This is a genomic window from Methylophaga sp. OBS3 (genome assembly GCF_026319325.1).
Classification (GTDB): Bacteria; Pseudomonadota; Gammaproteobacteria; order Nitrosococcales; family Methylophagaceae; genus Methylophaga.
On record NZ_JAPDMU010000002.1, the window covers coordinates 57,672 to 490,543 of the forward strand.

Genomic DNA, 432,872 nt, shown 5'->3' on the forward strand with positions numbered 1-432,872 from the left:
ACGTCAAGCAGCAGAACGTCTTTAACATCACCAGCCAATACTGCAGCCTGAATCGCAGCACCAACCGCTACAGCTTCGTCAGGGTTAACGTCACGGCGAGGTTCTTTACCGAACAGTTCTTTAACCGCTTCTTGCACTTTAGGCATACGCGTTTGACCACCAACCAGAATAACGTCGTTGATGTCAGATACTTTCAGGCCAGCGTCTTTCAATGCCATTTTGCATGGTTCCATGCTGCGGGCAATCAGATCTTCAACCAATGATTCCAACTTAGCACGGGTCAAACGAATTTCCAGATGTTTAGGACCTGATGCATCAGCAGTGATGTATGGCAGGTTAATATCTGTTTGTGAGCTTGAAGACAGTTCGATTTTCGCTTTCTCGGCAGCATCTTTCAGACGTTGCAGTGCTAATGGATCTTTCGCTAAGTCAACACCTTGGTCTTTTTTGAATTCAGCTACTAGGTAATCGATGATGCGTTGGTCAAAGTCTTCACCACCTAGGAATGTGTCACCATTGGTCGCCAATACTTCAAACTGGTGCTCGCCTTCGATATCAGCGATTTCAATGATAGATACGTCAAAAGTACCACCACCCAAGTCATAAACGACAACGGTAGAGTCACCACGTTTTTTATCCATACCGTATGCCAATGCAGCCGCTGTTGGCTCATTGATAATACGTTTAACTTCAAGACCCGCAATTTTACCAGCGTCTTTAGTGGCTTGACGTTGTGAGTCGTTGAAGTAAGCAGGCACGGTTACAACGGCTTGTGTGACTTCTTCACCCAAAAATTCTTCAGCGGTTTTTTTCATTTTCATCAAAACACGTGCTGAAATTTCAGGTGGTGCCATTTTCTTATCGTTAGCAGAAACCCAAGCATCACCATTGTCTGCTTCGATAATTTTGAACGGTACCATGTCGATATCGCGTTGAACGACATCTTCTTTAAACTTACGACCAATCAGTCGTTTGATACCGTAAAGTGTGTTGCTAGGGTTAGTGACTGCTTGGCGTTTCGCAGACTGACCGACCATTACCTCACCGTCTTTATTAAAGGCAACAATCGAAGGCGTTGTACGATCACCTTCGCTATTTTCAATAACGCGTGATTTGCCGTCTTCCATTACTGCGACGCAGGAGTTGGTGGTCCCCAGATCGATACCAATAATTTTAGCCATCATTTTTCTCCATCATGCTTAAATTCATACTGGCCTCGCCAGCTGTTGTTTAGTTAAGTGGGGCGCATATTTTGAATTTCAAGCCCCTGCTTTTTGTAAGTCTATTGGGCAACAACGACCATTGCCGGACGCAACAAGCGACCATTAAAGCGGTAACCTTTTTGCATTACGCTGATCACCGTATTTGAGGCAACACCTTCTGCGGGCTGCATTGCGACAGCTTGATGCGCTTCAGGATCAAAGGCTTCGTTTTCAGGATTCACTGCTTCTAAGCCAAATTTGCCAATTGAGCTGAGTAACAGCTTCAATGTCATGTCCATACCTTCACGGACTTTGTCGATATTGGCGTCACTGCCTTGCGCGGCATTTAGACCCAATTCGAGGCTGTCGCAAATTGGTAGCAACTCGTTAACAAATTTATCTAGGGCATGCTTGTGGGCATTTTCTAAATCGCGGCTGTGACGACGACGCATATTTTCTAAATCGGCGCGCGCTCTTAGCAGCTCATTCCAGTTTTCATCAGCTTTACCACGAGCTTCTTCAAGCGCTTTAACCAAGTCTTGGCCTTCTGCTGCTGTGTTTTCGTTAGTGTTTTCAGCTGATTCCGGTGTGACGCCTTCAGCATCTACCGTGTTTTGATTGTCTTCTTGACTCATGATCGACCCATTTATGCATTACTCAAGGTAATGCACGATTTGGGGATCAAAATTGGCTTTTCAAGCGTTGTTGCTGATTTTTTTCAGATTTTTTTGTTTTTGATGCAAAAATTAGGATGATTTCAGCCAAACACATTGCCCGCCACTGGTCGATTGCAGTTTTTCTAACATGGCATCATGGGCTGCAATTTCTTCATCCGTCGCTTTGAGCACTTTGCGTTGCTGTTGTGAGCCAGCTTGGATGGTATGACCAGTTTGCTGACTGTCAGTCTGCGTTGGCTGCTCGGTGGCCAATGACAAACTTACCTGCCCGCCAGTCATTGCTAAGTAAACATCAGCCAGGATCTCGGCATCTAATAATGCGCCGTGTAGTTCTCGGTTGGTGTTATCGACATCATAACGCTTACATAGCGCATCAAGATTGTTTTTCTGGCCGGGATGTCTATCACGCGCCATCTTTAGGGTATCAAGCACCGAACACAAAGCGTCGATAGTGGCATCTTGATCAGCAAGTTTAGCTAGCTCGTGATTTAAAAACCCGACGTCGAATGGCGCATTGTGAATAACCAGCTCCGCACCTTTGACAAACTCGAGAAACTCTTCAGCCACATCGGCAAAAAATGGCTTATCAGCTAAAAATTCTGGTGTGATGCCATGCACTTCCATCGCACCCGCATCAATGTCTCGTTCAGGATTGATGTATTGGTGGAAGTTACGGCCGGTCAAACGACGGTTGATGATCTCCACACAACCAATTTCGATAATTCGATGATCATCTGCTGTCGATAGGCCTGTGGTCTCAGTATCGAGTACGACCTGACGTTTAACCGCCGTTTCCGTCATTTAATTTGTCCTATTTTCTTAGAGTTTCTCGGGCAGCAACGGCTAATTGATCAGCCCGCTCATTTTCCGGATGACCGTTATGCCCCCGCACCCACTGCCAAGTCACATCATGAGCATTTACCGCCTGTTCTAACCGCTGCCAGAGGTCAGCGTTTTTTACTGGCTGTTTACTGGCCGTACGCCAGTTGCGTGCTTTCCAGCCCGGTAGCCATTCGGTCATACCTTTCATGACATATTGCGAATCGGTGGTGATGGTAACATGACACTTACGTTTTAATGCCTCAAGCCCGGCAATCACCGCCATCATCTCCATTCGGTTATTAGTAGTAACCGCTTCAGCACCAGACAAGGTTTTTTCTGTGTTTTTGGCACGTAACACAACGCCCCAACCACCCGGGCCTGGGTTACCACTACAGGCACCATCCGTAAAAATTTCAACGTTATCCATTATTGTCCTTGCCGTGTTACTGCTTTACCGGCCAAACCTGCACCGGGAAATAAATTAGGTTTTGTCCATTGTTCGCGAAGTGGTGTCACTAATACGTGGCGCTTTTTCGCCACCAGCACAGTGACTGCGCCAAAGTATGGCCACAACCTTTGCCCAACTGGCGCTATGGTCTCCAGACCCGACCACTTTGCATGATTAACGGGCAACTGAAAAACCAATGCGCGTTTTTCAACCACCTCAAAATCTAACAATGTCAGCCAGTCAGTTAACCGCCAACGACTGAAGAAATGTCCATGCCAAGGTTGTTTTGCCCGCCAACTAAACAGTCGTCTTAGCCCCCAGCTGCTGATTGGATTAAAAACAAACAGTACTAAACTGCCATCTTCAGTCAGAATTCTATCGGCTTCACGTAATAACTGGTGCGGGTTTTCAACAAACTCCAGTGCATGACTGACCACCAACTGATCAACCGTGTCTGATTTGTAAGGCAAAAATAAACTATCTGCTTGCAACTGTCCTTGCTCATCCTGCCAAGCTTGATAACAAGGTCTTGAGATCTGCGGCAATATCCGTTGCCCGCCGCCCAGCTGTAATTGGAAGTAGCCACTAAAACCCGAAGAGTGGCGCTGCAGCCAGCTTTTTTCAGCCTGCATCACTTGCTGACCCAGTGGACTTTGCCACCAAGCTGTCATCTGCTGCTGTGCTGTTTTATCATGAGCCATAAACGATTTAGGAGCCTAATGTGCTGGTTCATGCCGTAGCGGCGTTTGAAGACAATTATATCTGGCTAATCCAATCTGCGTTGAGTAGCCGGACGATTATTGTTGATCCCGGTGATGCCGATCCGGTCATCAAAACGCTGACAGAAAAACAACTTAGCCCAGCTGCCATGTTGATCACCCACCATCATCATGATCATACTGGCGGTATTAAAGCGCTCTCCGAAAAGTTTGCCATACCGGTTTATGGGCCTGCTAACGAATCAATTTCAGGTATCAATCATCTCGTCTCGCCCGGCGAGATATTAAACATTGATGGTTTTGAACCTATTACCGTCATGGACACTAGTGGTCATACAGCCGACCATATCAGCTATTACAGCCAAAATAGTCTGTTTTGTGGTGATACTTTATTTGCAGGCGGCTGCGGTCGTTTATTAGGCGGCTCGGCAGCGCAGTTACATGCATCGCTCAATCGCATTCATCAATTACCCGATAACACCGCGATTTATTGTGCTCACGAATATACACAAGCAAATTTACGCTTTGCATTAGCCGTCGAACCTGAAAACTCAGCATTAAAACGACGTATTGATGAAACGAATTTGTTACGCACTAACAACCAAGCGACCGTGCCATCTTTGTTAAGACAAGAGAAAGCAACCAATCCCTTTTTACGCTGTGAACAGTCTTCAGTCTGGCGTGCAGCTGAAAAAAAAGCAGGCCATGTTTTACATAGCCCGCTTGAGGTTTTTACGGTTATTCGCAGTTGGAAAGACAATTTCTAAACAACTAATCAGTGCTGAGAATTTCCTCGGCCATTACCATTTCCTTTGCCCTTACCAGGCCCCCGACCGTTACCTTGGCCTTTACCACGACCTTGGTGATTATCATTACCACCATAGCTTCGATATAGCTGACGAGGTACATGACCATCATCACGATACCAACGGCCATCTAAGTCAGCTGCAAACTGCCAGTAACCATCGTAATAGCGGTAATAACGACTATCCCAGTAATAATAGTCGGGTCGCCCGATAACGGCATAAACACCTAAGCGAGAATCAAACTCCAAGTCATGGTTGTAGTGCTTATGACGATAACCATGTGCAGGTGCATGCGGCGGCGGACCACCGCGCTGATATTCAGGCTCATGGTAATGGTGATGTACACACCCCGTTACAAACAGGGGCAACAAACCTACTATCAGTAACGTTAGTTTTTTCATATTAACCCTCAGCAGCTTCCGATGATTTAGGGGCTGGACTGTTTTCAGTCAAAGACTTGTTAAAGTGCAGCTCCATTTGTGGGAATGGAATACTGATATCGTTTTCATCAAAGGCCAACTTTACTTGTTCCATGATTTCGGCTTTGGCGACACCAAAATCCGCACTGTTAACCCAAGGCCAAACTAAAAAGTTGACGCTATTGTCTGCTAACTCACTTAGGCGAATGATTGGCTCAGGATCCGATAACACCATTGGATGTGATGTGACGATGTCGGTCAGAATTTGTTTTGCTTTACGTAAATCACTGTCATAACTGATTCCAAACACCATATCGGCACGACGCGTGTCACGAGCAGAATAATTGATAATTTTGCCACTATATATTTGGCCGTTTGGAATAATCACTTCACGGTTATCCGTCGTACGCATGATGGTGCTAAAAATTGAGATTTGCTCAACAATCCCCATCACGCCAGCGACTTCAACAAAGTTACCGAGTTTGAATGGGCGATTGACGATCAACATGACACCGGCTGCAAAATTTTGCAGTGAGTCTTTCAGTGCCAGACCTACGGCTAAACCAGCGGCACCTAATACAGCAATCATTGAGGTGGTATTAACGCCTAATTGGTCTAGTGCAGCAATAATGACGAAAATAAGCAGGACGACATTGGCGATCGTGCTGATGAAATTGATCAAAATTGGGTCCATATTGCCGCGAACCATCAGCTTACGCGCTAATTTGATGAGCCAGCGCACAACGATGCGACCGACCAATACGATAGCGAGTGCGACAACGATATTCAGCAGCAAGTCACCAATTAAACTACCAGTTTGCATGTTAAGTCCTCTGTTGCAATGTTTTTACGATATCTCGAATCAATGCAGGCCCTTGATAAATCAGACCACTATAAATTTGTACTAATGCTGCGCCCGCCTCAATTTTAGCCAGCGCATCATCACCACTGTTGATTCCTCCTGCCGCGATAATTGGCATATCTTCCGGCAAGGCTTGTCTGAATTGTCTGACAACTTCCGTCGAACTGGCAAGTAATGGCCGGCCACTTAAGCCACCGGCTTCATCAGCATTTTTTAAGCCTTCAACGGCACTACGGTCTAAAGTTGTGTTGGTAGCAATCACCGCATCAACTTTAAATCTACCAAAGGTTTCAGCAAGTTGCAGCAACTCTTCAGGCGTTAAATCTGGTGCTACTTTGACGGTCATCGGCACATAACGTTCGTATTTAGCTGCCAAATTTGCCTGAGTGTTTTTAAGCGCATCCAATAACTCATCCAGCGCTTGGCCAAACTGCAAACTTCTCAAGCCCGGCGTGTTCGGTGAAGAAATATTGATAGTGACATAGTCAGCATGCTGATAAACCTTATTGAGACCAATCAGATAGTCATCTAACGCGTTGGCAACCGGTGTATCAAAGTTTTTACCGATATTAATTCCAATGTTGGTTTTGGCATCAGCGATTTGGACTTGTTCAATTAAATGATCGACACCGAGGTTATTAAAGCCCATTCGATTGATGATGGCTTCTGCCTCAGGTAATCGAAATAAACGCGGTTTGGTATTACCCGGCTGGGGCCGTGGTGTGACAGTACCGACTTCGACAAACCCAAAACCTAATAATGCCAAGGCATCAATATAGTCTGCGTTTTTATCAAGACCTGCCGCCAGTCCCACAGGGTTGGCAAACTCTAACCCCATGACTCGAACTGGTTTATGCAAAGGTCGTGGCATTGCCAAACGCAGTAAACCAGTCATCTCCAACCATTTCAGTGAATTTAAACCAAAATGGTGGGCTGTTTCGGCATCAAGCCGGAACATCATTTCACGTAATAACGAGTAAATATTCATAAGGTAATCGCTACTTGATAACCAGCAAATTTACGGATGTTGAGCACACCAGTATCTAAGATTAAATACTGCCCTTTGATTCCTTGTAGGATCCCTTCCAACGCTGGTGTTTTGTCAAAATTCAATGCTTTAATTTTCTCGGGATAATTGTCGACAGGGTAACGAATAGTCACCACATTCTCGGCAGTTAATGGTGTTATTGCACCATCCGGAAACTGTTTTTGCAAAGTTTCTATCTCGGCAGCACACTCTTCAAACAAGCGATCACGTTGCGCGGCAAGGTCAAGCGGCTCAGCATCACCTTTCAACATTTTGCGCCAATCGGTGCGATCAGCCACATGTTGTTTAAACAACACCTCGACCAATCCAGACTGATAACGACTTTTGACTTTAAAAATAGGCAATGCCTGAGTAGCGCCTTGATCTAACCAACGGGTGGGTACCTGACCAATGCGCGTGATACCGACTTTTAAACCAGAGCTGTTAGCCAGATACACAACGTGATCCTGCATACAGACAGACAAACCCCAGTCTGGCTCACGGCAAGTGCCTTCATCGTAATGGCAGGTTTCCGGTTTCATAAAACACAAATCACATTGCGCCAACTTCTGCGAACACGGAAAACAAAATCCGCCGCTATAACTTTTGTTAGTTTTACGCTGACAATTTTGACAATGAATGGCACCGAGGAAATCAAAACGTATCGATTTGCCGATGTAGTCATGCATGGCGATATCATTATCAGCCAAATGTAATTGATATTGCGTTTGCCCATCAGCGGGTAAAACCGCCCGCATTTTGCTCAGCTGGCCTTCAAATCTACTCACGTGCTGCTCCTAAAAATCTGAGTTTCATTTTACCTGAGCAACCCGGTTACTGCCTTGCCTGATGTGCAATTAATCCTGACAAGGATTTCCCGCAGCCAAATCAAAAGACCGTGTAAACAAATGTAAAAACAACATAGCCCAGCCCGCGTATTTAGATGACATTACCATGACACGGCTAAATTGTTGCTGGCATAGCAAGTCAAATTACAGTATAAACTTAACGCAATTAATTGCTTAGACAACTAAGATGAAGCGACATGTTAAATCTTAAAAGGCTGATTTGGCCGACATTACTCATATTGAGTGTGGCAATCTCGGGTTGTAGCACCACCAACACCAGACAAGCCGAAGTCACCAGCACCGGCGAAGCAGATCTTATCCTCAAAAAACGTCCGACCAATTGGCAACGAAATCACCTTGTTGAACTGCCATCTACCGACTTAGATCCCTCTTTATTTAGCGATAGCGATGATCTCGTAGTTGATGATCTGTGGCAGCGGATTCGTTTAGGTTACGGTGTTTCAGATTACCGTAGCTTACATCCGGAAACACAAACCCGACTCACTTGGTTTGTGAACCATCCACAATATGTAAACCGTGTTGTTGAACGTGCTCGCCCTTATCTGTTTTATATCGTCGATGAGCTTGATAAGCGCAATATGCCAATGGAAATTGCCTTATTGCCAGTGGTCGAAAGCGGTTTTCAACCTTTTGCCAATTCATCAAGTGGTGCAGCAGGTATTTGGCAGTTTATTCCTGGTACAGGCAAAGTTTTTGGCCTTGAGCAAACTTGGTGGTACGACGGTCGTCGTGACGTCATTCGTTCTACTGACGCCGCGTTAAATTATCTTGAAAGACTGCACGGCATGTTCGGCGACTGGGAGTTAGCTCTCGCTGCCTACAATGCTGGTGAAGGCACTGTTGGTCGTGCAATTAAACGTAACGAAGCATTGGATCGTCCAACTGACTTCTGGTCACTGGACTTACCAACAGAAACCCAAGGTTATGTGCCTAAATTGCTGGCTGTTGCCCATTTGGTGAAACAACCCGCACAGTACGACATTCGACTAAGCCCCATCGCTAACCAGCCCTATCTGACCGTTGTTGATATCGGCAGTCAACTTGATCTCAAACTCGCAGCAGATTTAGCTGAGATGAGTAAAGATGAGTTGTATCAGCTGAATCCGGGCTTCAATCGTTGGGCGACAGCACCAACTGGCCCACACAAGTTAGTTTTGCCCATTACAAAAGCGACAGCATTCAAAACCTCTTTGGCACAACTGCCAAAAGCACAACGCCTAAGTTGGCAGCGTCACAAAATCGCACCAGGTGAGTCACTGGGCCAAATTGCCTCGAAGCACAAAACTACCGTCAATGCGATTAAGCAAGCCAATAACCTTGATAGCAATATTATTCGCGCCGGCGCACACCTTATGATTCCGGTTGCCAGCGCTAATGCAGCCGAGTCTGAACCTAAGCTCGCTAATACTGCACAAGGCAAACGTTCGGTTTATACCGTCCAGCCTGGTGATAGCTGGTGGCACATTGCGCGTAAACACAGTGTTGATGTCAGCGAACTGGCAACGTGGAACAAACGCACATTAGGTGATGTTTTACACTCTGGTCAGCAACTGGTTGTATGGCAACCAGATGCCAGCAAATTAAATCGTCAAGCTGTGAGTTACACCATTCAAAATGGCGATTCACTTTGGAAAATCTCACGCAAATTTAATGTCAAAGTTGCGGACGTCAAAGCGTGGAATAATCTTGGCGACCAAAGCCTATTACGTCCGGGCCAACAACTGACCTTATACGTCACCAAAAGCTAAGCAGCGCGGATAAGCCATCATGTTACATGTCGCGCTCTACGAGCCTGAGATCCCGCCTAATACTGGGAATATTATTCGTCTGTGTGCCAATAGCGGCGCTCAATTACATTTGATAAAACCGCTTGGCTTTGCTTTAGACGATAAACGTTTACGTCGAGCAGGCCTTGATTATCATGAGTTTGCCAATGTGCAGATCCATGAGAATTATGCTGATTTTGTCAGTTGGGTTGGTGATAGGCCCATGTTTGCCTGTACCACCAAAGCACGACAACATCATCATGAAGCAACATTTACCGATGAGTCGGTTTTGTTGTTTGGTCCGGAATCTCGCGGATTACCTACTGAGATTTTAGATGCCATGCCATTTGGCAATAAGATCCGAATCCCGATGCGTGCGGATAGCCGTAGCCTGAATTTATCCAATGCCACCGCGATAATTCTATTTGAAGCATGGCGCCAATTAGATTATCCCGGTGCGATGGCACTGGATTAATTTCAGTCGATTAACAGCATATTTCTCGGCCCTTCCGGTAACGCCACTGCACGGACTTGCTCCGCCTCAGCAACATTCGTTAACGACAGGCTGTTATCAAACCAGTTGGTCACATAAGCCTGTTCACCTGAAGCACTCAAATGAATTGTTTCAGGCATTTTGCCGACTTTAGTCTGGCTGATAGGTTTTAAGGTGTTGGCATCAAATTGACTAATGGTGTTGTCGTTTTGATCGACAACAAAAAACGTCTGCCCATCTCCACTCACCGTCACATCGTAAGGATCCCGACCTGTCGGAATGGTCGCAACCACCTCGTAAGTTTTGGCATCAATAACATTGACGGTATTGTCACCAATCGACGTCACATAAACTTGTGATTTATGTGCATTAAATGCCACCGCATAGGGACGCTTGCCCGTCTCAATGACCGCATGTAATCGCGGTCGGTCAGCATCTAATACGGTCAACGTGTTATCACCTTTATTGGCGACAAATAATTGCCGACCTTTGCTATCTAAAGCGATACCCGTGGGACTATCTCCCACCGCCAAAATATCAGTGATCTTGGCAGTTTGGGTATTTACCACGATAACTGCGCCGCGAGTCCAGTCACTGGCAAACAGTTGTGGTTTTTGATCATCCAATACCATTTCAAAAGGTTGCCCACCAGTGATGGCCGTCGCGACGAGTGCCAGGCCATCCCGTTTAATAAAGCTAATTTCCCCGGCTTCTGGATGAGAAATATAAAAATAATCCTTGGCCGGATCATGTACCAGACCAAATGGGCCGGTGGGCAATTCGGTTTGCTCAGTCACTGCCAGCGTCTGACTATCCAACACGGTCAGCGTAGAGGCAGCCTGACTGACAACATAAACGTTGTCAGCCAAAGTAGCACTTGAAAACCCTAGCAGCGCAAAGACTGGGAGCAGTTTCAGCAGACTATTTTTCTGCAGCATCTTTAATACCTTGCAGGCCTGCTTGAGCAAATTCAGTCATGGCTTTTACAGCCGCTTCATCATTCAGGTTTTCTGGTGGGAAATTACCTGTATCAGCACGGTAAAAGCGGCCACTCCAAGTCAATTTAGTTTCTGCATCTGATACCGATTCTGCTTGAATAGTAATTGTGTAAAAGCTGACAGGGATTGCATCAAAGTTTTCAGTCAACAAACGGTAACTAATCAATTTGTTGGCATCGTCTCTATCATCAAGACTTTCGGTGAACTGCTGATCGTTATCTAGCGTCAGTTGGCGTGTTGTGTCATCAACCATATCGACTGCTTTGACATCAGGGTGCCAGTTGGCAATGTCATCAAACTCACTCACTACATGCCAAACCTTGTCTGCAGACGCTGCGATGGTCACTGATTCATCAACTTTTTGTGGTGTTGGGCCATGAGCAACTGCACTGCCAGTAAACCAAACAGCAAAGAACAGAAAAAAGGCTTTCATTGTATTCATTTGTTAATTATTCCTAAATTAATTTTATTGATTAAGGCGTTAAATTAGTATTACCAACTGTTTCAACTGCATTATTTACAATTCCAACTTGAGTGTATTTATAAACCTTGTCAGAACCGGCAATTTTTACGACATTTTTATAAATCCAAAACTCGACTTCACCACCATCATTTTCACGGGTTTCTTTTGACGTTGGCTCACCCAATAAATTGGTGACATAAGCTTTATCTTTGCCTGAGATTTCTTTGATGAAAGCAAACTCATCAATGGGTAACTTGGCAGTTTCCTCAGCAAAAACAGGGGCTGAAAGCAGTGAGAATATGATGAGTAGCGCATATCTATGGAGCATGGATTCACCTAGGTAAATTGATAAAAGGAAAGCTATTAAATCGTTTTTGTTACCAGAGGTGATAGAGCACTGACCGGCGCCAGAATAAGGAAGTGTTCACAAATTAATTTATGAAATTTTCCTGTTTTTTATTTTTTGGGTATTTGATTTCGAATATTCACTATCAGTGAGCGGATTCACTGCCTATAATCCAAAAACTTAATTTTCAGGAAAAAAAATACCCGTGGACATCTTTGCGCTTAACAGTCGCCGAAAAAAAAGAGCATGGCTGGATCTGTTTTTGATTGCCTGTGCTTCCTTATTCACATGGGTCGTTGCTGGCAGCCTTGATTTAGCTGAGAGATGGATCAACTGGGCAATACTCGGTGAGCACTTCCAGTTAGACGAAATCATTTTTGTCTTATTGGTAAGTTGTATCGGCTTGATGTGGTTTGGCGCTCGACGTTTTGCAGAGCTGGAAAATGCCTTGAGTCAAAACATGCAGATCCAAATGACCTTAGAAAAGAAACATCATGAGATAAGTTTGCTGCTAGAACAGAACCGCTCATTAATTAAACACATTACTTTTTTACGAGAATCGGAGCGTAACCAGCTGGCCAGTGAACTTCATGATGTATTTGGTCAGTATCTCGCGGCGATTGATGTGAATGCGTCGGTGGGGTTACAAAAAACCGATGAGAGTCATCCGTTATATAAAACATTAACGACCATCCATGAGAGCACGGCGTTTTTACGTAATGCGACACGGTCAAAATTACGCAGCATCAAACCACCTGGTTTAGATAAGGTCGGTCTGACAGCTTCCATCGAAGATTTGGTGGAACAATCCATGGCAGCCTTCCCAGATCAACACTTATCAGCTGACATTGTTGTTGACGATGAATTGATTGATTATGACACGGCCTTAACGCTTTACCGATGTCTGCAAGAAGGCTTGGTCAACATTAGTCGCCACGCTAACGCGAGCAATATCTACTTAAAAATTTGGATGGATGACACCACGGAACCCGCAGAAAAAGTTTGGATGCAACTTACTGACGACGGTAAGGGTTTTCACGACGATGAGTTAATTGGCAAAGGAATGGGCCTGATTGGCATTCGTGAACGTGTTAATGCACTACACGGTGAATTTTCTTTGCAGTCACAGCCTGACGAAGGCACCGATATTACTATCAGCCTTCCTTTGCAGGCAGAAACGAATTACTGAGGAACAGACATATGCACGCTCAACAAAACATTTCTGTATTGCTGATCGATGATCACACATTATTACGTGAGGGATACTCACAATTGCTTGAAACGGCAGGGTTCACCATTGCAGGCCAAGCATCTAATGCTGAAGATGGATATCAAGCATTTATCACCAAAAACCCCACCGTTTGTATCGTTGATCTCACCATGCCCGGCGCAGGAGGTCTTGAGTGTATTCGCCGAATTTGCACACGTGATAGTCAGGCGAATGTGCTGGTTTGCAGCATGCATGATGAAACTTCATTAGCGATGCGTGCATTGGAGCTGGGAGCAAGAGGTTACATTACCAAAACCTGCTCTACCGAAGTATTGATTGAAGCGGTCAAACAAGTTGCCGCGAAACAACATTACTTGGGTGTTGGTGTCGCGCGATCTATCGCCATCGAAAAACTGATTAATACCGATAACAAAATTAATTCTTTGTCTCATCAAGAGTTTGCCGTGTTTCGAATGACGGCCGAAGGGCAAAGCATTGAGCAAATGGCAGCGAATCTGACCCTCGCACCAAAAACCATCTCAAACTATAAAACCAACATGATGCGAAAACTCGGTACCACCAAACTTGCCGATATTATTTTTCTGGCCCAAAAAATCGGTGTTATTCACCCACCTCACGATACCTAAGGGTTTCCAGCCGCATCCCTGAATTATCTGTGAGATCTTCCCTAACACATCAAGGGGGCCCGGCTCTAACGCCTCTCTCTCTGAAAAGCTGATGATTTCAAATGTGCTCAGCCAATCGTTTTTTGATTGGTTGCGACACATCGCCAGCAACGACTGGCATTCGTCAGAATATTAGGAGGAAGTATGAGAGAGAACACTTTGAACCGGCTGGTCAAAGTCGGAACGGCCGTATTAGCCGGTTCCGTCATCGGCCTCGGGGGCATGTCAGCCGCCGTTGCCAACGACAAGCTGGTAGAACTTCAAAAGGATGAAGCCAACTGGGTAATGCAGGGTAAAAACTACTCAGCTAACCACTACAGCACATCCAAACAAATCAATAAAAAGAATGTTAAGGATTTGTCTGCTGCGTGGACTTTTTCTACCGGTCTTTTGAACGGTCATGAAGGTGCACCTTTGGTAGTGGGTGACATGATGTACATTCACACACCTTTCCCTAACAACACCTTTGCAGTTAACTTGAATGATCCCGGCAAAATCGTCTGGGAACATAAACCGAAGCAGGATCCTGCTGCTCGTGCCGTCGCTTGCTGTGACGTGGTCAACCGTGGTCTCGCCTACTGGCCAGGTGACAGCAAAACGCCGGCAATGATCGTTAAAAGCCAATTAGACGGTCATGTTGTTGCGTTAAATGCTGAAACCGGTGAAGTACATTGGAAAGTGGAAAACGGCGATATCAGCGTCGGTCAAACACAAACCCAAGCACCTTTCGTTGCTAAAGACTTAGTTATCCAAGGTTCATCTGGTGCAGAGCTGGGTGTTCGTGGTTATGTCACCGCTTTTGACATTCACACAGGTGAAATGGCTTGGCGTTGGTATGCAACGGGTCCTGATAGCGAAATCGGTCTGAAAGATAGCTTCAACAATGCTAACCCACACTACGGCCAAAAAAATCTGGGCACCCAAACTTGGGAAGATGATGCTTGGAAAATTGGTGGTGGTACTAACTGGGGTTGGTATGCCTATGACCCAGACTTAGAAATGTTCTATTACGGTTCTGGTAACCCAGCACCATGGAACGAAACCATGCGTCCAGGTGATAACAAATGGACTATGACCATTTGGGGTCGTGATATCAACACCGGTTTAGCCGAGTTTGGTTATCAAAAAACACCTCATGATGAATGGGATTACGCTGGCGTTAACGTCATGATGCTTTCTGAGCAAAAAGACAAAAACGGCAAAATGCGTAAATTGCTGACTCACCCAGATCGTAACGGCATTATCTACACGCTGGATCGTGAAACAGGTGATTTGGTTTCAGCTGACAAAATGGATGACACTGCAAACTGGGTCAAAAAAGTTGATCTAGAAACAGGTCTGCCAATTCGTGATCCAGAATTCAGCACACGCATGGGTCACCGTTCACGTGATATCTGTCCTTCGGCTATGGGTTTCCACAACCAAGGTATGGATTCATATGATCCAGAACGTCAACTGTTCTACCTCGGCTTGAACCACCTATGTATGGATTGGGAGCCGTTCATGCTGCCATACCGTGCTGGTCAGTTCTTCGTTGGTGCTAACGTTTGGTCATATCCTGGCCCTAAAGGTGACCGTCAAAACGGCATCGGTTCTGGTCAAGTTAAAGCCTACAACGCAATCACTGGTGAATTTGCCTGGGAAAAAATGGAGAAATTCTCTGTTTGGGGCGGCACCATGGCGACAGCTGGTGGCTTAGTGTTCTACGGCACACTCGATGGTTTCATCAAAGCACGTGATGCTGATACCGGTGAGTTACTGTGGAAATTCAAACTGCCATCTGGCGCAATCGGTCACCCAATGACTTACACCCATAAAGGTACGCAATACGTTGCTATCAACTATGGTGTTGGTGGTTGGCCTGCAGTGGGTCTGGTCTTTGACCTGAACGATCCATCAGCTGGTCTGGGTGCGGTAGGTGCCTTTAAAGAGCTAGCACGTAACACCCAAATGGGTGGTGGTGTCATGGTCTTCTCTCTTGATGGTAAGAGCCCATACAACGACTTGAGCATTGGCGAATACGAAATGTAATCAGCCAAAGCAACTGAGCATCCGCGGGATGCTCAGCGTTGTATTTAACCTCGCTGGCAGCATCTTGCTGCCAGCAACATCAGAGAGAGAATTATGACAATCAAAAATGTTTTAAAAACATGCATGCCAAAGGTCTTTCGCCATAGCCCATTAATGCTGTTGGCAGCCAGTGCCGCTATTAGCGCACCAGTAAGTGCTAACACACAAGTTATGCCTGAGACATTAAAGGTCTGTGCTGCTGGTAATGAAATGCCTTACTCAAACCGTCAGGAAGCTGGCTTTGAAAATGACATTGCCAAAGTACTGGCACGTAGCATGGACATGCCAATTGAGTTTGTCTGGTCTGATAAAGCAGCCATCTTTTTAGTAACAGAACATTTATTGAAAAATGAGTGTGATGTCGTGATGGGTGTAGACACCGACGACCAACGTGTCGCCACTAGCGATCCGTATTACACCTCCGGCTATGCTTTTATTTATCGTGAAGACAAAAATCTCGATATCGAAAACTGGCAGAGCCCTGATCTCCAAAAAGTAAACCGTTTCGTCATGCTGCCAGGCAGCCCAACCGAAGCGATGCTCCGTGAGATTGGTAAATATGAAGGTAACTTCAACTACAGCAAATCACTGTATGGCTTTAAGTCGCCTCGTAATAAGTACATTCGACTCGAACCATCACATCTCATCAGTGAATTAGAAAACAACAATGGTGATATCGCTCACCTCTGGGCACCTGAGGTCGCTCGTTATGTTGAAAATTCAAACGTGCCATTAAAGATGGTGATGAGTGAAGAAATTGCCGATACCGGCAATGGTGAAGGTGTTCGTCAACACTACGCACAGTCAATTGCCGTACGCCCTGATGATCAACAACTACTACGCGCTATTAACCGTGCTCTGGATGTCGCTGAGCCACAAATCACCGCGATCCTCCAGAAAGAAGGTGTGCCATTACTGTAAGCGGCACAACAAATCACAAGTAAGAAAGGTAACGATACCCTTATGAAACGAAACTGGACATTTTCCCTAAACCAACTGGCTGCAGCATTGAGTATCAGTGTTGTCACAGCAATGACGGTTTTACCACTCAAAGCCGAAGCCCAAGTCACTTTCCGTAATGCCATTACAGGTGATGTGATCGACTTTTCCTTTGGCAAAAAGGGTGAAGAAACCGAAGCAGTCAAAGAGTTTAAACAATCAGCAACCAATCAGTACAACGGTGACGAAGACGCTATTCGAATGGGTGAAGATTTATTCTCAACCGCCTGTTCTGGCTGTCATGGTCATCATCTAGAGGGCAAATTAGGTCCAGCGCTGGGTGATGATTACTGGACTTATACACAAGGCCGAACTGACAAAGGTTTGTTTGAAATTATGTATGACGGCGCTCGCTCAATGATGGGCCCTCAACGTAACAACCTATCTATCGATGAAATGCTTCAAGTCATGGCGTTTATTCGTAGCTCTTACTGGGGCAAACCAGAGAATGCACTTTGGATCCCAGAAGAAGAACGCGCCAGCTTTGAACCCGCTGAAATGCCTGCCGAGTTCAAAGAAGCCATGGAAGAGTTCAATAAACGTAACGGCAAATAGCCCAACAGAATACTGGTCATCTGCCAGAGATCACACTAAATCTCTGGCAGGTAATCATTATGTTGTAAAAAAAACCAAAGGAGAGAACCATGCAAAAACTGAAAACTTTGGCACTTACCAGTGCAACAGCGCTGCTGTTTACACTGGGTGCTCCTGCTATCGCTTATGACGGCACCAACTGTAAGTCTGATGGCAACTGCTGGGAAGCGAAACCAGGATTCCCAGAAAAAATTAAAGGCTCAAAATTTGATCCTAAACACAGCGAAGCAGAGCTGAACAAGCAAGACACAGCGATGGAAGCGATGGAAAAACGTAACGCCGAACGCGCTAAAAACTTCAAAGAAACGGGTAAGTGGTCTTACTAACCCAAAGTCTGAGGCCAGCAACTCGCTGGCCTCTCCTTTTGCAATTCGGATACGTTTTTTTATGACGCTCAGCAACGCCGCTACCGACAAACAACTCGCCGATTGGCAGCAATATGCCAATGTCTTCCAAGACAATATTCGCCAAACCGTCATTGGTCAGGATGACGTTATTCACTTACTGACTATCGCCGTTTTTTGCCGTGGCCATGTTCTCCTTGAAGGTGACGTTGGTGTCGGTAAAACCACGCTTTTACGAAGTGCGGCAGAAAGTATTGGCGGTGATTTTGAGCGTATCGAAGGCACCATTGATTTGATGCCACACGACTTAGTCTATTACACACACATTGATAACAACGGTAAGCCAGCAGTAAGTCCTGGTCCGTTGTTAAAGCATGGTGACCGGCTGTCGATTTTCTTCTTTAATGAAATCAATCGAGCCCGACCACAAATGCATTCCTTGTTATTACGGGTAATGGCCGAGCGCAGTGTTAGTGCTTTTAACCAGCCTTATTATTTCCCACATTTACAGGTTTTCGCTGATCGTAACCGCATCGAAAAAGACGAAACCTTTGAGTTACCAGCTGCCGCCAGAGACCGTTTTATGATGGAGCTACTGGTATGTCGTCCTGATTCAGAGCAGCAATTAAAATCACTGATGTTTGATACCCGTTATTACGATGCTGACAAACTGGTTGCTAGCACGGCAAGAGCCGTTTTGCCTTTTGACCAGCTCAATGAATTTGCTGCCAAGATCCAGACCGAAATTCAAACCAGTGATGCCCTACAACATTACGGCTACCAACTCTGTGAGGCATTAAGATCGCCAGACAAATTTGGTATTCAAATACCTGAAATTGACATGCAAACCTTGGTGCAAGGTGGCATGGGGCCGCGCGGTATGATTTACCTGGCCCAAGCCGCTAGAGCGCAAGCTTGGTTATCAGGACGTGAATATGTCATTCCAGATGATTTTCATGTGGTGCTGCACGCCATTGCCAAGCACCGTCTGTTTTTAAATCCAGTCTATAAACCACAGCAAGAAACGTTGATTAACCAACTAATTCACGCTGTGTTAAATACAGTTGCTAGTCCATGATGTCGGCGCAGACAAGCAGCGTATTTCATTACAAAACGCATTATTTGTTAAATGCCTTGATGGAAGGCCAACACAAAAGTAGACGCCAAGGCCCAGGTAGTGAGTTTTATCGTAAAGCCAGTTTTTTGTCTGAGCCTAATCCAGCCCGTTTAGACTTAGCACGTAGCTTGGTTGATCCGTTTGAAACGCTTTATGTAAAAACCTTTCGCCAGCAAAGTGAGCTTGATGTGGTAACTCTCGCCGATGGCTCTCACTCCATGCTTAATGCTGACAAAGCCAATATGTTGTCAGACGCCGTTGAGTGCATCAGCAAATCGGTATTTGATGCCAGTGATAAATCGCATTCATTTTTATTGACAGAAACCATCACAACGAAAGCAGACCAAACTGAATGGCACAGCCTTATTGATGATTTAGCAGAAAGTGACCATTCACAAACTGCCTCCGCATTTGAACAGCTTTATTATGAAATCCCGCAGCAACGCAGTCTGATTTTTGTCGTATCAGACTTTCACTGGCCAGAGCAGCAACTGCAATCGCTACTGTCTAAATTGTCAGCACATATTGTCGTGCCCGTTGTGATCTGGGCTGAGGCAGATAATAAAGATTATCCCCTTTGGCGGTTTATTCAGGTACAAGATGCCGAATCAGGTGAACAGCATTTATTGTTCACAACACCGCGTCAAAAGCGACAGCTGACACAGGCATTTACTGAACGAAAAGCCAAACTTAACAATATTTTTAATGTATTTGGCCACCGCCCGCTTTGGCTAACTGATGCAGCGGCAGCTCCCCAGTTCAACCGCTACTTTCTCGGAGAATAAAATGCGTGCTCAGGGATTAAAGGCATTTCTCTGTGTCGTGTTATTAGGGCTGGCTTTGCCAGTCAACGCCGAAACACCAAGCGGTGTCATTAAGCAGTCTTTTGGACGAGAATTTGGCGTATTAACTGGCGATCTCATTCAACATCGTTTTGTGGTGCAGCTACCCGCCGGCTACCAACTGGCAGAGTCCTCTTTGCCAGTCTCAGGCGACTTGAATTACTGGCTTAACCTTCGCGACGTCTCACTAAAAGCACTTGAGGGTAATACCCAGCGACAACTGTTTTCAGTGGAGCTCACTTATCAGACGTTTTATGCGCCACTTGATGTCCGCACACTGGAAATTCCTTCGCATCGGCTACGCGCCCATCGAAATGGCGGTCAAGAAATCTATGTCACGCTGCCCGAATGGCAATTTACGATGTCACCATTAAAAGACATCACACCGCGCGGTGTTGGCTCAGATGAAACCGAACAAAGCTTTATGAAGCCGGCTTTGGTGCCATTATCACAAGGCGTTGTGGAGCAGCAAAAACACATCATCATACTGATAGTCATCACAGCATTCTTATTACTTGTCTGGGCATATCTTCGCGGTTGGTTATGGCAACGACAACAATCGCCCTTCCAGCAAGCTCACCGAAAAATTCGTAAGATAAATGCCCATCAAAACGATGAACTGACAGCTTGTCAGGCTGCGGTTACCGCCATCCATGACGGCTTTAATCAGGTTGCAGGACATGCGGTGTTTATTCACCAACTTCCAGACTTTTACCAACAAAACCCTTCTTTTTCTCGATATTCAACGGAAATTGACGCATTTTTCCAGCAATCTCATGCGGTTTTATTTGGTCAGCAAACCGTCGCTTTACCTACTTTAAGTAGTTTGCAAAAACTGGCGCGTCGTCTTCAGCAAGCAGAACCGGTAAGCCAAGGAAAACCATGAACCTAAGTTTGTCCTATCCTTGGGTTTGTGGCCTGTTGGTACTTGGCTTACTGCCTTTGTTTCAACATATTTTCCGCAAACAAACCGTGAGCTGGACACCACTATTTCCTGCTCACCCAAGTTCAAAACGCATACACCGACTACTACAACTGATTGGGATGACAGCGTTTATCAGTATTGTGCTGGGACTCGCCGGTTTACATCTCACAGAGCAAAGCCAATTAAGAACAGGTAATGGCGCCCACATCGTTTTTGTCTTAGACCGAAGCGGCAGTATGAATGAAACCTTTGGCGGTAAAGTGCCTGATGAAACCACACCGGCCAAACGTGAAATCGCGCATAACCTGTTGTCACAGTTTGTCGATAAACGTCCCCATGATTTATTTGGTGTTGTTGGCTTTACCACCCAGCCATTTTTTATCAGCCCTCTAACTGAACATAAATCGTTTACCCAAGCCGCTATCAATAGCCTGCAAAGTCCGGGGTTGGCATTCACTAATGCGGCAAAAGGCTTGGGAATGGGGTTGCGGTTTTTTGAAGATCAGCCACATACCGGCTCACGAGTCATTGTCTTAGTATCAGATGGCGCTGCCATGTTAGATCATCGCGCACAACGGGTATTGCGTGAATGGTTTGAACGTTATCAGACCAGTCTTTATTGGTTTTTCTTACGCACTGAAAATGGGCTTGGCATTCACTCAACGCCCGGCTCAGCACGTGATGATAATCCTCGGGTCATGCCAGAGCGATATTTAGATAAGTTTTTTAAAAGCTTGCCAGTGAAATATCGCGCCTACGAAATTGATACGGAGGCGTCGTTACAAGCCGCTGTTGATGAATTAGATGAGTTGGAAAACCTGCCATTGGTATACGAAGAAAACATCCCTCGCCAACCGTTACATAAACCGCTCTTTATCTTGGCTTTTGTTTGTTTGGCCATTTTATCTTCGGTGAAATTTCTGGAGTACAAACCATGACGCTGCGTCGCTCGACACTCAGTACCCTAACCGGTGTGTTGTTACTGGTATCAGTCGTTACCTTGGGTTGGCTAACGGTGTCGTATTTTCAAGCACAAGAGATCAATCACCAAATTTCATTGATTAATAAAGGCTCGTTACCTGCTCCCTCAACATTAAATATGCAATCTGCCAAAGTGCGAATTGCTTATGCCTATCGTCAGGCAGAGCTTGGCTTATTTGATGAAGCAGTGGAAACCTACAGTGCGACCGAGAGATTTGCTGACCGACAGCAAAAACGCCAGATTTATTACAACCTTGGCAATCTCTATCTTATTCAAGCCATCGGTATGGCAGAAAATCTGTCGGTCGATCGGGCAACAGCTATGGCTGATGTGGCCAAGGGATTTTTTCGTTCAGCCTTAAGTATTGATCCTGAGTTTTGGCTGGCAAAGTTTAATTATGAAGCGTCACAACGTTTGTCTCGTGACCTGCCACTAGGCGAAGCCAAGATCCTTGAAGAAAGCCAAGAAACCAGTGATGAGCTTTGGTCTGCGATGCCAGGTTTTCCAATAGGTTTACCATGAAGCAATTTCTTCGCTCTCGCTGGCTTTTGTTAAGCTCACTTATCTTGATGGCTGTGGCGATTTTGTTGCCACCTTTGCCGTTTCCTAGCAAGAAATATGATTATTTTATGTTGGTGGATATTACCCGTAGCATGAATGTGCGTGATTATCAGGCCGCCGATGGTGAACCGATGAGTCGACTGGAAAAAGTTAAGACTGAAATGCTGCGAGCTATCCGGCAATTACCTTGTGGCTCGCGAGTTGGCGTTGGCATTTTCACGGAGCGAACGCCAACCCTACTTTATACCCCGGTTGAGATTTGTCAGGACTACACGGAACTGCAAGCGACGATTCAAAAAATAGATTGGCGGATGGCTTGGGTGGCTGATAGCAATATTATGCTGGCATTAGCCAATACCATCGATTTAACTCGAGAAATCGCGCTAGATACCCATACTTTGTTATTTTTCACCGATGGCCATGAAGCGCCACCACTTAACCCACGCTATCAGCCGGATTTAAAAGCCTTACAACTTGGGCCTGACGAATCATTGACGCCGGTTAAAGGGCTTATTGTCGGCACCGGTGATACCGCGCTTAGCCGTATTCCCAAATATGATGAAGATGGCAATCAAATTGGCTATTACACCAGTGAAGATGTGCCGCATAACACGACCTTTGGATTGCCTGAAGATCCCAGCAAAATTGAAGGTTATGTACCAAGAAATGCACCATGGGGTAAAAACCAGCAATCTGGCAGCGAGCATCTTTCTAATGTCAGAATTGATTATCTCAGTGGCCTTGCGGAAGACGCCGGTATGCACTTTCACCACCTGCAATCCGCCGATGGTTTAGTTAAAGCCATGACTCAACCTGAGTTTGCCCAATCTCAAAACCGCAAAACAAATTTAAGCGCAATCCCTGCAGCATTGAGTTTAGTGATGTTGTTACTCGCTTATTTTCCTCACTTTAGGTGGCCATTTTCAGCATTTCACCTCAAAACATTAAGGAAGTCATCCTGACTTCACTGTGCCCAGCAACTCTAATTAACGTCGCCGGTCAGTGATACAGCCCATCATTGATTGAGGATCTTATGTATCACCTGAAATGTATCAGCAGCTTTATTTTCGCTGGTTTACTCATTGGTTTGGCCCAGCCTGTATGGTCTGATGAACAATCCGCCGCTGATCTGATTGTGTTCACGCAGGAGTCTGATGAAGATTGCGAAGAAAAAGGCGGTAAGCGTATTTTCATTAACAATCGTCATCAGCAGCATATTGTCGATCTACATCTTGATCGTTATTTCGCAAATGTCCGCCAAGGTGGCCGCTCTATGTTTGCGTTAGCACCACAAGCTTCACAAGCCTTAGGTTGTAGCAAAGCGTTTGATAGCGAACAAAATTGGCAGCTGGTCAATGCCAGATTTATTAATGAAGAGGCCGCTATACAACGTTATGGCGAAATTATTGGCTTAGATAAAAACAACTAACGTCTGCAATTGGGTTGCGATTTGTAACAATCCTGCCAGTAAAAATCCCGAACAATCTTTTTTTGACCTCCGAAATCTGACGTATTCGATTGTCTACAACTTAAACTCGGGGTTATGATTCAAGTTTGCCTAACTGGTCGCTGGCAGGAGTCTGTCCCGCATGTTGTTAACCACATTTGATGTCTCAGGTAACGTCTAACCATGCCGTTCAAACTGCCAGACACCATGCCATCACTTAATCTCAGCATTCCTGCTGAGCGTGAACTTACTAGCAGTATTGAACTCAACGAATCGTTACTTAGCCACTGGTTAGATAAATTACCGCGTAATAATCTGCCGCAATTCATTGAAATCTACCTTGATGCGCTAGCGCGTTTTAATCAAAACCAAGTACCGCTCAAAAATCGTCTTTTCTTGTTAGACATGTACCGCGGGCCACTCAATCAACTACTTTTTACCCTGACACCTGCCGCACTTCGCAAGCAATATCCAAAAACAGAGCAGCGCCAGAAAATTATTGATGACCTTGCCGAACTAATGAACCAGCTGGCAATTGGTTACAAAATTGTTGTTATCGAAGCAGGCTTAGTCAAAGCCAATCTGGAACGTAATCCCATTGGCCATATGGGCATTTATCGGGCCTGTGAACAGTTAAGTTATCTAGCACTGCATCACTATAAGTTTTATCGCAGCGTGCCAACGGGCGTCTTCAGGGAGTGTCATCAACTGTTTTTGCTATGTGATGTTGCCGGCGTGGCTAATAACCCACCCTTTGTGAACTCGCAATATCAGGCCGCTGATAGTGTCGCCAAAAGATACGCTCAAATCATGTTGCTGAGCATTAGTAACCCCTTTGGTTTACAAAGTGGTGATGTGACAACGGTTTATAAACTCTTGCGCGGTTTAGCGGCATTTACGGAAATTTCTCAGCTGACTGAGACCACCTCTCCTGCTCCCGGCCATTTTTATATTAATTGTCTCAGTGACAGAACACCGTTGCCGAGTATTTTGCCGACTGGCGATTCAGATCAGCGGCCACCCACCTTAATGGTTAACACCAAGCCTGTGTTGATGGCCGTAGATAATCTTTTACAACGTACTGATCACGAATTATCAGAACAACAGCTTCAGTTGGTGAAAGAGTTAGCGCCGTTTTTGAATACCTCATACCAACGCCAGCAACCACGTGTGGCATTTAGTGGTAGTAAATCGGCTAATCTTGCGATTGGCTTACCGGCAGTTCATCAAGCTCTGTTACAACGCAATCAAGTCACTGAAGCCAGTGCCAACGACGCCAAAAATCATTGGGAAATTTTAAATAAAAATGATTTTGGTTATTTGCTCAGTCGCTACACCACCTCGACCAGTGCTGAACTACAAGTTGGCGACTTTGTTGGCATTATTGAAGTCGATGAGCCTGATGCTAAAGGTATCGCACGGTTGGCATTAATTCGTTGGCTACGCACTGATGACCATGGTCAATGTAAGGTGGGACTTGCGCTAATTGAAGGTGAGCCACTGGCTATTCAGTATGCTGTTGATGGCAAGCATGATGTATTACAACCCGGTGTATTAATGCCAGAACTGCCGCGGTTACATCAATCTGCAACATTAATTACTAGCCAAGGCGTATTTCACGAAGGCCGAGACTTAACGGTAAAAACAGCCAAAAAACGCTTTAGTTTCAATGTTATTGCTGACAAATTGATGATGCAAAACTCTGATTTTGAGCGGTTTACCTTCAAAGATGCACCACTATCAGATGCCACCACTGTTGCAGCCTAATATGCATTACGATTCATAATATCCAGCAACGATTGTCACAATTCTTGGTATCATCATTGCGTCTTCACAGAAGTACGCATCATGAGTCACTGGTTTCGTTTATGCATTATTTGTCTACTGACATGTTTAGGTATGTCCGTTGCACATGCAAACGAGCCTAGCCCAGAGACCGTCACCCTCAAACTCAAATGGCAACATCAGTTCCAATTTGCTGGTTACTACGCCGCTTTAGCAAATGGTTATTATCAAGATGAAAATCTAGATGTTGTTATTTCAGCCCGTGAGCCAGGTGAAGATGTTGTCGAAACAGTGCTCAATGGTGATGCCGACTTTGGTGTGGGTGGTATTGGCCTATTAGCGGAATACGCGACTGGCACACCAATCAAAGCACTGGCAGCAATCTTTCAGCATGATGCGTTGGTTTTAATCAGCAAAAGACAATCTGGCATCGTCAGTCCTTACGAACTCCGTGACAAACGCATCATGTTTGACCAGTCATCTGGCAACGACGTCGTTCTTCGCGCACTGCTTGCAGATAGCGGTTTACTTCCCGGTGATTATCAAGAAGTCTCCAAAATCCCAGATATACAAAGTCTTATTGATGACAAAGTTGATGTCATTTCGGGTTATGTAACCGATCAACCGTTTCGTTTACGGAGTATGGGTGTACCGGTCAATGTCATTAATCCGCAAAGTTATGGCTATGACTTTTACGGTGATATTTTATTTACCAGTGATAAAGAGCTTCGCAATTTCCCCGATCGTGCAACCCGATTTAAACGGGCCAGCTTAAAAGGTTGGCGTTATGCACTGGAAAACCCCAAAAAAATAATCGATCTAATCATCGACCAGTACGACACTTCGCTTTCAAGGGAACAACTCATCTATGAAGCGCAGGAAATTCGCAATCTGGTCATGCCGGATCTATTACCTATTGGTCAGTTAGAAGTCGCCAGACTGCGTCGTGCCGCAAATATTTATAACCGTTTAGGAATTGCACCAGCCCTGAGTGAAACGCGTCTGTCAGGCTTTATCGCTGACAATTCGAGCTTGCTTCACCTCACACCAGCTGAGGAAGATTGGCTAACTAAACATCCTGTCGTGCGTCTTGGTGTAGATCGTGATTTTGCGCCATATGAATGGATTAATGACAACGGCGACTATGTTGGTCTTGCTGCAGAATATATTCATTTGCTTGAAGACCGCTTAAAGATCAAATTTGAGATTGTTGCCGATAGGCCCTGGCATCAGATCATGGATATGGCAAAACGTGGTGAGCTAGACATGTTGGCCTGCGTTAATAGCAACCCGCAACGCGACGAATACCTCGACTTTACCTTGCCCTATATCACCAACCCGATTGTCATCGTTAATGCTAACCGCTACGGCTTTATTGGTACGTTAGAAAACCTCACAGGTAAAACCGTCGCGGTAGAGCGCGATTATTACGTGCAGGAAAAACTGGCACGACATTACCCAGCGATTAATTTATTGCTAACCGACACCACAAGAGAAGCCTTAGAAAAGGTCGCTACTGGTGAGGCTGATGCTTATGTTGGTGATGCCGCTTACAGTAATTACGCCATTAAGCAGGCTGATTTAATCAACTTACAGTTTGCCGGCCAAACTGGTGATATGACAGCTTATCGGATTGCCGTTAACCCAGCCGCACCACAATTGCTGTCGATGATTAATAAAGTGCTCGCCAGCTTAACCTACGAAGAAAAGCAAAACATCGAAAACCGCTGGATGGGACTTTCATTACCCGCCGGCCCATCGACAGAATTGATTTGGCAGATTGCCTTGGGCCTAATCATTATTAGTGTGATTTTTCTACTTTGGATGCTTCGACTTCGTCAGTCAAAAAATGTCCTTAGCAAAAGTGAAAACCGCTTAAGAACAATACTCAACACTTCACCTGTGCCACACGCCTTATATGACGAAAATAATAATGTGACCTTTCTCAACCAAGCGTTTATCGATACTTTTGGTTATACCTTGGAAGATGTCCCAACCGTAAGTCATTGGTGGCCACTTGCTTATCCTGATAAGGATTACCGAGAGCAGGTCCAGTCCCTCTGGAAAGAATATCTTGGTCATATCATTAACAACGATGACAACGTTTCCTCACTAGAAGTCGATATTCACTGTAAACATGGTCAGAAAAAACATGTTCTAGCCAATGCGACGTTATTAAAAGATGGTAAAAGTCGCAGCTTTATCGTGATTCTTTATGACATCAGCGAGCGTAAACGGGCTGAAGAAAAACTGAAATTATCCGGTCGCGTCTTTAATCAAGCCCATGAAGGCATCTTGATTACTGACGCGCGTGGTTTAATTGTCGATATCAACCCCGCATTTACAGAAATTACCGGCTATAGCAGAGCCGAAGTGATAAACCGGCCGCCATCATTACTAAAGTCAGGTAAACACGAAGAAAATTTTTACCAAGAGATGTGGCAGCAACTTAAAGAGAAAGGTCACTGGCAAGGCGAAGTCTGGAATCGTCGTAAAAATGGCGAATTATTTGCCGAGCTCTTAACGATTTCCACTTTGGTTGATGAATACGGCGATACGCTGCATTACTTAGGTTTGTTTTCTGACATCACCCGCACCAAAGAACAACAGCAAGCTCTCGAAATGATGGCGCACTATGACATTTTGACGCGCTTACCTAATCGCAGCCTGTTTGCCGACCGTTTCCAACAAGCCATTGCCCATAGTGACCGTCAACATAGCTTGTTAGGTGTCGTATTCTTGGATTTGGATGGCTTTAAACCAATTAATGACCGTTATGGTCATGAGGTTGGCGATCAACTGCTGGTTGAGGTTGCACAGCGAATTAAGGCTTGTATCCACGAAGACGATACTGCATCAAGGTTGGGTGGTGACGAATTTGCCATTTTGCTTAATGAACTTGGTTCTGTTGAGCATTGCGAACGTATGATTGGCCGCTTACAGCGCACAATCGCAATGCCTTACAAAATCGACGATGCCAATATTCGACTAAGTGCCAGTTTAGGCGTAACGCTCTATCCACTCGATCATGCTGATGCTGACACTTTGTTACGTCATGCTGATCAGGCAATGTATCAAGCTAAACAGTCAGGTCGAAACCAACATTATTTATTTGATGCGCTTCATGACCAACAGCGCTTACATAAACAAAACCAGATTGCTGAACTGCAACACAGCTTTAACAGTGGGCAACTGGCAGTGTTTTATCAGCCGAAGGTCAATATGCGTACCGGTAACGTTATCGGCTTTGAGGCATTAATTCGTTGGCAACATCCTGAGCGTGGCTTGTTGGAACCAGCTGAGTTTTTACCATTGATTAACAATAACGACTTGGAAGTTCGTATTGGTAATTGGGTTATCGAACAAGCGCTGAATCAGTTACAACAATTGCAGCAGATTAATCCGAACATATCGATTAGTGTGAATGTATCAGCCCATCACTTACAGTGGTCTGGTTTTTATGATGCGCTTGATTTTGCCTTATCCAAATACCCAAGTATCGACTCAAGTTATTTATTAGTTGAAGTTTTGGAAAGCAGTGTACTGAGTGATATTCACAATATCTCGAGCATTATTCGCACCTGTCGAAAAGGTTTAGGTATTCGTATTGCATTAGATGATTTTGGTACTGGCTACTCATCATTAAGCCACCTTCGTCATTTGCCAGTTGATATCATCAAAATTGATCAAAGCTTTGTTCGCGATATTTTGGATGATGCCAATGACTTCACCATTGTTGATGGTGTGATTGGGCTGACGGAAGCTTTCCAACATGAAGTGATTGCCGAAGGGGTTGAAACCTTAACCCATGGCAGGTTACTGATGACGATAGGCTGTGATGTTGCCCAAGGCTATGCCATTTCTGGGCCAATGCCAGCTACAACTGTGGCAAATTGGTTAAACGACTATCACCCCATTGCTGAATGGCTTGAACACGCTCGGATAGAGATGAACCCACAACAGCGATTATTAACGCTAATGCAATTACAAACCGAGAACTGGTTGCAACGGGTTATTAAAAATTTACAGTCTGATCCTGATGATATTCATGGCTGGCCAATCCTAAACCCAAAGAAAAACCACTTTAACTATTGGGTTGAGCAAGCACGGAAAGAAGACTTATTTAACCAACACTGGCTAGACCAGCTTAAATTGGCAAATATGGAGCTGTTCCATGCCGCAGCGGGGCTGAAAAACCTTTTTGAGGAAGATCAGCATGCCACTGCAAGAAGTGGCATTACTGAGCTACAGACCATTTATCAACAAATTGAGCGACTGCTTAACCAGCCACAGCATTGGTAACTTGTTGTTATCGTTATTTGTTTTTCAGTAAATCACGAATTTCGGTCAATAATACTTCTTCTTTTGAGGGAGCAGGCGGTGCAGCAGGCGCCGCTTCCTCTTTGGCTTTCATCGAGTTCATGACTTTAATAGCAACAAAAATAGCCATGGCAATAATGATGAAATCAATAATGGTCTGAATAAATGAGCCATAAGCAATCACGACTGCTGGGGTCTCACCAACCGCCTCTTGAAGTACCACGGCCAAATCTTTGAAATCCGCACCGCCAAGCAGCAAACCTAATGGTGGCATTAAGATATCTGAAACCAGCGATGAGACAATCTTGCCAAATGCTGCACCGATAATGATACCGACAGCCATATCCATAACATTGCCACGCAGGGCAAACTTTTTAAACTCTTGTGCAATACTCATCCTTGAACTCCTTTTTGTATTAAAAATAAAACCAGCTTATAACAGTATTTACAAAAAAAGGCTTCCGTCTATGGCTCCACAGGGCTAGGAACACCTGTTAACGCTTCACTCAGAATCGCCTGTTCAACTTGGACGCGTTGATGCGCTCTTGCCGGTATGCGCACCACTAAATGTATCTCATCAGCTTCTGGAACCGCCAGAGTAACCCGTGGCTCAACAGAAGGGACTTCGACCCCTCGTAACTGACTAATCTGCCGCATATAGTTACGGACTTCTTTCATATAGGGCATGCAGTGACGGTTTGCCGCCTGCAGAAAAGCTTTCTGAGCAGACTGCCAATCATCCTCACGCTTATATGGCACGGTGAAAACATGCAAAATATAGTCGTTGGTATAACTCTCATTAATAACGGGCTCAGCAACAAACATAGCATTTGGCAGCACAACTAAACGGCCAGTCCGTTGATGCGTCGATTTGCCAGGACCGACTTCTAAAATAGTGGTCGCCAGTAGGTTTTGATCAATGACATCACCACGAAACTCTTTGACCTGAATTCGATCACCTACGGTAAATGAGCCTGCGCCAGTTTTGAGTATTGAGCCCATGACACACATGATGAGCTCTTTGGTGGCGACCACAAAAGCAACGGCAATCGCGACAACTGATAAGGCTAAAGTGCGTAACTCTTGTCCCCAAATGAAGATCAAGCCAAGCGCCATCAACAGAATCAAACCATTGCGTGATTGCACTAACCAACGACGACGCAGCTCGTAGGATTCGATTTTTTGTTTAATGAATCTTGCCGTCAAAGCGCGGATGATAAGTATCGCCGTGATCAGAATAACGCTGCTGATTAGCAAACCAATAAAAGAATCAGAAACAATGATTTCTTTAGGCAACTTTAAGTTGAGTGAACTGAATGATTCAAACATGGCTTGTTTTATTTCCGGTCAACGGCTACACAAGGTTAAACATAACGACAGGTTAATCGGTATGTTACCGTGAAAACATCAATAGCGGAAAACCTGTGATAGGTCTTACAGTACAGATACGGGAGATAAAACAGGAGAGAAGAAAGAAGTGGTGGCTACACCTAGATTCGAACTAGGGACCCCATCATTATGAGTGATGTGCTCTAACCAACTGAGCTATGTAGCCACGAAGCCGAGCATTTTACGTTGCCATTGGTTAAATATCAACCATTAACATCGCCAATTACAGCCAATCGCTGAATTGAATGCCTAAACCAATACTATTTGTACGGTGATCATAGTCAATCAGGCTCTCGCCATAACCATTAAACCACTGCACATAACCGCGGAAATTTTTGTATAGCGGGAAACTCCAGCCAAGCTGAACCGCACCTTTATTATCGCTGCGTAGGTTATTACGTAGCATCAAATCAAAGCTATGGTCACCGTATTTATAAACTGAGGTGAAATCAAAATTACCCATGTATTTTTCAATATCGGGGTTGTCATCTGAGCTATCACTTTCTGGCACACGCCACCAAGGACGCAGTGAGAAGTAAAAGTTGCCTTTTTCCATGACCGCTTCTGCAAACACCCGATTCCAGCTGCGAGATAAGGCACCACTCTGACCATTTGAATGATGATTAATACCCACATTAATTAAGGAGTTTTTAAAGCCAAAAATTTCCGAATCGTTAGCAAACGATAACCATGCTTCGGGTTCATGATTGGAATCACGAAATGCGGCAGAGTTATCGCGGTTAAACATCTGCCAAAAAGAACGGTTGGTATAGGCAATAAATGCATCGGCACGACCACCAAAGAGTCCACGAGCAACGGGTAGTTTCAAACTGATCTGAAACTTACTCTCCCATGGCTGGAAACTATTATCGCCATCCGGATCTGCAGCATCGAACGGTGCCAAGTTAGGCGATGCCATGTTATTACTGAAAATAAAGTAGTTAGGGCGATGCGGCAGAAAAACGAATGGATTATTGGATTGGCTTTTTTCTAATACCAAACGGCGCGTCAATGCCGAACCATCCGCCGTCTCGATAGTGTCAATTTGCTCATCAGCCATCGGCACATCATCAACTGGCTGGTTATTAATGGTTAAGGATGCTGCCGCATCGTCAGGCAAAATCGCAGGCTTCTCTGCAGCGATTTCACCACGACAAATATCGCGAATATTACCCACCGTAACACTATCATCTGAGGTGGCGATTTTAGATAGAATGCAATCATCCATTGCAGATGCTGCTTGAGCCGTATTGATCGCGAGTGGCAAAACTAACAAACCGATAAACCAGCGTTTCATGCGTTTTCCTCAGCCTAAGATTAAAGCGGCTCAAAACTGAGCCACTCGCGCAGTACTATTCGGATTAAACGTTAAAGCGGAAATGCATTACATCACCATCTTTGATGACGTAATCTTTGCCTTCAAGACGCCATTTACCTGCATCTTTTGCACCTTGTTCACCATTAAATTGAACAAAGTCTTCGTAGCCAATCACTTCGGCACGAATAAAGCCTTTTTGAAAGTCTGTATGAATCACACCAGCACCTTCTGGAGCTGTTGCGCCCAGTTCAACAGTCCAAGCACGGACTTCTTTGACACCAGCGGTGAAGTAGGTGTGCAGACCCAGTAATTGATAGCCACTGCGAATAACACGATTCAGACCCGGCTCATCTAAACCAAGTTCCGATAAAAATTCCGTTTTATCTTCATCAGCCAGATCGGCAATTTCCGCTTCAATGCTGGCACAAATTGCAACAACAACGGCATTTTCAGATTCAGCGAGTTTTTCAACGGCGGCTAATGCAGGGTTATTTTCAAAACCATCTTCAGCGACATTGGCAATATACATCGTTGGTTTGATAGTCAGTAAATGCAGGCCAGTCATTAACGCTAGCTGGTCATCATCAAGCTTCATGGCACGAACTGGCAAACCACCATCAAGATGTTCACGCATTTGTTCGAGTAACGCTAAACGTGCTTTTGCAGTTTTATCGCCGCCTTTAGCATCTTTACTGGTTTTTAAAATCGCTTTTTCAACTGATTCTAAATCCGCTAAAGCTAGCTCAGTATTAATCACTTCGATATCATCGACAGGTGAAACCTTACCAGCGACATGCACGACGTTTTCATCTTCAAAGCAACGGACAACATGGGCAATTGCGTCAGTTTCACGGATGTTAGCTAGGAATTTATTACCCAGACCTTCACCTTTAGATGCACCTGCCACCAAACCTGCAATATCCACAAACTCCATTGTGGTTGGCAGAATTTTTTGTGGTTTGACGATTTCAGCCAGTTTATCCAAACGTGGATCAGGTACTGGCACAATGCCAACATTCGGCTCAATCGTGCAGAAAGGATAGTTCTGAGCTTCTATACCCGCTTGGGTCAGAGCATTAAATAGGGTCGATTTACCAACATTTGGCAGACCAACGATGCCGCACTTAAATCCCATGGAAAATCCTATTGTGAATGCAGCCAGTTCATGGCTTTATCGATTTGGTTATTAAGCACATCAGGCAATACGCGTAGCGCATCATCAATGCTGTGCATGATTTGTTGGCGATCGTCAGCTGAGGGTTTACTCAGGACGTAATCAGCCACTTGTTTGCTATTGCCCGGATGACCAATACCTATCCGGCAACGCAGAAAATCTTTTTGCCCACCATTTTGGGCGATGATGTCACGCAAACCATTATGACCACCATGACCGCCCCCTTTTTTTAACCTGACCGTTCCGGCAGGTAAATCCAGCTCATCATGGATAACCAACAGGTTTTGTGGCGGGATTTTATAAAAATTGGCTAACGCGGCGACAGATTGTCCGCTGCGATTCATAAAGGTTAACGGTTTGAGTAGCCAGATTTTGGCTTCTGGTGTGGTGTACTGAACCAGCTCACCCTGATAACGACTATCGGTTTTAAACGATACACCAGCATCAGCGGCTAACTGGTCCAGCAACCAGAACCCGACGTTATGTCGGGTGTGTTGATATTGAGAGCCGGGATTACCTAGACCGGCAATGATCCAGTTGTCCATAACAGCTCCCAATGACAAAGATTAATGAATTATTCTTCGTCTTTTTTCGCTTCTTCAGCATCATCAGCTACGTCAGCATCTTCTTCTTCGACTTGTGCAACGCGTGGCTCATGAATGCTAACAATCGCTTGGTCATAAGAAGAACGTTCACCTTCTTCTAAGTGCTCTTCTTGACCATGGCTTAACGCTGTCAATGAAACACCTTTAGGCAAGGTCAGTTCAGACAAGTGAATTGACTCATCCATGCCTAATTTAGCGACATCGACTTCAATGAACTCAGGCAGATCTTTCGGTAAGCATGTGATCTCAACTTCAGACATCAGATGCGCAACCTGACCACCCGCTTTAACACCAACTGATTTTTCTTCGTTAGTGAAGTGCAATGGGATAGTCATTGTCATTTCATGTTTAGCATCGACACGCAGGAAGTCAGCGTGAATGATTTTGTTGTCATTCGCTGGATGACGTTGCAGATCTTTCAAAACAACTTGGTTTTTCTTACCGTCGATAACCAGTGTCAGAATGTGCGCGTAAAACGCTTCTTCAGCCAAATGGCGGATAAACTGGTTATGATCTAAAGAAATCGATACCGGTTTTTTCTCGGTACCATAAACAACAGCCGGTACTTTACCCGCATGACGTAGGCGGCGGCTCGCACCTTTCCCCTCGTCAGTACGCGTTTCGGCGTGTACTTCAAATAAATTTTCCATCTCTTTCTCCAAGACTAAAAAACGGACCGCGGTCCGTTACTAAGCCACTTTTCCGTGGCATTTCGCCTCCCCCGCGACCAGGTTCGGCACATTCAACCCGTTAGGGTTAATCCATGTACAAAGAGCTTACTGACTCTTCGTTACTAATTCTGTACATCGCTTCAGCCAGCATTTCAGCAATACTGAGTACGCGAATTTTCGCACTTGCGGCAGCAGCTGGCTGTAACGGAATCGTGTCTGTCACCACCAATTCATCTAGCAGCGACTTACTGATATTTTCGACTGCAGGGCCTGATAAAACTGGGTGCGTGCAGTAGGCCACCACTTTATTGGCGCCATGTTCTTTTAACGCAGCTGCGGCGGCACATAAGGTTCCTGCCGTATCGACCATATCATCAACCATGACACAAGTACGGTTTTCGATATCACCAATAATGTTCATCACTTTGGCGACATTGGCACGTGGGCGACGTTTATCGATAATGGCCAACTCAACATCAAGATGTTTTGCCAACGCACGCGCACGAACCACACCACCAACATCAGGTGAAACCACCACTAAATCATCGTATTTATGTTTCCAAATATCGCCAAGCAATACTGGAGAGGCATAAACATTATCGACAGGGCAATCAAAGAACCCCTGGATTTGATCGGCGTGCAAATCAACCGTTAACACACGGTCTGCACCAACACCGGTCAACATATTGGCAACCACTTTGGCGGTAATCGCAACACGAGCAGATCGCGGACGGCGATCCTGACGTGAGTATCCAAAATAAGGGACAACCAAGGTAATACGTTTGGCAGATGCACGACGGATAGCGTCGGTCATCACCATCAATTCCATCAAATTATCATTGGTCGGTCTGCACGTTGGCTGGACGATGAAAACGTCCTTACCACGGACATTGTCGAGGATCTCGACCATGATTTCACCGTCGCTGAATTTTTCAACAGTGGCTTTACCGAGGGAAATGTTAAGGAAGTTGGCGATGCTTTCAGCCAACTTGCGATTAGCATTGCCGGTGAACACCATCATGTTGTCATCGGCGGTACGCTGCTGTAACTGGAGGATACGATTTTGAGTCACAAGTTGAGCTGCCGAGTTCAATGAAAAAACAAAAGAGTGGCTGGGGTACCTGGATTCGAACCAGGGAATGACGGGATCAAAACCCGTTGCCTTACCGCTTGGCTATACCCCAACTATTTCAAACTCATAATCTTGCAAATTATTCGCTAAAGCGACTAACTGCATCAAGCAAAGTCGACTGATTACAGCCTTTGGCGACAAATCCCTGCCATAATACCGGCAGTTGTTGCCAAACTTGCTTGGCTTCGGCAGCTGTTGCAAAGCTAGCAAAAACACAAGCACCTGTGCCAGTCATTTTTGGATTGGCATATTGTGCCAACCAATCCAGCGCTTCGGCAACTGCCGGATAACGCTGCTTGACTACCGCTTCGCAGACATTACTGCCTTCCCCCGAAAGGAAGCCCGATATTTTGATAGGAACGCAGTCGCGTGTCAATTCCGAAGTAGAAAATATTTCTGCAGTGGAGACCTGACAATCAGGGATCACTACTAAATACCAAGGCTCAGGCGGCGATATGGGTGTTAATAATTCGCCAACACCCTCAGCCCAAGCAGCCTGCCCGCGCACAAATACCGGCACATCTGCGCCTAATTGCAATCCCAATTCAGCTAATTTATCTTGGGATAACTGACATTTCCACTGTGCATTGAGCGCCACTAAGGTCGTTGCGGCATCACTACTGCCGCCTCCTAAACCGCCGCCCATGGGTAGTTGCTTTTGTAAGCAGATATCAGCACCCAGTTTGGTATTAGTGGCTTGCTGCAATAATTTTGCGGCGCGCACTATCAAATTATCGTCGTCAGTTACACCAGGTAGCGCTGGTGATAAATGTATTGTTGGGGATTCGGTTACCGCAATCTCTAGCGTGTCACCATAGTCTACAAACTGAAATGCCGTTTGCAGTAAGTGATAACCATCCTCACGTTGGCCAGTGATATGCAAGAATAAATTCAACTTGGCAGGCGCTGGCCAACTTTGATATGTCAACATTATTGCCAGCGTGAAATCACCAAGCGCATGCTTAAATCATCACGCTTAATAAAGATTTTGTCAGGTATCGTTTGACCAGCAAAAGGTACATAGCGAATAAACGAGACTTCCCAACCTGCTTGTTGTAATAACACCAGTTGGCCATTGTCATTAATTTCTTTTAATTGCACCGGCTCATCGGCATAAGGAAGGCCTTTGACCCAATCTCTTAACGCACTAACCGGTAAACGCCAACCTAACACTTGTTCTAATAACTGCTCGGGCGTATCCGCCACGTAATGGTCGCCTTCCGAGGTACGCAGTTCTACCTGCTGTGCATTTCCTGAAAGCTCAACGCCACCTTGCGAAAAAGGCCCAGTTAGTTGGATATGGAAATCAGCGGCATTTTGTTGCCAATTGACGCCAGCATTCCACCCCTCTTTACCTTGCTGAATAAGTGTACGGCCACGAAATGACCACTCATCAATTTGTTTTAATTGCGCCTCACGCTGCGCCAATAATTGTTCAGCAGGTAAATCTGGTTTGGTTGGACCAAACGGCGTACAAGCTGATGCAAGCAGCAAAATGCTGCCTATCAGTAAAAATCTCATTGATTAAATCGTTCTAAGGTTTCGTTTAATACTTTGTTGTCAGCATCTTGTTCTTTGGCAGCTTGCCAAACCGCTTGGGCTTCACCTTTTTTACCTTGCTGCCACAATACCTCACCTAAATGGGCATTAAATTCGGCATCAGGTTGCACCGCAATCGCTTGACGTAAGTATTTTTCAGCTAAATCGAGATTTCCCATTCGGTAATACACCCAACCTAAACTATCTAGGAAGAACGGATCTCCCGGTTTAAGCTCAAGTGCACGCTCGATTAACAGCAATGCTTCCTGATGACGGTCAGTACGGTCTGTCAGTGTGTACCCCAAAGCGTTCAGTGCTTGAGCGTTATCGGGATCAATTTCCAAAATCTTACGCAAATCTGCTTCTAGTTTCGGAATATCGTTTTGTGACTCCGCTAACATGGCGCGGCTGTATAACAACTCAAAATCATTAGGAAACTGTAACAGCGCCTCGTCATAAACCGACATGGCTTCTTTAGACATGTCTTGCTCTTGCAGGAAAGCTGCTTCAAACAAAAAGAATTCGCGGGCTTGTCCCGGACGCTCCTGACGCATCAATTTCAAATGATTACGGGCTTTATCGACATCGCCTTGCTCAGCCAACAAGCTGATATAGCGACCTTGAGCACTATCAAAACGTTGACTATCCGCTGGCACAGAAGCGAACCACACTAATGCTGCATCGATGTTGCCGTTCATCTCTTCGGCAAGTCCCATGAAATAACCAGCTTGCTGAGCGGGATCACCTTTGCGTAATAAATCGGTGAAATAAGTTTTCGCCGTTTGGCCGTCACCGTTTTCCAAAGCCAGTAAACCAAGCGCAAATAATACTTCTTTGTTATCTGGATTTTCTAAGTTTAATTCTTCAAATACCGCTTGTGCTTTGGCTGTTTCGCCATTTTCACCCAGTAATTTGGCATAAGAAAATCGTAATTCTTCACTAGCCCCTGGTTTTTGTGCCGCTTTGGCAATTAACTTTAATGCTCTCTCTGGATCGCCATTTCGTTGCAATACTTCCGATTTCAACGCTAAAAAAGGCTCATGATTAGGCTGTTTAGCCAACAGTGCATCGATTTCGGTAAGCGCTAAATCATATTCTTTGTAAAAAGCGGCCATTCGCGCATAAGCAAAACGTGCTTCTGGATCATTATTTCGATAACTTTCTAAACGACGCATCATTGGCAGTGCCGTTGCACCATCGACCATATCGCTTAAATGTTCAGAAAACGTTGCCAAATAAACCGGGGATTTTTCTGGGGATAAAGAAATGGCTTTATCCATGGTAGTGATGACTTGGTTAAATTGCTTTTCATTCAGCAAAAACGGCACCTGCATCACCAATACATCGGCATCATTGGGATCAACAGACTGCCATCTATCTAACGCCTTATTAATCCGGCCCTTATCTCTGGAAAAGGTCGCGACACGCGCAGCTCGCTCAGCCAAAGCCGGTGATTCAATGGTATCCGCAGCTTTTTGATACAAGTCGCTGGCAATGCCAATTTGACCGCGCTGACCTGCAATTTCTGCTGTCAAAATGTAATAAACCAATTCTGATGACAATGGCAGGTAAGTCATTTCTGTGTCATCTGTTGTCATAGCTTCCGGTTCAGCTTCCGTTTGCTTTTGTTGGGCTGGCGTTGCAGCACAAGCCAATAAGAAAATTGGCAGTCCCAATAACGCTGTTCCACGAATAATTTGTCTGGTACCGAACCAAAACTGTTGTAATAAATCCATATTAAAACGACCTGCGCGATTGAGTTTGATAGAATGGCAAATTTGGTTTATCACACATTGAGCACCCGACAATTCGGTTTTTGGCTGTAGAGTTTACCAGCATTTAATACGACCCTATATTTATGCATCTTGTCTGTTTTGGCATCAACCATACCACAGCCCCGGTCGCTGTCCGTGAGCAGTTTAGCTTTGATGGCGATGTTTTGTCTGATGCTTTAAGCACACTGCGTCAACAGACAAATATTCTCGAAACTGTCATCGTCAGCACCTGCAATCGTACCGAGTTGTACTGCTGTGTTGATGAAGACTATGACAATGGTATTCAACTATGGTTGCAGCAAGTTCGAGCAAGTGCTGACAGCGATATTCTGCCGTTTAGTTATCAATATCAAGATATTGATGCAGTACGTCACTTATACCGCGTTGCCTGCGGGCTAGATTCGATGGTCTTAGGTGAGCCGCAGATATTAGGGCAATTAAAATCAGCCTATTCCCAAGCGCTTAATTCTCAAGCCTTGGGTAAATCATTAGGTCGCCTTTTTCAGCATGCTTTTGCAGTTGCCAAACAAGTACGAACAGATACCGCTATTGGGAATAGTCCTGTCTCTGTCGCATTTGCAGCCGTAAGCCTATCAAAACAGATTTTCAGTAACTTAAGCCAAGCTACTGCCCTTTTAATTGGTGCGGGCGAAACCATTGAATTAGTTGCACGCCACTTAAATGACAATGGCATTAAACGCATCATTATTGCCAACCGCACCGTTGAGCGTGCACATGCCATTGCCAAACCTTTCAACGGCTACGCGATTAGTCTGAGTGAAATGCCTGCGCACTTAGCTGAGGCTGATATCGTCATCAGTTCGACCGCAAGCCAGTTACCTATTTTGGGTAAAGGTATGGTCGAAAGCGCATTAAAACAACGTAAACGTCGACCGATGTTTATGGTGGATATTGCCGTACCACGCGATATTGAAGCCGAAGTCGGTCAGTTAGATGATATTTACCTTTATTGTGTTGATGACTTGCACGATATCATCGAAGAAAATCTACAGTCCCGCCGTGATGCAGCTAAACAGGCCGAAGAAATCATTGATGCGCAGGTAGAACATTTCTCAGGTTGGATGCGCAGTCAAAATACCGTGCCGGTAATTCGCGCCATTCGCGACGAAGCACAGCAACACAGCAGTACCGTACTTGAAAAAGCATTAAAACAAATTGAACAAGGTATGCCACCAGAACAAGCCATGACTGAAATGGCGCGCAGCCTAACCAATAAACTTTTGCACGAGCCGAGCCGCCAATTACGTTTGTCGGCTTTCCAATATGACGAAACCAATCCACTATTGGATGCTGCTCGGCAGCTCTTTAACCTTAAGGATTAACATTGAAAGACTCGATCCGTCACAAACTCGAAGCTTTGACTGAACGTCACGAAGAAATCAGCGGCCTTTTGGCCGAGCCTTCGGTGATGGCTGATCAAAAGAAATTCCGCTCGCTGTCACAAGAGTACGCACAGCTTGAGCCTGTAGTAAAAAACTTCGCAACCTATCTGCAAACCATCAGCGACATTGAAGATGCGCAAGCGATGCTGTCTGAGAACGATCCTGAGCTTAAAGAAATGGCGCGCGAGGAGATTAAAGCAGCTGAAGAACGTCAAGAAACACTAGAGTTCGAATTGCAAAAACTGTTGCTGCCAAAAGATCCCAATGACCAACGCAACATCTACCTGGAAATCCGCGCGGGAACGGGTGGTGATGAAGCAGCTATTTTCTCGGGTGATTTATTCCGTATGTATAGCCGCTACGCTGAGCGTCGTCGTTGGCAAGTAGAAGTGCTGAATAAAGCCGAGGGTGAGCATGGTGGTTTCAAAGAAATTATTGCCCGTATCGTTGGTGAAGGTGCCTACTCACGTTTGAAATTTGAATCAGGTGCGCATCGAGTGCAACGTGTCCCGGAAACAGAATCACAAGGCCGTATTCACACCTCAGCTTGTACTGTTGCGATCCTGCCTGAAGTTGATGAAATCGATGAAATTGAAATTAATCCGGCAGATTTGAAAGTTGATACCTTCCGTTCATCAGGTGCCGGTGGTCAGCACGTTAACACCACTGACTCGGCAATACGTATTACGCATATTCCGACGGGTATTGTGGTGGAATGTCAGGAAGAACGCTCACAACACAAGAACCGCGCTAAAGCGATGTCGGTACTGCAATCACGGATCATGGCGGAACAAATTGATAAACAACAAGCTGAGCAAGCAGAAACACGTCGTTTATTAGTGGGTAGCGGTGATCGTAGTGAACGCATTCGTACCTACAACTATCCACAAGGTCGTATCACTGACCACCGTATCAATTTAACGTTATACAAGCTGACCGAAGTAACTGCCGGTGCGCTTGATGAAGTCATTGAACCTTTAATCAATGAGTATCAAGCAGACCAGCTAGCACTTCTATCTAAAGAGGAGTAACCGTTTACTTCAGCCAGTTTTTGTGCGGCAGAAAGTCAGTATAAAGCCGTGCTTCTGGACTGTTAGCTTCCGGTTGCCAGTTGTATCGCCACTTCACTAGTGGCGGTAGCGACATCAAAATTGACTCGGTACGGCCACCTGACTGTAAACCGAATAATGTGCCGCGGTCATAGACCAAATTAAACTCAACGTAGCGACCACGACGATACAACTGAAAGTCGCGCTCAGTCTCACCAAATGGAATCGTCATACGCTTTTGCACGATAGGTAAATAGGCATCAAGATAACTGTTGCCCACTGCCTGCATGAATGCGAAACAGCGTTCAAAACCCCATTCGTTTAAATCATCAAAAAATAAGCCGCCAACACCACGTGCTTCATCACGATGTTTGAGGTAGAAATACTCGTCACACCATTTTTTATAGTCCGCATAGACGTTATCACCAAAAGGCTGGCAAGCATCAAATGCCGTTTGGTGCCAATGTACAACGTCTTCTTCAAAACCATAATACGGCGTCAGATCGTAACCACCACCAAACCACCAAATTGGATCTTCACCAGGTTTTTCGGCAATAAAAAATCTGACGTTAGCATGCGAAGTTGGCACATAAGGGTTATTTGGGTGAATAACCAATGACACCCCTAAAGCACGAAAACTACGCCCCGCTAACTCTGGTCTTGCAGCCGTCGCTGAACCAGGCAGGTTGTCACCAAACACTTCGGAGAAGTTAACCCCGCCTTGCTCAATAACTTCGCCGCCACTCATTAAACGGGTACGACCACCGCCACCAGCATCTCGTTGCCAAGCATCTTCAACAAATCTTGCAACACCATCGACTTTTTCAAGTCCTCTGCAAATATTATCCTGTAACGTCAGTAAGTATTCACGTACTGCATTTATATCCGGCTGACTCATCTGAAAACCTCACCTGTCAAAGCATCACGAATCGTACTGGGTTGCTGCAGGCCGCCACAGGCACCAGTCATCACAAAATCGACTTCTGGTAATTGCCAACGAACTTGGTAGGCAGATTTTGCTGGCTTTAAGCCAGTGAGGTTGGCACTGGTTGAGACAATTGGACCACCAAACTCACGACACAATGCGGCCGCGATTGGATGGTCGGTAACTCGTACAGCTAGGGTGTCTCTTCCGCCGGTCAACAAAGGACTTACATCGGGCTTAACTGGAACTAGCCAAGTATTAGGACCCGGCCATGATTGCAATAATTTGCTTAACACTTCTGCTGGCAAAGGTGCGATGTAGTCTTGCAGTTGATTAAAGTCTGCTGCAATTAAGATCAACCCTTTTTCAGGTGGACGTTGCTTTAACCAGAGCACTTCTAACAGTGCATCATCATCTTCTGGGTCACAACCTATGCCGTAAATTGCTTCTGTCGGGTAGGCAATAATGCCACCATCTTCAAGGATACTAACCGCCTGACGAAGCTTAAATCCTGAAAAATGATTTTCACTCATTTTCAATCCTTTTAATTGCTTTTTGCGTAAATTATTAACGTTTCCTCAGCAATTGTTTAATGATCGGCGTAACCAAAGTTGCCATAGCCTCAGCCATCAACTCTCCAGGTACGACCACATTATTACTGCTATTTTGGAAAGCACCTTTGATCTGAGGCAAATTTTCGGTGATAAGTGACGCCCACCTGTCGGTAAAGCTCACTACACATAAACTCTGCTCTGGTGCGGGTAATGCTTTTGCTGAAAAAGGGTTAGCAATATCGACCAGCGGAACCCGCTGAAAGTTGATATGGGTACGAGAAAACTGCGGTGTGATGTAACGAATATAGTCCGGGACTCGCTGAATAATGATGTCAACGACAGCCTCGTGTGAGTAACCGCGATTTAGGCAATCACGTTGGATCTTCTGCATCCATTCGAGATTAATCACTGGGGCAATACCGATCAATAAGTCGGGATGCTGCGCAATATCAATACCATCGATGACCGCCGCCCCATGCAAACCTTCATAAAACAATAAGTCACTATCAGTGGCTAATGGCTGCCAATCGGTGAATGTACCTGAGGGACGACCAAACTGTTTGGCTTCGGCTTCGTCATGCACATAAAAGCGAGACTCGCCTTCTCCAGACTCAGCATAACGAGCAAAGAGGTTTTCCAGTCGGGCAAGGTCATTTGCTTCTGGCCCAAAATGGGTCAGGTTATGGCCATGTGCAATGGCGTTAATTGAGGCAACGCGCATCTGCTCGCGGTCATATCGATGAAAACTGTCACCTTGCACCATCACTGGCGCAAGATTCAGTTGTTCAAATATCAACTCAAATGTCTGACGAACCGTCGATGTCCCCGCGCCGGAAGCGCCGGTAACCGCAATAATGGGATGCGCGACTGACATGCGAGTAGCGCCCGGCAATTACCGTGCAGCTTGCTCTCTGGCGACAGCGCGATAAGCAATATCGGTTCGGTAATAGGCATCTTGCCAATCAATCTTAGCTACTGCTTGATAGGCTTTTTGTTGTGCTTCTTGAACGCTATCACCCAATGCCGTGACACATAAAACACGGCCACCATTAGTGACGATATCTGCGCCTTGTTGACTGGTACCTGCATGGAAAACTTTGGCTAAGTCAGCGTCGATAGTATCCAAACCACCGATAACATCGCCTTTGCGGTAATCATCTGGATAACCACCAGCAGCCATCACCACACCAATAGAAGCGCGAGGGTCCCAATCCGCCGTGGCTTTATCAAGACGTTTTTCTAACGCTGCCATACACAATTCAATCAAATCAGATTGCAGACGCAACATGATCGGCTGGGTTTCTGGATCACCAAAACGGCAGTTAAACTCAACGACTTTTGGTGCGCCCGCAGCATCAATCATCACACCCGCGTATAAAAAGCCGGTGTAAGGACGACCATCTGCAGCCATGCCTTTTACGGTTGGGTAAATGATTTCATTCATGATGCGGTCAAAGACAACATCCGTTACCACAGGTGCAGGGGAGTAAGCGCCCATACCGCCAGTATTAGGGCCTTTATCGCCATTATCGCGGGCTTTGTGATCTTGTGAGGTCGCAAGTGGTAAGACATTTTCGCCATCAACCATGACGATAAAGCTAGCTTCTTCACCAGTCATAAATTCTTCGATTACAACACGGCTACCCGCATCACCAAATTTGTTACCTGCCAGCATATCTTCAACGGCAGCCACAGCTTCAGCTTCCCTCATCGCAACAATAACGCCTTTCCCCGCAGCTAAACCATCAGCTTTGATAACAATTGGCGCGCCTTGCTCTTGAATGTAAGCAACCGCAGGTGGAATTTCGGTGAATACTTGGTAAGCCGCCGTTGGGATTTGATGACGCGCCAGGAAATCTTTAGTGAAGCTTTTAGATGCTTCAAGTTGTGCCGCAGCTTGGCTTGGACCGAAACAACGTAAGCCAGCGATTTCAAATGCATCCACCACGCCTAAGACCAATGGAACTTCAGGGCCTACGACCGTTAAATCAATGGCATTTTGTTGAGCAAATGCAACTAAATCTTCAATTGCCTCAACCGCGATTGGCACGTTTTGCATGCCTGGCTCATTAGCCGTACCCGGATTGCCCGGCGCGACAAAGACTTGCTCACATTGTGGAGACTGACTCAATTTCCAGGCCAGAGCATGTTCACGTCCGCCACCACCAATTACCAATACTTTCATAGCCCGTCGCAACCTGTTGAAAAGGCGATAATGATACCGCAGATGCCACCATAACCAAAGTAGCCAAACCGCAATGATGATTGCCGCTATCAACGGAATTGATTATCTTGCAGATAAGCTCTTTTTTCATGCAGGCATCAACGTGGAAGATCTTAAACAATCAGAGGCATGGCGCATTTTTCGGATCCAAGCCGAACTCATTGACGGCATTGAAACGTTAAATGATTTAGGCCCTGCAGTATCGGTATTTGGTAGCGCTCGACTCGAACAAGACTCCGCGTATTATGCGGCTGCCCAACAAGTTGCTAGCGAACTATCCAACGCTGGCTTTTCCATTATTACTGGTGGTGGCCCCGGCATCATGAAAGCCGCCAATGCAGGCGCCCAAGGTAACGGCTCGACGTCGGTTGGATTGAACATCGAATTACCCCACGAACAAATAGCCAATCCATACCAAGACAGGCAATTAAGCTTTCGTTATTTCTTTGTACGGAAACTGATGTTTGTGAAATATTCGATGGGCTATGTGGTGTTTCCAGGTGGCTTTGGCACCTTGGATGAACTGTTTGATGCGCTGACATTAATCCAAACACAAAAAATTTATCACTTCCCCGTCATTCTTTACGGCAGTGAATTTTGGCAAGGATTACTCGACTGGTTAGAGAGCCGTGCAAGAGCCTCTGGCTGCATTGACAATAACGATATGCGATTGTTTTATTTAGTAGATCGTCCAGAAGACGTACTACCGATCATCCAGAAAAACTTTGCTGCCCTAGGCGCACATCCTGAAAAAAATAAACGTTGGCCAGTATAAATTTCGCAAATTTGAAATTCCCATTGCCGATTCATTGCTGTATGATCCGCCTCTTGCTGCCCGGGTGGTGAAATTGGTAGACACAAGGGACTTAAAATCCCTCGCCTTTAAAAGCGTGCCGGTTCGAGTCCGGCCCCGGGCACCATCAAGAATACAAAAAGCCCCGACACGGAAACGTTTCGGGGCTTTTTTAATTCCTCCCTTCGGCTGAGAGTCTGAATTGGTTCTTGCCCGCTTTTTTGGCTTGGTACATCGCTTTATCAGCTTTCTCCAGCAAGTCCTCAACTGAAACACCATGTTCGGGGAAACTGGCCACGCCTACGCTAATTGAAATCCTGAATTCTCTGCCCTCAATAATCACTGGCTCATTTACTTTTTCAATTAGATGGTTAAAGAATTTATTTACATTAAAATGCTGAAAATCATCTTTTATTAACAGCACAAACTCATCACCGGCAAAACGACCAGCAACATCAGTAGACCGACAGTTTTCAGTTAGTACTCTGGATATTGCTGTTAAAACACCATCGCCGACTTTATGGCCAAAGTTATCGTTGAAAGCCTTGAATGAGTCCACGTCAATGAAAGCCACATAAAACCTGCTCTTTGCCCCAGAGACAGCGTTTGATTTAATCAATTGTTTTGTACGGTTAATGAAATAGGCTCGATTAGCCAGCCCCGTCAAATTATCAAAATTGGCTTTTTTCCATATTTCCGCTCTCTCTCTATCTGCTTCTGTCGTATCACGCGCTATCTGAGAGGCGCCTATGACTTCAGAACTATCGGCATTGAATACCGGTGACAAATTCTGTGAAACCCTCACTTTCTCGCCATGTTTCGTCATGTAAATGGCACGGTGATCGGTCACTTTTGCTCCGCTGTGTAAAGACCTTAACAACCTATCATGGGCCTGGTGCGCCTCATCTGGAATAATCGAGTAAATCGACTGCCCAATCATTTCACTTGCGGCAAAGCCGAGTAACTGCTCTGCAGCGGGATTCCAGCTGAGTATTTCACCCTTCAGGCTCTGGCTGATGATGGCATCGTTGGATGTTTCGATGATGGACTGGAATTCACGGGTCAAGCGCTCCACTTCTACTTGCGCCGTAATATCCTTCGCGATTTTTGATGCACCAATCACTTCTCCCAAGTGGTTATAGATGGGAGAAATCGTTGCCGACACATGTATTAACGAGCCATCTTTTCTTTTTCTTATGGTGCGGAAGTGGTCAACCTTTTCTCCCCTTGCCAGTCTGCTGAGAATGTCGGGCTCTTCATGAAGCCTGTCTTGCGGGAACACCTTAATCATCGGCTCACCGACCATTTCCTGAGCGGTGAAACCAAATACTTTCTCTGCACCGGCATTCCAGCTTTGCACAATGCCGTTGAGGTCTTTGCTTATAATGGCATCGTCCGAAGATTCTACGATGGCCCTGAAATGATTGTTCTCCAGATCTCTGAGCGCTTCCTGAGTGATATCTCTGGCGATTTTTGATGCACCGATTATCTCACCTGCTCCGTTGATGACTGGCGAAATAGTGACCGACACATCCAGCAAACGGCCCGACTTGTGCTTTCGCTGGGTTCTGAAATGTCTGACCGGTTCGCCTCTGGCGATTTTCTCTAGGATAGAATCTTCTTCGTTCAGGCGTTCCTCGGGGAAAATCAACCGCATAGGCTTTCCAATAATCTCTTCAGCAGAGTAACCAAACATCATTTCAGCTGCCGGATTCCAGCTGGTGACAATACCGTCGAGATCTTTGCTAACTATCGCGTCATCACTAGACTGGATGATCGAGTCGAGCAAATTGGAGTTCATGAAAATAGCGTCATTGCCACCAGCTTTATGGGTCATTGTGTCAAACTCCTTGAAATCAATTTACGCCATGGAACACTGGAAATCCTTTTCAACAAACACAGGGCGTTACGTAATTGAGTCCTTATTTTTTATCTTTACTTAATTTTAAGTGTCTTCTTAATGATTCGACACACTATGTGAATTCTGAGTGACGATGGTGTTAGTCAAAAATATCAGCATAAACATACATTTACATCGAATAGTAGCGCAAATTATATTCATACTGGCAATGGTATCGTCGCGAGCAATCGTAGTAAGGTCGATTAAACTTGAATCTGGATGGCTGTTACCGTCATCGGCATTTCTGCCTGTCATGGTAAAAATTCCCGTTTAGGCTTTTAAATGACCCATACATCGCGTTTTCAAGAGTAGCTGCCCTGTAGATAACCAAAATCAATTGAAGTTTCGACAACCCGATGCATTTGATGGCAATATTGACGTCAGGTCACCAGAGCACCTGAGCTCTCATCATAAATGGATATTTAATGCTGAGCAGATACTTACAATTTTTCGTCTTGTTTCTCTGCATGAATGTGTCTTCAGTGACAGTGGCAAGCCCGCCTTCACTCAAAGTTGTGATACCCGAGGATTTCCCACCTTTCTACTACCATGACTTAGATGGCAGCTTTCAAGGCGTTTCCTACGAGGTTGCTGTATTAGTTAGTGAAAAACTAGGTTATCAATTAGACATCACCCAATTACCTAATATGCGGCAATTATTGTTGGCGCTGGAGAGTGGCCAACAAGATCTCAGCATAAATTTAACCGAAACGGCCGAACGATCAAAACTAGCCTATTTCACACAAACGCCACATGTTTACGAATCACAACATCTTATCGTTCGTGGCGACAGCAACATTGAATACAACGGCGATTTAAAAAGTTTGACCAATTATAGTTTTGGGCCAATTTTTGGCTGGACCTATGGTAAACAGTTTGATTCAGCAACCTATTTGACCAAGGATTATCTCAACGACTCTAAGCAACAACTCAAAGGCCTGCTTTCTGGTCGCTATGATATTGCCGTTAATAACCCACAGTATTTTCAAGAAACTATCTCTTCATTAGGCATTAATCCCGTTTTTAAAGTCTTATCACCAGCACTTATCAATTTGCCTGTCACCATGGCAATTTCAAAAAAACACCCTGACGCTGAAAAAGTCATTAATGCCTTTGAGCAAGAAATAGCACGCTTTATTCAAACCCCAGATTATCTCGCAATACTGCAAAAATATGGCTTTACCAATACGCTTAATGTGGAGGCAGCGCAATGACGTTAAGTCGCTTCCTGTTAACCTATATTTGGCTATTTTTACTGGTTTTAGGTACGGCTTTTTCATCAACTGCTTGGTCACTAGAAGATCGTCCTAGCCTGACCGAATCAAAATTGGTTGAACTTGGGCAGTTAACACGTGAGCTACGTTTTCAGGATGAAGTACTGACGAGCTCCATTACCACTTATGCCTACACCAGTGAATTAAAATGGCTCGAACGCTATCGGACGGCAATGGATCGTTTTAATGATGCCTTTGATCGCGTGACGACTGACTTCCCTGAAGTAAGTCATACCACCAACAAAAATCTGGTGAGTTCAGCCCAGGCCCTCTATGACTTTGAAGCCGAAGGCTTAACCTATATTGAAAACGGCGAGCCACAAAAAGCACAGCAATTATTCACGTCCGCTGTCTATCTTGAAAACAAAACCTTGTTGACAGAAACACTGCGTAAGCTCAATGAAGAAATCAACCATAAACAGCTGACTTTAACCCAAACAGGGTCGAATACCACTAAGCTTAAGCTTACGCGAATAGAACAAGACTGGATCGCCGCCAATCCCGAAGTACTGGTTGGCAATGAGCCCGACTGGGCACCTTTTCAATTTGTAGACAACAGTGAGAATCCAGCGGGGATTAGTGTCGATTTATTAAAGCTTATCAGTGAAAAAACAGGCTTAACCTTTACCTACTCCGAGCCAGCTAGCTACGCCGAACTTCAGTCAAAACTCTTTAATAATGAGCTCGATCTGATTGCCGCAGGTTATTACTCGGAAGACCGTAACGATAGCGCGCTGCACACCACGGCATACACCACTATAAAAGAATATGTTTTTGTCCTTGATGACAGCGGCATTAACGATATGGATGACCTATCTGGGCGAACCCTTGCGATTCCCAAAGGTTATGACACAACCAAACTGATTCGCGCAAGCCGACCAGATATCAACATCATCGAGCCGAATTCGATTATGGAAGCACTCACAATGGTGGTGCAGGGTGAGGCTGACGCCGTGATTGACGCGCAAAGAGTTGTTAGCTTCTTGATAGAAGAAAATAAATTTGAAGGGCTACGCTCATTCCCAAGTCGTATCGCTAATACACCGCTGAGAATGATTGTCTCGAAACAAAAACCCATTCTGAATAGCATCATCAGTAGAGCCATCAATGATATTAGTCGCTCAGATCGTAATGCTATTTTTGCTAACTGGTTAAATCATGACGCTGTAAATAATCCGCTTTCTTTACCCAACGCCAATCTCAATATGGAAGAGCTCGCTTGGCTCAACGCCCATCCGATTATTCAAATTGGGGCAGATCCTGATTGGCGTCCTTTTGAGTTTGTAAATCAACAGGGTTATCACCAGGGCATCATCGCTGACTACATGGAAATGATTACCGATCAGTTAGGCGTGGCTTTTGCCCTCCAACCCAAAGCGACTTGGCAAGAGGTTGTTGAGAGCGCTATATCCGGTGAAATTGACGTATTACCGGGCTTATCCAGAACCCCAGACCGTGAAAAACATTTTCTTTTCACCCAACCCTACATCAGTATTCCGAGTGTCATTATTACCCCTAAAGGAACACCTAGACTCAGTCAGCTCTCAGATTTAGGCGACCGAACCATTGGTGTCATTGAAGGCTACTCCTACAACGAATGGCTAAAGGATGCCTATCCCAATGCCAACACCGTTCCAGTTAAATCTATCTCGGAAGGCTTAACCTTGGTTGAAGAAGGCGCACTGGATGCCATGATTGCCAACAAGCTCAGTGCCATTGACCGGGTAAACTCACTGGGCCTAAGCAATCTAAAAGTCAATTTTGTTACTAGCTATAACTTTGAGCTGGCAATTGGTGTCAGAAAAGACTGGCCTGAGCTGGTCAAAATTTTGAATAAATCTTTATCGCAAATCACCCCCGCACAACATGACTCACTTCGCCGTAACTGGGTAAGTGCTGAACTGGAAGGGGTCGACATTGCCCCACAAGCAAGCAATGGCGAATCAATTCCTATTGCCAAGATGCTGCTGATTACTTTTGGGCTGGCGATACTCTTTTTATTTATCGCTTGGTTATTAAGCCGCCGCGCTGGCGATATTATTGCGCTCTACCAATCAACCAATTTGCGCTTTTTCACGGCAATGACCGTTTGCTGTATTTTGCTGATCATATTTGCCATCACGTGGTACTCGCTGCAACGAAGCGAACAAATCACTCGTGAACGTGCTGCACAATCCTTGGTAACGGTGCTGAACTCGACCAATGAAGCTATCAGCTATTGGTTATCGGCTGGCCTGAGACAAGTCACGATTATTGCGAATGAAAGCAATCTTAATACGTTATTTTCAGCCTATCAGCTCACTGACGATCTTTTGGCAACAGAAGCTTTTAGAAATGTTGGCAGCCTTTTAGAGGCACAAAATCTGAATAATACGGCTTGGCAATACACCATGATACTGACTGATGGCAGTGTCGTATTTGAAAATGCACCGCCCGTGGAGCACTTATTACCAAAGCTCCAAGAAACCGTTTTTAATGGTGTGGCAACCTTTATTCCCCCTGAGCGAGTGCCAAATTCCACATTAACCCGTATGTACTTTGCTGCCCCTGTTCTCGACTATAAGGGGCGCACCATTGCAGCGGTCATAGCTTCGGTCGATCCACACGATGCATTTTCTCAAGTCATTCGATCAGATAACAGCAATTATCAAGAAAGTATGGAAACCTATGCTATCAATACTGAAGGGTGGATGATTTCCAGTACCGTGCATGAAGAGGCTCTAAAACAGCTAGGCCTGCTTGGGCCAGATCAATCGACCATACTCAATATCAAAGTCAGTGACCCCGGTGTTGATCTCACGCAAGGGAAAAAACCCACGCAATCAATTGCCGAACAACCGCTGACAAATTCTGCCTATCAGGTTTTACAAAAAACCAGCAGCCAGCAGTATGAGGGTGAGCGTGATTATCGAGGTAGCCGAGTATTGAGTGCTTGGGCTTGGAATGATCAATTTAATATTGGTCTCATCACTGAGCTGGATGAAGCCGAAGCCCTCGAAGGCTTCCATGTATTTCGAAATACACTCTATACCATACTAGGTATTTCATTATTCTTAAGTTTCAGTCTACTGGCATTCAGTGCTTGGTTAGGTGCTCGGGCAAATCAAACCTTAGTCCGTGCCCGTGATGATCTTGAAGAAAAAGTCATCGCACGTACCGAGGAGTTGAGTAAGAGCAAAGAGCAATTCCATAAACTGATGGAATCTGCCCCTGATGCCATGGTGGTGACCAAAGCATCAGGCGAAATTATTTTGGTTAACAAGCAAACTGAGAAATTATTTGGCTATCAGCGTGAGGAGCTAATTGGCCAGCCCATCGAGCTGCTACTGCCCGATGCACTAAAGGAAGCCCATAAACGCCATGTGGCCAATTTTGTGGCTAAGCCTGTTGCTAGAAGTATGGGCCAAAACATGGATCTGTTGGCACGGGCTAAAGAAGGTTTTTATATTCCTGTCGAGATAAGCTTGAGCCCAATTGAAACCGCGGAAGGTCTGACCATTTCCAGCTCGATTAGGGACATCACCGAGCGCAGGGCCGCTGAAAAAGCCCTCCAAGACAGCCGCTTTATGCTGCAATCAGTCCTCGATAACTCACCAGCACTAATATATATCAAAGATTTAAACCTTCGTTACATGGTGGTTAATAAGCTTTGGAAGTCCGTCAGAAACAGCTCTGATCTGGATCCTGTTGGCCATAGGGCAACCGAATTGATGGCAACAGAGTTTGCCCAAGTCCTAGAAGAGCGAGACCAACAAGTCATCGAAACGAATGACACGATTCAACTGCAAGAAATCATTACGTTTGCCGATGGCTCGGAACATACGTTTATCTCTTACAAGTTTCCGATCCATGATTCTACCGGCAAGCTTATCGCTTTAGGTGGTATTTCATCAGATATCACCGAGCAAGTTCAAGCTCGCGAAGCAGCCGAAGAAGCCACCAAAGCCAAATCGGATTTTCTGGCCAATATGTCCCATGAAATTCGTACCCCAATGAATGCCATCATTGGGATGTCGCATCTTGCCCTACAAACCGATCTGAATCGCCGCCAACGTAACTATATTGAGAAAGTGCATCTATCAGCCGAGTCATTACTAGGCATTATTAATGACATTCTCGACTTTTCGAAGATTGAGGCGGGCAAACTCGATATTGAGCAAATCGACTTCCGGCTGGAAGATGTACTGGAAAACCTGTCAAACCTCATTGGCATGAAAACCGAAGAAAAAGGTATCGAGTTTCTTTTTGATATCTCGCCAGAGCTACCAACTGCATTAATTGGTGATCCATTACGACTTGGGCAGATTTTGATTAACCTTGGCAATAATGCTGTGAAATTTACCGATCAAGGTGGTGACGTCGTTATTAAGGCCGAAGTAGAAAGCCAAGATGAAGATGCCGTCATGATGCACTTTAGTGTCATCGACACCGGTATCGGTATGACACCCGAGCAAACTAAAAAGCTGTTCCAATCATTCAGTCAGGCAGACAGTTCTACAACCCGTAAATATGGTGGTACAGGTTTAGGTCTTGCCATTTGTAAAAATCTGACTGAATTGATGGGCGGTGATATTTGGGTCACCAGTGAAGCTGGTATCGGTAGTCAGTTCCACTTTAGCGTCAAGCTCGGCAAACAGAAAGGCATTGCCTCGCAGCGTCGTCATACCAAAACACATATCGATAATCTTAAGGTCTTGGTCGTCGATGACAATGCGACAGCAAGAGAAGTCTTGGTCAGTATGCTCGCACAAATTGGTGCCGAAATAGATCAAGCTGCCTCAGGAGAAGCTTGTTTAGCCTTGCTTGATCAAGCCGACGATAAACATCCTTATGATTTGGTGTTTATGGACTGGAAGATGCCGGGCATGGATGGCATCGAGACGATAGAGAAGATCCAATCAAACTTAGATCTCGAAAATATGCCGATGATCATCATGGTTACTGCCTATGGTCGCGAGGAAGCGAGCTCTGCAGCACAACATATTGATCTTAGTACTATTCTGACCAAGCCAGTCACCGCCTCCTCCTTAGTAGATGCCATTATGACAGCGCGAGGTCATGACGACATAGACAGCGTCAGACCAATTAGTCGAGAAGATGAACTCCTTGAAATCAAACGTAAACTTCACGGTGCCAAGGTTTTATTGGTGGAAGACAATGAAATCAACCAAGAGCTTGCCGTCGAATTGCTTAATAGCAACAACATTCATGTTGATATCGCTGAAAATGGTCAGATTGCCGTCGATAAAATATCTACAGGCACCTATGACGGTGTATTGATGGACTGTCAGATGCCGGTTATGAGCGGTTACGAAGCCACCGAGCATATTCGTAAACAACTTAAATTAATCGATATTCCCATCATTGCTATGACGGCGAATGCCATGGCTGAAGATATTGCCAAAGCCCATGCGGCAGGCATGAACGATCACATCTCAAAACCGATTAATGTCAAAGATATGTTCACCACGATGGCCAAGTGGATCACACCAGCTAATCCAGAAAGCACCGTCGCCCCAGCCAAAATTGTTGGCGATGAAAATAGTTTTGATATCAATTTAGTAGCAGGGATCGACACCAAAACTGGCATGATGACCATGGCTAACAATGCCGATTTATATCGCTCGTTACTGATTCGTTTTAGAGATAACTATAGTAATTATGCCGAGACCTTCGCCAAGGAACGTGAAGATGCCGACTCTCAAGCCGCTGAGCGAAGCGCGCATAGCCTAAAAGGGATTGCAGGAAACCTTGGGGCTAAGCAGGTACAAGCTCAAGCGGCGCTTCTAGAGGCAGCCTGTCATCAAAACGATGCCGCAGAAATAGATAGCATTTTGCCTAATTTGTTGGCTGAGATTCAGATAGTAACTGATAGCCTGTCTAACATCAGCAAAGCTGAGACTGGCACGACATCCGTCACACCAGCCGGTAACGTCGATCCAGAACAGCTAAGGGATCTGCTTAACCAATTACAAGCGTTGCTGGAAGATGATGATACTGCCGCTAAAGATCTGGTGGATGAATTAGATGGGTTGGCTTTGAGTACCGAGCAGAAGAATGTCGTTGATATCATTTATCGCGCTATCGATGACTATGATTTTGAAGCCGCGTTAGAAGCCTTATTCGGTTTCCCGGATTAATTTTCAGTCATTTCGATAAGGGATTAGCCATGGAATCAGATAATAAACAAACTATCCTCGTCGTGGATGATACACCCGAGAATATTGATATTCTCAGTGGTGTTTTGCGGGAAAACTATAAGGTTAAAGCGGCATTAAATGGTGAGCGTGCCTTAAAAATTGCGAATGCTGACAGCCCGCCTGACATCATTTTGCTGGATATTATGATGCCAGAGATGGACGGCTACGAAGTCTGCAGACAACTCAAAGCCAATCCAGCCACGCACCGTATCCCGGTGATTTTCATTACGGCCAAGAACCAAGAAGAAGATGAACAAAAAGGATTTGAACTTGGCGCTGTTGATTACATCACCAAACCCATCAGCCCGCCCATTGTTCAAGCTCGAGTAGCCACACAATTAGCCTTGTACGACCAAAACCGAACATTAGAAAAGAAAGTACAAGAACGTACGCAACAACTCACCAATACCCGCCTCGAAATTATTCGCAGACTTGGCCGTGCCGCCGAGTTTAAAGATAACGAAACCGGCCTGCATGTCATCCGCATGAGTCACTACACACGTCTAATAGCTGAGGCTATTTCCCATGATGACGAATGGGTCGATCTGATTTTCAACGCAGCACCAATGCATGACATCGGCAAAATCGGTATTCCAGATCACGTCTTGCTCAAACCCGGCAAACTAGACGATGAAGAATGGAAAATCATGCGTCGCCACCCCAAGATAGGTGCGGACATAATTGGTGATGACGACTCACCATTACTCCAAATGGCCAGAGAAATTGCCTTCGCCCACCATGAAAAATGGGATGGCAGTGGTTATCCTCGTCGTTTAAAAGGTGAAGACATTCCGATTGCTGCTCGTATCGTAGCGATTGCTGATGTTTTTGATGCGTTGACCACCGAAAGACCGTATAAGAAGGCGTGGGAAATTGCTGATGCGGTTAAGCTAATTGACGATGAGGCCGGCAAACATTTTGACCCAGCCTTAGTAACGATCTTCCACTCTGTTTTGCCCGAGATTTTGGATATCAGGGACAAATACGCCGAGCAAAATATTAGTCACGAAGATAGCTAAACGCGTTAAAGATATCCGCTTAGTAACATATCTACCGTATCGGTAACACTTTGCGGGTCGATGGGTTTGGTTAAATAAGCTACCGCGCCAGTTTCCATCCCTTGACGCTGTTCATCAGCCGTAACCTTGGCCGATAAAAATACGACTGGAATAGTACGTGTTTCAGATTGACGTTTTAATGCCTTACAAACTTCGTAACCATTCATTCCCGGCATCATAATATCGAGCATAATCAAATCTGGAACTGGCGCTTTGGCCGCTACCATCAGGGCTTTTTCACCGCTCGTGGCCGCTTTAATCTTGTACTTATCGGACAACACATTTTTAATAACATCAATATTGCTTGGCTCATCATCAATGACCAAAATGGTTTTCTGGCTCATGCTCACTCCTTGTCACACATCCAAAAGCCCTAGCGCTATTAAAAACTCGGCCTAGTATTGTTGCAAGTAAAACTACGCTTTTTATGTCGTTAGTTCTGAGGATTAGTACTGCTTTTCGTGAAAACATTCCACTAGATACTCAATCATTGCTCTGACTTTGGCAGGTGGACGACGATCGGGAGGTGATAAAACATGTAAGCCACCAGCATCAATGGTTGGTTTATCAAGTGGCAAATCCACCAACAGACCTTTGGCTAAAGCATCGTTAATGATGAATTCCGGCTGATAAATAATTCCTAAACCACCAATCGCAGCAGCCAATAACGCATCACCGTTATTCGCTTTGAAATTGCCTTGTACCGGTACTTGAATATCAGCATCGTGACCAAAACACCAGAAACCATGCCCCTGCATGGGTGAAAGTGTGTAGCTCAAACAGTTATGGTTAGCTAAATCGGCCAACGTCGTTGGTGTACCGTGTTTGGCTAAATACGCTGGTGAAGCACAAACCCTTACGGCACAGTCACCAATACGACGTGCTTTTAACGTATTGTCAGCCAAATGCCCGATCCGAATCGCTAAATCCCAACCATCTTTGACCAAATCTTGTTTTGCATCACTAAGGCCGAGTTCCACTTCAACATGTGGATAACGTTCACTAAAAGCTGGCAGCAAAGGCGCTATAAATCGAACACCAAATGATAACGGCACGTTCATTCGCAAACGACCTACGGCCTCAACTCGCTGGGCAAATACTTCCGATTCGGCCTCATCAAGATCTTGGAGAATACGACGACAAGCTTCTAAATACTGCGTGCCAGCGTCAGTGAGTGTTAACCGACGTGTCGTACGGTGTAATAGCTTGATGCCCAGCCTTGCTTCAAGTGCATCAACATATTTGGTGGCCATCGCCGGTGACATACTTAATGCTCGGCCTGCCGCGGAGAGGCTTCCCAAGGTTGCAGCCTGTGCAAATACTCGCATACCAGTAAAACGATCCAGCATTTATTTAACACTCATAGTTAAAAGTCTTAGCGCATAATGGCACATTATCGCACTATTACAATCAAGTTATACTGAAATCCATTTGAATTTTGCCGGTAGGCACAAGCCATGATTCTCAGTGAAAAATCGTCCACACAAACTATAGAACAGCCAGTGCTGTTCATTCCCCATGGTGGTGGGCCATGTTTCTTTATGGATTGGGATCCACCTGAAACGTGGACCAATATGGCTGCCTACCTCAAAAATATCGTCAATACGTTGCCGGAAAAACCAAAAGCCATTTTGCTAATTTCAGCACATTGGCAAAGTAAAGAGTTCCGGGTGACCGCTGCTGAGAAGCCATCACTGATCTTTGATTATTATGGCTTCCCAGCACATACCTACGAATTAACTTACCCAGCGCCTGGTCAGCCCGACCTTGCCATGAAAGTCAGTGCCTTGTTGAAAAATGCGGGTCACACCGTATTGCCTGATGTTGCACGTGGTTTTGACCACGGCATGTTTATTCCTCTGAAGCTAATGTTTCCTGATGCGGATATTCCTGTTGTGCAACTCTCACTCAATAACAGCTTAGATCCGGCTTTGCATATTGCAGCGGGTGAAGCGCTGAGCTCACTGCGTCAAGAAGGCGTATTAATCGTTGGTAGCGGTATGAGTTTTCACAATATGCGTGGTTATGGTGATTCACGCTTCACTGCGCCTTCAGAAGCATTTGGTAATTGGCTTACCCAAGCTGTGCTTGCCGAGCCTACGCAAAGAAACCAAGCCCTAACAGAATGGCAAAAAGCACCTTTTGCCGAGATGTGTCATCCCGCCGGTTATGAAGAGCATCTTCTACCACTTATGGTTTCTGCCGGAGCGGCAGGAACTCACCGCGGCCAATTGGTCTATTCAGAACAAGTGATGAAAACCCAGCTTTCAGCCTATCAATTTGGTTGAGCCTGTTAACGAACTTGCTGAAATAGGAGAAGTACAATGCATATCGATTTATCTGGAAAACAAGCACTCGTCACCGGCGCAACCGGTGGTATTGGCCTCGCCATCGCGATTGGTTTAGCCAAAGCGGGTGCTAAAGTGACCATTACAGGCCGCTCTGCCAAAACCGTAGAAACAGCGGTTAACGAAATTAATCAGCAAAGTGAGCGTAATGATGCCAGTGGTGTCATTGCTGATGCAGGTAATGCTGATGGTTGCCAAACCGTCATTAATGCCCGCCCAGAAACCGATATTTTGATTAACAATCTTGGTATCTATGGCATGCAGCCGTTTTTTGATACCGATGATGCCATCTGGGAAAACAGCTTTCAGGTTAATGTCATGAGCGGTGTACGTTTATCACGTCATTACGCCAAAGGCATGCAAGCTCGTGGCTGGGGTCGTATTCAATTCATATCAAGTGAGTCTGCGCTCAATATTCCGACGGAGATGGTTTATTACGGTGTCACAAAATCGGCGATGCAAGGTGTGTCTCGCGGCTTAGCAAAAGTTTTGGCGGGCTCAGGTGTCACCGTGAATAGCATTTTGCCAGGCCCAACCCGCACCGATGGTGTTATTGAGTTTTTAGGCAATCTTGCCAAAGAGCGGGGTGTGTCAATCGAGGAAATGGAAACGATTTTCCTAGATGAAAACCGCCCATCTACTTTGTTAAAACGCTTTGCCACGGCAGAAGAAGTCGCCAACCTTTGTGTTTATGTGGCATCACCACAAGCCAGTGCGACCACCGGCGCATCACTTCGAGTTGAAGGCGGCATCGTCGAAAGCATTAGCTAAAGCAAATCTGCAATTACTTCATTATTTAGACTTTCAAGGAGATTATTTTGGTTCACGATACTCAGCAGCGTTATGGCGCGATCACTCGTTTTTTTCACTGGTTAATGGCGGTGTTAATCATTAATCAGTTCTTCAAATTTGGTGATTACTTTAATGATGGCAAACATTGGTTAGGCGACACTTTTGGCCCTTACCATTCATCAATTGGCGCTGTTGTCATGGTGTTAGTAGTACTTCGTCTGCTGTGGACCAACAAACAAAAAGGTCAACGTCCTGTCACGCCGGGCGTATTAGGCAAAATTGCCAAAGCCACCCACCACACCATGTATCTGTGTGTTTTCCTGCTACCGCCTTTAGGTGTGTTGTACATCTACGGTAAAGGTTATCCCGTGAAATTCTTTGGTATGACCATGTTAGATAAACCTGAATCACCAACGCCTTGGATGGCATCAGTCGGTGATCTGCACGCTATTCTGGCTTGGTTGTTAACTGCACTAGTCTTAGGTCACCTTGCTGGTGCGCTCTATCATCACTTTGTCCGCCGTGATGAAACCTTAAAGCGCATGCTTTAAGTTCCTCTCATCAGTTCTCAACTGATGTCTTGTTAAGCACTCCTTCTGGGGTGCTTTTTTTTGCCCGAAAATCCCTGTTTTACTAACATCTCCATCCTTAAGACTTTCTTAATGTTTACTCCATACACTTCGCAAAACGTTTACAGGATGGATAGTTTTGCAAAAGAAAACCGGCATCACACGTCTGCTCTATGCAGCAAAACACTCAAGTAACGGCTTCATCAGCGCATTAAATAGTGAAGCGGCTTTTAGACAGGAATTTATTGCTGTCAGCGTATTGGCGATCTTGAGTTTCTGGCTGCCCGTCACAGCCCTTGAGCAAGTGCTTTTGCTCTCCACCTTGGTCATGGTGTTGATTGTTGAGTTAATTAACTCAGCGATTGAGTGTCTTGCCGACCAAATTAGCAGTGAATGGCATTTATTAATTAAAAAAGCCAAAGACTACGGCTCGCTTGCTGTTCTGCTCACTTTGCTTATCAGCGCCAGTATTTGGCTCACCATCTTATTACCTAAATTTAACTTCTAGAGATCATCACGATGCGAAATCTACTTGGTCCTTATCAGCTTTTATTCAAGCTGTTGTTATCAGGCTTAGTCATTCTGACCATATCTCGAATAGGCCTAATTGCCTGGCAATGGGACCGTGTAGAGCCTGCAATAAGTTTGGGTCAAATGCTGCTGCAAGGCGTGAGAGCCGACAGCATCATGATGGGCATGTTATTAGTGCCATTAGCCTTATTAATGCCTTTTTTAGCCAATCGAATCGGCTGGTCGGCTTGGCAAAAAGTTGTGCTGGTATGGGGTGTCATTGCCATGCTGATTTTGGTGTTTATGGAAGCCTCAACACCTGCATTTATCATGCAATATGATTTACGACCCAACCGATTGTTCATCGAGTACCTGAAATATCCAAAAGAAGTTTTCTCAACGCTCTGGCATGGCTTTAAACTGCCTTTAATACTTGGTTTGAGCATCACAGCTTTAGCTGGCTGGGCGGCAACCAAAGTCATTTTAAAATGGCAGCAAGGTTACCAACTCAATTGGCCTTGGTGGAAAGTGTGGCTGACATGGCCATTATTGGTGATCTTGTTATTGGTCATGATTCGCTCTTCTTTAGGTCATCGTCCAGCCAACCCAGCGAGCTTTGCGATTACTTCAGATGCCTTGGTGAATAGCCTAGTTTTAAACTCTGCTTGGTCTGTGTATTTCGCCATTTACAACATGCAACACGAAGCGCAGGCAACTGATGTCTATGGCGACATGGCAGATGAAGACATTATGACGATGCTGCGCCGTGATTATCCTTGGCTGCATAATCATGCTGATGCCACCTTCCCGACCCTTAACCAACGAGCACCTTCGGTTAAACGTGAAAAACCATTAAATCTGGTGATCATTTTAGAAGAAAGTCTAGGCGCGACATTTGTTGAATCTTTAGGTGGCGATCGACCTGCCACACCTGAACTCGAAAAACTTAAACAACACGGCTGGTGGTTTGATCAGTTGTATGCCACCGGCACGCGTTCTGTTCGCGGTATCGAGGCAACGATCAGCGGCTTTTTACCAACGCCGGCGAGAAGTGTGGTGAAGCTGTCGTTATCACAACAAAACTTCTTCACAATTGCCGACTTACTTAGCCAGCAAGGCTACTTCACCGAGTTTATGTACGGTGGTGAGGCGCATTTTGACAATATGGCCAGCTTTTTTATGGGTAATGGGTTTAACGCCATCATTGAGCAAAAACACTTTGAAAACCCGACTTTCAAAGGCAGTTGGGGAGCTTCCGATGAAGACTTGTTTGCGAAAGCCCACCAACGTATTACCGAAATGAATGCCAAAGATCAGCCTTATTTTGGTTTGGTATTTTCCTCTAGCAATCATTCGCCATATGAATTTCCAGATGACCGAATTGAGCTGATTGATCCCAATAAACATACCGACATTAATGCGGTGAAATATGCCGACTGTGCGCTTGGTAAATTTATGAATGAGGCCATGCAAAGCGATTACTGGGAAAACACATTATTTTTGGTTGTTGCTGACCATGATTTGAATGTCCATGGCGATGCACTTGTGCCAATTGAACGTTTTCAAATCCCAGGGCTGATTATGGGTGCGGATATCAAACCAAAAGAAATCAAAACGGTGGCCAGTCAAATTGATATGGCACCAACGTTACTGTCTCTTATGGGCATTGAGGCAGAAACCCCGATGATTGGTCGTGATTTAAGTTTGGCTGATGAACAAAATTCAAGTGGTCGTGCGTTAATGCAATTTGCTGATTATTTTGCTTTGATGAGAGGCGAAGATGTCACGGTGTTAAGGCCACACCAACCTGCCTTAGCTGGCAAATATTCGACTGAGCAAAGACATTTAAACATTGAGGGTTTGGCGACTGAGGAAAATGCACAAGATGCATTAGCCCATGTGCTTTTGCCTTCTTGGTTATATCGTCAACAGCGTTACGATACGCCTGTTGGCAGAGCTGAAGAGACGGTTAAAACTCCAGCTCTAGCGCAGCTCGCCAAGTGATATCTGCCGTTTTACTATTCAGGCCAGTTAATGCACCCAGCTCCCAGTGCAATTTCTGGCCTGGCTGTAAACGGATATCACCTAACGCTACAGGCCCTAATGCACGGGTATTTTCACCTGCATAAAACTCGACAGCAGGCTCGAACCAACTGGCTAAACGATAACGCCCCTGAAGTGCCAGTGCCGTTTCAAACTCTTTATTGCCATCTTCCTGCCACTCGTATTTAAGCCATAAGTTACTGGTCGCGACCCAACGCCCCCACTCTCTTGAGGTAATCAAACCGGTCGCGACTTCCCAGTCATCACTATCACGCTGCCATTCAAACTCGGTGATCAAACCCCAATCGTAGTTATATTCACCTTGCTCAGTTAACTGCCAAAGCGCTTCCAGTTCGTAAGCTTCAAGACGTAACTCATTATTGCCTTCATCTTCACCAATTAAATAACCTTCGATAAAAAGGCGATCATTTACTGACTGACCGTAACCAAGGCGCTGTGTTTGCTCACCATCCGCATCGGTTAATCGCCACTCAAGTTCACGCTCCAATGGTTGCACGTAGGGTTGATAAACCTTATCTACAGCGCTGCCATCAGCAAGTGCCGATACGCTTGTCATTAAGAAAATGGGTAACGAGATTTTTTTCATCATCGTATTAAGCCTTTTGTAACTGTTTTCGGTGCTGTAGCCCCACCACAATTGCCAAGATCATTAGCAATAAACTGACGCCATAAACTACTACTTGGAGTGTTGTTGGTCTTGCTTCATAAGCCATTAAAGCGAATAAAAACTGCCCCATTAATGAGTGCTCACTGACAATAGATGAGCTGTCCCACAATACCTTTGTGGTTGGCAGCCAATCTGCTTGGATTAACATTTGGGTTGCTTGAGCTGCCATACTTCCGGCCACCAATACCACTAAAAAATGTATTAGTTGGCGGGTTTGTTTTATCGATAAGCTGATCATCAGATAATACAAAAACACCCCGATACTTAAGCCGAGCCCCATGCCAATCAAACTACCGGTCATCACCGGTAAAATCAGTGACTGCTGACCGAAGAAACCTGAGATATACAGCATCACTTCAGCGCTTTCCCTTGATATGGCTAAAACAATAGCCAAACCAATACACGCTTTTAATAAAGACGTCCGTTCTTCAGGTCTCGAAACGAAGAGAAAGTTAAATAACAATAAACACACGAAGATCCCGCCATGGATAAAAGCGTTGACCACTTCCTGGCCGACACCTTCAAACCACTGCCCAAACGTTGGCAAGTTAAGAGCATAAATAACGCCAGCCCCTAGCCCCAATAAAATAGCTCGTAAAATATAGCCATGAGATTGCTTTAACACGGTAAATAACGCCATAAACAAGCTCACGACCATTGCCGCTTCAAGCACCTCACGTAACACCAAAATGACACTATTGATCAGCATAGTTGACGTTACTTAGCGACCACACGGCCTTGCGCCGTGCTTGGGAAAAACTCACCAAAAAATGGGTAACTGCCTGCAGGCAATGGCCCAATAAAAATGACCGCCTGAGCGTTACCAGGAATCACCTTCTCTCTATTTAACTCGTAACTTTCAAACTCTTCGGCAGTTGGATCTTCATTAATCACCAACAGCTTTACTTTGGTATCAGCCGGGATCACCACTTCATCAGGGAAAAATAAATGGTCTTTTATCCTTAGCTCAATCACTGGCGGCCCAGCAAAAGCAGGACTCATCAAAGCCAGCAACATCAAGGTTAGTAATGGTTTCATGACGACAGTGCCACAGGAAAATGAATGGAGATTTTCAAGCCAGAAAGGGTTTCAGACTTACCTAACTTAATGTCAGCTCTATGAATATCGACAATATGCTTCACAATCGCAAGCCCAAGCCCACAGCCGACCACCTCAGTTGAAGCCTGCTGACTTTGTAATCGGTAAAAACGATCAAACACACGCGCATATTGTTCAGCCGGAATCCCGGGGCCACTATCTTCAACCGTGAGCACCACCCCACTCGCCACAGGGTGAATATCAACCTGAATTTGGCCACCATCAGGCGTGTACTTGCTGGCATTCGCCAATAAATTTTGTAGCAAGGTTTCCATCGCGAAGTCGTGGCCTTCAATCAGCGCTGTTTCACCTTGTAGCCCAACTTGTTGCTGGCGGCTATCAAATTGCTGAAATTCATCAGCGATGATTCGACGCGCGAGTTTAAACAGGTCAATTTTTTCGGCTTTGGCATGAATTTGCTCAGGTGAAGTGCGATAAAGCATCAAGATCTGATTCACCATATGCCCCATCCGAGCCACCGATTGTTCCATCAAACGCCAGTCTTCTTGGTGAGTATCAGCCGATAGCTGCAAATTATGTAAGTGCACCTGTAAAGCGCTAATTGGTGTTCTTAACTCATGTGCCGCATCAGCCGCAAAACGTTGCTCACGCTGAAAGGTTTGATCCAAACGCCAGAAAAGCTGATTAATAATCGACACCAGTTGGTCCAATTCGACAGGTAACTTTTCTAACTTAACGGGCGTCAGGTCATCCGCTTGTTTGTTAACAAGTTGGCGCGACAACTGTTTGAGTGGTTTTAAACCATTACCAATCAACCACCAAATCAATAACGCTGAAATACAAATACCCACCACCGAGGGAAATACCGCCGCTAAAACGATGTTTTCACCCATGGCACGGCGAACGTCACTTCGCTCACCCACTATGATCCAGCGTGACAAGCTGTCATCAAAAAACACATAGTTATGCCAACGGTAACTGGCAAAATTCACATCATAAAAGCCTTGTTCAAAAGGACTTAATGCTTCCGTTGGTGCTTGCTTAGAATGGGTCAAAAGTTGAAGATTTTCGTCCCAAATCTGAAAAAACAAATACTCTGCAGGTTGATTGTCATGCGGTTTGGTGGGGCTATTGGTGGTATTTGATGTGGCTAAAAGCTCGGCAGTCGCCATCAGCCGTTCATCAAACAATTTATTCGCGACATCTAAACTCGATTGATAGCCCTTTAACAGTGACATAAACATCACTAATGCCAGGGTCGCTAACAACATCAGCAGTAAATAAACGCGAATTGACTTCATTTCGCCTTGATCATGTAGCCAACACCACGGATCGTCTGGATAAAGTTATCCGGCAATTTCTTACGAATATGGTGAATGTGTACTTCAATCGAGTTACTGGCGACTTCTTCTCCCCAGCCGTAAAGCTTAGACTCAAGGCTGTCGCGCGTTTGTACTCGACCGGCATTTTCCATTAGTACTTTGAGCAACATAAACTCACGTCGGGCGAGTTCAATTGGCTCATCACCCACCATCACTTGTAGGGTTTTGGCATTTAATGACACGCCAGCAATGCTTAGCCCAGCATGTTGCTGACTACTTAATCGACGCTCAAAAACACGCAGCCTCGCTAATAACTCAGACATCTCAAATGGTTTTGCAAGATAGTCATCAGCGCCCGCATCTAAGCCTTCGACACGCTCATCGACACTATTTCTAGCAGTGAGCAAAAGAACTGGCAGGGCTGGATAAGCTTGCCTCAACGCTTTTAGCACCGTTTTGCCATCCATATCAGGTAAGCCTAAATCAAGAATCACCATGTCAGGTGCTTCAATTTTTAGGGTACTCAGCGCCTGCTGCCCTAGGCTTACGTGATTAACGGTAAATAGCTCGTGACGCAGTGACCTTATTAGGCCCTGCGCCAGAGACATATCATCTTCAATGAGTAAAACTTGCACTTTTTCCCTGTCGTAATTGATAACGCACTTGATCTAGCGCTTGTCTAATTTCCGCCTGACGCCCCATATCAGCAAGTGGCCGATCTGGTCGTGGCGCCGCTTGTTGTGCTGTGAGCAGATATTTTTCTGCTGCCGAATAGTCTTTTTTATCCATCATATACAACGCATAAAAATAGTTACTATCAATGCCATTGGGATTCATGGTCAGCGCTTTTTTCAAATACGCTTCGGCTTTATCATCATCACCAAATCCCAGAGGCCAACCAGGGACTTTGTAATACAACGTACCCAAGGTGGTGTAAGCAGATCCATTCAAAGCCGTTTCATCAATAGCTAACGCATTTTCAAGATCGGCTTTGGCAGTTTTCGCTAATGATAATGCGCCCATTCCGCCTTTAATTCCAGCATAGCTTGAGTTGATAATACCCCGCCAAATCAATGGCTCAGCGTGAATTGGATCAGCAGCAACGGAAAGGTCAGCATCATGAATCAACGTTTCAAATGCTTGGCTTTGCTCTTTGCCAGATAATTCATAATTGGCCTTGGCCCACTTTTCTTGCAAGCTGGCCACCGCTGGGGTGACAGCTTGAAGAGACATACTGGTTACCATTGCGGCTGCAGATAATGCAGCTAAAAATGTATTTTTCATGGTTTTTCTCCTGATAAATGCTGGTTAATAACCGGCAATTTGGCCTTTAGGCCCATATCAACAAGTCGGCTGCAAAAGCTGTTTAAGCGGCCAAAAAAACGTTCTGGCCAACCAAGAAATTGCTCTGCAGCCTCACTATGTTTGATAAAACGTAATAAACTTTTTGCCACACATTCTGGCGCGTCAGCATGATTCCCCAATGCTGAATTAAGCCCTACCACGCGGGCACTATTCATCTCGGTTTGGATGGCTCGTGGTGCGAAATAACGCACCTTGATGTCACTGTCTGATAACTCGCGACGTAATGCTTCAGAAAAACCACGTAAGCCAAATTTGCTGGCGGTATAGACGCTAAAACCTGGGAATCCCAAACGGCCAAATGCAGAACCAATATTGATGATTTGTGCCGTTGGTTTGGCTTGCATCTGAGGTAATAACAACCGGCTTAGTTCAATCGGAATCAACAGATTGGTATGTAAGATGGTCTGCACTTCAGCACTGGTCATATCGGTCAGTGAACGAAAATCACTGGTGCCCGCATTATTGATCAGTAGCTGAATACCGCCTTTAAATTGCTGACAAAAATCAGCTAGATATTGGCGATCTTGTAACTCTTGTAAATCAATCGTGAGGTAATGATGTTGACCACCCAACAGTTGATTCAAGATGGCTAGCTTTTGACTATTGCGCCCAACCAACACCAGCACCATGCCTTCGTCAGATAAAACCTGGGCAATAGCCTGACCAAGCCCCCCCGTCGCGCCAGTTAAAACGGCAACTTTATTGGTTAATTTAAGCGGCATATTCATGGACTGTTAAGCTCCGGAAAATATCACCATATAAACGGTAGAAAGCTTTAGCACTGTGCAAAATTTGTTGTTGATCTGCCGGATCATCAATGAGATTCATCAGATCTTCAAAAAACTTCACATGTTCTTGGTCTAAAGCACCATGTGAACGCAAATAACTAAACGCCTGATTCGGTAATCCCAGAGCTTTTTGGATATGTTCCGCTGCGGCATCAGCAGTGGTGATGCTTGTCCCCTCAAGGACATGCACCATGCCAAAGAAACCTAAAGGGTTAACCCGGGCCACTGTGTCATAGGCGTATGCAACCATCAGTTCTGTTTCTAATGAAGGCCGGCCATTACGGACAGCTTCTTTGTCTGCACTACAAGCGGCAATATCGTTGAGGATCCACTCCTGATGACCTAACTCTTCCTCGATATACTCAGCCACGGCTTCACGTAACCACTCGTATTTTTCTGGTAAACGAGCACCCACTGCCATCAACAATGGCACAGTGTGTTTCACGTGGTGGTAGGCTTCCGTTAAAAACGCAATGTAATCATCGCGAGTAATATCACCTTTAAGCGCTCGCGTAATGATTGGCGCTGAAAGTAATTGCTGCCGTGCTAATCCAGTCTCAGCTTGCAATGTCGCAAAGAATGTCATTGTCGTTCTCCTGATAAAAATTCTCGATAATGTGTTGGTATTTTTGATAAATCGCAGGGCGTTTTGGTCGGCCATTTGCCGTGAGTAGTCCTTGCTCTGCACGCAAAGGCTGTTGCAAGCGATACCAACGATAAATACGTGCGTAATCGGGTAATTGTTGATTGATACGATTAAGGTGTTGTTGCACAGCGGCGTCTGACAATGTGCTGAAAATCAACGCAGAGCAGAAAGGTTTTGCATCCCCAAAAACAACACACTGTTGAATATTGGGTTGGCTCATGACTTCGCTTTCAATCCACTCTGGACTGATATTTCGTCCATAACTGGAAATCAGCAACTGTTTTTTACGACCTTGGATATGTAAAAAACCTTCCTCATCGACTTTACCAATATCGCCTGTATGCAAAGCTTGACCTTTTAAAGCCGGAGCGCCGATATAGCCCAAGAACTGGCTACCATAAACCACGATTTCACCAGCCTCTTGGGTAACTTTTAAGTGAGGCAAAATTTTGCCTGCAGTGCCCGGCTTGTCATGACGAAGACTGTTTAAACTGACAACAGAGCTTGCCTCGGATAGCCCATATCCCTCATAAACAGGTAAACCAAACTCGCGTGTTTTATTAATGAGTTCGGCTGAGACACGACTACCACCCACCGCGATAAATGTCAGGGATGCAGGTGGCTGCCAACCAGATTGAACCGCATTCAATAACAAGCCCAATAATTCTGGCACCAGAATTAAAGTGTTCGGTCTGACCTTATCAATGGTTTGGATAAATGCCTGTGGCCCTGCCAAATAACCATTTTCAGTAATTGGCATCAGCACCACTTCACCCCCCGCCAGCAATGGTGCGTATAGACCGGCGATATTTTCTAGTAACGTGCTAAGGGGCAAGACTGCTAAATGCCGTGGTTGATGCAGCCCGGTCATAGAAATTAATGATTGCGCCACATTCTCTTGTTGATCTTGGCTTAAACAAACGCCTTTTGGTGTGCCCGTTGAACCCGAGGTAAAAGTGATTTTATCGGTTCCGACTGGTAACAAAGCCGCTGGCCAGACTGGGCAAGGCACCCACCACAATGGATAATCACCAAAGACCTTGGCTTCGACTGAAGAGGTTGTTAACCAACTCACAGGCTCAAACTGTTTTTGATAAATCAACACGCTGGCTGCTGCCGACTGCATCGCATGTTGAATTTGCGCCTCAGTGAAATACACCGGTAGCGGTAATAACACCACACCTGCCTGCTTTGCAGCCAAATCTATGATTAACCACTCAGGACTGTTATCAGCAAGTAATGCAACGACTTGGCCACGGTAATCCTGTAGCAAAAAAGCAGCTTTTTCGACTTCGTTAACTAACTCGCCATAACTCAACACGTGCTGTTTACCAATGACCGCCACCTTGTTTGGTGATTTGCGAGCAATCGCATTGAGCGTCATCATTAATGTAGTCATGACAAACGGATCCTCGCTGCTGTTGATTGAATAAAGTCTTCGTGGTGTTCCCAGGCCGACTTGATAACGCGGTGATAGCGTAAATGCTCAACGGCGTAATTCAGATCCCCCGCCAAGATCATAGGTTTATGTTGGTAATACTCACCCCATGCATCCCCTTTATCAGGCAGCTTTGTTGGATCGGCAACGCCAATCACAGTTGTTTCTAATTGCAGCTTTTCCAATAAACGGCGCACTTGTGATGTCGCGGTAAATACCACTTGTTTAAATCCTGCTTGCTGCAAGATTGCCGCAACAATGACAAACAACAATGGACTACCCGCTTGGAAGCTCGCAGCCAGATTGCCGATCTCCACAATATCTTCACGATCGACATGGCCATATATCGTTGAAAGTGTTTGCTCAACTGGGCTTTCAAGATAATGCTCAAGAAATAAGGGTTGCTGAATCGCTAACTGAAACCCAAGAGCAGCATTCACTTGTTCTGCTTGAACGCTGGCTAATAAAAAAGGGAAAAAGTATTGGAGCTGCGCACCATAACTTTGCCAAAACTTATCGGCAATGAAAGTCTCAACGTCATCTCGAGTTTGCGTTTGTGGCGTGATTAACTGTAGCGGAGACTGGGCTAACAACAGTCTTTGCTGCCAAATCGGCTGCTGAGCCGACTTCCTACTTTCAATTAGTCTTGCTTCCATATTTCCCTCCTAGGGTTCATGGAGGCAAATGTTAGAAATGAAAACTTAAGAGCAAATTAAGAAAGTAAAAAATTTATCACTGGCATTAACCAGCTTTAGCAAATGAATCTTTTCAAAGGTTGCGTGCTCTAAACAGTCAATTGCTGAGAGAAATTAAAATGAACATAAGAATATTATTAGCATTCAGCTTATTAATAATGGCGAATAAGGCTATGGCGATTGAGCCAGAAAGTTGTGAGATTTGGCAGCAAAAAGCCAACACCTTTATGACTTATCGCCAACAAGATTTACCAATTGTAGAAGCGATGCAAGAAGCTTCGGGTAATAAAACCCGCGGTCTATTACTTCGTGCGTATCAAGCGCCTGTTGAGAGCGGTTTGGAAGCGAAATACCGTGTCATTGGTGAGTTTGCACAGCAAGTATTTGATGAGTGTAATTCTGGCAAAAATTAAACCTTAGGATTCCTTAAACCAGCTATTAATCGTTGCTAAATTGGTCTGAATATACTCAGCAAATGCCTGCGCGGCAGGACTCAAGTGCTTGCCTTTGGGATACACCAAACACCAACTTCTGCGTAGGGAAAAGTTTTTAATTGGGATTGTTTTCATAACGCCCAATTTAAGCTCAGTCTGCACGCTTAACCTCGGCACAACAGCCGCGCCAAGTCCTGCCAACACACCTTGTTTGAGCGTTTCAATTGAGCCCATTTCCATAAAAGCTTGCGCCGTTAAATGCTGCTGCTGGCAATATTGCTCTAAAGCTAATCGACTGCCTGAACCCGCCTCTCGTAACAAAAGCGGCTGCTGCAAGAACCGCTGTAAGGTCATACTGCCTTTACCTACCAGCTTAAAATCAGCCGCCATAACCGGAATCAGTTCATTGTCAAGGAAAGGCAAAATACTGAGCGGTCTGTCAGATGGCACCAAGCCCATAATCACCAAATCGTCACTATTATTGGCTAAACGCTCAACTGCACCAGATCGATTAACGACGCTAAGTGAGACTTTAACGGCGGGATAGTCTTTAAGGAAAGCTTTCAGTAACGTGGGTACAACGTATTGTGCGGTATTCACCAAGCACAGCCGTAATTCACCGGAAAGCTGGCCTTTCAAGGCATGTAGCTCACTTTGCAAATCCTGCAGCTGACCAAACATTTTATTAATGCTTAATGCCAGATGCTCGCCGGCAGGTGTGCAATAAAGCGTACGGCCGATGTATTCGAATAACGGCGCTTCGATAGCCTCTTCAAGTTTACGGATTTGTGAGCTCACCGCAGGCTGAGTTAACCCTAAAACCTCCGCCGCCTTTCGATAGCCTTGATGTTCATATACCGCTTGGAAAACTTGTAACTGTCGAAATGACAGACGATTTAATAACTGTTGAAAACTAAGTGACATAAGGCAATACCAGCCATCAATAACCAATTACTTATCAGTGATAAAAATTATATCAATTTTTAATTATACAAGCCCTGCTTTAAGCTGCATTCATCTAATTGGGAGATCGCTATGCTAAAAAAAGTGATGATTGCCAACCGCGGTGAAATTGCAGTGCGTATTGTTCGCGCCTGCGCCGAAATGGGCATTCGCTCAGTGGCGGTTTACACCGAGGCGGATAAATATAGCTTGCACGTAAAACGCGCTGATGAAGCACATTCACTCGGTGATGACCCGGTTGCTGGCTATTTAGATCCCCTTCGTATCGTAAACTTAGCCTTACAAACCGGTTGTGATGCCATCCACCCGGGCTATGGTTTTTTATCTGAAAACGCCAAGTTTGCTGAGCTATGTGAACAATACGGCATTACTTTCATTGGCCCTAAATCAACGGTTATCCAGCAAATGGGTGACAAAACGGCGGCACGTGACAGTATGCGTGCAGCAGGCGTACCGATTACCCCAGGCTCAGAAGGTAATCTTGAAGATTTAGATGACGCCTTATCACTGGCTGAAGAAATTGGTTACCCGGTGATGATCAAAGCGACTTCAGGTGGCGGTGGTCGAGGTATTCGCCGATGTGATTCTGCCGCTGAATTACGTCAACAATATCCTCGCGTTATTTCTGAAGCCACCAAAGCCTTTGGTAGCGCTGAAGTTTTCCTCGAAAAATGTATCGTTAACCCACGCCATATCGAAGTCCAAATTTTGGCCGATAGCCACGGTAACGTTATCCATTTATACGAACGCGATTGCTCAATCCAACGTCGTAATCAAAAGCTGATTGAGATCGCACCAAGTCCACAGTTAACACCAGAGCAACGTGACTACATCGGTGAGCTTGCTGTTAAAGCAGCTAAAGCAGTTGGATACGAAAACGCTGGTACTGTTGAGTTTTTGCTCACGGGTAATGAAGTGTATTTCATGGAAATGAATACACGTATTCAGGTTGAGCACACCATTACCGAGCAAATCACGGGCGTTGATATCGTTCGTGAACAATTACGTATTGCCAGCGGATTAACGCTTAATTATCGCCAACAAGATATTCAATATCGTGGCTTTGCTTTGCAATTCCGTATCAATGCAGAAGATCCTAAGAATGATTTCCTACCAAGCTTTGGTCGTATCACTCATTACTACGCGCCAGGTGGTCCAGGCGTTCGTATCGATACTGCGATTTATACTGGTTACGATATTCCACCGCACTTTGACTCAATGTGCCTCAAACTCGTCGTTTGGGCTTTGAATTGGGAAGATGCTGTCGACCGTGGTCAACGTGCATTAGACGACATGCGTCTGCACGGTATTAAAACGACCGCAAACTACTATCAACAAATTTTGAAGCATCCAGATTTCCGGGATGGGCATTTTGATACGAGCTTCGTGCCTAGCCATCCTGAGCTGCTGAATTATTCTGAAAAACGCCACCCCAGCGCCGTTGCGCTGGCAATTGCCACCGCCCTTGCCGCCCACGCTGGTTGGTAGACTGACTATTACGCAGGAGATTTTGCAATGAAGAAAATTGAAGTAACCGATGTTATTTTGCGTGATGCCCATCAGTCACTGATCGCCACGCGCATGCGCACAGAGGACATGTTGCCGATATGTGAAAAATTAGATCAAGTTGGCTACTGGTCTTTAGAAGTTTGGGGCGGCGCCACATTTGATGCCTGCGTCCGTTTCTTGAAAGAAGATCCATGGCAACGTCTACGTGACTTACGTAAAGCACTGCCAAACACGCGTTTACAAATGTTGTTACGCGGTCAAAACCTGCTGGGTTACCGTCATTATGCTGATGATGTTGTGAAAGCTTTTGTCGAAAAAGCAGCCAGCAACGGTATCGATGTATTCCGCGTGTTTGATGCCTTAAATGATTTACGTAACCTTGAAACAGCAATGCGCGCTGTCAAAGACAGTGGCAAACATGCTCAAGGCACTATTAGCTACACCACAAGCCCAGTCCACACGCCAGAGTTGTTTGTAAAGCAAGCTGAAGCGTTGCGTGATATGGGTGCAGATTCGATTGCCATTAAAGATATGGCTGGTCTATTAGCTCCATACCCAACTTACGAATTGGTTAAAGCAATTAAATCTGCCGTTGATTTACCACTGGTCATTCATAGCCACTCGACCTCGGGCTTGGCGGCACAATGTCAGCTAAAAGCGATTGAAGCGGGTGCGGATCGTATTGATACCGCCATTTCTTCATTTGCCAGCGGCACAAGTCACCCTGCAACAGAAGCACAGGTTGCTGCACTTCGCGACACAGATTGGGATACCGGTTTAGATTTACACCTGTTAACCGAAATTTCTGACTATTTCCGCGACGTTCGCAAAAAATACCAGCAATTTGAAAGCGAGTTCACCCGCGAAGATGTCATGGTGCAAGTAAGCCAAGTGCCAGGCGGTATGATGTCAAACTTGGCTAACCAGCTGAAAGAACAAAATGCTTTGGATCGTATTCGTGATGTATTTGAAGAGATCCCACGTGTTCGTAAAGATCTGGGTTATCCACCACTGGTTACACCAACTTCGCAAATTGTCGGTACTCAAGCTGTCTACAACGTACTCGCTGGTGAGCGTTATAAAACCATCACCAATGAAGTAAAACGCTACTTATCTGGTGGTTATGGCCAACCGCCAGCACCTGTTGATACCAAACTGCAAAAACGTGCGATTGGTAACGGTGAAATCATGGATTGCCGTCCAGCCGATTTGCTTAAACCTGAGCTAGATAAGTTACGTGGCGAAATTGGTGAGTTAGCGAAAAGTGAAGAAGATGTCCTCACTTATGCAATGTTCCCGGATCTTGGCCGCGAATTCTTGCAACAACGTGCTGACGGCACATTAAAACCAGAAGCCTTATTACCAGCTGAAGCACAAAACCGTGCTGTCGAAAGTGTGGCGACTGAGTTTAAAGTTGATGTGCATGGTGAAACCTACGAAATCGCCATTACCGGTGTCGGTGATGTTGGCGGTGGTAAACGTAAAGTCTATATCTCACTTGATGGCATGCCAGAAGAAGTTACTTTTGAAGCACTCAATGAGTATGTCAGCGAAGGTAGCGGCGGTCGTCAAAAAGCCAGTGAACCAGGTCATGTCACAACACCGTTACCGGGCAATGTGGTTGAAGTCTTGGTGAATGTAGGTGATAAGGTGACTAGTGGTCAGGCACTTATGGTTGTCGAAGCTATGAAAATGGAAACCGAGCTATTGGCCAAAATCGATGGTACTTTGGAATCAGTTGCTGTTGAAAAAGGTGACCGTGTCACACCAGGTGAAGTCTTGATGGCGATTAAAGCTTAAACCCAACCAGCAGACTCCACGCCGCTCTGCGTTAGGGCATGACACTTGCTAGTAATGCTAACTATGCTGATGTCATAAAAGGAGTCTGCTGATGAAGCATCTGTGGCGGAATTACGACCCGAAAGAATTCTACGATGAGTTGATGGTGGATGCCCATCAACCTAGAAGCTTTAGTTATCGACTGTTAGATCATCTCAAGTCGATGAAAAATGAGGCTTTTAATCAACGCGTTACAGAGTCTGAAGCAGAAATCCTAGAGCGTGGTGTTACCTTCACGGTTTACTCCGATGCCGGTAACATCGACCGCGCTTGGCCTTTCGATATTATTCCTCGCGTTATTCCTAAACGTGAATGGGATTGCACCGAAAGAGGGCTGATACAACGTATCCGCGCCTTAAATCAGTTCATTAACGACATTTATAACGATGGCAATATCATTCGTGATGGTCTCATTCCAGAAGATGTCGTCTTTCAATCCAAAGGTTATCGTCCTGAGTGCAAAGGTATGCAACCCGCACACGGTGTTTGGGCACACGTCTGTGGCTCAGATCTGGTGAGAGACGATCAGGGCACCATGTACGTATTAGAAGACAACCTTCGCGTACCGTCTGGCGTCGCCTACATGCTTGAGAACCGCAAAACCACCAAACGTGTACTGCCAGAATTATTCAAACTGTTAAATATTAGCCCGGTAAATGATTATCCGGCGCACCTTGCAGCGATGCTGGCTTCGTTACAGCCAGATATTGAAAACCCCACCATGGTGTTATTAACCCCCGGCATCTATAACTCTGCCTATTTTGAACATGCCTCATTAGCGCAACAAGCCGGGCTCACGCTACTTGAAGGTGCAGATTTGGTGGTGGCAAAAGATGGTTATGTCTATATGAAGACCATTCACGGCCTAGAGCGTGTTGATGTCATTTACCGCCGAATTGATGACGACTTTATTGATCCACTGGTATTTCGTGAAGATTCTGCGCTGGGTGTGCCAGGGATTATGCAGGCATGGCGGGATGGCAAAGTTGCGATTGCCAATGCACCGGGTTGTGGCGTCGCAGACGACAAAGTTATTTACGCCTATGTACCAGAAATGATTCGTTATTATTTAAACGAAGAGCCTATTCTGCCTAATGTACCCACCTGGTTATGTCGTGATCCTGAGCAGCTAGCTCATGTTTTAAAAAACTTACCTGACTTAGTGGTCAAACCCGCTAATGAATCGGGTGGTTACGGCATGTTAGTTGGCCCACATAGCAGTGAAGAGAAAATCGCCGAATTCCGTGAGCTGTTAATTAATAACCCCAATAATTACATTGCCCAACCGACACTGAAACTGTCGGTTTCACCCACCAGTTGTGATGACAAAATTGCGCCGAGACATGTCGATTTAAGGCCATTTATTTTATCTGGTGGATCGCATTATGTGACACCAGGCGGCCTGACTCGTGTCGCACTCGTTGAAGGCTCTTTAGTGGTGAACTCCTCACAAGGTGGGGGTAGCAAAGACACTTGGATCGTCGATGAAGAATTACTGGGAGGAGCAGTCTAATGCTATCTCGAGTTGCAGAACGTGTTTATTGGTTAGCACGCTATCTTGAGCGAGTCGAAAATACAGCCCGACTCATAAATGTGCATACCGCTTTGTTAATGGATTTACCCAGAGAAGCCGAAATTGACTGGTTTACGCTGATCAGTATTTTTGATGCCGATATGTTTTATCACGCTGGTTATGAGCAAATCACTGAGCAAAATGTGATGCATTTTTTGCTGGCTGATACCGATAACCCAATGGCTCTCATTCATTCCCTAAGGTCTTTACGTGAAAATGCACGTACGTCTTTAGATATCTTGCCAGAAGAAACCTGGGAGCAAGTCAACGAACTGTATTTGTTGGTCAAAGAAGAGTTTTCCGCATTAAGTAATCGTCGACGCCGTCAAAATCTTTTGGTGGCGATCATGGAGAGATGTCAGACGATTTGGGGTATTTTCACCAACCATATGAGCCGTAATAATGCTTATTACTTCCTGCAAACCGCCAAACACCTCGAACGCGCCGATATGACCAGCCGAATACTAGAAATGGCTTCTTTACTGTTAAAAGAGAACCGCAGTGACTCAGTGCGAGCCTATGATGGCTTGCTTTGGACACATTTACTGCGCGCTTTAAGTGCTCAGCAAATGTATACCCGAGTAAATGGCTCCACCGTATCAGCATCACCAGTTTTAGGTTATTTGATTCGCGATACTGCGTTTCCGCGGTCACTGTTTTTCTCACTGAGTGCGATTGGTCGATATTTGAGCCCGCTACCCAATGCAGACAAATTACTCGCAACCCAAAAAGAAATCTTGCACACCGTACTTGATACTAACCACAACGAAGTGCCGGCTGAGGCTATTCATCGTCAAATGGACGCATTGCAAATCGCGCTCGGTAATTTAAATAATCAAATTGGCAATCAATGGTTTTATCCTGACCATTCCTTAGCATGAAGCGTTTTTACTGCCAATGTGGCCAAGAATTATTTTTTGATAACAGTCATTGCAATCATTGCGGTATCAACTTGGGGTTTGACCCGCAAACCATGATGGTGATTGGTGTAACAGCCGAGGAAGGTAGCCAAAATGTGCTGTCTTTTTCTGGCCAACGATTTCGTCGTTGTCAGTTACATGAGCAACCTGTCGGCTGCAATTGGCTAATTGCTGAAGATGATGACCATCAGCAATGTATTTCTTGTCGTTTAACAAGAATGATCCCAAGCCAAGATACTCCCCAAAATCAAACCCGTTGGCAGGTGTTGGAAAAAGCCAAACGACGGATGATTTATGGCTTACTAGATTTGGGCTTACCTATTGAACTAGCAAACCACCCGCTAAATTTCGATTTTTTGGAAGACCAACGAAGCAATGCCAATGTAGCAATTGAACAGGTTCTTAGTGGTCATGCTGGTGGTGTTATCACTATTAATGCTGCTGAAGCTGATAGTAGTTACCGCGAAGCCACTCGCGAAGCAATGAATGAACCATACCGAACGCTACTGGGCCATTTCCGCCATGAAATTGGTCACTATTACTGGCAACAAATTACCGATCCTGAGTTAGCGTCAGCTTTCTCCTCATTATTTGGTAATCCCGAAACCGATTATGCCAAAGCTTTAGAAGACTATTACCGTGATGGTCCCGAACAGAACTGGCAGGAAAATTATATTTCGGCTTATGCCAGTGCGCATCCTTTAGAAGACTGGGCGGAAACGTGGGCTCACTACCTGTTGATGCATGAAACCCTAGAAACGGCACTTGCCTTTCAGGTCATTAATGCCCCCGATAAGGAAGTACCATTCTCGACTTGGCTATCGGAGTGGTTACAACTGGTGCTGGTTCTGAATGCGCTAAACCGCAGTATTGGTAATGCGGATGCTTACCCTTTTGTGGTGACTCCAGCAGTTGAAAAGAAACTGCAGTTTATTGATAACCTAGTACGTAACTGGGCTACTGTTCACTGAAGCGAGGCATTTCCGAAAACGCTTGTCGCAACTTATCACCCCACGCTTTACGTAGCTCAAGTAAATAAGGGTGCTCCGAGTGAAAACGGTAGCGATTACTTAAGTCAAAGCTGTCTTTACGATAAATCAGCACTTCTATCGGTGGTCCAACACTGACATTACTTTGCATCGTTGAGTCCATCGAGATTAATGAGCAAGTCGCCGCATCTAACAAGGTGGTGTCAGGCTTGATAAACCTATCCAATACCGGCTTACCGTATTTACTTTCACCGATTTGTAAATAAGGTGTTTCTTTAGATGTGGTGATGTGATTTCCCTGCGGGTAAATCAAAAAAGTTTGCGGCGGGCCACCTTGGATTTGGCCTGCGAGTAATAGGGTGGCCTCAGGTGCAAAACCACTGGCTTCATTTTCAGAATAGCGTCGTATACGGCTACTTAAGATTTCACCGACATAGTCAGCAGTATCTGACATATAACTGAGCGTATTCAGGTTTCGAGGCTGACCTTCACGAATATCGCGCTTTAATTGCTCAACGACAAACTGTGTCGTTGCCAAATTTCCTGCACTACAAAGCACCAATGCCCGATCAGCATCAGTATCAAAATTAAACATCTTACTGTAGGTACTAACTTGATCAATCCCGGCATTGGTTCGGGAGTCTGATGTCAAAACAACACCATCATCAAGGGAAATGGCTAAACAATAGGTCATATCAATCTCTTAACACTAAGCATGCTTAAGATAGACGTTAATCTAACGTTGGGCAATCACACTAAGCAAAATTTTGCTCGCATACCAGCAAAATGTACACACGTAATAGGTTGCCTAACCGCCAGACTACTGACAGAATGCAAGAAGTGCTTTTCAAATCGCACGGGCAAAGGATGTCTGCACAGCGATGTGTCGGATAAAAATAAAAACGAACGAGGGATAAGCGTTTGATTGACCCGCATCAGTTGTCTAGCCATTTATTTCGTGAACTGCACCGACACCCCACGGTATCGCTCATACACCATGCTGTTTTCGCCGGCTTAATGGCCATTTACCTTTGGCCACAGCTTCCCCATGGCGAATTCGCTTTTTGGATTGTCATGGTGTTTTCAGGCGGCATCTGGCAATGGCTGGTTAGCCGTCACTACAACAAACAAATTGTTACCACTGTTAAACCACAAAGCTTGAGCCAATTTACCTCTGCGTCATTGGCTGCTGGTTTAAGTTTTGGTTTAACCGCACTCCTGTTACCTGAGCTCAGCTTTGAAACCCGCCTATTTGTGATTTTGATGCTTAGTGCCGTAGCCGCCAGCGAACTGTTAAAACTCAGTGCTTTTCCCAATGTTTATGCGGCTTTTTTAGCAGGACTGACCATTCCGCTTATGTTGATGTTGGCGTTGACTGATGGTGATCCCGGCTGGGAAATCATTCCGGCAATCGCGATTATGGTAATTATTCTTTATTACTCCGCGTTGCAACGTCGTCGTGACTTAATGGATGACTTACTGGCACGTTTTGGTCTTGAAAATGCTGCCGGTGAAGACAAGCTGACCGGTATAGCCAATCGTCGTCGCTTTGATATGACCTTTGAGCAAGTCTGGGCACAATCACGTCGTTCAGGCATTCCTGTCTCATTAATCATGGTCGATATCGACCACTTCAAGCTGTTTAATGATCATTATGGCCATCAAGCTGGCGATAAATGTTTAGCACAAGTGGCCAAGGCACTTGCCGAAACGGCACGTCGTGCAACAGATTTAGTCGCGCGTTATGGTGGTGAAGAGTTTGTTATTTTGTTAAACCAAACCACGCGTGATGATGCTTATCAATTAGCAGAACGCATGCGCGCTAAAGTTGAATCACTAAAAATTGAGCATGTTAAGTCGGGCTTTGGATACGTCACGATTAGTGTTGGCGGTACGACCGTATTTGCTAGTGATTCGACAGAGACCGTCAATCCCCTTAAATATGCAGATGAAGCTTTGTATTCATCAAAAGGCGGTGGTCGTAACCAAGTCTCTTGGCATCGCCCTGACCATTAAGCTTTAACGTTTCATTTCTGGGCGTTGAATATCAACGCTAACCAACCGAACATCCATAGAGCCGATTTCTATACCCAGCAGTGACAACAGCGGGTCAATCAATGTCGTTCCTAATGCAGAAATCAATGGCGTCAGAATCTGACCAACAATAGCATCACCAAGTCCGCCTAGATCAATAGGTAAGCCTAGTGGTGATACTTGTACCGTTAAGTTTTGTGGAATATTTGATATCGCAAGTCCGGGCGCTGTCGTTGCTGTTTGTACTTGAGGTAACACATTGCCATTATTTGGATTATACAAATACTCTAAACTGGTAGAACTCGGGTTTTGCAATGGTGCATTTAAGCCAACTGCAACATCTGCCACTGGTACATTACCCAACAACAGCACATTCGCAGAAACACTAATACTGGCACTGGTAGCCGCAGGATCTGATGCCTCGCCGAGATTGATCGCAGCCACCCCCGGTTGAGCCCCAATAGTCACAACTGAGTTATTGTCGTTTACCCGTGCACATTGAATACTTTGTAACCAGGCTTGTCCCTGAGCAACTTGCACTTGCAAAGCCAAATCAACATTAGCATTAACACCGGCCAGCCCCAGTATCGTTAAATTAATGTTGCTCTGTAAATTGGTCTGCAAATCGACTTGTGATGTCCGCATTTGCGTACGCCAATTGCCATCTTCTCCACGCCCGGGAGGGCCAATCGCAATTTGTGGAGCCTGTGTAACGGTTAATTGCGTTGTTGTATTGAGTAGCCCGGCAGGCAGATTCACCGCCAAAGGTAAGTCAATTGCTGCCGTGCCATTAGCAACTAACGCCGACGTCATAATCAAGTCAAACAAATTCAATTCGGCATTCGCTGCGTCTTCTGGGTTTTGTGATGTGACATCCAAGATATCGCCAACATTGGCATTTAAACTTCCAACTGTTGCAGCGATCAAGGCATCCATACCATTGGCAACAGCAACATCTGCAACATCTGATGCCGAGACAGCATCGGCGTAGAGATTAAATAACTGCAGTAAGGTTAAATCACTAGCTAATAATTCACTGACACTACCAATACCTGCAGAAGCATTTACCAGCTCTAATAAAGATAATTGGGTAGCAGCAATTCCTTGATAAGACAGCACATCCAGTGCGACTGGCGCTCCCAAGATACCCGTAAATAAATTATTTAAAAGCGCCGCCTCACTATTCGACAATGACACTAACGTTGTACCCGCCGAAAAGCCTGCTATCGCCTGCCTTTCAGCTACTGCATTGGCATTTAACGTAGTATTGGTACCGATCATGCCGCCAGCAAATAAACTAGCAGGAACCGTTTTACTTGCCGTAACGCTCACAGCAGTTGCAAGCGTTGCTGCTGTAGCTGAAAACTCTCTAATGCCACCGGCGCCAACACTAATCGTGCCGACATCGACATCTAAAGGTAAACCACTATGGTTATTGCGGGTCGCGCTGGCAGCCGCAACTGACTCAGCATCACTCAAATTACCCGAGCCGCAACTTCCTGCCGCCGAAGCAGCATCTAAAGCCGCCATATCGGCTACAGACTGAAGTCTGCGTTGCTCCATTAATAAACGACCGGTATCAACAGCTAAAGCAGCAAATAACACTGCCATTAACAGTGTCAGCATCGTAAATATGCCTAACGCCCCTCGCTGTTGTTTTAGATGAGTCATCTAGAAAAACTCACTGACCTAATACAGAAGCATCGGCATCATCGCTAACCATGTATTCCGGGATAGGATAACTAAAGCTGTCTATATATCGTTGATAAACTTTAGCTGCAACCGGACCTGACATTGGCTGTGGTTGGCTAGAAGCAGCCCCACCACTACTTTGCCATTCCAGCCAGTATCGGGTTTGTTCGCCCATTTTGGGCACTTTGTCATTAACACCTTCAGCGCTTACTGACAGGCTAAATAACAGACATAAACCGGTTAATAGTGTTTTTGTCATCATAACCCTCTCCTTACGGTTGTCCCGTGGGTATTTGTTTTGCGAGTGTGTTGGCTTGAGCTTTGAGCTCAGTAAAGGTTTGCTCATCCATGTTCAATTTATTTGCAAATGACACGGCTTTTTGCTGCTGACCTTGTAGTAGTAGCAAAATGACCATATTGGTCTCAGCAAGTTGGTTTGCTTCGCTTAATTCAATCGCCGTTAAAAACTCATGGCGAGCTGCAGTAAAGTCACCATTGATAAGTAATGCATAACCATAGTCATTGCGAATACGTCCATTCACTGGCAATAGCTCGGCAGCTTTAGCGAGTTGCGACTTTGCTTCAGAACTCTCGCCATTACGTCCGGCAATTAGTCCTAATCCATGATGCCCTTGTCCAGCCAAACAACTTTCGGTGAGTTGTTGGTAAAGTGGTTTAGCTTCATTGCCACGTTCTGATTGCCGTAAAATTTCAGCTCGCAAATACGTTGCATACAAGCTGTCACCGCCCAGCTCATCTAAATGGGCTAGCGCGGCATGCATACGGCCATCATCCATGAGCTGCTGCACCATATCGAGTCTGACCGCCGTATCACCTGCCGGTGGTTTGGCGCAGGCCTGACGTGTTTGCTGTGCTGTCGCATCATTATTTGATGGTTGCACAGCCACACAAGCACTAAGCAGAAAACTGATGCTGATGATGAACCAACGCAACATTAAAATGCTCCCGTAAGACCTTTGGCCAAAGCAATAAAGCCGGGACCTGCCAAGAAAATCAGTAATGCGGGAAATAAAAAAACCATCATCACGATAGACATTTTCCCCGATAAGATATTGACCTGCTCTCGCAGTGCAGACAGTTGTCTGTCTTCCATCAGCGCCGCAAATTTAACCAATGTTTCTCTAATGTTGCCGCCATGTTTGGAGACTTGCTTCACAATTGCCACCGTGTCGTTAAGCTCACTGACTTCTAATGGTGCCGCCATTTCACTTAATGCATCAGCAGGGTCAAGACCAGCATCAACTTGCCGCAGAGCGACGGTCAGTTCTTTTGATAACTCTGGCGTCAGTAGCCGGCCTTCTGTATTTAATACCCGTAATGCATGTTCGGTCGATAGGCCTGCATCAAATAACATTCTCAACAGATGCACTGCCGTTGGCATTTCTCGAGATAACTTTTCCCGGCGACTTTTAGCAAATCGTCGCAATATATTTTTAGGCATTAAAAACCCGAATGCTCCAGCCATAAATAACTGTGCAATCGCCATTTTGCTAAAATTGCTACTAGCTAAGACATAAACCATCGTTACCAATACAAATACGCCCGGCACGACCCAACAGGACATGTAATACATTGCTCTTCCTGTCAGGGTGTACCAACCTGCCTGTTTAAGTAGCAGGATGGTTTCTGGCTTCTCAATTTTTGGCATCCAAGCCAAGACTCGGCTGTGTGCCATTCGGCGTACCACATTTATTACCCAGCCTTTTTCCATCGGCAGATCGACTGTCTTATGCTCAAGCAACTCATAAAAGCGACGTTGTGCGGATATATCTGCATGATGAGCTTGATACTGTGCCGCCAAAAACAAGCCAATTGCCAATAGCACCGCTAGGATTAGAGTTACTGTGAGCCAGATCGACATATCAAATACTCTTAATCATTCGCCACAACACAAAGGCACCTAGCCCTTGAAATGCCACGGCCGTGATCAACATATACTTGCCGCCCTCATCTTCCCACATGGTGAGTAGATAACCTGGATTCATCATCATGATATAACCAGCAATGAGCAGTGGCAGAACACCTAAAACCCAAGCAGTAACACGCGTTTCACCTGTCATCGTACGTAATTCACGACGGGCGGCTTCACGACTATGAATCATTTTGACGATGTTATTAAGTAGGTCTCGAACACTACTCCCGTAGATTCGGTTAACCCGAATCGCCAGAGACACCAAATAAAGCTCTTGTACTCGGTATAGTTCGGCAACTTGTTGGATTGACTGACCTAGGTCATCGCCCAATCGGTTTGCACGCAGCACACGTTCAAAAATCTCTTTCAATGGATCTGGCGTTTCTGAAGCTGCTAGTTGAAGCGCGCTTTCCATACTGCGTCCCGTGCCTAATGCCCGCAACACTTGGTCAAGAAACAACGGTAATTCCAATAAAATCATTTTGACGCGAGCATTCGCTCGCTGCCAGAGCCATAAATATAAAGTAACCAATAGGATGAACGGCACCATTAATGCTGCGACAAATCCGTTATTGATGCCCACTAACGCCATCAAAATAAGAGTTATCGTGATTGAAATAGCGTAGTGTTTCTCTTGCGGCTGCAGACCTGCACGCCAAAACATCGCTTTTACACTATTGGACTGGCGACGACGCTCTTTTAAACGGCGACCATCGATACTCATACCCGCCGTTTTTGAGAAATGTTCATTGGTTTTTTCGCTTAACTCTTGCTTCCCGCTTCGTGCAACGGCAACAAAAGCCAACACCATAAGCAGGCCAGACATTGCATAAATCACGATGAAGATCGTCATCAGTAATCCTGCTTATCGGTCTTTATCGAGCTGCTTTGAGAGTGTATTAAAGGCTCTGAAGCAAACTTCTGGTTGGCAGGCCGAACGTTTTGGCTAACGTGTTGCTCTGTTCTCGGATCGTAATAAAACAACTCATTGAGCATAAATTGGTTATCACGATACCCCGTTATTTCAGCAATTGAGGTAATACGACGTTTACCGTCAGCAAAACGAGAGATATGCACAATCAAGTCCAGTGCACTGGCAATCATCTCGCGAACAACATCAGGGCCACCTCTAAAATTTGCCAAAGAAGCCAGCATCTCAAGACGAGTTAACGCATCACGAGTGTTATTCGCATGCACAGTACTCATTGAACCATCATGCCCAGTATTCATCGCCTGAAGCACATCAAGTACCTCTTCGCCGCGCACCTCACCTAAAATAATTCTGTCAGGCCGCATACGTAAGGCGTTTCTAACTAAATCTCTAGCACGAACCTCACCTTGGCCTTCCACATTAGGTGGGCGGGTTTCAAGACGAACAACATGGTTATGGCCTAATTGCAGCTCGGCTGCATCCTCAATGGTAACCAAGCGCTGAGAAGGATCAATAAACCGGCTCAAGATATTGAGCAAAGTAGTTTTACCTGTACCGGTACCACCACTCACCATAATGTTGCATCGCACTTGCACCGCTTTTATCAAGAGATCGAGCATCTCTTGACTCATCGTGCCGTAAACCAACATATCCGATTCACGCAGCATTTCTTTACGAAATTTACGTATCGATAACGAAGGCCCATCCAGTGCTAATGGCGGAATAATGGCATTGATACGACTACCATCTGGCAAGCGTGCATCCACCATTGGCGTTGACTCATCTAACCGCCGCCCCATCGGTGCAATAATCCGACGAATGACACGAAGTACATGTTCATCATCGATAAAACGTAATGAAGACTCTTGTACACGGCCATTACGCTCATAGAAAATGTGATAAGCACCATTGACCATGATGTCGCTAATGGTGTCATCCGCCAGCAGTGAGTGGAGAGGGCCATAGCCCACTAACTCATTAACCATTTCTTCTGTCAGCTCATCCAAATCTTCGCTACTAACGGCCATATGACTCTTGTTGGCATATTCAGAGACATGCCCATACACATAATCATAGAGCTGCTCTGACGACCAATCACTCACCGGCACCTTGTCTTCTTCAACACGTGCTATCAGATAGCGGTGTAGCGCATACTTAATATCTTGATAAGTCTGTGTATTCTTTAAAGTAAAGTCGTAGTGTGGATAATCAAAGTTCATGCACTGACCTTAGCCTTTGCTGGCTTACGGAAATTCAGCCAACTTAATAAACCTTTTTTATTTTTATCTAGGTTAGAGGCTGTCCATGACTCACTGAGATTACGCGCCATTTTCCTGACTGCCAGCGTATAGGGATCTCTTGGCGCACACTCATATAAGCTTTCGCCAGAATTCATCATTTTTAGCCTTGCCATACCCGATGAAGGCAAAGTCGCTTGCAAAGAGATATTCAAACCGCGAGCTAGATTTTCAGCATCAGGTGGCAGATTAGGTAGATAGTGGTCAACGACCAGCTTTACTTTCTCCATATCGATCTGTGACTGAGATAACTTACGAATCAAATGCATATTCTGTTTACAGCTCGGCACACTTTGCTCCAGCAAAGCCAGCGTTGTATCTGAGTTACTAACCAACAGTTGGAGAAAATCAGAGTGTGGCACACCACCTAAATTAATAATGATATGACTAAAGTATTGCTGTAATACGCCCAACAGGACATAGACATCTGCCGATGTCATATCCCCCATGCTAGTCTGTTCTTCAGGTAGTGCGAGCAACTTCAAGCCGCTTTCATGCTTGGCAAAAGCACTATCAATGAGCGTTGAGTCTAATCGTCGCAAGCTTCTCACCGCATCAAGAAAACTATAGGGCGCATTAATACCTAGGTAAGTCAACGTATCAGCAGCGGGTGTCCCCAAGTCCATTAGCAAGACATTTTCATCAGGCGCATCTAGCTGCATAGATAAGGCTAAATGCAATGCGAGCATAGGGGTATCCGTACCCGGTCTTGCACTAATCAGCGAAATAACTTTGCCACGACTAATTTGGCTATGCTGGGCAACAGGTGCACGATGACGTAAGCGGTTCACCAAGCGCATCACTTCACTTTGCCGTGTTCCCGTCGTAATAAACTCTCTGGCTCCAGAACGCATCGCACTCAATAACAGTTCGTTATCCGATGTATCAGCAATCGCAATGACCAGTAACATGGTTTTAAACGTCACCAAGTCTTCAATAAAAGTGGTGGTTTTACGAAGGTTTTCACTCGATAACCCTACAAACACCACTTGGGCTCCAGTTAAATCAAGTAGCTGCCTGACGCGTTCGATAGAATCATAGTCTGACTTAACGACTTCCCCCTCTTCGGCAAGCACCTCTTGTAGCCAAGTCAGTTGAACTTCATTACTGGGCACAACAATAAATGAACTTTTTTGATTTTTAGCCATAACGTCCTACTTTGAAAAACCGCTTGAAACCGGGGCTTTTTCACCAAACCGGCCATTTTCATTGAAAAGAAACTCGGCAAAACTTGGGTCATAGTCTCTATAACGCTCACCTGGTAACTCAGGAAGTTTTGCCGCTCTGGCAATAGGTTTAACTAAGCGTGGCGTCACAATCATCAATAACTCACGATCCTGACGATCTAACTGATTATTTCGGAAAAAAGCCCCCAGAATGGGGATGTCACCCAATCCAGGTAACTTATCAACATTGGCAACTGTGTTCTGGCTGATAAGCCCACTTATTACAAAGCTTTCACCATCACCTAAAGCAACACTGGTGTCAGTTCGGCGCACACGTAATGCAGGGACTGTTACCCCGCCACTTTCAATGCCTGCTGAAAAATCTAGCTCACTCACTTCTGGCGCGACTTTTAATGCAATCCGGTTACTGTTTAATACCGTTGGTGTTAGCGATAACCGCACCCCGAACTCTTTGTACTCAATGGTGACACTGTTGTCGAAACCACTCCCTCTCACTGGTACTGGAAACTCACCACCCGCCAAAAAGTTTGCACTTTGACCACTCATCGCCATGAGGGATGGCTCAGCTAAGGTATAAGCAAAACCATTTCCCTCTAAAACGGAAAGTGCTGCTAATAAGCCATTAGATTGGCGGCCATAAATTAGATTGAATGCTCCACTTTCTGGTACAGGATTACCCGAAAAAGAAATCCCCCCTGCGCCCACCGTTGCGCCGGTTAAACCGCCAGGAGGTGCTAAAGCTCTTGGCGTTTTGCCATTGAGCCCTTTCCCTAAAAAGAAGCCTGCCGACTGCATCCGGCTTTTACTAATTTCAACAATTTTGATATCAATTTGTACTTGAGAGGGATCAACCATCTCACTACTATCAATACCCACTTCATCACTCATACCCAACGACTGACGAACAGCAGCATGTTGCTCAAGCGACGAAATATTGCCTTGCAGCTGAACCTCACCGCCAACGGCATTGGCTGAATAGTTGTCAGCCCCAAGCTGCTCCAGGCTTTGCTGCGCCTGCTGGCTATCGGCACCAACTTGCAAAGTTAGTTGTTCAACATCACCACCTTTTTGAGGCCAAACCGTCATATTGGTCACCCCTGCAGACAAAGGCGTAATCAGGATCTCTCGTGCATTAATTACAGCAACGTCAGCAACTGCAGGATTACCAACAGCAACGCGTCCAATAGGTTGGCTAACCGAGTGACGTTTTTGTATCCCAATCTCTAATTGCAGAGGGGATTTAGCCATGCTGCTTGAGGCCAGCAGTGTTAATAGCCCTAACCAGACCATTTTCATTCCTAAGCTATTTAAACGGCCTGACATATCAATTCTCCCTGTCCACTGAGACTGTCGCAGTATCTACACCACGATGAACCGTCACTTTAGGTTTTGCCGGTTGCGTTACAGCAGTGTTTCCTGAAACAGGCCGGTTTTGAATAACTTTGAATGGCGTTACACCAAATGCTTCTAGTGTTACTGCTTTGGCTTTTTGCTCTGATGCAGCTGTCTCAGTGGCATGTTTATCTGTTTGCGAATGCGCACTTAATGCTTCAGGTCCTAGCAGCGCCAGCCGAAGCCGACCGGCAGACTCTGCAAGTAATAATGCCGAAATATCTTGGTCTTTTACCGCTAACACAGCCGTCTTACTTTGCTTGCCCGTAGGCTCTTCCTCTTCTACATCTTTAGTAGCGGTATCGGCTGACGGTTGCTCGGTAACATTTTCTTCATTATTTACTTTGGATTTTGCAGAAATCGCATCAACGTCAGTCGTGTCAACTGAGTTGCCATATGCAAGGACTCTTGCTGCGGACAAGATTCGTTGAGCTGAGCTTTGATTGCCAGTTTCATTACCTGCCGCTAAATAAAGCAATACATCGACATAATCACCGGGCTGAATAAAGCCACCAACGCCAGTAACCTCATCAACACGTATTGCAATCGCTCTCTCCCCGGCCCGGATAGCATTTACGAGATGGCTGAAATCATGAAAATGTTCTTCAAGTATCAAATCACCAGCAGCAATCGGTAACTTAACTTGCCGATTAATGACTTGTTGTTGAGTAGAGTAGCTATGAGCTGGTGGTGCGGCCATAAACATTACCGTGACATCATCTTCGGTAATTTGTTGATCGGTTGAGATATCTTGCGCCGCTACCAGCACCGGCATACGGATCGGCTCAGGTGGCGGAGTATCTACAACATTCTCATTCTTGAGGGTTGGTGCATGACTGGCTTGATAGCCCATATAGCCAAGTGCAAGTGCTCCCAATGCAAGTAACACCGCCATAATCCTTAGAACAGAACTACTCATCGCACTCTCCCAACCTGACTTACCATGTCCGTTATCCCTTTATATTTTTTGCGGCAGTTTCTACTAAAACTAAAGTGTCACGCTCGCAGTACCCGTTAAATCTTGGGGTAGTCGAGGTACATCACCCAATCCAGGCAATGTCAGCGTCGGCACCATCGGGTTGTCTCGATAATCAGGAAATCGCACCGTCACATTTAACATGCCTGTCGCGGGGTCAAACACCACACCCACATTGCTGTTATCGTTGCCTAAAACGGCATTACTGGCTGAGGCTGGTAACCATGACAAGGTATCGCCGACAACAGCTCTCACTCTGGGAATAACACCAGTTTGGATATAGCTATTGGTATCAGCAAAAGCACTCGGCTCAACCGCAACCCCTGCTCGAGCACCTGACGCAGCGGCATGATTAAACGCCTGCATCATCATCAGTGGCATTGAATAACTGACAATTGCGTAAAACAACGAAAAAAAGATCACAAACAGTAACGCTGCCTCAATTGCCGCAGCCCCTTTTTGTTTTTTAAGCCTTTTTGGAAAAATTCGTTTATTCATGATGCACCCGCCATATTTGCCATACCGGAAATGTGCACCACCAACATAAGCAAACCACCTAGCGCCAGCAATGTGCCGAAAGGAAGTGATTTACTCTGGAATAGCGTTGGAATAGGGAGTTGGCAGCCAACTCTCGCTAAGTAAACATTTAGATATGGAAAGTTACGCTGAGCCAGCAGGCAATAAGTAAGTATTAGCCCAGCAGTGAGGCCGGAAAAGACAAAACTGAGCAGCATAAATTGCGTACTCGTCAGCAATCCCATCACTGCAAGCATTTTTACATCGCCTGCACCGAGCATTTTTAGCATACAGCCCGGCAGCGTCAGCAAGACAGCCAAAAACATAGCCATCACGGCCGAAAGGATAGGTGCACCTATAGCACTTGCCTGAGTAACACCAAAGCTAGCAATAGCAATGATGCCGGCAAATATCATTAACGGGTTTGGCAGTTTCCTATAACGAAAATCTGTGACTAAACAACAGCAAAGCCAAACACCGAGAATGTAGGCAAGAACCGAAAGTTGCACTTGCCTCTCAGGCGCTTAGCCCGCTTCCTGGGTCCCCGTTAAGGCATCTTGTATGCCTTGGAATATGCCCTGCACCGCATCATTAACACCAGGGACGAATAGTACGATCGCAACTGCAACCATGGCTGCAATCAACGCATATTCGATACCGCTAGCGCCTTCTTCGCTATGCAAGAATTGCATAACCGTTTGTTTTAGATTTTTGAGATCCATTTTTATCCCCCTAAGCAATTACAAATCCATTAATCGCACGTCGCTCTTCGGCGGCGACTTAACTTTTCTTTACGTTTCTAACGTACACCTATATTTAAAGGAAATTTTTCCCGATCTCAACCCTTCAATACGTAAATTAACGAATGTTTCACAAAAATTTTTAAGCACATAATTAACAAGCAGAAAAGACAATAAATCACCCATTAAAAACAACAACTTAATATAAAACCATTAATATAAATACTTCTTTTTCGCAATAATATTGCCATTAATAGTGTTGTGTTAAATCTAATTTTATGAGTCAGATTTCAATCTGCGCGGAAATTGGGAGATGATCAGAAGCCTGCTTACTTAACGCTGTTCTATGACGACCAATAGAAGTCATTGCTGAATCTGGACTGACCAGAATTCTATCTAAGGAAAAAAGAGGAAAGGCTGATGGAAAGCTAGGGATATGAGGTGACTTAACAAAAAATTGGCGTAACCAACGAAGCGGTCTTCCCCATAAAAACCACTCATTTAAATCGCCAAGTAATACCGTTACATCGGCCGACTGTTTTGAAATCAAAGACAATAAATGCTTTACCTGCAAACGTCGCTCAAACGGCATTAATCCCAAATGCGTTGCATAAACCATCAGAGATTTGTCACCCACCATCAATTGCACTTTGATGAGTGATCGCGGCTCGTACGGTTTAACCGAAATATCATGAATTTCGGTATTTAAAATCGGTAGCCGCGTTAATAAGGCATTGCCATAAGCTCGGGTTTCACGTTGCATTGTTGTACCAGCGATCGTCTCATACCCGAATACAGCAGCAAGATATTCCAATAAATCTTGCTCATCAACTTTGTGATGCTCAACCTCTTGCAGAGCCAGTACATCTGCATCCAACTCCCTAATGACGTCGGCAATCCGGCTGGGGTCGAATCTGCCATCACTACCAATACAGGCGTGTACATTAAAGCTCGCCACTTTTAACTTCATCTGGGGCGCCTTTAAGATGTTTTTGCAGTGTTAGATTTTGCTGAAAAGAGCTTTTTTAAACCTACCGTCATCGCAATAACAACAACGACCACACCACCTAATATCGCCATCTGCTGTGGATCGGGTTGGCGAATGGTTGCTAATAAAGAGTCAGCAAAGGCAGAAAAGGCAATTACACCGGGCAACAGTCCAAGCACACTTCCCCAGAAAAAATCTCGCAATTTGATATGTGACGCACCAGCCACCAAGTTGATAACGGTAAATGGCGCGACAGGAATAATGCGAACCGTCATGACAGCCCATAAACCTTGTTTACCTAAACGTCGACTTAATTGGTTAATTCGCTGTCCCGAGAGCCTGCTCACCCCGCCTCGACCAAGCAAATGACCAACAGTAAAACCTAATAATCCACCTAGCAATGACCCCACTAATGCATAAGTACCGCCAAGCCAAGGACCAAACGTAACAACTGTGGCAATAATAAGCAGACTGACCGGCACTGCAAATAAGCTACAGATGGCAAAGACCGTTAAGACAATGACTGGTGACAATGGCAGTTGCTTTATTTGATTGGCTGCTAACGCTAAATTTTCTTCTGTTAACCAGTCGCCAAGTGGCGTGAACTGCCAGATCACCGTTAACAAAATGACAAACATCATCACGCCAACACCAGCATGTAATTGCTTGCGAAAAGCACTTTGTTGTTTGATAGGCACTAAATAACGCGCCATATCTTCAGCCTGCAACGGCTTTTCGGGATCAATTAGGCTGGAATCCGGCAAAATTTGATCACTGAGTTCATCGACCTGGCAATCCAATGGTCTTAGGGTATGAGCATGATCGCAACGTTTATCAATCAAGTTTTTCAATGAGCCAGCTGATAACAGCTCAGTATTGAACTGTTTTTCCTCCATTCCAAAATGCTCAGCGAGTAAATCATGACGAAATGCCGTAACTTTGTTTTGCTCTTGTGGAGAAGTTGATTCAAAAGTCAGATCACATTCAGTATCTAACCCCATTGAACGGTTGCTGGTATTACTTGAGCCAACACGTATCAATTTATCATCGATGATCAGCGTTTTACTGTGAACACTGATATGACTGGCGCCCAATGCATCTCGGTGAGGAAAACAAACCCTTAGACGATCATGTTTATCTGCGTCACGAAGCTTTCGCATCAATCTCGCTCGCAACACATCCATGGTTTGTTGCTCTAGCCAACCGCCGGTCATTTTAGGTAACACAATGACCACTTCTGGGCCGGTCTCAGCGGCTAACCTTTGAGACAAAACCTCAGTAATGACATGACTAGTAAAATATTGGTTTTCAATATAAATAAGTGTTTCAGCAGCGTTAATTGCATCAATGTATAGCTGTTCGATTTCTTTAATAGCTGGTTGGTCATTGTATTCTGGCTGGGTTCTCGAGATAGCCATATCAACATCGGTGAAATCCGCACAGATATATTCCGGCCAACACTCACTATCCACATTTGGTATAGGAAGATCTTGTCCGGTGGCACATTGCCATCGCTTTCTGACCAACTCGCCTAAGCCTTTTGCAATCTCGCCATCGACCATCCACTGCACATCATGAAATGGCGGATAAAATTCTTTATCCGGATCTATTCGGCGGGAATCATCTGGCAAATGCTCACGACTGTCCCAACGATGCTTGCCCAAATCAAAACCACCACAAAATGCGAGCTTGTCATCGATGACGACTATTTTCTGGTGATGAGAAGCAGTCGTCGGGCACTCACCATCCAACGCAAAATGCAGGCGCTCTTGATGCTTCCATAAGGGTCGGTATGTGGGCAACCACTCTCGTTCGAACGTATAGAGCATTGCCCAATCCCAATTTAAAATATAAACATTCAAATCGGGGTTGTCCTGTAAAGCTTGGCAGAGCAAATGGCCCAGTTCTTCAGGCTTTTGATACGCATTATCATCACGAGTTAACCGCATACGGCTATCAATATCCCAAGCCACAATGATAATACTGTGCCGGGCTTTTTTTATGGCGCAATGCAAAGCTGGGTAATAATTTTCACCGTCTATCAGCAACTTTGCTCGATTTGCCCTTACAACTTGCCAGCAATTTTTACCCGGCCGAAGAATACTTTCTCGACACATTGATTAAGTTCTTGTGGTTATTAATCATGCACACAAGCCTAGCACAGGCCTGAAAATGACAAATTAACCTACGTTAGGATACTTTACTGTGGCACTACCCGAACATAACCATCATTACCACGAATCAAGACCCCAGCCGTTTTTGGTGGCAACATATCCTTTTTGTTTTCGATGGCTTGAACAATCGCAATTTTATCGCCATTTTCTTTGCTTAAAATGTACTCGGCACCTAATTCAGAGTTGGCCTTTTCATCGACAAATTGACCGGCTATTGCACCACCAATCAAAGCTATAATGGTGATTGCAACACCAGCAGGATTATCAGCTTCCGTAATACCATAAGCCGTTGCACCGGCAACTGTTGCGCCGACCGCTGCCCCCCAACCAGGGCGACGATCTTTACCCAGCCCTTCAATTTTCACCAAACGAGAAGAAACAACCCAAACGTCCTCAATTGCCATGACTGAGCCAACTTCGTCAGCATAATAATTTTCTTGTGATCGTGAGGCACAAGCACTCAATAATGGCAGGCTCAGCACCATCACCATCAATGACTTTGTGACAAAATTCATTTTATTCTCCAGAGGTTTTTCTTTGGCATTTGACACTTAATTGGAGAGGAAATTCATCTCTTAAACAGTGCCAGTGGGATTTAAGGTATTAACTCAATTCTTTAATAGATTTTTGCAATTTCTCAGTCGCCTCGGTGAGCCGCGCTGAATAAACCTTGACATCAACTGCCTCTCGCTCTATCGCCTTATACAAGGCTTTTCCTGCTGTATGCATCTGCTGATATAAGACGATAAACTGCTGCAAATTTTCAGTCGTTAATACTTGTTGTTGCTGAATTTGCATCAAATAAATACCACAATGACACTTATCCACATCGAGCATTGATAAGTTCTCCAGTTGGTCATAGTCACCAACACACTTTTGTAACTGTAAATGCCAACGATCTATAAGTAGTGACCAAACCGCTAAAGCACGCTCGGCTGAAGTGTATGACTTATCCGCCATATCCAACCAAGCCTTGTTAGGCTGGTAGGCGCTTAGCCAAGGCACTAAATTATCAGCAGGCATTGGTCTTGCAATGCCATAGCCCTGCGCTAACTCACAGTTTAATAGCAGCAGCAACTTACCATGTTCTGTAGTTTCTACACCTTCTGCTATGACTTGACGATTAAACGCACGAGCCAAACCAATCACACCATCAATGATATTAAAGTCACTGGCATCATCTAACATGTTTCTCACAAAAGTTTGATCAACTTTCACTAAGTTTGCGGCCAAATGTCGCAAATGCGTCAAAGATGAGTAACCTGTCCCAAAATCATCTAGAGCAACCTGCACACCAATTTTTTCACGACATACATGCAATATCTGACTGATTGTTCTGACATCACCAAGTGCACTGGTTTCTAATATCTCAAGTTGCAGCAAATGGGCTGGTAACGAAGGATAACCCGCCAATGCTTGCTCTAAGCTATGGGTAAACCCCGGTGCTTGTAGATGGGTAGCTGAGATATTGATACTCACCACCAAGTTATGACCCGCATCGTGGAGCGCTGCCAGCTGACTTACTGCATGCTGGATAACCCAATTTCCAACCGCTATTTCAGTATCTGTGCCATTGATGGCTGGCAAAAAATCAAGCGGTAAAACCAGGCCCTTTTCAGGATGCTGCCATCGTATCAATGCTTCCACACCAATAACATCACCGGTTCGCATATTTATTTCCGGCTGGTAAAACAAGGTTAACTGATCTTTCGCTATCGCCTGACGCAGCTCACCTTGTATAGCATGCTTCTCTATTGCTTGTTGATTTTGCTGCGGGTTAAATAGACGGAACGTGTTTCGGCCAACCAACTTGGCTTGGTACATCGCCTGATCTGCATGACGTAACAAGGTATCTAAGTCAGCATCATCAAGCGGATAAATAGCCACACCGCTTGAGGCACTTAACTGAAGCTTCAGACCATCGATGTAATAGGGTTCCGCTAAAGCTTCGTGAATACGCGTCAACATTCGCTCACATTGAATGTGCGATTCTAAGTCACGAAACAGAATGGCAAACTCATCACCGCCGAGTCTAGATAAGGTATCTTCATCACGAACATTGTCTTTAAGACGTTGAGCCACTTGCACAAGCACCTGATCACCAATGTTATGACCGTGGTTATCATTGATTGGTTTAAAGTCATCTAAATCTAAAAAACACACACCTAACCATGTTTCGGTACGTTTACTGTGTGCAACCGCTTGGATAAATCGATCTGCAAATAGAACGCGATTTGGCAATTTAGTGAGCATGTCATAGTGCGCCATCAACTCCAGTGTTTCTTGCTGTTGTTTGCTCTGGGTAATGTCATAGACCACCAATAATAGCTCATCACTAAAAGTATCTTGAAGCGCAGCACAACTGAGTAATGCATGACGTACTTGCCCACCTTGGCAGTGGATCGTTATCTCAATAGAGTGTTCAGGTAATTCAGATGGATCAATTAATCCCTCACACCATTGCTCTATTTGCCGTTGAAAGCCTAAATCGATCTCTGCTTTTCCCCACCAATCTTTTAGAACTTGAAGATCGGCAGACTGATAACCATAAATTTCGGTAAATGAGGCATTAATAAAACTAAATTGTTTATTTCGGTTAATGAGCAAATACGGAAAAGGCGAGCTTTCGATAAGATTACGAAACTTCAGGTTTGCCAGAGACGCTGAAAACATAAAGCGAATAAATGCTGTCAGTAGGATGAAACCTAACAGAGCAATACCAAACACCCAAATGCGAGTCTGCCAAATGATATAGCGATTAAATTCCCAGCCACCTAATGGCCTTGCAACCAACTGCCAATAGCCATCCGGTAAATCTAATCGCATTGTGAGTTGTGGCGAGTTAAATAGCTCTGAGTTCCCCCAAACCATTTCTCCCGCTTCACCTAACCCATCCTTGCCTCGGATCGCTAGCTCAACTGGCATTTCACCCTCAATTAAGCCTGATGCATGAAAGAAAGCATCACTATCAATCACAGCAGAGATAATGCCCCAAAAAGACGCTCGGTCATTACTATTGAGAAAAACCGGAATCCGCGTAATTAGCCCATTTCCGCCTTGGCGTAAGGTTAAAGGCCCAGCCAATACTAAATCACCGGATGTGCGGCTCCGCTCTGCGGCGGCAAATTGTTCAGGTACTTTACGATAATCCAGCCCGATGGCTTCTTCATTGTCTTCAACCGGATACATATAACGAATCACCATATCCGGCGCTGCTGCAATATTACGAAGTTGGTTCTGGCTGTTTATAAGATGTGCCATGGCAATCTCATAATCAGCCTGAGTCAGATCTGGATTTACGACAAATAGCCCAGGTAAGCCACGAACAATTTGAATATGATTTTGTAGGTTAGTCACCAGCCGATTGTGATACTGGCTTAACTGTTGTTGCGTCTGTGTGATAAGCGCACTGTGATAGCGTGCTTGAACTAGGTTATTGACGTAAATGGCTGCCACTAAGAGTAACAGTCCGATAGTGACTATTACGCTATGAAATAAAGGTTTACTGGCCGTTAAACGACGCATCAATCATCCAATGGCCACAAAGAAATATTATCAGCTTGCACGTAACTCCTCTGTTTGTGACAAATATTCTGATTCACCATATATAACCACACAATTACGCCCCTGTTTCTTTGCAGCATAAAGTGCTTTGTCAGCTAATAGAAGAGGATCTTCATGCCGTGTGAAATTATCTTTACTAACCACCATGGCGCCGATGCTTACGGTGACTTTAATAGCCTGCCCCCGATAGTCATAACTACTTCTTTCAACCAACTCACGCAACCTTTCGGCGGCTTGCTGTAATTGTTGACTATCCGTATCTGGCAATAACAAGACAAACTCTTCACCACCATATCGGCCGATAAAAGCGTCTTTACGAATATTTCGCTCAAGCGTTCTGACGACCGAGACCAAAACCTCATCACCAGCTCGGTGACCATACTTATCGTTCACTTGTTTAAAATGATCGATGTCTACCATCACAATCGCTAATGGCATGCCTTGCCGGCCGACGCTGGCCAACAATTTATCCATCAGTTGTAAAATCAAACGTCTTGACTGTACACCTGTTAAGCAATCTTGTGCTGCAATATTTTCAAGATCCACACGAAGACGATCCTGACTCAACATAATCAAGCCCATGCCAGTAAAGACCATCGTTAACAAGCTAACCAGTAAGTAGATTGCTTGATTACCTTGAATCATCAACGCTGAAAGTTCACCGATTGAAAGCTGCATCGTTACGCTTTCAACAACTCGTAACAGCCCAGCAACAATCGAAACTAATAAAGATGTTGAGATAATCCACTCACCCGCTTGCCATTCGCGAAAAGAACGATCTCGCAATACTCCGATGGCCATGGTGAAAACCACCAACATGCATAGCAATACGATTGACATGCGGCCATGAAAGCTTGGTATGACAAAGGTAAACAGAATGAAACCCGCGAGACTCCAGCAAAAATAGTGCTGGTAAAAATGCCATGGTCGCCTAACACCATTTAACTGAGTGATACCGTCATAAATCAGTAAAATGGATAAAGCCAATGCGACATCAGCGATCACGACCGTGATGAAGTCTGGCAAGGTGCCACGTAACATTAGCAAAACACCGAATACACTATAAGCAGCGTAGGCGTAAGCAAAAGCCTTAAGCCCAATAATGACCGCAGAAGCCCCGCGCGCGATCAAAAAAAACACTGCTGACATCAATATTGAAAACAGCAATGAAATTTCGAATAGCGCTTTCGGGTCTAGAAAGTTGCTCATCAAGCCTCCCGTGGCAATCTAAATCGTCTTTCTGTCGCCACCGACACAATGGTGACCGCGAAAAACATCCTTTTTGATTGAAAAACAAACTTTTACGACTATAAAAATACCATCACTTACACATTTTGTCGGCTAGAATTTTTTGTAAATCACTATAGAAAACTAATCTGATACAGCTAGTTAAGCGCTAATTCCGCATTTTTACTGGTCGAATCCTTGCTCTTATCATGTATCAATGGCAAACCTTCTGACTAATTTTGTGTCCATGACAATAACGGCCTTTGTCATGCCATAAATTTGTGTTACAAACGACTATGCAAGTCTTACTATCACTGCGGTGCCCAAGGACTTTTCGCTATGAAAACATCTGATCTATTAGTTAAAGCGCTGGAAAACGAAGGTGTTGAATATATCTTCGGCATCCCTGGCGAAGAAAACTTGGATCTGCTCGACTCGCTTCAACACTCATCAATCAAATTAATCATTACCCGCCATGAACAAGGCGCAGGTTTTATGGCCGCAACTTACGGCCGATTAACAGGTAAGCCGGGGGTATGTTTATCAACACTTGGTCCCGGAGCAACCAACTTGGTGACACCAGCTGCCTATGCGCAATTAGGTGGGATGCCAATGTTGATTATCACTGGACAAAAACCGATAAAGGCCAGCAAACAAGCGCTGTTTCAAATCGTTGATGTCGTAAACATGTTGCGTCCTATCACCAAGTACACAAAACAAGTTGTGCATGGCAATACCATTGGTGCCGTTGTACGTGAAGCTTTCCGGATTGCGGTGCAAGAACGTCCTGGCGCAGTTCACATCGAATTACCAGAAGATATCGCTGCAGAAGAAGTAACTGAACGAATTTATGTTGTAGAAAATATTCGTCGACCTGATGCCGACAACACAACAATTAAAGATGCGCTGACCTTAATCCGGCAGGCACAGATGCCTTTATTACTAATTGGCGCGGGCGCTAATCGTAAACGTGCGAGTAAAGCATTGACGCGTTTTGTCGAAAAAACAGGCATCCCATTTTTTAATACCCAACTCGGTAAAGGCGTTATAGATGAACGCCATGACAGTTATTTAGGCACTGCCGCCTTATCTGAGTCTGATTACCTACATTGTGCGATTGACCGCGCTGATCTCATCATTAATGTGGGTCATGATGAAGTTGAAAAACCGCCATTTTTTATGAAAGAAGGTGGCGCAAAGGTTATCCATATCAATTTCTTACCTGCTGAGGTTGACCCTGTTTATTTTCCACAGCTTGATGTTGTCGGTGATATAGCCACCTCAATCAATCGTCTCACCGACACCTTAGAGCCACAGCCGCATTGGGATTTCTCTTATTTTTATCGGGTAAAACAAGAGGTGAGAAAACGTTTAGGTAACTATAGTGATGATTTTCGTTTTCCCGTATTACCACAGACGGCTGTCACGACTATTCGTGAAACCTTAGGCGAAAAAGATATCCTCGCGTTGGATAATGGCCTTTATAAAATTTGGTTTGCCCGAAACTACCCAGCCTATGACAACAACACGATATTGCTTGATAACGCGTTAGCTACTATGGGTGCGGGATTGCCAAGTGCGATGATGGCCAAGCTCATTAACCCAGACCGAAAAGTCATGGCGGTTTGTGGCGATGGCGGCTTTATGATGAATTCGCAAGAACTGGAAACAGCTGTCCGGCTTAACCTCGACTTGGTTGTCGTCATTCTCAATGACAATGCTTATGGCATGATCAAATGGAAACAACAGGGCATGGGCTTTAAGGACTATGGCCTGAGTTTTAACAACCCTGACTTTGTTAAATACGCTGAAAGCTATGGTGCACATGGACACCGCCCCGATAGCTATCCTGAATTTGAAAAAATACTCCGTACAGCATTGGATGCTGGCGGCGTTCACCTTATTGATTTGGCCGTTGATTATTCGCTTAATCACTCCATCCTTAATGAAGGCCTTAAACAAAAACTCTGCATTTTATAAGGAGGCACTATGTCTGCCGCAGCCCACTTCCCTTTGCAAATACCTGGCGTAACGGCCGGCAAAGGACGGCAAACTGAAGTTACAAACCCGTACTCTGAAGAACTGCTGGCAACCGTGGAAACTGCCGATGCTGGCGCCGTTGAAAAAGCATTACATACGGCTTACAAGTTGTTTCGTGATCGGGATAATTGGTTACCGATCCCGCAACGCCTCAGCATCTTAGAAAAAGCACTTTATGCCATGCAAGCGCAAGCAGATGAACTTGCTTATGCCTCTGCTGCAGAGGGCGGCAAACCGTTAATTGACTCCCAAGTAGAAATGGCACGCTGTATTGATAGCATCAGACATTGCATTGATACTCTCCGCCATCAAACCTCACACCCCGTACCAATGGGTGTAAACGCAGCCTCCCAGCATCGCATGACGATGATGCAAAAAGAGCCGATCGGTGTTGTTGTTGCTATAAGTGCCTTTAACCACCCATTAAACTTAATTGCCCATCAAGTTGGACCAGCGATCGCGGCTGGCTGCCCGGTTATTGTTAAACCTGCTGAAGCGACACCTTTATCTTGCTTTAGATTAGTCAAAATATTTCATGAAGCAGGCCTGCCCGCAGAATGGTGTCAGGCATTTCTGACTGATGGACATGAAGTCTCTGAACAATTAGCGACCGACAGTCGCGTTGCTTTTTTGAGCTTCATTGGCAGCGCCAAAGTCGGTTGGTATCTGCGTAGTAAATTGGCGCCAGGAACTCGCTGCGCGCTTGAGCATGGTGGTATTGCACCGGTAATTGTCGATAAGTCAGCCAATCTTGATGCTATCGTGCCAGGTCTTGCTAAAGGCAGTTTTTATCATGCAGGGCAGGTTTGTGTATCTGTACAACGTATTTATGCTGATGAAAGCATCGCAGAATCGTTAGCTAATAAATTAGCGGATGCTGGTAACAGAATGTCTGTTGGCGACCCACTCTCTGCTAAAACGGCAGTAGGTCCTTTAATCCGTCCATCTGAAGTTGACCGTGTTGATAACTGGGTACAAGAAGCAATTAGCCAAGGTGCAAAATGTTTGTCAGGCGCAAAAACGCTACCCAATAACTGTTACACGCCAACGGTATTATTAAACCCGCCCAAACAAGCCAAAGTGACGCAGCATGAAGTATTTGGCCCGGTAGCTTGTATCTACCCTGTTAAGAATTTGGATGATGCGATAGCAGCAGCAAACGATACCGACTTTGCTTTCCAAGCCTCGGTCTATAGCCAAGATATTGATCAGGCTATGTATGCTGCGTCTCGACTTGATGCCTCAGCGGTGATGATTAATGAACATACGGCATTTCGCGTAGATTGGATGCCTTTTGCTGGCCTCAAACACTCAGGCCATGGCGTAGGCGGTATTGCTTACTCAATGGAAGATATGCAAATCGACAAAATGATTGTGCTGACTTCCAAAGCGATTCCGTAAACATAGGACAAAAAAAGACCGCCCTAAGGCGGTCTTTTTCGGAGAGAGGACTTAAGTCATCCGTTACTGTGTCATCGCGCGCAACATCCATGCAGTTTTCTCATGCACGCGCATTCTGTCTGAAGCCAATGCACTTGATGATTCATCATCAGCTTCTTCAGCCAATTTCAATACATCTCGACATGTTTTCACGACGATTTCGTGACTTTGTGTCAGCGTCTTAACCATTTCTTCAGCGCTTGGTACACCTTCAACTTCTTTAATTGAGCTTAACTCAGCAAAAGCTTTATAGGTACCAGGAGCAGCAACGTCTAAGGTACGAATACGTTCAGCGATTTCATCTACTGCTGTTGCTAACTCGGTGTATTGCTCTTCAAACATCAAATGTAAATCACGGAACTGTGGGCCGGTTACATTCCAATGGAAATTGTGGGTTTGCAGATAAAGGGTGTATGAATCAGCGAGTAGGCGCTTTAATCCCTCAGCAACCATAGCGCGATCTTTCTTGTTAATACCAATATCTATCGAACTCATATTTACCTCCTGATAAAAAACTTTTTTGCTGCTTTATCCATTCAGCATTTAATAACTTAACTGAATATGTGGGGTTAGAAGTCGATATTTCAACCTATAACACCAACAAAGCTGATGAAACGCAGATATCTTTAACTTTTTATGAATAATGCCATATTGAAAGTGAAATACGCGTCAACTTAGGTTAAATCAGAAGCAAATAGTCTTCATTTAGCTCTCAACGTAATGACCGGTAAACCTCTTTACGACCACGCTTACTTAACACTAGCTGCCACAGCTGCCCCTGCTTACAACGGAAAAATCCCGCACAAGCATGAAGATAGTATTTCCACATTCGATAAAAACGTTCGTCGTATTTATCGCGTAAGGCTGGCCAGGCATTATCAAAATTACGCCACCAAGCCATTAAGGTTTTATCGTAATCAGGGCCAAAGTTATGCCAGTCCTCCATCACGAAACGGCCGTTCAACACATTGCCTAATTCTTGAACGGAAGGCAGCTTGCCATTCGGAAAAATATATTTATCAATCCAAGCGTCCACTTTGAGATTAGTTTGGTGAGTGCCTATGGTGTGCAATAAAAATAATCCCTCGTCTTTAAGCAGTCTGTTTGCAGCATCAAAGTACACGGGATAATTTTTCTGACCAACATGCTCAAACATTCCAATGGAGACGATCTTGTCGAACTGCCCCGCCATATCACGGTAATCTTTTAGCTCGATAGTTACGGGTAAGCCTTCACACCTTTGCTGGGCTAGCTTCTGCTGCTCTCGCGAAATAGTGACACCAACAACTTCGACACCATAATTCTCAGCTGCATAATGGGCAAAGCTGCCCCAGCCACAACCTATTTCAAAGACTTTTTCACCTGGGCGAAGCTGCAGTTTCTGGCAAATCAGATCCAATTTCGCTATTTGTGCATCAGCTAAATTTTCGGCTTTTTCCCAATAGCCACAGGAGTAGCTCATTGTAGGGTCTAGCATCGCCTCAAAAATGTCGTTACCGGTATCGTAATGTTGCTCTCCGACTTGGAAAGCACGTTGACTGGTTTGGAGATTAAAGATGTTTTGCCGAATGATTTCGCCTAAAAGACGTAATTTAGCCCAGCCGCCTAGTTGCTGCTCAACATCAATGGCTAATAATCTGGCAAATAGCTCATCTAGACGATACGTGTCCCACATCTTATCCATGTAACTTTCACCGAAACCAAGCGAACCATGTGTGAGAACCCTTCGGTAAACCGCTTCATCATGGACTTGAATATCCCAAGGATTATCACCGTTGAAACGCACACCAGCTTTGGCCGCGATATCGCTTAATACTTTGGGAGGAGGCGCCTTATCCATTGGCTGCCGGTGCTGACTCCCAAAGCCCGTGTGTCCTGACTGCGTGCGTTGATTCATATGACCAAGCTCCCCGTTAGGTGACACCTTAACCATAGCGCAAAATGATTTGAAATTAAATCCAGCGTTAGAGATATTTTGTTTTAAATCAGTTATTAAAATGACGAAACGGAAATTTTTAAGTTTCCATATAAGTAACCGATATACTGATTATGCTGATATGGACTATTAGCTTCGGTAAGACATGGACAGTGTCTATTTTGGCGATGACGCCGTTTGATATCGGAGATATCAATGAAACAAAACCTGCCTATTACGGATGTCGAAGTACCTTTCCCTGATGGTGAAGAGATCATCTCAACCACCAACCTTAAAGGTATTATCACTAGCTTTAATAACACTTTTCTGAAAATCAGTGGTTTTGATTACGAAGAACTGGATAATAAAAATCATAATGTTATCCGGCACCCAGACATCCCGCCCGCAGCTTTTGATGATCTATGGCAAACCGTAAAAACCAACCAGCATTGGATGGGGATCATCAAAAACCGTGTTAAAAACGGTAATCATTACTGGGTAGATGCCTACGTCAGCCCCATCGTTGAAGATGGCGAAGTGGTAGGCTATGAATCTGTTCGTTCCAAACCTACACGTGACCAAGTTGAACGCGCTAACAAAGTTTATCAGCGCATCAATGCCGGCAAATCTGCTAAAGCTGAATCGGGCCTCTCGAATTTATCATTAAACCAACGATATCTTTTGATTCAGATCCTTGCCTTGATCCTTGGTGGTGGCGTTATCAGTATCGTGCCAAATTTGTTTACAGGTTTTGCTGAAATGGCTGGCCTATTTGTTGCTTTTTTGGCTTATCTTGGCCTAAGTCAGTGGGCAATCGCCCCCCTTAAAGCTGCTGCTGCAGAAGCGCGTGAAGAAGTTAACAACCCATTAATGGCGATGGTTTATACCGGGCGTAGTGATGAAATTGGTCAACTGCAACTCGTCTCAATATTACTTCGAGGACGCCTGCGAACCACACTAAGTCGGATGAAAGAATCTGCCGCAAATATTGCCAACGAATCTGATGATAGTGCGCGCTCTGTGACCTCTATTCATGCCGCAATGGGAAGTCAAGCGTCTGAAATGGAGCAAGTCGCCACTGCCATGACCGAAATGACGGCAAGCATCCAAGAAGTAGCACGAAATGCGTCTGTTGCTGCAAGTAAAGCTGCCGAAGCAGATGATTTATCTCAAAAAGGGGCTAATAGTGCTTTAGAAGCGGTATCAGCATTATCTGAATTGAATGTTGCCATCAATAACATTGCCAATGTCGTTGCCCAATTAGAGGGGGACACACGCAACATTGGTCAAATCATCGATGTGATTACCAATATTGCTGATCAAACAAACCTGCTCGCGCTTAACGCTGCAATTGAAGCTGCCAGAGCCGGTGAACATGGTCGTGGCTTTGCCGTGGTTGCTGAAGAAGTCCGCTCATTAGCCAGTAAAACCCAGTCTTCAACACAGCAGATCCAGTCATTGATTCAAAATTTGAATAATGCTGTAACCCACGCAGTGCAAGTGATGCAACAAAGTCAGCAAACTAGCGAGACGAGTGAGCAACACGTTTCGGGTGCCATTCAAGCACTGCAAACCATCGCTGAACAAGTAAGTGAAATGAGCGATCTTAATACGTTGATTGCGACTGCCGTGGAAGAACAGAGCGCTGTAAGCGAAGATATTAACCGCAATATTGTTCGCGCCAATGACAACACCTCACAAGCCATGTCAGGTGTAGATGTTGCCCAAAAAGCCGCTTTAGACCTACAAGGTCAGTCGCACCGCCTTACAGATATGATCGCCCGTTTCCAACAAAAGGGCTAATCACCCCGCTTTTAGCCTCATCCTTGGATATATCTTTGCAGGTCTATTGTCTCTAAAAATAGCAAAGACCTGCCGCGACTTTTCAGCTACGTTTAATACAACAAAAGTATATTAATCTGTAACTATCAGGCAAAAGTCGCTTGAGGAGACACCAAATGAACCTAAAAACACTTTCAGCACTTGCTGGTAGCATCATGATGTTATTAACAGCATTGCCGATAATGGCTGATGATGTGAGCTACCAGCAAGCACGTGCATTACGTGAAGCTGGCGCCATATTACCCCTAGAACGCATTATTGAAATTGCAAAAACGATTAAACCTGGTGAAGTTATAGATACCGGTTTAGAGGAAGATGACGGCCTATACGAATATGAAATCGAGATCCTCGATGCAAATGGTCGCGTTTGGGAAATGGAGTTTGATGCAGCCACTGGCGAACTCATGGATTTGGAATTGGATGATTAAACGATGCGGTTATTGTTAGTTGAGGATGATCCACTTGCAGGTCCAGCACTTCAACAAGCGTTAAATCATGCTGGCTATGCTGTCGATTTGGCGGTCGATGGTATTGATGCAGAGGCATTAGGTGATATTGAGCCATACGATATTGCAGTTTTAGATTTGGGCCTACCAAAACGTCCAGGACTAGAAGTTCTTCAAAATTGGCGGCAACGTGGTAATGCACTACCCGTCGTTATTTTGACAGCACGTGGTAGCTGGGAAGAAAAAGTAACCGGCTTCAAAGCCGGCGCTGATGACTACGTTGCCAAACCTTTTCAAACCGAAGAATTACTGGCACGAATTAATGCAGTATTAAAACGTAGCCACGGTAATCACAGTGGACCATTAACCGTGTCAGGTTTGGCGCTTGATGAAGATGCACAAAAAGTCACGTTATCTGATGGACAGCAGTTAACACTTACAGGCACAGAGTTTCGGCTCTTGCGTTATTTGATGCTGCATCCTGGCCAAGTTGTCTCAAAAAGCCGATTAACCGAACATGTTTACGACTACGACAGCGATAAAGACAGTAATGTCATGGAGGTTTACGTAAACCGGTTAAGACAAAAAATTGGGGCTGACTATATCCAAACGCGTCGAGGACAAGGTTACGTGTTTAAAGACTCATGACCTCATTAAAGCGGCGTTTAACTCTCGGCCTGACCATTACCCTCAGTATTCTATTGATACTACAGTGGGCACTGATCAGTATTGCCATTGATAGACTGACCAAATCACAACTGAGCGAGAGACTACAAAGCGAAGCCGAAAGTCTATTGGGGCATTTAGAAATCACCCCAGAAGGCGCTTTATCACTTGATGGACAAGTTTTAAGTAGTCTCTATCAGCGGCCTTTTTCTGGACGCTATTACATTGTTTGTAATCCAGATACGTGTTTGCAATCACGCTCACTTTGGGATGAGCAACTTGATATTGAACGATTACCCGCCGGGCAACGTCGACAAACATATTTAGCTGGCCCACAAGATGAAGCGCTGTTTACCCAACTCAATGGGTACACCAAACGGGGTGTAAGCCTAACCATCGCTATTGCTGAAAATATCCAGCCAATCCGTGAAGATCGACAACGGTTTCAATGGTTGTTTACGCTAGTTTCTGCCACCGGCTTATTAATTTTGCTAGGCGTACAGTGGTTTTTGGTTGGACGCGCTTTAAAACCTATGGCAAAAATCCGCCAGCAGTTACTACGTCTAAATAAAGGCGAAGCTGAACAAATCAGTGATCAAGGACCTGAAGAAATTCAGCCGATGATTTCAGCACTAAACCAATTACTCAGTACCATGACGCGAAAAACACAACGCTCACGAGTGGCGCTTGGTAATCTTGCTCATGCTTTAAAAAACCGCCTCAGCTTACTCAACCAAACAGCGGATAAGCCTGAGCTCAATGCTTATCCTGAGCTTCGCAATCAACTCAAAATCACTACCCGAGAATTACAAAATATTGTCGAGCGAGAGCTTAAACGAGCACGCTTAATTGGGGCACCATTACCAGGCCAACGCGTTGATCTTGAGCAAACGATTGCCGAATTAAGTCATACGCTACAACTGATGCATGCTGACAAATCATTGCTTATTGATTGGCAAATTGAACCTGACAAACAGTTTGCTGGTGATCGTGAAGACTTATTGGAGTTATTAGGCAACCTGCTCGACAACGCATGTAAATGGTGTGAACAACGCATTGAAATTCAGGTTGGACAAGTTGACGGAAATTGCCAAATTATCATCGAAGATGATGGCCCAGGCTGTGCCGATGCAGATCTGGAAAAACTGACCCAGCGTGGTTTTCGCGCTGATGAGTCAACCCCGGGCAGCGGCTTAGGTCTCGCTATCGTCTACGATATTGTTGATAGTTATCATGGCAACATGCAGTTTGCTGCATCAACCACTTTAGGCGGATTAAAAGTCAGCGTATTTCTCCCCTCTCGACCATAAAAAAACCCGCTTAGAGCGGGTTTCATTATTATAAAGACTTACTAAAATTTAGAACCAATCCCAATCACGGCTGATATCACGTATTTCACCCGTTTCAGCATTGACTTTGACTTCCCACTCTTTACCGTCTCGACCTAAGATCTCAAACTCATAGTCCCAGCCACCAAGAAACTCTCTATTTTCTAGATCAATATCATCAATAAGGCCAGGTTTTGCCTCAAGTGCAACCTTTTGCGCCTTTTCAAGAGAAATCAAGCCCAGTTGCTCGGCTTTATGCTGAATTTCCCACGCATCATCAGCAATAGCAGAACCCGATAATAGAGTTAAAGATAATACGCCAGCAGAAATTAATGTTTTCATTTTGTCACCTCTTTATATCGACGATGCTATGTTAATAATTGAAAATTAAACAAAGCTGAAAAAAAGGCCCGCTAATTAGCGGGCCTATGCTTTTTACTAACAAGAGAAATGTGTGTTATTAATCACGCTGTACGTGCAACACTTCACCTGTCTTAGCATCGATATAAATATCCCATTCCATACCTTGCTTATCAGCAACTTCAACTTCGTATTTATATCCCATGCCAGTACCCTCTAAGTCGATATCATCAACAAAGCCAGGCTTCGTTTCTGATGCAATTCGCTTAGCCTCATCAACGCTTATTAAATCAAAGGCTTCTGCTTTTTGTTGCATTTGCATCAGATCATCTGCATCGGCAAAGGCAGTTGCAGCCATACCCAGTGAAATCAAACCTGCTAACGTCAGTTTGTTTAATGTTTTCATTTTTAAGCTCCTTTCCTTTTTGATTAAGGTGAGCTCAGGTTACAAAATCAATCTTAAACGAAGCTGAAAGTGTTAAATTTTAATTTTTTTTATATTTAAGATTAATAATAAATTAGTCACTATCGAATTTATATGTTCTTTATAAAATGCTACAAGAAGTGAATTTGATTGATATAAAGAAAGCCATCAGCTCATCTTCTAAAGCGTTAAACGTGAGAAAAATGCCAACCAGCTATCATTATTGCCCAAGGTTTTTGCTAATAATGCATCTTTTCATCAAAAAGGCTGGTCACATTGATGAGTATTGATCTAGTCAAGGGCGCTAAATGGGGTTAACTTTGATATATACATCAATACATAACGAATAATTGTCTGGAGCGTAACTAGTAGACAAAATATTAATTCCCAAGCCGCTATCATGAGTGCACACTACCTATCTGTGCACAGGCGGTTTTACAGGAGTAAACGCTATGCAACTCACAACTCACACAGATTATTCACTGAGATTATTGATTTACCTCGCCACACAACAAGGTCCAAAAACCACCATTCAAATTGTCGCTGAACAATTTTCGATCTCGGCAAATCACTTAGCTAAAGTTGCACAAACACTGGTCCAGCATAACTACATCGTCAGCCTTCGTGGAAGAGGGGGTGGCTTAACGCTTGCTAAACCAGTAGATGAGATCAATATTGGCAAACTTGTCAGACAAACCGAAAACCTACAATTATTACCTTGTTTTGGTAACAGCGATTCTTGTCCTATTGATCCTGCTTGCACCCTCAAAGGCGCGCTTGCCAAAGCCCAATATGCTTTTTTAAGTGTCTTAGACGAATACACCTTAGCGGACTTAGTCACAAGCGCTAACAGACAACAATTACAAGGATTATTGAACGTTGCCTGACGAAAAAGATTGGGTTGACTGGCGAAATCAACAACGACGACACCTAATAAATAAACGCCAAATACTTACCCCCTCTCAGCGGGATGACGTTGAGCAGAAAATACAGTCCCAGCTGCTAGATTTTTTGCTGCCATTACCTGCAGGCATTATCAGTTTTTATATACCAATTAAAGGCGAAATTAATTGCCAACCTCTTATCGAGGCCTTATTAGCTAAAGGCTGGCAGGCAGCATTACCGAAGATCATCGCTAAAGATACAGCGCTAGAATTCAGGTTATGGCAACCAGACTGTGTTATGGCGCCCGAGACTTGGCGGATCCCCGTTCCACAAAATACTGAGCTTGCTGTACCAAATGTATTACTTATTCCGCTAGTCGGATTTGATCAGTACGGTCATCGCTTGGGAAATGGTGGCGGCTTTTATGATCGCAGTTTGGCCGCTATTCAACCCAAGCCATTGGCTATCGGGGTTGGCTTAGAATCATTAAAACTCGACGATATTGAAGCACAGCCACATGATATTGCCATGGACTATGTGGTAACCGAGCAAACCATTTATTCATCTCAACATTGAATCGACAAAAATTGTAGTATCTAGCTTTGGGTTTAGTTACTGTCGGGTAACAGCACTGATAACGATGAGTGTATTGCAAGGAATGAGATAAATGCATCGAATCGTGGCCAACATGCAGCATCGGCGTGAGCTCGCCGTGGTCAGTTATGGCCTACTTCCGCTCATCTTAATGGCAGATAGTTATACCGTGCTGGGCTTTGCTCATGGCATTTTCTATGCGCCCGTCTTATTTCTCGCGTCACTGAGCGGCCGTCGTTACGCTCTTAATATTGTTCTCGTTATTAGCATTCTCTTTACTTGGATTGGCTTATTTCTCACAGCCAACCCTTATGACACCTCGTTACCATTGTTTGCTTATGGCAATCGCGCTTTATCGACATTATTGCTGCTTATCACATACGCGGCATGCAGATTAGGGATGGCGTTTCAAACATCCCAACAAGCCCAGCAACAACAATTACAAATGGCAGCTCAACTTGGCAAACTTGCCAAATTAGGTAGTTGGCATTTGTCGGCAGATGGTATTTTTCATCTATCTAAACAAGCTCGAAGGATCCTAACTGTTGATCAGGCAGAACTTTCTTTAGAGCAATTTTCAGCCTTACTAATTGATGTCGATGGTGAGCATTTTTTAGCCAATATGCAGCCCGCAGCATTACCTCTCGATATCGAATATCGCCGTTTACAAAAAGATGGTGAATTACGTTGGATTCGCCTCGTTGCCTATCAAGATAGTCAATCATCAGGAAAGATTTTTGGTGTGATCCAAGACACACACTCTAATCGTATTATCGAAGCAAAAATGGCTGAAGATGAGCGACGCTTCCGATTTGCTGGTGATAGTTTGCAGTTATTTACTTGGACTGCGCGGCCGGATGGTGAACTCGAGTCAGTTTCGCGTTACACCGTCGACTTGTTGGGTGCTAGCGAGAAGTTCATCGTCAGTAATTGGTTAAACTTCCTACACCCAGATGATCAACAATCAACACATAACCAGTGGATGCACTGCATCAAAACAGGAGAAGCGCTTGTTGCTGAATACCGTCTTCGACGACACGATGGGCAATACTTTTGGTTTCTCACCCGCGCCCTCCCAGCACGTGATGCGCAGGGAAATATTTTCAAATGGTATGGCTCTGGTATTGATATTACTGAGAGTAAAGTCTTACAGCAGCATAGTGAAAACCTTTCACAACAACTGCAAAACACTCTGGCCAGCATCACCGACGCGTTTTTCACCCTAGATGAAAATCTCAGTTTTAGCTACGCCAATGAACAAGCTGCCAGCTTATTGGGGCGACCTCGTTCAGCGCTATTAAACAATCTTGCCGTGAATGAAACCCCAATTGATGCAGATGGTAGTTTTAGTCGACAGCTTGAGCGAGCAGTTTTATCACACAAAATGACTGCTTTTGAGTTTTGGTATGCCGGTCGAGAGTTGTGGTTAGACGTGCGTATTTATCCAGCCGCCGACGGTTTAACCGTTTATTTGCGTGATATTACTCGTCTGCGCCGTGATCAAGATGAGCTTATCCTGCTGCGAAATGCCGTTTCGCAATTAAATGATATCGTCATCATCACTGAAGCCACACCTCTTGATGAACCTGGTCCCAAAATTGTATTCGTTAATGACGCATTTGAACGCATTACGGGCTACTCTCGGGAATATGCGATTGGTAAGTCACCAAGATTTTTACAAGGTCCAAAAACCCAGCGGAGCGAACTGGACCGCATCCGACAAGCTTTGATCAGTCGACAATCGGTCAGGGCACAGCTCACCAATTACCATAAAAACGGTGACGAGGTGGAAATTGAGCTCAACATTGTGCCGATTGGTGTAGATAGTGGTCGAATTACCCATCTGGTATCGATTCAGCGAGACATCACCAACGAAAGAGTTTTACAAAAGCAGCTACAGCTAGCTCAACGTATGGAAGCCATTGGCCAGTTAACCGGCGGGATAGCCCACGATTTTAATAACATGCTCACCGTCATCACCGGTAATAATGATTTGCTACAAGAAGCATTAGAAAAGCAGCCACAACTATTATCATTTTCTAAACTCATTGGTAATGCTGCCGAACGTGGCGCAGGACTTACCCGAAACTTACTCACCTTTGCTCGTCGCCAGCCCTTGTCACCCGCCCAAGTCGATATCAATCAACTAATACAACAATTACAGGAGCTACTACGAAGCTCGCTTGGGGCAAAGTCACCACTAAAACTGAACCTAAGCACAAACTTATGGCCGGTTATGATTGATGCCGTGCAGCTAGAGAGTAGTTTGTTAAACCTCACCATTAATGCCCGTGATGCGATGCCTGAGTCCGGTGAACTCACAATAAGTACAGCCAACATCAAAGCTCAACCACTTGATGAAGATAAAGAGTTACGTGGTACTGACTGGGTTGAAGTCAGCGTTCAAGACACAGGCTCTGGTATTCCAAAAGAAATGATCGACAAAATCTTTGAGCCATTTTTCACAACCAAAGCTGCTGGTAAAGGTAGTGGCTTAGGGCTCAGTATGGTGTTTGGCTTTATCAAGCAATCTGGCGGTCATATCCGCGTTATTTCCGAACCAGGCGAAGGCACCATCTTTAAATTGCTGTTACCTCGCGCAGAAACCGAGAAAAAGCCAGAAAAAGCCCCACCAGCACCTGAAGTTAATCATCATTTAGATATCGCCGGGCATACAGTTTTGGTTGTTGAAGATAACGACCTTGTTCGTCAATATGCAAGCAGCCAGCTACGTGATGCCGGCTATCACGTTCTAGAAGCCGCAGAATCAAAACAGGCACTTGAATGGCTTAATTCTGGCCAACGTATCGATTTGCTATTTACTGATGTGTTAATGCCAGATAGCCTTTCAGGCAGTGAGTTGGCAAAACAGGCTGCATTCATTCGCCCGGAGTTACCTGTACTCTATACTTCGGGCTATACAGAAAATGTACTGAATGACCTCAGTGATGAACAGCGTCAACAGTCCCTGCTTCACAAGCCCTATCATAGGGTTGCGCTGCTGCAACGTGTTGCACAGGCCATAAACGCAGTAAAGGATCCCTGATTAAGCCATGGCAGAATTGAAATTACTCATACTTGATGACGACGATCTGACTGGGCAAACACTCAAGAATGTCGCTGAATTTGCTGGCATGTCTGTCAAACTTGCTGATAATCCAAACGACTTTTTTGCTTATCTAGAAAACTGGTCACCGAGTCATATTGCCTTAGATCTCGTGATGCCAGAAATGGATGGTGTACAAGTATTAGCTGAATTAAGTGCTCGCAATGTTGACGCCAATATCATGATTACTAGTGGCGTTGGTCATCAAGTCTTGCAAGCAGCCGCTCGCTCAGCCGCCGCGCACGGTCTTAATATCATTGGTATTTTACCGAAGCCCTTTAACCCTAGAAGCTTTCGTGAGCTCATTGATCATGTGCCTCAACATACCCATGAGTTGATTGAGCACACTGAGCTAAGACAAAATACCGTTGCTACCGTAGCTGATTTACAACTCGCCATTGAACAACATAAGTTAGACGTCGTCTTTCAGCCAAAAGTAGAATGTCAAAGTGGTATGTTAATTGGTTTTGAAACACTAGCACGTTGGCACCACCCCATTCATGGCCATATCCCCCCCGATCAATTCATCGCTATTGCTGAGCAAAACCAATTAATTGACTCTTTAACGGAAGTTGTATTCCAAAAAGCTTTGCATTGGTTTAGTAATTTTTGTGCTGAACAAAAAGTCAAAAGACCGAGCTTAAATAGCAAGCCACTATTATGCTCTATCAATATTTCCGCACTGTCACTGAAGAACTTAGCGTTATTTAATACGCTTGAGCAATTGTGTCAGCAGTATCAAATCCATCCCGAACAAATTTTGCTCGAACTGACCGAAACTGGGGCCATGGATGACCCCATCGCATCCCTAGATATTCTGACCCGATTAAGGATGAAAGGATTTTTACTCTCCATTGATGATTTTGGTACCGGCTTTTCATCAATGTTGCAGTTAGTGCGAATGCCTTTTTCTGAAGTTAAAGTCGATAAATCATTTGTGATGACCGCTTTACACTCTCGCGAGTCTCGGCTTGTTATCAAAGCAATCGTTGATCTCGCACATAGTCTAGGCATGTTGGTCATTGCAGAAGGTATCGAAGATGCGCAAACACTCGCTTTTTTACAGCAACTAGGCTGTGATAAAGCTCAAGGCTATTTTATTGGACGACCTTTGCAGGCCAGCCAAATTTCTGGATGGCTAGAGCAGCGAGTCGAACTCATCGAACAACAACGCCTTCACAAATTACTGTCTCTGAATATTCTCGACACACCTGCGGAGCAACGATTTGACCGCATCACCCGCTTGGCGAAACGTCTATTTAATGTGCCAATTAGTCTCGTGTCATTTATTGACGAAGACAGACAATGGTTTAAATCTAAAGTTGGTATTGATGTCTCTGAAACTTCCCGTGAACAGGCATTTTGCAATCACACCATTCAGGGTGATAAACCGCTTGTGGTTATGGATGCGAGCCGCCACCCAACCTTTCAGAACAATTTATTGGTCACCGGCGCACCACACATTAGGTTTTATGCAGGCTATCCGGTTAAAGCACCAAGCGGTGAGCGTTTAGGCAGCCTTTGCGTAATTGATGACAAACCACGTACTTTTTCTGAAAATGACCGCCAATTACTGAATGAGCTTGGCCTAATGGTAGAAGAAGAAATCGCCAACAACCTACAATTCAGTGAAGATCAAGTCACGGGTTTACTCAACCGGCGCGGTTTTGAGATACGAGCACAACATATGTTGGATCTCTGTCAGATGCAAAACTTATCCGCTGCTTTGATTTATTTTGACTTAGACAGCCTTAAACCTATTCACGATAAAGTTGGTTTTAAAGCATCAGAAGTGGCGCTCAAACAATTCGCTACCATAGTGCAAAATAACTTTCGTGAGTCCGATTTGGTGGCTCGAATTGGCAGCGATGAGTTTGTCGCTTTAATGGTGAACCAGCATAAATCACACAATAATCAGTTGGTATTACAACGGTTAGCCGAGACAGTTACTGCTTATAACAGTCATGTTAGTGTAAATGAACAACTTCGTTATAGTGTTGGCATTGCAGAAACCAACGACAGCGAAGACTTTCAATTGCAGCAACTATATAACCAAGCAGATCAGGCTCGCTACACCAGCATGCAAAGACAGAGCTAAATTGCCAACTAAAGGGTATCGGTTTTTGCTTCAATAAACGCAATAATTGGCTTCAAAAGAGCACCATCGCCCCGTAAAGGTTTGGCTAATTTGGCGACCATCGCTACATGACCATGATCAGGATAACGCACAAGCGACACTTCCCCACCTGATGCTGATATTTTCTCTGATAAATGATAGCTATTACGGGGCAAAACTGTTCGATCACGCTCGCCCACCATTAACAACATCGGTGGATTTTCACCATTCACATAGTTAATTGGCTGGGATTGTTCTTGTAACGCTTCATCACCAAAAATCGACTTTAACGTTTTGCTTTTTAGGGGTAAAAAATCATAAGGTCCTGCCAGTCCGACCACACCAGAGATCATTGATGGTGTGAGTTTATGAGGGGCAAGATATCGTTTATCTAAAGCAAGTAAGCTTGCGATATGTGCACCAGCAGAATGTCCTGCCACAAATATTTGGTCAGAATTTCCGGCATATTTATCGATATGTAGCTTGGTCCAAGCAAGTGCTGCAGCGGCATCATGCATAAATGTCGGAAAAACGACTTCAGGATAAACCCGATAGTCAGCGATAACGACCGTTATACCCTGGCTACTTAAAGCCTCACCGACAAATTTATAATCTTTTTTATTACCGGCTTCCCAACCACCACCGTAATAAAAAACCACTACTGGGTTATCAGGTTTACGTTGATTGGGCAGATAAATATCTAACTTTTGCCGCTCATGGTTTCCGTAAGCAATGTCCTGCTGCAAGAAATAGCCATGGCTTGGCACCAAGCCATTGAGCATGTTGACTGGCGAACAGGCTGTCAAAACTAATGCGGATAAACCACTTAAAAACTTTTTTAATGCCATCAGGTTTTTCTGAAAGATTGTAAGCGTTCACATACTTTTATAGCGTCATTCATATTGCGCTTGGCAATTGAAACACGTTTATCTTCAATCATCGCTATCATGGCAATAACACCCGCAATACTGACAAAAATACCGGCATAGCCCCCAGACAACCACGCAATAAACATCGCAGCCATGATTAAGCCACATACTTGCACCACCATCCACTGAGATGCCCAACGTTCTTTGATACAAGTTAAGCGTTTATCCTGCCACCGTTCAATCAAAGTGGTCAGTTGCTCGTCAGTTAAGACACTCAAATTTGCGTAGTAATCGATGCCGATAATCTCATCGTTATAATTACGCGATGCTAACGTGATATCTTCAGCCGACTCCATTAAGACTTTGTAAGTATCTTCATCACGTTCAATCATACTGCCCCCTATCCTTGTTGTAGCGCTAAGAGCAACTTTTCACGGGATTTTCACAATCTGGCGACCACCATCAATTCAACAACATTAATATATTGATTTGTATGACACTTCCAGACGTAAAAACCATTGTTCAAGGATCTACGTTGATCCTGCTGCTCAGCTTCAGTGCGTGGAGCAATGCTTATCAGCCTACCATGGCTTTTAGCGAAAATCTGGCGATAAATTTCCATTTTGATGCTGCAGGTAATTTTAATGATGGCAACGCCGTTGTTGTAATGGCCAAGCGCGGCAAATTGACAATGGCAATTATCGACCAACAAGGCAACGTGTTATTTGAAGCAGATGAAATAGCCGACTTCTCTGGAGACATTGCGCCTTTTAGAACCGACCGTTTATGGGGCGTTGTTGATCGTAAGGGAAAAGTAGTGCTTTCCCCAACTTACCTTCGCATGCATTTATTTTCAGAGCGGCGAGCCGCCGTTCTCAAAGATAACCTTTGGGGTTATATCAACGCTGAGGGCAGTGAAGTTATATCCCCACAATTTTCAGAGGCTACTGTTTTCTCTGAAGGTCTTGCCGCTGTCAAAAACAGTGCGGGTAAATGGGGTTATATTGATCATAACGGCGAATGGCAAATCCAAGCAGAATTTGATGAAACGATGGCTTTTAATGAACAACTAGCCGCTGTAAAAATTGGCGAAAATTGGGGTTATGTATCAAATTCTGGTGAGCTTATGATCAAGCCTCAATATGCACAAGCTCGAATATTTAAGGATGGCTATGCCGCTGTTTTTGATGATGGCTACTGGGGATATATTGATAGACACGGCAAATGGTTGGTTAAACCACAGTTTATAGCTGCCAAAACCTTTAATGAGGGGTTTGCAGCTGTTCAGCTTAATGATGGCTATAACTTCATTGATATGACTGGAAAACCACTTAATGACGTTCGATATGATGATGCCTGGTCATTTCATGAAGGGTTAGCGCGTGTCGAGGTAAACAGTAAAGTCGGCTTTATACAACCCAATGGTGAGTGGGCGATAACACCACAGTATCAGTGGGCACAATCATTTAAAGGCGGGCTTGCTCCAGTAACCGAAAATTATTGGGAGTATGGCTATATTGATCAATCAGGCCAAATGGTTATCGAAGCACAGTTTGAAAACGCCAAGCCATTTTTTGATGGCAAAGCAGCCGTTCAATTACATGGTAAGTGGGGCTATATTTCTTTGCCCAATTAATCTTGTTCCGTATCTTCTTCATCAAGCCAACGATACAGCGTTCGTCTGCCAATACCCAGTAAAGCGGCAGCGCGACGTTTATTTCCATTCACCTCATTAAGGACTTTTTTAACATAGCGTTTTTGAAGTTGATCTAACGTTGGCAGTACTGACCCCACCAATAAATCTGCATCAATTTCTGTTGAGTTCTCAGATGGGTTCACTTTCTTATCAGCCGAAACTTGCGTTAAACGTGCTGGCAAATGTGTCGATTTAACTAAATTCTCACTACAAAATGCTGTTGCTCGCTCGATAACATTCTGCAGCTCACGAACATTTCCAGGAAAGTCATAACCGCGAATTACCGACAAGGCTTCCTCGCTAAAGCCTTTGATCTTTTTCCCTTGAGCCACCGCCATACTTTGCAAAAACTGTAATGCCAATAACTCACGGTCTTCATCACGCTCTCGTAGTGACGGCACACTGAGTGCGAAAGTCTCTAAACGATAAAATAGATCTTCACGAAATAGCCCCTCAGCCACTTGCTGGCGTAAATCTCGATGTGTGGCCGCAATGATTCTAACGTCGACCTGTTCCTCGGTATCCTGACCAACCGGTCGTATTGAACCATCTTGTAGGGCTCTCAATAACTTTGCTTGCAACGCCATAGGCATTTCAGCAATTTCATCTAACAACAAACTACCGCCATTCGCTTGCTGTAAAAGTCCCTTTCGGGCTTTACCTGCACCAGTAAAGGCGCCTGCGGCATGCCCAAAAAACTCACTCTCAAGTAACTCTTGTGGAATACCTGCACAGTTGACAGCTAAATAAGGGCCGTCAGCGCGATCACTCTCGTTATGGAGCGCTTTCGCGACAAGCTCTTTACCCGTACCACTCTCACCATTAATTAATACTGGCCCTTGTGCTCTGGCAATCACTTTGATTTGCTCAAACAAATTTCGCATGGCTTGGCTACGACCAAACATGCCATGAAAGTCTTTTTGCTTACTGAGCTTTCGAAACTGATAAAGCTCATCCTTTAAATCACGGTTTGCTACGACACGATTAACTGCCAACAAGAAGTGATCTAAATCTAAAGGCTTGGTCAGAAAGTCATCAGCACCTGCCTGCAACGCTTCAACAGCCTGACGCACGCTCCCAAAAGCGGTGATCACAATTAATCCTGGCCGTTTATCCTCAGGCCAGTTTTCAACAACGTGTTTCACTAAAGACATGCCATTGCCATCAGGCAAACGCATATCCGTCACAATCAAAGTTGGTTGATGGCTGCCCAACCAATCTAAAGCACTCGCTAATTCATGGTGAATAGATAAATCCCAGTTCTGTGCCTCAAGCTCATCAGCAATAAGTCTGCTTAATGCTTCATCATCTTCGAGAATTAAAACCTGCTTTTTAGGCATTGGGCTGTTGCTCATCCTGTTTGTTTAATGGAAACCGTAACTGGAAACAGGCGCCGCCAAGCTGGCTGTCGACTAATGCGATACTTGCCTGATGGTCACGAAGTACTCTTTTTACAATGGCTAACCCTAGACCACTGCCCTGACCCGGTACTTTGCTGGTCACAAAGGGCTCAAAAATCTGAGCTTTTAATGTGTCTGGGATTCCTTCACCGGCATCATCAATCATGATTGATAAGTAACGTTCATCTTGTTGCCAAAGGATTTCCACAGGGCCTTTGGGACAGGCTTGGCAAGCATTTCTCAAAAGATTGACTAAAGCTTGTTCAAGACCTAATGACTCACCATACAACGTGACGTCAGGCCCGCCTTTTACCGTGATTTTTCCAGCATATTCATCAAGTAAAGCAACGGCTCGAGCCACTAACGACGGTACTGATAACTGTCTTTTCTCGGAACGGGAAGAGCGACCATAACTCAACAGTTGCTGAATAATCGCCGTCATGCGGGCTGATTGATCTTTGATCTCTTGTAACTCTTTTTGGTCGGTCGCATCAGGTAAGCGTCGCATTAATCGACTTGCTCGACCATCAACGACACTTAAAGGCGCCCCTAACTCATGGGCGACACCCGCTGATAATTGGCCTAATACTGCCAAGGTTTCATTTTGGCGGAGCTTTTCAGCCATCATTTCACGTGCTTCACGCTGGGTTAGTTCTCTGGCATTGGCGGCATCTATCGCATCCAACATGCCATTTAAGCCACTCGCTAGTTCATTTATTTCTAATGGCCCCTGCATCTCGGCGCGATGAGCTTTCTCACCATCCCGAACCCGTTGCATGCTCTGTAATAACTGCTCCATTGGCCGACCTATCGCCCGCTGGTGGGCAAAAGCCAAAGTGCCGAGGATAATTATCGACACCAATACAAAACCGCTCCATGCCCAATACTGCAACTCGTTTAGTTCACGCTCAATATCACTGCGACGTCGGGTCACTTGTAATAGACCGTTAGGCTGCCCTGTCGCATCAAATATAGGCATAAAAAAAGAATAAACGTTACGGCCACGAATACGCTCATATTGCGCAAACTCACCATCAACAATCTGTGCCAAGGCTTCTGTTGCTTGCTGTCTTGTTGGGTTAACAGCACCAAAACTACTTAATCGCTGACCATATTTATCAAAAACATAGGCGCCATAAACTTCAGTAATGCCAAAAACAGATGCCATGCTGTTTTGTAATTGCTCCAAATCACGGCGCTCTATTGCTTGTGAGATAGGCAAATGAATGGTTCGCGCGACGAGTTGTAAGTCTCGTTGCATTCTTGACTCAATAAACTGCCCAACCAAAGCAAGACCGACAGCCAACATGATTGCAAGCAACAATAAAACTGGCACTGCAACTTGGATCAGCAGCACAGAGCGTAAACTTTTAAAACCTTTAAAAAATCGCATTATTTGTTATTACCAAAAATGGCGCATGCGTCAAAGTGACACATATTTATGTCGTTTTCAAGTATTGCTAATTTTCCGCCAAAACCCATGAAAACAGGTAACCAATTGATTTAAATTAATATATTTTAATTCAAGCTAGTCTGGCATGGTTTTCGCTCAATACCATTTGCATTTAATCCAAAAGGAGAAGCAAATGATGAAATCAAAACTGACTACTGCAATGGCTTTGTTAATGGCGATGGGTTTAAGCACCTCTGCATTTGCAGCAGGTACTGCTGAGCCAGAACGGGCGGCACCTGATAAAGGACCATCGCCTCAGGCACAGGAAGTACCAACTAATTTCAGTGACAGTGATTTGGAAAAATTTGCTGACGTTCAAGAAGATCTGGAAGGTATTCGTACTGAATACTCTGGCAAGCTGGAAAGCACCGAAGATCCAGATCAAGCTGCAGAGCTGCAACAGGAAGCTAGCCAAAAAATGGTTCAGGTTGTTCAAGATGCGGGCATGGACGTCGAGACTTATAGCAACATCGCACTAGCATTACAGAGCGATGCTGAACTACGAGACAAAGTTCAATCAATGATGAACTAGAAGCAATTCTCTCTTGTACGTAAAAAAGCCGGGGTAATCCCGGCTTTTTTATTTTTAACCATAGAGCAACATGGCATTCATGGGGACACGATGCTGAAGATCGTCGCAGCTACCTACCGATGGCTGTTCGCTGACCGGTTGATCTTTATACCAAATCCGACATTGACCAGCTGGAGGTAAATAATTTTCTGGCACACTACTGCGTGTTTCGTAATAACGTTCATTACTCATAACAGTATATGCTGCGCATCCCGAAACCGCCGTCAAAGACAGGCTTAACAACAAAAGTTTAAAAAGCCGCATTAGAAATATGCCTCGTTGCAATTTATTTGGCTTAACCTATCACTAACTGTCAGCCAAGGAAATCACTATTTCAGGAACTGATAGCGTTGCTTATCAATCAATAAAGTAAAAAATAGGATTAATATGCGCTTCGTTACTCTCGTCACAACACTTTTTTTACTGTCTGCCTGCACCTCTGCACCAGAAGGCATTCGCCCGGTAAATAACTTTGAGCTTGAGCGGTATCTGGGGGAGTGGCATGAAATCGCTAGACTGGACCACAGTTTTGAGCAAGGCATGGAACAAGTAACCGCCGAATACAGCCTGCGTGATGATGGTGGTGTAAAAGTCATCAACCGAGGTTACTTAACCGAAGAAAAAACCTGGAAACAAGCGGAAGGCAAAGCCTTCTTCGTTAAAGACGCCAATACGGGCCACCTCAAAGTGTCTTTTTTTGGCCCATTTTATGGTGCCTATGTCATTTTTGACTTAGACCAAGATGCTTATCAATACGCCTATATTGCAGGTCCCAACCGCGACTACTTATGGCTTTTGGCTCGTAGCCCTAAAATTAGCAACGAACGAAAACAAGACTTTGTAAAGCAAGCCAAGGATTATGGCTTTGCCACTGACAAACTTATCTGGTTAGATACACCACCGGAATAAATTTAGGCTGCTGACTGGGTAGGTTTACGATCAATCGATACAAATGCCAGCAAGTTAGCTAATGTTCCTAGCACTAAGCCATCAACATTGAGTGGCCCACCGAGCAGGGTATTCCAAATAATTGCAACACTAATACCGGCCATTGCACCAGCAATAAAACGGCGCTGACTGACATGAAAGCCCAATACCGCCATACATAATGGCACTAGTACCGTTGGCGCCCAGAAATTGTAGGCATAGATCAAAATTTCAATCACGCTGTCGATTGATAACGCAAAAATCACTGACAAGATACCTACTAAAAGCGTTACCGACTGAGTAAGTCTTAACTCTGCTTTTTCAGATAATGGTGTTTCTCTTAATGGCGCCACTATATCGTTACTAAATGCGATAGAGGCTGAGTTCAGGAATGAATCAGCTGATGACATGATGATTGAGACGATTGCCGCTGCCACAATGCCTTGAAGTACTGGTGGTACGGCTTCTTGAATAACATAAGGCATCGATAGGTTGGCATCTAAACTCGGCTCCATCGCCAATGCCACTAAACCAATCAAGCCTGTGATGGCAAAAAACGGAATTGAAAATAAACCGCTTAGTAATGAACCTTTAGATACATCGTTACTCGATTTACCAATCAACAAACGTTGTAGATAGGGCGGAACCAGAGTTTCGCCCAACATAAATGTCAAAAACAGTGACAGTAACGCCAAAATGGCTAGTGGTTCTGTTGGTAAACTGAGATTTGCCACTGGCACCTTGTCGACCAGTGACTGCCAGCCACCAACGGCTTGAATACCGAAATACAACGTCATGGGAATACCAATTGCCAGAACAATGAATTGAATAACATCCGTCCAAACAACCGCTCGCATACCACCAACCGTTGAGTAGGCAATCACAATCCCACAACCTATCAGAATGCCCCAAACCTTATCGACATCAAGAAACAGGTTAAAGACATAACCCATCGCCCCAATTTGTGCGCCAAGGATGCCGGCACAAAGGGCTATTGCAAAAAAACCACTAAATAACCGGGCACCACGACCATAATGATGCTCCATGATGTCACCAACAGAAATTGCTTCCGGGTAATTGCTCATCCTTGGCGCAATGTAGCGTGCCACTAGTATCTCTTTAACACTGAAGCCCCATAAAGCCACGATATTGCTGACACCTACCAAGAAGACTTTCTCGGCATTACCCATGGAAAAACCACCACCGATAAATGAGGCAGATAAGGTTGCAAATATGACCAACATGCCAAACGACTTACCGGCCAAAGCAAAATCTTTCATCCCTTTCATTTCACGACCAGCCCATAAACCGACCAGCAAAACAATAAAGAGATAGGTGATTACAACGATTTTTTCCATGACCTAAGCTTCCTTGACGCAATGATAGCTTGAAGCTTACGTGTTTAACTTACTACTGAAAAGCAGTAACTAATGGGTTCTCAAGGATTTTGTCTGCCAGAAAGGCAGAAATAGATAGATTTTTTAGACTTTGATATTAATGATATTGCCACTGGTAGCCGTTGCAGCAGGAACACTGTTCAACATTTGAAGTAATGCAGCACCTTGGGCCTCTAACTGCTCATTAGCCAACTTAACAATTGCTGTCTGTTGTTGGACAGCAATATCTTGCGAGCTAAGTGCACTTGCTAATTGAATAATACTGCTACTATCCATGATTATCTCCTAGCTCAAGACTTTATTGGCCACTTGTTCTACAACAAAGCCTAAGTGCTGGCGAATTTCATTACGGTGTAATGTCTGTTGCTCAGCAATCTCGGCGGCAGATAGCCCTTCAGACCAGTGTAACCTCGCAATATCTCGAGTATCACCGGTAAGACTATTAATCACTTCTATTGTCATCTGATCTTCAATATAGCTATTGTCAATCTCTGACTCCGGCACTGGGATATATAATGGCTGCCGAACCTGCTGCCCCCACCGCTCTAGTAATAGTCCTGCACGTGTAATTCTCTCTCGGCGTGCTTCCTGCATATTGGTCATACGCAGCTTGGCTGCATTGCGATTCAGTTTTTTACCCATCGTCGCCGCCCCTATAGGTGTTACATCGTCAAATTTTGCTGAAAGTTTAATTAAATCACACATCTTTGTGATTTAAGTTTACTTATTCCTACTTTAATTGGCGATCAACAAACTGTTTGATCAATTTGCGTGCATCAGCATTACTACCTAGCAATGTGCCGGCCAATGCGGCAAGGGTTAAACTTCTACCCGGATGTTTAACGATCCAATCACTGATGGCAGGATCAATTGACTGCTGCATTCCTGCCTCTAAAAACATTAATACTTGTTGCATTGAGTCATTTGATTCACGCGCTGGTTTCGATTTGTTTTTCATTGAAAACAACTTCGCAGCCAATAGTGCTAACAACGCCAAAAAGACAAATGTCAGCGCAGTAAGTAACGCAGCGATATCTGGCGTGAAGTACTGTGACAAATGCAAATACAGTGCAACACCGGCAAAAACAACCGCAATTAGTGCAAACAGCACTGCAACCGCAATTGCAATGCTGTTTATTTTCAGTCGAGTACGCAGACTCATAATGATGGCCCACTTAGGCATGAACACATACTAGCGATCCAGAATTTTGCCTAGCACCAAACCAACACCGAATGCGATTGCTAAACTCGACATTGGATGAGCCTCAACTTCAGACTGAACACGACCATAAGAGTCTTTAGCCTGCTGCTGCACTTTATCGGCAGCATCTTTAACCCGCGCCTGACCTTGCTCAGCATAGGCTGCCGACATGTCCTTAAGCGTTTTGGTCAAGCCAGAAAAATCTTCTCTTAAAGCATTAAGTTGTTTTTGTAATTCTTCATTACTGGTTTGAGTCGCCATTTACCTGTCTCCTTGTTTCTTTTTATCCAGTCAATTTACGATAAATTTTTATGCAGCGTTACAGATAATCGTGACAATGTGATTAATTATCAGTTGCTTCTTCGATTGCATCACCGGTTTCTTCAACCGTTTCATCAATTTGTTCACCTGCTTTTTCCGCTGGGCCTTTATCCTCACAGGCGCTTACTAAACCAACGCTACCAACTACAAATGAAATTAGCAAAGCTCGGCTAAGCATTTTGAAAAAAGTATTTTCTGTGTTCATTTAAAACTCCTTACGTTTTAAGACAAAATAAAACCCATTTGGTTTACTGAAAAATTCTTAACTTAAAAAATTTTTAAATAAATTTTGTTGGTTTTTTGTTTTCTAAGCTAACGGCTGAAGAATCTTGATGCCTTAACGCAGGTTAAAGACGAATGGTTTCAGTTTACTTACCGTAGAAAGCCCTAATATAAAGAAAGGAATTCATATGTTTAGTTGGGCTTTAACGTTTTTAATTGTTGGTTTAATTGCTGGCGTACTGGGCTTAAGTGGCATTGCAGGTACGGCAACTAACATTGCTTGGATTTTATTTGTAATTGGTGTTGTGTTGGCTATTGTCTTCTTTATTACTGGCCGCAAGCCACCGGTTTAAAAATTAATCCTTAATTTTTTTGGCACGATCTGTGAACAGGTCGTGCCTTTTTTATTTGTAAAACTTTATTAATTGCGGAAAAGATTGACGACCTTGAACAGCCCTGTGTAGTCTCAGGAAAATTTTATCTTTAAGGAACGTCATGAATTCGCTCGAGCCAAGCTGTATTGTTCACCAGTTCGAGCGCTTTGCTGAACTGACGCCAACAGAACAACAATTGTTGCACCGCCTTGAAGATGATCCCAGAAACTACGACGCTGACCAAGAGATGGCTGCTATCGGCAGTACGGCGGATAAATTTTTCACATTACAAAGTGGCTGGGCATTTGCAGTTCGAACGCTTGCTGACGGCCAGCGACAAATACTAGACATCTTTTTACCCGGTCAAATTATTGGTTTACGTGATGTCAGTGTTAGCCATAATCTTTCTGAAATCCGCACCTTAACCGATGTGGTTGCCTGCCCTTTTCCACGCCAACGTCTCACAGATATTTTTGACCAAGCACCACGGCTGACCGATTTATTCTTTCTCATTATGGCGCGCGAACAATCAATGTTAATGGAGCGTGTCATCAATATAGGAAGACGTAATGCTGCTGAGCGACTAGCTCACTTCTTAGTTGAGATTCAAACACGCTTAGCCATTCGCAGCCTCGCTTTTACCTTGCCGATGAACCAGACCTTAATAGCCGACACATTAAGTTTATCGTCTGTTCATGTAAGTAGAACGTTTAAGCAGCTCAGGGAAATGGGTTTTGTCGAAAACCAAAATGGTGAGATTGAAATTATTGATCTTGAAGGATTAATTGATTTCTCAGGATTTGACCGAAGCTACCTAGAATTTAATAGTGAGTGGGCACGACCAAGTTGATCTTTATATATCAGCTTGCGTATCAATATCTCTTAAAACGCCATCATCACTACTCAAAACCGGATGAATTTTAGCTTTGTTCGTTTGCAACAACGTCTTAGCACCACGGTCACCTTCTAGAGCAAGTAATGCCTCACGATATTTAGCATTAAAAGCGACCGGATGACCGCGCTGGTCATTAAAAAATGGCGCCGCGATGTCTGCACCATCCTGCATAGCGCCTTCTAATGCGCTTAAAACCGATGCCGTAACCCATGGCATATCAGCAAGACCAATCAACCAGCCAGATGCATCTTGCGATGCCTTAACTCCCGCTTTGATACTCTCACTCATGCCATGCTCAGGTTTATCCACAAAAACTAACTGTATTTTTGCCTGTTGTTCTTTGGGTAATTCTTTAAGCAACGAATTTAAAACGACATCTTGTACTGGCAGCATCAAATAAACCGTTTCAAATACCGCTAACCAATTGGTTAAGGTATGGAGTAGCAATGGCTGATGAATACCATTTAAGTTCAGTGGATGCGCTAACTTATTGCCATTAAAGCGCCGAGAGAATCCGGCGGCAAGAATTAGCGGTGCCAGCGTTTTACTGGCTGGCACACGCTAAACCTGGTGTGGCTTTTTCCGCACTAGCATGACTCTGACGACGTAATTGAATCAGTTGCCCTAAAATTGCGACGGCGATTTCAGGTGGTGTTTTACTGCCAATATTTAAGCCTACTGGTCCGTAAAGACGAGCAATTTCATCAGCAGAAAGGTCAAACATAGCTAAGCGTTCACGTCGGTTTTCATTAGTCCGCGCACTACCAAGTGCTCCCACATAAAAAGCCGGTGACTTTAAGGCTTCTAATAAAGCCATATCATCTAATTTTGGATCATGCGTTAGCGCAACGATAGCAGTATGTGCATCCGGTTGAATATCTAGCACAGCATCATCAGGCATCATTTCCAGCACGGGAATATCATTTAATGGCCAAGCAGCCCTGATTTCAGGACGCGGATCACAAACTAGCACTTGGTAATCCAGCATTTTGGCCATTTCAGCGAGATAAATAGCTGATTGTGCTGCGCCAATAATCAAAAGCCGCCACCTCGGCCCATATTGGAAACGACAGATCGTGTCACTGAGATAAATAACATCAGATTGTTTATTACCAGCAACGATGTTGACAGCCAAACTTTGTCTATCAAGCTGACGTTCTACCAGTTGATGTTGGCTTATGGCAGCAAGTACTTTTTCGACCCATGAGACATCACGGACAGGCTCAACCATTAGATGCAAACTGCCACCACAAGGCAAACCATAACGCTCGGCCTCTTCTCGCGTAGCACCATATACTAAAGTCTCAGCAGAATCATTTGATAACTGACCTGCGGTAGCTTTAGCAATTAAATCATCTTCAACGCACCCCCCGGACACCGAGCCAACCACGACACCATCAGCACGACAAATCAGCATCGCACCAGGCGGCCTAGGGCTAGATCCATAGGTTTTTATCACTGTCACTAACCAGACTGGCTGCTTTTCTTGCAGCCAGTCTCGTAGTGATTTGAAAACGCTTAAATCGAGGCTATCCACGATTAGCTTTCCAGCTGACTACCAATTGGTAGATCACGAATCCGCTTACCTGTTGCTGCAAAGATCGCATTACACAAAGCTGGCGCAATGGGTGGCATACCTGGCTCACCAACACCGCCCATTGGTTGATCATAATCATCACTTGCCACCAAATGCACATGAATCTCACGAGGGGCTTTATCCATCCGCGTCAGTTGGTAGGTATCGAAGTTATCTTCAACTGCAACACCCTCTTTAAAGCTTATTTCACCCAAAGTGGCTAAGCTGAGGCCCATGATACAAGCGCCTTCCATCTGAGAGCGAATACGCTCTGGATTAACCTGTGGTCCACAATCGATAGCGATATCAACGCGTGGAATCGTCAACTCACCATCCTCATCAACTTCGACTTCAATCACGGCAGCGGTGTAGGTGACGAAGCTGTAATGTGCAGCCAAACCAAGAGCACGGCCTTTAGGCATATCACGGCCCCATCCGGCTTTTTCCGTGACAGTTTCAATGACTCGTTTCAAACGACCGGTATCAGTTTGATATTTTTCTGGGTTCTCACCGTAGTTCCACTCATCAGACATTTCACTAGCGGCGATCTTACGATCTGGACCGAGTAACTCTAGTAAAAAGTCTTTATGATCAATACCTCGCTGTTGCGCCATTTCATTAATAAAGGAATGTATGGCAAAAGCATGAGGAATGTTCGATACCGAACGGAACCAACCAATTCGCGTATGAGGTGCCGCTTCTGGGTTCTCGATACGAACATTGTCGATAGCAAATGGCACATTCACTACGCCCATACCCAATTCAAATGGCATTTTGACTTTAACTGAATCGTCAAAGGTAGAGACGATGCTTGGTGCCGCAGTCCGATGTAACCAACCCGTTACTTTACCGTTATTATCAAAAGAGGCTTGTAGATGTTCGACGGACACTGTGTGGTAATAAGAATGCTGCAGATCATCTTCACGTGTCCAAGTGACTTTGACCGGCTGACCATCCATTGCTTTAGATAACAGTGCAGCCTCGACCATAAAGTCTGGTTTAGATTTACGGCCAAAACCACCGCCTAATAGCGTGACATGAACAGTGACATTCTCAGCATCCATTTCTAACCATTTTGCTACCGTATCACGACCCGCTTGAGGTGCTTGAATTGGCGCCCAAACTTCACAGTGATTGTCTTTAATGCGTGCAGTAGCTACTGGCGGCTCCATTGGTGCTTGCGCCAAGTGCGGCACATAATACTCAGCAAACATGGTGTCAGTGGCAGCGTCCATGGCTTTATCAATATCGCCATCATTTCTCACCACCTTGCCACCAGCATGACGAACTGACTCGGTTAACTGCTCACGATAAGTTTTGGAGTCATAGTTCGCGTTAGGGCCTTTTTCCCAGTTGATTTTCAACTTTTCACGGCCTTGCATGGCTGCCCAAGTGTTATCTGCAATAACTGCAACACCACCTAATGGGTTAAACACCGCCGGTGGTGGGCTACTTTTTAGTTCGACGACCTTACGCACGCCAGGCACTTTTAATGCCTCGCTGTCATCATAACTAGCAACCCGATCGCCATAGGCTGGCGGCCTGGCCACCACAGCAAACAACATATCGTCTAAACGAATATCCATCCCATAAACGGCAGTACCATTGGCAATAGCTTGGCCATCAATGATGTCGGTTGCCGCCTTACCGATGTAACGAAAATCACTGCTATCACGCAGCTGAAGTTGTTCACGAGCAGGCACCTCTAATTCGGCAGCTGCTTTAGCAACCTCACCAAAGCCCAGTTTTTCACCCGAAACTTGGTTGATAAGCTCGTGATTTTCGGTTTTAACTTGAGAAGCTTGAATCCCCCAATGCGCTGCCGCCGCCGCTTCCAGCATCATTCTGGCTGCAGCACCCACATTACGCATCGGCATAAAGAAGTGACGAATACTGCGTGATCCGTCGGTATCTTGGTTACCAAAACGTTTTTCATCACCTGGCGCTTGGGTCACCGTCACTTTTGACCAGTCAGCCCCCATTTCATCAGCAACGACCATTGGTAAAGAGGTCCGCACCCCTTGGCCCATTTCTGAGCGGTGAGCAACGATAGTCACTTGGCCATCTTCTGCAATTGATACAAACACCAATGGATCATCAACCCAACCATTTGGCATAGCATCACGGCCATACTTAGGTGCATCCTCAGCCAAGCTTGGTAAAGGCAAACCAACAGCCAATACTAACCCACTAAGAGCAAAGCCTTGCAGAACTCGACGTCGGCTAATATTGGCAATTTCGTAATCGGGATTTTTTGGTGTTTTACTCATGCTGACGTCTCCCGGCGGCTTGATGCCAGCTTGATGGCCTCACGGATGCGGTTGTAAGTACCACAACGACAAATATTGCCACTCATGGCTTCATCGATATCAGCATCAGTTGGTGCATCGTTATCACGTAGCAATGCAGTTGCAGCTACGATTTGTCCAGACTGACAGTAACCACATTGTGGAACGTTCATCTCAACCCAAGCTTGCTGAACAGCACGACCAATAGGTTCGTCAGCAACCGCTTCAATCGTTGTGATCTCTTGGTCTACAGCAAATTTAATAGGTGTCACACAGCTACGAGTTGGACCACCATCTAATAAAACGGTACAGGCGCCACATTGTGCTTTACCACAACCAAACTTTGTACCTTGCATTCCTAGCACATCGCGTAATGCCCATAACAAAGGCATATCTTCAGGCACATCAACGTCATGTTGTGTCCCATTAATTGTCAGTTTGACCATGGTGGCTCCCGTCTTTTTAAATCTGGAGGATTAACGACGACTGTGTCGTTAGTTTTAAAAAAATAACATGCCTGTATGACAGACAAATAACTTATTGCTGCTTCACCATCGAGGCGACCATGCCATTTACAATTCGCGCAGCTTCATCACTTTTTGTGCCACGGAACGTTGAAACGAGGAGTCTTGCTTCGTTGTAAGCCATATCAATTTCATCTTCAAATAACGCTTTAAAACGGCCAACACCTAAAATAAACGTGCCGCCTGTTTCAGCAATTTGTCGGTAGATCTGCTTTTCTGTTTTTGATTGTTTATCCACTATCAATTGCCCGACAAGCTGACTAAAAACAGGAATCGCCATGACAAATGAAACTAACTTGGCGACTTCTCTCGGATTACGTTCTTGCCAATACTGGGCATATGAAGAAATTTTACGAAAGGTTTTCCAGTCTAGGTTTTGTAAGGTTGTGATAGGGCCCGTGGGTTGAGCACCGCTAAATATTGCGTCAACGTCAACGCAAAAAGCGTGATAATCAGGTAAGGCAACGTCCGATAATCTTGCTGCGATACTAGCGATATCAGCCTCTAACTCTTCTTTGATAGTTAATGGCTTATCAAAATAAACAATGCTAGAACATAATGCCTGAGTGTTTTTATCTCGCCAGAAACGTAACGCTCTCGCTCTCGGATGAAACTCTGCCATGACAGCAACCGAAGAGAATAACTGGCGAAGATCAGGCATGATTGGCGTTAACTTATTCCATATCAACTTGAAACCTAGGACAAGTAATATCCAATTTTGTTCAACACTATTAACACAAAATAAAAACTCCGACCTCAATAGAGGCCGGAGCTGAAGTGTTTAGCTAAGTGCGTTTAACGCTGCCTCGTAATCTGGTTCGTCAGCTGTTTCTGCAACTTGTTCAGTGTAAATAACGTCACCGTTTTCATCGATGACAACAACTGCGCGTGATAACAGACCCGTTAATGGACCAGTCTTAAATGTCACACCATAGTCTTCACCAAATGTGCCTCTAAAAGCCGAACCAACAACAACATCATTCAAACCTTCAGCGCCACAAAAACGGCTCAATGCAAATGGCAAATCTTTAGAAACGCAGATAACGGTTGTGTTATCTAGGCTAGATGCTTTGCTATTGAATTGACGGACTGACATCGCACAAGTGCCGGTATCTACCGATGGGAAAATATTCAGAACCACACGGCCTGAAACATCACCTAAGTTTAATTCTGACAAATCATCTTTGACCAAATTAAATGCTGGCGCCTTGGCACCGGTCTTTGGCAAATCACCAACCGTTTCGATGGGATTACCTTTAAGTGTGACTGTAGCCATTACAAGCTCCTTGTTTGTTATCAGAAAAACCAAATAAACAGCGTTTACCTAACGAGTCACGCTGCAATGTTAAGAGTTAAATTGGGGATGGTAGATCGGTTTTTAAAGGGGGAGAAATAAAAAAGCCCCGACCAGAAACTGGTCGAGGCTTTTAAAAGCAGTCAAACGATTTTATTCGCTTTCTGTTTCAGCACTACTTGCTGAGTCAGCAACCGTAATCGCTTCTTGGCGATGTTCAAGCTCTAACGCTGGCAATAGTTGACCCATTGCTTCAGCTAACCAATAACATGCATAAATTTGGTCATAGTATGCTTCAACATAGTCGGCACCAGCTGTTAACAGCTCATTTTCACTGTCTAACAAATCCAGCAAAGTACGTTGACCCAGATTAAATTGTTGTGTGTAAGCTTCACGGGTTTTTTCCGCGGCTTCCATACGAATTTTTAATCGTGGTAAACGCTCTTGAGCCGTTTGCAAAGCATTCCATGCCAGACGAACATCTTGTTCGATAACACGTTGTGCACCCAAAATCTGCTGTTTTTGCTGCTCACTCAATGATTCCATTTGAGCAACACGGGCAGTATCTGCACCACCGTTGTACAGATTTTGTTGCAAGCGGAACATTGCCATCGTCTCTTTTTGATGACCTTCGTTACGCAGAATATTATCGCCATCAGCATTTAAGTTATTGTCAGCACGGGCACTCAACTGCAAATCTACACGTGGCTGGAAAGCAGCTTTTGCACCTTGTGTTTGTGCCAGTGAGGCTTCGTGGTTTGCTAAAGCGGCACGAATTGCTGGATGCTGATTTTGAGCAATATTAATCGCATCTTCTAATGTTGCTGGAGCACGATCACAGCAGCCATCACCAGGATTTGTTGTATTTTCAGGCAGATTGCCAATAACACGTAGGTAATTACTGTTAGCGTCTTCTAAGTTACCTTTATCTGCGGCAACGTTGGCTTTTGATAAAGCCAAACGAGCTGACGCTTGATCGGTATCAGCGCGGCGCCCAACACCGCTTTCTGCACGCTGTTCGATTTGGCTGTACATTCTTTCATGTGCAACCAGATTGTCTTCAGTCAGTGCTAATAACTCTTGGCGACGTAGCACATTGAGATAAACCTCAACCGCACGTAAACTGGTGGTTTCAGAGATATCCGAAACGGCAAAGCCAGCAGACTCAGCCGAAGATGATGTGCGGTCAACTTCACTTTTGGTATAAAAACCATCGTAAAGCATCTGGTTTAACTCAATTCCTGCTTCACCACGGTTTAATGAACGACCACCTGGACGTGTTGTCGGGTTGTTGGTGTATTCATGGCCATACCCCAAGTCCATATCAACTTGTGGTAAGTAGCCAGCACGCGCCTGGTCAATTGTTTTATCAACACTGATACGGCGATTGGCCTCTGCCAAAATTTGCGGGTTACTTTGAATCGTTTTATCAACCGCTTCGGTTACGCTCTGTGCCGAAACGTTCTGTGACGCCATCAGCAAACTAGCACTTAAAATTGAGGCTGATAAAGACAGCATTTTAAATTTCTGTGTCATGATGCGACTCCTGATGTCAGCGTATTGAGATTTCTACGCGACGATTTCTGACTTCCACTGTCTCGTCCGGTGTGCTGACGAACAAATCCGTTTCACCCCGACCTGAAATACGAATGGTTTCAGCAGGTACACCTGCTGCAATAAGGTCTTGCTTCACTTTTTCGGCACGGCGTAACGATAATGCATCGTTATAACTGTCCGATGCAGATGTATCGGTATGACCGATTAACACAACTTCATCGGCGTTTTTCGCCAAAACTTCCTGATAAATATCATCAGCTTCCCGAGCAGACTCGGGCGTGAATACGGTTTGATCAAGAAGGAAATATAAGCTCGCACTGAAAGGCGCTACCGCTGGTGGTGCGGCGGCAATTTGTGGTTTGGGTAATTCCACCTCAATGACTTCCGGCTTAGCGCAAAATGGAGATTCGGCTTGAGACACATTAACTGGCGCCTCAATTGATTCCCGTAATTCAGAAACCGGTCCACTCCCTGCACAGCCAGCAACAGCCACTACACTTAATAACACGCTGATACGCAATAAAATATTCATCCTGATGCCTCTATGCATATGTTTTTCATGTCGCGCAATCTGGCCGGGTAAATATTGATACAAATGTAGAATTTGTCTCATCCCTGAAAAAAGCCGGCGCCGTAGTAAACATTGTTTACCGTTCAATCAGTATCAGATTTTATTAATGTCAAGTCAACTGGCTATGCAATATTATTATTTTGTGACTTACATCACAAAGTTTAGCCCGGTAACTTTAAACTTTTAACGCACACTGATCTCAACGCGGCGATTTTCAGGCTCAGGGGTATTGTCTACAGTTGGCACTAATAGATTAGTTTCTCCCATCCCTTGTGTTTGAATAATCTCAGCAGGAACGCCAGCATTGATCAGGTTTTGTTTTACCTTTTCAGCTCTGCGTAATGATAAGGCATTGTTATAACTTGAGCTGGCTGCGGTGTCCGTATGTCCAACAATAATGATTTCAACATTCTGCCGGCCCAAAATTTGTTGATAAATCAACTCGGATTCAGCTAGTGACTCGGGCGTCAGTATGTCTTTATCCAATATAAAATAAAGTCTGGCGTAATAAGGTGCTGCTGGTAACGCTTTTAAAGCATCACCAAACATCGCATTCATTTGCGTATCATCTCCTTCAAACGCCTCATGGTCGTCTCCAACAATACGCATTGCCTGATACTCACCAATCAATGTTGCCTGCCGACCATCCGTAAATGTGATATCGACAATGCCCACACCATGATCTTCCGGCATGACCATATATGTTTCGGTAACGGGCTTAGCACAGAATGGAGAGCTGCCCTCAGTTAATATTACTGGCGCTTCAATCTGTGCTCGTAGTGGTGAGACAGGTTTATCAGGTCCAAAATAATTAATGCTGTTATGGTAAACCGCACAGCCATTGAGCAACGTTGCAGCACCAATCAAGCTGGCTATTAGTGTTTTCCTGTGTGCCATATCAACTCCTAAACGCTTATGGTGTTAGAAGCGGATCAACTTTGACGGAAAACTCTGTGCCCCGAACGGCCAAAATGGCTGCAGGCGTTTTAACTTGTAAGGCTCCCGGGCGTTTTTCCGTGAGCTTGCCAGAGATAACCGAAAGTGTTCCTTGTTGAATAGCTACACTAGCCTGACCATCATGTGTTTGTGGGTTAAAGCTAAATTGCTCTAGCGCCATGGTTGAATCAGGCCCTAAAGACAATCTAGCATCATCATGCAATAAAATGCCTACCGAGCCTGATGTGCCTGTCTTCAAGCTGTCTTGAGCGTATAAAGGAGCACCTAGCGTAGCATCAATTACATCACCGCCACGAACAACAGACACTTCACCACTTAAGGTTTTAATCGTACCTATAGTAGATTCACCGTGAGCGGCCATGGCTAATACCATTAAGCCCATCATTACTAACATTCGAAACATCTGACGCATTTTTCTACTCCTTGAAATTTCGTTATTTCATTGGCCTGTAGCTGCTTAGCCCTTTTTTATTAATCAAAGTAAGGCCTTTAAGTAGCTTGAACCTTCATTCATACAATCAAACGCATGCAAGCCAAGTTCATTTGCAAGATCGACACATACATTTATCCCCCGACAACTGTTACCCCTCTCATCCAAAGGTGGTGAGTAACTCGCAATACCTAGTTGTCGGTTAACCACGGCCAGTACGCCACCAGCAACACCACTTTTGGCAGGAACACCCACCTTGTATGCCCACTGCCCCGAATAGTCGTACATACCGCAGGTGAACATAATTGAGAGCATGTCTTTAACGCGGTCGATATCAAATACTTCTTCACCGGTGATTGGGTTTTTGCCCAAATTCGATAATGTGCCGCCCATGACGGCCAAGTCGCGGCAGTTCACCAAAATAGCGCACTGTTTGAAGTAGAGATCTAAAGCAGGTTCAACATCTTCCGGGATGATGCCGAAATTCAATAAAAGATGGGCGATAGCTCGATTACGATGACCTGTTCGTGACTCTGACTGATAAACCGACTCATCTATTGATAACTCTCTACCAGCCGCTGCACTAAATCGAGACAGCATGAAATCAAGTGCCTCGTCTTTATACTTCTGATATAGCAATGCCGTTACAGTGATTGCCCCAGCATTAATCATCGGGTTGAAGGGACGATGACTCTGTTTCTGTAATTCAATGGAATTAAAGGCATCACCACTCGGTTCTACACCAACGTGCTCTGCGACTTTATCGGCACCATAAATCTCTAAGGCCATGCCATATGTGAAAGGCTTAGAGGTAGATTGAATGGTGAAGGTCTTATCCGCATCACCAGTCTCAGCAATTTTGCCATCCGCTGTTACAACACAAATACCGAAGCTATCAGGATCCGCTTTGGTTAACTCAGGAATATAACTGGCCACCTCACCGGCTTTCACACCTTTATGTCGGGTATGCAGCTGCTCAACAATGTCTTGAAGCCAAGGATGATTTCGTTCGGTCATATCAAACATTAATTATCGACTTCCTTTCGCGGCCTTACAAAAGGTTTGGCCAAAACTGGTATGTCATCTTGTAGGATTTGCAATTTACATGCCTCTTAAACCTTTTTTCATACCATGAAAATTGATAGCTAGTTCACATAAGTCTTTTGGCCAAAATCACAACCTGACCATCAATTATATTTTTGTGACACCCATCACAAAACTGCGCCAAAATAGGGCGGCTCATGCATATTTCGCCCCAAATAAGGGCGCAAAAAAGGAAGGCAGCAATAACATGCTTGAAATAGTCAACATAATGATAGTGGACAGTTTTTTGCTTATAACTTCGAGTTGATAAGACCGAAAACATCCCAAAAGGCCAAATATGCTTTTATTTCGTCAACGTTTAAATCACTTCAGATGAACTTAGGCTCGATAAGCAAAATACCATTAAGCCATCTAGGGCCAGTTTTTGGCCTATTAGCACTCATTGTTTTTCATTTACTTGGTCTTATTCCTTTCCAACAAATGCTTCGCAGTAACAGTTTTGATTTGTATCAAAACCTCATGCCCAGAGAACGCATTTCAGCGCCTGCTGTTATTGTGGAAATTGATGAACAAAGTCTTGCGCAACTCGGTCAGTGGCCTTGGCCACGTAGTTTGCTAGCAAAATTAATAGACCGCATTGGCGAAATGCAGCCAGCGGCCATCGCGCTTGATATCATCATGCCAGAGGCTGACCGCACTTCTCCCTGTCAGGTTATTTCACTGGTCCCGCAAGCCAATACACAACTGAAAGATCAAATTTGTAACCTTCCCAGCAATGATGAGTTACTTGCTGACAGCCTATCTCGCAACCATGCCATATTAGGAGTGGCAGGCATTGACAGTAACCAGTCGGTGAACGTTCACACTGCTCCAACGCTAGCTAGAGGTGAAGATCCCAAGCCTTGGCTCATTCACTTTAACTCCGCACTCACCAATTTACCTTTATTAAGTTCTGCAGCAGCAGGGCACGCAATTTTAAGTACAGAAATGGAACGCGGGGTTATTCGACGATTGCCACTTATCGCAACTGTTGGCAACACACTCATGCCAACCTTATCAATGGAAATGTTACGTATCGCCAGTGGTAACAACACCTTTAATGTCACAACAGGCGAGAATGGCGTTGAATATGTCGGCATCGGTGATCTGCAAATCCGTACGCAAAATGACGGTACTGTCTGGCTAAATTACAGCAAACACTCATCGGAACGATTTATCTCTGCAGTTGATGTGCTTCGCGGCAACATTGATAAAAGCAGCTTAGACAGCAAACTGGTATTGCTAGGCTTTTCTGGGCTTGGCTTGGTGGACTTCCCTACCACCGCGCTCGGCGAGCGTGTACCTGGTGTAGAAATTCACGCTCAAATGCTTGAGGCAATTTTTGACCAAACAAGTTTAGACCGCCCGGAATGGACATTATGGCTAGAGGCACTTTTTCTCGCGCTAGCAGGCCTCATCGTGCTTTATCTTTTGCCTAAATTACGCACGACAACGCAAGTTATTTTTGTTGTTGGCTTTATCAGCATCATGCTAGCAATCGGTTTTATTAGTTTTAGAAACGCGTATTTGTTGATTGATGTTGCTTCGCCATTGTTAATGTTTGTCTTGCTATATATGGCGATGCTTGCAGATTCATTAATCCGAGATGAAGGTCAAATACGTACGCTGGAGCTTGATTTACAAAGTCAACGTGAAGCTGCGGCCAAAGTACAAGGTGAGATGGAAGCTGCTAAACGGTTTCAAATGGGGATTTTGCCGGACCCTCAACAAACCTTTGAAAACGAGCCCAGAGTAGACATAGCCGCCATCATGGAGCCCGCCAAAATGGTAGGTGGCGACTTATATGATTGCTTTATGTTGGATGAGCATCACATGTTCTTTTCACTGGGTGATGTTTGTGGCAAAGGTGTGCCTGCCAGTCTATTCATGGTTATTAGCAAAACACTGTGTAAAAGCGTCGCCTTGCGTGACAACGCCGACTTTTCAGAAATTGGTGCACTGATTTCACAGGCCAATAAAGAAATCGCCCGAGATAACCCGGAAATGTTATTTGTCACCGCATTTATCGGCATCTTGGATCTACGAAACGGCGAACTCAACTACTGTAATGCCGGCCATGAAAGACCACTGATCATTGCTCCAGACTGCCGGCCAAAAACGCTGGATGCAGCCAGTGGTCCACCTATCAGTATTATTGACGATATTGCTTACGAATCATTTCGCTACAGGTTGTCTCCTGAAGAGTTTATTTGTGTCTTCACCGACGGGGTTACTGAAGCTACAAATGTCGATAATGCCCTTTTTGGTAGCGATCGTTTAGAAAATAGTTTGAAAGATGTGCACCAAGAAGACACTGCAGCAACAGTATTAGACCGCGTCTGCAAAGCAGCCCATGCATTTGTTGATAACCACGAGCCGTCTGACGATTTGACCATGATGGTTATTCGTTGGCGCGGAAATTGATAGTAAAAAGTAAACTGCATTACACAAGGAAAAATGAATGAATATCGATGAACAAATTTTAGACAACGACGTCAGAAAAATTAATCTATCAGGCCGAATGGATTTGGATGGTGTTGCCCAGATAGAAAAAGACTTTGCAGGGATGACCAAAGCACCTGCCACAAAAGTCATCGTTGATATGAGCGAGGTGCCTTATATGTCGTCGATTGGTATTAGAGCATTGCTGATGAATGGCAAAGCGGTCACAGGCCGAGGTGGAAAGTATGTATTGATGGGCACCCAAGCGGATGTTCGTAATGTGCTTGAAGTATCAGGCATCGACAAGCTGATTCAGATTTGTGATGGCCTTGATCAAGCCATCGATGCTGTAACGGTATAGCGGAGTATTAGCTTTTGACAGCTTTAAAGTCAGCTACACACGCGGTTAGCCTGCAGTTACAAAACCAAACTGCAGAAATTGCCCGAATGAGTGCATGGCTTGAAACCACCCTAACGTCATGGGGGGTGGATAAGGCGCCACTGTTTCGGATTGACCTATCAGCCAATGAAGCCGTTACCAATATCTTGAGCTATGCCTTTCCTGAAGGTGGGCAGCACGATATTTTGTTATCGCTTAAATATACTAACAATGAATTGGAGTTAGCTATCACCGACGATGGTATGGCATTTAATCCATTAGCTATGCCACCACATGTGCAACCTGCCACATTGGCTGATGCTCAAATTGGTGGGCTTGGCATCGACTTAATCCGTCATTACATGGATGACTGCAGCTATCAACGAAATGGCAACAAAAACAGTTTAATATTAAAGCTGAGTCTAGAAGACAAAGCTTAAAAGTTGGGGTGATATCGAACCATGTCAATAAAGACTTGGCTCACATTTATCTCAAATAAACCTTAACTTATTGGAAATTTCTGATTTAGAATCTTTGTCAGAGTCTTGCCCTATGGTAGGGTTAGGCAATCAACAATAGGTGATTTACATGAAATTAACTTCGTTTGTATTAGCACTTTTAATGGTTATGGGTCTGACTGCTTGTAATACGATGCAGGGCCTTGGTGAAGATATGAGCGCCGCTGGTGATGCCATCGATCGCAAAGCTGAAGAGAAAAAAGGTTACTAATCACTGAGAACATCCAGGCAACGCCGCCAATCGGTTACTTCCGTTAGCAAAACATGGCTATCTTACAACTTTAAGCGAGGGTTACGTTATGACTGATACCGCTACTGTAAAGCCAGAATTGAGCGATGAGTTACTTGCCTTGGCCGTAAGTACGTTTGGATTGGTTCGCCAAAATGATACAACCACGCTGCGAAGCCGTTTAGAGGAAGGTTTGCAGCCTGATTTGCGTGATGAAAATGGTTATAGCCTGCTGATGCAGGCTTGCCATGATGGGCTCTATCAAGTCTGTCAGATGTTGTTAACACAGGGAGCGGATATTAATGCCGCCGCCCCTGATGGCAAAACACCGCTAATGTTTGCGGCCATGTTTAACCACATCGATATTATTGAATTACTGTTAACCCATGGTGCAGATCCTTATGCCAAATCAGCTGATGATTTGACTGCTTTAGGATTAGCTCGTGCCATGGGTGCAGAAGCTGCAGCAAGGCGGTTAGCACAACACGTCGAATTATTTTAAATCACAATCTGACAAAAGCCGCGCCCAGGGCGCGGCTTTGTCTATCTGTCAGTCTGACTAAATAATAGTCAAAATAGTCCTTGCCCTTCGGGTAACCAGATCATTCAAGCTGACCTCAATCATGGAATATTGATGAGCGAAATTTTTACCGTCGAACAATTAAAAACCGATTTTGATCCTGATAATACGGTACTCAGTGCGCTTAGAAAACTCATCGCTCGACTACGTAAAGGTGGCGAGGATGAAGCCTCCGAGCGGATGGATGAACTACTCGACTTGTTAGCCTCAGAAACTGAATTGCGTCAACTAATCGGTAATCGCTTCCATGGTTGGTTTGTCGAGCAAAACCTCTATTCAGCAATTGTTAGTTTGGGGATATTTTCTCGTCGCGGCTTTCTCAATGAGTTTATGACTCGCCTTTATGACAAGGTTAATCCCCCGCCATTGGATTTAGGCAACTCAAAAGACGTATTAACGCTGATGTTTAATCAGCGAAGCGATGATGATTGGCTGGCAACCATTTCGTCAGAACAGTGGTTAAAACTCCACACCTTGTTGGCACAAGACATTGAGGCCGACACCCTTCGAGCCTCCGTCGTCCATTTCCAAGAACAATGTTTATACGCCATGGAAATGCTAGCTATATGGGTTGCGGCAGAAGAGCTAGAGCCAGAGCTTATGCGGATAGATAGACGCCTAGTCGACAACGACTCGGCATTTATCGTTTTACAACGTGAGCTACAGCCATTTGTGCTCAATATGACTGAGCGTTTTACCGATGAAAGTCTTGAACGTTATAACCCCGATCATATTTGGGTAATGATGGATCAATGCCGTGAGTTGGTTCAACGCTTAAGACGCCGCGGAGCTGGTGCGGCCGGTTCATCAATCTCAGTAGCGCATTTACTTGAGCGGCTTGAGCAAACTTTAGAGCGTATTGAAGAGCTGCTAAATATTTTGAGCAGTGAAGATAAACAAGAACAGCAAACTCGGTGTTTGGCTCTTTGGCAAAAACTGGTGATCGCCACCACCGAAAAAAATAGCCTCAAATCGCTGGTCAAAAACAGTATCGGCATGCTGTCACGTAGCATCACACAAAATAAAAGTGATCATGGTGAACACTATATCGTCCGTGAAAAATCAGCTTTCCTGTCCTTATTCCGTTCAGCTGCTGGCGCCGGTGTTTTAATCGCCCTAATGGCACTTAACAAAATCTATATCGAAAGTTTAGAGCTAAGCAGTGGAATGAATACCTTGCTAGTAAGCCTTAACTACGGCATTGGTTTTATGATTGTGCATATGCTGCATTTCACCATTGCTTCCAAGCAGCCAGCGATGACAGCAGCCAACTTTGCGGCTGAAGTTGAACGCGGTGAAAACGGTCGTGCAGCCCACAAAAAGTTGGCGACACTGTTGATTGATGTAAACCGATCCCAGTGGGGAGCGGTTTGGGGCAATGTATTGACCGCGATTGGTATCGCCAGTCTGATTGCTATCAGTAGTATTTGGTTTCTTAGCCAACCATTATTAGATGAAGAAACGGTTACCTATCAATTAAATGCCATCACACCAATTGGCGGTATGGCCATTTTTTATGCCTCTATCGCGGGTGTATGGTTATTTTGCTCGGGGATCATCGCGGGGTATTTTGATAATCGCGCCGATTATCTCGAGCTACGCTCACGATTACGCTATCACCCGTTTGTACGCGGCTGGGTTAAAGATAGCTGGCGAGAAAAGTTCGGCAACTATATCCATGACAACTACGGCTCTTTAGCTGGTAACTTTTTCTTTGGTATTTTGCTGGGAATTACACCTTACATAGGTCATTTACTCAATTTACCGCTAGATATTCGTCACGTAGCGTTCTCTGCCGCCAACCTCGGCTATGGCGCTTTCAGCAGTAGTGTCGGTCTCTTTGAGTTTTTGATGTATCTGTTTTTTGTATTGTTGATTGGCTTCTTTAATCTATGGGTGAGCTTCACGCTAGCATTAGTTGTTGCCCTTAGAGCTCGCGGCACTGCGATCACTCGTCTAAGTGTGTTGCTACGTAGCCTTTGGGATCAGGCTAAAGAAAACCCAACCAAAATATTCTTCCCGGTAGGCATGGCGCAACAAACCATTAAAGAAGCGCAGGAAGGCAATGACGCACACTCAGGGAGCTAAACGCTGATGCTGCCATTGGCCGTTATCGTCTAAACGATAAACGATACGATCATGTAATCGAGACGCACGGCCCTGCCAAAACTCCCAATAGTCTGGCACCAAGCGATAACCGCCCCAATGTTCTGGACGCGGCGGATTTAAACCAAATTGGGTGGCATACTTTGCTGCCCGTCCAGCGATTAATGTGCGGCTTTCAATAATCTCGCTTTGTGGCGATGCCCAAGCGCCAATTCGGCTGCCAAGTGGTCGTGTTTGGTAATAAGCATCCGACTCTGTCCCAGCGACTTTTTCTACGCGCCCTTCAATACGAATTACCCGCTCTAGCTCAGGCCAAAAGAATTGCAATGCTGCGTATGGGTTTACTGCTAATGCCTGTCCTTTACGGCTTTGATAATTGGTAAACCAGACAATACCCTGAGCATCATAACCTTTGATAAGCACAGGGCGACAAGCAGGCCGACCACTCACATCAACGGTGGCTAATGTCATTGCATTAGGTTCGTTCACTTCACTTTTGATAGCTTCATTAAACCATTTCTCAAACTGACGCAGCGGTTCATTAGCAGTGCTTGCTTCATCAAGCTCGCCAAGCTCATAACTTTTTCGTAAATCTGCAATGTGCTTATCTTTTTGCATCGCTTTACCCTAAATGGAATCTGGTTTTAATATTTACGGAATACCATCAACATACTATTGTCCACAAAAGTTGCTCCGCAAACCACAGTTGTCATCTTAAGCAATAATGAGTCAGGCTTGGGAATTTATCAGTTATTGGTAAAAACGATTATTTATTACGGAAATAAATGATTTTTACTATTAAATTCCTGTGTTATCTTCAAATTCGTAGTAAATAACAAGCACGATAACCATAAGGCAGTGAGAGGAGACGATTCATGAGTGAAGAACAAAATCAAAATAGCGGCAGATGTCCCGTCATGCATGGCGGTTTAACTGAAAGCGGCAAATCTAATATGGCTTGGTGGCCTGAGAACCTGAACCTAGATATTCTCCACCAGCACGACAGTAAAACAAACCCAATGGGTGTAGACTTTGACTATCGCAATGAAGTCAAAAAGCTGGATTACGAAGCATTAGAAAACGATATGCGCCAGTTAATGACCGATAGCCAAGAGTGGTGGCCGGCTGACTGGGGACATTATGGCGGCTTGATGATTCGTATGGCATGGCATGCAGCCGGTACCTATCGTCTTGCTGATGGCCGTGGTGGTGGCGGTACAGGTAACCAGCGTTTTGCGCCGCTGAACTCTTGGCCAGACAACGGTAACTTGGACAAAGCACGACGCCTGTTGTGGCCATTGAAGAAAAAGTATGGCAATAAAATCAGTTGGGCAGATTTATTCATCTTGGCCGGTAACATTGCCTACGAAACCATGGGTTTGAAAACCTTTGGCTTCTCCTATGGCCGTGCCGATATCTGGCACCCAGAAAAAGACATTTACTGGGGCGCAGAAAAAGAATGGTTGGCCCCATCTGATAACCGTTATGACAATGTCGCTAAACCCGACACCATGGAAAATCCATTAGCCGCCGTGCAAATGGGGCTTATCTATGTGAACCCAGAAGGTGTGAACGGTCAGCCAGATCCGTTAAAAACTGCTGAACAAGTACGTGAAACGTTTGGCCGTATGGCGATGAACGATGAAGAAACCGCGGCGTTAACGGCGGGTGGCCATACCGTTGGTAAAACACATGGTAACGGTAGTGCCGAAGCGCTTGGCCCTGAACCAGAAGCGGCTGATGTACATGAGCAAGGTTTTGGCTGGCACAACCCGCACATGCAAGGTAAAGCAGCCAATGCGGTCACCTCAGGCCTTGAAGGTGCTTGGACAGCAAACCCAACACAATTTGATATGGGTTACTTCGAGATGTTGTTTGGCTATGAGTGGGAGCTGAAAAAAAGCCCTGCAGGTGCTTGGCAGTGGGAACCAATCGACATTAAAGAAGAGCACAAGCCAGTTGACGCCAGTGATCCAAGTATTCGTCATAACCCGATCATGACTGATGCTGATATGGCCATGAAAATGGATCCGGCCTATCGCGCCATTTGTGAGAAGTTTATGGCAGATCCAGCGTATTTCCGTGATTGTTTCGCACGTGCATGGTTCAAACTGACTCACCGCGATATGGGACCAAAATCTCGCTATATTGGCCCAGCCGTACCTGATGAAGATTTGATTTGGCAAGATCCTATTCCACAAGGTGAAACCAACTACATTGAAGAAGTTGTTAAAGAGAAAATTGCTGATGCAGGTTTAACACTTCAAGAATTGGTTTGTACTGCGTGGGATAGTGCGCGTACCTATCGTGGTTCTGATATGCGTGGTGGCGCTAATGGCGCGCGGATTCGTTTAGCACCACAAAAAGACTGGGAAGGTAATGAACCTGCTCGATTGGCAAAAGTCTTGGCAGTCTACGAGAAAATTGCTGACGAGACCGGTGCCAGCATCGCTGATGTGATTGTTTTAGGCGGTAATCTTGGTATTGAGCAGGCAGTAAAAGCGGCTGGCTATGAAGTTCACGTACCATTTGCTAAAGGTCGCGGTGATGCCAGTGATGACATGACAGATAGTGAGTCTTTTGACTCGTTAGAGCCTTTGGCTGATGGTTTCCGGAATTGGCAAAAACAACACTATGCCGTTAAGCCAGAGGAAATGTTGTTAGACCGGGCACAATTAATGGGGCTGACGGCACCAGAAATGACCGTATTGCTGGGTGGTATGCGTGTGCTTGGCACCAATTATGGTGATACCAAACATGGTGTATTTACCGACCGTGAAGGCGCATTGACCAATGATTTCTTCGTCAATCTGACCGATATGGCGAATACCTGGAAACCCGTTGGTCGCAACCTGTATGAGATCAACGATAGAAAAACAGGTGCAACCAAATGGACTGCAACACGGGTTGATTTAGTGTTTGGCTCAAATTCCATTTTGCGGGCTTATGCAGAGGTTTATGCACAAGACGACAATGCGGAGAAATTCGTGAATGACTTTGTACGCGTTTGGACCAAAGTCATGAATGCTGATCGATTCGACTTACGTTAAATCTATTCAGCGTCATAAAATCAATGGCCTTAGCAACTCAGGTTGCTAGGGCCTTTTTATTTAAAAACAAATAGATACCTTAAAAACTGTGTTAATTGCCCTACTCCTCGGCAAATCACCAAATTTTGCCAGCCAATATCCACTTACCATGCAAGGCTGACATTATTGGCTGGAAAGTTTCATGTTTCGATTAAAACGCACCGTAGCTTTAGGACTGCTTTGTTTTGTAGCACCTATTCACGCACAAACTGAAAACACGCAAGATAACGCACGTATTCTTGATTCGCTGACCGTGACCGCAACCGAATCCACAGGATTAAATCTTGATAGCCCGACTGAGGCCGGATCACGTTTAGGGCTCACCAACCGTGAAAATCCAGCATCCGTTGCTATCGCCGATCGCCAAACCATGGAATTAATTGGCGCCCGTGACTTGCAAGATGCTGCGAATATTTTGCCAGGTATTAATGTCGCCTCACTCCCCGGCCGTGGTGGCTTTGCGTCCTATCGTGGTTTCACCGGATCCCAAGTTAATCAGCTGTTTAATGGTATTCCACTCGCATATAGCATCGCAGCGAGACCGGTTGATGCTTGGATTTATGATCGAGTTGAAGCTGTTGGCGGCCCATCATCATTTTTATATGGTGCCAGCTCTGTCGGCGGTAGCCTCAACTATGTCACCAAAATTGCAGAGCGAACAGATCAGGACATCAGCGGCCGATTAAGTTATGGCCGATTTGATAGCTCAGAAGCAGCCATTGGTGTGAATAAAGCTTTAAATGACAGTAACTGGATACGACTCGATTACAGCCATAATGAAAGTAACGGCTATATTGATCGAAATGATAGCCGCGCCGATAGCATTGCATTGTCATGGCTGACCGACATCAATTCAAAGCTCTCTCACACGCTAGCTGTTGAATATCAAGAAGAAGAGGTTAACAGCCCATATTGGGGAACACCGACACTCAACCCACAAACCGGCACTTTAAAAATTGACGAAAACCTTCGTCATAAAAACTTTAACGTCGAAGATGGTCGCTACGAGCAACGCGTTCGCTGGATGCGTTCTATTACCGATTATCAATTTAACGACAAAACCGCACTGCGAAACACCTTTTATCATTACAACGCAGAGCGTGATTACCGAAACCTTGAAGGTTATGCCTACACAGACAATACCAATATGACCATTCAACGTCGGGCAGGCTATCTTCAACGCCATTCTCAAGAAATGAATGGTAACCGAGTTGAGCTAACGCACTTTGGTGAATTATTTAATCGCCGTAGTGATTGGGCTGTAGGCTTTGATTTTAACGTCAATCATCATACCGGTTATCCAACCTCATCAGGTAACTTTGATGTGATTGATCCGTATAACTTTGAACCGGGAAGCTTTGATGATTTAGGCTTTGGCAGTTTGCAGCGTGGTCGCAGTAACCGCGTTGAAATGGCCTCGGTATTTGTTGAAAATCGTCAGGGTCTGACTGATCGGCTGTCATTAATTTCAGCACTTCGTTACGACCACATCGATTTTAGTCTGACCAGTTCACCGGGCGCAGCAGAAACCACCAGCACATGGAATACGGTATCGGGTCGCTTAGGTTTGGTATTTGCGGTCAATGATGATCTCAGCCTGTACACCCAATACAGCACATCTGCTGAACCACCAGGCGGCACCTTAACAACTTCGAGCAATACCACTATTGATGACTTTGATATCAGTAAAGGGCGTCAGTTTGAAGTCGGTGCGAAATTTAATTACTTAGAAGACCGTGGTAGCGCGACGATTGCCGCTTATCATATTGTTCGTAAAAACTTTTTAACGCGTGATCCCAACGACAATACGCAATTTCTTGAAGTCGGCCAGCAAACTTCGAAAGGCATTGAGTTTGCGACCTCATTACAGTTGACCGATACCCTGCGTGCGGAAGGTAATGTGGCTATCGTTGATGCTGAGTTTGATGACATGTTTGAAGGTGGAGAATCGTTAGCTGGCTATACCCCAAGTCAGGTGCCTGAGCGTCTTGCTAATTTATGGCTGATTTATCAACCCACACAAGTATGGCAGCTGGGTTTAGGTTCGCGTTATGTCGCTTCTGTGTATGCCAATAACCAAAACACCCAAAAGTTACCGGCTTACACGCTTTATGATGCTTTTGTCAGTTATCGTGTTAACCAAAATGCCAATCTGACACTGCGTGGCCGTAACTTGTCAGATAAGTTATATGCCTACTCAGGCTCAACCTCACAGTTTTATGTGGGCGAGCCACGTAGCGTTGAATTGAGCTTAGATCTCAGGTTCTAATGCTACGCCAACTCTACTTATGGCATCGCTGGCTGGGGATAATACTCTGCCTGTTTATGGCTGCGTGGTTTATCTCCGGCGTGGTGATGTTATTTGTTGGCTACCCAAAACTGACACCAGCAGAACACCTAGAAAGACTGCCTGAACTCAATCTATCTAGTGAAAACTGCTGCATTAACGTTGCTGAGGCACTGGAACGGACCGGTAAAACCAACACACCTAGCAACATCAAACTGAGCAGCATTGCCGGTAAAGCTTATTACTTATTTAGCTATCGAAGTGGCCCTGTAATCGCCATTAATGCAGCAACCGGTGAAAAGCTTGCCAGTGCAGACAAGAATCTTGCTTTGGCTTCAGCAGACGCTTTTTATCAAGGCGATAAACCCGCTGAGTATCTAGGTTTAATCGAACGTGATGCTTGGACACAATCTCGCGGCTTAGATAATGAACGACCGTTACATGCCGTTCGTATTCATGATGAAGCTGAGCGAATTCTGTATTTGTCCTCACATAGCGGCATGGTCGTCCGTGATGCCACATTTACCGAACGTTCTTGGGGCTGGCTCGGCGCTTGGCTTCATTGGTTATATCCAGTCAGACACTTATCTTGGTGGGCAGAGTTGGTTATTTACCTGTCACTTGCCGGCACATTCACTAGTTTAATTGGCCAATATTTAGGCTTAAAACGCTGGCGTTTTTCCAAAGTCTATAAAAATGGCTCTCACTCGCCATATATCAGCCATTTCACATACTGGCATCACATTATCGGGCTGGTTTTTGGCATCTTTTTAATTGCTTGGGTGTTTAGCGGTTTAATGTCGATGCGGCCATGGAATTTGCTATCAACACCAACCAGCTTAGAAACCAACAATTATCATGGTGACATCACGGCAAGTTTCGCCAGTCCGCCAGCAACAAAAGACCTACTCAAGGCTTTTCAAAACAAAGGCATGTCAGTCAGCGAACTTGAATGGGTGATTGTTGATAATCAGGCTTGGGTCACAGCCTATGAAGGGAGTGGGCACTCTCAGACATTAGCCATGACACAGCCCAATCAGATATTCGATACCTTGCCGGTAAATGTTCTTGAAAAAGCGGTTGGTAATATCTCAACCACTCACCAAGCCACTAGCTCATGGCTGACAAACTATGACTTTTATTATGTCGCTCGTGAACAGCAAAGTATGTATGGCAGCCAACATCGACCATTGCCAATAATGCGAGTTAAGTTTGATGACACTGAAAACACTTGGTATCACATCAATCCGTTTAACGGGAATATTTTGCAAGTCGTCACTGAATCTCAACGTGCCAACCGCTGGCTGTTTAACCTATTACATAGCTGGGACTGGCATGTGTTACTGAGCCGCCCATGGTTACGCGAAGGCCTCATGATTCTATTTAGCCTTGGCGGTTTTATTATCAGTATTACTGGTGTTGTCTTGGGCTACCGTCGGCTTGTGCGTAAGTTCGCACATAATAAAAAGCCTCAACGTAAATCCAACGCTGAGGCTTTCAATTTAAATGGTGGGCCCACTAGGACTTGAACCTAGGACCAAGGGATTATGAGTCCCCTGCTCTAACCAACTGAGCTATAGGCCCGTTTAGATTAACTGTCTGAGTCTAAGAAGCTTCTCAGTTGGTCTGAACGTGAAGGATGACGTAATTTACGTAATGCCTTAGCTTCAATCTGACGGATACGCTCACGGGTAACGTCAAACTGTTTACCAACTTCTTCCAACGTGTGGTCTGTATTCATATCAATACCGAAACGCATACGCAGTACTTTGGCTTCTCTTTCAGTCAGGCCGTTTAATACACCTTGAGTGGCTTCACGCAGGCCTTCGATGATGGCGGAATCTGCTGGAGACATAACGTTAACGTCTTCAACGAAGTCACCCAAGTGTGAATCTTCATCATCACCGATTGGTGTTTCCATCGAAATCGGTTCTTTAGAGATTTTCAGTACCTTACGGACTTTGTCTTCTGGCATGTCAACGCGTTCTGCTAATTCATCTGGCGTTGGTTCACGACCCATTTCTTGTAACATTTGACGTGCAACACGGTTGAGTTTGTTGATGGTCTCAATCATGTGTACCGGAATACGGATAGTACGCGCTTGGTCGGCAATTGAACGGGTAATCGCCTGACGGATCCACCACGTTGCATAGGTTGAGAATTTGTAACCACGTTGGTATTCAAATTTATCAACTGCTTTCATCAAGCCAATGTTGCCTTCTTGAATCAGATCCAAGAATTGCAAACCACGATTGGTGTATTTCTTAGCGATTGAGATAACCAGACGTAAGTTAGCTTCAACCATTTCTTTCTTAGCGCGACGCGCTTTGGCTTCAGCAATCGACATTTGGCGGCTGATTTCTTTGATTTCGGAAATATTTAAGCCACGGTCTGCTGCGATTTCAGCCAGAATGGTTTGTGCTGCCAAAATATCATCATGATGTTTTTTAATCGTTGATGAGTAATGCTTTTTCGCACGGATGAATTTATCAGCCCATTCAAGGTTGCTTTCGTTGCCTTGGAATGAGTCAATGAAATCACGTCGATTCATACGCGCATCTTCAACGACGATATCCATAATGCGTTTTTCTTGCTTACGGACTTCTTCGATGGTTTCAGACATCAGGTTGTTCAAATAGGCCAATGTTTTAGGCGTTAATTTGAATTCCATAAACAGGTTACTAGCCTGCTCACGCGCCTCAACCATGTCATCGCCCTCTGTGCTGAGGACTTTTTTGTATGCTTCAGTTAACGCGGCAAAGCGTGCACGCGCTTCTTCAGGGTCAATTTCACCTGAATCATCATCGTCATCACTTACGCCACCAACATCATCGTCATCATCATCGTCTGAATCACTATCATCAGAGTCATTATTGTCTGTATCGTCTTCATCATCATCGGTTGTTTCGATGTTTTCTTCTGGTGAAACGAAACCACGAATCAGTTCGTTAATGCGCATTTCACCTGCTTCAACAGCATCAAAGAACTCTAAGAATGAGGCGATACACGGCGGGTAAGTAGACAGCATCATCAGGCTTTCACGTAAGCCAGCTTCGATGCGTTTGGCGATAACGATTTCGCCTTCACGAGTTAACAGTTCAACACTACCCATTTCACGCATGTACATGCGGACTGGGTCTGTCGTACGACCAAATTCACCATCAGAGCTTGCTAATACGGCAGCAGCCTCTTCGTCTGAAACTTCGTCATTAGAAGACGCAGCTTCTGCCAGACGTTCCATTTCGTCGGTATCCATGCCATCTTCATGAACCATGATACCGAGGTCACTGAACATACTGACAATGTCTTCGACCTGATCCGCATCAACCAAATCTTCAGGGAGATGATCGTTAATCTCACCATAGGTGAGGTAACCGCGTTCTTTCCCCAAAGCAATGAGCTCTTTAACGCGTGATTGTTGATCTTTCATTCGACCCCTTTGACATCATGATGCATAACAGACGGAACACTATATTATAGCGAAACTGTGCCTGTATTGCATTAAATTTGACTGTAGAACATCCACTTAAAAGCGCTTAAATGCCTTTAACTCATCACGCTCGCTGGCAGACAGCTGACTAAACGGTTTACTAGTCAGCATCGCGTAGCGCGCATTTTCGGCATCCGCTCTCAGGGTTTTTAAAACCCCTTGAAAATCAGCACTTAATTTTTCTGCATCGTCAAAATCTAGCGGTTCTTTAGCCAATTTTAAGAGATGCGGATAAAAGCGTGACTCTCGGCAGCGCTCCAATAATCTTGCTGATGTGTTTATTTGGGGACTCTCGCGCAGTATTTCAAGCATCGATAACAACACTGGAATACCTGGTGATTCTAGATTGTTTAACTTGCTGATATCCCCTGCATGTTGCGATAACTCGGGGAATTGCACCAACATCGTAATTGCCCGTCGCTCAGGCGTTTTATTGGCACTGGCTGACTTTTCAGCTGCAACACGTTTTTTAGGCTGAGGGGCACGTTCAATATGTTTTTTTAACGTGGCCTGCGACGTTTGCGCTGCCTCTGCTAATTGCTGCTCAAGCATGTCACGATAAACACCCGCCTGGATTCGCGCCAGATAAGGTTTGGCAATCTCAATAAGCCGAGCACGACCATCCATTGAGTTCATATCCACACGCTGCATCAATGTTGCCAAAAAGAACGCCGAAAAACCCTGCGCCTCATTTACTTGCTGATTAAATGCTTCTGCACCTTGGCTACGCACAACCGAATCGGGATCTTCACCTTCCGGCAAAAACATAAACTTCAGCTCAAAATTTCCACCCAAAATTGGCAATGCATTCTCTGCTGCCCGCCATGCCGCATCAAAACCAGCCCTATCGCCATCAAAACAAAACACAATTTCTGGCGCGCTACGTGTTAACTGACGCAAATGCTCTGGTGTCGTAGATGTGCCAAGTGTTGCCACCGCATTGTTAATACCAAATTGTGCTAAGGCAATGACGTCCATGTAGCCTTCAACGATTAAGATTCGCTGTAATTGTCGATTGGCTTTACGTGCTTGGTACAAGCCATAAAGCTCTTGGCCTTTATGGAAAACCGGCGTTTCCGGTGAGTTTAGGTATTTCGGGTTATCTTCTGGATCAACAATACGACCACCAAAGCCAATCACTCGGCCACGTCTATCACGGATCGGAAACATCAATCGCTTACGAAAACGATCGTAGATGCGGCCTTTGTCGTTTTTGATCAGCAAACCACCTTCTTGCAACATGTCGATGGTTTGTTGGTTATTGCCGAATGTTCGTAGCAAGTTATCCCAGCCATCTGGCGCAATACCGATATCAAAGGCTCTGATGATGTCGGCGCTTAAACCACGTTGGTTTAAATAGTCTTCGAATAATGACTTTTGGGGATGGTTATAAAGTTGGTGCGAGTAATACTTGGCGACCTTATCCAGCAGATCATAAAGATTCTGACGTGCAGGCGTTAATGTTGCCTGTTGGGTGACCGGTACTTGCATGCCGACACTGTCAGCTAATTCTTGAATAGTCTCAGGAAAACTTAGCTGTTCGTACTCCATCAAGAAACCAACTGCGGTGCCATGCGCACCACAGCCAAAGCAATGATAAAACTGCTTTTCTGGACTTACCGTGAAGGACGGTGATTTTTCGTTATGGAATGGGCAACAGGCTTGAAGGTTTTTGCCGGCCTTTTTTAGTGGCACACGGCTGTCTATGACGTCGACGATATCAACGCGTGCAAGGAGTTCATCAATAAATTGAGGAGGGATCTGACCGGCCATAACGTTAATTATGGCCGAAGATCATCATTGATGGTAACCATGTCTGTAACAGACTTGGTGTCAGGGAGGTTCAGGCGCTTAAAACTGCCTTTACTTGGCTACTAACCGCACCCATGTCAGCGCGACCTTGAACTTGTGGACGCAAGACATTCATCACTGCGCCCATATCTTTGATACTGCTGGCGCCACTTTCTGCGATTGCAGAAGCAATGGCGGCTTCTAATTCAGCCTCGGTCAGCGGTGTTGGCAAAAATTCTTCGATAATTGCTAACTCTGAGCGCTCGACCACAGCTAAATCTTCACGGCCAGCTTGTTCAAACTGCGCTAAAGAATCTTTGCGCTGTTTGGTCATTTTGGTCAAAACAACAATGACGTCGTCATCACTCAGATCTTGGCGATTATCGACTTCTAATTGTTTGATTGCGGCAGTGATCTGACGCAATGTCGCAAGACGCTCTTTTTCTTTGGCGCGCATCGCGACCTTGATTTCGTCTTGGATTTTGACCTTTAACGGGCTGGCTTCAGCAGGCATAGAAGAACAGCCTGTCTTAGTACAGACGTACGCGGCTAGCGTTTTCGCGAGCCAGTTTCTTCTGGTGACGTTTTACTGCAGCGGCAGCAGCACGCTTACGTACAGTTGTTGGTTTTTCGTATGCTTCGCGGGCACGTGCTTCAGCAACAGTACCGGCTTTTTCACAAGCACGTTTGAAACGACGCAGCGCTACGTCAAATGGTTCGTTCTCTTTAACTCGTACAGCAGGCATTAAAAATTCCCTAAACAGTAATCAATGAAAAGCCCTTAATTGTACGAAATATCTAAGAGAAAGCAAATACTTGAATCATCTTATTTTTAAAATCAGGCATAATACGGCGTTCAAATTAACTACTGGCTTCAATGTTATGCGGGTATTAGGCATCGAATCATCTTGTGATGAAACTGGCATCGCTCTCTATGATACAGAGCGCGGATTGCTGGCGCATGCGCTATATAGCCAAATTGAAATGCATGCTGAATATGGTGGTGTAGTGCCCGAACTTGCCTCCCGAGATCATATCCGCAAAGCCTTACCCTTAATGCAAGAAGTGCTAGACCAAGCGGGTGTAAAACGCGACGAGATTGACGCTGTTGCATATACCGCAGGTCCCGGCCTTGTTGGGGCATTGTTAGTTGGCGCCGCTATTGGCCGTAGTTTGGCCTGGGCGTTAAATATTCCAGCGCTAGCGGTAAACCATATGGAAGGGCATCTGCTTTCCCCATTATTGGAAGACAACCCGCCGGCATTTCCATTTGTTTCTTTGCTTGTATCAGGTGGTCATACGCTTTTAGTTGATGTCAAAGGCGTAGGTGAATACGAATTATTGGGCGAATCAATTGATGACGCTGTAGGTGAAGCATTCGATAAGACGGCCAAAATGCTTGGGCTGGGTTATCCCGGCGGTCCCGCGTTAGCCAAACTAGCAACACGCGGTCGCCAAGGTATTTATGATTTTCCAAGACCTATGGTCAACCGTGCCGGTTTAGACTTTAGTTTTAGTGGCCTAAAAACCGCGGCATTAAATGCTTGGCACAATTCAGATCAAAGTGAACAGGCAAAAGCAGACATTGCTTTGGCTTTTGAAATTGCAGCCGTTGATACCTTGTTGATCAAGTGCAAAAGGGCATTAAAACAAACTGGCCATCAGCGTTTAGTGGTCGCAGGTGGTGTTAGTGCCAATACGTCATTGCGCGCAGCTTTAAACAGCATGAAAAACAAGCAAGTGTTTTATCCGCAAATGCAGTTTTGTAGCGATAATGGCGCCATGATTGCCTTTGCTGGCGCGATGCGTCATCAAGCTATGAACATAGAGACGCCAGCCGTGTTTAACGTACGCTCACGTTGGCCGCTTGATACCTTAACGCCGCCAGTATCAGCCTGACTTTTTCTCTTCGCCGGCTAATAGGCGCTGAATATTGCCACGATGACGCCACAAGAGCAGGGCGGCAATCACTAAAATTATCCATCGTGCGATGCTGCTATCAATCAGCCAAAGACTGTAAACAGGCACCAAGGTCGCCGCACAAATAGCTGACAGCGATGAAATACGGGTCGCGATAAATACCACTAGCCAAGTTAAAACACCGGCCAAAGCCAATAAAGGTGACAACGCCAAAAAAGCACCTAACGCCGTGGCAACACCTTTACCACCTTTAAATTGGAAAAAAACTGGATATAAATGGCCTAAAAATGCCAGTAAGGCGACCATGGTCAATAAAACAATATCTAATCCCAACAGTCGTCCAATAACGACCGGGATAACACCTTTGAGTACATCAATAACCAACACGGTTGCTGCTAACTTTTTGCCACCAATTCGCAAAACATTGGTCGCACCGGGGTTACCAGAACCCTGCGTGCGTGGATCAGGTAATCCTGCAACTTTGCAAAGAACAATCGCACTAGATAGTGAGCCAATCAGATAAGCGCCTAGCAACACTGCCAGCGCCAAAAGCGTGATTTCAGGCATGATATGATGAAACTCTAGTTAAAAATTAGCCTCATTATAGGCGCACAGTAGTTATTGCCACCAGTTAAAGCGACATTATGGATAAGATTTTTTTAAACAATTTACACATTGACACCATTATTGGTATTTACGATTGGGAACGTGAAACCAGGCAAACCCTTCGGTTTGATTTCGAGTTTGATTGGGATATCAGTGAAGCAGCAAAAACTGATGATATCGAACATACACTTGATTACGGTACTGTCGCCCAGCGGGTTGTCGCTTTTGTCTCTGCGAGTCGGTATTTACTGATTGAAAAATTGGCAGAAGAGGTGGCACAACTACTATTAACTGAGTTTCCCATCCCTAAACTCACGCTAACATTGAGTAAGCCAGTTCAATTGCACGGTCAGAATCAAGCGCAAATCCAAATCACTCGGACTAGGGCATGACTCAACAGGCATTCCTGATTGGTCTTGGCAGTAATATTGCGCCGGCAGAAAACATGGCTTTGATGGTCAAAGCTATCTTGCCGCATATCTCAGGAATCACCATCAGCCGCGTTCTGCAAACACCGCCTGTGGGAATGAATTCGCACCGCTATTTTTTAAATGCCGTTGCTTATATTGAAACATCCTTATGTGCGGAGAGTTTCAAAACCATTACCAATCAAATCGAAGCCGAAATGGGCAGGGATCGCAGTGATCCGGACAAAAAGCATAAAGACCGACCCGCCGATATCGATATTCTGTGCGCAGGCTCGGTCGAAGAATTAACAAAGAAACCTGCTAGCGCCATCACGGATGAGTATTTTCTCTACCCATTAATTGATGAATTGTTTGCGCATCTTGCTGGTAAGCGCTGCCCTAATATTCCTCAAGGCGTCAAAATAGATGCCGAATCCTTACTTTTTGGAGAGGCGCCTGCCACCATCAACGGGAATACTAACGCCGGTCATGAACGGGTTTTGTAATAAGCTTCGAATGGCTAGATAAACCGGCTCAGCACCACCCTCACGAGCTAATGGCGTTTCGGACAACATAGCCTGACGCACCGCCTCAGAATGACTTTCCGTAAATAAAACGGGCCCCGGCGCAACCGAGTTAACCTTAACGCGTGGCGCCAATTTTTTCGCCAACGCCAAAGTCATATTTTGTAAGCCAGCCTTTGTTGTGCCATAGCTGTCAAAGTTTGGCGTTGGGTTCTCAACATTAATATCCGTTATATGCACAATATCTGCTGGGTCACCATTTTCACCTTGTAACTGCTCAGCAATGCCTTGGTTAATAAGGAAAGGGGCGAGCATATGCACATTGAAAAAACCTTGGTATTGCTCCGCAGCAAGAGATAAATCGCTCTCTGTTGGTGTAAAACTCGATGCGTTATGAATGACTGCACGATAAGCTGGAAAGCGCGTTTTTAAGCTTTGCACAAAAGTTAAAATGGCTGCCGCATCTGAAAAATCGGCCTGAATGACAGAGATTCCTAGCTGGCGTAATGCTTCGACATCATCGGTATCGGTGCGGTAATGTGCTAAAACACGATAACCATCTTCATGTAATCGCTTGGCAATATGAAAACCAACACGTCGGCTACAGCCGGTTACTAAAACTGGATTTTGCACATTAAACGCCTATAAACCATGAAACCTAATAGCAAATTACCTGCTCCTGACCTGCAAGCGCAACAACATAGCCAGCAATTACAAAATGTCATTGTCGACCAAATTCAAGCTGCAGGCGGTTTGATCTCATTTGCCGACTTTATGCAAAGCTGTTTGTACTATCCTGGGCTTGGTTATTACAGCGCAGGTCTAAGCAAAATAGGTGAAGCAGGGGACTTCACAACTGCGCCAGAAATCAGCTCACTCTTTTCACAAGCATTAGCAAATCATATTGCTGACGTATTAAAGATCTCTGGAGGCGACTGCCTTGAGTTTGGTGCGGGCTCCGGACAAATGGCCATTGATGTTTTACTTAAACTCGCTGATCTCAATCAACTACCCGATAACTATTTCATTATAGAAGCGAGCGCTGACTTACGAGAAAGACAGCATTACTGTTTGAAAGAAAAATTAGGAGACCTATATTCACGGGTGGTTTGGCTGACACATTTACCCGAAACTTTTCACGGCGTTATCGTTGCCAATGAGGTTTGCGATGCCATGCCTGTTCACAGTTTTTATGCCGATAACTCGGTATTATTTGAACGCTTTGTTGGCTGGAACGGAGAAGCCTTTATTTGGCAGCATGTTGAATCCAGTGCTCCATTTGCCAGCCAAGTTGCTCAGCAATTACCGGTAAAACCGTACACCTTTGAGCTCAACTTGTTTGCTCAGGCATGGGTAAGCAGTCTGTCAGAAAAAATGATTTCAGGCGCTATTTTTGTGATTGATTACGGTTTCACGGAAAGTGAGTATTTTCATCCTCAGCGCTCAGCAGGGGGCATTCATTGTCATTTTCAACATCAAGTACATCATGATCCTCTAACGCTTATTGGTTTGCAAGATATAACTGCACATATCAACTTCAGTGATTTAGCTAATCATGCTCATCAACAGGGTATGCAAGTTTCTGGACTTCAAACACAAACTGACTTCTTGGTTGCCGGCGATATTCTGTCGTTGGCCTCACAACAAAATCTCAACGAGCTCGAGCAGTTACAATCAGCAGCAGCGTTAAAAAGGTTATTGCTACCAGAGCAAATGGGCAGCCTATTCAAGGTACTGACTTTAACTAAAAATATTCCTACGTTATATCGCCCTCAGGTGGGTGATTTACGCTGGCAACTCTAAAACCAGGCAATAAAAAAAGGCGCCGAAGCGCCTTTTTATGTCGAATATGTTGCTTAATTATTCAGCGGCTTTTAACTCTTCACGCAGCGCTTCAATTTCAGCTGACATTTCAAACAATATCTCTTTCAGATTTGCCATATCATCACGTAAGATCTGATTATCACGCTTGTTGCGAGCAATATCTTCACGTAATTCCGGGCTTAATGTACCGTCATCTAACTCACCTTGACGCTCACGAGCCGTTGCTAATACGGTTGGGATATCAATGACTAACCAGTCACTGCGCTCTTCACCCGTGGCTGGATCAACATAATATGCCTGACCATTATCTAAAGCGACTTGCTTATTAGGCTCAGAATCTACACGGCGCGTACCTGGCAATAATGGGTTTACACGGCGATCAATTTCCTGACCCGTGTACTGATCTTTTTCGCGATAATCCTCTTGCACAAGACCAAAGATGATATTCAAACGGCCCTGAGCATCAATGAATACACGACCGGTATTGGTTCTGCGCTCTCTAGCAATCGCGCCTTGATGGACACCTAAAGTCACATAAGTAATGTCTTCGCCGGTCTCCGCAATCGCTAAACCACGTGAAATGCCTGAGGATAAAATTTGTAACTCTCCCGGAGAGTATAAAGGTACCTGACGCTCACTGAGCAAAACTCTTTGGCTTATGTAAAGAGAGCTTAAAACTGTTTTTAAGTCTTCTTCAGCAATGGGATATGGATGTTGATTAGCAACACCTGATTGATCCCGAGGAACAACTTTTACGTACTGTAAATCAGATTCAAACAGGATTTTACCTTCGCTGGTCACGATAACCTCTGGGGTATCTTCTTTAGAAGAGCCACCACAGGCTGACAGCCCCAGCATCATTGTCATGCTGAGCGCGACGATGCCGCTGTATTTAACAAGACCACGCATAAACTATTCCTCTTTTAATTCAGTTGCTTATCGCCTTGGCGATGACTGTTTTCGGCTTTTGGTTCTCTGCATAACAATGTTTGCACCGACTGCCGCGGATCGTACCCTTCAAACAACACTTTGCATACCTGTTCAACAATCGGCATTTCAACACCAGCTTGTTGTGCTCGCATTAAAACTTCCCGTGCAGCATGCATACCTTCTACTGTTTTTCCAACTGTTTTAACTGCCTCTTCAACCGTTTGACCACGACCAATTGCAAGACCGAGCTGACGATTACGACTTTGATCATCGGTACAAGTCAAAATCAAATCACCCATACCCGACAAACCAAACATAGTTTGCGGATCAGCCCCTAAAACAGTCGCCAGACGCAAAATCTCTGCCATGCCTCGTGTTAATAATGCCGCTCTCGCATTAGCACCATATTGCAAACCGTCACTGATGCCCGCGGCAATTGCCAATACGTTTTTAACCGTGCCACCAATCTGCACGCCTAATACATCCGGCGACGTGTACGCTCGCAAGCTATTGCCATGCAGTGCGCTTGCAAGTGACTTGGCAAAGTCAGCATTATCTGACGCCACAGTTAAGGCTGTTGGTAACCCTGCGGCGACTTCAGCAGCAAAAGAGGGGCCCGAAATCACCGCTAAAGGATGATCTAAACCCAAAATACGCTTTGCTGTATCAACCAAAAAAGCACCCGTATTCGGCGTCAAACCTTTGGTTGCCCAACTTAGAGGGACACCCGCAGGTAGCCAAGGCTTTATTTGCGTTAATAATGTTGAAAAGCTATTGCTCGGTACAGACACCAAAACATGCTTACAGTTGCTAACCGCTTCTTGTAAGTCAGATTTGATTTCCAATGTATCTGGCAAGTTGATGCCGGGAATATAGGTCGTGTTACAACGCGTTTCATGCATAATCTGCAATTGCGCCGCATCACGTCCCCAAATCCAAGTTGGTTGCCCATTACGCGCAAGTGCAATAGCGAGTGCCGTTCCCCAAGCACCCGCCCCGATCACCAGCGTTGGCATCAAGTCAGCTTCCATGACATCAGTCATTTCTTGTGACGTTTAGTGGGTTTGTTCCTGCTGCGCTTTTTGGTGCATTTCTGCCATTGAGTCCAGTTTACGTTTGTAAACGGCATCAAAGTTGACTGGTGCCAATACTAATTGCGGGAAACCACCTTTAATGACCAGGTCAGAAACCACTTCACGGGCAAATGGGAAAACCGTATTAGGGCAATAGCTGCCTATTAATGGACCCATTTCTTCTTTGCTGTAACCAATCAGGCTGAAGATACCTGCTTGTTTCACTTCACAGATGAAAGCAACTTTATCATTCACTTTCGCTGTCACAGTGACGACCAAAACGATTTCGTGATTATCTTCATCGATTTGTGTGTATTCGTTACCTAACTGCAAATCTAATTGTGGTTTCCAATCTTCACGGAAAACCGCTGGAGAGTTAGGAGTTTCAAAAGAAACATCTTTGGTGTAAATCTTTTGAATAATGAAACGTGGCTGTTGTTCTTGTTGTGCCGCTGCGTTGTCTTCCGCCATGGGTTAAATCCTTGCGCTTTTGAGTTTAGTCTTAAATTTCAGGTTAGCATTGGGTCGAGCTTATTTGCCCGATCTAGTGCAAGCATATCAGTGTAACCACCGATGGGTTGATCGTTGATGAATATCTGCGGCACCGTACGTTGCTTACTTTTCTGCATCATTTCGTCACGCTTGGCTGGTTCTAAATCAACACGAATCTCAGTGTAGGACACGCCTTTACGATCCAAAAGTTGTTTAGCCATCACACAATAAGGACATTGTGCCGAAGAATAAACCGTTACATCTGCCATCAGTTACTCATCCAAATAAAGGTAATTTTGCTTCTCGCCAAGCGTGCAAGCCGCCTGACAATACATACACGTTGCTATAGCCTTTCGCTTTTAATTGCTTGGCTGCAACGCGTGCTCGTTGACCGCTATCACAAACAACCACTAATGCTTGTTCATTTTTCTTTAGTTTACTGAGGTGTTGCTCCATCTCAGCCTGCGGTACATTCACCGCATCTGCAATGTGTGACTTTGAATAAGCTTCAGCGTCACGAATATCAACAAAGCAACCTTTTTGCTGGTTAACAATATTCACTGCTTCGTTAACATCTACGGCTTTTACACCGCTCAGTTTTCGAGTCAGAACATCTGAGAATACTAGATAAAGTAACACGACAAAAAGTGTCGATAAAATCCAGTGATTAACGATAAATTCGCCTAAATTTTCCATTATTAAATCGTTCCAACTACTTTGTTAGTGCTAAATTTGGCGTTACGTGTGAACCGCAAATCCATATCGTTAACTATTGTCAGGTTAAGCGCTGAAAACAGCGACTTTATGCCTAGCATAAGCATGATATTTGGCAGACTCACCAACCAGTAACATCCCGGTAAAATTGTCATCATTACCAAGACGATAACTGTAATTCGCCACAAAAGGCCATATAATACACGCCATTGTCGTCGATTTGCAGGTATTGCTACTTTTCCTTGCTGCAAGCCACAACAACCGTGATTAAAGGATAACTACATGAGTCAGCCACGTCGTCCCTTAGCCCTGATTATTCTTGATGGCTGGGGCTACAGCGAAGATCCAAAACATAATGCTATCTTGGCCGCCCAAACACCTGTTTGGGATCAGCTCTGGCAGCAATACCCTCGCACGTTGATTAATGCATCTGGAGCAGGCGTTGGTTTACCGGGCGAACAAATGGGCAACTCTGAAGTTGGCCATTTAAACATTGGTGCCGGACGCGTTGTTTATCAAGAATTAACACGAATTGGTCAAGCCATCCAAACCGGCAGTTTTTTTGAAAATCCAACACTAACAGACGGTGTTGATGTTGCCGTTAAAGCAAACAAAGCCGTTCACATCATGGGCTTGTTATCAGATGGCGGTGTTCATAGTCACATCGAACATATTCAAGCGATGGTGCAATTGGCCGCACAACGTGGTGCAAAACATATTTATGTTCATGCTTTCTTGGATGGCCGTGATACACCACCTCGGAGTGCGCATGCAGCATTGGCAGCAATGGAAGAAACATACCAAACACTGGGTGTAGGCCAAACTGCAACCATCATTGGTCGCTTTTACGCTATGGATCGTGATCAACGCTGGAACCGTGTTGAACAAGCCTACCGTCTTATCAGTGAGGGTGAGGGTGAGTTTCAAGCAGTATCGGCAAAAGCAGGCCTTGATGCCGCCTATGCTCGTGATGAAAACGATGAGTTTGTTAAAGCAACCGTCATTGGTGATGCCGTCAAAATGCAGGACGGCGACAGCGTCTTTTTCATGAACTTCCGTGCCGATCGTGCACGGGAAATTAGCGAATGCTTCATCAAAGATGACTTTGGTGGTTTCGCCAAACCTAGAAATATTGATTTAGCGACCTTTGTAACGCTAACCGAATACAAAAAAGATTTCACTGCACCAGCGGCTTATCCGCCAGAAACTTTCACTAACCTGTTGGGTGATTATTTAGCACAGCTTGGTAAAACGCAGTTACGCATTGCTGAAACGGAAAAATATGCTCACGTCACCTTTTTCTTTAACGGTGGTCGCGATACCCCCTATGAGGGTGAAGAACGTATTTTGGTGCCATCGCCAAAAGTTGAAACCTATGATCAACAACCGGCGATGAGCGCTCCTGAAGTAGCTGAAAAGCTAGTAGCTGCGATTCACAGTGATAAATTTGACGTCATCATCTGTAATTTTGCCAATGCTGATATGGTTGGCCATACCGGTAATTTTGATGCTGCTGTAAAAGCCATTGAGACCGTTGACACTTGCTTAGGCCAAATTTGGCAAGCACTTGAGTCTGTTGGCGGTGAGATGATTGTGACAGCAGATCATGGTAATGCCGAAAAAATGCAGGATGATGAAAAAGGCCAAGCACATACTGCTCATACCAGTAATCTTGTGCCGCTTTTATATGCAGGCCGTCAAGCAAACTGTGCTGATTACGGCAATTTATCCGATATTGCGCCAACCATGCTTACTTTGATGGGATTACCTATTCCTGATGAGATGAGTAAACACTTACTTATCAAAGTAGCGGTTTAACTGCCTATATGCCCAATTACTTACTGCTGCTGTTTGGACTCATCATCACGACTGCTGTACAAGCAGATCAGCCTGCAAAAGAGTTAAATGAAGTTCAGAGTAAAATTAACGAACTAAACCAATCATTATCAGCGGACAAGAAAAGTAAAGAAGCACTTTACGAGCAGTTACGTAGTCAAAGCCTGAAAGTCTCAGAGATGAGTAAGGCTTTAACCACCACGCAACAAAACATCAAACAGCAAGACCAAAAAATTGCTGACTTAGAACGCGAGTTGGGCGAACAAAAATCACAGCAACAAGCACAACTGCAAGGGCTGAATAAGCAGCTTCGTGCAGCCTACATGCATGCGCAACCAGGCTATTTAAAAATTCTGTTGAATCAGCATGATCCCGCCTTAATTAGTCGCCAGCACACTTATTACCGCTACTTTCATGATGCGCGCCAAGCCCAAATCGCAGAAATTGATGTGCTATTAAATAATATTAGTGAAGAACAAAAGGCCGTTTTTGCCGCACAAAAAGAGATGGCACAAATGCTCACGGCACAAACCGCCCAACAAGAAAAGCTGACGGCTGAGAAAAAACAACGTGAGCAAACTCTGGCTGCGCTAGATAAAAAAATTAACTCTCAAGCTTCTGAATTAGCCGACCTGCAACAACAAGAGCAAGCACTACAAAAATTACTGGCTTCGTTAAATAAAAAATCTGTTGCTAAGCCACCCGTTACCAAACAACAGAAACCATTGGCTAACTTTTCAGGTCTCACAGGCAAATTACAGTGGCCATTGCGGGGCAAGTTACTTGCGCGCTATGGTGAGTCTAGAAATCTTGGTAAACTTCGGTGGAAGGGCATCATGATTGCCGCCAATACTGGTGAAACTGTTCGCGCCAGTGCTGCCGGCAGAGTGGTTTTTGCTGATTGGATGAAAGGCTTTGGCCTATTGATCATCGTCGATCATGGCGGCCAATTTATGAGTCTTTATGGCAATAACGACAGCCTGCTAAAGTCTGTGGGTGACATAGTAGACGCTGGCGAAACCATTGCACAAAGTGGTAACCAGGGGGTTCGCCAAATGGCTGGCCTGTATTTCGAAGTTCGTCACAAGGGCAGTCCTACTGACCCGCTAAAATGGCTGCAAAAGCAAAGCTAAGCTGCTAAACAAGGAATCAATATGAAGTTTGTAAAACGCGATATAAGCCTGCTGACCTCTGGTGCCTTATTAGGTATGACATTGATCTTCGGGCAAATGGTATTTGCCGATCGCTCCCCCGTACAACCAGACTTACCGATTGATGATTTACGGGCATTTTCGGAAATTTTTGGCCGTATTAAGAGCAGCTATGTCGAACCCGTTGAAGACAAAGAGCTGATTGAAAATGCCATTCGCGGCATGTTGTCAGGTCTAGACCCACATTCAAGCTACCTTGACCTTGAAGGTTTTAAAGAACTTCGTGAAGGCACCAGCGGTGAGTTTGGTGGCTTAGGTATCGAAGTTTCAATGGAAGATGGCTTTGTTAAAGTTGTTGCCCCGATTGATGACACACCAGCTGCCAAAGCTGGCGTGCAAGCTGGCGACCTCATCATTCGTCTGGATGAAAAACCTGTCAAAGGTATGTCGCTGAATGATGCTGTCGATATCATGCGCGGTGAACCAGGTAGCAAAATCCAGTTAACGATCATCCGCCAAGGTGAAGATAAGCCGCTGTCTGTCGAATTGACTCGCGCCGTCATCAAAGTAAAAAGCGTAAAGTTTGAAACGTTGGAGCCAGGCTATGGCTACCTCCGGATTTCTACATTCCAATCACCAACAGGTCAAAGTGTCCGTGACGCGCTGAGTGAGCTGAAAGAACAAAACGATGGCAAGTTAAAAGGTCTTGTTCTTGATTTACGTAATAATCCAGGTGGTGTTTTAGATGCCGCGGTAGAAGTCTCTGATGCCTTTATCAATAAAGGCATGATTGTTTACACCGAAGGCCGTATTGCTGATGCAGATCAGAAATTCCACGCGAAACCTGGCGACATGCTCAACGGTGCACCTATTATCGTTTTGGTTAATGGTGGTTCTGCCTCTGCATCTGAAATCGTTGCAGGCGCCTTACAGGATCATCACCGCGCAGTGATTCTTGGTAGCAAAACCTTTGGTAAAGGCTCTGTACAAACCGTGATGCCATTAACTAACGATACTGCGGTTAAGATGACAACAGCGCGTTATTACACGCCTAGTGGTCGTTCTATCCAGGCTGATGGTATTGAGCCAGACATCAAGGTCGAAGGTGTTCAGGTATCAGCAGCAGAAGAAAGTGAATTCACACCGCTTCGTGAAGCTGACTTGTCACACCATCTGATTAATGGTCAAAAACCAGAAGAAACAGAAGATGCAACTGATGCCGAAATGGATAATTTAACGGCAGAAGAGAAAAAAGAACTCCCTCTAGCGGTCAGAGATTACCCATTATCTCAAGCTTTAAACCTGCTCAAGGGAATGATGATTCTGCATCCACAACGTTAATAAAACGACCTATGAGCAAAGTTCTGATCCCGTTAGCAAATGGTTGTGAAGAACTAGAATCCGTAACGCTCATTGATTTATTACGTCGTGCACAAATTGAGGTCATCACCGCCAGTCTGGATGATGACCTCAATATTACGGCTAGCAGAGGTGTCAGACTTATCGCAGACACCTCGTTATCAGCTGTGCTGGCCGAAGACTTTGACATGATTGTCTTACCTGGCGGTCAACCTGGAACAGATAATCTTAACGCTGATAAGCGTATTCATTCACTACTGCAAAAGATGGCTGATAAGCATTGCTGGATTGCAGCAATCTGTGCCGCCCCGCTTGTATTGGCGCATGCCGGAATTCTCAATGGCTTTCGGGCAGTTGCTTATCCCGGCGTCTTACATACCGAGCAATGGCCTGAAATACAGCTTAATGATGATGCCGTAGTCATTGATGGGCATATCATCACGTCACGAGGCCCTGGTACCGCCATGGACTTTGCTCTTACGCTTATTGAACAACTTACTGATGCTGAAACCCGAAGTGAGGTAACAGCCGGTTTGGTACGGAGCTAAATCAACAAACTATGTTCAGTGTTAATGAAGCCGAATTATCGATCCTGCTAGTTGAACCATCATCAACACAGCTAAAAATTATCATGCGGCAACTGCAGCAAGCTGGTGTAAATAAAATTGATGGTGTAGAAAGTGGGGCAGAAGCGTTAGATATTATTCAGAAATATCCACCAGACTTAGTGATAAGTGCCATGTACCTACCGGATATGACTGCTGCCGATTTATTGCTACAAATTCGCAATGATGAGCAGCATCAAAACTGCAATTTCATGTTGATTTCTAGTGAAACGGACTTCAACACTTTAGAGCCATTACGCCAAGCAGGTGTTGTAGCGATACTGCCAAAACCTTTTGCTCCGGTTGATTTACAACGTGCATTACGCACGACACTCGACTTCCTTGACCCTCAAGAGTTGACTCTGGAAAGCTATGATGCAGCAAACTTAAGGGTATTGCTGGTTGATGACAGCCTTACCGCGCGAAATCATATTGGCCGCGTTTTACAGGATCTCGGTATTGGCTACGTTGCCAAAGCTGAAAGTGGTGATGCCGCGATTAATTTGCTGCAAGAAGATGATTTTGATCTGGTGATTACCGATTTAAATATGCCGGGCATGGATGGACAAGCGCTAACGCAATACATACGTAATGAGCTTGGTAATAGTTTTATTCCTGTTTTGATGGTCACCAGTGAGCAAAATGAAACGCGCTTAGGTCAAGTTCAACAAGCAGGTATTTCGGCGTTACTTGATAAGCCTTTTGAACCACAATCAATTCGCGAAACATTACACCGGGTCTTGGATGAGTCTATCTGACCCAATTCAAATAAGTGGTATTGGCTATACTCTGTATCATCACACCCAAAATACATGAATATATTTCATCTAACTCGTAATTAATTTCATTATTCTTCATGGATATGGCTGGATACAATGTCGTTTTGTTCAGGAGCGACATATGGCACTCATACATAACCTTGGGTTTCCTCGTATTGGTCAACAGCGCGAACTGAAATTCTCTCTCGAGAAATTCTGGCGCGGCGAACAAGATGAAAGATCTTTGTTGGAAACGGGTGCCAAGCTTCGTAAGCATCATTGGAAACTTCAGCAAGACCTCGATCTCTCACCGGTAGGTGATTTTAGCCTCTATGATCATGTGCTTGATACCAGCGCAATGCTTGACAATTTGCCGACCAGAACACAAAAGGGGACGCCATTACAGCAATACTTTCTTGCTGCCCGTGGGCAGGCAGATACCACTTCCTGTGGTCATACTTCAGCCGCCTCGATGACTAAATGGTTTAACAGCAACTATCATTACTTGGTACCTGAGTTTAGCGCCAAAACCGAATTTTCAGCCAACCCTGAAAACTTGCTTAGCCAATGGCATGAATCGCAGGCACAAGGCATCAGAGGTAAAGTTGTTTTGCTTGGCCCCCTAAGCTACCTAAAACTAGGTAAAGTCACGGATAACAGTGACGTATTGGCATTATTACCCTCACTATTGGCATGCTACGTAGAGATTCTCCAACATCTTGCTAGTGCTGGCGTAGAGTGGGTCCAAATCGATGAGCCTATTTTAGTAACGGACCTTGAGAAACCATGGCAAAACGCCTTTAAGCAAGCTTATTCCACACTAAATACATCGTCTGTTAAGTTATTGTTAACCAGCTATTTTGGTCAGCTAGACGATAACCTCCAACTAGTTTGCAACCTCCCCGTCAATGGGATTCATATCGATGTGGTGAGTGATGGTCGAGACGAAATTAGCAAAATCGTTGATTTACTCTCTGCAGACCAAGTGATTTCTCTCGGGATAATTGATGGTCGCAATATCTGGAAAACCGATCTGCAAGATTGGTTGAAGGTTTTACAACCGCTACAGCAAAGGTTTGGTGACCGCTTATGGTTAGCACCAAGTTGTTCGCTTTTACATGTACCTGTCGATCTCAACGCGGAAACTGCCATCGAACCGGAAATACAAAGCTGGTTAGCGTTTGCCGTACAAAAAATTGAAGAGCTTAAGTTACTACAAAACGTCTTAAATAATGGTTTAGATGCCGTTGCAGACGCTTTTAATTCACACCAACAAGCTATTGAAAGCCGACGTCACTCATTGCTGACACACACCACTGTCGTTCGGGATCGCGTGGCCAATATTCAACCCGGTATGACTGAGCGTCAAAGCCCCTATTTACAACGTGCAATAGTCCAACAGCAGCGATTAAATCTACCGCTATTACCAACAACAACGATTGGCTCTTTTCCTCAAACAACTGAGATCCGCCAAGTTCGCTCACGATTTAAGCAAGGCAAAGTTACCTCGACTGACTACAAAACAGCCATCCGTCAAAACATTGCTGAGTGTATTCAAGTTCAAGAGCAACTCGGTATCGACGTTTTAGTGCATGGTGAAGCCGAACGAAATGACATGGTGGAATACTTTGGTGAGCAGCTCAATGGCTTTACTTTTAGCCAAAACGGCTGGGTGCAATCCTATGGTTCACGTTGTGTTAAACCACCCATTTTATTTGGTGATGTTTCCCGGCCTAAACCCATGACTGTTCAATGGGCAAAATACGCACAAAGCCTAAGTAACAAACCTGTTAAAGGCATGTTGACTGGCCCTGTCACAATCCTGAATTGGTCTTTTGTTCGTGATGACCAGCCACGCTCGGAAACTTGCCAGCAAATTGCATTGGCAATGCGTGATGAAGTTGAGGACTTAGCGGGAGCAGGCATTAGTATCATTCAAATTGATGAAGCGGCATTACGAGAAGGCTTACCATTACGCCAACGTGATTGGCAGCATTATTTAGATTGGGCGGTAAACAGTTTCCGTCTTACCGCAAATAGTGTCAGTGATGATGTTCAGGTCCACACGCATATGTGTTATTCACAATTTAATGACATTATTGAAGCAATCGCGAAAATGGATGCAGATGTCATCACGATCGAAACATCTCGCGGCCAGATGCATTTACTTGATGCATTTGAAGCCTTTGATTATCCCAATGCTATCGGTCCTGGGGTTTACGATATTCATAGTCCCAACATCCCTGATAGCGAATCCATTAGTGGTTTGCTTACTGCCGCACAAAACTATATCCCACTGGAACGTTTATGGGTTAACCCAGACTGCGGTTTAAAAACCAGACGCTGGGAAGAAGTAACCCCAGCATTAAAAGCGATGGTCAATGCGGCCAAGTCCTATCGGCAACGACTTACTTCCTAGAATCAATCGTCAGGCATAGTAAGTAGGTCTGGTCACATGCGTGTGACTGGCCTACTGCCAATCTTGAGGCAGACTGTCTTCCAAGAACCGATAAAATGCCTCAACTTTTGGCGTTCGGGAAAACCTGTCAGCAACACAAAAGTAAAAGGTAAGTGGGGCAGCGGCATCCTCAACGCCCGGCGCTAAATCAGCATTAAATAATTGCTTTAATAAGCCTTGCTCGACATAGGGTTTCGCCACAAATTCAGCCAGACGAGCAATGCCACCACCCTCGGCAGCAATCCTTGCCAAAATATCAATGTCATCACTAATTAGTGCAGCACGAATTTCAGGCTCATAGCGCTGCCCATCACGAATAAATACCCATGGCAAAACACGCCCCTCAACCGGAATACGAAAAACCAAAGAGTCATGCTGCCTTAAGGCCTGAGCAGACTCCGGACAACCATGTTTTGCCAGATAAGAGGGTGCCGCACAAAACATAAACGGCACAGTGGCTAATTTATGTGCAACCAAGCCTTCTTCTACTTGTTGGTTAATACGGATACTGACATCAATACCTTCTTGAATATGATCCGTTCGGCGATCAGTTGCAACGATCTCAATAGTGACCGCGGGATACTTTGCCATAAAGGCTGGAATCATCGGCGCTAATACATAACGGGCAAAAGCGGCCGAACAAGCCACTTTTAATTTACCAGCCACTTTGCCATGAATCGCTGACACAGCCTGTTCGGCAAGTGTTAACTCCTGAATTAAGCCTTTAACTCGCTGGTAATAGACTTCGCCAGCATCGGTTAGCGCCAAGCTTCTTGTTGTGCGGGTTAATAAACGCACACCTAATGACTTTTCAAGGCGCGCAATATTCTGGCTGGCTGCAGCGGCACTGATATTCAGTAAACGTGCGGCGCCAGCGATACTACCGCTGTCGACAGCCCGAACAAAACTTTCTACACCTCGCAACGTATCCATAAGCACATCCTGACAATATCCTTAGTATTAATAAGTATCACTTATTAATCTTGATAGGGCCAGACCACTAATTTTTGGCAGCAGAGATCTCTACAATGCCACGTCATTAGATCAGGAGGTCGATATGTCTCTACAAAAAATGAATAACCTACCAGTCAGCAGAAAACTGCCTGCAAAGCTTTTACCATGGGTATTTAGTTTGTATATGTCGGCCATCATGGCGGCATTGATGAGCCTGATTATTACCGCTGTTAATCAGGGCTTCTCGAATGAATATCTAATCTCGGCACTGCATGCTTACCAAGTTGCGATGCCATCAGCCTTCGCCTGCTTACTCGTCGTGAGACCTTTGGTTGGAAAACTCGTTGCCGCTACGGTGAGCGCTGAGTATTAAGCTAATGCCTGCCGCCGAAACGTTTGGTTATTTAACTGCTTTTGGACCTGCATCGCCAGATGTGGGTCCAAACGTCGTTGGCGCTGTCTATCTGGACACAATGCACTTCTAAACCCCAAATAATCCGCACCTAAGCCTTTCAACACGGCGATATCATCAAGCTTTAACGCACCCGCCAAACCACACAACTTGCCATTTGAAACTACCAATTGCACAAATTCAGCGAGCAACTCTTCAGGCATATGATCAAGCAATGTTTTGCCATTTTTTTCTGCGGTATCTAACATAACACCAGAAAAATTGCTGTTTAAAATAGTAGTAAGCGCTGACTGACTGTTTTCATCATCTACAAATAAAACAGCAATTACTGGGGTGGTAAAGTGCTGTAGGAAGTCATTTAACTTAGTAACTTGCTCTGGTAATTTTTTGCTTTCAAAAATACCCACCTTGAGATAATCCACGCCGCTCGACTGCATTGCTTGTAAGGCTGAAATGATAGTTTCTGCCTGCATCGGCAAGTCACCAACCGTTGCACTCGTCAGGCAACGGTCCTTTACCCAATCAACGATTTCTGTAACCGTCCCGACAGGCAAAGCACCCAAAGCGCCTTGATCGGGTTGTTTCATATCCAACATATCAGGCAAACAAGATGAAAGTTGTTGTGCTTCGGCCAGGGACTTTACACTGGCAAGCCACTGCCTCGTATCACTCATACAAGTCTGCCTGTTTGAGTTTTTCCATCAGCCATTCCCATGCCTCAAGCTCACGTTCACCCGCTGTTTTATCAATGGCAATTTGTAGGTATTGACGTTCTTGGGTGAATTTTTCTTTTGGCAACATCCCGATACGACTTACTAAAATAGCGGCTTCGATAACTGCACTTTGCGCTCTGTTGTAACCACGAAATGGCTGATGTGTAACTTCATGTTTTACCGCGGCTTTAAAACAAGCTCTTGGATCACCATCATCAATCTCAACCACCTCTAACTCTGTGTGTGCGAGAGCAGACTGCAAATACTGGCCTTGGATTTTTTCACAAGATAACGTTGGCCAAGATCTTCTACCAGTAAGCGCGCCCGCATAGACTCTGACATCATCAGTGTAATTAATGACACATTGCCCATGTCGACGCAGATTATCGTATGTAGATGATGGTTTAAAAGGCTTAATCAGGAAGTGACCATTTACTTCTGAAATCCCCATAGGCGCATGATGTGCACTGCCATCGGCAGCCTGCGTGGTGACTATCACTTCGTGAATTTTACTTTTTAACCGGTCCACACTGGCTCCGTTGTTTTGGTTTTTTTGCTGGTTTTTCGACTGGCCCACATTGAATACGTTTTTGTTTCTTCAATGTTGTGCCTTCTGCTGTTTGCTCTTTCATATCTTCTTCAGCAAATTGCACTGCCGTTCCCCAACGTAATGGTTCATCTTGGGTATAGCGCTTGCCTAATTGCCATGCGATCTCTGCTCTCGCTAATTCAACACCAAGATAAAACGCGTGACCGGGATCATTTTCAACAGCCAAATTCGGATAAAACGAAAAAGGATCAATATCGTGCTGAATACCATCGCGATTAAATAAGTGAATACCACTGGCATTTACTTTGATCCGATAATTGGGATCTTTAACCGTTTCATACAGGGCGTGAATTTCTTCATCCGTATCGGTAAATGGTCGTCGCTCATGATGCACCATAAGTTCATCTGAGATATCTCTAGGTAGACTATTGTCTTGCTTGGCCGCATACATCATGCGTCGAGCGATATCAGCTTCTCGAATCGCATTACGAGCATGGGGGCTAACCTCAGTTGCCAATACATGAGTGATATCTAGCTCAGAGATCATGCCAAATAACATGGCATTCACGCCGGTAGTATCCGCATCAGTTAGTTCTGTGAGATTACCAACGCCCATCATAATTTTGGCTTCTGGATAACGCTTTCTCAATTCGTGATATCGCACAACTGAATTGGTAAAACCAAAATGCAGCGGATCTAAAATGGGGTCGGCTATCCAAGGTTTACCAAGTTTATCCATTGCCTCCATCGCTCTTTCTAGCGACGCAAGACTGCCCATGTTTTGTGGTGAAGGCACCAAGATTGGTACAGCATCGGTTTCTTCAGCAAGGGCTAAAGTATCTTCACTCAAGCTTAATAAAAAGTCTGCACCCGCTTTAGATGCACGGCGCAGATCATCAAGTGATAGTGAGTCAACACTTACCTTAAACCCATTCTCATGTAAGGCAACAATAGCTTCCTCCATATGAGGAAACCGCTCTTCTGGCAAGCAACCGATATCAATAACGTTGGCACCATTACTCGCATAATATTTTGCTCGGTCAATGATGCTGTCGATGCTACGCTGCGGCGCATCAACAATCTCGGCAAAGATTTGTACTTCGTAACTACTCATATCAACAGCCTTTTTGGCACGACCAAAAAACAGCGGTAAATCTTTGATTTCCTCGGGTCCTCGCTCAACTGTGATACCAAGATCAGTACTTAAAGATTCCAGATCACCACGACAACGTCCTGGCACGATAATACGGTTATATCCTTGGTAGTCTTCTGGCTTTAGCCTGCGACCTATCATTTTATCGGTCATCAATGCCGCTACGGATAAGCCGAGCTGGTGAATGCGATATTCAAACGGCAAAGGTTGCATCTGCTCTAAAACTTTATGCACGCTGGCTTCTGCCAGCTTGCCCGTTAGAAACAGAACTTTCTCAGCCATGAGATGTATTAACTTCCTCCAGACGGGCCTTGAGGGCCAGTTTTAGTGCTTCAGAACTTTCAACCACAGTCGTAGCCTCAAATTGTTTTAAAGCCTCTGTATGGGCCAAATCTATCTGTCTAGGCCATAGTCTGACAATACGATCAGGAGCAGGGGTATCAACTTCTGGAATGGCATCGCATGCCAAGACAATACTCGGCACCCGGCACTTACCTGCTTGGGCATAGACATTAGTAACCAAGGTGTCGGAAATCCCTAACACCATTTTGGCTACGGTATTTGAGGTGGCGGGTGCGACCACTAATGTGTGGTAATCACCTCGGTAAAATAAACCGACAGGCGGCGCGCTGGCAGCACGATCATGATAGTAGCGACTGCCGCCACCACTTAGTGATTTAGGATCATGGCCATACATGCGCACAACTTCTTCGCCGGCACGGCTGTAAAACAAATCCACCTCGTCCAAATCACGGATAATTTCCAAACATTCTTCGAGGTAATGTCCGGAACCGGTAACCGCCCAGGCCAGACGGGGTCGCTCAGGCCGTGCTTGCATGCTGGCATCTCTAAATTAGCTAATAAACGTTAAATTTTGCCAGAGTCAGCATCCCGAGTAAAAATTAACATAGGTTGCGTAAACCTAATACGTTAGAATAAATGATATAAAGTAATTGCAACGGATTGATTGGAGTCTGAAATCTATGTCAAATGCTGTTCCCAAAATTGTTGTCGTTGGCGGCGGCGCAGGTGGCTTGGAGCTGGTAACCAAGCTCGGCAAAAAGCTTGGTAAGAAGAAGAAAGCCGAAATCACGCTTGTGGATAGTACCCACACTCACATTTGGAAACCGCTGTTGCACGAAGTTGCGGCCGGCACCCTTGATTCACATGAAGATGAGATTGAATATCTAAGTCAGGCGATGTGTAACGGTTTCCGTTTTCGCTTAGGCCGTATGGATGGTTTGGATCGCCAAAATAAAAAGATTTCTTTGGCACCAACATTCAACGAAGATGGCGTTGAAATCATTCCTCGTCGCTCGTTTGATTACGACTATCTAATTGTCGCCGTTGGCAGTATCAGTCACGACTTTGGTATCAAAGGTGTACGTGATCACTGCTTATTCTTGGATACCACCAAACAAGCTGAGGCTTTCCAGAAGCAATTATTGCAATCGTATTTGCGTGCTCACACCCAGGGTCGCCCACTAGATGAAGGTCAATTAAATATTGCTATCGTCGGTGCCGGTGCAACCGGTGTAGAGCTATGTGCCCAATTACACGAAGTATCTCATTTGTTAACAGCTTATGGCTTAGATGAAGTTAATCCTCGTGATGTCAAAATCACGCTGATTGAAGCTGCTGAACGCGTATTGCCAGGTTTACCTGAAAATATCTCCGAAGCTGCTGTTAAAGAACTTCGTGAGTTGGGTGTTGAAGTACTTGCCGGTGAACGCGTCATCGAAGTCACTGAAAGCAGTATTAAGACCCAAAGTGGTAAAGAAATTCCTTCAGCTATCAAAGTCTGGGCAGCCGGTATCAAAGCACCCGAGTTTTTGAAAGATATCGATGGCCTAGAAACAAACTGGATGAATCAGTTGGTTGTTCGTCAAACACTGCAAACCAGTTTAGACGATGATATTTATGCGATTGGTGACTGCGCAGCATGTAAGTGGGTAGGGCACGATCAAAACGTTCCACCACGTGCACAAGCTGCTCACCAAATGGCATCGCTGGTTTATAAATCCATCATGAATCGTATGACGGGTAAAATTATTCCTGAATACCACTACCATGATTACGGCTCTCTGGTGTCTCTAGGACGCTACGGTACCGTTGGCAACCTCATGGGTAACCTAAGCCGTGGAAGTATGATGATTGAGGGCTTTATGGCCCGAATGATGTATCTTTCATTGTATAAGATGCATCAGACAGCATTGTTTGGTCCATTTAGGGTCGTTATGCTGTCGTTATCACACTTGTTTAGACGAAGTGTTCACCCGAAAATTAAACTGCACTAATCTGCAGTTACAAAAAAGGCCCGAAAGGGCCTTTTTTTTCCATAACTTTTAACTGTTGATTAAATATCTAGGTTAGAAGCTTGTAATGCATGCGTTTCGATAAACTCACGACGTGGTTCTACGTTGTCGCCCATGAGCGTGTTAAAGGTTTCATCGGCTGCAATAGCATCGATGATGCGAACTTGCAGCAGACGACGCTTGCTCTTATCCATAGTGGTTTCCCACAACTGATCCGGGTTCATCTCTCCCAGACCTTTGTAGCGCTGTACATGCTGCCCACGACGTGCTTCAGACAATAACCAGCGAACCACTTCAGCAAAGTCACGCGTTTCTTGCTCACGCTCACCACGTACAACCTTAGCACCCTCACCAATCAAGCCATTGATTTTGTTAGAGAATGCCAAGATTTTTGCATATTCTGTACTTGAGAAGAACTCACCAGGGACATGGTAATCCGTACTAATACCATGACGGCTAAAGCTAATGTTGATATGCGGTAATGGCTCTTGATCATGCTTTTCAACCGATATCTGGTGAGATGTACCCGTTGGCATGCCATAGTTAAGTTTAACGTTTATTTCATCCAACCACGGCCGCATAGCCTTATCATCAGTTAAACTCGGGATCTCAGCTAGATAAATCAATTGATCTAAGAAAGCAGGGTAGTAGTGATTAGACAGTCTACGCACGATTGCTGTAATTGTTTGATACTCTTCAACCAATACTGACAACGCACTGCCTTCGATTGGGGCCGAGTCAGCTGTTGGGTAAAGGCTGGCATTGTTCAACGCAACTTCAGTCAGATAACGCTCCATTTCAGCATCATCTTTTACGTAACGTTCTTGCTTACCTTTTTTAATCTTATACAAAGGTGGCTGCGCAATGTACACATGGCCACGTTCGATTAACTCAGGCATTTGACGATAGAAGAAAGTCAGAAGCAGGGTACGAATATGTGAACCGTCGACGTCAGCATCGGTCATGATGATGATGTGATGATAACGCAGCTTTTCGGGGTCATATTCATCACGACCAATACCGCAACCTAACGCAGTAATCAAAGTGCCGACCTCTGCTGAACTAATCATTTTGTCAAAACGTGCACGCTCCACGTTAAGGATTTTTCCTTTTAGTGGCAAAATGGCTTGGGTACGACGATCTCGGCCCTGTTTAGCACTACCACCGGCCGAGTCCCCTTCCACTAAGAATAGTTCAGATTGGGCAGGGTCACGCTCCTGACAGTCCGCCAGTTTGCCCGGTAAACCCGCGATATCTAATACACCTTTACGACGTGTTAACTCACGTGCTTTACGGGCTGCATCACGCGCTCGAGCCGCTTCAACCATCTTATTGGCAATGAGCTTAGCATCCGCTGGGTTTTCCAATAAGAAATCGCTGAAGTACTCGTTAACCAATGACTCAACGATAGAGCGAACTTCAGAAGAAACTAATTTATCTTTAGTTTGTGAAGAGAACTTTGGATCTGGCACTTTCACCGAAAGAACCGCAGTCAAACCTTCACGCGCATCATCACCACTTGTTTCGACTTTTGATTTTTTCGCTAGGCCTTCGGTTTCAATGTACTGATTTAATGTACGCGTTAATGCTGCTCGAAAACCAGCTAAATGTGTACCACCATCACGCTGGGGAATATTGTTTGTGAAACAATAAATATTTTCTTGGTAAGAGTCATTCCACTGCATGGATAACTCAACGACAACATCATCACGCGTGCCTGTAATATTAATAATGCTTTCGTTTATTGGCGTTTTATTTTTGTTTAAATGTTGAACGAAAGCGCTGATCCCACCCTCGTAATGAAACACTTCACTTTTTTCATCACGCTCATCAGTTAAAACAATTCTGACACCCGAGTTTAAGAAAGCTAATTCACGAATACGTTTTGCTAATAATTTATATTCAAAAGTGACATTCGTGAATGTTTCTTCACTAGGCCAGAACTGAATCTTCGTACCAGTATGATTCGTTTCTTCAAAACCCGTTAATGGTGCATCAGGAACACCATGGGTATAACTTTGACGATAGATGGTGTTGTTACGATGAATTTCCATAGTCAGTTTTTTGGAGAGGGCGTTTACAACTGAAACACCTACACCATGCAAACCACCAGAAACTTTATAGGAGTTATCATCAAACTTACCGCCGGCATGCAGAACGGTCATGATAACTTCGGCGGCAGAAACACCTTCTTCTTCGTGAATATCAACGGGAATACCACGACCGTTGTCTTCTACCGAAACAGAATCATCTGCATGAATTCTGACATTGATTTCAGAGCAGTGTCCGGCCAACGACTCGTCGATAGAGTTATCTAACACTTCGAATACCATGTGATGTAAGCCGGTGCCATCATCTGTGTCACCGATATACATGCCAGGGCGTTTTCTGACCGCATCCAAGCCTTTAAGTACTTTAATATTACTTGAGTCGTAACTATTATTATTGTCTGTGGTCATGAAATTCTATTCCTGTACAACACATGGTTTAACCTATCATTCTACTATGTATCCGCTCTCAGGGACAGGCAGATTAACAGTGTCAACTTGGCCATGTTTCACGTGAAACACAGCATGAGATTTTATTGGTTCAAGCCTATTTTCCAGCATCATGTTGGTGCTTGAAACAAAGCTCTGGACAGAAAACTCAGCCAGTAAACTCAGCACTAACTGCTGGTGCTGCTCATCTAACTCAGAGCTGAGGTCATCAATCAGAAGTAAGCTTTCGGTTTCACGATCTTGCATCATTAACAGTTGAACTTGGGCTAAGCTCAACGCAAGATAAAAGAGTTTTTGTTGGCCTCTCGATAACATCTCAGCAGGATCTGTCCCATCAATCCGTAGCGACCAATCAGCTGCATGTGCACCTGAACGTGTGTAGGCGAGGGCGCGGTCACGTTCTATAGTTTGCTTTAGCACATCTGCAAACGCTTGATCCTTAGGCCAACCAGACAAATATCTGAGATCAAATTTCCGTGACGATAACTCTGGACACACTCTAGCAAATAGGGGTTTAAAAGCAGCTAACACTCTTTTCAAATATGCCTGTCTAAGACTATTTAATTGCTCACCATGTTGTACTAAGTGTGTATCCCAAAGTTGAATTTCGGCATTTGATTTTTGTTGTCGTAGTGCCGAATTACGTTGCTGAAGGCATTTCTTATAAGACTGCCAATGATACAAAAAGGACTGTTCCACGTGAAACAATCCCCAATCAACTAGCTTACGACGGAAGCGCGGACCAAGTTCGAAGAACTCATGACAGTTCGCTGGAATAAACTGTAAGGGAAGATGACTGGCAAGATCAGACAGCTTTTTTAGTGGAGCATTATTCAAACGAATTTGAATGCCGCGTGGTGGTTCATATTGAAAACCAACCGGGGTTTGAGAAGAAATTTTGCCAACAACACGACAAAATTGTTTTTCACTCTCAACGATGTTTTTTAATTGCCGCGTTCTAAAAGAACGCCCTAATCCAAGCATGTGGATTGCTTCAAGCAAGCTCGTTTTGCCAGCACCATTTTCACCTAAAAATAAATTAACCCGAGGTGCGGGTGTTAATGACACATCGGTTAAATTTCGAAAGTGGGTAATTTGTATTTGGCTAAGCATAGGAATGCTTTTTGCGGGTCAGTAAATCGTAGTGATTAGTCAAAAGCGGAAGATTGTTCGTTTAGTATTTAAATTAAATTTTAAAAACGACGCCACACAAATGGATGGTTGTGTGGCATAAAAATATTTTTTAAATTTCTACCATTTCAAAATCATCTTTTCCGACACCGCATTCAGGGCATTCCCAGTCTTCAGGAATGTCATCCCAAGATGTACCTGGTGCAATACCTTCTTCCGGCAAACCTTTGGCCTCATCATAAATAAAACCGCAAACAACACATTGCCATTGGCGCATAAATTTCTCCCAGTTCAAGACGTTGTGTGACTAGTTTATGTTTTGTGCTAACGTATGTCTAATAAATGATTAACTGCTTAATAAGTGGATTTTCCGATTATGCGTATACCAACTTTACGTCAGTTACAGTACTTAACCGCAGTGGTTGAAGAAAAGCATTTTGGTAAGGCCGCTGAAAAGTGTTTTGTCACCCAATCTACGCTTAGTGCCGGTATTCAAGATCTAGAGGATCTTTTAGAAACCGCACTTCTAGAACGTACTAACCGAAAAGTATTAACAACACCGATGGGCGAGGAGATTGCACGTCGAGCACGACAAATCCTGTCACTGACGGATGACTTAGTTGATCTTGCCCACACCGCTAACAACCCACTTGCTGGGCGAATCAGAATTGGCGTCATCCCAACCATTAGCCCTTTCTTGTTACCAAGGGTATTACCTGCCGTACGCAAAAACTTACCACAACTAGAAGTCGTGCTGATTGAAGATCAAACAGAGAGACTGCTAGATCAAATCGAGGCAGGCACACTGGATGTTGCCGTATTAGCGTTCCCATTTAATACACGTAATCTCAGTACGCGAGTATTTGCCCAAGAGCCATTTTGGGTAGCCTTACCAAAGTCACACCCACTGGCGAAAAATGACGTTGTCAGCCCAGATCAGTTACCGACAAGCGAACTATTATTATTAGCTGAAGGGCATTGCATGCGTGAACATGCTTTGAGCGCCTGTCAGTTGCCGTTATCTGCTCAACGAAAAAGTGTGCAAGCGACCAGCCTCTATACGCTAATTGAAATGGTTGCCAGCGGACTAGGGATTACCTTAATACCGCAGATGGCGATTAACTCAGACATGGTACGCAATGCTGAAATTGAGTTACGACAACTCAAGGGTGAGCAATCTGCACAACGTGACATCGGCTTTGTTTGGCGGCCAAGTTTCCGTCGAACCGCAGCGCTGGAGCAATTAGCAGATAGTTTCACCCAAGCCTTGGAAAAAAATCCGGTTTAACCTGCTTTGGCAAGCGCATCACGGAGCTGTAAATAATGCATTTGCAAACTTTTCGAGGTAAAAGGGGCATGAAACCCCGCGTGCCAATTACCGTCTGGGCCGACGAGAAAAAGGCTGGCGTATAACGTTTCTGATGACGTTGACGTCACAAAAAATGTTGCTAATTCATGCTTAGCCATGGGATCAAAAAGTACTGGAATCGACGATGGAATATTGTGAGCTGTCTGGTCGTCAGTAATATCAATGATCCAAAACTGCAAAGTGTCTCCGGCATGGCGTTCAGCAAGGTTTCTTATTACCTGCCAAATCGCTTCACATTGGGGTTGGCAACGACCATCGTAAATATATAAAAAATGCCAATGTCCCAATAGATCGGCATTGCTGTATAACTGCTGGTTTTTATCCTGAAGCATAAAATCAGGCAAAGGTTTAGCTGGCGACCATTGGTAAGCCATCGAGCTGGTTAATGTCTTATCTGAATCTGACGTAAATGGAGACTGCTGACCAAGATAAATCAACAACAAAATAGCGACCACTGCAAGATATATCAGTAGAAAACGCTTAGAATGCATGTTTTTGATTAAGTCTTGCATCAGCCTCATCTTCAATGGCTGGGCGATAATAGCAGGTGCCCATGAAAGAAAAACTGTTTCAGTCTACGCTGATTGTCAGCCTGATGACGTTTTTATCGCGAATCATGGGCTTTGTTCGCGACATTGTTATCGCTCGTTTTTTTGGTGCCGGCGTCGGTGCTGACGTTTTCTTTGTCGCATTTAAGATCCCAAACTTTTTACGACGTTTATTTGCCGAGGGTGCCTTTTCACAGGCCTTTATTCCGGTTTTAGCTGAGTATCGTGAGAAGGGCGACAAAGATCTCAAATCCTTAATTGCCTCCACGGCAGGGACCTTGTTTGGTGTTTTGTTTTTTATCACGCTCATTGGTGTCATCGCTGCTCCAATCATCATTATGATTTTTGCGCCAGGTTTTCTAGATGAACCAGAAAAGCTTGAACTTGCCGGGCAATTATTAGCCATCACTTTTCCTTATTTATTATTCGTCTCGCTCACCGCATTTAGTGGCGCGATTCTTAACAGTTTTGGAAAGTTTGCCGTACCGGCATTTACCCCAGTGTTTTTAAACCTATCTCTGATTGGTTCGGCAATTTGGCTAGCACCAAACCTTGATGAGCCGGTCAAAGCATTAGCGTGGGGCGTATTTATTGGTGGTTTGGTGCAGCTGATGTTTCAGTTGCCATTTCTACAACAAATTGGCAGTCTGCCAAAACCTCGTTGGGGCTGGCGAGATAGTGGCGTTCAGAAGATCCTGAAACTAATGCTGCCAGCCATGTTTGGTGTCTCGGTAGCACAAATCAATTTACTGTTAGATACCTTACTGGCCTCGTTTTTGATTACTGGTAGTATTTCGTGGCTGTATTACTCGGACCGGCTAGTTGAGTTTCCATTAGGTGTCTTTGGTATTGCTTTAGCCACTGTCATCCTGCCAAACCTGTCAAAAAAGCATGCCAGCGCTGCTGGAGAGGCTTTTTCAAATACATTGGACTGGGGACTACGTTGGGTCTTTTTAATTGGCACACCGGCCATGCTGGGACTGCTGATTTTGGCAGAACCACTGTTATTAACCTTGTTCCAATATGGTGAATTCACTGCACATGATGCTCATGAAGCATCACTTAGCTTGATGGCCTATAGCTTAGGCCTGTTGCCATTCATCTTTATCAAAGTGTTAGCGCCCGGCTACTTTGCCCGCCAAGATACCAAAACCCCTGTCAAAATCGGCATTATTGCCATGGTGGTAAACATGGGCTTAAACATTGTTTTAATGCTTTATCTGGCACATGTTGGCCTCGCTTTAGCAACAGCTTTATCAGCGATGTTAAATGCTTTCTTGCTCTATCGAGGCTTACGCCAACTGCGAGTTTATCAACCGAATAATGGCTGGTTAGGTTTCTTCATAAGATTGTTGTTTGCTAATGCCGGTTTATTGGCCATCTTATTGTTATTCACACCAGAAACACTAGCTTGGCAACAAGCGTCCGTTTGGCTACGTATGCAATGGTTAGCGATGTTGATTATAGGCAGTGCCCTAGTTTACTTCGCTGCACTGAGATTGTGTGGCATTCGGTTAAAAGCGCTAGTTAAACCTGCTGATACCTTGTAAAAAAAGCCCGCCAAAAGGCGGGCTAAACGGATTAATCAGAAAGAGGTTTTAGAAATAACTTTTAGGGCTTAACCGTAGTTATTAGAAACGACGACCTAAACCCACACCGAAGACCCAAGGATCAATATCGGCATCAATCTTTGCAATGTTGTTACCCATGATGTTTTTGAAGCTCGCAGTGGTATCAATATCAAGGTATTTAACATCCATATTGATAAACCAATCTTGATTCAAAGCGACATCCACACCCGCTTGCAACGCCCAACCCCATGAGCTTTCTAAGCTAACTTTGTCGCCAGGGCTACTCAATGCAGAGCTGCTTGGTACTTTTTCATCAAAGAAATAGGTGTAGTTGACACCAGCACCTACATAAGGGCGAATATCTGAATTCGGTCTGAAGTGATATTGCAGTGTCAGCGTTGGTGGCAACACTTTGGTATCAATAACATCACCTAAACCTGCCCAGCTGTTTTCACCTTTGACAGTGTGCTCAGAGTAACCAAGGATCAGTTCAACCCCCCAGTTAGGTGAAATCATATAAGTGATATCAAGTTCAGGCACGGTATCACTGTCGACTTTAACGCCTTTAAGACCGGTATCAGCACCGTTCAAGCTTAATGAACCGCTGCTATCATTAGGATTAACATTGATAACACGACCACGAACCAACCAATCGCCAGCGTCATAAGCCAGCGCAGGTAAAGGCAGAAGTGCAGGGACAAGCAAAGTAGCAATAGCAATTAATGGTTTCATAGCAGTACTCCAACAAAAAGTGTTAGAGCAGATCTTAGAAGTTCTGTGCAAAGCGTCCTTGATCTAGGTCAAGAACCACGCTGTCTATGAATTAATTACAAAGTTTTTTTAATGCTGGCTTATCAATCAGAGTTATGGACTTACCTTGGCAGGCGATCAAATCGTCATTAACCAATTGCCCCAACAACCGACTAATCGTCTCAATTGCAAGCCCTAAATGATTGGCAATATCAATACGTGACATAGGCAATTCAAAGGTGTTTGCAGCATAGCCACGCTCTTCAAAGCGACGCGATAAAGACAGTAAAAAACCTACCAGCTTTTCCATTGCGGTTTTTTGCCCCAAGGCCATTAGGAGATGCTTATCGTTTGATAACTCTTTGCTAAGACGGTTATAGATTTGTTGTTGCAGCGCAGGAATGGCCTGGCTTAACTCTTGTAAACTTGAGTAGGGCAGTGCACAAACACTACTGCTACTGAGTGCTTTTGCCGTTGCTTGATAACTACCAGTATGAATTGCATCCATTCCAATCAGATCACCCGGCAAATAAAAGCCTGTGATTTGTTCTCGGCCATCTTCGGTCGACAATGTTGTTTTAAATGCGCCTGAGCGCACAACATACAGGCTATCGAAGTTTTCAGACATCTCGTATAGCGCTTGGCCGCGCGTTAATGGTTTGCTGCGTTTGATAATACTATCAAGCGTTTCCAAATCATTTCGATGTAGACCTAAAGGTAAACAAAGGCTGTACAACGCACATGATTCGCAGGTTAGCTGTAACTGGTGCTCTTGTCGTGCAACATCCTTGAGCAGAGGGATTATGGCGGCATTTTGCATCATTACGGTTTCCATTCTTGCGAGTTGCTATGATAACGCTTTAAACCGCAGCCTCAAACGGTTATTATTTGCTTCTAATTCAAGCAACTTCAGGAAACATCATGACCGCTCGTAGCGCAACCATTGCGCGTAACACGCTGGAAACCCAAATCGAGGTTTCCCTGAATCTGGACGGCACCGGACAATTTCACGCAGAAACCGGCGTGCCATTTCTGAATCACATGATGGAACAAATCGCCCGCCATGGCTTATTTGACCTTAGCGTTAAAGCCAAAGGTGATTTACATATTGATGCTCACCACACGGTTGAAGATACCGGCATCACTATCGGTCAGGCGCTAAAACAAGCTCTCGGTGATAAAAAAGGTGTCATCCGTTACGGACATTCATATGTACCGCTGGATGAGGCATTGTCACGTGTTGTACTCGATCTGTCTGGCAGACCAGGCTTAGAGTTTGACGTTACTTTTACTCGCGACAAAATCGGTGAGTTTGACGTTGATCTGTTTTATGAGTTTTTCCAAGGCTTGGTTAACCACGCAGGCATGACACTGCATATTGATAATCTTAAAGGCCGTAACGCTCACCACATTGCTGAAACGATTTTCAAAGCATTTGGTCGGGCATTACGTATGGCGGTGGCGCTTGATGAGCGTGCGCTTGGACAATTGCCTTCAACGAAAGGCGCCTTATAGGCTCAACCTTTTAGGATTGATTCGGATTCAATATGTCTGAAATTGCAGTAATTGATTACGGCATGGGCAATCTGCGCTCTGTCGCGAAAGCATTAGAAACGGTTGCACCTAAGGCGAAAATCTCCGTGACTGCTGAACCTGCTGTTATTCAAGCGGCCAGCCACGTATTGTTTCCCGGCGTAGGTGCAATCCGTGATTGCATGAGCGAACTACAACAACGTGATTTGCTGGGTGTTATCGCAGAGGTAGCCAAACAAAAACCATTTCTTGGTATTTGTTTGGGGATGCAAGCGATGCTAAGTCGCAGTGCCGAAAATAATGGTGTCGATGGTCTTGGCTTGTTTGCTGGTGAAGTGCGTTATTTTGATGCCGCTGCTAAAGCAGGATTTAAAGTGCCACACATGGGCTGGAATCAGGTAAAACAAAGTCTGAACCACCCTTTATGGCAAGATATACCTGACGAAAGTCGTTTTTACTTTGTTCACAGCTATTATGTTGATCCAGTAAACACCACTGAAGTCGCCGGTGAAACGACCTATCACGAGGCATTTGCCAGTGCCATGGCTCGTGAAAATGTATTCGCCGCACAGTTTCACCCGGAAAAAAGTCAGCAGGCCGGGCTGCAGTTGTTAAATAATTTTGTGCAATGGGACGGACAGTCCTAAGTCATCGTATGGAGAAAGCGTTATGTTGTTAATCCCTGCCATTGATCTGAAAGAAGGTCACTGCGTTCGTCTGCGTCAGGGACGCATGGAAGATAACACCGTATTTTCAGAGGATCCGCTAGCGGTTGCCGCTCGCTGGGTTGAAGCCGGTGCCAAACGTTTACATATGGTCGACTTGGATGGTGCCTTTGCCGGCAACCCTGTCAACGCCGAAGTCATTCATCGCATTTGTGAAGCTTTTCCTAACTTAGATGTTCAAGTTGGTGGTGGTATTCGCGATGAAGACACCATTCAGACTTATCTCCATGCTGGTGTTCGTTACGTCATCATTGGTACCAAAGCCATTAATGCACCGCATTTTGTTGGTGATGTCTGTGCCGAATTCCCAGGCCACATTATCGTTGGTCTGGATGCCAAAGACGGTAAAGTTGCTATCGATGGTTGGTCAAAACTGTCTAACCATGATGTTATCGATATCGCTCAACAATTCGAGCAAGATGGTGTTGAAGCCATTATCTATACTGACATCAGCCGTGACGGCATGATGCAAGGTGTTAACTTGGAATCAACGCGTGACCTAGCGCGTGCTATCAACATTCCCGTTATCGCCTCAGGTGGTGTTACTAACTACGACGATATCAAAGCGCTTTGCCACTACGAATCTGAAGGTGTGATGGGGGCAATTGTTGGTCGTGCTATCTATGAAGGCACAATTGATTTAGCCGAAGGTCAAAAGCTGGCTGATCAACTTAATCCACCACTGAAATTCTAATGGCGCTAGCAAAACGTATTATTCCTTGTCTAGACGTTGATGCAGGTCGCGTCGTAAAGGGTGTGCAGTTTGTTGATATTCGTGATGCTGGTGATCCGGTAGAAGTTGCCAAACGCTATGATGCCCAAGGCGCAGATGAACTGACGTTCCTGGATATCACTGCTACGCATGACAACCGCGACACCATGCATCATGTTGTTGAAGCAGTTGCCAGCCAAGTATTTATTCCGTTAACGGTGGGGGGTGGAATTCGCACCGTTGCCGATATTCGCAAAATGCTCAATGCCGGCGCCGACAAAGTTGGCATTAACTCAGCAGCTGTGAAAAACCCTGAATTTGTCCGTGAATCCGCTGAAAAGTTTGGTTCACAATGTATCGTTGTCGCCATTGATGCTAAACGTGTCTCAGCCGAAGGCGAAACACCACGATGGGAAATCTTTACCCACGGTGGTCGTACACCAACCGGTATTGATGCTGTTGAATGGGCCAAGAAAATGGTCGACTACGGTGCAGGCGAAATCCTGCTAACCAGTATGGATCGCGATGGCACCAAATCTGGCTTTGATTTAGAACTGACCCGCGCGGTTAGTGATGCTGTTGTTGTTCCTGTTATCGCCTCTGGCGGTGTGGGAAAACTGCAAGATTTAACCGATGGCATTAAGCTCGGTCACGCTGATGCAGTGCTTGCCGCCAGCATCTTCCACTTTGGTGAACACACGGTTGGTGAGGCCAAACAACAAATGGCCGAGCAAGGTATTGAGGTCCGCTTATGAGTACTTGGCTGGATCAAGTAAAGTGGAATACCGACGGCCTAGCACCTGTTATCACCCAAGACTATAAAAGTAAGCAAGTACTTACTTTGGCTTGGCTAAACCGTGAAGCATTACAGCTTTGTGCTGACACAGGTCATGCGGTTTACTGGTCACGCTCACGCCAAAAAATTTGGCACAAGGGTGAACAATCTGGTCACCAACAACAAATAAAATCAATTCGTCTCGACTGTGACAACGATGCTGTTTTGCTAGAAGTTGAACAAGTCGGAGGCATTGCTTGTCATACAGGTCGTGTTCATTGCTTTTTCCAACAACTTCAAGATGGTGAATGGCAAACCGTTGAGCAAGTAGTTAAAGATCCGAAAGAGATTTACTCATGAGTGATACGCTCAAAGCACTTTACAAAGTTTTAGAGCAACGCAAACAAGCGGATGCTGACAGCTCTTACGTTGCGAGCTTGTATCAAGCTGGCACCGACAAGATATTAAAAAAACTGGGTGAAGAAGCCACTGAAACCGTTATTGCAGGTAAAGCAGGTGATGCCAGTCAAATCATTTATGAAACGGCGGATCTGTGGTTTCATTCCATGGTTTTATTGGCGCATAATGATATTGATGTTCAGGCCGTACTCGATGAACTCGATCGACGCTTTGGTCTGTCAGGTCTTGAAGAAAAAGCCAACCGGGGTTCCAAATGAGCGACTGTATCTTTTGCAAAATTGTTGCCGGTGAAATTCCATCAAGCAAAGCTTACGAAGACGATTTGCTTTATGTTTTCAAAGACATCAACCCCAAAGCTGATGTCCACCTCCTTGTGATACCTAAAACGCATATTGCTAGATTAGATCACGCTAATGAAACACACAGTGACTTATTGGCAAAGATGCTATTAATCCTGCCTAAAATTGCTGTTTCTCAAGGCTTAAACGACGGTTTTCGCACTATCATCAACACAGGCCCAGGTGGCGGCCAAGAAGTTGATCATTTACACATTCATCTTCTGGGCGGTGGAAACCTGCCTGGATTTCACTAGGAGCAGCTCATGGGTTTTGGCGGCATCAGTGTTTGGCAGTTACTTATCGTTTTAGTCATCGTAGTACTGCTGTTCGGTACAAAAAAACTACGCTCATTAGGTGGTGACTTGGGTAGTGCAATTCGTAGCTTTAAAAGCTCTTTACGCGATGGTGAAGAAGATAAGGATAATAAGAGCGATCAACTTCAACATGATGTTGATAACGATTTATCCACAACCAGCAGCCAAAAAGAAAAAGACGCTGATAAAAGTAAATAACCGTGTTTGATATCGGTTTTTGGGAGTTACTTCTTATCGCGGTAGTCGCACTCGTCGTTGTCGGCCCAGACAGACTGCCACGCTTGGCAAGAATTACCGGTTTATGGCTTGGCCGTGCCAGTGCACAACTACAGTCAATCAAAAATGAAATTTCTGCTGAGTTACGTGCTGAAGAGCTAAAACAAGCTTTGCGTAAACCTGAGGATATGCCCGATCTGAATGAAAAAATTGATTTAGATCAGCCAGCAAAAAAAGAATCTAAACGAACAAACAACGACTCAGCAGAAGATAACGATGCAAAACGCTGATCAACAACCACTCATTTCCCATCTGGTTGAGCTACGTGATCGGTTATTGCGTGGCATTTTGGCCATTTTACTGATTGCTGTTTGTTTACTGCCATTCGCCAACGATTTGTATCTGCTGCTATCTGATCCATTACTCAAACACCTGCCTGAAACCAGCAGCATGATTGCGACCGAAGTGGCATCGCCATTTCTAGCACCATTCAAGCTGACCTTAAGCACCGCTATTTTGTTGTCTATGCCCGTCCTGCTTTATCAGCTCTGGTCATTTATCGCGCCAGGCTTATATCAACATGAAAAACGCATAGTTTTTCCATTGATGTTCGCAAGTACCGTCCTATTTGTCCTGGGTATTTTGTTTGCTTATTTTGTGGTGTTTCCACTGATGTTTGGTTTTTTAACCCAAGCCGCACCAGAGGGTGTCGCGGTAATGACTGATATCAGCCATTACCTTAATTTCGTTTTAAAACTATTTTTTGCCTTTGGTTTTGCATTTGAAGTGCCGATCGTAACGCTATTGCTCATATGGACAGGAATTACAACTAGACACAGCCTCAAAGAAAAACGGCCTTACGTTATCGTTGGTGCCTTTGTTATAGGCATGCTTCTGACACCACCAGATGTGATTTCTCAAAGCCTTTTGGCGCTACCTATGTGGCTGCTATTTGAATTAGGTTTGTTTTGTGCTCGGTTTCTACCGAAAAAAAACGAAGAGACTGAGTCGTCAGAAACAGAAGACGGCGACTAACTCGAGTAGCGCATTCGCGTACCATGCTGTAGTGAGAGCGTTATTTCTTCAGGGCTAAGTTCTTTGGGGAAGTAAACACCTGAAATTTTAGCGCCATGAATGCTTGCGCCTTCCAGACCCTTACAACCTCTAAAATCGATGCCCCTAAGATCTGCCTGTCTCAAATAAGCATTCGAGAGATCCAGCTTGTCAGCATTAAGTCCTTGAAGGTTCATATGTCTGAAATCACAACCGGTGAGATCTGCTACCTCGCCAGCAGCAACACGCTGGTTAAACTGTTCAATCTGTCCATCACGTAACAGACGGTACAATGGATCGTGCGAAATAATCGGTGCTGCCATACTGTTTACGCCGTCAAGTCGATAGTGCCGCCTGGGTTATCAGGATTAAATCCTGACGCCACAGCTTCTTCACTAGCATTAACCACCAGGGCATTACTCAAGGCTGTTGGTCCCTGTTCTTGAGATAGCGTGGTATTACTGGTTTCTTCTACTTGTTGATTTTGTGTTTGCTGTCCCACTTGACGATCATCGTTGTTAAGTGGATTGGTCAAAGTAGGTTGGCCAGCAAAAGGGGCAATACCTGGAATTTCCATAATAAACTCCTTAATAACGTTTTCACGTCTTAGTAAATTTATCTTAACACCAAATTCAGTTAAATACTGCAACATACGTTGATAAGAAAAATCCTTTCACTCTCATAACTTAGCACTAGTATCACGGAAATTTTGTGATATTGTTGGCTTAGACCTTAATGTTTAAGGATTAACGTTGATGTGCCTGTTCAATCGCTTGTTATGGGCCTTTGGAACCAGCTTCATTCTCATCAGCAGTCTGCTAGTAATGAGTTGTAAGCCGGCAAATGAGCCCACACTAAAAGTTGGCAATATTCCATGGGCTGGCTACGAGGTTCTCCATCTTGCTCGCGCTTTAGATTTATACCCTGAAGATCGAATCAAACTGATTGAACTTAGCTCTTCTACGGAAACCTTGCGAGCGCTACGTCATGGACAGCTGGATGTTGGCGCTTTGACTTTAGACGAAGTGTTACGACTCTCTGAACAGATAGACGATTTACAGATCCTATTAATTACAGATATCTCAAATGGTGCTGACAAAATTATTGGCGGCCCCAACGTCAACAAACTCAGTGATCTGAAGGGTAAACGCATCGGCGTCGAAGAAGGTGCCGTCGGTGCCTATCTATTATTCCAAGCACTGCAAAAAGCAGAGCTTACAGTGGATGATATTACGGTCGTTCCCTCTACGGTTAACCAACACTTTTCATTGATGCAAAAACGTCAGATTGATGCGGTTGTTACCTTTGACCCAACAGGCTACAAATTACAAGAACTAGGCTACAAACTTCTGATTGACAGCCAACACATAGACAGCAAAATCATGGATGTTTTGGTCGCTCGAAAAAGTGTTTTACAAACGCATCCTGAGTCACTTCAATTACTCATCGATAATTATTGGCCAGCACTAGACTATTTAAAACAACACCCCAAAGAAGCCCACTCCATTATTGCCCCCAGACTTGGCGTTAGCGTTAGCCAATTAGGAAGTTTATACCAACAACTTATCCTGCCAGATAAGCAGGAGAGCCAGCGTATTATGGAAACCGCTTTACCAAGCTATATTCAGCAAACTGGGGAGTTTTTGTTGCAGCAAGGGTTATTAACCCAAATTCCAGATAGTCCTTCATTGCTGCCAAACTATGAATAAACCGTCACCTATTGATACGTTCCGGTTAGCGTTATGGATCCCGACTATTGTCGTGGTGATGTTTTTAATTATTTCCGGTTTTCAGGCACGTTATGAATACAAAGAACGCATCGAGTTAATAACTGAAAATGCACAAACACATCTCTATGAGAGCGCATTACAGCTTGCCCATACACTCGAGTATGCGCTCGCTAATCAACAGTTAGAACAAGTTCAAAGTGCTATTTCAGGTTTTGTTCTCGGTGACAGTGCACAACTTGCCGTATTAGTGAATAGTGAAGGGCGGGTAAGTTATAGCTCTCAATTTGCATGGAAACATCTTGCTGCTGAAGATATTTTTGATTCGACCCAACGTGACTTATTGGCTAACAGCAATAATTTTCATGACATTCAACAGTATGCCGATGATGGACGCTTATTAGTTGCTGTTCCTCTTAATTTAACCGAAAAGCCATTACTCACCTCAAATCACCACCCACCTGTTCTCATTTTAGAAAGTGATGTCAGTCACCAACTAGCGCAAGCTGGTCATCAATCTATACAGCAAACGTTGCCTTCCTTATTTCTATTTTTATTGGCAACCCTATTATTTATTACCATCATTCAGTCCATAGCTGTAAAGCCGATTCAGGTTTTAAAAGGACTCGCTAAACAGCTCCATCAGCAAAATTTTGACCTGCATAATCCATTAAGAGGTAACACTGAGCAAACCGCGGTTGGTGATGTGCTGGTGAATACCGGCAAGCAACTCAAACAATATATTGCTGACGTCACTGATCGTGAACAACGCTTACACATCACATTGCAATCCATCGGTGATGCCGTGATTGTGACTGATGCTAATGGCCTTATCACACGCATTAACCCTGTTGCTTGTCGATTAACAGGTTGGACAGAAGGCCAAGCTCTCGGCCAATCATTGATGAGTGTGTTTGATATATACAACGCCAATAACAATGAACCTATCGAGAATCCTGTTAGCAAAGTTCTTGAAACTGGCGATGTTGTTGAGCTCAGCAACAGTACTTTGCTATTAGCTCGAGATGGCACCAGATACCATATTTCTGATAGTGCCGCGCCTATTCGCTCAACAGCAGAACCTGATGCGCCTATTCTTGGAGTGATATTGGTTTTTCAAGATGTCTCAAAACAATATCAACTTCGCCAAGAGCTCAAACAATCGGTCGACTTTTTACAGAGCATGCTACGTGTTAGCCCAAGTGTGACTTATGTATTAGATATTCTGCCTGGCCCTGTATTTCGCCTTAGTTATGTCACAGAATCCGTAGAAGGGATTACGGGTATTAGTGCTGACTTTTGGTTAAAAAATCCCCACAACTGGCAACAACATATTCACCCGGAAGATGCCGCTCAGGTCATGGAAACCCTGCAACGAGCGTTGAATAACGATAAACCTGTCAGTAATAGATTCCGTTTTAAACATAAAGATGGTCATTATCTATATGTTCAAGACTGCTTAAGTGCCAGTCAAACGCAAGAGGGTATGACGCAAATCGTTGGTGTGGTTCTAGACACTAGTGAGCAACAGCACATGCTGGCTGAGAATATGTTGCTTGGGGATATTCTTGAACGCTCGCTTAATGAAATTTATATCGTTGATGCAGAAACGATGCTATTTACTCGCGTTAATCAAGGAGCAAGAAAAAATCTTGGTTATAGCATGGAAGAACTCCAAACCATGACGCCGTTGGATATAACGCGTGATATTTCACATGAACAGATGTTGGAGATTCTTGAACCACTTACCTCTCAAGAACAACCTAGACTACAGTTTGAAGCCCAACATTGGCGAAAAGATGGTTCAACTTATCCGGTGAGTGTTTCAATACAATCTGATTTTTATGATGATCGAAAAGTCTATGTCGCCATCATTGATGACATCAGTGAACGAAAACAAACTGAGCAAGCACTTAATCTTGCCAATATGGTGTTCAAAAATAGTAATGAAGGCATCATTATTACCAATGCCGAAAACCGTATTATCCGAGTTAATGCCGCTTTCACCGATATGACCGGTTATGACGAGTCGGAAGTGCTAGAGCAAAATCCAAATTTACTGAAGTCTGGCAAACATGGCCTGCACTTCTACGAAAACCTTTGGGAATCACTAAAACAAGAAGGTCGTTGGTCTGGGGAAATTTATAACCGACGTAAAAACGGTGAAATTTATCTGCAGTGGTTATCTATCACTCAAGTCAATAACCAAGATGGACACTGTCAAAATTTCGTGGCGATCATGTCGGATATCACCAAATATCGCGAAGCTGAGCAACGTATTAACTTTTTAGCCCATCACGATGTACTCACCAAGCTTCCAAACCGTGCTTTACTTAGTGATCGCATTCGTCAGGCAGTAATTACCAATGATCGATATGGGCAAAAACTGGCTTTACTTTATTTAGACCTAGATCGTTTTAAATTTATTAACGACAGTCTTGGGCACGCTGTCGGTGACTTACTACTTATCTCGGTTGCTGAAAAGCTTAAAAAACAAATGCGAGATCAAGACACTGTCTGTCGAACAGGTGGTGATGAATTTATTATTTTGCTACCAGACACCGATGCTGATGGTGCTGCACACGTTGCCCAAAAGCTCATTGAGAAAATGACTGAGCCATTTGAAATTGAAGACAATCAATTATTTATTACGCTTTCAATTGGCATCAGTATTTACCCCGATAATGGTAAAGATCCTGAAACGCTCAATAAACATGCCGATACCGCTATGTATCGCGCTAAACACGCTGGTCGAAACCAATATCAGTTCTTCACAGAAGAAATGCATTCACAGATCATCCATAAACTGGAACTGGAACATGCATTACGTTTTGCCCTAAGCCGTGAACAGCTCTATTTAGCCTACCAACCGCAAGTTGATCTTACGTCCAATAAAATCAGTGGCGCTGAAGTTTTACTTCGCTGGCACTACCCTCCAGTAGGTGACATTTCTCCTTTAGAATTTATTCCTGTCGCCGAAGAGACAGGCATGATTAATCCTATTGGTCACTGGATATTGGACACCGCCATTGGCCAATGTAAAAAATGGTATGACGATGGTCATCAAGATTTAGTTATGGCTATCAACATATCAGCCGTGCAGTTTAATAACCCAATGTTAGTCAGTACCATCGTAGAGCTACTTGAAACGCACAATCTTCCCCCGAAAAACCTCGAGCTAGAAATCACTGAGTCGGTCGCCATGTTTAATATGGATCTCACCATTAAACAAATGCAGGCCATGGCTGCTGCAGGAATTCGGTTATCGTTGGATGACTTTGGAACAGGTTATTCTTCGTTGAGTTATCTGAAAAAATTTCCGATCAATAAACTCAAAATCGATCAAAGCTTTGTTTTTGACATGCTTGATGATCCTGATGATGCCGCGATTGTTGATGCCGTGATAACGCTGGCACATTCACTGGGATTAAAAACACTCGCTGAAGGGGTTGAAACCCATGATCACCTTCTAGCCTTAAAAGAAAAAGGCTGCGATCTCATGCAAGGTTTTTATTTTAGTAAACCGATCTCTGCTGAAGATTTCGAAAACATGTTAGTTGCACAAACTGAAAACAGGTAAAGGAGCCTTTTATGCGCCAACAACAAGTCGATCAAATTGAAGTATTACTTCACTTCAACCTAGACAGTACATTACAAGGAATCAAAATCCATCATGATGCGCGTCAAGGTTTAGTTGATGCAGCCAAACAACTTCATGAATTAGGTCTTATCAGTAACGAAGATGGTGGTTATCTCACCGAACTCGGACATAAAGCCGCTGAACACTTACAACAAGCACTTCGTATTATGAAACCTATCAATTAATACGCTGATAAATTTCAAAACAGTAGTCATACTGGTTTTTACTGTCTGCTTGATGTTTTTCTTGCGACAGTAACTGCCAGTCTGACCAGTTAATCTCAGGAAACCAGGTATCACCCTCAAGTGATGCCTGAACACGTGTTAAATAAAGCTTATCTGCCTTGGGCAACAACTGTTCATACAAAGACGCTCCGCCCATCAACATCACTTCTTCCTCATCAATACACATGTTTAATGCTGAATCAGGATCGGCCGCTAATTCACAACCTTCAGCGGGCTGAAAATCAGCCTGACGAGTCACAACAATGTTTCGTCTTCCAGGTAAGGCTCTACCAATCGACTCATGCGTATTACGGCCCATGATCAACGGTTTGCCCATCGTAGTACGTTTAAAAAACTGTAAGTCCGCAGATAACCGCCAAGGCAAGTCATTATCACGACCTATTAATCGATTTTCATCCATCGCAACAATTATCGATAACATTTTCATCCCCTAAAACAGCTGCGACAGCATAACAGTTATACACCGCTGGCAAAGCTTTCACCTGTTTACAAAAGTGTTAAACCAACATTTTCAAACAACGATAAGCTTAAATTCCAGATCATCACTAAATTAAATTTAATATTTAAATTCAAACACTTAAACAAAAATCCAATATTGCATAAAGTCTGTACAAGATCGGTATGGTTGGTAGAACATTAGGGATCATAACCTGTGGATAAAATTCCCTGTGGATAACTCACATAATTATCCACAAGCAATCAATGTCGCAAAACGAAAGTTACCCACAGGTAAAATAGCTGTTAAGTTGTTAATTTAAATCAGCTAAACAAATTTATCCCAATATTCACAGGCATAAAACATTAACATCATAAAACTCTTTCTATCTCTTTACTTGTATTGATTAATGTCTTGCATCATCGAAATTGCCATCAATTGTCCGCTTAGACAAACATTCGACTATTTGTCTGATGAACAACCAGATGTCTGGCAAAAAGGCATGAGAGCCAAAGTGCCTTTTGGCAGCAAGCAAGTCATCGGTATCGTGACCGATATCAAAATGGAAGAAACTCAAGATCGAAAATTAAAAACCATCACCGAGCGTCTTGATGATTCACCTTGTTTTGATTCGGAACGATTTGAACTCATTCGCTGGATAAGTGCTTATTACCATCATCCTATTGGCGACTGCTTTGCCACGGCCTTGCCAAAAAAAATTCGCCTAGGTGAACCGCTTAGCCCAACCCTTAAAAATGTATGGTCTGCTAAACCCAGCGAAGCGCCGAAATTAGGTCAAAAACAGCAAGCCATTTTGAGTGAGTTGCAAACTTCAGAACGTGGATTGGATGAAACCGAATTAAAAAACCGCTTAGGTAACGTCAAACCCAGTTTGCAAGGGCTTGCTGAAAAAGGTTTAGTTGAGTCACAACAACATGTCGATGTTGAATGGAGTACCGAGAACAAAGAAAAAACTTGGCCTTTAAACCCTGAACAACAAGTCGCTTTTGATGAAATCCATGGCCAATCCGGCCAATTTCAACCATTTTTATTACATGGCATAACCGGAAGTGGCAAAACCGAAGTCTATTTGGCCTTAGCGAGAGAACAAATAAAACTTGGCAAACAAGTACTTATTTTGATTCCTGAAATAAGTCTGAGTGGTCAATTTGTTAATCGTTTTAAAGCCGGCATCACTGGAAGAGTGGTACTTAGTCACTCTGCCATTAACGATAATCAACGAAAACAAGCTTGGTCATTAGCCCAAAGTGGTGAAGCTGATGTCATTATCGGAACAAGATCAGCCGTATTTATGCCACTAAAACGGCCTGGCTTAATGATTATTGATGAGGAACACGACGGCGCTTTTAAACAACAAGATGGACTTCGTTATCACGCCAAAAATGTTTTATTGATGCGTGCCAAAAACGTCAATGTACCCGTCGTAATGGGAAGTGCCACACCCTCGTTAGAAAGTCTTTATCAAGTTCAGCAAAACCGTTATCGATTGTTAACGTTAAAACAACGTGCTGGTAACGCTCGTTTACCCAATATGTCGTTGATTGATTTAAGTTTGCAACCTCAAGCTGTCATCAGTAGAGAACTACAAGAAAAAATCGCCAATCATTTAGCTAAACAACAACAAGTTTTGTTGTTTATAAATCGACGTGGCTTTGCTCCGGTTTTGATGTGTCATAGCTGTGAATGGCAAGCAACATGTCGAAGCTGTGATGCAAAACTGGTTGTGCATCAACACAAAAATCAATTGTTTTGTCATCACTGCGGTCTCATTCAACGACTTCCAGAATCATGTCCCGAATGTGACAGTACTGATCTCAATACCTATGGCGCTGGTACCGAAAAAATCAGTCAAATGGTGCAAGGCTTATTTCCCGATACGCCGGTATATCGAATCGATCGTGACACAACACAAAAAGTAAATGCCTTTGATGATTTATTTGAGCCGATTCGAAATGGCCAATCCGCTATTTTGGTTGGTACCCAAATGCTGGCAAAAGGGCATGATTTTCATAACGTTACTTTGGTTGGTGTGTTAGATGCTGATCAAGGGTTATTTAGTGCTGATTTTCGGGCAACAGAATATTTAGCCCAAGCCGTTATTCAAGTCACCGGACGTGCGGGACGGGGAGAGCAACAAGGTGAAGTTGTGATACAAACAAGACAAATCAGTCACCCATTCTGGGCTGATGTATTGACTCAAAACTATGGCAAACTAGCCAATGAGTTATTGGCTGAACGCTCTGCAATGCAATTACCACCGGCAAGTTACTGGGCAATTTGGCGCGCAGAATCACCAGTGAATTTTCAAGCGATGGAATTATTGCAATTACTCGCCGATAAGGTGGGTAATCAACACCATGTTCAAGTAATGGGACCTGTTCCTGCGATTATGGAAAAACGTGCTGGTCGTTATCGGGCGCAATTGGTTTTTTCAAGCCAATCTCGAAACGCGTTACATCAATTAATTGATAAACATTTAGCAACAATTAGCAAAGCCAAACTTGCGCGAAAAGTTCGTTGGTCACTGGATATCGATCCGATTGAGCTAATGTAAGCCGTTTTTGGGCTCGGCTAATGATGTTATCAAGGCATTGATCGGTTAGAATGCCTGTTTTTGAAAACATCAAATTGGATGCCACCACTTTTGAAAGCACATCTGATACCTCTGCTAGAAAAAACCGTCGCTACGCTTCAACAGCAACAACAATTACCTGCTGAACTGCCTGTCAGTATCAACCTTGAGCGCAGCAAAGATAAAGCACATGGCGACTTCGCCTGTAATATCGCTATGGTTTTGGCAAAACCAGCCAAAATGAATCCACGACAAATCGCCACATTGATCGTTGAGCAATTGGCTGAAGATGATGTGTTAGCGAAAGCAGAAATTGCAGGCCCTGGCTTTATCAATCTGTTTTTGACTGAAAAGGCAAAATTACAAGTTGTAAATGATGTCATTAGCCAATCTGGCCAGTATGGATTGAGTAAAGTGGGTGCTGGCAAAAAAGTACAAGTTGAGTTTGTTTCAGCCAATCCAACCGGTCCATTACATGTTGGTCATGGCCGTGGTGCAGCTTACGGTAGCGTTGTTAGTAGCCTACTTAAAGCAGTTGGTTTTGATGTTCATCGTGAATATTACGTTAACGATGCGGGTCGCCAAATGGACATTTTGGCCACCAGTGTTTGGTTACGTTATTTAGAGTTATTAGGTGAAAGTTTTACTTTCCCAAGTAATGGTTATCGTGGTGAATATATCCGTGATATCGCAGCTGAACTCCAACAAAAACATGGTGATAGCTTTTTACGTAAAGCCGATGCTGTGTTTGAGGGGGTGCCGACTGATGAACCTCAAGGTGGTGATAAAGAAGCGCATATCGATGGTTTAACCCAACAAGCGAAACAGTTATTGGGTGCAGTAGATTACCGAACCGTTTTTGATATTGGTTTGAATGCGATTTTGGGTGACATTCGTGACGATTTGGCTGAGTTTGGCGCTGAATATGATGAATGGTTCTCTGAGCGTTCATTGGTAGAAAGTGGTGTTGTCGATGAAGCCATTGAAACATTGAAATCAGCCGATATGCTCTATCAAGACAATGGTGCTTGGTGGTTTAGATCAACCGCCTTTGGTGATGAAAAAGATCGTGTTGTTGTCCGCGATAATGGTCAAGCAACTTACTTTGCTTCAGATATTGCTTATCACTTACATAAATATCAGCGTGGTTTTGATCAGATCATAGATATTTGGGGTGCTGACCATCATGGTTATATCCCAAGGGTTAATGCTGCCGTTCAAGCATTAAAGCAAGATGCTGACAAACTCAAAGTCTTATTAGTGCAATTTGCGGTGTTATATCGCGGCACTGAAAAAGTCGGTATGTCGACGCGTAGTGGTGAATTTGTCACCTTACGTGAACTTCGTGAAGAAGTTGGTAATGATGCAGCACGTTTCTTTTACGTGTTACGTAGTGCTGATCAGCATATGGATTTCGATCTGGAATTGGCGAAATCACAAAGTAACGATAACCCTGTCTACTATGTGCAATATGCACACGCACGGGTGTGTAGTGTCTTCAGACAACTCGCTGAGCGTGGTATTGATTGGGATCAAAAAGCCGGTTTTGCCAGCCTTGAACTTCTGTCTACCGATCACGAACAAGCTTTGTTAACGATGTTGGCCCGTTATCCAGAAGTATTGGAATTAGCTGCGATTAATTACACACCACACGTGTTAGCGCATTACTTGATGGACTTAGCCCGTGATTTCCACACTTACTACAATGCATATCAATTTATTAGTGATGATATTGCGTTGACGCAATCACGTTTAACTTTGATTGCTGCAGTCAGACAAGTTATTGCTAATGGTTTAGGTTTAATGGGCGTTTCTGCGCCACAAACAATGTAAGGGGTTCGTGTTGGCTACCAAACGTAATACCCGTAACACGCAAAACCGTCAGCAACAGCAACGCGGCAGTATGCCGTGGGGACCAATGTTGTTGAGTTTTGTGGTTGGTGCTTTTGTGATGTTTTTACTGCATCTAAAAGACAATGTACCGGCTGATGGCTCACAGAAAACAGCACAAGAACAAAAGAAATCATCTGGCATAGAGCCAACATTTGATTTTTACACGTTATTGCCTGAATCTGAAGAAGTTGTCACTAGACCTCAAGCGGATAAAAAAACAATTGTTACTGCACCACCTGAAGAAACCGTTGAGACACAGCCTCAACCAGAACAGCCAAAACAAACGGCCAGTGTTGCGGATACTGAAAGTTATATTATCCAAGTCGGATCATTCAAAAAGCTTTCAGATGCGGATGCTTACCGTGCAAAACTCGCCTTTTTAGGGGTTGAGTCTAAAGTGCAAACGGTGACGATTGACGATAAAGATACTTGGCATCGTGTTCAAATTGGGCCGGTAAATGGTCGGGCTCAGGCTGACGCGATGCAAAAACAATTACGTGAAAATGCGATTGACTCGTTGTTATTGCGAGCCAAACACAGTTAAACGGACTTAAATAGTTAAGTTTTGCTTGAAGCAGCGAGTGGTTGCCCCAAGCTAGTCCGTATTATCCGAGGAATTGCAATATGAGTAATGCAGACACAGCCAACACCTGGCAGGAAGTCGCAAGTCCCTTCTGCGGTATCGCGGCTGACGATTTGGTGATTGAGGTTGATGGTAACCAAATCAAAGTGGTTGAAAATGGCGATGCCATTAACACCCCAGCATTTGAAGCACCTTTAGGTGATATTCAGCCACGAATTAAAGGTGAGCCAGTCACGCTTGAGCAAGCGGTTTCCTATATGGCTGAACAACTGCGCTCCTCCAAACAACCTGTGATTGCTGGTTTAGGTACTGATCTTAATGGCGGTCGTGCTGCTATGGCATTGGCTGATAAAAGTGGTGCCAGTGTCGATAGTCAGTTCTCAGTTGCTGCATTTCGCAATATCTTAGTGTTACAAGACACCGGCTATATGACTACAACCTTAACTGAAGCACGTAATCGTGCCGATGTATTTGTGGTGGTTGGTAGTGATATTGAAAGCTCATTCCCACGCTTTTACGAACGCGTTGTTTGGCCAAAAGAATCCATGTTTGATTTGGATATTAATCAGCGCCAAATCATTTATCTTGGTAAAGCCCCCTCTGGTGATGCTGCTGTTTCGCCAGATGGTCGTAAACCTCAAGTTTTAGCTTGTGATGATACAGATTTACCAGAAGTTTTATCTGTATTACGAGCGTTAATCAAAGGTAAAACAGTTCAAGCACAGCAAGTCGGTGGTATCGCAGTAACTGACTTACAAGCCTTAACAGATACCGTGAAAGCAGCAAATTATTCTGTCTTTACTTGGTCTGGCACCTTACTGAACTACGATCACGCTGAAACCAGTATTCAAATGCTGTCTGAAGCCATTAAAGAACTCAATAAAGACACCCGCAGCAGTGGTTTACCGCTGGGTGGTAAACAAGGTGACACTACCATTAATGCTGTGGCTTCTTGGCAAAGTGGTTATCCAATGCGTAGCAGCTTCCAACGTGGTTACCCAGAATACGATCCGTTCATTTTTAACAGTGAGCGAATGTTGGCAAATGGTGAAGTAGATACCTTGATTTGGGTAAATGCTTTTAATCAAGCAGGTCTTCCACCTAAGAGTCAGGCACAAACATTTGTTTTGGGTCGAAGTGGTATGCAGTTTGAAACTGAGCCGGATGTTTATATTCCCGTGGGTGTACCAGGTATCGATCATGAAGGTCGCACTTTCCGTTGCGATAGTGTCGTCTCTGTACCTTTGAAAAAATTACGCGACAGCGGCTTACCGAGCGTGTTTGATGTGCTCAGTGCAGTCGAACAGGCCCTGTAGGAGAAATTATGCTTTTAAAACTAACAGGTGGACGGATTTACGATCCGGCACATAACGAAGAAAACGTCGTTCGTGACATTTATGTTCGAGATGGTCGTATTGTCGCTAAACCGGCTGATGTTCAAGTCGATAAAGAAATCGATTTGCGTGGCAAGGTCGTGATGGCCGGTGCAATTGATATGCATACGCACATTGGTGGCGGTAAGGTAAATATCGCCCGCACCATGTTGCCAGAAGATCATGCTGAAGAAGTTTATGCACGTACGGAGTTGCTGCGTAGTGGCTGTGGTCATGCTGCACCAAGCACATTAACGACGGGTTATCGTTACGCTGAAATGGGTTATACCGCTGGTTTTGAACCCGCCGTATTACCGATTAATGCTCGCCAAGCACATATGGAAATGCATGACACACCAATCATCGATAAAGGTGGTTATGTCATGTTGGGAAGTGACGACTTCCTGTTACGAATGATGGCAGCCAACCAAGATCAGGAAGCGATTAATAACTACGTTGCTTGGACGATTAACCATGCACAAGCAATTGGTCTGAAAGTTGTTAACCCGGGTGGCATCAACGCATTCAAATTTAATCAGCGTAAGCTGGATTTGGATGAAAAAAATGAATTTTATGGCGTCACACCGCGCGATATTTTGCATCGCCTATCAACAGCCGTAAAAGAAATCGGTGTTCCACATCCATTACATGTTCATGGCTGTAACTTAGGTGTACCAGGCAATATGCAGACAACTTTGGATACCATCCAAGGTGCTGAAGGTTTGCCGATGCACTTAACGCATATTCAGTTCCATAGTTATGGCACTGAAGGCGATTTCAAATTCTCTTCTGGTGCGGCAGAAATTGCTGAAGCCATTAACAAAAATAAAAACATCACCGTCGACGTTGGTCAGATCTTATTTGGTCAAACCGTTACGGCTTCTGGCGACAATATGCGTCAGTTTGCTGGTGCACCGCATTCACATCCAGACAAATGGGTTTGTATGGATATTGAGTGTGATGCCGGTTGTGGTGTTGTGCCATTTAAGTACAAAGACCAAAGCTATGTGAACGCATTGCAATGGATGATTGGTTTGGAAACCTTCCTGTTGGTTGATGATCCATGGCGGATTTTCTTAACCACAGATCATCCAAATGGTGCGCCATTTACCAGTTATCCACATCTTATCAAATTGCTGATGGATCGTACGTTCCGCAACAATATGCTGGAAAGACTGCATCCAGAAGCACAGAAAGCGACACATCTGGCATCAATTGAGCGTGAATACTCGCTATACGAAATTGCCATCATGACACGTGCTGGTGCGGCTAGATTGGTTGGTTTAGCTGATCGTGGTCATCTGGGTGTTGGTGCGGCGGCTGATATTACGGTTTATACCGATCATGACGATCGTGAAAAAATGTTCGCCACGCCAGACTATGTCTTTAAAGATGGTGAAATGGTTGTTCGTGATGGTGAGGTTCAGAAAGTCACCTGGGGTACGACACACGTGGTCAAACCTGAATACGATGTCAGTATTGAAAAACCATTAAAACAGTACTTTGACAGATACCACACCATGAACCTGAGTAACTTCAAAATCAGCAATGATGAAATCGTTGATGATGGTCGCGGCAGCTTAACAATCCAGCCGCTGCATAAAGGAGGCAAGCTGTGATTATCAATGGTGTAAGCATCGACGAAACCTTCGCGGAAGCGTTTCCGATGAAAGGCACGCGCATTATTATTACGGCGCAAAACCTCGAGTGGGCCATGAATTCAGCGGTGGCATTTACGGGTTTTGCGACCTCCGTTATTGCATGTGGTTGTGAGGCATCTATCGAACGGACAATGTCACCAGAAGAAACCCCTGATGGTCGTCCCGGTGTGGCATGTCTGATTTTTGCAATGGGTGGTAAAGGCTTGGCAAAGCAAGTTGAAACCCGTGCAGGACAATGTGTACTAACGGCACCAACAACCGCTTTGTTTTCAGGTATTGAAGGCGAAGAGGGTAAGAATATTGCCCTAGGTAAAAACCTACGTTTCTTTGGTGACGGTTTCCAGATTTCGAAAATGATTGATGGTGAACGTTACTGGCGCATTCCTGTGATGGATGGTGAATTCCTGACCCAAGAAAATACCGGCGTAGTTTCAGCTGTGGGTGGTGGTAACTTCTTAATCTTGGCTGAATCTCAGCCTCAAGCGTTAGCCGCTTGCGAAGCAGCAATCAAAGCGATGAAACAAATCCCGAATGTGATCATGCCATTCCCGGGTGGGGTGGTGCGTTCTGGTTCGAAAGTCGGCTCAAAATATAAAGCCTTGAGTGCCTCAACCAACGATGCATTTTGCCCGACGCTAAAAGGTCAAACTAAGAGTGAGTGCTCACCAGAAGTTGAGTCAGTCATGGAAATCGTTATTGATGGTTTGAGCAAAGAAGATATCGATAAAGCGATGCGTGTAGGTATCCAAGCAGCCTGTGACTTAGGTGCTGAAAATGGTATTCGTCGTATCAGTGCCGGTAACTATGGCGGTAAATTAGGACCGTTCCACTTTCATTTGCGGGAGATCATGGCATGAGTTCGCTGACGTTATCTTTAAAAGCCGAGTTAGCACAGCGTGTTGATTGCTCGCCATTAACCGCGGATAAACTGGCTGGTAAATCGGCTCAAGAGATTGGTGAGTTAACTCTAGTCTCTGGTCGTGTCGCCGTTAAAGTTGCTGAGTTATTCACGATTAGTGGTGATGATGTAACAGATATTCGCTTTGAAAATAGCAGCGCCAAATTAGATCGCATTGGTCATGGTATGTCACAAGGCAGTATCACGATTGATGGTGATGCCGGTGCATATCTTGGTCAGTTCATGACGGGCGGCAGTATTGTCGTTAATGGCAATACCTTTATTTACACAGGTTGTGAAATGAAGGGCGGCCAAATCAAAGTGAACGGTAATACCGGTGATTTTGTTGGTGGCGCACGTGTCGGTTACAAAAACGGTATGACCGGCGGCACGATTATCATCACAGGTAATAGTGGTGCACGTACCGGTGATCATATGCGTCGTGGCATGATTCTGATTGAAGGTGATGCCGGTGAGTACTGTGGTTCACGGATGGTTTCAGGCACGATTGCTGTGCAGGGTCAGGTTGGCAAACATTTAGGTTATGCCATGAAGCGTGGCACCTTGTTGTTAAGCCAGATGCCAAAACAAGGTATTTCAGCAAACTTTAATGATTGTGGTGCGCATACTTTGGCGTTTTTACCACTGTTATTTAAAGCTTTTAAAAAGCTCGACAGTACCTTTGCCAAGGTTGAACCATTTTCTCGAGTTCAACGTTACGCAGGTGATATCGGTGGTATCGGCATGGGTGAGATCCTGGTCAAACTGTGATTTACAAATGCGGTTATAAAAAATGTTGGTTGCGTTCACACAGATAACAACATTTTGATGTAGCCTGAATCACCCTGACGCAAAAAAAAGGATTTCCAGCCATGTCTGATATCGGCAAGTCGGTTGGCCAGTTTATCGTCGAAACCCAGCGAGCTCATCAAGACTCTACCGGTGATTTATCGGGACTGCTGAATGATATTGTCAGTGCCTGTAAAAAAATATCGCACCTGGTTGGTCGTAGCGGCTTAATAGGGTTGGGCGGCTATGCTGATTCAGAAAATGTGCAGGGTGAAACCCAAAAAAAACTCGATATCATCAGTAATGATGTGATGATTGATCATCTTAAGTGGACCGGGCATCTAGCTGCCATGGCCTCAGAGGAAATCGAAGATATCATCCATATTCCGGCTAAATTTCCCAAAGGCCGTTATCTGATTTGTTTTGATCCGCTTGATGGTTCATCAAATATTGATGTTAACCAGTCCGTCGGTAGTATTTTTTCTATCTTGCGTTATGACGGCAAAAACAAAAATCCAACCCTAAAAGACTTTTTACAACCGGGCACAAAACAAGTTTGCGCGGGTTTTACTGTTTATGGTCCGGCAACTACCTTGGTGCTGACCATAGGTAATGGCGTAAATGGTTTTACCCTTGATCGTGATGTCGGTGAGTTTATTTTGACCCACCCAAATATGCGCATCGCTAAAGATACGGCTGAGTTTGCTATTAATATGTCTAACGAACGTTTCTGGGAAGTGCCGGTTAAACAGTATGTCGATGAATGTGTGCAAGGCACAGATGGCGAGCGTGAGAAAAACTTCAATATGCGTTGGGTCGCATCAATGGTTGCTGAGGTATATCGCTTACTGACGCGTGGTGGTGTGTTTATGTATCCCATCGACAGCAAAATAGCCAAACAGGGCGGTAAATTACGTCTGTTATATGAGGCCAACCCGATGAGTTTTATTGTTGAACAAGCGGGTGGCTTAAGTACCACAGGAACTGAGCGGATCTTATCGATTCAACCCACTGAATTACATCAACGTGTTCCGGTCATCATGGGCTCACAAAACGAAGTTGAGCGAATTGTTCGTTACCATCAAGCTGTAAATGTTTCCTAAATCGATACGCATTGTGTTGACGCTAGCCATGTTTATGGCGAGTTATGTGTTGTGTTGGTTGTTACTGTTGATATCTAGCTTGGGTGTTTTGGGTGGCGCTGCAAATTTGATGGCCTTAATCGTGGCTTTATGTGTGGCATCTCGTATTTGGCCTAAAACACAGACATGGCCACAGTCTTTGCTCGGTTGGACATTAGCCGGTAGTTTGTTACTGGGTTTAATCGGATTTGTAGCTGGGTATTTTGGCCCAATGTTATTGGCACCAGATGCGCCACAAGGGCCATTACTAGGTGTTTTTGTAACGGGACCAATGTCTTTGGTTTAGGTGGCATTATCGGCTTGTTAATAGGCTTTAGACGCCGCTATCGATTAACCGTTGAGGAAGTGTAATGGGTGAGGCAATCGGTGGATTAGGGATCATCTGGATCCTGTTTTTACTTATTTTAGGTGTGCTGTGGTTTTTGTTGCCTTTTGCTATCTTTGGTACCAAAGACAGATTGCGGGATTTAATCGAAGAGAGTCGCCGTGGAAACCAAGAACTTGCGGCGATTCGTAAGCAACTCAGCGATATTCAACAATCTTTAAAAGATAAAAACTGATTTTCTATCCTTTGTGATACAAATGCGCCTGATAGTGAGTTAAACCCCCAGCGTGTTTACGCTAAGCGCAGTGACTGTTTCTGGAGTTAACGTTATGCCAAGTTTGTTTGTGGTGCTGTTTATCGTGTCATTGATCCCGATTACATTGGCCGTAATAGGGGGCGTTTTAAGACTTAAGCAGTTTGGTAAGTTTGATAATCACCACCCAAGACAACAACAGGCACAAATGACTGGTTTAGCCGCGCGTATTTATGGCGCTCAGCAAAATGCTTGGGAAGCATTGGTTTTTTATTCCGTTGCTTGCATGTTGGCGTTCTTTTCCAGCATCGATCTGTATTCGCTTGGTTATGCCGCCGTACTGTTTTTATGCTGCCGTTTATTACACCCAATTTTTTACGCTTTAAATCAACCAACTTACCGTTCTTTGGTGTTTTTGGTTGGCTGGTTAGCCAACCTTTACATCGTGGTGAAATCGTTTTTGTCGATAAGTATTTAGCTTGATGCGTTAGATCATTTAGGGGATAAACAAAGTGCTTATGGTTTGTATTGGGTCGGGCAATAAGCACGACTCACAGCTGGGTCTCTTAATTGACGATGTTTGGTTTTTCGACCACTGACACGAGCACGCCAGACTTTAAATGAGCCAGATTTTAACTCTCGGCGCATCAGTGCGATGGTTGCTGCTTCATTGAGCCCAAACAACTGTTCAATGGCTTCAAATGGCGTGCGATCCTCCCAAGCCATCTCAATTATTCGATCAATATCACCCAAATTCATCAGCTAATTGCCTTTTCCCGACCTCGTTTGGTCAGCGATAGAACATAAATCAGCAGGCAGGGTAAGAAGGTCAATGTAATGATCATCGATACAAAAATACCGACAAGCACGACAATACCAACGCCGCGATAGAGTTCAGTACCCGCTCCCGGGATAAACACAAGAGGTGCTAGTCCAAAGATGGTGGTTAATGTCGACATCAAAATTGGACGAAGACGTGTCGCTACGGCCTGGTTCACGGCTTCATGAATGGTAATACCAGCATTCATTAAATTACGTCTTGCTTGTTCAACAATCAGTATCGGGTTGTTAACTACCGTACCTAACAAGATGACAAAACCGAGCATGGTAATCATGTCGAAAGCTTGGATAATCGGCGGCAATCCAAACAACCCAAGCAATGGGCCAGCATTATTAATGCCGACCAGTCCGACAATACTGGCTGCAATGCCTAACGGCACCGTGGCTAAAATTATTAGCGGGTAACCCCAGTGCGAGAAAATAGCGACCAACAGCAGATAGATCAGAACGACCGCCACCATTAAGTTTTCAGATAAAGATTCTCGCGTGGCATCTAACTGATCTGACGCGCCAGAAATACTTAAGCTAACGCCTTTTGCTATTTCCCCCTCACTTTGCATAGCAGGGATCATCTCATCACGGACTTTATTCACAGCAGTTTCTAATGCCACATCTCGAGGCGGAATAATCAACAGCGTGACCGTACGTCGACCATCGATACGACGAAGATTGTCACTATCGATGGTTTCCACTAGATCGGCGAGTGCATTTAAAGGCAGAACATTTTGGTTTGGTGTAGTAACAGAAAGTGTTGCCAGTCCGGCTAAGTCTTGTTGTTGACCGGCACGGCTGTATAAAAAGATATCAACCTTGTCGTCATCAATAAAAAACTCATCGACAAACGCACCATCACTGAGCGCTGCAACGGAAAAACCAAAATCATCAGCGGTAAAACCAACTTCCGCTAAACGGTGCCAGCGAGGGCGAATTTCGATCAGCGGTTGATCCAGTGATAAAGAGGCTGGAATAGAATCAATTTGTGGGTTTTCAAATAAAGACTCAGCTCGGGCAAATGCATTTGATGCCGTCGAATACAGATCAGTCATATCTGGACCTGAAATATCGAGGTTAACCGCTCGGGTACCACCTTGATTACTAGAAATAATCGAGCCCCTACTCGAAAAGGCGCGCATACCCGGGTAGCTTTCAAACAACTCGGTAAGTTTGTCCATCATCTCATCTATATCAGATGAAAGCTTCGGCTCACTTAAAACTCGGATACCTGTTGGTGACACCCGAACAAAATAGTAAGAAATCGCTGGAATAGGCGCTTCGCCACGATGAAATGCCTCAGGTTCGGCTTTTCTCGCGGCGGACAATACATCATTAATTTCCCGGCCAATTTTTAACATTTCCGTTAAGTTGGTGCCGGGTGGTGGTGTCATGCTGGTAAAGGCTTTGGGTTCTTCACCTTCAGGTAAGTATTCTGCTGGCGGCATCAAATACCAAGCGGCAACCACGGTTACAGAAAACATAAAGACGATGGTGATGATACGGCGTAAATTGCCAGCCGTTAACCAGCTTATACTTTTGAGCATCAAACCTGGCTTATGCAAATCATCTAGGCTCTTACTATTGCCACTGCCTAAACCAAAACGAGCACAAGCAGCAGGTACCACAGCCACAGCAAATAACATTGATCCCAAAATCGCGATAGAAATAGCGATGGCAATATCGGAATACAGTTGACCGGCTTCTTCTTGCACCAGTAATACCGGTAAGAATACCAACACCGTTGTTAAGCTTGAGGCTAAAACTGCGGTCCAAACTTCGCGAACACCTGTGATGGCCGCCTCAATACGATCTAATCCACGTCGCCTTGCTTGTTCAATACTTTCGAGCACCACGATGGTGTTATCTACCGTCATACCGATGGCAAAAGCGATACCGGCCAGAGAAATAACATTGATCGTACGTTCAAAAACCAATAACCCTAAAAAGGCTGCGATAACGCAAACCGGCATACCCATTAGGCCGATCAATGTGCCACGAGCAGTGCGCAAGAAAGCAAACAAAATCAGGGTGGCGAGTAGGGCGCCTAACAGAAGGTTTTGCGAAACGTTGAGAATGGATGATTCGACATAACGCACATCATCACTTAATAGGGTGATCTCCAGCCCATTCGGGTGAAGCAAGTCTTCACGCATGGTTTCGACGACTTGCAACATCTCATATTTGATATCAATAACGTTGGAGCCAGACTCACGTTTAACAGCTAAGTTTAACGCGCGCTCATCATTGATAATGGCTTGCTCGCGTGACTCAAAGTGATCAAGCCTTACGGTCGCAACGTCTTTCAGCAAAATATCCGTGCCATTGCGGTGTGCCAGAATCATATTTTCTAATTCAGCTACCGAGTCAAAGCGACCAACTGTTCTCAGTAAATATCGCCGTGAACCATCATCAATATCACCGGCTGAGGTATCACTATTTCGGGCACGAATGGCATCTCGAACTTCGGTGAGGTGAATACCTCGTTGCGCCAACTTAGCGGCATCAACAAACACCTGCATTTGTCTTTCTGCGCCACCGCGTAATTGAACTTCTGATACCCCGCTGACACGCTCCATTTGGGTTCGGACATTGTCATCAACAAAGTCGGTGATCATGTCTAAGTCGAGATTTAATGGGTTACCCGGCAGTGGTGTTATCGCAAAGTAAAGGAAGGCATTTTCTGAAAATGAACTGCTGCGAATGCTTGGTTGGTCAACATTTTCAGGGTAACTCGGCACCTGACTCAATGCATTAGAGACCTCAATCAGAATCTCATTGATATCAACACCAAAAGGAAACTCGAGCTCAATAACGGCGTAGCTGGTTTCTGCGATGGATTCCATCCGTCTTAGATTTGGAATATTTCTAAGATACCGCTCTTGTTCGATGAGAATTTCTTTCTCAATATCTTGTGGTGTAGCGCCCGGCCATTGTGTGACCACACTAACCATCCGGGTGTCTAAATCGGGGATCATTTGCACCGGGATAAGTCGAGCGGCAGCGATCCCTAAAACACAGATAATAAGAACGATAACGGTTAATAATTTGCCGTTGCGGATTGGCGCTTCAAGCATGAGCGGTGTCCTTATTCCCGATCTTCAACAATACGAACGGTGACACCATTCTGTAGCACTTCATTACCACGTAAAACCACACGATCCTGTTGTGTAATACCGGTAGTGATAATGGCGGTACGATTATCTTCTTGGCTGACTTTGACGTGTTTACGAACAGCTTTATTATCTTCATCAATCACAAAAACACTGCGTCCGCCATCAGGGTGCCTAAACACAGCATCACGCGGGATTGATAAACCGGGTAGCGCGCCGCGTTGCAGTTTAATCTCAGCAGTTGCCGAGGTGCCAGGTAATAACGCAGCCTCGTTTTCGTCCAAAAGAATACGCACTAAAAAGGATCTGGCTTGGGCATTACTAACCGGTACTAAGGCGGCAATTTTGCCGGTTAGTTGCTCGCCTGGACGCGCATCGGGAAAAACGGTAACGGTACTGCCTTCACGAATACTAGAAAACTGCTCTTGTGGTGCATTAACATCAAGGCGAACCCTGTCTACAGCAACCAATTCCAGCACTTGATCACCACGGTTAACCCATTCACCCGCTTCAGTCATTTTGGCACTAATGACACCATTAAACGGTGCCGGTAAAACATGGCGGCGTAACTCTTCAGCTCGAGTGTTTTCATTGGCTTTGGCTGCGGCAAATGCTGCTTCAGCAAGTGCTAAGTTAGCTTCACGGTTAGCAAGCTCTGTTGCTGAAATATAATTTTCACCACGTAAACGCTGTGCTTCTTGGACTAATCGTCGGGCTTCTAACACGCTGGCATCAGCTTCTCGGGTAGATGCTTTAGCTTGCTTAAGTTGTTGTTCGCTAATAGCGGGATCTAAACGGAGTAAAACATCGCCTTGTTTCACTTCATAGCCTGCATCAACTAACACCTCTTTCACCAACCCATCCATTCTTGGCGACAACATAGCTTGTTTTTCTGCGGTGAGAGAACCAGATAAGGTTAACGTTTCGGATAGGTCTGCAATAACCGGTGTCACTACCGTAACCGGTGGGGTTTCAGCACGGGTTAACGGGGATGTCAGGAGCATTAATAAGCCAATCCCTGACAGCCAAATAGATACTTTTGGCATATGTGTCACTTTAATCATGATGTCCTGACATTTTGAAATACCCTGTAGTGAGCAATTACAGGTGCTTTAAGTTCCCAATCGATGCTAACACAGGAAGATTACCTATACGCAGATGGAATTGTGTCAAAATGCGGGTTATAAAGTTTTGAGGAAACATGATGACAATTAGGGCTTTATTTAAGAACTGGGCCGCACATTACTTATCAGACGAAGAGGGGGTGATTCTCCTTGTTGTTTTGATACTTGGCTTTGCTGTTGTGATTTTACTTGGCGGCATGTTGGCACCATTCTTAACCGCGCTGGTACTCGCATTTATGCTGCAAGGCGTCATTAACATGCTCACCAGGCGAAAAGTACCTGAATGGCTGGCAGTCACTATTGTTTACCTTGGATTTATTGGTGCCATGTTGTCGATGGCATTCATTCTCTTGCCCTTACTTTGGGATCAGTTGGTGAATTTGGTACAGGAGCTTCCACGAATGCTATCGAGCGGGCAGCTATGGTTAGATGGTATTCAGGCCAAGTATCCAAACCTCATTACCCCAGATCAATTACAAAACTGGATCAGTGCTGCAGGAAGAGAGTTATCTCAGTTTGGACATCGTATTTTGACAAGCTCACTGTCATCGTTAGGTAACTTGGTCGGCTTAATCGTCTATTTGGTTTTAGTGCCAATTTTAGTCTTCTTTTTGTTGAAAGATCGTCAACAATTAACCGATTTTGCGTTATCGCTGTTACCGGAAAAACGTGGTTTGATGACCCGTGTCTGGCATGAAATGGATGGCCAAATCGCTAACTATATTCGAGGTAAAACTATCGAAATTTTAATCGTCGGCATTATTGCTTACGTTATTTTTGCCGCCTTTGGTTTGCCTTATTCAGCATTGTTGGCGGTAATTGTGGGCATGTCAGTTTTGATTCCATTCATTGGCGCTGCGGTTGCCACCATTCCTGTTGCAGCAGTAGCTGGCTTTCATTTTGGTATGACCGAACAATTTGGCTATGTGCTTTTAGCTTACGGGATTTTGCAGGCATTAGACGGTAATGTGTTGGTGCCATTGTTGTTTTCTGAAGCAGTAAATCTTCACCCGGTTTCTATTATCTTGGCGGTGTTATTTTTTGGCGGAATATGGGGTGTTTGGGGCGTATTTTTTGCCATTCCTCTGGCGACTCTGATTAAAGCCTTGGTATTTGCTTGGCCCCGGGGAATGAAACATCAGCCCGTCACCGAGGAATAATCTCCCTATTTTGTTTTGATAGACGGAAAATAGCCGCGATATTGATTTAGATTAAGGTCGAGATACTTTTGGTTATTTAGCATGCTTTAAAACTTTTTCTAAAAGTATGTGTCACTTAAAAGTAGCGAAATCAATATATTGTGATAATAAGATTTAGTTTTTTGCAGTAATTTCACGAAAGTTAATAACTGGAGGATTTATGTTTAAGCAAAACGCAATTCTAGCCATGGGTATGGCCGGTGCACTGTTAACAGCACCAATGGCAATGGCTGAAACGCACACAGTGACAGCTCAAGGCATGGCCTTTCAGCCGCTAGTCATCAAAATTGCACCAGGTGATACGGTTTCTTGGGAAAACATGAGTACCCACAACGTTGAAATGATAGACGGCCTTATTCCAGAAGGCACGGACGCTTTCGTTTCCAAAATGAGCGAAGATTTCCAGCACACCTTTGAGCAAGAAGGTATTTACGTTTACAAATGTACTCCACACATCGGTGCAGGTATGGGCGGCGCCGTAATCGTTGGTGAACCTACTAACCTTGACGCTGTTAAGTCTCAGGATGTTAAAGGTGGTTTGAAACGTGTTGCTGATAAAGCAATCAAAGAAGCTGAAGCAATGTAAGCAGTTACTATCTAATTTAGTTTCATCAAAACGGTCGCTATTGCGGCCGTTTTTGTTTTGGGTATCCCACTTAAAAGCACTTCATTTAAAGATTACGTGTGATACCATTTGATAATGTTTCTCATTTAGATTAAGGGGCGTTATGAAGTTCATTCATTCTGTGGCGGCAGCCATTTTAAGCTTTGGTGTAGTCACGCTAAGTTATGCAGATCCGGTTGAACATTTCCAGGGTAAACCTGCTGAGAACTTAGCAGAAGCTGTTAATAACTTTAATGCAGGCAATCAGCGTCTTGCGAAGTTAATGGATAAAGAATCGTTAACAGCGGCAGATGTCGCGGCGATTCATAAACTGACCTATACGCTTGAGAATGCCTTGGCAAAGATTAATGCCGATTTAGATCAATTAGCCGTGACATTAGAAGCAATTCATTTGGGTTCTGAAGAGGGTGATGTGGAAAAAGTAAGTGTCGAGACAACAAAGTACTTAGCAGTCACCAATGATTTGTCAGGACTAAAATAAAAGGAACTGACAAAAGTTATCACCTGTCATAGCCTCAAATCAGATGTTTGAGGTTATGACGATGAAATTAATGGTTTTAACATCACTGTTGGCTTTTTCGAGCGTGGTTTTATCGGATGCTGTTACCGATGAACAGGGCATCGAGAATTATCAACAATGCATGTTTAGTGAATCAGTACAGAAAAAATTAGCCGATAGTGATGAGCCAATTAGTACCTATTGCACAATCCGCTATTTTGATACGGCGCCAACAGCGTTTCAGGCCAATGTATTACTCAACAATCTTGAAGACATGAAAGCGCAAGATCCCAAGTTTAAAGCCTTTTATGACAAAGTCAGGGAAAGTGGTAACAATGATATTTATACCGACAGACAAATTGTGTTGATGTATATCGATAAGCGAGAAGTACAAAAAGATTGAGAAGGCTAAATCACAAGATATTCTGACGAGACCACGCTTGGGCGTGGTTTTTTTGGACAAAAAAAAGCCCGTTACAGAACGGGCTTGCGGTAAAAAGGGAATGCAACCGGTGGTTCTGGGAGAGACCACCGGAGGTCATCAAAAAATTAATGGCATTCCATTCTCCGTCAATTCAGTACAACTTTTAGAAGTCGTAAGTAATACCACCGAAGAACAAACGTTCACGGCCAACTAACTTACCTTCGTTACGGCTCACCAAATATTCTTTATCAAAGAGATTTTCGGCAACAGCAAATAAGGTCACGCTAGAGTTTGGAATACGGTAGTTCATGCTGGCATTCCAAATGGTGTAGCTTGGAATAGTGCCTTCAATACCGTTACCTGTTTCAATACGGGTATTACCGTCATCAACAAATTGTTTGCTGACATGTTGCACACCAATACGTGCGTGCACGCCACTGCTATGCTCATAGCCAACATCCATATTTAACAGATGCTCTGGGGCATACTGCATGCGGTTGCCATTGATGGTTGGATCTGGGCCATCTTCATACTCTGCAGTCCACAAGTTGGTGTAAGCGGCTGAGATATAGAAGTTATTGGTGGTGTTATAAATATCACCAAAGTTAATGCGACCAGCGACCTCAAGACCTGTTTGTTTGCTATCACCACTGTTATCAAAAGTATCGCCAAAGTCGATCAGCGTATTTTGGATATCGTTGTGGAATAAGGTGGTTTCAAAAGCAATACCTTTGAAGTAATTGCTGCGAACACCCACTTCATACAAAGTGCTTTCTTCTGGATCGGCACGGCCACCATCATCGGTGAACTCACGATCTGCTCGAGCTGGTGCAATACCTTTATGAACACCGGCAAAAATAGTCGTGTTATCAATACCGTTCCATGCAACACCGAAGCTTGGTAAAAATTCGGTATATGACAAGCTTTCACGGTCTGTTGAATCAAACTCGTTGAACTCACTTTGGCTAACGTTTTCTACACGAAAACCTGGCGTGATCGCCCAGTTGTCACCAACATAGAAAGTATTTTGTGCAAAGTAAGACAGTGCACGCGTTTCTAGGTAAGCACCTTCACGATCTTCACCATTAATTAAAGCGAGATCGTAATCTTCACGCTGCGCCGTATTGGTAGCAAAAACTTGTTGGCGGTGAATGTTTTCACGGTGGTAACGGACACCGACGATCGCATCATTCTCTAGGCCAAATAAGTTATGACTGAAGTCAGCTCGAGTTTCTGCACCCCAAGTGTAGTATTGGCGTGGCGCATGACGACCACCACATAAATTGATATCTGCACCCTCGAGATCAGATGTCGTGGTGTTGCCATCATTATTAGTGTCGCCAATGGCGTCACAATTACGTAAGCGAGATTCCCACTGGCCATTAACTTCACGACCACTGTTGCTAGCACGTAGACCATTACGGAAAGTATCTGTGTAATAAGCTTGTGAAGACAGGCGGAAGTTATCGTTTACTTGGAATGCGTGAGTTAATTGAATCACATCACGATCTTGTTCCCAATCATCCAGATCAACCGTTGGATGTGAATAAGGATCACGATCATATTCATCACGAGTCAGATAGTTTTCAGTTTGGTTTCTACGGTCACGGGTATGGATCAGTTTCAAACCAATGGTTTGGCGATCTGTGATATCAAGCTCACCTTTAAAGCGATAGTCTTTAACATCAAACTCACTACCGTCATAAATGCCGTCACCTTTGTTTTGGGTAAAACCAAACATAAAGCCACCAACATCACCACCGTAGCCAATGTTGCCATCTAATAAACGATAATCTTGATTACCGAATGCTGAAGTGACACTACCTTCAACTTCGCCACTGCGTGGTACAGGCTTGGTAATAAAGTTAACGGCACCGCCTAATGTTTGTGGTCCGTATAGGATTTGGTTAGCGCCTTTGATGACTTCAACACGACTTAAAGCACTTGATGGTGTTGTGTAATGCACAACAGGATCACCGTAAGGTGCTAATTGCAGCGGTATACCGTCTTCCATCACCATCGTTTTTGCACTACGGCGTGGATTTTGGCCTCGAATACCAATATTGGTATCAAAGCCCATGCTGCCATCAGGTACGACATTTAAACCTGGAACGGTACGAAGTCTCTCAATATTTGAGATTGGACGTCGCTCTTCTAAGTACTCTTCATCAATAATGCTGTATGAGCCGGGAACGGCATCTAAACGATCTGGCAGAATGCCTGTGACCGTCATCTTGCCTGTCTCGACCGTTTCTTCCTCAGCCATAGCGGCATAAGGTGCCAGCAGTAGCGACGATAAAATCGCGCTGCTGATCAATTTTGGTTTGAAACTCATTTCTCTCTCCTGTGCGTAAAAAGCCCGAGCATCGTAGCGAGCACAGTAGAGTCACCCTATAGGAAATATTCCTAAAGGTGTGGTGGTTGTAATGGTTATAAACAACCGGTTTCCAGCGGGTTTAGCAGAGAAAAATGATGTGGTTAAAATCAACCATTTTTGAGTTTGGTTAATATGCCATCTAACTAACGTTTTATTTAAGTTTGAGGGGTGTGATGTTGAGATTGGTTACATATAACCAGTTCGCGTGGTAGCGAAAGAGAGTGCAAAGTGACCTTTTCGATGGTGATTAGGAAAAGGTCACTTTGTTGTTTTTTTGCGACTTAGTTAGTTGTTTTGGGTTTGTTTTTAGCTTTGCTCAGCGTGGTTTCCTGTTGCTGCGCTTGGTCATTCAAACGTTTTTTCTTTTTGGGTCGTTTGCGTTTAGGCGGTGTAATAACCTCTATCGACATCGGCTTCAGCGGTTGTGTTGGTGTAAAACCTGGTACTTCAACAATTGGGATGATTTCACCAATTAATCTTTGAATCGCGCGAAGTTGATCTTGCTCTTCAATACACACCAATGAAATTGCCTCACCAACCGCGCCAGCACGACCCGTTCGGCCAATTCGGTGAACATAATCTTCCGCCACATCTGGCAGATCAAAGTTGACGACATGCGGCAGTTTATCGATGTCTAGGCCACGTGCAGCAATATCTGTGGCAATTAAAGCTTGGAGTTTGCCAGATTTGAATTCAGCTAGAGCACGCGTACGCGCGCCTTGGCTTTTATTGCTATGAATGGCTGCGGCAGGCACACCAATATTATCTAGCTTTTTCGTGAGTTTATTGGCGCCATGTTTGGTTCGACAGAACACCAAAACCTGCGTCCAGTCGGGCTGGTTAATGAGTTCTGCGAGCAAAGCTGATTTTTGCCCTTTGTCGACAGGAATGATGCTTTGTTTAATGGCGCTGGCCGTCGTGTTCTGTGGCGCTACGGAGATTTCTTCGGGTTGTTGCATCAGACTTTTTGCTAGTTGCCTTATGGCCGGCGAGAAAGTAGCTGAAAATAACAATGTCTGACGCTTTGGCGGTAATAAGGCAATAATTTTGCGAATATCGTGAATAAATCCCATGTCGAGCATACGATCAGCTTCATCCAATACCAAGATTTCTAAATCATTAAAACGAATTGCATTTTGCTGATAGAGATCGAGCAACCTACCTGGCGTCGCAACCAAAATATCAGCGCCGCGACGAAGCTTCATCATTTGCGGGTTAATTTTCACGCCACCATAGACCACACAATGGCTTAAAGGCATAAATTGGCTGTAAGTCGAAACGCTTTCTGCCACTTGCGCAGCTAACTCTCTCGTTGGCGTCAGAATTAATGTGCGCGCACGATTGGCAGCTACTGGCTTACCGGTACTTAATCTTTGCAAAATAGGTAAAGTAAAGCTGGCCGTTTTGCCTGTACCGGTTTGGGCTGCTGCCAGCAGATCTTTACCCGTTAAAACTACGGGAATAGCCTTGCTTTGAATCGGGGTAGGTGATTGGTAGCCTTGTTTTTCAAGTGCACGAATAATGGGTTCAGCAAGGCCGAGTGTATCGAATGACATAATGTTTCCGAGGGGGTAAGTTGGGCGAGTTGATAACCCAAAAGAGAGATTGTCGTTTCTTCCAGATGATTATCTCATGAATAACGACAGGGCAAGAATCTAAGTCAATCTGCTTACGAACGAGTAAGAAATGATATGATCCATGACGATAAATCTTGGTATTAGGGAGATCCCATGCGTAAATCTAAAGCGATTATTTCAGCAGTAATCATTGCAGCCATTGCCATTTTTGTTGTGGCCGTAGTGTCTACCGTAATTACTGGCGGCAGTGAAAATTATCAACGTCCTTCAACAAGCCCAGTACCTTCAGTCTCGGAAGCTGACCCTGCCCCAGAATCATCAGCAACAGAAGAAGCTCAGGTTTCTGATGAGGCTCAAGCGGCGTTAGCTGATGAAGAAGCGGCTATGGAAGATAGCGTGACAGAAGAAGTGGTCGATGCCACATCAGAAGTTGTTGATTCTGCAACAGAAGCTGCAGTAGAAACATCTGAAGCGGTAGCGGATAAAGCCAATGAAGCCATTGCAGCTGCAGAAGAAGCGGCAGCGGAAGGTCGTGAACAAGCTGAGCAAATGCTAGAAGAAGTCTCGCAAGAAGCTGAAAAAGTAGTCGCTCCGCCAGCTGAAGAAGTTAAAGCAACTGGTAAGGTGCACACCGTCACAGCACAAGGTTTAGTTTATAACCCATTAGTCATTCAAATTGCACCGGGTGACAGTGTTGGTTGGACTAACATGAGCACTCATGACACACAATCTATCGAAGGCTTGATCCCTGAGGGCGCAGAGCCATGGCATTCAGCGATGAGTGAAAATTTCCAACGTACATTTACCCAGGAAGGAATCTATATTTATAAATGTACACCGCACTTTGGTGCGGGAATGGGCGGTGCCATTATTGTTGGCCAGCCAGTGAACTTAGAACAAGTACAAGCTTTTGATGCTAAAGGCGCGACCAAGCGTTTAGTCAGTAAAGCATTGCAAGTCGCTGAATCTATGTAATATTTCCACATTACTTAAATTCAAGTAATAAAACAAAGGCCCACATTTTATGTGGGCCTTTTTGTTTGCCATCAAAAAATACTTTTTTTCGCTAACACCTGCAGAAAAATTAATGTATCCTTGCACGCTTCCTGAGCAAGCTAACAAGTTTATTCAGGTCGCGGAGCGGTAGTTCAGTTGGTTAGAATGCTGGCCTGTCACGCCGGAGGTCGCGGGTTCGAGTCCCGTCCGCTCCGCCATTTTCTTTCACCCTTTCTGGGATGGGCTGTTATTGCAATAAACGGTCAATAGTTTCCAAAGAAATACTTTTTAAACGCGCAACAGATTTGGCTGTTTGTTTGTCTTGCGTAGTGTTATATCCCCAGTCAGCCAGCCAAAGCGAAACAGCAGTCAATGCTGGCTCAGCACTGACATCAATCAGTGTTGGCAACCGGTCTTCAACAAAACAAATCTCAGGATAGTCTTGGCTTAACGTGGTCAAGATAGCGGTTTTACTTTGTTTCCGCTCTAAGCCGAAAATTTGATCGGCAGATAGCTCGATACCATTGGCTGCCAAAATAGCTTTAACAAAACGCTCTTGCTTGGTCGTAATGATATACAGCTGTGGTGTCGGAATTTGCAGTAATAACGCGGCTAAACCTGGGTAAAGCGGATTATTGGCAATCCAGCCAGCAAAGTCTTCATTGATCCAATTGTCGCGAACGCGGCCGAATATAGACTTTAATGCCTCATCTGTTAGGCCCGACTGTTGTCTCGCGATATCAATTTGTTCACTGAAATTGTTTAGTAGTGAGTTTGTGGTTTGGCCATCGTACAAACGACGACAAATCAGTATTGCTTCAAAGCCAGTTTCAAGTGCTGGGCGAACCTGTTTAAAGCCGGATAAGACATGCTCAGGAATAGTTTCAGGTAATGACGGCCAAATCTCTTGAGCTGCAAGCCAAGCACTAAGACCGGTTTCTTGTGCGCTATCACAAATAACGCCATCAAAATCGAGTGCGTAAAGTGTTTTTTCCGACATCACAACAGACAGTGCTTGGCGTAGTCACCCGCCTCATTTGCTGTCCAGTCGCCCTTTGGTTTTTCTTTCATCATGACACACCAGTCGGTTGAGCCGACTTCTGGGCTACACCCAGAGGATATTAATGTGAGACCAAAAAGAAGGCCAACCAGCCAAGATTGTTTACGCATCTTGATGCTCCGAAAAGTGGTTTAACGTTGATAAACCAGCTTACCTTGGAACAAGGTATAAGCTGCTTGATGGCGAAATAGCCAGCCAGCAAAAGGACTGTTTTTACCCGCGCTAACAAGTTTGGATGGCTGACACTCAAAGTGAGCTGTTGGGTCAATGATGCAGATATCTGCAGTGGCGCCTACTTTTAACTGGCCAGCTTCAATACCAAGAATATCTGCAGGCTGACAAGTTAGTGCTGCTAAAGCAGTCATTAAATCCAGTTCATCATCTTCAACTAGTTTCAATGTCAGCGGTAGCAGTGTTTCCAAAGCAGAAATGCCGGGTGTGGTTTCAGCAAATGGGCCAAGCTTGGCATCAGCGTCTAAGGGTTGGTGGTGTGAGGCGATAGATTGCAAAACACCATCACGTAAACCTTGTTGTAATTGCTCGCGATCACGCACACTGCGTAAAGGCGGTAAAACGTGACTAAAGGCATCGTAATTACCCAAGTCATGTTCACAAAGATGTAAGTGGTGGGCACTGACATCTGCAGTAACTGGAAGACCTTTTTCTTGTGCTTCACGAATCATTTTGACCGCTCGACCAGTGGATATATTGTGAAAGTGAGCGCGTACTCCGGTTTGTTCAATTAGTAGCAAATCACGACTTACTGCGATGGTTTCAGCACTTTCCGGAATACCAGACAAGCCTAGTCTTGCACTGACAGTGCCTTCATGAACGCAGCCTTGTTTTTGTAACCAAGGATCAGCGGCATTAATGAAAACAGTTAAATCTAAGGTCGCGGCATATTCCAATGCCCGTCGCCAAACCACGCTGTTTTTAATGGCATTTAGGCCACTACTTACACCAACACAGCCAGCATTTTTTAATGCTGCCATCTCAGCTAATAATTCGCCATCGAGCTTTTGTGTGAGTGCACCAATGGTTAATACCATGACACGACCGGCTTTTTTAGCGCGATCTTCAATGAGCTCGATAACGGCAGGTGTATCAATCACCGGATCTGTATCGGGCGGTACTGCCAAGGTCGTGATGCCGCCTGCAGCTGCTGCTTTGGTTTCACTATCAATGGTTGCTGTATGTTCTTGACCGGGCTCACGCAGGCGCGCGCTGAGATCCACTAAACCAGGACAAACAATCATGCCGGTTGCATCGATCTCAATATCAGCATGAAAATTCGCTAAATGGTCGCCAATTGCAACGATTGTATCGTCTTCTATAAAAACTGACTGATTGGTATCAAGTTGGCTGGCGGGGTCAATAATACGGCCCCCTGAGATCAGCGTTTTCATGCTTCTGCCTCATGTAAATCAGATTGACTGCCTAGTGCCATAGACATAACGGCCATGCGGATGGCGATACCATGGGTGACCTGTTCCAAAATCACGGATTGTGGCCCGTCGGCGACTGATGAAGCGATTTCAACACCACGGTTAATGGGGCCTGGATGCATAACAATGGCATCAGGTTTGGCATAACGAAGTTTTTCTTCAGTTAAGCCAAAGCAGCGGAAATATTCTCTGGCACTGGGTAATAATGCGCCTTGCATACGTTCGAGTTGTAAACGCAGCATGATGACGACATCAACATCTTCAAGGCCGCTAGCCATGTCGTGATAAACATGTACGCCCATAGTGTGGCAATCACGAGGTAAGAGTGTTTGTGGGCCGATAACACGGATTTCACCGACACCTAATGTTGATAAGGCTTGGATCTGTGACCTTGCAACACGAGAGTGCAAAATATCGCCGACAATTGCGACGCGCAAATTGGCAAAGTCCTGTTTGTGGCGACGGATGGTGAACATGTCGAGCATGGCTTGTGTTGGGTGGGCGTGACAGCCATCACCAGCATTAATGACGCTTACATGGGGGGCGACATGTTGTGCGATAAACTCAGCGGCACCACTTTGGTTATGACGCACAACAAACATATCAGTATGCATCGACTCGAGGTTATGCAATGTATCGAGCAAGCTCTCACCTTTAGAGGTTGCTGAGGTGTTGATATTAAAGTTCATCACGTCAGCTGATAGACGCTTTGCGGCTAATTCAAAGGTAGAGCGGGTGCGTGTACTGTTTTCGAAAAACAGGTTAACAATAGTTTTACCGCGAAGTAATGGGACTTTTTTAACCTGACGGTTACCGATCCCAGAAAACTGCTCAGCACGGTCCATGATTTCGGTTAGCAATGGACGTTTAAGCCCTTCAATCGTTAGGAAGTGGCGTAAGTGGCCTTGATCAGTAAGTTGGTTACTGTGCATTGATTGCTCCGGCCTCACGAAGTTCTAGGTAGAGTCCATCGGCTTTACGAAGTTTGATTTGTTGACCTTTTTCTAGCGCAACTTTTGCACCGACAATATCCGGCATAATGGGCAGCTCACGACCATTTCGTTCAATCAACACCGCAAGGGTGACGGTCGCTGGACGACCATAATCAAAAATCTCATTTAATGCTGCCCGGGTGGTACGGCCGCTGTAAAAAACATCATCCACCAAAACTAAATGGCGATTATCGACGTCAAATGGCAAATCCGAGGGGGATACTTGTGGGTGCATGCCAATGCGTGTGAAATCATCACGGTAATAAGCAATATTTAGTGTGCCGAGCGGCGCATCAAAAAAGTCATCGCCAAGCAGTTTGAGTAGCTCTTGAGCAACCCAGACACCGCCGGTGTGGATACCAACGAGTAACGGTTTTTTATTGGCAAACTGCTCGCGCAGTGTATTTGCCATCTCTTCCAGCAGCGTTTGTATGTCTGCTTGTGTGCTTGGCATAGTCATTGTTGGTCCAACCATGATTGAAGAATAATTTGTGCTGACATGCGATCGACATCGCTGCGTTTGGCTGACTGAAACTTGTTTTTGAGGCCCATTGATGAGACCGCTTCGAAAGTTGTCAGCCTTTCATCTTGCCAGGCTACAGGGATATTAAAGCGATTGTTGAGCCGGTTGCCAAATTTCCTTGCAGATGCAGTCATTTGTTGTTCAGTGCCATCCATATTTAATGGCAAGCCAACCACCAATTGTTGTGGTTGCCACTGTTGGATGAGGTTTTCAATAAGTTGCCAATCGGGAATGCCATCTCGGGCTTTTAAAGCGACTAGTGCGCTAGCGGTGCCGGTTAGTTTTTGGCCAACAGCAACACCGATGTTTTTCATGCCGAAGTCAAACCCCATAACGGTACTAACAGTTGTCATGCATGTCCTGCATTATTGGTCATCAAATGAATATCGATACCTAATAGTTTAGCACTGGCTTCCCAACGTTCATCTGCCGGTGTATCAAATAATAGTTGGTGGTTAGCAGGAACAGTCAGCCAGCTATTTTCAGCCATTTCTTGCTCTAGCTGCCCTTCACCCCAACCAGCATAACCTAAGGTAACAAGTGCATTGCGAGGGCCTTTACTGCTGCCTAAATCCGGCAAGATATCGCTAGAGGTGGTCAGGAATAGATTTTCCTCAATGCCTAAAGTGCTTTTCCATTGTTCGCCACCATCGTGTAACACCATGCCTTGATCTTTTTTCACCGGGCCACCAAACAGCACCGTGCGGCTTTGTACCCACTCACTATGGTTATCAATGTGTAAATGGCCGAGAAGTTCTGTAAGTTGGATTTTGGTGGGGCGATTGATGATGATGCCCATTGCACCATTTTCATCATGTTCACAAAGATAAACGACAGAGTGATAGAAAAAAGTGTCGATGAGGTTTGGCATGGCGACCAAAAAATGATTTTTAAAATAATCTGCCATGTTTAAAAGAAGTTAAAGCCAACTTGGAATAAACGCTCGACTTCTTTGATGTAGCGTTTATTGGTTAAGAACAAGATAACGTGATCTTCGGCTTCAATGACCGTATTGCGGTGGGCAATCATAACCTCTTCACCGCGAACAATGGCACCAATTGATGTGCCTGGTGGTAGGTCAATTTCATCAATACGTCGACCGACAACCATTGATGAGTTTTTGTCGCCATGAGCGATGGCTTCTAATGCTTCAGCGGCACCGCGACGTAATGAATGCACAGCGACAATATCACCTCGGCGAATATGAGCTAGCAAACTACCGATAGTGGCTTGTTGAGGTGATAGGGCGATATCGATGCTGCCACTTTCAACCAAATCTACATAAGCGGCACGGTTTATCAGCGATAAGACCTTGCGAGCGCCGAGGCGTTTGGCCAGCATGGCTGACAAAATGTTGGCTTCATCATCATTGGTAAGTGAGCAGAATAAATCAACTTTATCGATTTCTTCTTCGATAAGTAGCTCTTCATTGGCAACATCACCCAGCAAAACGATGCATTGTGATAGCTCTTCTGATAAGTAATCAGCCCGGTCTGGATTCGCCTCAATGATTTTGATTTGATAATCATGCTGCAATGCTCTAGCCAAACGTATGCCGATGTTACCGCCACCAGCCAACATAATGCGTTTGTATGGCTTATCCAGTCGACGTAGTTCAGCCATGACTGCGCGAATATCTTTACTCGCAGCGATAAAGAAAACTTCATCATCGGTTTCGATAACAGCATCTGCAGTAGGCGCAATCGCTCGACCATTTCGGAAAATGGCGGCAACACGTGTATCCGTTTTGGGAATGTGTTTACGTAGTTCGCGTAATGGATGACCAACCAGTGGGCCACCATGAAAAGCTTTAACTGCAACCAATTGCACCAAGCCATCAGCAAAATCGAGTACTTGCAGGGCGTTCGGGTGACTGATCAGACGCTGAATGTAGTCTGTGACCAACTGTTCAGGGCTAATCAGCACATCAATCGCAATAGCTTCGTTGTTAAATAGCTCTGGTTTTGCCAAGTATTCTGGTGCACGGATCCGAGCAATTTTGGTCGGCGTGTTATACAACGTATGACAGATCTGACAGGCCACCATATTGGTTTCATCACTATTGGTGACCGCCAGCACTAAGTCGGCATCGGCCGCGCCTGCACGGGCCAGTACATCAGGATGGGATGCTTGGCCTTGGATGGTGCGAATATCGTAGTGATCCTGCAGTTTGGAGAGGTTGCCGATATTAGTATCAACCAGCGTGATGTCATCATCTTCACGGGCGAGGGTTGAGGCAACTGAAGCACCGACTTGGCCGGCACCGAGGATCAGGATCTTCATAGTGGCGTCCTATACTTGTTTGGTGTCAATGCCAAGGGCACGTAGCTTACGATATAAGTGGGTTCGTTCCATCCCTGCCAGTTTAGCCGCTTTACCAACGTTGCCATCCGTTTCCTGGAGCTTTTGGAGCAGGTAAATACGCTCAAATTGTTCACGGGCTTCACGTAACGGCAGATCCAAGTTAATGCCTTCAATATCATCGGCATTTGGTGGTGGCTCGGCATGTAATGCAGCTTCGATATCAGCAACATCAATGTCATCGGCATCACCGAGTACCAGCATGCGTTGAATGACGTTTTTCAGCTCTAGAATATTACCTGGCCAATTGTAGTTACGCAGGCGGTTTTGTGCGGCAACGGTAAAGCGACGATAGGGCAAGCCAGCTTGTGTTGTTTGTTGGTCGACAAAAAAGTGCACCAGCTCAGGAATATCTTCGATATGGTCACGTAGCGCCGGAATTTGCAGCGTTATCGTGTTTAGCTGGTAATAGAGACCATCTAAAAAGTCACCACGAGCAATGGCTTTTTCCAGTGATTGTTGGGTCGCACAGATAAGTTGGCTTTGTTTTAACTGACCACTTTCTAATAAGTGCAACATTAAGGCCTGTGCATCATCGCTCAATAACGCGATATCGTTGATGTAGATACAGTTTTGCTGAGCAAGATTAGTCAATTTATGGCTGTCTAGTGGGAAGCTCTCCGGACTAAACTCGATAAATTTACCACTGGCATAAGCACCAAGACGATGAAGATAATGGGCATAACAATGTTTACCAGTACCGCCTTCGCCGACCAATAAAATAGGCATGTCATGGCTAGCCACTTTTTCTGCTTGTTCACGTAGCTGAACCATTTTGGCGCTTTTACCAACCGGTTCAACGGCCATTTCTAGTTGGATGGCAGCCTGACGAGCACGATTTTCTAACGCAAGCTCAACACCGCGCAGTAATTTGGCCATCGACAGCGGTTTTTCAATGAAGTCACAGGCACCTGAACGTGTGGCTTCCACAGCTGTTTCAATGGTGCCATGCCCAGACATCATGACAATGGTGACACTGCTATTTTGTTGTTTAAATTCTTTTAGCAGACTAATGCCGTCGATATCTGGCATCCAAATATCGAGCAAGACCAAGTTCGGTTGATGTTGAACAAAAGCTTCGCGCGCTTCTTCACCATTACTCGCAATGACGACACGATAAGCTTCGTCTTCGAGAATGTCTTTAATCAAATTGCGGATATCGGGTTCGTCATCCACAACCAGTATGAGCGGTTTATCTGTACTCACGTTTGCTGATCCTCAAGTGGCAACCTAATGATTATACCTGCTCCATCGTCTTCGCGGTTTTCTGCCCAGACATCACCGCCGTGTTCTTCAATGATTTTTTTGACGATAGCCAGCCCCAAACCGGTGCCTTTGGTTTTGGTGGTCGCGTAGGGTTCAAATAAGGTGTTGATCATATCTGCTGGGAAGCCAGGACCTTGATCATGTACGGTGATTTCTAGCCAACGTTGATGCTGATAGCGCACAGGATGGTAGCTGATGATGATATCAACGGCCATGCCAGCTTCTTCACTGGCTTCAATCGCATTTTTCAATAAATTGTGGAGAACTTGTCTGAAACGGTTTCGATCTACACGAATTTGTATGTCTTCTTTACTGTTTAGTAAGGCAAATTGATGGTGTGGATTACTTTGATAAAGCGTTAATACTTCACGCAGCATATCACCGACGGAAATCCACTCAAGCTGTAACCCGGGACTGCGAGCATAGTCAGAAAACTCGTTCACCATTTCTTTCATGGCTTCGACTTGCTGAACGATCGTATCGGTCAGTTTTGTCAGGGTTTCAGCCTGATCAGTTGGCACCATCGTCACGTATTTATGTTGTAGGCGTTCAGCAGATAATTGAATTGGCGTCAGCGGGTTTTTGATTTCATGTGCAAGTCGTCTGGCTACTTCACCCCAAGCGGCATGACGCTGCGCCTGTATTAATGTTGTAATGTCATCAAAGACAACTACCCAGCCGGTTTCGCCAGGTAATGGCGTACCGTGACACATCAAGGTTTGCCGACCCTTGGGTTGGCTAAGCTCAATTTGTTGTTCCCAAGCAATAGGTTTCAACGTGTAGTTTTTGATGAGCATGGTGAATGACTGCATGTTGTCACTTAGTCGCGCCAAGCTGTCGAGTGAGCTTTCAAGGCGTTGTTGCAGGTTAACACCCAGGATATTGTTACTCGCCACGTTCGCTGTACGTAGATACAAATCTTTATCGATGGTGATAACGCCACTCGATAAGCTGCCTAAAACCGTTGTGAGGTAACTGGTTTGTTGTTCAAGTAGACGGTGACTTCGCTGTGAGGCATTACGTGCCTGAGTGAGGCGTTGGGTCATTTGGTTGAAAGAGCGAACTAAGAAACCAATCTCGTCATGGCCTGAAGCTGTTAGCTGCATATTGTAGTTACCCGATGCAACCGCGCGAGTACCTTCGGCGAGTTCTTGTAATGGCTCAACAATACGGCGCGAAATCCACACGGCAAACCAAATTGAGGCCAATACGGTTAAAAATACGATAAGACTGAGTGTCAGAGTAAAAATAGTTACCAGCGGCTCACGGAGATAACTTAGCTCTTTGTAGTCAGTGTAGGCATCTTGGACATTTTTACCCAAGTTGCTCAGCTGCTCATTCACTGGAAATAAAACGTGCAGAATGCGGTCTTCTTCTAGCAGTGATTTACGAGGAATTTTCACGGCTGAGCGAAGTTGTAATTCATTATTATCTGAAGGATCTAGGCCAATATAATCTTCGCCTTGCATGATCTGCCTAAGGATTGCTTCATCCGGCCTGTTTGGAACAATTATCATCGGGTTATCAATGCTAGAGACTACGATTCGGCCATCCATATTCCAGATACTGAGCTCTAAGGCACCACTAAGACGATTGAGCTCACGCAAGCTATTTCCCAAACTGCTATCAGGCAGTTCAGACAAAACACCAGCCATCATCCGGGTTTGTCTCAGTAAAGTTCGCATTCTGATGCCAAATGCACTACGGCTAAGCTCTAACGAATCATCAAGCGCCTGTTCGACTTGTACGTCAAACCAACTGTTAATACCTCGTTGTAAGAAGTGAACTGAAAAGCCATAAACGATGCTGGTGGAACCAACAACTAACAGAACAAATAGGCTGACTAGCCTTAAGGTGAGCCTTGAGCCGGCAGACTTACGTTGAAAGTCGCGGTAAAGCCGCCATAAGCCTCTGGTGAGCAGACCTGCCAGAATTAATAGGCAAGTCAGACCGATACCAAAAATGATCAGAAATAAGTCGTTAAGACGAGATTTATCTTGTGTGGCGGCACTTAGTAAGTAGGCCAACACCAATAACATGATGGCCAGAGAAAAGTAGGGAGCTGTACCTGTGCTAAGTCTTCTTATCAGTCGGATGGCCATATTGCTTCAAACCACTCGCTGGTGAGGTCCCATTTATCAGAAATCATTGCCCCGGGACGCATTGGGGAGGGCAGTGCGGTTAAATCTAAGCCACTGCGAATTTGCAAAACGGTGGTGTCTGTTCGCTCTGCGGTATAAGCGGGTGGTAATGTCAGGCTGGTTATATTGCCCATTGCGCTGAGCGCACTACTCAAAGTTGTAAAGTTACGATGGTTATCGAGATCAAGTGCTGTGAGCATGTATTGTTGCGATAAGTCGTGGTATCGAAGCTCATAACGTATTTCGGTAGACCAAATTATCGTGTCCCAATGCCACCAGTCCCAAAGTATCGGTGTGCGATCTAAAAGCTGGATTTCTTGAAAGAAAGTAATCGGTACGCCGTTATCTAATGCTTCTTGAACGCGAGGCGTAATGGGATAACTGATGGTGGCATTGAGCATATGTCCATTGCCAATTTGATATACCTGAGCTTGATTGATAGTAAATTGTGTTGCCTGTGCAATTAGCGGCACAGTCAGAAGACAAAAAATCTGTAAAAAGCGCTTAATCACGCTGCAAACAGGCATAAAAGAATCCATCAAAAGCATCGTCCCCCGGCAGTCGTTGGTAGCCGCATTGTGCTTTACGTGCCGGCGCTGGATCGACATCAATCAAGCGGGCATCGGCATGGCGTTGTAAAAACTCATGGATCTGATCGGTATTTTCACGCTTAAACACCGAGCATGTAGTGTAGACCAAGATACCGTTTGGTTTCAGTAAAGGCCATAAGTTATCAAGTAGTTGTTGTTGACGATTTGCCAGCTGCTCAATATCTTCAGGCCTTCTAAGCAGTTTGATATCTGGATGGCGTCGTATTACGCCACTGCCACTGCAAGGTGCATCAATGAGAATACGATCAAATGGTCGACCATGCCACCAACTTTGTGTCTCTGATGCATCTGCTGCAATTGTCTGGGCGTTAAAACCTAGGCGACTTAAGGTTTCCTTAACACGCTGAAGCCTTTGCTCATCAATGTCTAATGCTGTGACATTTAAATCTGGCATCGTTTCAAGCATATGGGCCGTTTTGCCGCCAGGGGCAGCACAAGCGTCCAATACTTCCATCCCAGAACGTAAGTCGAGTAGCGCAGCTACTTGCTGGGCAGCACCATCTTGAACAGATACCCAGCCCTCAGCAAAGTAAGGTAACTCATTTACATCTGTTGCTTTATCAAGAAGTAGTCCTTCAGGGCAAAGTGTTTGTTGCTGACTGGTGATTCCTTTCTCAGACAACAGTTTTTGATAGTCTGTGACATCTGACTTTTGCTGATTAACTCGCAGCATCATGGGGGCTTGCAGATTATTGGCCTGAAGGATTTGTTGCCAATGTTCAGGCCAGTCTTTACGTAGTGCATCAATCAACCACTGAGGATGTGCAAACCGGCCTGATTCGGTAGTAAGCGCTTGCTTTTCTAACTCTTCCTGTCGACGTTGATACTGTCTTAAACAGGCATTGAGTAGACCTTTTGCCCACTGTTTTCCCAGTTTGCTGGCGGCATCGACCGTTTCAGAAATTGCGGCATGAGGTGGAATACGTAACTCTCTTAGTTGATAAATACCAACCAACAATAAGGCGTAGATATCTTGGTCTTTATTTTTTAATTTTTTTTGTAGCAGTGGCGCAGAAATAGCAACTAACGTGGGATGCAGACGTAATACGCCATAACTCAATTGCTGGGTCAGGCTGCGTTGTTCCGGCGCTAATGTTGCTAAGTGGCTTGCTAAAACGGGGTTCAGAGATTGGCTTTGCTGAGCGACCGTACTGATAACAAGTGCAGCAGCACTGCGTGGACAAAGGGAAGATGACTTAGCCAAGCTTTTCGCCCACTTCGATTGATTGAGAATTTAATAGATCGGTCACACTCATACTACGTTTTCCGGGTAATTGTAGTTGGGTGATTTTAAGCGTGCCTTGGCCTGTAGCGACTAATAGGCCATCACGATCAACTTTAACGATCTCTCCAGCTTCACCTTTAGATTGTTCATCGACTAAGGTTGCTGTCCAAATACGTAAGGTTTCACCACGCCATAGTGTTTGTGTCACTGGCCATGGATTAAATGCCCGAACACGACGATCAATTTCTTCCGCCGTTTGTTGCCAATCGATGATGGCTTCTGCCTTTTGTAACTTTTCGGCATAACAACTTTGGTTGTCATCCTGAGGTTCGGCTTTAGGCTGTAAAGCCAAAAGGTCATCCAGCGTTGTTAGTAGGGTTTTCGCGCCAGACTCAGCTAATTTGTCATGTAACGATTGCGCCGTATCTGTGGTGTCGATAGGAACAATACTACGAGATAAAACTGGTCCAGTATCAAGGCCGGCGGCCATCTGCATAATGCAAACGCCGGTTTCTTGGTCACCAGCCAAGATAGATCTTTGAATTGGCGCGGCGCCACGCCATCTGGGTAGGAGTGATGCGTGAATATTTAAACATCCATATTTGGGCGTATCTAACACGGCTTGCGGCAGAATAAGGCCATAAGCAACGACAACCATGACATCCGCTTGATAATCCAGAAGTCGTTGACGATCTGCGGGGTCTTTAAAATTGAGTGGTTGTTCAATCGGAATATTGTGCTCTAAAGCGAGTTGCTTAACGGGACTTGCAGTTAATTTGCGGCCTCGACCTGCTGGTCTGTCAGGTTGACTATAAACCGCCACAATCTCATGTTGACTGGTCAGTAATGCTGCCAGACAAGTTGCAGCGAAATCCGGCGTACCGGCGAAAATGATGCGCATGACCGTCCTTACAGTTTTTGTTTTTGGTGTTTTTCTAATTTTTTACGGATGCGATCTCGTTTGAGATTACTCAAGTAATCTACAAATAATTTGCCGTCCAAATGATCAATTTCATGTTGTACACAGGTTGCTAGTAAACCCTCTGCGTCCATTTCAAATGGCTTGCCATCTAAATCCAAAGCTTTAAATCGAATCGTGTCAGCGCGGGTTACGATCTCATAAGCTTCGGGGACTGATAAACAACCTTCTTGGTACTCACGCTCACCCTCGGTGGTAACCAATTCCGGGTTAATCAAAAATAACGGTTCAGATTTATCATCAGAGATATCGATAACAATGACACGTTTGGTGACATTAACTTGCGTGGCAGCAAGGCCAATACCCGGCGCTTCATACATGGTTTCTAACATGTCATGAGCCAGCTGACGGATTTCATCATCAACTGTTTCAACCGGTAAGGCTTTGTTGCGAAGCCGTGGATCCGGGAAATGTAGGATATTTAAAATCGCCATTAATCGTACCTGTTTGCGTAAAACATATTATTTCAAAGAAGTTGTTATTCTTATTGTAAAGCGCTGGCGCAGCAATGAAAAATCATTCGATCATAGTCCACTCTTAGTTAACCTCTAAATTTATGACAACGAACAACTCTGTTAGTTATCAAAATCTAATGATTAATCGTTAATACCAACAAAATAAGTACCTAAAAAGAGCTTTTTGTCTGTGTTCGGTTTTGTGCTAACAGCGACACTGGTGTATAAGCTTATTTTGATGCCAAAGCGCTTGATTCGTGCGTTGGCATATAACAAACTATTTGCAGAGGTTGTCATTCACATTCAGGGATGCTGACAACCTGTCCCGTGTCCATGAGGATATGCCAATGTTGCGCCGCTTTATTCTGACTTTATTTGTTGCTTTGTTGAGCTTGCCGATTCTTGCCAATGAAGTGGCATTAAATCCCAATCACCCGGATCGTTACGTTGTTAAAAAAGGCGATACTTTATGGGACATTTCAGGCATGTTCCTACAGCATCCATGGCACTGGCCTGAGATTTGGGAGGTTAATCCTCAAGTGGATAATCCCCACCTTATATATCCTGGTGATGAACTATCTTTGGTCTACCGTAACGGACGTCCAGTGTTGGCGCTAAATCGCGGTAAACAAACATACAAAATGTCACCAGAAGTGCGCGAAATGCAGTTGCAAAAGCCAATCCCAACCATCGCCATGGCTGATATTGGTCCTTTTTTAAGCAAACCAAAAGTTGTTGGTGCAGAAGTGTTGGACAGCGCGCCTTATATCGTTGCCAGCAGTGATGAGCGACTCATTTCAGGTACCGGTGACTTTGTTTACGCACGTGGCGTTACCGGCGAAGCCGGCCAAGATTTCAGTATTTTCCGTGGCGGCAAACAATATGTCGATCCTGATACGGGCGAATTACTCGGTTACGAAGCTATTTATACGGGTGATGCAACTGTCACGGCAATTGGTGATCCTTCAACGGTCGATTTAACTTTTACCAATCGTGAAGTACAAATTGGTGACCGTTTACTTGAAGTGGAAGCCGATGATTATGAAATGTATTTCTTCCCTCGCTCACCAGAAAAAGATATGTCCGGTCGAATTATTTCGGTATTTGATGGTGTGTCACAAGTTGGTCAATATCAAATCATCGTATTGAACTTAGGTACTCGTGATGGTTTAGAGCTGGGTCATGTTTTATCACTTTATAAAGCGGGTCAAACTGTTAAAGATCAAGTTACAGCAGATCGCTTTGATGAAGTAACTTTGCCGGATGAGCATGCAGGTGAAGCGCTAGTGTTCCGTTTGTTCGATAAAGTTAGCTATGCCATTGTGATGAAATCAACAACAGCTGTTAACCTCTACGACAAGGTCAAATCAGCGGAGTAGATTCGATTCTGACACAGGATGATTTTCCATCTGGCCAGAGGGAACTGGCCTGTCAAATAGCCTTACTGCGAACACCCGGAGTAGGGCCTGTCACATTTGCTAAAGTGATGGCTTTTGCCGGCAAGGCAAGCAGCGTGTTTCAGCAACCAGCCATGCTGAAACCTTTCTCTGAAAAACTCATCAATGCTCTAAAAACACCTGATTGGCAGCAAGTTAAGCTTGATTTAGATTGGCTTGCAGGACCAGACCGCTACATATTAACGTTAGATGATCCTCGTTATTCGTCGTTACTCAAAGAAATTTCTGATCCTCCGCCGTTATTGTTTGTTCAAGGCGATGTCGATTGCCTACAGGCATGGCAATTAGCCATTGTTGGCAGTAGAAACCCAACACCATCAGGTCGTGATAGTGCTTTTGAGTTTGCTCGATTTATGGCTGGCGGTGGGTTACACATTTGTAGTGGTCTGGCTGATGGAGTTGATGCCGCCGCACATAAAGGTGCTTTGGCTGCTGGCGGCAAAACGGTTGCAGTTGTTGGGACGGGGCTTGATAGAGTTTATCCTGCCAAGCATCGGGATCTTGCCCATCAAATTGCCCAGCAAGGGGCCATCGTTTCTGAGTTTCCTTTAGGCACGCCACCACTGGCAGAAAACTTCCCCCGTCGAAACCGTATCATTAGTGGTTTGTCATTAGGTACGCTGGTGGTGGAGGCTGCTTTAAAAAGTGGCTCATTAATAACGGCGAGAATGGCCATGGAGCAAGGTCGTGAAGTATTTGCTATGCCGGGCTCGATTCACAACCCATTGGCAAGAGGATGTCATCAGCTAATCCGAGATGGAGCTAAGTTAGTTGAGAATGCCGATCACATTATTGATGAATTAGGCGCGTTGGCCGAATTTGCGCAAATAGCTGATCCAGAAGCAAATACTGAACTAGCTAGCGCACAGCCGCAAGATGATGTCGAATATCAACAATTATTTGAACATTTAGGATTTGACCCCATACATATAGACGAACTGATTTTACGCAGCGGATTGACGGCTGATGCCGTTTCATCCATGCTGTTATTACTGGAGCTGCAAGGTCGGGTCAGTGCTCTGCCGGGAGGTAGATATACACGCACTGCTGCTTGATGAGGCCCACAATAGAGAAGCCGATGAAAGAAAATGTAATTGATGTGTTGTTGTACTTGTTTGAGAACTACATCGACACTGAAGACAGTCGCCAGCCTGATAAAGATACGCTCGAGCTAGAATTAGAGCGCGTAGGTTTTCAGGAACTGGAAATCCACAAAGCGTTGGATTGGCTTGACACCATGACGGTGGTCGCACCGCAAGTTGACAATCCCGATGCTTCCATCCGAGTGTTTAATGACACTGAAATGGAGCGGCTTGATGTACAGTGCCGAGGTTACCTACTGTTTTTAGAACAAGTAGGGGTTTTAGATAGCGAAACACGCGAAGTTGTTATTGAGCGGGTACTGGCACTAGATAGTGAAGAAATTGATTTAGAGCAACTCAAGTGGGTCGTGCTCATGGTGTTGTTCTATCAACCGGGTAGAGAAGTAGCTTATGCCTGGATGGAAGATTTGGTATTTGAGGATATGGAGGCGGTCATTCACTGATCGTTTTCTAAACCATCCCGTCAAGGCCCGTTTTTACGGGCCTTGTTATTTGTAAACGGATAAGATTTGGTGCAAAAACCTATGGGAAAAAAACTCGTCATCGTTGAGTCGCCTGCTAAAGCCAAGACAATTAAAAAGTATCTTGGTAATGACGTAGAAGTACTTGCTTCTTATGGTCATGTACGCGATTTGCTGCCAAAAGAAGGCGCGGTGGATCCGAGTAAAGACTTTGCCATGAAGTACCAGGTCATTGACCGTAACAGCAAACATGTCGATGCCATTGCCAAAGCAATGAAAAAAGCTGACACACTCTATCTCGCGACGGATCCGGATCGAGAAGGAGAGGCGATTTCCTGGCACTTGTATGAACTGCTGAAAAACAAAGGTGTATTGAAAAATAAAGAAACTCACCGTGTTGTGTTTCATGAGATCACCAAACAAGCCGTAAATGACGCTGTGGCGAATCCACGTGAGTTATCGATGGATTTGGTTAATGCGCAACAAGCTAGACGGGCATTGGACTATTTGGTTGGTTTTACACTATCTCCGCTATTATGGAAAAAAGTTCGTCGGGGTTTATCTGCGGGTAGGGTTCAAAGCCCAGCCTTACGAATGATTGTTGAGCGTGAGCTCGAAATCGAAGCGTTTAAAGCGCAAGAATACTGGACGATTGAAGCTGATGCTGAGACGGAAAAAACACCTTTCCAGGCAAAGCTGACGCATTATCAAAATGAGAAACTGAGCCAGTTCTCAATTGATAACACAGAGCAAGCGGATAAAGTTGTTGCCACCCTCAATAAAGCCGCCGACGGTAAATTACTGGTTACCAATGTTGAGAAAAAGCAACGTAAACGTAATCCTGCAGCGCCATTTACAACCTCAACACTGCAACAGGAAGCTTCCCGTAAGTTAGGTTTTGGTGCACAACGTACGATGAGTGTTGCTCAGCAATTATATGAAGGTGTGGATACGGGGGAAGGTGCTGTGGGTCTTATCACCTACATGCGTACAGACTCAGTGACACTGGCCAATGAAGCCATTAGCGAATTACGTGAGTTTATTGCGGATCGTTATGGCAACCAATCGGTTCCTAGCAAACCGCAAGAATACAAAACCAAGTCCAAGAATGCCCAAGAAGCGCATGAGGCTGTTCGACCAACCTCCGTATTGCGTACGCCAGAAGAGATGAAGGCATACTTATCTTCTGATCAATTAAAACTATATAACTTGATTTGGCAGCGTACTGTCGCGAGCCAAATGGTACATGCGACCTTAAATACGGTTGCGGTAGATCTAGGTTGTGGTGCCGGCAATACGTTCAGAGCTAACGGTTCGACCGTTGTTAACCCTGGCTTTATGAGTGTTTATCTTGAGGGTAAAGACGATAGTAAAGCCGATAAAGATGAAAACCTGCTACCGGCAATGGCAGTGGGGGATGTGGTCAGCTTGAAAGCGATTCGCCCAGAACAGCATTTTACTGAGCCACCACCACGTTACAGTGAAGCAAGTTTGGTAAGAGCGCTGGAAGAACACGATATTGGTCGTCCATCAACCTATGCCAGCATTATCTCTACCTTGCTGCAACGTGAGTATGTTGAGCTTGTTAATAAGCGTTTCCACCCGACAGATGTTGGTCGCGTCGTTGGTAAGTTTCTAGTTGAACACTTTACCCGTTACGTTGATTACAGCTTTACCGCAAAGCTTGAAGGTGAGCTGGATGCCGTTTCACGTGGTGAAGAAGAGTGGATCCCATTACTTCGTAATTTCTGGGGGCCATTCAAAGAGCAGGTCGAAACCAAAGATAAAGAAGTTCAGCGTAGTGATGTGACGCAAGAGCTGTTGGATGAAAACTGCCCTAAATGTGGCAAACAACTCTCAAGTCGTTTAGGTCGCAGCGGCCGCTTTATTGGTTGTACCGGCTATCCTGAGTGCGATTACACCCGTAATGTTAATGGCGAAGAAACTACCGCAAGTGAGCCTGAAAAAGTTGAAGGCCGTCAGTGTCCAAAATGTGAGTCTGATCTGATTTACAGAACGGGCCGTTACGGTAAATTTATTGGCTGTAGCAACTACCCAAAATGTAAACACATTGAATCGTTGGAGCAGCCTGCCAACACCGGGGTCGATTGTCCACAATGTAACAAGGGCGAGATCCTGACGCGTAAGTCACGCCGTGGCAAAGTGTTTTACTCGTGCTCAGAATATCCGAAGTGTGACTATGCTTTGTGGAATGAGCCCGTCAAAGAAGCTTGTCCAAATTGCCAGTGGCCAATTTTGACTATCAAAACGACGAAGAGCAAAGGCACAGAAAAAGTTTGCCCACAGAAAGACTGTGGCTTTAGCGAGAAGGTTGAGTCGGCTTAATTTTTTCGATCGACGTGACCGAGATCTTGCTCGGGGGCGATGACATCACGAACACGTTGTTTTAGTTCGCTGATGTCAGGGAAACCGCCCTCGGTTTTACGATCCCAAACCAGTTTGTCGTCAGCAGTGACTGTGAATAAGCCACCACTAGCCGGAACTAGCGTTAATTCAGCAATTTCACCATCAAAAGTTGATAACAACTCTTGCGCCATCCAAGCGGCTCGAAGCAGCCAACGACATTGTGTGCAGTAGTGAATTTTTACGTGATGCATTAATCAGCTTGTAACGCAGCAAACACTTTTTCTGCTTGGCTATATGCGTTATCAGCTTGTTCAGCCAGCACGTTGAAGTGACCCATCTTACGGCCCGGTCGGGCAGATTTTTTACCGTATAAATGCAGTTTCACATTTGGCTCAGCCAATAATGTTTGCCAATGAGGTTGTGTTTGACCCCAGACATCACCGAGCAGGTTAATCATAACGACAGGGGTTTGCAGGCTGACATCGCCACTTGGTAGGCCACACAACATACGAACTTGTTGTTCAAACTGTGATGTTGCACAGGCATCTAACGTGTAATGACCAGAGTTATGTGGTCTTGGCGCGATTTCATTGGCAATGACTTCATCTTGCTGAGAGATGAAAAACTCTACCGCTAAGGTACCCACATAATCTAAGCCTTCTGCAATTTTGCTGGCTTTATCGATTGCTGACTGCGCTAATGCAGGTGCAACGGTTGAAGGTACAGTCGTGCTGTGCAAAATACCGTTCACATGAACGTTTTCAGCAACAGGAAATGGCGTGATTTCACCACTTTGGCTGCGTGCCAATACCACAGAAACTTCACGCTCTAAATCAATACGCTGTTCTAAAACGCACTCTTTTTGACCTAAGTTATCAAATGCAGCATAGGCATCATCTAAGTTTTGGCAAACGACTTGGCCTTTGCCGTCATAACCAAAAGTCGCTACTTTAAGAATTGCCGGAAAGCTGATTTGGCCTTCGGCTTTAGCTAAATCGTCACGTTGGTAAATGCTAACAAAAGGGACGGTATTAATGCTTTGGCTGCGGATAAAGTTTTTTTCCACATTACGGTTTTGCGTTTTTGCCAGTGCTTGTGATGACGGGTGAACCGTCGTGCGTTGCTCTAAAAAGGCAAGTGTTGTGGCTGGGATATTCTCAAACTCAGTTGAGATGGCCGCACAAGCTGATGCCAATTCGGTCAGTGCCTGTTCATCATCATAGGCTGCGCAAATATGCTGATCTGCGATAATGCCGGCAGGACTATCTTTATCTGGATCGAGAACAATAACTTTATAACCCATGGTTTGCGCAGCAGTGGTAAACATTCTGCCAAGCTGGCCACCGCCGAGCATGCCTAAAGTTGCGCCGGGTAAAATCATTTATCGTCCTCTTATGCTTCTGGTGGCAAAGTCATTTCCAGTACCGACTGGTGTTGATCTTTGCGGAATTGTTCAAGTTTTTCAGACAGTGCCTTGTCAGTGTTAGCAAGCATGGCAATCGCAAATAAAGCGGCATTGGCAGCGCCGGCTTCACCAATTGCGAATGTCGCAACCGGAATACCTTTTGGCATCTGTACAATAGATAACAGTGAGTCTTGGCCTTTCAGGTAACGAGAAGGTACGGGCACACCCAGAACCGGCACGGTGGTATTTGCTGCCAACATGCCTGGCAAGTGAGCTGCACCGCCTGCACCAGCAATGATGCATTGTAGGCCTTTTTCTTGGGCTGTTTGAGCGTATTCAGTGAGTAGATCAGGTGTTCTATGTGCAGAAACAACTTGGGCTTCATAAGGCACACCGAAAGCTTCCAGTTGCGCTACTGCTTTTTGCATAACAGGCCAGTCACTATTGCTGCCCATTACCACGCCGATAATTGGTTGGCTCATAATCAGTCTTATCTGTCTGAGAAAAAGCAGTGCATTTTAGCTAGTTTATTGAAAATAGGAAAATTTAACCTATAAAAAAGCGTTGTAACTTAACGCGGATAATTGAATGCAACGGTTTGAATAGATATACTTGTTGATCCATTCTGCCGTTTTTTTTGCGACTCTCCTCCGGTTTTGATAAGCCGTGCCGGTTCCGCCGGAGGGATTACGCGACGGCGCTAACAGACGATGAAGGTATAGACGTGAGTCAGCCAACTGAATTAACACAAGGCCTCTACCGGCCTGAATTTGAACGCGATAACTGCGGCTTCGGTTTGATTGCACAAATGGACGGCAATCCCAGCCATTGGTTGGTCACAACGGCAATCGAAGCACTTGGTAACCTAACCCACCGTGGTGCTATTGGCGCCGACGGTAAAACGGGTGACGGTTGTGGTTTATTGATGAAAAAGCCGGATAGCTTTTTCAAGGCCATTGCCAAAGAATTAAATTTCGACTTGGCCGAACGTTACGCAGTTGCCGTGATTTTCTTATCAACTGATGAAGCAAAAGCGCAAGCTGCGCAAAAAATCGTTGATGAAAAGTTAATCAACCAAAAGCTAGAAGTTGTTGGTTGGCGTGATATTCCTGTTGATCCAGAATCAGCTTGCGGTAACGAAGCGTTACGCTCATTACCAACAATGCGTCACGTCTTTATCAATGCTGCTGCAGATATGGATGACAGCGCGTTTGAGCGCAATCTGTATATCGCTCGTCGTCAGGCTGAAAAAGCGCTGACTGCTGATAGCGATTTCTATATCCCAAGCATGTCTTCACAAGTCGTTTCATACAAAGGCTTGGTGATGCCATCGTATCTGCCAGTTTTTTATAAAGATTTGAATGATGAACGTCTGGAAACCGCTATCTGCGTATTCCACCAACGTTTCTCTACGAATACTTGGCCACAATGGCGTTTGGCACAGCCGTTCCGCTATTTGGCACACAACGGTGAAATTAATACCGTTCAAGGTAACCGTAACTGGGCTTTAGCGCGTGGTGCCAAGTTCGCGACATCGCTAATCGAAAACATGGATGATATTCGTCCATTGGTCGGTACCAGCGGTTCAGACTCATCAAGCATGGATAACATGCTCGAAGCATTGTTGGCTGGCGGTGTCAGCTTATTCCGTGCAATGCGTTTGTTGATTCCACCAGCTTGGCAAAATGACCCAACAATGGACGCTGATTTGAAAGCGTTCTATGACTACAACTCTATGCACATGGAACCATGGGATGGTCCTGCTGGTGTTGTAATCACAGATGGTCGTTATGCAGCTTGTACTTTGGATCGTAACGGTCTGCGTCCGGCGCGCTACGTTATCACTAAAGACCGCCACATTACTTTGGCGTCTGAAGTCGGTGTATATCAGTACAAACCAGAAGATGTTGTTGCTAAAGGTCGTCTAAAGCCAGGTCAAATGCTGGCTGTGGATACCCAAACTGGCCAACTGTTGATGCCAGAAGATATCAACAACATGCTGAAAACAGCTCAACCTTATCGTCAATGGCTGCAAGATAACTTGCAACGTTTGTCTGATAAGAAAGATGCTGATGCTAGTACTGAATTGGAAGGTGCTGATTTAGCGGTTTACGAAAAAATGTTCGGCGTTAGCTTTGAAGAGCGTGATCAAGTGTTGCGTGTCTTGGGTGAAGCTGGTCAAGAAGCCGTCGGCTCAATGGGTGATGACTCGCCATTTGCTGTGATGTCGCAAAAACAGCGTTCTTTGTATGACTACTTCCGTCAGCAATTTGCGCAGGTTACTAACCCACCAATCGATCCGCTGCGTGAAAACATTGTTATGTCTCTGGAAACCTGTATTGGTGAAGAGCGTAACTTGTTTGAAGAAGGTGAAGATCACGCACAACGTGTGGTTTTGGATTCACCTGTTTTATCGGACAAAGTTTTCGAAGAAATCATGACGTTGGGTAAAACCAATGCGGAATACAAATCTTATCGTCTGTCATTAAGCTATGACGCGAGTGGTGACCTTGAGTCAGCTATCGATAGTCTTTGTGCTGAAGCGGAACAAGCCGTTCGTGATGGTCATGTTGTTGTCGTATTAAGTGACCGTGGTTTGACGTCAGAGCAGTTGCCAATCCATGCATTGCTGGCGACCGGTGCTGTTCACCAACACTTAATCAGATCAGGTTTGCGTTGCGATGCTAACCTCATCATTGAGACGGCTACCGCACGTGATCCACACCACTTTGGTGTCTTACTTGGTTATGGTGCGACGGCAGTTTATCCATATCTTGCTTATGCATGTTTGAACGATTTGCTGGTAACCGGTGAGATCAAAGATAAAAAACATGCTGACTTGTGTCGCAGCTACCGTAAAGGTATCGATAAAGGCCTATTTAAAATCACCTCGAAGATGGGTATTTCTACCATCGCCAGTTACCGTGGTGCCCAGCTATTTGAAATTGTTGGTCTGAATGATGCCGTTGTCGATAAATGCTTCACAGCCACAACCAGCCGCGTTAATGGCGCAAGCTTTGAAGAGTTACAAGCTGATCAAGCAACATTAGCAAAACAAGCTTGGAATCAACGTAAAACTCGTGACCAAGGCGGTTTGCTGAAATTCATCCATGGTGGTGAATATCACGCATACAACCCTGATGTCATTGGTACGTTGCAAAAAGCTGTTCAAGGCGGAAGCTACGATGATTACAAAGCCTATGCTGATTTAGTAAATGAACGTGACCCAATGGTCTTACGTGATTTGCTGGATCTGAAATTGGCTAACACACCAATGTCTATTGATGATGTTGAAGAAATCTCGGAAATTTTGCCACGCTTCGATAGTGCGGGTATGTCGTTAGGTGCTCTGTCACCTGAGGCCCATGAAGCCCTAGCTATTGCCATGAACCGTTTAGGTGGCCGCTCTAACTCTGGTGAGGGTGGTGAAGACCCTGCTCGTTTTGGTAATGAGCGTGTTTCAAAAATTAAACAGATCGCATCTGGTCGTTTTGGTGTGACACCACACTATTTGGTGAACGCTGAAGTATTGCAGATCAAAGTTGCTCAAGGTGCAAAACCGGGTGAGGGTGGTCAGTTACCCGGCGGTAAAGTTAACCAGATGATTGCCACACTTCGCCACTCAGTGCCGGGTGTGACATTGATTTCGCCCCCACCACATCACGATATTTACTCTATCGAAGATTTGGCGCAGCTTATTTTTGACTTGAAACAAGTTAATCCAGAAGCCCTTGTTTCGGTGAAATTGGTTTCACAAGCGGGTGTGGGTACGGTTGCCGCTGGTGTTGCTAAAGCCTATGCCGACCTTATCACTATTTCTGGTTATGACGGTGGTACAGGTGCGAGCCCACTGACATCAGTCAAATATGCGGGTGGCCCATGGGAATTAGGTCTTTCTGAAGCACACCAAACGCTGCGTGCGAATGATCTGCGTGACAAAGTCCGTCTACAAACAGATGGTGGTCTGAAAACGGGTCTAGACGTTGTTAAAGCTGCTATTTTGGGTGCTGAAAGCTTTGGTTTCGGTACCGGCCCAATGGTTGCTTTGGGTTGTAAATATCTGCGTATTTGCCACTTGAATAACTGTGCAACCGGTGTTGCAACGCAGAATGAAAAACTGCGTAGCCAGCACTTCATTGGTTTGCCACAAATGGTAATGAACTACTTCCAGTTCGTTGCTCGCGAAACCCGTGAATGGTTGGCCAAACTAGGCGTGCGTAGCTTGCAAGATCTCATTGGTCGTACGGATCTGTTAGAAATCTTGCCAGGTAATACAGCTAAGCAGAACAAGCTAAATCTTGAGCCATTGTTATCAACAGCAGGTATTGCTGCTGATAAGCCGCAATTCTGTTTAGAACCGAAAAATGAGCCATACGACAAAGGTGAGTTAGCAGAACACATGGTCGCCACTATGAAAGAGGCGATTGTTAACAAAACAGGTGGAGAATTCCACTTTGATGTTCGCAATATCAACCGTTCTATTGGTGCGCGTATTTCTGGTGAAATTGCTAAGCTTTACGGCAATTACGATATGGCCGATAAACCGCTACGCGTTAAGCTGAAAGGCTCTGCGGGTCAGAGCTTCGGTGTATTTAATGCCGGTGGTTTAGAAATGTACTTAGAGGGTGATGCTAACGATTACGTTGGTAAAGGTATGGCCGCAGGTAAATTGGTCATTAACCCATCACCAGAAAGTGATTTCGAAACACAAAACGCGAGCATCGTTGGTAACACATGTTTATACGGTGCAACGGGTGGTGAATTGTTTGCTGCCGGTAATGCTGGTGAACGTTTCGCAGTTCGTAACTCAGGTGCCACAGCAGTTGTTGAAGGTGTTGGCGACCACGGTTGTGAATACATGACTGGCGGTGTGGTTGTAGTTCTTGGTGATACAGGCCTGAACTTTGGTGCTGGTATGACGGGTGGTCTGGCGTATGTTCTGGACAGCGATGACAGCTTTGCAGAACGTTACAACACCGAGTTAGTTGAGTTGTTACGCATTGATAGCCCAGAAATGTCAGAAGCAGCCTTGCATTTGAAAGGTCTGATTGAAGACCACATTCGCGAAACCGGCAGTGCTTGGGCAAATCAAATTCTGGATCGATTTGAACAATCGTTGAAATCATTCTGGTTGGTGAAACCTAAAGCAGCAACGCTGGATGGATTGCTGAAAATCGCAACCAAAGCTGCCTAAGCCGGATAAGAATAAAGATAACGATGAAAAAAAATACTTTTCAATTTTTAGATGTAGGCCGTGTTGACCCGAAAAAACTGGACGCCAATGTGCGTGTTCAGAAGTTTGGTGAGATTTATGGTGACTTTGACGCACCACAGGCTGCAGAACAAGCTGATCGTTGCCTAGAGTGCGGTAACCCATATTGTGAATGGAAATGTCCAGTTCACAACTACATTCCAAACTGGTTAAAACTGGTTAGTGAAGGCAACTTGGCACAAGCTGCTGAACTGTCTCACCAAACCAACACACTGCCAGAAATTTGTGGTCGTGTTTGCCCGCAAGATCGTTTGTGTGAAGGTGCATGTACCTTAAACGATGGTTTTGGTGCTGTCACGATTGGTTCTGTCGAAAAATACATTACTGATACGGCGCTTGCCGAAGGCTGGCGCCCAGATATGTCTAATGTCCAAGACACTGGTAAACGTGTTGCCGTTATCGGTGCTGGTCCTGCTGGTTTAGGTGCTGCTGACGTACTGGTTCGTAACGGTGTTAAACCGGTTGTATTTGATCGTTACCCAGAAATTGGTGGTCTGCTGACGTTTGGTATTCCAGAATTTAAACTGGAAAAAGAAGTGGTTAAACGTCGCCGTGAAGTACTTGAAGGCATGGGTGTTGAATTCAGACTAAATACCGAAGTTGGTAAAGATATCGAGTTCCAAACACTGATTGACGAATATGATGCTGTCTTCCTTGGAATGGGCACGTACACCTACATGAAAGGTGGCTTCCCTGGTGAAGACTTGCCGGGCGTATACGAAGCGTTGCCTTACCTTGTTGCTAATAATAAAAAACTATTAGAACTACCAGCCGAAAACTATGTTTCGCTAGAAGGTAAAAATGTTGTCGTACTTGGTGGTGGTGACACTGCGATGGACTGTAACCGTACAGCAATTCGCCAAGGTGCCAGCAGCGTAACTTGTGCTTACCGTCGTGACGAAGAAAATATGCCAGGTTCACGCCGCGAAGTGAACAATGCACGCGAAGAGGGTGTGCAGTTCTTATGGAATAGACAACCTGTTGAGTTAGTTGGTGATGAGAATGGGGTCACTGGCGTCAAAGTGGTGACAACTGCGATGGGTGCGCCTGATGAGCGTGGCCGTAGTCGTCCAGAGCCGGTGCCGGGTAGTGAAGAAATTATTCCAGCAGAAGCTGTCGTTATTGCGTTTGGTTTCCGCCCAAGTCCTGCACCATGGTTTGAAAAATTCAATATCAGCATTGATGATGGTGGTCGTGTAAAAGCGCCAGCAAATGGTGCTGTAGCGTATCAAACCACCAATCCGAAAATCTTTGCCGGTGGTGATATGGTCCGAGGCTCTGACCTTGTTGTTACAGCGGTATGGGAAGGTCGTGAAGCTGCCAAAGGTATTTTGGACTTCTTAGAAGTTTAAAAAACGCCATTGCTGCAGTCATTAACGCACTGAGCGTGTCTGATTTGTTTAATCCGGCCGCCAGTGCGTTTTTTATGCGCCAAAGAATGAAGGAGAAGCTGTGTCAGAATTGAAAAATGATCGTTATCTACGAGCATTGTTGAAACAACCGGTAGATAGAACACCGATCTGGATCATGCGCCAAGCAGGGCGGTATTTGCCTGAGTATCGAGAAGTAAGAGCAAAAGCAGGGGATTTTATGACCCTTTGCTCTACGCCAGAGTTAGCGTGCGAGGTTACTCTACAGCCGTTGAGACGCTATGACTTGGATGCTTCCATCATCTTCTCAGATATCCTGACAATTCCTGATGCAATGGGCTTGGGGCTCTACTTTGCGACTGGTGAAGGGCCAAAGTTTGAACGTACGATTCGCACGGCTGCAGATGTAGAAAAGCTGCCTGTACCAGATATGAATGAAAGCCTGCGTTATGTAATGGATGCTATTCGTCTGACGCGGCGAGAAATTGATGGCAAAGTACCGTTGATTGGCTTTAGCGGTAGCCCATGGACATTAGCGTGTTACATGGTTGAAGGGGGATCTTCAAAAGACTTTGCCAAAATTAAGGGTATGGCTTTTGATGCGCCTGATGTAATGCATGCCTTGCTGGCAAAGTTAGCCACGGCGGTTACTGATTACCTAAACGCACAAATTGAGGCTGGTGCCCAAGCTATCATGTTATTTGATACCTGGGGCGGCAGCTTGAGTGGGCCAAACTATCGTGAGTTTTCTCTGCAATACATGCAGCAAATCATCGCGGGATTAAAGAAAGAGAATGAAGGTCGTAAAGTCCCGCTAACGATGTTCACCAAAGGTGGTGGTCAATGGTTAAGCCATATGGCCGAGGTTGGTGCAGATGCATTAGGCTTGGACTGGACAACAGATATTTCCTTAGCACGATATCAAGTAGGCGATAAAGTCGCGTTACAAGGCAATATGGACCCATGTGTGTTGTACGCTTCACCTGACCGTATTGAAGCGGAAGTAAAAGATATTCTTGCTGGCTATGGTCATGGCAGTGGCCATGTCTTTAATTTGGGCCATGGTATCCATCCAACCATCAACCCAGAACATGTAGCGGCATTGGTTGAGGCTGTTCATAAACACTCAATGCCATACCATCAATAATAAATATTCATTTATTAGACATAAAAAAAGGGCCGGTAAAACCGGCCCTTTTTGTTATCACCTAAAGTGGTAATTATTTGGTGTTGCTTGAAAACTCTGGATAAGCTTCCATACCGCATTCAACCAAATCCACACCTTCGGCTTCTTCTTCTTCGCTAACACGAATGCCCATAACCATTTTCAGGATAGACCAGACAATGAAGCTGACTACGAATACCCAAACAAAGATGGTTACTGCACCGATGATTTGTGCAGAGAAGCTAGCATCGCTGTTAGTCAGTGGCACAGCCAACAGACCCCAGATACCAACTACACCGTGCACAGAGATAGCGCCGACTGGATCATCAATTTTGATTTTATCCATGAAGATGATTGAGAACACAACTAACAGACCACCAACTGCACCAATCAGTGTAGCGATAAGTGGTGTTGGTGTGTCAGGACCAGCTGTAATAGCAACCAGACCAGCTAATGCACCATTCAGAATCATAGTTAAGTCTGCTTTACCGAACAGCAGTTTAGCGACGATTAGAGCAGCAATCACACCACCTGCAGCTGCAGCGTTAGTGTTCATGAATACATTTGCAACAGCGTTAGCATCAGCAACAGAAGCAGTAGCCAGAACTGAACCACCGTTGAAGCCGAACCAACCCATCCACAGGATGAATGTACCCAGAGTTGCTAATGGTAAGTTTGCACCTGGAATTGGGCGAACTTCACCGTTAGGACCGTATTTGCCTTTACGAGCACCCAGCAGGATTACACCAGCAAGCGCTGCAGCAGCACCAGCCATGTGAACGATACCTGAACCAGCGAAGTCAAGGAAACCGATATCACCTAGGTTGAACATGCCGAAGACATCTTGGCCACCCCAAGTCCAGCTACCTTGCATTGGGTAGATGAAGCCAGTCATGACTACTGCGAAAGCAGCAAATGTCCAAAGCTTCATACGCTCAGCAACGGCACCAGAAACAATTGACATCGCAGTTGCAACGAACACAACTTGGAAGAAGAAGTCAGCTGATGGAGAGTAAGTCCATTCATCAGCAACGCCATCACCCATGATGCCTGACAAGAAGATACCACCGTCATACATAATGCTATAACCAACGATCATGTACATGATGCAAGCAATCGCAAACAACATAACGTTTTTGGTCAAGATTTCGGCAGTGTTTTTAGAACGTACTAAGCCTGATTCCAGCATTGCGAAACCAGCGGCCATCCACATTACAAAGGCACCACTGATTACAAAGTAAAAAGTATCCAATGCATATTGGAGTTCGAAGATTTGATTTTCCATCGTATTAACTCCTTCAAGCTTACAGAGCTTCAGTACCGGTTTCGCTAGTGCGAATCCGTACTACTTGCTCTAATGGGTAGACGAAAATTTTGCCATCACCGATTTTGCCAGTGTTAGCACCCTTGATAACCGCTTCGATCACTTGTTCGACGATGCTATCATCGACGGCGATTTCCAACTTAAGTTTAGGCAAGAAATCAACGACGTACTCAGCGCCACGATACAATTCAGTGTGACCTTTTTGACGACCAAAGCCTTTCACTTCAGAGACAGTTAAACCCTGTACACCGATTTCAGACAGTGATTCGCGGACATCATCAAGCTTGAAGGGCTTGATAACAGCTACTACTAATTTCATAAGCGTATTTCCTTCTGTAGAAAAGGAGACCCTCTCGACATCGAGAGGGCCACCGGAGAAGATTTAGAACGATTTAGAAACTGAGAACAAGAAAGTTTCTTCAGCACGATCGCCGTAAAGATCATCGTCTTCAGCATCGCTGTCAGCGTCTTGGTATGACAGATCAAAAGTGAAGCCTGCCAATTCTTTAGAAACACCTACCCAATAGTGCGTGTAGTCGTCGATACCTTCTGCAAAAGTATTTTCGTCAGCGTCATACAGACCTACACCACCGTAGATTGAGAAGCCCATTGGCAAATCATAGCCAGCGTCTAAAGAGTAGTACCAACCGTCTTCATCTGAACCCAAAGTATCACCTGAGTAAGCAACACCCAAAGTGAAAATGCTGTAGCTCAAAGAACCGTATACTTCGTTCCAATTGTAGTCTTCACCTGGGAACATATAACGCAGAACACCAACATCATAGCTGAGACCAGTATCCCCGAACGCACCACCGAAACCAGCGTAAATATCGATTTCTGTGCTTGCATCATCATCGAAATCGTAGCTTGAAGCCCAAGTACCAGCGTAGAAACCACTGCTGTGAGCGTAATCAAAGCTGCCTGAAATCGCAGGATCGCCATCAGTTTGTGAAATACCACGCCAGATATATTCAGAAGATAATGCAACGCTAGCACTTGTTGAGTGTTGACCGTCTTCACTTTCCCAAGCCATTGCTGTTGAAGTCATCGCCATTGTAGAGGCTGCAAGACACAATGCTGATAAGGTTTTCAATTTCATTTTGTTGCTCCTAAGCAAGAATTGTCGTGTAGTCATTTGAATATTGCGTTGTTCATTTGCAACACGTTGTATTCAGACTGCAACACCTAACGCAGATTGTGTGCCAACTCTGGTAAATCTAATGAAAACAGGCACATATCGGTTATACGTTGTTTTCGTGTCTGGATAAAGTGATTTATTTTGGTGCGACGCAAAAATGACTATGGATCATATTGGTGCGGCGCTCGTGTGACGAGCTTCGCACAAACTTGATATCATGCAACCACAAATTCCTATAGAAGAAATGCGCATGAATTCTTTGCAGATTAACCCTGTGGCAGTCGATCTTGGCTTTATGCAAGTCCATTGGTATGGGCTGATGTATCTATTTGGATTCATTGCTGCTTGGTTATTGGCCAGAAGACGTGCCAATCATCTCGGTTTAACGAAAACACAAGTTGAGGACCTACTGTTTTATGGTGCTGTTGGCGTTATTGTCGGTGGTCGAATTGGTTACGCATTGTTTTATGATTTGGCCGCTAATTTAGATAATCCGCTTAATATATTGAAGATATGGCAGGGCGGCATGTCATTCCATGGTGGTTTATTAGGTGTGTTGTTTGCTGTCTGCTTGTTTGCACGTAAAAACAACAAAACATTTTTTGAAGTGACGGACTTTATTGCGCCGTTAGTACCACTCGGCCTGTTTTTTGGACGTATTGGTAACTTCATTAATGGCGAGTTGTGGGGCAAGGTTTCCGATGTACCATGGGCAATGGTGTTTCCGACAGGTGGGGCATTACCAAGACACCCATCACAGCTTTACGAAGCTCTATTAGAAGGCTTGGTGTTATTTATTTTGCTTTGGTGGTTTTCAGCTAAACCAAAACCCAGAGCCGCGGTTTCGGGATTATTTTTAGCAGGTTACGGTAGCTTCCGTTTCTTAGTTGAGTTTGTTCGTGTACCCGATGCGCAATACGGCTATCTCGCCTTTAATTGGCTAACGATGGGACAGATTTTGTGCTTGCCAATGATTATTGGTGGTATCGCGATGATGGTTTGGGCTTATCGGGCTAATCCAACAAAATAAGTATCCAAGTGCCTGCGGCTATTATTAAGGTAAGTAACACGGCTAGCGAGCCATAGTCTTTAGCGCGTCCAGATAGTTTGTGGTTATCTGTGCTGACACGATCGACAACACATTCAATCGCTGAGTTGAGTGCTTCGACGATTAAAACGGCGAGCAACACGCTAATCATGGCAAAGCGTTCTAAAGCGGTAACATCTAGAAAAAAACTCGCGGTTGCCAGCACGACAAATAAAATAAATTCCTGGCGGAATGCTGACTCATGACGAATGCCAGAATAGAGTCCTTGCATCGAATAAATGAATGCAAAGATCAGTCGCTTAATACCCGTGTTTTTTTCCATACCGTCGTTTTCACTCCCAGTTGGGCGCAAAATGTGTCTTGATTATGCGCTGAATTAACATAAAGCGTTGAATTCTAGGCAAACATTGTGACTAGCATGTTAAAATTACTGTTTATTTTTTAACCAAGCTTGTTGGTGGCATATGGCATTTCAGGATCAATATGATGTGATTGTAGTCGGTGGCGGTCATGCCGGTACCGAAGCGGCGTTGGCTGCTGCCCGTCAGGGTGTAAAAACGCTACTGTTGACCCAGAACATCGAAACATTAGGCCAAATGAGCTGTAACCCAGCTATTGGTGGTATCGGTAAGGGCCATTTGGTTAAAGAAATTGATGCGTTGGGTGGTGCAATGGCCCAAGCCGCTGATAAAGGCGGTATTCAGTTTCGTATTTTGAATGCGAGTAAAGGTCCTGCTGTTCGTGCCACACGTGCACAAGCTGATCGTATTCGCTACAAAGCAGCTATTCGCCATGTACTAGAAAACCAACCAAATCTTTATTTGTTTCAACAAGCCGTTGATGATCTCATTGTAGAAAATGATCGTGTTGCCGGTGTGGTGACACAGTCAGGTTTACGCTTTGGTGCAAAAACCGTTGTACTCACAGTGGGTACTTTTTTAGGTGGTGTAATTCATATCGGTCTGCAACGCCATCAAGGTGGCCGTGCCGGTGATCCTGCATCGATTAATTTAGCAGAGCGTTTACGCGCATTACCGTTTAGAGTGGATCGTTTAAAAACGGGTACGCCGCCACGTATTGCGACCAGCAGTATCGACTTTTCAAACTTGCAAGAACAACCAGGTGACACCCCCACACCGGTATTTTCGTTCTTAGGTAAAGCCCAAGATCATCCTGCACAGATTTCTTGCTATATCACCCATACCAACGAAAAAACGCATGATGTCATTCGTAATAACCTTGATCGCTCGCCTATGTATAGCGGTGAAATCGAAGGTATTGGTCCACGTTATTGCCCATCTATTGAAGATAAAGTTGTCCGGTTTGCTGATCGTAATGCCCATCAAATCTTTTTAGAGCCTGAAGGCCTGGATTGTAATGAGGTATATCCAAACGGTATTTCAACCAGTTTGCCATTTGACGTGCAATACGAAATTGTTCGTTCGATGAAAGGCTTGGAAAACGCGCACATTACGCGCCCAGGTTATGCAATTGAGTATGATTTCTTCGATCCACGCGACTTAAATCCATGGCTCGAAACCAAACATATGCCGGGCTTATTCTTTGCCGGTCAAATTAATGGCACGACAGGCTACGAAGAAGCCGGTGCACAAGGTTTGATTGCAGGTTTAAATGCAGGCTTGCAAGCACGTGGTCGTGAACAATGGTATCCACGCCGTGACGAAGCCTACATCGGTGTGTTGATTGATGACCTGATTACCTCTGGCACCAAAGAGCCGTACCGTATGTTTACCAGCCGCGCGGAATATCGTTTGATGTTGCGTGAAGATAATGCCGACAAACGTTTAACACCGATTGGTCGTGAGTTGGGTGTGGTTGATGATGCGCGTTGGGCAGCATTTACAGCTAAACAAGAAGCAGTTGAAAAAGAGTTTTCACGCCTTCAAGCCAGTAAGCTTGCACCTGAAAAAGTCGATCAAGCACATGTCAGCAAAGTGTTAGGTGAGCCGCTAAGCAAAAATACCACGGCGCTTGAATTACTACGTCGGCCAAATGTCGATTATTACACCCTATTAGAATTGCTTGGCGAAACCATCGCCGTTGATGATGAAGTGGCTGAGCAGGTAGTGATTAACACCAAATACGCAGGCTATATCAATCGTCAACAAAATGAGATCGATCGTTTGCAACGTCACGAAAATACCGTATTGCCAAGCGATTTGGATTACAGCAATGTTCGTGGCTTATCTAATGAGGTTCGTGAAAAGCTGCAAAATGCCAAACCAGTTAGCCTTGGACAAGCGGCTCGCATTTCTGGCGTTACCCCGGCAGCCGTATCTTTATTATTAGTGCACCTTAAACGCTCTGGCCTGAGTCAGGCGAGCTAATGGCTGTTGAACTACGGGCACAGCTCGAAGCGGGCTGTGCAGAACTTGGTTTGTCATTATCCGAGCAACAAATTCAGCAATTAATGGATTATTTGGCGTTACTTGCCAAATGGAATAAAGTCTATAATCTGACAGCATTGCGTGATACAGCACAAATGCTGAGCAAACATTTGCTGGATAGCTTGGCCTTGTTGCCATATCTTGATGCAGAAAGCTTATTGGATGTGGGCACTGGGGCTGGATTACCTGGCATCCCCGTTGCGATATGTCGGCCAAAGATGGCCATTACCTTGCTTGATAGTAACGCCAAAAAAACCCGATTTTTGCAGCAGGTTAAAGCCGAACTAAAACTACAAAATGTTACTGTGGTTCATGGTCGTGTAGAGCAGGTCACGCTTCCAAAGTTTGCTATTATCACGGCGCGAGCCTTTGCAAGTGTTGGCGATATCATTGATTTAGCCGGTAGACACTGCGATGATGCCGGCAAGCTGGTTTTGATGAAGGGCGTCTATCCTGAACAAGAGTTACAGGAAGCCGGGCCGGGTTTTTCATTGCAAGCAGTCACCGCAATCAACGTGCCTTTCTGTGAAGGGCAAAGGCATTTGGTAACTCTGATTAAGGATTAGGCAGACAGCATGGGCAATATCTATGCAGTGACCAACCAGAAGGGTGGTGTAGGCAAAACCACATCGACGGTTAACCTAGCAGCATCACTGGCTGATTATGGAAAAAAGGTATTGCTGATTGACTTGGATCCCCAAGGCAATGCGACCACTGGCTGTGGCGTTGATAAAGAGCAACTACAAAACAGCAGCTATGAAGTCATCATGGCAGAGTGTAAAGCTGTTGATGCTATTGTTCGTCCTGATGAGTTGGGCTTTGATCTTATGCCCGCCAATACCGACTTAACGGCTGCTGAAGTTCAACTTCTCGAAATCAATTTACGTGAGCATCGCTTACGTCTGGCACTCGAATCTTCACGCGATAAATACGACTTTATTCTGATCGATTGCCCACCGTCATTGAGCATGTTGACGGTAAATGCCTTGGTCGCATCTAAAGGTGTATTGATCCCAATCCAGTGTGAATACTATGCCCTCGAAGGCCTGTCATCACTCTTGAAAACCATCGAGCGTGTTAAGCAGCGTGCTAATCCGAATTTAGAGGTCACAGGGTTGCTCCGTACTATGTTTGATGCCCGAAATAACCTAGCTAACCAAGTGTCACGCCAGCTTATCAATCATTTTCAGGGCAAAGTTTTTCATTCAATCATTCCACGAAATGTGCGACTCGCTGAAGCCCCCAGTCATGGGCTGCCTGTGTTAAATTATGACCGGGCATCACGTGGTTCGATTGCCTACATGGCGCTAGCAAGTGAGTTAATGCGTCGAGATAAAAAAGCAACTGAAGTAGTAGGCGGATAATTCAGATGGCAGCAAAAAAACGAGGTTTAGGGCGCGGGCTAGATGCCTTGCTTGCAGATGTCGAACAGGCAGAAACAGAAGTCAGTAATGACAGTCTGCAACATTTTCCATTAGATCAACTTCAACCCGGAAAATACCAGCCACGTATTGATATGTCACAAGAGTCGCTAGAAGAATTAGCTGACTCAATTCGCGCGCAAGGCCTAGTACAACCAATTGTTGTGCGTCCCGTTGGCGAAGGCCGCTATGAAATTATTGCCGGTGAACGCCGCTGGAGAGCGTCGCGTTTAGCGGAACTGGCAACCGTTCCTGTTCTGGTTAAAGATGTCTCTGATCGCAGTGCGATCGCCATGGCGCTTATTGAAAACATTCAGCGTGAAAACCTCAATCCAATGGAAGAGGCCAACGCGTTACACCGTTTACGTGAAGAATTTGAAATGACCCATCAGCAAGCAGCTGAGGCGGTTGGTAAATCACGTGCTGCGGTCACCAATCTACTGCGTTTAAGAAATTTACATCCATCCGTGATGCGGCTGGTGGAAAACTGTGACTTAGAAATGGGGCACGCACGTGCGTTACTTGCCATCGAAGGCGAGCCGCAAGCTGAAGCTGCTCAACAAGTCGTTGAGAAAGGGCTGTCTGTTCGGGAAACAGAGCAATTAGTGAGACGTCTGTTAAAACCGAATAAAGCCGCTGATAAGCAAGAGAGTAACGCGCAAGCCGAAATTGACGAACTTGCCGAGCAATTACAGGAAAAGCTGGGACAACAAGCCAGTGTTAAACACCTGAGCAGTGGTAAGGGACGCTTAGTTATTCAGTACAGTAATGTCACAGAATTGAAAAAATTACTGTCCAGAATAAAGTAAAGCTCGGAATTCGTTGACCTTATAAGCGGCATATCTCTATAATGTCGCGATTTGCTTTAGGCAAAATAAATTCCAGCAGGCGCCGATGGATCGATTAGTCAACGCACAGCCAATCAACCAAGTGTTGCTATGGCAATGTGTAGCGCTGGTACTAATTACAATAGTTGTACTTGTTTGGCAGGGCATGTTTGCTGCCGTTGCAACCTTATATGGGGCTGCTATGGCAATTTTCAATACCCTGTTAATGAAATGGCATTTGCATCGAGCTGCACATACAGCAAGAGCAGATGCAGGAAAAAACTTAAGTAAAGCATACAGATGTGTCATCGAGCGCTGGTTTAGCAGCCTCGTTTTGTTCGCCTTTGGATTTGCGGTTTTGGCATTAGCGCCATTTCCACTGCTCTTAGGCTTTGCATTGACGCAACTGATGTTGTTTTTGGGATATACGAACCGGGCTTGAAACCAGACATGGCTAGTGAACAGATAACTACATCAGAATATATCAAGCATCACCTTCAAAATCTGACCTTTGGTCAAAAACAAATTGAAACTGAGCCAGGTGTTTGGGCACCAACTGGTGACTGGGGCTTTGCCATGTCATCAGGTGAAGCGGCTAACATGGGTTTCTGGTCAATTAACGTTGACACCATGTTTATGTCAATTCTGCTAGGCGCTCTTATGATGTGGTTCTTCCGCAGCGCAGCAGTAAAAGCTTCAGCCGGTATTCCTACAGGCTTACAAAACTTCGCCGAAATGGTTATCGAATTCATCGATACCACAGTTCGCGGTTCTTTCTCTGGCGGTAAAAACAATCTTGTTGGCCCGCTTGCCCTGACAATCTTCGTCTGGGTCTTCTTGATGAACCTCATGGACTTAATCCCAGTCGACTTAATCCCAATGGCCGTTATGTACGGTTCAGCGTATGCATTTGGTGTTGATCCGCACGATGTGTTCTTCAAAATCGTACCGACAACTGATCCAAATGCGACTCTGGGTATGGCGCTGTTTGTTTTCTTATTAATGCTGTACTACAGCTTTAAGATTAAAGGTGTGGGTGGCTTCATTGGTGAGCTGACTTTGCAACCTTTCGGCAAGTTTGCATTGCCAATTAACTTTGTACTGGAAACAGTTACATTGATCGCAAAACCATTCTCTTTGGCATTACGGTTATTCGGTAACATGTATGCCGGTGAGATGGTGTTCATCCTGATCGCGACCATGTACGGTGCCGGTATGATTCTCGGTTCATTTGCCGGATTGCTACAAATTGGTTGGGCAATTTTCCATATCCTGATTATCACATTGCAGGCATTCATCTTTATGGTGCTGACCACTGTATATATCGATATGGCTCACCAAGAACATCATTAATTTTTAGTAGTTTTTAACTTCTTTTTTTAGTCATTACTTAGTTGTAGGAGAGAAAAAATGGATATGGGTTTAGTTTACATCGCGGGTGCTCTGATGATTGGTCTGGGTGCACTGGGTGCTGCAGTTGGTGTTGGTCTGTTAGGTGGTCGTTTCTTAGAAGCTTCTGCTCGTCAACCAGAATTGGTCCCAATGCTGCGTACTAACTTCTTCTTGGTTGCTGGTCTGGTTGACGCGGTACCAATGATCGCAGTTGGTCTGGCTATGTACGTTCTGTTCGCGGTCGCGGGTTAAGGATTTTTTGAACCCCTTTAGCGATAACAGAGAGGTATTAGCATGAATATCAATGCAACCTTGATAGGTCAATTGATTGCATTTGCGGTTTTTGTCGCGTTTTGCATGAAGTATGTTTGGCCACCGATCATGCAGGCGTTGGAAGAACGCACAAAGAAAATTGCCGATGGTCTGGCAGCTGCTGAACGTGGTCGTCATGAACAAGAGCTGGCTGAAAAACGTGCCCAGCAAGTCATTCATGAAGCCAAAAACCAAGCAGGCGAAATCGTTTCACAAGCACAACGTCGTGGTAACGAAATTGTTGATGAAGCAAAAAACAATGCGCGTACAGAAGGCGAGCGCATCCTGAACTCTGCTCGTGCAGAGATTGAACAGGAAGCAAATCGTGTACGTGACGAATTAAGAAGCCAAGTCTCATCAGTCGCATTGGCTGGTGCTGGCAAGATTCTTAGTCGTGAAATCGACGATAAAGCGCATACCCAGCTGCTTGATGAATTGGTCAGCCAAATCTAGAGGAATCATAGGATGGCAGAAGCAATAACCATCGCACGCCCTTACGCAGCCGCTGTTTTTGCACTGGCGCAAGAAAAAGGCGATTTGCAGGCTTGGTCAAATCAGCTGCAAGTAGTTGCACAATGTGCAGAAGCTGCTGAAGTGCAGGCGATTCTGACCAATCCATCGGTCAGTGATGAACAGGCTGTTAATCTGCTCGGTGATGTGGTGGGTGAATTATCCGCCGATGCACGCAATTTCTTAATGCTGTTAGCCGAAAATAACCGGTTACTGTTGTTACCAGAAATTGCCACACTCTTCGAGCAACTGCGTGCCGAAGCAGAGCAAATGCTGACAGCTGAAGTTGTCACGGCTCGCGCTTTGACAGATGAGCAAAAAACCAAAATCGCAGCCGCATTGAAAAATCGTCTTGGCAAAGAAATTACATTGACTGAACAAGTTGATGAATCACTGCTAGGCGGCGCAATCATTCGAGCAGGCGATCTGGTTATCGATGGATCTGCCTTAGGTAAATTGAACAGACTGGCCAGCGCGATTCGCTAACCGGCCCGTTATAGAGGAAACAGAGATGCAACTGAATTCAGCAGAAATCAGTGACCTGATCAAAAAGCGTATTGAGAGCTTTGACGGGGCAACTGAAGCACGTACCGAAGGCACCGTAGTTGGTGTTACTGATGGTATTGTGCGTATTCATGGTCTTGCCGATGTCATGTCCGGGGAAATGCTTGAGTTTCCAGGCAACACCTTCGGTATGGCTCTTAACTTAGAGCGCGACTCAGTCGGTGCCGTTGTTCTGGGTGGTTACCAACATATTTCAGAAGGCGACAAAGTTAAATGTACTGGTCGTATTCTTGAAGTGCCAACTGGCGAAGCGCTGTTGGGTCGTGTTGTTGACTCACTGGGTAAACCAATCGACGGTAAAGGTGATATTGCTGCAGAAAGCTCTTCTCCAATTGAGAAAGTAGCACCAGGCGTTATCGCTCGTCAGTCAGTTGATCAGCCAATCCAAACTGGTTTGAAATCAATCGACGCAATGATCCCAGTTGGTCGTGGCCAACGTGAGTTGATCATCGGTGACCGTCAAACTGGTAAAACTGCTATCGCTGTTGACACCATCATCAACCAAAAAGGTACAGGCGTTAAATGTATCTATGTTGCGATTGGTCAAAAAGCGTCTTCTATCGCGAACGTTGTTCGTAAATTAGAAGAGCATGGCGCTCTGGATCACACCATCATCGTTGCTGCATCAGCTTCTGATTCTGCTGCACTGCAATTTATCGCACCATACGCTGGTTGCTCGATGGGTGAATATTTCCGTGATAAAGGTGAAGATGCACTAATCATCTATGATGACTTGACGAAACAAGCTTGGGCTTACCGTCAAGTATCACTGTTGCTGCGTCGTCCACCAGGTCGTGAAGCATACCCAGGTGACGTTTTCTATCTTCACTCACGTCTGCTGGAACGTGCTGCGCGCGTTAACGCTGACTACGTTGAAAAAATCACTGACGGTAAAGTTAAAGGCCAAACTGGTTCATTAACTGCATTGCCAATCATCGAAACACAAGCTGGTGACGTATCTGCATTCGTACCAACAAACGTAATTTCGATCACAGATGGTCAGATCTTCTTAGAAACTGACTTGTTCAACGCTGGTATCCGTCCTGCTATCAACGCTGGTCTGTCGGTATCTCGTGTTGGTGGTGCTGCACAAACCAAGATCATCAAGAAATTGGGTGGTGGTATTCGTCTGGACTTGGCTCAATACCGTGAATTGGCGGCATTTGCTCAGTTCGCTTCTGACCTTGACGAAGCAACTCGTGCACAAATCAGCCGTGGTCAACGCGTTACAGAGTTGATGAAGCAAAAACAATATCAACCACTGTCAGTTGCAGAAATGGCGGTTTCGCTGTTCGCAGCCAACGAAGGCTACCTGGATGATGTTGACGTTAGCAAAGTTGGTTCTTTTGAAGCAGCCCTGTTAGCAAACATGCGTTCAGAAAATGCGCAGTTGATGGATACCATCAACACAACAGGCAATTTTGATGACGATATCGCTGGCCAAATGCGCAGCGGCATTGAAAAATTCAAAGCTAACGGCAGCTGGTAAGCGAGGCATAATTCATGGCTAGCGGTAAAGAGATACGCACGCAGATAGCAAGCATCAAAAGCACGCAGAAGATCACCTCTGCGATGGAGATGGTGGCTGCCAGTAAAATGCGTAAAGCTCAAGAACGCATGGCGGCAACACGGCCTTATGCTGAAAAGATTCTGAATGTTATTCAGCATCTGGCCTTTGCCAACCCTGAGTATAAACATCCATATTTGATGGATCGTGAAGAGACCAAACGAGTTGGTTATATCGTTGTGTCATCTGATCGCGGTTTATGCGGTGGCTTGAACAACAACTTGTTCAAAGAAGTTCTGAAAGACATTCGTGAAAAGTCTGAAAAAGGCTTACAAATTGACGTTTGTGCTATCGGTCAAAAAGCCTCTGCGTTTTTCAGCCGCTTGCCGGTGAATATGGTTGCTCAAGTCACTCAGTTGGGTGATGCACCACGTGTTCACGAATTAATCGGCTCCATCAAAGTGATGTTGGATGCGTATGAGTCGGGTCAAATTGATAGTTTGTATCTGGTGTACAACGAGTTTGTTAACACCATGACCCAAGAAGATAAATTCATTCGTTTGTTACCAGCAACACCTGGTGCACCAAGTGAAGAAATGTCTCATCACTGGGACTACATTTACGAGCCAGATGCCAAAGAAGTTTTGGACGATTTGTTGGTCCGTTATATTGAGTCCGTGGTCTATCAGGGTGTTGTTGAAAATATCGCATCTGAACAAGCATCGCGCATGATTGCAATGAAAAATGCGTCTGACAATGCCGGCGACCTTATTGATGATCTGCAGTTGGTTTACAACAAAGCTCGCCAAGCTGCGATCACACAGGAAATCTCCGAGATTGTTGCGGGTGCCGCTGCGGTATAACTGAAATAAAGGGCTGAGCAGCCCGAACCTATTGGAAAGAGGAAGCAAGATGAGCTCTGGAAAGATTGTACAAATTATCGGTGCGGTCGTTGACGTGGAATTTCCCCGCGACAGTCTGCCAAAAGTCTATGATGCTTTGATGGTTGAAGAAGTCGGTTTGACCTTGGAAGTTCAACAACAATTAGGTGACGGTGTTGTTCGTGCTATTGCTATGGGTAGTACAGACGGTCTGAAGCGTAGCTTGGCTGTTAGCAACACTGGCAAAGCCATCAGCGTACCAGTTGGTCAAAAAACACTGGGCCGTATCATGGACGTGCTGGGTAACCCAATCGACGAAAAAGGCGATATCGGCGAAGAAGAGCGCTGGGGTATCCACCGTAAAGCACCTACATTTGACGAACTGTCTGCTAGCAACGAATTGTTAGAAACAGGTATCAAAGTTATCGACTTAGTCTGCCCATTTGCTAAGGGTGGTAAAGTTGGTCTGTTCGGTGGTGCCGGTGTTGGTAAAACCGTCAACATGATGGAATTGATCCGTAACATCGCGATCGAGCACAGTGGTTTCTCGGTATTCGCTGGTGTTGGTGAGCGTACCCGTGAAGGTAACGACTTCTATCATGAAATGACCGACTCAAACGTTATCGATAAAGTATCGTTGGTTTACGGTCAGATGAATGAGCCACCAGGTAACCGTCTGCGTGTTGCTTTGACTGGTCTGACTATGGCTGAGTACTTCCGTGACGAAGGTCGTGACGTACTGTTCTTCGTAGATAACATCTACCGTTACACATTGGCCGGTACAGAAGTATCTGCGTTGTTAGGTCGTATGCCTTCAGCGGTAGGTTACCAGCCTACACTGGCTGAAGAGATGGGTGTTCTGCAAGAACGTATCACCTCTACTAAAGTTGGTTCTATCACTTCTATCCAAGCGGTATACGTACCTGCGGATGACTTGACTGACCCATCACCAGCAACAACCTTCGCTCACTTAGATGCGACCGTTGTACTGTCACGTTCAATTGCTGAATTAGGTATCTACCCAGCAATCGATCCATTGGATTCAACTTCTCGTCAGTTGGACCCATTAGTAGTTGGTAACGATCACTACGAAATCGCTCGTGGCGTTCAAAACACACTGCAACGTTACAAAGAGCTGAAAGATATCATCGCTATCTTGGGTATGGACGAACTGTCAGAAGAAGACAAATTGTCTGTATCTCGTGCGCGTAAAATTCAGCGTTTCATGTCGCAGCCATTCTTCGTTGCTGAAGTATTTACCGGTGCACCTGGTAAATACGTTTCACTGAAAGATACTCTGGCTGGTTTCCGCGGCATTCTGGATGGTGAATACGATTCACTGCCAGAACAAGCGTTCTACATGGTTGGCACCATCGACGAAGCAATTGAAAAAGCCAAAAAGTACTAATCTCTTGGGAGGTAGCTAATGGCTATGACAATTCATGTTGATATCGTAAGTGCTGAAGAGTCGATTTATTCTGGCTCTGTAGAAGCGGTTATCGCCTCTGCACAACAAGGTGAGGTGGGTATTTACCCACGTCACGCGCCATTACTGACGCGTTTGAAACCAGGTGAAGTTCGCCTGTTGAAAGCCGGCGGTGAAGAACACTTTTATGTGTCAGGCGGTATCCTGGAAGTGCAACCGCATGTAGTGACCATTTTGGCGGATACCGCATTACGTGCGGATGACGTTAATGAAGCTGCAGCGTTAGAAGCGAAAGCAGCGGCTGAAAAAGCGCTACACGATAAAACAGATAAAGTTGATTATGCTGAAGCAGCTGCCCAATTGGCAGAAGCAATGGCACAACTTCGCAGCATTGAACGTATGCGTAAAGGCAAAGGCCGTTAAGAAACCTGATCCTGCATACGAGGCCGTCCTAGTGACGGCCTTTTTTTTGCCTATCGAATGGTGGCTGACGCATACAAACGGTCATAACCAATCTGCTAGAATGCCTTATCCCATTTAAATCAAAGCTATTTATGTCACTGTCTATTATTATTCTCGCCGCCGGTAAAGGCACCCGCATGAAATCTGCCAAACCAAAAGTCATGCATACCTTGGCTGGCAAACCCTTACTCCAACACGTTATTGATACCGCTAAGCTGCTTAATCCATCTAGCTTAACTGTCGTGTGTGGTAATGGTGCAGATGAAGTCGTGCCCTATCTTGAGGCACAAGGCATTGATACCGTCATGCAACATGAGCAAAAAGGCACAGGCCATGCCGTAGAGCAGGGCAAAGCCGCTTTTGCCAAAAGTGAACAAACCTTGGTGTTATACGGTGATGTACCGATGATTACTGAGGAAACACTGCAAGACCTTATCAACTGTGCCGCACCAGACAGCTTAAAAGTACTAACAGCCTTATTAGATAACCCAACAGGTTATGGCCGTATTGTTCGTGATTTTGATGATCAAATGGTCTGCATCACCGAAGAAAAAGATGCTGACGAAGAAACCAAAATGATCAATGAGATCAATACCGGCATTATGTGTATTCCCTCAGCGTGGTTAACGCAAGCGTTAAACCAGCTCGATAATAATAATGCCCAAGGCGAATACTATCTCACCGATTTAATCGCTCAAGCGGTCAGTGAAGGCATCGAGATTGGTTCGGTTATCTGTGAAGATGAAATGGAAGTTGCCGGTGTAAATAACCGGGTGCAACTCGCTGAGCTGGAAAGCTACTACCAACAAAAACGTGCAACCGAGTTAATGATGTCAGGTGTCACTTTCCGTGATCCAGCTCGTATCGATATTCGTGGCGACCTAACAGCGGGGCAAGATGTCACCATAGATATCAATGTTATCTTCGAAGGCAAAAACACCATCGCTGATAATGTTGAGATCGGTGCTCACTGCATCATCATCAATAGCACCATCCACCAAGGCGCTAAGATCTTGCCAAACAGCATCATCGAAAATGCCGAAGTGGGTGCTAACTGTGCTGTTGGGCCTTTTGCACGTTTACGTCCGGGTACGGTATTAGCTGAAAAAGCCAAGATTGGTAACTTCGTTGAAGTCAAAAACGCCAATATCGGTTTGGGTTCAAAGGTAAATCACCTTAGCTATATCGGCGATACCGATATGGGCGCAGATGTAAATATCGGTGCGGGTACCATTACCTGTAACTACGATGGTGCCAATAAACACCGTACGATTATTGGTGATCGCGTATTTGTGGGTTCTGATACGCAGTTAGTTGCACCGGTAACGGTTGAAGATGGTGCGACGATTGGTGCGGGTTCGACGATTCGTAAAACGGCACCAGCGGATGCACTTACTTTGACTGTTTCTAAGCAGAAGACGGTTGAAGGGTGGAAGAGGCCGGTTAAGAAGTAGAAGTGCGCTATTCAGGTCGCTGGATTGTGACAAGTAGATAACTAGACAAGGATTGAACATGGAGTCAGGTTTTGCATTAATTTCATTCATTGCAAGTGTTGCGTCGCTGGTACTTGCTGTTGTGGCAATTTGGATAACATTTCAAATCAAAAACCAAGCAGACAAAGTATCAGAAAAAACTACTGACACATTGACAGAAATTAAAACCGACGCGAAAACAATATCACAGGTTGCAATGCCCGAGTTGAAGGCTTATGGCGACTCGATGCGAAGATTTATTTTGAGTGGTGGAAATAATACAGAAGTTAGAAATGAAAACTCTGACTTCGTTGATAAACTAGAAAAAATTGACACACGACTTAAAAGTTTAGAAGGTGAGAATGATATTTCTAAACTTAAGGCTGAATTGAAACTGTTATCTGAATCAGTTATTGATTCAGAAAAAGACGAAAGCCGTGATATTGCTAAATCGTCTAGAAGAGATATAGGTAGGGAGCGAGTAGGTGTTAGGATGACCTTCCCAAATCAAGTCTCTATTGAGACGTCATCACCTAATGAGACTTGGCAAGACTTATTGGACTACGCGATGCACTTTTATGATGAGAGTGAAACCAAAGATCAATATGGGAAAAAATGGATTTTAGTGAACAGCAAGACAAACGAGGTCATTGATGAAAAATTTATTAATGATGAAAGCACAACATTTGATGATATAGGTTTAAAAGTTGGCGACGAGTTAAGCTGGGTCAGTCTGAAAGGGAAATAGAAAGAACCGGGTTAAAGGTCTATAGTGCATCTAGACTCAATGGGGTGGCAGCCAGCATCGTCTAAAGATGTTTAGTTATTTTTTCCTCACGCTACCGCGAGGTGTGATTTAATTGGATTTGTCACATCCATGTGACTCACCCTTCGGGCGCCTCTGGCGTCCAAATTCGTTCCCGACGAATTTGTGCATGCCCAAAATAAACGAACCAAACAAAAAGGCACCCGATATTGTCTTCATCCAAAAATTAACCTTGTTTGATGGCGTGGTCGAAAATTGATTCGCGACATCCCTGTCGCTCACCCTTCGGGCGCCTTCGGCGTCCAAATTTGTTCCAGACAAATTTGTCGCTACGCTCAAACAAGCGTCCACTTAATCTATAAAGTGAAGCCAATTTTTAGCGGCAATAGACGGGAGTAAGGTCTTTATCTCAATTAAGTGCTGATTTCGCAGAGGCTCACTAGCCTTGCTAAGTTACAATACCGTCTTTGCCAAACTAATTAGCGAATATCAATGAGCGATCTCCCAAATTGTCCGGCCTGTGGTTCTGAATACACTTATCAGGATCAAGAAATGCTGATCTGTCCTGAGTGTGCCCATGAGTGGCAGGCAGGGGAGAGCACGGTAAATGAAACAGAAGATCAAATACTGGACGCCAACGGTAATGTGTTGGCTGATGGCGATACGGTAACGGTGATTAAAGACCTTAAAGTGAAAGGCTCTTCATCGGTGGTCAAAGTCGGCACGAAGGTCAAAAACATTCGTCTTGTGGGCGGTGATCACGATATTGATTGCAAGATTGATGGCTTTGGCGCGATGAAGTTGAAGTCACAGTTTGTTAAAAAAGTGTAAGCATTACGGCAATATCTATTGCTATATAACGCCTGAACAGAAGGTTGCTAGGTTTCCTATCATGACTGGGTGATTAAAAACCTCGACTAGTCATCATCTAGTCATATACCGCCTTTAAATTAGCAAAACGCTTAATCAACGGAGTGTTTGCTAATGTCATCAATCGCACAAGAAAATCCATCCATTAACTCGCAGGCTTCGCAGTCTAACTGGCAAGCCTGGTTAACGGTCGCCGTATTAGTTTATCTACTGTTAGCTGCTGTTGGGGCAATCGGTAGTGGCTTTAAGATTGCAACGGCCAGTAATGCTAAAGAGTTATTCGCTTTTGCTTCTAATCCGATCATTGCTTTGATTATTGGTATTGTGGCGACTGCGTTAATTCAAAGCTCGAGTACGGTGACGTCGATCATCGTTGGTATGGTCGCGGGTGGTTTACCTTTAAATATCGCGATTCCAATGGTTATGGGTGCCAATATCGGTACGTCTTTGACCAGTACGTTGGTTAGCCTTGGTCACGTTAGAAATGGCGAGGAATTCCGCCGGGCATTTTCGGCCGCGACGGTGCATGACAGCTTTAATATTCTTGCTGTGGCGATTTTGCTGCCGCTAGAGTTGTTATTTAGTCCACTCCAACGTAGTGCTGAATTCTTATCTGGCTATTTAGTGTCTGATGCCAGCGTGAGCATGAAAGATATGAATTTCATGAAGGCATTCTTATCGCCTGCTACTGACTTCTTATCAATGATTACTGGCTGGTTACCTGGCATTTGGTCTGGTGTTGCCTTAATTCTGATTGGTGTTGCCATGATTTTGTTTGTGGTGACCGCTATCGGCAAAGTGTTACGTAAAGTGATGGTTGGTCGTGCTAAAGACATCATGCATCGTGCAGTCGGTCGTGGCCCGGTTTCAGGTATGGCATCTGGTTCGATTATCACGGTTCTGGTGCAGTCTTCTTCTACAACAACAGCGTTGATCGTGCCGCTGGCAGGTACGGGCGTATTTAATATCAGACAGATTTATCCTTTTACCCTTGGTGCGAATGTCGGTACGACGATTACGGCATTGCTTGCTGCAACAGCGATTTCAGGGCCAACAGCACAGTTGGCATTACAAATTGCCTTGATTCATCTGGGCTTTAACTTACTGGCGATCGCTGTGATTTATGTATTGCCTTTATTACGTCAGGTGCCAATCAAAATGGCTGAGACTTTGGCTTTCTACGCACAGAAAAACAAGATGTATGTGGTTGCCTACATCGGCGGTGTGTTTTTCGCGATTCCGTTGCTCATCATCGGTTTGAGCCAGTTGTTTTAAGTAGATAACGTCATAAATAGGGAAATCAACATGTCAGAGTTAACACCACAAGAAAGACAGCTGCGCATCAGAGAGTTGAAGCAAGCGATCGAAGAATTGGAAGCGGGTATGCCGTCTGAAAGCGAGCATGAGCAACACGAAATGATCGAGCACTTAGATCAATATTTTGATGCGGTAGAGACCAAGTTCACCAGTCTCAAAACCTTTTGGGAAGACTTGAGAAAGTCTTTAAAAACGCAAAAGAACTAACGATACCAACCGTTAATTTCGGGAGAGATATGGTGAAAAAGTATTATCCATTGATGGGGTTGTTGGCACTGACTGTCGCTGGCTGTGCCGAACAGGATTTAACCGCTACACAAATTACCGATGCCACGATTATGGTGGATGGTTCGAGTACGGTGTATCCAATCACTTTGCAGGCTGCGAATCGTTTTTTAAATACGCATGATGCCAGCATTTCGGTGAACTATTCGGGTTCAAGTGCTGGTTTTAGAGCTTTTTGTCGTGGTGAAACTGATGTGAGTAATGCCTCACGTCCAATCAACGATGAAGAGCGGGCAATGTGTCAGGAAAACAATATTGCCTTTTTAACATTGCCGGTGGCGATGGATGCGATGGCGATTGTTGTTAATCCAAAAAATACTTGGGTTGACGATATCTCAATGGCAGAACTAAACACCATGTGGTCTGAGCAAAGCGAAGGCAAGATCAACGAGTGGCAGCAAGTACGTGCTGAATGGCCTGATAAACCGTTATCGTTGTATGGTCGTGGTCAGGATTCGGGTACTTACGATTACTTTACGACCCATGTCACAGGGGAAACACGCCAAAGCCGTCACGACTATGTGGCCAGTGAAGATGAAGAGTTTTTATCTGCGCAAATTGCTAAAGATGAAAATGCGATAGGCTTCTTTGGTATTGGTGCTTACCACCGTCATTGGGATACTTTAAAAGTTATCCCAGTTGATAATGGTCAGGGTGCGGTGTATCCATCTATTGAAACCGTTGCTGATGGTAGTTATCAGCCGTTTACTCGTCCGTTATTTTTATATGTGAATGAGACATCGCTAAAGGAAAAGGCAAATTTAAAGCCGTTTTTGCAGCATTACTTTACCAATCTGCGTAGTTGGTTACATTTCACAGGTTATATGCCGATTGCTGAAACTAATTATCAAGACAGTTTGTCAAAGCTTCAGTAAATGTGCAGATGGGAAGGCGGTGTTGTCGTAATGATGGCGCCGCCTTTTTTTATTCCTCAACGTCATCAATCCCCGCAGATCCTGAATTGATGATGTGGTTTCATCAATAAAATAGGTCATCGATGACCTATTTTTATAAATTCAGTCACCCCAGTTCTACACTGTCTATCACGAACTAATCCCTAAAAACCCTACAAAGTCTGCTGTTGACAGGTTCTTTTCATATCTTTACGATCCGCAAATCTAAATCGTTATCATTTGGCTTAATAATAATTTCTGGGTCTATTTATGAATCAATCTGCCATCACAAGACAGCTTTATTGTGTGCCGGCCATTTTATCTCTGTTTATGGTCACACCTGTGCTCGCCGAAGAAACAACCGACAGCAGTGTCGAGTTACCAACGGTATCTGTTACTTCTCAAAATGCCAATGAATTAGGCTATATCGAGCTGGAAAAAGAACCAAAGGTTGGTAAGTTGGCAGTGCCTACTCAAGACCAGCCGTTTTCGGTCTCTATCGTGGACCCTGAGTTTATGAAAGACACCGGTGCCAAAACGATTCAAGATGCGTTGCTTTATACGCCTGGTGTTTATGCGGGTAACTTTGGTCTGGATACACGTATTGATGGTGCCAGTGTGCGTGGCATAAATGCTGGCCGATATCGGGACGGTCTTCGTGAAGTTTATGGCTCCTATAACAGTGTCCGTACCAATATCTATGCGTTGGAAAGCCTTGAAGTCCTGAAAGGTCCATCTTCCATGCTGTATGGCCAAGGCGATCTGGGTGGCTTGATTAATAGCGTGTCAAAACTACCAAAAGCAGAAAAAGGTGGTGAGATCTGGGGACAATACGGTTCATTCAATCGTAAACAAATTGCGTTTGATGTGACCGGCCCAATTGATGACGATGAGCAGTTTTTATATCGCATTGTCGGTCTGCAAAGAGACAGTGATACCCAAGTCGATCATGTTGAAGATGATGGTTACATGATTTCACCATCGTTCACTTGGAATATCAGCGATAAAACGCGTTTATCACTGTTGTTTAATCGCCAAGAAAACAAAGGGCAAATCTCTGCCCAGTTCTTACCCCAAGACGGTACTTTAGACCGAGCTAGCCAAGGTTACATTGGCTCAGAAACCTTTGTCGGTGAACCGGGCTGGGATAAATATGACCGTGAAAAAACAGAAGTAACGGTATTTTTTGATCATCAGTTTGCCGATAACTGGACATTCTCAACGACAGCCCGTTATACCGATTCTAGCTCTGAAACGCGTGAACACTGGGTTGATATTCCTTCAAACCCAAGTGCAACTAATGGCCTGGTGAATCGTACTATTTTTATGGCAGATGCTGAGACGCAAATCTTTAACATCGACGCTCGGGTAAACGGTGTCTTTGATCTAGGCGCTACTCGCCATAATTTGGTTGTGGGTATTGATCGCCAAGATGCCAAGTGGGAACAAGACAATTACTTCAGTGGCCGGAGCTTAGGCGGCACGATTAATGTGTTTGATCCGCAATACGGTAATTTGCAGGATCAGGTTTTGAATCCACAAGATCGCCCTGATAATGAAATCAAACAAACCGGTGTTTATGTTGCCGATCATATTGAGATTGGCAAAGTGGTGTTATCTGCTGGTTTACGTCATGACTGGGCCGAAAACCGGACTTTAGCGTTAACCGGGCCTGATACCGTCAGTGATGAAGAAGAAACGACAGGTCGTATTGGTTTGATGTATCGCTTTGATAATGGTTTGTCGCCTTATGTCAGCTATGCCGAAGCCTTCAGCATGAACCTTGGTAATGATGGTACAGCGGCAGCCAATACCCTCAAACCAACAACGGGCGATCAAGAAGAAGTCGGTATCAAGTATTTATCACCAGATAAAAGCTTAGCGATTACGGTGGCGTACTTTGATATTACCCAAGAAAATCGTATTAGCGATGGTGCAACACCAGGTGGTGTTGAGCAGATTGGTGCCGTCGTTGATGGTTGGGAATTACAAATCAACAAACGATGGGATAACTTCGAAACACAATTGGGTTATACCGATTTGAATGCGAAGAATGACAGCACGGGTGAGCGTTTGCCTTATGTTGCTGAGCAAATCGCAACATGGTGGAACAAGTTATATCTAGGTAATAACTGGCGTGTTGGTGCTGGTATTCGTTATATCGGTGACAATGTCGGTTCAGATTATGGCGCTGGTGCCGGTCCAAAAATTCCTTCAGAAACCTTATATGACGCAATGTTAGGTTACAGCATTGATCAGTGGGATTTCACACTGGATGCAAAAAACTTAACGGATGAAGAATTCATCTCATGGTGTCGTGGTGATGGTTTCGACTGTGGTTATGGTGAACGTCGTAACGTAACGGCCAACGTGCGCTATAGCTTTTAAATAAAAAGCCCTGCCGAGGCAGGGCTTATCGATCTCTCACTAGCAACTGCTAGGTTTGGGCTCACCAGAGTTGGTGGGCCTTTTTTTTAATGCCAGTAACGGTGACCGCTACGATAGATATGGTGGCGATCATAGTGATAATCACGTTTGTAATGACGGCCATGATCATAGTGTGAATTATGGCGGTAATGCTTGTTATGTTTGTAATGATGTTTGTGCTTGTAATAATGCTTTTTATGATAGTTATGGTGTGAGTAACCATTGTGGTGATAGCCACTATAAATCGGGAAACCCAGACCAATATGCACATCAACATCTGCTTTTGCTTGATTAACCGAAAAGGCCATCAACATGCCGGTTACCAATAAAATAATGCCGGACTTTTTCAAATATTGTGCTGTCATAACATTAACCTCGCTTTAATACTTACTACGATTACTAGGCTAATTGTTTGCAACGCGAAGTTGGGTCAAGAGTTGTAAAAAATTGTAAAAACAAAGATTTAGCCATTTAGGCATTAATTTTCATAAACTTAATAGCATTGCACTTGCCAGCGAAAAAGTGCATAAATAGCGTCTTAGCAATATATATATAAAAGGAATTTCGGATGGAGATGTTGGTATTGGCCTGTATTGTCACGGCGCTAATTTACTACTGCTATTCGTTTTTGAAACCGGCTGTGTCTGTGCGTTACTCGCCAAATAGAGGCCGGCTTCAACCTTATGCTGCGGTACAAGTCAGAGCTTGTGGTAATGCCTGCCAAGCCGCAGTGCAAACTGCAAAAATCACTTTTCTTAATACGCAAGCACCTACCTTGCCTTTAAATGCCTGTGACCGTATCGGGCAGTGCGAATGTCGTTTTCAACATTTTGCTGATAGACGACATCAACCAGATCGTCGTTTAAACACAATAAGTGATGAAGTCACGCTAGACAATGATGCACGACGTAATCGTGCCGGCCGCCGTGCTTCGGATCACGCTAAAGTCGCTTAATTTAGATAACACCAAACGCTAACATCGCATCGGCTACGCGTCGAAAACCTGCGATGTTGGCGCCGACCACATAATTTCCCGGCACACCAAACTCTTCAGCGGTTTTACAACATTGTCGGTGAATGTTGACCATGATTTCCTGTAGCCGTTCTTCGCTATATTCAAAACCTGAGCTTCGTGTTGCGTTGTGTTGCATTTCAAGGGCTGATGAAGCAACACCGCCAGCATTGGCAGCCTTACCCGGCCCATAGGCAATATTATTTTTCAGGAATAAGGCAACGGCTTCGGGTGTACATGGCATATTGGCGCCTTCGCAAACGGCGATACAACCATTCTTTATCAATGTTTGTGCATCACTCGCATTGAGTTCATTTTGGGTGGCACAGGGGAATGCCAGGTCACAATGAATATCCCAGATATTGCCATTTTCAATGTACTCAGCATGCGGGTGATGTTCGATATAACGACTGATCCGGCCGCGCTCGATCTCTTTGATTTTTACAACTGTATCGATATCGATGCCGTGCTTATCAATGATGACACCGCCTGAATCTGAACAAGCAATGACTTTGGCACCAACTGTACGCAGCTTTTCCATAGCATAAATGGCGACATTACCTGAGCCGGATACCACACAGGTTTTTCGTTTGAGATAAATGTCTTGATTGGCAAGCATTGCTTCAGCAAAAAACACCACACCATAGCCGGTGGCTTTTTTGCGAATGACAGTACCGCCCCAGCCGGGACTTTTACCGGTGATAACACCTGACTCATATCGGTTGGTAATGCGTTTGTATTGCCCAAAAAGATAACCAATTTCACGGCTACCCACACCAATATCACCGGCAGGTACGTCTGTTGATTCACCAATATGACGATAAAGCTCCGTCATAAAGCTTTGGCAAAAACGCATCACCTCGTTATCAGATTTGCCCTTAGGGTCAAAGTCCGATCCGCCTTTACCACTGCCAATTGGAAGCCCGGTTAATGCATTTTTGAAAGTTTGCTCAAAGCCAAGAAATTTAATGGTGCCAAGCGTGACACTTGGATGAAAACGTAAGCCACCTTTGTAAGGGCCTAAGGCACTGTTAAAGCCAACCCGAAAGCCACGATTGATTTGCAGCTCACCATTATCATCCTGCCAAGGTACCCGAAAGATAATTTGTCGCTCAGGCTCGCATAAGTGTTCGATAACTTTATGTCGAACATAGTCTGGATGTTTTTCCAGTACAGGGCTTAAGGTTTCTAAAACCTCATGTAATGCTTGATGAAACTCAGTTTCACCAGGATTACGTGCAACGATTTTTTCGTAAAGATAATCTATGGTTTGTGGTGTAGCGGTCATAATGCACCTTTGCAATGAATGAGCTGGGTGCCGCTTTAATGATGCACCGTCCGCGGCATCTGGGGCGTGTTATTTTTCCGACAACAGGTTTACCAAATAGTTGTAGTGTCTGACGCCAGCTAGGCTAGCGTCAGTTTGATATTGAATCAGCGCAGCAATAAAAACAAGGCGCGATCCTGACGTACGATGTTTAGCAGCAGTTCAGGCTGGTTCTGCACCATAGGTTTGAACTGTTCTAGCGAGGTGACTTGCTGGCGGTTAACCGAGGTGATGATATCGCCCTCACGCAAACCCGCTTGGTAAGCAGGGCTGCCTTGCAAGACTTTATACAGAAGTACGCCTTCAATTTGACCAAAGTACGGTGAGTTTTGGTCAATATCTTCAAAGGTCACACCCGATAATTTCGGATGCACATTACCCGTTTGTTGGTTTGCAGCAACTTCAGTCGCGGTTGCCTCAACCGTCATGGGCTTGCCAGCACGAATAATATCTAACCGAATGGTTTTCCCAACTAGGACCAAGCCAATTGCATTACGGATATTTGATGCATTTTGCAGAGAAACACCATCGACAGCCGTGACGATATCACCCACTTTTAAACCCGCTTTTTCAGCAGCAGAGTTAGGGGCAATTTGTGTTATCACAGCGCCACGATTGAATTCGATATCAAATGCCTGTGCGAGTTCTGGCGTTAGCTCCTGCATTTGCACACCGACGTAAGCACGGCGAACTTCACCGTATTTTAGTAATTGGTCGGTTACTTGTTTAACCAAATTACTCGGAATAGCAAAGCCGATACCAATATTGCCGGCATTTTGTGGAGAAAAAATCGCCGTGTTGATACCCACTAATTCGCCGCGAAGATTGACTAACGCACCGCCGGAGTTACCAGGGTTAATCGACGCATCGGTTTGTATAAAGTCTTCATATCCCTCTAGGCCCAAACCACTTCGGCCTAGGGCGCTGACAATACCCGAAGTCACGGTTTGACCAAGGCCAAACGGATTACCAATCGCTACAACAAAATCACCGACCTGCAATTTGTCGGAGTTTGCGAGCGGTAATGAATTTAAGTTTTCAGCTGGGATTTTAATTAAAGCAATATCCGTTGCTGGATCTGTACCCACCACTTCAGCCTGAAAGCTGCGACCATCTAATAATGAGACGGTGATCTCATCGGCACGTTGAATTACATGATTATTGGTTAATACCAATCCCTCACGAGCATTGAAAATCACTCCCGAGCCAAGGCTTTGTGCCTGACGTGTGCGAGGCTGATCTGGCAGATTAAAAAAGCGTCGAAAAAATGGATCGCTCATTAAGGGGTTATCACGAACCTGTACTTCTGCTCGAGTGGCAATATTCACAACGGCAGGTTTACTGCGATCTAACATCGGCGCCAACGTGGGCATTTTCTGATCGTCGTTTAACCATGGGAATGGCAATGCAGCAAAGGCGATTTGCCCTAACAGCGTTAATGCTGCCAGCCAAACTAATGCAGACTTAAAACGGATCATCTTGGTGGGCACTCCTTAAAACGCTTTTTCCAAGGCTTCTCGAGGATTGAACTCAAAACTGTCAGCCATTTTGCGATACAAAACTTTTTGGGTGTCACTGCTAGCGGGAGGCGTTTGGATTTGTAATACGACAAATTGGTCACCGGCAGTTTTACCTGGCAATCCACGGCCTTTTAAACGCATTTTCTGACCACTGCGCGCACCGGCAGGAATACTCAGACTAATTTTGCCAGCAAGCGTCGGTACGGTAACTTTAGTGCCTAGTGCAGCCTCCCAAGGTGCTAAGGGCAGATCTAAATAGATATCTTTATCCTCAACACGGAAAAAAGCGTGATTGGCAATTTGGATTTCTAAGAATAAATCACCGGCCTGACCGCCCATACCCGCTTTACCTTGACCGGATAAGCGGATTTTTTGTCCAGCACTGACGCCAGCAGGGACTTTGACATTTACCGTACCCGTCTGGGTTGCACCGGTTGGTCGACGAACCGTTTTATTAGTGCCATGAAAGGCTTCTTCTAAGGTGATGGTAATTTTGGCCGTAACATCTTCGCCTTTGGCAAAGAAACTATCTCCTCGAGCGCCGCCACCCATGCCGCCTGAAAACATGTTTTCAAAGAAGCTACTGAAGTTACCTCGCCCAAAACCGCCAGCACTGTCTTGCCATCCCGGTGGAGGGGTGAAAGATTGTCCGTGACGATATTGGCCACCAAATTGATCGTATTGTGCTTTTTTTTCAGGATCACGCAGCACTTCGTAGGCTTCGCCGAGCTCTTTGAATTTATCTTCGGCATTGGGCTCTTTGCTGACATCGGGATGATATTTGCGAGCCAATTTACGGTAGGACTTTTTAATTTCCTCCGCTGAAGCAGAGCGGTCGACGCCAAGTATTTTGTAATAGTCTTTGTATTCCATGTCGCCACGATAAAGATTGAAAACGAAATTGTGCCTTTAATGGGGTTTGAGGTGTCTAATTTCAAGGCAATTCAGTTTTTTCCTGAGTTGAAGCGGGGGATTGGTGTGCTAAAGTTTGCCAACTTTTCACGATTTTTCAGGGATTTTTTCGCCATGCTTAAAGTTAAAAAACTGCCTTTGCTGATTGCATTGGCAGCGGTGAACACGCCATATGCCGTATTTGCCGAGGAAGCAGAGTCGGCTGCATCGCTTGATGAGCTAGTGGTAACGGGTACGCGCAGCGAGTCACCTCTTTTGGAGGTCGCAGGAAACACAGGCCGTATATCAGAAGAAGAGATTGATTTGGTTCGTCCTGACCATGTCAATCAGATTGTTAATCGTATTCCGGGCGTCAATGTTCAGCGCGGTAATGGGCAAGAGCATTTAACATCTATCCGTTCCCCAGTCTTGTCTGGCGGTGCGGGAGCGGGCTCTTTCTTGTATTTGGAAGATGGTATTCCGCTACGTGCAGCAGGCTTTGCAAACGTAAACGGTTTGTTTGAAGCTAATTACGAACAAGCTGGTGGTGTTGAAGTGGTACGTGGTCCTGGTAGCGCTTTCTATGGTTCAAATGCTGTGCATGGTTTGATTAACTTCCTGACTCGCGCACCATCATTGGATCTTGAAAGAGAAATAGATGTGTCTGTTGGGCCCCATGATTTATATAAATTAAAAGGCACTATCAGTGACACAGAGGGCCGTCATGGCTATCGTTTGAGTGTTAATGGGACAACTGACGGTGGGTATGCGGAAGATGGTGGCTATGATCAGCAAAAGGTTACTTTCCGCCATGACTACTATGGTGACCAAGACAGCTTTAAAACTATTTTTAGTGCCACTAATTTAAATCAAAATACGCCGGGCTATATTGTTGGATTTAAAGCGTATGAGGATGAAAGACTCTCACGCAGTAATCCGAACCGTGATCGCGGAATAAGAGCCTATCGTGACGCACAATCATACCGCTTATCTACGGAATGGGAACGACAGTTAGATGATAATTCAACATTTCGTCTGACCCCATATATCCGGCATACGGACATGGATTTCTTGATGCACTTTTTACCAGGCCAGCCAACTGAGAAAAATAGCCATAGCAGTGTCGGCCTATTATCTGCGCTTACATACGACTTAAATGGCGGTCATAAGGTTATTTTTGGTACTGACTTTGAATATACCGAGGGTGAGCTTTCTGAAGTACAGGATCAAGAGACAAATCCAGGTCCTGGTGTTCCTCAGGGCGTGCATTATGATTATGAAGTGGATGCCACCGTTATTGCTCCTTATATCCACAGTGAATGGCAAGTCTTAGAGAAAACGCGATTGGTTGCTGGTCTTCGTTACGAATACACCAAATATGATTACAACAACCAAACTACTGATGGCGCCATTTCGGTTGGTGCTGATGGTGTAGGACCTAATGGTGGTGGTGAATTTGATCGTTACTTCCGACCTGCTGATGGTAAAGATACATTTAGCAACCTCAGTCCCAAGTTAGGCTTAGTTCAAGAATTAACAGAAGACACTAGTGCATTTATCAACTACGCCCGTGGCAATCGTGCACCGCAAACAACGGATTTGTACCGCATACAAAACAATGCTGGGGCTAGTGCTGATTCAGAAACCATCGATAGTATTGAAATTGGTATTCGAAAATTAGGTGAGGGTTTGCAATATGAGGTGGCAGCATATCATATGAAGAAGCGCGACTATTTCTTTACCGACACAAACGATATCAATGTTAATGATGGCAAAACTAATCATACAGGCCTGGAAATTGGTGCTTTCTATCCGTTTTCAGCGCAGTTTGATATTGCTGCGAATATGACTTTTGCAAAGCATGAATATGATTTTGATCGTGCAGATACGGATATTGAAAACGGCAATTATTTGGTTACCGCTCCTAAACGTACGGGCAATATTCGTCTTGGTTGGAATGCAACTTCTCAAACGCGCGCAGAGCTTGAATGGGTGCACATGAGTGAGTATTACCTAAATGATGCTAACACTGAGAAGTATGAAGGCCATGATGTTTTCAACTTGTATGTTTCTCATCAAGTTAACAGTAACTTGAAACTGTATGGTCAGTTACGAAACGTATTTAATACCGAATATGCGGAGCGTGCTGACTTTGGTGGATTCCCTTTAAACTATCGTTATTTCGTTGGTGAAAAACGCTATCTACATTTTGGGGCAAGCTACGCTTTTTAGTAGTGATACTTCAAAAAAACGGCTCCTATTGGAGCCGTTTTTGTTTGTGCCGTCATTATTGGCGGAGCGTTTTACGTTGCTCGAGACGGTTTAAAAACTCACGCATAATATCGTCATAGAGTGCCAAACCTAAGTAGGCATCCTCGACACCGCTATCAATACTTGGGTTATCGTTGACCTCAATCAAGACAACGCGAGACCCACTCTGCTTGATATCGATACCATACAAGCCATTTCCAACCAATTTCGCCGCTTTTGTAGCGATTTTAAGTACTTTTTCGGGTACTTCTGAAATAGGGATGGCGCTGGATTTACCAGAAGCCGTACCTTTTTTCGTGTTGTGGTTGTATATCTGCCAGTGGCCTTTACTCATAAAGTATTGGCAGGCATATAGCGGCTTGTTGTTAAAAACACCGATTCGCCAGTCGTAATCGGTAAACATAAATTCCTGTAACAATATGATCGCTGACTGTTGGAAAAACTCAGCCGCGTTTAGACGCAGTTCTTCAGCGTTATTTACTTTGATAACGCCCTTTGAAAATGCGCCATCAGGAATTTTCATTACTAATGGAAAGGCCGCGGTTTCACACATTTTCTCAAGCCCTGCCTTGTCATTACGATACAACAGGTGCGACTCAGGCATTGGCAGGTTGTGCTTCTCCAGCAGTTCTTTCAGATAAATCTTATTAGTACAGCGAATGATCGACGTCGGATCATCAATAACCACTAACCCTTCACTCTCCGCACGACGAGCAAACTTATAGGTATGGTTATGAATCGCGGTGGTTTCACGAATAAACAGCGCATCATATTCAGCTAAACGAATGTAGTCTCGCGGTGTAATTAGTTCAACATCAATACCTAGACGTTTACCACTGGCAATAAAACGTTTTAATGCCGTCATATCACTCGGCGGCATTTTTTCTTCAGGATTATGCAAAATCGCCATATCGTAGCGAAATTGACGACGTTTTGATGGTTTTCGCCACAATTTGTGACTAAATGCGTCTAAAGCATTGGCAAATAAATCTTGCTCGCTTTCAGTGAGCGTATCAATCGCACCGGCACCGACACGGTTGATCAGCCAGTGACCTTTGTTAGTAAAGTCAATTTCCAGAATAGGGCAGGGGAATTGCTCATAAATCTGCCGAGCAAGCTTTTGCAGTGCTTTAAATTCACATTGGCCAAAAAAGACTTTCAAACGAAACTTGGCTTCGCTTTGCTTGCTACTTGCCATGATAACTTTATCGAGCTTATCGCTGAGGTCTGTGAGATCAAACGCGTAAAGACTTTTCCGTGAAAGATCATTGATGGTGCGTAAGCTTGGGATCACGCGATGGTCACGAGCTTCTGCAACCATTGAACAGTAGTAGCCAGGGCTCAAGTAATCAAGGCTATGACAGAGGTTAATAATTTGCGCACGTTCATTCAGGCTGTGCGTCGACGTTTGCAAATAATCGTCTACAGCAATGACTTGTGCGCTGGGGAAGTATGGGGCCCAGTCGTCGATATTTTCTACTATTATCAGATGGTTACTCATAGATTTGTTGGCGTCTCCTTGGCGACTTCACCGTTCTATTTGTGCATCTTAAAGTCATTGTGTCATGGTTGTGCTAAAAATTTTTGCCAGACTTGTGATTTACTGGTCAAAATCACCAAAAACACCTATTCTTCGCCAAAATTTTTGCAGTGGGAGTGTCGATGCTATGTATGCAGAAGCTGTTTTGAGCGTCTTTTCACAACGTTATGCTGGTGCACGGGATAAGTTTGTTTCATCTGTTGAAACCAGCTCGATAGTTGAGCGAGTGAACAATATTGCTCACCCGCTTAAAGGCCCCAAAAACGAAAAGTTATTCTGCGATATCGCTTGGGCCGGTAATCCTAAAGCTAAAAACCTACTGGTCTTGGTGTCTGGATTGCACGGCGTGGAAGGCGGTGTCGGCTCTGCCATTCAATCTGACTTTATCAGTCGCCATCGTCGCTTACCCCCTGATATATGTGTTGTATTAGTGCATGCGCTCAACCCATGGGGATTTGCTTGGGCGAGTCGAAATGATCACGAAGGTGTTGATGTAAACCGCAACTTTGTCGACTTTAGTGGCAAATTACCGGACTCTGCTGAGGCATTAAAAATCTGGCAGGAATTAAGTCAAAGTGGTGCCGATATGGATAAAGTCGGTGCTCAACGCGAGTTATTTGATGCCCTGAGTCAGGGACAATATCAACAGTCAGATACGCTTTACTACGGTGGTGATAAAGCCAGTTGGTCACGGGAAGTTATCGAGCAGTTAGCCGCGCAAATTAAACCTGAAAAACGTGAGCAGATTGTTGTCATAGACATTCATAGCGGCCTTGGCCCTTATGGTTATGGTGAGCTGATTTGTGATCACCCGCATGACAGTAAAGCCACACAAACGGCCCGAGATTTATTTGGTGCCACCGTCACTGAGCCTGCGATGGGTACTTCAAGCTCAGGGGTTAAACATGGTCTACATGACTATTTCTGGCACGCACAAGGTGAGCATGTTTGTTTCCTGACACTAGAGTTTGGTAGTTTTGGGAACAGTGAAATGTTGCGGGTTCTTTACGCTGATTATCTATTACAGCAGTCTGGCAAAATTGATTGGTCGGATCAGCAAACCTTGGATACAAAACATGGCATCCAAGATTTCTTCTGCCCCGATCAAACCCAGTGGCAGGAACTAGTGTTATTCCGTGGTCGTCAGGTAATTGAAATGGCATTGGAAGGGCTCAGCGGCCAAAATGGCAGTAACTGATTCGGCAACAATCACGATTCGCACGGCAACATTACAAGATGTTGATGTATTGCTGGCGTTGGAAAAAACGTGTTTTGATACCGATAGGCTGTCTCGGCGTAGTTTCAAATGGATGATCAACAAAGCTAATGCGTTGTTATTGCTGGCGGAAAAAGACCAGCAACTCGCCGGTTATGTTTTGGTGTTGTATTCACGGGGCACGTCACTAGGGCGGATTTATTCGTTAGCCGTTTCTCCGGAACATCGTAAACAAGGCATTGCCAACACGCTGATGGCTGCGGCTGAAAAAGCAGCTTTGGCTGCCGGTCGAAGTTTTATCCGTCTAGAAGTTCGACCAGATAACCATAACGCCATTCGGCTTTATGAAAATTTAGGCTATAAGCAGTTTGATGTCGTCAGTGACTTTTATGAAGATCACACTGATGCTATGCGTATGATGAAGGTGCTGCAACCTGAGCCACATACTCTGCAGAACCAAGTTGTACATTATTCGCAAAGCACCGACTTTACTTGTGGCCCCGCCAGTTTAATGATGGCGATGAAAACCCTGAATCCTGAAATGCCGCCGCTAGATCGTATTACAGAGTTACAAATTTGGCGGGAAGCGACCACTATTTTTATGACGTCAGGTCATGGTGGCTGTAGTGCCCAAGGCTTGGCACTATCGGCTTGGCGGCGTGGGTTTGATACTACGTTAATCACCAATAGCGACGAAGTACCATTTATCAATGGCGTGCGTAGTGATGATAAAAAGCAGGTGATTGAGTGTGTGCATCAAGATTTTGTGCAGCAAATTGATGCCTCAAATATCAATCAGCAAGTGCAGTCAATGGATGTGAACTTGTTACGTCAGCATTTGGATGCTGGGGCATTAGTTGTGGTTTTGATAAGCTCTTATCGGCTTAATCAAAATAAGTCACCACATTGGGTTGTGCTCGCTTCAATATCCGATACCTTTGTGTATTTTCATGATCCAGATATTGATTGGGATGATGACAAAACGCTTACCGATAGTCTCTATATTCCGGTGACCCATAGAGAATTTAACCGTTTGTTGGGTTACGGTAAGCCACGTTATCAAGCGGCGGTTGTACTCAAAAATTGAACTTGCTTAGCTGATCACAGTCAGAGCTTTGTATTAAGCCTTTGCAGTGAAACGTTGAACTATGCTGAATGCCATTAAATCTTTGTTAAACCCAGAAACTGACGATAACGCCACCTTGGCGAAACAAGTACAAAACTCACCAAAGTTAGCTGCCGCCGCCCTGATGGTTGAAGTAATGACGGCGGATTATGAGCAAGATATCGCCGAAGTAGAAACACTCAAAGGCTTATTAAAAAAACAGTTTCAATTAACAGATGACGCTGCTGAGGCGCTGTTTCACGATGCCGTAAAAGCCCATCAAGATGCGACCGATTATTTTGCTTTTACCAGCGAAATCAACCGGCAATACAGCATGGCTGAAAAAATTCAGCTTATTGAGGCTTTGTGGCAAATGGCGGCAGCGGATGATGCTATTCAAGCTGTTGAACAACATGTAATTCGACGTATAGCGAGTCTGTTACACGTAGCCCATAACGACTTCATTGCCGCAAAACTCAAAGTTAGTGACAGTTAATTTGTTACGTTAAAACGTTTTAAGCCAACCAATTGACCAGAGTCCGTTACCACTTTAACCTGCCAACGACCGGCGGATTGTTCTGGGAAATGACTTTTATAGCTAAAGGCGCGATAGCCTAATTCACGACCACCATTAATTTCCAATGTAATCCGGTCGACTTGTTTGCCGTTATGAACCCATACATGGTGGATTTTTTCTTGTAGTCCACGCGGTGCTTTGATGGCTGTCCAAGCATACAGACCACTTTGTTTAAGCTGTGTTTGGCTAATACTATTAATCGCTTGACCATGTTGAAGCTGTTGGCGGTCAACTTCTTGCGACAGGCTCATTTCAGTTAATCGTAATGATGCTGGTGGTATCCAACCTCTTGCCTGCCACAACGCACCGGCTAATACACTTAGCATCAGTAATAATGCCGGCAAACGCCACCACCGACGATATTGAAACACCCTAACTAAGCTCGGCAAACTCAACGCAATGACGGTTAATAGTGCCCAAGCGATGCTTTGCGTGGTGGTCATTTGCAATATCACCGGCAGGCTAACTAACATGACTGAAAACAACGCAAAGGCATGAAACAGTAAAAACAGCTCACGACGTTTGGCGAGTTTTTGGTAGTAGACAGGGTCAATTACCGAGACAAGCGCACAGATAATTAACAGAGCAGTGAATACTGACTGACCGTGATCCCAAGTTGTGACAGCCAAGAAAAATGGCAGCGCGAAAAATAGGCTTTCCTGATGCACAAGCTGCGTTAAGTAATGCATAACAGCCGGAGGAAAGCTTAGATGGAAATAACGTAGTAAAAGATCTCTTAAGACTTTTTCAAGGATCAGAAATAGCCAACTAAGCAGTAAAACTATCGTGATGCCTTGGGCAATAGAAGTGCTACGTTCGACAAAAAAGAAGCTAGCTGCGCCCGAAATAAAACCAAAAATAGCAATTAAGCCTGGATAGCGCTGGGCCAAGGCGATCAACTTTATTAACAGTGATTTAACTGTTTGCAATGTACTTACAGATGAAATGGCTGGTGATGAATTTGGCATAACGGTGCATATTTTGCCCTAAACCCGCTAAAACCAACATTCTTTAATCTTTTATCGCTAAGATTTGTGACAAAACACAAAGTTATCGTGACTTTTCAGAACGTAAAAAGGGGGATATTTACAAAGCTTTTTACGTAATGAGAATAAATATCATTTACATTAGCAGTAACGATCAGTAATATCCAGTGACTTTTCAAGAAGTCAATGGAGTGTTGTCGTGCGTTTTTCTAGAACAATTATATATTTATCACTCAGTCTCGCTTGGACATCAGCAATGTCTGCAGAGCAAAACACTGAGTCAGATCCTACCGTCGATTTACCCAAAATGGGCGTATCTACTGATTGGTTAGGTTCATCCGAAAAGAGTGGTGACTACACTCGGCCACAAATGAATACGGCAACACGTTTAGGCCTGTCGATTCGGGAAACGCCACAATCTATTTCAGTTATTTCGCGTCAAGTTATTGATGATTTTAAGCTTGAGACCATAACGGACGTGGTAAACACGGCAACAGGGGTTTCTTCAAGAGCTTTGGATAGTTCTCGAGGCAGTTTCTCAGCTCGTGGCTTTGACATTACCAACCTGCAAATTGATGGTGTGCCAACGGCCTGGGAAGGTGGCTACTCGGCAGGCGAGACGATGACCGATATGGCCATTTATGACCGAGTTGAAATTGTTCGTGGTGCAACAGGTTTGATTACTGGTGCGGGTGATCCGTCAGCGGCTATTAACTTAGTACGTAAACGTGCAGACAGTGATGAGTTTGTCGGTCATGCCACTGTTACCGCAGGTTCGTGGGATCATTATCAAGGTACTGTTGATGTCTCAACGCCGCTTAATGAGGCCGGTACGGTACGTGGTCGATTAGTGGGAAGTTATCGAGAGAGTGGTTCGTTCATTGATAATTTAGAAGATGAACGCCAAGTATTTTATGGCACCTTGGGGATTGATTTAACCGAGCGTACATTGCTGAATGTCGGTGTGAGTTACCAAGATCATAATCCGACCGGTTCTTCTTGGGGCGGTCTACCAACCTGGTATAGCGATGGTTCTCGTACAAACTGGAGTCGGTCAAAAAATATTGGTACTGACTGGACCAAGTGGGGCTCGGAAGTCACCAATTATTTTGCCAATATTGAGCATCAATTTGATTCTGGCGCGTCTATTTATGCTGCCTACAGTCAAACGATTAATGATGGTGATATGAAGCTGCTTTATCTATCAGGTTATCCTGATCGTGAGACTGGTCTGGGACTGTCGCCTAGCTTGAGTCGTTATGACAACGAACGTAAACAGGAAAACGTCGATATTTACGGCAATATCCCGTTCCAATTATTTGGTCGAGATCATGAAGTCACTTTGGGCTTGATGCACAGTGAACAAGATTTTACTGCTAATCGTCACTATGCCCAGAATACGCCAGTATTAGGTAACTTTAATGAGTGGGATGGCAGTTACCCCGAGCCAATTTGGGGTGAAAGTGTTCCCTATGTCACTAAAGATACCAAGCAAACAGGTTATTACGCAGTATCGCGTTTATCTTTGAGCGATCCCATGACATTAATCTTAGGTGCACGAATTACCGATTGGGAAGTGAATGGCATGGAGTGGGATGGCAGTTTCTACGAGTTTAACTATGACCAAGAGTTCACGCCCTATGCCGGTTTAATCTACGACTTTAACGAGGTTTATTCTGGTTATGTCAGCTATACCGACATTTTTAAGCCGCAGAGCTTACAAGATCGTAATGGTGATTACCTTGACCCTGTTGAAGGTAAAAACTACGAAGCCGGTATTAAAGCCGCTTATCTTGATGGCCGTTTAAATGCGACGTTATCGGTGTTCAGAATCGAACAAGATAATCTTGGTCAAATTGATCCAGGTTTTATCGTTCCTGGTTCTATTAATCAGCAAGCCTATACACCAGCTGAGGGAGCGACAAGCAAAGGCTTTGAAGCAGAAGTTGCTGGTGCATTAACCGATAGATGGAATGTTTTATTAGGTTGGTCACAATTCCGTGCCGAAGATGCTGAAGGGGATGCTGTGAATACACAATTCCCTCGCCGTACGCTTAATTTATATACCACCTATGATGTTAACAATGCTTTAACTGTGGGCGGTGGCGTTAAGTGGGAAAGCAGTAACTACACTATCGCGACAAATCCATTAGGCAATAGTGAAAAGCTCAAGCAAGACAGCTATGCATTGGTCAATCTAATGGCGCGTTATCAGTTCACACCATCAGTACAAGGGCAGGTGAATGTGAATAACCTGTTTGATGAGAAGTACTACAGTCAGATTGGTTTCTATAGCCAATATGCTTACGGTACGCCAAGAAGTGTGACAGCAAGTCTTCGTTATGACTTTTAGTCATAGTTAAAATGCTAGCTAAACAAAAAAGCCGGTCATGTGGTGACCGGCTTTTTTGTGACTTAATGTTGATGGCGCTCATGGATAACCTAGCGCCTATTTGATTAAATACTTAGGGCTGTGAGCTCAATACGTGCAGCAACACCATACAAACGTGATGGGTTGGTATCACCTTCAACATTGTCTTTAGGTGCCAATGTCGGCCACATATCAGATACCGATGTCAGGTAATCATTCACTTTGCTCAGCGTGTCTGCTGACTGGTCGCGAGTTGCTTCTGGAACCTCTTGCAATCGGCGTTTAGCGATTTCAGTAAAGCCGTAAGCATCTTGAAATTCGTGCACATTTTTCAGTTCGCCATCTTCAATACCAATAGCGTATTCATCTGCTGCGGTACGAATAAGCTCTTTAATCGCTTGCAGGCTATTTTGCAGATCAAAGTCGACAACAGACTCGGCCGCTTTGATACCATTTTCTAAGTCCTGATAAGCGGCATCGACTTCAGCTTGGGGTGCCTTGTTAATCACGCTATCAGCGAGTTTGCTTAATGCGTCGTCAAAACGTTTACCACCACGATATTCGATAGATGGCACTAAACCCGCATATAACTCATCGCGAGGATGTTTCATGTGGGTAATCGCCATATCGGCTTGGCCTTGGCTATATAACTGATAACCTACTAATAAGTGACCACGAATGAGACCTAAGCGAGTGAGATAAGCAACATCATTGGTTTTCAGATCGATTTCAGTAACGCCACCGCCTTCACCTTCACCACCGGCACTTGCTGCCATGGTCATGGTTGCGCCATGTTGAGAGTGATCTACCGAATCTGCAGCCAAAGCAGTAACACTAACGCTAACGCCGCTTGCTAGCGCGACGCCAAGACTGATCCATTTTTTTCGGTTTTCCTGCATAAGACGGCCTCATGTTGTAGATTGATATTAAGTATTTAACTTTGACATAAATGAGAAGCATTCTCAATATGATTTTACATTTGACACAATGTTTATCTTCTATTGACCTTGAGGTCATTCATGAGGAGCTAGCGGAATTACCATTTTACGATGGTAAAGAAACCGCTGGTCGCGCAGCTCGGAAGGTTAAAAATAATCAGCAAGCGGACAATATTGCTGCAACCGGTGTGTTGAAATTAATTGAAAAGCGATTACTAGATCATGAGCTTTTTCAGTTTGCAGCTAGACCTAAGCAATTTGTGCGGTTGATGTTGAGTAGCTATCAAGCAGGGATGGCATATGGCACTCATGTCGATGAGGCATTAATAGCTGATCAACGCACAGATATTTCTTTTACTGTTTTTTTATCTACCAAAGATAGTTATGAGGGAGGTGAGCTGGTACTGGAAGACAGCAGTGGTGAACGCAGCTGGAAGCTTGATGCTGGTGATGTCCTGATTTATCCATCAACGTATTTACATAGAGTGAATACGGTGGAAAACGGTGAGCGTCTTGTCGTAGTCGGTTGGGTAACTAGTAAAATACGGGATGCTAGTCAGCGTGAGCTTGCTTTTGACATTGAATTGGCACTTCGCGAAGAATTTGATCTGCATGGTAAAACAGCACAATACGATCGGCTTTCCAAAATTCGTAATAACCTCCTACGGCAATGGGTAGAAAGTTAATCCAAAATGAATCGACCAAGCCTATAACATTAATGAGAATGATTCGCTTTTAGTTTAAAACGGTGTAAACTACGCTCAGTTATTCATCTGTTCGCGGGAGTTGCCCGGTTTGAAATCTAAACCTCTGGCTATAAGCTTGCAGGCACTAGCCGCTATTTTTGGTGGTTACTTATTAGCCTCCGCAAGTACCTTATTTTTATCTGCCATCTTGCCCTTAAGCAAAACAGAAGCGGTAATCACCGCTAGTTTGTTTAGCTTTGTGGTGTATCCGATCGCCATTATTTGGGTTTATGCCAAACAAGATTTCAAACGTGCATGGCTGGGCATGGTCGTTCCGAGCATTATCTTGATTGGATTAGCGTGGCTACTAAGCCGAGGTTTAAGTTAATGGCTGAAGTGGAAAAAACATTCTTTCGCCAGTCAATGGCGGCTTTACATACTTGGGGTAGTTTAGTTGCCGGCTGGATGTTATTTGTCATCTTTGTGACCGGTTCACTAGGTGTATTTGATGATCCGATTAGCCATTGGATGCAGCCAGAGCGATCAAATTTGCAAGAGCAAATGGCATATGACCCGGAATCTGCTGCCGATCGTCAGGAAGCGGTCCGTAAAGTACAAGCGTATCTGGAAAAAACAGAACCAAATGGTCACCTATGGTTTGCCAGCCTGCCTGATCATGAAAATCCATCGATCCGACTTTTCTGGCAAGACGCCGATGAAAATCCATTTGAGGCAAAGTTACACCCTGATACAGGTGAAATCCTGCCTGCCGAAATGGATCGTGACACCGAGGGTGGTCATCACTTTGTACACATGCATTATGAGTTGCATGGCGGCACTTTGGGTATTTGGGTTGTCGGTTTCTTTACCTTATTAATGCTGGTGGCATTAATAAGCGGTGTCATTATTCACCGCCGTATTTTCAAAGACTTTTTTACCTTCCGCTCGCACAAAGGTCAGCGTAGTTGGTTAGATGCACATAATGCCTCTGGAGTGCTGACACTGCCGTTTCAATTAATGATTGCCTTTACTGGTTTGGCTGTCTTTTTATCTATCTATATGCCTGCGGCCATTTTTGCGCATTACAACTCTCCGGGTGAGTTTTTCGCAGAAGTGTTTGAACGCCCAGCACCAAGAGAGATGACTCATGAATCGGCACCTGTTGGAGATACCGGCGCTATGTTTGCTCAAGCTGAGCAGTCCATTGGAAAACCTGGCCAATTTATTCGTGTTGAACATCCAGGAGATAGCAGTGCGGTCTTCACTATTTTTGGTCTATTTGATGCTGATGAATTTAAAGGCCGTTTGATTTTCCCAAGTAGTGGTATGGCCGAGTTTGATGCGGTGAATGGAGAGCAACGCCATGTTGAACCGCCGGGCGCAGAACCAAATGGTGCGGCATTCCGTACACAGCGTGCAATGCGTACGCTGCACTTTGCAAATTTTGGTAGTTATACCGTGCGTTGGATTTATTTCTTAATGGGATTAACCGGTGCGGTGATGATTGCGTCAGGTTCAATTCTGTTTATGGTGAAACGTCGCCAGCGTGCCTTAAATGAGTTTGGTGCGGCAACACCACGTGTTTATCGTGTGGTTGATGTACTGAATGTTGCCAGTATCACCGGCTTATTGATCGCTTGTGTGGGGTATTTTTGGATCAACCGCTTGTTGCCATTAGATGTCAGCGAACGTGCTGGCGTGGAGTTGAGTTTATTTTTCTCACTCTGGGCACTAACGCTGGTTCATAGTGCTGTACGCCCGGTTGCCAAAGCTTGGCGTGAGCAGCTGTTGTTCTTTGCTGCTCTGTGTTTGTTACTGCCAGTTGTTAATGCACTTACGGTCGGTGACCACATCATTCGTTATCTGATAGCAGGTGATTGGCTTGGTTTTGGTTTTGAGTTAACCGTTGTTCTGTTTGGTGTGTTGGCCATAAAAACAGCCAACATGGTTAAACGTAAAACCGCTACCAGTATGCGTAAGGATGCTTTGACGACTAGCCAGCAAGTAGCAGAGGCAACCAGCTAATGACCAACAACCCTGTTATCACCGTTTTACTGTTGAACTTTTTAGCGATGACCGGCCTGAGTCTTGCGATGACAAAACATCATCAGCAATTGACTGGTGTTGTTTTAACCGCAGCGCGAGTTTGGTCATTACGCATCTTAGCCATCATTTTGTTGGGCCTAGCTTTGTATTTGATGTGCACAAGTTGGGGTGTTGCCTCGGGTGTCGTTTTATGGATTGGTTTGCTATCGGTTGGCGCTTTCTCAAGCGTGTTTTTGCTAAGTAACCAAAAGTTTAGGGTGGCAAGCCTATTAATCGGTTGCACCCTAGTTAGTTTGTTGATGTTGGTTTAAACGCTATCATCACACTGCTTTAGCCGAAGCCCATCGTCATAAAAAAAGCCGCCCAACGGGCGGCTTTTTTACATCATTCATATGACCACTATAATTAGAGTGATGACATATCTAATCGAGCTTGTTGAATCGCTTTTTTCACTTGTTCTGGCGCGGTTCCACCCAAGTGATTACGAGCAGCAACTGAGCCTTCTAATGATAAGACTTCGGAGACATCTTCTTCGATCTGGTCGCTAAATTGCTGTAATTCGCTGAGTTCAAGCAATGATAAGTCTTTTTCATGTTTAATAGCATAAGCAACAGATAAGCCAACTACTTCATGGGCGTCACGGAAGGCAACACCTTTACGAACTAAGTAATCAGCCAAGTCGGTCGCCGTGGCGTAACCTTTAAGCGCAGCTTGACGCATATTCGTTTTTTTGACGGTGATAACGGCCATCATGTCGGCATAAACACGTAATGAGCCAAGCAACGTATCAATGGTATCGAAAATAGGTTCTTTGTCTTCCTGATTATCTTTGTTGTAAGCCAATGGCTGATTTTTCATCAACGTCAGCAAGTTAAACAAGTTGCCATACACACGGCTGGTTTTACCGCGAATTAACTCGGGTACATCTGGATTTTTCTTCTGCGGCATGATGGATGAGCCAGTACAGAAAGCGTCACCCAAGTCGACAAAATCAAACTGCGCTGAAGACCAGATAATGAGTTCTTCTGAAAAGCGCGATAAGTGCATCATCAATAGTGATGCAAAGCTATTAAATTCAATCGCAAAGTCACGATCACTGACAGCATCTAATGAGTTGCGACAAACGCGGTCAAAACCCAGCAATTCAGCAGTGTATTCACGATCAATTGGGAACGTTGTACCTGCTAACGCGGCTGCGCCAAGTGGCATGCTGTTAACACGTTTGGCACAGTCATCCAGGCGTTCGAGATCACGACGTAACATTTCATACCAAGCCAGCATGTGGTGGCCGAATGTCACTGGTTGTGCGGTTTGCAGATGTGTAAAGCCTGGCAAAATCGTTTCTGCTTCTCTTTCAGCCACATCAAGTAACGCTGATTTTAAACGCAATAATTCAGAGCGAATTGGCTGCATCATATCGCGCAGATACAGACGAATATCAGTTGCGACCTGATCGTTACGTGAGCGGCCAGTGTGTAGTTTTTTACCGGTTTCGCCGATGAGCTTAATCAAACGTGCTTCGATGTTCATGTGCACGTCTTCTTGGGCGATAGACCAAGTAAATTCGCCATTATCGATTTCGGTTTCGATTTGTTGCAAACCGCTGATGATTTGATCTCGCTCGTCTTCGGTTAAGACGCCTATTTTGGCGAGCATCGTAGCGTGGGCAATAGAACCTTGGATATCTTGCCGATACATACGTTGGTCGAACATGACCGAGGCGGTAAATTCCTCAACAAATTTGTTGGTTGGCTGGGTCAGACGGGCTGAAGACAGTTTTTTATCAGATGCGGACATATCGCGGCCTGTTAAGTCAAAGCAAAGTAGCGCGCATTATAACGCGGCTGTCGTGGTACAGCAGCCGAAAATGCTAGAATGCTTTATTTTATTGGCTCGCAAAACAGGAATCTTGTTTTATGAAAGACGCCACTGTGCGTATCGCTACTCGCCGCAGTCCACTGGCGTTGTGGCAGGCAGAGTTTGTTCGTGATGAACTATTAGCCTTACACCCGCATCTGACCATCGAATTAGTCAAAATCAAAACCCAAGGCGACATCATTCTTGATACACCTTTAGCCAAAGTCGGCGGCAAGGGCTTATTCGTTAAAGAGTTGGAAGTTGCCATGTTAAATGGTGAAGCCGATATCGCTGTGCACTCAATGAAAGATGTGCCGGTAGAGTTTCCTGAAGGGCTGCACTTACCTGTGATCTGTGCGCGTCATGATCCATTCGATGCTTTCGTATCTAATGATTACGCTAGCGTTGATGATTTACCGCAAGGTGCCAAGGTTGGGACGTCGAGCCTGCGCCGTGAATGTCAGCTTCGTCATTACCGACCGGACCTGCAAATTTTACCGCTCCGCGGTAATGTTAATACCCGTTTGGCTAAGCTGGATGCTGGTGATTTTGATGCCATTATCCTAGCCAAAGCGGGCTTGGAGCGTCTGCAATTTGATGAACGTATTCGCAGTGCATTAACTGCTGAGCAAAGTTTGCCAGCTATTGGTCAAGGTGCACTCGGTATCGAAACGCGCATCGAAGATGCTGAGCTTAATGCATTAATTGCGCCGCTAAACTGCCCTCAAACCAGTATTACAGTTCGTGCAGAACGCGCATTAAATCGTCGTCTGCAAGGCGGTTGTCAGGTGCCAATCGGTGGGTATGCCATTTTGGATAATGACAAACTTTGGTTACGCGGTTTGGTTGGCCGACCAGATGGCACGGAAATGTTACTTGATGAAATCAATGGTGATGCTAAAGATGCCGAAACGCTTGGTTTGGCGCTAGCTGAAAAATTATTAAGTCGCGGTGCGGACAAAATTCTTGCTGAAGTTTATGGCTAATCAGCCAAGCCTTAAGGGGCTAAAGGTATTAGTTACCCGGCCAGAAGCCCAATCCGATGGTTTGGTGAATTTGTTGTTAGCTCAACATGCTGAGCCGGTGTTGCTGCCATTGATTGAGATTAAGGCTATCAATACGTGTCACTGGCCGCAGGTTGATTGGCGCAAAGTAAATTGGCTGATTTTTGTGAGTCGAAATGCAGTGCAACACTTTTGCCAAGGCCTGACAAAGCCATTACCTATCAATGTGAAATGTGTTGCTGTGGGAAATGGCACCGCTCAAGCGATGCAAGCACATGGTTTGGTAGTTAGTTTACAGCCAGCTATTTCTAACGGTAGTGAAGGCTTACTTAAACTGACGGAGATGCAAAATCTTGCCGGTCAGAAAGTTGTAATTATCCGTGGGCAAGGCGGTCGTGAGCATCTGGCTGAAACCTTACAGACCAGAGGTGCTACTATTCGTTATATTGAAGTCTATAGCCGACAACTGCCAACGGTGACGGTTGATCAAAAAGCCGCGGCATTAACGGTCGATATTTTGTTAGCGACAAGTGCTCAGAGTGTGTCCCACTTGTTGCAGATCTTTGCTGATAAAAAACCGCAAATCACAGCCAAACCGCTGGTTGTTTTAAGTGAACGAATTAAACAATATGCTTTAACGCAGGGATTTAGTGACATCGTTGTCACAGAAAATGCCAGTGATGATGCGATAATGCAGAAATTGATCGAAATAGGAGCTGAGCATGGATAAAAGCAGCCCATCCTCTGAACAGAAAAAAGCAGAGAAACCAGCCAAAAAACAGCGAAATTGGGCAAAAATTAGACGAAATGCACTATTTTTCGTTATTTTCCTCGCTATTGTTGTTCCTGTTGGTTTGATGTTGTGGTGGAGTTATTTCCAACAGCAACAAATTAATGCGCTGACTGACCAGTTATCTCAATTTGATGAGGTTGAAACTGATATTGCAGCTTTAGGTCGCTCAAGCCAGCGAAACGCGTCCGGGCTTAAGGTTCTTGACGAAACCTTACAAAAGCAAGGTTTAGCCATTCGCGATCTCGAACAGCGCGAACCCTTGACTGATAAAGCGATTCGTTTGCGTTGGACAATTCAGGAAGTTGATTACCTTCTACAGCTCGCTAATCAAAGAACGGTATTAGCAAACGATGCTAGAGGTGCAAAACAAGCACTGCAACTGGCTGATGATAAGGTGCGCGATATTAATGATTACCGCTTTCAGCCTCTGCGTCAGATTATTGCTGATGAGCAATTGGCACTTGATGCGGTCGCTAAAGCTGACATTGCAGGTATTGCCGCTGATTTACAAAGCGCTATCAATGCCATCGATTCTTTACGTGTTGTGAAAGGGCCTAAGCAATTTGCCAAAGATCCAATGGCTGACCCTAATGCTGATCTGACGACTGTTGCTGGTTGGCGGGATGCTGTTAGTGATATTTGGCAGCAAATACGTTCGTTAATCGTGATTCGACAGCAGGAAGATGCCCCGCAAGCCGTTTTGATTCCAGAACAACGCTATTTCCTTTATCAAAACTTACGCTTGAAGCTTGAAACAGCCCGCTTTGCAGTGCTTTCAGGTAGACAAAGTATTTACGATAGCAGCTTGGAAACCAGCATTGATTGGCTGGAGCAATTTTTTGTTGGTGAGCAGCGTGATGCTCTGTTAAGCACGCTAGAAAACCTTCAGGCTGAGAAAATTCAGGTGGCTTTGCCGGATATCAGTGGTTCACTTCGTTGGTTACAGGATTTTGAGCCATGAAGTTGTTACTGATCCTCATCATCGCGTTAGCCCTTGGTGGTACGCTGATTTGGTTGGCAGATTTTCAACCCGGCTTTGTTTTACTGCAATACGGTCAATGGAGTTTAGAAACGTCATTAATCGTTTTTGTTGTGATGTTTCTTATGTTGTTGTTTGCTGGCTACTTTGTTCTGCGCAGCACTTTACTGTTAAAACAGTCCCCTGCAAGACTGGCCAATTGGCAAAAACAATTACGTCAAAAGCGGGCCAGTCAGGCATTAACCAAGGGGCTTATAACGCTTGAAGAGGGCCGTTGGGTTGAAGCCGAGCGGTTATTAGTTCGTCATGCCGGTAATAGTGAAACGCCTTTATTGCACTACTTAGCAGCAGCACGTGCAGCACAAAAACAATCTGCGCCGACGCGTCGTGATAATTATTTAAAATTAGCTCACGAAACGACGGAAGGTGCTGATATCGCAGTGGGAGTTGTTCAAGCAGAGCTGCAACTTTCTGCGGGCCAAAAAGAGCAAGCATTAGCGACTTTGCAGCACTTACGTCAGGTTGCACCAAAACATCCCTACGTTTTGCAACTGTTGCAGCAGCTATATCAAGAAACCGATCAATGGCAGGCGGTGCAATCCGTATTGCCTGATCTTCGTAAGCGTCATGTGCTCGATAATAGTGCCATCAATGAACTAAGTGCTGAAGCTGCGGTTGGTCAGTTACACCATGCATTACTGCGTGAAGACTGGCAGCGAATGACGCAGATCTGGGAGCAAACAGCATCGAAAGTGCGAAATAGCGAAGCACTGCTGATTCCTTATGTGAAAGGATTAATTGCGCAAGGTGAGTATGGTCAAGGCATTACGTTGATTGAGCACTATCAGCGTAAACATTGGAGTGATCAACTCATTTACCAATACGGACTGATACCAGGAGCAAGTCTGTTAAAACGTCTGGCTTTTGCAGAAAAATATTTGAAGCAACATGAAGAAAACCCATGGTTGTTACTGACCTTGGGGCGCTTGGCTGCAGGCAGCAAACTCTGGGCAAAAGCAGAAGCTTATTTGCGCACCAGTATTGAGCATGGCCCACGAGGTGAGACATTTCAGGTATTAGCCGAAGTGCTCACGGCACAAAATAAGCGAGAAGAGGCGGCACAAACTTATCGTCAAGGGTTAGATTGGCAGTTAAAATCAGGGCAATAGCCCAATAAAACGGAATTGGTTTAGTGCAGGAAGTTGGCGCTCATCACTTAATTGATATTTTGATGCTGTTGTTGGCAACAGTCGTTATCATCCCAATTTTCCATAAAATCCGTTTAGGCGCCATCCTTGGTTATCTTACCGCGGGTATATTGCTAGGTCCTTGGGGGCTAGGGGTCATCACAGAGGTTGATGACGTACGCCATCTTGCTGAATTCGGCGTTATTTTCCTGTTATTTATACTAGGTATCGAGCTACGTCCCGATAAACTTTGGGAAATGCGTAAGCTGGTATTTGGGCTGGGTTTGGGGCAATTGCTAATCACAGCAGCAGCAATTTATGCTATCGCCTTAAGTTTTGATCTTCCTCACAATACCGCCATCATTATCGGCTTTGGTTTAGCACTCTCTTCGACCGCATTTTGTCTAAAGTTGCTCTCTGAGCGAGGTGGTATTTCTACGTTGATGGGCCGAATGTCGATCTCCGTGCTGCTGTTACAAGATATTGCTGTTGTACCTTTATTAGCGCTGGTGTCTTATTTTGCCAGTGGTGGTGGCGAACTAACTGAGCCTGGATTACATATGGTGTATCCAGTGCTGATGATCATTGCTCTATTGTTGGTTGGCCGTTACTTACTGAACCCTGTACTTGGTCGTATTGTTGCGAGTGAAGATCCTGAAGTCTTTATGGCTGTAGCGGTACTTATTGTACTTGGCGTCGCTTGGCTGATGCAGTGGGTTGGATTGTCGATGGCTTTAGGTGCATTTTTAGCCGGCATCATGTTGGCAGAGTCTCATTACCGACATCAAATTGAAGCCGATATTTTGCCTTTCCGCGGCATTTTGCTGGGGCTGTTTTTCATGACGGTGGGTATGGAAATCAACTTTGGCTTGCTTTGGGAGAAGTTTGCACTGATTTTAGGGCTAACCATTGGTTTGATGTTACTCAAAGCCGCGATTGTCTATGTGCTTGCTCGTCTAGCTGGCGTTAAAAATGAAATTGCGCTTCAAACAGCCACATTGTTATCACAAAGCGGTGAGTTTGGTTTTGTCTTATTTGGTGTCGCGGCAACGTCAAATGTATTGAGTGAAGAAATCAGCCACTTACTCACACTGGTCATTGCGATGACGATGGCCTTCACGCCATTTGCTGTCAGAAGCATGAATGCCCTGCTGTTAAGGTTTATTGATAGCAAACGCGATGCGGAACATGATTACGACCAACCTGAGTTCATTAACGATGCTCAACAGCATGTTATTTTGGCTGGATTTGGCCGGGTGGGTGCGCGGATTGCGGCGCTGCTGAGTGCGGCTGGCGTTAACTATGTTGGTCTTGATATGCGAGAGGTTCGCGTTAAAGATGCTCGCTCACAAGGTTTTCCGGTTTATTTTGGTGATGCCAGCAAAGTAAAAGTTTTGCGGGCTGCTGGTGCTGATAGGGCAAGCATGATCGTAGTGGCTTTAGATAATCCTGAGCAGGTAGATCGTTTGGTGGCTTCAGTCAGAACTGCCTATCCTGATATGCCGATTCATGCTCGTGCCAGAGATCGTAAACACTGTGCTGATCTGACCGTAAAAGGCGCTACTACTGTTATCTCTGAAACCCTGGAAACCAGTCTCCGTTTAACCGAAGAAGTTTTATTGGGAAGTGGTGTTAATGAAATCGAAACCAAAGCGGTTATCGATGCCTTCCGTGAAGATTATTACTCGAATGTCGTGCAGAAGGTTGCAGATAACAGGGTGGTGTTGGGCGAACTCAAACACTAAACTTAAATACAAAAACGGCGCCTTCGGCGCCGTTTTTAGTGAACTTTATGGCATTAAAGTCGCATTGGCATCACAACATATTGGCGACTGATGTTGTCATCATTAGGTGTAATTAATGCACTGCTATTTTCATCACTGAAAGTCATTTTGACCTTGTTATCCGGCATCGCATTCAATAAATCGAGTAAGTAAGCATTGTTGAAAGCGATTTCCAACGTATTACCGCTATATTCAACGGCAACTTCTTCTTCAGCTGTTTCTTGTTCTTGGTTGGTGACCGTGGCTTTCAGTAAGCCGCTTTCCAATGTCAGACGGACGCTACGGTGTTTGTCATTTGCCAAAATCGAGGCGCGAGATAACGCTTGTTTTAGTTCATCACGTTCAGCAACAACGATTTTATCGCCACCTAATGGCAGCACTCGTTCGTAATTAGGAAATTGGCCATCGATCAATTTTGAGGTGAAGTGTAAGTCGGGCAGCTCAACTTTGATTTGTTGTTGGCTAAAAGCGAGTTTTACTTCAGCATCAACATCACTTAATAAGCGACCTAATTCTAAAATTGCCTTACGAGGAACGATGACACTATTTTTTTCATCAGCCACTTCTGCCGTAGTGATTTCACCCAACGCCAGTCGGTGACCATCGGTGGCTACAGCACGTAATTTATTGGCTTCACGCTCTAACAACAAACCGTTTAGGTAATATCGAACATCTTGGCTCGCCATGGCAAAGCTAGTTTCATCTAACAAATCTTTCAGTGCAGCCTGTGGAATGCTGATTTGTTCGCTGTAATTTGCACCTTCACTGTCTGGGAAATCAGATGGTGAAAGCGTCGCAAGTGAGAAGCGGCTTTTACCCGCTTGCACTAAGGCTTTACTATCTTTGGCTTTAAAGCTAATAGTGGCGCTTGATGGCAAGGCACGGACAATATCCAATAACTTGCGGGCTGAAACGGTGGTTTCACCAGCTTCATCAACGGCAACCGGTAATGTAGCAATCATTTCCAGTTCCATATCGGTACTGGTCATGGTGAGTTTATCGCCTTGTGCTTTTAATAGAATATTCGACAAAATCGGCAGCGTTGAACGGCGTTCAACGATGCTGCAAACCAGCTGCAATGGTCGGGCGAGGCTTTCTTGGCTGACGGTGAATTGCATGATAGTTCTCTCAGGCTAACTCGATAAAGTGCGAAGTAAATTACGATAATCTTCTGCAACGCGGCTGTCACTTTCACGTAGTTCGGCGACTTTGCGGCAAGCATGTAAAACCGTTGTGTGATCTCGTCCACCAAATGCCTCCCCGATTTCGGGCAGACTATGGCTCGTTAATTCTTTGGCAAGTGCCATCGCAATTTGACGTGGCCTGGCAATTGAACGAGTGCGTTTTTTGGCCAGTAAATCAGAGACGCGGACTTTAAAATATTCCGCAGTGGTTTTCTGAATACTTTCCAATGTCACCAGTTTTTGATGCAGCGCCAGTAAGTCTTTTAACGCATCTTGCGCCATTTCAATCGACAAAGGCTGATTGGTAAAACGGGCAAATGCCATAACGCGTTGCAATGCACCTTCCAGATCACGCACGTTTGATTTAATACGTTTGGCGATAAAAAATGCCACATCATCAGGTAAGGTGATGAGGTTTTGTTGCGCTTTTTTGATCAAAATTGCCACACGTGTTTCAAGTTCTGGTGGCTCGATGGCAACCGTTAACCCCCAGCCCAGACGTGATTGGAGACGTTCATCAAGGTTATCGACTTCTTTAGGAAAGCGATCACAGGTCAGGATGATCTGACGTTGCCCTTCCAGCAAACTATTAAAGGTGTAGAAAAACTCTTCTTGAGAACGTTCTTTTTTGGCGAAAAATTGAATATCGTCGATTAATAATGCATCGGCGCTGCGGTAATGCGCTTTAAATTGATCAATGGCGTTATTGCGAAGCGCTGTAATCATATCTTGTACAAAACGCTCAGAAGACAGATAAATTACCTTGGCTTTAGGGTTGTTTTGTTTAATTTTGTTACCCACTGCAAGCATCAAGTGGGTTTTACCCAAGCCGGTGCCACCATATAAAAATAGTGGATTGTAGCCACTGGTACCTGGTGCTTCAGCAACATGAAGTGATGCTGCGCGAGCAATTTGGTTTGATTTACCTTCAACATAACTATCAAAAGTAAACATCGGATTAATTGGGCTGCCCAGTGAAGGTAAAGGATCGGCTTCTGCTGGTTTTGCGGCAACAGGTTCGCGCGGTTGCTCTGGCTTTGGTTTCGGGGCGGGTACGGTATCGCGGGTACCGACTTCAATTGCCACTTTTTGAATAATGCCTTGGGTCAGACCATTCAAAAGCGTGTTAATCTGTGTCTCGAGTTGTTCCTGAACCCATTGCTGTACATAAGGATTGGGCGCAAGTAAGCGCAAACTATCATCAGTCTCAATTGCTTGTAATGGGCGCAGCCAAGTATTCAGCTGTTGTGCCGACAAATCACCTGCGAGATGGGACAGGCATTTTTCCCAAAGCGGTGAAGACACAGCAACTCCTTGATGTAAAAGATTAAACAGGTAGGTATTCGTAAAGCGTAGCGCGTTTACACTTGGGTAGTATAACGCGACCAGCAAGGCACCTAAAGTTATCTGCAAGCCAATCGTTTGGCAAGTAAAATAATGTTGGTGTCAGAGTGTAATGTAGTTTGACGCCTGCTATTGCAAACCCTTATAATCCCACGTCTTTTGTCTTGGGCAGTCTTGGTGGGTTAACCAGCTTTCCGATGCAAAATCATTGATATATCTGGAGTTGGTACAATGAAAAGAACATTTCAGCCGAGTAATCTGAAGCGCAAGCGTACCCACGGTTTCCGTGCACGTATGAAAACTGTTGGTGGTCGTCGCGTGATTAACGCACGTCGCGCTAAAGGCCGCGCAAGTCTGTCAGTTTAATTCTCGCAACTTGCGGGAGCCATGACTTGGCTAAGTTTCGCCGAGCCATGAGAATGAACCGCCCGGGCGATTTCACCCGGGTATTTCGTCAGGGTAAACGCTTCGGCGGTGGTGGTCTGACGATAATTGCACTGCCAAGCAGTGTCGGCCATCCAAGGTTAGGATTGGCCATCGCAAAAAAACATCTCAAACTGGCCAGCCAGCGAAATAGGATGAAAAGGTTAATTCGCGAATCCTTTCGTCAGCATCAAGCATCGTTGGACAGTATGGATATTGTGGTACTGTCGCGTCCCGACATTAGTCAGCGTGACACCATCCAAATCCGGACAGCATTGGAGCGGCATTGGTTAACCGTGGTGACACAATGGCAAAATTCCTGATCTGGCTCGTCCGGGGCTATCGTTTTCTATTGAGCCCATTTCTGGGCATGCAATGTCGTTTCCATCCAACTTGTTCGCAATATATGATTGATGCCATCACGCGTCATGGTGCTATGCGTGGCACTTGGTTGGGTTTGCGACGGCTTTCACGTTGTCATCCTTGGCATGAGGGTGGTGCGGATCCTGTTCCTGAATTAAAGACGAAATCACACAATGGATAATCTCAGAACACTGTTTATTTTTGGTTTGTTAATTGTTTCTTTATTGCTCTGGGAAGCTTGGCAAACTGACTACGTCAGACCTCAGCAAGCTGCACAACAAGCAAGTAGTACCGAAACCGTTGCAGCCTCTGATAGCAGTCAAACAGACTCGGCTGACTTACCATCATTACCTGCTACTACTAGTGATAGTGGCCTGGCTGATTTACCAAATATGAATGGCGAGCAAACCGCTGCAGCGAAGTCAGCCAGTCAAATTCGTGTCACAACTGACATTATTGATGTGTATATCGATTTGAAAGGCGGTGATATTCGCAAATTGGCATTATTAGATTATCCAGTAGATGCCGATCAGCCTGATGTGCCAGTGCAATTTTTGAACGATGGCACTAATCCATTCTTTATCACGCAATCAGGTCTTCGTGCTGATGGTATTGCTGCGCCGACACACTATGATGTGTATCAAGCAGATGAAACCAGTTATGCCTTAGCCGATGGTCAGGACACGCTTGCAGTGCCATTACGCTGGCAGGCTGATAATGGCCTGATAGTAACGAAAACTTACACCTTTAAGCGTGACAGTTATTTGGTAGACGTCCGTTATGACGTTGAAAATGATGGCGCAGAAGCATTCTCTGCCAATCCTTATGCACAGTTTAATCGTACCCGTCCTGGTGATGATTCAATGCTGTTGTATACCTACACGGGCGCTGTTTTCTCAAGTGATCAAAATGAATACAAGAAAGTAGATTTTGATGAGCTAGATAAAACGGCTTACCGCACAGAATCAACCGGTGGTTGGGCGGCAATGATCCAACATTATTTTGTTGCGGCATTATTGCCACAATCTGATGCCGGTCAATTACGTTTTTACGGTAATGCGATTAATAGCAGCAACTACACGGCTGGTATGTTCTTACCACAATTAACTGCAGCGCCGGGTGAATCTGCGTCAGCTGAATACCGCATGTATATGGGGCCTAAAGAAACCCATCGTTTGGAAGATGCGGCTGAAAACTTAGACCTGACCGTCGATTATGGTGTGTTAACCATTATCTCTAAACCATTGTTCATGATTATGGAGTGGTTCCATAAGCTGACAGGTAACTGGGGCTGGTCAATCGTGTTGCTAACGATTTTGATCAAAATGGTCTTTTTTAAATTGTCAGCAAAAAGCTACCGTTCAATGGCCGGTATGCGTAAGTTGACACCAAAACTGACGGCGCTGAAAGAACGTTACGGTGACGATAAACAAAAATTCAATCAAGCCATGATGGATTTATATCGCACTGAAAAAATTAATCCGCTGGGTGGTTGTTTACCGATTTTGGTGCAAATGCCAGTTTTCTTAGCATTCTATTGGGTATTGGTAGAGAGCGTAGAGTTACGCCAAGCTGACTTTATCTTATGGATCAACGATCTGACGGCTATCGACCCTTACTTTGTATTGCCAGTATTGTTTGGTTTAACTATGTTCTTCCAACAAAAACTGAACCCAATGCCACAAGATCCTGCACAAGCGATGATGATGAAGATTTTCCCAATTGTCTTCACCGTCTTCTTTGCGTTCTTCCCGGCAGGTCTGGTGCTTTACTGGTTGGTGAACAACATGCTGTCAATCGCACAGCAGTGGTACATCACGCGTAAGATGGGCGCGCTGTAATTCGTCCAAACTGATGGCTTTAGTCAACACCGATACTATCGTCGCCATAGCCACTGCGCCCGGGCGCGGTGGTGTCGGTGTTGTGCGTTTATCTGGGCCTAAAGCGTTAGATATTGCCAGTGAAATGGCGGGTTCTATAACGAAGCCTCGACATGCAAAATTCGCTAATTTTACATCGCCAGACGGCGAAATCATTGATAGTGGTGTGGCGATATATTTTGCCGGACCCGCATCCTTTACTGGCGAAGATGTCGTTGAGTTACAAGGACATGGTAGCCCGCTGGTTTTAGAGCAATTATGTCAGGTTGCTATGCAGCTTGGCGCTAGAATGGCTCGCCCCGGTGAATTTTCCGAACGTGCATTTCTCAATGGCAAGATGGATTTGGCGCAAGCTGAAGCCGTTGCTGACTTAATCGAAAGTAGTACTGAACAAGCGGCTCGCAGTGCGATGCGTTCACTGCAAGGCGAATTCTCAAAACGTATTAACGACTTCCTCGGAGAGCTCACTTATCTCAGGGTGTTTGTCGAAGCCTCAATTGACTTCGCCGATGAAGAAATCGACTTTCTGGGTGAAGCGCAAGTCGACAAGCAACTGCAAACCTTACTATCGACGCTAGCTTCCATTCAAAATAGTGCACGCCAAGGTCGCTTATTGCGAGATGGTATTAGTGTTGTATTGGCGGGGCAGCCAAATGCCGGTAAATCGAGTTTACATAATCAATTAGCTGGCCATGATGCTGCGATTGTTACTGATGTCGCGGGTACTACGCGTGATGTGCTGCGTGAACAAATTCATTTGGGCGGTTTGCCATTACGAATTTCTGATACCGCTGGTTTGCATGACGCGACAGAAGATAAAGTCGAGTTAGAGGGGATTCGTCGCACGCGTAACGAATTAGCCCAAGCCGATCATATCTTGCTGTTGGTTAATGATGCCTCTGGTATCACAGAGCAAGACAAAGCTATCTTAGCTGACTTACCAGCTGATAAACCATTAACGTTAATCCGTAACAAAATAGACCAAAGTGGTCATGCCGCTGAGTTGACCCAAGAAGATGGTGTTAATGTAATTTACCTGTCAGCTAAAACTGGTGCAGGGATGGATTTATTAACCCAGCATTTACAGCATGCTGTGGGCTTTCATCCGGAAGATGAAGGTGTGTTTATTGCCCGTCGTCGCCATCTTGACGCATTAAACCGTGCTCAATTAGCCATTGAAGCAGGTTATAACTGTCTAACAGGTATGGGCGCGGGTGAATTGCTCGCAGAAGAGTTAAGACAGGCTCAACAGGCTCTTGGTGAGATTACCGGCACATTTACCAACGAAGATTTGTTAGATCGTATTTTTTCGAGCTTCTGCATCGGAAAATAGTCCCTTGCGTTGACTTTGGCTTGTCATTGTCACACGTTACAATCATTCCACATGCAATAAACAAAAGGGCAGGCAATGTTGCGGCTTTACAAAATTGCGTTAGGACGCATCCAAGAAATTCCCGTTACCGATATGTTGACCATCGATCTGCTGAAGCAGGCGGATTGGATTGATGCACTGGAACCAGATGAACATGAACGTGCTTTGCTGGCGACTTTATTTAGCGATGAAGTACCTGATGTTGAAGATGTCGAAGAAATCGAAGCATCAGCACGCTGTTTTACAGACCAAGATGGGTTGCATGTTCACTCGATGTTTCTTGCCGCATCAGAAGGTCGGCATCACACGGTGTCAGTCGCTTTTGTACTACAGGCAGATCGATTGATAGCGATTCGTGATGATGAGCTTAGCGACTTTCGTTTGCTGCGTATGCGTGCACGTCGCGGTCAAATCAGCTGCAAAACCCCAACCGAGCTTCTCATTACCTTGCTTGAGCAGAAAGTCGAGAACCATGCCGATACACTTGAGGACATTCACCGCGAGTTAGAAAAAGTTAGTCACTTTGTCCTCGAAGAGGAAGACAGTGATCTGGAGCAGGCCATCAGTCAGCTTGCTCAGTTGGAAGATAGCAATGGGAAAATGCGTTTGTGTCTGATGGATACACAACGAGATATTTCATTTTTGCTACGTCATCTACCCCAAGTTAATGAGCAGCGTGATACCTTGTATGAGATTTTGCGAGATTTAGAAACCTTGTTGTCGCATACGACTTTTTTGTTCGACAAAATAAACTTTTTGATGGACTCCACCCAAGGGTTTATCAATATCAAGCAAGCGCAAATCATTAAAACCTTTTCGATCGCGGCGGTGGTGTTTTTACCGCCAACCATGATCGCCAGCATTTATGGCATGAACTTCAATGTCATGCCGGAGTTAAGTTGGACGTTTGGTTACCCGATGGCTATTGGGTTAATGGTCGCCGCTGGTATTGCACCTTACTGGGTATTTAAACGTAAAGGTTGGTTATAACAATAAATATTAGGAGCAGAGAGATGAGCCGACATTTTGATAAAGCAGTGGGATTAAGTGAAAACCACGATCCTGCTACTCATGAGTTTGTTTTTAATCAAACCATGTTTCGGATCAAAGATCCTGAACGCACATTACATTTTTATACTGAAATCATGGGTATGACGTTGATTAAACGTTTTGATTTCCCTGCAATGGAATTCACCCTATATTTTCTCGCCGCAATCTCACCACTAGAAAAGAAAAACTGGTCGGAAGATAACGATGAGCGAATCAAACAAACATTTGCGCGCCCTGCGATGCTAGAGCTGACACACAATTGGGGCGATGAAACTAATGATGATGTGCAATACCACAATGGGAATAGCGACCCACGTGGTTTTGGCCATATTGGTTTTGCTGTGCCCGATGTCGATGCAGCTTGTGACCGATTTGAAAAAATGGGTGTGCCATTTATCAAAAAGCCTAATGACGGCAAAATGAAAGGCATTGCCTTTATTCAAGATCCAGATGGTTATTGGATCGAAATCTTCACACCAGATCGACAGCCTGAGCTGTTAAAAGATCATCTAGCCTAGAACAAATGAAACATGATGCTCATCAGCGGATGGGCATCTTGTTTTTACTATCTTGATTTATCATCGGCAAGTGGATCACGTAGCTCGCCATTTTCATTAAGCATGTCGTCATGCTCATCCATTTTCCAGGGCAGAATGCCTGGTGAAATGTGTAAAAAGTGCAGATATTTTTCAAACTGCGTCAGTAAATCATCGATGACTTCTTGTTCGGTACAACCATATAAATCATAAGATGCACCACCCCGACGCATAAATACTTCAGCTCGGTAATAGCGTTTTTCACCAGTGGGATCTTCGACCATTTCCGGATAAGCAAAAGTCGGTGTGATGTAACCACGCATTCTGACATCGTAGATAAAATCGAGCTCATTCTCGCGAATGACCTCAATATAAGCACGATGCTGAACGTCATCAAAAAACACATTGACCGGCCAACCTTGATGTTCCAGTTCAATTTCAACATGTTTCATGGCGGGATAGACGCTATCTCGAATAAAGGCGGCTACGTCTTTGTGCTCGGGAAAATCAAGCAGACTACTTAGACGTTTACGCCATTGTTTAGGGTTATGCTGCCACTGATGCATTGCTGCACTTAGACTAGCCTCACGGTGACCCTCAATAGCAAGTGCGCGCCACATACCAAAGGCTGCGAGCACCATGATGATCGCAAATGGTAGCGCGCTGGTGATGGTCATAGTTTGCAATGCCCCAAGGCCACCAGCCAATAACAAGGTAGAGGCGACAATACCCTCGATGCTTGCCCAGAAAACACGCTGCCAAACGGGCGTTTTGCTACTACCACCGGAGGCAAGAGAGTCAATAACCAATGAACCGGAGTCTGATGAAGTGACAAAGAAAGTGATGATTAAGATGACGGTTATAAAAGAGACGATGCTGGTAAGTGGTAATTGTTCATATAGCTTAAACAACGCGATCGCCGTATCATTTTGTACTTCCGTTATCAGTGCCGTGTAGCCCTGATTCATGATCATGTTCAGGGCCGTATCACCAAAAATGGAGAACCACATAAAGGTGAAGATGGTTGGCACAAATAAAACGCCAAAGACAAACTGACGAATGGTCCGACCACGGCTGATTTTGGCAATAAACAAGCCGACAAAAGGGGCCCAAGCGATGGTCCAGCCGAAGATAAATAAAGTCCAGTTACCAATCCAATCACTACGTGAGTAAGCCTGTAAATTAAAGGTTCGCTCAATAATATTATTTAGGTAACTACCGGTATTTTGAAGAAAGGTTTCCAGAATAACGATGCTGGGGCCGACAATAAACACAAACAACATCAACGATACAGCCAACACCATATTAAGAATTGAGAGTCGTTTAACTCCCTTATCAAGACCGGCGACCACCGACAAAATGGCTAACATGGTGATAATGGTGATGGAGATTATTTGTACAGTGATATTTACCGGAATGTCCGACCATAGGTAGTTTATTCCGGCATTAATCTGAGCCACTGATAAGCCAAGGGTGGTGGCAATACCAAACAAGGTCCCTAGAATCGCAATGACATCAACGGTGTGGCCAATAGGTCCGTAAATACGGTCTCCGATGAGCGGGTAAAGTGCCGAACGCATTGAAAGAGGTAAACCATGACGAAATGCGAAGTAGGCTAATACCAGTCCCGTCAGGCCATAAATTGCCCAGATATGAAATCCCCAGTGGAAAAAAGCAATTTGCATTGCCTGCATGGCTGCATCCACGGTTTCTGGTGCGCCAGTCGGTGGTGATGCGTAATGCAAAACCGGCTCAGCAACACCGAAAAAGAGTAGCGCAATACCGTAGCCAGCAGAGAACAACATGGCAAACCAGGCGGGAAAGCTATATTGAGGTTCAGCATGGTCTGGCCCAAGCTTGGTTTTGCCCCACTTTGATAAGCCAACAATGACAATAAATACCAAGAAAAAGGCGACGGCAAGCATATAAAACCAGCCAAAAGTCTCGGTCAGGAATTTCAGCAAGCCCTCAAAAGCCTCACCAGCAAGCGCCGGATTACTAATAGTGCCAATGACGAGTAGGAGTGTAATGACAACGGCAGGAATAAAAACGGGGATAAGAATCGTACTGCTTCGAGATGGCGCTGGCTGCTCGTGGCTCATAGCTGAGTTCCTGATTGCTTGTTTAAGGCAAGATAGCCACGAGGTAAATTTCTGTAGTTAGCGAGGTGTGGCTTGTGATGTATTTCACTCATTTTGGTGGGCGAGCAACTGACTGTCAAACGCGCACCAGTTTTTAAACAATAAAAAACGCCGCTGTAAGTTGAGCCTACAGCGGCGTTTGATAAGGTTAACTCAGTGTTAGTTAACTAGCCCTTAGGCCCAAGTAAGAACCAAATGAGCAGACCCAACAGTGGGAATAACAGCAGAATCAAAATCCATAATACTTTGGCGACACCACCAGCTGAGCTTTTAGCAACTTTAATAATTGCCCAAATAACAATGATTAACCAAATCAGGCCTAACAGGCCGCCTACTTCCAATCCCATGTGCTTGCTCCTTTGCTTCTTTTATAAAAAAGGGCTTTCAGCATAGCCAGAAAATGACATGAATGCCAATTTAGGGTGCTTCAGTCTCTTCCAATAAGCCGCCACCTAACGCTTTGTATAACGTCAGTTGGTTACGCAAACGCGCCAGATCAGTATCAATTTCTGATAATTGAGCATCGATCAGACTGCGCTGTGCATCTAACACTTCCAAGTAGCTATCAACACCAGCATCAAAACGTTTTTCTGCTAATTCCAAGCTACGTGCCGTGGCTGTGGTTAAATCATGTTGCGCATTTAATTGATTTTCCAAAGTCTGACGTGCTTCTAATTCGTCATAAACTTCTTTGAAAGCCGTTTGAATAACTTCTTGGTAGCGAACAACGCTGACTTCTTTCTGCAGTTCAGCGACATCTAAATTGGCACTGTTAATACCCCAATCAATCAATGGAATATTAAACTGTGGTGCGATCTGCCAAGTACGGCTACTCGCTTCAAACAAATTCGAAGTACTGCTTGAGGCAAAACCCAAACTGCTGGTTAAGCTAATGCGAGGGAAGAATGCAGCACGTGCTGCACCGACATTGGCATTGGCAGATTTAATCGCTAACTCAGCCGCCACAACATCAGGACGTTGCAGCAAGACATCAGATTGCAGATTGTCAGGTAGCTTACTTAATACATCGGCAGTTTCCAGTTGCTCTGGATAATCTGCTTTGTTCAGCGGTTCACCGACCAATAACTCTAACAAGGTAAAGTTTTGGTTAGATTGCTGTTCGAACTGCGCTTCTGCGATACGGGCTTCATGTAACGCTGTTTCTGCTTGGCGTAATGCCAGTTCTGATGACAAACCACCTTCATAACGGCGTTGAATCAAACCATAACTCTCTTCACGCGCTTCACGTGTAGATTTAGCCAAGTTTAATTGTGCCAAACTTGCCTGCCAGCTGAGATAGGCATCAGCTACTTCAGCAACCAGCGTCAGTTGTGTGCTTTTCAACGTCGCATCTTGCGCCAAGAAATCATTTAAAGCAGCTTGTTCAAGGCTATCGAGGCGACCGAAGAAATCGATTTCCCAAGATGGAATTCCAACACCGACGCTGTACTCTTCAAACACGCCACTTTGACCAAACTGGTTGCTATTACCAGAGAGTCGCTGACGTGTGTAACCACCATCACCATCTAACATTGGCAATAGCTCTGCACGGCGAATACGGTATTGAGCACGCAGCTGCTCAACCATAAGTGCAGTTGCTTGCAAGTTACGGTTATTGTTTAAAGAGCTGGCGATAAGGCCTTGCAACGCCGCATCTTGGTAAAAGTCACGCCAGCCGATATCGGCAGCCGTCAGCTGTTCATTGGCATCCTGCTTTTCAGGCAGTGGGCTTGGATTCTCTGGACGTTGATAGTCTGGAATCATTGAGCAGCTGCTCAGGGTCAAAGCCAGCAAGCTGGCGCTTAACCAGGTCCGTGTAAATGTCATGCTAAATCTCCTGTAGCAGCAGTTTGATTGGCCGGATCTTTACCTGTGAGCTTTGCCGCTAAGCGGAATACCACAACGAAAAATACCGGAATAAAGAAAATGGCGAGAGTTGTCGCAGCTAACATGCCACCAAAGACACCTGTGCCGATGGCATTTTGCGCACCACTACCTGCACCCGTTGCCAACATTAATGGCGCGACACCTAACATAAAGGTTAGTGCTGTCATGGCAATTGGCCGTAGTCGCATACGGATAGCTTCTAGGGTTGCATCCGTCAGTGATTGCCCTTGCTCATAAAGCGATTTAGCAAACTCAACAATCAAGATCGCATTACGTGCTGATAAACCTATCGTCGTTAACAGACCTACTTGGAAGTATATGTCATTGGACATTTCACGGCCTAGTGCAAATGCCACGGCGCCTAATACACCAAGCGGTACAACCATCATGACTGAAAATGGTACTGACCAGCTCTCATAAAGCGCTGCCAAGAAGAGGAATACCACCAACACTGACAATGCATAAAGTAACGGTGCTTGCGCGCCAGAAGCACGCTCTTGCAACGACAATGCTGTCCATTCGTAACCAATGCCTGCCGGTAATTCTGCAATCAGTTCCTCCATGGCCAGCATAGCTTCACCAGAGCTTAAACCCGGTGCCGCCTGACCTTGAATATTCATCGCAGAAACACCGTTATAACGCTCTAAACGTGGCGAACCATAAACCCATTGTGATGAGCTGATAGCTGACATCGGGACCATTTCACCTTCGTTATTACGGACATACCAGTTACTGATGTCTTCCGGCATCATCCTAAATGGTGCTTCACCTTGGACATAAACACGCTTAACACGACCTTTATCAATAAAGTCGTTAACGTAAGTTGAGCCCCACGCTGTGCTGAAGGTGTTGTTAATATCATCCAATGAAACGCCAAATGACATGGCTTTTTGATGGTCAATATCAATCTTCAATTGTGGTCGATCTTGCAGACCATTGTGACGAACCTGACTTAGTCTCGGATCTTGGTTGGCTTTCGCTAACAAAGTATCGCGAGCACTCACCAATTCCTCATGACCAAGCCCGCCCAAGTCTTGCAGCATTAAGTTAAAGCCACTGGCATTACCTAATTCACGAATTGGCGGCGGTGCTATGGCAAAGGCAAATGCATCGTTAAATTGGCTCATGAAGCCAGAGGCTCGATTGGCTATAGCCTGAGCACTTTGGTCTGGCCGCGTACGTTCACTCCACGGTTTGAGGTTAACGAACAAAATACCGGCATTTTGACCGCGACCACTGAAGCTAAAACCGATAACGGTGAAAATCGATTCGACGTTTTCAGCTTCTTGTTCAAGATAAAACTCTTCAATGCGATTCATGACTTCGATAGAACGCTCTTTCGAAGCATTCACCGGTAATTGCATCTCATTGAAGATGATCCCTTGGTCTTCATCAGGGAAGAACGATGTTGGTAATTGGGTAAATAAGTACGCCAAGCCACCGACGATCAATAAATAGACCAGCATGGTTCGACCCCAACGATTGATCAAATAACCGACAACCGTCTGCGTTTTTTGACTGGTACGGTCAAAAGTACGATTAAACCAACCAAAGAAACCTTTTTTCTTGGCAGGATCATGTGCTGCATCTTTTAATAAGGTGGCACACAAAGCGGGAGTTAAGGTCATGGCAACCAATAATGACAACGCCATGGCTGACACGATCGTTATCGAGAATTGTCGATAAATAACCCCCGTCGATCCCGGGAAAAACGCCATCGGAATAAATACGGCAGACACTGTTAATACGATACCGACCAAGGCGCCAGAAATTTGATCCATAGATTTCCGGGTGGCTTCTTTAACAGGCAGCTTATCCTCGTGTATAACCCGCTCAACGTTCTCGACAACAACGATAGCGTCATCCACCAAAAGACCGATGGCTAAGACCATGGCGAACATGGTCAACATATTGATGGAGAAACCGAACGCCAGCAGAATACCGAAAGTACCTAAGATAACGACAGGTACCGCAACCGCTGGAATCAGGGTCGCCCGGATATTCTGTAAAAACAGATACATGACCAAGAAGACCAAGATCATGGCCTCTACCAGTGTTTTCACCACACCTTCGATGGAGATTTTGACGAATGGGGTTGTGTCGTAAGGGTAGGTGACTTTTAAGCCTTCCGGAAAAAATGGCTCTAAATCGGCAATACGATCGCGCACGGTTTGAGCCGTTTCTAAGGCATTAGCGCCAGATGCTAAGGTAATACCCAGACCCGCAGCAGACTGCGTGTTGTACTCCGTTTCGTATTGGAAGTTTTCACCACCAAGTGATACGCGAGCAACATCTTTCATCCGCACTTCAGAACCATCAGGATCAACGCGTAGCAAGATGTTCTCGAACTCTTCGATGGTCTCCATGCGAGTTTCAACGATGATGCTGGCGGCAATCTGTTGACCTTCAACAGCGGGTGTACCACCGACTTCACCTGCGGCGATTTGGACGTTTTGCTCACGAATCGCAGTAACAACATCACCTGTTGTCAGCTTGTAGTTAGCCAACTTGTCGGCATCTAGCCAAATACGCATTGCATACTGAGAGCCAAATAAGTTGATCTGACCTACGCCGGTTACCCGACTTACGGGATCTTGGATATTTGCAGCCACATAGTCAGCAATATCGTAGCGATCCATTTTGCCGTTTTCAGAGACAAAGCCCATAACCATCAAAAAGCCGGTACTGGACTTAGTGACACGAATACCTTGTTGTTGCACCTCTTGTGGTAGCAGTGGCATGGCAACTTGTAACTTGTTTTGCACCTGGACTTGGGCAATATCTGGATCCGTATCCGCCAAGAAAGTTACAGTGATTTGACCGACGCCATTCGAATCACCGGTTGAGCTGATGTATTGCAAATCATCTAGGCCGGTCATATTTTGTTCAATGACCTGAATCACCGAGTCTTCAACGACCTGTGCCGAGGCGCCAGGGTAGGCAGTACGAATCTCAATGGCAGTCGGTGCGATACCTGGGTATTGGGCGATCGGTAACTGAAAAATAGACAGTAACCCTGCCAACATGATCAGGATGGCGATGACCCATGCAAAGATAGGGCGATCGATAAAAAAGCGTGCCATGAATTATTCCCCGCTTTGCTTTAATTGCTGTTGTTCATCAACATTGACTTCGGCGCCTTCAGCAATTTTTTGCAGACCTTCGACAATCACTTTCTCACCAGCCTCTAAGCCTGACTCGCTCAACCAATGATGGTTGATGCTGCGGCTGACATTGATAAAGCGTTGTTCAACAATATTATTGTCATTCACTAACATGACAGAGGCACGACCTTCACGATCAAAAATAACGGCTTTATGTGGTACTAGAATGGCATCGTTCATCCGGCCTTCTTCGACTTCAGCGCGAACATACATTCCCGGCAGCAAAATGCCATCTGGATTAGGAAACTTGGCGCGCATAACAATACTGCCGGTGTTTTGGTTCACATTAACTTCAGAGAATTGCAGTTCACCGGTATGTTCATAAAGGCTGCCATCTTCGAGCAAAAGGTTAACCGATGGTGCTTCCTCACCAGCAACACGACCTGCCATTAATTGACGGCGAAGTTGCAGGATTTCTTTTGAAGCCTGTGAGATGTCGACATAAATTGGATCAAGCTGATGTATTGTCGCCAAGCTATTAGTTTGACCAGCATTGACTAAGGCACCTTCTGTGACATGTGAGATACCAATCTGACCATCAATAGGGGCGTTGACCTTGGTATAACGAAGATTAATTTCTGCTGATTCCAGTGCTGCCTGATTAACGGCGATTTCAGCTTTAGCTTGTTCAAAAGCTGCTAACGCTTCGTCATATTCTTGTTGGCTAATGGCATTATCGTCGAGCAAGTTTTTGTAACGTTGTTCGCGACGCTCTGTGACTTTTAAATCGGCTTTTGCACGTTGCAGTGTTGCTTTGGCATTGTTAACCACGGCTTGATAAGGCGCGGCTTCGATTTGATAAAGTTGTTGACCAGCTTTGACAGCAGCGCCTTCGGTGAATAAGCGAGACTCAATAATGCCATCTACTTGTGGACGTACTTCTGCCATGCGGATTGCCGTTGTGCGAGCTGGCAGCTCTGTTTGAATATCAATCGCCTGAGTCTTCAGTTCAACAACATTGACGGTCATTTTTGGCATCGCCACTTGCTGTTGCTCAGCATCACTATCTGAAAGACAGCCCGTTAAAAACAAGCTGCTCAGTAATACTGGCGTTAGAAAAGAGCGAAAATGGCTGCGCGATAACATAAAAACTCCTGTATTAATCCGCTTTTGGGGTAGCGATCGCATCCCAAGATGCGGTGATAATCTCGCAAAGTCGGTTAGGATCGACTTGAATAACGCCGATAAGTTGCTGGCGGGCAAGATACATATAGGGCTCAAAGCTCAAACTGGCTAAAACATCATCTTGTAGATCTTTGATTTCACCGGAAGCACGACCTTTGGCAAACAAGTCTCGTAATGGGGCAAACATGCTCCAGGCATCTTCGCGATGGCTACGCAAAATGTCGGGTGGTAAATGATCAAACTGTGCTTTGCTGAGCAAGACAGAGGGGTTGTTGTTCAAAAAGCTCCACAGGTTGCAGCAAATACGGTGATGCTGGTCCGCCAAAGGTTTTTCCGTATCTTGGTCAACAAAGATTGCCTCAGCAAATTGCTGCAATATTTTTAAGTGTAACTCTCTAATCATTGAGTCACGGTCTTCAAAATAGAGATAAACCGTACCCGTGGCGACGCCTGCTTTAGCTGCCAATTGTTTGATAGAGAATCCATGAAAACCACAGCTGGCTAATAACTCCAGCGCAGCGTTTAGGATCGCATTACGTTTTTCTGAGCTTGCACAAGAAAGGATCATGTTAGGGGAAACTGATTGAATGAACGTTCATTCATATTATAGAAAAAATAGATGACAGTAAAATGTAATTTGGTTTTTTTTCGTTAAAGCAGGTTTTTGGCTAAGGCAATAAGCTGTTGTTTTTCGCTGTCTAGAACGAGACTTTTGTCAGCATGATCTAAATCATATTGGGAAATACGGCGCACATCTTCTGCAAAAACATTGGCATTGGTTGTCATCAATGCCTGCAATGATTTTTGTAAGCGGATATGAACCTCAATGAGACCACCAGCATCACGAGCAATGGGTAAAAACAGATCATCCATCACATCGCTAAGCTGCATACTCGGCACCCATAGGTTTTGATATTGAGCTTTTGCAACAGGATCTTTAGCTATTTTCCAGTGCTGTAAGATTCGAACGCTACGACTTAAGATATCAATAGCAGTGCCCGGATCATTGACGGCTGGTGATAATGCGCGAGAGGCAATTTCACCTAAAACGCACATGCCAAACCGAGGATCTTGTTCAAAAGAGCGTTCATCGCCAATAGAAAAAGCACGGCGAATATGATTGATTAAATTTGTATCGCGAGTATTTCTAAGCCAGGCTATAGGCTCGCCAGTATGCACAAATTTACCGGTAAGACTTAATATGCCGACTTCGGCACTATGCTGACTAGCCATTGAAGCGATCGAGCCGGTATCGATATGTTGGATAAAACCAATTTTATCGGTAAAGATAGCGATGGCATCTGCTGGAACATTGCTACTTTCCATGGGGCGACCACCTAAAAAGGGATAGCTCATACGTTCAATTAATGCTTTTTCAGTCGCAACCTCAACCCGTTTGCTGGTTTCACCAACACGGCCAAGTCGAGACAGGTGTTCAATCCAGCGCAAGATGGTAATAACAATAATGGCAATAACTGCCAGGGTCGTTGCAAATAAAATAATCAAGCCGGTTTGGCCATAAATATCCATATGCAAAGCAATGATGCCAACCAAGCTATAAATAAAACTGCCGAGAAATGTCGCTAGTACATTTTGGCTAGTGGTGTCTTTTTTCACTAATTGGTTGGCACGGGGTGTTGCACCTGAACTGGCTGAAGCATAGGCGGAAACCATGACACCTAGTGAAAAGGTGGTGACCGCTAACATGCTGGAAGCAACGATATGTAGGATATCGCTGACAGCGGAGCTACTGATAGAAAATGGCAGAGGGTTATCGATGAGCTTTTCGAGTGGAATGGCAACAAGCGCAATAAAAATAGCTAACAGTCCAAACAAAGCGGCTCGTAACCACAGTTTTTGAAGTAGCTGGTTTAATAACCACTGCCATTTTGAAAACATTCACACACTCCGATAACCATTTATTGGCGAGAACTATTATGCCTAGAAGCGATAAATAGGCATAAAAAAACCGACGTTAAGTCGGTTTCTTTAAAAATAAGGGCAAAGCGTTACTTAAGGTGAGAATGATGAACCACAACCGCAAGTTGTCGTGGCATTCGGATTACGGATCACAAACTGTGAACCTTCAACACCATCTGTGTAATCAATTTCAGCGCCAACTAAATACTGGTAGCTAGCAGGATCGATCAACAGGGTTACACCTGCTTTCTCAACTTGGGTATCACCTTCGCTGACTTCTTCTTCAAAGGTGAAGCCATACTGAAAGCCGGAGCAACCACCACCGGTGATAAACACCCGTAGTTTTAATTGATCATTACCTTCGTCAGCGATTAATTCGCTAACTTTAGCCGCTGCCGAATCAGTAAATAAGACTGGGCTAGGCATTTCGCTGGTCATAACAAACTCCGCAAATATATTTTTAAACGTCTGTCAGTATCTAATTTCTGACTAATTTAGTCAAGATTTGTCAGCGTCTGACTCTTGACCAGTAAGCTGCAAATTATCGCCATCATTACTTTCATGGCTGACATTCAACACATTGTCATCAACACTAGTATGAACAAGCTGACCATTTACTGCGGCGCCCATTGCCATTTCTAGATAACGATAGAAAACATTGCCATCAATTTGAGCATTGCCTGCAAGTTCAACATGATCGCTTGCGTAGATATGGCCTTTGACACTACCGTTGATTAGTTGGTTAGCAACACGAATTTCACCCTGCACACGGCCTTTTTCACTAAGTGTCAACATGGCGGCTTCACCTTCATCAGCAATGATGTTGCCTGTCACTGAACCATCAATACGAAGCCCGCCGCTAAAGTGCACATCCCCTTTGATATGGGTGTTTTCACCAATTAAGGTATCAATTCGAGTAACTTTTCGGGCTTTAGTCGTTTTTTGCTTGCTGAACATGTTTTACCTCATGGTTCGTTGGGCATGATTTCCTGCCAATTAAAGGCACGTGTAATTAATGGTTTATTTTTCTGTGTAATCGTTACGACAAGCTGTGCAGGGGGAGTTTCAGATGGTGAAAACGTCCCTTCAATGACCTGTACAAAGCGTAGATTCAATCCATGTTCACCAATAACGTCTGTGTTATCTGGTTTTTCTGTATTAGGTAGTAAACTAACGGCAACATGGCCGGTTAATGGCTCACTAATATTATCGCCTTGCGTTAAGACAATCCGGTAGCGAAGATGGTTTGCCTCATTGCCTTCGGCGCGAAGCTGTACTTCCCTGACTTGCAACTCACTGCTGCCACTGCCTTGTGTGACTGTTTGATAAAACAATAATTCTTTGTTCAGATCAATGATCTTTTGTTGTAACTGCTGAAGCCTTGTTTCCAGTTGATTGGTGGCAACTTGATGAATCGCCTCCAACTGCTGTTGGCTGGTTTGTGTTTGGCTAAGCGCCTGAAATTGAGGTCTTATCTCATCGAGCTCTTGTTTCAGTCGGCTATTCTCTGCCACTAATTCGGCTTGCTGGGCACTGATGTAACGATGGTAATACCACTGAGCCAGACCAGTAATAAAAACAACTAAGACAATCCACATCAGGCACCGAAAAGGGCGCCGTTGGCGGATTTCATAATCATGCAGCGCGGCCATCAGGGTAATGTCGCGATAGTTTGCAATCCTTGCGTTTCATCAAAGCCAAACATAATGTTCATGCATTGAATCGCCTGTCCTGAGGCGCCTTTCACTAAATTATCGATTACCGATAACACCACAACGGTATTGCCTCCTTGCGGCTGATGAACCGCCAAACGACAAGTATTCGCACCACGAACACTACGTGTTTCTGGGTGTGCACCGGCGGGCATGACATCAACAAATGGTTCATTGGCATAATGTTCTTCAAACAATGCTTGTAAGTCAGTAGCGCCTTGAAGCTGACCATACAGTGTTGCATGAATACCGCGAATCATTGGTGTGAGATGGGGAATGAACGTAAGGCCAACGGCTTGGTTAGCCATTTCTGTCAGCGTCTGGCGAATTTCAGGTAAATGGCGATGGCCATTCGCGCCGTATGCTTTAAAGCTTTCACTTGTCTCAGTTAATAACGTACCAATAGCCGCTTTTCTACCAGCACCACTCACGCCCGATTTCGCATCGGCAATTAATTGTTGTGGATCAATCAAACCTGCTTTAAGTAATGGGTAAAAGCCCAGTTGAATGGCTGTTGGATAACAACCCGGTACGGCAATTAGCTGTGCTGATTGAATAGCTTCGCGGTTTAATTCTGGCAGGCCATATACTGCTTGTTCAGCATATTCAGGACAGGTATGTGGGGTGTTGTACCACTGCGCCCACAGATCCGTATCTTTTAGTCTGAAGTCAGCAGATAAATCGATAACGCGAACGCCGCGTTTTAATAATGAAGGCACACTACTCATGGCAACAGTATGCGGTGTTGCAAAAAACACGACATCACATGCTGCTAAAGCATCTTCATCTGGTTCAGTAAATGTCAGATCGAGATGGCCGCGCAAGTTAGGAAACATGTCAGCAACGGGCATACCCGCCTCACTACGTGAGGTGATGATTTCAATCTTAACGTCTGGGTGTGGTGCCAGCAGTCTGAGAAGTTCGACACCGGTGTAACCGGTCCCACCGACGATTGCTACTTTAATCATATTCCTTCCTAAAACATTTGCCGCAACATCATAAAAGAGCCTAGCTTAAAGCAAAAGGGCTAATCCTGTGTTTGCCACTATTTCAATCGTTTTAAAAGCAATGGGTCAACACGAAGCGTCGTATCATCTCCAGCTGGTTGCTGTTGCCAGTTTTTTAGGGGGGCAGCTTGTGTTTGTGCTTCAACCTGCGCATCTTGCCACTGTATTTGCCAATATTGTTTAGCGGTTTGAATGAGGTACTGACCTTGTTCAATTGTGGCTTGATTGAAATCGGTAAGGTCGATAATTAAGTCATGGAGACGCAGATTAATTGATTGACCAAAAAAGTTACTCGGGCACCAGCAAAGTAAATTTTGAATCGCTTCTTTAGTTGGCTGCCAGCGTAATATCGTGGTTAATACGTCTACGACGGCATTTTCGCCAACATATTTGAGGTGATGCCATTGCCCCCAACTACTCAGCAATAAGATATCAATGCTGTTAATAAGGTTTGTCTGTGCCGAGCTAAAACTTAATGGGTCACTCTGATTACTGGTCATTTGTAACCCTTGTTGTTGCAGTTGGTCTAAAGGAGCTGGCTGCAAATTGGTTAACAAAATGAGTTGTGTCGCAACCGCAGGTTGTTGCAGTGCTTCAGCTTGAATCGGCGGAATAGGCTGCGCGACAGTTGAGCGTAACAATTGTTGACTCATATCTAAGATATGTTGACTGGCCAACTCTGGCTTTGGATCACTGATACGTAACCAGCTATTGCGTGTTAATAAACGGTTGATGATGGCAAATGCCATCACGCTGACCAAGTCATCATGGCTAAATAGTGCATTTTGCGGGGCGTTACTGGGGGCTAAATCACTAAGATGCCATCGAGTACTGTTTTCGAGGCGATATAAATTAATCTGTTCTAAACCACCCTCAGGCAAGCCCGGTAAAGCTAAATCAATGGTGGTATCGGCTGGTGGATTTATCATCAGCGCGAGATATTTGCTGGCGGATTTAAGCTGCGTGGTATCAAGCGATAACTGCTGTGCAAATTGTTGTGCTTGTTGTAATTGGGCTGACAGCCACCGCCAACGCTCAGCAGGTTGGGTTAATAAGATCCGTATGCCTTGTGTTAAAGGTTGATCTATATTTCGGACAAATTGTGCTGACCACTGCCAATGCGAAATCAGATTTTGTATAAAGTTTTGTCGCCAAGGCTGTGTGGGATGAAGCACTTTATTTGATAAACGCTCATGGCTGAGCCGGTATAACGACTCTCTCGCCCTTAGTAGAGATTTATCATCTTGCCTGCGACTGAGTGCAATGAGTTTGAGATTAGCGGTACAAAGTGCAGTGTTATCTTTTTCGCCAGCTTCTAAACGCTGCTTCAGCAATAGACTTAAATTATCGATTTCTGGATATAGCTGACATTGCTGAGTCGCAAACAGCAAATCCAGATCGTGCTGTGGGCCTTGATGAAATGCTAAAAACCAATAGTGCACAAAGTCATCAAGATATTGCTGGGCGCTAACTTCAAACGGAGCGCCAAAGTCTAAAACACTGGTTTCATTACTTCGCACTTGCGTTCGTAACGTTTCTGCCAAATTGGCATAAGCAGCTTGCTCTTTGCTGCTGATGGACCACCAAAGAGGCAGGCTTCCGGCCAGTGTTAAGCCATTGGTGTAAAAGTCAGCCAGTTGTTGTTTTATTGCTGGTGATTGCTGAAGGTTGGTTTCACTGACTAACTGGTAGTCGAGAGTGATGCCCATTTGTGCCGTCCAATTTTGGATCGCTATCAGTTTTTGATTTAGCGCGGCAATCGCCTCTGGCGACAAATGAAATTGATGTACAACCCAAATCGTGAAACTGGCTGGCACCGGATACCGTAAGCCATTGAAGTTACTAAGAAGGTAGATGCCTTTTATTGCGTAACGTCGGAGGGCTTTACGACGAAACTGAAAATTACGGTCAACGCTAGTGGCAGCACGTAATGTGTCGATTGTTGGTTGATAATCAGCGATACCAACGGGACAATCTTCGTTGGTATAGCCGGGCAATAACTTGAAACTGCCATGTAATAACAATGGCAACAATTGGAAAAATAATGCTTGGGGGTACGGCGCCATCGCCGTCAATCGATTTAACTGGACACGATTATGTGTTTCGTTAAGTTGAAGCGACTGCGCGCGTTCCCCTAACATGTTTAGTGGCGGAAGTGGCGCATACCAGTGAAGACCATGGCAATACCATGTTCATCTGCGGCAGCAATAACCTCATCATCACGCATCGAACCACCCGGTTGGATAACCGCTTTAATGCCAGCTTCTGCAGCGGCATCTAAACCATCACGGAATGGGAAGAATGCATCCGACGCCATAACCGCACCTGGTACGGTTAAGCCTGCATCTTCGGCTTTAATGCCTGCGATACGACTTGAAACGACACGACTCATTTGGCCTGCACCGATACCAACGGTTTGTTGGTCTTTGGCATAAACAATCGCGTTTGATTTCACATATTTCGCAACACGCCATGCAAACAATAAGTCAGCTAATTGGGCAGCATCTGGTGCTAATTTGGTAACGACTTTCAGCTCTTGTTCCGTGACCAACTGAATATCGCGGTCTTGAACTAACAGGCCGCCAGTGACGCGTTTGAAATCAAGGCCACTATTTGCGTTTGCTGGCAAGTCACCACAAATTAACAGGCGAACATTGGCTTTTTTCGCAACGATGTCAGCAACACCTTCTGCGACGCTTGGCGCGATAATGACTTCAACAAATTGACGATCGATGATGGCTTGAGCTGTTTGTGTATCTAACGGTCTGTTGAATGCGATAATGCCACCAAACGCTGAGGTTGGATCTGTTTGGTAAGCCAAATCATAAGCTGTTAACAAATCGTCAGCGCAGGCAACACCACATGGGTTCGCATGTTTCACGATGACACAAGCTGGTTGCTCGGTGAATGCTTTGACACATTCCAGTGCAGCATCAGTGTCGGCGATATTGTTATAAGACAGTTCTTTACCTTGTAATTGAACTGCAGCACCAATTGAGCCTGATTCAGGGGTAGCTTCACTGTAAAACGCTGCGTTTTGGTGAGGGTTTTCACCGTAGCGCATGTCCTGTTTCTTATGGAATTGGCTGTTAAATGTGCGAGGGAACGCATTTTTGCTACCATCTTCGGCGATTGTGCCAAGATAGTTAGCAATCATGCCGTCATAATGTGCTGTATGTTCAAAGGTCTTTAATGCCAGATCAAAACGTGTCGCATCATCAGTGCCACCGTTATTTTTGATTTGATCTACTACGCGCGCATAGTCTGCTGGGTCAATCAGTACCGTAACATCAGCATGATTTTTAGCAGCAGCACGTAACATGGTTGGACCACCGATATCGATGTTTTCAATTGCATCAGGCAATGAACAGTCAGGTCGCGCAACGGTCGCTTCAAAAGGATATAAGTTTACGACAACCAAATCGATTGGCTTGATGTCATGTTCGGTCATGATGGCATCATCAGTACCACGGCGACCTAATAAACCACCGTGAATTTTCGGATGCAGGGTTTTAATACGACCCGCCATCATTTCTGGAAAACCAGTGTGGTCAGAGACTTCAATAACGGGTAAACCCGCATCAGCCAATAGTTTAGCGGTACCACCGGTAGATAATAATTCTACGTTAAGTGCGTTTAATTGTTCTGCCAGCGCGACAATACCAGTTTTGTCAGAAACACTTAGCAGAGCACGTTTAATTGAATTCATGCAGTTTTTCCAGAGAGCGTAAAAACGGCTTACAAGCCGTATTGTTTGAGTTTTTTGCGAAGGGTGCCACGGTTGATGCCGAGGATTTCGGCAGCACGGCATTGATTGCCATGCGTATGTTCCAATGTGGCTTTTAGTAATGGGACTTCCACCTCGGTCATCAACATATTGTAGAGATTGGCGGTTGGCGTGCCATCAAGTTGTTCGAAATAGGTTTTGAGCGCATGTTCGACACACTCCTTCAGGGGCGCGTGACGAGTTTCTGGGCTGACGCCCAGATCGACGCAGCCTTCCATTGAGGAGTCGAGTGCTTTGTTCATGCGGCAAGCGGATCCTTTTGCGAGGCCTGTTCGGCCAATTGCGTAAAAAAAGCTTCAGTGTACGCCAGTTGTTGCGCGGCGTGTTCAAGTTGATTCATTTCTTGACGGAACGCATTGCCATCGCGTAAACCCTTGCTGTACCAAGCAATATGCTTACGCGCCATACGCACACCTGAATATTCACCATAGAAATCGTACAGTGTCTTCAGGTGAGTAATCAAGGTGTCACGAACTTCTGTTATTAAAGGCGGTGCTAATTTTTCGCCGGTGCTGAGGTAATGCAAAATCTGCTGAAATAACCATGGGTTACCTTGTGCCGCCCGACCAATCATCAGGCCATCGACGCCGGTTTTTGCAAAAACATGTGCTGCTTTTTCTGGGCTATCAATGTCACCATTAGCAATCACCGGGATCTGAATACGGCTTTTAATATCCGCAATGGTGTCGTATTCGGCATCACCTTGATACAAATCGGCACGCGTTCGACCATGAACCGCTAATAATTGGATGCCAGATTGTTCAGCAATTTGCGCTATCCGCAGCCCATTTTTATTTTGTCTATCTGCGCCTGTGCGAATCTTTAATGTGACAGGCACATCAACGGCATTCACTACGGCTTCTAGAATGTCACCAACTAATTTCTCATGTGGCAATAAGGCGGAACCGGCCATGGCATTGCAGACTTTTTTGGCAGGGCAACCCATGTTGATATCAATGATGTGAGCGCCTTGGTCAACATTATGTTGAGCCGCCTCAGCCATCATTTGTGGGTCAGCACCAGCAATTTGTACACTTCGCGGCTCAGGTTCACCATCATGATTAGCGCGTAGCAGAGATTTTTTGCTGGCCCATAGGGCTTTATTGGCCGTGATCATTTCTGATACTGCCATGCCCGCCCCCAGTTTTCGACATAACTGTCGAAATGGGCGATCAGTCACACCGGCCATCGGTGCCAAAAATAAATTATTGGGCAACTGATAAGGGCCGATTTGTACTGATTTAATGCTCATGTCGAACACCTGACAATCGCATCCACTCATCTAACTGTGCTGGCTCATCCATCGTAAAGTAAGGCAGATAAGCGTTTTGTACCATATCAGCCTGTGTATCTAAGACACCAGACAACACGATATCGCTCTTTGTGTGCGTTAAGGTCGCAAACAATGGTGCTAATTCGGTTAATGGGCCAGCCAAGATATTGGCAAGTAATAGGTCGCATTCAAGTTGTGGTGCATCTTTAGGCAAATAGGTCTCAATCGTAACCCCATTACGCTCGGCATTATCTTGCGTGGCTTCGAGTGCCTGCGGATCGGTATCAACACCAATGACACGCTCAGCACCAAGCAATGCTGCGGCGATACCTAAAATGCCGCTACCACAGCCATAATCGATAACGGTTTTGCCTTTGACGGCTGCTTTATCTAGCCAGCGAAGACATAAAGCAGTTGTTGGATGCGTGCCAGTACCGAATGCTAAACCGGGATCTAGCAGGATATTCACCGCATCTGCCTGAGGTGGTTGATGCCAGCTAGGCACAATCCAAAGCTGGTCACCAAAGCACATAGGCTGGAAGTTATCCATCCATGCGCGTTCCCAATCTTTGTCTTCAACCGCTTCCATTTTAAAAGGCGGTAATTCACCTTGAAAAAATGGTTTTACAGCAGCGCGCATATCCGCTTCGGTAACATTGGCATCAAATAAGGCAATGACTTGCGTTGCTGACCATAACGGTGTTTCACCGACAGGAGGTTCATAAATAGGTTGATCAGCATTGTCCTGAAACGTAACCGCCGCCGCGCCAGCCTCAGTTAAGGCATCGGATAGCGCGTCGGCAGCGTCAGGAGTGCTGTTGAAAATAAACTGGACCCAGGCCATCGTCGTGACGGCTTACAGGCCGAGCTTTTTCTCAAGATAGTGAATATTGGTGCCACCCGTTTGGAAGTGGGTGTCATCCATAATGTCACGATGCAATTCAACATTGGTTTTGATACCGTCAATGCCGATCTCTTTTAATGCTGTCTGCATACGCGCAATCGCTGACTCACGCGTGTTACCGTAAGCGATAAGCTTACCAATCAGTGAATCGTAGTTAGGTGGTACACGATAGCCACTATATAAATGTGAGTCCATACGAATGCCTGCGCCACCTGGAGCGTGGTAGTGCGTGACCACACCAGGACTAGGCATAAAGGTACGTGGATCTTCAGCATTAATACGACATTCGATGGCATGACCTTTCATCTTAATGTCTTCTTGTTTTACTGATAATGGTAGGCCTGATGCAATACGAATTTGCTCAGCAACCAAGTCCATATCAGTAACACGCTCAGTGACAGGGTGCTCTACCTGAATACGGGTATTCATTTCGATGAAGTAGAACTCGCCATCTTGGTATAAGAACTCAAACGTACCCGCACCACGGTAACCAATACGCACACAAGCATCAGCACAAATTTTACCCATACGAGCACGCATTTCAGGCGTGATTCCCGGCGCAGGCGCTTCCTCAACCACTTTTTGGTGGCGACGTTGCATTGAACAGTCACGCTCACCTAAATGAATGGCATTGCCATGTTCGTCTGCTAATACTTGGAATTCGATGTGACGTGGGTTTTCAAGGAATTTCTCCATGTAAACCATATCGTTACCGAATGCGGCTTTAGCTTCTGACTTGGTCAGGGCAATAGCATTCAGCAAATGTGCTTCGCTATGCACTTCGCGCATACCGCGACCGCCACCACCGCCAGCAGCTTTAATGATGATCGGATAACCGATTTCACGTGCTAATTGCAGGTTAGTTTGATCATTAGTACCGAGTGGGCCATCAGAACCTGGCACACAAGGGACACCGGCAGCTTTCATCGCTTTGATAGCAGAAACCTTGTCACCCATCAGGCGAATGGTTTCAGCACGAGGACCGATGAAAATAAAGCCACTTTGCTCAACACGTTCAGCAAAATCTGCATTTTCTGACAAGAAGCCATAACCAGGGTGAATGGCGGTGGCATCAGTGATTTCAGCAGCACTGATCAAAGCAGGAATATTTAAATAGCTTTGATTTGATGGTGCAGGACCGATACAGACGGTTTCATCCGCCAGCAGGACGTGTTTCAGATCACGATCCACATCTGAGTGAACCGCTACAGTTTTGATATCCATTTCCCAACAAGCGCGCAGAATACGCAAAGCGATTTCGCCACGGTTGGCGATAACAATTTTATCAATCATGGTATGAGATTATCCGCAGTTTGGATCAGCATGGAAGTCGGACAAGACCGACTTAAGGCTTAAGCAATAACGATCAGCGGTTCGTCATATTCAACCGGGTGACCATCTTCAACCAAAATGGCTTTAACTGTACCGCTACGGTCAGCTTCGATTTGGTTAAACATTTTCATCGCTTCGATAATGCAGATGACATCACCAGCACTGACTTGTTGTCCTACTTCAACGAATGCTGCAGCTTCTGGTGAAGATGAACGATAGAAGGTACCAACCATTGGTGAGCGAATCGCATTCGCATCATTATTTGCTGCAGGTGCTTCTGCAGTTGGCGCTGCGGCCGGTGCAGCGGCTGCTACTGGGGCTGGTGCTGCGACTTGGTATTGTTGTGGTTGTGGCGCATATTGCACGGCTGTTGAGCTATTACGGCTGATTCTAACCGATTCTTCACCTTCTGAGATTTCGATTTCGGCAACATCAGATTCTTGGATCAGATCAATCAGTTTTTTAATTTTACGAATATCCATGGATTAACCTTTTTTGATGTGATTAAAGGCAGCTTGTAGTGCCAGAAAATAACCTTGCGCGCCCAAACCGCAGATCACGCCAACTGCCAGCTCCGAAAAATACGAATGCTGACGAAACGTTTCACGACGGTGCACGTTAGATAAATGTACTTCGATAAATGGAATATCAACGGCTGCAAATGCATCACGTAGCGCGACGCTGGTATGCGTAAAAGCAGCAGGATTGATAATAATAAAATCAGTGTTTCCCCGCGCTTGCTGAACGGCATCAACTAGTTCATGTTCAGCATTACTTTGTAGGGTTTGCAACTGATGACCAGCCTCTGCGGCAGCATTTTTCAATTGCTGATTGATATCATCAAGGGTTGTCGCGCCGTAAATTTCAGGCTCCCGCTGCCCCAGCAGATTGAGATTGGGGCCATGTAGCACTAAAAAATTCGCCATTGAAACTGATATCCGTTTATCGGTGACTTAAGGCGCGATTTTGCACCAGCAAGCGGGACAAAGTCCAGTTTTTTACTAAATTAGCGGTTTTTTGTCGCGAATGTCGGCGAAAAGGCTATTTTTTGAATTTTTGGCCTAATTCTCTTGAGCTGCTTGGAGTTTTGCCAGATGTGCCTGCATTTCATCGGCGCTGACATGACCCACTAAACGACGGTTGGCATATTCTTCACCACCAGCTGCGAAAAATACCATAGTCGGTGGGCCAAATACTTTGAGCTGTTTCAAAATGGCCTGATGGTCGGCGGTGTTATCGGTTAAATCAACTTTTAATAAGTTGAAAGATTTCAACATAGCCAACACGGTTGGATCTTTAAAAGTGGTTTGTTCCATCGTCTTACAATCAGTACACCAATCAGCATAAAAATCGAGCATCATTGGTTGTTGGCTATTACTTAAGGCACGCTCTAATTCTGCTGGTGAATTAATTAGCGTAAATGACAAAGTCTCTTGGCTGGTTTCCGTGCTAACACCTTTTAAGTGTTTAAGGGGTTGCCAAATACTTTGCGCACCGCTGGCAGCGCCAATCATTAACAAGGTGCCAAAAATGAGTCCAAGTAAGCCCAGACCTTTCCAGAACTTTTGCCAACCAGTGGCATCAATACCTAACGATTCCAGTGCCCCCATATAAACGGCACTGACCACGATTAAGCCTGCCCATAATGCCAGCGTCAGACTGGCAGGAATCACACGAGATAACATCCAAATCGCTAAGGCAATGAGTAAAACACCAAATACAGCTTTAACGGTTTCCATCCAATTACCGGCTCGAGGCATCAGACTGCCAGCAGAGCTACCAATAATAAGTAGTGGAATGCCCATGCCAATGCTCATTGCAAATAAGGCGGCACCACCTAAAACCGGATCGGCATGTTGACTAATAAAGAGTAGGGCGCCAGCTAATGGTGGTGCTAGACATGGTCCGACAATCAGACCAGACAATAAACCCATCAAGGCAACACCAATAAACTTACCACCACGTTGTTGGTGGCTTATTTGATGTAATCGGTGTTGCAGACGATGTGGTAATTGCAGCTCGTAAAAGCCGAACATAGATAAGGCCAGTAACACCAAGACCAAACTAAACGCACCAATGACCCAAATGTTTTGTAAAAGGGCTTGTAAGTTGCCGCCCAATAAACCTGTTAATACACCGGCAGTGGTATAGGTAACCGACATCGCTAACACGTAAACGAGCGATAACATAAATGCGCGGCGTGTAGTGACTGACTCCCCCTCACCAACAATGATGCTTGAGAGGATCGGGATCATTGGAAATACGCAAGGCGTGAAGGCGAGTAATAAACCTAAACCCAAAAAGCTGATGAGGATTTTTGGCAGATTTTCACTGGCTAGATGCGCCGCGATAGTGTCTTGGCTACTTTGACTATTGATACTGGTGACGGGGTTTGGCGCTTCACTGATAGGTGTTGTGATGGGGGGATCACCTTGCGCAATAGCTGGCAGCTTTAGCTGTGTCGTTTTAGTTTCTGGTGGATAACAAATATTAAATGTTTCAGAGCAGCCTTGATAATGGACTTCTAAGGTAATGCTTTGAGTGCTGTCAGGTCGGTTAACTGGGACGGTTAACAACACATCGTCAAAGTAGACTTCGGTCAGTCCAAAATAAGCATCATTTTTGTTGGTGCCTTGGGGTAGGTTGAGAGTTTTTAGCGTGACCCTATCGTTATCGATAATCCGCGCTTCAATTTTATTGCGATAGAGATAGTTTCCTTGCGCAATTTGCCAGCCAATATGTAGGTTTTGAGGATCTTTCACGCTAGCCGAAAAACGAAATGCGTCATCGACGGCTAACGGCTCATCTCCATCGCCAAAACCAAGCTGTTGCAAAACACTTTCGCGCGCATGCAAGTTGCAGCTAACCAAGATTAGAAAAAAAATTACCAGTGAACGCATAGAGCCTCAGACGCGTAAATATCACTCAATCCAACCATTCTAACAGGCCAATCATACAATGCCGTATAAGCAACAGGGTGCCATGTTGTCTTTAAACTGTAATAATTGGCGCCTTTATAGCGGCGACTTGGGTGTCTTGTGGAAATCAAAACCATTCATGAACTTGAAAAGCAGGCCTTTAAAAAAAGCCACGCTGAAATTGGCCGGATAGGTGCGGCATTATTCTTTTTGGCAGCAGTTCTTGTATTTAGTTTCACTACCAGCGGTGGTGTTCCAAATAATTTATTTTTAGCCATTGCGGCTGTATTCGGCGCCTATATGGCAATGAATATAGGCGCGAATGACGTGGCCAACAATGTTGGTCCGGCGGTTGGTTCTCGAGCCATGACCATGGGCGGTGCGATTGTTATCGCCATGATTTTTGAAGCCTCAGGTGCGTTTATCGCTGGCGGTGATGTGGTCTCGACCATTAAAGGCGGCATCATTGATATCCAAGGATTTGGCGGTAATACCGATGAATTTGTCTGGGCCATGATGGCAGCATTATTAGCTGCTGCAATGTGGTTAAACCTTGCAACTTATGCGGGTGCGCCAGTTTCAACGACACACTCCATTGTTGGTGGCGTTATGGGCGCAGGTATCGCCGCAGCTGGATTCACAATTGTTGATTGGGGCACTATGGGCGCCATTGTCAGCTCTTGGGTTATATCACCTTTGTTTGGTGGTGTTATCGCGGCAACATTCCTACTGGCAATCAAGAAAACTATTATTTTCCGTGATGACAAAATCAGCGCCTCTTATAAATGGGTGCCGGTTTATGTAGGTGTCATGGCATGGGCATTTGCAACTTACCTCATCATCAAAGGTATCTCTAAGATCTGGAGCAAAATCATTGAACTGGTTAATTTTTTGCCTGGTGTCGAGATTGAAGTTGCTAGCAAACCCTCATTTTTATCTGCATTGATCATTGGTTTATTGATTGGTTTAGCGGTTTATAAACTGGTCAAAAAGCGTCTCAAGAAAAAATTACCAGAGATGAGCAATGACAGAGGTAGCGTTAACACGCTGTTTACCATTCCATTAGTTTTTGCTGCGGCGCTATTAAGCTTTGCACATGGAGCCAATGACGTTGCCAATGCGATTGGTCCTTTGGCCGCGATTAACGATGCGATTATGACCGGTGGCATTACGGCACAAGCCGGTATTCCATTTTGGGTTATGGCTGTTGGTGCATTGGGTATTGCTTTGGGGTTGGGTTTATACGGTCCGCGCCTAATCCGCACGGTTGGTGGTGAAATTACCGAACTTGACCAAATGCGTGCTTATTCCATCGCAATGGCAGCAGCGTTAACGGTCATTATTGCCAGTCAGCTTGGTTTGCCCGTTTCAACGACACATATCGCTATCGGCGGTGTCTTTGGTGTCGGCTTTTTACGTGAGTGGTTAGATGAATCTAACACTATCGAACGTGAAATTCGCAAAGATAAAAGCGATTTGAAAGATGAGAAAAAACAGCTCAATGCCCTGCGCAAAGAGCTGGATTCACTGCAAAACAAAGGTAGCAAAAGCGTAGATGAATATCAGCGTGTCACCACTTTGTATCGTTTGATTGATGAAGAAGAGTCAGCCATCAAGAAAGCCAAAAAGCAGTTGAAGAAAGAGCAGAAAAACCTGTTTGTGAAACGCGATATGGTGAAAAAAATCATCACGGCTTGGGTGGTTACTGTCCCAGCGGCAGCAGTATTGTCTGCGATGGTGTTTTACATGATTAAAGGCATCATGCTGTAAACCGACTGACTTAAATCGGTCATCAAATAGCCGCATGATAAGGCGTTGTTTTTCATTGCAGGACAAAACATGCTGGCTAAATTAAGTGCCTTACCTGACGCTGTTCGCCAATATTTGGTGGTAACGGTCAGCTATTGGGCATTTACCCTGACAGATGGGGCTTTGCGCATGCTGGTGGTGTTATTTTTCCACCAGCTTGGTTACAGCCCCCTCGAAGTTGCCATGTTATTCGTGTTGTACGAATTTTTTGGCATTGTCACCAATCTGTTTGGTGGCTGGTTGGGCGCGCGCCTTGGGCTTAATATCACCCTTCACCTGGGTTTATTTATCCAAATTGTTGCCTTAGCCATGTTGTTGGTTGATCCCGCATGGCTAACTGTTGCTTATGTAATGGTGGCGCAAGCTTTATCCGGTATTGCCAAAGATCTGAATAAGATGAGTGCCAAGTCCAGTATTAAGATGCTGGTGGACGATGCGCAGCAAAACACGCTCTACAAATGGATAGCAGCTTTAACGGGTTCAAAAAATGCGTTGAAAGGTGTTGGTTTCTTTGTCGGTGCGGCATTGTTGTATTGGATCTCATTTCGCGGTGCGCTATTAGTTTTAATGGGGTTATTACTAATAGTGTTGATTTGGAGTCTGGTGGCACTTAAACGAGATTTGGGTCGTAGCCAATTCAAGCCTAAATTTCGCGATGTGTTCTCCAAAAGCCAGACCGTCAATTATCTATCAGCTGCCCGTTTCTTTTTATTTGGCTCACGCGATGTTTGGTTTGTTGTCGCATTGCCTGTTTTTCTGCATAGTCAGCTGCAATGGCCCAGCATTTATATCGGTGCCTTATTAGCAACTTGGGTGATTGGTTATGGCATGGTGCAAGCGCTTACCCCAAAACTGACGGGTTATTCAAAACAACATGCCCCTGATGGTTATCAAGTGTGGCTTTGGTCTTTACCTTTGATGTTTCTGCCATTAACGCTTAGTGCCGCCATATACTGGAATATTGCTTTATGGTCGGCCATGACCGTTGGCTTATTCATTTATGGTGTGTTGTTTGCGATCAATTCGGCAGTACACTCTTATCTAATTGTTGCTTATGCCAATGCGAATGGCGTATCGCTGGATGTAGGGTTTTATTACATGGCCAATGCTGCGGGACGCTTGTTCGGCACTATTTTGTCAGGCTGGATTTATCAGCAGGCAGGGTTAGCAGCATGCTTATTGGTATCGGCAATGATGATTGCTGCGGCGAGTATTATTTCAAGAATGTTACCGAGGCATAGCTATACCTGATGCGGTTTGCCGCGCTGTTATCATTTTGTCATATTTGACAGGTAGGCTTGTGCCCAATTATTGACTGGGAATGGATTTATGGCGACGACCGTACTGTTAGTGGAAGATGACGCGGCAATCCGCGACATGTTGAGTTTCAGCCTCAAACAAGCGGGGTTTACTTGTGAGCCAGCACGGGATGCTGAGCAAGGTCTAGAGTGGTTAAAAAACCAACAACCAGACATGATTTTGTTGGACTGGATGCTTCCTGGTATTGATGGCATCGAATTTATTCGTCGTCTGCGCGCCAATGAATTTTTAGCGTCAATCCCGGTCATCATGCTCACCGCAAAAGGCGAAAGTGAGGACATGGTGAAAGGTTTAAGTGTTGGTGCTGATGATTACATCAACAAGCCGTTCTCACCGCCTGAGCTGATTGCACGTATCAAAGCCGTTTTACGTCGTTGCCGCCCACTCGGCGATGATGATGCTCAGAAGCTGCAGTTCGGTGATTTAGTGTTGGATACCAAAAGTCACCGTGTCACGGTTAATGGTAGCCGTATTGAGTTAGGGCCTACCGAGTTTCGTTTATTGCACTTTTTCATGAAAAACCCTGAGCGCGCTTATAACCGATCGCAACTACTGGACTTTGTTTGGGGCGATACCGTTTATATCGAAGAGCGAACAGTTGATGTCCATATCCGTCGTTTACGTAAAGCGCTTGAACCAACAGGACATGATCCGTTGGTACAAACTGTGCGTGGCGTTGGCTACCGTTTTTCAGTCGAATAAATAGGCACTACCTATGTCTTGGGATTATTGGCGCCTAATTACGCTAATGAGTTTGGCCGGCTTTTTGGGGCTGGTCATTGGTCATATGATGGAAGTGCTGTTTTTTACAGCCTTGGTCTATTTGTTGTGGCTACAAAAACAGTGGTTTGTTCTTCACAACTGGTTACTAAAACCTAAGAAAAACAAATCACCTAGCGGTGAAGGCGTGATTGACGATGTCTGTCGTCTGATTGAGAAAACACATTCACAGAGCAGCAGCCGTAAAAAGAAACTTACCGCCTATTTCAAACGTTTTCAAAGTGTTACAGCCGCTTTGCCTGATGCCATTTTGGTGCTGGGTGAGTTTGGCCAAGTAGAGTGGGCGAATAACTCCGCACGTGAGTTATTGGGTATTCATTGGCCAAGAGATAACAACTTACGAGTGAACAATTTAATTCGGGATCCGGCGTTTCAAAAGTTATTAGATGAAACCGAAGAGACGGGTGGTGTCGTTAATGTGACATCACCAGAAAACCCTGCATTACAACTTGAACTTAAATTGGTGAACTACACTGATAAAGATCGGTTGTTGATTGCCCGCGATATCACGCAAACGATTAAGTTACAGCGGATGCGTCGAGATTTTGTGGCCAATGTGTCTCACGAATTGCGTACCCCACTTACAGTACTACGTGGCTATCTTGAGAGCTTTGATCAAAACAGTGACCCAGCAATGTGGCAGCAAGCGCTGCCTATCATGCAGCAGCAAACGCAGCGCATGAATCTAATGATTAAAGATTTGCTGACCTTGTCACAACTCGAAACTGGCGAAAAAGCATTACAACATCGCCCAACCGATGTTTGTAAGTTATTACATAGCATTGTTGAAGATGCCAAACGTCTTGAGCATTATCAGCAGCAGCAAATTACGTTGAACTGTATGACGGATAAATGGCTGTTGGCGGATAGTGATGAGCTCCGCAGTGCCATCTCAAACTTGGTTTTTAATGCGGTGAAATATACGCCAGAAGACACCGCTATTCGGGTGAACTGGTCTGTTGAAAATGGCGCGGCAGTAATAGAAGTCGAAGATGAAGGCGATGGTATTGCCCAACATCATCTTGAGCGATTAACTGAGCGTTTTTATCGCGTTGATAGTGGTCGGGCTCGTGAAACAGGTGGAACAGGTCTTGGACTTGCCATCGTAAAACACGTTTTGCAACGTCACCATGCCGAATTGTCTATTCACAGTAATTTAGGTGAGGGCGCCACTTTCCGCTGCGTCTTTGATCGTAATAGTTTGATGGACAAGATCGACGTCTAAGGTCTTGTCATTGCTTACATATCTGTTTGTAACAGAATTGTCATAAAGATTTCATACCCTTGTCACAGTTTGTCGCGATACTGCTCCGGTGTGCAGCGCGACCGAAGCGCTGCGACGCTTTGATTTTAATCCAAGGAGTTGAGCTCTCATGTTCAGTAAGAAATTTGCGTTGTTTGGTGCTGCGATGGCACTGACTTTTTCTTCAGTTTCATTTGCAGATGTAGATCCAAACCTGCCTGCATATGAAAAAACAAGCGGTGTATCAGGTAGCCTGTCTAGCGTTGGTTCAGACACACTGGCTAACTTAATGACACTGTGGGCTGAAGAGTTCAAACGTGAATACCCAAATGTCAGCATTCAAATTCAAGCAGCCGGTTCTTCAACTGCGCCACCTGCTCTGACTGAAGGTACTTCAAACGTTGGCCCTATGAGCCGCGAAATGAAAGACAGTGAAATCGCTGCTTTCGAAAAAAAATACGGTTACAAACCAACTGCAATTCCAGTTGCTGTTGACGCATTGGCTGTTTACGTACACAAAGACAACCCAATCGAAGGTATGACTATCGCGCAAGTTGACGCGGTATTCTCTGCAACACGTACTTGTGGTTACAACGAAGACATCACTGACTGGTCACAACTGGGTGTAGACGGTCTGGGTTCAATCCAACTGTACGGTCGTAACTCAGTATCTGGTACTTACGGTTACTTCAAAGAAAACGCACTGTGTAAAGGTGACTTCAAAAACAGTGTTAACGAACAACCAGGTTCAGCTTCAGTTGTTCAAGGTGTGACTAAATCAGTCAACGGTATCGGTTACTCAGGTATCGGTTACAAAACATCTGGCGTTAAATTGGTTCCTTTAGCGAAAGAAGAAGGCCAGCCATTTATCGAAGCTAACACTGAAAATGCGGCTAACGGTTCATTCCCACTGTCACGTTACCTGTGGGTTTATGTGAACAAAGCACCTAACGCTGAAATGGCGCCAATCGACCGTGAATTCATGAAATTAGTTTTATCGAAAATCGGTCAAGAAGTTGTTGTTAAAGACGGTTACGTGCCACTGCCAGAAGCAGTTGCTAAAAAATACCGTGATTTACTGAAGTAAGCTTTGCTCCTAAGACACCCCGCACAATTAGTTGTGTGGGGTGTTTTATTATTAAGGACAGCGTTAACGGGCTTGCCCGCAGGTTCGTTAGCAGTGTTCCAATTGCCCCGCTTAAGCGGATGCAGAATATTAATTTAAAGAACTAGATAAGCTGACTTATGGCTGAAAATACAATCGAAAAAGGTGTGATTCCGGCAGCAGACTCAAGTGTTGCTATTCGTCGCCGTAGGTGGCGTGAGATGAAAGACAAAATGGCACGCTTTTTTGTCACCGGTGGTGGCCTGATGGTCATTGTCGCGATCGTGCTGATTTTCTTCTATCTACTATATGTGGTTCTGCCTTTATTTGGTGGCGCTGATATACGGGCAAAAAAACAATATGAGATGGCAGCGGAAGACGTTGTTCATGTCATGCTCGATGAATATAACGAAGTCGGTTTATCGTTAGACCACGATGCGCAGTTACGCTTTTTCAACGCCCAAACGGGTGATGTTATTGCGACACCAGAATTGCCATTGCCAACAGATGCCGGCGTTTCTAGTTTTGCGGCTGGCAGTTTATCTGAGGGTGTGTTTGCTTACGGCTTTGACGATGGCCGTGCGTTGATGTTCAACGAAAGTTATCGCATCAGCTATCCAGAAGGAACAACCCGTCTTATTACACCAGAAATCGAGTACCCATTAGGGCAGGATTTAGTGGTTGTCGATGCGCAAGGGCAGTCATTAACGCAATTAGCCACGCAGTTTGATGATGATATGGCGACCTTTGTAGCTTTAACTGTCGATAACCGATTAGTGTTGACCCGTGTTGAGAAGAAAGTGAATTTCTTGGACGACACGCAAGTTGAGTTAACGGTGTCGCACCGTGATTTGCCGGTGAGCAATGTCAAAAACATCACCAGTTTCCGTATGGATAAAGATCAGCGTGATCTGTTTGTTGCTTATAACAACGGTGATATATCGTTCCTGAATATTCAGCGCTTAAATGCGATTAACCTAATTCAAACGGTTAGTGCCGTACCGGAAGGTGTTGATATCACATCAATGGAATTATTGGCTGGTGGTATTTCACTGCTAGTTGGTCGTAGTGATGGTCAGATTGACCAGTGGTTCCCTGTACGTGATGAAAGCAACAACTACACGTTACAGCTGATTCGTAGCTTTGATAAACAAACTGCGCCAATCCGTCGCATCCTGCCTGAGCAAAGTCGTAAAGGCTTTATGACGCTGGACGATAATGGTGAAGTGGGTGTTTATCACACCACTGCACACCGCACCCTGATGGTGGAAGATCTATTTGAGAATGGTGAAGCCCATATGGCGTTATCACCCCGTAAGAATGGTCTATTGGTTGTCGGTAACGGCGGCAATACGCAGTTCTTCGAAGTCGATAACAAACACCCAGAAATCTCTTGGCATTCACTGTGGGAGAAAGTCTGGTACGAAAACCGTAGTGGTCCAGAGTATATCTGGCAGTCGACGTCAGCAGACAACAATTTTGAGCCGAAGCTGAGCTTGTCACCTCTGACTTTCGGTACCATTAAAGCTGCGTTTTACGCCATGCTGGTTGCTGTGCCGCTGGCCATTATGGGCGCGATTTTCACCGCTTACTTCATGTCGCCAAAAATGCGTGGCATCGTCAAACCAACCATTGAGATCATGGAAGCCTTGCCAACCGTTATTCTCGGCTTCTTGGCGGGGTTGTGGCTGGCACCATTGGTCGAAGGTAACTTACCGGGTGTTTTTGCAATATTTATCATGACGCCGATCATGATCATATTAGTGGCTTGGTTGTGGTCACGTTTACCGCAAAGCATTCGTACCCGAATTCCTGATGGTTGGGAAGCCGCAGTACTCATTCCTGTCGTTGTGTTGGTTGGCTTTGTCTCAATGCAAATGAGTGTGCCATTGGAGGGCTTACTATTTGATGGTGATATGCCTGCATGGTTGGAGTCTGTCGGTATTGGTTATGACCAACGTAACTCTCTGGTTGTCGGTATGGTCATGGGTTTTGCCGTTATCCCAACAATCTTCTCAATTACTGAAGATGCGATTTTCAGTGTACCCAAGCAACTGACCATAGGTTCGTTGGCGCTGGGTGCAACCCAATGGCAAACGCTGGTTAAAGTGGTCTTGTTGACGGCAAGCCCAGGTATTTTCTCAGCCGTCATGATTGGTTTAGGTCGTGCCGTGGGTGAAACCATGATCGTATTAATGGCAACAGGTAATACGCCAATCATGGATTTCAATATTTTCGAAGGTTTCCGGGCCTTGTCTGCCAATATCGCGGTAGAAATGCCGGAGTCAGAAGTTAACAGTTCCCACTACCGGGTCTTGTTCTTGGCCGCATTGGTGTTGTTTATGGCGACATTTATCTTCAACACAATTGCCGAGCTGGTGCGTCAGCGCCTGCGTAACAAATACAGCAGTTTATAAGCAGAGATCAGCATGTCGAATCAATCGTTTAAATCTTGGTATCAAAGCGGCAAGCCATTTATTTGGCTGAATGCCGGTGCGCTTACAATCAGCTTGGTCGCTGTTGTTGGTTTGTTGGCATTGATCGCTGTTCGCGGCTTAAGCCATTTCTGGCCAGCAGACGTTATGTCGGTGTCATACTCCGAGCCCGATACTGAAGTCACTACGCTGATTGGTGAGCGTGTTGATACCGAAGTGGTGCCTGTTGAACGTTTAGGCAGTGATTATCCTCTTGCCGAAGGTCAGGTCAGTGCCACACGTTATTTATTGAAAGTAGGTAACCGTGACCAGTTTGGTCTGGATTTTCGTTGGATCAATGCTGATTGGATGGGTGAGGTGACTTACCCAGAAGATATCGTTGCTGTTGAGCGTCGTGAATGGGGTCACTTTTATGGATACCTTAGCCGTGTATTAGAAAACGGTGAAGTGGTTGCCGAAGGTGAAGCCGCTTGGCCAGCGCTGATAGAACGTTTGGAACGTAGTAACCATTTGGTTGGTGAAATCAAACACATCGAAAAAATCGAAATCGGCAAAGTCAACCAGGTGTTGGAGAACCAACGTCTGGCTGAAAAACGTTTGCAAATGGATGGTGTACCAGCTGGTGATCCAGCTTATGCTGAAATCGAAGCAGAAAGAGAAATCCAAAAGCAAAAATATGCTGACTTATTAGATGAGTTGGGCGCACTGAACCAAGGCTTAAACCGTGACAGTATTGTCATGACTATGGCTGATGGTCGTGAAGTCACCATCAGATTATCTAAAGTGGTACATGCCTTTATGCCAAACGCGATGAGCCGTTTGGATAAGTTGCAGCATTACTTTGGTGAGATCTGGAAGTTTGTGTCTGGTGAGCCACGTGAGGCCAATACTGAAGGCGGTATTTTCCCGGCTATTTTCGGTACTGTCATGATGGTTATCATCATGTCGATTTTGGTGACGCCGTTTGGTGTCGTTGCAGCGATTTACTTAAAAGAATATGCCAAGCAAGGTTTTATTACCCGCACCATTCGTATTGCGGTAAATAACCTGGCTGGTGTGCCATCAATTGTTTACGGCGTATTTGGTCTAGGTTTCTTCGTTTACTTCCTGGGTGGCAGTATCGATGAAATTTTCTTCCAAGCGAAACTCCCAGCACCGACATTTGGTGCACCAGGTTTGATGTGGGCATCGTTAACGTTGGCAATTCTGACAGTGCCAGTCGTTATTGTGGCAACTGAAGAAGGTCTGTCACGTATTCCTCGGGCAATGCGTGAAGGTAGTTTGGCTTTAGGTGCGACCAAAGCAGAAACATTGTGGCGTACAGTTGTGCCTATGGCGGCGCCAGCCATGATGACCGGTTTGATTTTGGCGGTAGCGCGTGCCGCGGGTGAGGTTGCCCCGCTGATGATGGTCGGTGTAGTAAAACTGGCACCGGCATTAGCAGTCGATACTATTGCACCTTATTTACATTTGGATCGCCAGTTTATGCACTTAGGTTTCCATATCTACGATGTGGGTTTCCAAAGTCCAAACGTTGAGGCGGCACGACCACTGGTTTATGCCACAGCATTCTTACTAGTGTTGATTATTGTGGTTCTGAATTTAACGGCGATCGGTATTCGTAATCGCCTGCGTGAAAACTTTAAAGCGAGTGATAACTAATGGAAGCAGCTAATACAGAAAAAGCCGCAGCACGTGGAATTGATATCGAATCAATGCAACGTGGACCAAAATTGAGTCTGGAAAATGAAACAGCGTGTTTAGAAGTAAAAAACTTCAACCTGTTTTACGGCGAATCACAAGCGCTGCGGAATATTAATATGTCGATCCCAAAGAACCGCGTGACGGCCTTCATCGGTCCGAGCGGTTGTGGTAAATCGACGTTATTACGTTGTTTTAACCGTATGAATGACCTTATCGACAATGTGTCGGTAACCGGTGAAATCTTATTGGATGGTGCTGATGTCAATGCACCGAAAGTCAACGTTGCTGACCTGCGTCGTAACGTCGGTATGGTTTTCCAAAAACCAAACCCATTTCCAAAAACGATTTATGAAAATGTGGCATATGGTTTACGTCTGCAAGGCGTTAATGATCGCCAAACATTAGATAAAGTTGTTGAGAAGTCGCTGAAAGGCGCAGCATTATGGGACGAAGTAAAAGATCGTTTGCATACGCTAGCAATGGGCTTATCGGGTGGTCAGCAACAACGTCTGGTCATTGCGCGTGCTATCGCTATCGAACCCGAAGTGTTGTTATTGGATGAACCTGCATCAGCGTTAGATCCATTATCAACATTGAAAGTTGAAGAGCTGATTCACGAACTGAAAGATAAATACACCATCGTTATCGTCACCCATAACATGCAGCAGGCTGCACGTGTGTCTGACTATACGGCGTTTTTATACATGGGTGAGCTGATTGAGTTTGGTGCGACGGATGAGTTATTCACCAACCCAAGCAAGAAGCAAACTGAAGACTATATTACCGGCCGTTACGGCTAATTGTGGCCAAGGAGCACTGAGATGGTAACTAATCAATCACAACATATTTCTCAGCAATTCGAAAAAGAGTTGCAGGATATCCGTACCCGCGTATTAGCCATGGGCGGCTTGGTAGAGCAGCAAATCGATAATGCGATGGATGCTTTAATAACCGGTAACTCAGAATTAGCCCGTGAAGTTATCAGCACCGATGATCAAGTTAACGAACTGGATATTCTGATTGACGAAGAGTGCATTCAAATCATTGCACTGAGACAGCCAACTGCCAGCGATTTACGTTTGGTCACAGGTATTTTGAAAACCATTACTGATCTTGAGCGTATGGGGGATGAAGCGGTACGTATTGCACGTATGGCATTAAACCTGAGCGAAAAAGATCGCCCGAAAAAGAACTATCGTGAGCTGCAATCGTTAGGACAACATGTTCGTAACATGTTGCATGATGCATTAGATGCGTTTGCGCGTTTTGATGTGGATAGTGCTTTAGCCGTCGCCCAAGAAGACATGAATGTCGATGCTGAGTATGAGAGTATTCTGCGTCAGTTAATGACTTACATGATGGAAGATCCACGCACGGTAAGTCGTGTGGTCGATATGATGTGGTCAGCACGTTCTTTAGAACGTATTGGTGATCACTCACGTAATGTTGCAGAGCATATTATTTACTTGGTTGAGGGTAAAGATGTTCGCCACTTGTCAGCAGAAAAAATGAAAAAAGTAGTAAAAGGCGAATAAAAAGTTTCTCTCAAAACTGGATAACAGCCTGGCCTGCCTCTTTTGATGCAGGCTTTTTTTTGCTCAATTTTTTGGTAACAGCAGTGCTAGTCGACTGGTCACGCAGCTTTGAACTAGTGCAATTCATTTGAAAAAGCTTGCTATTCGCCATTCTAAGCGTGGCATCTGAAATTTAAGTCAGGCAAAATGCAAGCATCTTTCTCAAGTAGTTGTTTATGGAATCTGCTAACGAAACAGAAGAAGTATTGGCCGCAGTTGATTTGGGCTCTAATAGTTTCCACATGATTATTGCGCGGCTGCGTGATGGACATTTTCAGGTAATGGATAGGCTACGAGAAATGGTGCAATTACGTGCTGGTCTCGATAGCGACAATATGCTTTCAGAAGAAGCGCAAGCCAGAGCCATTGCTTGCCTTGAGCGGTTTGGTCAACGCATTCAGAACTTACCCAGAGGTAAGGTTCGGGTGGTCGGTACCAATACCCTGCGTGTCGCTGAAAATAGCCGTGAGTTTTTACGCCAAGCCAGACGTGCACTAGGTCATCCCATAGAGATTGTTACCGGTGAAGAAGAAGCGCGCCTCATATATTTGGGCGTTTCTCGCGCTTTAGCCTTTGATAATCAACGTCGTCTGGTGATGGATATCGGTGGTGGCAGTACCGAATTTATCATTGGTGAAGGTCTCAGTGGTTTAATGCGTGAAAGCCTAGAAATGGGCTGTGTTAGCTTTCATCAACAGTTTTTTGCTGATGGCAAAATCACCCAACTACAAATGCAGTCGGCCTTATTAGCATCCGCAATTCGCTTACGTTCTATTCAACGGCCTTATCAGCGTATGGGCTGGGTTGAGGCAGTTGGCGCTTCGGGCACGATTCGTAGCGTTGCCGATATTGTGACTGCGCAGGGCTGGAGTGAAAATGGGGTTATCACCAATGCTTCATTGGATAAATTGATTGAAGCCTTACTCGCAGCGGGCGATGAGGAAAAAATCAATCTGCAAGGCTTAAGTCCTGAGCGAAAAAATGTGTTGGCATCAGGTGTGGCGATTCTCAAAGCCTCATTTGATAGGCTCAATATTGAACGTATGGTGGTATCAGATGGTGCACTCCGTGAAGGTCTGCTTTATGACCTACAAGGCCGTATCCAGCATGATGATGAGCGTGATAGAACCGTACAGGCCCTAGCGCGTCGTTATCAAATTGATGAAGCCCATGCGACGCGCGTTATTCGTATGGCCACCGAATTATTTGAGCAAGTGGCAGCCGATTGGCAATTAAGTAGTGATGATCATCTGCATAAATTGGTTTGGGCGGCGCAGTTACATGAAGTGGGGCTGGCGATTTCTCACTATCAATATCATAAACATGCCGCGTATTTAGTCGCGCACTCTGATATGCCGGGTTTTTCTCGCGAAGAGCAATATGCCTTGTCAGCTATGATGCGTGGTCAACGTCGCTCGATTCCTAAAAAGCAGTTACAGCAATTATCGGAAGAGCTGCAGCTCCCGACATTAAGACTAATGGTGTTGTTGCGTTTGGCGCTGGTGTTTAATCGCGGTCGAAGTGAGCAAACCGACACTTACGTGAAATTAGCCGTGACCAAAAAAGGCCTGCATTTAGATTTGCCAGAAGGTTGGTTAAACGACCACCCGCTGACAGAAGCTGATTTAATGCAAGAAAAACACTATCTGAAATCAGCCGATATTCGTCTAAAGATTAATACTTGAGAGTGAAAGCGCAGGTTGCTAACAACCTGCGCTTTTCAATGTTTAGAAGCTGTAAGAAAGCCCTGCGTAGATAGAGCGACCCATGCCCGGTACGGTTACACCCCATGGAATAGCTGTACCCATCGTCGCGCCTTGGCCCACATAAGCGCCACTAAGTGGGTGGCTGTAGCCTTTGTCTAATAAGTTTTCTATACCCACTTCGATGCGGGCATTATCAAACTCATAGCTGGTACGGAAATGCAGTAAGCCATAACCCGCCGTTTCGATTTCATTACGCTCATTATTGACGCGATCTTTGGCGTCAACCAATTCCCATTCAAAACTATTACGCCATTTGTTTTTGCTTTGCGCCAACGTGAAGCGGGCATTCATTGGCATCATGTTGTACAAATCGTCACCTGAGTCACGGTTTTCACCACGCACGAAGCTCAATGTCGCACTACCATCGACACGACCCAAAAAGCTGTTGTGGAATAGGTGTTTGTAAACCGCTAAATCCGCACCAAAAATACGTGCGCTGACATTGTCATATTGTAGATTTACGAAGCTATCTTGCACCGTTAAGTTACCGGCGCTACAAGCGGCCATCATGCCCATACCTCCTGCGCAGCGAGTAGCGTCAATAAAATTATCTACATAACTGAAGTACGGCGTTAACGTGACTTGCCAATCTTGTTTCGCAGCATCATGCCAATTGGCGGTAAAGCTAATGGTGTGAGCAACTTCTGGATCAAGTTCAACATTTCCAACATAGCCATTACCATCACCTACTAAATTCACCATGCGCATAGCCATGCCGTTACGTGACCAAGCAAAACGTTCATAAAGGTTTGGTGAACGTGTTTTACGGGCATAACCAAATTCATAAGATTCGGTCAGGTTGGGGGTATAGCGTGCTAGCAAGGTCAGATCGATGTTGTGATCAGTTTGTGAACGATCCGCATTGTTAAATGCATCTGCATCAGCCGCATACATAGCGTTGTAGCCTTGAACTTCATCAGCATCCATTTTCACAGTCTCGTGACGAATACCGGCCAATGTCAGCCATTTATCCGTCCAAGCCGCTTCCCATTCACCGTAAACACCGTAGCGATCACGTTCGCCGTTATTGATGTTTAAGAAAGTATCTGGGGCCATCATCATGCCACCGGAAGCTTCCCAAAAATCATCAAGGCGGTAGCGCTGAATATCTGCGCCGACACGAATTAAATCACGCTCATTAACGGGAATTTCAGTTTTGACTGACAGCCCGGTATTTTCACCTTCCGTTTCCATGGGCATACCTTGGGCAGTGCCATACAAAAACTGCTTGTCATCACCAAACTGCATTTTATGGTGGGTTTTTTCGTGGAACAGATTGGTTTCAATCGAGCCCCAATCAAACTCACCGCTGTAAATCAGGTTAACTTGGTTACTGCGGTTTTCGACCATATCCATACGTTGATTTGGCCAAGCTTGGTAGGGAATATCTTGATGTGCCAGCTTCAATTGTAATAACTGTTTGTCAGTTAATTTGTAGGCTAAATCAACGGCATGGTTACGTGTTTCGTAGGCCGTTGAGCCCACTTCATCTGCATCCAATGCGCCACGATCAACAGCATCATTACCCGCAGCTTTGAAACTGTCTCCAGCATCATAATTATTGGCTTTTGAGGTTGAACCATCGTAGCGGAAACTAAAACGATCATTGGCAATACTGGCTGACAAGCTGCCGCCGCGGGCATCACCATTACTGCGGTAGTAAGTGCTAATTTCGCCTTTTTGAATCACTTCATCAGGACTATTGGCAAATTCAGGTTTTGCAGAGTTGGCGATGATGGTGCCGCCAATACTGTCGCCGCCCAAACTGACTGGTGCGACCGCTGAGTAAACTTGAATATCTTCAACACGTGATGGGCTAATGTATGAAAGTGGAGGATTCATGTGGTTAGCACATGCTGAAATTAAATCCATACCATCGACTTTGACGCGTAGCCGATCATCAGCAAAACCACGCATAAATGGCAGACTTGCCGCACCGCCACCTTGGTATACCGACATACCGGCAACGCCTTCTAGTAAGCTTGCTGTATCACTGGTCTGTGCACGTTTATCACGAATTGCATCTGGGCCTAAGTGCGCATTGGCGACGGGCGTGGTTACCGGCGCGGTCACTAAAATTTTACTTAAGCTATCGTCGTGATCATGTGGATGTTCAGCCATAGCTGCGCCACAAGCTAAAACGCCAGGAATAATGACTAGAGGAAGATACTTTGTTGTCATGCGGTATCCGAGGGAAAATTGAGAAAAAGGCATCTTAAAGGCTAATACACCACAATTAATTAGTGATTTGCTGGCGGACTGTGTGAAATGCCCTAAAATTTATCGTTAAAGCCGCGTTAGATTGTGGCAGATGAAAAAGTAGTTCAGGATTTACCCATGGATCTTATTACCACCTCACTGATTAGCGCATTTTTGCTCGGTTTATTTAGTACCGCGCATTGCATTGCTATGTGTGGTTCTGTCATCGGCGCGTTGACGCTGAGTTTGCCTGCTGAAATACGCCAATCGCCCAAAGCGATGTTCCCGTATGTGTTGAATTACAACCTAGGTCGGGTCATTAGTTACGCGCTTGCTGGTGCGCTGGTCGCCGCATTGGCATCACCATTAAATGATATCGGCGGCTTGCAGTGGCTACGTTATATTTCCGTTGTTTTCATGGTAGCCATGGGGCTGTATTTGGCGGGTTGGATGCCGCGCTTTGCGCAAATCGAAAAAATTGGCACGCCAATCTGGCGTTTTTTACAGCCATTAAGCCAAAAATTATTACCGGTTAAATCACGAAAGCAGGCATTTGCATTTGGCGCAGTATGGGGCTGGTTACCATGTGGTTTGGTATATGCCGCACTTGTTATGGCAGCAACAACGGGTGACGTGGTCACGGGCGGTATGACTATGTTGGCGTTTGGTTTAGGCACGATGCCTGCGGTATTGGGTGCGGGGTTATTTGTCGGATTTTTAAGTAGTTTGGCGCGCAATATCTGGTTTCGTCGGGGAGCCGGCTTGTTGATCATCGTGATGGCGATTGCCATGTTTATGGGGCCACAATTTTTACCGCATGAACACAACCATGATGATCATGTCGCCCATGAGCATCATCCCGCAATGCACAGCATGCATGACAAAAGGGGAGAGTCATAACCATGGCTTTACCTGAATTTATCGGTCAAACACCGGCTATCACCCATATCCAACGATTGTTACCGATGATCGCGTTAAGTGATGCTAGCGTATTGGTCAGCGGCGAAACCGGCACCGGCAAAGAGTTGGTCGCTCAAACCTTACATGGCTTGAGTCGTCGTCAGGATCAAGAACTTGTCACGATTAACTGTGCGGCATTACCGCTACAAGATGCAGAAGTAGATTTATTTGGTCGAGCCAATGCCGCTGGAGAAATCATTGAAACGGGTCGGTTATTAGCCGCCGAAAAAGGGTCGGTTTTTCTGGATGAAGTTGATGCATTGCCGCTGAGCTTGCAGGCAAAAGTATTACGTTTTCTGGAGGCTGGTGAATGCCAGTTACCGGGCAGTCATAAATTGCACATTATTGATGCGCGAATTATTGCGGCGACCAGTGCTGATTTGCCTGCTTTAGTGAAAACAGGCCAGTTTCGTGCTGACTTATATTATCGGTTGCAGGTAGTACCAATTGAGCTACCGCCTTTGCAGCAACGTAAAGATGATATCGCGCTGCTCACCAATTATTTTGCCAAGCAGTTTGCACGAGGTAATGCGCCGCTTCGATTTGAAAAGGCCGTATTACAGCAACTACAAAAATATCATTGGCCGGGTAATGTTCGTGAGTTATCTAATCTGTGTCAGCGTTTGAGTTTGTTACATCCCGGCAAGCTCGTAACGCTCGAAGACTTACCGCTTGAGATGCAAACCCCAACAAATCGTGCTGCGGTATTTTCATTGCCAGATGAAGGGATTGATTTGGCGCAATTAGAGCTTGACATGATTGAGCAAGCATTAGAAAAATCGGCTGGCAATCGCTCTAAAGCGGCACGTTTACTTGGTATTAGTCGAGATACCTTGTTGTATCGCATGCAAAAGTACGGCTTATCTGAATAACGCTTCGACGGGTGCGTGTTTGCGGCTGAGCGGTTACACTAGCGTCACTTCAAAGAGAGAAACGCGCTTATGAAACAGTATTTGGATTTGATCCGTGATGTCATGGAAAATGGCGTTGATAAAGGTGACCGTACCGGTACCGGTACACGAAGTGTATTTGGTCGACAAGTTCGTTATAATCTGTCTGAAGGATTTCCTCTACTGACCACCAAAAAGCTGCATATTCGTAGCATTCTCCATGAACTACTGTGGTTTTTAAGTGGTGATACCAATATCCGTTATCTCAAAGAAAATGGCGTATCAATTTGGGATGAATGGGCAACGCCAGATGGTGAGCTAGGACCTGTTTATGGCGCACAATGGCGAAAATGGCAGGGCGCAGACGGTCAAGTTTATGATCAAGTCGCCGCGCTGATGGATGGCTTGAAAAATAATCCAGATAGCCGCCGTCACATTATTAATGGCTGGAATGTCGCATTACTGCCAGACGAAAAACAAAAGCCTTGGGAAAATGCCGCAGCAGGCAAAATGGCATTACCGCCTTGCCATGTGCTGTATCAATTTTACGTTGCGGATAACAAGTTGAGCGCTTCACTGTATATCCGCAGTAATGACCTCTTCTTAGGTAACCCTTACAACACGGCCTCATTGGCATTTCTAACACATATGTTGGCTCAACAGTGTGATTTGGATGTCGGCGAAATCATCATGAGCATTGGTGATGCGCACATCTACAGTAATCACTTTGAGCAAGTGGAAACGCAGTTACAGCGTCAGCCTGGGCCATTACCGCAGTTAAAAATTCATCGCAAACCGGAATCTATTTTTGATTATCGCTTTGAGGATTTTGAAATCCTGAACTATGAAGCGCAGCCGCATATCAAAGCACCTATCGCCGTATAGCTTTCGCTAGCAAGGCAGACATAAATTCAGCAGGAGGCAAAATGTCAGAGCAATCGGTACATCGGTATCAGGTTTGGGACCGCAGCACGCGAATCTTTCATTGGGTAGCCGTATTGTCATTTTTGGTGCTGACCGCACTAGGTTTGGTGATGATGTTTAGCGAACAGATAGGTGTCACTAATGATGGCAAAATCTTTCTGAAAACAGTTCATAGCTGGGCGGGTTATGTGTTTGTTATCAATCTGCTATGGCGATTTGTTTGGGCATTTGCCGGTAACCGTTTTGCCCGCTGGGGCGCGATTTTGCCATTTGGTAAAGTCTATAAAGCGCAAATGAATGCGTATTTACAAGGCCGTAAGATTGGTCAACAAGTTAAGTTCTTGGGTCATAATCCGTTAGCGCGCTGGAGTGTGCTGGCGATGTTGTTATTGATGACAGGTCAAAGCGTGACGGGCTTGGTATTGGGGAGCACCGATATCTACGCAGCGCCTTTTGGTAACCAAATCAAGCACTGGGTCGCTGCTGATAAAACCGCATTAGATCAAATCAAACCTTACGATAAGACCAATGTTGACCCAATTGCTTACCAAGAAATGCGTGATTTTCGTAAGCCTTATCGGACATTACATACCTATATTTTCTATTTATTGGCGCTAGCAGTGATGGTTCATATTATTGCGGTCGTAATTGCCGAAAATCGTGAACGCAGTGGACTGACCTCAGCCATGTTTAGCGGTGAAAAACATTTTGATGGCAAACCATTTGATGCGGATTAAATAACGCCGGTTTGTGCTAATGAGCAGGTCAGCGCATCACCAACAATAATGTGGTCTAACACGCGGATATCCACTAATGCCAAAGCTGATTGCAGACGCTTGGTAATTTGGATATCCGCTTGGCTAGGCTCAGCCACCCCGGATGGGTGGTTGTGTGCAAAAATGACTGCTGCAGCATTATGTTTTAGCGCTTGCTTAACCACCTCACGCGGATAAACATTTGCGCCATCAATGGTGCCCCGAAATAGCGGTTCAAAACTGATTAATCGGTGACGTGTATCCAAAAATAGGCACGCAAACACTTCATGATCAAAGTGCCGTAATTGTCGCTGCAGATAATTGCTGGTGGTGGTTGCATCAGTGAAAGCATTACCACGATTAAGCGTGGATTCTAGATGGCGGCGACTCATTTCTAACACAGCCTGTAATTGCACAAACTTGGCCTGACCAAGGCCATGTTGTTGGCTGAATGTGGCGAGATCTGCCTCGAGTAGTGGCCGAAGTCCGCCAAAATCAGCTAATAATTTTCGTGCTAGATCGACGGCAGATAAGCCTTGCACGCCAGTGCGTAAGAAGATGGCTAGAAGTTCAGCATCAGATAATGATGCCGTGCCTTGTTGTAACAGTTTTTCCCGAGGCCGCTCGTTGGCGGGCCAGTCCTTGATAGCCATGATTCGCTCCCTGCGATTAAGCTTTGGTTTAATGTAGCGCTGGCCTGTGGTAAAAACAAGTTGTTGAAAAATGAGCATGGCGTTAATGTCATGCCATCGTTTGAAAGGAAGTAATTATGTTGGTGACATTTACCAGTAAAGCCTCTGCGGATATCACGATGTTTGGCGATGTTGCTGTTCAGTTGCTACGTCTGATGGGACATAGTGGCACTGTTCCTGGCGCAATGCAGCCAGTTGATTTAGCGCCTGCCTTGGCAAAGTTAGAAAAGGCTGTCACGCAAAGTAAGGCTGAACAACAATCAACCGATCCTGACGATGAATTTAAGCCCGCTTTATCACAACGCGCTTTACCATTAATTTCACTATTAAAAGCAGCGATAAGCCAGAATGCTGATGTGATGTGGCGTTCGTAAGCCAATTTTGCAGTTTTAGGAGTTTAGAAAAATGAAAAAACAATGGATTTTATTATCGTTACTTCCAGTGCTTTTGGTGGGCTGTGGTTTGAAAACCTCTGGCGTCAATAATGTGGGCGGTAATTTGTATACCGTGACCAGTGATGGCCTGAACGATTCCGAAGCTAAAGGCTCAGCCTTGGGTCAAGCTGAAGCGCATTGTGCAGATATGGGCCAAAAAGTATTGGTCACGACAATGCGTAAACGTCACAAAGTACGTTATTTCTATGATGTGACTTTTAAGTGTCTGCCTGAAGGTGATGCACAGTTAAATAACCCAGAATACGAAACCACAATTACGCGTGATTAAACGCTGATTAATCACGGGAGCAAACACCATGTTTTTTATCATGTTGATCGTGACTTTTTTGCTGGCTTTTGGGGTGTCGTTTATTGTCGTCTCGTTATTTAAAACGCCACTGGCTGATATTTTTCAACGCATCATCAAAGACCCCATCAGCATTGCTTGGCAAAAATATATTGTCTTTGCCACCTATGTGGTCGGGATCTCGGGCGGCGTCAGAATTTATCAGCTCGAACGATACATTACGGCGCAATACGAGGGGGCAGAAGAGCTAGCCTTAACCACCGAACGTTGGGTGATTGAAATCTATCGCACACTGATCGAAACCCTGCAAAGTATTGCATGGCTCTATTTGGTCGTTTTTGTGTTTGCTTTAATTGCCTATGTCATCGTCCGAGGTTTTGAGCTCAAGCATGCGCGTGATTAATCACGCGCTGACAGCGTCTTTGCCACCCCAGTTAGTCCGTTTGGCTTGTTGCAACTTCTCATAACCGGCCAGCAAAGCATTGTGACGGGCAAAACCTTCAAGGCTTAAGCCTGGGCAATGGAGGTTATGAAATAGCTTTTTGCCTTCAACGATGAGTAGGCCGTCATCAACATTTTGCTGACCATACATCAGTGCTAACCCTTTGGTGTATTCGGCATAGTCGCGGTCGTCATCCCATTTGATTTCCAGCAACGCTTTTAAGCAGCGGTAATGCAAAATGGTTGCTTCGCTGGCTTGATCCAATGTCAGGCACCAATCAATCCAGTCGATAGCTTCTTCATCTTGCAGTGCTAAGCACAGCATCGCTTTAATTTCACCAAGACGAATTTCGGCCCATAAGGTGCCTGGATCGGGTGCCAAACCAATAAACGGTGCAACCGGAGTTTGGTCGTTATAGCCACCTTCGTCTAGGCGCTCCAAAATATCGCGCCAATGATCTGGATTGCCATCTGTTAGGGTCAGAAAGTCTTCGCGAAATAGCGCGCCTTCATTGTTGTTTTCCCAAAAGATCTCATCAACGGGATAAATATCTGACATGCCCGGTACCAAAATACGACAAGCATAGACATCTAGATGACGGTAGTCGGCGATATAAATATCAAATCCTAACTCGTGAATTTTATCGGTCAAAAACTTAAATTCATCGGCAGTGGCATCATCAAAATCCCAATCAGCAAAAGCATAATCAGGCGTTTCACGGAAAAAGTCGTTTGAGATATAACCACTAGAATCGATGAAATGCATTTCTAAGTTGGCGGGTGAAGCGACTTCTTCTAAATCAAATGTCGGCGGATGGAAGACATCGAGCTGATCTAAGCCACGTCCTTGCAGTAACTCGGTAACAGTGCGCTCTAGTGCGACTTCAAAACTTGGATGAGCACCAAAAGACGCAAATACGGAACCATCTTTTGGATTGATTAAGGTGACCGACATAACTGGGAACTGACCACCAAGAGAGGCATCAGCCACTCTCAAGTGATAGCCATGATTTCTCAGCTCTTGAAGCGCTTGCTGAATTTTTGGAAAGCGATTTAATACGGCTTCAGGGACTTCCGGAAGGCAAATCGCTTCAGCAATGATTTTATTCTTAACGTAACGCTCGAAAACTTCCGATAGCCCCTGAACGCGGGCTTCATTTTGAGTATTGCCGGCAGACATGCCGTTACTGACATAAATATTGCCAATAACATTAACCGGAATATAACGCGTTTCACCATCACGCAGACGGTGATACGGTACCGCGCAAATACCACGTTCACCAGCCCCCGAATTGGTATCAAATAATCTATCTGGTGTCAGTGAATTATCGGGATCAAAGTATTGCCACAAGCCTTCATCCATCAGGCCTTCTGGCATTGCTTCGCCGTCACTATCAAACCATTTCTCGTCAGGGTAGTGAACAAATTCACTGTTGCTGTGATGTTGACCCAAATAAAAGTCAGCGAAAAAGTAATTACAACTGAGTCGCTCGAAATATTCGCCAAGTGCACTGGCGAGACAGGCTTTTTCTGTACTGCCTTTACCGTTGGTAAACATCAACGGGCAAGTTTTGTCACGAATGTGGACGGAATAAACGTTACTGACTGGATTTAGCCATGAAGCGACTTCGATATCAAAACCAAAAGATTTCAATTTGGCTTGCATGGTCTCGATACTGGATTCCAGATCGCGATCTTTACCTTTGATAAACGTTTGTTCTGTCATAAAAAACTCTCGGCAAAATAAAAAGCCCCCAAATCGAGGAGGCTTTTTGTTTAGTAAGTTAAAGCATGCTGCCTATGATATCAGCTTGGCTTTACGGGATTATGGCCAATCTCAATTACTTACGAAAGGCGAGTAAAGCACCGACGACAACAGAAGCTGAGCCAGCCATGATGTACCACATGGTGTCATCAGTGAACTTGCCCGTGAATGTTTCAGTCAATTGATCGCCCAGTGATTGTGATGCGTTGTAACCAAAAAATAACAGAATGGCACCGATGACTAGTAAGACGACGCCCAAAATTTTATTACCAGACATGCACGCTCTCCTCAGGTTTATTGAAATTATGCAGACACCATAGCGTAATTTTTAACGCTGTGATGTGAAAAGCGGCGGATAGTTGGAGGCAACGTGAGATGAACACGCTGAATAACTTTGCTTTCATGGGGGCAATGATGTTGAGCTTTCCTGTTTTAGCGGATGTTCAGCAACAACTCGATGCTGAGTGCGAAGCGGCAAGAGTCCTTAAATTGGCACCAGAGCGTACCGAACTAATCCAAAACTGTGTGGCTAATGAATCGAAAACCTTAGCCGAATGTCAGCATTTTTATCGTGATCACGGTGCTGCGCTGATGCGTCAGGGTGAGGTCATTCGAGCGCCTTTATATTACGATTTACCAGCTTGCCAGGAAGCCTTTGAATATCGACAGCGTTATCGGCGAGCAGATTAAACATTGAAGATGCACATGTTTTTGGCTTTTGGGCCTGAAAAAACAATCACTTGTCTGTACTATTTCCCTTAAAAAGCGTATCCTTACGGCCCTTTGCAAATCTAAGATTTTATGGCCGGAAAACTTTTTATCAGAACCTTTGGCTGCCAGATGAACGAGTACGACTCGAACAAGATGGCCGAAGTGCTGGGTAGCTCACATCAACTGGTGCCAACTGAAGTCGCTGAAGAGGCTGATGTTCTGTTGCTTAATACCTGTTCGATTCGTGAAAAAGCACAGGAAAAAGTCTTCCATCAATTGGGTCGCTGGAAGCGCTGGAAAGACAAAAAACCACATCTAGTGATAGGTGTTGGTGGTTGTGTAGCCAGCCAAGAAGGTGAGGCCATTCGTAAACGTGCGCCATGGGTTGATTTAATTTTTGGCCCACAGACACTGCACCGTTTGCCAGAAATGCTTAACGAAGTCCGCAAAAACAATAAGCCTGAAATCGATATTTCTTTCCCTGAAATTGAAAAGTTCGATCATTTGCCAGCCCCACGAGCTGAAGGCCCGACAGCTTTTGTTTCGATCATGGAAGGTTGCAGCAAATACTGCACATTCTGTGTTGTGCCTTATACCCGCGGTGAAGAAGTTAGTCGTCCGGTTGGCAGTATTTTGCGTGAGATTCGTCAATTGGCGGCGCAAGGCGTACGTGAAGTTAACTTATTGGGTCAAAACGTTAATGCTTACCAAGGCATTATCGAAGATGATGAAACAGCAGATTTGGCGCTACTCATCCACTACGTTGCTGCGATTGAAGGCATTGACCGTATCCGCTTTACCACTTCGCATCCGGTGGAGTTCTCTGACTCGCTGATTCAAGCGTTTGCTGAGGTGCCTGAGTTAGTGAACCATCTGCATTTACCTGTGCAGTCTGGTGCGAACCGTATTTTGGCGATGATGAAACGTGGCCATACTGTTGCGCAATACATTGAAAAAATCGAACGTCTGAAAGCGATTCGCCCTGAGCTGAGTATGTCTAGCGACTTTATTGTTGGTTTCCCGAATGAAACTGAACAAGATTTCCAAGACACCATGGATCTGATTAACCAGATTGGTTTTGATCATTCTTTCAGCTTTATTTATAGCGCCCGTCCGGGTACACCTGCGGCAATGTTTAATGATGATGTTAGCGAAGACGTTAAAAAACAGCGGCTGCAAATCATGCAAGATCGTTTGCGTGAGCTAGAAATGGACATCAGCCAATCAATGGTCGGCAGTGTTCAGCGCGTATTAGTTGAGCGTGCTGCGCACCGTTATGAAGGCGAATTGGCCGGTCGTACCGAAAACAATCGAGTCGTCAATTTCCCTGGCGACGACACGCTAATCGGCAAATTTGTTGATGTGCATGTGACTGAAGCACACAGCAACTCCTTGCGAGCAGAACTGCTTGCTGATAGCGTTATCCTCTAAGCCATTCACGGATATTATTTGTGAGCGAAACCACTGCGTCATTAGACAGCATTAGCTTTGAATTAAGCCCTGCGGATAATCCGCGTCTTGCCAACCTGTGTGGCCATCTAGACGAACATATTCGTATGATGGAGCGCGGCTTTGGTGTTGAAATCAATAATCGCGGCGTCAAATTCCAGATCATTGGTCATGCTGACAAGCTGGCGGATGTTCAGGATGTGATTCACACCTTGTATGCCGAAACGGCCCAAACGGTGTTGGCACCTGAACAAGTCCACTTAGCAATTCGCGAAGTTGGCGGTGCGGATTCAACCGGATTTGAAGTCGAAAAAGAAGTCACCATCAAAACCAAACGTGGTTTGGTGAAAGCCCGTGGTGAAAATCAGCAGGCGTATCTTCGCCGCATCATGACCCACGACATTAACTTTGGTATTGGTCCTGCTGGTACAGGTAAAACCTACTTAGCGGTTGCTTGTGCTGTTGAGGCTTTAGAGCGTGATTTTGCGCGCCGTATCGTGTTAGTTCGTCCTGCGGTTGAAGCTGGTGAGCGTTTAGGTTTCTTACCAGGTGACTTGGCACAGAAAGTCGATCCTTATTTGCGTCCTTTGTTTGATGCGTTATATGAAATGCTGGGCTTCGAGCGTGTTGCCAAACTGATTGAGCGTAATGTCATTGAAGTTGCGCCACTGGCTTATATGCGTGGTCGTACCTTGAATGAAGCATTTATCATTTTGGATGAAGCGCAAAACACCACAACCGAACAGATGAAAATGTTTTTAACCCGTTTGGGTTACAACTCAACGGCGGTTATCACCGGTGATATTACCCAGATAGATTTACCTGCCGCCCACCGCAGTGGCCTGCGTCATGCCATAGAAGTGTTGAAAGACGTTGAGGGCATTGGTTTCACCTTTTTCCAAGCCAAAGACGTGGTGCGCCACTCTCTGGTACAAAAAGTGATTCTTGCTTACGATAAGGCTGAAAGAAAACAGTGAACGTTTTCATAGATTTGCAACCGGTAAGTGATAACTTTTGTCCGGATGCAACCCAGTTTCAAGCTTGGGCCGAGGCTGCGTTGCAAGAAGTTGCGGAAGATTGTGAGTTAAGTATTCGTATTGTCGATGCTGAAGAAAGCCAGCAGCTCAATTATGAATATCGTGGTAAAGGCAAACCAACGAACGTGCTGTCTTTTCCTTTCGAATCTCCCGTACCATTAGAACCAAGATTGTTAGGTGATTTGGTGATCTGCGCGCCGGTAGTTGCGGCAGAAGCGGCCGAACAGCAAAAAACGGAATTAGCACATTGGGCGCATTTAACCGTTCATGGTTGTTTGCACCTTTTGGGCTATGATCACATCAATGATGATGATGCCGTAGAAATGGAAAGTCGTGAAATCGCCATTTTGCGACAGTTTGATATTGAAAATCCCTATATTGAATCGAGGGTAACGCCATGAACGAGGGCCGACCGAGTCGCTCAAGTAACCCGCAGTCCTGGGTAAAGCGACTAAGTAATTTATTTTTAGAGCCAAAAGATCAAGAACAACTGATCGAGCTTATCCGAAGCGCTTCTGAACGACATATTTTGGATTCTGAAGCATTAGCGATTGTTGAGGGCGCACTCAGCGTCTCACAAATGCAAGCACGTGACATCATGATTCCGCGCTCGCAAGTCGTCATGGTCTCTCGTGACGCACCCGCTGCAGAAACTCTCAAACTTGTTACCGAGACAGCTCACTCACGTTTCCCTGTGATTGATGATGACCGCGATGATGTTATCGGTATTCTGTTGGCCAAAGATCTCCTGACAGCGGTCGTCAATGCTGGGGAATTTGATTTTGATTTACGTGAACTACTTCGTCCAGCTGTCTTTATTCCGGAAAGCAAACGCCTCAATGTATTACTGAGAGAGTTTCGTGCTCGTCGTAATCATATGGCGATTGTGGTTGATGAATACGGCGGTGTTGCCGGTATGGTCACCATTGAAAACGTACTAGAACAAATCGTCGGCGAAATCGAAGATGAACATGATATCGACGATGATGCACCGATTTTGCAGCGTGATGAAAACACTTACACCATCAAAGCATTAACCCCAGTTGAAGACTTCAATGAGTTTTTTGAAGTGGAGTGGAGTGATGATGACTTTGATACAGTCGGTGGCCATGTCGTTAATCAATTTGGCCATTTACCGGGCCGTAATGAGCAGATCACCATCGACCGGTTTGAATTTACAATCTTACGCGCTGATAACCGCCGTGTGCATTTAATGCGTATGACGGTGTTGCCTGAAGTAATTGAGAGCGAGGCAGACGCAGAATAATGTTTAGTGAGCGTCGCTCGAAGTTGCGTGGTCCTCTAGGCAGTTGGCTTGCGTTAATGGGCGGTGCGATGTTGCCGCTGGCATTTGCTCCTTTTTATGGCTACCCAATCGCGGTCGTCAGTCTCATTTTATTATTTGTTAGTTGGCGTGACGTCAAACCGCGTCAGGCATTTTGGCGTGGCTGGCTATTTGGCGTGGGCATGTTTGGCGTCGGCGTTTCTTGGATTTATGTTGCAATACATGAGTTTGGTCAGGCGAGTTGGCCGCTAGCGGGCGGTTTAACGTTAGGGTTTGTCGCGTTTTTGGCCTTAATGCCAGCGGCACTTGGCTGCTTTATAAAGTGGATTAATGATAAGCGCTTAAGCGGCCTTGATTATGTCTTGTTGCTACCTGCCGGTTGGATTGGTTTTGAGATATTCAAAAGCTGGTTTTTGAGTGGGTTTCCGTGGCTGGAAGTCGGTACTGCTCAAATCGATGGACCCTTAGCTGGCATTATTCCGATTTTGGGCGTGTATGGTGCCTCGTGGTTGGTGGCATTGACTGCCGGGCTGTTGCTCACCGCATGGCAACATAAACAGTTGTTGTGGGTTTTGCCGGCAATTTTATTGTGGCCAGCCGCCTCGGCTTTAAATACCATTGAGTGGACTACTGAGAAGGACTCACCCGTTAAGGTCGCAATGATCCAAGGTAACGTGGATCAAGCGATAAAATGGGATCCCGAGCAACTTAGAAACACCTTACAACTCTACGCAAGTTTGAGCGCCCAAAATTGGGATAGCGATCTCATTATTTGGCCAGAAAATGCTGCAACAGCTTTTTATCATCATATTGATGAGGCTTTTTTACTGCCACTAGCAGAAGAAGCTGCCAAGCATAACGCCGAATTGCTGGTTGGTTTGCCAGTGCTGGATGAAGATGGTGAACGCTATTACAACAGCATGGCAAAGTTATCGCCGACACCTGACTTTTATCATAAAAAACAATTAGTACCTTTTGGCGACTATGTACCTTTTGAAACCTTACGTGGGCTAATCGCATTTTTTGATTTGCCAATGTCTGGCTTTGTGCCTGGTCCGCAGCATCAGCCATTGATCCATGCGGCAGGTCAGCCTTTAGGTATTACCATCTGCTATGAAGATGCGTTTACAGAAGAAGTTCGTGCAACGTTGCCTGAAGCAAGTTTGCTAGTGAATGCAACCAATAATGCTTGGTATGGTGATTCTTTTGCACCACATCAGCATTTACAGATTTCACGAAGCCGAGCTTTAGAAGCTGGGCGTCCTGTACTTCGGGTGACAACGAATGGAATTTCAGCGTTTATTGACTACAAAGGTCAATTAGGCACGCAAAGTCCTCAATTTGAACAAGCGGTGATAACGGAATCAGTTCAACCGCGGGCGGGTGCAACACCTTATGTACAGTTGGGGCCATGGCCATTAATTGGCATACTTTTGGTTTTGTTGGCGGGCTGGGCGTATTATCGGCATTTTTACCGTCAAGGCGAGTTCTGATTAAGCTATGCAGCTTTTAACCATTCAGCGAATATTAGGTATTTTGCTGGCGATGTTTAGCATCACCATGCTGCCGCCAATACTCGTGTCATTCCTGTATCACGATGGTGAAGCAAAAGCGTTCATAACCGCATTCGGCCTGTTAGTTTCTATCGGCGCATTACTCTGGTTGCCAGCACGAAAACATCGTAAAGAACTGAAGATTCGCGATGGTTTTATCGTGGTCGTGATGTTCTGGTTAGCGTTGGGCTTTTCAGGTTCGTTACCATTTTTCTTATCCACCGATCCGATGATGAGTTTCACTGATTCGGTATTTGAGTCTATGTCGGGATTGACGACGACGGGTTCCACTGTTTTGACGGGGCTAGATGAGTTACCTCGATCAATCTTATTTTACCGTCAGTTTCTACAGTGGTTAGGCGGCATGGGGATCGTGGTACTGGCGGTCGCGATTTTGCCATTATTAGGCGTGGGTGGTATGCAGCTTTACCGTGCTGAAACGCCGGGCCCAATGAAAGATGCCAAGTTAACCCCTAGGATCACGGAAACAGCTAAAGCGCTTTGGTATATCTACATGAGCCTGACCATTGCTTGTGCGGTTGCTTATCATTTGGCAGGTATGGCCTGGTTTGATGCGATTGGACATAGTTTTGCCACGGTTGCGATTGGTGGTTTTTCTACCCACGACGCCAGTTTGGGACACTACAACAGTGGTGTGATTGAAATGATCGCTGTGATTTTTATGCTCATTTCAGCCTTAAACTTTTCACTGCATTTTATTGCTTGGCGTAATCGTAGCCTCGCCCATTACTGGAAAGACTCAGAGCTAAGAGTGTTTTTAAGCATTATGGTCATCGTATCGATAGTGACCTTTGCCTATTTGTTGATTACCGCAGCCGTTGACGGTACTTCACTTGCCGCTCGCCAAGCCATATTCCAGACAGTCTCCATTGGCACGACTACCGGCTTTACCACCGCTGATTTTGCCTATTGGCCAGGTTTTTTGCCGATCTTATTGCTATTTGCCAGTTATATCGGTGGTTGTGCATTTTCAACGGGTGGCGGCATGAAAGTCATCCGTGTGATGCTGCTATTTAAGCAGGGCTATCGTGAAGTGTTACGGCTTATTCATCCGAATGCCGTGTTTGCGATTCGGGTAAATGGCAAAGCGCTACCAGCTAAAATTGTCGGCGCCGTTTGGGGCTTTTTTGCGCTATATGTCTTTTGCTTTAGCATCATGCATCTGGCGTTAATGTCGACAGGGCTGGATGTGGTGACTTCTTTCTCTGCTGTAACCGCCTGCTTGAATAATCTTGGTCCGGGACTTGGTGAGGTGTCATCAAACTTTAGCAGTATCAATGACACATCCAAGTGGATTCTGTGTGTTGCGATGTTGTTGGGTCGTCTAGAAATCTTTACCTTGCTGGTAGTGCTCACGCCCGCGTTTTGGCGTCGTTAATGTCTGATATTCAGCGTAAATGGGATGCAAAGTATCTAGGTCAAACGACGAGACCTATTGCAGCCGAAGTGTTAATACAAAACCAGCATTTATTGCCTAAAGCGGGTACTGCGCTCGATGTTGCCTGTGGGCGTGGTGGTAACGCTTTGCTTTTAGCTAATCTCGGTTTACAAGTGACAGCGCGAGATATTTCACCTGTTGCGATTCAGCAGTTACAACAATTTTCGAGTGCCGTGAACGCCCAAGTTTGTGATGTTGTGAGTCAGACGCCTGAAGCGGAACAATATGACGTTGTGGTTGTCAGTTATTTCCTAGATAGAGCGTTGGCTGCGAGTATTGTTAACGCATTAAAACCCGGCGGTCTTTTGTTTTACCAAACCTGGTGTCAGCAAAAAACAGCTGACCGCGGTCCAAGTAATCCTGAATATTTGCTGGCGGATAATGAATTACTTCAGATGTTTTCGGGTTTACGGCCACGTTTTTATCGTGAGGAGGCGCTACTAGGCGATGTTTCTCGTGGTCAGCGAGATATTGCGATGTTAGTTGCAGAGCGTGTTGGCTAAGTCTAAACGGAATATTGACAAATTAAACTTGCTGATTAATAAAGGGATCAGTAGAATTACGCGGTTCTAAAGCATCAAACGCCAAGGCGTGTTTTGGCAACCTAACAATTTGCGAGAAATGATATGAAAGCGGATATCCATCCAGAATACAGTGAAATCGACGTTACCTGCAGTTGTGGTAACAGCTTCAAAACCCGTTCTACCCGCGCTGGTGACCTGTCGCTGGATGTTTGTTCAGAATGTCACCCGTTCTACACTGGCAAGCAAAAAATGCTGGACAGCGCTGGTCGTGTTGATAAATTCCGTCAAAAATACGGAAAATAATCAAAGGGGCAATGCCCGTATGAATTTAATCCATCATATTTTTGAACTTATCGTTTCAAAAAAATGGGGATCTCAAAGCCTCCGCCTTCCAGTGGGGGCTTTGTTGTTTTTGGGGTTAACTGCTTGTGCGCAGAACCCTGTCACCGGTAAACAAGACTTTGTCATGTTCAGTGAAGACAAAGAGCTTGCCCTAGGCCGTGAATATCACCCGCAAATCATTAAAGAGTATGGCCGATACGAAGATGAGGCACTCCAAGCCTATGTTCAATCGGTCGGTGAGCGTGTTGCAGGAGTAGGTCACCGTAAAGATCTGGTTTATCGATTTACGGTATTAGACTCACCAGTAATCAATGCTTTCGCTTTGCCTGGTGGCTATCTCTACATAACACGTGGCCTTATGGCTTATTTAAACTCAGAAGCGGAGCTTGCTGCAGTATTAGGCCATGAAGTTGGCCATGTCACGGCGCGTCATGGTGTTCGCCAGCAAAGTGCTGCACAGGCTGCCAATCTTGGTTATACCTTGGGCTCTCTATTTCTTCCGGGTTTACGCAACGCTGGCGCACAAAATGTTTTTAACATTCTTGGCGGTGCCATGTTAAGTGGTTATGGTCGCGAGCACGAATTAGAGTCTGATCGCTTGGGTGCGGAGTATCTCGCCAAGAGTGGATATGACCCTCAAGCAATGATTGAAGTCATTAGTGTTCTGAAAGACCAATCCGTTTTTGCTGAAGCCGAAGCAAAAAAACAAGGTCGTGAATATCAGGGCTATCACGGACTTTTTGCTAGCCATCCTGATAATGACACGCGCTTACAACAGGTCGTTAAAGCGGCAGATCAGTATTTAGCTGCTCGTGGTGGAGAAGTTGGTGAAGAAAAATACTTGAGCCGCATTGATGGCATGGTTTTTGGCGATAGTGAAAAACAAGGTATTCGTTCTGGTCGAAACTTTTACCACAACGAAATGCAGTTTGCGCTTCAGTTCCCTCAAGACTGGCATATCCAGAACAACCCAAGCAACTTGCAAGCAATTGCCCCTGAAGGCAAAGCGTTTATTCAAATGGGTGCAACCGATTTAAACCGCAAGCAAACGCCAGCAGAGTTTATTCGTGATCGTATGAATGTCAGTAATCTGCGTGAAGGTCGTAGCTTTAGTAGTAATGGTTTGGAAGGTTATACCGGCATCACCGAGCAAAATGGCAAGTTGCATCGTTTATCAGTGGTTTATCTCAAAGATAAGGCTTATATCTTTATCGGTGGCGTGAAAAACGAGCCAGAATTTGGTGAGTTCGATAAAGCCTTTTTAGCAACAGCTGACAGTTTGCACGTGTTACGTGAGAATGAGCGTCACTTAGCGAAAGCCCAACGTATTGAGGTGGTGCGGGCAACCAATGATGATAGTTATGCTAAGTGGGCACAATCAACTCGCATCAGCAATAGCCCAATGCAACAGCTGCAATTGCTTAATGGAGATTATCCAGACAAGCAATTACAACCAGGAAGATTGCTTAAACGGATTCGTTGATCAGAACAACTCGATTAACGAATCCTCTTCTTCGCTACCCGCTCCATAACTTTGCGAACTTGTTGCTTCCGGTACTTCATCAGCACGGAATGTTTCATAAATAGCATTTTCGCTATTTGGATGAGCGAGCAAACCTGAATCAGGGTCAATACGAACAGTCACCATATCTACTGGTGGAATAAACTCTTCTTCTGGCACTGAGCGCAGTGCTTCACGCATAAAGTCTATCCACATCGGTAATGCAGCTCGGCCACCAGTTTCATATCGACCTAAGTTGCGTGGGTTATCAAATCCTACCCAACTGACAGCAACTAACTCTGGATTATAACCATTAAACCAAGCATCAACTTGATCATTGGTCGTTCCTGTTTTACCAGCTAGATCATCGCGTCCTAAGCTGAGCGCCTGACGGCCGGTACCTGAACGGACAACATCACGTAGCATGCTATTCATTAAATAGGCATTTTGTGCCGGAATGATTCTCTCAGCAGGTTTAAAGCCCATCCAAGAGCTGGCCAGAGACTGTTCTGTGTCGGCATCAATCTCTTTTGGCTTATCAAGTGGTGCAATACAGGTTTCGCAAACCGTAAATGGCTCAGCTTGCATCAGTATTTCACCATCACCATCTTCAATACGTTTAATAAAGTAAGGTTCAATTCGGTAGCCGCCATTGGCAAAGGTTGCATAAGCTCTCGCCATATCAATAGGCGCAGCACTACCACTACCTAAAGCCAAGGATAAATTTTTAGGTAATTGATCAGGTTCGAAACCAAAACGCTTGGCATAGTCGATAACGTACTCAATACCAATATCTCGCATCAAGCGAATAGAAACCAGATTGCGAGAGTGTGTGAGCGCCTCACGAAGTCTGGTTGGGCCATAAAATTGACCACTGTAATTTTGTGGACGCCATACGTTTTCTAAACCAACATCATCAAACACTACTGGAGCGTCATTCACGACGGTGGCAGCGTTATAGCCTTTTTCTAATGCAGCTGAATATATGAATGGTTTAAAACCAGAGCCGGGTTGACGCTTTGACTGAAGCGCACGGTTAAATTTGCTATTAAAGAAGTCAAAACCACCTTGTAAAGCCGTAATTGAACCATCAAAAGGTGATAATGCGACCATGGCACCTTCGGCTTCAGGGATTTGGGCTAACTGCCATTCTTGTTCATTATCTTGTCGTAAATAAACAATATCGCCTTTAGCAATGACATCACTCAGCTTTTGTGGCCTTTTACCTAAACTATTTGTGCTCAATTTAGGTTGAGCCCAAGCAACCGCAGAGAAAGGAAGCGTAATTTCACCAATACGACGGATGTAAACACTTGCTTCGGCTTTATCGTCGTCAATATTCAGTATTAAACTTGAACGCAGAGGCCCAAATGCTTGGAATGTGTCCAGCAGTTTTTCGGCTTCTTCGGCACTTGGTGCTTCATCAAAAGTAACTTGTTTAAGTGCACCACGATAACCATGACGACGATCGTAAGCTAACAATGCGTCTTGTAATGCTGCAGTTGCAGCACGTTGATGGACAGACTTAATCGTTGTGAATACCTTTAAACCATTTGTATAAAGCTCGTCACCGTATTCATCATAAAGCTGGGTTCGGACCATTTCAGAGATATAGGGTGCGTATACTTCAATATCGCGACCATGATATTTGGCAGTAACCGGTTCATCGATGGCCATTTGATAGGTTTGTTCATCAATAAAGCCAACATCAAGCATACGACTTAACACATAGTTTCGACGAGCTAAGGCTCTTTCCGGATTGTTAATTGGATTAGAAGCTGATGGTGCTTTAGGCAAGCCGGCAATCATTGCCATTTCGGATAATGTCAGTTGTGATAGCTTTTTACCGTAGTAGACTTCTGCAGCGGCACCTACACCGTAAGCTCTGCTACCAAGATAAATTTTGTTGAGATATAGCGCGAGTATTTCTTCCTTTGACAAAGTTTGCTCAATTTGCAGCGCTAAAATAATTTCATTGACCTTACGTAAGTAAGTTTTTTCACGGCTGAGGAAAAAGTTACGCGCAACCTGCATTGTGATTGTACTGCCACCTTGTGATTTTTCACCTGTGACAGCCAGAGCATACACCGCACGAATAATACCTTGATAATCAACCCCTGGATGTTCGAAAAAACGGTCATCTTCAGCAGCTAGGAAGGCATTTATCATTTGTGGAGGGATGGCGTCATACTCCGCAGGCACACGACGTTTCTCACCAAACTCGGCCATTAGCAAACCTTCGCTACTATAAATTCGCATCGGAATTTGCAGGCGAACCTTTCTAAGTTCCTCGGTATCAGGTAATTTGGGCGCTAAAATATAATAAACTGCAGCGATACTGACCACGCCTAGAATAAATAAAGTAAACAGCGTGCTCACTAAACGGAAAAAAAATTTCGACATATGGGTATTTCAGGATCGCAAAAAGAGTGTTAGTAGAGTATATATAAAGTATCGATAAAGCCAGTACATAGGCCCATGTACTTGTTAAAGAACATTTTTTATTGACATATTAAAGATACCTAATAAACTACTTTAACTAACACAGGTAAGTGTTGCTTTATAAATCGGTTCGACCGGAATTGAGGCGAGTCATGTTTGGACGGAAAAAAAATCCGCTACTGGGAATAGACATTAGCTCTTCTGTAGTAAAAGTATTAGAGCTACATAAAAAAGGCGACCGTTTCTTGGTCGAGTCTTATGCGGTTGAGCCTTTACCCGTAAATGCGGTCGTTGAAGGGCGAATCGAAAATGGTGACGAAGTCGCTGGTGCGATTAAGCGCGCAGTCAAACGCTCCGGTTCAAAGGCTAAAGAAGTCGCCGTTGCGGTTTCTGCAAATGCCGCCATTACCAAAACAGTTTCTTTCCCCGCCTCATTATCTGAGCGTGAGCTAGAAGAAAACGTATTACTTGAAGCTGAAAATTACATCCCTTATCCGCTAGAAGAAGTTCGTCTCGACTTTGAAGTTTTAGGGACTTCTGCAGTCGATGCTGAAGCAGTAGATGTATTGCTTGCAGCATCGCGTAGAGAAAATGTTGATGCGCGAACCGACGTCATCGAAAAAGCGGGACTAAAGCCCAAGCTAGTCGATGTTGAAGCCTACACTATGGAAAATGCTTTTACGTTGATTGCTGAGCAGTTACCTCATCATGGACAAGGCTTAACGGTGGGCGTTGTTGATGTTGGCGCAACAGTCACCACTTTACATGTTTTGGTAGACGGGAAAATCGTCTTCACCCGCGAACAAACATTCGGTGGCCGCATGCTTACCGAAGACATTGAGCGCCATTATGGTATGTCTTATCAAGAGGCTGGTCGGGCAAAAAAAGATCCTTCCAGTTTGCCAGATGATTACGTGCCTAAAGTCTTACAACCCTTTAAACGCTCAATGACCATGACGGTCACCAGAGCACTGCAGTTTTTCTTTTCGGCATCTAGTCAGTATCAATCAATCGACCACATTATTTTAGCTGGTGGTTGCGCCTCGATTGAAGGCGTTGACGAAATGATTGAAGCAGAGACGGGTACCTCAACCTCGGTAGCAAACCCATTTGCCGATATGGCTATTGCCTCTCGTATTAAAGTGCAGTCATTAAGCAATGATGCACCGTCAATGTTGATTGCATGTGGACTAGCCATGAGGAGTTTTGACTGATGGCTCATATAAATTTACTGCCATGGCGTGAAGTCCGCCGTCAGGAACGTCAGCAACAATTCTATGTAGCATTGGTGGCGGGATTGATTTTTGCACTAGCGGTGCTGTACTTCGCAACGTCTTTTGCGAATGGCTTGATTGATGAACAAAACAGCCGTAACAGTTATTTGCAACAAGAAATTGCTCAGCTCGACAAAGTCATTAAGGAAATTCAGAACCTAGAAAAAGCGCGGGCTCGACTTGTTGCCCGTATGCAAGTTATTCAAGAGTTACAGGCAAGTAGACCTAAGGTTGTTAAGGTCTTGGATGCGTTGGTTAGAACGGTACCGGAAGGTATCCACTTAGATACAGTTAGTCGTGTTGGTGAAGACTATACTCTGCAGGGCGTTGCCCAAAGTAACGCAAGAGTTTCAGTATTTATGAATCAGTTAGACAACGATGCTGAGTTTAACGAATCAAAACTCAAAGTTGTTGAGAGAACTTCTTCACGACGTGATGATGCAATTCGTAAATTCACCCTCAATGTTGATGAAAGTAAACCTGCTAAAAATGAGGAGGACAAATAATGGAATTATCCTCATTATCCGATCTGGATTTTAATGAAAGCGGTGAATGGCCGTTACCAATTAAAATTATCTCTATCATCCTAATTTGTTTGGTGGTTTGGGGTGCTGGTTACTATTTGATTATCAAAGACAAACGTACTGAGTTAGCTTCACTGGAGCAAAAAGAGTTGGAACTCAGAAAAACCTTTGAGGATAAGCAAGCAAAAGCCGTCAACCTTGAGGCTTACAAAGAACAGATGAAAGAGATGGAAGTTGTTTTCTCAGGCATGCTCGAACAGCTTCCACGTAAAAATGAAGTCGCTGACTTACTGGTTGATATCTCCAGAACGGGATTAATTAATGGTCTGGAATTTGAATTGTTCAGACCAGAAAGTGAGCGACCAATAGATTTTTACGCTGAATTGCCGATTACGATGCGGTTAACAGGTAAATACCATCAATTTGGCGAGTTCGTCAGTGGTGTCGCAGCTTTACCACGTATTGTGACACTCCATAATTTCAAAATGGGGCCACTGAAAGAAGATACTGGCATGATGACGATTGACCTTACAGCAAAAACGTATCGTTATTTTGATGAGAAAGACAAATGATGGGGCCTACAATGCATACTAATGTTTTTCGGCCTGCCCTCATTTTTTGGCTTGCTGCTTTTATTTTGCTGACCGGTTGTCAGCCCGAGAAAGACGATCTAAGAGCCTATGTTGCTGAGGTTAAATCACAGTCTCAGTCGGATATTCCGCCAATACCAGTGATGAAGCCATATGAAAAGTTTGAGTATGCAGCCGAGAATCTCAGGGATCCTTTTGTACCGACAGTGGTTGATGTACCAACTAGTGAGATCGCTGGCAGTTTAGACAATGGCATTAGTCCAGATACTAATCGACGCAAAGAAGCGCTCGAGTTTTTTGCGTTATCAGATTTGCAGTTTGTGGGCACACTTGAACAAGATACTATTTGGGCACTTATTAGAGCGCCTGACAGTGTGATTCATAAAGTGCGTACTGGTAATTATATGGGTAGTAACTACGGTCAGATCTTGGCCATTAGTGACAGTGAACTAAAATTGAAAGAGATCGTGCCGGAAGGCAATGGTTATGTAGAGCGAGAAACCTCTCTTTCTGTGGTAGAGATTAACTAAAGGCCATTCGAGATGACTAGCAGAGACGTAATGACAATGGACAGACAACAGCTCCTGGCTCACCGTGGTAGTGATAAGTATCTTCGTTTAGGCGGTTTAGGGATCTTTATGACCATGTGGTTAGCCGCGACAGCACAAGCGGCAGACCTACAGAACTTAGATTTCAATAGTTTGCCCGGTGATAAAGCGCAGGTCACATTAACGTTTTCAGAGCCAGTAGAAGCGCCAAACAATTTTGCGACAGATGAGCCAGCTAGAATTGTCTTGGACTTTGATGGTGTCAAAAATGCTTTAAGTGAGCGTACCCGCCAGATTAATAGTGGTGAAACTCGCAGCATTGCCACCGTGGAAGCCGGTGATCGTACAAGAATGGTTATCAACTTGTTACGTAAAATTCCATACGAAATTCAAACAGACGGTAATATCGTCAAAGTCACTTTGAATGGTAATGCGCCACAAATGTCGAACAGTCAGGCTCGTGGTAGTGCTGTTCCAATGAGTGGTAATCAAGTGACGAATGTTGACTTTCGTCGTGGTGAAGATGGTGAGGCGCGGGTAATTATTGACTTGGCTTCTGCCGGTGCTGCTGTTGATGTAAGACAAGAGCGAGATACCGTTGTAGTTGAATTACCTGGTGTAGCGTTGCCAGAAAAACTACACCGTCGTTTAGATGTCGTTGATTTCGCAACACCAGTTTCATTGATTGATGCTGAGCAAAGCCGTGATGGTACAACTTTAACACTGACGACAAACCGTGACTTCGAACATTTAGCGTATCAATCTGATAACCAGCTGGTTGTTGAAGTTAAAGCGCGTGAAACGGTTTCTCAATCAGATAGAGCTGGTGATCAAGTTGGTTATACTGGTGAAAAGCTGTCACTTAACTTCCAAAACATTGAAGTGAGAGCAGTATTGCAGCTGCTTGCAGATTTCAACGGTATGAATCTGGTGACCAGTGATACGGTAACTGGCAATCTGACATTACGTTTGAAGAATGTGCCTTGGGATCAAGCTTTGGAAATCATTTTAAAAACCAAAGGTTTGGCAATGCGTCAAAATGGCAACGTAATGTTAATTGCACCAGCTGCCGAAATCGCTGCGCGTGAAAAGCAAGAGCTTGAAGCAAAGAAACAGTTAGTCGAGTTAGAACCGCTGTATTCAGAAATTATCGAAGTTAATTTTGCAAAAGCCGATGAAATTGCGACGATTTTGACTACAACCCAAGGTGACTCAGCTGATGGTAAAGGTGGATTTTTATCTGAGCGAGGTAGCGTGGTTGTTGATGCTCGGACAAACTCATTGTTACTGCGTGATACGGCGGACCAGTTAGTTCAAATCCAAAAACTGATTGAGCAATTAGATATTCCAGTGCGTCAGGTCTTAATTGAGTCACGTATCGTTATTGCCAATAATGATTTTAGTAAAGAATTAGGTGTTCGATTTGGAGCTTCTGGGCGAAGCCGTACACTTGGAGCAGGTACGTCAGGCTCATTGGATGGACTAGAAGTTCGTGAGGGTAATAGCAATCCAAATCTTTCCTCACCAGTAGGCATGGGGAATGATCCAAGAGGTTTAGGTGAAGACCTGAATGTTAATTTACCAGTAACAAATCCTGCAGGGAGCATTGCGCTTGCATTAGCGAAGTTACCAATGGGTATGATTTTGGAGCTTGAGCTTTCAGCGATGCAAGAAGAAGGTCGTGGTGAAGTTATTTCTAGTCCTCGGGTTATTACCTCAAATCAAAAACAAGCCACAATTGAACAAGGTACTGAGATCCCTTATCAGGAAGCCTCTTCAAGTGGTGCGACATCAGTGTCATTTAAAGAAGCAGTATTAAAGTTAGATGTAACCCCCCAAATTACACCTGATGATCGGATTGTGATGGATTTGGAAGTCAATAAAGATGAAGTTGGTGAAATCTTCTTGGGCGTACCAAGTATTGATACCCGTAGCGTGAAAACACAGGTTTTGGTAGACAATGGTGAGACTGTGGTGCTTGGGGGTATTTACGAACAAACCAAAAATACTGGTGTTCAGCGTGTCCCATTCTTTGGCGACTTACCTTATGTCGGTGTGTTATTCAGAAATACCTTCAACGAAGATCGTCAACGTGAGTTGCTTGTCTTTGTTACACCAAAGATTGTTAAAGAGGGCATGCAATATTAGCGTCAATATTCGCCGCTATAGTATTGGCATCATGTTAGCCGGATCTGAAAAGATCCGGCTTTTTGTCGTTTAAAATCCGGGAAACGCTGGTAGTTGTGATTTCAGGTAATATATTTCTAGTTGGACCAATGGGGGCGGGTAAGTCCACAATTGGTCGGCAACTCGCCAAAAAACTAAAGCGCCGTTTTTGGGACAGTGACCGTGAAATTGAGCAGCGTACAGGTGTATCAATTTCTTGGATTTTTGAGCGAGAAGGTGAAGCTGGTTTTCGTGATCGAGAGCAAAAAATGATCGACGAATTAACCGACCTTAAAAATGTGGTGGTTGCGACCGGTGGTGGTGCAATTTTGGCAGAAAAAAATCGTCAAAATTTAGCAGACCGAGGTACGGTGATATATCTCGCAGCAACAGCAGAACAACTTTATCGCCGAATGGCTCGCGATAAAAGCCGGCCGTTATTACAAACTGGCGATAAACGACAACAAATTAAACAGTTATTAGCTCAGCGGGATCCGTTGTATAGGGAAATTGCCGACATTACGATCCCAACCGGTGAGCATTCTGTTCAACGCACGGTAAGTGAAGTTATTCGACAATTAGAAAAAGTGAATAAAGAACAATCAACATGATGAAAACGTTACAAGTTGCACTCGGTAAGCGCAGTTATCCGATTTATATTGGTGAGCAGCTTCTGACACAAACAGAATTGTTTGCAGCTCATATTAAAGGCAAAGAAGTACTGATTGTTACCAATGACACAGTTGCACCACTATATTTGGATACGGTCAAAGAAACGTTAGCGAATTATCGTGTTGAAACCGTTATCCTGCCTGATGGTGAGCAATATAAAACATTTGAAGTTTTACAGGCTGTTTTTGATGGACTGCTAAAAGCCAGAATGTCACGTCAAACTACTATCATAGCTTTAGGTGGTGGCGTAATTGGTGATATGGCTGGCTTTGCTGCAGCATGTTATCAACGTGGTGTGCCATTCATCCAAGTGCCAACCACTTTACTGTCTCAAGTGGATTCCTCTGTCGGTGGTAAAACAGCAGTAAATCATCCTCTTGGCAAAAACATGATTGGTGCTTTTTACCAGCCACAATGTGTTTTTGCGGATATTGATACGCTAAATACGTTAGATGATCGTCAATTGTCTGCTGGGTTGGCTGAGGTCATCAAATATGGCCTGATTAATGATGCCGATTTTTTTGATTGGCTTGAGGCCAACATGGCAGGTCTCGTTGCACGCCAACCTGAATTATTAACGCAAGCAATTGCACGTTCTTGCCAAGATAAAGCCGATACCGTTGCTGCGGATGAACGTGAGCAAGGCGTTCGGGCTCTACTGAATTTAGGACATACCTTTGGTCATGCAATCGAAACAGGCTGTGGCTATGGTGTTGTGCTCCATGGGGAGGCTATTGCGATTGGTATGGTCATGGCGGCTGATTTATCGCAGCGTTTAGGTTGGATACAAACCGCTGAAGTAGAACGTATTAAGTCAGTATTACAAGCTGCTGGATTGCCAATAACAGTACCTGAAGAAATGACGACAGGTCGTTTTATGGATTTGATGGCCGTGGACAAGAAAGTCCAAGATGGCGCTATACGCTTAATTCTGATGCGGGGCATTGGTCAGTCAGTTATCAGTGATGATTATGCGCCAGAACATTTAGCGGCTACTTTGGACGCATTCTGCTAAGGATTAGTTTATGACGGAAATGCATGCTACTGCGGAGCCCGCTTATCTAGACCGTCTTGCATTGCATAGTAATCCGTTTAGCCGGCAAAACCTGCCTGGAAGCTTTTTTGCTGGCAGACAAGTGAGTCAGCGACTTAATTTAATCTTACATTTGCTTCGTAGTAGCAGTCAGATCTGTCTACTACATGCCGCCGATGGTTTGGGTAAGTCTTCTTTATTGCGCGCTGTCCAACAACGAGCTGGTGAGGATTTACGTTTTTGCTTATTAACTGCTGGTGAAAATATCAGCCTCGCCACAATTACACAGCAGTGTTTACAAGCTTTTGGTAGCACTGGTGATACGCAACTTGGTGGCGATCAGCAACAGTTACTTCGGCAGCGTCTGCAACAGTTATCGCAAATTCAGATAACACCAGTTTTGTTACTTGATGATGCTGACAAATTAGATAGCAGCATTCAGCAACAATTAGCGACTTGGTTGCATTGGCAGCATGAAGGCCAATATTTGTTAAAGGCCGTTGTTGCGACGAATAACATCACAGCAATTCAAAACATTCGAAACGACCGCTTCCAAGAACTGGAGTTGTTGCCAGTCGCAACGGATGAAATCCCTGCTTATTTATTACAAAGACTGCAAGCCGCAGGCTGGCAGGATGATCTGCCATTTACGGATAAACAACTACAACGCATTCAAAAGCGAAGTAATGGTATTCCATCAGAAATAAATCATCAGGCTCATCAGCAACTTCTTGGCGTGAACCGAAGTTGGCAGCTACCTGCTTTACCTTCATGGCGAATGCCTAAGTGGATTAAATGGTTACCTATGTTGCCGGTAGCCATTGCCTTATTACTGTTATTAATTTTCCAGAAAAATATCAATGAATGGCTTGGGCAAAGTCAGCCAACGGACAATGATGTTGAGGAAATTATCGAGGCACCTGAGTTGCCAATGGTGGTAATTGATGAAGATACTGTGCTCACAAATGCAGAGGCTGAAAAGCAAAATTTAATTGAGTTACTGGAAGAGCTGGAAGAGACACAAAGTGTCGAATCACCATCAATAGGTGAGCCATTCATTACTGAGCAGATAAGTACGGTTGAGCAAGCTAGTGATTCATCAGATACACAAAATGTGGTGGAAGAGGAATCGGTTGTCATCCCTCCTTTTACGCCTGTAGATGAGATGCCTACGCAAACTACTGAAGCTTTGCGCGATACCGAAGTAGAAAAAATTGAGACAATTGTTGAAGTAAAAACGCCGGAAGCCAAACAATCTGAGCAGCCTAAGTCAGTGAATAAGGTTCACGGCGCAGACTGGATCATGGAGCAACCAAAGACAGCGTTTACGTTTCAGCTAATGGGCAGCTGGGACAGAAGTGAAATTGACGACTACATTAAAAAGTACCAGTTAACTGGTAATGTCGCGGTATTTGCCAGCATGCGTAATAACCAAGTGTGGTATGCGTTAATTTACGGGGTTTACAACAGCAAAAATGCTGCTGTCCAAGCAAGTGCCAAATGGCCTAAACCTTTAAATGGTGTATCGAGCTGGCTGCGTCGATTTGATGGGGTCCAGACGCAGATCAGAGATAAGGCGCCAGACGCATAAAGACATCTTCTGCGCGAGCATGACGATCGGCAAAAACGATACGATAATAAGGCTGTTTATTGAGTGTTGTTTGTGACAGAACTTGCTCATCAATAGGCGGTTGTAAATTCTTGTTATGCTGAAAGCAGATGATGCCGGTTTCACCATAAATAAGATGACCAACTTTGCCTTGCAATAAGGCCATAAGCTGCTGAGACTCTTCAATTTTTCGTTTAAGATCTATTTTTATCTCGCACAACCCATGATGCTGCAGCGTCAGCCATAGCGATAAAAAATACTCTCCGCCCCTTGAGCCAATCAGACGCGTATCAGGTGCTTCTGATAAATACTCTGCATTGCTTGTGACTTTGGCTAGCGGCTGTTTATAAAACAATAAACCACAGGGTCTTGGCTGACCGAGGGATTTATGTGGATCAAAACATAGTGAGTCAGCATAAAGACCAGCATCACTGATAGCGGTAACGTCTAATAAAGCCATAAAACCGCCCCAAGCCGCATCAATGTGAAACCAACATTGATATTGTTTGGCTATCTCAGCAATGTTAACTAACGGATCAATATGGCCACCACTCGTGCTGCCAGCATTAGCGATAATCGCAAGGGGTTTTTCAGCCTCGCAAGCCTGCTGAAGAGCTTGAAGGTCTATTCTGTAATCACTATCAGTCGGAATTTGAATTAACGATAAGCCTAAAAATAGGCAGGCCTTATTAATCGAATAATGACAGCTATCACTGACATAAACAGTATTTAGGTTGGGGTAACGTGCCTTGGCTTTAGCTAACGCCTCCAAGTTACCCATACTGCCACCTGTAGTGAAATGGCCAAAAGGAAACGAAAAAAGCGCAGCCATTTCAGCAAGCGTATCCGCTTCAACTTGCCGTAGCGTTGGAAAATTGGCGGCTGATAATAAATTTCCTTGATGCAATGTTGCTAAAACCTGGCCTGCCAACGCTGCTGGATAAAGACTACCGCTCATATGCGCAGTTTGGGTAAAGGGCTTTTGGACAGTCTCATCAATAAGCTGTTGGCATAGTGACTTGGTTTCACCATTTAAAACCAAGCCAAGCTCATCAACTAATCCATCAAAAAACGTTTTGGTCATGTTAAACGCAGGTTTGAGCTGAGGCTGCTATTGAGGTTTGACTCTTGAACAATGTAGCAGGGGAGCGGATATTGATGGTATAGCGTTGAGAAGTGCCTATCTAACACACCCGTTTTTGTTAACGTTTTGATGTCATAGTCATAAAGATCACAGCTTTTAACAATAATCAGCTGCTCAGCCTGATGTTGCTGAGCTAACCAAAGCGCAATGCTATCGGAAGTCACTGCCCAAGAGCAGGGTAAGTCCGTTTCCATCATAGCCTTGTCATCAGGGAGCCAAATATACAGCCCTGTTTTGGGGAGCGTTGATAGATGATGGACGGCTGTTGCTTCTGGCTGCATATCAAGCAACAGTAAAGCAAATTGTTTCATGGCAATGATGGCCATTTGATGTGCGGAAGTGTCTGATAGCTGGTGATCTTGCTGGGCCTCACGAACACAATCCGCAAATGGACCGCCACCTGCAACAACCAAAATTGATGATGTTTTTGCTTCGTTTTGCAGCTTGTGTAACCAGCTTTTTAAGCGAGGTTGATGATATAAGCTGCCACCTAGCTTGACGACATTCATTGTTGGCGCAGTTGCTCGACAAGATGCAACATCGCTGCGGCTTTATCCAATACTTCCTGATGTTCGTCTGCACAATCTGAGTCAGCAACAATGCCGCCACCTGCCCAAAATCTGAGTCGGTTATGGTTATAGACCAATGTACGGATAGTAATGTTACTGTCCATATTGCCGTCAAAACCAATGTAGGCAATGCTGCCACAATAAACGCCGCGCCGGTGTGGCTCGAGTTCTTCGATAATTTCCATAGCACGTAATTTCGGTGCACCGGTAATAGAGCCACCAGGGAAGCACGCACGAAGTAGTGATACAGGACTTTGATCCGCTGCTAAGGTTCCTGTGATGGTACTCACCAAGTGATGCACTGTAGCGAAAGACTCTAAGGCAAATGCTTTTGGTACTTTGATGCTGCCTGGTACGCAAACTTTGCCCAAATCGTTGCGAAGTAAATCCACGATCATCAGATTTTCAGCGCGGTCTTTGAGGCTAGTTAAAAGCTCATCGGCATTTTGTTTATCTTTCGCCGGGTTATTTAGCGCTCGTGGACGCGTACCTTTAATCGGTTTGGTCTCAATTTTACCATTGCGAACTGATAACAGTCTTTCTGGTGATGAACTGAGCACACAGGCTTTTGGCGTATCCAGAAATGCCGAGAACGGCGCAGCATTATGTTTTCTAAGTAACTTATAAGCTGCCCAAGGGTCACCATCAGCAGCTATTTCAAATCGTTTGGCAAGGTTTACCTGATAACAGTCACCTTCAAGAATGTAGTCTTGAATACGCTGAAAAGCTTTAGCATAGGTCGACTCATCCATATTGGTATTAAGCTGACCTGACACTTTAAATTGACTATTTAATGGCGTGAGATTCTCAAAGCGCTTCACCAACAACGACAATAACGTTTCACTGTAGGGATCAAAGTTATGACAGACCAAGATACAGCTTTTGGTTTGATGATCGATGAGAAGCGCCCAATCATAAATACCGACAGCCATCTCCGGTAAATGCTCAACATCTTCAGCCTTTATCGGTAAAGACTCAATGACACGGCCTAAGTCATAGGCAAAGTAACCAATCGCACCACCAGTAAAAGGAAAGTCAGCACTGGCCGTTGGAAAGCGGGCTAATTGTGTTTGTAGTAGGTGGAACGGATCTTCGTGGTGGCTTTCAGATGTCTTATCGCGGAACTGAATATGTGTTTTATCTCCCGAAGTTTCTAGGGTGATAAATGGGTCAGCTGTAATAATATCGAAGCGGCCAATATCATCAGCCATACCCGCACTATCAAGCATTACTGGCCAAGGGAGATCGCGGATCTGCTCAAAATAAATTGCACCATCGGCATGGTAGGGCAAGTTGATATGGCGCAGGCTAGATTCAGTCATTCGACTATTTTACGTGAACTGTCGCCAGCCAAGAAGCGCTAATGCAGTAGCTGGCGCACCAATGGTCGCTTGCGCATTTAATTGTAAATCCGCCATATCGAGATAAGGTCTATTTAATTTCTGAGCAAGCGTTAAAGCCAGAAAACGACCAACCCCCGCACCGATGACAGGGGCTTCTGGCATAAGCTTGTGTGTTTCAATAACTTGTTGGCAGGCTTGCAGCAGTTGTTGTATTTGTTGCTGCCCATACCACTCAGCCAATTCTTGCCAAGTTTCTTTCGAATAGTTTTCAGCGTCACTACCCACCATTCTTGCCAGTCGCTGTTGGCAGTGTTGTGCTTGCCATGACTGTCCATCAGCACTGCTATCAGCAATATCGACTGGTAACATATTTTGTAATCGCCAAACATCGGCTGTGGTAGCGAAAACTTCATTAGCTACTCGCTGATGAAGTCCTGAAAATGGTACATCCTGCGCTAATGCCATTAATGGTGTTCGAATCACGCCGTTATAAACCAGCTCACCGCTTTGTAGTCTGGCTTGATCAGTAAAGCCTTTTAAAGTCGGTTTGCCATTAATAATGCAAATAAGATCGGCTGTTGTGCTGCCAATATCAATTAATAGTGCATCGGGATGTTCAATGCCACACCACGTAGCAGTTGCTAACCAATTCATCGAGGCAACTTGTTGCCAGCATTGTTGGGCTTGGCTTATGGTTAACCAATCTTGTGACTGACTAAAAACGACGCAGTTATCGGGATCAATCAGCTGTTGCACACAGTCTAAAATCTGAACAACACCTTGCTGGCGGTTAGTAAAACAATCAGCAGATTCGCCGGTTAAGGTAATAAAGTGTCTATCTTCTCGGTTATCAAATTGCTGCAGTGATTTTTTAAGTGTTTCCGATAGGCCTGTTATGCCTTTCCAGAGTTGGCAGGGAAGTTCCAAGTTTTGAATAATGTTGCCTTGCCAGTCACAGCGCGACACTTTGACATGTGCGCCACCAATATCCCATCCCGAAAAATAAGCTTTTGGACTAATCATTACTTACCTTAAACTCATTTTCAGCCAGCGCGTTAAATAGCCTTTGTGCTGGCGAGGTTTCGAGTTGCGAGAGCTGGTTAAATGAGGTGGTTAAGCGCGGGTTAATATCAACAATCCAATACTCATCTTCATTAACAATCAGGTCAACCCCTACAAAACCCCATAGCTCTGGCAGCAGCGACCGTAGTTTCGTCAGCATCGTTGTGGCTTGGACTTTTGTTAAGGCATTTGGGAAAGGTAAGTTAACAATAGATCCCTCATATGTCAGTTGGTTATTGCCAGTAATAATTTGTTGGTTGCACGACAAAATATGAGGTTTGTCGGCAAAAAAAACTGACAAACTCATCGGGGTTCCTGAGATGAAAGGTTGTACGATGATTGTTTGCCTTTGGTGGTGCGAACATTGATGTAAATAATGGGCGGCCGCGATTTCACTTTCAAATAAATAGGTATCTACACAACCTGCACCGTCAATTGGTTTACAGATTAACGCCCCTAAAAATGCAGGTTGTGCCAACCAGTTTTCAGCAGTTTGTGTCGGTATTGTTGAGATATCAGTTGATGCCAACTTTTGACTACATTCAAGCTTATTAGTGCATAACGCAGTCGTTTTAGGTGATGTACCGAGTAATTGTCTACCCGCGTTGAGGACTTGCGTAGCTAACGAAGCCAATACTCCCTCAGTTTCTGGCGCAATTAAAAGAAACCGCGTTTCCTCTTCAAGACATTGTTGCCAAGCTTGTTGATAGGCTGAAACAGAATCAACACGAATATTGTTGATGTTATTTAGCGGCGGTAGCCTCGCATCACGGATGACAGTTGGCTGAAATGATGTGTTGCTGAGCATGTCGTTAATCACTGCTTGCAACATTTCATCACCCTCATGTGCAAGTTCGGATGAGAAATCCCTATTAAGTAATGCACCACTGGTAAAATATTCGTAGACAACTATTTTCATGATTGCTTAAAGGCTAAGTTCACGTGCAGATTATACCGGTCATTGATGTACTAAAGGGGCAAGTCGTTTTAGCCCAAGGCGGCGCAAGATCAAGTTACCCGTTACTTACCTCGGTGTTAACTCAGGCAACGACACCTGCAGAAGTAATTAGAGACTTATTAGCGTTTCATGATTTCAAAACGATTTACATTGCTGATCTAGACAGTATCGAAGGCGAGCCTTTAGATAAAGCGTTTTATCAATCGTTGGCACAACAATTCCCCTCACTACAAATTTGGCTTGATGCTGGTATTCGGCGTGCAAGGCAGTTGCAGCAAGCACCACCTGCCAACAATATTCGTTGGGTTGCGGGGAGTGAAACTTTACCCTGTGAGTATGCAGCAGCAGAATTGGATAACTGGATCTTATCTTTGGATTTTCGAAATGGACAGTTGTTAGGTGATAGCCGTTGGCTTGCAGACCGTGCAGTTTGGCCATTACAAGTGATCGCGATGGATTTAGATGCGGTTGGCCGAACCACGGGCCCTGGTTATGAAAGATTGGAACAATTGAAATTAGCGCATCCAGGACAACAATGGATTGCATCTGGTGGGATTCGAACTAAAAAAGATTTAGCTCGTTTAGCTGAGATGGGAATTGAGTCCGTATTACTCGCTAGTGCGTTACATAAAGGAATTTTGACAGCAGCAGACTTGACTGCTTTATCGGGGTATTAAGTTTTGGAAAACTGGCCCTCGGTGAGGGCCAGATCCAAATTTGCTACAAGCGTAAGGCTTAGTTAGCGCCGAACGGATGTTCGCTAGTTTTGTACTGAGCAACAACATCAGCAGCTTTTGGCTCACGTGCTACTGCACGTTTGATAGCTTCTTTAGTTGCACGGTAGTTCCAGTCTTGGATTTTTTGATCACTATCAGCAGTTGGTGAAATGAATACACCAACGCAGATGAAGCAATCATCAGCTTCACCAGCTGGGATAGTACCGTCTTCAACACATTCAGCTACTGCCAATGAAACACCACGTTGTGCTGGGCCGAACATTTGAACGGCTTGTTTCATGTTTTTGATAGTAACTTTGTTAAACATGACGGTTGCAGGTTTAACCATCAGGTTAGGTGCGACGACAGCCAACAGACCGTTAACACCTTGTTTTTGATCAGTCAGTGTACGGCAGAATGCATCTTCCGCAGCTGAGCCACGTGGACCCATGATTAAGTCAATGTGTGCAACGTTGTCTAAGTCACCATCTTCGATGACCAGAGATTCACCTACAAGTACGCGATCGATAACTGGCATGTTATATCTTCCTGTTCCAAAAAAATTGTCAAAAAGGCTCATTTTTTCCGCTCCAAGAGAAGCGGTTTATACGTAATAAAGGAACGTATCACCTGCTCAGCGCCGCCCGCTATGTGCATTGAGCTACTGAAATTCGGTTTGTGTCAGCTTGTTCTAATGCATGCAGTAATAATGCTGCTGCACAGATATCTGCGGTAGTACCGGGATTGATTGCTTGACACTTTAAATGTTGGTCCCATTCAAGGAGCTGTGGTTGCATAGAACTTAATGTGGAGTTGTTATTCATTTTTTCAACAAATAATTTCGCCTGTTCTGAAATTTCTTGCGATTTATGCCTTGAAAACTTACGGCTAACCAGCGTGTCAGGGACACTTGATAGGACATTAAGATACGCTAAAGCGGTAGCCCATTCAACCTTTTCCCCACAGTTTAAGGAATTTGTCAATTCCTTAAAGGCAATTTCCCATACCTCTTTGTAATTATTGACATATTGCCGAGCAATGCTGTCACGATTTTCGGCCAAATTCATGGCTTCGAGCAGGGTTACGGATGGTTTGCGGCGAATGTCTTGTTGGCTACTTTCACCAAGGTTGCCGGCCTCGGCCATTTGAATCGCTTGATAACAATCAACAGCATCTTCAATTGTTAAGTTTTTGAGAACTTTTTCGATGGCTCTAGGGAGTTCTGAAAAACTATTAACTTGCCAATTCGCTTCAATAATCGGGGCAAATAATAAAATAATGCCGAGGTTGGTATTACAGTCGACGACTTTTCTGGTGGCGATGACGCCTTGTAAGATTCTTTGCCCAACGGTTAAGTCTCGCTTGGCCATCACCGAGGCGATGGCTGTGGCGCTTCTGATAAAGTCATCCAGCTGCATTTGATGACCATCACGATGGGGATTTACATTACCCGGTTTAAGGGCCATCACTTCTTGTTCACAGGCCCACTTAATACACTCTGTGAGTTGTTGCTCAGATAACATTTTCAGGAAATTTGTTTGGCTGCTTTTGTGAGATGTGATTGGCGACCATTTTGGCAATTGGACCTGAGATATCGATACCTGTTGCTTGGTGTAAACCTTTCCAAGCCGGCACACTATTCACCTCAAGCACACTAAAGTGACCATTGTGATCTTTGATTAAGTCGACACCCGCATAGGGTGCTTCGACAGCGCGTGTTGCTGCCAATGCCAAATAATGCATTTCTTCGGTAACTGTGGTGGCAAAACATTGGGCGCCTTGGGCAAAGTTGGTGATCCAATGACCTGACCGGCGTGACATTGCTGCAACCAGTTGATTTTCAATGACCATTAAGCGCCAATCTTGCCAAGCACCTTGCTGCTCGGGTAGTACATAGCGTTGTAAGTAAAAGGCTTCGCCAACGGGTACTACTAAATCCATTTGTTCTAATGAATCAATACGAATGATCCCTTTACCTTGGCAGCCAAATAATGGTTTCATCACCACGGAATAGCCGGCATTAAGCTCTCGACGAATAATGTCGACGGCTTGTTGACGATCCTCACATGCCCAAGTAGGCGGCGTATTAAGTCCGGCCATGGCCAGTCTTAAAGAGGTTCTTGCTTTATCGACGGTCAGTTCAATGACACTTGCCGAGTTAAGAACAGGGATACCGATTTCATGTAGGGTATGGAGAACATCCATACGAAGTGTGATTTGCTCCAGGCTTCCAGGAGCGATGCCGCGCACCAGCACGGCATCAGGAAGTTGATTGTCTAAACCCGGAATAAATATTCGATTCGGCAGCGTTAAATCAATACGGCATAAAGCCAAATCACTGTATACCGTATCGATACCTAATGCGTTAAACGATGCTGTTAGCTGTTCACTATGCCAGCCATGGGTATCGTTAAATATAACTACACGGGGCTTGGGCATTAATGATTACAGACCAAATGATTGGGTCAGTAGATCAGCATTGAGTTCGCCTGCCGTAAAGCTCTTACCCGATTTAGTGTTGGTAATAATGACTTTGGCTGGGCTGAACAGCATTGGATCGATTTTGAAAAAGTCATATTCGTAAGACTTAAAGATCTCACCAAATGGACGACCATAGTCCGAAGACGTATTACTTGGCATTTTTTCGGCCAAATCTTTGGCTTCTTCATCGGTTGCATCAACAAACAAATGCACCGTACCACCGTACAAAATTGCGTCATTGGTGCGGCCCATACCAGTCATAAAGTCACCACCGGCGGGTGCGACAGGTGTGCTGCCATATCCATCAATGATTTTTTCTAATGGAAAGTGCAAAGTGTGTGCTTTGTGCAGTGCAACTTCTAAAACACGAATAGCAATTTGCATAACGCCAGCAAGGCTCGTGGTTGGCGTTAAGATTAGTGTGAGGTTTTCTGGTTTGATGCCGCAGTTGTCGGCAATTTTTTCGGCAATGGCAACCGGTGGAAACTGGTCGACTTCCAATACGATAACGGTTGAGTCAGCTTTATCTTGGTACTCGAATTCTTTAAATAATTCTTCACGAGCAGCTAACGCACGACCCGGACCAGAACCTAAGGCATAAAATTTACCTTCTTCTGATTTGTGAGACAGGCTCCAACCAGCATATTGACTACCTAAGCAACTTAGAACTGGTGTTTTTGCATGAACATTCACTGACCATGGCCAGTTGGCAAAACCACTCTGACTACCCATGGTTGCGGTACCCAAACCGCCCATGCAAATTTCACCAATGCGACGGCCAGCTTCAAGGCCACCTTTCGCTCTGATACCTGCATCGACAATTTTGGTACCGTTGCTGAGCGTGCTGATTTCCAGTTGTAATGCTTGAGCATCTTCCAGCAATGCATCAACTAAAGGCTGACAAGCCTCATTCACGCTGGTCCAGTTGGCAGAAAGCGTAGTCATCTACAAAATCCTGTGGTTAATTCAAAAGAAATTATTATACGCGAAGCGGCTTTGCCCCGCATTTTAGTTATGTGTTTTGATAAGGCTTAATAATGGCTTCAATGGCTGTTAAACGAGCGCTTCGCAATGCCTTGGCAATATCTGCACCTTGCAGTCCTGCTTCGATGAATTGATCAGTTTTGACTGCCGCTGCAGCTGAATAACAATCTTGAAAAATTGCTTTTTCAGGCATCTCGGCATTTTCATAACCCGGCCGACCGCGAAAGTCTGCTACGCCAGCAAGGAGATATTGGCTAAAACGCAGCGGTTTGCGAAAACTATCTAACTTTTCAAATACCGATAAAATTGTCTCAGCAGGTAGGGTCAGTAGCCTGTGAACTTCAGTATGAAGTTCGGCAACATTCACAGCTAAGGATTGCATTTCCTTTGGCACTTTTAAGCGCTCACAGAGCTGCTTGGTCAGAACAATACTTCTGGCTTCGTGTCCTTGATGACTTGGCAAAATATCGACGGGTGTTTGGCCTTTACCCAGATCATGGCAAAGCGAAGCAAATCTGACTGATATATCGTCAGTTAATGTCGCCGCAGCATCTAAAACCAACATGACATGAACACCGGTATCTATTTCAGGATGCCATTGTGGATTTTGCGGTACGCCAAAAAGTTGATGGACTTCTGGAAAAAGAATTTCCAAGGCGCCAACTTCTTTTAATGTATAAAAAAATCGAGAGGGCGTTTTTTCAGCCAATGCTTTGGCTGTTTCCTGCCAAACACGTTCAGCAACAAGATGTTGAAGTTCGCCAGCATCAATCATTTCATTGATTAATACCTTGGTTTCATCTGCTACGTTAAAGTTAAAACGGGCAGCGAACCTTGCGAGACGAAGCACCCGAACAGGATCTTCGGCAAAGGCCGGTGACACATGACGTAATAATCCCGCTTGTAGATCTTGCTGGCCACCAAAAGGATCAATAATGTCGCCTTCAGCTGATTTGGCCATGGCGTTAATGGTCAGATCTCGGCGCAGTAAATCTTCTTCCAGACTGACGTCTGGCGCCGCATAAAAATCAAAACCATGGTAGCCCGGTGCAGTCTTTCGTTCGGTACGTGCCAACGCATATTCTTCTTGTGTTTTTGGATGTAAAAACACGGGAAAATCTTTGCCTACCGGGCGATACCCCTCAGCGAACATTGCTTTGGCATCCGCGCCGACTACCACCCAGTCAGTATCTTTTACTGGTAAACCTAGTAACTCATCTCTGACACAGCCGCCGACGCGATAAATTTCCATTTCTGATTAAGGTGCCGCCGGTCGAACAGTTGGCATACGTTCACTTAACGGAATGACTGGCCGCTTAAGTTGGTGGTCAAATGTTGCTTTATAACTCATGACGGCGCGGATATAACCGCGTGTTTCGTTATAAGGAATATTTTCTGCCCAAATGTCAGCAGGTAATGCACTATCTTTTGGTAGCCAGTTCATGACGCGATGAGGGCCGGCATTATAGGCCGCCGTTGCTAAAACAGGGTTTTGCTGTAAGTCATCGTAAACTTTTCTGAGGTAGCGACTGCCAATTTCAATATTTCGGTTGGGGTCATATAACTCAGATACGGAGTTCAATGGTTTATTCAAAAGCTTTGCGGTGGCTCGACCAGTTGCTGGCATGACTTGCATTAAGCCCATAGCGCCGGCATGAGAATGTGCCTGACTATTAAAGGCACTTTCTTGTCGAGCAATAGCCAACAACCAAGCAATATCTAACTTTTGTGCTGAGGCCGCTTTTTGCATGGCATCTTGGTATAACACTGGGAAACGCTGATCGAGAGCATCCCAATATTTGGCACTACCTAAGATCGCAATCGTTTGGTTATGCCATCCCCATTCATGAGTCTGCAGTGATAATAATTGTAGTTCACGGTTACTCAGTGTGCTTTGCAGATAATAAGCTTCTCGGCGGGCTTCCAGATCTTCGCCAATATGATAAAACTCATAGAGACGTTGGTATGCTGGCATTGATTTGAGTTTTGCCAGTTCTTCAGCAGTTGCCTCTATTGGCTTGGGATTCATGCTGTAATCTGCACCCAACCGATCGGCAGCAAGAAAAGCATAATAATCACGCTCTTTAACCAGACCTCGATAGATGGATTCTGCCGCTTTTGGATCGCCGGTTTTTTCAAGACTCCGTGCTAGCCAGTATTGCCAAGCGGTTTCATGACGGGTGTTTTCATCCAAACTCGCTATGGCTAACTTTACTGCTTTCCAGTCTTGTTGCCAGAGTGCTGCTCGAACACGCCAAGGTTCATTTTGGGTGTCGCCAAAGTAGCGTAGCGCTTCATCTTTTCTGTTTAAAGCAGCCCATAAGCCCATTTCGCGCTGCACACTTGCACGCTGCTCATCGCTGAACTCATAGGCCGATTTGAGTCTTTGCCAGTGACCATATGCTTTATCGGGATCCTGACGCGCTAAGCGATGTAAACCATGGATAATGATTTCACGTGATAAAGGCACATCATTAGCAAGACTGACCCGATTGTGATCCACTTGCGCAGGTAGCTGGGATAACAAGCTTTGTGGGTTACTGTGAATTTGTTGCCAGCGCTCGGTCCAAGCTTGTGCGGTTGCGGTAGCATTAACTTGGCGAGCAAGGTATTTCGCTAATGAAAACTGCCCGGCTCGTAGGCTTAACATTAAACGCTCCCAACGGCGTTCGTCGGTTAGTAAGCCGCGCTTTTCAATAAAATTAAAAACCGGATCGCACGCCTTATCTTGAGAATATGGCACCAACCACAGCGCTAATGCCGCTTCTTCCGCTGCTTGTGTTTGGCCGGTATGCATTAATGCCTGTGCTTGATAACACTGGCGAGTGGCTGATTGTGTTGGTTGATAAAAATTCAGATACGTTTGCCACTGCTGGTTAGATGCCAGTTTATTGAGATAAGAAGCACGTAGTCTATTGGCAAAGAAACTGTTTTGATGTTTTTCTAAAAAAGCTGCGACGCTGTCATTACTGGTTTGGCTGAGTCGTTTATCGATAAAAAGATAATCGAGATAGCTTTGTAATGGATAGCCGTTCAGCTGATTTCGCAAAGATTGATATTGCGGCAGTTGCTGTGTTTGCAGCGCCTTTTTCGCTTGTTGATAAACTTTTCGTTGCTCATTTAGCGGTAAATCTGCGGTCGCCAAAGTCGGTAGCAACGTTGCTAACGTCAGTATAGAGATGAGTATTTTGCGCAATTTCATGGCGCCTATCATAGAGGAAAAATGGCCCAGATATCAGGGGGTCGCTAATTGATTTTGGAGATGCTTTTCAATTTGATCAAGGTTCGGTAATAAGGCAATTTGGCTACCGATTTTGATTTGGCAGTGCAGCCAGTTATCACCACCTTGTTGTGGTGAAATCTGTAGAGCAGCTTCATTGAGGGTAATTAACTGCGGTGCGCCACAGCAGGGGAGTGCGTAATGTGACACGCCCGCCGCTTGGTTAATACCATTGAGCACACAAAGTTTATTAGCAGTTCGACTTTCTTCGGTGGCGGTTTGGCCAATCAAGTTTTCCAAATCGATAACGGGCAAAATTTTGTCTCGCCAGTGACATTCACCAAGAATGAAGTCTTGTTGTCCGATATCACTTGTTGAAACGGTGCTTGGTAATGGTGTGACTTCAGCGATAGTCGTATTCGGTAACAATAAATAATGTTCTCGCAGTGGAATCAGCATGCAGTGAACATAATCTAGCTTGGCGGTCATAGTTGATCCTGATTAAGGGCGTCGTTGTGGGTAGTGACTACCCAACAGTTGTTTCATGGCGGCGACCAGTTCATTTTCCTGATAGGGTTTACCGAGGTAATCATTGACACCAATTCCCATCGCACGGTGGCGATGTTTGTCACCGGTACGGGAGGTGATCATGATGATTGGTAAATGTTGGAATTTAGCATCATTACGAACGATAGAAGCGAACTCAAAGCCATCCATTCTCGGCATTTCTACGTCGAGTAAAATGATGTCTGGCTGTTGTTCATAAAGCTGCGCTAATGCATCAACACCATCTTTTGCCGTCATTACATTAAAGCCAAGACGGGTCAGTAGTCCGCCTGTTGCTTTACGCATGGTGATAGAGTCATCGACGACCATCGCAACCGGCAATCTCTCTTCAGCTTGTTTTTGTAGCACAACTTCTTCCGGTACATCCGTATTACCAGCTTGTTGTTTACGATGAACCGAAATCAGTGTCGGAATATCCAAAATCAATACCACTCGACCGTCGCCAAGAATGGTTGCACCATTAATCGCATTGATCTGAGACATTTGTTTGCCCAGTGATTTGATAACGATTTCACGGTTGCTATTAATCTCATCAACTAGCAGAGCAACACGAACCGAACCGCTACGGAACAGTAGCAACGGCATTGGTTGGCGCGCATTTTCTGGTAAGTCTAGCGGTTCACCCAACAGGTGACTCAGCGGCACAAACTCATAATCTTCATCATTAAAGCGATAAATCGGTTGCGGTTGTGTCAGTAATTCTCGAATATCGCTAACGGCCAGACGCTCACCGGCTTTTACGGTAGATAATGGGATCGCGAACTGTTGTTGGTTAGCGGTGACCAGTAATGCCTGAATCAACGATAAGGTTAGTGGCAGACGAATATGGAAACTACTGCCTTTGCCAGCAACAGACTCGATTGACAGTCGACCTTTTAAAGCACGGATTTCATTGTTCACGACATCCATACCGACGCCACGCCCTGCAAGCTGAGACACATTATCAGCAGTGCTAAAACCTGATGTCAGAATAAGTTGCATCAACATTTCATCACTTGGATTATCGCTTGGCGCAATGAGTTTTAGTGCCAATGCTTTCTCGCGAATCTTACCGATATTCAGTCCCTGACCATCATCTCGAATACTCAATAAAACTTCTGAACCTTCACGACGTAAGTCGATATGCAGTTGACCAGCATCTGGTTTACCGTATTGCTCACGGTTTGTTTCAATACCATGCGCAATGGCATTACGCAGAATATGTTCAATGGGCGCAACCAGACGGTCAAGAATGGCGCGGTCAAGTTCCTGAGCGCCACCATCAACGCTTAGTTGTGCTGCTTTGCCCGTTTCACTGGCGGTCTGACGAACAATACGTTCTAGCCTTGGCACAATAAAACTAAATGGTACGAGTCGCGTATGCATCAAACCATGTTGTAAATCGGTATTGAGGCGCGACTGTTGCAGCAAAATAGTATCGGTTTCGCGAACCAGCTGATCCATGGATTGGCTGATGTCATTTAAGTCGATAACACTCTCAGTCAAACTACGAGATAATTGTTGAATCGTTGAGAAACGATCTAACTCAAGCGGGTCAAATTCTGCGTGATGATCCGCACTGCCATCTTCGTAACGGAAGAGGATTTGTGTTTCGGTTTCAATTTCCAGCTTACGTAATTGGTCGTGAAGTCTGGTAACCGTTTCTTCCATCTCACGTAATTGCTGACGTAAAGCTTGATGCTGTTGCGTGACGCGGTCACGTGAAATACTGACTTCACCAGCAAAGTTACTGAGATAATCCAGCAGATCCGCGCGGACACGGATTTGTTCACTTGGGTTTAATGCAGGCGTTGCTGGCTCAACTGGTGATGGTGTTGTTAACTCTGGCAATGGCTGAGTAATGACCATAGACTCACCAGAGCTAAAAGCATTTATCTCAGCTAATAAACTTTCGTTAACGATGATCGTCCGACGTGCTGCAAGTTGTTCTTGCATAACACTTAACTGATCTTGGCACCGTTGTAATAAATCGAAAAATGCTTCATCTGCGGGCTGTTTGTCATCGCAGACAGAAATCACTAAGGTTTCAATTTGGTGAGTTAAGTCGGCAATGGCTGTGACTTCAGTTAAACGTGCACCACCTTTTAGCGTATGCAGATCCCGTTGTAACTGCATTGATGCGGCATCGTTATCTGGCGTTTGTTGCCAGAGTTTGATTGCTTCGTTGCTCGACTCCAGTAATTCGGCAGCTTCTTCGGTAAAGGCTTCCAATAGATCTGGATCTACACTGTCGTAACCTTCATCAGCTAATGCTGAAATGACCGGCTCTGCTGGTATCGGATTGCTTTCTGGTGTGTCAGCCGCGTTATTGTCCAAACTGTCTAATGTCGCGGCGATATGATCACGTAATGGCGTCAAGTCAGCCATCGGTTTATTTTGTATGAGTGCTTCAATCTGGTTATTGAGCATTTCATAGACTTGCTCAAGTAATCCGATAACCTCTGGCGTATTTGCTTGAGGATGCTGAATAAGCCCATCCAACAATTGATACAAAGCAGCTAATGCTGGCAGTTCAGCATCATCAGCATTTTCAGCTAATGCTTTTAGCGTTTCTTGTAAGGCTTGTTGATGATTTTCCTGGCCTGTTTGCTGCCATTCGGTTAGCTGTCTTGTATAGCTATCAAGTAGGGTATCGGTTTCTTCTAGGAAACTGACTAATTGTTCAGGATCCATAGCGATAACTTGCTGCGCGTCAGCAACAACAGCATCAGGACGTAAATTGAGAATCTGCCGATGTAGCAGACTGATATCTGGCTCACTAGCACCATCATTGATAGTTTCAATCAAATGATGCAGGTTTTGATAAACCTGTTTGAGGAGTGACAAATCATCAGCATTAAGTTGCTGTTGCTGGCGGTGCATTTCTCTTAGGGTTTGATCAAGCTCTGTGGCAATCAATGCAACAGGTGTCACACCCGCGATATTGGCGCAGCCTTTAAGTGAATGCGCGGCGCTCAATTGAGGTTTGTCGATATTGTCGCCAACATGCAAGTTATAACTTGCCTCAGTCAAAGTCAGTACATGCTGACGCGCTTCACTCAAGAATATTTCCAGAAGCTCGGCATCTTCATCATCTTCAAGGTCGATTGTTTCAACTTCTGGCTCGATATGATTTTGAATATATTTTTCGATGGTGGTGACATCGGTCAGTATGGTTGTAGTCGCATCACTTTCCGCAAGACGTTCGATATATCTATCAACAGACGTTGGTTGTTTTTCTGTTGAAATAGCCGAGGTTGAGTGTTGTTGAATGTATTGCTCAACGCCTGTTAGTGATGTCGGTAAGGTTTCAATTACGACATCATCTGTTTCTGGCTCGACCGCTTGCTCAATTGGTTGCGTCTGTCCTTCACGAATAGCGGTCGCTAGTAAGACCATTTGGTCGGCATCAGCTGTTGATGACATATCACCATGACTGAAACGCTCAACCATATCTGCGATAACAACCGGTGCTTGTGTCAACATGGCAGATAATTGCGAGGAATCGGCAGCAAAACCTTCTAAGACGCGGTTTAATAAACTCTCTACCGACCAAGCAACATCGCCAACTGCCATTGCGCCGGCCATACGACCGCTGCCTTTTAGAGTATGGAAATGCCGGCGAATGTCACTTAACACTTCGACTGATTGTTCAGCGCACCAGTCGGGAATGAGCTGATTGAGCTCTGCAAGCACTTCCTCGGCTTCTTCGAGAAACACTTCGGCGATATCTGGATCAATACCTTCAGCAAATCCCACCAAGCTATCAGCAGCCGTTGTTTCACTGATTTCTGGAATTTCTAAAGAAAATTCAGTTGATTCTGCTACTGGAGAGGTTTCTGGTTCTGCAAAAGGTTCTGGAATGTCAGAAAAATCAATTGTTAAATCAAAGTCTTCTGTTTCTTCAACTTGTGGTGAAGTGGTTTCATTATCGGTGTCGAAAGACCACGTCAGCGTATCTGTTTCGCTGTCATCAAATGACAATACTGGGGCTTCGGCTTCGGCTTCGGCTTCGGCTTCGGCTTTGCCAGAATTTAGCTGTTGAATATAGGCTTCAACAGATGACATTGGTTTTTCAGTTGTGTTTGTCTCTATTTCAACTTCGAAGCTAGTGTCGTCAGGGATTGAAGCTGGCGCTGAGTCAGCTTGTGCCTGAATATATTTCTCAACACTTGTTAATCGTGTCTCTACAGGAGCTTCAGTAATAGGGGCTTCTTCACGAATCTGTTGCGCCGGTGCAGAATCAGCTTGTTGCTGGATATAAGCCTCAACGCCCGTGATTGGTTTCTCAATAAGGTTAACCGGCTTATCAAATGATGTGACTGAAATGTCAGGCGCGAACGACTCGGGTAAAACTTCATCTTCGATAAGGCCAAACTTATCTAGAATTTGATGCGCATTTTCAATCAGTTGTGGTGATGATTGACCATGCCGTTCAACAGATTCCATGTAGAGTTCAGCCGCAGAGAGAATTTCTGCTAATTGCTGAATAGCAGATGTTGTGAGCGGTTCGTCACTTGGCTGACTTTGTAATTTATTTACTGTCGCCGTTAATAACAGAGCTGCATCAGTAAGGTTTAGCATATCCAAGCTGCCAGTAATTAACTGTAAGCCTTGGCAACTGCTGTCAATCAGCTCGCTAGATATATCGCCTTGTTGCGCTGCAAGTGTCAGGTTTTCTTTGATATTACCCAGTTCAAACAGACATTCTTTGACGACGGTTTGTTGTAGTTCGGTGGTATCGATTCCAGACTGGTCATTACCATGCTGTTTCAACTGTTTCTCAAGTTGCAGCAAGCTGTCAGCTAGTTCGGTCAGGATATGGTTGGCTGTTTCAGGAACTTGCTCGGTGAGTGTTAACAACTGTTGATGTTGCTTATGAATTAATTCACTACCAGCATTTTCATTGAGCAGTGATAGGGTGTCGGCCATGCTTAATAGTTGTTGCGCGATATCACCAACTTCATTGGCGTCTGCAGCACTTGGCTCAAAATCGTTGATTTGTGATTTTAGTTTTTGCAGATCTTCTATCAGGGCTGCATGCGCATCAGCTAAAGCATTATCGCTCATGCCATAAATTGCTTTTTGCTGATCAAAAAAGTGTAGTTGATAGGCTTGCTTGAGGCTGGTGACTAATACGCCATGGCTGTTGGCTCGGGCAACGGTCAGAAGTAGCAGTTGCAGCAAACTTTCTGGAAAAGCCGGTAACAAGGCACTTTCACCTTGTTCACCAAAAATTTTAATTGGTGGCGCGAGTTTGCCAATCAATTGTTTGATATTCGCGTCGGCTGTTAGGCCGCGTTGCAACAATGCTTCAAATAAAGCCTCGGCTGCCCACCATAATTGCGTTGTTTTTTCCTGGTGGCTGGCAAGGCGTAAATAATTCAGCAGGCCTCGCATTTTTCTAAGGCTGGCATCATCTTGTTGTTTCAGCCAATTAAGTAATAAGCGTTGATATGCGGCAGCTAATTGCTGTGGGGCAATGTCAATACTTGGTGGTTTACGCAGCGGATCTGGCGCAATACCTTCGGGCAAGTTGACACTAGGGGGTAATTGGAAAAAATCTTCCGCCGGGTAGGGTTTTTGCTGGCGGACTTCACGCAGTTCATTAATGCTTTCTATTAAGCAAAGAGGGTGATCTGGAAACTCCTCACCTAATAATTTTAGGTAATTAGGTAACAGCAACAGGCTGCGAAGTAAGACTTCTTTGGCATCATCATTATTGGTGAATTCTGGTGTGCGCAGCTGTTGGCATAGTGACTGCATTTCCGCTGTCAGCAGTTGCGCACCTTGCAGATTCAGCATTTGCAAAGTGCCGTTAGTTTGATAAAGCTGTTCGATACAACCTGGCAATAAATTGCTGTCGCCAGTATCAATAAAGGCTTGCAGAGATTGTAATGCGGTGTTGAGCGACTTTTGCAGCTCATCTTGAACCCACATTAACGCACTGTAATTACCTTTGATTAGTTGAGCCATCTGGGGTCTCCGCTATCAGCGCACAGGATCAGGGTAGTTTGAAACCTGATACCGACTTACGTAGCTCATTCGTTAACTCCAATAAGCGACCGATCGCAGCGGCACTTTCGTTAGTACCAGTCGATGTTTGCATGGTGATTTCCTGAATGACGCTCATGCTTTCTGATGTGCTCACAGCGGCAACAGCTTGTTGTTTCGCATTGTCAGAAATGTTGGTGATAAGTTCAGCCAGTTGTTGAGATACCGCTTCGATTTGTTCAAGTGATGCACCGGCGTCTTGTGATAGACGTGCCCCTGAAACAACCTCTGAAGTACTTTGCTCCATTGAGCTGATAGCTTCACTGGTATCACTTTGGATGGTTTTTACGAGTGCGTCGATTTGTCGAGTCGCACTACCTGAGCGTTCCGCAAGACGCTGTACCTCGTCAGCAACCACGGCAAAACCACGACCCGCTTCACCAGCCATCGCAGCTTGGATAGCAGCATTCAATGACAGAATATTAGTTTGTTCGGCGATGTCATTAATCAGCTCAACGATTTCACCGATTTGTTGCGAGCTTTCCCCAAGGCGTTTCATACGTTTTGAGGTTTCTTGAATTTGTTCACGAATGGTATCCATACCATTGATTGCTTTCTTAACCGCACTATTACCTTGCACCGCAAGTGTTACTGATTGACGAGCAACTTCTTGCGATTGGCTCGCATTGTTAGATACTTGCTCAATAGAAGCAGCCATTTGCGTGATCGCCGAGCTAACCTCGGTGATTTGTTGTGATTGATGTTCACTGGCATCAGTTAAGTGTAATGCTGTTGCCTGGGTTTCTTGCGCTGCTGACGATACCTGTAAGGTTGTTGAGTTAATTTGCTCAACCAGGCTACGTAAAGCGTCAATGGTGTAGTTAACTGAGTCGGCAATTGCGCCAGTAATATCTTCAGTAACCGTCGCGGATACGGTTAAGTCACCGTCTGCCAGATCACCCATTTCATCAAGCAGTCGCAAAATCGCATCTTGGTTATGACGGCTCTGTAACTCCATATCATCAAGTGACTGCTTTAATTTACCAATTGGTGGCCAAGCAAGACGAATCGAGACAAACACCGCTAATAAAATAGCTAAACCACTCATGCCAGCTGTCACCAATGGATCTGCATGAATACGAACAAACTCACCGGTTGCCAATAGCCACAAACCGCCACCAGCCAGCGTCAGAAATATCAATAAAAGAAAAAGGTGTAGCACATTGCTTTTACTGAGCAGTGAGGCAAAAAACACTTGGCGAGTGGCGTTCATAACTACAATCCTACAAATAAGAGTTAAGCTGCGGCATTAATAAATTTGGGATCATCAGCCAGTTTATGAAAATCCAGCACGTACCAGTGCCGATCTGGTTGACTCAGGCTGCCCTGCAAGTAAGGGCGAAGGTTCATGTGTAAGCTATCCGGCTGTGGATCAGGCTTTTGTTGGAAATGTTTTAGACCGTAGACTTCGTCGACTAACAGTCCGGTATACAGATCAGGATGATTGATAACCAAAATACGACTGCGTTTATCTAACTTGGCACTTGGCCCTTGTAAGAAAAGTTGTAAGTCGATTATCGGTAATAAATCACCACGTAAATTTGCGACCCCGAAGACCCAGCGTTGGGATTTAGGTACAGCTGTGATTTGGACCGGTACTGGAAAAACTTCGCGGCAATGATCCAGTGGCACTAAAAAGTGCATATCGGCTAATCTGAAGCCAATACCGCTCCATGAACCTTGAAGATTATCTTGCTGGCTCAGTCCAGCAACGCTTTTTCTGCTTCGTTGCTCAATATCCTGGAGCAGGGCAATTATGTCGGCGGGATTTTCCGTATTCGCGAACATCAGCTGGCTAACAGCTCGTTAATTTGCGACATGAGCTCGGATTCCTCTACAGGCTTACAAAGGTAGCCTCTCGCACCTTGACGTAGCCCCCACATTTTGTCGGTTTCTTGATGTTTAGATGAAACAATAATGATAGGAATGTGTGTGGTTTCTGGATCTTTGGTGAGACGACGTGTTGCCTGGAAGCCATTTAATTCAGGCATGACAACATCCATTAAAATCAATTGTGGTAACGCTGCATGCGCTACTTCAATTGCTTGTTCACCATTTTCAGCAACGATCACTTCGTGACCGTTTTTTTCCAACATTTTGCGTAATACGTAAACTTCTGTTGGCGAATCGTCGGCAATCAGAATCAAAGCCATAAAGCTCAACCGTCCTTGTTTTTGTTCAGCAAATGCGTGCGAATAGCACCCAATAAATCATCACGTGTAAATGGTTTGGTTAAATATTGTTCAGCACCAACTACTTTGCCTTTGGCGCGGTCAAATAAACCATCCTTACTAGACAACATAATGATTGGAATATCGCGATATTTAGGATTATTTTTAACCAATGCGCAGGTTTGATAGCCATCCAATCGCGGCATCATAATATCGATAAACAAAATATCTGGATGTTGGCCGCTAATCATCGGCAACGCTTCAAAACCATTATCAGCGGTAATGACTTCACATCCAGCTTTTTGTAACAATGACTCAGCACTACGACGTATCGTCTTGCTATCATCGATGACCATAACTTTCAGGCCGGTAAATTCTGTCAAATTGTCACTCACGGTTTGTGCAGACCCTGAAATCGATTAATTATTTAAAGCAACGTTGAAGATAACCCATTTTTTTCGTGCCGGCTAGTTAAGCGCAAAAGCAATAACCACGGGACTCCATCACTAAATCGTCACGTAGCCAGAGTATGAATGACTTGAAAATGGGAATCTGTGTCCCATATCACAGTAATCAGCGGCAAACGCCGCTATCGCTAAGGAAACCAAATATATGAGCTCAGCAGTGCCACATTTGACGACCGCCTTGAATGGTCCACTCCTTCAGTTGGAGTCACATTTGTTGGACCGCCAAGCAGATGTGGAAGCCTGGCTCCGCGAACAATGGTTAAAAACGCCCGCGCCTTTTTATGCCTCTGTGGATTTGCGAAATGCAGGGTTTAAATTAGCGCCAGTCGACACCAATTTATTTCCTGCGGGATTTAATAACTTGAATGCGGCCTTTATGCCATTGTGTATTCAAGCCGCGCAAGCAGCAGTTGAGCGCGTTTGTCCAACGGCTCGTCGGGTGTTGATCATTGCCGAAAACCACACACGTAATCTGTTTTATCTAGAAAGTCTGGAAACATTGCGCGGTATTTTTGAGCAGGCGGGTTTAGATGCACGTATCGCCAGTTTGCGTGATGACATTACCGAACCACTGGATGTTGAATTACCGTCAGGGAAAGTTTGTCATTTGGCGCCACTTGAGCGACAAGGTAATCGTGTCGCGATAGGTGATTTTTCACCGTGTTTGGTTCTGTTAAATAATGACTTATCTGCAGGCCGTCCAGCGATTCTTGAAGGTCTAGAACAACAATTAGTCCCACCATTACACGCAGGTTGGTCAACTCGTAAGAAGTCTGATCATTTTAGTCACTACAACGATGTCGCCAATGAGTTTGCCGAAAAGCTCAATATCGATCCATGGCTGGTATCGCCATTAACACTGCAATGCGGTGAAGTCGATTTTATGGCACGTAGTGGCACCGAATGTTTGGCGCGAAATGTTGAAACTATGCTGAATGCGGTGCAGAAAAAGTACGATCTATATGGCATCGATCGCGAACCATTTGTGGTAGTCAAAGCTGATTCTGGCACTTACGGCATGGGCATCATGACGGTGAAATCAGTGGATGAAATCGTTAATTTGAATCGTAAACAGCGCAACAAAATGTCCTCTGCGAAAGAGGGCTTGGTTGTCGATAATGTGCTGATCCAAGAAGGTGTATATACCTTTGAAACATTAGGCGAAGAGCAAGCTGTGGCAGAACCTGTCATTTACATGATGGATCACTTTGTTGTTGGTGGTTTTTATCGTGTTCACACAGGCCGAGGCATTGATGAAAATCTCAATGCGCCGGGCATGCACTTCCAACCTTTGGCTTTTGCACAATCATGTATTGAGCCAAACAAAGCCGATAAACCAGACGCTGAACCAAATCGTTTCTATGCGTATGGTGTTATCGCAAGACTTGCCCTATTAGCGGCAGCCAGAGAGTTAGCTTAGTTACGAGGCGTGTTCGCTCAAATAGGCGATAGTCATGGTTTGGTTATGAAGCAAACTGTGGCTGTCGTCTTCACCTGAGCAAATCTCACCGTTAGAGTAAAAGCCCGTGATACCGGTTTGCATACCGAGCAAACGTTGTACGGCAAACACTTCATCTGAAACCTGATCTTGCATTACCAGTTTGCGACCCACACAGCTGACGCAAATCGCCAATGCTTTGTCATTGATATCAACTTCTTTTTGCAGGATCTGACGGGCTGCTTCACTGGCACCGACAACCAATTGATCGTGATCTGATTTCAAAAAGCGAACCGTAGAACCTTCGGCGATATTACCGGCAAAGGTCAGACTGTTATCTTTTTCGCTAATCGAGAGAAGGGTACGGATAACATTGACGTTTTTGTCATCCATAATGGCAAATGGGAAGTTTAGTCCCGATGCGGGTAACTCATTCGCGTAATAACCGATATACATTTTGTACAATGGTAACGCCGGTTTGTTATCAAGCTCGTAAACAACGTTTTTGTTTGCGCGAGTAATGCGGCGAGGCGGACCATAAGGTTTCCAACCGCCTAATGCGCCGCTAGTGACAATGGCATCTTTTCCGTAAATACCAACCGCAATCACAACACGGTCTTGGATTTTGTCATTATTCAGCAATAAAGTTTGCGTAAATTGTGCAGCATCACCCGCTAAGCCGCCGGTAATTGGCACATTTGGTAGAACTTCTTGCAAGCCTTCAACCAGTTCTGAGCCATTAACATTAAGCCCATCACTTAAGACGAATAAGCCTTTTAAATCTGGGGCTAATAATTCATTGGCGATTTGTGAGCCTAACGCATGAGATTGTTCCATGCTATTTACTGGCTTGGTAATAAACCGTAATTGGCTACGCTCCCAGTGCATGGCAGTGATATGCACACTGTCATCAAACACACCGTCACCGGTAATTTCACCAGACGTGGTGCAACCGATAATTTGTGCATTGGGATAACGCTTCTGCAACTGTGCAGCAAAATTGCGTTCACCAAAACGATTAACTGAGCCAAAGACCAGCACCCAATTCGCTTCGGCAAGTGGCGACTTGCCTGGGAGTTTAGAGATCGCAGTCTTTGCGGGTAAGTGTTCCTGAGCAAACTTCATTGGTTAAGTCCAGCATCCTGAGTTCTTGGGCTAACGTGTCCCTGTCATCACAACGAAATAAAACGCTGAGCTGATACTACATCAGTTAATTCAGTATGGGGAAATGCTTAGGATTAATTTGTGAACTGCTAGGCAGATTTAGCAGTGAATGCCGACAACAAGAATGTTGTCGGCAAGATGGACTGTTGTAAAACTTAGCCAGCGAGCTTTTGTTTAAGGATTTCGTTGACTTGGCCAGGGTTGGCTTGGCCTTTAGAAGCTTTCATAACTTGGCCTACAAAGTAACCAAATAGCTGCTCTTTACCATCACGGTATTGTTGCAACTGATCTGGGTTAGCAGCGATAACTTCATCGATCATCGCTTCAATTGCGCCGCTATCAGTCACTTGTTTTAAGCCTTTTGCTTCGATCACTGCATCAGCATCTTCGCCTTCACCTTTCCAGAGTGCTTCAAACACTTGCTTGGCAATTTTGCCTGAAATAGTGTTGTCTTCGATGCGATTTACAATGCTCGCCAGTTGTTTAGCTGAAATAGGCGATTGGTCGATTTCAAGACTGGCTTTGTTTAAAGCGCCGTTTAATTCAACCGTTACCCAGTTTGCGCAGATTTTTGGTGCTTTATTACCCGTTTCAGCCAAAACAGCTTCGTAGTAATCCGCAAGTTCACGGCTACTGGTCAAAATCGATGCGTCATAAAGCGATAAACCTAATTCGTTCATGAAACGATCGCGTTTTTCATTAGGCAGTTCTGGCAATGTGGCACGAATTTGTTCGAGCAACTCAGGTTCGAGTACTACCGGTAATAAATCTGGATCAGGGAAGTAGCGGTAATCATTTGCTTCTTCTTTACTGCGCATTGAGCGTGTTTCATTTTTATCGGCATCATAAAGACGCGTTTCTTGGATGACGGCGCCGCCATCTTCAATCACATCAATTTGGCGCTCAATCTCAATATTGATTGCACGTTCAACGTTACGGAAAGAGTTGATGTTTTTCAGTTCGGTACGTGTGCCGAACTCTGCTTGACCTTTTGGCCGCACTGAAACGTTAGCATCACAGCGGAATGATCCTTCCTGCATGTTGCCGTCACAGATTTCTAAGTAACGCACCAACGAGTGGATTTTGCGCATGTAGGCAACGGCTTCTTTGGCGTTACGCATATCTGGCTCTGAAACGATTTCCAGAAGCGGTGTGCCAGCACGGTTCAAATCGATACCCGTTTGGCCTTGGAAGTCTTCATGTAATGATTTACCTGCATCTTCTTCAAGATGCGCGCGGGTTATACCGATGACTTTTTCAGTGCCATCTTCTAGTTCAATGCTGATTTGACCTTTGCCGACGATAGGTAATTCGTATTGGCTGATTTGATAGCCTTTCGGTAAATCAGGATAAAAATAGTTTTTGCGAGCAAAGATTGATTGCTCACCGATCTCAGCATCAACGGCCAGACCGAATTTAACCGCCATACGCACGGCTTCTTTATTCAGCACTGGTAAGACGCCAGGTAAACCTAGGTCAACGGCACATGCCTGTGTATTTGGCTCGGCACCATAGGTGGTCGCTGCCCCAGAGAAAATCTTTGATTTGGTTGCTAACTGGGCATGAATTTCTAGCCCGATAACCACTTCCCATTCCATATTGATGGCCTGAATTGAATCGTTTAAAAGCGCGAATTGTAACAAGTATTAACGCAAGCTGAGAATTTTCCAGCCTCGTTGCTCGGCAATTTGTTGCAATGTTTCATCTGGATCGACAGCAACTGGAGTATCAACTTTTTCCAATAGCGGTAAATCGTTGTGTGAATCGCTGTAAAAGATACTGCCAGCTAATGACAGTTGATTGTTTGCTAACCAGTCTTTTAAGCGGGCTACTTTGCCATGTTGAAAAGAAGGGATGCCGGAAACCTTACCTGTGAATTTGCCATCAACTTGCTCTGGCTCTGTCGCAATCAAATTTTCAATGCCGAGCTTTTCAGCAATCGGTGCAGTCAAAAAGCTATTGGTCGCAGTAATAATTAATAAGGTATCACCTTGCTCACGATGCTTATCCACTAGCGCCTGCGCTTTAGGCAACATGATAGGCATAATTTTTTGTTGTAAGTATTCACTGCGCCATTTGAGCAGGTCATCCATGCTATTTTCTTTGAGAGGGGTGAATACAAACTCTAGAAATGCATTAATATCCAGACGACCCGCTTGGTAGTCATGATAAAAAACTAAATTTGTTTCGTGGTAAGCCTCTGGGTCAACAATTTGATTCTCCGCGAGAAAGCGACCCCATAGATAATCACTGTCGCCACCGAGCAGTGTATTGTCCAAATCGAATATTGCTAAAGCCATTGTCTGACGTTGTTTCCTAAAAAAGATTACCTATTGTAAGACAAAATGCATTGCAACCTAAGGTGGCATTGACTAATCTTAACGTAAGACAAAAATTAAAATGCGGGCAGCACAAGTGGCTGTCCCGCGAGAGATACCACTGTGATAGACAAAGATGGCTTTAGGGCCAACGTGGGGATCATCATCTTTAATGATGAAAATAAAGTGTTGTGGGCGCAACGTGCGCAACATGACTCGTGGCAATTTCCCCAAGGCGGCATTAAATTAAATGAAACTGCCGAGCAGGCTGCATTTCGTGAATTGACGGAAGAGGTCGGTTTGCGGCCGGAACACGTCGAGCTGATAGCCCAGTCACGTGGCTGGCTAAGATACCGACTACCAAAGCGTTACTTACGTTACGGCAATAAACCTTTATGCATTGGCCAAAAACAACGTTGGTTTTTGATGCGTTTTGTCGGCAGCGAAGAAGACGTCAAACTAGATTTACACGAAAAACCTGAGTTTGATGATTGGCGCTGGATTGACTACTGGAAACCGGTAGAAGAAATCGTCTTTTTTAAACGCCGCGTCTATGAACGTGCGCTGCACGAATTTGCGCCGTTGTTATTTCCTGAGTACCGACGTTTGGTTGTTAAACCGAAATAAGTCGGCAGCCAAGTTACGTCTTCTATTTAAGCGGCTTTTTAAAGACTTTCGAGTTACGCTGGAAGTTATAAAGCTGCTGCTTCTCAACCGGTAAATCAGCGATATTGGATGGCTGAAAGCCATGCTCAATAAACCAATGTGCCGTTTGAGTGGTTAGTACATAAAGCGCAGACAACCCATTTTGCAAGGCGCGTTGCTCTAAATAAGAAAGCAGTCTTTTTCCACGACCTTGGCTACGGTAATTACTGGCAACTGCCATACAGGCAAGTTCAGCCATTTTGTTTTCTGGGTATGGGTAAAGCGCCGCACAAGCAACAACAGAACCATCACGCTCCATTACGGTGAACTGATCGATTTCCCGCTCTAATAATTCCCGTGACCGCTTCACCAACGTGCCATTGGCTTCAAGTGGTTGAAGTAATTCGAGTATGCCGCCCACGTCATCGATACTGGCTTGGCGTGTTGTCTCGAATGAGGTGGCACTGACCAAAGTGCCTGCACCATCACGGCTAAATAACTCTTGAAGCAAAGCCCCATCCATTTGCCTATCTAATAAATGCACACGATCAACGCCCAGCTCACAGGCCGTTTTGGCAGCATTTAATAGCGGGTGGTTAAATTCATGGATTTGATTAACGGTAATTTCGCGCGGCAAATTTTCATTACTCTGGCCAATGAAAATCAACTTATCGGCTTGTAAGCTACCGGCGACAGCCGTGGCGATGGCATCGGCTGATAGGTTAAAGATTTCACCTGTTAGGGAATACCCCAGAGGTGAAATTACCACCATATTGCCTTGGGCAAGTTGTTGGTGAATGGCCACGCTATCTACCCGGCGTACTTCACCGGTATGACCTAAATCAACACCATCAATAATGCCTGCTGGTCTCGCTGTAACCCAATTACCGCTGACACAACGAATACGCGCATCTGCCATCGGCGTTTGGGGCATTCCCGCAGACAGTTTGGCTTCAATCGCGATACGCAGATCACCAATCACACTTCTGGCAATTTGCATGCTGGCATCATCGGTGATGCGCAGGCCATTGTGATAATGCACCGGCACGTTGAGCGTATGACAATGCGCTTCAATTTGTGGGCGCGCGCCAAACACTAAGACTAAACGAATCTCTAGACTATTTAGGATCGCCAAGTCGTGAATCAAATTATCAAAGCCCTGATCAGCAATACTTTCGCCATCAAAGGCAATCACAAACGTTGCACCACCATGCGCATGAATATAAGGCGCAGCAGCACGAAACCAGCTCGTTGTGGTTGTAAAATGCTGATCTGTTAGTGTGTTTTCTTTAGATTCCATATGTGCTTTGTATCGTAGTCGCAGCAAGATTGCCAAGTTGCGTGTAAAATTAATTGCTTATTTTGTGCAAAACCGGGTGGTTTTGCACGCGCAAAAAACAGCGGAGACAAAAAATGCCTGAATATCGTTCGAAAACATCCACCTCCGGCCGTAATATGGCTGGTGCGCGTGCGCTGTGGCGTGCGACTGGTATGAAGGATGACGATTTCAATAAGCCGATTATTGCTGTTGCCAACTCCTTTACGCAGTTCGTACCAGGCCACGTTCATTTAAAAGATATGGGCCAACTGGTTGCACGCGAAATTGAGAAAGCCGGCGGCGTTGCCAAAGAATTTAATACTATCGCAGTCGATGATGGTATTGCGATGGGGCATGGCGGTATGTTGTACAGCTTGCCATCCCGCGACATTATCGCCGACTCAGTCGAATATATGGTTAATGCCCACTGTGCTGATGCCTTAGTGTGTATTTCTAATTGCGACAAAATTACGCCGGGCATGTTGATGGCCGCTTTGCGTCTTAATATTCCAGTTGTGTTCGTTTCTGGTGGACCAATGGAAGCGGGTAAAACCAAGCTTGCTGGTAAAGACGTCAAATTAGATCTTGTTGATGCGATGGTTCAAGCTGCTGATGAAAATGTGAGCGATGAAGATGTTGCCCAAGTAGAGCGTAGCGCTTGCCCAACCTGCGGTAGTTGTTCCGGTATGTTTACGGCCAACTCAATGAACTGTCTGACAGAAGCGTTAGGTTTATCATTGCCGGGTAATGGCTCTTTATTAGCAACGCATGCCGATCGTCGTGAGTTGTTCTTAGAAGCTGGTCGTCGCGTTGTCGATTTGGCTAAACGTTATTACGAAAATGATGAAGCTGATGTGCTGCCAAGAGCCATTGCCAGTAAAGCGGCGTTTGAAAATGCTATCGCATTAGATATTGCGATGGGCGGCTCAACCAATACGGTTTTACACTTATTAGCTGCGGCAAATGAAGGTGAGGTTGATTTCACCATGGCCGATATTGACCGTATGTCCCGTCATATTCCTAACCTATGTAAAGTTGCCCCTGCGACAGCCTTATTCCATATGGAAGATGTCCATCGTGCTGGTGGTGTCATGGCGATTTTGTCTGAATTGGCTGCTGGTAATTTGCTTAATACCGATGTACCAACGGTACATAGCAAAACGTTGGCGGATGCATTAGCCAAGTGGGATATTAATCGCACGGGTGATGATGCGGCTAAACACATGTATTTAGCTGGACCTGCAGGTATTCCAACCCAGGAAGCATTTAGTCAAGATTGCCGTTGGCCAGAGCTTGATGTTGACCGTGAAAACGGCTGTATCCGTGATCTTGAGCATGCTTACAGTAAAGACGGTGGTCTAGCCGTACTTTACGGCAATATTGCTGAAGAAGGTTGTATTGTTAAAACTGCTGGTGTTGATGAATCGATCCTGAAGTTCTCAGGTCCTGCACGTATTTTTGAATCTCAAGATGCCGCTGTAACAGCCATCCTAACTGAGCAAATTCAAGCGGGCGATGTTGTACTCATCCGTTATGAAGGACCAAAAGGCGGTCCGGGCATGCAGGAAATGCTGTATCCAACCAGTTACTTGAAGTCGAAAGGTTTGGGTAAAGCATGTGCCTTGTTAACAGATGGTCGTTTCTCAGGCGGTACTTCTGGTTTATCAATTGGTCATGCGTCACCAGAAGCAGCAGAGGGTGGCAATATCGGTTTGGTAGAAGAAGGCGATATTATCGAAATCGATATCCCGAACCGTAAGATTGCTGTTGCAGTATCTGATGAAGAATTGGCACATCGCCGTTTACAGATGGAAAAACGTGGCGACATGGCTTGGAAGCCAGTTAACCGTGAGCGTCAGGTTAGTTTGGCATTACAAGCGTATGCTGCATTAACGACATCGGCATCAAAAGGTGCAGTTCGTGATTTGGAACAGCTGAAACGCCGTTAATCCCAACGTTAAGTATCAGATTTGCCTAGCATAGAGTTTTTGGTAAATCTGATCCTGATGGATAAGGCTGTCATGGTCGCCATCAGCGATAATTTCGCCACCATCAAATACGATAATGCGGTCAGCTTGTCTGACCGCACTTAATCGATGCGCAATGATGATTGTTGTGCGGTCTTTTAGATAGTTTGCCAGTGCATCATGGAGATGTGACTCGGTTTCACTATCAAGCGCAGACGTCGCTTCATCTAATACCACCACACTTGGATTAACTAACGCCATTCGAGCAATGGCTAAACGTTGCCGTTGACCACCCGACAGTTTGACACCATCGCGCCCCACCATGGTGTCCAATTTTTCAGGCATTTGCTCAACAACTGAAGTTAGCTGTGCAGTTTCAATGGCCTGCCAAATGGCGGCATCATCGTAATCGCGACCCATTGATATATTTTGTCGGACCGTATCGTTAAATAAAGCAGGGCTTTGTAAAACGGTTGCGACATGTTCACGAACCGTTTCCAATCCAATTTTACTGACGGGCTGATCATCAAAATAGACCATACCTTGGTCTGCTGGATACATGCCTAATAAGACGTTCACCAAGGTTGATTTACCCGCACCACTCGCGCCGACCAGCGCCACTTTCTCACCTGCTTTTATTTCTAATGACACGCCATTTAGAATTTTCTCGCCGGGTAGATAGGCAAAATGTAAGTTCTCCACACGAATACTGCTGGCTTTGCCTGGTATGAACGGATTAATTTCGGCAGGGTAGCGTTGCTCTTCCTTCATCCCGAATAGTTTATTCAAGCGACCTACAGCAGCTTCAGCAGCGTAGTAGGCATATTGAATATTCAAAATTTCTTGCACCGGACTCATCATGAACCAAAGGTAACCAAACACGGCGAACATTTGGCCGATGGTGAGATCTGAAAACACCACCATCAACATGCTGACAGCGCGAAAAACATCAAAGCCAAATAGGAAAATCAGGAAAGAAAAACGATTCGCGGCATCACTTTTCCATGCATATTCCGCAGCATGACTACGTACTTGCCGAGCATTATCGATTACCCGTTGTAGATAATGTTTTTCTCGGTTTGCCACGCGGACTTGGGCAACAGCATCAAGCGTTTCAGTCAGACTTTGCTGAAAGATTTCAAATGCACTATTTTCGCGTTTTTTCAGGTGTTTTACGTGCTTGCCGACCACCATAGTGAAATAAATCACCAGTGGGTTCATAAACAAAATCAGCAATGCCAATTGCCAGTGTAAAAATAGTAGGATTAACGCCGTACCAAAAATGCTGAGTACGGCAACCAAAAACCGGCTGATGGTATTGCCAATAAAGTTATCAAGTACTTCAATGTCAGTTACAAAATGTGAGGCAATACTGCCGCTACCCCGGCTTTCATATTCACTAATGGCGATACGGCCTAATCGTTTAATCAGTCTTTGTCGAATACGAAAGGTGATACGTTTTGCTATTAGCGTGAAGTAACGAGATTGCACAACGTTGAGCAATACTGAGGCAATCCGCAAAATTAGCGTCAGCAGTAATACCGCACTAATAAAGAGTATTGGCCCATGCCAAGCTTCAGGAGTGAGTTGTTGAATGAATTCGACAGAGGTGCCCGGCTGATCGAGTAACACTTCATCAACCATCAATGGTAACAATAGTGGAACGGGAACAGCGCAAATCGTTGCTAAAACAGCAATGATATTGGCCTTAACAAGATGTTTCTTGAAGCGAAAAGCTTGTTTAAGAATGCCACTAAGATGGTAGCTGTTGTCAGCTTGCATAAGATTCAATGATTACGCTGAAAGAAGTTAAATAAGAGTACTCTGAAATGACTAATTTGTGGTGTTGCAATGACTGAGCACGGTCAGCGTACCGTGCCCAATCTGTTATTGCTTAATGTTTAAAAGCTACCGCCCCAGCTATCTTTGCGGCGTAAGCGTAATTTAGGCAGTAAAATACCTAAAATCAGACCACCGAATAAAACGCCAGCACCGACTAAAAACCAACTTTTGGCGCTGTTATCACGTAGAGCATTATTCTCGATTTGAATCGCCTGAATTTGGCTATCCATTTCTTGCAGTTTTTGTTTCAATTGGCGGTTTTCATTTTCAATCGCCACTGCACTTGAAGCTGTACGGCGTAAATCATCTAATTCTTTACGAAGACGTTGTGAGGTTTCTTTCAGAGACAGATTTTGATCGTCGGCATTGGCATTTTGTGAACTGAGCTGATCGATTTCATCTTTATAAGCGGCCATTTCGATTTCAAGATTAGCCAACTTTTGCTCACTTGCCGCTAAACGATCGCGCGCACTGCCGGTATTGCTCAGGTAGCGGGTTAACACCCAGCCCTCAAGACCTTCACCAGTACGAACTTTTGAGTAGCCACTATCTGCGTCATTTTCTAATACGTCGAGGCGTGTACCTGATTTGAGCATTTTACGAATGCCAAACTCTAGACCTTTACCATTTCGCATGGTGATTTCCAGCTCATCAGACACGTAGCGAGTGGTTTGTGCGACGCTGACGCCGCTAGCAAATAGTGGCAAGATCAGCAGTAACAAGTGCAGAATGAATTTATTCACAAGGCTTTCCGAATAGCTTTTCAAACCAGTAATTCTAGCAGATGACGATTATTAAAATCCTGCACTATCTAGCAAAACAATTGATTGGGAACCGATTGCAAGGTCATCAGTCTGTCATATGCGGCTGTTACCCTGCCGTCAGTTAAAAAAGGCAAAAAGCAAATGGATAAGATAAGAGTAATGTTTTTATGCACCGGCCATTCCTGCCGGTCACAAATGGCCGAAGGATGGGCGAGAGCACTGGCGGCAGACAATATTGATATTCGCTCAGCAGGTATTGAAGCTCGCGGTCAAAATGCGCGTGCCATCAAAGTGATGGCTGAAGAGGGCATCGATATTTCCCAGCAAGAATCTATTCGTGTGAATGGTGAAATGTTGGAGTGGGCAGATTTATTGGTGACATTGTGCGATAACGCAGAAGAACAATGCCCAGTTGTGAGCCCTCACACTGCACGGCTTCATTTACCACTAACAGATCCCGCTAAATACCGCGGTACGGAAGAAGAAATTTTGCTGGAGTTTCGCACCACGCGAGATAAGATACGCCAGCGTGTTGAGTATGTTTTGAATCAATTAACCGAAAAAAGTGTGGCTAACGGTCACTAAACCTTAGTTCAGTACCGCCGCCACTGGTTTGCAGCATGGACAGTCCATAGGCTTCAATTGATAGAGGCTGTTACCCGCAATTTTCTTCGCAGCCGATTTTGCTTGGCTTGCATGTTCCGCCAAGTCGGCTTCATCTTGAATATTATCGAACTCTAATAGTCTCACCGAGCCAATTGAGAGGCTTAACAATGGATAGAACAAGCGTTGGCCATGTCGGTCTAGTGCCGATATGCCACCTTGTTCCAAATGTTGAGTCTGATACAAATCGTTTAATACTTCACTGAACGCCAACAAAATTTGTTCGCAGCGAGCTTCCCAGTCCTGACTTTCAAACGCGATTATAAAGTCATCACCACCAACATGACCGATGAAGTCAATTTCAGGATTGATGAGTTCGCTGAGAATACGGGCAGTTTTGCTAATGACTTTGTCACCTTTGCTATAGCCATAAGTATCGTTATAGGGTTTGAAGTTATCCAAATCGAAATAACACACGGTGACATCACGCTGCTGCATGATAGCTTCGCTTAAGTGTTCACTTAATGGCACATTGCCAGGCAGGCCACTTAGTGGATTAGCATAACGAGCGATGGTTAATTGCATATCTGTAATTTGCCTGAGCAGATCCATTAAACTGCCCACACCACGGTAATAACCCAATTCGGTGATGACAAATACACTATGTTGCTGGGTGGAGTCTTGACTTGTGATCTGCTGACTGAGGCTTTTAAGTGGTAACGAGACTTCAGCCACCATAGGTGCTCTATCCATAAACAGGTGGATTGGTTTACGACCATGTAAATCACGGCCATAACGGCTGGCGTATAAAGTCATAAATTCATCACGCCAGACCATACCCGCAATAGTGTTATCTTCGTTAACGACTGGAATTGCAGCTAACTTCACGTTGTTTTGGAAACGCTCGCCAACGGTATTTACATCGTCATAAACCTTAACCGGACTTAGGTTAGTCAATAGGCTACTCACTAAGGTGCTGGCTCGTGGCTTTCCTGTGGTGACAAGGTTTGGTGCGTGTCTGCGTGCAAATAGACTGGCATCCAGCTCACGACGTGGTTGTGCATTGGGCCTTGCAAAATAATAGCCTTGGGCAAAGTTCACTTCCATGGTCTGCGCCGCGACATATTCGCCCCGTACTTCCACACCTTCACCGATGATTTGGCAGTTAATACCTTGGGCAATATCAATGATGGATTGGACAAACTGACGTTTTTGACGATCTTCATGAATGTTTTGCATGAAGTGTCGATCAAGTTTGACGTAATCGGGTTTGAGCTCTGACCAAGTGCGCAAGCCTGAATAGCCTGCACCTAAATCATCAATGGCGATTGAGAACCCCATTTCACGATAGTGCTGTGTCGCTTCACGCATTAAATCGTAATCATCAATGGGATATTGTTCGGTCAGTTCAATGACGACATTTTCAGCTGCAATACCGGCTTTTTTCAGAAATTGCAGCGTTAAGCCGTGTGGATATTCTGGTTGAAGTAGCGCGGCGGGTATCGTGTTGATAAAAAGCTTACTGTTTAGACCCAGCTCACCAAAACGGGCAATCGCCAATTCACGGCACAACAAATCTAATTCGGCCAAACGACCATGACGACTTGCTGCATCAAATAAATTAACGGGTGAATGTAACAAGCTGTTAGAAGGCCCGCGGATCAGAGCTTCATAACCAAAAATCTGGTGATCTTTTAGGGAAACGATGGGCTGAAAAATTGGCGTTAGAGCAGCGGTTGCCAAAATATCCTCGAGCGAGTTGAACTGTAATAACTCTTCTTTTGTCATTTGTTAGCCATACTGTCAGGCAAAAAAAAGCCCCACCCTAAGAAGGTGGGGCAAAGTTGGAGAGAGTAACGCTTAAGGCCTACCAGAAGGCTTGTGCACGGAATTTCAGAGCTGAAGGTTCAGAGTCAGCTCCTGCAGCTTCTAAACCATTCTGACCATCCCAGCTTGTCACTTTGTCGTAATTCAACATCAAACGTGTATTTTTTGTTGGGTAGTAGTTAACACCAATTGTGAATTTATCAACTTCATTATCGTAGCTCAGAGCATCATTATCGATTTCGAGGCTCTCAAAGCGGGCTGCAACTTGCCAAGCGCCATATTTTGACTTAGGTGAGATACCTGATGTGTAACCTTTCTTCCACTTCAACGATTCCCCAGTCAGGAAGTAACCTGCTTCGATAGCGTAGCCATTGATATCAATATCAGCATTGGCTAACTTGCTTTCGGCAGAGTAATCGAGATATTCCGCCATGGCATGAAATGAACCGAAGATACCCATAGCATCAACAGTGAACGCATCTGAACCATCAAACTCGTTTTCACCAATTGAGCCTGAGCGGATGCTTGTGTGGTCAGGGTGGGCAACTAAATGCTGACTAAAACTAAAGCCTTCATCTCTGCTACTTACATTAAGATAGCCGGCACCAATTTGAATTAAATTCTTGTCATCTTGATAAGGTAAGAAGGAACCGCGCATGGCAAATGTAGTGCCAGAACCGTCTTCTGTAGTTTCATCTTTGTCTTGGAAATCATTATCATCGCCAAACTCACCAACACTTAAACCAGCAGAAAATAGCCATTTGTAGTCTTTATCGTTTAAAGATACAACACCGCCACTTTGACGTGCTGGTGAAATTACAGAATCAGCAAAAAGAGGGCGATCCATAAAACTCATATATTTTGAGCTGATTTTCGTATTCAAACCAAATGGAATATGAGATTGACCCAACTTAATGTCATATTTTACGGTATCAGTGAGTTTGTTGCCGTAGCTAACATAAGCATCTTTTATTGAAGCGCCACCGCCCGCAAAGTCTGCTTCAAATTTATAACCCATGTTGTAAATTTTGCCCTGGAAACCCAAGCGTGCACGACGTAATTCTGTGCCGTTATAATCTCCGTCGCCACTGTAGACATCAAAGTCATCAGCATCTGCATCAATCGCATCCCACATGACGCGGCCGATTGGTTGGAATTCCCAATTACCTTCTTTGTCTGAAACAACCAGTTTACCGTTTGTTTCAATTACAGGCATATTAGCAGTAGCGTCAGCCACTTCTTGTTTCATTTCAGCTTTTTCAGCTTCAGCGGCTTCTTTGTCAGCAGCAACTGTGTTGCTCAACAATTGATAGTCTTCAGCGCTGATAGTGCCTTTGTCACGCAGAACTTGCAGAAGATCCATCATAGAGTCGTTGTTGGCCTGTGCAGGCAATGTTGCCGCACCCATCAGGGCGCCAGCGATTAAAAGTGCAGATGTTTTTAATTTCAAAGGACTATCCTCAATTTAAATACTAAACATGTTCGGTTTGCTTCCGAGACCCGCACACCTTAAGTCGCGAATGTTTCAGCGTGATGAAGGTTGTGTGACAGTTGTGTTACAAAGCAACAAATCAGCTTTTTTGTTGTTTACATGCAACAAACGACAATGGCGGAGAAGGCGCTTGAGATTTGGTTTTCCATCCCCATCTGATATGGCTGATACGTAATCAGGATTACCTTATGTTTCGGTTACTTTTTTTATTGTTTTTAATCGTCCCAATCGTTGAGCTGTTTGTTTTGATCGAAGTTGGCGACGTGATTGGTGCTGGTTGGACCGTATTACTTGTTATCGGTACGGCAGTGCTTGGTGCCTATTTGGTGAGGTTGCAGGGGCTACAAACTTTGCATAGAGCACAGCTTGCGATGCAGCAAGGGCAGCCACCAGCAATGGAAATGTTAGAGGGCGCTGCTTTATTTATTAGTGGTTTCTTACTGCTGATACCTGGGTTTGTTACTGATGCGATTGGGTTTGCTTTATTAATACCCCGTTTGCGACGTAGCTTACTGATGCCGATTATTGCCAATAGCAAAATGGTGTTTCGCAGTCGTACTAACCAACGCTACCGTTCAACATCTGATGATGTGATTGAAGGGGAGGTTGTCGAGGATGATGAGAATCGTCATCTTCGCTAACTCGTAAAATTTTTTGATTACAACTCTTGAATTCGATTGAAATAGCCCCATTACTGGGGTTCAAGCTTTTCACTGAATAACTTTTATTATTTTTTTGGAGGATAAAACCAATGAACCTTCGTCCACTTCATGATCGTGTGATTGTTCGTCGCATGGAAGAAGAAACCACTACTGCCGGTGGTATTGTCATTCCTGACAATGCAGCAGAAAAGCCATCGCGTGGCGAAATCCTTGCTGCAGGCGCTGGCAAAATTACCGATTCAGGCGAAGTTCGCCCTCTGGCCGTTAAAGTCGGCGACAAAGTACTGTTTGGCAAGTATGCCGGTACGGAAGTCAAAGTCGAAGGCGAAGAGCTGTTGGTCATGCGCGAAGACGATATCGTCGCGGTTATTGACGCATAAACCTTTCCCCCGATTAACGATTAAACGAAGTATTTAAGAGGAACAAACATGGCTGCTAAAGAAGTCAAATTTGGTGCTGATGCCCGTCAACTAATGGTCAAAGGCGTTAACACGCTGGCCAACGCGGTAAAAGTAACATTAGGTCCTAAAGGCCGTAATGTTGTTTTAGATAAAAGCTACGGCGCCCCAACCGTGACCAAAGACGGTGTTTCAGTTGCGAAAGAAATTGAACTGGAAGACAAGTTTGAAAACATGGGTGCCCAAATGGTTAAAGAAGTAGCTTCTCACACTTCTGATGCTGCTGGTGACGGTACTACAACTGCGACAGTTTTAGCACAAGCAATTCTGCGTGAAGGTATGAAATCAGTCACTGCGGGTATGAACCCAATGGATCTGAAGCGCGGCATCGACAAAGCCGTTCAAGCTGCTGTTGAAGAGCTGAAAAAAATGTCTTCTCCATGTGATGATGACAAAGCGATTGCCCAAGTAGGTACTATCTCTGCTAACTCTGATAAATCAGTTGGTGACATCATCGCTGAAGCAATGCAAAAAGTTGGTAAAGAAGGTGTTATTACCGTTGAAGACGGTCGTGGTTTTGAAAACGAACTCGACGTTGTTGAAGGTATGCAATTCGACCGTGGTTACCAATCACCATACTTTGTTAATGAACAACAAACGATGACTGCGAATCTTGAAGATCCGTTTGTTCTGTTGTTTGACAAAAAAATCTCAAACATCCGTGAACTGCTGCCAGTTCTGGAAGCAGTCGCTAAATCAAGCCGTCCACTGTTGATCGTTTCAGAAGACGTTGAAGGTGAAGCATTAGCAACTTTAGTTGTGAACAACATGCGCGGTATCGTTAAAGTTTGTGCAGTCAAAGCGCCAGGCTTTGGTGACCGTCGTAAAGCAATGTTAGAAGATATCGCGGTTCTGACTGGCGGTACGGTTATTTCTGAAGAAGTTGGTCTGAGCCTTGAAAAAGTGACTCTGGATGACTTAGGTCAAGCGAAGAAAATCACTGTTAGCAAAGAAAGCACAACTATCATTGATGGTGCTGGCCGTGCTGATGAAATCACTGCTCGTGTTGATCAAATTCGTGCACAGATCGCTGAGTCTTCATCTGACTACGATAAAGAAAAACTGCAAGAGCGCGTTGCGAAACTGGCTGGTGGTGTTGCGGTTATCCGTGTTGGTGCCGGTTCTGAAATCGAAATGAAAGAGAAGAAAGCACGTGTAGAAGACGCGTTGCATGCTACTCGTGCTGCGGTTGAAGAAGGTGTTGTTGCTGGTGGTGGTGTTGCATTGGTTCGTGCTGAAATGAACCTGGGCACCCTGAAGGGTGACAACTTAGATCAAGACGCTGGTATTGGTATTGCTCGTCGTGCAATGCAAGAGCCATTACGTCAAATCGTTACAAACTGTGGTGATGAAGCGTCAGTTGTTCTGAATGAAGTTGCTGGTGGTACAGGTAACTACGGTTACAATGCGGCAACAGGTCAATATGGCGATATGATTGAAATGGGTATTTTGGACCCAACAAAAGTAACGCGTACTGCATTACAAAATGCGGGTTCAGTTGCTGGTCTGATGTTGACTACTGAAGCAATGATCGCTGAATTGCCGAAAGAAGACGCTCCTGCAATGCCTGACATGGGCGGCATGGGCGGTATGATGTAAGCCTGAACTTATTGTTCAAGCTTTACCCAAAAGCCCCGGCATATTTGTCGGGGCTTTTTTATTTCCAGCCAAGCACCACATCAGCCGTTGAGTGTTAAGCTTAAGCTTAATTAGGCAAAGGACAGTTTATGGCCAAACAGTCTCTCAATATAAATGTTGAAGGTATGCACTGCGCATCTTGTGTCAGTCGTGTTGAAAGTGCGCTGTTAGGGGTGGCTGGTGTTGATAAAGCGAATGTAAATCTAGCCAAGCAGTCAGCTAGATTAGAGATAACACGCGAGGACGCTGAACTTTGGCAAGCGCTTCATGATGCGCTTGAAAAGTCTGGTTATCAGTTATTCAATAAAGATACAGATCCTGCCGTACAGCAAGCCAAAGCCTACGCGAAGTTAAAACGCGATCTTATTATCGCATTGGTCTTGGCTTTGCCTGTGGTGGTTATGGAGATGGGAGGGCATCTTTATCACCCTTGGCATATGTGGCTTAACAGCGTCTTGGGGCAGCAAGGCAACTGGATAGTGCAATTTGTTTTAACGACAGCTGTGCTGTTTGGGCCAGGCTGGCGCTTTTTCAAAACGGGTATTCCAGCCATGTTACGGGCAGCACCAGAAATGAATGCTTTGGTGGCTTTGGGCACTTCAGCTGCTTGGGCATATTCTTCTGTCGCAACTTTTTCACCAGCAATATTACCTGCTGGCAGTGTGAATGTTTATTTTGAAGCGGCAGTGGTGATTGTCGTACTAATTTTATTGGGGCGGTTACTAGAGGCGGGTGCAAAAGGCCGCAGTAATCAGGCCATACGTCACCTGCTGGATTTACAAGTTAAAACGGCAAGACGTTTGGTTAATGGTCAACCTCAGGATGTCGCCGTCGATACGCTTAATGTGGGCGATATTGTGCTGGTTCGACCGGGTGAAAAAATTCCACTGGATGGCGAAGTAACTGATGGTAGTGGTTATATCGATGAATCAATGGTGACAGGAGAACCTGTTGCTGTTAGTAAGAAAGCGGGTGATAAGGTTATTGGTGCAACCCTTAATCAATCTGGTTCATTAACCGTTAGCGTGACCCATACAGGTCAGGAAACCTTATTGTCCCAAATCATCGCCATGGTTGAAGCAGCGCAGGGCAGTAAGCTGCCTGTGCAGGCATTAGTGGATAAAGTGACGGCTTTGTTTGTTCCTGCGGTCATGCTTTTAGCGTTAATAACACTTGGCATCTGGTGGTGGTTAGGGCCAGAACCTGCTTTTAGCTTTGCATTAGTAAATGCGGTAGCGGTGTTAATTATTGCTTGTCCTTGTGCAATGGGATTGGCAACGCCGGTTTCAATAACTGTGGCGACAGGGCGGGCCGCACAGTTAGGTGTGTTGTTTCGGCATGGCGAAGCGCTCCAGCATCTACAGCAGGTCGATACGATCGTGTTAGATAAAACTGGTACTTTGACTGAGGGAAAGCCAAAGGTGACAGATTTTGTTGTCATAGATGGTTATAGCGAAAATACCGTGCTGACATGGATTGCTTCTATCGAGAGTTATTCAGAGCATCCGCTTGCTTTGGCTATTGTAAACCACGCCCAAACACGCGCTATCGATTTACAAGCTGTAACTAATGTTCAGACATCACCCGGCGAGGGCATAAGCGGTGAGGTCGAGGGTAAGACAATCCGCATCGGTGCTGCTCGAGCTTTTGATGCGAATGTCATTGCAGATTTACGTGAACAAGCTCAGCAACTGGCAGCATCTGCTAAAACCCCTTTATACGTCACTGTAGATGATGAAGCGGTGGCCTTGGTTGCTGTGGCTGATACTGTTAAATCGACTAGTGCGACGGCTATTCAACAGCTGCATGAACGAGGTTTCCAAATTGCGATGTTGACTGGGGATCACAAAGCTACTGCTGAGGTCGTTGCCAAAGAGTTGGCTATCGACCAAGTTTATGCGGAAGTCATGCCGAGCGACAAAGCTGAGCAAATTGCGAAATTACAATCGCAAGGGCATAAAGTCGCTTATCTGGGTGATGGTATTAATGATGCGCCCGCTTTAGCGAAAGCTGATGTTGGCATTGCGATGGGTAATGGCACCGATATCGCCATTGAGAGTGCCGATGTGGTGTTAATAAAAGGCGACTTGGCAGCAGCAGTCAAAGCGATTGGTTTGGCGCAAGTAACAATGCGAAATATCAAACAAAACTTGTTCTGGGCGTTTGCGTATAACGCGGCATTAATCCCGGTTGCGGCTGGTGTGCTTTATCCATCATTTGGCATATTGCTGTCACCCATATTAGGTGCCGCAGCAATGGCATTATCAAGCGTGTTTGTGGTGAGTAATGCGTTACGTTTAAATCGATTTGGTCATGCTTAAAAAGTATTCCAAAACGGTAGTAAGGTTAGTAACAAGACAAAACACACTAACAAAATAATGCCAACGAAGCGGAATGGGTGTTGCAAAATCGCTTGACCAAAACCTGGTATCTCACCATTAGCGCGAAGCTCATCATAATGCTGTCGTTGAATAATGGCGCGATTGGCTTGATATTCGTCAATAACGGCTTTGGCTAATAACAGTTGATTGTCATTGGTTAGCCAAATCGCGGCAACGCCTAAGCCAAAAAATCCGCCATGGGTTTCGTAATACTCGAGTCCCTTTTCATTGAGAAGTTGCCGAATATCATCGGCCTCGTCTTCAGGAACGTCATTTAATCGGTAAAGTAATGTCGCCATTTTGCTTCCTTGTCTAACAGCGTCAATGTGTTGGTGTGGCTAAGCCATTTATTGGCTCACTGATCTTGCAAAATATTCGCAAAATTATGGTTTACATCGCGATGGCCAGCTTCATCATCGCGCACAACCAAAATAATATCACGAAGTCGCGCGTCACTGGGTAACTGCCAGTAATCTATAGCAATTTGTGGTGCTGGAATATTGTCATAGGTACCGTTATCAACCCCGCTAAGGTATTCGGTATAGCTATAAACGGCTTCTTCTTCAAGATAACCAACAATACGGTGTGCAACCCGAGAAGAGCATAAATACAGTAAGAAAAATAAGTTATAGAAAACGCCTTGCGCAATGATGACGATCATTCGCTCCAGCCAGCTAGGTTGGGCAATATGAATGAAGGTTAATAAATGCATGCGTTCGTTTTCGGCTTCTTCTAATAAAGTATGTATCCAGCCATTATCTTGCTCCATGCGGCGTAAAGACCGAAGGTGTTGTAAAGCGCCGCCAACCATACCCGGCACGGCTGCCACGGTTTCTAATACGACAGCACGATGACCATATCGGCCTGAAAAAAACACGTCAGCAAAAAAGCGCATGAATTTCACCACGCGATAGGCCACACGGTCAGAAAAGCAGGTTGGCTCGTGGTGTGGGTGTTGATAAGAATCGGCTGACATGGGTACTCCAAGATTTGCTAGGCATGAACTATGTGCTGAGCATACGCAATTTTCAGATAGGCAGACAAGCCATTTTCAAACAAATGAAAAGGATTGTTTCGCGCTGATTTCTGGCTTCTGGTAGTTTAAGCTGCCATACAACAAATACTTTTTAGTCATCACCACTTGGCAATGAGGGCAAGATGCAGGACAAGGTCTTTTCGGAAAACTGGCAAAATATTTTACAAGCGCACCCGACGATGGCTGACAGCGCTCGTACGGTGCTGGCTGGCAGTGATTATGTTGTGCAGCAAGGTGAGCGAAAACCCGACATTCTCAAAGCATTGTTGGAGAGTGGTGATATTGAGCGTGTGTTTGACGATGTAACCCTATCAGATCAACTTAAAGAGCAGCTCCAATCAGTTACGGATGAGGTAAGTCTGCATCGTCAGTTACGTTTGTTTCGCCATCGCCATATGGTGCGAATTATCTGGCGTGATTTAGCCGGTTGGTCAGATCTGGCTGAGACAACGAGAGATTTATCAGCACTGGCTGATGCTTGTATCAGTATTACTTTAGATGTTTTGTATCAATGGCAAATAGAGGTGCATGGCACACCATTCGATAGTCAGGGGCAGGCACAACAGCTTGTTGTCCTTGGTATGGGAAAACTAGGTGCCGGGGAGCTCAACCTTTCATCTGATATCGACCTTATTTTTTGTTACTACGAAGATGGTGAGACACAAGGTGGCCGTCGTAATTTAACCCACGAAGAATTCTTTGTGAGACTTGGCCGAAAGTTAATTCAGGCTTTAGACAACGTCACCGCCGATGGTTTTGTTTTTCGTGTGGATATGCGTTTACGGCCGTTCGGCGACAGTGGTGCTTTGGTCGCGAGCTTTGATGCGATGGAAGAGTATTACCAGACGCAAGGTCGTGAGTGGGAACGTTATGCCATGATCAAGGCGCGACCGATTACAGGCAGTGAGGCTGCACGTAAAGGTATTAGTGAGTTACTGCGACCATTTGTTTATCGACGCTATCTTGATTACGGCATGTTTGATTCGCTGCGTGAAATGAAGTCCATGATCGCTGGGCAACTTCATACCAAAGGTATGGAAGACAATATCAAGTTGGGTGCTGGTGGTATTCGCGAAATTGAGTTTATCGGCCAGATTTTTCAGTTGATTTATGGTGGCCGTGATAAGCCACTACAACAACGACCAATTTTGACCATTTTGACTTTGCTTGCCGAACGTAATTTATTGTCCAAATATGCCGTTCAGGCTTTAAAAAATGCTTACGACTTTTTGAGACGTGCTGAACATCGAATTCAGGCTTATGCCGATCAGCAAACACACTTATTGCCACAAGATGATGAAGGTCGTCAGCGTTTAGCTAAGATGATGGGCTTTGATAGCTGGCTAAGTTTTTTAGCTGTGCTCGAAGATCATCGCCAGCAAGTTCATGAACATTTCCAACAGCTGTTAACTGCACCGCAGGCGGATGATGAGCCTGAAGATGCGATTTCATTATTAACTGCTAGTGAAACTGAAAAATTAAGGTATCTACAAAACTGTGGTTACCAAGATCCCGAGGCCACACTCGAGACGCTGGATAAGTTGCTTAATGGTCATGCGTGTCGAAATTTAAGTGGGACTGGCCGTAACCGCTTGAAAAAGCTACTGCCGTTGTTAGTACAGGCAGCGGCGGGCACCGAACATCCTGATGCTTGTTTGGCTAGACTGATGCCATTACTAGAAGCCATTATGCGCCGTTCGGCCTACATTGCTTTGCTGGTGGAAAATCCGTTGGCATTGTCACAGTTGATTAAGTTAGCTGCTGCCAGCCCACTTATCAGTCATCAGTTAGCACGCTACCCATTATTGCTGGATGAACTGTTAGACCCACGATCGTTGTATGAGGTCCCTGATCGACAAGAGCAGGCGCAACGATTAGCCCAATATCTCGCTTCTGCTGAAGAAGGGGATCTAGAGCAACAGATGAACCGGTTACGGGAGTTTCGGCAGATTGCTTCTTTGCATGTCGCAGCCGCTGATGTGACTGGCGTGCTGCCACTGATGCAAGTGGGCGATCAATTAAGTGAGCTGGCTGAAATCCAGTTGGAGCAGGTGTTAAAGCTAGCATGGCAATATCTTGTTGAGCGGCACGGTCATCCACCCGCAGCTGTGGCAGAAGATTTATCTGATTGTGGTTTTGCCGTTTTGGCTTATGGCAAGCTAGGTGGATTAGAGCTTGGTTATGGGTCAGATTTGGACTTAGTGTTCATTTTTGATGATAGCCGAGAGGGGTATACAAATGGTGATAAACCTGTTGATTTAATGGTGTTTTATACTCGGCTGGCACAACGTATGATTCATGTTATGTCAACGGTAACATCCGGTGGTGCCCTATACGAAGTTGATACCCGTTTGCGACCTAGTGGTAATTCTGGGTTATTGGTAACACCGCTTAGTGGCTTTGCCGAATATCAACATAATGAGGCTTGGACTTGGGAGCATCAGGCGCTGGTTAGAGCACGCTGTGTTTTGGGGGATCAAACATTGGCCAGCAAATTTTCTGATATTCGTCAGCAAGTATTAGGTAAGTCACGTGATACGGCTGCACTGGCTGTTGAAGTCGCTGATATGCGCCAGAAAATGCGTCAGCAGCTCGATAAATCGACCGATACGCTGTTTGATTTAAAGCAGGGTGTTGGCGGCATCACAGATATTGAGTTTTTGGTGCAATATGCGGTGTTGGCTTGGGCGGCAGACTTGCCTGAATTGATGGTTTACACCGATAATATCAGGATTTTGGATGCATTGGCTGCGACCGGTAAACTGACCGCAATGGAGCGTGATGTGTTGGCAGATGCCTACCGTTTCTATCGTAGTGAAGCAAACCACTGTGTGTTGCAAGAACAACCAACTTTGGCGCCAGCCGCCATGCTTGATGACTTCCGACCACAGGTGCAAACAATTTGGCAGCGCTGGCTTGGCGAAAGTCAGTCTTAATTTAAATACATAACGGAAAAAATTATGGCAGCAGTAACAATGGCAGATCGGGATGGCGTTATCTGGTTAGATGGCGAATTCGTGCCTTGGCGTGAGGCTAAAGTCCATGTCCTGACCCATACATTACATTACGGCATGGGCTGTTTTGAAGGCGTTCGCGCATACAAAACCGATGCTGGTACTGCAATTTTCCGTTTACAGGAACACACCAACCGTTTGTTCCGTAGCGCCAAAATTTTGGGCATGAAAATGCCATTTGATGCTGAAACCTTAAACAAGGCACAGCGTGATGTCGTTCGTGAAAACAACCTTGAGTCAGCTTACCTGCGCCCAATGGTTTTTTACGGTTCAGAAGGTATGGGTATTCGTGCTGATAACCTTAATACACACGTTATGGTTGCTGCATGGCACTGGGGTTCGTACTTAGGTGAAGAAAACATGTCTCGTGGTATTCGTATCAAGACATCTTCATTCACGCGACATCACGTCAACATCACCATGTGTAAAGCCAAAGCAAATGGTAACTACATGAACTCGATGATGGCATTACAAGAAGCCGTTAACGATGGTTATGACGAAGCTTTATTGTTAGATGCGCAGGGTTTTGTAACCGAAGGCAGTGGTGAAAACTTCTTTATGGTACGTGATGGTGTGCTTTACACACCAGAACTGACGTCAGCACTAGAAGGTATCACGCGCGATACAGTTATTCGTTTAGCTAACGATATCGGCCTGAAAGTGGTTGAAAAACGTATTACGCGTGATGAAGTTTACATTTGTGATGAAGCGTTCTTCACCGGTACTGCTGCTGAAGTAACGCCAATTCGTGAACTAGATAATCGTCCAATTGGTAACGGTAGCCGTGGCCCAATTACTGAGCAATTACAGAGCATGTACTTCGACCAAGTTTATGGTCGTAGCGAATACTACCGTGATTGGAATACGTTAGTTTAAAAGATAGAGATTTACAGAGGTTACACATGGCAGGTCATAGTAAGTGGGCAAACATTCAGCACCGTAAAGGCGCTCAAGACGCTAAACGGGGTAAGCTGTTTACCCGACTGATTCGTGAGATTACCGTTGCTGCCAGAATGGGCGGTAGTGATCCTGCGACCAATCCGCGTTTACGGGCGGCGATTGATAAAGCTTTAGGCAGTAACATGACTAAAGATGTCATCGAGCGAGCGAGCAAGCGTGGTGCGGGTGAGCTAGAAGGTGTGGCTTATGAAGAAGTTCGCTATGAAGGTTACGGCCCAAATGGTATCGCTATCATGGTTGATTGCATGACCGATAACCGTAACCGTACCGTTGCTGAAGTTCGTCATGTCTTTAGTAAACGCGGTGGCAATATGGGTACCGATGGTTGCGTTGCGTTCATGTTTAATCAAAAAGGCATTATTAGCTTTGCGCCGGGGCTGGATGAAGACAGTGTCATGGAAGTCGCTTTAGAAGCAGGCGCTGAAGATATCATTGCTAACGATGATGGCTCGATTGATGTCTTTACAACGGCCGACGAATATTCAACTGTTAAAGATGCTTTGGATGCAGCCGGTTTTGAGGCTCAGTCTGCAGAAGTCACGATGCATCCAGACAATACTGTCAGCCTTGACGTTGAAGACGCACAAAAAGCACTCGCATTAATTGATGCATTTGAAGAGTTGGACGATGTTCAACAAGTATACTCAAATGCTGATTTCTCTGATGAAGTGATGGCTGAGCTTCAAGGCTAGCCATCACCATTATGTCTCGTATCCTTGGTGTTGATCCTGGCTCTCGCAAAACCGGCTTTGGCATCATTGAGTTACAGGGACGGCAAATAAAACATGTCATCAACGGCCGTTTATTGGTCGGTGATGGCGATTTTGCCGACCGTCTTAAGCAAATTTTTGATGGGTTAAGTGATCTTATCGAGCGATATCAGCCGGAGATCATGGCCATAGAAAAAGTGTTTTTACACAAAAATGCCGATTCAGCATTGAAACTCGGCCAAGCCCGTGGCGCCGCTATATGTGCTGCGGTGAATCATAATCTTCTCGTTCACGAATACTCCGCGACCCAAATCAAAAAAGCCGTTGTTGGAAATGGCCACGCCAAAAAAGACCAAGTGCAGTATATGATGTCAGTCATGCTTCAGTTGGCTGAGCCACCTGCAGAAGATGCGGCTGATGCATTAGCCTGTGCTATCACACATGCCAATCACAGTAGTTTGGGGATTGCCAGTAAACTCCCTGAAGGAATGCGCACTAGTCGACGTAGAGGAGGACGTTACAGCCGATGATCGGACGTTTAAGTGGAATTTTGATTGAAAAACAACCGCCAGAATTGGTGTTGGATGTTCAAGGTGTTGGCTATGAACTGTCAGCGCCAATGTCGACTTTTGTGAACCTGCCCGCATTGAACGAAGCCGTCAGTCTGTATACTCACCTTGTCGTCCGTGAAGATGCACAACTACTATATGGTTTTGCGACAACACGAGAACGTTTGTTATTTCGCAGCCTATTGAAAGTAAATGGTGTGGGTGCCAAGTTAGCATTAACCATTTTGTCAGGTAGCGATGTCGATACCTTTGCCCGAAGTGTGCAGGAAGGCGATACAGCCAGCCTGACACGTTTACCAGGTGTTGGTAAAAAAACCGCTGAACGCTTAATTATTGAAATGCGTGATCGTCTTAAAGAGGTCGGCAGTGCTATGGGACTCGATACCAGTGTTACCCAAGCCATGCCGAGTAGCTCTGGCGCGCGCAACGAAGCAACGGAAGCATTGGTTGCATTAGGGTATAAAGCAGCAGAGGCAGATAAAATGATTCGCAGTATTAATGCCGACGGTATGACCACGGAACAACTTATCCGACAGGCCTTACAAAGAAGCTAATTAATGGAAGATCGCTTTATTACGCCAACAGCAATGAGCAACGAAGATCGCCAAGACCGCGCGATTCGACCTGTTCGTTTGGGTGACTATATTGGTCAGCCAACCGTTCGCGAGCAGATGGATTTATTTGTCTCGGCAGCGCGAAATCGTAAAGAAGCATTGGACCATACCTTGATTTTTGGTCCGCCAGGGCTTGGTAAAACCACACTGGCGCACATCATTGCTAACGAAATGGGCGTTAATCTCAAGCAAACATCTGGGCCGGTATTAGAGCGGCCGGGTGATCTCGCAGCATTGCTGACTAACCTTGAGCCTAACGATGTGCTGTTTGTTGATGAAATTCATCGCCTCAGCCCGGTCGTCGAAGAAGTCCTGTATCCAGCGATGGAAGACTACCAAATCGACATTATGATTGGTGAAGGGCCTGCGGCAAGATCAATCAAGTTAGATTTAGAGCCATTTACTCTTGTTGGTGCAACTACGCGTGCTGGCTCGTTAACATCGCCACTTAGGGATCGTTTCGGCATTGTTCAACGGTTGGAGTTCTATAACGTTGAGGATTTAAGCACCATCGTGCAACGTAGTGCCCGTATTTTAGAAGTGCCATTAGACGTCTCTGGTGCCAGCGAAATCGCCCGTCGTTCAAGGGGTACGCCGCGCATTGCCAATCGATTATTGCGCAGAGTACGTGACTATGCCGAGGTGAGATTTGATGGCGCAATTAGTGCTGAAGTAGCTCGCCAAGCCTTGGATTTGCTCGATGTCGATGACTATGGTTTCGACATGCTGGATCGCAAGTTATTACTGGCTATTATCGAAAAATTTGCGGGCGGGCCTGTGGGTCTGGATAATCTCGCCGCCGCGATAGGTGAAGAGCGTGGAACTATTGAGGACGTTCTGGAGCCCTACCTTATTCAAGAAGGTTTTATCATGCGTACACCACGCGGTCGGGTAGCGACCAAAAGGGCGTTTCTACATTTGGGGCTAACACCGGATTTGGATTTAGTAGGCGAGTAATGAAGTATTTTGACTGGCCTATACGTGTCTATTACGAGGATACAGATAGTGGTGGCGTGGTGTATCACGCTAACTACATAAAATTTATGGAACGTGCGCGGACTGAGTGGCTAAGGCGGCTGGGGTTTGAACAAAATCAATTGCGATCAACGCAAAGTATTTTGTTTGCTGTGCATTCCATGCAGTTAAATTTTCGTAAACCTGCTCGGTTTAACGATCAATTATTGGTACGCTCATCACTTAAAAAGGTCAGTGGTGCCAGTATAAAGTTTGAACAACAAGTGTTGCTGGACGCGACATTACTATGCGAGGCAACAGTCAAAGTTGCCTGTCTCAATGAAGAGACTTTTCAACCCTGTCCAATACCTAATTTTATCCTGACGGAGATGCAACGTGAGTGCTGATATGTCTTTGTTTGCGCTAATTTCAGAAGCCAGTTTATTGGTAAAGCTGGTGATGTTAGTGCTACTGCTGATTTCCCTGTATTCGTGGACACTGATTTTTAAAAAGCGCGCTGAGCTCGCGCAAGCATTAAAAGATGCTGATCATTTCGAGGATAAATTCTGGTCTGGAAATGAATTGAATAAATTGTATGAAGATATCTCAGCACGGCCGCATGCCAGCCGAGGTATGGAAGGTATTTTCGAAACTGGTTTTAAAGAATTTATTCGCCTGAAAAAGAATGTACCTGATTCAAATTTTGTTCTAGATGGTACCCAACGTGTAATGCGTATTTCTCTGGCACGTGAAATTGATCAGTTAGAAGTATCGTTACCATTCTTGGCAACCGCAGGTTCAACCAGTCCTTACATTGGTCTGTTTGGTACGGTGTGGGGGATCATGAACTCATTTCGTGCGTTGGGTGAAGTGCAACAAGCGACGCTTGCCATGGTTGCGCCAGGTATCGCCGAAGCCCTTATTGCAACAGCGATGGGTCTGTTTGCTGCGATTCCGGCGGTTATTGCTTATAACCGTTACTCACACGAAGTTGAGCGATTGATTAATCGCTACGACACCTTCGTCGAAGAGTTTTCATCAATTCTGCAACGCCAACAAAGCTAATTTTCGGAGCAGTGTATGGCTGTTTATAAAAAAATGCGTATGCGGCGTAAGCCAATGGCGGATATCAACGTCGTACCGTATATCGATGTTATGTTAGTGCTGTTGATCATTTTTATGATTACGGCACCCTTATTGACTCAAGGGGTTAATGTTGATCTGCCACAGGCTGTCGCGAATCCTGTCGAGACGCCAGATAATGCTGAGCCACTGATTGTTTCGGTCGATGCTAATGGCAACTATTACGCATCCATTGGTGAAACACCTGACCAACCGGTTGAGCCTACATTATTGGCTAATCGTGTTGCGGCGGTGATTCGTAATAACCCGCAAGTACCTGTCATGGTTAAAGGTGATGCGAGTGCGAATTACGGGCAGGTGGTTGGCCTGATGGCATTGCTTCAGCAGGCGGGTGTACCGAATGTCGGTCTTATTACCAAACAACCTGAAAGTCAGCCGGCAAACTAAAACATTATGAAAAATCCGATTTGGCAAAATTTTTTGGCGGGCGGTTATTCCACAGTGCTGCATTTGGCACTGGTGTTTTTATTGTTATGGAGCTTTGAATTACCCAATAAGCCAATCAAACTGGGCACGGGTGACAAAAAGGACATCGTTCAAGCAGCCGTTGTAGATGAACAGCAAATCATCCAAGAAATGGAAAAGTTACAACAGCTTGAACAAGCTGAACGTGACCGGGAAGCTGAAAGACAGCAGCAACTTGAAGATGAGTTGCAGAAACAACAAGAAGCGATTGCTGAGAAGCAACGTGAAATGGAAGCGTTAGAGCGTAAAGAGCAGCAAGAAGCTGAGCGTCGTCAACAAGAAGCTGAAGCCGAACAGCAGCGTCTTGAAGAGATAGAAAAACAACGCGAAGCCGCCGAAAAAGCGCGTATTGAAGAAGAAAAACGCCTTGAAGTTGCTGAACAAGCTCGTATTCAAGAAGAAAAGCGTCAAGCTGAGTTAGAAGCAAAACGTAAAGCTGAGGAAGAAGCTAAGCGTAAGGCGGAAGAGGAAGCCAAACGGAAAGCAGAGGAAGAAGCTAAACGTAAGGCAGAAGAGGAAGCAAAACGTAAAGCTGAGGAAGAAGCCAAGCGTAAGGCGGAAGAAGAAGCTAAAGCTAAGCGTAAAGCAGAGGAAGAAGCTAAGCGTAAAGCGGAAGCAGAAGCAAAACGTAAAGCCGAAGAAGATGCCCGTCGTCGTGCTGAGCAAGAGTTACAACGTCAACTTGATGCTGAAGCCAATCAGCGTGAAGAGAGTCGCATCGCAGGTGTATTAAATGTTTACGCCCAGCAGATCCAACAACGTGTGAAACGTTATTGGTCAAAACCAGCTAATTCACAGCCTGGCCTTGTGGTTACGCTCGAGGTGAAACTGATCCCTGGCGGTGATGTGAAAAGTGTTCGTGTGATTAAAAGTAGTGGTAATAGCTTGTTTGATAGATCGGCGGAAAATGCCGTTTATAAAGCAGCGCCAATGCCTATGCCTTCAGATGCTGGTGCGGCAGAACGCATTATCCGCGAAGGCATTCAATTCGAATTTAAACCTGAATAAGAGGATTTAATATGGTCCCCAAGTTTATGCGATTACTGCTGTTAACAGTGGCCTTTATCTTGCCGCTGCAAGCGCAAGCCGTTCTCAAAATTGAAATTACAGGTGGTTCCGGTGCTGCACTGCCGATTGCCATTGTGCCATTTGGGGAAGATGGCTTGGCGCCACCTGAAGATATTTCTGAAGTTATCAAAAATGACTTGGCGAGTACTGGGCGTTTTGCACCGGTCGATAAACAAGATTTGATTTCACAACCTCATGATCAAGCTGATATTAACTTCTCAGATTGGCGTTTGCTTCGTTCAGAAGGGTTGTTAATCGGTAAAGTTAGCAGTCAAGACGGTGAGAACTATCAAGTTCAATTCCAGTTATTTGATGTGTACAAAGGCGAGATGCTGGCGGGTAAACGATATAACGTTCCTGCATCAGGTATGCGTAATTTGGCTCACCAAATTGCGGATATCGTTTATGAAACCTTAACCGGTGAAAAAGGTATTTTCTCAACACGTTTAGCATTTGTTACGCAAACAACCGCGACAGATGGCAAAAAACGTTATGCCCTACAAATCTCGGATGCTGATGGTGCAAATCCTCGCACGGTTCTGCAATCAACGCAGCCAATCATGTCGCCAAACTGGTCACCTGACGGCGAGCAATTGACCTATGTGTCATTTGAAAATGGCAATACGGAAATTTTTGTTCAACAAATGCGTAGTGGTCAACGTAAGTCAGTCGCGTCATTTGAAGGTATTAATAGCGCACCAGTTTGGTCACCAGATGGCAGAAAGCTGGCTTTAACGTTATCAAGAAATGGTAATCCAGAAATTTATGTCATGGAGTTAGCGTCTGGCGATTTGTTACGTATTACTAACAATTCGCAAGCGATTGATACTGAACCTGCCTTTACCCCTGATGGTCGCAGCATCATTTTTACATCAGACCGTGGTGGTAACCCACAAATTTACAAAGTACCTGTCAATGGTGGACGTGCTGAACGTCTCACATTCGAAGGGAATTACAACGCTTCACCAGATATTTCACCAGACGGTGAAAAAATGGCTATGGTTCACGCCATGGGCGGAAAGTTTTATATCGCTGTGCAGGATCTGCGTAGCGGAAATGTACAGGTATTGACCGAAAATGGCCGCGATGAGTCGCCTAGTTTCGCGCCAAATGGCAGCATGATCCTGTATGCTACCGAGCAAAAAGGTCGTGGTGTATTAGCTGCGGTCTCTGTTGATGGCCGGATCCATCAACGTTTGAGCGAGTCCGGGACTATGGTGCGTGAGCCAGCTTGGTCACCACTTAAGCAATAATTTTTTCCAGGAGTAATAGTTATGAAAAGTTTAAAGTTATCCGCGTTGCTGTTAGCTGCTTTGTTGCTCGGCGCTTGTAGTAGTAACACCACTAAAGATGGTCAATTAGCTGGTGATGACGTATTAGTTGAAGATCTGGGTGCACAAAGCTCAGGTGTAAACGGTACTAACGCTAATGGCGAAGACATGGGTGCTGAAGCGCGAGTTGTTGTGGGTGAAGACAACTATTCAGGTAACGAACTGAACGATCCAAACAGCCCATTATCAAGCCGCGTGATTTACTTTGATTACGACAGTGCAAGCGTACGTGCTGAAGATCAACCAATTCTTGAAGCACATGCAGAATATTTAGGTAAAAACACCAACGTATCAGTACGTTTAGAAGGCCATACTGACGAACGTGGTTCACGTGAATACAACTTGGCACTTGGCGAGCGTCGTGCATTGTCAATTCGCCAATTACTGATGTTACAAGGTGCAACTGCCAGCCAGTTCCGTGTTGCTAGTTTCGGTGAAGAGCGTCCAGCAGTTGATGGTAGTAACGAAGCTGCTTATGCACAAAACCGTCGCGTAGAAATTGTTTATACAGGTCGATAAGACATGACAAAAAAAAGCCAAAAACGATTTGTGCTGGCTTTCATGGTGGGCGTCCTTGCGACGCCCGCTATTAGCTTTGCTGAAGATAACGCAGCCTTAACACAACGTGTTGATCGGCTAGAACGTATTATTCAAGGACAAGGCCTTAGCAATTTGATCACGCAAGTCGATCAGTTGCAGCGTGAAGTGCAGCGCTTGAATGGCACCAATGAAGAATTACGCCACGAGTTGGAAAAGATGCAATCTCGCCAACGTGAGCAATATATTGATTTAGATGAGCGTATTGAAGCGCTGGGTGTTCAACCACCGGCACCAGCTCCATCAACGGGTTACGTTCCATCTTCTGACTCAGCCGATAGCGCGAGTCAAGCTGCAGAAGCCGAATTAGCGGAAACTTCAGAAACAAACAATGCTAATGATACCGTTGCTAGCAATGGTCCCGTCTCTGTTGAAGATGGTGAAGCAGCTTATCAAGCTGCGCTACAAACACTACGCAGTGGCCAATACGAAGCAGCTATCGTTGCATTAGCAAGTTTCCCACAGCAGTACCCACAAAGTAGCTACTTGCCGAATGTGTATTACTGGCAAGGTGAAGCAAATTACGTTGTCCGTAAATTTAATCAAGCAGTGACTGCCTTTCAGATTGTTCTGGATCAATATCCAACCAGTAATAAAGTGCCTGATGCATTATTAAAACGTGGCTTTAGTGAGTATGAGTTGGGTGATGCAGCGAAAGCGACAGCAACACTTAACCAGGTTTTAGAGCAATTCCCAGATAGTTCAGCAGCGCGACTGGCGAGAGTACGACTGGATCGTATTCAACAGTCACAGTAATTACCGACCGCAGTTTTATTCAAAATGGCACAGTGTCGTATTACTGAGATCTTTTATTCCCTTCAAGGTGAAACACGAACGGTAGGCTTGCCTACCGTTTTTGTTCGTTTAACCGGGTGCCCACTTCGCTGTGGTTACTGTGATACGGAATATGCTTTTTATGGCGGTGAAAAACGTGAAATCAGTGACATTGTTGCTGAAGTCGCAAGTTATAACCCACGTTATGTCACCGTTTCAGGTGGTGAGCCACTGGCGCAAAACACTTGCCGAGAATTATTAACGGCATTGTGTGATTTGAATGTAGAGGTATCACTTGAAACAAGTGGCGCTATGGACATCAGTAATATTGATCCTCGTGTCATTAGGGTCATGGACTTAAAAACCCCAGCTTCCGGTGAAGAAGCCAAGAATCGATATAACAATATCGACTTGTTAACGTCTTCAGATCAACTCAAGTTTGTCATTTGTAATCGCGAAGATTACGACTGGTCGGTCGCAAAGTTAGCAGAGTTTGATTTATCCAAGCGTTGTGAGGTTTTATTCTCGCCAGTGCATGGGGATTTAGATCCAAAAGATCTTGCAGAATGGATCATTGAGGACAACCTGCCAGTCAGAATGCAGATCCAGTTACACAAATATCTTTGGCAAGATGCGCAGGGCAAATAATGAGTGAGCGTCGCGCTGTAGTTTTGTTATCTGGTGGTCTTGATTCTGCGACCGTTTTAGCGATTGCACAATCACAAGGTTTTGCCTGTCATACCCTTAGCTTTGATTATGGGCAACGCCATTCAGCAGAGCTTAAAGCCGCAATAGCATTATCAGAGGAAATGAATGCTGTAGAACATAAAGTTGTAAAAATCGATTTACGTACCATCGGTGGTTCAGCATTAACAGCAGATATTGATGTGCCAGAGCACCAATCGGAAGGTATTCCGGTTACTTATGTACCGGCTCGTAATACAGTTTTCTTGTCGATTGCTTTAGGTTGGGCAGAAGTATTGGAAGCCGATGCAATCTTTGTTGGGGTTAACGCGGTTGATTATTCAGGTTATCCAGATTGTCGTCCGGACTATATCAGTGCCTTTGAAGTTATGGCTAACCTAGCAACTAAACGTGGTGTAGAAGGGAATCATTTACAAATCCATGCTCCTTTAATGAAACTGAGTAAAGCCGACATTATTCAGCAGGGCACAAAGCTTGGTGTTGATTACAGTAAGACGATTTCTTGTTATCAAGCTGATAGTCATGGCCGCGCATGTGGACGTTGTGACTCTTGCCGGTTACGTCAGCAAGGCTTCCTTGAGGCAAACGTTGTCGATCCAACCTTATACCAGGGTTAATTTATATATATAGTTAGGCCCGATTGACCATTAGCGCATCCAGTTAAATATCCATCATCAAAACATGGGTAACAAGGCAAATTGGCATGACTAAGAATCAGTTATATATGACCCGCTAAACTGTTTGGTCATAAAATTGAAAAAATACGTATTCAGGGCTTGCCATTTTTTTCAGATCTAGTATTATGTCGCGCTTGGTTTGGGCCGTTAGCTCAGTTGGTAGAGCACCGGACTTTTAATCCGATGGTCCTGCGTTCGAGTCGCAGACGGCCCACCAAATTTCTTTCACTTTTCAGCTTTTAAGAATCTTTCATAAAACTGTCATATTGTGATTGACACTGAACCGAGAGTGCGTATAATTCTCGCTTCTTTGCTGGCTTAGCTAGCAACGCTCTTTAACAAAACGGTATCAAGTAATTTGTGTGGGTACTTGCGTGGAAATGTTTCTTGAAAATATTTTGACGCTGAGTATTCGCTAAGAATGCAAACGTCAATCAAAAGTTATTGTCTCTGACTTATAGAGACTAGAAGTCAAAATTAAACTGAAGAGTTTGATCATGGCTCAGATTGAACGCTGGCGGCATGCCTAACACATGCAAGTCGAACGATGATTACTAGCTTGCTAGTATGATTAGTGGCGGACGGGTGAGTAATGTATAGGGATCTGCCTGTTAGTGGGGGACAACAGCCGGAAACGGCTGCTAATACCGCATACGCTCTACGGAGGAAAGTGGGGGATCTTCGGACCTCACGCTAACAGATGAACCTATATCAGATTAGCTAGTTGGTGGGGTAAAGGCCTACCAAGGCGACGATCTGTAGCTGGTTTGAGAGAATGATCAGCCACACTGGGACTGAGACACGGCCCAGACTCCTACGGGAGGCAGCAGTGGGGAATATTGGACAATGGGGGCAACCCTGATCCAGCAATGCCGCGTGTGTGAAGAAGGCCTTCGGGTTGTAAAGCACTTTAAGTTGGGAGGAAAAGCTGAGGGTTAATAACCTTTAGTGTTGACGTTACCAACAGAATAAGCACCGGCTAACTCCGTGCCAGCAGCCGCGGTAATACGGAGGGTGCAAGCGTTAATCGGAATTACTGGGCGTAAAGCGCGCGTAGGCGGTTTGTTAAGTCAGATGTGAAATCCCCGGGCTCAACCTGGGAATGGCATTTGAGACTGGCAGGCTAGAGTGTGGTAGAGGTGAGTGGAATTTCAGGTGTAGCGGTGAAATGCGTAGAGATCTGAAGGAACATCAGTGGCGAAGGCGACTCACTGGGCCATTACTGACGCTGAGGTGCGAAAGCGTGGG

Annotated in this window: 410 protein-coding genes, 6 tRNA genes and 1 rRNA gene (1 of these 417 only partly in view); 216 read left to right on the forward strand and 201 right to left on the reverse strand. The window is 45.0% G+C overall.

Features of this window, described 5'->3' with window-relative positions; all coding sequences use genetic code 11:
- The 5 genes from dnaK to OMP94_RS04665 form a co-directional block, all read right to left on the reverse strand.
- On the reverse strand, positions 1-1,181 hold the 5' portion of the coding sequence (gene dnaK, locus OMP94_RS04645) for a molecular chaperone DnaK (protein ID WP_266277499.1). The gene continues 739 nt to the left of window position 1, outside the view; 1,181 of the gene's 1,920 nt are visible here — the first part of the coding sequence; it begins with the start codon at positions 1,179-1,181; its stop codon lies beyond the left edge, outside the window.
- A gap of 101 nt (positions 1,182-1,282) precedes the next feature.
- Positions 1,283-1,837 carry a nucleotide exchange factor GrpE gene (grpE, locus tag OMP94_RS04650; RefSeq protein WP_266276600.1) on the reverse strand — a complete coding sequence of 185 codons (555 nt, stop codon included), beginning with the start codon at positions 1,835-1,837 and terminating at the stop codon, positions 1,283-1,285.
- Positions 1,838-1,948: 111 nt separating this feature from the next.
- The gene (gene dnaQ / locus OMP94_RS04655) at positions 1,949-2,680 is read right to left on the reverse strand and encodes a DNA polymerase III subunit epsilon (RefSeq protein ID WP_266276602.1); all 732 of its coding nucleotides are present in this window, start codon (positions 2,678-2,680) and stop codon (positions 1,949-1,951) included.
- A 10-nt stretch (positions 2,681-2,690) separates the two neighbouring features.
- Positions 2,691-3,128 carry a ribonuclease HI gene (rnhA, locus tag OMP94_RS04660; RefSeq protein WP_266276606.1) on the reverse strand — a complete coding sequence of 146 codons (438 nt, stop codon included), beginning with the start codon at positions 3,126-3,128 and terminating at the stop codon, positions 2,691-2,693.
- The gene (locus OMP94_RS04665; protein ID WP_266276608.1) at positions 3,128-3,850 is read right to left on the reverse strand and encodes a class I SAM-dependent methyltransferase; all 723 of its coding nucleotides are present in this window, start codon (positions 3,848-3,850) and stop codon (positions 3,128-3,130) included. Before OMP94_RS04665 ends, rnhA begins: the two co-directional genes overlap by 1 nt.
- 20 nt (positions 3,851-3,870) lie before the next feature.
- Here OMP94_RS04665 and gloB point away from each other — a divergent pair, with 20 nt between their 5' ends.
- Positions 3,871-4,635 (forward strand): hydroxyacylglutathione hydrolase, encoded by a 765-nt coding sequence (gene gloB / locus OMP94_RS04670; protein ID WP_266276610.1) that lies wholly within the window; start codon positions 3,871-3,873, stop codon positions 4,633-4,635.
- Between the two features lie 8 nt (positions 4,636-4,643).
- Here gloB and OMP94_RS04675 read toward each other — a convergent pair whose 3' ends face one another.
- From OMP94_RS04675 to OMP94_RS04690, 4 genes are read right to left on the reverse strand one after another with little or no spacing between them, the layout of a single operon-like run.
- A complete protein-coding gene (locus tag OMP94_RS04675; RefSeq protein WP_266276613.1) occupies positions 4,644-5,075 on the reverse strand; it encodes a hypothetical protein in 432 nt (143 codons plus the stop codon).
- A 1-nt stretch (position 5,076) separates the two neighbouring features.
- Entirely contained in the window at positions 5,077-5,916 is an 840-nt protein-coding gene (locus tag OMP94_RS04680) for a mechanosensitive ion channel family protein (protein ID WP_266276615.1), read from the reverse strand.
- A 1-nt stretch (position 5,917) separates the two neighbouring features.
- Entirely contained in the window at positions 5,918-6,943 is a 1,026-nt protein-coding gene (locus tag OMP94_RS04685; RefSeq protein ID WP_266276617.1) for a quinone-dependent dihydroorotate dehydrogenase, read from the reverse strand.
- Positions 6,940-7,740, reverse strand: coding sequence for a DUF2797 domain-containing protein (locus tag OMP94_RS04690; protein ID WP_266277501.1), 801 nt, complete (start codon positions 7,738-7,740; stop codon positions 6,940-6,942). Before OMP94_RS04690 ends, OMP94_RS04685 begins: the two co-directional genes overlap by 4 nt.
- A gap of 287 nt (positions 7,741-8,027) precedes the next feature.
- Between OMP94_RS04690 and OMP94_RS04695 the strand changes: the two genes are divergently transcribed.
- Together OMP94_RS04695 and trmL are read left to right on the forward strand one after the other, a co-directional pair.
- A complete protein-coding gene (locus tag OMP94_RS04695; RefSeq protein WP_266276619.1) occupies positions 8,028-9,599 on the forward strand; it encodes a LysM peptidoglycan-binding domain-containing protein in 1,572 nt (523 codons plus the stop codon).
- Between the two features lie 19 nt (positions 9,600-9,618).
- A complete protein-coding gene (trmL, locus tag OMP94_RS04700) occupies positions 9,619-10,092 on the forward strand; it encodes a tRNA (uridine(34)/cytosine(34)/5-carboxymethylaminomethyluridine(34)-2'-O)-methyltransferase TrmL (protein WP_266276623.1) in 474 nt (157 codons plus the stop codon).
- Between the two features lie 2 nt (positions 10,093-10,094).
- Here trmL and OMP94_RS04705 read toward each other — a convergent pair whose 3' ends face one another.
- Genes OMP94_RS04705 through OMP94_RS04715 form a run of 3 tightly spaced genes read right to left on the reverse strand, consistent with a single transcriptional unit; the run spans position 10,095 to position 11,899 of the window.
- The gene (locus OMP94_RS04705; RefSeq protein ID WP_266276625.1) at positions 10,095-11,048 is read right to left on the reverse strand and encodes a YncE family protein; all 954 of its coding nucleotides are present in this window, start codon (positions 11,046-11,048) and stop codon (positions 10,095-10,097) included.
- Positions 11,032-11,550, reverse strand: coding sequence for an SRPBCC family protein (locus OMP94_RS04710; RefSeq protein ID WP_266276627.1), 519 nt, complete (start codon positions 11,548-11,550; stop codon positions 11,032-11,034). The genes OMP94_RS04705 and OMP94_RS04710 overlap by 17 nt, the downstream gene beginning before the upstream one ends.
- A gap of 31 nt (positions 11,551-11,581) precedes the next feature.
- Positions 11,582-11,899, reverse strand: a complete 318-nt coding sequence (locus tag OMP94_RS04715) for a hypothetical protein (protein ID WP_266276629.1) — start codon at positions 11,897-11,899, stop codon at positions 11,582-11,584.
- Between the two features lie 223 nt (positions 11,900-12,122).
- Between OMP94_RS04715 and OMP94_RS04720 the strand changes: the two genes are divergently transcribed.
- From OMP94_RS04720 to OMP94_RS04790, 15 genes are all read left to right on the forward strand, one after another.
- Positions 12,123-13,106, forward strand: coding sequence for a sensor histidine kinase (locus OMP94_RS04720; RefSeq protein ID WP_266276631.1), 984 nt, complete (start codon positions 12,123-12,125; stop codon positions 13,104-13,106).
- A gap of 11 nt (positions 13,107-13,117) precedes the next feature.
- Positions 13,118-13,774: a response regulator transcription factor gene (locus OMP94_RS04725; protein WP_266276633.1), complete on the forward strand. Its 657-nt coding sequence runs from the start codon at positions 13,118-13,120 to the stop codon at positions 13,772-13,774.
- 183 nt (positions 13,775-13,957) lie between these two features.
- A complete protein-coding gene (locus tag OMP94_RS04730; RefSeq protein ID WP_266276635.1) occupies positions 13,958-15,844 on the forward strand; it encodes a methanol/ethanol family PQQ-dependent dehydrogenase in 1,887 nt (628 codons plus the stop codon).
- 93 nt (positions 15,845-15,937) lie between these two features.
- The gene (gene moxJ, locus OMP94_RS04735) at positions 15,938-16,804 is read left to right on the forward strand and encodes a methanol oxidation system protein MoxJ (protein WP_266276637.1); all 867 of its coding nucleotides are present in this window, start codon (positions 15,938-15,940) and stop codon (positions 16,802-16,804) included.
- A 42-nt stretch (positions 16,805-16,846) separates the two neighbouring features.
- Complete coding sequence (gene moxG / locus OMP94_RS04740; protein ID WP_266276639.1) at positions 16,847-17,437, forward strand: cytochrome c(L), periplasmic; 591 nt, start codon at positions 16,847-16,849, stop codon at positions 17,435-17,437.
- A gap of 89 nt (positions 17,438-17,526) precedes the next feature.
- Positions 17,527-17,802 carry a methanol dehydrogenase gene (locus OMP94_RS04745; protein ID WP_266276641.1) on the forward strand — a complete coding sequence of 92 codons (276 nt, stop codon included), beginning with the start codon at positions 17,527-17,529 and terminating at the stop codon, positions 17,800-17,802.
- Between the two features lie 61 nt (positions 17,803-17,863).
- The gene (locus OMP94_RS04750) at positions 17,864-18,898 is read left to right on the forward strand and encodes an AAA family ATPase (protein ID WP_266276643.1); all 1,035 of its coding nucleotides are present in this window, start codon (positions 17,864-17,866) and stop codon (positions 18,896-18,898) included.
- Positions 18,895-19,722, forward strand: coding sequence for a hypothetical protein (locus tag OMP94_RS04755; RefSeq protein ID WP_266276645.1), 828 nt, complete (start codon positions 18,895-18,897; stop codon positions 19,720-19,722). The genes OMP94_RS04750 and OMP94_RS04755 overlap by 4 nt, the downstream gene beginning before the upstream one ends.
- Before the next feature lies 1 nt (position 19,723).
- Positions 19,724-20,665, forward strand: coding sequence for a hypothetical protein (locus OMP94_RS04760; RefSeq protein ID WP_266276647.1), 942 nt, complete (start codon positions 19,724-19,726; stop codon positions 20,663-20,665).
- A complete protein-coding gene (locus tag OMP94_RS04765; protein ID WP_266276649.1) occupies positions 20,662-21,642 on the forward strand; it encodes a vWA domain-containing protein in 981 nt (326 codons plus the stop codon). Before OMP94_RS04760 ends, OMP94_RS04765 begins: the two co-directional genes overlap by 4 nt.
- On the forward strand, positions 21,639-22,208 hold the full coding sequence (locus OMP94_RS04770; protein ID WP_266276651.1) for an MxaK protein: 570 nt from the start codon (positions 21,639-21,641) through the stop codon (positions 22,206-22,208). The genes OMP94_RS04765 and OMP94_RS04770 overlap by 4 nt, the downstream gene beginning before the upstream one ends.
- A complete protein-coding gene (locus tag OMP94_RS04775; RefSeq protein ID WP_266276653.1) occupies positions 22,205-23,209 on the forward strand; it encodes a vWA domain-containing protein in 1,005 nt (334 codons plus the stop codon). The genes OMP94_RS04770 and OMP94_RS04775 overlap by 4 nt, the downstream gene beginning before the upstream one ends.
- 71 nt (positions 23,210-23,280) lie before the next feature.
- On the forward strand, positions 23,281-23,676 hold the full coding sequence (locus OMP94_RS04780; RefSeq protein ID WP_266276655.1) for a hypothetical protein: 396 nt from the start codon (positions 23,281-23,283) through the stop codon (positions 23,674-23,676).
- A gap of 201 nt (positions 23,677-23,877) precedes the next feature.
- Positions 23,878-25,461 (forward strand): hypothetical protein, encoded by a 1,584-nt coding sequence (locus OMP94_RS04785; RefSeq protein ID WP_266276657.1) that lies wholly within the window; start codon positions 23,878-23,880, stop codon positions 25,459-25,461.
- 81 nt (positions 25,462-25,542) lie between these two features.
- A complete protein-coding gene (locus OMP94_RS04790; RefSeq protein ID WP_266276659.1) occupies positions 25,543-29,781 on the forward strand; it encodes an EAL domain-containing protein in 4,239 nt (1,412 codons plus the stop codon).
- A gap of 13 nt (positions 29,782-29,794) precedes the next feature.
- Here the strand turns inward: OMP94_RS04790 and mscL are convergent, their stop codons facing one another.
- The 12 genes from mscL to OMP94_RS04850 form a co-directional block, all read right to left on the reverse strand.
- Positions 29,795-30,196 (reverse strand): large-conductance mechanosensitive channel protein MscL, encoded by a 402-nt coding sequence (mscL, locus tag OMP94_RS04795; RefSeq protein WP_266276661.1) that lies wholly within the window; start codon positions 30,194-30,196, stop codon positions 29,795-29,797.
- A gap of 68 nt (positions 30,197-30,264) precedes the next feature.
- A complete protein-coding gene (locus OMP94_RS04800) occupies positions 30,265-31,128 on the reverse strand; it encodes a mechanosensitive ion channel domain-containing protein (RefSeq protein WP_266276663.1) in 864 nt (287 codons plus the stop codon).
- A gap of 149 nt (positions 31,129-31,277) precedes the next feature.
- Positions 31,278-31,354: transfer RNA gene (locus OMP94_RS04805), tRNA-Met, on the reverse strand.
- Between the two features lie 57 nt (positions 31,355-31,411).
- Positions 31,412-32,485, reverse strand: a complete 1,074-nt coding sequence (locus tag OMP94_RS04810) for a phospholipase A (RefSeq protein WP_266276665.1) — start codon at positions 32,483-32,485, stop codon at positions 31,412-31,414.
- Positions 32,486-32,549: 64 nt separating this feature from the next.
- Complete coding sequence (ychF, locus tag OMP94_RS04815; RefSeq protein ID WP_266276667.1) at positions 32,550-33,641, reverse strand: redox-regulated ATPase YchF; 1,092 nt, start codon at positions 33,639-33,641, stop codon at positions 32,550-32,552.
- An 8-nt stretch (positions 33,642-33,649) separates the two neighbouring features.
- Positions 33,650-34,225 (reverse strand): aminoacyl-tRNA hydrolase, encoded by a 576-nt coding sequence (pth, locus tag OMP94_RS04820; RefSeq protein ID WP_266276669.1) that lies wholly within the window; start codon positions 34,223-34,225, stop codon positions 33,650-33,652.
- Between the two features lie 29 nt (positions 34,226-34,254).
- Positions 34,255-34,935 (reverse strand): 50S ribosomal protein L25/general stress protein Ctc, encoded by a 681-nt coding sequence (locus tag OMP94_RS04825; RefSeq protein ID WP_266276671.1) that lies wholly within the window; start codon positions 34,933-34,935, stop codon positions 34,255-34,257.
- Between the two features lie 106 nt (positions 34,936-35,041).
- Positions 35,042-35,977 carry a ribose-phosphate diphosphokinase gene (locus OMP94_RS04830; protein ID WP_266277502.1) on the reverse strand — a complete coding sequence of 312 codons (936 nt, stop codon included), beginning with the start codon at positions 35,975-35,977 and terminating at the stop codon, positions 35,042-35,044.
- Between the two features lie 88 nt (positions 35,978-36,065).
- Positions 36,066-36,140 (reverse strand) — tRNA-Gln (locus OMP94_RS04835).
- 27 nt (positions 36,141-36,167) lie between these two features.
- A complete protein-coding gene (ispE, locus tag OMP94_RS04840) occupies positions 36,168-37,019 on the reverse strand; it encodes a 4-(cytidine 5'-diphospho)-2-C-methyl-D-erythritol kinase (RefSeq protein WP_266276673.1) in 852 nt (283 codons plus the stop codon).
- Positions 37,019-37,609: a lipoprotein insertase outer membrane protein LolB gene (gene lolB / locus OMP94_RS04845; RefSeq protein ID WP_266276675.1), complete on the reverse strand. Its 591-nt coding sequence runs from the start codon at positions 37,607-37,609 to the stop codon at positions 37,019-37,021. Before lolB ends, ispE begins: the two co-directional genes overlap by 1 nt.
- Positions 37,606-39,363 carry a tetratricopeptide repeat protein gene (locus OMP94_RS04850; RefSeq protein WP_266276677.1) on the reverse strand — a complete coding sequence of 586 codons (1,758 nt, stop codon included), beginning with the start codon at positions 39,361-39,363 and terminating at the stop codon, positions 37,606-37,608. The genes lolB and OMP94_RS04850 overlap by 4 nt, the downstream gene beginning before the upstream one ends.
- 122 nt (positions 39,364-39,485) lie before the next feature.
- On the opposite strand from OMP94_RS04850, the gene hemA reads away from it, so the two are divergent.
- Both hemA and prfA read left to right on the forward strand, forming a co-directional pair.
- Complete coding sequence (hemA, locus tag OMP94_RS04855) at positions 39,486-40,745, forward strand: glutamyl-tRNA reductase (RefSeq protein ID WP_266276679.1); 1,260 nt, start codon at positions 39,486-39,488, stop codon at positions 40,743-40,745.
- A 2-nt stretch (positions 40,746-40,747) separates the two neighbouring features.
- The gene (gene prfA / locus OMP94_RS04860; RefSeq protein ID WP_266276681.1) at positions 40,748-41,836 is read left to right on the forward strand and encodes a peptide chain release factor 1; all 1,089 of its coding nucleotides are present in this window, start codon (positions 40,748-40,750) and stop codon (positions 41,834-41,836) included.
- Between the two features lie 4 nt (positions 41,837-41,840).
- On the opposite strand, the gene hemF is transcribed toward prfA, so the two are convergent.
- From hemF to purD, 4 genes are read right to left on the reverse strand one after another with little or no spacing between them, the layout of a single operon-like run.
- Positions 41,841-42,752 (reverse strand): oxygen-dependent coproporphyrinogen oxidase, encoded by a 912-nt coding sequence (gene hemF / locus OMP94_RS04865; protein WP_266276683.1) that lies wholly within the window; start codon positions 42,750-42,752, stop codon positions 41,841-41,843.
- Positions 42,749-43,312 carry an L-threonylcarbamoyladenylate synthase gene (locus OMP94_RS04870; protein WP_266276685.1) on the reverse strand — a complete coding sequence of 188 codons (564 nt, stop codon included), beginning with the start codon at positions 43,310-43,312 and terminating at the stop codon, positions 42,749-42,751. Before OMP94_RS04870 ends, hemF begins: the two co-directional genes overlap by 4 nt.
- 34 nt (positions 43,313-43,346) lie before the next feature.
- Positions 43,347-44,207 carry a phosphoribulokinase gene (locus OMP94_RS04875; RefSeq protein ID WP_266276689.1) on the reverse strand — a complete coding sequence of 287 codons (861 nt, stop codon included), beginning with the start codon at positions 44,205-44,207 and terminating at the stop codon, positions 43,347-43,349.
- A gap of 18 nt (positions 44,208-44,225) precedes the next feature.
- Positions 44,226-45,518: a phosphoribosylamine--glycine ligase gene (gene purD / locus OMP94_RS04880; protein ID WP_266276694.1), complete on the reverse strand. Its 1,293-nt coding sequence runs from the start codon at positions 45,516-45,518 to the stop codon at positions 44,226-44,228.
- A gap of 142 nt (positions 45,519-45,660) precedes the next feature.
- Here purD and OMP94_RS04885 point away from each other — a divergent pair, with 142 nt between their 5' ends.
- Together OMP94_RS04885 and OMP94_RS04890 are read left to right on the forward strand one after the other, a co-directional pair.
- The gene (locus tag OMP94_RS04885) at positions 45,661-46,332 is read left to right on the forward strand and encodes a TIGR00730 family Rossman fold protein (RefSeq protein WP_416240447.1); all 672 of its coding nucleotides are present in this window, start codon (positions 45,661-45,663) and stop codon (positions 46,330-46,332) included.
- A gap of 58 nt (positions 46,333-46,390) precedes the next feature.
- Positions 46,391-46,477: transfer RNA gene (locus tag OMP94_RS04890), tRNA-Leu, on the forward strand.
- A gap of 45 nt (positions 46,478-46,522) precedes the next feature.
- Here the strand turns inward: OMP94_RS04890 and OMP94_RS04895 are convergent.
- Entirely contained in the window at positions 46,523-48,187 is a 1,665-nt protein-coding gene (locus OMP94_RS04895; RefSeq protein WP_266276698.1) for a bifunctional diguanylate cyclase/phosphodiesterase, read from the reverse strand.
- A gap of 488 nt (positions 48,188-48,675) precedes the next feature.
- Here OMP94_RS04895 and OMP94_RS04900 point away from each other — a divergent pair, with 488 nt between their 5' ends.
- Genes OMP94_RS04900 through OMP94_RS04910 form a run of 3 tightly spaced genes read left to right on the forward strand, consistent with a single transcriptional unit; the run spans position 48,676 to position 56,743 of the window.
- Positions 48,676-49,464 (forward strand): substrate-binding periplasmic protein, encoded by a 789-nt coding sequence (locus OMP94_RS04900; RefSeq protein WP_266276700.1) that lies wholly within the window; start codon positions 48,676-48,678, stop codon positions 49,462-49,464.
- Positions 49,461-55,664, forward strand: coding sequence for a response regulator (locus OMP94_RS04905; RefSeq protein ID WP_266276702.1), 6,204 nt, complete (start codon positions 49,461-49,463; stop codon positions 55,662-55,664). The genes OMP94_RS04900 and OMP94_RS04905 overlap by 4 nt, the downstream gene beginning before the upstream one ends.
- Before the next feature lie 29 nt (positions 55,665-55,693).
- Positions 55,694-56,743: a response regulator gene (locus OMP94_RS04910; protein WP_266276704.1), complete on the forward strand. Its 1,050-nt coding sequence runs from the start codon at positions 55,694-55,696 to the stop codon at positions 56,741-56,743.
- A gap of 5 nt (positions 56,744-56,748) precedes the next feature.
- On the opposite strand, the gene OMP94_RS04915 is transcribed toward OMP94_RS04910, so the two are convergent.
- Positions 56,749-57,126, reverse strand: coding sequence for a response regulator (locus OMP94_RS04915; protein WP_266276708.1), 378 nt, complete (start codon positions 57,124-57,126; stop codon positions 56,749-56,751).
- Between the two features lie 102 nt (positions 57,127-57,228).
- Positions 57,229-58,131 carry a LysR family transcriptional regulator gene (locus tag OMP94_RS04920; RefSeq protein WP_266276710.1) on the reverse strand — a complete coding sequence of 301 codons (903 nt, stop codon included), beginning with the start codon at positions 58,129-58,131 and terminating at the stop codon, positions 57,229-57,231.
- A 108-nt stretch (positions 58,132-58,239) separates the two neighbouring features.
- Here OMP94_RS04920 and OMP94_RS04925 point away from each other — a divergent pair, with 108 nt between their 5' ends.
- From OMP94_RS04925 to OMP94_RS04945, 5 genes are all read left to right on the forward strand, one after another.
- Positions 58,240-59,070 carry a DODA-type extradiol aromatic ring-opening family dioxygenase gene (locus tag OMP94_RS04925; RefSeq protein ID WP_266276712.1) on the forward strand — a complete coding sequence of 277 codons (831 nt, stop codon included), beginning with the start codon at positions 58,240-58,242 and terminating at the stop codon, positions 59,068-59,070.
- 36 nt (positions 59,071-59,106) lie between these two features.
- Complete coding sequence (locus tag OMP94_RS04930; protein ID WP_266276714.1) at positions 59,107-59,901, forward strand: SDR family NAD(P)-dependent oxidoreductase; 795 nt, start codon at positions 59,107-59,109, stop codon at positions 59,899-59,901.
- A 47-nt stretch (positions 59,902-59,948) separates the two neighbouring features.
- The gene (locus OMP94_RS04935; RefSeq protein ID WP_266276716.1) at positions 59,949-60,473 is read left to right on the forward strand and encodes a cytochrome b; all 525 of its coding nucleotides are present in this window, start codon (positions 59,949-59,951) and stop codon (positions 60,471-60,473) included.
- 157 nt (positions 60,474-60,630) lie between these two features.
- On the forward strand, positions 60,631-60,999 hold the full coding sequence (locus tag OMP94_RS04940; protein ID WP_266276718.1) for a diacylglycerol kinase: 369 nt from the start codon (positions 60,631-60,633) through the stop codon (positions 60,997-60,999).
- Positions 61,000-61,010: 11 nt separating this feature from the next.
- Entirely contained in the window at positions 61,011-63,005 is a 1,995-nt protein-coding gene (locus OMP94_RS04945) for an LTA synthase family protein (protein WP_266276721.1), read from the forward strand.
- Here OMP94_RS04945 and OMP94_RS04950 read toward each other — a convergent pair.
- The 10 genes from OMP94_RS04950 to OMP94_RS04995 are packed head-to-tail and all read right to left on the reverse strand — an operon-like array spanning position 62,971 to position 71,006.
- On the reverse strand, positions 62,971-63,654 hold the full coding sequence (locus OMP94_RS04950; protein ID WP_266276723.1) for a hypothetical protein: 684 nt from the start codon (positions 63,652-63,654) through the stop codon (positions 62,971-62,973). The two genes, OMP94_RS04945 and OMP94_RS04950, sit on opposite strands and share 35 nt — an antisense overlap.
- A 4-nt stretch (positions 63,655-63,658) precedes the next feature.
- On the reverse strand, positions 63,659-64,441 hold the full coding sequence (locus tag OMP94_RS04955) for an FTR1 family protein (RefSeq protein WP_266276725.1): 783 nt from the start codon (positions 64,439-64,441) through the stop codon (positions 63,659-63,661).
- Between the two features lie 8 nt (positions 64,442-64,449).
- Complete coding sequence (locus tag OMP94_RS04960; RefSeq protein ID WP_266276727.1) at positions 64,450-64,770, reverse strand: cupredoxin domain-containing protein; 321 nt, start codon at positions 64,768-64,770, stop codon at positions 64,450-64,452.
- Complete coding sequence (locus tag OMP94_RS04965; RefSeq protein WP_266276729.1) at positions 64,767-66,092, reverse strand: ATP-binding protein; 1,326 nt, start codon at positions 66,090-66,092, stop codon at positions 64,767-64,769. The genes OMP94_RS04960 and OMP94_RS04965 overlap by 4 nt, the downstream gene beginning before the upstream one ends.
- Positions 66,089-66,748 (reverse strand): response regulator transcription factor, encoded by a 660-nt coding sequence (locus OMP94_RS04970; RefSeq protein ID WP_266276731.1) that lies wholly within the window; start codon positions 66,746-66,748, stop codon positions 66,089-66,091. The genes OMP94_RS04965 and OMP94_RS04970 overlap by 4 nt, the downstream gene beginning before the upstream one ends.
- Positions 66,729-67,397, reverse strand: a complete 669-nt coding sequence (locus OMP94_RS04975) for a tetratricopeptide repeat protein (protein WP_266276733.1) — start codon at positions 67,395-67,397, stop codon at positions 66,729-66,731. The genes OMP94_RS04970 and OMP94_RS04975 overlap by 20 nt, the downstream gene beginning before the upstream one ends.
- The gene (locus tag OMP94_RS04980) at positions 67,394-68,206 is read right to left on the reverse strand and encodes an SDR family oxidoreductase (protein WP_266276735.1); all 813 of its coding nucleotides are present in this window, start codon (positions 68,204-68,206) and stop codon (positions 67,394-67,396) included. Before OMP94_RS04980 ends, OMP94_RS04975 begins: the two co-directional genes overlap by 4 nt.
- Positions 68,190-68,852: a TenA family transcriptional regulator gene (locus OMP94_RS04985; protein ID WP_266276737.1), complete on the reverse strand. Its 663-nt coding sequence runs from the start codon at positions 68,850-68,852 to the stop codon at positions 68,190-68,192. Before OMP94_RS04985 ends, OMP94_RS04980 begins: the two co-directional genes overlap by 17 nt.
- The gene (locus OMP94_RS04990) at positions 68,824-70,311 is read right to left on the reverse strand and encodes an AMP-binding protein (protein WP_266276739.1); all 1,488 of its coding nucleotides are present in this window, start codon (positions 70,309-70,311) and stop codon (positions 68,824-68,826) included. Before OMP94_RS04990 ends, OMP94_RS04985 begins: the two co-directional genes overlap by 29 nt.
- A complete protein-coding gene (locus tag OMP94_RS04995; protein WP_266276741.1) occupies positions 70,308-71,006 on the reverse strand; it encodes a thermostable hemolysin in 699 nt (232 codons plus the stop codon). The genes OMP94_RS04990 and OMP94_RS04995 overlap by 4 nt, the downstream gene beginning before the upstream one ends.
- A gap of 197 nt (positions 71,007-71,203) precedes the next feature.
- On the opposite strand from OMP94_RS04995, the gene OMP94_RS05000 reads away from it, so the two are divergent.
- Positions 71,204-71,458, forward strand: coding sequence for a hypothetical protein (locus OMP94_RS05000; RefSeq protein ID WP_266276743.1), 255 nt, complete (start codon positions 71,204-71,206; stop codon positions 71,456-71,458).
- 3 nt (positions 71,459-71,461) lie between these two features.
- Here the strand turns inward: OMP94_RS05000 and OMP94_RS05005 are convergent, their stop codons facing one another.
- The gene (locus tag OMP94_RS05005) at positions 71,462-72,403 is read right to left on the reverse strand and encodes a LysR family transcriptional regulator (RefSeq protein WP_266276745.1); all 942 of its coding nucleotides are present in this window, start codon (positions 72,401-72,403) and stop codon (positions 71,462-71,464) included.
- A gap of 111 nt (positions 72,404-72,514) precedes the next feature.
- Here OMP94_RS05005 and OMP94_RS05010 point away from each other — a divergent pair, with 111 nt between their 5' ends.
- The 5 genes from OMP94_RS05010 (at position 72,515) to OMP94_RS05030 (ending at position 79,254) form a co-directional block, all read left to right on the forward strand.
- The gene (locus OMP94_RS05010; RefSeq protein WP_266276747.1) at positions 72,515-73,930 is read left to right on the forward strand and encodes an acetyl-CoA carboxylase biotin carboxylase subunit; all 1,416 of its coding nucleotides are present in this window, start codon (positions 72,515-72,517) and stop codon (positions 73,928-73,930) included.
- Positions 73,931-73,957: 27 nt separating this feature from the next.
- Positions 73,958-75,751 carry a sodium-extruding oxaloacetate decarboxylase subunit alpha gene (gene oadA, locus OMP94_RS05015; protein ID WP_266276749.1) on the forward strand — a complete coding sequence of 598 codons (1,794 nt, stop codon included), beginning with the start codon at positions 73,958-73,960 and terminating at the stop codon, positions 75,749-75,751.
- 91 nt (positions 75,752-75,842) lie between these two features.
- Complete coding sequence (locus OMP94_RS05020; protein WP_266276751.1) at positions 75,843-77,303, forward strand: circularly permuted type 2 ATP-grasp protein; 1,461 nt, start codon at positions 75,843-75,845, stop codon at positions 77,301-77,303.
- Positions 77,303-78,244: an alpha-E domain-containing protein gene (locus OMP94_RS05025; RefSeq protein WP_266276753.1), complete on the forward strand. Its 942-nt coding sequence runs from the start codon at positions 77,303-77,305 to the stop codon at positions 78,242-78,244. Before OMP94_RS05020 ends, OMP94_RS05025 begins: the two co-directional genes overlap by 1 nt.
- Positions 78,241-79,254: a zinc-binding metallopeptidase family protein gene (locus tag OMP94_RS05030; protein WP_266276755.1), complete on the forward strand. Its 1,014-nt coding sequence runs from the start codon at positions 78,241-78,243 to the stop codon at positions 79,252-79,254. The genes OMP94_RS05025 and OMP94_RS05030 overlap by 4 nt, the downstream gene beginning before the upstream one ends.
- Here the strand turns inward: OMP94_RS05030 and OMP94_RS05035 are convergent.
- Positions 79,241-79,966, reverse strand: a complete 726-nt coding sequence (locus OMP94_RS05035; protein WP_266276757.1) for a proteasome-type protease — start codon at positions 79,964-79,966, stop codon at positions 79,241-79,243. The two genes, OMP94_RS05030 and OMP94_RS05035, sit on opposite strands and share 14 nt — an antisense overlap.
- A gap of 227 nt (positions 79,967-80,193) precedes the next feature.
- Between OMP94_RS05035 and OMP94_RS05040 the strand changes: the two genes are divergently transcribed.
- Positions 80,194-81,288 carry a sensor domain-containing diguanylate cyclase gene (locus OMP94_RS05040; RefSeq protein ID WP_266276759.1) on the forward strand — a complete coding sequence of 365 codons (1,095 nt, stop codon included), beginning with the start codon at positions 80,194-80,196 and terminating at the stop codon, positions 81,286-81,288.
- A gap of 3 nt (positions 81,289-81,291) precedes the next feature.
- On the opposite strand, the gene OMP94_RS05045 is transcribed toward OMP94_RS05040, so the two are convergent.
- The 17 genes from OMP94_RS05045 to OMP94_RS05125 form a co-directional block, all read right to left on the reverse strand.
- The gene (locus OMP94_RS05045; RefSeq protein ID WP_266276761.1) at positions 81,292-82,977 is read right to left on the reverse strand and encodes a pilus assembly protein TadG-related protein; all 1,686 of its coding nucleotides are present in this window, start codon (positions 82,975-82,977) and stop codon (positions 81,292-81,294) included.
- A 10-nt stretch (positions 82,978-82,987) separates the two neighbouring features.
- Positions 82,988-83,260: a DUF3613 domain-containing protein gene (locus tag OMP94_RS05050; RefSeq protein ID WP_266276763.1), complete on the reverse strand. Its 273-nt coding sequence runs from the start codon at positions 83,258-83,260 to the stop codon at positions 82,988-82,990.
- A gap of 10 nt (positions 83,261-83,270) precedes the next feature.
- Entirely contained in the window at positions 83,271-83,954 is a 684-nt protein-coding gene (locus OMP94_RS05055; RefSeq protein ID WP_266276765.1) for a hypothetical protein, read from the reverse strand.
- Complete coding sequence (locus OMP94_RS05060) at positions 83,954-84,880, reverse strand: type II secretion system F family protein (protein WP_266276767.1); 927 nt, start codon at positions 84,878-84,880, stop codon at positions 83,954-83,956. Before OMP94_RS05060 ends, OMP94_RS05055 begins: the two co-directional genes overlap by 1 nt.
- Before the next feature lies 1 nt (position 84,881).
- Positions 84,882-85,784 (reverse strand): type II secretion system F family protein, encoded by a 903-nt coding sequence (locus OMP94_RS05065; RefSeq protein ID WP_266276769.1) that lies wholly within the window; start codon positions 85,782-85,784, stop codon positions 84,882-84,884.
- Complete coding sequence (locus OMP94_RS05070; RefSeq protein ID WP_323135057.1) at positions 85,784-87,082, reverse strand: CpaF family protein; 1,299 nt, start codon at positions 87,080-87,082, stop codon at positions 85,784-85,786. The genes OMP94_RS05065 and OMP94_RS05070 overlap by 1 nt, the downstream gene beginning before the upstream one ends.
- The gene (locus tag OMP94_RS05075; protein ID WP_266276771.1) at positions 87,079-88,308 is read right to left on the reverse strand and encodes a hypothetical protein; all 1,230 of its coding nucleotides are present in this window, start codon (positions 88,306-88,308) and stop codon (positions 87,079-87,081) included. Before OMP94_RS05075 ends, OMP94_RS05070 begins: the two co-directional genes overlap by 4 nt.
- A 6-nt stretch (positions 88,309-88,314) precedes the next feature.
- A complete protein-coding gene (locus tag OMP94_RS05080; protein WP_266276773.1) occupies positions 88,315-89,670 on the reverse strand; it encodes a type II and III secretion system protein family protein in 1,356 nt (451 codons plus the stop codon).
- A 1-nt stretch (position 89,671) separates the two neighbouring features.
- The gene (gene cpaB / locus OMP94_RS05085) at positions 89,672-90,658 is read right to left on the reverse strand and encodes a Flp pilus assembly protein CpaB (RefSeq protein ID WP_266276776.1); all 987 of its coding nucleotides are present in this window, start codon (positions 90,656-90,658) and stop codon (positions 89,672-89,674) included.
- Positions 90,659-90,727: 69 nt separating this feature from the next.
- Positions 90,728-91,213 (reverse strand): TadE/TadG family type IV pilus assembly protein, encoded by a 486-nt coding sequence (locus OMP94_RS05090; RefSeq protein ID WP_266276778.1) that lies wholly within the window; start codon positions 91,211-91,213, stop codon positions 90,728-90,730.
- Positions 91,210-91,740: a prepilin peptidase gene (locus OMP94_RS05095; RefSeq protein WP_266276780.1), complete on the reverse strand. Its 531-nt coding sequence runs from the start codon at positions 91,738-91,740 to the stop codon at positions 91,210-91,212. Before OMP94_RS05095 ends, OMP94_RS05090 begins: the two co-directional genes overlap by 4 nt.
- Positions 91,741-91,755: 15 nt before the next feature.
- On the reverse strand, positions 91,756-91,953 hold the full coding sequence (locus OMP94_RS05100; protein ID WP_266276783.1) for a Flp family type IVb pilin: 198 nt from the start codon (positions 91,951-91,953) through the stop codon (positions 91,756-91,758).
- Between the two features lie 301 nt (positions 91,954-92,254).
- A complete protein-coding gene (locus tag OMP94_RS05105) occupies positions 92,255-92,941 on the reverse strand; it encodes an endonuclease/exonuclease/phosphatase family protein (protein WP_266276785.1) in 687 nt (228 codons plus the stop codon).
- A gap of 11 nt (positions 92,942-92,952) precedes the next feature.
- Positions 92,953-94,932, reverse strand: a complete 1,980-nt coding sequence (locus OMP94_RS05110; protein WP_266276787.1) for a VTT domain-containing protein — start codon at positions 94,930-94,932, stop codon at positions 92,953-92,955.
- Between the two features lie 227 nt (positions 94,933-95,159).
- On the reverse strand, positions 95,160-95,648 hold the full coding sequence (locus OMP94_RS05115) for a hypothetical protein (RefSeq protein ID WP_266276789.1): 489 nt from the start codon (positions 95,646-95,648) through the stop codon (positions 95,160-95,162).
- A gap of 88 nt (positions 95,649-95,736) precedes the next feature.
- A complete protein-coding gene (locus OMP94_RS05120) occupies positions 95,737-98,658 on the reverse strand; it encodes an EAL domain-containing protein (protein ID WP_266276791.1) in 2,922 nt (973 codons plus the stop codon).
- A gap of 30 nt (positions 98,659-98,688) precedes the next feature.
- A complete protein-coding gene (locus tag OMP94_RS05125) occupies positions 98,689-99,906 on the reverse strand; it encodes a diguanylate cyclase (protein WP_266276812.1) in 1,218 nt (405 codons plus the stop codon).
- Between the two features lie 357 nt (positions 99,907-100,263).
- On the opposite strand from OMP94_RS05125, the gene OMP94_RS05130 reads away from it, so the two are divergent.
- Positions 100,264-101,904, forward strand: coding sequence for an acetolactate synthase large subunit (locus OMP94_RS05130; RefSeq protein WP_266276814.1), 1,641 nt, complete (start codon positions 100,264-100,266; stop codon positions 101,902-101,904).
- 9 nt (positions 101,905-101,913) lie between these two features.
- Complete coding sequence (locus OMP94_RS05135) at positions 101,914-103,365, forward strand: aldehyde dehydrogenase family protein (protein WP_266276816.1); 1,452 nt, start codon at positions 101,914-101,916, stop codon at positions 103,363-103,365.
- A 63-nt stretch (positions 103,366-103,428) separates the two neighbouring features.
- Here OMP94_RS05135 and OMP94_RS05140 read toward each other — a convergent pair whose 3' ends face one another.
- Both OMP94_RS05140 and cfa read right to left on the reverse strand, forming a co-directional pair.
- Entirely contained in the window at positions 103,429-103,899 is a 471-nt protein-coding gene (locus OMP94_RS05140) for a Dps family protein (RefSeq protein WP_266276818.1), read from the reverse strand.
- Positions 103,900-104,116: 217 nt separating this feature from the next.
- Positions 104,117-105,301 (reverse strand): cyclopropane fatty acyl phospholipid synthase, encoded by a 1,185-nt coding sequence (gene cfa / locus OMP94_RS05145; RefSeq protein ID WP_266276820.1) that lies wholly within the window; start codon positions 105,299-105,301, stop codon positions 104,117-104,119.
- A 234-nt stretch (positions 105,302-105,535) separates the two neighbouring features.
- Here cfa and OMP94_RS05150 point away from each other — a divergent pair, with 234 nt between their 5' ends.
- From OMP94_RS05150 to OMP94_RS05165, 4 genes are all read left to right on the forward strand, one after another.
- The gene (locus tag OMP94_RS05150; RefSeq protein WP_266276822.1) at positions 105,536-107,122 is read left to right on the forward strand and encodes a methyl-accepting chemotaxis protein; all 1,587 of its coding nucleotides are present in this window, start codon (positions 105,536-105,538) and stop codon (positions 107,120-107,122) included.
- A gap of 155 nt (positions 107,123-107,277) precedes the next feature.
- A complete protein-coding gene (locus OMP94_RS05155) occupies positions 107,278-107,589 on the forward strand; it encodes a PepSY domain-containing protein (RefSeq protein ID WP_266276823.1) in 312 nt (103 codons plus the stop codon).
- Positions 107,590-107,592: 3 nt separating this feature from the next.
- Positions 107,593-108,255 (forward strand): response regulator transcription factor, encoded by a 663-nt coding sequence (locus OMP94_RS05160; RefSeq protein ID WP_266276825.1) that lies wholly within the window; start codon positions 107,593-107,595, stop codon positions 108,253-108,255.
- The gene (locus OMP94_RS05165) at positions 108,252-109,583 is read left to right on the forward strand and encodes a sensor histidine kinase (RefSeq protein ID WP_266276827.1); all 1,332 of its coding nucleotides are present in this window, start codon (positions 108,252-108,254) and stop codon (positions 109,581-109,583) included. Before OMP94_RS05160 ends, OMP94_RS05165 begins: the two co-directional genes overlap by 4 nt.
- Before the next feature lie 48 nt (positions 109,584-109,631).
- Here the strand turns inward: OMP94_RS05165 and OMP94_RS05170 are convergent, their stop codons facing one another.
- Together OMP94_RS05170 and OMP94_RS05175 are read right to left on the reverse strand one after the other, a co-directional pair.
- Positions 109,632-109,943, reverse strand: coding sequence for a PepSY domain-containing protein (locus tag OMP94_RS05170; RefSeq protein WP_266276829.1), 312 nt, complete (start codon positions 109,941-109,943; stop codon positions 109,632-109,634).
- A 118-nt stretch (positions 109,944-110,061) separates the two neighbouring features.
- Positions 110,062-110,367 carry a PepSY domain-containing protein gene (locus OMP94_RS05175; RefSeq protein ID WP_266276831.1) on the reverse strand — a complete coding sequence of 102 codons (306 nt, stop codon included), beginning with the start codon at positions 110,365-110,367 and terminating at the stop codon, positions 110,062-110,064.
- A 470-nt stretch (positions 110,368-110,837) separates the two neighbouring features.
- On the opposite strand from OMP94_RS05175, the gene OMP94_RS05180 reads away from it, so the two are divergent.
- From OMP94_RS05180 to OMP94_RS05195, 4 genes are all read left to right on the forward strand, one after another.
- On the forward strand, positions 110,838-111,272 hold the full coding sequence (locus tag OMP94_RS05180; protein ID WP_266276833.1) for an Rrf2 family transcriptional regulator: 435 nt from the start codon (positions 110,838-110,840) through the stop codon (positions 111,270-111,272).
- Positions 111,265-111,846: a 5-formyltetrahydrofolate cyclo-ligase gene (locus OMP94_RS05185; protein WP_266276835.1), complete on the forward strand. Its 582-nt coding sequence runs from the start codon at positions 111,265-111,267 to the stop codon at positions 111,844-111,846. The genes OMP94_RS05180 and OMP94_RS05185 overlap by 8 nt, the downstream gene beginning before the upstream one ends.
- Positions 111,847-111,937: 91 nt before the next feature.
- The gene (locus OMP94_RS05190) at positions 111,938-114,910 is read left to right on the forward strand and encodes a hybrid sensor histidine kinase/response regulator (RefSeq protein WP_266276837.1); all 2,973 of its coding nucleotides are present in this window, start codon (positions 111,938-111,940) and stop codon (positions 114,908-114,910) included.
- A 7-nt stretch (positions 114,911-114,917) separates the two neighbouring features.
- Complete coding sequence (locus tag OMP94_RS05195) at positions 114,918-117,068, forward strand: EAL domain-containing protein (RefSeq protein ID WP_266276839.1); 2,151 nt, start codon at positions 114,918-114,920, stop codon at positions 117,066-117,068.
- Between the two features lie 8 nt (positions 117,069-117,076).
- Here the strand turns inward: OMP94_RS05195 and OMP94_RS05200 are convergent, their stop codons facing one another.
- On the reverse strand, positions 117,077-117,934 hold the full coding sequence (locus OMP94_RS05200) for an alpha/beta hydrolase (RefSeq protein ID WP_266276841.1): 858 nt from the start codon (positions 117,932-117,934) through the stop codon (positions 117,077-117,079).
- A complete protein-coding gene (locus OMP94_RS05205; protein WP_266276843.1) occupies positions 117,934-118,347 on the reverse strand; it encodes a hypothetical protein in 414 nt (137 codons plus the stop codon). The genes OMP94_RS05200 and OMP94_RS05205 overlap by 1 nt, the downstream gene beginning before the upstream one ends.
- A 101-nt stretch (positions 118,348-118,448) precedes the next feature.
- On the opposite strand from OMP94_RS05205, the gene OMP94_RS05210 reads away from it, so the two are divergent.
- The gene (locus tag OMP94_RS05210; RefSeq protein ID WP_266276845.1) at positions 118,449-119,591 is read left to right on the forward strand and encodes a WG repeat-containing protein; all 1,143 of its coding nucleotides are present in this window, start codon (positions 118,449-118,451) and stop codon (positions 119,589-119,591) included.
- Here the strand turns inward: OMP94_RS05210 and OMP94_RS05215 are convergent.
- Both OMP94_RS05215 and OMP94_RS05220 read right to left on the reverse strand, forming a co-directional pair.
- Positions 119,588-120,991, reverse strand: coding sequence for a sigma-54-dependent transcriptional regulator (locus tag OMP94_RS05215; protein WP_266276847.1), 1,404 nt, complete (start codon positions 120,989-120,991; stop codon positions 119,588-119,590). The two genes, OMP94_RS05210 and OMP94_RS05215, sit on opposite strands and share 4 nt — an antisense overlap.
- Positions 120,984-122,444, reverse strand: a complete 1,461-nt coding sequence (locus tag OMP94_RS05220) for a sensor histidine kinase (protein ID WP_266276849.1) — start codon at positions 122,442-122,444, stop codon at positions 120,984-120,986. The genes OMP94_RS05215 and OMP94_RS05220 overlap by 8 nt, the downstream gene beginning before the upstream one ends.
- Before the next feature lie 193 nt (positions 122,445-122,637).
- On the opposite strand from OMP94_RS05220, the gene OMP94_RS05225 reads away from it, so the two are divergent.
- Positions 122,638-123,036, forward strand: coding sequence for a DUF4168 domain-containing protein (locus OMP94_RS05225; protein ID WP_266276854.1), 399 nt, complete (start codon positions 122,638-122,640; stop codon positions 123,034-123,036).
- Between the two features lie 54 nt (positions 123,037-123,090).
- Here the strand turns inward: OMP94_RS05225 and OMP94_RS05230 are convergent, their stop codons facing one another.
- Positions 123,091-123,267, reverse strand: a complete 177-nt coding sequence (locus OMP94_RS05230; protein ID WP_266276856.1) for a hypothetical protein — start codon at positions 123,265-123,267, stop codon at positions 123,091-123,093.
- Positions 123,268-123,462: 195 nt separating this feature from the next.
- Between OMP94_RS05230 and OMP94_RS05235 the strand changes: the two genes are divergently transcribed.
- Positions 123,463-123,984: a lipocalin family protein gene (locus OMP94_RS05235; RefSeq protein WP_266276858.1), complete on the forward strand. Its 522-nt coding sequence runs from the start codon at positions 123,463-123,465 to the stop codon at positions 123,982-123,984.
- 2 nt (positions 123,985-123,986) lie between these two features.
- Here OMP94_RS05235 and OMP94_RS05240 read toward each other — a convergent pair whose 3' ends face one another.
- The 6 genes from OMP94_RS05240 to OMP94_RS05265 all read right to left on the reverse strand — a co-directional run bounded on the left by OMP94_RS05240 (position 123,987) and on the right by OMP94_RS05265 (position 127,126).
- A complete protein-coding gene (locus OMP94_RS05240; RefSeq protein WP_266276862.1) occupies positions 123,987-125,360 on the reverse strand; it encodes a sodium:solute symporter family protein in 1,374 nt (457 codons plus the stop codon).
- 123 nt (positions 125,361-125,483) lie between these two features.
- Positions 125,484-125,675 (reverse strand): YjfB family protein, encoded by a 192-nt coding sequence (locus OMP94_RS05245; protein WP_266276864.1) that lies wholly within the window; start codon positions 125,673-125,675, stop codon positions 125,484-125,486.
- Positions 125,676-125,684: 9 nt separating this feature from the next.
- Positions 125,685-126,041 (reverse strand): hypothetical protein, encoded by a 357-nt coding sequence (locus OMP94_RS05250; RefSeq protein WP_266276866.1) that lies wholly within the window; start codon positions 126,039-126,041, stop codon positions 125,685-125,687.
- A gap of 88 nt (positions 126,042-126,129) precedes the next feature.
- Positions 126,130-126,561, reverse strand: coding sequence for a phage holin family protein (locus OMP94_RS05255; protein ID WP_266276868.1), 432 nt, complete (start codon positions 126,559-126,561; stop codon positions 126,130-126,132).
- Between the two features lie 30 nt (positions 126,562-126,591).
- Positions 126,592-126,861 (reverse strand): DUF883 family protein, encoded by a 270-nt coding sequence (locus OMP94_RS05260; protein WP_266276870.1) that lies wholly within the window; start codon positions 126,859-126,861, stop codon positions 126,592-126,594.
- Positions 126,862-126,943: 82 nt separating this feature from the next.
- Positions 126,944-127,126, reverse strand: coding sequence for a hypothetical protein (locus OMP94_RS05265; RefSeq protein WP_266276874.1), 183 nt, complete (start codon positions 127,124-127,126; stop codon positions 126,944-126,946).
- A gap of 205 nt (positions 127,127-127,331) precedes the next feature.
- Here OMP94_RS05265 and OMP94_RS05270 point away from each other — a divergent pair, with 205 nt between their 5' ends.
- Both OMP94_RS05270 and OMP94_RS05275 read left to right on the forward strand, forming a co-directional pair.
- A complete protein-coding gene (locus tag OMP94_RS05270) occupies positions 127,332-127,496 on the forward strand; it encodes a DUF1328 domain-containing protein (RefSeq protein WP_266276877.1) in 165 nt (54 codons plus the stop codon).
- Between the two features lie 142 nt (positions 127,497-127,638).
- Positions 127,639-128,367: a Crp/Fnr family transcriptional regulator gene (locus OMP94_RS05275; RefSeq protein ID WP_266276879.1), complete on the forward strand. Its 729-nt coding sequence runs from the start codon at positions 127,639-127,641 to the stop codon at positions 128,365-128,367.
- A gap of 3 nt (positions 128,368-128,370) precedes the next feature.
- On the opposite strand, the gene OMP94_RS05280 is transcribed toward OMP94_RS05275, so the two are convergent.
- The 11 genes from OMP94_RS05280 to glsA form a co-directional block, all read right to left on the reverse strand.
- The gene (locus OMP94_RS05280) at positions 128,371-128,970 is read right to left on the reverse strand and encodes a nucleotidyltransferase family protein (RefSeq protein WP_266276881.1); all 600 of its coding nucleotides are present in this window, start codon (positions 128,968-128,970) and stop codon (positions 128,371-128,373) included.
- On the reverse strand, positions 128,957-129,949 hold the full coding sequence (locus OMP94_RS05285) for an XdhC family protein (protein WP_266276883.1): 993 nt from the start codon (positions 129,947-129,949) through the stop codon (positions 128,957-128,959). The genes OMP94_RS05280 and OMP94_RS05285 overlap by 14 nt, the downstream gene beginning before the upstream one ends.
- Positions 129,950-129,951: 2 nt before the next feature.
- Complete coding sequence (locus OMP94_RS05290; protein WP_266276885.1) at positions 129,952-132,258, reverse strand: xanthine dehydrogenase family protein molybdopterin-binding subunit; 2,307 nt, start codon at positions 132,256-132,258, stop codon at positions 129,952-129,954.
- Positions 132,255-132,722, reverse strand: a complete 468-nt coding sequence (locus tag OMP94_RS05295; RefSeq protein WP_266276887.1) for a (2Fe-2S)-binding protein — start codon at positions 132,720-132,722, stop codon at positions 132,255-132,257. The genes OMP94_RS05290 and OMP94_RS05295 overlap by 4 nt, the downstream gene beginning before the upstream one ends.
- Before the next feature lie 91 nt (positions 132,723-132,813).
- Positions 132,814-133,461: a hypothetical protein gene (locus OMP94_RS05300; protein ID WP_266276889.1), complete on the reverse strand. Its 648-nt coding sequence runs from the start codon at positions 133,459-133,461 to the stop codon at positions 132,814-132,816.
- A gap of 120 nt (positions 133,462-133,581) precedes the next feature.
- A complete protein-coding gene (tpx, locus tag OMP94_RS05305; protein ID WP_266276891.1) occupies positions 133,582-134,076 on the reverse strand; it encodes a thiol peroxidase in 495 nt (164 codons plus the stop codon).
- 171 nt (positions 134,077-134,247) lie between these two features.
- Positions 134,248-135,630, reverse strand: coding sequence for a TolC family outer membrane protein (locus tag OMP94_RS05310; RefSeq protein WP_266276893.1), 1,383 nt, complete (start codon positions 135,628-135,630; stop codon positions 134,248-134,250).
- A 16-nt stretch (positions 135,631-135,646) separates the two neighbouring features.
- Positions 135,647-136,183: an OmpA family protein gene (locus OMP94_RS05315; RefSeq protein WP_266276895.1), complete on the reverse strand. Its 537-nt coding sequence runs from the start codon at positions 136,181-136,183 to the stop codon at positions 135,647-135,649.
- 222 nt (positions 136,184-136,405) lie between these two features.
- Positions 136,406-137,119 (reverse strand): OmpA family protein, encoded by a 714-nt coding sequence (locus OMP94_RS05320; protein WP_266276897.1) that lies wholly within the window; start codon positions 137,117-137,119, stop codon positions 136,406-136,408.
- A gap of 16 nt (positions 137,120-137,135) precedes the next feature.
- Positions 137,136-137,591: a FecR family protein gene (locus OMP94_RS05325; RefSeq protein ID WP_266276899.1), complete on the reverse strand. Its 456-nt coding sequence runs from the start codon at positions 137,589-137,591 to the stop codon at positions 137,136-137,138.
- Positions 137,592-137,654: 63 nt separating this feature from the next.
- Positions 137,655-138,635, reverse strand: a complete 981-nt coding sequence (gene glsA / locus OMP94_RS05330) for a glutaminase A (RefSeq protein ID WP_266276901.1) — start codon at positions 138,633-138,635, stop codon at positions 137,655-137,657.
- 390 nt (positions 138,636-139,025) lie between these two features.
- Between glsA and OMP94_RS05335 the strand changes: the two genes are divergently transcribed.
- The 6 genes from OMP94_RS05335 (at position 139,026) to OMP94_RS05360 (ending at position 144,928) form a co-directional block, all read left to right on the forward strand.
- The gene (locus tag OMP94_RS05335) at positions 139,026-141,116 is read left to right on the forward strand and encodes a CHASE2 domain-containing protein (RefSeq protein WP_266276903.1); all 2,091 of its coding nucleotides are present in this window, start codon (positions 139,026-139,028) and stop codon (positions 141,114-141,116) included.
- Between the two features lie 37 nt (positions 141,117-141,153).
- Positions 141,154-141,495 (forward strand): STAS domain-containing protein, encoded by a 342-nt coding sequence (locus tag OMP94_RS05340; RefSeq protein ID WP_266276905.1) that lies wholly within the window; start codon positions 141,154-141,156, stop codon positions 141,493-141,495.
- A 14-nt stretch (positions 141,496-141,509) separates the two neighbouring features.
- Positions 141,510-141,953 carry an ATP-binding protein gene (locus OMP94_RS05345; protein ID WP_266276907.1) on the forward strand — a complete coding sequence of 148 codons (444 nt, stop codon included), beginning with the start codon at positions 141,510-141,512 and terminating at the stop codon, positions 141,951-141,953.
- A gap of 148 nt (positions 141,954-142,101) precedes the next feature.
- Positions 142,102-142,242: an entericidin A/B family lipoprotein gene (locus OMP94_RS05350; RefSeq protein ID WP_266276909.1), complete on the forward strand. Its 141-nt coding sequence runs from the start codon at positions 142,102-142,104 to the stop codon at positions 142,240-142,242.
- 88 nt (positions 142,243-142,330) lie between these two features.
- Positions 142,331-142,762, forward strand: coding sequence for an ankyrin repeat domain-containing protein (locus OMP94_RS05355; protein ID WP_266276911.1), 432 nt, complete (start codon positions 142,331-142,333; stop codon positions 142,760-142,762).
- Positions 142,763-142,894: 132 nt separating this feature from the next.
- The gene (locus tag OMP94_RS05360) at positions 142,895-144,928 is read left to right on the forward strand and encodes a site-specific recombinase (protein ID WP_266276913.1); all 2,034 of its coding nucleotides are present in this window, start codon (positions 142,895-142,897) and stop codon (positions 144,926-144,928) included.
- Here OMP94_RS05360 and pdxH read toward each other — a convergent pair.
- Positions 144,917-145,564: a pyridoxamine 5'-phosphate oxidase gene (gene pdxH, locus OMP94_RS05365; protein ID WP_266276915.1), complete on the reverse strand. Its 648-nt coding sequence runs from the start codon at positions 145,562-145,564 to the stop codon at positions 144,917-144,919. The two genes, OMP94_RS05360 and pdxH, sit on opposite strands and share 12 nt — an antisense overlap.
- A 257-nt stretch (positions 145,565-145,821) precedes the next feature.
- Between pdxH and katG the strand changes: the two genes are divergently transcribed.
- The 3 genes from katG (at position 145,822) to OMP94_RS05380 (ending at position 151,851) form a co-directional block, all read left to right on the forward strand.
- On the forward strand, positions 145,822-147,996 hold the full coding sequence (gene katG / locus OMP94_RS05370) for a catalase/peroxidase HPI (RefSeq protein WP_266276917.1): 2,175 nt from the start codon (positions 145,822-145,824) through the stop codon (positions 147,994-147,996).
- Positions 147,997-148,177: 181 nt separating this feature from the next.
- The gene (locus OMP94_RS05375) at positions 148,178-150,304 is read left to right on the forward strand and encodes a TonB-dependent receptor (RefSeq protein ID WP_266276919.1); all 2,127 of its coding nucleotides are present in this window, start codon (positions 148,178-148,180) and stop codon (positions 150,302-150,304) included.
- A 56-nt stretch (positions 150,305-150,360) separates the two neighbouring features.
- Positions 150,361-151,851: a hypothetical protein gene (locus OMP94_RS05380; RefSeq protein ID WP_323135058.1), complete on the forward strand. Its 1,491-nt coding sequence runs from the start codon at positions 150,361-150,363 to the stop codon at positions 151,849-151,851.
- On the opposite strand, the gene OMP94_RS05385 is transcribed toward OMP94_RS05380, so the two are convergent.
- The 5 genes from OMP94_RS05385 to rpsU form a co-directional block, all read right to left on the reverse strand.
- Positions 151,830-151,906, reverse strand: a tRNA-Ile gene (locus tag OMP94_RS05385). The genes OMP94_RS05380 and OMP94_RS05385 overlap by 22 nt on opposite strands.
- Before the next feature lie 7 nt (positions 151,907-151,913).
- On the reverse strand, positions 151,914-153,752 hold the full coding sequence (gene rpoD, locus OMP94_RS05390) for an RNA polymerase sigma factor RpoD (protein ID WP_266276923.1): 1,839 nt from the start codon (positions 153,750-153,752) through the stop codon (positions 151,914-151,916).
- A gap of 96 nt (positions 153,753-153,848) precedes the next feature.
- Entirely contained in the window at positions 153,849-155,585 is a 1,737-nt protein-coding gene (gene dnaG / locus OMP94_RS05395) for a DNA primase (protein ID WP_266276925.1), read from the reverse strand.
- Positions 155,586-155,655: 70 nt separating this feature from the next.
- Complete coding sequence (locus OMP94_RS05400) at positions 155,656-156,117, reverse strand: GatB/YqeY domain-containing protein (RefSeq protein WP_266276927.1); 462 nt, start codon at positions 156,115-156,117, stop codon at positions 155,656-155,658.
- Between the two features lie 16 nt (positions 156,118-156,133).
- Positions 156,134-156,349 carry a 30S ribosomal protein S21 gene (rpsU, locus tag OMP94_RS05405; RefSeq protein WP_009725418.1) on the reverse strand — a complete coding sequence of 72 codons (216 nt, stop codon included), beginning with the start codon at positions 156,347-156,349 and terminating at the stop codon, positions 156,134-156,136.
- Positions 156,350-156,485: 136 nt separating this feature from the next.
- Here rpsU and tsaD point away from each other — a divergent pair, with 136 nt between their 5' ends.
- Entirely contained in the window at positions 156,486-157,502 is a 1,017-nt protein-coding gene (gene tsaD / locus OMP94_RS05410; protein ID WP_266276933.1) for a tRNA (adenosine(37)-N6)-threonylcarbamoyltransferase complex transferase subunit TsaD, read from the forward strand.
- On the opposite strand, the gene plsY is transcribed toward tsaD, so the two are convergent.
- The gene (gene plsY / locus OMP94_RS05415; protein WP_266276935.1) at positions 157,494-158,090 is read right to left on the reverse strand and encodes a glycerol-3-phosphate 1-O-acyltransferase PlsY; all 597 of its coding nucleotides are present in this window, start codon (positions 158,088-158,090) and stop codon (positions 157,494-157,496) included. The genes tsaD and plsY overlap by 9 nt on opposite strands.
- 77 nt (positions 158,091-158,167) lie before the next feature.
- On the opposite strand from plsY, the gene folB reads away from it, so the two are divergent.
- Positions 158,168-158,521, forward strand: a complete 354-nt coding sequence (gene folB / locus OMP94_RS05420) for a dihydroneopterin aldolase (protein ID WP_266276937.1) — start codon at positions 158,168-158,170, stop codon at positions 158,519-158,521.
- The gene (gene folK / locus OMP94_RS05425) at positions 158,518-159,042 is read left to right on the forward strand and encodes a 2-amino-4-hydroxy-6-hydroxymethyldihydropteridine diphosphokinase (protein WP_266276941.1); all 525 of its coding nucleotides are present in this window, start codon (positions 158,518-158,520) and stop codon (positions 159,040-159,042) included. The genes folB and folK overlap by 4 nt, the downstream gene beginning before the upstream one ends.
- Here folK and OMP94_RS05430 read toward each other — a convergent pair.
- Positions 158,974-159,693: an SDR family oxidoreductase gene (locus OMP94_RS05430; protein ID WP_266276943.1), complete on the reverse strand. Its 720-nt coding sequence runs from the start codon at positions 159,691-159,693 to the stop codon at positions 158,974-158,976. The genes folK and OMP94_RS05430 overlap by 69 nt on opposite strands.
- Positions 159,694-159,711: 18 nt before the next feature.
- Between OMP94_RS05430 and OMP94_RS05435 the strand changes: the two genes are divergently transcribed.
- A complete protein-coding gene (locus OMP94_RS05435; RefSeq protein WP_266276945.1) occupies positions 159,712-160,863 on the forward strand; it encodes a class I SAM-dependent methyltransferase in 1,152 nt (383 codons plus the stop codon).
- Positions 160,864-160,920: 57 nt separating this feature from the next.
- Here OMP94_RS05435 and OMP94_RS05440 read toward each other — a convergent pair whose 3' ends face one another.
- Genes OMP94_RS05440 through OMP94_RS05460 form a run of 5 tightly spaced genes read right to left on the reverse strand, consistent with a single transcriptional unit; the run spans position 160,921 to position 164,075 of the window.
- Complete coding sequence (locus OMP94_RS05440) at positions 160,921-161,793, reverse strand: hypothetical protein (RefSeq protein WP_266276965.1); 873 nt, start codon at positions 161,791-161,793, stop codon at positions 160,921-160,923.
- Between the two features lie 14 nt (positions 161,794-161,807).
- Positions 161,808-162,857: an NAD(P)H-dependent glycerol-3-phosphate dehydrogenase gene (locus tag OMP94_RS05445; RefSeq protein WP_266276967.1), complete on the reverse strand. Its 1,050-nt coding sequence runs from the start codon at positions 162,855-162,857 to the stop codon at positions 161,808-161,810.
- Positions 162,858-162,869: 12 nt separating this feature from the next.
- On the reverse strand, positions 162,870-163,358 hold the full coding sequence (gene secB, locus OMP94_RS05450) for a protein-export chaperone SecB (protein WP_266276969.1): 489 nt from the start codon (positions 163,356-163,358) through the stop codon (positions 162,870-162,872).
- Positions 163,359-163,396: 38 nt separating this feature from the next.
- Entirely contained in the window at positions 163,397-163,648 is a 252-nt protein-coding gene (gene grxC / locus OMP94_RS05455) for a glutaredoxin 3 (RefSeq protein WP_266276971.1), read from the reverse strand.
- Positions 163,649-163,655: 7 nt separating this feature from the next.
- Entirely contained in the window at positions 163,656-164,075 is a 420-nt protein-coding gene (locus OMP94_RS05460; protein ID WP_266276973.1) for a rhodanese-like domain-containing protein, read from the reverse strand.
- Positions 164,076-164,375: 300 nt separating this feature from the next.
- Between OMP94_RS05460 and gpmI the strand changes: the two genes are divergently transcribed.
- The 6 genes from gpmI to metE all read left to right on the forward strand — a co-directional run bounded on the left by gpmI (position 164,376) and on the right by metE (position 172,221).
- The gene (gene gpmI / locus OMP94_RS05465) at positions 164,376-165,911 is read left to right on the forward strand and encodes a 2,3-bisphosphoglycerate-independent phosphoglycerate mutase (protein WP_266276975.1); all 1,536 of its coding nucleotides are present in this window, start codon (positions 164,376-164,378) and stop codon (positions 165,909-165,911) included.
- Positions 165,912-165,919: 8 nt separating this feature from the next.
- Entirely contained in the window at positions 165,920-167,062 is a 1,143-nt protein-coding gene (locus OMP94_RS05470) for a murein hydrolase activator EnvC family protein (RefSeq protein ID WP_266276977.1), read from the forward strand.
- A gap of 21 nt (positions 167,063-167,083) precedes the next feature.
- A complete protein-coding gene (locus OMP94_RS05475; RefSeq protein ID WP_323135059.1) occupies positions 167,084-168,421 on the forward strand; it encodes a S41 family peptidase in 1,338 nt (445 codons plus the stop codon).
- 11 nt (positions 168,422-168,432) lie between these two features.
- A complete protein-coding gene (locus OMP94_RS05480; protein ID WP_266276979.1) occupies positions 168,433-168,987 on the forward strand; it encodes a DJ-1 family glyoxalase III in 555 nt (184 codons plus the stop codon).
- 11 nt (positions 168,988-168,998) lie between these two features.
- The gene (locus OMP94_RS05485) at positions 168,999-169,802 is read left to right on the forward strand and encodes a response regulator (RefSeq protein WP_266276981.1); all 804 of its coding nucleotides are present in this window, start codon (positions 168,999-169,001) and stop codon (positions 169,800-169,802) included.
- Between the two features lie 142 nt (positions 169,803-169,944).
- Positions 169,945-172,221 carry a 5-methyltetrahydropteroyltriglutamate--homocysteine S-methyltransferase gene (gene metE / locus OMP94_RS05490; protein ID WP_266276983.1) on the forward strand — a complete coding sequence of 759 codons (2,277 nt, stop codon included), beginning with the start codon at positions 169,945-169,947 and terminating at the stop codon, positions 172,219-172,221.
- 51 nt (positions 172,222-172,272) lie between these two features.
- Here metE and OMP94_RS05495 read toward each other — a convergent pair whose 3' ends face one another.
- The gene (locus tag OMP94_RS05495; RefSeq protein WP_266276985.1) at positions 172,273-173,193 is read right to left on the reverse strand and encodes a LysR family transcriptional regulator; all 921 of its coding nucleotides are present in this window, start codon (positions 173,191-173,193) and stop codon (positions 172,273-172,275) included.
- A 124-nt stretch (positions 173,194-173,317) separates the two neighbouring features.
- Between OMP94_RS05495 and OMP94_RS05500 the strand changes: the two genes are divergently transcribed.
- Entirely contained in the window at positions 173,318-173,587 is a 270-nt protein-coding gene (locus OMP94_RS05500; RefSeq protein WP_266276987.1) for a DUF2798 domain-containing protein, read from the forward strand.
- Here the strand turns inward: OMP94_RS05500 and OMP94_RS05505 are convergent.
- The 4 genes from OMP94_RS05505 to OMP94_RS05520 are packed head-to-tail and all read right to left on the reverse strand — an operon-like array spanning position 173,584 to position 176,880.
- The gene (locus OMP94_RS05505) at positions 173,584-174,300 is read right to left on the reverse strand and encodes a (5-formylfuran-3-yl)methyl phosphate synthase (RefSeq protein WP_266276989.1); all 717 of its coding nucleotides are present in this window, start codon (positions 174,298-174,300) and stop codon (positions 173,584-173,586) included. The genes OMP94_RS05500 and OMP94_RS05505 overlap by 4 nt on opposite strands.
- The gene (locus tag OMP94_RS05510) at positions 174,293-174,868 is read right to left on the reverse strand and encodes a DUF447 domain-containing protein (protein ID WP_266276991.1); all 576 of its coding nucleotides are present in this window, start codon (positions 174,866-174,868) and stop codon (positions 174,293-174,295) included. The genes OMP94_RS05505 and OMP94_RS05510 overlap by 8 nt, the downstream gene beginning before the upstream one ends.
- The gene (locus OMP94_RS05515; protein ID WP_266276993.1) at positions 174,849-176,324 is read right to left on the reverse strand and encodes a DUF6513 domain-containing protein; all 1,476 of its coding nucleotides are present in this window, start codon (positions 176,322-176,324) and stop codon (positions 174,849-174,851) included. Before OMP94_RS05515 ends, OMP94_RS05510 begins: the two co-directional genes overlap by 20 nt.
- Positions 176,317-176,880 (reverse strand): flavoprotein, encoded by a 564-nt coding sequence (locus OMP94_RS05520; RefSeq protein WP_266276995.1) that lies wholly within the window; start codon positions 176,878-176,880, stop codon positions 176,317-176,319. The genes OMP94_RS05515 and OMP94_RS05520 overlap by 8 nt, the downstream gene beginning before the upstream one ends.
- A gap of 145 nt (positions 176,881-177,025) precedes the next feature.
- On the opposite strand from OMP94_RS05520, the gene OMP94_RS05525 reads away from it, so the two are divergent.
- The gene (locus OMP94_RS05525; protein WP_266276997.1) at positions 177,026-178,339 is read left to right on the forward strand and encodes an NAD(P)/FAD-dependent oxidoreductase; all 1,314 of its coding nucleotides are present in this window, start codon (positions 177,026-177,028) and stop codon (positions 178,337-178,339) included.
- A gap of 59 nt (positions 178,340-178,398) precedes the next feature.
- Here the strand turns inward: OMP94_RS05525 and gyrB are convergent, their stop codons facing one another.
- The 3 genes from gyrB to OMP94_RS05540 form a co-directional block, all read right to left on the reverse strand.
- Positions 178,399-180,816 (reverse strand): DNA topoisomerase (ATP-hydrolyzing) subunit B, encoded by a 2,418-nt coding sequence (gene gyrB / locus OMP94_RS05530; RefSeq protein ID WP_266276999.1) that lies wholly within the window; start codon positions 180,814-180,816, stop codon positions 178,399-178,401.
- Positions 180,817-180,852: 36 nt separating this feature from the next.
- Positions 180,853-181,968 carry a DNA replication/repair protein RecF gene (gene recF, locus OMP94_RS05535; RefSeq protein WP_266277001.1) on the reverse strand — a complete coding sequence of 372 codons (1,116 nt, stop codon included), beginning with the start codon at positions 181,966-181,968 and terminating at the stop codon, positions 180,853-180,855.
- Positions 181,969-182,098: 130 nt separating this feature from the next.
- A complete protein-coding gene (locus tag OMP94_RS05540; RefSeq protein WP_266277003.1) occupies positions 182,099-182,263 on the reverse strand; it encodes a rubredoxin in 165 nt (54 codons plus the stop codon).
- A 99-nt stretch (positions 182,264-182,362) separates the two neighbouring features.
- On the opposite strand from OMP94_RS05540, the gene OMP94_RS05545 reads away from it, so the two are divergent.
- Complete coding sequence (locus OMP94_RS05545) at positions 182,363-183,274, forward strand: hydrogen peroxide-inducible genes activator (RefSeq protein WP_266277005.1); 912 nt, start codon at positions 182,363-182,365, stop codon at positions 183,272-183,274.
- Here OMP94_RS05545 and OMP94_RS05550 read toward each other — a convergent pair.
- The gene (locus OMP94_RS05550) at positions 183,271-183,867 is read right to left on the reverse strand and encodes a redoxin domain-containing protein (protein ID WP_266277007.1); all 597 of its coding nucleotides are present in this window, start codon (positions 183,865-183,867) and stop codon (positions 183,271-183,273) included. The genes OMP94_RS05545 and OMP94_RS05550 overlap by 4 nt on opposite strands.
- 41 nt (positions 183,868-183,908) lie before the next feature.
- Between OMP94_RS05550 and murJ the strand changes: the two genes are divergently transcribed.
- Positions 183,909-185,453, forward strand: coding sequence for a murein biosynthesis integral membrane protein MurJ (gene murJ / locus OMP94_RS05555; RefSeq protein ID WP_266277009.1), 1,545 nt, complete (start codon positions 183,909-183,911; stop codon positions 185,451-185,453).
- An 81-nt stretch (positions 185,454-185,534) separates the two neighbouring features.
- Here murJ and OMP94_RS05560 read toward each other — a convergent pair whose 3' ends face one another.
- Positions 185,535-186,206, reverse strand: coding sequence for an OmpW/AlkL family protein (locus OMP94_RS05560; RefSeq protein ID WP_266277016.1), 672 nt, complete (start codon positions 186,204-186,206; stop codon positions 185,535-185,537).
- 91 nt (positions 186,207-186,297) lie between these two features.
- The gene (gene fnr, locus OMP94_RS05565) at positions 186,298-187,047 is read right to left on the reverse strand and encodes a fumarate/nitrate reduction transcriptional regulator Fnr (protein WP_266277018.1); all 750 of its coding nucleotides are present in this window, start codon (positions 187,045-187,047) and stop codon (positions 186,298-186,300) included.
- Between the two features lie 98 nt (positions 187,048-187,145).
- Here fnr and hisB point away from each other — a divergent pair, with 98 nt between their 5' ends.
- The 10 genes from hisB to tatC are packed head-to-tail and all read left to right on the forward strand — an operon-like array spanning position 187,146 to position 192,292.
- Complete coding sequence (gene hisB, locus OMP94_RS05570; protein WP_266277020.1) at positions 187,146-187,739, forward strand: imidazoleglycerol-phosphate dehydratase HisB; 594 nt, start codon at positions 187,146-187,148, stop codon at positions 187,737-187,739.
- 32 nt (positions 187,740-187,771) lie between these two features.
- Positions 187,772-188,404, forward strand: a complete 633-nt coding sequence (hisH, locus tag OMP94_RS05575) for an imidazole glycerol phosphate synthase subunit HisH (RefSeq protein ID WP_266277022.1) — start codon at positions 187,772-187,774, stop codon at positions 188,402-188,404.
- 22 nt (positions 188,405-188,426) lie between these two features.
- Positions 188,427-189,176 carry a 1-(5-phosphoribosyl)-5-[(5-phosphoribosylamino)methylideneamino]imidazole-4-carboxamide isomerase gene (gene hisA, locus OMP94_RS05580; protein WP_266277024.1) on the forward strand — a complete coding sequence of 250 codons (750 nt, stop codon included), beginning with the start codon at positions 188,427-188,429 and terminating at the stop codon, positions 189,174-189,176.
- The gene (hisF, locus tag OMP94_RS05585; protein WP_266277026.1) at positions 189,176-189,949 is read left to right on the forward strand and encodes an imidazole glycerol phosphate synthase subunit HisF; all 774 of its coding nucleotides are present in this window, start codon (positions 189,176-189,178) and stop codon (positions 189,947-189,949) included. The genes hisA and hisF overlap by 1 nt, the downstream gene beginning before the upstream one ends.
- Entirely contained in the window at positions 189,946-190,329 is a 384-nt protein-coding gene (gene hisI / locus OMP94_RS05590) for a phosphoribosyl-AMP cyclohydrolase (protein WP_266277028.1), read from the forward strand. Before hisF ends, hisI begins: the two co-directional genes overlap by 4 nt.
- Entirely contained in the window at positions 190,326-190,646 is a 321-nt protein-coding gene (locus OMP94_RS05595; protein WP_266277033.1) for a phosphoribosyl-ATP diphosphatase, read from the forward strand. Before hisI ends, OMP94_RS05595 begins: the two co-directional genes overlap by 4 nt.
- The gene (locus tag OMP94_RS05600) at positions 190,643-190,981 is read left to right on the forward strand and encodes a histidine triad nucleotide-binding protein (RefSeq protein ID WP_266277035.1); all 339 of its coding nucleotides are present in this window, start codon (positions 190,643-190,645) and stop codon (positions 190,979-190,981) included. The genes OMP94_RS05595 and OMP94_RS05600 overlap by 4 nt, the downstream gene beginning before the upstream one ends.
- A 9-nt stretch (positions 190,982-190,990) precedes the next feature.
- Positions 190,991-191,239, forward strand: a complete 249-nt coding sequence (gene tatA / locus OMP94_RS05605) for a twin-arginine translocase TatA/TatE family subunit (protein ID WP_266277037.1) — start codon at positions 190,991-190,993, stop codon at positions 191,237-191,239.
- 2 nt (positions 191,240-191,241) lie between these two features.
- Entirely contained in the window at positions 191,242-191,547 is a 306-nt protein-coding gene (tatB, locus tag OMP94_RS05610; protein WP_266277039.1) for a Sec-independent protein translocase protein TatB, read from the forward strand.
- Positions 191,534-192,292, forward strand: coding sequence for a twin-arginine translocase subunit TatC (gene tatC, locus OMP94_RS05615; RefSeq protein WP_266277041.1), 759 nt, complete (start codon positions 191,534-191,536; stop codon positions 192,290-192,292). The genes tatB and tatC overlap by 14 nt, the downstream gene beginning before the upstream one ends.
- On the opposite strand, the gene OMP94_RS05620 is transcribed toward tatC, so the two are convergent.
- On the reverse strand, positions 192,289-192,633 hold the full coding sequence (locus OMP94_RS05620) for a pentapeptide repeat-containing protein (RefSeq protein ID WP_266277043.1): 345 nt from the start codon (positions 192,631-192,633) through the stop codon (positions 192,289-192,291). The genes tatC and OMP94_RS05620 overlap by 4 nt on opposite strands.
- Positions 192,634-192,638: 5 nt before the next feature.
- A complete protein-coding gene (locus OMP94_RS05625; RefSeq protein ID WP_266277045.1) occupies positions 192,639-192,887 on the reverse strand; it encodes a hypothetical protein in 249 nt (82 codons plus the stop codon).
- Positions 192,888-193,134: 247 nt separating this feature from the next.
- Between OMP94_RS05625 and OMP94_RS05630 the strand changes: the two genes are divergently transcribed.
- Genes OMP94_RS05630 through OMP94_RS05640 form a run of 3 tightly spaced genes read left to right on the forward strand, consistent with a single transcriptional unit; the run spans position 193,135 to position 197,862 of the window.
- Positions 193,135-194,019 (forward strand): ABC transporter substrate-binding protein, encoded by an 885-nt coding sequence (locus OMP94_RS05630; RefSeq protein ID WP_266277047.1) that lies wholly within the window; start codon positions 193,135-193,137, stop codon positions 194,017-194,019.
- A complete protein-coding gene (locus OMP94_RS05635; protein ID WP_266277050.1) occupies positions 194,012-197,617 on the forward strand; it encodes an EAL and GGDEF domain-containing protein in 3,606 nt (1,201 codons plus the stop codon). The genes OMP94_RS05630 and OMP94_RS05635 overlap by 8 nt, the downstream gene beginning before the upstream one ends.
- A gap of 11 nt (positions 197,618-197,628) precedes the next feature.
- Complete coding sequence (locus OMP94_RS05640) at positions 197,629-197,862, forward strand: TIGR02647 family protein (protein WP_266277052.1); 234 nt, start codon at positions 197,629-197,631, stop codon at positions 197,860-197,862.
- Here the strand turns inward: OMP94_RS05640 and folA are convergent.
- Positions 197,855-198,343 (reverse strand): type 3 dihydrofolate reductase, encoded by a 489-nt coding sequence (gene folA, locus OMP94_RS05645; RefSeq protein WP_266277054.1) that lies wholly within the window; start codon positions 198,341-198,343, stop codon positions 197,855-197,857. The two genes, OMP94_RS05640 and folA, sit on opposite strands and share 8 nt — an antisense overlap.
- 424 nt (positions 198,344-198,767) lie before the next feature.
- Between folA and OMP94_RS05650 the strand changes: the two genes are divergently transcribed.
- The 11 genes from OMP94_RS05650 (at position 198,768) to OMP94_RS05700 (ending at position 210,346) form a co-directional block, all read left to right on the forward strand.
- The gene (locus tag OMP94_RS05650; RefSeq protein ID WP_266277056.1) at positions 198,768-200,933 is read left to right on the forward strand and encodes a primosomal protein N'; all 2,166 of its coding nucleotides are present in this window, start codon (positions 198,768-198,770) and stop codon (positions 200,931-200,933) included.
- 90 nt (positions 200,934-201,023) lie between these two features.
- Positions 201,024-202,784 carry an arginine--tRNA ligase gene (gene argS / locus OMP94_RS05655; RefSeq protein WP_416240448.1) on the forward strand — a complete coding sequence of 587 codons (1,761 nt, stop codon included), beginning with the start codon at positions 201,024-201,026 and terminating at the stop codon, positions 202,782-202,784.
- Positions 202,785-202,791: 7 nt separating this feature from the next.
- Complete coding sequence (locus tag OMP94_RS05660) at positions 202,792-203,388, forward strand: SPOR domain-containing protein (RefSeq protein WP_266277058.1); 597 nt, start codon at positions 202,792-202,794, stop codon at positions 203,386-203,388.
- 80 nt (positions 203,389-203,468) lie between these two features.
- Complete coding sequence (locus tag OMP94_RS05665; RefSeq protein ID WP_266277060.1) at positions 203,469-204,743, forward strand: formylmethanofuran dehydrogenase subunit B; 1,275 nt, start codon at positions 203,469-203,471, stop codon at positions 204,741-204,743.
- Positions 204,744-204,751: 8 nt separating this feature from the next.
- Positions 204,752-206,419 (forward strand): formylmethanofuran dehydrogenase subunit A, encoded by a 1,668-nt coding sequence (locus OMP94_RS05670; RefSeq protein WP_266277062.1) that lies wholly within the window; start codon positions 204,752-204,754, stop codon positions 206,417-206,419.
- Complete coding sequence (fhcD, locus tag OMP94_RS05675; protein WP_266277064.1) at positions 206,416-207,318, forward strand: formylmethanofuran--tetrahydromethanopterin N-formyltransferase; 903 nt, start codon at positions 206,416-206,418, stop codon at positions 207,316-207,318. The genes OMP94_RS05670 and fhcD overlap by 4 nt, the downstream gene beginning before the upstream one ends.
- Entirely contained in the window at positions 207,315-208,130 is an 816-nt protein-coding gene (locus OMP94_RS05680) for a formylmethanofuran dehydrogenase subunit C (RefSeq protein WP_266277066.1), read from the forward strand. The genes fhcD and OMP94_RS05680 overlap by 4 nt, the downstream gene beginning before the upstream one ends.
- Before the next feature lie 101 nt (positions 208,131-208,231).
- A complete protein-coding gene (locus OMP94_RS05685) occupies positions 208,232-209,251 on the forward strand; it encodes a class 1 fructose-bisphosphatase (RefSeq protein ID WP_266277068.1) in 1,020 nt (339 codons plus the stop codon).
- Entirely contained in the window at positions 209,241-209,576 is a 336-nt protein-coding gene (locus OMP94_RS05690; RefSeq protein ID WP_266277070.1) for a hypothetical protein, read from the forward strand. Before OMP94_RS05685 ends, OMP94_RS05690 begins: the two co-directional genes overlap by 11 nt.
- A gap of 64 nt (positions 209,577-209,640) precedes the next feature.
- Entirely contained in the window at positions 209,641-209,850 is a 210-nt protein-coding gene (locus OMP94_RS05695; RefSeq protein WP_266277072.1) for a hypothetical protein, read from the forward strand.
- A gap of 94 nt (positions 209,851-209,944) precedes the next feature.
- Positions 209,945-210,346 (forward strand): MAPEG family protein, encoded by a 402-nt coding sequence (locus OMP94_RS05700; RefSeq protein WP_266277074.1) that lies wholly within the window; start codon positions 209,945-209,947, stop codon positions 210,344-210,346.
- Positions 210,347-210,384: 38 nt separating this feature from the next.
- On the opposite strand, the gene OMP94_RS05705 is transcribed toward OMP94_RS05700, so the two are convergent.
- Genes OMP94_RS05705 through OMP94_RS05715 form a run of 3 tightly spaced genes read right to left on the reverse strand, consistent with a single transcriptional unit; the run spans position 210,385 to position 214,876 of the window.
- Positions 210,385-210,627, reverse strand: coding sequence for a TIGR03643 family protein (locus tag OMP94_RS05705; protein ID WP_266277076.1), 243 nt, complete (start codon positions 210,625-210,627; stop codon positions 210,385-210,387).
- Positions 210,627-213,776 carry an efflux RND transporter permease subunit gene (locus OMP94_RS05710; RefSeq protein WP_266277078.1) on the reverse strand — a complete coding sequence of 1,050 codons (3,150 nt, stop codon included), beginning with the start codon at positions 213,774-213,776 and terminating at the stop codon, positions 210,627-210,629. The genes OMP94_RS05705 and OMP94_RS05710 overlap by 1 nt, the downstream gene beginning before the upstream one ends.
- Before the next feature lie 11 nt (positions 213,777-213,787).
- Complete coding sequence (locus OMP94_RS05715) at positions 213,788-214,876, reverse strand: efflux RND transporter periplasmic adaptor subunit (RefSeq protein ID WP_266277080.1); 1,089 nt, start codon at positions 214,874-214,876, stop codon at positions 213,788-213,790.
- Positions 214,877-215,013: 137 nt separating this feature from the next.
- Between OMP94_RS05715 and OMP94_RS05720 the strand changes: the two genes are divergently transcribed.
- From OMP94_RS05720 to OMP94_RS05735, 4 genes are all read left to right on the forward strand, one after another.
- Positions 215,014-216,096, forward strand: a complete 1,083-nt coding sequence (locus OMP94_RS05720; protein WP_266277082.1) for an AI-2E family transporter — start codon at positions 215,014-215,016, stop codon at positions 216,094-216,096.
- Positions 216,097-216,295: 199 nt separating this feature from the next.
- A complete protein-coding gene (locus OMP94_RS05725; protein ID WP_266277084.1) occupies positions 216,296-216,721 on the forward strand; it encodes a plastocyanin/azurin family copper-binding protein in 426 nt (141 codons plus the stop codon).
- A 142-nt stretch (positions 216,722-216,863) separates the two neighbouring features.
- Complete coding sequence (locus OMP94_RS05730; RefSeq protein WP_266277086.1) at positions 216,864-217,241, forward strand: DUF6746 family protein; 378 nt, start codon at positions 216,864-216,866, stop codon at positions 217,239-217,241.
- Positions 217,242-217,302: 61 nt separating this feature from the next.
- Positions 217,303-217,662 (forward strand): hypothetical protein, encoded by a 360-nt coding sequence (locus tag OMP94_RS05735; RefSeq protein WP_266277088.1) that lies wholly within the window; start codon positions 217,303-217,305, stop codon positions 217,660-217,662.
- Between the two features lie 184 nt (positions 217,663-217,846).
- Here the strand turns inward: OMP94_RS05735 and OMP94_RS05740 are convergent, their stop codons facing one another.
- Positions 217,847-220,018, reverse strand: a complete 2,172-nt coding sequence (locus OMP94_RS05740) for a TonB-dependent receptor family protein (protein WP_266277090.1) — start codon at positions 220,016-220,018, stop codon at positions 217,847-217,849.
- 323 nt (positions 220,019-220,341) lie between these two features.
- Positions 220,342-221,616: a DEAD/DEAH box helicase gene (locus OMP94_RS05745; protein ID WP_266277092.1), complete on the reverse strand. Its 1,275-nt coding sequence runs from the start codon at positions 221,614-221,616 to the stop codon at positions 220,342-220,344.
- A gap of 174 nt (positions 221,617-221,790) precedes the next feature.
- On the opposite strand from OMP94_RS05745, the gene OMP94_RS05750 reads away from it, so the two are divergent.
- Positions 221,791-222,612, forward strand: coding sequence for a plastocyanin/azurin family copper-binding protein (locus tag OMP94_RS05750; protein WP_266277094.1), 822 nt, complete (start codon positions 221,791-221,793; stop codon positions 222,610-222,612).
- Between the two features lie 162 nt (positions 222,613-222,774).
- Positions 222,775-222,851: transfer RNA gene (locus tag OMP94_RS05755), tRNA-Asp, on the forward strand.
- 29 nt (positions 222,852-222,880) lie between these two features.
- Here OMP94_RS05755 and OMP94_RS05760 read toward each other — a convergent pair.
- Genes OMP94_RS05760 through def form a run of 14 tightly spaced genes read right to left on the reverse strand, consistent with a single transcriptional unit; the run spans position 222,881 to position 235,670 of the window.
- Positions 222,881-223,633: an HAD family hydrolase gene (locus tag OMP94_RS05760; RefSeq protein WP_266277096.1), complete on the reverse strand. Its 753-nt coding sequence runs from the start codon at positions 223,631-223,633 to the stop codon at positions 222,881-222,883.
- Positions 223,633-223,803 (reverse strand): DUF3012 domain-containing protein, encoded by a 171-nt coding sequence (locus tag OMP94_RS11315; RefSeq protein WP_416240446.1) that lies wholly within the window; start codon positions 223,801-223,803, stop codon positions 223,633-223,635. Before OMP94_RS11315 ends, OMP94_RS05760 begins: the two co-directional genes overlap by 1 nt.
- Before the next feature lie 21 nt (positions 223,804-223,824).
- A complete protein-coding gene (locus OMP94_RS05770) occupies positions 223,825-225,099 on the reverse strand; it encodes a dihydroorotase (protein WP_266277098.1) in 1,275 nt (424 codons plus the stop codon).
- Positions 225,096-226,070, reverse strand: coding sequence for an aspartate carbamoyltransferase catalytic subunit (locus tag OMP94_RS05775; protein WP_266277100.1), 975 nt, complete (start codon positions 226,068-226,070; stop codon positions 225,096-225,098). The genes OMP94_RS05770 and OMP94_RS05775 overlap by 4 nt, the downstream gene beginning before the upstream one ends.
- The gene (gene pyrR, locus OMP94_RS05780) at positions 226,060-226,590 is read right to left on the reverse strand and encodes a bifunctional pyr operon transcriptional regulator/uracil phosphoribosyltransferase PyrR (RefSeq protein WP_266277102.1); all 531 of its coding nucleotides are present in this window, start codon (positions 226,588-226,590) and stop codon (positions 226,060-226,062) included. Before pyrR ends, OMP94_RS05775 begins: the two co-directional genes overlap by 11 nt.
- Positions 226,587-227,006, reverse strand: a complete 420-nt coding sequence (gene ruvX, locus OMP94_RS05785; protein ID WP_266277104.1) for a Holliday junction resolvase RuvX — start codon at positions 227,004-227,006, stop codon at positions 226,587-226,589. The genes pyrR and ruvX overlap by 4 nt, the downstream gene beginning before the upstream one ends.
- Entirely contained in the window at positions 227,003-227,560 is a 558-nt protein-coding gene (locus OMP94_RS05790; RefSeq protein WP_266277106.1) for a YqgE/AlgH family protein, read from the reverse strand. The genes ruvX and OMP94_RS05790 overlap by 4 nt, the downstream gene beginning before the upstream one ends.
- A gap of 2 nt (positions 227,561-227,562) precedes the next feature.
- Positions 227,563-228,936 carry a Trk system potassium transporter TrkA gene (gene trkA, locus OMP94_RS05795; RefSeq protein ID WP_266277111.1) on the reverse strand — a complete coding sequence of 458 codons (1,374 nt, stop codon included), beginning with the start codon at positions 228,934-228,936 and terminating at the stop codon, positions 227,563-227,565.
- Between the two features lie 9 nt (positions 228,937-228,945).
- A complete protein-coding gene (locus tag OMP94_RS05800; RefSeq protein ID WP_266277113.1) occupies positions 228,946-230,220 on the reverse strand; it encodes a sigma-54-dependent transcriptional regulator in 1,275 nt (424 codons plus the stop codon).
- Positions 230,217-232,382 (reverse strand): sensor histidine kinase, encoded by a 2,166-nt coding sequence (locus OMP94_RS05805; RefSeq protein WP_266277118.1) that lies wholly within the window; start codon positions 232,380-232,382, stop codon positions 230,217-230,219. The genes OMP94_RS05800 and OMP94_RS05805 overlap by 4 nt, the downstream gene beginning before the upstream one ends.
- On the reverse strand, positions 232,367-232,948 hold the full coding sequence (locus OMP94_RS05810) for a DUF4390 domain-containing protein (RefSeq protein ID WP_266277120.1): 582 nt from the start codon (positions 232,946-232,948) through the stop codon (positions 232,367-232,369). The genes OMP94_RS05805 and OMP94_RS05810 overlap by 16 nt, the downstream gene beginning before the upstream one ends.
- Positions 232,926-234,236, reverse strand: coding sequence for a 16S rRNA (cytosine(967)-C(5))-methyltransferase RsmB (gene rsmB / locus OMP94_RS05815; protein WP_266277122.1), 1,311 nt, complete (start codon positions 234,234-234,236; stop codon positions 232,926-232,928). Before rsmB ends, OMP94_RS05810 begins: the two co-directional genes overlap by 23 nt.
- A complete protein-coding gene (fmt, locus tag OMP94_RS05820) occupies positions 234,229-235,158 on the reverse strand; it encodes a methionyl-tRNA formyltransferase (RefSeq protein ID WP_266277124.1) in 930 nt (309 codons plus the stop codon). The genes rsmB and fmt overlap by 8 nt, the downstream gene beginning before the upstream one ends.
- Positions 235,159-235,166: 8 nt before the next feature.
- On the reverse strand, positions 235,167-235,670 hold the full coding sequence (gene def / locus OMP94_RS05825; protein ID WP_266277126.1) for a peptide deformylase: 504 nt from the start codon (positions 235,668-235,670) through the stop codon (positions 235,167-235,169).
- Between the two features lie 368 nt (positions 235,671-236,038).
- Between def and OMP94_RS05830 the strand changes: the two genes are divergently transcribed.
- The 4 genes from OMP94_RS05830 (at position 236,039) to topA (ending at position 241,058) form a co-directional block, all read left to right on the forward strand.
- A complete protein-coding gene (locus OMP94_RS05830) occupies positions 236,039-237,070 on the forward strand; it encodes a LysM peptidoglycan-binding domain-containing protein (RefSeq protein WP_266277128.1) in 1,032 nt (343 codons plus the stop codon).
- Positions 237,071-237,204: 134 nt separating this feature from the next.
- A complete protein-coding gene (gene dprA / locus OMP94_RS05835; protein WP_266277130.1) occupies positions 237,205-238,203 on the forward strand; it encodes a DNA-processing protein DprA in 999 nt (332 codons plus the stop codon).
- 23 nt (positions 238,204-238,226) lie between these two features.
- Positions 238,227-238,694 (forward strand): DUF494 family protein, encoded by a 468-nt coding sequence (locus OMP94_RS05840; protein WP_266277132.1) that lies wholly within the window; start codon positions 238,227-238,229, stop codon positions 238,692-238,694.
- An 81-nt stretch (positions 238,695-238,775) separates the two neighbouring features.
- Positions 238,776-241,058, forward strand: coding sequence for a type I DNA topoisomerase (topA, locus tag OMP94_RS05845; protein ID WP_266277134.1), 2,283 nt, complete (start codon positions 238,776-238,778; stop codon positions 241,056-241,058).
- Here topA and OMP94_RS05850 read toward each other — a convergent pair.
- Genes OMP94_RS05850 through purE form a run of 3 tightly spaced genes read right to left on the reverse strand, consistent with a single transcriptional unit; the run spans position 241,055 to position 242,966 of the window.
- Entirely contained in the window at positions 241,055-241,330 is a 276-nt protein-coding gene (locus tag OMP94_RS05850; protein WP_266277136.1) for a SelT/SelW/SelH family protein, read from the reverse strand. The two genes, topA and OMP94_RS05850, sit on opposite strands and share 4 nt — an antisense overlap.
- The gene (locus OMP94_RS05855; protein ID WP_266277138.1) at positions 241,330-242,460 is read right to left on the reverse strand and encodes a 5-(carboxyamino)imidazole ribonucleotide synthase; all 1,131 of its coding nucleotides are present in this window, start codon (positions 242,458-242,460) and stop codon (positions 241,330-241,332) included. Before OMP94_RS05855 ends, OMP94_RS05850 begins: the two co-directional genes overlap by 1 nt.
- An 11-nt stretch (positions 242,461-242,471) precedes the next feature.
- Positions 242,472-242,966 (reverse strand): 5-(carboxyamino)imidazole ribonucleotide mutase, encoded by a 495-nt coding sequence (purE, locus tag OMP94_RS05860; RefSeq protein WP_266277140.1) that lies wholly within the window; start codon positions 242,964-242,966, stop codon positions 242,472-242,474.
- A 236-nt stretch (positions 242,967-243,202) separates the two neighbouring features.
- Between purE and gltB the strand changes: the two genes are divergently transcribed.
- The 3 genes from gltB to hemE all read left to right on the forward strand — a co-directional run bounded on the left by gltB (position 243,203) and on the right by hemE (position 250,273).
- Positions 243,203-247,678, forward strand: a complete 4,476-nt coding sequence (gene gltB, locus OMP94_RS05865) for a glutamate synthase large subunit (RefSeq protein ID WP_266277507.1) — start codon at positions 243,203-243,205, stop codon at positions 247,676-247,678.
- Between the two features lie 23 nt (positions 247,679-247,701).
- Positions 247,702-249,108, forward strand: a complete 1,407-nt coding sequence (locus tag OMP94_RS05870) for an FAD-dependent oxidoreductase (protein ID WP_266277142.1) — start codon at positions 247,702-247,704, stop codon at positions 249,106-249,108.
- A 100-nt stretch (positions 249,109-249,208) separates the two neighbouring features.
- Positions 249,209-250,273: a uroporphyrinogen decarboxylase gene (gene hemE, locus OMP94_RS05875; RefSeq protein WP_266277144.1), complete on the forward strand. Its 1,065-nt coding sequence runs from the start codon at positions 249,209-249,211 to the stop codon at positions 250,271-250,273.
- Between the two features lie 73 nt (positions 250,274-250,346).
- On the opposite strand, the gene OMP94_RS05880 is transcribed toward hemE, so the two are convergent.
- The 3 genes from OMP94_RS05880 to OMP94_RS05890 all read right to left on the reverse strand — a co-directional run bounded on the left by OMP94_RS05880 (position 250,347) and on the right by OMP94_RS05890 (position 252,714).
- A complete protein-coding gene (locus OMP94_RS05880; protein WP_266277146.1) occupies positions 250,347-251,576 on the reverse strand; it encodes an ammonium transporter in 1,230 nt (409 codons plus the stop codon).
- Between the two features lie 19 nt (positions 251,577-251,595).
- Positions 251,596-251,934 (reverse strand): P-II family nitrogen regulator, encoded by a 339-nt coding sequence (locus tag OMP94_RS05885; protein WP_266277148.1) that lies wholly within the window; start codon positions 251,932-251,934, stop codon positions 251,596-251,598.
- A 63-nt stretch (positions 251,935-251,997) separates the two neighbouring features.
- Positions 251,998-252,714: a TorF family putative porin gene (locus OMP94_RS05890; RefSeq protein ID WP_266277150.1), complete on the reverse strand. Its 717-nt coding sequence runs from the start codon at positions 252,712-252,714 to the stop codon at positions 251,998-252,000.
- A 289-nt stretch (positions 252,715-253,003) separates the two neighbouring features.
- Between OMP94_RS05890 and lgt the strand changes: the two genes are divergently transcribed.
- Positions 253,004-253,783, forward strand: a complete 780-nt coding sequence (gene lgt, locus OMP94_RS05895) for a prolipoprotein diacylglyceryl transferase (RefSeq protein ID WP_266277152.1) — start codon at positions 253,004-253,006, stop codon at positions 253,781-253,783.
- Here lgt and OMP94_RS05900 read toward each other — a convergent pair.
- Positions 253,767-254,123, reverse strand: coding sequence for a diacylglycerol kinase (locus OMP94_RS05900; RefSeq protein ID WP_266277154.1), 357 nt, complete (start codon positions 254,121-254,123; stop codon positions 253,767-253,769). The two genes, lgt and OMP94_RS05900, sit on opposite strands and share 17 nt — an antisense overlap.
- A 142-nt stretch (positions 254,124-254,265) precedes the next feature.
- On the opposite strand from OMP94_RS05900, the gene mnmG reads away from it, so the two are divergent.
- The 20 genes from mnmG to OMP94_RS06000 all read left to right on the forward strand — a co-directional run bounded on the left by mnmG (position 254,266) and on the right by OMP94_RS06000 (position 273,502).
- The gene (gene mnmG, locus OMP94_RS05905) at positions 254,266-256,149 is read left to right on the forward strand and encodes a tRNA uridine-5-carboxymethylaminomethyl(34) synthesis enzyme MnmG (RefSeq protein WP_266277156.1); all 1,884 of its coding nucleotides are present in this window, start codon (positions 254,266-254,268) and stop codon (positions 256,147-256,149) included.
- Positions 256,149-256,775, forward strand: coding sequence for a 16S rRNA (guanine(527)-N(7))-methyltransferase RsmG (gene rsmG, locus OMP94_RS05910; RefSeq protein WP_266277158.1), 627 nt, complete (start codon positions 256,149-256,151; stop codon positions 256,773-256,775). Before mnmG ends, rsmG begins: the two co-directional genes overlap by 1 nt.
- A 9-nt stretch (positions 256,776-256,784) precedes the next feature.
- Positions 256,785-257,573 (forward strand): ParA family protein, encoded by a 789-nt coding sequence (locus tag OMP94_RS05915; RefSeq protein ID WP_266277160.1) that lies wholly within the window; start codon positions 256,785-256,787, stop codon positions 257,571-257,573.
- A 5-nt stretch (positions 257,574-257,578) separates the two neighbouring features.
- Positions 257,579-258,439 carry a ParB/RepB/Spo0J family partition protein gene (locus tag OMP94_RS05920; RefSeq protein WP_266277162.1) on the forward strand — a complete coding sequence of 287 codons (861 nt, stop codon included), beginning with the start codon at positions 257,579-257,581 and terminating at the stop codon, positions 258,437-258,439.
- 85 nt (positions 258,440-258,524) lie between these two features.
- A complete protein-coding gene (locus tag OMP94_RS05925) occupies positions 258,525-258,899 on the forward strand; it encodes an ATP synthase subunit I (protein ID WP_266277164.1) in 375 nt (124 codons plus the stop codon).
- A gap of 8 nt (positions 258,900-258,907) precedes the next feature.
- Positions 258,908-259,810 carry a F0F1 ATP synthase subunit A gene (gene atpB, locus OMP94_RS05930; protein WP_266277166.1) on the forward strand — a complete coding sequence of 301 codons (903 nt, stop codon included), beginning with the start codon at positions 258,908-258,910 and terminating at the stop codon, positions 259,808-259,810.
- A 57-nt stretch (positions 259,811-259,867) separates the two neighbouring features.
- On the forward strand, positions 259,868-260,101 hold the full coding sequence (gene atpE, locus OMP94_RS05935; RefSeq protein WP_266277168.1) for a F0F1 ATP synthase subunit C: 234 nt from the start codon (positions 259,868-259,870) through the stop codon (positions 260,099-260,101).
- A 42-nt stretch (positions 260,102-260,143) separates the two neighbouring features.
- A complete protein-coding gene (locus tag OMP94_RS05940; protein ID WP_266277170.1) occupies positions 260,144-260,614 on the forward strand; it encodes a F0F1 ATP synthase subunit B in 471 nt (156 codons plus the stop codon).
- Positions 260,615-260,626: 12 nt separating this feature from the next.
- Positions 260,627-261,157 (forward strand): F0F1 ATP synthase subunit delta, encoded by a 531-nt coding sequence (locus tag OMP94_RS05945; protein WP_266277172.1) that lies wholly within the window; start codon positions 260,627-260,629, stop codon positions 261,155-261,157.
- Positions 261,158-261,182: 25 nt separating this feature from the next.
- Positions 261,183-262,724 carry a F0F1 ATP synthase subunit alpha gene (atpA, locus tag OMP94_RS05950; protein ID WP_266277174.1) on the forward strand — a complete coding sequence of 514 codons (1,542 nt, stop codon included), beginning with the start codon at positions 261,183-261,185 and terminating at the stop codon, positions 262,722-262,724.
- A gap of 14 nt (positions 262,725-262,738) precedes the next feature.
- Complete coding sequence (gene atpG / locus OMP94_RS05955; protein ID WP_266277176.1) at positions 262,739-263,605, forward strand: F0F1 ATP synthase subunit gamma; 867 nt, start codon at positions 262,739-262,741, stop codon at positions 263,603-263,605.
- A 49-nt stretch (positions 263,606-263,654) separates the two neighbouring features.
- A complete protein-coding gene (gene atpD, locus OMP94_RS05960; protein WP_266277178.1) occupies positions 263,655-265,031 on the forward strand; it encodes a F0F1 ATP synthase subunit beta in 1,377 nt (458 codons plus the stop codon).
- Between the two features lie 18 nt (positions 265,032-265,049).
- Positions 265,050-265,472: a F0F1 ATP synthase subunit epsilon gene (locus tag OMP94_RS05965; protein WP_266277180.1), complete on the forward strand. Its 423-nt coding sequence runs from the start codon at positions 265,050-265,052 to the stop codon at positions 265,470-265,472.
- A gap of 131 nt (positions 265,473-265,603) precedes the next feature.
- Entirely contained in the window at positions 265,604-266,965 is a 1,362-nt protein-coding gene (gene glmU, locus OMP94_RS05970) for a bifunctional UDP-N-acetylglucosamine diphosphorylase/glucosamine-1-phosphate N-acetyltransferase GlmU (RefSeq protein WP_266277182.1), read from the forward strand.
- A 58-nt stretch (positions 266,966-267,023) separates the two neighbouring features.
- On the forward strand, positions 267,024-267,731 hold the full coding sequence (locus OMP94_RS05975; RefSeq protein ID WP_266277184.1) for a hypothetical protein: 708 nt from the start codon (positions 267,024-267,026) through the stop codon (positions 267,729-267,731).
- A 510-nt stretch (positions 267,732-268,241) separates the two neighbouring features.
- A complete protein-coding gene (locus OMP94_RS05980; protein WP_266277186.1) occupies positions 268,242-268,580 on the forward strand; it encodes a zinc ribbon domain-containing protein YjdM in 339 nt (112 codons plus the stop codon).
- A gap of 153 nt (positions 268,581-268,733) precedes the next feature.
- Positions 268,734-269,894 carry a Na/Pi symporter gene (locus tag OMP94_RS05985; protein WP_266277188.1) on the forward strand — a complete coding sequence of 387 codons (1,161 nt, stop codon included), beginning with the start codon at positions 268,734-268,736 and terminating at the stop codon, positions 269,892-269,894.
- A gap of 30 nt (positions 269,895-269,924) precedes the next feature.
- Positions 269,925-270,143, forward strand: a complete 219-nt coding sequence (locus OMP94_RS05990) for a hypothetical protein (protein ID WP_266277190.1) — start codon at positions 269,925-269,927, stop codon at positions 270,141-270,143.
- 29 nt (positions 270,144-270,172) lie between these two features.
- Positions 270,173-271,096 carry a PstS family phosphate ABC transporter substrate-binding protein gene (locus tag OMP94_RS05995; RefSeq protein ID WP_266277192.1) on the forward strand — a complete coding sequence of 308 codons (924 nt, stop codon included), beginning with the start codon at positions 270,173-270,175 and terminating at the stop codon, positions 271,094-271,096.
- Between the two features lie 288 nt (positions 271,097-271,384).
- Positions 271,385-273,502, forward strand: coding sequence for a TonB-dependent siderophore receptor (locus OMP94_RS06000; RefSeq protein WP_266277194.1), 2,118 nt, complete (start codon positions 271,385-271,387; stop codon positions 273,500-273,502).
- 86 nt (positions 273,503-273,588) lie between these two features.
- On the opposite strand, the gene OMP94_RS06005 is transcribed toward OMP94_RS06000, so the two are convergent.
- Entirely contained in the window at positions 273,589-273,906 is a 318-nt protein-coding gene (locus OMP94_RS06005; protein ID WP_266277198.1) for a hypothetical protein, read from the reverse strand.
- A 203-nt stretch (positions 273,907-274,109) separates the two neighbouring features.
- On the opposite strand from OMP94_RS06005, the gene OMP94_RS06010 reads away from it, so the two are divergent.
- Complete coding sequence (locus tag OMP94_RS06010) at positions 274,110-274,496, forward strand: hypothetical protein (RefSeq protein ID WP_266277200.1); 387 nt, start codon at positions 274,110-274,112, stop codon at positions 274,494-274,496.
- Position 274,497: 1 nt separating this feature from the next.
- Here the strand turns inward: OMP94_RS06010 and gdhA are convergent, their stop codons facing one another.
- The 3 genes from gdhA to OMP94_RS06025 all read right to left on the reverse strand — a co-directional run bounded on the left by gdhA (position 274,498) and on the right by OMP94_RS06025 (position 278,273).
- Positions 274,498-275,841 (reverse strand): NADP-specific glutamate dehydrogenase, encoded by a 1,344-nt coding sequence (gene gdhA, locus OMP94_RS06015; RefSeq protein WP_266277205.1) that lies wholly within the window; start codon positions 275,839-275,841, stop codon positions 274,498-274,500.
- Between the two features lie 146 nt (positions 275,842-275,987).
- The gene (locus OMP94_RS06020) at positions 275,988-277,358 is read right to left on the reverse strand and encodes a DegQ family serine endoprotease (protein WP_266277207.1); all 1,371 of its coding nucleotides are present in this window, start codon (positions 277,356-277,358) and stop codon (positions 275,988-275,990) included.
- Between the two features lie 15 nt (positions 277,359-277,373).
- Entirely contained in the window at positions 277,374-278,273 is a 900-nt protein-coding gene (locus OMP94_RS06025; RefSeq protein ID WP_266277211.1) for a DnaJ C-terminal domain-containing protein, read from the reverse strand.
- A 153-nt stretch (positions 278,274-278,426) separates the two neighbouring features.
- Between OMP94_RS06025 and OMP94_RS06030 the strand changes: the two genes are divergently transcribed.
- Positions 278,427-280,523, forward strand: a complete 2,097-nt coding sequence (locus OMP94_RS06030) for a TonB-dependent receptor (RefSeq protein WP_266277213.1) — start codon at positions 278,427-278,429, stop codon at positions 280,521-280,523.
- A gap of 55 nt (positions 280,524-280,578) precedes the next feature.
- Here OMP94_RS06030 and OMP94_RS06035 read toward each other — a convergent pair whose 3' ends face one another.
- Positions 280,579-282,063, reverse strand: coding sequence for a RimK family protein (locus tag OMP94_RS06035; RefSeq protein ID WP_266277215.1), 1,485 nt, complete (start codon positions 282,061-282,063; stop codon positions 280,579-280,581).
- 166 nt (positions 282,064-282,229) lie between these two features.
- Between OMP94_RS06035 and OMP94_RS06040 the strand changes: the two genes are divergently transcribed.
- The 3 genes from OMP94_RS06040 to OMP94_RS06050 all read left to right on the forward strand — a co-directional run bounded on the left by OMP94_RS06040 (position 282,230) and on the right by OMP94_RS06050 (position 284,919).
- Positions 282,230-283,300, forward strand: coding sequence for a DUF2817 domain-containing protein (locus OMP94_RS06040; RefSeq protein ID WP_266277217.1), 1,071 nt, complete (start codon positions 282,230-282,232; stop codon positions 283,298-283,300).
- Positions 283,287-284,405: a GNAT family N-acetyltransferase/peptidase C39 family protein gene (locus tag OMP94_RS06045; protein WP_266277219.1), complete on the forward strand. Its 1,119-nt coding sequence runs from the start codon at positions 283,287-283,289 to the stop codon at positions 284,403-284,405. Before OMP94_RS06040 ends, OMP94_RS06045 begins: the two co-directional genes overlap by 14 nt.
- Before the next feature lie 61 nt (positions 284,406-284,466).
- On the forward strand, positions 284,467-284,919 hold the full coding sequence (locus tag OMP94_RS06050) for a TerB family tellurite resistance protein (protein WP_266277221.1): 453 nt from the start codon (positions 284,467-284,469) through the stop codon (positions 284,917-284,919).
- Here the strand turns inward: OMP94_RS06050 and OMP94_RS06055 are convergent.
- Positions 284,916-285,968 carry a DUF5924 family protein gene (locus tag OMP94_RS06055; protein ID WP_266277223.1) on the reverse strand — a complete coding sequence of 351 codons (1,053 nt, stop codon included), beginning with the start codon at positions 285,966-285,968 and terminating at the stop codon, positions 284,916-284,918. The two genes, OMP94_RS06050 and OMP94_RS06055, sit on opposite strands and share 4 nt — an antisense overlap.
- A 274-nt stretch (positions 285,969-286,242) precedes the next feature.
- On the opposite strand from OMP94_RS06055, the gene OMP94_RS06060 reads away from it, so the two are divergent.
- On the forward strand, positions 286,243-288,339 hold the full coding sequence (locus OMP94_RS06060) for a TonB-dependent siderophore receptor (protein ID WP_266277225.1): 2,097 nt from the start codon (positions 286,243-286,245) through the stop codon (positions 288,337-288,339).
- A gap of 104 nt (positions 288,340-288,443) precedes the next feature.
- Here the strand turns inward: OMP94_RS06060 and OMP94_RS06065 are convergent, their stop codons facing one another.
- A complete protein-coding gene (locus OMP94_RS06065) occupies positions 288,444-289,256 on the reverse strand; it encodes a hypothetical protein (protein WP_266277227.1) in 813 nt (270 codons plus the stop codon).
- Between the two features lie 68 nt (positions 289,257-289,324).
- Here OMP94_RS06065 and OMP94_RS06070 point away from each other — a divergent pair, with 68 nt between their 5' ends.
- From OMP94_RS06070 to OMP94_RS06085, 4 genes are all read left to right on the forward strand, one after another.
- Positions 289,325-289,981, forward strand: coding sequence for a Fe2+-dependent dioxygenase (locus tag OMP94_RS06070; protein ID WP_266277229.1), 657 nt, complete (start codon positions 289,325-289,327; stop codon positions 289,979-289,981).
- Positions 289,982-290,090: 109 nt separating this feature from the next.
- Positions 290,091-290,369: a hypothetical protein gene (locus OMP94_RS06075; protein WP_266277231.1), complete on the forward strand. Its 279-nt coding sequence runs from the start codon at positions 290,091-290,093 to the stop codon at positions 290,367-290,369.
- On the forward strand, positions 290,369-292,006 hold the full coding sequence (locus OMP94_RS06080) for a PepSY-associated TM helix domain-containing protein (protein ID WP_266277233.1): 1,638 nt from the start codon (positions 290,369-290,371) through the stop codon (positions 292,004-292,006). The genes OMP94_RS06075 and OMP94_RS06080 overlap by 1 nt, the downstream gene beginning before the upstream one ends.
- Entirely contained in the window at positions 292,006-292,338 is a 333-nt protein-coding gene (locus OMP94_RS06085) for a DUF3325 domain-containing protein (protein WP_266277235.1), read from the forward strand. Before OMP94_RS06080 ends, OMP94_RS06085 begins: the two co-directional genes overlap by 1 nt.
- Before the next feature lie 94 nt (positions 292,339-292,432).
- On the opposite strand, the gene argH is transcribed toward OMP94_RS06085, so the two are convergent.
- Positions 292,433-293,824, reverse strand: a complete 1,392-nt coding sequence (gene argH, locus OMP94_RS06090; protein ID WP_266277237.1) for an argininosuccinate lyase — start codon at positions 293,822-293,824, stop codon at positions 292,433-292,435.
- Between the two features lie 119 nt (positions 293,825-293,943).
- Here argH and hemC point away from each other — a divergent pair, with 119 nt between their 5' ends.
- Genes hemC through OMP94_RS06115 form a run of 5 tightly spaced genes read left to right on the forward strand, consistent with a single transcriptional unit; the run spans position 293,944 to position 299,592 of the window.
- A complete protein-coding gene (hemC, locus tag OMP94_RS06095) occupies positions 293,944-294,870 on the forward strand; it encodes a hydroxymethylbilane synthase (RefSeq protein WP_266277239.1) in 927 nt (308 codons plus the stop codon).
- The gene (locus tag OMP94_RS06100) at positions 294,863-295,618 is read left to right on the forward strand and encodes a uroporphyrinogen-III synthase (protein WP_266277241.1); all 756 of its coding nucleotides are present in this window, start codon (positions 294,863-294,865) and stop codon (positions 295,616-295,618) included. Before hemC ends, OMP94_RS06100 begins: the two co-directional genes overlap by 8 nt.
- Positions 295,611-296,642 (forward strand): uroporphyrinogen-III C-methyltransferase, encoded by a 1,032-nt coding sequence (locus tag OMP94_RS06105; protein ID WP_266277243.1) that lies wholly within the window; start codon positions 295,611-295,613, stop codon positions 296,640-296,642. Before OMP94_RS06100 ends, OMP94_RS06105 begins: the two co-directional genes overlap by 8 nt.
- Positions 296,639-297,829, forward strand: coding sequence for a heme biosynthesis HemY N-terminal domain-containing protein (locus OMP94_RS06110; protein ID WP_266277245.1), 1,191 nt, complete (start codon positions 296,639-296,641; stop codon positions 297,827-297,829). The genes OMP94_RS06105 and OMP94_RS06110 overlap by 4 nt, the downstream gene beginning before the upstream one ends.
- A gap of 23 nt (positions 297,830-297,852) precedes the next feature.
- Positions 297,853-299,592, forward strand: coding sequence for a monovalent cation:proton antiporter-2 (CPA2) family protein (locus tag OMP94_RS06115; protein ID WP_266277247.1), 1,740 nt, complete (start codon positions 297,853-297,855; stop codon positions 299,590-299,592).
- A gap of 53 nt (positions 299,593-299,645) precedes the next feature.
- Here the strand turns inward: OMP94_RS06115 and dnaN are convergent, their stop codons facing one another.
- Positions 299,646-300,749, reverse strand: a complete 1,104-nt coding sequence (dnaN, locus tag OMP94_RS06120; protein ID WP_266277249.1) for a DNA polymerase III subunit beta — start codon at positions 300,747-300,749, stop codon at positions 299,646-299,648.
- Between the two features lie 15 nt (positions 300,750-300,764).
- Positions 300,765-302,120, reverse strand: a complete 1,356-nt coding sequence (dnaA, locus tag OMP94_RS06125) for a chromosomal replication initiator protein DnaA (RefSeq protein ID WP_266277251.1) — start codon at positions 302,118-302,120, stop codon at positions 300,765-300,767.
- Between the two features lie 270 nt (positions 302,121-302,390).
- Here dnaA and rpmH point away from each other — a divergent pair, with 270 nt between their 5' ends.
- From rpmH to gloA, 7 genes are all read left to right on the forward strand, one after another.
- Complete coding sequence (gene rpmH / locus OMP94_RS06130; RefSeq protein WP_266277253.1) at positions 302,391-302,525, forward strand: 50S ribosomal protein L34; 135 nt, start codon at positions 302,391-302,393, stop codon at positions 302,523-302,525.
- Between the two features lie 26 nt (positions 302,526-302,551).
- A complete protein-coding gene (gene rnpA, locus OMP94_RS06135) occupies positions 302,552-302,905 on the forward strand; it encodes a ribonuclease P protein component (RefSeq protein ID WP_266277255.1) in 354 nt (117 codons plus the stop codon).
- On the forward strand, positions 302,890-303,126 hold the full coding sequence (gene yidD / locus OMP94_RS06140; protein WP_266277257.1) for a membrane protein insertion efficiency factor YidD: 237 nt from the start codon (positions 302,890-302,892) through the stop codon (positions 303,124-303,126). Before rnpA ends, yidD begins: the two co-directional genes overlap by 16 nt.
- The gene (gene yidC / locus OMP94_RS06145; RefSeq protein ID WP_266277259.1) at positions 303,119-304,786 is read left to right on the forward strand and encodes a membrane protein insertase YidC; all 1,668 of its coding nucleotides are present in this window, start codon (positions 303,119-303,121) and stop codon (positions 304,784-304,786) included. The genes yidD and yidC overlap by 8 nt, the downstream gene beginning before the upstream one ends.
- Before the next feature lie 13 nt (positions 304,787-304,799).
- Positions 304,800-306,158: a tRNA uridine-5-carboxymethylaminomethyl(34) synthesis GTPase MnmE gene (gene mnmE / locus OMP94_RS06150; RefSeq protein ID WP_266277261.1), complete on the forward strand. Its 1,359-nt coding sequence runs from the start codon at positions 304,800-304,802 to the stop codon at positions 306,156-306,158.
- A gap of 75 nt (positions 306,159-306,233) precedes the next feature.
- A complete protein-coding gene (corA, locus tag OMP94_RS06155) occupies positions 306,234-307,187 on the forward strand; it encodes a magnesium/cobalt transporter CorA (protein ID WP_266277263.1) in 954 nt (317 codons plus the stop codon).
- Between the two features lie 23 nt (positions 307,188-307,210).
- Positions 307,211-307,765 (forward strand): lactoylglutathione lyase, encoded by a 555-nt coding sequence (gene gloA, locus OMP94_RS06160; RefSeq protein WP_266277265.1) that lies wholly within the window; start codon positions 307,211-307,213, stop codon positions 307,763-307,765.
- A 47-nt stretch (positions 307,766-307,812) separates the two neighbouring features.
- Here gloA and OMP94_RS06165 read toward each other — a convergent pair whose 3' ends face one another.
- The 20 genes from OMP94_RS06165 to dsbD form a co-directional block, all read right to left on the reverse strand.
- Positions 307,813-309,885 (reverse strand): BCCT family transporter, encoded by a 2,073-nt coding sequence (locus OMP94_RS06165; protein ID WP_266277267.1) that lies wholly within the window; start codon positions 309,883-309,885, stop codon positions 307,813-307,815.
- A gap of 206 nt (positions 309,886-310,091) precedes the next feature.
- Complete coding sequence (locus OMP94_RS06170) at positions 310,092-310,271, reverse strand: PLDc N-terminal domain-containing protein (RefSeq protein ID WP_266277269.1); 180 nt, start codon at positions 310,269-310,271, stop codon at positions 310,092-310,094.
- Between the two features lie 70 nt (positions 310,272-310,341).
- Positions 310,342-311,751, reverse strand: coding sequence for an efflux transporter outer membrane subunit (locus OMP94_RS06175; RefSeq protein WP_266277271.1), 1,410 nt, complete (start codon positions 311,749-311,751; stop codon positions 310,342-310,344).
- Complete coding sequence (locus tag OMP94_RS06180; protein ID WP_266277273.1) at positions 311,748-314,894, reverse strand: efflux RND transporter permease subunit; 3,147 nt, start codon at positions 314,892-314,894, stop codon at positions 311,748-311,750. Before OMP94_RS06180 ends, OMP94_RS06175 begins: the two co-directional genes overlap by 4 nt.
- Before the next feature lie 3 nt (positions 314,895-314,897).
- Positions 314,898-316,061, reverse strand: a complete 1,164-nt coding sequence (locus OMP94_RS06185) for an efflux RND transporter periplasmic adaptor subunit (RefSeq protein WP_266277275.1) — start codon at positions 316,059-316,061, stop codon at positions 314,898-314,900.
- Positions 316,062-316,074: 13 nt separating this feature from the next.
- Entirely contained in the window at positions 316,075-316,668 is a 594-nt protein-coding gene (locus OMP94_RS06190) for a TetR/AcrR family transcriptional regulator (RefSeq protein ID WP_266277277.1), read from the reverse strand.
- Between the two features lie 83 nt (positions 316,669-316,751).
- Complete coding sequence (locus OMP94_RS06195; protein WP_266277283.1) at positions 316,752-317,999, reverse strand: DUF2254 domain-containing protein; 1,248 nt, start codon at positions 317,997-317,999, stop codon at positions 316,752-316,754.
- A 114-nt stretch (positions 318,000-318,113) separates the two neighbouring features.
- On the reverse strand, positions 318,114-318,458 hold the full coding sequence (gene erpA, locus OMP94_RS06200) for an iron-sulfur cluster insertion protein ErpA (RefSeq protein WP_266277285.1): 345 nt from the start codon (positions 318,456-318,458) through the stop codon (positions 318,114-318,116).
- Between the two features lie 60 nt (positions 318,459-318,518).
- Complete coding sequence (locus tag OMP94_RS06205; RefSeq protein ID WP_266277291.1) at positions 318,519-318,977, reverse strand: bactofilin family protein; 459 nt, start codon at positions 318,975-318,977, stop codon at positions 318,519-318,521.
- Between the two features lie 8 nt (positions 318,978-318,985).
- Positions 318,986-319,618: a DUF6776 family protein gene (locus tag OMP94_RS06210; protein WP_266277293.1), complete on the reverse strand. Its 633-nt coding sequence runs from the start codon at positions 319,616-319,618 to the stop codon at positions 318,986-318,988.
- A 53-nt stretch (positions 319,619-319,671) separates the two neighbouring features.
- The gene (argC, locus tag OMP94_RS06215) at positions 319,672-320,700 is read right to left on the reverse strand and encodes an N-acetyl-gamma-glutamyl-phosphate reductase (protein WP_266277295.1); all 1,029 of its coding nucleotides are present in this window, start codon (positions 320,698-320,700) and stop codon (positions 319,672-319,674) included.
- A gap of 77 nt (positions 320,701-320,777) precedes the next feature.
- Positions 320,778-322,880, reverse strand: coding sequence for a class I adenylate cyclase (locus OMP94_RS06220; RefSeq protein ID WP_266277300.1), 2,103 nt, complete (start codon positions 322,878-322,880; stop codon positions 320,778-320,780).
- 2 nt (positions 322,881-322,882) lie between these two features.
- A complete protein-coding gene (gene purH / locus OMP94_RS06225) occupies positions 322,883-324,448 on the reverse strand; it encodes a bifunctional phosphoribosylaminoimidazolecarboxamide formyltransferase/IMP cyclohydrolase (RefSeq protein WP_266277302.1) in 1,566 nt (521 codons plus the stop codon).
- 29 nt (positions 324,449-324,477) lie between these two features.
- Positions 324,478-324,768, reverse strand: coding sequence for a DNA-binding transcriptional regulator Fis (fis, locus tag OMP94_RS06230; RefSeq protein ID WP_266277305.1), 291 nt, complete (start codon positions 324,766-324,768; stop codon positions 324,478-324,480).
- On the reverse strand, positions 324,765-325,778 hold the full coding sequence (gene dusB / locus OMP94_RS06235) for a tRNA dihydrouridine synthase DusB (RefSeq protein WP_266277307.1): 1,014 nt from the start codon (positions 325,776-325,778) through the stop codon (positions 324,765-324,767). Before dusB ends, fis begins: the two co-directional genes overlap by 4 nt.
- Positions 325,768-326,643 (reverse strand): 50S ribosomal protein L11 methyltransferase, encoded by an 876-nt coding sequence (gene prmA / locus OMP94_RS06240; RefSeq protein ID WP_266277309.1) that lies wholly within the window; start codon positions 326,641-326,643, stop codon positions 325,768-325,770. Before prmA ends, dusB begins: the two co-directional genes overlap by 11 nt.
- Positions 326,644-326,655: 12 nt before the next feature.
- Positions 326,656-327,996 (reverse strand): acetyl-CoA carboxylase biotin carboxylase subunit, encoded by a 1,341-nt coding sequence (gene accC / locus OMP94_RS06245; protein WP_266277311.1) that lies wholly within the window; start codon positions 327,994-327,996, stop codon positions 326,656-326,658.
- A gap of 59 nt (positions 327,997-328,055) precedes the next feature.
- A complete protein-coding gene (gene accB, locus OMP94_RS06250; protein ID WP_266277313.1) occupies positions 328,056-328,517 on the reverse strand; it encodes an acetyl-CoA carboxylase biotin carboxyl carrier protein in 462 nt (153 codons plus the stop codon).
- A 3-nt stretch (positions 328,518-328,520) separates the two neighbouring features.
- Entirely contained in the window at positions 328,521-328,961 is a 441-nt protein-coding gene (aroQ, locus tag OMP94_RS06255) for a type II 3-dehydroquinate dehydratase (protein ID WP_266277315.1), read from the reverse strand.
- A gap of 135 nt (positions 328,962-329,096) precedes the next feature.
- Positions 329,097-330,935, reverse strand: a complete 1,839-nt coding sequence (gene dsbD / locus OMP94_RS06260; protein ID WP_266277317.1) for a protein-disulfide reductase DsbD — start codon at positions 330,933-330,935, stop codon at positions 329,097-329,099.
- A 138-nt stretch (positions 330,936-331,073) separates the two neighbouring features.
- Here dsbD and OMP94_RS06265 point away from each other — a divergent pair, with 138 nt between their 5' ends.
- From OMP94_RS06265 to ppx, 10 genes are all read left to right on the forward strand, one after another.
- Complete coding sequence (locus tag OMP94_RS06265) at positions 331,074-332,723, forward strand: inorganic phosphate transporter (protein WP_266277319.1); 1,650 nt, start codon at positions 331,074-331,076, stop codon at positions 332,721-332,723.
- Positions 332,724-332,792: 69 nt separating this feature from the next.
- Complete coding sequence (gene arsJ, locus OMP94_RS06270) at positions 332,793-334,013, forward strand: organoarsenical effux MFS transporter ArsJ (protein WP_266277321.1); 1,221 nt, start codon at positions 332,793-332,795, stop codon at positions 334,011-334,013.
- Between the two features lie 78 nt (positions 334,014-334,091).
- A complete protein-coding gene (gene phoB / locus OMP94_RS06275) occupies positions 334,092-334,784 on the forward strand; it encodes a phosphate regulon transcriptional regulator PhoB (protein ID WP_266277323.1) in 693 nt (230 codons plus the stop codon).
- Positions 334,785-334,797: 13 nt separating this feature from the next.
- Complete coding sequence (gene phoR / locus OMP94_RS06280; protein ID WP_266277325.1) at positions 334,798-336,087, forward strand: phosphate regulon sensor histidine kinase PhoR; 1,290 nt, start codon at positions 334,798-334,800, stop codon at positions 336,085-336,087.
- Positions 336,088-336,235: 148 nt separating this feature from the next.
- Positions 336,236-337,192, forward strand: coding sequence for a PstS family phosphate ABC transporter substrate-binding protein (locus tag OMP94_RS06285; protein ID WP_266277327.1), 957 nt, complete (start codon positions 336,236-336,238; stop codon positions 337,190-337,192).
- 158 nt (positions 337,193-337,350) lie between these two features.
- The gene (locus OMP94_RS06290; protein ID WP_266277329.1) at positions 337,351-339,627 is read left to right on the forward strand and encodes an ABC transporter permease subunit; all 2,277 of its coding nucleotides are present in this window, start codon (positions 337,351-337,353) and stop codon (positions 339,625-339,627) included.
- Positions 339,628-339,639: 12 nt separating this feature from the next.
- Positions 339,640-341,307 carry a phosphate ABC transporter permease PstA gene (pstA, locus tag OMP94_RS06295; protein WP_266277331.1) on the forward strand — a complete coding sequence of 556 codons (1,668 nt, stop codon included), beginning with the start codon at positions 339,640-339,642 and terminating at the stop codon, positions 341,305-341,307.
- Positions 341,307-342,149 (forward strand): phosphate ABC transporter ATP-binding protein PstB, encoded by an 843-nt coding sequence (pstB, locus tag OMP94_RS06300; protein ID WP_323135061.1) that lies wholly within the window; start codon positions 341,307-341,309, stop codon positions 342,147-342,149. The genes pstA and pstB overlap by 1 nt, the downstream gene beginning before the upstream one ends.
- A 21-nt stretch (positions 342,150-342,170) precedes the next feature.
- Positions 342,171-342,884, forward strand: a complete 714-nt coding sequence (gene phoU, locus OMP94_RS06305) for a phosphate signaling complex protein PhoU (RefSeq protein WP_266277333.1) — start codon at positions 342,171-342,173, stop codon at positions 342,882-342,884.
- Positions 342,885-343,099: 215 nt separating this feature from the next.
- Complete coding sequence (ppx, locus tag OMP94_RS06310; protein ID WP_266277335.1) at positions 343,100-344,608, forward strand: exopolyphosphatase; 1,509 nt, start codon at positions 343,100-343,102, stop codon at positions 344,606-344,608.
- A gap of 42 nt (positions 344,609-344,650) precedes the next feature.
- Here the strand turns inward: ppx and OMP94_RS06315 are convergent, their stop codons facing one another.
- The gene (locus OMP94_RS06315) at positions 344,651-346,870 is read right to left on the reverse strand and encodes a TonB-dependent receptor (RefSeq protein ID WP_266277337.1); all 2,220 of its coding nucleotides are present in this window, start codon (positions 346,868-346,870) and stop codon (positions 344,651-344,653) included.
- Between the two features lie 156 nt (positions 346,871-347,026).
- Here OMP94_RS06315 and OMP94_RS06320 point away from each other — a divergent pair, with 156 nt between their 5' ends.
- From OMP94_RS06320 to OMP94_RS06335, 4 genes are all read left to right on the forward strand, one after another.
- Positions 347,027-347,788 (forward strand): sulfite exporter TauE/SafE family protein, encoded by a 762-nt coding sequence (locus tag OMP94_RS06320; RefSeq protein ID WP_266277339.1) that lies wholly within the window; start codon positions 347,027-347,029, stop codon positions 347,786-347,788.
- A gap of 2 nt (positions 347,789-347,790) precedes the next feature.
- Positions 347,791-348,720, forward strand: a complete 930-nt coding sequence (locus OMP94_RS06325) for a sigma 54-interacting transcriptional regulator (protein ID WP_266277341.1) — start codon at positions 347,791-347,793, stop codon at positions 348,718-348,720.
- Positions 348,721-348,789: 69 nt separating this feature from the next.
- A complete protein-coding gene (locus OMP94_RS06330; RefSeq protein ID WP_266277343.1) occupies positions 348,790-349,623 on the forward strand; it encodes a thymidylate synthase in 834 nt (277 codons plus the stop codon).
- Between the two features lie 41 nt (positions 349,624-349,664).
- On the forward strand, positions 349,665-350,399 hold the full coding sequence (locus tag OMP94_RS06335; RefSeq protein ID WP_266277345.1) for a cytochrome b/b6 domain-containing protein: 735 nt from the start codon (positions 349,665-349,667) through the stop codon (positions 350,397-350,399).
- Here OMP94_RS06335 and radC read toward each other — a convergent pair.
- The gene (radC, locus tag OMP94_RS06340) at positions 350,396-351,070 is read right to left on the reverse strand and encodes a RadC family protein (RefSeq protein ID WP_266277347.1); all 675 of its coding nucleotides are present in this window, start codon (positions 351,068-351,070) and stop codon (positions 350,396-350,398) included. The genes OMP94_RS06335 and radC overlap by 4 nt on opposite strands.
- Before the next feature lie 116 nt (positions 351,071-351,186).
- On the opposite strand from radC, the gene OMP94_RS06345 reads away from it, so the two are divergent.
- From OMP94_RS06345 to OMP94_RS06355, 3 genes are read left to right on the forward strand one after another with little or no spacing between them, the layout of a single operon-like run.
- Positions 351,187-351,483 carry a DUF1840 domain-containing protein gene (locus OMP94_RS06345; RefSeq protein ID WP_266277349.1) on the forward strand — a complete coding sequence of 99 codons (297 nt, stop codon included), beginning with the start codon at positions 351,187-351,189 and terminating at the stop codon, positions 351,481-351,483.
- Between the two features lie 31 nt (positions 351,484-351,514).
- On the forward strand, positions 351,515-351,832 hold the full coding sequence (locus tag OMP94_RS06350) for a hypothetical protein (RefSeq protein ID WP_266277352.1): 318 nt from the start codon (positions 351,515-351,517) through the stop codon (positions 351,830-351,832).
- 28 nt (positions 351,833-351,860) lie between these two features.
- The gene (locus OMP94_RS06355; RefSeq protein ID WP_266277354.1) at positions 351,861-352,253 is read left to right on the forward strand and encodes a hypothetical protein; all 393 of its coding nucleotides are present in this window, start codon (positions 351,861-351,863) and stop codon (positions 352,251-352,253) included.
- Here OMP94_RS06355 and ycaO read toward each other — a convergent pair whose 3' ends face one another.
- A complete protein-coding gene (gene ycaO / locus OMP94_RS06360) occupies positions 352,254-354,017 on the reverse strand; it encodes a 30S ribosomal protein S12 methylthiotransferase accessory factor YcaO (protein WP_266277356.1) in 1,764 nt (587 codons plus the stop codon).
- 115 nt (positions 354,018-354,132) lie between these two features.
- Positions 354,133-354,333, reverse strand: a complete 201-nt coding sequence (locus OMP94_RS06365) for a DUF3185 family protein (protein ID WP_266277358.1) — start codon at positions 354,331-354,333, stop codon at positions 354,133-354,135.
- 98 nt (positions 354,334-354,431) lie between these two features.
- Between OMP94_RS06365 and OMP94_RS06370 the strand changes: the two genes are divergently transcribed.
- From OMP94_RS06370 to OMP94_RS06415, 10 genes are all read left to right on the forward strand, one after another.
- The gene (locus OMP94_RS06370) at positions 354,432-354,746 is read left to right on the forward strand and encodes a hypothetical protein (protein ID WP_266277360.1); all 315 of its coding nucleotides are present in this window, start codon (positions 354,432-354,434) and stop codon (positions 354,744-354,746) included.
- A gap of 111 nt (positions 354,747-354,857) precedes the next feature.
- Positions 354,858-356,198 (forward strand): tRNA (N6-isopentenyl adenosine(37)-C2)-methylthiotransferase MiaB, encoded by a 1,341-nt coding sequence (gene miaB / locus OMP94_RS06375; RefSeq protein WP_266277362.1) that lies wholly within the window; start codon positions 354,858-354,860, stop codon positions 356,196-356,198.
- 20 nt (positions 356,199-356,218) lie between these two features.
- Complete coding sequence (locus OMP94_RS06380) at positions 356,219-357,193, forward strand: PhoH family protein (protein WP_266277364.1); 975 nt, start codon at positions 356,219-356,221, stop codon at positions 357,191-357,193.
- On the forward strand, positions 357,190-357,654 hold the full coding sequence (gene ybeY, locus OMP94_RS06385; RefSeq protein WP_266277366.1) for an rRNA maturation RNase YbeY: 465 nt from the start codon (positions 357,190-357,192) through the stop codon (positions 357,652-357,654). Before OMP94_RS06380 ends, ybeY begins: the two co-directional genes overlap by 4 nt.
- Complete coding sequence (locus tag OMP94_RS06390; protein ID WP_266277368.1) at positions 357,651-358,520, forward strand: HlyC/CorC family transporter; 870 nt, start codon at positions 357,651-357,653, stop codon at positions 358,518-358,520. Before ybeY ends, OMP94_RS06390 begins: the two co-directional genes overlap by 4 nt.
- A complete protein-coding gene (gene lnt, locus OMP94_RS06395; RefSeq protein ID WP_266277370.1) occupies positions 358,520-360,031 on the forward strand; it encodes an apolipoprotein N-acyltransferase in 1,512 nt (503 codons plus the stop codon). Before OMP94_RS06390 ends, lnt begins: the two co-directional genes overlap by 1 nt.
- A 7-nt stretch (positions 360,032-360,038) precedes the next feature.
- Positions 360,039-361,490, forward strand: coding sequence for a TrkH family potassium uptake protein (locus OMP94_RS06400; protein WP_266277372.1), 1,452 nt, complete (start codon positions 360,039-360,041; stop codon positions 361,488-361,490).
- Positions 361,490-362,053 carry a class I SAM-dependent methyltransferase gene (locus OMP94_RS06405; protein ID WP_266277374.1) on the forward strand — a complete coding sequence of 188 codons (564 nt, stop codon included), beginning with the start codon at positions 361,490-361,492 and terminating at the stop codon, positions 362,051-362,053. The genes OMP94_RS06400 and OMP94_RS06405 overlap by 1 nt, the downstream gene beginning before the upstream one ends.
- 123 nt (positions 362,054-362,176) lie before the next feature.
- Positions 362,177-362,377 (forward strand): 50S ribosomal protein L31, encoded by a 201-nt coding sequence (gene rpmE / locus OMP94_RS06410; protein ID WP_266277381.1) that lies wholly within the window; start codon positions 362,177-362,179, stop codon positions 362,375-362,377.
- Between the two features lie 19 nt (positions 362,378-362,396).
- Positions 362,397-363,899 (forward strand): M48 family metalloprotease, encoded by a 1,503-nt coding sequence (locus OMP94_RS06415; RefSeq protein ID WP_266277383.1) that lies wholly within the window; start codon positions 362,397-362,399, stop codon positions 363,897-363,899.
- Here the strand turns inward: OMP94_RS06415 and OMP94_RS06420 are convergent, their stop codons facing one another.
- Positions 363,900-366,320, reverse strand: a complete 2,421-nt coding sequence (locus tag OMP94_RS06420; RefSeq protein ID WP_266277385.1) for a penicillin-binding protein 1A — start codon at positions 366,318-366,320, stop codon at positions 363,900-363,902.
- Positions 366,321-366,511: 191 nt separating this feature from the next.
- On the opposite strand from OMP94_RS06420, the gene OMP94_RS06425 reads away from it, so the two are divergent.
- The 8 genes from OMP94_RS06425 to OMP94_RS06460 all read left to right on the forward strand — a co-directional run bounded on the left by OMP94_RS06425 (position 366,512) and on the right by OMP94_RS06460 (position 374,757).
- Positions 366,512-367,573 (forward strand): pilus assembly protein PilM, encoded by a 1,062-nt coding sequence (locus OMP94_RS06425; protein ID WP_266277387.1) that lies wholly within the window; start codon positions 366,512-366,514, stop codon positions 367,571-367,573.
- Positions 367,573-368,139 carry a PilN domain-containing protein gene (locus tag OMP94_RS06430; RefSeq protein ID WP_266277389.1) on the forward strand — a complete coding sequence of 189 codons (567 nt, stop codon included), beginning with the start codon at positions 367,573-367,575 and terminating at the stop codon, positions 368,137-368,139. The genes OMP94_RS06425 and OMP94_RS06430 overlap by 1 nt, the downstream gene beginning before the upstream one ends.
- Positions 368,139-368,729 carry a type 4a pilus biogenesis protein PilO gene (locus tag OMP94_RS06435; protein ID WP_266277391.1) on the forward strand — a complete coding sequence of 197 codons (591 nt, stop codon included), beginning with the start codon at positions 368,139-368,141 and terminating at the stop codon, positions 368,727-368,729. The genes OMP94_RS06430 and OMP94_RS06435 overlap by 1 nt, the downstream gene beginning before the upstream one ends.
- Positions 368,730-368,740: 11 nt before the next feature.
- Positions 368,741-369,277, forward strand: coding sequence for a pilus assembly protein PilP (locus OMP94_RS06440; RefSeq protein WP_266277393.1), 537 nt, complete (start codon positions 368,741-368,743; stop codon positions 369,275-369,277).
- A 12-nt stretch (positions 369,278-369,289) separates the two neighbouring features.
- A complete protein-coding gene (gene pilQ / locus OMP94_RS06445) occupies positions 369,290-371,443 on the forward strand; it encodes a type IV pilus secretin PilQ (protein WP_266277395.1) in 2,154 nt (717 codons plus the stop codon).
- A gap of 95 nt (positions 371,444-371,538) precedes the next feature.
- On the forward strand, positions 371,539-372,072 hold the full coding sequence (gene aroK, locus OMP94_RS06450) for a shikimate kinase AroK (protein WP_323135065.1): 534 nt from the start codon (positions 371,539-371,541) through the stop codon (positions 372,070-372,072).
- A complete protein-coding gene (gene aroB, locus OMP94_RS06455; RefSeq protein WP_266277510.1) occupies positions 372,072-373,148 on the forward strand; it encodes a 3-dehydroquinate synthase in 1,077 nt (358 codons plus the stop codon). The genes aroK and aroB overlap by 1 nt, the downstream gene beginning before the upstream one ends.
- 10 nt (positions 373,149-373,158) lie before the next feature.
- Positions 373,159-374,757 (forward strand): AAA family ATPase, encoded by a 1,599-nt coding sequence (locus tag OMP94_RS06460; RefSeq protein ID WP_266277400.1) that lies wholly within the window; start codon positions 373,159-373,161, stop codon positions 374,755-374,757.
- On the opposite strand, the gene OMP94_RS06465 is transcribed toward OMP94_RS06460, so the two are convergent.
- The 5 genes from OMP94_RS06465 to OMP94_RS06485 are packed head-to-tail and all read right to left on the reverse strand — an operon-like array spanning position 374,732 to position 379,812.
- On the reverse strand, positions 374,732-375,859 hold the full coding sequence (locus tag OMP94_RS06465) for a pyridoxal phosphate-dependent decarboxylase family protein (protein ID WP_266277402.1): 1,128 nt from the start codon (positions 375,857-375,859) through the stop codon (positions 374,732-374,734). The genes OMP94_RS06460 and OMP94_RS06465 overlap by 26 nt on opposite strands.
- The gene (locus OMP94_RS06470) at positions 375,856-376,428 is read right to left on the reverse strand and encodes a delta 1-pyrroline-5-carboxylate synthetase (RefSeq protein WP_266277404.1); all 573 of its coding nucleotides are present in this window, start codon (positions 376,426-376,428) and stop codon (positions 375,856-375,858) included. Before OMP94_RS06470 ends, OMP94_RS06465 begins: the two co-directional genes overlap by 4 nt.
- Positions 376,425-377,810, reverse strand: coding sequence for an aminodeoxychorismate synthase component I (gene pabB, locus OMP94_RS06475; RefSeq protein ID WP_266277406.1), 1,386 nt, complete (start codon positions 377,808-377,810; stop codon positions 376,425-376,427). Before pabB ends, OMP94_RS06470 begins: the two co-directional genes overlap by 4 nt.
- Positions 377,811-377,819: 9 nt before the next feature.
- Entirely contained in the window at positions 377,820-378,854 is a 1,035-nt protein-coding gene (locus OMP94_RS06480) for a hydantoinase/oxoprolinase family protein (RefSeq protein WP_266277408.1), read from the reverse strand.
- Positions 378,847-379,812, reverse strand: a complete 966-nt coding sequence (locus OMP94_RS06485) for an ATP-grasp domain-containing protein (RefSeq protein ID WP_266277410.1) — start codon at positions 379,810-379,812, stop codon at positions 378,847-378,849. The genes OMP94_RS06480 and OMP94_RS06485 overlap by 8 nt, the downstream gene beginning before the upstream one ends.
- A 23-nt stretch (positions 379,813-379,835) precedes the next feature.
- Here OMP94_RS06485 and OMP94_RS06490 point away from each other — a divergent pair, with 23 nt between their 5' ends.
- A complete protein-coding gene (locus tag OMP94_RS06490; protein ID WP_266277412.1) occupies positions 379,836-380,528 on the forward strand; it encodes a HisA/HisF-related TIM barrel protein in 693 nt (230 codons plus the stop codon).
- Positions 380,529-380,586: 58 nt separating this feature from the next.
- Here OMP94_RS06490 and fae read toward each other — a convergent pair whose 3' ends face one another.
- From fae to pilG, 12 genes are all read right to left on the reverse strand, one after another.
- On the reverse strand, positions 380,587-381,105 hold the full coding sequence (gene fae / locus OMP94_RS06495; protein WP_266277416.1) for a formaldehyde-activating enzyme: 519 nt from the start codon (positions 381,103-381,105) through the stop codon (positions 380,587-380,589).
- 109 nt (positions 381,106-381,214) lie between these two features.
- Positions 381,215-382,090 carry a triphosphoribosyl-dephospho-CoA synthase gene (locus OMP94_RS06500; protein ID WP_266277418.1) on the reverse strand — a complete coding sequence of 292 codons (876 nt, stop codon included), beginning with the start codon at positions 382,088-382,090 and terminating at the stop codon, positions 381,215-381,217.
- On the reverse strand, positions 382,080-383,006 hold the full coding sequence (locus tag OMP94_RS06505; protein ID WP_266277420.1) for an ATP-grasp domain-containing protein: 927 nt from the start codon (positions 383,004-383,006) through the stop codon (positions 382,080-382,082). The genes OMP94_RS06500 and OMP94_RS06505 overlap by 11 nt, the downstream gene beginning before the upstream one ends.
- 6 nt (positions 383,007-383,012) lie before the next feature.
- Positions 383,013-383,993 (reverse strand): methenyltetrahydromethanopterin cyclohydrolase, encoded by a 981-nt coding sequence (gene mch, locus OMP94_RS06510; RefSeq protein WP_266277422.1) that lies wholly within the window; start codon positions 383,991-383,993, stop codon positions 383,013-383,015.
- 67 nt (positions 383,994-384,060) lie between these two features.
- Positions 384,061-385,284, reverse strand: coding sequence for a multifunctional CCA addition/repair protein (locus OMP94_RS06515; protein ID WP_266277425.1), 1,224 nt, complete (start codon positions 385,282-385,284; stop codon positions 384,061-384,063).
- A 6-nt stretch (positions 385,285-385,290) separates the two neighbouring features.
- Positions 385,291-387,234 (reverse strand): transglycosylase SLT domain-containing protein, encoded by a 1,944-nt coding sequence (locus OMP94_RS06520; RefSeq protein ID WP_266277427.1) that lies wholly within the window; start codon positions 387,232-387,234, stop codon positions 385,291-385,293.
- A gap of 33 nt (positions 387,235-387,267) precedes the next feature.
- Positions 387,268-387,741, reverse strand: coding sequence for a chemotaxis protein CheW (locus OMP94_RS06525; protein WP_266277429.1), 474 nt, complete (start codon positions 387,739-387,741; stop codon positions 387,268-387,270).
- 12 nt (positions 387,742-387,753) lie between these two features.
- Positions 387,754-393,774: an Hpt domain-containing protein gene (locus tag OMP94_RS06530; RefSeq protein WP_266277431.1), complete on the reverse strand. Its 6,021-nt coding sequence runs from the start codon at positions 393,772-393,774 to the stop codon at positions 387,754-387,756.
- Between the two features lie 28 nt (positions 393,775-393,802).
- Positions 393,803-395,065 carry a methyl-accepting chemotaxis protein gene (locus tag OMP94_RS06535; RefSeq protein WP_323135062.1) on the reverse strand — a complete coding sequence of 421 codons (1,263 nt, stop codon included), beginning with the start codon at positions 395,063-395,065 and terminating at the stop codon, positions 393,803-393,805.
- A gap of 23 nt (positions 395,066-395,088) precedes the next feature.
- Positions 395,089-395,640 carry a chemotaxis protein CheW gene (locus OMP94_RS06540; protein WP_266277433.1) on the reverse strand — a complete coding sequence of 184 codons (552 nt, stop codon included), beginning with the start codon at positions 395,638-395,640 and terminating at the stop codon, positions 395,089-395,091.
- Positions 395,640-396,005: a twitching motility response regulator PilH gene (gene pilH, locus OMP94_RS06545; protein ID WP_266277435.1), complete on the reverse strand. Its 366-nt coding sequence runs from the start codon at positions 396,003-396,005 to the stop codon at positions 395,640-395,642. Before pilH ends, OMP94_RS06540 begins: the two co-directional genes overlap by 1 nt.
- A 5-nt stretch (positions 396,006-396,010) precedes the next feature.
- Positions 396,011-396,418 carry a twitching motility response regulator PilG gene (gene pilG / locus OMP94_RS06550; protein WP_266277437.1) on the reverse strand — a complete coding sequence of 136 codons (408 nt, stop codon included), beginning with the start codon at positions 396,416-396,418 and terminating at the stop codon, positions 396,011-396,013.
- 217 nt (positions 396,419-396,635) lie between these two features.
- On the opposite strand from pilG, the gene gshA reads away from it, so the two are divergent.
- The gene (gshA, locus tag OMP94_RS06555; RefSeq protein WP_266277439.1) at positions 396,636-397,910 is read left to right on the forward strand and encodes a glutamate--cysteine ligase; all 1,275 of its coding nucleotides are present in this window, start codon (positions 396,636-396,638) and stop codon (positions 397,908-397,910) included.
- Here the strand turns inward: gshA and OMP94_RS06560 are convergent, their stop codons facing one another.
- The 3 genes from OMP94_RS06560 to OMP94_RS06570 all read right to left on the reverse strand — a co-directional run bounded on the left by OMP94_RS06560 (position 397,911) and on the right by OMP94_RS06570 (position 401,392).
- On the reverse strand, positions 397,911-399,053 hold the full coding sequence (locus OMP94_RS06560; protein ID WP_266277443.1) for an FIST signal transduction protein: 1,143 nt from the start codon (positions 399,051-399,053) through the stop codon (positions 397,911-397,913).
- A gap of 194 nt (positions 399,054-399,247) precedes the next feature.
- The gene (gene gatB, locus OMP94_RS06565) at positions 399,248-400,696 is read right to left on the reverse strand and encodes an Asp-tRNA(Asn)/Glu-tRNA(Gln) amidotransferase subunit GatB (RefSeq protein WP_323135066.1); all 1,449 of its coding nucleotides are present in this window, start codon (positions 400,694-400,696) and stop codon (positions 399,248-399,250) included.
- Positions 400,697-400,738: 42 nt separating this feature from the next.
- On the reverse strand, positions 400,739-401,392 hold the full coding sequence (locus OMP94_RS06570) for an HAD family hydrolase (protein ID WP_266277445.1): 654 nt from the start codon (positions 401,390-401,392) through the stop codon (positions 400,739-400,741).
- A 141-nt stretch (positions 401,393-401,533) separates the two neighbouring features.
- On the opposite strand from OMP94_RS06570, the gene OMP94_RS06575 reads away from it, so the two are divergent.
- Positions 401,534-402,037 carry an RNA pyrophosphohydrolase gene (locus OMP94_RS06575; RefSeq protein WP_266277447.1) on the forward strand — a complete coding sequence of 168 codons (504 nt, stop codon included), beginning with the start codon at positions 401,534-401,536 and terminating at the stop codon, positions 402,035-402,037.
- 22 nt (positions 402,038-402,059) lie between these two features.
- On the opposite strand, the gene argA is transcribed toward OMP94_RS06575, so the two are convergent.
- Complete coding sequence (gene argA / locus OMP94_RS06580) at positions 402,060-403,355, reverse strand: amino-acid N-acetyltransferase (protein WP_266277449.1); 1,296 nt, start codon at positions 403,353-403,355, stop codon at positions 402,060-402,062.
- Between the two features lie 113 nt (positions 403,356-403,468).
- Between argA and ilvD the strand changes: the two genes are divergently transcribed.
- Positions 403,469-405,322 carry a dihydroxy-acid dehydratase gene (gene ilvD, locus OMP94_RS06585; protein ID WP_266277451.1) on the forward strand — a complete coding sequence of 618 codons (1,854 nt, stop codon included), beginning with the start codon at positions 403,469-403,471 and terminating at the stop codon, positions 405,320-405,322.
- Positions 405,323-405,337: 15 nt separating this feature from the next.
- Here the strand turns inward: ilvD and OMP94_RS06590 are convergent, their stop codons facing one another.
- Together OMP94_RS06590 and OMP94_RS06595 are read right to left on the reverse strand one after the other, a co-directional pair.
- Entirely contained in the window at positions 405,338-407,122 is a 1,785-nt protein-coding gene (locus OMP94_RS06590; RefSeq protein ID WP_266277454.1) for an ABC transporter ATP-binding protein, read from the reverse strand.
- A gap of 119 nt (positions 407,123-407,241) precedes the next feature.
- Positions 407,242-407,925 carry a TIGR04211 family SH3 domain-containing protein gene (locus tag OMP94_RS06595; RefSeq protein WP_266277456.1) on the reverse strand — a complete coding sequence of 228 codons (684 nt, stop codon included), beginning with the start codon at positions 407,923-407,925 and terminating at the stop codon, positions 407,242-407,244.
- Positions 407,926-408,105: 180 nt separating this feature from the next.
- Between OMP94_RS06595 and OMP94_RS06600 the strand changes: the two genes are divergently transcribed.
- A complete protein-coding gene (locus OMP94_RS06600) occupies positions 408,106-408,531 on the forward strand; it encodes an arsenate reductase ArsC (RefSeq protein ID WP_266277512.1) in 426 nt (141 codons plus the stop codon).
- Between the two features lie 3 nt (positions 408,532-408,534).
- On the opposite strand, the gene OMP94_RS06605 is transcribed toward OMP94_RS06600, so the two are convergent.
- Both OMP94_RS06605 and OMP94_RS06610 read right to left on the reverse strand, forming a co-directional pair.
- Positions 408,535-410,337, reverse strand: coding sequence for a GGDEF domain-containing protein (locus OMP94_RS06605; RefSeq protein WP_266277458.1), 1,803 nt, complete (start codon positions 410,335-410,337; stop codon positions 408,535-408,537).
- Positions 410,338-410,416: 79 nt separating this feature from the next.
- Positions 410,417-411,826, reverse strand: a complete 1,410-nt coding sequence (locus OMP94_RS06610; protein ID WP_266277460.1) for an OprO/OprP family phosphate-selective porin — start codon at positions 411,824-411,826, stop codon at positions 410,417-410,419.
- Between the two features lie 230 nt (positions 411,827-412,056).
- Between OMP94_RS06610 and OMP94_RS06615 the strand changes: the two genes are divergently transcribed.
- The 4 genes from OMP94_RS06615 to OMP94_RS06630 all read left to right on the forward strand — a co-directional run bounded on the left by OMP94_RS06615 (position 412,057) and on the right by OMP94_RS06630 (position 416,947).
- On the forward strand, positions 412,057-412,509 hold the full coding sequence (locus OMP94_RS06615; RefSeq protein WP_266277462.1) for an FxsA family protein: 453 nt from the start codon (positions 412,057-412,059) through the stop codon (positions 412,507-412,509).
- Positions 412,510-412,619: 110 nt separating this feature from the next.
- Positions 412,620-412,910 carry a co-chaperone GroES gene (groES, locus tag OMP94_RS06620; protein WP_266277464.1) on the forward strand — a complete coding sequence of 97 codons (291 nt, stop codon included), beginning with the start codon at positions 412,620-412,622 and terminating at the stop codon, positions 412,908-412,910.
- A gap of 48 nt (positions 412,911-412,958) precedes the next feature.
- Positions 412,959-414,587, forward strand: a complete 1,629-nt coding sequence (groL, locus tag OMP94_RS06625; protein WP_266277466.1) for a chaperonin GroEL — start codon at positions 412,959-412,961, stop codon at positions 414,585-414,587.
- 128 nt (positions 414,588-414,715) lie between these two features.
- Positions 414,716-416,947 carry a heavy metal translocating P-type ATPase gene (locus OMP94_RS06630; RefSeq protein WP_266277468.1) on the forward strand — a complete coding sequence of 744 codons (2,232 nt, stop codon included), beginning with the start codon at positions 414,716-414,718 and terminating at the stop codon, positions 416,945-416,947.
- On the opposite strand, the gene OMP94_RS06635 is transcribed toward OMP94_RS06630, so the two are convergent.
- Together OMP94_RS06635 and OMP94_RS06640 are read right to left on the reverse strand one after the other, a co-directional pair.
- On the reverse strand, positions 416,944-417,306 hold the full coding sequence (locus OMP94_RS06635; RefSeq protein ID WP_266277470.1) for a DUF6164 family protein: 363 nt from the start codon (positions 417,304-417,306) through the stop codon (positions 416,944-416,946). The genes OMP94_RS06630 and OMP94_RS06635 overlap by 4 nt on opposite strands.
- Positions 417,307-417,362: 56 nt before the next feature.
- Entirely contained in the window at positions 417,363-417,983 is a 621-nt protein-coding gene (locus OMP94_RS06640; RefSeq protein ID WP_266277472.1) for an alternative oxidase, read from the reverse strand.
- 182 nt (positions 417,984-418,165) lie between these two features.
- Here OMP94_RS06640 and glnE point away from each other — a divergent pair, with 182 nt between their 5' ends.
- The 17 genes from glnE to OMP94_RS06725 form a co-directional block, all read left to right on the forward strand.
- The gene (gene glnE, locus OMP94_RS06645) at positions 418,166-420,979 is read left to right on the forward strand and encodes a bifunctional [glutamate--ammonia ligase]-adenylyl-L-tyrosine phosphorylase/[glutamate--ammonia-ligase] adenylyltransferase (RefSeq protein WP_266277474.1); all 2,814 of its coding nucleotides are present in this window, start codon (positions 418,166-418,168) and stop codon (positions 420,977-420,979) included.
- Between the two features lie 24 nt (positions 420,980-421,003).
- Positions 421,004-421,933, forward strand: a complete 930-nt coding sequence (locus OMP94_RS06650) for a branched-chain amino acid transaminase (RefSeq protein WP_266277476.1) — start codon at positions 421,004-421,006, stop codon at positions 421,931-421,933.
- A gap of 26 nt (positions 421,934-421,959) precedes the next feature.
- A complete protein-coding gene (locus OMP94_RS06655) occupies positions 421,960-422,709 on the forward strand; it encodes a YebC/PmpR family DNA-binding transcriptional regulator (RefSeq protein ID WP_266277478.1) in 750 nt (249 codons plus the stop codon).
- A gap of 11 nt (positions 422,710-422,720) precedes the next feature.
- Positions 422,721-423,257: a crossover junction endodeoxyribonuclease RuvC gene (gene ruvC, locus OMP94_RS06660; protein ID WP_266277482.1), complete on the forward strand. Its 537-nt coding sequence runs from the start codon at positions 422,721-422,723 to the stop codon at positions 423,255-423,257.
- Positions 423,254-423,850, forward strand: coding sequence for a Holliday junction branch migration protein RuvA (gene ruvA / locus OMP94_RS06665; protein ID WP_266277484.1), 597 nt, complete (start codon positions 423,254-423,256; stop codon positions 423,848-423,850). Before ruvC ends, ruvA begins: the two co-directional genes overlap by 4 nt.
- 3 nt (positions 423,851-423,853) lie before the next feature.
- Positions 423,854-424,867 carry a Holliday junction branch migration DNA helicase RuvB gene (gene ruvB, locus OMP94_RS06670; protein ID WP_266277486.1) on the forward strand — a complete coding sequence of 338 codons (1,014 nt, stop codon included), beginning with the start codon at positions 423,854-423,856 and terminating at the stop codon, positions 424,865-424,867.
- Positions 424,867-425,271 (forward strand): tol-pal system-associated acyl-CoA thioesterase, encoded by a 405-nt coding sequence (gene ybgC, locus OMP94_RS06675; protein WP_266277490.1) that lies wholly within the window; start codon positions 424,867-424,869, stop codon positions 425,269-425,271. The genes ruvB and ybgC overlap by 1 nt, the downstream gene beginning before the upstream one ends.
- Position 425,272: 1 nt before the next feature.
- On the forward strand, positions 425,273-425,929 hold the full coding sequence (gene tolQ / locus OMP94_RS06680; protein WP_323135067.1) for a protein TolQ: 657 nt from the start codon (positions 425,273-425,275) through the stop codon (positions 425,927-425,929).
- Between the two features lie 15 nt (positions 425,930-425,944).
- Positions 425,945-426,394 carry a protein TolR gene (gene tolR, locus OMP94_RS06685; RefSeq protein WP_266277492.1) on the forward strand — a complete coding sequence of 150 codons (450 nt, stop codon included), beginning with the start codon at positions 425,945-425,947 and terminating at the stop codon, positions 426,392-426,394.
- 6 nt (positions 426,395-426,400) lie between these two features.
- Positions 426,401-427,480, forward strand: coding sequence for a cell envelope integrity protein TolA (tolA, locus tag OMP94_RS06690; protein WP_266277493.1), 1,080 nt, complete (start codon positions 426,401-426,403; stop codon positions 427,478-427,480).
- An 11-nt stretch (positions 427,481-427,491) separates the two neighbouring features.
- Positions 427,492-428,793 carry a Tol-Pal system beta propeller repeat protein TolB gene (tolB, locus tag OMP94_RS06695; protein WP_266277494.1) on the forward strand — a complete coding sequence of 434 codons (1,302 nt, stop codon included), beginning with the start codon at positions 427,492-427,494 and terminating at the stop codon, positions 428,791-428,793.
- Positions 428,794-428,814: 21 nt separating this feature from the next.
- Entirely contained in the window at positions 428,815-429,390 is a 576-nt protein-coding gene (gene pal / locus OMP94_RS06700; RefSeq protein ID WP_266277495.1) for a peptidoglycan-associated lipoprotein Pal, read from the forward strand.
- 3 nt (positions 429,391-429,393) lie between these two features.
- Positions 429,394-430,224 (forward strand): tol-pal system protein YbgF, encoded by an 831-nt coding sequence (ybgF, locus tag OMP94_RS06705; protein WP_266277496.1) that lies wholly within the window; start codon positions 429,394-429,396, stop codon positions 430,222-430,224.
- A 24-nt stretch (positions 430,225-430,248) separates the two neighbouring features.
- Entirely contained in the window at positions 430,249-430,890 is a 642-nt protein-coding gene (gene queE, locus OMP94_RS06710) for a 7-carboxy-7-deazaguanine synthase QueE (protein ID WP_266277497.1), read from the forward strand.
- A complete protein-coding gene (gene queC / locus OMP94_RS06715) occupies positions 430,890-431,564 on the forward strand; it encodes a 7-cyano-7-deazaguanine synthase QueC (protein WP_266277498.1) in 675 nt (224 codons plus the stop codon). The genes queE and queC overlap by 1 nt, the downstream gene beginning before the upstream one ends.
- 201 nt (positions 431,565-431,765) lie before the next feature.
- Positions 431,766-431,841 (forward strand) — tRNA-Lys (locus OMP94_RS06720).
- A 262-nt stretch (positions 431,842-432,103) separates the two neighbouring features.
- Positions 432,104-432,872: ribosomal RNA gene (locus OMP94_RS06725) — 16S ribosomal RNA — on the forward strand; the annotation flags it as partial.

Coding starts and splice junctions, on each gene's coding strand:
- grpE (WP_266276600.1), bottom strand. CDS start 1,837: ATGAGTCAAGAAGACAATCAAAACACGGTAGATGCTGAAGGCGTCACA.
- dnaQ (WP_266276602.1), bottom strand. CDS start 2,680: ATGACGGAAACGGCGGTTAAACGTCAGGTCGTACTCGATACTGAGACC.
- rnhA (WP_266276606.1), bottom strand. CDS start 3,128: ATGGATAACGTTGAAATTTTTACGGATGGTGCCTGTAGTGGTAACCCA.
- OMP94_RS04665 (WP_266276608.1), bottom strand. CDS start 3,850: ATGGCTCATGATAAAACAGCACAGCAGCAGATGACAGCTTGGTGGCAA.
- OMP94_RS04675 (WP_266276613.1), bottom strand. CDS start 5,075: ATGAAAAAACTAACGTTACTGATAGTAGGTTTGTTGCCCCTGTTTGTA.
- OMP94_RS04680 (WP_266276615.1), bottom strand. CDS start 5,916: ATGCAAACTGGTAGTTTAATTGGTGACTTGCTGCTGAATATCGTTGTC.
- OMP94_RS04685 (WP_266276617.1), bottom strand. CDS start 6,943: ATGAATATTTACTCGTTATTACGTGAAATGATGTTCCGGCTTGATGCC.
- OMP94_RS04690 (WP_266277501.1), bottom strand. CDS start 7,740: ATGCGGGCGGTTTTACCCGCTGATGGGCAAACGCAATATCAATTACAT.
- OMP94_RS04695 (WP_266276619.1), top strand. CDS start 8,028: ATGTTAAATCTTAAAAGGCTGATTTGGCCGACATTACTCATATTGAGT.
- trmL (WP_266276623.1), top strand. CDS start 9,619: ATGTTACATGTCGCGCTCTACGAGCCTGAGATCCCGCCTAATACTGGG.
- OMP94_RS04705 (WP_266276625.1), bottom strand. CDS start 11,048: ATGCTGCAGAAAAATAGTCTGCTGAAACTGCTCCCAGTCTTTGCGCTG.
- OMP94_RS04710 (WP_266276627.1), bottom strand. CDS start 11,550: ATGAATACAATGAAAGCCTTTTTTCTGTTCTTTGCTGTTTGGTTTACT.
- OMP94_RS04715 (WP_266276629.1), bottom strand. CDS start 11,899: ATGCTCCATAGATATGCGCTACTCATCATATTCTCACTGCTTTCAGCC.
- OMP94_RS04725 (WP_266276633.1), top strand. CDS start 13,118: ATGCACGCTCAACAAAACATTTCTGTATTGCTGATCGATGATCACACA.
- OMP94_RS04730 (WP_266276635.1), top strand. CDS start 13,958: ATGAGAGAGAACACTTTGAACCGGCTGGTCAAAGTCGGAACGGCCGTA.
- moxJ (WP_266276637.1), top strand. CDS start 15,938: ATGACAATCAAAAATGTTTTAAAAACATGCATGCCAAAGGTCTTTCGC.
- moxG (WP_266276639.1), top strand. CDS start 16,847: ATGAAACGAAACTGGACATTTTCCCTAAACCAACTGGCTGCAGCATTG.
- OMP94_RS04745 (WP_266276641.1), top strand. CDS start 17,527: ATGCAAAAACTGAAAACTTTGGCACTTACCAGTGCAACAGCGCTGCTG.
- OMP94_RS04750 (WP_266276643.1), top strand. CDS start 17,864: ATGACGCTCAGCAACGCCGCTACCGACAAACAACTCGCCGATTGGCAG.
- OMP94_RS04755 (WP_266276645.1), top strand. CDS start 18,895: ATGATGTCGGCGCAGACAAGCAGCGTATTTCATTACAAAACGCATTAT.
- OMP94_RS04760 (WP_266276647.1), top strand. CDS start 19,724: ATGCGTGCTCAGGGATTAAAGGCATTTCTCTGTGTCGTGTTATTAGGG.
- OMP94_RS04765 (WP_266276649.1), top strand. CDS start 20,662: ATGAACCTAAGTTTGTCCTATCCTTGGGTTTGTGGCCTGTTGGTACTT.
- OMP94_RS04770 (WP_266276651.1), top strand. CDS start 21,639: ATGACGCTGCGTCGCTCGACACTCAGTACCCTAACCGGTGTGTTGTTA.
- OMP94_RS04775 (WP_266276653.1), top strand. CDS start 22,205: ATGAAGCAATTTCTTCGCTCTCGCTGGCTTTTGTTAAGCTCACTTATC.
- OMP94_RS04780 (WP_266276655.1), top strand. CDS start 23,281: ATGTATCACCTGAAATGTATCAGCAGCTTTATTTTCGCTGGTTTACTC.
- OMP94_RS04785 (WP_266276657.1), top strand. CDS start 23,878: ATGCCGTTCAAACTGCCAGACACCATGCCATCACTTAATCTCAGCATT.
- OMP94_RS04790 (WP_266276659.1), top strand. CDS start 25,543: ATGAGTCACTGGTTTCGTTTATGCATTATTTGTCTACTGACATGTTTA.
- mscL (WP_266276661.1), bottom strand. CDS start 30,196: ATGAGTATTGCACAAGAGTTTAAAAAGTTTGCCCTGCGTGGCAATGTT.
- OMP94_RS04800 (WP_266276663.1), bottom strand. CDS start 31,128: ATGTTTGAATCATTCAGTTCACTCAACTTAAAGTTGCCTAAAGAAATC.
- OMP94_RS04810 (WP_266276665.1), bottom strand. CDS start 32,485: ATGAAACGCTGGTTTATCGGTTTGTTAGTTTTGCCACTCGCGATCAAT.
- ychF (WP_266276667.1), bottom strand. CDS start 33,641: ATGGGATTTAAGTGCGGCATCGTTGGTCTGCCAAATGTTGGTAAATCG.
- pth (WP_266276669.1), bottom strand. CDS start 34,225: ATGGACAACTGGATCATTGCCGGTCTAGGTAATCCCGGCTCTCAATAT.
- OMP94_RS04825 (WP_266276671.1), bottom strand. CDS start 34,935: ATGGAAAATTTATTTGAAGTACACGCCGAAACGCGTACTGACGAGGGG.
- OMP94_RS04830 (WP_266277502.1), bottom strand. CDS start 35,977: ATGATGGTGTTCACCGGCAATGCTAATCGCAAGTTGGCTGAAAGCATC.
- ispE (WP_266276673.1), bottom strand. CDS start 37,019: ATGTTGACATATCAAAGTTGGCCAGCGCCTGCCAAGTTGAATTTATTC.
- lolB (WP_266276675.1), bottom strand. CDS start 37,609: ATGAGATTTTTACTGATAGGCAGCATTTTGCTGCTTGCATCAGCTTGT.
- OMP94_RS04850 (WP_266276677.1), bottom strand. CDS start 39,363: ATGGATTTATTACAACAGTTTTGGTTCGGTACCAGACAAATTATTCGT.
- hemA (WP_266276679.1), top strand. CDS start 39,486: ATGCATCTTGTCTGTTTTGGCATCAACCATACCACAGCCCCGGTCGCT.
- hemF (WP_266276683.1), bottom strand. CDS start 42,752: ATGAGTCAGCCGGATATAAATGCAGTACGTGAATACTTACTGACGTTA.
- OMP94_RS04870 (WP_266276685.1), bottom strand. CDS start 43,312: ATGAGTGAAAATCATTTTTCAGGATTTAAGCTTCGTCAGGCGGTTAGT.
- OMP94_RS04875 (WP_266276689.1), bottom strand. CDS start 44,207: ATGTCAGTCGCGCATCCCATTATTGCGGTTACCGGCGCTTCCGGCGCG.
- purD (WP_266276694.1), bottom strand. CDS start 45,518: ATGAAAGTATTGGTAATTGGTGGTGGCGGACGTGAACATGCTCTGGCC.
- OMP94_RS04895 (WP_266276698.1), bottom strand. CDS start 48,187: ATGACCCATAAAGCTGGTGGCAATGACGCTATTTTCATGAACTCCAAT.
- OMP94_RS04900 (WP_266276700.1), top strand. CDS start 48,676: ATGCTGAGCAGATACTTACAATTTTTCGTCTTGTTTCTCTGCATGAAT.
- OMP94_RS04905 (WP_266276702.1), top strand. CDS start 49,461: ATGACGTTAAGTCGCTTCCTGTTAACCTATATTTGGCTATTTTTACTG.
- OMP94_RS04910 (WP_266276704.1), top strand. CDS start 55,694: ATGGAATCAGATAATAAACAAACTATCCTCGTCGTGGATGATACACCC.
- OMP94_RS04915 (WP_266276708.1), bottom strand. CDS start 57,126: ATGAGCCAGAAAACCATTTTGGTCATTGATGATGAGCCAAGCAATATT.
- OMP94_RS04920 (WP_266276710.1), bottom strand. CDS start 58,131: ATGCTGGATCGTTTTACTGGTATGCGAGTATTTGCACAGGCTGCAACC.
- OMP94_RS04925 (WP_266276712.1), top strand. CDS start 58,240: ATGATTCTCAGTGAAAAATCGTCCACACAAACTATAGAACAGCCAGTG.
- OMP94_RS04930 (WP_266276714.1), top strand. CDS start 59,107: ATGCATATCGATTTATCTGGAAAACAAGCACTCGTCACCGGCGCAACC.
- OMP94_RS04945 (WP_266276721.1), top strand. CDS start 61,011: ATGCGAAATCTACTTGGTCCTTATCAGCTTTTATTCAAGCTGTTGTTA.
- OMP94_RS04950 (WP_266276723.1), bottom strand. CDS start 63,654: ATGATGAAAAAAATCTCGTTACCCATTTTCTTAATGACAAGCGTATCG.
- OMP94_RS04955 (WP_266276725.1), bottom strand. CDS start 64,441: ATGCTGATCAATAGTGTCATTTTGGTGTTACGTGAGGTGCTTGAAGCG.
- OMP94_RS04960 (WP_266276727.1), bottom strand. CDS start 64,770: ATGAAACCATTACTAACCTTGATGTTGCTGGCTTTGATGAGTCCTGCT.
- OMP94_RS04965 (WP_266276729.1), bottom strand. CDS start 66,092: ATGAAGTCAATTCGCGTTTATTTACTGCTGATGTTGTTAGCGACCCTG.
- OMP94_RS04975 (WP_266276733.1), bottom strand. CDS start 67,397: ATGAAAAATACATTTTTAGCTGCATTATCTGCAGCCGCAATGGTAACC.
- OMP94_RS04980 (WP_266276735.1), bottom strand. CDS start 68,206: ATGAATATGCCGCTTAAATTAACCAATAAAGTTGCCGTTTTAACTGGC.
- OMP94_RS04985 (WP_266276737.1), bottom strand. CDS start 68,852: ATGACATTCTTTGCGACATTGCAAGCTGAGACTGGATTAGCACGGCAG.
- OMP94_RS04990 (WP_266276739.1), bottom strand. CDS start 70,311: ATGACTACATTAATGATGACGCTCAATGCGATTGCTCGCAAATCACCA.
- OMP94_RS04995 (WP_266276741.1), bottom strand. CDS start 71,006: ATGGAAGCAAGACTAATTGAAAGTAGGAAGTCGGCTCAGCAGCCGATT.
- OMP94_RS05000 (WP_266276743.1), top strand. CDS start 71,204: ATGGCGAATAAGGCTATGGCGATTGAGCCAGAAAGTTGTGAGATTTGG.
- OMP94_RS05005 (WP_266276745.1), bottom strand. CDS start 72,403: ATGTCACTTAGTTTTCAACAGTTATTAAATCGTCTGTCATTTCGACAG.
- OMP94_RS05010 (WP_266276747.1), top strand. CDS start 72,515: ATGCTAAAAAAAGTGATGATTGCCAACCGCGGTGAAATTGCAGTGCGT.
- oadA (WP_266276749.1), top strand. CDS start 73,958: ATGAAGAAAATTGAAGTAACCGATGTTATTTTGCGTGATGCCCATCAG.
- OMP94_RS05020 (WP_266276751.1), top strand. CDS start 75,843: ATGAAGCATCTGTGGCGGAATTACGACCCGAAAGAATTCTACGATGAG.
- OMP94_RS05025 (WP_266276753.1), top strand. CDS start 77,303: ATGCTATCTCGAGTTGCAGAACGTGTTTATTGGTTAGCACGCTATCTT.
- OMP94_RS05030 (WP_266276755.1), top strand. CDS start 78,241: ATGAAGCGTTTTTACTGCCAATGTGGCCAAGAATTATTTTTTGATAAC.
- OMP94_RS05035 (WP_266276757.1), bottom strand. CDS start 79,966: ATGACCTATTGTTTAGCCATTTCCCTTGATGATGGTGTTGTTTTGACA.
- OMP94_RS05045 (WP_266276761.1), bottom strand. CDS start 82,977: ATGACTCATCTAAAACAACAGCGAGGGGCGTTAGGCATATTTACGATG.
- OMP94_RS05050 (WP_266276763.1), bottom strand. CDS start 83,260: ATGATGACAAAAACACTATTAACCGGTTTATGTCTGTTATTTAGCCTG.
- OMP94_RS05055 (WP_266276765.1), bottom strand. CDS start 83,954: ATGTTGCGTTGGTTCATCATCAGCATCAGTTTTCTGCTTAGTGCTTGT.
- OMP94_RS05060 (WP_266276767.1), bottom strand. CDS start 84,880: ATGTCGATCTGGCTCACAGTAACTCTAATCCTAGCGGTGCTATTGGCA.
- OMP94_RS05065 (WP_266276769.1), bottom strand. CDS start 85,784: ATGACGATCTTCATCGTGATTTATGCAATGTCTGGCCTGCTTATGGTG.
- OMP94_RS05070 (WP_323135057.1), bottom strand. CDS start 87,082: ATGAACTTTGATTATCCACACTACGACTTTACTTTAAAGAATACACAG.
- OMP94_RS05075 (WP_266276771.1), bottom strand. CDS start 88,308: ATGGCTAAAAATCAAAAAAGTTCATTTATTGTTGTGCCCAGTAATGAA.
- OMP94_RS05080 (WP_266276773.1), bottom strand. CDS start 89,670: ATGTCAGGCCGTTTAAATAGCTTAGGAATGAAAATGGTCTGGTTAGGG.
- cpaB (WP_266276776.1), bottom strand. CDS start 90,658: ATGAGTAGTTCTGTTCTAAGGATTATGGCGGTGTTACTTGCATTGGGA.
- OMP94_RS05090 (WP_266276778.1), bottom strand. CDS start 91,213: ATGAATAAACGAATTTTTCCAAAAAGGCTTAAAAAACAAAAAGGGGCT.
- OMP94_RS05100 (WP_266276783.1), bottom strand. CDS start 91,953: ATGGATCTCAAAAATCTAAAACAAACGGTTATGCAATTCTTGCATAGC.
- OMP94_RS05105 (WP_266276785.1), bottom strand. CDS start 92,941: ATGAAGTTAAAAGTGGCGAGCTTTAATGTACACGCCTGTATTGGTAGT.
- OMP94_RS05115 (WP_266276789.1), bottom strand. CDS start 95,648: ATGAATTTTGTCACAAAGTCATTGATGGTGATGGTGCTGAGCCTGCCA.
- OMP94_RS05120 (WP_266276791.1), bottom strand. CDS start 98,658: ATGCGTCGTTTAACGGCCAGTAAACCTTTATTTCATAGCGTAATAGTC.
- OMP94_RS05125 (WP_266276812.1), bottom strand. CDS start 99,906: ATGAGCAACTTTCTAGACCCGAAAGCGCTATTCGAAATTTCATTGCTG.
- OMP94_RS05130 (WP_266276814.1), top strand. CDS start 100,264: ATGAAAACATCTGATCTATTAGTTAAAGCGCTGGAAAACGAAGGTGTT.
- OMP94_RS05135 (WP_266276816.1), top strand. CDS start 101,914: ATGTCTGCCGCAGCCCACTTCCCTTTGCAAATACCTGGCGTAACGGCC.
- OMP94_RS05140 (WP_266276818.1), bottom strand. CDS start 103,899: ATGAGTTCGATAGATATTGGTATTAACAAGAAAGATCGCGCTATGGTT.
- cfa (WP_266276820.1), bottom strand. CDS start 105,301: ATGAATCAACGCACGCAGTCAGGACACACGGGCTTTGGGAGTCAGCAC.
- OMP94_RS05150 (WP_266276822.1), top strand. CDS start 105,536: ATGAAACAAAACCTGCCTATTACGGATGTCGAAGTACCTTTCCCTGAT.
- OMP94_RS05155 (WP_266276823.1), top strand. CDS start 107,278: ATGAACCTAAAAACACTTTCAGCACTTGCTGGTAGCATCATGATGTTA.
- OMP94_RS05160 (WP_266276825.1), top strand. CDS start 107,593: ATGCGGTTATTGTTAGTTGAGGATGATCCACTTGCAGGTCCAGCACTT.
- OMP94_RS05165 (WP_266276827.1), top strand. CDS start 108,252: ATGACCTCATTAAAGCGGCGTTTAACTCTCGGCCTGACCATTACCCTC.
- OMP94_RS05170 (WP_266276829.1), bottom strand. CDS start 109,943: ATGAAAACATTAATTTCTGCTGGCGTATTATCTTTAACTCTATTATCG.
- OMP94_RS05175 (WP_266276831.1), bottom strand. CDS start 110,367: ATGAAAACATTAAACAAACTGACGTTAGCAGGTTTGATTTCACTGGGT.
- OMP94_RS05180 (WP_266276833.1), top strand. CDS start 110,838: ATGCAACTCACAACTCACACAGATTATTCACTGAGATTATTGATTTAC.
- OMP94_RS05190 (WP_266276837.1), top strand. CDS start 111,938: ATGCATCGAATCGTGGCCAACATGCAGCATCGGCGTGAGCTCGCCGTG.
- OMP94_RS05195 (WP_266276839.1), top strand. CDS start 114,918: ATGGCAGAATTGAAATTACTCATACTTGATGACGACGATCTGACTGGG.
- OMP94_RS05200 (WP_266276841.1), bottom strand. CDS start 117,934: ATGGCATTAAAAAAGTTTTTAAGTGGTTTATCCGCATTAGTTTTGACA.
- OMP94_RS05205 (WP_266276843.1), bottom strand. CDS start 118,347: ATGATTGAACGTGATGAAGATACTTACAAAGTCTTAATGGAGTCGGCT.
- OMP94_RS05210 (WP_266276845.1), top strand. CDS start 118,449: ATGACACTTCCAGACGTAAAAACCATTGTTCAAGGATCTACGTTGATC.
- OMP94_RS05215 (WP_266276847.1), bottom strand. CDS start 120,991: ATGCCTAAAAAGCAGGTTTTAATTCTCGAAGATGATGAAGCATTAAGC.
- OMP94_RS05220 (WP_266276849.1), bottom strand. CDS start 122,444: ATGCGATTTTTTAAAGGTTTTAAAAGTTTACGCTCTGTGCTGCTGATC.
- OMP94_RS05225 (WP_266276854.1), top strand. CDS start 122,638: ATGATGAAATCAAAACTGACTACTGCAATGGCTTTGTTAATGGCGATG.
- OMP94_RS05230 (WP_266276856.1), bottom strand. CDS start 123,267: ATGAGTAATGAACGTTATTACGAAACACGCAGTAGTGTGCCAGAAAAT.
- OMP94_RS05235 (WP_266276858.1), top strand. CDS start 123,463: ATGCGCTTCGTTACTCTCGTCACAACACTTTTTTTACTGTCTGCCTGC.
- OMP94_RS05240 (WP_266276862.1), bottom strand. CDS start 125,360: ATGGAAAAAATCGTTGTAATCACCTATCTCTTTATTGTTTTGCTGGTC.
- OMP94_RS05245 (WP_266276864.1), bottom strand. CDS start 125,675: ATGGATAGTAGCAGTATTATTCAATTAGCAAGTGCACTTAGCTCGCAA.
- OMP94_RS05250 (WP_266276866.1), bottom strand. CDS start 126,041: ATGGGTAAAAAACTGAATCGCAATGCAGCCAAGCTGCGTATGACCAAT.
- OMP94_RS05255 (WP_266276868.1), bottom strand. CDS start 126,561: ATGAGTCTGCGTACTCGACTGAAAATAAACAGCATTGCAATTGCGGTT.
- OMP94_RS05260 (WP_266276870.1), bottom strand. CDS start 126,861: ATGGCGACTCAAACCAGTAATGAAGAATTACAAAAACAACTTAATGCT.
- OMP94_RS05265 (WP_266276874.1), bottom strand. CDS start 127,126: ATGAACACAGAAAATACTTTTTTCAAAATGCTTAGCCGAGCTTTGCTA.
- OMP94_RS05270 (WP_266276877.1), top strand. CDS start 127,332: ATGTTTAGTTGGGCTTTAACGTTTTTAATTGTTGGTTTAATTGCTGGC.
- OMP94_RS05275 (WP_266276879.1), top strand. CDS start 127,639: ATGAATTCGCTCGAGCCAAGCTGTATTGTTCACCAGTTCGAGCGCTTT.
- OMP94_RS05290 (WP_266276885.1), bottom strand. CDS start 132,258: ATGAGTAAAACACCAAAAAATCCCGATTACGAAATTGCCAATATTAGC.
- OMP94_RS05295 (WP_266276887.1), bottom strand. CDS start 132,722: ATGGTCAAACTGACAATTAATGGGACACAACATGACGTTGATGTGCCT.
- OMP94_RS05300 (WP_266276889.1), bottom strand. CDS start 133,461: ATGCCTGATCTTCGCCAGTTATTCTCTTCGGTTGCTGTCATGGCAGAG.
- tpx (WP_266276891.1), bottom strand. CDS start 134,076: ATGGCTACAGTCACACTTAAAGGTAATCCCATCGAAACGGTTGGTGAT.
- OMP94_RS05310 (WP_266276893.1), bottom strand. CDS start 135,630: ATGACACAGAAATTTAAAATGCTGTCTTTATCAGCCTCAATTTTAAGT.
- OMP94_RS05315 (WP_266276895.1), bottom strand. CDS start 136,183: ATGAATATTTTATTGCGTATCAGCGTGTTATTAAGTGTAGTGGCTGTT.
- OMP94_RS05320 (WP_266276897.1), bottom strand. CDS start 137,119: ATGGCACACAGGAAAACACTAATAGCCAGCTTGATTGGTGCTGCAACG.
- OMP94_RS05325 (WP_266276899.1), bottom strand. CDS start 137,591: ATGCGTCAGATGTTTCGAATGTTAGTAATGATGGGCTTAATGGTATTA.
- glsA (WP_266276901.1), bottom strand. CDS start 138,635: ATGTTTGATATGACCGAACGAAATCATCCTTGGCTTCAAGACATTGTT.
- OMP94_RS05335 (WP_266276903.1), top strand. CDS start 139,026: ATGAACTTAGGCTCGATAAGCAAAATACCATTAAGCCATCTAGGGCCA.
- OMP94_RS05340 (WP_266276905.1), top strand. CDS start 141,154: ATGAATATCGATGAACAAATTTTAGACAACGACGTCAGAAAAATTAAT.
- OMP94_RS05350 (WP_266276909.1), top strand. CDS start 142,102: ATGAAATTAACTTCGTTTGTATTAGCACTTTTAATGGTTATGGGTCTG.
- OMP94_RS05355 (WP_266276911.1), top strand. CDS start 142,331: ATGACTGATACCGCTACTGTAAAGCCAGAATTGAGCGATGAGTTACTT.
- OMP94_RS05360 (WP_266276913.1), top strand. CDS start 142,895: ATGAGCGAAATTTTTACCGTCGAACAATTAAAAACCGATTTTGATCCT.
- pdxH (WP_266276915.1), bottom strand. CDS start 145,564: ATGCAAAAAGATAAGCACATTGCAGATTTACGAAAAAGTTATGAGCTT.
- katG (WP_266276917.1), top strand. CDS start 145,822: ATGAGTGAAGAACAAAATCAAAATAGCGGCAGATGTCCCGTCATGCAT.
- OMP94_RS05375 (WP_266276919.1), top strand. CDS start 148,178: ATGTTTCGATTAAAACGCACCGTAGCTTTAGGACTGCTTTGTTTTGTA.
- OMP94_RS05380 (WP_323135058.1), top strand. CDS start 150,361: ATGGCTGCGTGGTTTATCTCCGGCGTGGTGATGTTATTTGTTGGCTAC.
- rpoD (WP_266276923.1), bottom strand. CDS start 153,752: ATGAAAGATCAACAATCACGCGTTAAAGAGCTCATTGCTTTGGGGAAA.
- dnaG (WP_266276925.1), bottom strand. CDS start 155,585: ATGGCCGGTCAGATCCCTCCTCAATTTATTGATGAACTCCTTGCACGC.
- OMP94_RS05400 (WP_266276927.1), bottom strand. CDS start 156,117: ATGCCTGCTGAAGCCAGCCCGTTAAAGGTCAAAATCCAAGACGAAATC.
- rpsU (WP_009725418.1), bottom strand. CDS start 156,349: ATGCCTGCTGTACGAGTTAAAGAGAACGAACCATTTGACGTAGCGCTG.
- tsaD (WP_266276933.1), top strand. CDS start 156,486: ATGCGGGTATTAGGCATCGAATCATCTTGTGATGAAACTGGCATCGCT.
- plsY (WP_266276935.1), bottom strand. CDS start 158,090: ATGCCTGAAATCACGCTTTTGGCGCTGGCAGTGTTGCTAGGCGCTTAT.
- folB (WP_266276937.1), top strand. CDS start 158,168: ATGGATAAGATTTTTTTAAACAATTTACACATTGACACCATTATTGGT.
- folK (WP_266276941.1), top strand. CDS start 158,518: ATGACTCAACAGGCATTCCTGATTGGTCTTGGCAGTAATATTGCGCCG.
- OMP94_RS05435 (WP_266276945.1), top strand. CDS start 159,712: ATGAAACCTAATAGCAAATTACCTGCTCCTGACCTGCAAGCGCAACAA.
- OMP94_RS05440 (WP_266276965.1), bottom strand. CDS start 161,793: ATGCGTGGTCTTGTTAAATACAGCGGCATCGTCGCGCTCAGCATGACA.
- OMP94_RS05445 (WP_266276967.1), bottom strand. CDS start 162,857: ATGACTGATGTCATGGAAGCTGACTTGATGCCAACGCTGGTGATCGGG.
- secB (WP_266276969.1), bottom strand. CDS start 163,358: ATGGCGGAAGACAACGCAGCGGCACAACAAGAACAACAGCCACGTTTC.
- grxC (WP_266276971.1), bottom strand. CDS start 163,648: ATGGCAGATGTAACGGTTTATTCTTCGGCACAATGTCCTTATTGTGTG.
- OMP94_RS05460 (WP_266276973.1), bottom strand. CDS start 164,075: ATGGAAAATTTAGGCGAATTTATCGTTAATCACTGGATTTTATCGACA.
- gpmI (WP_266276975.1), top strand. CDS start 164,376: ATGAGTCAGCCACGTCGTCCCTTAGCCCTGATTATTCTTGATGGCTGG.
- OMP94_RS05470 (WP_266276977.1), top strand. CDS start 165,920: ATGCCCAATTACTTACTGCTGCTGTTTGGACTCATCATCACGACTGCT.
- OMP94_RS05475 (WP_323135059.1), top strand. CDS start 167,084: ATGAAGTTTGTAAAACGCGATATAAGCCTGCTGACCTCTGGTGCCTTA.
- OMP94_RS05480 (WP_266276979.1), top strand. CDS start 168,433: ATGAGCAAAGTTCTGATCCCGTTAGCAAATGGTTGTGAAGAACTAGAA.
- OMP94_RS05485 (WP_266276981.1), top strand. CDS start 168,999: ATGTTCAGTGTTAATGAAGCCGAATTATCGATCCTGCTAGTTGAACCA.
- metE (WP_266276983.1), top strand. CDS start 169,945: ATGGCACTCATACATAACCTTGGGTTTCCTCGTATTGGTCAACAGCGC.
- OMP94_RS05495 (WP_266276985.1), bottom strand. CDS start 173,193: ATGGATACGTTGCGAGGTGTAGAAAGTTTTGTTCGGGCTGTCGACAGC.
- OMP94_RS05500 (WP_266276987.1), top strand. CDS start 173,318: ATGTCTCTACAAAAAATGAATAACCTACCAGTCAGCAGAAAACTGCCT.
- OMP94_RS05505 (WP_266276989.1), bottom strand. CDS start 174,300: ATGAGTGATACGAGGCAGTGGCTTGCCAGTGTAAAGTCCCTGGCCGAA.
- OMP94_RS05515 (WP_266276993.1), bottom strand. CDS start 176,324: ATGGCTGAGAAAGTTCTGTTTCTAACGGGCAAGCTGGCAGAAGCCAGC.
- OMP94_RS05520 (WP_266276995.1), bottom strand. CDS start 176,880: ATGCAAGCACGGCCTGAGCGACCCCGTCTGGCCTGGGCGGTTACCGGT.
- OMP94_RS05525 (WP_266276997.1), top strand. CDS start 177,026: ATGTCAAATGCTGTTCCCAAAATTGTTGTCGTTGGCGGCGGCGCAGGT.
- gyrB (WP_266276999.1), bottom strand. CDS start 180,816: ATGACCACAGACAATAATAATAGTTACGACTCAAGTAATATTAAAGTA.
- recF (WP_266277001.1), bottom strand. CDS start 181,968: ATGCTTAGCCAAATACAAATTACCCACTTTCGAAATTTAACCGATGTG.
- OMP94_RS05540 (WP_266277003.1), bottom strand. CDS start 182,263: ATGCGCCAATGGCAATGTGTTGTTTGCGGTTTTATTTATGATGAGGCC.
- OMP94_RS05545 (WP_266277005.1), top strand. CDS start 182,363: ATGCGTATACCAACTTTACGTCAGTTACAGTACTTAACCGCAGTGGTT.
- OMP94_RS05550 (WP_266277007.1), bottom strand. CDS start 183,867: ATGCAAGACTTAATCAAAAACATGCATTCTAAGCGTTTTCTACTGATA.
- murJ (WP_266277009.1), top strand. CDS start 183,909: ATGAAAGAAAAACTGTTTCAGTCTACGCTGATTGTCAGCCTGATGACG.
- OMP94_RS05560 (WP_266277016.1), bottom strand. CDS start 186,206: ATGAAACCATTAATTGCTATTGCTACTTTGCTTGTCCCTGCACTTCTG.
- fnr (WP_266277018.1), bottom strand. CDS start 187,047: ATGATGCAAAATGCCGCCATAATCCCTCTGCTCAAGGATGTTGCACGA.
- hisB (WP_266277020.1), top strand. CDS start 187,146: ATGACCGCTCGTAGCGCAACCATTGCGCGTAACACGCTGGAAACCCAA.
- hisH (WP_266277022.1), top strand. CDS start 187,772: ATGTCTGAAATTGCAGTAATTGATTACGGCATGGGCAATCTGCGCTCT.
- hisA (WP_266277024.1), top strand. CDS start 188,427: ATGTTGTTAATCCCTGCCATTGATCTGAAAGAAGGTCACTGCGTTCGT.
- hisF (WP_266277026.1), top strand. CDS start 189,176: ATGGCGCTAGCAAAACGTATTATTCCTTGTCTAGACGTTGATGCAGGT.
- hisI (WP_266277028.1), top strand. CDS start 189,946: ATGAGTACTTGGCTGGATCAAGTAAAGTGGAATACCGACGGCCTAGCA.
- OMP94_RS05595 (WP_266277033.1), top strand. CDS start 190,326: ATGAGTGATACGCTCAAAGCACTTTACAAAGTTTTAGAGCAACGCAAA.
- OMP94_RS05600 (WP_266277035.1), top strand. CDS start 190,643: ATGAGCGACTGTATCTTTTGCAAAATTGTTGCCGGTGAAATTCCATCA.
- tatA (WP_266277037.1), top strand. CDS start 190,991: ATGGGTTTTGGCGGCATCAGTGTTTGGCAGTTACTTATCGTTTTAGTC.
- tatC (WP_266277041.1), top strand. CDS start 191,534: ATGCAAAACGCTGATCAACAACCACTCATTTCCCATCTGGTTGAGCTA.
- OMP94_RS05620 (WP_266277043.1), bottom strand. CDS start 192,633: ATGGCAGCACCGATTATTTCGCACGATCCATTGTACCGTCTGTTACGT.
- OMP94_RS05625 (WP_266277045.1), bottom strand. CDS start 192,887: ATGGAAATTCCAGGTATTGCCCCTTTTGCTGGCCAACCTACTTTGACC.
- OMP94_RS05630 (WP_266277047.1), top strand. CDS start 193,135: ATGAGTTGTAAGCCGGCAAATGAGCCCACACTAAAAGTTGGCAATATT.
- OMP94_RS05635 (WP_266277050.1), top strand. CDS start 194,012: ATGAATAAACCGTCACCTATTGATACGTTCCGGTTAGCGTTATGGATC.
- OMP94_RS05640 (WP_266277052.1), top strand. CDS start 197,629: ATGCGCCAACAACAAGTCGATCAAATTGAAGTATTACTTCACTTCAAC.
- folA (WP_266277054.1), bottom strand. CDS start 198,343: ATGTTATCGATAATTGTTGCGATGGATGAAAATCGATTAATAGGTCGT.
- OMP94_RS05650 (WP_266277056.1), top strand. CDS start 198,768: ATGTCTTGCATCATCGAAATTGCCATCAATTGTCCGCTTAGACAAACA.
- OMP94_RS05665 (WP_266277060.1), top strand. CDS start 203,469: ATGAGTAATGCAGACACAGCCAACACCTGGCAGGAAGTCGCAAGTCCC.
- OMP94_RS05670 (WP_266277062.1), top strand. CDS start 204,752: ATGCTTTTAAAACTAACAGGTGGACGGATTTACGATCCGGCACATAAC.
- OMP94_RS05680 (WP_266277066.1), top strand. CDS start 207,315: ATGAGTTCGCTGACGTTATCTTTAAAAGCCGAGTTAGCACAGCGTGTT.
- OMP94_RS05685 (WP_266277068.1), top strand. CDS start 208,232: ATGTCTGATATCGGCAAGTCGGTTGGCCAGTTTATCGTCGAAACCCAG.
- OMP94_RS05690 (WP_266277070.1), top strand. CDS start 209,241: ATGTTTCCTAAATCGATACGCATTGTGTTGACGCTAGCCATGTTTATG.
- OMP94_RS05695 (WP_266277072.1), top strand. CDS start 209,641: ATGGGTGAGGCAATCGGTGGATTAGGGATCATCTGGATCCTGTTTTTA.
- OMP94_RS05700 (WP_266277074.1), top strand. CDS start 209,945: ATGCCAAGTTTGTTTGTGGTGCTGTTTATCGTGTCATTGATCCCGATT.
- OMP94_RS05705 (WP_266277076.1), bottom strand. CDS start 210,627: ATGAATTTGGGTGATATTGATCGAATAATTGAGATGGCTTGGGAGGAT.
- OMP94_RS05710 (WP_266277078.1), bottom strand. CDS start 213,776: ATGCTTGAAGCGCCAATCCGCAACGGCAAATTATTAACCGTTATCGTT.
- OMP94_RS05715 (WP_266277080.1), bottom strand. CDS start 214,876: ATGATTAAAGTGACACATATGCCAAAAGTATCTATTTGGCTGTCAGGG.
- OMP94_RS05720 (WP_266277082.1), top strand. CDS start 215,014: ATGATGACAATTAGGGCTTTATTTAAGAACTGGGCCGCACATTACTTA.
- OMP94_RS05725 (WP_266277084.1), top strand. CDS start 216,296: ATGTTTAAGCAAAACGCAATTCTAGCCATGGGTATGGCCGGTGCACTG.
- OMP94_RS05730 (WP_266277086.1), top strand. CDS start 216,864: ATGAAGTTCATTCATTCTGTGGCGGCAGCCATTTTAAGCTTTGGTGTA.
- OMP94_RS05735 (WP_266277088.1), top strand. CDS start 217,303: ATGAAATTAATGGTTTTAACATCACTGTTGGCTTTTTCGAGCGTGGTT.
- OMP94_RS05740 (WP_266277090.1), bottom strand. CDS start 220,018: ATGAGTTTCAAACCAAAATTGATCAGCAGCGCGATTTTATCGTCGCTA.
- OMP94_RS05745 (WP_266277092.1), bottom strand. CDS start 221,616: ATGTCATTCGATACACTCGGCCTTGCTGAACCCATTATTCGTGCACTT.
- OMP94_RS05750 (WP_266277094.1), top strand. CDS start 221,791: ATGCGTAAATCTAAAGCGATTATTTCAGCAGTAATCATTGCAGCCATT.
- OMP94_RS05760 (WP_266277096.1), bottom strand. CDS start 223,633: ATGTCGGAAAAAACACTTTACGCACTCGATTTTGATGGCGTTATTTGT.
- OMP94_RS11315 (WP_416240446.1), bottom strand. CDS start 223,803: ATGCGTAAACAATCTTGGCTGGTTGGCCTTCTTTTTGGTCTCACATTA.
- OMP94_RS05770 (WP_266277098.1), bottom strand. CDS start 225,099: ATGAAAACGCTGATCTCAGGGGGCCGTATTATTGACCCCGCCAGCCAA.
- OMP94_RS05775 (WP_266277100.1), bottom strand. CDS start 226,070: ATGCACAGTAACCAACTTACTGATCAAGGCCACTTACGCCACTTCCTA.
- pyrR (WP_266277102.1), bottom strand. CDS start 226,590: ATGACTATGCCAAGCACACAAGCAGACATACAAACGCTGCTGGAAGAG.
- ruvX (WP_266277104.1), bottom strand. CDS start 227,006: ATGACAACTGTTAGTACCGTTATGGGGTTTGACTTCGGCATGAAAAAC.
- OMP94_RS05790 (WP_266277106.1), bottom strand. CDS start 227,560: ATGGCAGATTATTTTAAAAATCATTTTTTGGTCGCCATGCCAAACCTC.
- trkA (WP_266277111.1), bottom strand. CDS start 228,936: ATGAAGATCCTGATCCTCGGTGCCGGCCAAGTCGGTGCTTCAGTTGCC.
- OMP94_RS05805 (WP_266277118.1), bottom strand. CDS start 232,382: ATGGCCATCCGACTGATAAGAAGACTTAGCACAGGTACAGCTCCCTAC.
- OMP94_RS05810 (WP_266277120.1), bottom strand. CDS start 232,948: ATGCCTGTTTGCAGCGTGATTAAGCGCTTTTTACAGATTTTTTGTCTT.
- fmt (WP_266277124.1), bottom strand. CDS start 235,158: ATGCGCATCATTTTCGCCGGTACGCCGGATTTCGCTGCAACTTGTCTG.
- def (WP_266277126.1), bottom strand. CDS start 235,670: ATGGCGATTTTAAATATCCTACATTTCCCGGATCCACGGCTTCGCAAC.
- OMP94_RS05830 (WP_266277128.1), top strand. CDS start 236,039: ATGTTGCGCCGCTTTATTCTGACTTTATTTGTTGCTTTGTTGAGCTTG.
- OMP94_RS05840 (WP_266277132.1), top strand. CDS start 238,227: ATGAAAGAAAATGTAATTGATGTGTTGTTGTACTTGTTTGAGAACTAC.
- topA (WP_266277134.1), top strand. CDS start 238,776: ATGGGAAAAAAACTCGTCATCGTTGAGTCGCCTGCTAAAGCCAAGACA.
- OMP94_RS05850 (WP_266277136.1), bottom strand. CDS start 241,330: ATGCATCACGTAAAAATTCACTACTGCACACAATGTCGTTGGCTGCTT.
- OMP94_RS05855 (WP_266277138.1), bottom strand. CDS start 242,460: ATGATTTTACCCGGCGCAACTTTAGGCATGCTCGGCGGTGGCCAGCTT.
- purE (WP_266277140.1), bottom strand. CDS start 242,966: ATGAGCCAACCAATTATCGGCGTGGTAATGGGCAGCAATAGTGACTGG.
- OMP94_RS05870 (WP_266277142.1), top strand. CDS start 247,702: ATGAAAAAAAATACTTTTCAATTTTTAGATGTAGGCCGTGTTGACCCG.
- OMP94_RS05880 (WP_266277146.1), bottom strand. CDS start 251,576: ATGGAAAATCAAATCTTCGAACTCCAATATGCATTGGATACTTTTTAC.
- OMP94_RS05885 (WP_266277148.1), bottom strand. CDS start 251,934: ATGAAATTAGTAGTAGCTGTTATCAAGCCCTTCAAGCTTGATGATGTC.
- OMP94_RS05890 (WP_266277150.1), bottom strand. CDS start 252,714: ATGAAATTGAAAACCTTATCAGCATTGTGTCTTGCAGCCTCTACAATG.
- lgt (WP_266277152.1), top strand. CDS start 253,004: ATGAATTCTTTGCAGATTAACCCTGTGGCAGTCGATCTTGGCTTTATG.
- OMP94_RS05900 (WP_266277154.1), bottom strand. CDS start 254,123: ATGGAAAAAAACACGGGTATTAAGCGACTGATCTTTGCATTCATTTAT.
- mnmG (WP_266277156.1), top strand. CDS start 254,266: ATGGCATTTCAGGATCAATATGATGTGATTGTAGTCGGTGGCGGTCAT.
- rsmG (WP_266277158.1), top strand. CDS start 256,149: ATGGCTGTTGAACTACGGGCACAGCTCGAAGCGGGCTGTGCAGAACTT.
- OMP94_RS05915 (WP_266277160.1), top strand. CDS start 256,785: ATGGGCAATATCTATGCAGTGACCAACCAGAAGGGTGGTGTAGGCAAA.
- OMP94_RS05920 (WP_266277162.1), top strand. CDS start 257,579: ATGGCAGCAAAAAAACGAGGTTTAGGGCGCGGGCTAGATGCCTTGCTT.
- OMP94_RS05925 (WP_266277164.1), top strand. CDS start 258,525: ATGGATCGATTAGTCAACGCACAGCCAATCAACCAAGTGTTGCTATGG.
- atpB (WP_266277166.1), top strand. CDS start 258,908: ATGGCTAGTGAACAGATAACTACATCAGAATATATCAAGCATCACCTT.
- atpE (WP_266277168.1), top strand. CDS start 259,868: ATGGATATGGGTTTAGTTTACATCGCGGGTGCTCTGATGATTGGTCTG.
- OMP94_RS05940 (WP_266277170.1), top strand. CDS start 260,144: ATGAATATCAATGCAACCTTGATAGGTCAATTGATTGCATTTGCGGTT.
- OMP94_RS05945 (WP_266277172.1), top strand. CDS start 260,627: ATGGCAGAAGCAATAACCATCGCACGCCCTTACGCAGCCGCTGTTTTT.
- atpA (WP_266277174.1), top strand. CDS start 261,183: ATGCAACTGAATTCAGCAGAAATCAGTGACCTGATCAAAAAGCGTATT.
- atpG (WP_266277176.1), top strand. CDS start 262,739: ATGGCTAGCGGTAAAGAGATACGCACGCAGATAGCAAGCATCAAAAGC.
- atpD (WP_266277178.1), top strand. CDS start 263,655: ATGAGCTCTGGAAAGATTGTACAAATTATCGGTGCGGTCGTTGACGTG.
- OMP94_RS05965 (WP_266277180.1), top strand. CDS start 265,050: ATGGCTATGACAATTCATGTTGATATCGTAAGTGCTGAAGAGTCGATT.
- glmU (WP_266277182.1), top strand. CDS start 265,604: ATGTCACTGTCTATTATTATTCTCGCCGCCGGTAAAGGCACCCGCATG.
- OMP94_RS05975 (WP_266277184.1), top strand. CDS start 267,024: ATGGAGTCAGGTTTTGCATTAATTTCATTCATTGCAAGTGTTGCGTCG.
- OMP94_RS05980 (WP_266277186.1), top strand. CDS start 268,242: ATGAGCGATCTCCCAAATTGTCCGGCCTGTGGTTCTGAATACACTTAT.
- OMP94_RS05985 (WP_266277188.1), top strand. CDS start 268,734: ATGTCATCAATCGCACAAGAAAATCCATCCATTAACTCGCAGGCTTCG.
- OMP94_RS05990 (WP_266277190.1), top strand. CDS start 269,925: ATGTCAGAGTTAACACCACAAGAAAGACAGCTGCGCATCAGAGAGTTG.
- OMP94_RS05995 (WP_266277192.1), top strand. CDS start 270,173: ATGGTGAAAAAGTATTATCCATTGATGGGGTTGTTGGCACTGACTGTC.
- OMP94_RS06000 (WP_266277194.1), top strand. CDS start 271,385: ATGAATCAATCTGCCATCACAAGACAGCTTTATTGTGTGCCGGCCATT.
- OMP94_RS06005 (WP_266277198.1), bottom strand. CDS start 273,906: ATGACAGCACAATATTTGAAAAAGTCCGGCATTATTTTATTGGTAACC.
- OMP94_RS06010 (WP_266277200.1), top strand. CDS start 274,110: ATGGAGATGTTGGTATTGGCCTGTATTGTCACGGCGCTAATTTACTAC.
- gdhA (WP_266277205.1), bottom strand. CDS start 275,841: ATGACCGCTACACCACAAACCATAGATTATCTTTACGAAAAAATCGTT.
- OMP94_RS06020 (WP_266277207.1), bottom strand. CDS start 277,358: ATGATCCGTTTTAAGTCTGCATTAGTTTGGCTGGCAGCATTAACGCTG.
- OMP94_RS06025 (WP_266277211.1), bottom strand. CDS start 278,273: ATGGAATACAAAGACTATTACAAAATACTTGGCGTCGACCGCTCTGCT.
- OMP94_RS06030 (WP_266277213.1), top strand. CDS start 278,427: ATGCTTAAAGTTAAAAAACTGCCTTTGCTGATTGCATTGGCAGCGGTG.
- OMP94_RS06035 (WP_266277215.1), bottom strand. CDS start 282,063: ATGAGTAACCATCTGATAATAGTAGAAAATATCGACGACTGGGCCCCA.
- OMP94_RS06040 (WP_266277217.1), top strand. CDS start 282,230: ATGTATGCAGAAGCTGTTTTGAGCGTCTTTTCACAACGTTATGCTGGT.
- OMP94_RS06045 (WP_266277219.1), top strand. CDS start 283,287: ATGGCAGTAACTGATTCGGCAACAATCACGATTCGCACGGCAACATTA.
- OMP94_RS06050 (WP_266277221.1), top strand. CDS start 284,467: ATGCTGAATGCCATTAAATCTTTGTTAAACCCAGAAACTGACGATAAC.
- OMP94_RS06055 (WP_266277223.1), bottom strand. CDS start 285,968: ATGCCAAATTCATCACCAGCCATTTCATCTGTAAGTACATTGCAAACA.
- OMP94_RS06060 (WP_266277225.1), top strand. CDS start 286,243: ATGTCTGCAGAGCAAAACACTGAGTCAGATCCTACCGTCGATTTACCC.
- OMP94_RS06065 (WP_266277227.1), bottom strand. CDS start 289,256: ATGCAGGAAAACCGAAAAAAATGGATCAGTCTTGGCGTCGCGCTAGCA.
- OMP94_RS06070 (WP_266277229.1), top strand. CDS start 289,325: ATGATTTTACATTTGACACAATGTTTATCTTCTATTGACCTTGAGGTC.
- OMP94_RS06080 (WP_266277233.1), top strand. CDS start 290,369: ATGGCTGAAGTGGAAAAAACATTCTTTCGCCAGTCAATGGCGGCTTTA.
- OMP94_RS06085 (WP_266277235.1), top strand. CDS start 292,006: ATGACCAACAACCCTGTTATCACCGTTTTACTGTTGAACTTTTTAGCG.
- argH (WP_266277237.1), bottom strand. CDS start 293,824: ATGTCCGCATCTGATAAAAAACTGTCTTCAGCCCGTCTGACCCAGCCA.
- hemC (WP_266277239.1), top strand. CDS start 293,944: ATGAAAGACGCCACTGTGCGTATCGCTACTCGCCGCAGTCCACTGGCG.
- OMP94_RS06100 (WP_266277241.1), top strand. CDS start 294,863: ATGGCTAATCAGCCAAGCCTTAAGGGGCTAAAGGTATTAGTTACCCGG.
- OMP94_RS06105 (WP_266277243.1), top strand. CDS start 295,611: ATGGATAAAAGCAGCCCATCCTCTGAACAGAAAAAAGCAGAGAAACCA.
- OMP94_RS06110 (WP_266277245.1), top strand. CDS start 296,639: ATGAAGTTGTTACTGATCCTCATCATCGCGTTAGCCCTTGGTGGTACG.
- dnaN (WP_266277249.1), bottom strand. CDS start 300,749: ATGCAATTCACCGTCAGCCAAGAAAGCCTCGCCCGACCATTGCAGCTG.
- rpmH (WP_266277253.1), top strand. CDS start 302,391: ATGAAAAGAACATTTCAGCCGAGTAATCTGAAGCGCAAGCGTACCCAC.
- yidD (WP_266277257.1), top strand. CDS start 302,890: ATGGCAAAATTCCTGATCTGGCTCGTCCGGGGCTATCGTTTTCTATTG.
- yidC (WP_266277259.1), top strand. CDS start 303,119: ATGGATAATCTCAGAACACTGTTTATTTTTGGTTTGTTAATTGTTTCT.
- mnmE (WP_266277261.1), top strand. CDS start 304,800: ATGGCTTTAGTCAACACCGATACTATCGTCGCCATAGCCACTGCGCCC.
- corA (WP_266277263.1), top strand. CDS start 306,234: ATGTTGCGGCTTTACAAAATTGCGTTAGGACGCATCCAAGAAATTCCC.
- gloA (WP_266277265.1), top strand. CDS start 307,211: ATGAGCCGACATTTTGATAAAGCAGTGGGATTAAGTGAAAACCACGAT.
- OMP94_RS06165 (WP_266277267.1), bottom strand. CDS start 309,885: ATGAGCCACGAGCAGCCAGCGCCATCTCGAAGCAGTACGATTCTTATC.
- OMP94_RS06170 (WP_266277269.1), bottom strand. CDS start 310,271: ATGGGATTGGAAGTAGGCGGCCTGTTAGGCCTGATTTGGTTAATCATT.
- OMP94_RS06175 (WP_266277271.1), bottom strand. CDS start 311,751: ATGACATTTACACGGACCTGGTTAAGCGCCAGCTTGCTGGCTTTGACC.
- OMP94_RS06180 (WP_266277273.1), bottom strand. CDS start 314,894: ATGGCACGCTTTTTTATCGATCGCCCTATCTTTGCATGGGTCATCGCC.
- OMP94_RS06185 (WP_266277275.1), bottom strand. CDS start 316,061: ATGTTATCGCGCAGCCATTTTCGCTCTTTTCTAACGCCAGTATTACTG.
- OMP94_RS06190 (WP_266277277.1), bottom strand. CDS start 316,668: ATGATCCTTTCTTGTGCAAGCTCAGAAAAACGTAATGCGATCCTAAAC.
- OMP94_RS06195 (WP_266277283.1), bottom strand. CDS start 317,999: ATGTTTTCAAAATGGCAGTGGTTATTAAACCAGCTACTTCAAAAACTG.
- erpA (WP_266277285.1), bottom strand. CDS start 318,458: ATGACCAGCGAAATGCCTAGCCCAGTCTTATTTACTGATTCGGCAGCG.
- OMP94_RS06205 (WP_266277291.1), bottom strand. CDS start 318,977: ATGTTCAGCAAGCAAAAAACGACTAAAGCCCGAAAAGTTACTCGAATT.
- OMP94_RS06210 (WP_266277293.1), bottom strand. CDS start 319,618: ATGTGGATTGTCTTAGTTGTTTTTATTACTGGTCTGGCTCAGTGGTAT.
- argC (WP_266277295.1), bottom strand. CDS start 320,700: ATGATTAAAGTAGCAATCGTCGGTGGGACCGGTTACACCGGTGTCGAA.
- OMP94_RS06220 (WP_266277300.1), bottom strand. CDS start 322,880: ATGTTAGGGGAACGCGCGCAGTCGCTTCAACTTAACGAAACACATAAT.
- purH (WP_266277302.1), bottom strand. CDS start 324,448: ATGAATTCAATTAAACGTGCTCTGCTAAGTGTTTCTGACAAAACTGGT.
- fis (WP_266277305.1), bottom strand. CDS start 324,768: ATGAACAAAGCACTCGACTCCTCAATGGAAGGCTGCGTCGATCTGGGC.
- dusB (WP_266277307.1), bottom strand. CDS start 325,778: ATGAGCATTAAATCAGTACAAATCGGCCCTTATCAGTTGCCCAATAAT.
- prmA (WP_266277309.1), bottom strand. CDS start 326,643: ATGGCCTGGGTCCAGTTTATTTTCAACAGCACTCCTGACGCTGCCGAC.
- accC (WP_266277311.1), bottom strand. CDS start 327,996: ATGATTGATAAAATTGTTATCGCCAACCGTGGCGAAATCGCTTTGCGT.
- accB (WP_266277313.1), bottom strand. CDS start 328,517: ATGGATATTCGTAAAATTAAAAAACTGATTGATCTGATCCAAGAATCT.
- aroQ (WP_266277315.1), bottom strand. CDS start 328,961: ATGGCGAATTTTTTAGTGCTACATGGCCCCAATCTCAATCTGCTGGGG.
- dsbD (WP_266277317.1), bottom strand. CDS start 330,935: ATGCGTTCACTGGTAATTTTTTTTCTAATCTTGGTTAGCTGCAACTTG.
- arsJ (WP_266277321.1), top strand. CDS start 332,793: ATGCTGGCTAAATTAAGTGCCTTACCTGACGCTGTTCGCCAATATTTG.
- phoB (WP_266277323.1), top strand. CDS start 334,092: ATGGCGACGACCGTACTGTTAGTGGAAGATGACGCGGCAATCCGCGAC.
- phoR (WP_266277325.1), top strand. CDS start 334,798: ATGTCTTGGGATTATTGGCGCCTAATTACGCTAATGAGTTTGGCCGGC.
- OMP94_RS06285 (WP_266277327.1), top strand. CDS start 336,236: ATGTTCAGTAAGAAATTTGCGTTGTTTGGTGCTGCGATGGCACTGACT.
- OMP94_RS06290 (WP_266277329.1), top strand. CDS start 337,351: ATGGCTGAAAATACAATCGAAAAAGGTGTGATTCCGGCAGCAGACTCA.
- pstA (WP_266277331.1), top strand. CDS start 339,640: ATGTCGAATCAATCGTTTAAATCTTGGTATCAAAGCGGCAAGCCATTT.
- pstB (WP_323135061.1), top strand. CDS start 341,307: ATGGAAGCAGCTAATACAGAAAAAGCCGCAGCACGTGGAATTGATATC.
- phoU (WP_266277333.1), top strand. CDS start 342,171: ATGGTAACTAATCAATCACAACATATTTCTCAGCAATTCGAAAAAGAG.
- ppx (WP_266277335.1), top strand. CDS start 343,100: ATGGAATCTGCTAACGAAACAGAAGAAGTATTGGCCGCAGTTGATTTG.
- OMP94_RS06315 (WP_266277337.1), bottom strand. CDS start 346,870: ATGACAACAAAGTATCTTCCTCTAGTCATTATTCCTGGCGTTTTAGCT.
- OMP94_RS06320 (WP_266277339.1), top strand. CDS start 347,027: ATGGATCTTATTACCACCTCACTGATTAGCGCATTTTTGCTCGGTTTA.
- OMP94_RS06325 (WP_266277341.1), top strand. CDS start 347,791: ATGGCTTTACCTGAATTTATCGGTCAAACACCGGCTATCACCCATATC.
- OMP94_RS06330 (WP_266277343.1), top strand. CDS start 348,790: ATGAAACAGTATTTGGATTTGATCCGTGATGTCATGGAAAATGGCGTT.
- OMP94_RS06335 (WP_266277345.1), top strand. CDS start 349,665: ATGTCAGAGCAATCGGTACATCGGTATCAGGTTTGGGACCGCAGCACG.
- radC (WP_266277347.1), bottom strand. CDS start 351,070: ATGGCTATCAAGGACTGGCCCGCCAACGAGCGGCCTCGGGAAAAACTG.
- OMP94_RS06345 (WP_266277349.1), top strand. CDS start 351,187: ATGTTGGTGACATTTACCAGTAAAGCCTCTGCGGATATCACGATGTTT.
- OMP94_RS06350 (WP_266277352.1), top strand. CDS start 351,515: ATGAAAAAACAATGGATTTTATTATCGTTACTTCCAGTGCTTTTGGTG.
- OMP94_RS06355 (WP_266277354.1), top strand. CDS start 351,861: ATGTTTTTTATCATGTTGATCGTGACTTTTTTGCTGGCTTTTGGGGTG.
- ycaO (WP_266277356.1), bottom strand. CDS start 354,017: ATGACAGAACAAACGTTTATCAAAGGTAAAGATCGCGATCTGGAATCC.
- OMP94_RS06365 (WP_266277358.1), bottom strand. CDS start 354,333: ATGTCTGGTAATAAAATTTTGGGCGTCGTCTTACTAGTCATCGGTGCC.
- OMP94_RS06370 (WP_266277360.1), top strand. CDS start 354,432: ATGAACACGCTGAATAACTTTGCTTTCATGGGGGCAATGATGTTGAGC.
- miaB (WP_266277362.1), top strand. CDS start 354,858: ATGGCCGGAAAACTTTTTATCAGAACCTTTGGCTGCCAGATGAACGAG.
- OMP94_RS06390 (WP_266277368.1), top strand. CDS start 357,651: ATGAACGAGGGCCGACCGAGTCGCTCAAGTAACCCGCAGTCCTGGGTA.
- lnt (WP_266277370.1), top strand. CDS start 358,520: ATGTTTAGTGAGCGTCGCTCGAAGTTGCGTGGTCCTCTAGGCAGTTGG.
- OMP94_RS06400 (WP_266277372.1), top strand. CDS start 360,039: ATGCAGCTTTTAACCATTCAGCGAATATTAGGTATTTTGCTGGCGATG.
- OMP94_RS06405 (WP_266277374.1), top strand. CDS start 361,490: ATGTCTGATATTCAGCGTAAATGGGATGCAAAGTATCTAGGTCAAACG.
- rpmE (WP_266277381.1), top strand. CDS start 362,177: ATGAAAGCGGATATCCATCCAGAATACAGTGAAATCGACGTTACCTGC.
- OMP94_RS06415 (WP_266277383.1), top strand. CDS start 362,397: ATGAATTTAATCCATCATATTTTTGAACTTATCGTTTCAAAAAAATGG.
- OMP94_RS06420 (WP_266277385.1), bottom strand. CDS start 366,320: ATGTCGAAATTTTTTTTCCGTTTAGTGAGCACGCTGTTTACTTTATTT.
- OMP94_RS06425 (WP_266277387.1), top strand. CDS start 366,512: ATGTTTGGACGGAAAAAAAATCCGCTACTGGGAATAGACATTAGCTCT.
- OMP94_RS06430 (WP_266277389.1), top strand. CDS start 367,573: ATGGCTCATATAAATTTACTGCCATGGCGTGAAGTCCGCCGTCAGGAA.
- OMP94_RS06435 (WP_266277391.1), top strand. CDS start 368,139: ATGGAATTATCCTCATTATCCGATCTGGATTTTAATGAAAGCGGTGAA.
- OMP94_RS06440 (WP_266277393.1), top strand. CDS start 368,741: ATGCATACTAATGTTTTTCGGCCTGCCCTCATTTTTTGGCTTGCTGCT.
- pilQ (WP_266277395.1), top strand. CDS start 369,290: ATGACTAGCAGAGACGTAATGACAATGGACAGACAACAGCTCCTGGCT.
- aroB (WP_266277510.1), top strand. CDS start 372,072: ATGAAAACGTTACAAGTTGCACTCGGTAAGCGCAGTTATCCGATTTAT.
- OMP94_RS06460 (WP_266277400.1), top strand. CDS start 373,159: ATGACGGAAATGCATGCTACTGCGGAGCCCGCTTATCTAGACCGTCTT.
- OMP94_RS06465 (WP_266277402.1), bottom strand. CDS start 375,859: ATGACCAAAACGTTTTTTGATGGATTAGTTGATGAGCTTGGCTTGGTT.
- OMP94_RS06470 (WP_266277404.1), bottom strand. CDS start 376,428: ATGAATGTCGTCAAGCTAGGTGGCAGCTTATATCATCAACCTCGCTTA.
- pabB (WP_266277406.1), bottom strand. CDS start 377,810: ATGACTGAATCTAGCCTGCGCCATATCAACTTGCCCTACCATGCCGAT.
- OMP94_RS06480 (WP_266277408.1), bottom strand. CDS start 378,854: ATGATTAGTCCAAAAGCTTATTTTTCGGGATGGGATATTGGTGGCGCA.
- OMP94_RS06485 (WP_266277410.1), bottom strand. CDS start 379,812: ATGAAAATAGTTGTCTACGAATATTTTACCAGTGGTGCATTACTTAAT.
- fae (WP_266277416.1), bottom strand. CDS start 381,105: ATGCCAGTTATCGATCGCGTACTTGTAGGTGAATCTCTGGTCATCGAA.
- OMP94_RS06500 (WP_266277418.1), bottom strand. CDS start 382,090: ATGTTATCTGAGCAACAACTCACAGAGTGTATTAAGTGGGCCTGTGAA.
- OMP94_RS06505 (WP_266277420.1), bottom strand. CDS start 383,006: ATGCCCAAGCCCCGTGTAGTTATATTTAACGATACCCATGGCTGGCAT.
- mch (WP_266277422.1), bottom strand. CDS start 383,993: ATGACTACGCTTTCTGCCAACTGGACCAGCGTGAATGAGGCTTGTCAG.
- OMP94_RS06515 (WP_266277425.1), bottom strand. CDS start 385,284: ATGGAAATTTATCGCGTCGGCGGCTGTGTCAGAGATGAGTTACTAGGT.
- OMP94_RS06520 (WP_266277427.1), bottom strand. CDS start 387,234: ATGAAATTGCGCAAAATACTCATCTCTATACTGACGTTAGCAACGTTG.
- OMP94_RS06525 (WP_266277429.1), bottom strand. CDS start 387,741: ATGACCGCCAAGCTAGATTATGTTCACTGCATGCTGATTCCACTGCGA.
- OMP94_RS06530 (WP_266277431.1), bottom strand. CDS start 393,774: ATGGCTCAACTAATCAAAGGTAATTACAGTGCGTTAATGTGGGTTCAA.
- OMP94_RS06535 (WP_323135062.1), bottom strand. CDS start 395,065: ATGAACGCCACTCGCCAAGTGTTTTTTGCCTCACTGCTCAGTAAAAGC.
- OMP94_RS06540 (WP_266277433.1), bottom strand. CDS start 395,640: ATGTTCGCGAATACGGAAAATCCCGCCGACATAATTGCCCTGCTCCAG.
- pilH (WP_266277435.1), bottom strand. CDS start 396,005: ATGGCTTTGATTCTGATTGCCGACGATTCGCCAACAGAAGTTTACGTA.
- gshA (WP_266277439.1), top strand. CDS start 396,636: ATGAGCTCAGCAGTGCCACATTTGACGACCGCCTTGAATGGTCCACTC.
- OMP94_RS06560 (WP_266277443.1), bottom strand. CDS start 399,053: ATGAAGTTTGCTCAGGAACACTTACCCGCAAAGACTGCGATCTCTAAA.
- OMP94_RS06570 (WP_266277445.1), bottom strand. CDS start 401,392: ATGGCTTTAGCAATATTCGATTTGGACAATACACTGCTCGGTGGCGAC.
- argA (WP_266277449.1), bottom strand. CDS start 403,355: ATGGAATCTAAAGAAAACACACTAACAGATCAGCATTTTACAACCACA.
- ilvD (WP_266277451.1), top strand. CDS start 403,469: ATGCCTGAATATCGTTCGAAAACATCCACCTCCGGCCGTAATATGGCT.
- OMP94_RS06590 (WP_266277454.1), bottom strand. CDS start 407,122: ATGCAAGCTGACAACAGCTACCATCTTAGTGGCATTCTTAAACAAGCT.
- OMP94_RS06600 (WP_266277512.1), top strand. CDS start 408,106: ATGTTTTTATGCACCGGCCATTCCTGCCGGTCACAAATGGCCGAAGGA.
- OMP94_RS06605 (WP_266277458.1), bottom strand. CDS start 410,337: ATGACAAAAGAAGAGTTATTACAGTTCAACTCGCTCGAGGATATTTTG.
- OMP94_RS06615 (WP_266277462.1), top strand. CDS start 412,057: ATGTTTCGGTTACTTTTTTTATTGTTTTTAATCGTCCCAATCGTTGAG.
- groES (WP_266277464.1), top strand. CDS start 412,620: ATGAACCTTCGTCCACTTCATGATCGTGTGATTGTTCGTCGCATGGAA.
- groL (WP_266277466.1), top strand. CDS start 412,959: ATGGCTGCTAAAGAAGTCAAATTTGGTGCTGATGCCCGTCAACTAATG.
- OMP94_RS06630 (WP_266277468.1), top strand. CDS start 414,716: ATGGCCAAACAGTCTCTCAATATAAATGTTGAAGGTATGCACTGCGCA.
- OMP94_RS06635 (WP_266277470.1), bottom strand. CDS start 417,306: ATGGCGACATTACTTTACCGATTAAATGACGTTCCTGAAGACGAGGCC.
- OMP94_RS06640 (WP_266277472.1), bottom strand. CDS start 417,983: ATGTCAGCCGATTCTTATCAACACCCACACCACGAGCCAACCTGCTTT.
- glnE (WP_266277474.1), top strand. CDS start 418,166: ATGCAGGACAAGGTCTTTTCGGAAAACTGGCAAAATATTTTACAAGCG.
- OMP94_RS06650 (WP_266277476.1), top strand. CDS start 421,004: ATGGCAGCAGTAACAATGGCAGATCGGGATGGCGTTATCTGGTTAGAT.
- OMP94_RS06655 (WP_266277478.1), top strand. CDS start 421,960: ATGGCAGGTCATAGTAAGTGGGCAAACATTCAGCACCGTAAAGGCGCT.
- ruvC (WP_266277482.1), top strand. CDS start 422,721: ATGTCTCGTATCCTTGGTGTTGATCCTGGCTCTCGCAAAACCGGCTTT.
- ruvA (WP_266277484.1), top strand. CDS start 423,254: ATGATCGGACGTTTAAGTGGAATTTTGATTGAAAAACAACCGCCAGAA.
- ruvB (WP_266277486.1), top strand. CDS start 423,854: ATGGAAGATCGCTTTATTACGCCAACAGCAATGAGCAACGAAGATCGC.
- ybgC (WP_266277490.1), top strand. CDS start 424,867: ATGAAGTATTTTGACTGGCCTATACGTGTCTATTACGAGGATACAGAT.
- tolQ (WP_323135067.1), top strand. CDS start 425,273: ATGTCTTTGTTTGCGCTAATTTCAGAAGCCAGTTTATTGGTAAAGCTG.
- tolR (WP_266277492.1), top strand. CDS start 425,945: ATGGCTGTTTATAAAAAAATGCGTATGCGGCGTAAGCCAATGGCGGAT.
- tolA (WP_266277493.1), top strand. CDS start 426,401: ATGAAAAATCCGATTTGGCAAAATTTTTTGGCGGGCGGTTATTCCACA.
- tolB (WP_266277494.1), top strand. CDS start 427,492: ATGGTCCCCAAGTTTATGCGATTACTGCTGTTAACAGTGGCCTTTATC.
- pal (WP_266277495.1), top strand. CDS start 428,815: ATGAAAAGTTTAAAGTTATCCGCGTTGCTGTTAGCTGCTTTGTTGCTC.
- ybgF (WP_266277496.1), top strand. CDS start 429,394: ATGACAAAAAAAAGCCAAAAACGATTTGTGCTGGCTTTCATGGTGGGC.
- queE (WP_266277497.1), top strand. CDS start 430,249: ATGGCACAGTGTCGTATTACTGAGATCTTTTATTCCCTTCAAGGTGAA.
- queC (WP_266277498.1), top strand. CDS start 430,890: ATGAGTGAGCGTCGCGCTGTAGTTTTGTTATCTGGTGGTCTTGATTCT.